Below are 458,392 nucleotides of genomic sequence, written 5' to 3' on the forward strand. Positions count from 1 at the left end.
GAGGCCCTGCCCAAATGCTTCGTCGAAGTCGATGGCGAAGCGGTGTCCTTTGTAGATAGCCATGTCGTTAGTTCCCTTGCTTGTCTGTGTCTGTCGGCATTTCGTCGCCGTCTTTGCCCCTTGCGGCAGCCGCGCTCAGTGCGGCCTGTACCTCTGCGAGTTCTCTCCCCAGCACCGCTATCGCGTCGGAATCGACGAGCAGGACCACGGGGAACGCCTTGCCGAAACGGATCTCCGCCCGGTTGGCGTAGGTGAGCGCACGGACGCGGATCGGCAGGTCTGCCGTGACGTGGATCTGGACCGTGTCACGCATCGGGCGCTCAGATCGCGAACCGGCGAGCTGTCCGTGATCCCGAGCCGCGCGCGGACGCTGCCCGACCGGCGGTTGGAGTCGTCATGCCTGCCTCCCTCTTGGTGTCGAGGTGCCGGGGCGAGTCCCCGGCAACCTGGCACCTAATCTCCGCCAAAACGCGGGACGTGATCACCACGTGGCGGGACATCTAGGGACGTCCCTGGTACGGTCGAAGACGTCCCTACAAGTCCCTAGGAGGGCGGATGCCGAACGAACGCCTGCGGGACGCCCTGCTTCGCAACGGCCTCACGCCGAAGCAGGTCGCCGACGCCACCGGGGTCGATCAGAAGACCGTGGAACGGTGGATCACCAAGGGGCGGACGCCGTACCCGAAGCACCGGCACAAGATCGCTGCGATGGCGCGCGAGTCCGAGACCTACCTGTGGCCGGACTCAGTGGCCCCGGAGCGCAAGGCCGAGACTGCCGCCGCCGAGGTCGTGCGCGTGTTCCCGCACCGCAACGCCATCCCCGTCGAACTGTGGGACCGGCTGGTCAAGGAGGCGTCGGACACCGTCGAGGTGCTGGTCCACGCCGCGCTGTTCCTGGTGGAGCGCCCGCGGTTCATCAAGGACCTGACGGCAAAAGCCCAGGCCGGGGCCAAGATTCGGCTGATTTTCGGAGATCCCGAAGGGGAGAGCGTCGCTCTGCGCGGGGACGAGGAGCAGCTAGGCGACGGGACGCTTGCGGCGCGTATCCGCAACGCGCTGGCGTTCTACCGGCCGCTGATCGGGGTAGACGGGGTGGAGATGCGCTTCCACAACACTACGCTCTACAACTCGATCTTCCGCTTCGACGACGAAATGATCATCAACACGCACGTCTACGGCTTCCAGGGAGCCCACGCCCCATCCCTGCACCTCCGCCGGCTATCCGCCGGGGACCTCTTCGAGACCTACTCGGAGAGCTTCGAAGCCGTCTGGAACCTCGCCAAGCCCGCCACCTTCTAGGAGGCCACCCATGGCACGCGTCGACTACTACAACGACCCGAACGCCCCGAAGGCGAACAGCATCGCGGTCGCGGTGTCCGCGTTCATCCAGGACGACGAAGGCCGCATCCTCATGATCCGGCGCACCGACAACGACCTGTACTCGATCCCCGGCGGACAGCTCGAACTCGGCGAGACCTTGGCTCAGGCCGCCGTGCGGGAGGTCCGCGAAGAGACCGGCATTGAGTGCGAGGTGACGGGGGTTGTCGGATTGTACTCGAACCCCAATCACGTCATCGCGTATGACGATGGTGAGGTGCGCCAGGAGTTCTCTATCTGCTTCCGCGCTAATGCTATTTCCGGCAGTCTCCAAACTAGCAAGGAAAGTAGGGAGGTTATCTGGGTGGAATCGGGGAGTGTTGGCAAGCTGAACATACACGATTCAATCAGGTTGCGCATCAGGCATGCGCTGGAAGCAGCGGAGACTCCTTTCTATAGTTGAAGTGTAGATTCCTCGGAGCCTGGCCGGTACAACTTTGAGGGACGAGTCGTTCCTTTACAAGGTTCCTCGACTGCCAGCGATGATTACTTTTTGTGCAATGAACTGCAAGAGCATGATGTCATGTCTCAATGAATCAGCTTCGGAGCCGAACGGTAGCAAGAGTTTTTGTTCCTTGGGCCCGCCATTTTCCTTGGCGTGCACAATTCTGCAGCGCAAGGTGTATATTCTGTCGGCAACTTGGTCTACAAGCCGCACCTTATTATGAGGGTTGAAGTCAATCCGGCTGACATCTCTCAATGCTGAAGACTTGGCGAAAAATTCCATGCGCAGTGGGGCCGCGTTCATGTAGTCATGAAGTTCAAAATCCTGTAGGCATGACGATATGGTTATGCGGAGTTGCTCGCGTTCTGAGGAGGTTCCACGTTGGCTTCCGATTGCGATGGATGCGACTTTCTGTATGTCAGATTGATCCTCCTTGTTAAATAGCGGATCCCTTAGCAGATTTCTTATCCTTGTAAGGGCGTCAGCGTTTGCAAAGGATGGAAAGAAGAACTCAATTGCCTGGTAGTATGCAAGGTATTGTAGTAGTGGCATGCCATTGGCTGACCTGCCGTAGAAGTACATCGAAACTGCCTGCTCTGAGTACGAGTTCTCAAGAATCTCGATAGTCTCATTGCTTCGCTGTCTGCGTAATGCGCCACGTGTTTCATTCAGTGAGGGGCGCATGCGTGCTAAGGTAAGGGGAATGCTATAGCGAAGATCTAGTTCAAACAAGAGCGCCGAAGAGTATCTCTCCAGTATGCGAAGAGCGTCCTCGTAGCGATTTGTTGTTATGCCTTCAATTGTCAACTTGGGAGCTGTAATTCGGCGTACGTCGTTGCCGTCGCTGGCCAGTGCGGACAATACTGGCCCGGCCGGGCTGAGTGTTAGTCGGACGGAAGACTTTCCCGCCACGGTGCTCCAGGTCCAGTCGAGCTCCTTTCTGGGGGGTTCAATGAAGTCGTCATATCCATCGCTGTCAACGACATCGTCTGAATTCTGTGCTACTTCGACTACGTTGACTCCCGGGAGGGACATGTAGAGCTTGGAAGAGGCAAATAAACGACCAGGTGGCCGTAGTAGCGCCTCGATTTTATCGTTTGCCTTATCGAGGTACGCAACGTAATCGCCTAGAATTGTCCACTCTTCGAAGGTTGATGATAGCAATAAGTTCGCGAAGGGTGGAGATATATTAAATTCTCGCTGCTGGCGACCATTCGCTAGCTTGATAACAAGCCTGCGTCGCACCTCTTCTCGATCGCTAAATATTGCAAAATTAGATATTTCAAATTGGATTTTTGATTTTTTGCAGCGGTCGACTATCTCGTCTCGTTCATCTCCGAAAGTTTCAGGTGTGGCTGCTTCAGAGTTTTCGTTAGACATTAAGCCTCGCATTATATTGCCGAATTTGGCTCTATGGGATCAAGGCGCGCCGCCGTCGGCGGCGCGCTGGTCACCTTGCGTCCGCGTCTCGCCTGCGGGCGCACCTTGCCCGACACGGCGGGCTGCCGCTCCGCTCCGCCCACCGGCCGGGCGGTGCGCCCGCTGAAGCCGTGGACAGGTGTAGCCGCAGCCAGCGGCGCGCAGGTACGCCAATGAGCACGTCGGCCCTCCTCACGCAGACGATCGTGATCAGAGGTCGCAGATGGACCAACGGCTGTTACGCGGAGCCATCGCCCCGATGCCAGATCGTCACAACGGCCGTCACGACGCGTCAAGGCGGGAAAGCGTGCCTTGACCCGACGAGACGGCCGCGTGGATGGCTTCGTATCGGGAAGATGGGGGAGGAGTGGTCAGGCCGTCTCCAGGCCGTCAGACGTCGGGTAGGGGCGAGAACACGCGAGAAGTGTCCAGCCCTGTCCGCGCAGGTCAACGGCCAGAAGCGGTGATCATGCCGAGGTCAGCGAAACCCCGGCACCAAAAGATCAACATGTAGTGAGCCGGCGTTTTCGCGCGACTGGATGGACGACGCGCGTGACTGGATGGACGACGCGCGTGCGGCCGGGTTTCGTCGCGAGTCGTCCACCGGTCACGTGTGTCGTCTCTCCGATCACGCGAGGCCGCCACCGCCCCACCGGCAGCGGGTACCGAAGACACGGTTCGCCTCAACGACACAAGACACTCGAGACCCGGTTCTGGCGCACCGATTCGTGCGACCAACTCTCCGGCCTTCGAACTCCGGCGGCTCCAGGCTCGACGGCCCGAGTCTTCCCCGCTCAACGCCAAACCGGGCGGCACGGCGTTGATCAACGGAGGATCGGGGACACTCAACGTCCCCGATCCTCCGTTGATCAAGCACCGAAGCGACGATGCGGGGAGTCGCGAAGGTCCCTTCCGCGAGGAAACCCCAGCCGCTAAAGCGTGTGCGTGGCGATCAGCTGGCCGATGGCGCGGATGTCGGACCCCCGGAACTCCAGCCGCACGTTCCCCAGCCCGCTGAACCAGAGGTCCAGCTCGGCATCGAGGTCGAAAGTGCCCGCGGTTTCGATCGAGAACGCCTGGATCCTGTTGTACGGCAGCGAAGTGAAGTCCTTCTTCTTGCCCGTCATGCCCTGGACGTTCACCGCGATCAGCCGCTTGTTCGTGAACACCACGAAGTCGCGCACCGCCTTGAACGAGGAGACGATCTCCTCACCGGGGATGATGATCGGCTGCACCGTCGGCGCGATGTCCTTCGGCTTGCACGGCGTGAGTTTGAAGACGGTGTCCTTGGAGAAGTCAATCATGTCTTCCAACATACGGATGAACGCGACAGCGGGGACCCGTCCCCGCCCGGATCCCGCATACTGCCGGGGTACTGGAGGAGGCATGATGAAGCGGCTCACGACGACGCACGAGAGTTTGGCGCTCGGCGTGCCTGCATCGGCTCCCGGCGCGATGTTCGCGCTCACGCTCGCGGGTGGGGTTTCCGTCGACCCTGGTGAGGGTGGCGAGGTCTCCTTCGGGCGGAATCGGCCGCAGGTCGACGTCTGCGTGGGCGAGAACGACGTGCAGGTCAGCCGCAGGCATGGATTGCTGAACTTCACCGGCGGGCGCTGGTGGGTCAGCAACACCGGCCAGTTGCCCATCCGGATGCCGAACTCCCGCTGGCTTTCCCGCGGCGAGGAGCCGATTCCCCTGTCGGACGGGTACACGCCGCTGTTCGTCCGCGGCTCGGGCAGGCGGGAGCATCTGCTCGAGTTGTACGTCGCCGGTCCCGACGGCGGGCAGCCGGCCTCCCGGCACGACGACGTCACCGTGCCGCCCCGTCGCTGGCGCCTCAGCGCGGAGGAACGCCTGGTCCTGGTCGTCTTCGGGCAGCGTTATCTCTTGCACGACCTCAATCCGCAGCCGCTGTCACGTCAGCAGACGGCCGAGATCCTCGCGGAACTCCGTCCCGGTGAGACGTGGACCAGCCGCCGGGTCGAGCACCTCGTGATCGACGTCCGGGCGCGGTTGTCCGCCGGCGGTGTTTACGGTCTGCGGCGGGAAGAGGTCGGCGAGCCGGTCGGCAACGCGTTGAACGACAACCTGTTGCGCGAGCTCGTGTTGTCCACGACGCTCGTTCCGCCGGACCTCGCCCTGCTCGACGCGCTCGACTGAGTGTCCACAAAGGACTGTCAGCTCACGCCTTCCATCGCCGTCTTCGCGACGTCGCTGCCCTTGTCCGCCTCGCCCGCGACCTTCACCAGCGCCGCGGTCGCTTGATCGCGGCTTTCCTCGGCCTTCACGCGTCCCGCCGAGGCCGCGTTCACACCGAAGAAGGCACCCACCACGGTGCCGATCACCGTTCCCGCCGCGGTGATCACCGCCGTGACGTCCGACGTGTTCGGGTACCGCATGACCGCCGCCACCGCGATGACCGCGAGCGCGCTCAGCCCCGCAAGCACCGTCATGAAGCCGTAGTTCTTGCCCATGGCCCGCTCCCTTCAGGCTACGCGGCATGCTTCGCCTGAACGCCGCCCTTCGTTACGGCAAACGGCCGGACCGTTATCCGCCGAGGTCGAACCGTACGTCGTGGTTCTGATCCGGCACTACGAATTCCAGCAGCCGTACGCCCTCTTCGGCGATCGAATCCTGATCCCGTAAGGGCGTCCGCGATTCGATCGTCAGTGTCGCCCCCTTGATCGCCCAAATGGCCAGGAATTCACCGTCGACGAGCAGGGTGCCCCGGCGGCCGCCGTTGCCAGGGGGCAGCGGAACGCGGCGGCCGTCCGGGATCACCCGCACGCGGTCGGCGTGGGAGAGCAGGACGTTGTCGTATTCGGGGAGGAACCGGGGCGGCGCCGGGGTTTCCGGGTCGGGGCGCGGCGAGTCGGGGAGGTCGAACAATTCCTTTCCGTCGGCGCCGGCGAAGGTGCGCAGTCGTGGCCGGAGCCGCTCGAAGACCTCCTTGAGCTTGGTGAGCCCCGACCAGACCTGCGCGTCGCGGACGGTCGCCGGGCCGAACGCCTCGAGGTAGCGCAGCACCAGGTCGTCGAGCGTGATCCCGTCCGTGATCGGTGCGCCGACCCACTCTTCGAGCAGGGCGAACGCGGCCGGGCCGGTCTGGCCCCACAGGCCACGCGGGGTCACGTGCGCGAGGGGGAGAAGGCTCTGGATCGCGTAGGCGAGGGCGGTCGGGTCGGCGTCCGGCCACCGGTCCGCCAGCGCGACCCGGATCTCGGCGCGGGTGCGCGGGCGCTCGGCCAGCAGGGCCCGCCCCGCTTCGGCGATCGCGGCGAGATCGAGGCCGGCGACCTCCCGCGAATAGTGGCCGAGGAAACCCCGCTCCACCACCGGTTCGATGGTGGGCCACAGGGCGAGGCCGTCCGCGGCCGTCACCAGGTGCACCGTGCCGCGCATCAACGTCGACCGGACGACCTCGCGGGCGGCCAGCGGTTTCGCCAGCTCGTCCACCGTGAAATCCCGAAGCCGCGACCAGAGTCCGACGTAGGACGAGTCGGGTGCCTGCGCCTGGAGGCCGGCCAGCCGCTCGATCGCGGTGAGAGCGGGCAGCTCGGCGCGGTCGAGCAGGAGCTGCCTGGACAGGGTCGCGCGGTTGAGGGCACGGGGGCTCAGAAATTCCATCGTCAGACGTACTTTCGCAGGAAGGAACGGAGATCTTCGGCGAACAGGCCGGGGACCTCCATCGCGGGGAAGTGGCCGCCGGTTTCGTACTCGCACCAGTGTGCCACCGGACCGTCCTGGAGACTCCGGATCGTGGTGTCCCCGGCGAAGACGGCGATCCCGCGCGGCGGACCGGCGGGTGCCTCGCCGTGGTCCCCACCGCCTTGGGCCATTTGCCGGTAGACCTCCATGCCTTCGTACACCGCGTGCGCGGAGGAGGCTCCCGCGCCGGTGAACCAGTACAGGCTGACCGCGGTCAGCAGGTGATCGCGGTTGACGGCGTCGTCCGGCAGTCCCTTGGCCGGGTCGGTCCACTCGGCGAACTTCTCCACGATCCACGCGAGCTGGCCGGTGGGGGAGTCGTTCAGTGAGTAGGCCAGCGTCTGCGGCCGGGTCGCCTGGAGGTGCAGGTATCCGAGGCCGTCGGACTGGAACCGGTTGAAGCGCTCGCCGCGTTCGCGGTCCTTCTCGTCGAGGCCGTCCAGCTCGACGGCGGGCCCGAACGGCATACCCGCGCTGGTCCCGGTGAGGTGTACGCCGACGACCCGGTGCGGGGCGATCATCGACAGGATGCCCGCGACTCCGGCGCCGGCGTCGGTGCCGTGGACGCCGAAGCGTTCGTAGCCGAGGCGGTCCATGAGCGTGGTCCACGCCTGCGCGACGCGGAAGAGGTTGCCCCAGCCGGGACCGCTCACCGGGTTCGAGAAGCCGTAACCGGGGAGCGACGGGATGACGAGGTGGAACTCTTCGCCGAGCTCGCCGATGACCTGCCGGAATTCGAACGGCGAGCTCGGCCAGCCATGCGTCAGGAGCACCGGCAGGGCGTCCGGCGCGGCTGAGCGGATGTGCAGGAAGTGGATGGTCTGGCCGTCGATTTCGGTGGTGAACTGCGGGAACTCGTTCAGTTCCGCCTCCTGGGCGCGCCAGTCGAAGCCGTCGGCCCAGTACTGGGCCAGGTCCTTGAGGTACGCGACCGGGACACCCCTACTCCAGTCGCCGGTGACCTCGCGCGGCCAGCGGGTGCGGTTCAAGCGGTCCTTGAGGTCGTCCAGTTCGGCCTGGTCGACGGCGATGCGGAAGGGCTTGATTTCGGTCATGGGGCTAGGTTAGGAACAATTGCGGAAAGGTTCGTTCCGCGATTGCGGACAAGGTGGAATCCATGGCGGAAACTTCGGCGAGACTGCTGCGGCTGCTGTCGTTGCTGCAGGCCAGACGGCATTGGACGGGTCCGGAACTGGCGGAGCGGCTCGACGTCACGACCAGAACCATCCGGAACGACGTCGAGCGGCTGCGCGGCCTGGGCTACCCGGTCGACGCCACGCCGGGCGTTTCCGGCGGATACCGCCTCGGTGTCGGCGCGGCCATGCCGCCGCTGCTGCTCGATGACGAGGAGGCCGTCGCGGTGGCGATGGGCCTGCGCACGGCCGCGGGCGGCACGATCGCGGGCATCGAGGAGACGTCGGTCCGCGCGCTGGCGAAACTGGAGCAGGTGCTGCCGTCACGGCTGCGGCGCCGTGTCGAGGCGCTGAATTCCGCGACGCTCGCGGTGCAGGGCGGCGGCCCCACGGTCGACGCCGAGGTGCTCTCGGTCATCGCCAACGCCTGCCGTGACCGCGAGACCCTGCGGTTCGATTACGTGGGACACCACGGATCCGAGACGCGGCGGCAGGTCGAGCCGCACCGCCTCGTGCACATGAGCCGTCGGTGGTACCTCGTCGGCTGGGATGCCGACAGGCGGGACTGGCGCACCTTCCGCGCCGATCGAGTGCGGCCGCGTACGCCCAACGGACGACGTTTCGAGGAACGCGAACCACCCGAAGGCGGTGTGGTCGCGTACCTCCAACGTGGCGTGGGCGCCGCGTTGTGGCGGCACCACGCGACGATCCGGCTGCACGCCCCGGCCGCCGAAGCCGCGGCGAAGGTGCCGCCCGCCGTCGTCGTCGAAGCCGTCGACGAGCGGACCTGCGTGCTCAAGGCGGGGGCGGACACGCTGGAGTATCTGGCGCTCTACCTGGGCATGCTCGACACGGACTTCGACGTCGTCGACTCCCCGGACTTCGCCGGGCACCTGCGGAAACTGATCGGCCGGTTCAGCCGCGCGGTGGACTCTTGACGTCGAAGACCAGCTCCGGGCGCTCCCAGGTGATCTTCGGCGGGCTGGGTGGCACGACCCCTACGCGGCGGGCGCCCATCCGCTCGTAGAACCCGGTGGCCGGCGGATGGGAGACGACGCGGATCTCGGTCATGCCGAGGTCCGCGGCCTGCTTGAGCAGGTGCTCGACCAGCCACGCGCCGATACCCGTGCCCTGGGCGGAATCGGCGACGAACAACAGGTCCAGCTCGGCGGGGTATTCGACGAGGCTGTAGAAGCCGACCACCTCGCGCTGTGCGTGGGCGACGAACGCGGGATGGGTGGCGAGGTAGTCCTCGGTGACCCGGTAACCCTCGAGAATCGACGCGTACTCCCCTTGGTAGGCGGCCGATTCGTGCATCAGCGCGGTCACCTTGACGGCGTCGGAAGCGCTTGCCCTGGAGATGCGGTAGCTCGTCACGAGCGCAGCTTAGAACGTCACACCGACAGTTCTTGACCTCCAGCAATGTGGAGGTATGAGGCTGGGCTCCGACAGCTGGGGAAACGAACTGGGAGGAACGAGATGAAAGCGGCCGCGTTCACGGAAGCCGGTGGCCCGGAAGTGCTGCGGGTGCTGGAGCTGGAGGAGCCGCACGCCGCGGCGGGGGAGGTCCGGGTGCGGGTGAAGGCGGCGGGGGTGCAGCCGTACGACGCGGCCGTGCGGGCCGGCTGGGAACCCGCGGGACTCGAGCTGAGCTGGCCGCGGGTCCCGGGGAACGAGTTCGCCGGGGTCGTCGACGAGGTCGGTTCGGGGGTGACCGGCCTCGTCGCGGGGGCCGAAGTGCTCGGCTTCACCACCGTGCGGGCGTACGCCGAGTACATCGTGGTGCCCGCGGAGAACGTCACACCGAAACCGGCGGAGATGCCGTGGGAGGTCGCGGGCGGTTTCACCGCGGGGACGCAGACCGCGTCTTTGGCGCTGGACGGGTTACGGGTCGCCCGTGGCGAGACACTGCTGGTCCACGGGGCGGCGGGGGCGGTGGGCACGGCCGCCGTCCAGCTCGCCGTGCTGCGCGGGGCGCGGGTGATCGGGACGGCGAGCGAGGCGAACCAGGACTACGTCCGTTCGCTCGGCGCGCAACCGGTGGTCTACGGCGACGGCCTCGCCGACCGGGTGCGTGCCCTCGCGCCCTCCGGTATCGACGCGGCGCTCGACGGCGCGGGCGGGGTCGCCTTCGACCTGTCGCTGGAACTGGCCGGGAATCCGGACCGCGTGCTCACCCTGGTCGAGCACGCCCGCGCGCCCGAAGCGGGGGCGCGGATGGTCACCGGGACGCGGTCGGCCGAGCGGCTGGGGATGCTGGCGTCGTTGTACGTCAAGGGGGAACTGCGGTTCCCGGTGCGGCGGACGTATCCGTTCGGTGAGGCCGCGGCGGCGCATCGGGAGATCGAGACCGGGCACGGGCGAGGCAAGGTCGTGCTGACCTTCCCGTGACGCGGACGACCGCGGCGCCCCGGCTTTTCACAGCGGTTTTCCCGCTTTGGCGCCCAAGCATCTCTTTTCCGATTTCCTCCGGAAAAGAGATGCTTGCCACTGGCCGATCCTTTCGGGAAATCCGGTTGCCAGGGAACGCGAGCACGGATGTCCGAATGATGCCTTGCTCGGCAGATCGAGCAGTGCTCTCACGATGTGGATCTTCACCCGTTCCCGACTTTGGTCGGTGGACTGATCACCGATAGCTGCTTAGATTCTCCCCATTGCCCCCGGTCAGGGGTAGTTCTTTCGGGTAACCGGGTGGAACTCCCGTGACAGGGTGTGTCACGACATCAGCGCGCTCAGCCGGAGCGCGGCCGTGCCGCTGAAAAAGCCGTGTCGCCGAAAAAGCCGTGTCGCCGAAAAAGCTGGGTCGCAGCAACAGGGAGAGTTCGATGAGCAGATTCGGCCGGGTGGTCACATACTCGGTTCCGGTCGCGGTGGGCGCTTTGCTGCTGTCGACCGCGGTGTCCGGTGCCCAGCCTTCCGAGGAGGCGCGCACGCGAATCGGGATCACCGCACTGCAAAGCATCAAGAAGAGCCTCACCCCGGCTGAGCGCAAGCAGTCGAGCCAGCTCGTCATCGAGAAGCGCCTCCGCGCCGACAAGGGCCTGGCCGGCAAGCTGCCCGAGTATCGGACCGGGCTGGGCGTCAGCGACGCCGGCACGGTCGCGGTGGACATCAAGGGCACCGGACAGGCACTGGCCGACGCCGTGAAAGCGGCGAGCGGCACCGTCCGCCACGCCTCTCCCGCCGGTGCGATCCGCGCCGACCTCCCCCTCGACGCCGTCGACACGATCGCCGGCCGCGGAGACGTCGCCGAGGTCAAGGCCGCTTCGCAGGCCATGACCTGGAACGAGTCCGCCCCGCGGGACCGGCGGCAGGCCGCCGCCGAGCAGGCCGCCGCCGCGCCGCAGGTCGCCGAGGGCGACAAGGCGCACGGCAACGACACCGCCCGCACCAAGTACGGCGTCACCGGCGCGGGCCAGAAGGTCTGCGTGCTTTCGGACGGCATCGAGTCGCTCAAGGCGTCCCAGACCGCCGGCGAACTGCCCGCCGTCGACGTCCTCCCCGGCCAGGAGGGCAGCGGTGACGAGGGCACCGCGATGCTGGAGATCATCCACGACATGGCACCCGGCGCCGCCCTCGGTTTCGCGACCGCCTTCACCAGCGAGCAGAGCTTCGCCGACAACATCCGCGCCCTGCGCACCACCGGCCAGTGCACGATCGTCGTCGACGACGTCTCCTACTTCGACGAGTCGCCGTTCCAGGACGGCCCGGTCGCGCAGGCCGTCAACGACGTGACCGCGGCCGGTGCGCTCTACTTCTCCTCCGCCGGGAACTCGGGCAACCTGACCGACGGCACCAGCGGCTACTACGAGGGCGACTTCCGCGGTTCCGGCAGCAAGATCTCCGGGGTCACCGGGACACCGCACGACTTCGACCCGAGCGGCACGACCCAGCTGTACAACGCGCTTTCGCCGAACTCGGCCGGCCGCCACGTCACCCTGTTCTGGTCGGACCCGTGGGGCAAGGCCACCAGCGACTACGACCTGTTCGTCCTGAACGCGTCCGGTGCGGTCGTCGCCTCCAGCGAAGGCACGCAGAACGGCACCCAGAACCCGTACGAGATCGCCCAGGTCCCCGCCAGTGGCTCGGGCTTCAAGGTCGCCGTGGTCAAGTACAGCGGCTCCGACCGGTTCATCGCGCTCAACGTCATCCGTGGCCGTTTCGTCCCCTCGGGTGCCCTGAAAGCCTTCAGCACCAACGGTGTCACCTCCGGCCACTCCGCCGCCGTCAATGCCTTCAGCGTCGCGGCCGCCCCGGCCGCCGGTGCCTTCGGCCGCGCGCTCGAGACCGGTGACCCGGCGAGCCCGGCCGGCCCGTACCCGGGCCTGTTCACCGCCGCCAGCAAGTGGGAGCGGTTCACTTCGGACGGTCACCGTCACCAGTTCTACCACCCGGACGGTTCGGTGATCACCCCCGGCAACGTGTCCTCGACCGGTGGTGCGACGCGGAACAAGCCGGACATCACCGCGGCCGACGGCGTCGCGACCTCGGTGAGCGGTTTCCAGCCGTTCTTCGGGACCTCGGCCGCCGCGCCGAGTGCCGCCGCCATCGCCGCGCTGCTCAAGCAGGGCAAGCCGGCCGCCACCCCGGCGGAGCTCCGCACGGCACTGACGTCGACCGCGATCGACCTCGGCGCTCCCGGCTTCGACCCGGTGACCGGGGCGGGCGTGATCATGACGGGCCCGGCGCTCGCCGCCCTCGGTGTCGCCCCGAAGTAGCACCCTTTCGCGCGTGAAGGCCTCCTTCCCCTGGCTCGGCTCGGGGAAGGAGGCCTTGGACGGCGGCGCGCTAGCCTGAACGGGGGTGGGGGATCGGAAGCCAGGGCCGAGCCGGTTCGCGCCGGCAGGGTCCGCGAGGAGGATCGATGGGCAACGGCAGGACCGCGGTCGTCACCGGGGCGGGATCCGGACTCGGCAGGGAAATCTCCCGTGCGTTGCTGGGCGCCGGTTACCGTGTCGCACTCGCGGGCCGCCGCGGCGACGCGCTGGCCGAGACCGCCGGCGGTGACGCGAACGCGCTTCCCGTGCCGGCCGATGTCGCCGATCCCGAGTCCGTCGCCGCGTTGTTCGAGACGGTCCGCGCGGAATGGGGGCGGCTGGATCTCCTGGTGAACAACGCCGGTGTGTCGGTGGGCGGCACCGTCGACGAACTGTCCTTCGCGGACTGGAAACGTGCCGTCGACACCAACCTGACCGGGATGTTCCTGTGCGCGCAGCAGGCCGTGCGGCTGATGAAGGCGCAGGATCCGCGCGGCGGCCGGATCATCAACAACGGTTCGATCTCCGCGCACGCCCCGCGTCCGGCGTCGATCGCCTACACCGCGACGAAACACGCGGTCACCGGGCTGACGAAGTCCCTCTCGCTCGACGGCCGGGCGTGGAATGTCGCTTGTGGACAGATCGACATCGGCAACGCCGCCACCGAGATGACCCTGCGGATGGCGAACGGGATCCCGCAGGCCGACGGCAGCGTCAAGGTCGAGCCGACCTTCGACGCCCGGCACGTCGCGGACGCCGTGCTGTACATGGCCGGGCTGCCGTTGGAGGCGAACGTCGGCTTCCTGACCGTCACGGCGACCGCGATGCCGTACATCGGGCGGGGCTAGCGTTTCGAGATCACGGGATCACTTTCGCCTTCCGGAACTCGTCGAACAACCGGAAGAACATCGCCGGAGTTTCGGCGTACTCGGGGAAACCGGCCCGCCGGGCCTTCGAGCCGTCCGCGAACGCGTCGTAGTCCCAGCCGAACACGAAGTCCGCGAACGCCCACGACGACGAGACCGCCCCGTACGGCACCTCGAGGCCGTGTTTCGCGGCGATCGACGTCCAGAGTTCTTCCTTGTCCGCCATGACGACGTCCAACGACATCGGCAGCGGCGGCGCCACCTCCAGGTCGAAGTACCGGGCGATCCGCGGCCAGAGGTCGTTCCACCGGAACAGGTCCCCGTTCGCGATGTTGTACGCCTCGTTCTCCGAGCCGGTGGCCCAGACGGTGGCCTTCGCCAGCAATCCGGCGTCGGTCATCTCCAGGAGGCTGTCGTAGGCGCCGGGTTTTCCGGGGAAGCGCAGCGGCAGGCCGAGTTCCTTCGAGATCGAGGCGTAGACGGCGATGGCCAGCGCGAGGTTCATCGGGTTGCCCAGCGCGGTGCCGCCGACCACCGACGGCCGGATCGCCGACCAGGTCCAGGTCTTCCCGGCCCGACGACGTTCCAGGAACTGCTGCTGGTCCACATTGAATTCGGGCGGCATGTGCCCGGCGTCGTCTTCGCGCGCCGGGGTCTTGAACGGGCCGAGGTGGGCGCCGTAGACCTTGTAGCCCTGCATGAGGCTGATGTGGCGCAGACCGGGTGCGGCGGACTCGATCGCGTCGACGAGGTTGGTCAGCATCGCCAGGTTCGGCGGGACCAGTTCGGCCCAGGTCGGTTTGTCGACATAGGCCGCGTAGAACAGGTGTGTGACGTCGTCCAGGCCACCGAGCTTCGCGCGGGTGTCGTCCGCGTCGAGCAGGTCGACGGAGACCCGGCCGGGGCCGCCACGCCGCGACAGGCCGGTGGCACGCCAGCCGGGCAGGGTCTCCAGGTGTTCGATCAGGTTCTTGCCGATGACCCCGTTGGCCCCGGCGACCAGGGCGACCTTGTGTTCTTCGTTCATGTTCTCAAGCCTGGAGCCCTCGCATCGATAAGTCCAAGGCATAGATATCACCGCTCCGATAGAATTCCTTCATGACCAGTCTGCGGCAGCTGGAGTACCTCGTGACCGTCGTCGACACCGGTTCCTTCACCCGGGCCGCGGAGTTGCTGCACGTGACGCAGCCGGCGCTGTCGCATCAGGTGCGCGCGCTGGAGAAGGGGGTCGGCGGCCCGCTGCTCGAACGGTTGCCGCGCAGTGTCCGGCTCACCCCGATGGGGCGCGCCATGCTCCCGCACGCCCGCGCCACGCTCGCCGACGCCGAACGCGCCCGGTGCGCGGCCCGGCAGGCGTCCGGGCTGGAAGCCGGGGAGTTGCAGATCGCCACGGTCTATTCGGTCGGCCTCGGTGTCCTGCCCGCGGCGTTGCGGGTGTGGCGCCGGGAGCGGCCGGACGTCGACGTCCGGCTGGTGGAGTTCCGGCACGCGGACGAACTCCGGGAGGCTATGGCGGCGGGTGAGGCCGACGTCGCCGTCGGCCCGGTCCCGCCGGGCTGGGACGGGCCCGTCCGCGAACTCGGCGCCGAGGAGTTCGTCGTGGTCCTGCCGATCGACGGGCCGCGCGAGGACGACGGCACCGGCGTCGTCGACCTGGCGACCCTCGCCGACTGCGCGTGGGTGCACTACGCACCGGGCAACGGCCTGGCCGACCTCGTCGACCAGGCGTGCGCGGCGGCGGGATTCCAGCCCAGGGCCGCGGTCCGGACCGAACAGACCGCGGCGGCGCCGGTGCTCGCGGCGGCGGGACTCGGTCCCGCGCTGGTCCCGGCCAACGTGCTGCCCGAAGGTTTCCACGGCCGTGTGCTGCGGCCCGATCCGGTGATCCGGCGGACGCTCGCCGCCTATTGCCGTACCACGCCCGACCCGTTGACCTCGGCCTTCATCGACCTCGTGGCGGGGGAGTGCACGCTCGGCTCACCGCACGGAGACGCCTGACAGGTCCACGCCGCCGAACGGCGTCGCCTTCACCTCGCCGACCCGCTCCGCCCAGACGGCGTGCCCGTGGCCGGACCACAGCGGCGCGACCGGGAGATCCCGCAGCAACTGGTTCTCCGCCAGCCGGTAGACCTCGCCGCTTTCGGCGGAGTCGGTCTCCTCGGCCGATTTCAGCAGGTCGGCGAACCCGTCGCTGGCGTAGCCCGTCGCCTTCACGATCTCGGCCAGCACTTCTTGCGGGCTCGGTGTCGTCAAGTCCACGTCGATCGCGAACGGTCCCTGCCCCGGCTCCGCGGCGAGCGGGACACCGACGGCCGTGCTGACCTGCTCCGCCAACGGACGTAGCCAAGTTACCGACGACTGTCCGAAGTGGACGGCCGTGGTCGGGAACTCCGCCTGGGTCAACAGGGATTTCCCGGCTCCGGCGTCGAAAGTGCAGGGGCGGCAGGTGCTGCTGCGCTCACCAGGGGCGACGGCGGGCGGCAGCAGCGACTTCGCCGGATCCACCTGCTTGCCGAGTGCGCCTGCCTCCAGTGCCGCGCGGTCGATGCCGAGCGCGAAGCCGTGCCGGACGGTCGCGTCGGAGAACTGCGGTGCGCTCAAGGGAAAACCGAGGTAGGCGGCGGTGGGCAGCGCCCACATCACGTGCCGCTGCGCGAAATCCGCGTGCATGGCCTCGTGGCGATCGCCGGGGACGAACGTGGACAGGTCGAGTTTTCCGGCCTTGACCTCGTCGTACTGTGCCGCCGCGTCGCCGGTCTTCAGCTCGATCACCCGCACCTTGCCCGGCGCGTCGGCGACCCGGATCAGTTTGCCGCCCGACGGCTGCCACGCGCCGTCCACCCGGAACGGCCCGTTGCCGACCGGCCGCTGCGCGAATCCCGCCCAATCACGCGATTTCAGCACCGACGCGGGCAGCGGGACGAGCGCGGGCGACGAGAGCAGCGCCGGGACCTGCCCGGACGGCCGGTCGAGCACGAGCCGGATGGTCAACGGGTCCGGTGCGGTGATCTCCTTGGCCCGCAAAAGGTCGTCGAGCACGTGCGACGCCTGCCATCGCTCCGCACCGATCGTCCGCCAGGTGTCCACATAGGACTGGGCGGTCACCGGGGTGCCGTCGTGGAACCTTCCGCCGTCCTTGAGCTCGACCGTCCAGGTGACCCGGTCGGCGCTGGTGACCGATTCCGCCGCGCGCGGGGTCAGCTTTCCCGTCGCGGGGTCGTAATCGGAGAGTGGCGTCCACAGGGCGCCGGTGAGCATGCGTCCGGGCTGGTCGCGGACGTCGGCGGGCAGCAGGGTCGCCGGAGCGGCCAAGCCCACGCGAAGAACGTCCGGTGCGGGCGGTTCGCCGGATTCCGTGCAGCCCGCCGCGGCCAGCGCGGCGGCGAGGAACGGGGCCAGAAGTCGCAAGCGCATGGTCATGTCATAGCAGTCCCGCACCGACCATCGGTGGTTGTGCGGGCAAAGTGGTGATCTTAAGGTGGAGGGATCGGCCTGGGAGGTTTCTGTGCGAGGAAACTGGTTGCTCCGTTCGTGCCTGGCGCTCACCACGGTCACCGCGACCTTGATCGCCACCGGCCTGCCCGCCGCCGCCTGCGGCGAAGAGGACAAACCGGCCGGCGAGAAGGTCCGGGTCGCGGGTGCGCCCGGCGCGGTGAAGAACGTCAAGGCCGTCGGCAACGTGCCCGACGCGCAAGGCGCCATCGCGATGGGGTTCCTGCAGTACGGCGAACGCGACGTCATGGCGGTTTCCGGCGAATTCGGCCTGAAGGTCTACGACCTCACGAAGCACCCCACGGCGCCGAAGCTGATCGGCGAGGTCAGCCTGCCCGGCCTCTGGGAGACCGAGGACACCGAGGTCGACGTCAAACGCAAGCTGGTCTTTCTCGCGCGGGACCCGCGGGCCTACGGCGGCACCACACAGACCGGTGAGTCCGGTATCTACGTCATCGATCTCAAGAACCCGGACAAACCGGCCATCCTGAGCTACACCAAGGTACCCGCCGGCCACACGACCAGCTGCGTCGACGACTGCCGTTACCTCTGGACCGGCGGCCCCGCGAAGGCCGCGAACCAGCCCGCGGACTGGGGTGGCCGCCCGATCTGGGTGACCGACATCCGCGATCCGCGCCACCCCAAGACGTTCCCGAACCCGATCGAACTCGCGCGCAACGACGGCAAGACCGACTACGTGCACGACGTCCAGGTCGACGCCGAGGGCGTGGCGTGGGTGTCCGGACGAGGAGGCGTCCGCGGCTACTGGACCCACGGTTTTCACCGCGATCCCGTCCAGGGCAAGGTCCGCCGCGCGACGGCGTTCGACCCGGTGCCCTACGCGGGTGGCGGGATCGAGGAGACGGCGGCGCCGTCGAAGTTCATGCACAACAGTTTCCATCCGGCGGGACACCGCTCGGCCGACGGCGCCGACGCGAACCGCTGGCGTGGCCGCGACCTCATCTACGCCACCGAAGAGAGTTTCCTCGACGGTTGTGCCGGTGACGGCGTGCTGACGATCTCGTCGCTGCAGAACTCCTACCACGGCGAGGGCTGGCGCTCGACGCCGGAGAAGCCGTTCCGTCTCAAGTCCGTCGGCACCTGGAGCGTCGCCGGTCAGGAAGGCAGTGACCCGACGTCGGGTGATTGCTCCGCGCACTACTTCGATGTCCGCGGCAAGGTCCTCGTGCAGTCGTTCTACGCGCAGGGCACGCGCTTCCTCGATGTCAGCGACCCGACCGACCCGAAGCAGATCGCCTACTTCCGCCCGGCGGACGCCAGCGCGTGGGCGCCCTACTGGCACAAGGGTTACGTCTACGTCGCCGACAACACCCGCGGGATCGACATCCTGAAGCTCACCGCCTGAGCGAAGCCGTCCCCGTGCTGTCCGCCGTGGCTTCCCGCGAGCCGCCCATCGGCGGCAAGGCGCGGACCGCTTTCGTGGCCGAGGGCTCCGAACAGGCGTTCCCGAGGTCGATGGCCATGTGACGAAGTTGTGACGGAACTGTCGAGCGACCAGCACGGGAGCGGGATGATCCGTTCCTAGCTTGGCGTCATGACCACCTTGCTCGACCGAGCGCCGGTGTCCGTGCCAGGGAAGACCCCGCGGCGAAGCGTCACGGCACTGTTCGCGATCTCCGTCCTCGTCGCCGGGTACACCGGGTTCCGGCTGCCAGGGGAGTGGGCGGCGACCCTGCAGGCCGTGTCCCTGACCGACGGTTTCCACCGCCGGTTTCTCGTCGGCACGCTTTTGAAGCCGTTCGGGCACGACTACCTGGTCTTCGCGATCGCGAGTTTCGTCGTCCTCGGCGCGGTGCTGGCGACCGTGGCATTCGCCTTCTTCCGCAGCCCCACCGAAAGCCGTCGGCTGCTGATCGTCGCCTGGCTCCTGCTGCCGACCGGCGGTTACCTGTTCCACGAAGTCGGCTACTTCGACCAGGTGCTGTACCTCCTGCTGTTCGGCGCGTTGTGGGCGCTGCACCGGGACAGGCCGGTGCTCGCGAGCGCGGTGATGGCGCTTTCGGTGACGGCGCACGAGATCGCGTTGCTCACCGTGCTGCCGGTGTTCGGGTTCGCTTTGCTGCGAAAGGTTCCGTTCCGGCGGGTGTGCGCACTGCTCGCTCCGGCCACCGTGCTCGGACTGGGGATCCTCGCCCTGCCGCCCGTCGCTCCCGGCGCCGTCGACGGTCTCCGCCGGTCACTGTCCACAGCGGACTTCCGCTACCGCGCCGACGCGCTGGACCTGTTCGGGCGCACGCAGGCCGAGAGCTGGCGGCTGTACTCGATCACCGCCGTGCTGCTCTATCTGCTGCCCATCGCGGTCGTGGTGATCGGCGGCTTCCTGTTCCTGCACCGTCCGGCGCTTTCCGCCGTGGTGCCCGCCGCCGCGATCGGGGCGCCGCTGCTGCTCGCGTTCGGCGGCTGGGACGACGCGCGCTGGGGATTCCTGCTGGTCACGAACTTCTTCGTCGTGGTGTGGCGGTGGCTCGATCGCCGCGAGCTGAAGCTCTCCCAAGCAGGTGTGCTGACCGCGCTCCTGCTGATCCTCACCCACGTCCCGATGCCGTATTTCGACGGGTACGCGCCGCGTTGGCTCACGCTGGTGACTCCCGTGGAAGCCGCACGGTGAAGACGGCGCCGCGGTCGTTGTGCACGGTGATCTCCCCGCCATGCATCAGCGCGTTCTCACGGGCGATCGACAAGCCCAGCCCACTGCCTTCGGTTTGCTGCCGGGCTCGATCGCCGCGGACGAACCGGTCGAACAGGATCGGGCGCAACTCTTCGGGCACCCCCGGCCCGGAGTCGGCGACCCGGATCGTCACCGCGTCGGGACGACCTTCCACCGACACGGTGATCGGGGTCCGTCCGTACCGTTCGGCGTTGACCAGCAGGTTGCCCACGATGGTGTGCACGCGGCGTGGGTCGGCGGAGACGGTCGTGTCGCCGGTGCTCGTCACCCGCACGGGTGTCTCCGGCACGCTCACCCCGATCGCGTCTTCGACGAGCGCGGGCAGGTCGACGAGTTCGGGACGCAACTCCGCGGAACCCGCGTCGAACCGCGAGATCTCCATCAGATCTTCGACCAGCCGGGCCAGCCGCCTGGTCTGCGTGCCGAGCAACTCGGTCGCGCGGGTCCTGATCTCGGGGCCGGCGTCGTCGAGGGTGTCGACCGTGGCGACCATCGACGCGAGCGGGGTCCGCAGGTCGTGGGCGACATCGGCGACGAACCGCTGCTGCTGGCGATCCTTGGCGCGCAGTTCCCCGATCGCCGCGCCGACCCGATCCGCCATCGTGTTGAACGACGTGGCGAGGTCGGCGAGTTCGTCGCGCCCCTTCACCGGGACCCGTACGTCGAAGGCCCCGCCACCCAGGGCGCGAGCGGCGGAGGCGACCCGCAGCACGGGTCGCCGGATCCGGCCGGCCGCGAGGACGGCGGCCGCCACGCCGAGGACGGTGACACCGAGCGCGATCCACCCCAGCTTCCACCGCTGGGCCGCCAGATCCTGCTCGAACGCGGTGAGGTCGAAGAACTGCACCACCCAGTACGCGACGAAGTTCCCGCTCACCACGAGCAGCTTACGGCCGGTCACCGGATCGGTCGTGCTCGTCGACAGCAGCTTTTCCGGTCCCTGGGTCCGCAGGAGGACTACGTCCTTCACGCTTTCCAGCGCTGCTCGCCGGTCGGGAGGGGTCGCGTTCCCCGTACCCGTCGTCCAGTCGTGGCTTTGCGAGGCCTTGACGAATACCGGAGGTCCTAGGGGCGCCGTGAAGTCGTCGTTGCTCAGCGGGGGATGGCTCGTGACCAGCATCCAGTCCGCCGCCGCCTTGTCCATTCCCTGGGAGAACATCTCCAAGGCACGGGGCGAGCCCGCCATGAACTGTTCGAGATGAGGCCACGCCTGGCCGAACATGGCCCCGAACGACGTCTTCGCCGCGGCGGTGAACCTGTCGAGCGCGTCGTCCTCTTGGATCCGGGCGGCGCTGAAGGCCATGACGACCGTCGCCGTCGTGGTCACCGCCACGACCGCCGCGGTCACCCGGGCACGGAGTCCGAACCTCATGCGCCCACCAGCCGGTAGCCGAGCCCGCGCACCGTCTTCAACACCACGGGATTCGCCGGATCGTCCTCGATCTTCGCCCGCAACCGCGCGACCGCCGCGTCGACGATCCGCGAGTCGCCGACGTAGCCGTAGTCCCACACCCGTTTCAACAACGTCTGCCTGCTCAGCACCTGGTTGGGATGTTCGGCGAACTCGACGAGCAGCCGGATCTCGGTCGCGGTCAGCGCCAGTTCGACGCCGTCGCGGGTCACGCTCATCGCGGTCGCGTCGATCTCCAGCCGCCCCACCCGCAACTGACCGGCCGACGGCCCGGGAGCGGTGACGGCACGCCGCCCGATCGCCTTGATCCGCGCGTCGATCACCCGCGGTTCGGCGGGTTTGACCACGTAGTCGTCGGCGCCGCATTCGAGCCCGGCGACGATGTCGATCGGGTCGCCGCGGGCGGTCAGCAGGACCAGCGGCAACCGGCTGCGCGCGCGGATCCGGCGGCACACCTCGAAGCCGTCCATCCCGGGCAACATGACGTCGAGCAGGACGAAATCGAGTGCGCGCCGATCGGTGAACAACGCCTCCAGCGCCCGCTCCCCGGTCGGCGCGACGACGACGTCGTGTCCGAGCGCCTTCAGCGCGAGTGTGAGCGCTTCGGCCAGTGCGGCATCGTCTTCGACGAGCAGGATGCGCGGCATGGTTCTCCCAAGATCGAAAGGCTCATCGATCGTAAGGGCGCTCTGCCGCACTGGCCGGCGTGCGGGCGGAATCGTCGCAGAGCCGTGCGGTCTCGTCACAAACCCCGGTTCTCTGCTGCACTTCTCGGTTTCGTGGCCGTGTCGGTGCCGAACCCCAGCCAAGTCCGTGAAGGCCCCCTTCACGGACTTGGCTGGGGTTGAGCCGGGCCGTGTGGGGCCCCACCTCAGCCGAGAGCGTCTTCCGCCTCAGGGAGCCAGCAGCTCCTGCAATTCCCGCACCGCCTTGTCCAGTTCGGCCGCGAACAGCTCCATTTCGTGCGCCACGTGCTTCGGGGTGCACAGGTACAGATTGAGCGAGTCCGGCAGCAGCACGTACGCGACGCCGATGCACTGCGGGCTGGTCGACCCGAAGCCGAAGTACCGGATGTTCACCGACGGCGCCGAACTGGTACTCAGGTAGTCGTTGCGCATCTTCAGCCAGCCCGGCGACGAGTACAGCGCCGGGGACTCGTCGACGCCGCGCCGTTTCTGGATCAGTTGCAGTTCCCACAGGTGCTGCTCCGGCGCGTCGCCGGCTTGGCATTCCTTCGCCCGTGTGACGTGCTTCGCGGCCGCCGCGCGGAAGGCCGCCTGACGTGTCTGCCGATCGGCCTGCGGATCCTCCATCACCCGGACGAACCACTGCACCTCGGGCGTCACCACTCGCATCGCTTCGGTGCGCCCGTTCTGGTACTGCCGCGTCGCGATCGACTCGTACGTCGTGCCGGTGATCCCTTTCGCCCGCTTGTGCGCGAGCTGGTACGCCATCTGCGCGAAGGCGTCGGGAGACATTCCCAGCTCCTTCGCTCGCTTCGCGCCGAAGTCGGTGAAGGACACCGTCTTCGTAGCGGTCGCGTCGGCGTACTCGGCGAAGGCCACCGCCGCGGCTCGGGCGTCTTCGCGGAGCGCGTCGCCCAGGACGAACTCGATGACCTCGGACGCCGGGACGCCGTCGGCGGGTGGCCGCTCCAGCCGCGTTCCGCTCAGCAGCGCGTCGGTGAACCCGAGGATCGTGGTCCCGTCGAGTTCGCAGTGCTCGACGTTGATCCCGGCGGTGCCGTCCTCGAACACGATCAGTGACACGGCCTTGTCGAACCAGCGGTTCCCGCTGTCGCCGTGCAACAGCTTGTCGCACGCCTCCTGCGTGTCCACCGGGGTGAAGTCCTCCAGGCACAGGCAGAACAACGCCGTCTCGATGTCGTCGAGCGCGGCCGCGTTCCCGCCGGCGAGCAACGCTTCCCGCGTCGCCGCCCACTCCGCCCTGGCCTTGGTGGTGAAGTGCCCGGCCGAGGTCTGCGGGTCGTCGACGAAGGTCCCCGACTTGACGATCACCTGCAGCCCCGCGACCAGCTGTTCGGGAGAGTACGGGCGGCCGTCCGGGGCGATCACGTCCATCCGGAACGGGGTGGCGCGGTGGAACACCACGATGTGCCGCGCCCGCGACGGTCCTGGCCAGTCCTCGCGGTACGGCGTGCGCGCGGTGTCCTGCACGGCACCGGGGATCCGGGTCGCCGAGAACAGGTACTTGTGCTGCACCATCGACTGCGGCTGCCCGCGCAGCACGATCGGCGGCACCAGTTCCTCGTCCAGTTTCAGCTTGTAGTCCACCGCCGACGCCGCCAGTTCGGCCGCGCGTTCCAGCTGTCCCAGCGGGGATTCGGTGAACAGGAAGAAGAAGTTCGCGTTGAGCGCGATCCGGTCGCGGCGGCCGAGGTAGCGGTACGGCCAGAAGGTGTCGAGCCAGCTTCGGACGCCTTCCCGCTCGTCGTAGGCCTCGAGCGCGCTCTGCAGTTCGTGCGCGGGGCTTCCTTCCGCGAGGAATTCGGCGACGGCGCCTTCGGTCTCCGCGAGTTCGCCGGGGGTGAGCAGCGGTGAGCACCACTCGAGAAACCGGCGGCAGGTGTCCTCCAGGCCGGGGACGGGGACCCTCGGCAAGGCGTCCTCGTTGCCGAACGTGCGGGTGGACGGTTCCGGACTGCTCACGATCATCCTCGATCTCGAAGGGGAAGGGCGTTCAGCGCGGAGGCGAGCCTGCTCACCGCGCCGTTCGGGCGGGAGACGAACAGCCGCGCGTACAGCCGGCCGTCGTCCTCCAGCCCACGCGGGTCGACACCCGCGACGGACAGATTGTCCAGGATCTGCGTCCGTTCCTCGGCCGAGGCGAATCGCCGCTGCCGGAAGACTCCGTCGACGCCGGTCGTGTCGTACTCCAGCTCGGCGAGGCATTCGGCCACCGGGGCGTAGGAGAACATCCGCAGCACGAAATGCGCCATCCACGGCCGGTTCTCCCGCGCGATCCGGACGAGGGTCTTCTCGGTGACGTAGCCGACGCAGCCGGTCGAGATCACGATGTCGACCTCGGCCAGCAGCGCGCGCTGCTCCTCTGTCGGGTCTTCGCTCTCCAGATCCGCGTGGATCGCGTCGTCGATGAAGCCCGCGGCGAGCGCGTAGTCCAACGCGGGCGCGGAGGCGTCGAGGCCGATGAAGCGGACTGTGTCCTCCTTGACCATCCGCCGGTCGCGCGCGATCAGTTCGTCCCGGCTCAGCGCTTCGTTGTCCCGGTAGTGGTCGTACAGCCGCTCCATCGACGTGTCACAGCGGTGCAACGCCGCGTTGACACCGTAGGAACAGCCGAGGTCGAGCACCGTCGGGACCTCGACGTCGGTCTCCGCCCGGTATTCGTCGATCAGTTTCGCGAAGTAGGCCTTCGCCTGCTGAGGGATGAAGTAGTCCAGTCCGCGCAAGGTGCCGAAGAACGCACGAGGATCGGGCTCGGTGTAGATGTGCTCGAAAGAGATCTTGCCGGTCGAATCCAGAGGCACGCCAAGCTCCTGACTGAGTGTCTGTCGGTGAACCCGCGACGGCCGAAGGCCTCGCCATCGAGGTGCGGGATTCGCCCTTGTGGTCACTTTTCAGGTACTTCTTCAGCTCCGCCATCAGGCTCTCAGTCGAGCAGCTGATCGCCCCGGACCGCCGCGGACGCGACGTGTTCCGGCAGGACCCGGCCGAAGAGCTGTCTCGTCCGCTCCGGACTGCCGATGACCCCAGGACGCTCGCTGTAGGCGAAGATCGCGGAATGGCGGGCGACTGCCCCTCGAACACTACTCACCCGGTGCAGCGCGAAGCGTCCGCGAAACAGCTGAAGATCGCCGGGACGCAGAGTGAGCCGCCGGATCAGGTGATCCCCTTCGCCCGCCAGCACGGCACGGACGTCGTCGAGGTTCTCCGCCGTTTCGGAGCGGATGTTCGGGCAGAACTCGAAGACACCGCCCTCGGCCGCCTCCTGCGTGAGCATGCTGACCGTGTACTCGTTGGTGTCGAAATGCCACGGATGCGAGCGGCCCGGTTCGATCACGTTGAGCACCAGGCCGGACAGGGGATCGGCGAGTTCGTGCAGTCCGGGGAGCTCGAAGCAGTCGGCCACGAACCGCTGGAACTCGCGGCTCGCGTACAGCTGCTGGATGATCGCGGTCGCCGGGATCCGGTCGCGCGCCACGAAAGCGTTACCGCGTTCCATGATCGTGCGGCCGGGGTGTCCTTCCGGCAGCGGAGTGTCGATGGCGATGTTGTAGGCGTTGACGCGTTCGACCTTCGCGTACGCCTTCGGAGCGATCTTCGCGCCTTCGTGGCGAAGGATGTCGCGCAACTCCGGACGGATGAAGTCGGCCAGCACACTGCAGCCTGTTTCCCGCAGTTCCGCACGGGTCCGGGAAACGATTTCGCGCCACGCCGGGCTTCCCGGCTCGGACAACGGATAGCGGGCGGTGTCGGCCACCTGGACTGCGCTCGTGGTCATCGACGTCCTCTCGGCTGCCCGGAAGTGATTCTCGGGTTTAGCACAGAAAACGCCCGCCACTCCCGCGCCTTGTGAGCGGTGCCACACGGAACGTGACGGCCCCCTTGCCCGCGTCACAAATTGAGCCGCGCGCGCCAGCGCGTCCGTCGAGGGTGGTGGCGGGGGCATGGATGGAGGGCAAGGGGGCCGTCAGGGACTGTTCGTCAGCTGGTGACAAGCGGCAGCAGCGGACGGCGCACCGCGGTCGCGACGCCGTCGGACGCCTGGGCCGCGGCGATCCGCTCCGCCGTCGGCGTGCCGTACTCCGTGGTCCGCTGCCGCAGCGGACGGCCCAGCGGTTCGACCATCGCGCGCATGTCGCTGATCGTCTTGTACGACCCGTTGGCCGCCCCCGCCATCCGGCTGATCGTCTCCTCCATCAGCGTCCCGCCGATGTCGTTGACCCCGCCCTGGAGCACGGCGCGGCTGCCCTCTTCACCGAGTTTCACCCAGGAACTCTGGATGTTGTCGATCGTCCCGTGCAGCAGCAGCCGGGCCAGCGCGTGCACCGCGCGGTTCTCGCGCAGGGTCGTCCCCGCCCTGGCGAGCCCGGCGAGATAGATCGGGGAACTCTGGTGGATGAACGGCAGCAGCACGAATTCGCTGAACCCACGCCGCCCGTTGCGCTCCAGGCCTTCCCGCTGCAGTTTCGCCAGCAGCTTGAGATGCCCGACCCAGTGCGACGGCGTGTCGACGTGGCCGTACATCATCGTCGACGTCGTGGTGATGCCGAGACTGTGCGCGGTGGTGACGACGTTGATCCATTCCGACGTCGGCAGCTTGCCCTTCGTCAGCACCCAGCGGACGTCGTCGTCGAGGATCTCCGCGGCCGTGCCCGGCAGCGAGTCGACGCCGGCTTCCTTCGCGCGTGCCAGCCAGTCCTCGATCGAGAGGTTCGTCCGCGAAGCGCCGTTGACGACCTCCATCGGCGAGTACGAGTGCAGGTGGATGTCGGGCTGACGGCGTTTCACCTCCGCCGCGAGGTCGAAGTACGCGGTGCCCGGCAGATCCGGGTGGATGCCGCCCTGCATGCAGATCTCGGTCGCGCCCGCGGCCCACGCCTCGTCGACCCGGTCGCCGACCTGCTCCAGCGAAAGCGTGTACGCGTCGGCGTCGGTGCGCCGCTGGGCGAACGCGCAGAACCGGCAACCGGTGTAGCAGACGTTGGTGAAGTTGATGTTCCGCGTGACCACGAACGTGACGTCGTCGCCGTTGACCTCGCGCCGCAGGTCGTCGGCGATCTCGGTGAAGGCGTCGAGCTCCGGCCCATCGGCGTGCAGCAACGCCAGCGCCTCGTCGTCCGAGAGCCCGGCGGGGTTCTTTTCCGCGCTGCGCAAGGCATCCCGGATGTCGGTGTCGAACCGTTGCGGCCCGGTCTTGATGTTTCCCTTGATCTCGGCCCAGTCGCCGTAGACCGAGTCGAAGTCGCTGCGGCGGTCTTCCGTGCGCCCGATCGTGTCGACCTCGACGTGCAGATCGGTGCGCCCGGCCTCCTGCCAGCCGCCGTCCGGCTCCTGCCACGGGATGCCGACCGGGATGGCTTCTTCGATCGCGAGCCCGGTCTCGGTGTCGGTCAGCGGCGCGAGATGCGCGTTCATCCGCGGGTCGAGCCACGGTTCGCCGGTCTTGACGTACTCCGGATAGATCGGGAGCCGCTCGCGCACGGTGAAGCCGAGTGCCTCGGTGCGGCGTTTGAGCTCGTCGATCTGCGGCCACGCGCGTTCGGGATTCACGTGGTCGGGGGTCAGCGGTGAGACGCCGCCCCAGTCGTCGATCCCGGCGTTCAGCATCAGTTCGTACTGCTGACCGATCAGGTTCGGCGGCGCCTGGATGCGCATCTTCGGGCCGAGCACGAGCCGCGCGACGGCGATGGTCGCGGCGAGTTCTTCGAGATCGGCGTCCGGGGTCGCGCGCATCTTGGTGTCCGGCTTCGCGCGGAAGTTCTGGACGATGACCTCCTGGATGCCGCCATAGGTCTTCGCGACCTTGCGGATCGCGAACAGGGAGTCGGCGCGTTCTTCGAAGTTCTCGCCGATGCCGATCAGGATGCCCGTGGTGAACGGCACCGAACTGCGGCCGGCGTCCTCCAGCACCCGCAGGCGCACGTCGGGGTCCTTGTCGGGCGAACCGTAGTGCGGGCCGCCCTTCTCGGTGTACAGCCGCTTCGCCGTCGTCTCCAGCATCATGCCCATCGACGCCGAAACCGGCTTCAGCCGTTGGAAGTCCTGCCAGGTCAGCACGCCGGGGTTGAGGTGCGGCAGGACGCCGGTCTCCTCCAGTACCCGGATCGCCATCGCCCGGACGTAGGACAACGTGTCGTCGTACCCATGCGCGTCGAGCCAGTCCTTCGCCGCCTTCCAGCGGTCCTCCGGACGGTCGCCGAGGGTGAACAGTGCTTCCTTGACCCCCATCGCGGCACCCTTGCGGGCGATGTCGAGGACCTCGTCGGGGGAGAGGAACGGCGACTCGACCCGGCCGGGGACGGTCGCGAAGGTGCAGTAACCACACCGGTCCCGGCACAACCGGGTCAGCGGGATGAACACCGAACGGCTGTAGGTGACCACGCCCGGACGGCCGGCCGCGACGAGTCCGGCGTCCCGGATCCGGGAAGCGTGCTCGGACAGCGTCTTGAGGTCGTCGCCGCGCGCCTGGAGCAGGATCGAGGCCTCGGTGAGGTCGAGGGTCTTCCCGTCGCGCGCCCTGGCGAGCGCCCGGCGCATCGCCGAGGTGGTGGGGACGTTCGCGTCTGCATCCGATGCCATTCCCGCACGCTATGGCCGGACTCGCTCCACCTGCCAGTGTGCATCCCGCCATCGCGTCACTCATCTGGGTGCGGTCACTGTTCGCGCTGGTCAGCGGCTGAACTCGGTTGCCGCTGGGGAGGCCGGAGTGTATTACCTAAAGTGTGGCTTCGGTGATCGGCAAGAAGGTGGGCGGGCGGACGTACTACTACCTCGTCACCTCCGCGCGGGTCGACGGCGAGCCCAGGGTGGTGTCGCAGCGCTACCTCGGCACGGCCGAGGAGATCGGGCGCGCGATGGACGGTGACGTCTCCGCCCCCGGCGAAGCGCGTCACCGGACCTTCGGCGACGTCGCGGCGGTGTGGGCCACCCTGCGACGGCTCGACTTCGTGCGGCGGGTCGACGAAGCCGTCGGAGCCCAGCGCGCCGCGACCACGCTGGGGACGCATCTCGCACTCGCCGTCCTGCACCGGGCGACAGCGCCGGACACGGACCTCGTCACCTGGTGGGAGGACGGCGTCGCGAGGGAGTTCGTCACGGCCGACCTGGCGAATCATCGGCGAGCACTGCAACGGCTCACCCCCGAACGGATCGCGCGCATCGAAACCGCCGTCGCCGGTGCGGTGCTCTCCTGGCTGGGGACGGGAAGTGCCGCGCTCGCCGTCGACGTGCCGCAGTTCGCCACTTTCGCCACGGCCGACCCCTGCCGCTGCGAACTCGCCGGGCTCGGCCTGGTGGTGACCAAGGACGGCGCGATCCCGCTGGCGTCGCACGTGTATCCGAGGGAGGGTGCGCCGCCGTTCGCCGCACTCGCCGAGCGACTCCGCTCGCTGTACCCCGTCACGCTGGTCTTCGCCGCGGGCCAGGCGGCGCAACTGGACCTCGGGCGGCATTTCGTCGGCGCGCTCCCGCTTTCGGAACATCCGGACCTGCTGGCGAAACCGCCGTCCGCGCGCGAGCCCGTCGACCCGGAGCGCTTCGCCGGGCTGACCGCTCTCGACACCAGAGCCGTCGTCGCGGGCCTGCGGCGGCGCGTGATCCTGACCCATTCGGAGACCCTGCACAACGCGCAGGCCCGCGCGTTCGGCGAGGAACTCGGCACCGCGACGCGCGAACTCGCCGGCCTCGACGCCGCACTGGCCGCGGGTACGTACCGGGGCGACCGGAGCCAGGTGAACGCCGAAATCGCGCGGATCACCCGCGGCCGCCGTGTCGAACGGGTGCTCTCCCCGTCCTTGACGGGGACGAAGCCGGGAGAGATCCGGCTGGGCTGGAAGGTCGACGACGCCGCCGTGTCGCGGCTGCACGACGAGTTCTTCGGCAAGCAGGTGCTGGTCACCGACCACGATTGGCCGGTGTCCGAGGTCGTCACCGCGTACCGGGCCCGGACCCACCTCGACTCGACGTTCCGCTGGCTGACCGGCCCCGCCGTCACCGGCCCGGCCCCGCGCTGGGCGTGGACGCCGCACCGGATCGCGGTGCACACGCTGGTCACGGTGCTCGCGTCCACGGTCACCCACCTCATGCGGCGCGAGGCCGACCGCGCGGGGATGAACCTGTCGGTCCGCGAACTGATGGACAGTCTCGCGGGGATCGGGGAGACGGTGCTGCGCTACCCGTCCACCGGCGGCCGCCCGCGGACCCGGCGCCTGCTGACCGAACGGAATCCGGAACAGCAGGCGCTCTTCGACCTCTTCGGGCTCGGTTCCTAGCCCTCTCGGTGGATGTGCAGCGGGGAGAAGCTCTGCACCACCGGCATCAACTCGATGACGTTGATGTTCACGTGCTCCGGCTGCGAAGCCGCCCAGAAGACGGACTCGGCCACATCGGCGGCCGTGAGCGGCGTCGTGCCCTGGTAGACGTTGTCGGCCTTGCTCTGGTCGCCCTCGAACCGGACGACGGAGAATTCCGTCCCGCCGACCAGACCGGGCTCGACGTTGGTCACCCGGACGCCGGTGCCTTGCAGGTCCGCGCGCAGGTTGAGGCCGAACTGGTGCACGAACGCCTTGGTCGCGCCATAGGCGTTGCCGCCGGGGTAGGGGTAGGTGCCCGCGATCGAGCCGATGTTGATCACGTGGCCGCGGCCGCGCTCGACCATGCCGGGCAGCAGCGCGCGGGTGAGATACGCGAGCCCCTTGATGTTCGTGTCGATCATCTGATCCCAGTCGTCGAGCTTCGCGCGGTGAGCGGGCTCGAGTCCCTTCGCGAGGCCGGCGTTGTTGACCAGCAGATCGACCTCGGCGAACTCGGCGGGCAGCGTGCCGGGAAGCGCGGCCACGGCGTCGGCGTCCCGGACGTCGAGCTCGAAGGGGAGGACGTTCTCGCCGAGCTCGCCGGCCAGCTTGTCGAGCCGGTCCTTGCTGCGCGCGGCCGCGACGACCTTGGCGCCGTCGGCGGCGAACCGGCGGACGATCTCGACGCCGAACCCGGCGCTGGCACCGGTCACGAAAACGGTCTTGTGGAACATGGAGGGCATCACTCAATCTCTTTCACGAATCGCGCGAACACGTCGTTGAACTCGGCCTCGCGCTCCAGGTTAGGCAGGTGAGCGGCGCCTTCGATCACCGCCAGGGTGGAGCCGGGGATGAGGTCGTGCATGAGTTCGGCGTCCGCGACCGGCGTGAACTCGTCCTCGGAACCGACGACGACCAGGCTCGGCACTCGCACCCGGGTGAGGCTCTCCCGGTAGTCAGGGCGCTCGGCCCTGCCCCTGAGCGCGGCCGCCGCTCCCTCCTTGGGCGTCGTGCGCATCATCTCCAGGACGTGCGCCGCCACGTCCGGCATCGTGCGGACGTTCTCCGGGGAGACCATCTTCGTCAGGACTTCCTCCGCGTACGGGTTCATTCCCTCCGCGAGGACGCGGTCCGCCATCTCGTTGCGGACGCGCTTGCCCTCCTCGGTCTCCTCCTGCGGGGAGGTGTCCGCGAGCAGGAGCCCGGCGACGCGGTCGGGGAACGTGCGGTGGAACTCCATGACGATCTGCCCGCCCATGGAGAGGCCGCCGAGGACGAAGCGCCCGAGACCGAGGCGATCCGCGAGGCCCGCGATGTCCTTGGCGAAGACCTCGAGCCCGGTCTTGCCGGGGATCACCGTCGTCTCGCCGTACCCGCGAAGGTCCGCCGTGATGACCCGGCAGCCCTCCCGGCTGAAGCGCTCGGCCTGGGGACGCCACATCGACCGGTCGAAGGGGTGGCCGTGGACGAGGACGACGGGCAACCCGCTGCCGAGGTCGTCGTAGGCGACGGAGATGCCGTCGAATTCCGCAGTGCTCATGCAGCCGACGCTAATCAGAGCAATCCAGGAGTTCAATACGGTGCAATGTACTCGGAGCAATGTTTCTTCCTCGGCGTTCACCTGGGTGCACCGCGGTCGATCGCCCGGTATGGACCCGTTTTCGACTGCTGACCTGCGGAAACGCAGTTAAGGTACCCCCCTGTTTCGGGCCTCTGTGGGCCATGTAAAGTTCTCCAAGTCGCCAGGGAAACCGGGTGGCCGACCGGGACACGAACCAAGCTCTCGCTCATCGCGATTGAGTGGGTGTCCTACCAAAAACTGCTAGGAATGACTGCTTCGGATGAGGCCGCGTGCGGTGCGATTCGGGGTGTGTTGCTTGAGAACTCAACAGTGTGCTAGTGAACTAAGCCAGTAGAGCTTATGTATTTGAACCTCGTTTGAGGTTCCTTTGAGAGCAAGTATTTGCCTCGATCAAATTTGACATTGTTGGAGAGTTTGATCCTGGCTCAGGACGAACGCTGGCGGCGTGCTTAACACATGCAAGTCGAACGATGAAGCCTTCGGGTGGATTAGTGGCGAACGGGTGAGTAACACGTGGGCAATCTGCCCTGTACTTTGGGATAAGCCTGGGAAACTGGGTCTAATACCGGATATCACTATTCCTCGCATGGGGGGTGGTTGAAAGTTCTGGCGGTACAGGATGAGCCCGCGGCCTATCAGCTTGTTGGTGGGGTAATGGCCTACCAAGGCGACGACGGGTAGCCGGCCTGAGAGGGTGACCGGCCACACTGGGACTGAGACACGGCCCAGACTCCTACGGGAGGCAGCAGTGGGGAATATTGCACAATGGGCGCAAGCCTGATGCAGCGACGCCGCGTGAGGGATGACGGCCTTCGGGTTGTAAACCTCTTTCGCCAGGGACGAAGCGCAAGTGACGGTACCTGGATAAGAAGCACCGGCTAACTACGTGCCAGCAGCCGCGGTAATACGTAGGGTGCGAGCGTTGTCCGGAATTATTGGGCGTAAAGAGCTCGTAGGCGGTTTGTCGCGTCGTTCGTGAAAACTCCACGCTTAACGTGGAGCGTGCGGGCGATACGGGCAGACTTGAGTTCGGTAGGGGAGACTGGAATTCCTGGTGTAGCGGTGAAATGCGCAGATATCAGGAGGAACACCGGTGGCGAAGGCGGGTCTCTGGGCCGATACTGACGCTGAGGAGCGAAAGCGTGGGGAGCGAACAGGATTAGATACCCTGGTAGTCCACGCTGTAAACGTTGGGCGCTAGGTGTGGGCGACATCCACGTTGTCCGTGCCGTAGCTAACGCATTAAGCGCCCCGCCTGGGGAGTACGGCCGCAAGGCTAAAACTCAAAGGAATTGACGGGGGCCCGCACAAGCGGCGGAGCATGTGGATTAATTCGATGCAACGCGAAGAACCTTACCTGGGCTTGACATGTGCCAGACATCCCTAGAGATAGGGCTTCCCTTGTGGTTGGTGTACAGGTGGTGCATGGCTGTCGTCAGCTCGTGTCGTGAGATGTTGGGTTAAGTCCCGCAACGAGCGCAACCCTTATCCTACGTTGCCAGCGCGTCATGGCGGGGACTCGTGGGAGACTGCCGGGGTCAACTCGGAGGAAGGTGGGGATGACGTCAAGTCATCATGCCCCTTATGTCCAGGGCTTCACACATGCTACAATGGCTGGTACAGAGGGCTGCGATACCGCGAGGTGGAGCGAATCCCTTAAAGCCGGTCTCAGTTCGGATCGCAGTCTGCAACTCGACTGCGTGAAGTCGGAGTCGCTAGTAATCGCAGATCAGCAACGCTGCGGTGAATACGTTCCCGGGCCTTGTACACACCGCCCGTCACGTCATGAAAGTCGGTAACACCCGAAGCCCATGGCCCAACCCGCAAGGGGGGGAGTGGTCGAAGGTGGGACTGGCGATTGGGACGAAGTCGTAACAAGGTAGCCGTACCGGAAGGTGCGGCTGGATCACCTCCTTTCTAAGGAGCAACACATCCATCGTTCCCGGGATACCCGGAACCAGAACGATGGAGTGGCCAGGGTTTCAGCACCGACCGTGTGTTGGCACTGGTTGCTCAAGGAATTGTGGAACTACTGGTTATGGTGTCGCCGGCTTTTGCTGGGACGCTCAAGTACTGGACGAGTCGTGAGACGAGTTCGTGGAACGGGTGTTTCCGGGAAGTCGGGGAGATTGTTCGCTGGCATGCTGTTGGGTCCTGAGGCAACACGCCGAGGGGTTCACACGAGCTCCGGGAGTGGTTTGTTTCTGGTGTGGTGTTTGAGAACTGTAGAGTGGATGCGAGCATCTTTGTGGTCAAGTTGTTAAGGGCACATGGTGGATGTCTTGGCTTCAGGAGCCGATGAAGGACGTGGGAGGCTGCGATATGCCTCGGGGAGCTGTCAACCGAGCTGTGATCCGAGGATTTCCGAATGGGGAAACCCAGCACCAGTTATGTGGTGTTACCCGCATCTGAATATATAGGGTGTGTGGAGGGAACGCGGGGAAGTGAAACATCTCAGTACCCGTAGGAAGAGAAAACAACCGTGATTCCGTGAGTAGTGGCGAGCGAAAGCGGAAGAGGCTAAACCATGCACATGTCAAGCTGTCAGGCGTTGTGTGTGTGGTGTTGTGGGACCCGCCTTGAGAATTCTGACAGGTTCTCGGGTTTACGCGTGTGTTAGTGGAACGCCTTGGGATGGGCGACCGGAGTGGGTGAGAGTCCCGTACGCGAAAACACATGTTTGTGAATCTTGGTGGTGTTCCCGAGTAGCAGCGAGCTCGTGGAATTTGCTGTGAATCTGCCGGGACCACCCGGTAAGCCTAAATACTTCCTGAAGACCGATAGCGGACTAGTACCGTGAGGGAAAGATGAAAAGTACCCCGGGAGGGGAGTGAAAGAGTACCTGAAACCGTGTGCCTACAAGCCGTCAGAGCCCGAGTACATCCTTGTGGTGTTGAGGTGATGGCGTGCCTTTTGAAGAATGAGCCTGCGAGTTAGTGCTGCGTGGCGAGGTTAACCCGTGTGGGGTAGCCGTAGCGAAAGCGAGTCTGAATAGGGCGAATGAGTCGCGTGGTCTAGACCCGAAGCGGAGTGATCTACCCATGGCCAGGCTGAAGCGTCGGTAAGACGACGTGGAGGGCCGAACCCACTTAGGTTGAAAACTGAGGGGATGAGCTGTGGGTAGGGGTGAAAGGCCAATCAAACTCCGTGATAGCTGGTTCTCCCCGAAATGCATTTAGGTGCAGCGTCACATGTTTCACCACGGGGGTAGAGCTACTGGATGGTCTAGGGGCCTTACCGGGTTACCGAAATCAACCAAACTCCGAATACCGTGGTGTGAGAGTGTGGCAGTGAGACGGCGGGGGATAAGCTTCGTCGTCGAGAGGGAAACAGCCCAGAACACCAGCTAAGGCCCCCAAGTGTGTGCTCAGTGGGAAAGGATGTGGGATTGCCCAGACAACCAGGAGGTTGGCTTAGAAGCAGCCACCCTTGAAAGAGTGCGTAATAGCTCACTGGTCAAGTGGTCCTGCGCCGACAATGTAGCGGGGCTTAAGCACACCGCCGAAGCTGTGTCATTCGCACATATACATCCATCACCTCCTTGAGAGTGTGATGCAGTGGTGTGGATGGGTAGGGGAGCGTCCTGCATCCGGGGAAGCGGCGGCGGAAGCCAGTCGTGGAGGGTGTGGGAGTGAGAATGCAGGCATGAGTAGCGAATGCAGAGTGAGAAACTCTGCCGCCGGATGACCAAGGGTTCCTGGGCCAGGCTAATCCGCCCAGGGTAAGTCGGGACCTAAGGCGAGGCCGACAGGCGTAGTCGATGGATAACGGGTTGATATTCCCGTACCCGAGCACGTGCGCCCAGGATGAGGCGGTTGATACTAACCACCCAAAGCCAGTGATTGAAGTCTTCGGATGGAGGTTGCTGTGTGGAGCGTGGGATCTGATTCCGTAGTAGTCGAGTGATGGGGTGACGCAGGAAGGTAGCTCCGCCAGTGAGTGGTAGTACTGGTGTAAGCGTGTAGGCCGGAGTGTAGGTAAATCCGCACTCTATATAGGCTGAGACGTGATGCGTAGCCGATTGAGGTGAAGTAGAGTGATCCTATGCTGCCGAGAAAAGCCTCTAGCGAGTGCGTGCACGGCCCGTACCCCAAACCAACACAGGTGGTCAGGTAGAGAATACTAAGGCGATCGGGTGAACTGTGGTTAAGGAACTCGGCAAAATGCCCCCGTAACTTCGGGAGAAGGGGGGCCAGGGTTCTTGAAGCTTCTTGCAAGCTAGGGAATCGTGGCCGCAGAGACCAGCGGAAAGCGACTGTTTACTAAAAACACAGGTCCATGCGAAGTCGCAAGACGATGTATATGGACTGACGCCTGCCCGGTGCTGGAACGTTAAGAGGACCGGTTAACCCTTTCGGGGGTGAAGCTGAGAATTTAAGCGCCAGTAAACGGCGGTGGTAACTATAACCATCCTAAGGTAGCGAAATTCCTTGTCGGGTAAGTTCCGACCTGCACGAATGGCGTAACGACTTTCCGGCTGTCTCAACCACAGGCCCGGCGAAATTGCACTACGAGTAAAGATGCTCGTTACGCGCGGCAGGACGGAAAGACCCCGGGACCTTTACTATAGTTTGGTATTGGTTTTCGGTTCGGCTTGTGTAGGATAGGTGGGAGACTGTGAAGCTGGCACGCTAGTGTTGGTGGAGTCGTTGTTGAAATACCACTCTGGTCGGATTGGGAATCTGAACCTCGGACCATGATCTGGTTCAGGGACAGTGCCTGATGGGTAGTTTAACTGGGGCGGTTGCCTCCTAAAGAGTAACGGAGGCGCCCAAAGGTTCCCTCAGCCTGGTTGGCAATCAGGTGTCGAGTGCAAGTGCACAAGGGAGCTTGACTGTGAGACAGACATGTCGAGCAGGGACGAAAGTCGGGACTAGTGATCCGGCACCACCTGGTGGAAGGGGTGTCGCTCAACGGATAAAAGGTACCCCGGGGATAACAGGCTGATCTTGCCCAAGAGTCCATATCGACGGCATGGTTTGGCACCTCGATGTCGGCTCGTCGCATCCTGGGGCCGGAGTAGGTCCCAAGGGTTGGGCTGTTCGCCCATTAAAGCGGCACGCGAGCTGGGTTTAGAACGTCGTGAGACAGTTCGGTCCCTATCCGCCGCGCGCGTAGGATACTTGAGGAAGGCTGTCCCTAGTACGAGAGGACCGGGACGGACGAACCTCTGGTATGCCAGTTGTCACGCCAGTGGCATGGCTGGTTGGCCACGTTCGGAAGGGATAACCGCTGAAGGCATCTAAGCGGGAAGCCTGTTCCAAGATGAGGTATCCCACCCCTTGTGGGTTAAGGCCCCCAACAGACCATTGGGTTGATAGGCCAGAAATGGAAGCACAGTAATGTGTTGTCGAGTTGACTGGTACTAATAGGCCGAGGACTTGCCCACGAAGATGTTACGCATCCACTCTACAGCTCTGAAACACCACACCGATCTGGAAACAGACTCAGTGTGTGTTGTTTCGTAGTGTTTCGGTGGTTATAGCGTCAGGGAAACGCCCGGTCCCATTCCGAACCCGGAAGCTAAGCCTGACAGCGCCGATGGTACTGCAACCGAAGGGTTGTGGGAGAGTAGGACACCGCCGAACCCACCTTGAACAGGGTCCAGGCCCCGGTCGAGAACCACGAGTTCTCCCGGGGCCTGAACCCTATCCCCATACCCAGGCCCAATGAGCCGTCACACGCGTGTCCGGGGACGACACTCACGTGACCGAAGCCGGAACACCCGTGCTCAGACGGACGACACCCGTGATCCGGCGACCGGGTGCCGTGTCGGCCCTCTGATCACCTGTGACGTCCACCCAGACACCCGTGCCATCCCTCCGCACACGCGAATCACACCCCCGACCACACGAATACCGGCTCCACACACGCGAATGACATGGCTGGACACGCAAGTTCCGGCTCCAAACACGCGAATGACGTGCCCGGACACACGAGTTCCGGCTCCAAACACGCGAGTTACGTGCCCGGACACGCAAGTTCCGGCTCCAAACACGCGAGTTACGTGTCTGATCACGCGAGTATCGGCTTCAAGCACGCGAGTTCGTTGAGTCGGCCTTCTGATCACGCGGGTGGCGGGGCGGGACGCGCGAGGGGCGGGAGCGGGTTACGCGCCCGGAGGGACGGGGCGGCGTAGGTGGTAGATGTCCATGATCCAGCCCTTTCGTGAGCGCGCCGAGGCGCGGGCGGAGCGGATTTCCGCGGCGAGGCCGGCGGTAAGGGGACCGGAGAGCAGGAGCTCGTCGGGGGTTCCGAGGTAGGCGCCCCAGTAGATCTCCAAGCCGATGTCGATGAACTGGGTGAAGGTGCACCGGGCGTCCAGCATCACGAAGACGTCGTCCACCTCCGCGGGCCAGCCTTCCTCGAGGCGACGGCCGGTGGTGACCAGTATCGGGCGGCCGATCTGGTTCATCGTGGTCCGGTGCCGTGACGTCAGCGCGGCCACGCTGCTGACGCCGGGGATGACGTCGTATTCGAACTCGACGTTCCCTCGGGCGAGCGCGGCGTCCAGCAGCGTGAGGGTCGAGTCGTAGAGCGCCGGGTCACCCCATACGAGGAACGCGCCGTGCTCGTCGGGCCCGAGCGAGGCGATCATGCTCTCGTAGACGTCGGTCCGGAGCCGGTGCCAGTCCGCGACGGCCTTCCGGTAGTCGTCAGGAGTACGGTCGCGTTCAGGGTCCGGCGCCCGTACGACGCGGTAGCCGGGCCGCTCGACGAAGCGGTCGAGGATCTCCTGACGCAGGGCCACGAGGTCCTGCTTCTCCGATCCTTTGTCGAGGACGAAGAACACATCGGTCTCGTTGAGCCGCCGGACGGCCTGGACGGTCAGGTGGTCCGGGTCGCCGGCGCCGATGCCGATGGCGGAGATCTTCCTCATTTCCGCAGTGTGCCCGTACCCTCTGTGCGAACCGCTACCCCCACGGGGTATAAAGGAAGTGATCGCTTCGCCTGTCCCGCAGAGGAGTTCGTACCGATGCCCGAAACCACCTACACCGTCAAGGGCATGTCCTGCGGACACTGCGCCTCCTCGGTCACCGAGGAGGTCGGCGGGATCGCGGGCGTCAGTGCCGTGCACGTGGACGTCGCCAGCGGCAAGGTGACCGTCACCAGCGAGTCGCCGCTCGACGTCCAGGCCGTCGACGCGGCCGTGACCGAGGCCGGCTACCAGCTCGTCTCGTGAGCACCGTCGTCAAGGTGTCGGCGTTCGCCGCGGCTCTGGTCGCGGTGTTCGCCCTCGCCTGGGCGATGGGGTCCGCGGTCGGGCCTTTGGGCGAAGCGCCGGAGCCGACCAGCGAGCACCACGGGCAGCACCCGGGAGGTACGCCGTGAGCGTCGGGACATCCCAGCGGGTCGAATTGGCCATCGGCGGGATGACCTGCGCGTCCTGCGCCGCGCGGGTCGAACGCAAACTGAACAAGGTCGACGGCGTCTCCGCCTCGGTCAATTACGCCACCGAGAAAGCCCGAGTCGACTTCCCGGCCGCGGTCTCGGTCGATGACCTCGTCGGTGTCGTCGAGTCCGCGGGCTACACGGCGCAGCCGCCCACGTCCGAGGAGGACGAAGACCAGGCCGCCTCCCTGCGAACGCGGCTGGTGGTCTCCGCCGTGCTCGCCGTGCCGGTGATCGTGCTGGCGATGGTCCCGGCCTGGCAGTTCACCTACTGGCAGTGGGTCTCGCTGGCGCTGGCCGCTCCGGTCGTCACCTGGGGTGCGTGGCCGTTCCACCGCCCCGCCTGGACGAACTTCCGCCATGGCACCGCCACCATGGACACCTTGATCTCACTCGGCGTCGTGGCCGCCACGCTCTGGTCGCTGTACGCGCTGCTGTTCGGGACCGCCGGGGTGCCCGGGATGCGGCACGGTTTCGAGCCGACCCTGGAACGCGGGTCCGGCGCGGGCAACCTCTACCTCGAAGTCGCCGCCGGGGTGACCACGTTCCTCCTGGCCGGCCGCTATTTCGAAGCCCGGTCCAAGCGTCGCTCCGGCGCCGCGCTGCGGGCACTGCTCGAACTCGGCGCGAAGGACGTCGCGGTCCTGAAGGACGGTGTCGAGAGCCGTGTCCCGATCGGCGCGCTGAAGACGGGCGACGAGTTCGTCGTACGGCCGGGGGAGAAGATCGCCACCGACGGTGTGGTGACCGGCGGCGGGTCGGCCGTCGACGTGAGCATGCTGACGGGTGAAGCCGTTCCGGTCGAGGTGACCACCGGGGACGCCGTCGTCGGCGGGACGGTCGACGCGGGCGGCAGGCTCGTCGTCCGTGCCACCCGGATCGGCGCCGACACCCGGCTCGCGCAGATGGCGCGGCTGGTCGAAGACGCGCAGAACGGCAAGGCGCGGGTCCAGCGGCTCGCCGACCGGGTGTCGGCCGTGTTCGTCCCGGTGGTGATCGCGCTCGCGGTCGGCACGCTCGGCTTCTGGCTCGGCGCGGGCAGCGGGGCGGACGCCGCCTTCACCGCCGCCGTCGCGGTCCTGATCATCGCCTGCCCCTGCGCGCTCGGCCTGGCCACGCCGACGGCGCTGCTGGTCGGCACCGGCCGCGGCGCGCAACTGGGCATCCTGATCAAGGGGCCCGAGGTGCTCGAATCCACTCGTGCGGTCGACACCGTCGTCCTGGACAAGACCGGCACGGTGACCGCTGGGAAGATGAGTCTCACGGACCTCCACGGCGACAACGAAGTGCTCCGTCTCGCGGCGGCGGTCGAGCACGCCTCCGAGCATCCGATCGCCCGTGCGATCGTGGCGGCCGCCGAAGACCGGCTGGGTGAGCTTCCGCCGGTCAGCGGGTTCCGCAACGCCGAGGGCCTTGGGGTCTCCGGTGAGGTCGAAGGCAAGACCGTCCTGGCCGGGCGCGCCGCTTTTCTCGACCAGCGCGGTATCGCCGTCGGCGACGAGCTCACCCGGGTCAAGACCTCCGCCGAGGAGCGTGGCGCGACCGCTGTCGTCGTCGCCTGGGACGGCGCGGCCCGTGGGGTGGTGGTCGTCGCCGACACGGTCAAGCCGACGTCGGCGCAGGCCGTGGCGGAATTGAAAGCGCTCGGGCTCCGGCCGGTCCTGCTGACCGGCGACAACACCGGCTCGGCGAAGGCCGTCGCCGCCGAAGTGGGGATCGACGAGGTCATCGCGGAGGTGCTGCCCACCGACAAGGTCGACGTCGTCAACCGGTTGCAGGCGGAAGGCCGCGTGGTCGCCATGGTCGGTGACGGCGTCAACGACGCGGCCGCGCTCGCGCAGGCCGACCTCGGCCTCTCGATGGGCACCGGGACGGACGCCGCGATCGAAGCGGGTGACCTGACGCTGGTGCGCGGTGACCTGCGTGCGGCCGTGGACGCCATCCGGCTTTCGCGGCGCACCCTCGGCACGATCAAGGGCAACCTGTTCTGGGCGTTCGCCTACAACGTCGCGGCGCTGCCCGTGGCCGCGCTCGGCCTGCTCGACCCCATGATCGCCGGGGCCGCGATGGCGTTCTCCTCGGTCTTCGTCGTCACCAACAGCCTGCGGCTGCGACGGTTCGCCGGCGTGGCCTGATCAGGAACGGACCAGCCGGGCGATGGCGTCGGACGCCTCCCGGACCTTGAGGTCGGCCTCCTCGCCACCCGCGGCGGCGGCCTGGACCACGCAGGTGGCGAGGTGCTCGTCGAGCAGTTCGAGGGAGAACGACTGCAGTGCCTTGGTGGCCGCGGACACCTGGGTCAGGATGTCGATGCAGTACTTGTCCTCTTCGACCATCCGCTGCAAACCGCGGATCTGTCCTTCGATCCGGCGCAGGCGCTTGAGATAGGCCTCCCGCTCGCTGCCGTAGCCCGTCATCGCGCACCCGTTCTCTCGTCCCTCGCCCGTCGGCGCCCACTATACCCACCCCGCGTATGTGCCCACGAAGCTCGAAATTCGCGGGTGCCAGGATGTCGAGCACGATCCGGCGGCTCCGACCCCTGCGTGAGCGGCCGGGCACCCGGCCGGACGAGGAGGAGGAACCGCGATGAAGTACATGATCATGATCACCATGAACCCCACCGCCTGGGACGCCCTGCCCGAGGAGGAGCGCACCGAGGTGGTCGCCAGCATCGACCCTTTCATGAAGAAGCTGACCGAGAGCGGCGAACTGCTCGGGACGCAGGCGCTGGGGGAGCCGAAGGAGAGCACGGTGGTCCGGGTGCGTGACGGCGTCCCGGTGGTCACCGACGGCCCGTTCGCCGAGTCGAAGGAGTATCTGGCCGGCTTTTACCTGGTCGAATGCGACAGCAAGGAGCGGGCGATCGAGATCGCGGGCCAGATCCCGGACGCGCACGTCAACGCGATGGAGATCCGGCCCGTGGTGTTCTCCTCCGGGGTGTGATTCGACCAGTCAGGGCGCGGCCTGTCCGTTGAGGGTGGCGGTGGGGCGGGGCCCGGGCTAGGTAGCGGCCGCTTCGGCGCCGGCGCGGGCTTCGGACCTGCTCCGGCGCTGAACGGGCACTTCCGGTTGCGGCGAGTCGGGCACGGCAAGGACCGAGCCGGCCTCGGTGAGCAGTTCACGGCAGCCGACCAGCTGTTTCAGCACGTCATCGCGCAGGCGCAGGGCCACGTCGGCCTTCTGTCGCGCTTCGGCGACCAGGCGCTCGCACTCTTCGGCGGCGTCGTCGAGCAGTTTCCGCGCCCGCTCCTGCGCGGCTTCGTCCTGTGCGGCGAGCGCGCGCATCGCCTCCGCGCGGCGCAGCGTCATGGCGCGTTCGAAATCTTCGGTGATCCGTTTTCGCTCCGCCTCGGCCTTGGCGGCCGCTTCGGTGGCGCGGGCGGTGATGTCGTCGGCTTCCTCGCGGGTGAGTTCCAGCATCCGGCGCGATCGCTCCTGCAACGCGTCCGGCGCGATCGGCACGCGGCTGATGCGGTCGACGGTGGCCTGGAGTTCGTGGTTTTCCCCTTGGGTGGCGGTGAGCCTGGCGGCGAGAGCCTCGCCGCGGCGAAGGGCTTCGTCGCGTTCGGCTTCCACTCGTCGTAATTCGGCTTCCACCTCGCGAACGAATTCCCGGACCTGAGCACGATCGAAACCGCGCCACGCCAGATCGAAGCCGGGCATCTCCATTGGTCACCTCCACAGTGGTCGATGTGTCGCCATTGGGCGCTTTCCCTTACAGCGCACGGGCGTTGCCACACGGGGCTTTCATCGACCAGTGTGCCCGAAGCCGCGACGACCTGTGCCAGGGGTGGGTGGTCTTTGCGGTGAACGGTCCGCGCAAGCGGGAAGAAGGGTGATCCGGGCAACGATGGGAGAATGGACGATCATCCTTTGCCCCCACTGGAGGTGGCCGCGTGACGAGCAGCCCAATTCGGGTCCCTGGCTGGAATCCGGCGACCGCGGCCGAAGGGTATCGGCAGGTCAGGGGAAACATCGCGCTCTTGCTCACCGGGCACGCGGGCGCGGGCGAGCGGCCCGTCCCGGCTTGTCCACAATGGACTGTCCGCGAGCTTGTCGCCCATCTGACCCAGATCTGTGACCGGGTGATCACCCGGTTCGGCGGCGCGGCCTGCCCGGTTCCGGAATCGGCGTCGGTCGCCGAAGTGCTGCGGCTCTGGCTCGAACGCGGCCCCGAGGCCGACGCGCTCCTCGACGCCGACGGCGACGGCAAGAGCCGCGGCGACATCATGGTCATGGACGCCTTCACCCATGAACTCGATCTCCGGTACGCGCTCGGCGCCCCGCCGCCCGAGGCGCACGGGGCCTGGCTGCGGAGTTTCGAAGTGCTCGTCGGCGGCCTGGGCTCCTCGCTGGGCGAGCACGGGCTGCCCGGCCTGCGGATCGAGACCGAGGGCGCGACCTGGATCGCCGGTACCGAACCGGTCGCCGCGGTGCTCTCGGGCACGCCCGTGGACCTGTACCGGTCGCTCGCCGGGCGCCGGAGCCCGGCCCAGATCGCCGCCTTGGCGTGGCCGGGCGATGCGGAGCCGTGGCTCCGGGCCTTCACCTGGGGGCCGTTCGCCCCGCCGGACGAGGAGATCGAGCGCTGATCAGCCGGTCGGCGACATCGAGGACAGTGCTGCGGCGAGGGCGAGCACCACGGCCACGATGAGCACCTCGACCCCCACGCTGACCCGCAGTTTCCGCAGGTCGGCGGTCACCACACCGGTGCCGCCGCGGCCGGAGATCCCGCGCCGGACCGCGGCGCGGCTCAGGTTCGCCACCAGCAGCAAAGCGGCGAACCCGGTGAGCTTCAGCACGAAGACGATGCCGTACGCCGACGTCCAGAGCGCCTCCACCGACGGAACCAGCCGGAAGCCCAGGTACGCGCCGCTGACCACCATGATCACGATCGACCAGGTGGCGATCGGGTGGAACCGCGCCAGCGCCGGCTCGGCCTCCTCCGCCGAGTACTCGCCGCGCAGGAGCACCGTCAGCTGGATCAGCCCGCCCACCCAGACGGCCATGGCACCGAAGTGCGCGAGGTCGGCGCTGACCGAGAGGAACATGATCTTGTCGGCCACCGCGTGCCCGGTCGCGGAAAAGCTCAGCATCACGATGAACCCGGCCGCGATGCCGAGGTTCTCGTAGCGTGATCGCAACCGCTGCGGCAGCTCGCCCGCCAGCAGCCGCCGCACGATCACGGCGAGCGCGACGATCGCGACCAGCCGCAGGAGCAGGAGCTTTCCGTACGCCACCCGCAGGGTCGCCTCGATCAGCGCCGGGTCGAAGACCGCGCCCACTCCGCGGCCCGCGACGTACGGGCCTTGCAGCAGGAACCCGGCCACGGCCGTGACCCCCGACAGCCACAGTCCGGCGGTGATCAGCTTCCGCGCCGCCGGATCGGTCCGGCCTCCCGGACGGCAGACCAGCACGAACACCATTCCGCCGAGCAGCGCGACACCACCGAAGGAGCCCCAGCGGAAGGTGGTGAACAGCGTGTCGGTGACCGGATCGGTCCCGGTGGAGGCGGACACCGCACCCGCCGAGGTGATCAGGGGGCCGGTACCGAGCACGAAGGCGATCGTGCCGCGCACCGGATGCGAGTCGGTCGAGACGAAGGCGTACTCGACGAGGTAACTGCCGTCGGGAAGATCGGGTTCCAGCTTGACGGCGACCTCTTCGGCGACGTCACCCGGCTGGAACACCGGACCGGACACCACGTCGGTGCCTTGCTGGTCGACGACCTTGATCGAGTTCGGCTGGATGCCGATGTTCTCCGACAGGGTGAGGGAGACCTGTGCCGGCGCCGAGGTGAGCCGGGCGCCGTCGGCGGGGTTCGAGGAGAGGAGTTCGACGTGGGCCGAAGCGGGGGCCGCGGCGAGCACCGCGACCCCGAACCACGCCGCCACGAGGGCCAGGAGCGCGAAGAGCCTCCTGGTCACGATGCCGTCGTCGCCAGCTCACGCCGGCTTTCGGGCGAACACGTGCAGCCGGTGAGCTCCCGTTCGGCGGCGGAGGCCTTCCGGTGCACGATCATCGCGATGATCATCGGGATGGTGACGATCGTGTTGTAGAACAGGTGCAGTTCCACCCGCGGGATGAACAGCTGGATGATGCTGCTCGGCGCGGTGCCGCCGCCGAGGCGCCAGCCGGTCTGCGCCTGGATCAGCAGCAGCAGATGCTCGATGTGGTGCCAGAACTGCAGGCCCAGCGCGAGATTCCACCACTGCCGCGAGCGGCCGGCGAAGCCCTTGCGCAAGGCGAACAGCGCGATCAGCATGACGATGGCGTAGCCGTAGTGCAGCCATTCGGAGCTGATCAGCTGGGGGAAGGGGATGCCGAGCACACCGCGGGCGTCCGGGGTCTTCCAGCCGAGGGCGTAGATCTGGAACGCCTGCACCAGGTGCTCCGCCCAGTGGGCCACCACGACGACCGCGAAGACACCGAGCGCGGCGCGATGGTATTTGCCGTTGAGCGACGCGATGAGACCGGGACGATCCGAATCGAGTGCGGCCATGAGGGGACTCCTTGGGGCGAAAGACCGGGCCGGTGACGGAAGTCGACGATAGCCCGCGAAACGGTGGCTCGGTTACTCCGGAATGCTGATTCGGCTTGGAGCGTTAGGCCGTTCAGCGCACTACGATTCCTTGCGCCGCCTGGGGAGCCGCCGGAATGTGGAACAGTTCGGTGAACAGTTCCAGGTATTCGAAGGCGCCTTCGATGCGGACTTTCCCGGTTCGCGTCGCTTCGGCGGCGGTGAGGTCCCCGGTCAGCAGATCCTTGATGAACGGGCCGAGCGGTTCGATGACCGCGTCGGCGCCGGGAAGCGCGCCGTCCGCCACCTTCAGCGCGCCGTCTTCGACGATCGCGTGCAGGACCATCTCGCCCGGATAGCGCACTTCGTAGGTGACCTGGACACCCTTGGCCTTGTCGCTCTGGAAGGTCGTGTACAGCGAGAGGATCGCCGCGTCCTTGGTGAGGACGTCCTCCGGGGCCGGACGGCCGAGCGACCGCGCGCCCCAGAGGCCGAGGTCCAGCACGATCTGGTCGAGTTCGCTGCCGTACTCGGTGAGCTCGTAGATCACCGCGGCGTCGAGCTGGGGCAGCAGCCGGCGGCGGAGCACCCCGGACTGCTCGAGTTCGTTGAGCCGCGCCGACAGCGTGCTCGCCGAGATCTTGGGCAGACCCGCCTGCAGCTCGGTGAACCGCTTCGGGCCGAGGACGAGGTCACGGACGATCAGCAGCGACCAGCGCTCGCCGATGATCTCCAGCGCGCGGGCGAGGCCGCAGAACTGCCCATAGGTACGACTGCTCATCCGTCGATCCTCACTTTCGGTTCCGTGGTGGGAGCGGGTTTCACGCGGGTTCACCCTCGGACAGCAGGCCGTGGTGCAGTACCTGCAATTCGTCGCAGGGCTCGACGCCGAGTTCGTTGTTGAGCCTCGCGCGCACCTGACGGTACGTGGCGAGCGCGTCGGAGCGCCGCCCACTGCGGCCGAGCACGCGGATCAGCTGCCCGTGCAGGGCCTCGTCCAGCGGGTTCGCGGTGACCAGGGAACGCAGTTCACCGATCAGTTCGTGCCGCATCCCGGCCGCGATGTCCGCTTCGATCCGCAAGTGCAGGGTGCTGCGCCGCTGTTCGACGAGGTCGACCGCGTAGGCCGACAGCACTGATCCACAGTGGACGTTCGCGAGCGGAGGCCCCGACCACAGGTCGAGCGCGGACCGGAAGGCCTTGGCCGCTTCGCCGTGCTCGCCCCGCAGTTGCCGCTCCCGGCCCTTCTGCTGCAGCTCCTGGAACTGGAAGACGTCCACCTGCTCCGGGGCGATCCGGAACACGTACCCCGGCGGTTTCGTGGCCAGCATGGTCTCGCCGTACGGGGCCAGTTCGTTCTCGTCGATGCACTTGCGCAGCTGGTAGACGTAGGTGTGCATCGTGGTGCGGACGCTGCGTGGCGGGTCGTTGGCCCACAGTTCCTGCACGATCGTGTCGATGTGCACGATCTTCCCCGGGCTCATCACCAGCATGGCGAGCACCTGCAGCAGCTTCGGCGTCGTCGGCGCGTAGTCGATCCCGTCCCGCACGAGTTCCAGCGGGCCGAGGAGCGTGAACCGGACGGGATCGACCGGCGGGGCGGCGATCGGGTTCGGTGCCGAGCCGTGGTGCTTGTCCGCTACTCGTGATCCGGTGTACATCGCAAGCGCCCTCCAGCTCGATACGCGTCGTGGGCTGTTTCCCAGTACGTCGACAGTGACAGAGCGGCGGGTCGCCGGGCCAGTGAGCCGTCCACCAGGTCCCGGGTGCGTGCCTCCCGGAAAAACATGGGTTTTTCATGTTTAGCCCGTGAAACGGACACTGGCCGGTACCAGGGTCCGCGCAGCAGGATTCGAGGACCAATCGACCTTTGGGGGTCTCCATGCGCGAGGTAGCGTCCATGCCCGGCTCGGTCAGCGGTGGTCTGGGGTTCAAACGGCATCTGCGCGCGGAGATCAGCGAGGGCAACGGTGCCTACCTGTTCTCGGAACAGGGGGTCATCGCGATCCGCGGCGCGCAGGTCGCGTCGGTGGCGGCCCTGCTCGACGGCACTCGTGACCTCGACGGTCTCCTGGCCGCCTGCCCGGACGGGATGAACGTCGCACAGGTCACCGGCGTGCTGGCCCGGCTGGTCGAGGCCGGCCTGGTCACCGTCCATGTGCCGGACGAGGTCAGCGGGGACGAACGCGCGCTCGCGTACTGGGACGCGTGCGGTCTCGACGCGTCCGCGGTGGCGGGCCGCCAGAAGCCGGCGACGGCGAGCCTGACCGCCATCGGCCGCGGCGTCGACACCTCGCAGGTCGCGAGCGCGCTCGCCGCGAGCGGCATCGAGGTGGTCACGACGGCGTCCGAGCTCGCGATCGTGCTGTGCGACGACTACCTCGACCCGAGGCTGGCCGAAATCGACGCCGAGCACCGGCGCACCGGGCGGCCGTGGCTGCTGGCCAGGCCGTCGGGTTCGCAGGTGTGGATCGGCCCGATCCTGCAGCCCGGCCGGTCGGGCTGCTGGCACTGCCTGACGAACCGGCTGTGGGGGCACCGGCACGCGGAGGCCTGTGTGCAGGAGGTCCTCGGGCACGACGGTCCCGCCTCGTTCCCGATGCCCGCCGTGCCGCCGCTGACCGCGGCCGCGTCCCAGCTGATCTCCCTCGAAGCGTCCAAATGGCTGGCGGGACACCGCTATCCGGGCCAGCAGGCGGTGTGGATCCTGGACACCCTCGATCTGCAGGGCAGGCTGCACGAACTGAGGCGCCGCCCGCAATGTCCCGAATGCGGGGACGAGGGGATCGTCGCCGCGCGGACCGCCGAGCCGATCGTGTTGCGGGAGGCGAAGAAGGCGACGTCGGGTGGCGGCGGGCACCGTACGCTGACCCCGGTCGAGGTGCTCGACCGGTTCGGCCACCTGGTCAGCCCGGTCACCGGCATCGTCAAGGAGATCGCCCGCGACCCGAGGGCGCCGGCGTTCGTGAACGCGTACCGCTCCGGGCTCAACGTCGCGCGCCGCGTGCGCGGTGAGGCGGGCTTGCGGGCCGGGCTGCGCGGGGACAACGGGGGCAAGGGCGCGAGCCCGATCGACGCCGAGGTCGGCGCGCTGTGCGAGGCGATCGAACGGTTCTCGGCGAACTACCAGGGCGACGAACTGCGGATCCGCGACACCTTCCGTGCGCTCGGCGAAGACGCCGTCCACCCGAACTCGTGCATGCTCTTCGACGAGCGTCAGTACACCGGCCGCGTCGAATGGAACGCCGAGCACGCGAACTTCCAGCACGTCCCCGACCGCTTCGACACCGACGCCGCCGTCGACTGGACGCCGCTGTGGTCGCTTTCGCAGCAGCGCCGGAAGCTGATGCCGACCGCGTACCTCTACTACGGTGTGCCGCCCGAATGCGGGATCACCGGGATGCGCGCGGACTCCAACGGTTGCGCGGCCGGAAGCAGCATCGAGGACGCGATCCTGCAGGGACTGCTCGAACTCGTCGAACGCGACGCCGTGGCGATGTGGTGGTACAACCGGCTTCCCGTGCCCGGCGTCGACATCGCGTCGTTCGACGACCCGTGGGCCGAGGAGATGGTGGGCCAGTACGCGCGGGGCGGCCGGGAACTGTGGGTGCTCGACCTGACCGCGGACCTCGGTGTGCCGGTGATGGTCGCGCTGTCGAGGAGTGTCGCCGGGCCGCGCGAGAACGTCATGATGGGTTTCGGTGCCCACCTGGACCCCAGGACGGCGCTGAGGAGGGCGGTCAGCGAGCTCAACCAGATGATCCCCGCGGTGCTCCCGAACGACGTCGAACTCGACGATCCCGACGCGTCGAAATGGCTTCGGTACGCCACGGTCGCGAACCAGCCGTATCTGCTTCCGGCGCCGGGGCGGTCGGCGAAACGCGCCGCGGACTTCAAGTTCGTCCGGCGGCCCGATGTCCGGGACGACGTGGAGAGCCTGGTACGCAAGCTTTCCGCGCTGGGAATGGAGACGCTCGTGCTGGATCAGACCAGGCCCGACATCGACCTCCCGGTGGTCCGGGTGGTCGTTCCGGGGCTGCGTCCGTTCTGGAGCCGCTTCGCCCCGGGACGCCTGTTCGACGTGCCGGTGCGGATGGGCAGGCTCGCCGAACCGACCCCGTACGAACGGCTCAATCCCTTCCCCATGTTCTTGTAGACCCGGCTGGAGCAGCAGTTGACGACAGATTCCCCCGGCGGTGTGGCCGAAACGATCCCCTTGTGGTCGCTCACCGACGACAGCCTGGTCGAAATCGGTGAGGACGGCTCGCTGGTGGTCGTCACCCGCTGGGGCGAGTACGAGTTCGACCGCGCGGAACCCCTGGTGCGGGAATCGTTGCGGCGGATGGCGTTGGGGCCGGTCTCGCTCGCGAACGTGACGTCGTCCTGGGAGCCGGTCGAGCGCGCGCCCGATCTCGAGGGCGAACTCAGCTGGACGGCGGAGGGCGCCGACGCGCTGCGGCAGGCGCTGAAGGAACTGGGTGGTTCCGTGGTGCGCTCACTCGGTCTCGCCGATGGCCGGGGCCCGCTGCTGTCGGTGGTCCCGGTGGTGCTCGCGCCGGTGTTCACGCCGGCGGAGATCCCGCCCACCCACCCGATCCGGTTGTCCCGCTTCAGTTCCCTGCGGTCCGACGCCGACGGGATGGGGCTGGAGTCGCCGTCCGCGCGTTATCGCGTCGTGCTGTCCCAGCCGTGGGCGGTGCACGTCGCGGCGACCCTGGCGACCGCGAGATCGGCCGGGGACATCGCCTCCACGACGGGTATCGACGCCGGGGTGGTCGGCGCGATCGTGTCGTACCTGGTCGCCGCGGGCGTCGTCCAGGCCGCCGGCGAAAACGGCCGGTTCGCCGAGGACGAGGACCCCGGACTGGGCCTGTGGTCGCCGGACGAACTGTCGTTCCACACCACGAGCCGGACCTGGCGGCCCGGTGGCCCCACCGATCTGCCCGGGCTCGGGAACCCGCCGGTGGTCAAGGCCGCCCCCGGCGAAGGTCCGGCCCACGCGCTGTACCGGCCGGACCTGGACGACCGCGCGGAGACCGACCCGACGCTGACGGCGTTGCTGGAACACGACCACACCTGCCCCGAATTCACCGAGGGCGTGCTGTCCGCCGAACAGATCGGCGAGTTCCTGTTCCGCGGCGCGCGCATTCGGTCGATCGGGCCCGCGCACCTCCCCAACGGCCCCGCGCACAAGGCCTCGCAGCGGCCGTACTTCAGCGTCGCCTGCCTGTACGAGCTCGAGTTGTACGTCTCGGTCAACCGGTGCTCCGGGCTGGATCGCGGGATCTACCACTACGACCCGCTGGAGCATCGGCTCGGCTTGGTCAACGACGACGAGGCCGATCTCGACGCGATACTCGACATGGCGATGATCGGTGGCGGCAACCATCAGCGGCCTTCGGCGCTCATCACCGTGACCGCGCGGATGCCGCGGATGGCGTCCGTGCTCGGCGGTGGCGCGTACGCCACGACGCTGGCGCATGTCGGTGCCCTGCACCAGACGCTGTACCTCGTCGCCCGCGCCATGGGGCTGGCCGCGCACGCCGTCCCGGTGGACGCCGGTGACCGCGTCGACCGCGCCTTGAAACTCGACTGGCCCGCCGAGGTGAGCGTCGGCGAGTGCGTGCTCGACCTGCCGGTCTGAACCTCGTGAGCGGGTTCTGTCGAGGGGTAAGGCGAACGTGTCGTATGGGTGGCAAGTCCGTGAAGGCCTCCTTGAGGGATCCAGGGTCCCTCAAGGAGGCCTTCACGGCCAGCAAACCGTCTGCACAGAGCGACCACGCGCCTGCACACGACAGGTCGACTTACCTCTCGATAACGCAGTGCGCAGAGCTCACGATGGCATCGACATCAGAAAAACGTCCTTTGTGGATGGTGAGGAGCGTCGGGACTCATTTGCGAGCCCGCTGCGCCGCCGATCCTGCATGCCACTTTTGCCCTAGCCGCCAGTGACCCTATTCGCCACTCGCGACCCCCTCGGCCGTCCGCCGATCGCGCAGATCCGGACAACCCCCGGATGGCCCTTCTCGATCGCGCGTCGAGTGCTCTGAAATCGTCGCCGCGTTTGCTGTCGGCAGAGGAAAAGCGACAGCGAATCCGAGGTTGGTCTGATGCAGCTACGAACAGTCGCCATGGCGGCGAACGAGAAAGGCGTCACCGAACCCGGTCGGCTCCCCGAGCCGGCGTCCCCCTTGCAACCTGCGGTGCTGCAGGCCATCTCATCGATGCACGCGAGGTACTTCGACCCGATCACCCTGGGCGACCTGGCATCGGAAGTCTTCGTCAGCCCGTTCCACTTTTCGCGGATCTTCACCAAGGCGACCGGGGTGACCCCCGGCCGGTACCTCACCGCGATCCGGCTCTTCGAAGCGAAACGACTGCTGCTGACGACGTCGCTGACGGTGTCGGACATCGTGTGCAGCGTCGGCTACAGCAGCGTCGGCACCTTCACCAGCCGTTTCACCCGTGCGGTCGGGATGACCCCGACCCAGTACCGTGATCCCGAGGTCGGCGAACTGCTCGTCGCGCTGGCCCCGCACTTCCAGCGGCTCCCGACCCTGGAAGCCCTGCACAGCGCCGGAATGGGCAGCGCCACGATGCGCAGCGGCACCGGCACGATCAGTGTGCGCGTCGAGACCCCGCGCGGGGCGGGCCCGGCGAGTGTCCTCATCGGACTGTTCGCCGAGTCGATCCCGCAGTGCGGTCCGGTCGCGTTCGGCGGCAGGGCGAACGTCCTGTCGGCGGACATCGAGATCCAGAACGTCCCCGAGGGCCGGTGGACCGTGATCGGGGTGGCCGAGCACGCCGCCGGGACCGCGTCCTCCGCGTTCTCCGTGGGCACCCTGCCCGGCCGGGTGGACATCACCCGGTACGGCCGGGTGCATCTGCGGATGCCGATGCGGGCCCCCCGGCCGACCGACGCGCCGATGGCGATCACCCTCGCCGGCGGGCCGACCTCGGCGGGCAACCGGATGACCATGCCCGCTCCCGACTACCTGCGCGCGGTGGCCTGACCGAAGGTATTCCCGCGTTCTCCCGGTCTCGCAAACCGGGAGAACCGGGGCGCAACCGCGGAGTAGCCGCGCCCTCGTCGCGCGTGTGAGCCTTTAACCAATCCAGAATTCGAATCCACCCGTTAGGGGGAGAGTGCGTTGGGCAATGGTTGGCGCACGATCAGACGTCGCATGATCACGCCGGATGTCTCCGAGACCACGCTGGAGAAGCGAGGTTTCCACAAGAAGAGCCCCGCCGCTCAGAAATTGCTGGAGACCGTCGGTGAGAAATTCCTGCTCGGTTATGCACACGCGGTCGAAGCGCGTACCACCGGGCAGGCCGAAGAATGGCTGGAGCGTATTCCGGTCAAATTCCGCGGTTTCGCCTACGAAGGCGCGGGAATGGGGTACGGAATGCTGGACGGCCTGCCGGGCGGCGGCCGGGAGCATATCGCGGACTTCCTCGCCGGTCCCGCCGAGAAGCACGACTACATCATCTACGTCGGCGTCGGCTGGGCGATGGCGCGGCTGCCGCGGTTCCGCTGGCCGTCCGCCGAGGACTTCGACCCGTTGCTGCGCTGGCTGGTGCTCGACGGATACGGCTTCCACCAGGCCTACTTCAAGACGGCGAAATACGTCGACGGCCAGTTCCAGGACCCGGACTTCTCCTGGCCGCCCGGTAACGACGGCTACGCGTTGCGGGCGATCGACCAAGGCATCGGCCGGGCGTTGTGGTTCATCTGCGGCACCGACGTCGATCTCGTCACCGAAACGATCGCGCGCTTCCCGGAGCGGCGGCACGGAGACCTCTACGCCGGGGTCGGGCTCGCCTCGACCTACGCGTGCGGTGTGACCTCCGATGAACTGCTCAAACTGGCCGAGTTCGCGGGCGAGCACCGCGGGAATCTCGCCCAGGGCAGTGCTTTCGCCGCCGAAGCCCGCGTTCGCGCCGGGTTGCTGATCCCCGAGACCGAGGTCGCCACGCAGGCGATCTGCGGGCTGCCGGCCGAACGGGCCGCGGCCATCACCCAGGAGGTGCGCCCGGCTGTGGTCGTCGACGGCGAACTCCCGGCTTTCGAAACCTGGCGACAGCGCATCGCCGCCGAGGTCCTCAAATCTGGAGGTGCAGGAAAATGACCGCGACCTTGGGCTGGCTCCGCAAGCAGCTTGCGGGCATCGTGGCGCTGGTGCTGATGGCGGGACTGTTCGTGGTGGCCCAGCTGCCCACGGTCTCGACCGCCGAGGCCGACACGATGGCCTCGAAGTACGCGTTCGAACCGCTGACGATCGCCTTGCCGGAGGCGGCCAAGAGCCAGTCGATCCGGACGGTGAACAAGGACTACGAGCACATCCGGGCCTGGATCTCCTCGGTCGGTGCCGCGATCGCGGTCAACGACCTCGACGGGGACAAGCTCGCGAACGACCTGTGCTTCGTCGACCCGCGCAGCGACCAGCTGGTGATCACCCCGACGCCGGGCAAGGGCGGCGACCGCTACGCGCCGTTCGCGCTCGACGCGGCACCGCTGCCGATGGGCAAGTACATCGCGCCCATGGGGTGTGTGCCCGCGGACTACAACGAGGACGGCCGGGTCGACCTGCTGGCCTACTACTGGGGCCGGACCCCGATCCTGTTCCTCTCGAAGCCGGGCGCGACCAAGCTCGAACCCAAGGCCTACGAGCCGGTGGAACTGGTGCCGGGCAACAACTCCAAGAACGGTGAATACTCCGGTCCACTGTGGAACACCAACGCCGCCTCGGTCGGTGACTTCGACGGCGACGGCCACCAGGACATCTTCATCGGCAACTACTTCCCCGACAGCGCGGTGCTGGACGACCGCGTCTCCGGCGGGGTCGAGATGAACAAGTCGATGTCGCACGCCGACAACGCGGGCGGCAAGTACATCCTGCGGTTCACCGGCGCCACCCAGGGCGCGAAGCCGAGCGCGGCGTTCGCCCTCGACGACAAGGCCATCCCGGCCGACGCCCAGGGCGGCTGGTCGCTCGCGGCCAGCGCGACCGACGTCGACGGGGACAACCTGCCGGAGCTCTACATCGGCAACGACTTCGGGCACGACCGCCTGCTGTACAACAAGTCCCGTCCCGGTCACGTCGAATTCGCCGAGGTGAAGGGGGTTCGCGGGCCCAACGAGCCGAAGTCGAAGGTGCTCGGCAACGACTCCTTCAAGGGCATGGGCGTCGACTTCGCCGACCTCGACCACGACGGGCTCTACGACCTGTACGTCAGCAACATCACGACGTCGTGGGGGATCGAGGAAAGCCACTTCCAGTTCATGAACACCGCCGAGAACACCGCGGATCTGCGGGGCAGGCTGCAGGGCGGCGAGGCACCGTGGGTGGACCGCAGCGCACAGGCGGGCACCGCGTGGTCCGGCTGGGGCTGGGACGTGAAGATCGCCGACTACAACAACAGCGGCGAATCGGTGATCACGCAGGCCACCGGATTCGTCAAGGGCGACGTCAACCGCTGGCCGCAGCTGCAGGAGCTGGCGACGTCGAACGACGAACTGCTGAAGCACCCGTCGTTCTGGCCGAACATGGTGGCCGGTGACGACGTCGGCGGCGACCACACCCTGCACTTCTGGGCCAAGGGTTCCGACGGCCGCTACACCGACCTGGCCCCGCGCCTCGGTCTGGCCGTCCCGGTGCCCACTCGCGGTATCGCCACCGGTGACGCCGACGGCGACGGCAAGCTCGACTTCGCCGTGGCCCGCCAGTGGGAGCAGCCGATCTTCTACCACAACGTCAGCCCCGATTCCGGGTCGTACCTGAACCTGAAGCTGGTGCACGACAAGGCTTCGGCCGACGGTCCGCTCGAGGCGGCGGGCACCGCGGCGATCGGCGCGCAGATCACCGTCGTCACCCCCGACGGCAAGAAGTACATGGACCGCGTCGACGGTGGCAGCGGCCACTCCGGCAAGCGCAGCCACGAGATCCAGATCGGACTCGGCAAGGTCACCGGGCCGGTGAAGGTGAGCCTGCAATGGCGCGACCTGACCGGGACCATCCGCACCCAGGAGGTCCAGCCGACCCCGGGCAGCCACACGTTCCAGCTCGGCGCTCAGGCTAAGGAGAAGTGACCGTCATGGCTGAGCAGACACTCACCGCACCCAAGAGCAACAAGACGATCACGGCCCTTCGCCGGTTCGCGATCTCGATCACCGTCTTCAACATCATCGGCTACACCGTGCTCGGTTTCGAGCAGCCCTACACCTATCCGTTCATCGCGCTGGCGACGGCGTACACCACGGAAATCCTGCTGGAGATCATCGGCGCCAGGGCGCAGGGCCGTCCGGTCCGCTTCCGCGGCAACGGGTTCAAGGGGCTGGTGGAGTTCCTTTTCCCGGCACACATCACCGGTCTCGCGCTGAACATGCTGACGTATGTCAACGACCAGGTGCTGGTCATGATCTTCGGTGTGGTGGTCGCCGTCGGTGCCAAGTGGGTCCTCCAGGCCCCGGTGCGCGGCCGGCTCCGCCACTACATGAACCCGTCGAACTTCGGCATCACGATCATCCTGCTGGTGTTCCCGTGGGCGAGCATCGCGCCGCCGTACCACTTCACCGAGCAGGTCGACTCGTGGGTCGGCTGGCTGATCGTCGGCATCATCATCGTGTCGGGCACGGTGCTCAACGCGATGCTGACCCAGCGGATGTGGCTGATCGGCGCCTGGCTGATCACCTTCGCGCTGCAGGCGATCATCCGTGGCCTGGTGTTCGACACCGCGATCCCCGGCGCGCTCGGGATGATGACCGGGGTGGCGTTCGTGCTCTACACGAACTACATGGTCACCGACCCTGGCACCACACCGTCGAAGCCCGCGTCGCAGGTCCTGTTCGGTTCGGGGGTGGCGATCGCCTACGGGTTCTTCATGGTGGTCCACGTGGCGTATGGCCTGTTCCTCGCCACCGCCCTGGTCTGCCTCATCCGCGGGATGTTCCTGTGGGGCCTGCACTTCTCCAAGAAAGCGACCGAGAAGTGGGAGGCCGACCAGGCGAAGTCGGCCGAAGTCACCAGCCTCCCGAAGCCGGCCGAGAAGCCGGAAACCGGGGCCGTGGCGGCATGACCCACGAGGCGGAACTCAGCCGGGCGGCGCGTCCCGTGCCGCCCGGCCCGCCGCGCCGGGCGACCTTCGGTCTGCTGAAGAAGCTCTTCACCGACCGGCTGGCGCTCATGTCGGATTCGGCGGAGGCGCACGGGGACGTCGTCCGGATCGCGATCGGGCCCAAGACGATGTACCTGGTGAACCACCCCGAGCTGGCGAAACACGTGCTCGCGGACAACGCGGCCAACTATCACAAGGGAATCGGCCTCCAGGAGGCGAGGCGGGCGCTCGGCGACGGGCTGCTCACCAGCGACGGCGACGTCTGGAAGAAGCAGCGCCGGACCATCCAGCCGGTGTTCCAGCCCAAGCGGATCGCGCGGCAGGCCTCGGTCGTCGCGAACGAGGTCGAACGGCTCGTGAAACACTTGCGGGACACCGAGGGGCCGGTGGAGATCCTGCACGAGATGACCGGGCTGACGCTCGGGGTGCTCGGCAGGACGCTGCTCGACGCGGACCTCGGCGGCTTCACGTCGCTGGGGCACTCCTTCGAGGCCGTGCAGGACCAGGCGATGTTCGAAGCGGTGACGCTGAGCATGGTCCCGCAGTGGGCGCCGCTGAAGAAACAGCTGCGGTTCCGGGAATCGCGGGCCGATCTGCGCCGGATCGCCGAGGAACTCGTCGAGCAGCGGCTGGCGAATCCGGTCGAGGGTGGCGAGGACGTGCTGTCCCGCCTCATCGCGACCGACGGGACCCGCGAGCAGATGCGGGACGAGCTCATCACCCTGCTGCTCGCCGGGCACGAGACGACGGCGAGCACCCTGGGCTGGGCGTTCCACCTGCTCGACGACCATCCCGGCGTCGCGGCGAAACTCCGTGCCGAGGCCGACGCGGTGCTGGGTGACCAGCTGCCGACGCACGACGATCTGCACCGGTTGCCGTACACGGCGAGGGTGGTCGAAGAGGTCATGCGGCTGTACCCGCCGGTGTGGCTGCTGCCGAGGGTGGCGCAGGCCGACGACGAGATCGGCGGCTATCACATCCCGGCGGGATCCAACGTCGTCGTCGTGCCCTTCACCCTGCACCGGCATCCGGCGTTCTGGCCGGAGCCGGAGAAGTTCGACCCGGACCGGTTCGATCCGGACCGGCCGAGCGGACGGCCCCGCTACGCCTACATCCCCTTCGGCGCCGGGCCGAGGTTCTGCATCGGCAACAGCCTCGGCGTGATGGAGGCCGTTTTCGTGCTGACGATGGTCCTGCGCGACCTCGAACTCAGGAAGGTCCCAGGCTACGACGTGGTCCCCGAGGCGATGCTGTCGCTGCGGGTCCGCGGCGGGCTGCCGATGACCGTGCACACCAGGAACAGGAGGTAGGTTCCGTGGATTCGGACGAACAGGTCGAGGTGTCCACTTTGGAGGCCTACGCGGACACGATCGTGCCGGGGGAGAAGCGGTTTCCCGGGGACCACGCGATCGCCGGCGCGTCACCGGGGCCGGGCGCGGTCGTGGCGGGCGCGCTCGAGCTGCTGCACACCGAGGCGACCGGGGTGACCGTCGGGCTGCCCTATCTGGCCCAGGCGCTCAACGAGCACGCGAAGATCTACGCCGAGCAGCGCGCCCTCGAACTCGACAAGGGGTTGCCGACGTTCGTCGCACTGTCCTTCGTGGACAGGACGGCGCTCGTGCGGTCGCTGACCGCGCCGGGGCATCCGGAGAAGGACGGCTGGGTCAGCCTCGCCTTGTTCTGCAACATGTCCTTCGACAGCGCGGCGCACAAGCACACCGCCGAAGCGATCGCCGAGGGACATCCCGGCCTGCTGGCGATGGGGTACACCGCGCCGGACGAAGACGGCCTGTGGCGGTTCCCGAAGTTCTCCTATCGTCGCGAACTGGCGCGACTCCACCCTGACACCACGCCTTCCGGGAGTCCCGCATGAGCGAGCCTGCGAGCGAATCATCGACACAGTGCCCGTTCATGCGACGCAAAGGGACCGACTACGAGGAGAAGGCATGAACGCTCACGACGAGACCGACGTCGTCATCGTCGGCAGCGGATTCGGTGGCTCCATCCCCGCCTATCACTTGGCCGCGGGCGGGGCGAAGGTCACCGTGCTGGAACGCGGGCCGTGGCTGGAGACGAAGGAGTTCGAGCACGACTACCTGCTCGGCTCGTCCTACACCAGGGCCTTCGATTTCGTCGTCGGCGACGGGATGAGCGTCCTCGGCGGGAACTGCGTCGGCGGCGGCAGCGTGGTGTACTTCGCCGCGATGCCGCGTGCGCCGAAGTTCGTGTTCGAGCGACATGGCGGCATCGGCCGCCGGATGTGGCCTTCGGTGCTGACGCGTGACACCCTGGAGCCTTGGTATGACCGGGTTTCGGAGTCGCTTCCGGTGTCCACACAGGACTGGAACGACGTCTCGTACGCGGGCGGGCTGTGGGCGGCGTTGTGCGACCACTCCGGCCGGACCGCGAACCCGGCGCCGGTCGCGGTGGACAACGACCGTTGCGTGAACTGCAACTTCATGATGGCGGGCTGCCGGTTCGACGCGAAACGCTCGCTGCTGACCAACTACCTGCCCGCCGCGCTCGCGCACGGTGCGAAGATCCGGCCACTGCACGAGGTCCAGCGGATCGAGCGGATCGACGACGGCGACTACCGCGTGCACTTCAACGTCGTCGACGACACGGACTACCGGGCGCGGACCGGCAGCGGGACGATCGACGCGAAGGTCGTCATCATCGCCGCGGGCGCCGGCGCGACCCCGGTGATCCTGCAGCGTTCGGAGGCGGCGCTGGGCACCATGCCGCACGCGGTCGGCCGGTACTTCTCGGGCAACGGTGAGCGGCTCAACACCGCGATCATCGACGAGGAGCGGGTCCGCGAGGTGCTCGGACTGTCCCGTGAGGACGGCAAGGTCTACGAGGCCAACCACATCGGCAAGGGCCCGACCGTGGCGAACTGGGACAAGCTCGACGGTTCGCTTCCGGAGTACGAGCGGTACTCGCTGGAGCAGTTGTACTTCCCGCCGGGGCTTGGCACGATCCTCGCGCAGGTGCCCGACGGGGACGAGCCGCGCTGGTTCGGCGCGCAGAAGAAGGAGATCCTCAAGAAGTGGTCGTCCTGGCTGACCATCTTCCTGATGACCGAGGACGACAACGAGGGTGTCTTCGGCGCGCCGCCGCCCACCGGCAACGCCTACCGCATCTCCCAGCAGATGCTCGGCCGCGGGCCGCTGAAGTACGACCCGACGCCGAACACCCTGCACGGCTGGTCGCTGGCCGACGCGGAGTGCAAGGAGATCCTCGAAAAAGACGGCTTGGCGAAGGTGGCGCCGTGGACCAACGACGTCGTCGGCGCGTACACCGTGCACCCGCTGGCGTCGTGCCGGATCGGTGACGACCCGGAGACCTCGGCGCTGCACCCGAACCACGAACTGCGCGACCATCCCGGCATCTTCGTGACCGACAGCGCCTCCGTGCCGGGCGCGCTGACGGTGAACCCGGCGATGACGATCGCGGCGCTGGCCGAGCGTTCGGTGCCGGGCATCGTGCGGGCGTTGCAGGCGCGCGGTGTCGACGTCACGTACGGCGCGCCCGCTCCGGACGGCTCGATCACCGGACGGCGTGCGGTGAGTAAGCTGTCGCTGGTGGCCGGGAGCTGAGCATGGCACCCGTGCTGGTGAGACTCGCGCTGAGACGGGTGTTGCGCGAAGTCCGGTACGTCCGGCCGGTTCCGTACGGCCGGGCGACCGGGCTCGTGCGCGACGTCTACCGTCGGCTGGAGCGCGAATTCGGCATGCTGGCCCCACCGGTGGCACTGCATTCGCCGTCACCGACGGTGCTCGCGGCGAGCTGGGTGATGCTGCGGGAATCGCTGGTGGCGGCGGGGGCGACGAGCAGGGCGGATCGTGAGGTCGTCGCGACACTGGTGTCGCGGGCGAACTCGTGTCCGTACTGTGTCGAGGTCCATGGGATGGCCCTGGCTTCGCTCGGGCGCTCCTCGGAGGCTTCGGCGATCGCCGAAGGACGCCCCATCGCGGATCCGTTCGCCGGGGAGCTGTCCGTGGCGGCCAGAGCGGAGCTGACCGCGGTCGCGTTCACGTTCCACTACCTGAACCGGATGGTGAGCGTGTTCCTCGGACCGTCGCCGCTGCCCTCGACCGTGCCGGACTCGGCGCGGTCCAGGGCGAAGGCCGTCCTGGGGCGGCTCCTTCGCCCGGCGTCGGAGGCCTTGCCCGGAGAGTCGTTGGACCTGCTGTCGGCAGGGTCACGGGATTTCTCCTGGGCCGCGGGGAATCCGGTCGTGGAGGACGCGTTCTCCCGTGCTTCGTCGGCCTTCGCCTCGCTGGCGGTGCCTTCGGCGGTACGGGACACCGTGGCACGAGAGCTGTCCACATGGGACGGTTCCGCGCCAGGGCTGAGTCGTTCCTGGGTGGACGCCTTCGACGATCCCGCGGTCCGGCTGGCCTTGGTGGTGGCGAAGGCGCCTTATCAGGCCGACGACGCTTTGGTGGCCGCCGCGGGAATGGGGGGATCGAGAACTGGTCGAGCTCGTGGGGTGGACGAGTTTCGCCGCCGCGGCTCACCGCGTCTCGCTCACGCCCGTTCGCGAGTAGTCACCTGCCGGCTGCCTTGGCCCGTATCCAGGCCAGCCCAGGAGAAGACGCCGAGCCGCCGGACGGGCGATCCTGAGTGGACGGATCGAGCGCCTCGAGGAAGCAAGCCGGGAGCACCGGCTTCGCCCGCGAGCAGGCTGCCCTGGGCGGCTCGGCCCGCAGGTCACGGCGGCCGCCACGGAACGCGCTTCCGTGGCGGCCGCCGGATTCGTCGGCCCGCCTTCAACAACATGAGAGAAGACTTCTCGCCCTGCTCCGGTTCATGCTTGACCGGACTGCAGATGCGGACGGCCACCGTTTTCCCGGTGCCGGGCCGCCGGTTCCGTGACTTGAGTGGTTGAGAGCTAGGGGAGTGCGGTGGCATGAGCGTTGAGCGGATTTCGATTGTCGGTATCGGTCTCCGATACCCGGACGCCGGTTCCCCGGAAGAACTGTGGGAGAACGTCCTCGCCGGCCGCCGGGCGTTCCGGAGACTGCCCGACGAGCGGATGAACCGCGAGGACTACTACTCGCCCGACCCGAAGGCCCCGGACCGTTTCTACGCCCAGAAGGCCGCTGTACTCCGGGATTACGAGTTCGACCGGATCAAGTACAAGGTCGCGGGCAGTACGTTCCGCTCGACCGACACCACGCACTGGCTCGCCCTCGACGTCGCCGCGCAGGCGCTGGCGGACGCGGGTTTCCCCGAGGGGGACGGGCTGCCGCGGCCCAGCACCGGTGTGGTCATCGGCAACAGCCTCACCGGCGAGTTCTCGCGGGCCAACATCATGCGGCTGCGCTGGCCGTACGTGCGCCGGACCATCGCGGCGGCACTCGCCGGGCGCGGCTGGGCCGAGGGCGACACCGCCGCGTTCCTCCACGATCTCGAAGCGCAGTACAAGGCGCCGTTCCCCGCTATCGACGAGGACACGCTCGCGGGCGGGCTGGCGAACACGATCGCCGGCCGGGTCTGCAACTTCTTCGACTTCGGCGGCGGCGGTTTCACCGTGGACGGTGCCTGCTCGTCGTCCCTGCTCTCCGTGGTCACGGCGGCGAACGCGCTTTCGGAGGGCGACCTCGACGTCGCCGTCGCGGGCGGTGTCGACTTGTCGATCGACCCGTTCGAGGTGATCGGGTTCGCCAAGACCGGCGCGCTCGCCAAGCGGGAGATGAAGGTCTACGACGCCGATTCCAACGGTTTCTGGCCCGGCGAGGGTTCCGGCATGCTCGTGCTCATGCGCGAGGAGGACGCCATCGCGCAGGGCAAGCGGATCTACGCCACCATCGGCGGCTGGGGTGTCTCCTCCGACGGCAAGGGCGGGATCACCCGGCCCGAGGCGTCGGGTCACCGCCTCGCGCTCAAGCGGGCCTACGAGAAGGCGGGCTATGGGGTCGAGACCGTCTCCTACTTCGAAGGACACGGCACCGGGACCGCGCTGGGCGACGCCACCGAGATCGAGGCGCTTTCCACCGCCCGCCGCGACGCCGACCCGCTCGCCGACCGCGCCGCGCTGAGCACGATCAAGGGCAACATCGGCCACACCAAGGCCGCGGCCGGGGTCGCGGGGCTGATCAAGGCCGCACTGGCGGTCTACCACCAGGTCATCCCGCCCGCGACCGGCCATTTCGAACCGCACGAGTCGCTGACCGGCGACTCCGCGCGGATGTACGTCCCGGCCGAAGCCGGGCTGTGGCCTTCGGACCACCCGGTCCGCGCGGGGGTCTCCGCGATGGGGTTCGGTGGCATCAACTCGCACGTCACCGTCACCGAAGCGCCGGGTGCGGCGCGGCGCAAGGAACTCGACGAGAAGACCCGGTCGCTGGTCGCCGGACGGCAGGACAGCGAACTGCTGCTCCTCGACGCCGACGACGCCGCGTCGCTGCGCGGCAAGGTGACCGGCTTGCTGGAGGTCGTGCCGAAGCTGTCGTTCGCCGAACTCGCGGACCTCGCGGGCATGCTTTCCGCGGAGCTGTCCGGGAAGTCGGTCCGCGCCGCGGTCGTCGCGGTCAATCCGGAGGACGCCGAGCGCAAGCTGGCCAAACTCCTCGACCTCCTGGGCGAGGGAGAGCCGGAGGTCTTTTCGTCCCGCGAAGGCCTCTTCGCCAGTGCGCGTTCGACGGCTCCGAAGATCGGTTTCCTGTTCCCCGGTCAGGGATCCGGGCAGGGCACGGTCGGCGCGTTGCGCAAGCGCTTCGGGCACGCCGACGACATCTACCGCGCGGCTGGCCTGTCCGCCGGTGCCGACCAGGTCGCCACCGACGTCGCGCAGCCGCGGATCGTCACCGGCTCGCTCGCCGGGCTCCGGGTGCTGAAGAGCCTCGGCATCGAGGCGCGGACGGCCGCGGGGCACAGTCTCGGTGAACTGACCGCACTGCACTGGGGCGGCGCGCTCACCGAACGCGAAGTCCTCCGGCTGGCCAAGATCCGCGGCAAGGTGATGGCGAGCGCGAGCGACGGAAACGGTGCCATGGCGGGTATCGCCGCCGGCCCGGGGGTCGCCGAGCGGCTCGCCGAGGGCGAAGAAGTCGTCATCGCGGGGTACAACGCTCCCGAGCAGACCGTGCTTTCCGGACCGGCGGAGGCGATCGACCGGGTGGTCACCCGTGCTCGCGCGGAAGGCGTCACCGCCACCCGCATCAACGTCTCGCACGCGTTCCACTCGCCCGCGGTCGTGCCGGCGGCCGAGGCGATGACCGGCGAACTCGCCACGTTCGACTTCGCCCGGCTCGACCGGCCGGTCGTCTCCACGGTCACCGGCGACGTCCTGCACGCCGCCGAAGACCTGCGTGACCTGCTGCGCGACCAGGTGGTCCTGCCGGTCCGCTTCCGTGAGGCGGCCGCGAAGGTCGCCGAGCGCAGCGACCTCGTGATCGAGGTCGGCCCCGGCCGCGTGCTCACCGGACTGTTCGGCGCGATCGCGCCCGGCACCCCGGCACTCGCGATCGACACCGACAGCCCGACGCTGGTTTCGGTGCTGAAGGTGGCCGGTGCCGCGTTCGCGTTCGGCACCCCGCTGGAGACCTCCGCGCTCTTCGACGGCCGCGTCGTGCGGGCACTGCCGGTGGACGGGAAATTCTCGTTCCTCACCAGCCCGTGCGAGGCAGCGCCGTCCATCGACGCGGAGCTGGCCCGCGACCGGGTCGCCGAACCCGCCGAGGCCACGACCGGGACGGCGTCGCCGACCGGCGACAGCAGCACCCTCGAACTGCTGCGGAAACTGGCTTCCGAGCGGGTCGAACTGCCGCTCGAAGCGGTCACCGCCGACACGCATCCGCTCGACGACCTGCACCTTTCGTCGATCACCGTCGGTCAGCTGGTCAACGACGTGACCCGGGCGCTCGGCCGTCCGGCGCTGGAGGGCATGCCGAACTTCGCGACCGTCTGCCTCGGCGAACTCGCCGACATGATCGACGAACTCGCGCAGACCGCCAAACCCGCCGACAGCAACCAGGCCGAGGTCGCCGGGGTGGGGCCGTGGGTCCGGCCGTTCGCGGTGGAGTACGTCGTCGCGCCGAAGCCGTCACCCGACCTCACGCCGGGCACCGTCGGCCTCTCGCAAGCGGAGTGGACGGCGTTCTCCCCGGAGGGGCATCCGCTGGCCGAGCCGCTGCGCTTGGCGCTGGCCACCGCGGGCGTCGGCGACGGTGTCCTCCTGTGCCTGGACGAGGACAGCGATTCCGGTGACGTCGGCTTGTTCCTGGACGCGGCCCGCGCGGTGCTGGCCGCGCCCAACGGCACGCGGTTCGTCGTGGTGCAGCACGGTCTCGGTGCTTCCGGCCTGGCGAAGACGCTGCGGCTGGAGGACCCGTCGGCCCGGACCACGATCGTCGACCTCGCCGACGTCCGCCCGGCCGACCCCGGCGCCGTCCGCGCCGCGGTGTCCACCGTGGTCACCGAGGTGGCGGCGACCGGCGACTTCAGTGAAGTCCGCTACGACGCCGCAGGAATCCGCACGGTGCCGAAGCTCGGCGCCCTGACCCCGGCCGAGACACCGGCGACCCCGCTGGACACCGGCGACGTCCTGCTCGTCACCGGTGGCGGCAAGGGCATCACCGCGGAGAGCGCTCTGGCGCTGGCCAAGGATTCCGGCGCGAAACTCGCGCTGCTCGGCCGGAGCGACCCGGCCGACGACGCCGAACTGTCGGAGAACCTCGGCCGGATGGCGGCGGCGGGCATCACCTACCGCTACGAACGCGCTGACGTCACCGACGCCCGCCAGGTGGCCGACGCCGTCAGCCGGATCCAGGACGGGTTCGGCCCGGTCACCGCGGTACTGCACGGCGCGGGCCGCAACGAGCCCGCCGCGCTGTTCTCCTTGACCGAGGAGACCTTCCGCAAGACGCTGGCGCCGAAGATCGGCGGCCTCAACGCCGTCCTCGACGCCGTCGACCAGGACAAGATCAAACTGCTGGTGACCTTCGGCAGCATCATCGGCCGGGCGGGGCTGCGTGGTGAGGCGCACTACGCCACGGCCAACGACTGGATGACGGAACTGACCGTCCGCTTCGGCCGGGAGCACCCCCGAGCCCGCGCGATCGCCCTCGAATGGTCGGTCTGGTCCGGGGCCGGGATGGGCGAGAAGCTCGGCGTCGTCAGTGCTTTGCTGCGCGACGGCATCACCCCGATCCCGACCGAGGAGGGCATCGAGATCCTTCGCCAGGTCGTCGGCGACCCGGCCGCCCCGTCGGTACTGGTCGTCTGCGGCCGGACAGCGGGCCTGGTCACCCTGCCGGTGGAGAAACGCGAACTGCCGCTGACCCGGTTCGTCGACCGCGCCGTCGTGCACTACCCGGGGGTCGAGCTGATCACCGAGGCCGACCTCTCCGCGGGCAGCGACCCGTATCTCGCCGACCATCTGCTCGACGGTCAGCTGCTGTTCCCGGCGGTGATCGGGATGGAGGCGATGACCCAGGTCGCCAAGGCCGCGCTGGGCGCGGAAACCCTGCCGGCGCCGGTGTTCTCCGACGTCGAGTTCCTGCGCCCGATCATCGTCTCACCGGGCGGGTCGACCACGATCCGGCTCGCCGCGCTGGCCAGGGACGCCGAAACGGTGGACGTGGTGCTGCGCAGCGGGGAGACCGGGTTCAGCGCCGACCACTTCCGCGCCCGGCTGCGCTTCTCCCGGCCGGATCCACTCGGGGAGACCGTCGTCCGCGACGTCGCGCTGCCGCCGGTCCCGGTCGACCCGACGACCGAGCTGTACGGCACCGTCCTGTTCCAGGGCAAGCGATTCCAGCGGGTCACCGGATATCGCCGGGCCGGTGCGCGGCACGCGGTCGCGGAGATCGCGACCGGCGCCGAGGTCGACTGGTTCGCGCCGTTCCTGCCGCAGGAACAGCTTCTGGCCGATCCGGGCACCCGCGACGCCATGATGCACGCGATCCAGTGCTGCGTCCCGGACGCCACCCTGCTGCCGCAGGGGATCGAGCGGCTGTACCTGGCCGAACCCGGCGAGCAGGACCCGGAGTACGTGCTCCTCGACGCCCGCGAGCGTTCGCAGGACGGCGACAGCTACCTCTACGACCTCGACGTCCGCAACCCCGACGGGAGGCTGGTCGAGCGGTGGGAAGGGCTGAAACTGCGCGCGGTGCGCAAACGCGACGGTGCAGGGCCTTGGGTCCCCTCGATGCTCGGGTCCTATTTGGAGCGTTCGGTCGAACGACTGCTCGGCTCGTCCCGCGCGGTCGTCGTCGAACCGGACCCGGTGGGCGTTTCCGTGGAGACCACGCCGGAACGACGGGCGCAGACGGCCTTGGCCGCCGGTCGCGCCGTCGACACCCCGCTCGAGATCCGTTACCGGCCGGACGGGAAACCGGAGGCCGACGGGGTCGAGGTCAGCGCGTCGCACAGCGCCGGACTCACCCTGGCGATCGCGGGCGACGGCCGGATCGCCTGCGACGTCGAGACGGCGATCGAACGGACGCCGCAGGACTGGGCGGGGCTGCTCGGCGAGGACCTGCTTTCGGTGGGCGAACTGCTCGCCGCGGACACCCGCGAGCCGCTTTCGGTCGCGCACACCAGGGTCTGGAGCGCGCTCGAATGCGTGCGCAAGACCGGGGACATGACACAGGCACTCACCGTGCACCGGGTCGATCCGGACGGCTGGGCGGTGCTCTCGCACGGTGCCGCCCGCATCGCCACCTGGGTGACGACGGTCAACGACCGGACCGATCCCGTGGTCTTCGCGGTGCTCCAGGGAGAGGGAAACTGACATGGCCGACTATTACGAGATCCTGCACACGGTCGGATTCGAAGAGACCAACCTGGTCGGCAACGTCTACTACGTGAACTACGTGCGCTGGCAGGGCCGGTGCCGCGAGATGTTCCTGAAGGAGAAGGCGCCGGCGGTGCTCGAAGAGGTCCGCCGCGACCTGAAGCTCTTCACGCTCAAGGTGGACTGCGAGTTCTACGCGGAGATCACCGCGTTCGACGAGCTCTCCATCCGGCTGCGGCTGGAGGAGCTGACCCAGACCCAGATCCAGTTCACCTTCGACTACGTCCACCTCACCGACGAGGGGGAGCGGCTGGTGGCGCGCGGACGGCAGCGGATCGCGTGCATGCGCGGCCCCAACACGGCGACCGTCCCCAGCCGGGTGCCCGAGCAGTTGCGTGAGGCACTGGCCCCGTACGCCGTCGACGGCAAGGGGGAGTGACGTGGGCGAGGTGGAGGAGCCTTCGCGGCCGGTGCTGAAACGCCTGCCGACACCCGCCGCGCGACGGCGGCTGTCCGCGCAGTCCGGGTTGCGGGAGGTGATGGGCCAGTTCGCCACCGGGGTCACCGTGCTGACCGCCGGGGGCGAACGGGCCCACGGGATGACCGCCAACGCCGTCACCTCCGTGTCACTGGAGCCGCCGATGGTGCTGTGCTGCGTTTCCCGCGCGGCCCGGATGCACGAGGCGATCGTGACGGCGGGGTCGTACGCGGTCACGGTGCTGGCGTCGGACCAGAAGGAGCTGGCGAAGTACTTCGCGGACTGGCGCCGCCCGGCCGGGCTGGCGCAGTTCGACCCGGTGGACTGGACGGCGGGGCCGCGGACCGGCGCCCCGCTGCTCGACGGCGCGCTGGCGTGGCTGGAATGCGAGCTGGCGGAGGTCTACGAGGGCGGTGACCACTCGATCTTCCTCGGCAAGGTGGTCGCCTCCAGCCGCGGCACCGCGCAGGACTCGCTGGTCTTCTACAGCGGCGGCTACCACCAGATCGACGGCCGGATCCGGGCATCGGCCTGACAGGGAGAGGAATTGTCATGACCATCAACGAATCCGCCACATCCGCCCCGGTGTCCTCGACCGAACGACCGCCGGTGGTGACCACGATGCCCCGGCTCGGGCGTGGGGTGTGCTGGCGCGACATCGAGCGGGAGATCGAACTCGACGAGCTCGAGCGCGAGGCCAGGCTCAGGGAGGCGGCGTGACCCTGCAGGGCGATCCGGGCGCTCAGCGCGCGGAGGACTCCGAGGTGGTGCCGCTGCCGGAGGACCGGCTGCGGCGCCCCCGGCTCCCGCGGGCGACCGACGGGCGGGTGATCCCGCTCGCCAGGGGCACCGAACCGGTCTGGGCGACCGCCGAACCGACGATGCCGTTGCTGCGCACCCAGCGCGACGAACTGCGCGAGCACATCGTCGACGGACGGCTCGACGGCGTCCGCCGGCAGCATTCGCTCGGAAAGCACACCGCGCGTGAACGGCTGGATCTGTTGCTGGACCCCGATTCCTTCACCGAGGTCGAGCTGTACCGGCGGCATCAGGCGAGTGGGCTCGGGCTGGCGGAGAACCGGCCGTACACCGACGGGGTGATCGCCGGCTCGGGCACCATCGACGGACGGCGCGTGTTCGTCTATGCGCAGGACTTCACCGTCTTCGGCGGTTCGCTCGGCGAGGCGCACGCGGCGAAGATCCACAAGGTGATGGATCTGGCCATCGCCACCGGTTCGCCGCTGATCGGGCTCAACGACAGCGGGGGAGCGCGGATCCAGGAAGGCGTCATGGCGCTCAACGGCTACGGAGGCATCTTCCGCCGCCAGGTCGAGGCGTCCGGTGTCATCCCGCAGATCAGCGTGGTGCTGGGGCCGTGCGCGGGCGGGGCGGCGTATTCGCCCGCCCTCGCGGACTTCGTCTTCATGGTGCGCGACACCGCCCGGATGTACCTGACCGGGCCGGACGTGGTCGAGACCGTGACCGGGCAGCGGGTCAGCCACGACGAACTGGGCGGTGCGGACGTGCACGGCGCGTCCTCCGGCGTGGCGACCGTGGTGCACGACGACGAGGAGAGCTGCCTCGCCGACGTCCGGTACCTGGTCTCGCTGCTGCCGTCGAACTACTTGGAGCCCGCGCCCCGTGAGCCCGCCCGGGACGCGGGCAAGGACCGGCGGCCGAGGTTCGCCGAGCTCGTCCCGGTGGAGCCGAACAAGCCCTACGACATGCGGGACGTGTTCACGGAACTGACCGACGACGGCGAATTCTTCGAGCTGCACGAGCGATGGGCGCGGAACGTGCTGTGCGCGCTCGCGCGGATCGACGGGCGCGTGGTCGGCCTGGTCGGCAACCAGCCGGTGGTGTTCGCCGGCGTGCTCGACGGTCCCGCTTCGCAGAAGGCGGCGCGGTTCGTGCGGTTCTGTGACGCTTTCGGCATCCCGCTGGTGACCCTGGTGGACGTCCCGGGTTTCCTGCCGGGGGTGGAGCAGGAGCACTCCGGGATCATCCGGCACGGCGCGCAGCTGCTGCACGCCTACTGCGAGGCGACCGTGCCGCGGATCCAGGTCATCCTGCGCAAGGCCTACGGCGGCGCGTACATCGTGATGGACTCGCGGTCCATCGGCACCGACCTGTCGCTGGCGTGGCCGACCAACCAGATCGCCGTGATGGGCGCCGAGGGCGCGGTCAACGTGCTGTTCCGCAAGGATCTCGCCGTCGCGCCCGATCCGGACGCGTTGCGCGCCCACCTGGTCGCCGAGTACACCGAGGAGTTCATGAACCCGCAGTACTCGGCGGAACGCGGGCTGGTCGACGACATCATCGACCCCGCCGACACTCGGTCCGCCGTCGCCAGGGCGCTGGACATGCTGCAGGACAAGCGCAAGGCGGCACCTCAGCGCAAACACGGCAACCATCCGATCTGACCGGGGGCACCATGTCACCGTCCGAAAAGGACAGTGTGCCGGTCTTCCGGGTCCTGCGGGGGGACCCGGAAGACGCCGAACTGGCGGCGCTCGTCGCCGTCTTCACCGCACTCGCTTCGGCCGCGCCTCCGCCCGCCGCGCCGGCGCGGTCCGCCTGGTCGTCCCGGACCCCGGCGACCTGGCGCACGTCGGTCCTGCGCTGAGGGCCGTCACGGGCGCGGCAGGGCTCGCAACACGACACGTTCGCCCTGCTCTCGACAGCGAACCATTCTAACCACTCGTGAACCGCGCATCCAGGCTCCAGCCGGACATTTCGCCACGCGAAGGGTCCTCGTGGACACGCGGGGCGCGGCATACTCCCGTCCGCGCCCGGAGCCACGCCGAGACGAGCCCGCTCACGCGGTGAGCCGTCGCGCGGCTTCGGTCTCCCGCCGCGGTGGATACGTGCTGTGACAGGGGTGCACGGCGACGTAGAGGACGCCGCCGTCCATCACCGCCTCCAGGTCCGTTCGCTCCCCGGACTCGAACGGGCCCCCGCAGACCGCGCAGGTCCGCTGCCGTTCCGCCGCGCTCACTGCCGGTCCCGCTGTTCGGGGACGGCCGGGTCGGGCCACGACAGGCCCGGCAGGTCGACGTCGAGTTCGTCGTCGGCGTAGATCTCGTACGGGTCGAGGCGCTCGGTCATGGTGTGCTCCTTGGTTTTTGGATACCACAAGGGCACTACCGGCACCCCCTCGCCGGCGACTTTTTCCTTGCTCGGCACGAGCCGCCGGCGTCCTCGAGCGCGTCACGACCGGCTCCCGATCGGCCGGGTCCATCCTGGTTGTCAAGTGAGTCGTTCATCGAAGGCCGGGAGGAACGCCATGACGGCACAGGTGCGAATTCGAGTGACGGGCGATGAGATCGACCCGCGCGGGACCACTGAGGCCGACGCGACGGCGTTCGTTCCGGAGCCGAGGCGACCCGCCGAGAGCGAGACCTCGGCCGAGCACATCGTGCTCGGTTACAACTAGCTCGACCGGTACGAAAAGCACGGACAAAGAAGACCGCCGGGTATCGTGCGCGCGAGAATGAAGATCGCCCACGACCCGGCCAGACCACGAGGAGGCCTCCGGATGGCTATGCGCCTCCAGCTCACGTCGGGTTTACAGGTGCTGGAAGAATGGGCGATCAATGCTCCGCAGGCCGATCGCAATGTCATCTACGAAGCACTTTTCGCGGTGGCCGACGGATCCGCTTTTCTCATCTACGACATTTTCGGAGACGGCCGCGATCCGCATCAGTTCATCATTCTGGTGAAGCATGATCTCGTCATCCGGATAGGGCTCAGGCGATCCGATTCCTCGTTCGAGATCGTCTACATCGGCGCGCTGGAGCACGGCACACCCGCCGCGACCTGGATCGAGGACTCCGACGGTTCGTGAGCGGGTACCGCTGAACGGCCCAGTCTTCCGGCCGCTCGCCGTCGGCCTTTCGTACCAGCGTGTCGTGCGTTTCTCATCTTGACATCGTCCAGTTCGGCGTGAAATTCTTCCGGTGTTTGGGGATGGGGAATTCCGCCGGGCTGGAATTGTGTTGTCTGTTCTGTTTTCTGTGTTCGGTTCGATGGCTGGAGGGCACAAAAGATGTCATCACCTGAATTTCCGGGATTGGATGTTTCCACCCGGGTGCGCGCACGTGACATTCAGATGGCCGGGGTCGCCGACGTCCGACGGCGGGTGCTGATGATCTCCGGCGCGATCGACACCACCGAGCACGACATTTCGGTCAGCGTCAACCTCCCGGAGCCGGGTCGCTGGCAGGTGATCAAGTCCGAGACCAACCTGACCGACAAGACCTGGGTCGCGATGCAGGTCGTCACCGACGAGGACTCGACCTTCGTCAACGACGCCGAAACCCTCGTGCTTTCCCGGCAGTTCTCGAAGTCGTTCATGACGCCGGACCAGCGCCGCCTCACCTTCTACGACGGTGAGGTCCGGCCGGGCGAGGCCGTGCTCAAGGTGTACTCGCTGGACGCGGGCGGACGGAAGCCGACCTACTCCTACTCCCGCTACAGCCCGATCGCGACCGACACCGCCGAGCAGTCCCGGCAGACCCTGGACGAACTGATCAGCGACGGGATGAAGCAGCGCCCCGTGATCGAGCTGATCGTCCCGGTGACCGTGATCGGCTGAGTACGCCGGTGATCACGTTCGTCCCGGAACCCGGCCTGCTCGCATCGCCGCGCGGGCGGGAGTGGCCGGTCGTCCCCGGCACCCGCGCGGCGGTCACCGCCGCACCACCGTCCGGCGCCGACGTGGTCATCGTCGGCGCGGGCCCGGCGGGGCTCGCGGTCGCTTCCGCGTTGTGGCACCACGGCGTGCGCGACCTCGTCGTCGTCGACCGCGACGGCCGTCCCTGCGGCCGGTTCTTCGACCGGATCGACCTGCTCGGCCAGCGCGTGCTGCGGTCACCGTACGAGCACCACCCCGGCGTCGAGGGTTATCGCGACTGCGAACTGCTGGACTTCGCCCGCCTGCACTGGTCGGTGCTGACACCGGTCGAGCGCCGCGAGATCCGCATGGCGCAGGCCGGGCACCGGTCCGTCGTCCCCGTCGACGTCTTCGCGGCCTACTGCCGTCATCTGGCCGCGAGCCATCACGTCACCGAACGGACCTGGCGTGGTTCGGTGCGCGAGGTGCTGCCGACGTCGGAGGCGGTCACCGTGCGCGCCGACCGGTTCTCCGTGACCGCGCGCCACGCCGTGCTGTGCCTCGGCGAGGAGCGCCGGTCCGCCCCGGACACCTGGTGGGGCGGCGGTCATCCGCCGCGCGGGGTGAGCTACTGGGACGAACCCGTTCCCGGCGGCGGGAAGCGGCTCGCCGTCGTCGGCGCCGGCCTCACCGCCGCGCATCTGCTTTCCAACGGGCTCGCCCAAGGCCGCGAGGTGCACTGGGTGATCCGCGAGCCGGGCGAACGCTACCAGTGCGCCGACGTCAACTCTTCGTTCTTCCGGCCGGAAGGCCGCGCCCGCTTCGACGGCGTGAGCTGGCCGGAACGGCTCGAACTGATGGGCCGCTTCCGGCGCGCGTCGATCATGTTCGAGTTCCGGCCGATGCTCGAGGCCGCCGAGGCCGAAGGACGGCTGATCGTGCATCGTGGCAAGGCGATCACGAAGGTGACACCGGGGGTCGGCCTGCACCTGGAAGACGGTTCGCGGGTTTCCGTCGACCACGCCGTCCTGGCGCTCGGCACCACGCCGTCGATCGGTGACGGCCTGATGCCCGACGAGGCCGTTCTCGACCGCGGCGGCTGGCCGCGGCTGGACGAACGCACTTTCGCCTACCTCGGCGCGCCCCGGGTCTTCGCCGTCGGCGCGGCCGCGGGGATGGCGCTGGGGCCGGCCGCCCGCAACATCGACGGCCACCGTGTCGCCACCGCGCGGGTCGCGGCCGCCGTCGCCGAGAACCTGCGGCGGGAAGCCCCGTCGCGGACGGCCGCGAAGGACGTCGCCCGTGTCTGAGCCGTACGACTCCCGCTTCACCCTGCCGTCGATCGACGACGCTCCCTCGACCGAGTCGGGGGTGATCCTGCTGGGCCTGGACGCCGAGCGCCTGCTGGCCGGTGTCGGGCTCGCACGTCTCGCCGACGAGCCCGCGCTGGTCCTCCTCGCCGTGGACCAGGCCCGGCACGACGCGCTCGACCTGAGCACCGGCGCGCTCGTCGAAGCCGGGATCATCCGCTGGCGCTCCGTGCGCCCGTTGATCGAAGCAGGTCCGGAGAGGACAGCGGCGGGTTCCCTGCGCAGAGAATGGGAACACGCGACCGCGCGGGTCACCGCCACGGTGACCGGGCTGGGACCGGCTTCGGTGGCCTGTCTCGCGGCCTGCTGGCTGCGTCGTGACGACGTCGATGACATGGCCGCGTTCGCCGGACACGGGCGGGCGCCGGAAAAGGGGAGCGATACACACGATGTCCTATCTCGGGTCTTTGCCGACTGACACCACGCTGCTGCAGGTCTTCCGGAAGTTCCCGGCGCCCGCGTCGAAACTGCTGGACCTCCACGAACTGATCATGCGGGCGCCGTCGGCGTTCGGCGCGGGCGAGCGGGAGCTGATCGCGGCCTACGTCTCCGGCGTCAACGACTGCCGGTACTGCCACGGGATCCACACCGTCACCGCGGAGGCTTTCGGCGTGCCGGAGGGGCTTCTGTCGGCCGCGCTGGCCGATCTGGACTCCTCGCCCGTGGACGGGCGCCTGAAGCCCGTCCTGGCGTACGTGGGCAAGCTGACGCGCACGCCGTCCCGGATGACCGACGCCGACGCCGAGGCGGTGTTCGCGGCGGGCTGGGACGAGGCCGCGCTGCACGACGCCGTCCTCGTGTGCGCCCTGTTCAACTTCATGAACCGGATGGTCGAGGGGCTCGGCATCCGCGCAGACGACGCCTACGCGAAGACTTCGGGTTTGCGGCTGAAGGAGGACGGGTACACCGGTCTGGTGAGCCTGCTCGAATCCTGATCCGGCTGTCCACACCGGACACCGTCTCTCGCTGAGACCGGCCGGCCGCTTTCCGTCACCGCCAAGGGTCGCGGTTACTCCGTTCGACAGCCGGGCGCGCGGAAGTGGAGCAGTCGAGGAGAACCTTCCGGCGTAGGCGAAAAGCACATCCCCGCGATGATGCATGGCACTGGCCGCGAACCGGCCCCGGGCAGCACGATTCCCTCATCGAAGGAAAACCACCGAACAGCCTGGGAGCCATTCGATGAAGAACGCTGTGACCGACAACGTCCGCTCGCTCTTCGCCGTCCGGGGGATCGACACCGATTTCGCCGGAAACCAGGTCGATCTGGTGATCGACCGTTTCGACAACTGGACCAATCAGCCGCGTGGTGAGGTCTTCAACTGTTTCACCGGCGCCTGTTGTACCGCTCCGCCACTGGCCGAGGCGAGCTGAACGCACCCCCACCGGACCGCCGTTCGCACCCCGAAGGCGAGCGGCGGTCCGGCAGGTCGACGGAAAGTGGCCCACCGACTGCGGAACCGGTTCGTCCTTCGCCGCTTTCGCCGTGACGTTCCCAAAACCGACCGAACCGACGCACCACCCGAACGGTGGAACGCGTTCCGTCCGGGCGTGTTTATGTTGGGGCCATGGGGTGCGCGTGAGGGGACGGCGCGATGGTGATCAGGGTTCTGGTGGCCGAAGACATGCATATCGTCAGGGGAGCGCTCGTGGCGCTGCTGCGGCTGGAGCCCGACATCGAAGTGGTGTCCGAAGTGGCTTCCGGTGACGAGATCCTCGCCGCCGCGCGGCTTTCCCGGACTCAGGTCGCGGTCATCGACATCGACCTGCCCGGCAAGGACGGGCTCACCGCGGCCACCGAACTCCACGAGCAGCTGCCCGAGGTCAGGACCCTGATCCTGACCAGCCTCGGCAGGCCCGGCACGCTCCGCAGGGCGCTGGCGGCCAAGGTGAACGGGTTCCTGCTGAAGGACGCCCCCGCGGAGAAACTCGCGAACGCCGTACGCGGCGTGGCGGCCGGGCGGAGGATGGTCGACGGCGACCTGGCCCTCGCCGCCTGGGACACCGTGGAATGCCCGCTGACCCCGCGGGAGATCGACGTGCTGCGGCTGACCGCCGAAGGCCGTGACACCCTGGAGGTCGCCGCGAAGGCCTTCCTCTCCACCGGAACCGTGCGCAACTACCTGACCACGATCGTATCGAAGCTCAACGCGCGCAACCGGGTGGACGCGATCCGGATCGCCAGGGACTCCGGCTGGATCTAGCGCCGACCCAGGCGTTGTCTGGATCACGAAGCCCATCGGACAGACTCACAGGACAGCGCCTAAACGGGCACCACGGCGCGCAGCCGGAACCGCCCGTCGGCCTCGACCCCGGCGGTCAGCTCCCCGCCGAGTCCGGCGACACGGTCGGACATGTTCGTGATGCCGCTGCCCGGCGCCTCGATTCGCACCGGCCGCGCCGGCCGCTCCGACTGCGGTGGCCGTCCGTTCTGGACGCCGTCGTTGACGATGTCGAGCGCGACGCCGTTCCCGGTCCGCCGCACGGCGATCTCGCAGCGTTCGACCTTGCTGTGGCGCAACACGTTCGTCACGCCTTCGCGCAGCACCACGGCCAGTACCGTCCGCACGGTCGTCGGCAGGTCGTCCTGCTCGATCTCCAGCCGCACCTGCACGTCGGCGGCCACCAGCACCGCCTGCGCCGACCGCGACTCCTGAGCCAGCGACAGTTCCCGGTAGCCGCTGGCCACCGAGCGGACGTCGGTCAGCGCCTGCCTGGTCAGGCCGAGGATCTCCAGCAGCTCGTCGGAGGCGCGAGTGGTGTCGATGTCCATGATCCGGCTGGTCAGCTCGCTCTTCAGCGCGATCGCCGACAGGCTCATCCCGAGCAGGTCGTGCAGGTCGCGGGCGAACCGCAGCCGCTCCTCGGCGACCGCGACCTCGGCGAGGCGTTTCCTGGTCTCGCCCAGTTCGGTCACCAGCCGGATCAGCCAGATGAGACCGAAGACCATCAGCCCGGTGTTCAGGATGGACGCGAAGCTGTAGAAGCCACCGAGGAAGTCGGTGCCGTAGCCGATCCGGATCAGTACCACCCCCGCTGCGGTCGCGGCGAACGCCGTCCACCCGGCCAGCGGCGGCAGCACCAGCAGCGCGGTGCCGGCGAACAGACTGGGCAGGCTCACCCAGGCGTGTCCGAGCGGGATCAGCGGCAGGAAGATCAAGCAGGCCTGCACGAACAGCAGCGCGTAGCTCTGCCGCGAGCGCAACCGGACGTTCGGCCGGGCGAAATAGGACAGTTGCAGCGTGGTCAACGCGGTGAGGTACCCGGCGATGAGCGTGAGGGCCCAGCCGTCGTCGGTCAGCATGAAGGCCCGGGTCATCGCGGAGAGGCTGAAGATGATGAAGACCGCGGTCATCGTCCATTGGACGTTCCTGGCGTCGATCCGGGACCAGTGGCCGGGCCCCTGCTCCAGCGCCGCCTCGGCGGGCTCGGCCTGTTCGGGCACCGGGAGTTCGGCGTGCAGCCGCCACCGGCCCGCCGCGTCGGGACCCGCGCTGAGCCGCCCGCCGTGCCCGGCGACCTCCTCGGTCACCGCACGCAGGCTGTCCGCCGTCTCCTCCGGGACGTCCTCGTGCGCCGTCCCGTCGTGCACGATCTCCAGCGCGACCCGGCCCCCGGTTTCGCGCACGGTGATCTCGCAGTGCTTGACGCCGGTGTAGCGGAGCACGTTCGTGACCCCCTCGCGCAGCACCTTCGCCAGCAGGGTGCGCAGCTTCACCGGCAGCTCGATCTGCTCGAGGTCGACCCGCACCGCGACGTTCGACGCCGAGAGCAGCGACACCGCGGTCCGTGACTCCTTGTCGAGCGAGAGCTCCCGATAGCCCCTGGCCACCGACCGCACGTCGGACAGCGTCCGCTGGGCGATCCCGGTGATCTCGGCGAGTTCAGCCCGGGCCTGGTCCAGTGACTTGCGCAGCAGCCGGTGCACCAGCTCGCCCTTGAGCGCGATCGCGGACAGGCTGAGCCCGAGCAGGTCGTGCAGGTCCCTCGCGAAGGCCAGCCGCTGCTCGGCGACGGCCCGCCGCGCCAGTTCGGTCCTGGCCTGGTGCAGCTCGTTCACCAGCCGCGCGAGCCAGGTCAGCAGGTACACGACCAAGGCGTAGAAGATCGCGGTGACGCTGTCGAACAACGCCCCGAGCCACGTCTCGTCGTAGGTCCACAGGATCCAGATCGTGCCCGCCATGAACACGGTGAACACGGCCCAGCCCGTCCTCGGCCGGAACAGCAGCAGCGCGCTGCCCGCGGCGAGGGTGGTCAGCGAGCTCAGCGCCGCGTCGAAGTGCAGGGTCGGCAGATAGGCCAGGCACGCCTGCACCACCAGCATGGCTTTCGCGAGCCTGGTGTCCAGGCGGACCGCCGGACGGCTGAAGTACAGCAGCTGAATCGCCAGGACGGGCCCGACGTACAGCACCGCCAGCAGGCCCTGCCAGAAGTCCACCCCGGGCCGCAGCAGTACCGCGAGGAGACCGAACAGGCAGGAGTTGACGAAGACGACGGTGATGATCAGTCCGGCGAGGAACAGCGCCCGCCGGGGGCGCCGGTCGACCCCGGCGGTACCCAGAGGTTCGGCGGTCACCGCGAGCTGTTCCGGCACAGGCACCCCAGAGGTAACAGAAGATGTCTCGGTCCTTGTCGTGCTTCCCCCTGCGTTGGCCTGGCAGGCCGCCGCGCGACCTTCCATCGCCGTGTGCTTCGGATCCTAGCCCATGTTCGTTACCCCGGTTGCCTCTTCCGCGTAAGGGAGGATGACCGGAAGGAAGACGCTTTCCTCGCTGGGGACAAGGAATCCGTCTCGTTCACCCGAGCGGGTGTGGGTTGTTCGTACCTTGAACGCGAGCGCGGAAGACGCCACGATGGAAAACGTGCGCCGATCCGCCGGTTCCACTGTGTACGCCGTCCGGACGGGCTCTCGCGGCGGCAGGGGGTGCGTGGCCTTAAGCTCGGCGCATGGCGAGGTATTTCGACGTGCATCCGGAAAATCCGCAGCGACGCGCGATCGGACAGGTCGTCGACATCCTGCGCGAGGACGGGCTCATCGCGTATCCGACGGACTCCTGTTTCGCCCTCGGCTGCCAGCTGGGGAACCGGCAGGGCATCGACCGCATCCGGAGCATCCGCAAACTGGACGACCGTCATCACTTCACCCTGGTGTGCCAGGACTTCGCCCAACTGGGCCAGTTCGTGCACGTGGACAACGCGGTCTTCCGCGCGATCAAGGCGTCGACGCCGGGCAGCTACACCTTCATCCTGCCCGCGACCAAGGAGGTTCCGCGCCGCCTGCTGCACGCCAAGAAGAAGACCGTCGGCGTGCGCATCCCGGACCACGTGGTCACCCAGGCGCTGCTGGGCGAGCTCGGCGAGCCGCTGCTGTCGAGCACGCTGCTGCTGCCCGACCAGGAGGAGCCGATGACCCAGGGCTGGGACATCAAGGAGCGCCTGGAGCACGTGGTGGACGCGGTGATCGACTCCGGGGACTGCGGGGTCGAACCCACCACGGTCATCGATTTCTCGTCGGGCGAGCCGGAGATCGTACGGCGCGGCGCCGGCGACACCGCACGCTTCGAATGACGCGATTCGGCACCTGCTCGCGCTCGTTGCGTGCGCAAGGACCGCAAGCAGGTGCCGAATGGCGAAGGTCATCTTCAGTGCGTGACGAGCCCTTCGGCCTTCGACGGGGACGAGGGGATGTGGAACAGCCGGGTGAACAGCTCCAGCATCGCCGGGTCGCCCTTGACGGCCACCGCGCCGCAGGTGAGCGCGTTCGCGGCGGCCAGCTCGCCGTTCAGCAGCTTGAGCACGACCGGCCCGCGCGGCTCGATGACCAGGTCCGGCTCCGGGAGCGAGCCCTCGCCCGCCGTCACCGCGCCGTCGTCGATCACCGCGTGGACGATCATCTGGTCGCCGTAGTGGAGCTCGAACGAGCACCGGATGCCACGGGCGGCGTCCGGCTGGAACGTCGTGTACAGCGACAGGATGGCCGCGTCGAGGCTGAACAGGTCGTCGGCCGCCGGGTCGGTCAGCGAACGGGCGCCCCACAGGCCCAGCTGCAGCAGGATCTGGTCGAGGTCGTTGCCGTAGTCGGTGAGCTCGTAGACCACCCCGGCGTCGAGCTGCGGAAGCACCCGGCGCTGGACGACGCCGTGCCGTTCGAGTTCGTTGAGCCGGGTCGACAGGATGCTCGTCGGGATCTTCGGCAGGCCGTGCTGCAGCTCGTCGAAACGCTTCGGGCCGAGCACCAGGTCGCGGATCACGAGCAGGGACCAGCGTTCCCCGATGATCTCGAGCGCGCGGGCGAGGCCGCAGAACTGGCCGTAGGTGCGAGCGGTCATGCTTGACTCCTCAACTTCCTTGATCTGGTGACGGGGTGGTGCTCGTTCAGCGGACGGGATGTCCCTCGGAAAGCAGTTCGCGGTGCAGCTCCCGCAGTTCGGCGCAGGGTTTCACCCCCAGTTCGTCCTCGAGCCGGGTCCGCAGCCACTCGAACGTCGCGAGCGCGTCGCTGCGCCGCCCGCTGAGCCCCAGCGCCCGGATCAGCTGGGCGTGCAGGGTTTCGTCGAACGGGTCGGCGGTGGTCAGCGATCGCAGCACGCCGAGCATCTCCCGGTGGTTCCCGGTGCGGATCTCCGCCTCGATCCACAGGTCGCGGGCGTTGCGCCGATGCTCCAGGAGGTAGACGGTGTAGGCGGCCAAGGTCGGTCCACAGTGGATGTTCGCCAGCGGGGGACCGGACCACAGGTCCAGCGCGGTACGGAACGCGTGCGCGGCCGCCGCGTTGTCGCCTTCGTCCAGCAGGTCGCGGCCGAGGCGGTGCAGCCGGTGGAACTCCGACACGTCGACCACGCCCGCGTCGAGGTCGAGCCGGTACCCCGGCGAGCTGGTGATCAGCAGGCCGCCGGTGCCGTCCGGGTCGAGATGACGGCGGAGGTGATGGACGTAGGTGTGCAGGGTCCGGCGGACACTGCGCGGCGGCGCGTCGTTCCACAGTTCGTGGACCAGCGAGTCGACGTGGACCGTCTTGCCGGGACGGATGAGCAGCATCGCCAGCAGTTGCAGGAGTTTCGGCGTGCTCGGCGCGCGATCGGCCCCGCCGATGTGCAGCTCGAGCGGCCCCAGGACCCTGGCCGTGTCACTCGCTCCGATGGTCATCGCGTGCATCCCCTGCCCCTCCGGCGGACTCCCCCGCAATGACGGTGACAGAGGCGGAACCTTCGGAACAGTGCCGGAAACACCCGGCGTGCGGTGATTTCTTCGTTGCCCCGTATGCGATCGTCACGACGTGGAGCGAAAGACCGGTTGTGGCAGAAGAGAAGACGCGGAAAGGGTCAGAGCCAGTCGGAATCGGTGGCGATGCGGATGGCGTCCACCCGGTTCCGGGCGTTGAGTTTCGTGACCACCGTGGCGAGATAGTTCCGCACGGTCCCCGGTGACAGGAACAGCTCCGCCGCGATGTCGGCGACCGTGCGCCCGTTCGCGGCGAGGCGGAGGATCTCGACCTCCCGCGGTGTCAGCGGGCAATCCTCCGTCTCCCACGCGGACAACGCGAGCTCACTGTCGATGACGCGGCGGCCGATGGCGACCGAGCGGACGGCGTTGGCGAGCTTGTCGGCCGGCGCGTCCTTGAGCAGGAAACCGTTCACCTTCGCGTCGAGCGCACGGCGCACGGTGCCCGGGCGGCCGAGCGAGGTGAGGATCAGCGTGCGGACGCCCGGAAGTTGCTGATAGAGCTCGGTGGCGGCGGCCAGCCCGTCCTTGGCGGGCAGGTCGATGTCGATGATCGCGACGTCCGGCAGATACTCCGCGGCCATCGGGAGGATCTTGTCGCCCGAGCAGACCTCCGCGACGACCTCGATGTCCTGTTCGAGGTTCAGCAGAGCGACCAAGGCGCCGCGGACCATGTGCATGTCCTCGGCCAACAGGACTCGGATCACTCCGACCTCCTCTTCCCCAGAAAACGCGCTAACTCTCAGTGTACATAGCAAACCCGGAAGAGTGAATCTTTCTCGCACGATACAAGGTTGTGCTTTTTTCGGCGGCCTGATCGGCCCGGCGAGGCCCTGATGAGCTGCGACGATAGCCGGGCTTCGAACATGTTGAAACTGAGAGCGGTCGATTACCCGCTGTCAGGTGAGAAGACGGTAAAACTGTCGTCATAAGTGGTTTCCATTTCCGATGAGTACGTTCCATTACGGTGAATTCGCTCGGCGAACGGGTGAATTCGACACCTTTCGAAGACCGTGATGGACTGTTCGGCGGTACGGGGCCGCCGACTCGATCGGCCATCGAGCGGACGGCGAGCACGACGTGGTCTCCTCGGCACGAGCCGAGTTCGCGCGCGAAGCCGACACTATCCACAAAGGACGTAAGTGATGAGCTCATTGCTGGGTGCCCTGCGCAAGGTCATGTTCGCGCCTTCACTGGCTTCGGTCGGCTTCGAGGGGCGCGGCTTCGGAGTGCCGCCGACGCCGGCGACCGCCCGTCTGGAGTCGATCCCGCAGTCGGTGGTGTGCGGCTTCGAGTGGGGGATCGACGCGCCGGCGCTGTGGGAGGCCGAGCGGCGGCTGGACATGGTCGAGCCGGAGATGCGCGGGTTCGCCTACGAAGGCGCGGCGATGGCGTTCACCATCCTCGACGTCATGCCCGGCGGCCGGACGGATCGCACGGCCGAACTGATGAGCGGCCCCGGCCGCCCGCACGTGTTCCTGACCTACATCGGCATCGGGTTCGCGATGGCCCGGCTGCCCCGCCCGCTGTGGAAGAAGGTGCTGCCGGACCTGGACGGCGTCCCGTTCCATCCGACGATGAGCTGGCTGGCCGTCGACGGCTACGCCTTCGACCGCGCCTACTTCGACACGCGCAAATGGGTCGGCGAGCAGTTCGTCCCCAAGCCGTACCCGTGGGCGGGTGCCCCCGGGTACTTCCCGCGCGCTTGCGACCAAGGCATGGGGCGGGCGCTGTGGTTCGTCAACGGCGGCGACCCGGTGAAGGTCGCCGCGGCGGTGGACCGCTTCCCCGCCGGACGCCGCCCGGACCTGTGGAGCGGCGTCGGGCTGGCCGCGACCTTCGCGGGCGGCTGCGACCGGCCGGGGTTGATGAGGCTGCGCGAGTCGGCGGGGGAGCACCAGGACGAACTCGGCCTCGGTGTCGTGTTCGCGGTGAAGGCGAGGACGTTCTCGTCGTTCGTCCCGCCGCACACCCGCCGCGCCGCGCGGGAGCTGGCCGGGCTGAGCATCGAGGAGGCCGTCGACCTGGCCGACTCGACCGAGGTCACCGAGGACGCCGCGGACGGGACGCCCGCCTATGAGCTGTGGCGGCAGAACATCCGGGACGGCCTGGCGTCCGCGGCGGGCCGCCTGTCCGCCTGAAGTCGGCACAGCTACGAGGAAAGGGTCGTTCAAGACGTTGTGCGTCCGGAACGACCCTTTCCTGACACTGGGGAGCGGGTCAGGCCGCGCGCTTGACCGGCTCCGGCCGGGCCCGCAGATCGGGCAGCGCGAGCAGGACCGGCGGGTCGAACAGGCGCTTGGGGCGCATCCGCAGGTCCGCCAGCCGCGCGGAGACGCCCGGTTCGACCGTGATCGGGCCGTGATGCCCGGTGTAGCCGGTGCCGCGGCGCATGGGCGGGCCGGTCACGCAGTGCGCGACGAGGTGCCAGGTGCCTTCCGGGACATCGGTCAGCTGATAGGGGCCGGGGACGTCGATGACCGTGTGACGCACGGGCGCGCCCTCGGGGATACGCGTCGGGAAGAGTCCGACGAAGACGAGTCCGGGCGAGATCTCCGGCGGCGCCGACACGAAACCCCGGACGACAGCCCGCCTCGCACCCGGACGGGGATCACCCGCGAGGTGGCGCTGGAACCCGCCCTGCCGCCGGTACGCCGACGGGGAGAGGCCGACCCGGCTGCTGAACCGCGTGCTGAAGGTGCCGACACTGTTGTAGCCCACCTGGCGGCTGATGTCGGCGACCGTGATCGAAGTCGTCAACAGCAGGCTTTTGGCCTCGTCGAGCCGCAGTGCGGACAGGAACCGGCCGGGCGAGACGCCGGTGGCCTGCTGGAACACCCTGGTGAAATGGAATTTGCTGAACGTCGCCGCACGGGCGATGTCATCGATAGTGAGCTCTTCGCCCAGTTTCTCGTTCATGGCCCCAATGGCTCGCTCCACGGCTCGCCGGACAGTCTCATCCATTGTACCGTCCTTTCGCTGGAGGAATTCTGGCTCGCTTTGCGGTTTCGACAGTAGTGTTCGCCGTCGCTTCTCCTGAAGTGCTTGATTCACCGCCGGGTATGGATTCATGTGTGCCCCGGCGTGAAAATTTCACGAGGCCCCGGACATGCGAAAACCACGGCCCGGCGGTGTTGGGCGCACTGGATCTCCCCGGCCGATGGCCGCAGAATTCCTGGTAGCGCATTCACGCCGGAACTTCCCCGGCCGTGTTGGCGCGGTCCGAAGAACGTATTCCCGCGGCAACACAGAACCGGCCCTTGACCGCGTCCCCCCGCGGCGGTCAAGGGCCGGTTTCCATTTCGCGGAACGTGTGTGTGAGGATAGTATCGGCGGCTCGGGGGCGGGCGAAAGGCAGATGGGGTCGATGATCAAGGTCCTGGTGGCCGAGGACATGCACATTGTCCGTGGAGCCCTGGTCGCGCTGCTCGGCTTGGAACCCGACATCGAGGTGGTCGCCGAATGCGCCAGCGGTGACGAGATCCTCCCGCTCGCGCGGTCCGCGAGTCCCGACATCGCGCTCATCGACATCGACCTGCCGGGCAAGGACGGGCTCACCGCAGCCGCCGAACTGCACGAACAACTGCCCGGCGTGCGCACGCTGATCCTCACCTCACTCGGCAGCCCAGGAACCCTTCGGCGGGCGCTGGCCGCGAAGGTCAACGGTTTCCTCCGCAAGGACGCGCCCGCGGACAGGCTCGCCAACGCGGTCCGGGGCGTCGCCGCCGGGCGGCGTGTCGTCGACGGCGATCTGGCGCTTGCCGCCTGGGACAGCGAGGAATGCCCGCTCACCGCCCGCGAGATCGAGGTGCTGCGGCTGGCGTCGGTCGGTTCCGACCCGACCGAGATCGCGTCCGAGCTGTTCCTGTCCGCCGGTACCGTGCGGAACTACTTGACGACCATCGTGTCGAAGCTCAGCGCCCGCAACCGGGTCGACGCGGTGCGGATCGCCAAGGAATCCGGCTGGCTGTGACGCCGGCTCCGCTTCACCGGGTCGGGACGTTCCTCGTCGCGTGGGCGAACTCCGCGGTGAACTCACCAAGCGAAGCGGGTTCCGGCGCTGCCGGGCCGCGCCGGTCCCGCGGTCGAACAGCGAGTCCAACCCCCCGCTCGACGTCTTCCCCGTCGCCTTGGGCGCCGACCGGTTCAGATCGACCCGCCCGCGCGCCAACGCGGCGGGGAGAACGGCGTCGTCGACGGCCAAGCAGACGTCGGCGATCCGCACCTCGACCGTGGAATGGCGCGGGAAAGACGGGTGCAGAAGTCACGCCCGCCACGTCGAGCACGTCCCCTCCGCGCACGGCGTCACCGATACTCCGGTCGTACGCGGCAACGCCGGACCGGTCTTCGGGCGATTCGCCATCGACCACCCGGAATCGGCGCCGCGCTCCACCGGGGCGTTCACGCTGAGTGTCGGCAGCGGGACTAGCGACGGTCGCAGTCCGGAAAGGACCCGCGCGCCGAGATCCCGTAACGGCAGGCCGACGTGCACCTGACAGGCGTACGTCCTTGCCTCGTCGATCAGCTCCGGAAACGCCATCCGCCGGTGCGAGGTTCGGGGTGCGCGCGTTCGTCCGCAGGTCGCCGGGTGGGGTCCTCGCCGCCACCATGAGGCAACGTCGGTCTTCGCGGCGGCTTGTCGTAGCCACGGCAGACGCCGGTCGCGGTCTCGATCTGGGAGCGCATCAGCCCACCGCTGACGTCCGGCTCGAGACTCTCGAGAAGTTCGGGGGCACGCAACGCCACCGCGCCGTCCGCCGGATCGAGGAGGGCACCTCGAGAGTGAACGATTGTGTTTTCGTTCCGGGGATTTCGCCGGTACCTGTGAAGCTCCTTTTCCGAACGCGGCGAGGAAAGGGCCGGTGTGCTGAACATTGTTGCGGCGAACGTGTTTGTGGCCGCACTGACGGTCTAGTGCCGCATCAAGCAACGTTGGGTAGGTAACCCGTGCGGCGGATCTTGGAGTTGACGGCGAAGTGGCGTTTGGGGTGGCAGTGGCGGTTGCGCCGGCGGAGGTAGCCGGAGATGGCGGCTTCCTGGGCGGCGTGGCTGGGATAGTCGCTGCCATCGAGGGTGAAGTAGCGGACCGCGGTGAACTCGCACTCGATCCAGTTCAACCACGACGCGTGGGTGGGCGTGTAGACCAGCTCGATACCAGCCGCTGCGCTTCCTCCGGCTCCAACGACCGCGCGAACACCTCCGGCCGACGCGCCATGGCTCACCTCCACCGGCCAGCCTCGCGATCAACAGCCCAGATGTCCACACGACACGGTTACCACGCCAACGTTTCTTGATGAGGCACTAGCGCGGGTGGTCGGCCTATACCCTGAGGTGCATGGTGTTTCGTCTGGGTGTTGTGGTGGGGTCGAGGTAGGCGGGGGCGGTGAACTCAGGCAAGCCGTCGTGGGTGATCCGGGCTTTCCATTCGCTGTGGTGGATGAGCCGGTGGTGTTTGGTGCATAACAGCACGAGGTTGTCGATTTTCGTTTCGCCGTGGTGTTGCCAGAAGACGATGTGGTGTGCCGCACAGCGGGGCACGGGCATGTCACAACCCGGGAACGCACAACCACCGTCGCGGAGGGTCAACGCGTACTTCTGGGCCAGGGACACGGTCCGTTTGGATCGGCCGATGTCGAGAGGTTCCCCGCCAGTTCCGAGCACGCCGGGTCGGACACGGGCGTCGCAGGCGAGGATGCGGGCGTCGGTGGCGCTGATCGGGCCGACGAGGTCCAGGCAGGCGTCGCCGATATCCCGGCTCAGGTCGTCGTAGGACATGGTCACCAGGATGTGTGTGGCTTCGTCCGCTTGTCCGGGGAGGTTGCGGCTGGTGGTCTTCAACCGCACGTAGTCGGTGAAGGCGTCCCCGTAGCGTTCGTCCTGGGTGCGGGAGTCCCGCACCCCGTCGACGGCCTTGTGCGGTTTGGCCATCGGATCCAGATCGGACTTCAAGCGGGCATACGTTTCGAGATCCAGGGTGGCCTTCAAGCCGAGGGTGCCGTCACGGTGCTGGACGAACCGCATCTCCGGCCGGACATCCCTCGGATCCTCGCTACGAGGTTCCTGCCCATCCGGATCCAGTTTGTCCAGCAAACGACGCCCCGCGTGGGCGATCTGCCGCGGTCCGGCGTGCCGGGCGAGGTCGACGAGGATCTTCTCCCCGGCCCGGATGTCTTCTTCCGGGACGGTGGAGGGGATGCGAGCGAGGGTGCGGATGATCGCATCGATCTGCGCACCCCCGATCACACCCTCCGCCGCCGCCTGAGCGGTCAACGGCGCCAGCGGCGGCCCGGGATCTCCCCCGATAGCCGGACCCGCATGCAGGGCCAGGACACGATCAGCGCGGACACCGGCCTCCCTGTCCGTCACCCGAAAGTCCTCGAAAATCAACGCCGCCAACGTCGAATGACCCGAGCACCCACGCACCCCCCCGGGCATTGATTTCCGCGAGGATCGCGTTCTGCTCCGCATCCAACCGACGCTTCCGCATTTCCAATTCCTGCTTACGGGCGTGCAGCGTCGCGGTGTCGACACGCCACCACTCGATGGACGTCTCCGGGGATGCGTTGTCGCTGGCCACGACTTCACGCTACTCCATATAGAACAGATGTGCGAGCCCAAATGAACCAGCGATCAAGATAGGTGCAAGGCATATGCAGAGAAAGAAGCGAAGCCTTCTTAGGTGCGCGAAGCGGCGAAGACGTGCGAAGCAAAGCGTGCCGCAATTAGTCGGCTAATTGCGACGTTACGCATATATAAGCGGCTGAAAGATTGACGAAGACCTGCCGGTTCGTCACCTCGGGACGGCAGTGCCGCCCAAGCTCTCCGAAAAATCCGCAGATGGCACCACTGCCCAAAGACCACCGCACTTGAAACCACTGCACTGAAGACCGCCGCGCAGAAGGCTGCCGTACCGAAGGCCCCGCCGTATCGAAGGTTCCCCAGTGCGAAGACCACCGCCCCCAAGACGACCGCCCCCAAGACGACCGCCCCCAAGTCCACCACCGCCAAAGACCGCCTCCCAGCGACCACCGCCCCCAAAACCACAAACCCGCGACCCCGGAACACCGAAACACCGGAACACCGGAACACCAGGACTCAAGCCACGCGGCGGATCACGATGTCGTCGAGCCGAGTCCGGGCGTAGACCTTGACCCCGCCCCGGCCGCCATCCGTGGTGAAGGAATTGCGCACGGATCCTTTGGTGCTCTTGGCATCCACCGAAGCGGTGTCCCCATCGATCCCGACTTCGATACCACCCGAGGCGTTCACCAGTTCGGCCTCGCCGCGCGACAGCAGGCCGACGCGGATCGGGCAGTTGGCGGCCTGGGCGGCGACGTCGCCGTCGGCGCGGTCGATGTCGAAACTTCCGCTCGAACCGGAGAGGACGACGTCGGACCGGGCATGCCCGATCCGGACCTTTCCGGTCGCGCCCTCGTATCGGACGGTGCCCTCGACCTCGCCGATCCGCATTCCGGCCGAGCCGCCGTCGACGTTCACGGTCCCGGCGACGTACCCGATCGCGATCTCGCCCGCAGCCAGGTTTCCGCGCACCGACGTGACGTGGTCGACCTGGATCCGGCCTGACGACACTTCCAGCGCGCACTCGCCGAACCGGCCTTCGGCGGTCACGTCCGACCAAGCCGTGTCGAGCGCCAGTCGCGAATCGGTGGGCACCTCGATGGTGATGGCGACCGAACCGTTCTTGCCGCCCGCTTTCTTCGTCTCGATCGACAGTGTGCCGCCGTCGAAGCCGACCTTGGTGTTTTCGGCGACCTGCACATCCGACTTGCTCGCGGCGTCGATCGGCTCGACGAGCACGACCGTGTCCGAGCGTTCGCTCGCGGTGACTCGGACCCGGGCGCCCGCGGTGGTCAGGGTGGCGGTGATCGGGGCCGGCGTGGGGAAGACAGACATGAGAACTCCTCGGTCGTGGGGATCTTTCGTCGTGAGAGCAACGATCGCCGACCGGGCTGACACGGGACCGTCACGGCGCTGACATGCCGGAGACACGGCGGGGAAGGACCGCCGGCCGGAACAGCTCAGGAGACTCCCGGCCTTGTCGAGCGGCCGTCGGCCTGGACTTCACCACGGTGAACCGGCTCGCCGCGATCAGCGATGACAGGAAGCGTGACCGGGGCAAGGACCGGCGTCGATCCGCTGGGCACGGCCATCCGCGGGAATACCGGCCGACCGAGGATTCGGCACACCGGCGCCAACGTCGCCAAGTCGCCAAGTCACCAAGTCACGAGGCCGCCGATCAGGCGACCGCTGAGACGAGTTCCAGCAAACCGGGCTCATCCGGCCGATGTGAGCCGCTACGACGGCAGTACGACGTCCTCGGGTGTCTTGTCCCCGCGCAGCCCCCGCCACGTCGCGTGCCGCAGGCGGCCGTCCTGGGTCCAGTTCCGGTGCACGACCTCCCCGACGAGTGCCGGCTCCACCCACCGCGCCCGCCGCGCCCGGTCACGGGGGACTGCCGAGGCGAAGGGAGACGTCTTCCGTGCCAGTGGGGCGAGCCTGTCATGCAGGTCTTCGAGGGTCTTGTCGCTGAACCCGGTGCCCACATCGCCGACGTACCGCAGGTCACCGGACTCGTCGTGCGCGCCCAGCAACAGCGCGCCAAGGGTCTTCGAACGCCGCCCTTCGCCGACGCGCCAGCCGCCGATGACGACCTCCTGGGTGTGCCACAGCGCCCGTTTGATCCACTGCCGCGTCCGCTTACCGGGGTAGTACCCGCTGTCGAGCTTCTTCGCGATCAGCCCTTCGAGCCCGTGTTCCCGCACGACCTCGAGCAGCCGGTCGGGGGAGATGTCGTCGTCGGTGTACCCCGGCGGGATGACGATGCGGCCACCGCCGCCCAGCGACGTCAGCAGCTCGCGGCGGGCGGCGTAGGGCTCGTCGAGCAGGAGATCGCCGTCGAGGAACAGCACGTCGAAGGCGAAGAAGTGGACCGGGCTGCGCTCCAGCAGAGACGCGTCCGGCGTGCGCAGATGCCGGGTTTGCAGCAGCGGGAAGCTCGGCCGCCCGTTGTCGTCGAGGACGACGATCTCACCGTCGAGGACGACTTCGTGGCCATCGAGCGCTTCGCCCGTCACGTCCGGGTACGTCGCCGTGGTGTCGAGGCCGCGTCGGCTGGTCAAGCGCGTCTCGCCGTCGCGGGCGACCCGCAGGCAGCAGCGGTAGCCGTCCCATTTGTATTCGTACCCCCACCCGCCGGTGGGCAGGTCGCCGTCGGTCGCCAGCATCGGGGCGATCGCGTCCGGCACGGTGGGCATACCTCACGGTACCGTCGAAGGGTGCCTGAAGCGCGGATAACGGTCGAGGTCGAGGGGCGGCGGCTGGGGCTGTCCAATTTGGACAAGGTGCTCTACCCTGCGCACGGTTTCACCAAACGGGAGGTCCTCGACTACTACCGCCGGATAGCCCCCGTCATGCTCCCGCATCTGCGCGACCGCGCCGCCACGTTCCGCCGCTTTCCCGACGGTGTCGACGGGGAACCGTTCTACGAGAAGAACGTTTCCCGGCACGCGCCCGAGTGGGTGCGCACGGCGCGGCTCACCAACCGGGGCCGTCGCGGCGGGGAGGAGACGCTAGACTATCCGGTCGTCGGCGACCTGCCGACGCTGATGTGGGCCGCCAATCTCGCCGCACTGGAGCTGCACGTTCCACAGTGGATGGTCGGCCCGCGAGGCGCGCGGAAGTCACCCGACCTGCTGGTGTTCGACCTCGATCCCGGCCTGCCCGCCGACGTCGTCGACTGCTGCCGGGTGGCCGAGACGCTCAGCGACCTGCTCACCGGAGACGGGCTGACCGTGTACGCGAAAACCAGCGGCAACAAGGGAATGCAGTTGTACTGCCCGGTGCGCACCCGCTCGGACGAACGCACCTCCTCCTACGCCAAGGCGGTCGCGGAGGAGCTCGCGCGCCGGTCACCGGAAACCGTGGTCGCGCGGATGACGAAGGCGATCCGCCCCGGCCGCGTGTTCATCGACTGGAGTCAGAACAACACCGCCAAGACCACCATCGCGCCGTACTCGCTGCGCGGCCGCGCCATCCCGACCGTCTCCACGCCCGTGACCTGGGAGGAGGTCGAATCCTGCCGGAAGGCCGCGGACCTGCTGTTCACCGCCGAGCAGGTGATCGAACGGGTCGAGGAGATGGGTGACCTGTTCGGTGACATCGCCGAGCATCGCACCCCCGTCCCCGTTCGGTGACCGGCGTCATGTTTGAACGGCTCAGTACGGGAAACTCCCAGGTCAGAGGAGTGACCCCGAATGAACGAGACAGTCGAAGAACCCGAAGGCCTGTCCTACCGCGCCCTGGCCATGCTGCGCGCCGTGGCGCAGGGCAGAGCCGAGATCACCGTCAGCCTGGAGCCGGATCTCTACGTCGACGGCCTGTCGTGCAGTGACCAGAGCACGGCCCACCGCCTGGCCCACGCCGGGCTCATCCGAATGCCGCGCGCAGGTGCTCCCGGCAGCCGGGTGCCCGCCGAGCTGTCCGAAACCGGACAGGACCTGCTGAAGCCCTTGCTGTCCGCCGTCTAGCGCGGAGCAACCCGGAAAGACCACTGTGGACGCCTGCCCGTTCCGCTTACGATCGGCGGAGCGGGTGCGCGGGGGTGCGCGCCCATCGGGCTGGTGCCTCCGGGGCCGGTGAGGATGTGGCTGTTGACCGGGTATCACACGCTGGCCGAGACCGAGAACGCCGTGCGAGCCAAACTGGGCGGGATCCCGCTGTCCTGGGAGCGGATGGAGGCGGTCGCCAACCTCCACCGCGCCGCGACGGCGGTGCGGCTGCACTTCGAAAACTCGGTCCTGCGCCACGCGGGCCTCACCTGGACCGCGTTCGTGGTGCTGTGGGTGGTGTGGATCTTCGGCGAGAAGGAGACCAGGCACGTCGCCGCCGAGTCCGGGATCACCAAGGGGACGCTCACCGGCGTGATGAAGACCCTGGAGGCCCACGGCCTGGTCACCCGGCGCAAACATCCGGTCGACGGACGGTTGGTGCTGCTCGCGCTGACGGCCGAGGGGGAGCGGCTGACGCGGGAGCTCTTCCCGGAGTTCAACCGGGAGGAAGCGTTCGTCACCGGTCGGCTCAGCCCCGCGGAGTGCACCGAGCTGGCCGGTTCGCTGCGCGAGATCGTCCGGCAGCTGGAGGAAAAGGGCGAGCAGCGGCGTCAGGCGGCGGCCCGGGGGCACTGACCCCTACCGAAGACGGTTGCGCGAGGCGTCCGGCGACTTCTACGTTTTTTGGAGCCGAACGAAGCGAAGGGCACGCTCGATGGACTTCCGGTACTGGCTCGGTCAGGCGTTGACGTCGAACGAGGCATGGGGGGAGACGTTCACCCCCTTCCGGCCGCATCCGTCGCTGGAGATCTCCGACGGACGGTTCGAGGCCGCGTTCGAAGAGCTCACCGAGCGGTTGAAGGACAATTACCCGTTCTTCCACCCGTCCTACGCCGGTCAGATGCTCAAACCGCCGCATCCGGCCGCGGTGGTCGGCTACCTGACCACGATGCTGGTCAACCCCAACAACCACGCACTCGACGGCGGACCCGCGACGGCGGAGATGGAACGCGAGGTCGTCGGGCAGCTGGCCACGATGTTCGGCTACACCGAGCACCTCGGGCATCTGACCACCAGCGGTACGGTGGCGAACCTGGAGGCGCTGTTCGTCGCGCGGGAAACGCATCCGGACAAGGGGATCGCCTTCAGCGCCGAGGCGCATTACACGCACGGCCGGATGTGCCGCGTACTCGGCGTCGAAGGGCATACGGTGCCCGTCGACGCCCGGGGAGCGATGGATCTCGACGCGCTCGAAGAGCTGTTGCGCACCGGGAAGATCGGCACCGTGGTGCTCACCGCCGGCACGACCGCGCTCGGCACGGTGGAACCGGTCCACGAAGCGCCGGCGCTGCGCGAACGGTACGGCGTCCGGGTGCACGTCGACGCCGCCTACGGTGGGTTCTTCCGGCTTCTGTCCGGTTTGGACGGTCCGGAAGGGTTGCCCGAAGCCCCTTGGCGCGCCATCGCCGAGGCCGATTCGATCGTCATCGACCCGCACAAACACGGCCTTCAGCCCTACGGCTGCGGCGCGGTGCTGTTCAAGGACCCCAAGGCGGGCCGGTTCTACCTGCACGATTCGCCGTACACCTACTTCACCTCGGAAGACCTGCACCTCGGCGAGATCAGTCTCGAATGCTCCCGCGCGGGTGCCGCGGCCGCCGCGTTGTGGCTCACCTTCCGGGTGCTGCCGCCCACTTCCGACGGCCTTGGCCGGGTGCTCGCGGCCGGGCGCCGGGCGGCGTTGCGGTGGGCGAAACTGCTGGAGGACTCCGAGCGGTTCGACCTGTACCAGCCACCGGAACTCGACATCGTCAGCTATTTTCCGCGCACGGAGCCGTTCTCGCTGTCGAAGATCGACCAGGAGAGCGCGCGGATCCTGCGCAACGGCATGGCCGCGGCGAGGGAACCGGTGTTCCTCAGCACCCTCCGGGTGAGCGAGCCGCAGTTCGGTCTGCGTCACACCGGGGTCGACGCGGACGCGGACGGCGCGAGGATCCTGCGTAGCGTGCTGATGAAGCCCGAAAGCGAGGACCACGTCGACCGGCTCCACGAGCGGCTGGAAGAGTTGTCCCGCGGTTGAGCTCGCCGAGTACCGCCGCAGACGAAATGGATCCACCATGCCCGCATCAGGTCCCGCCGAACCCGTGACCACGATCGAGACCCGGTCGCTCGGCACCGGTTTCCGGCGGCGCCACGTCACCATGCTGGCCATCAGCGGGGCCATCGGCGCCGGCCTGTTCGTCGGCACCGGCGCCGGGATCAAGACCGCCGGGCCCGGCATCCTGCTGTCCTACGTGGTCGCGGGCCTGCTCATGGTGCTGGTCATGCGCATGCTGGGCGAGATGGCCGCCGCCGAGCCGAGCAGCGGTTCGTTCTCGGTGTACGCGGAGAAGGCGCTCGGGCGCTGGGCCGGGTTCACCGTCGGCTGGCTGTACTGGTCGCTGCTGGTGGTCGTGGTCGCCGCCGAGGCCACCGCGGCGGCGGGGATCGCGAACGGGCTGCTGCCGGTGATTCCACAGTGGACCTGGGTGCTGCTGTTCATGGCGGTGCTGACCGTGGTGAACCTGTTCGCGGTGCGCTCGTTCGGGGAGTTCGAGTTCTGGTTCGGCGCGATCAAGGTGACCGCCGTGGTCGGTTTCCTCGTACTCGGCACGCTGGCGGTGTCCGGGATCCTGCCGGGCACGTCGCCGGTCGGGCTGGACAACCTCACCGGACACGGCGGTTTCCTGCCCAACGGCCTCCAAGGGGTGCTGACCGGGCTGCTCGCGGTCGCGTTCTCCTTCGGCGGCATGGAACTGGTCACCATCGCCGCGGCGGAGTCCGACGACCCGGCGGACGCGATCCGCCGCACCACGCGTACGGTCATCGTCCGGCTGCTGCTGTTCTACATCGGTTCAGTGGCGCTGATGGTGTTGTTGCTGCCGTGGGAATCCGCCTCGGCCACCACCAGCCCGTTCGTGACCGTCCTGGAGCAGATCGGGGTACCGGCGGCGGCGCTCTTGATGAGTTTCGTCGTGCTGACCTCGCTGCTCTCGGCGCTGAACGCGAACCTCTACGGCGCCTCGCGAATGGTGTTCTCCCTGGCTGAGCGTGGTGAAGCGCCGCGGGCGATGCTCAGGCTGTCGGGAGCGGGGGTGCCCCGGACGGCGGTGCTGGCGTCGGTGGCCTTCGGTTTCGTGGCCGTACTGCTGAATTTCCTCGCCCCCGAACTCGTGCTGCCGTTCCTGCTGAACGCCATCGGCGCCAACATTCTGCTGGTGTGGATCTTCGTCGCGATCTCCCAGCTCAGGCTGCGCCGGGCCGCCGACCGTGACGGCACGGCCGCGGACCTGCCGGTGCGGATGTGGGGGTTCCCCTGGCTCAGCTGGGTCGCGCTGATCGCGATGGCGGGCGTGCTCGTTCTCATGTGGACGGACGCCGAGGCGCGGACGCAACTGTTCACCAGCGGTGCGGTGGCCGTGCTGATCGTGGTGATCGGCCTGCTCAGGCGACATCCGCGACGCTGAACAGTTCGTGCTCCACACGGCTGAGGGCGAGCCGGACCGCGCCGAGTGCCACCGAGTCTTCGCCGAGCGTCGCTGTCTCGACGCGCACCGGAAACAGACACAGGCGGGCCAGTTCGGCGCGCAGTGGCGTCGTCAGCGAGTTCGCGGTACCGCCGATCACCACCAGTTGCGGATCGACGGCGAGGACCGTCGCGGCGACGAGCTCGACGAACCCGCCGGCCCGGCGCAGCGCGCCGATCTCGCCCGCCGCGCCGTGGTGGCCGGCGTGCAGCTTCCCGCCGAGCAGCAGGCCGAGTGAGACGGTGCGCCCGGCGTGCACGTAGACGACGTCGTCGAGGCCGTGCGCGGCACCGCGCCAGGTTTCGGCCAGTGCCGAGAGTTTGGTGTCGTTCCCGGCCAGGACCGGGCATCCGCCGCCGAATTCCGTGGGCAGGTCGACCCCGGTCCAGCCGGGAAGGCGGTCGTCGCGGACGACCTTGCCACCGGACACCACGCCGGTGGTGCCGATGCCGAGCACCCGTACGTCGGCGTGGCCTTCGACGGCCGTGCCGAGCACCCGCCGCGCGGCGCCGAGCCGGGCGGCGGCGGCCATGACCGGGGTGAGGCCGGTCTCCGCCCGTCCGACGACCTCGCCCCGGAGGTCGGCGACCAGGCACAACGCCTGGTGCGGGCCGATTTCGAGGCCGGCGACGTGGCCCGCCTCGGGGCGGAAGCGATAGCGTTTGGCGGGTCTGCCGACCGGTCGCGGCGCGCCGGGGGAGAGCGGCACCTTCTCGACCAGGCCCTGTTCGCCGAGGTCGGCGGCGATCTCCTCGACCGTCGGCCGGGAGACCTCGCTCGCCTTGACCAGTTCCGCGAGGGTGAGTTCCTCGGCCGCGTACAGCGCCCGCAGGACGGCGATGGCGTTGAGCCGCCGCAGCAGTGAAGGATCCCCTCGCGTCAGTCTGGCCGTGCGGTTCCCTAGGCGGTGACGCGTTTGTCGTACCGGGCGCGCGCGTGGGCGATCTCGCTCTGGTGGTCCTCGGTCCAGGTGACCAGCGACTGGATGGTCTTGTGCAGCGTCATTCCCAGCGGCGTCAGCGCGTACTCGACGCGGGGCGGCACCACCGGATAGACGGTCCGGTCCACCAGCCCGTCGCGTTCGAGATGACGCAGCGTGGTGGTGAGCATGCGCTGGCTGATGCCGTCGATCTTGTATTTGAGCTCGGTGAACCGCAGCGTGTTCCGGTCCAGCAGCGCGATGACCAGAAGCGACCACTTGTCCGCCACCCGGTCCAGGATCTGGCGGACCTCGCAGTCCTCGCGCGTGTCCCACTGGAAGGCCTCGTAGTCCTCCTCGGTGAGTTCGCAACGACTAGGTGAGTTCAAAGTGCCTTCTTCCATGGTCATCGATGGTGACGGAAGATCCCCTTGGTTACAAGTGGGAACTGACCGGCTGGTGAGTAACCACCGGGTTCCCGTTCACCGAGGGAGCAGATCTTGATCGACTCGCAAACGCCGCCGCGCGCCGCCGACCGGATGGGCGGGCGGGCCTGGGGCGTTCTCCTGGTGCTGTGCGGCGCCATCTTCCTGGAGGGCATCGACGTCGCGATGCTGAACGTGGCGCTGCCGTCCATCCGGGCCGACCTCGGCCTGTCGACGGCGACGCTGAGCGGCGTGGTGAGCGCCTACGTGCTCGGCTACGGCGGGTTCATGCTGCTGGGCGGGCGCGCCGCCGACCTGTACGGGCGCCGCCGCATGTTCCTCACCTGGCTGGTGGTGTTCCTCGTCTTCTCCGGGCTGGGCGGGTTCGCCACCGAAGGCTGGATGCTGCTGCTCGCGCGGTTCGTCACCGGTGTGGCCGCGGCGTTCATGACTCCCGCCGGCCTGTCGATCATCACCACGAGCTTCGAACAGGGGCCGAAGCGCACCAAGGCGCTGTTGTTCTACGCCGGCACCGCGGCGGGCGGTTTCTCGCTCGGCCTGGTCATCGGCGGGCTGCTGACCGGAATCGACTGGCGCTGGGTGTTCTTCACCCCGGTGATCCTGTCCGCCGTCATCCTGCTCGCCGCGCTCTGGCTCGTGAAGGAACCGGTGAAGCAGGTTCGCGTCCCCCAGCGCCTGGACCTCGGTGGTGCCGTCACCGTGACCGCGGCGATGTTGCTGCTCGCCTACGGCGTGGTCCGGCTGGAACACCCCGGACAGGGCTGGGGCTGGACCGTGGTGTCCCTCGCCGGGGGAGCGGCGGCGCTGGCGGCCTTCGTGGCCATCGAACGCCGCTCGCCCGCCCCGCTGGTGCGGTTGGGCCTCCTGCGGTCGGGGCCGCTGATGCGGGCGAACACCAGCGCCCTGCTCTACGCGGGCTCGTTCTTCGGGTTCCAGTTCCTCGTGACGCTGTACTTGCAGGAACTCCGGGGGTGGTCGACGCTGGAGACGAGCCTGGCGCTGCTGGCGACCGGGATCGACGCGATCCTCGCGCCGACGCTGACCCCTCGGCTGGTGGCGAAGTTCGGCAACACTCGGGTGATCTTCGGCGGCCTCGTACTCGCTGTCGTGGCGTACGCGCTCTTCTTGCCGCTGGGGATGGACTGGACGTACGCGGCGATGTTCCCGTCGATGATCCTCCTGGGCCTCGGCTTCGCCCTCGCCTACGGCCCGCTGACGATCGTCGCCACCGATGGGATCGCCGAAGACGAGCAGGGACTCGCGGGCGGCCTGCTGTACACGGCCTTCCAGTTCGGCGCGGCGCTCGGGCTGTCCGCGGTGACCGCCGTCAACGTCGCCGCCCTCGGGGACGGTTCGCCGCAGGCCGCGCTCGGCGGTTTCCGCGCGGCGCTGATCGTGCCGCTGGTGATGGCCGTCCTCGCCGCGATCGTGATCGCGTCCGGTCGTCACCGCGGTTCGGCGAAAGAGGCCGGATCGGCCGGCGAAGAGGCGATCCCGGTCTCGTGATCCGCCTGGCCGATGCCGGACGGGACGTCCGTCGCGGTGACGGTCACTTCGGTGCCGTCACCCGCGGCGGCCGGCTCCCAGGTCATCGTCATGGGTTTCGAGGAGTGATGGTGTCGCGGGTGATCGACTCGACCTTCTCCTGCGCCTTCTTGGCGTCGGTGACCCACAGCTTGTAGAAGTCGAACGGGCAGTCCGCCACGCCCTTGTCGCCTTCGTCCGCGTCCTGCACGCCGGTGTAACCGCGGTGCAGCAGCTTGAAGATGTGGTTCTGCGACTGGTCGTAGGTCCGCGCGTCGCGGATCGCCGACACCGACAGCTGCGCGTACTGGATCCCGTACTCCTCTTCGCCGGTCTCACCGAGGGTGCGCCCGTCGAAGCCGATGATCGCGGAATGGCCGAAGTAGGAGTACACGCCGTCGAATCCGGCGGCGTTCGCCACCGCCACGTAACAGTTGTTGGCCCACGCCATCGCCTTGGCCATCAGGATCTGCTGCTCCTTGGCCGGATACATGTAACCCTGGCAGCGCACGATCAGTTCGGCGCCCTTCATCGCGCAGTCACGCCAGATCTCCGGATAGTTCCCGTCGTCGCAGATGATCAGCGAGATCTTCATGCCCTTCGGGCCGTCGCTGACGTAGGTGTCCTCGCCGGGATACCAGCCTTCGATCGGGCACCACGGCAGGATCTTGCGGTACTTCTGGACGATCTCGCCGCGGTCGTTGATGAGCACGAGCGTGTTGTACGGCGGCTTGTCCGGATGGTCTTCGTGTCGCTCGCCGGTGATGGAGAAGACGCCCCAGGTCCGGGCTTCCCGGCAGGCGGCGGCGAAGATTTCGGTTTCCTCTCCGGGAATCGTCGCCGCGGTGTCGTACATCTCCTGAGCGTCGTACATGATGCCCTGGGTCGAGTACTCCGGGAACACCACGAGGTCCATGCCCGGCAGGCCGGACTTCATGCCCACCACCATTTCGGCGATCTTGCGGGCGTTGTCGAGGACTTCCGCCGTGGTGTGCAACCGCGGCATCTTGTAGTTGACCACCGCGACGCCGACCGTGTCCGGGCTGGCGGAAATGTCACCGTGTCGCATGCAGACTCCTTTTCTCCGAACGGTTTTTCAGGACGCCGAGGGAACCGGCCGCCGCCACCAGTGCCATCGCGATCGCGGCCGCCAGCAGTGCGGTGCCGCCGTCGCTCCGGTAAGCGCCGGTGAGGCCGAGGAAGGCGGGCACCGTACAGGTCGGCTGGCTGAGCAGCAGGACGGTCCAGCCGGTGAACCGGGTCAGCTGTTCCTTGCCGAGACCGAGTACCAGGAAGAACAAGGTCCACAGCAGTGCCCAGGACAGCCAGATGACGCCGAACACCGGGTCGTTGTCGTGCCAGAAAGCGATTCCCGCGTACACCACGGCGGCGCCCGCCACGAACAGCGAGAACCAGCCGATGCCTTCGGGCGCCAGGCCGGCGAGATTCGCGATGCCGACGTACAGGTAGGTGAAACCGAACAGGTACAGCCCGGACGCGGCGAGGATCGCGTCCCGGTCCCCGCCCGCCTGGACGATCAGCACGGTCGGGGTGAGGCACTGCAGCGCGCCCACGAACAGGTTCGGCACCGCCGCCGAACGGGGTGGTATCCGGCCGAGCAACATCAGGCCGTTGATCATCAAGGCGGCGCCGACGTAGAGAAGGCCCACGTCGCCCATGCTCACCTCCGCGCAGTGTGCTCATGTGGAATAATTTCAAATGAAAGTATGTGGTGTATCGGAACGAGTCAAGGGCGAAGTTTCAGAGCCGGGTGAGGACTTCGAAGTCGTAGCCGTCGGCGACCGCGAGGTGGACGTGCTGATCGGCCTGCTGCCCGCGGAACTCGATCCTGCCGCGCGGGCCGTGATAGGCGACGCCGTCGATCGCCGCGTTGAGCGCTGGCAGGTCGGGCTTACCGGCCCGGCGGACGAGTTCGGCCAGCGTGTGCAGGCCCTCGTAACAGGATTCGGCGGCGTTGTTCAAGGCCGGGGCCCCTGGACCGTTGCGGTCGAGGTAACGGCCGAGCAGGTCCATCGCGTCGGCGGTGACCATCGACCGGAAGTACGCGGCGGAGACGTAGAGGTCGCCGGTGGCGTGCGCGCCGCTCGCGAGGAGCATGTTCTCCTCCATCAGGGGACTGAACCGGACCAGCCGGTCGCTCAGCCCCTGCCCGGCGAAGGCGCGGTTGAAGCGCACCGCGTCCTGTCCGACCAGCAACATCAGCACACCGTCGCTGGTGGACTGTTCGACCGAACGGACCACCGTGGACATGTCGCCCGCGCCGAGCCCGACGAACGCCTCGCCGGTGAGGCGCAGATCGAGATCCTTGGCGTACTGCCGGATCGCCCTGGTCGACCGACGCGGCCAGACGTAGTCGTCCCCGACGACGAACCACCGCCGGACGCCGAGGTGGTCACGCAGCCAGCGCAGCGCCGGTTCGATCTGGCAGCGCGGCGTCTCTCCCGTGCAGAAGATGCCCGAACGGCGCTCGCCGCCTTCGTAGAGCGACGTGTACACATACGGCACCCTGTCGGCCACGACCGGCGCGAGGGCGTGCCGGATGGACGAAATATGCCAGCCGCTCACCGCGTCGACCCGCCCGCTGCCGACCAGGCGCCGCACGTGGTCGGCTACTTGCGCGGGAGTGCCGCCGCCGTCGACCACCTCGGCCTCGACCCGCCTGCCGAGGATCCCGCCGGACTCGTTGAGTTCGTGGACGGCGAGATCCGTGATCGCCTCGCAAGACGGGCCGAAGAGCCCGGCGGGCCCCTGCAACGGGATCACCATGGCCACGCGCCAGGCGTCGTCGCGGGTCCGGGTGGCGAGGCGTGGGGGCATGGCGCTCCGTGCGGTGGCCCGGTAAGGTCGAAGTGCTTTCACCTGGAAGTATTGCGAGGGTGTCCGGTTTTGGCAAGGGGACGGGATATGGGGACACGCGGCGTCGCGACCGCCGGAACGTCGCTCACCGGCTCGCTCACCCGCGCCGCCAGGGCCGTCGCCGCCAAGGTGGAGCAGGTGCTCGCCAAGGAAGGGCTCACCCTGGATCAGTGGCTGGTGCTGGACGCGCTGAGCGGCAAGGGCGGCCTCGCCATGGCCGACCTGGCCGACCGGACCCTGGCCACCGCCCCGACGCTGACCAGGGTGGTCGACAAGCTGGTGACCACCGCGCAGGCCTACCGCGAGGTCGACGCCGCGGACAGGCGACGGGTGCTCGTGCACCTCAGTGCCCGCGGCCGGGCGACGTACCGGCGCGTGGCCGCGAAGGTCACCGAGGTGGAGGCCCGCCTCGACGTGCCGGACGACGTGCTCGTGGCGTTGCGGGGCCTCGGCGGCTGAAGGTCAGGCCTGTGGCGGGTACGGCATCGGCCGCACCGGCGGCTTCTTCGTCAGCGCGACGAGGCCGACGACGCCGGTGACGACGAGCGCGAGTACCACGAACAGCGCGGCCACCACGTACACCAGGCGGAAGCTGAGCGCGTCCGAGAGCAGCCCGCCGAGGAACGGCGCGATCGCCAAGGCGAGGACACCGACGCCGGCTGCCGCTCCGGTCGCGGCGCCGCGACCGGAGCGGAGCCGCCGGATCACCGCCGCCGTCACCCCGATCGCCGCACCCGCGCCGAGCCCGGTGACCACCCGCCCGACGAGGAACAGGCCGCTGTGGGGAACGAAAGCGACCAGCACCACCCCGAGGAGCATCGGAAAGAGCGCGGCCACCGTCACCGATGTCGGGAAGCGCGCGCCGAGCAAAAGCCCCGCAGGGAAGGCGATCGCGGCCGCGCCGAGGTACGCGACGAGACCGCTCAGCAGCAGGGACCGGCTCGACATGTCCAGCTCGACCTGCAGGGCCGACGAGCCGTCGAAGCGGTAGATCACGGTGAGCAGGAACAGGCCGATGAGCGCGGCGAACCCCGGACCGACGACCAGCCACCAGGGCGGCCCTGCGGCCGGAAGCGGCTCGCGCTGTGACGGCGTCGGCACGGTCATGCGCACAACCTATAGCGGCAGGCGCCGCGGCTGAACCACTGCGCGGGGGAAGGCGCCATAATCTCGATCATGCCGCATGTCCTGCTGATCGAAGACGACGTGTCCGTTCGCGACGCGACGGAACTGGTCCTGCGGCGCCACGGTCACGACGTCGATGCCGCCGGCAGCGGTGAAGACGGGCTGGAGCTGCTGCGGCGCCCCGGCGCGGGCGGGATCGAGGTGGTCGTGCTGGATCTGATGCTGCCGGGGATGGACGGTTTCGCGGTGTGCCGCCGGATCCGTGAACTGAGCACGATGCCGATCATCATGCTCACCTCGCGCGGCGACGATTCCGACATCGTGAACGGGCTGGAGGCGGGCGCCGACGACTACGTGGTGAAGCCGGTGACGGCGCGAGTGCTGGAAGCCAGGATCCGCGCGTCCGTCCGCCGGGTCGTCCCGGCCGCCCGGAACCACGAGGACTTCGACGGTCTCGTCCTCGACCGAGCAGGTTTGACCGTCACGAAGGGCGGTGTCCCACTGGCGATCCCGCCGACGGAACTCCGGCTGCTGCTGGAGCTGTCCGCGTCACCCGGCCGGGTCTTCACCCGCGAGCGCTTGCTGGAACTGGTCTGGGAGCACGATTATTTCGCCGATGCGCGGCTGGTCGACGCTGCCGTCGGGCGGTTGCGCGCCAAGATCGAGGACGTCGCTTCCCGGCCGCGCTACGTACAGACCGTGCGCGGGTTCGGCTATCGTTTCGGGCCGCTGTGAGGCTCGGTGGGCTTCGCGGTCGTCTGCTGGTCGCCTTCGTGCTGGTGTCGTTGCTCAGCGCCGCCACCGCCACGGTGCCGGCCTACGACCAGGCACGCGAGGCGATTCTCGAACGCGCGGGCGCTTCCGCCGTGCAGAACTTCCGCGACCGGGTGAACGCGAGCGTCGGGGAGTTCGACGTCCCGCCCGATCAGCGCTCGCTGAACCGGCTCGCCGAGGCCATCGCGTCCGGCTCGCGCGACGCCAAGGTCGCGGTCCGGTACCGAGCTCTCGTCGCGCCCGCCGACCAGGAGGCGATTCCCGCTCGCCTGCGTGACCGCGTACGGAGCGAGAACCGGCTGAGTTTCCAACGGGTGGAATGGAACGGCGCGCCGTGGCTCGTGGTGGGCACCCCCGTCGCGTTCGCCGGGTCCGGGCGGCCATCCGGCGTCGAAGTGTTCCAGGTGATCTCGTTGCAGCCCGAACAGGACGACATCACCGCATTGCTGACCACCGTTCGTGACGGCGTCGTCCCGGTGGTGCTGCTGGCCGCCGTGCTCGCCCTGCTGGCCGCCGGCACGGTCCTGCGGCCTGTCCGACGGCTCGCGAAGGCCACTCGGAGGTTGGCGGACGGCGCGCTGGAGACCCGTGTCCCGGTCAAGGGCCGCGACGAACTCGCCGATCTCGCCAAGGACTTCAACGAAACGGCCGACGCGCTGCAGTCTTCGGTCGCCGAACTCCGCGAGCAGGAAGCCCGCGCGAGGCGGTTCGTCGCCGACGTCTCCCACGAACTCCGGACCCCGCTCGCCGCGATGACCATGGTGTCGTCCGTGCTCGACGAGGACGCCGAAGACCTGCCGCCGGACACGGCCCACGCCGCGAGGACGGTGAGCGCCGAAACCGCCGGACTCGCCCGGCTCGTCGACGACCTCATCGAGATCTCCCGCTTCGATGCCCACGCCGCGTCGCTTTCTCGGCAGGATCTCGACGTCGCCGAGGTGCTGCGTGCGACGTTGTCCACGCGGGGCTGGACGGACCGGGTCACGGCCGAGTTCGTGACCGTACGGGCCCGGCTCGACCGGCGGCGACTGGACGTCATCGTCGCCAACCTCGTCGGGAACGCCCTGCGTCACGGCGCGCCGCCGGTGACGGTGGTGCTGCGCTCGACCGCGGACGACGTGTTCGTCGAGGTCGCCGATCGGGGGCAGGGGCTCACGGCGGAAGTAGCGCGGCACGTGTTCGAGCGGTTCTTCAAGGCGGACACCGCCCGCACCCGATCCGAAGGCAGCGGTCTCGGACTGGCCATCGCACAGGAGAACGCGCGGCTGCACGGCGGACTCATCACCGGCTCCGACCGCGAGGGCGGCGGCGCCGTCTTCACACTTCGCTTGCCCCGCAACGGGAAAGAGGCCGACCGATGAAGCGTACGTTCGCCTCTCTCGCGGTTCTGGTGCTCGCCGCCGGCTGTGGGGTGCGGCCGACCGACGTGCTCGACGGCGGGGCACCCGCTTCCGGAGTTCCCGAAGGAATGCGGATCTACTTCGCCTCGGACCAAGGGCTGCGCGGCGTTTCCCGCCCGGACAGGGAGATCACCGATCTCTCCGCCGCCGTCAAACTCGTCATCGCCGGGCCGAACGAGGCCGAACTCGCCGCCGGGCTCACCGACCTGACCGCCGTCACCGGTGAATTCTCCGCGACCTCCCTCGGGGGACAGGTGACCGTTCGGCTGCCGCGGACGCCGGTGACCGGTGTCGCCGGAATGGCCGCCGGTCAGCTGGTCTGCACCCTCTCCCGTGCCGAGACCTTGCTGCACGGGACCCGGCCCGACGCGGTGCGGGTGACCGTCATCGCCCAAGGCGGAACGGTCGGTCCTTACCAGTGCTCCCAGTTCTTGACCGGCTAGGTCGCGTTGAGCGCGACGGTGGGGTGAAGCCGTGATGCCCGGACAGCAGGGTACAGCCCCGCGACGACGCCGATCACCAGCGTCGCGCCCAGCCCCGCGCCCAAAGCCCACGGCGGGATGACCGCCGTCCAGCCCTGTGCTCGGGCGAAGCCGACGATCGCGACCGCGCCGAGCACCGCCCCCGCCACGCCGCCGAGCGTCGACAGCAACAACGATTCGGTGAGGAACTGCAGGAGGATCGCGTTCTTCGTGGCGCCGAGAGCCCGCCGGAGCCCGATCTCCCGGCACCGTTCCAGCACCGAGACGACCATCGTGTTGGCAACCCCCACCCCGCCGACCAGCAACGCCACCGCGCCCAGCCCCAGCATGAGCGTGGTCAGGCTCTTGTCCGTGGTGGCCTTGGCCACCAGCGCGTCGGACGGCCGGGACACCTTCACGGAGTGCTCGTCGCCCGGGTTGACCGTGCGGGCCAATACGCCGCGGACGGCCTCCACCGAGGCGTCGGAGGACCGCTCGAAGATCGTGGTCGGATGCCCGTCGAAGCCGAAGAACCGTTCCGCCACCGGGAATCCGACGAGCGCGACCCGGTCGAGCGTGGGTAGGAGTTCGACCGGGGCCAGGATCCCGATGACCACGAACCACTCGTCGTTCAGCAAGATCTTGGCGCCGGGCTCGGCCACGCCCACCCGTTCGGCCGCGATCGACCCCAGGACGACCGTCGGCACGCGCTCACTCGCCGGATCAAGCCAGCGGCCCCGATCGACCCGTGCGCCCAGCGCGTCGAGCAGGTCGGTGCGGGTGGCCTGGGTGGCGACGCCGGGGGCGAGTTCCTCGGGGACCGCGTCACTGCGCCGCACGCGCGCGTCGACCTCGGCCGTCGCGGTGACCTTCTCGACCGGGCCGATCCGTTCGACCATCGCGACCGCGGCCTTGGGAAGTTTCACCGGTTCGCCGTCGGCGTCCTTGCCCGCCTCGACGGTCAGCAGGTTCGTGCCGAGCCGGTCCAGCTGTGCCATCAGATCGGCACGGCTGGACGTGGACAGCCCGATCACCGCGACCATCGTCGCGATGCCGATGGCGATTCCGAGCGCGGACAGCACCACCCGGGTCCGGCGGGCCCGCAGTCCGCTCATGCCCGCCCGGAAGATGTCGGGAGGAGTGAGCTGGGCGGGCTTCAGCGAGGTACTCACCATGTGGTCACCGCCGCCCTGGTGTCGAAGACGATCCTGCCGTCCCGGAGCCCGACGCGCCGGGGGAGCCGCGCGGCGATCTCGGTGTCGTGGGTGATGACGCAGATCGTCGTGCCGCTCGCGTTCAACTCGTGAAGCAGGCTCAGCACCACCTCGCCGGACGCGGTGTCCAGCGCTCCCGTCGGCTCGTCGGCCAGGAGCAGGCCGGGGTCGCCGACCAAGGCCCTTGCGATCGCGACGCGTTGCTTCTCGCCGCCCGACAGCTCCTCGGGCGTGTGCTCCAGCCGATGACCGAGCCCGACTCGTTCGAGCGCTGTACGAGCCTTGCCGATCCGCTGTTTCCTCGGCACGCCCGCGTACAGCAGTCCATCGGCGACGTTGGCCACGGCGTCCCGGCCCGGCGCCAAGTGGAACTGCTGGAAGACGAACCCGAGGTGCCGGGCCCGCAACGCCGACAGCCTGGCGTCCGACAGCTCACCCACGTCGTGGCCCGCCACCCGCACCGTTCCCGCCGTGGCCCGGTCGAGCGTGCCGATCAGGTTGAGCAGCGTGGACTTGCCCGACCCGGAAGGCCCGACGATGGCGACCAGTTCGCCCTCGTCGATCCGCAGGTCGACATCGCGCAGCGCGGCCACGTCACCGGGGTAGGACTTACCGGCCGCGGCCAGTTCGATCACCGCCGTCATGGCTTGGCCGCCCCCACTCGCATGCCCTCGGACAGCCCATCGCCGGTGATCTCGATCCGACCGTCGGCGCTCATGCCGGTTTCGACCCGTACGGTCGTGGTCGTGGCTTCGCGGACGATCTGCAGACCGTAGCCGCCTTCGCGCAGCGCGACGATGGCCTCGACCGGGACGGTCAGCACCCCCTTCCTGCTCTCTTGGATGAATCTCACGCTGGACGTGCCTGTGGTGTCCTCGGATATCGCCGCGCCGTCGTCCAGCGTGATCTCCACCTGGATCCCGGTGGTGGCCTCGGCACCGTTCCCGGACTCGGCCCGGACCGTCCCGGACACCTGCCCGGCCGCCGTGGCACCCTCCGGCAACGTGACCTCGACCCGGGTGCCCGCCTTCGCCAGCGCCTGATCGTCCTTGTCCAGCTGCGCCCGCACGACCGGCTTGGTCGACGCGAGCGTCAGGACGGGCTTGTCCGCGCCGATCTGGTCGGCCAACGCGGCGTCGGCGGCCATCACCCGCACGGCCCCGGGCTGGAAGACGAGGTCACCCTTGCCGACGTCGCCGGTCGGCTCCAGCACGCCGAGCGCCTTCTGCCAGGACTTCACCGCGGCCTGGGTGGCTTCGTCGTACTTGTTGTCGACGGGCAAGCCTCTTCCTCGCCCGAGGTCCCGAAGGTTGCGCTTCAGCTGCTGGACGTCCGGTCCCAGCGTGCCGACCGTCAGGTCACGGAACATCGGCGTCGACCCGTAGAGGAGGACGACCGGCCGGGCATCCCGCTTGTACAGCACCTGACCGCGCGCGACGGTCTTCCCGGGCTCCGCGGCCTGCGTCACCGTGCCTTCCACGGGGGACTTCACGGCACGACGGTTCGCGTAGTCGAGATGACCATCGACGGTCTTGCTCCGCACCAGGTCACCACGGGCGATCTCGGCGACGGCCGGCGGTGCGCTCGCGGCGTTCGCCTTACCGCCGGAGTCGTCGTCGCTCACCACGGCGAAGACGCTCACCCCCACCACGGTCACCACCGCCCCCACGGCGCCGAGCACCAGCCCGCGCTTCACTGCATGCCTTGCGCTTGATCGATGAGTTCGTCCCGGCACGCCGTCTCGGCCTGCTTGTACGCCGGCGAGTTCGTGTCGAGCTGCGGGGCGGCGGGACTCGGGTCACCACCGGGCTGAGCGATCCCGTTCAGCATGGTCGGATTGGTGAACTTGCTGACCCCGTTGGCGCGCATGCACTGGGCGTGGGCCAGCAGCGACTCGTACACCCTCTGCTGGTCCTTCTCCGGCTCGAGCTGCATCGCCTTCTGCATCGGCTCCCTGCACGCCTGCATGGCCGCGCTGAGCTTCGTCTGAGAGTCCTTGCGCTCCTCCTCTTCTTGAACGACCTCGACCTTGGTCCAGTCGGCGTAACCGGACAGCAAGGGATCCGGCCAATCCTTCAGTCCTTCCTTGCGCATGCACTGCGTGTACGCGAGTTGTGCGTCGTAGAAGGCGCTCTTCCCCTCAGCCTGCGGCGCGGCCGAGGAAGCGGTCGGTGTGGTCGCGGACGGCGGGTTCGCCGACGCGATGTCCGCTTCCTTCTTCTCGCCACCGCACGCCGCGGAAAGCACCAACGGGAGGGCCAGCAACGCGGCCAGCCACCGCGAACGGGTTTCGCTGCTCATGCCGACGAGCATGCGAGCGGCACATGGTCGTCCTTCTACGAAGACATGATGGGAATGTAACAACGCGACGCCGCGCGGCTCGGACGTGATCTTTGCGACAGGCGAAACACCGGCGGGCCGGGGAAAGGTGACGAACTGCCCGGTGGAGAGGTGATTGAGCGGCGAACCGGATTCGAAGTCGTCCGGCCCGAGGTTTGAAGGGCCTGCCGCGAAGCGCGTTTGCGCCTCGCGGCAGGACCGTCTGCGACGTGCCCCCGGCAGGACTTGAACCTGCGACCTAGAGATTAGAAGGCTCTTGCTCTATCCAGCTGAGCTACGAGGGCCGACGTCGGCGACGTTGGGGTGTCGCCCAGCATCGGCAGCTTAGCCGTCGCCAATCTGTCGATCGTTCGACACCGCCAGATCGTTTCAGGTCGAGCCCACCGTTTTTCGGAACACCCGTGAGCGCGTCACAACGCGGGGTGACGCGCTCACGGGCCGAGACCGCTTCGGGGGAGCGGCCCCTGGGTTCGTGCAGGTCGCGAGTCGACTCCTCCGCGAGTGACCGGCACGAACCGCCGAGGGTGGTCAGTCCCAGATCTTGAGGGCCCGGATCACGAACGGTCCCTGGGGTACGTAGGTGCCGCCACCCGGATAGGTGATGAAATCTCCTTCGGTCGTGCACTCCTCGCTTTGGTAAATCGTCACGTCCCGGCTCAGCCGGTTGACGAACGAATGCCCGGCGAAGCCTTCGGGTAAGGGAATGCATTCGTCGGGATTGGCGGTGCGGAGGTCGAATCTGCGCACCGCGCCACCGTACGATTCTCCACCCCAGACGCAGAATTCGCCCTTCTGGCAGGCGGGTTCGGGCGGCGCCGTGGTGGCGCTCGCCACTCCGGCGCTGGTCAGCAGGCCGAACATGGCCAGCAGGAGCACGTGCGGGAGGCGGGCGCGCAGGTTCGTCAAACGTCGTTGCATGACTGGGATCTCCCCCGTGAATCGACGACTCGGGTGTCGTCGGTGAATGTGTGATTCCACGATGACCCGAGGGGAAGGCTTTGTCAGCCCGCATTTCTACTGCTGTGGATAAGTAGTTGTGCGCCGCTCGATCGGGGCGAGTTGTCCACAGATCCCCGGGCCGCCTTGTGCTCGCCGAATTCGGCTGCTAAGCGGGTGCGGTGGAGGCTCGGACGACCAGTTCGGCGGGTACCTCCGCCGGGGCCGGTGGCTTCTCGCCGCGCAGCAGGCCCAGCACCAGGTCGCCGGCCGCGCGCCCCTTGGCGGCGAGGTCCTGCCGGACGGTCGTCAGCGGTGGTTCGGACCACTGGGCGGGCGGAACGTCGTCGAAGCCCACGACCGAAAGATCACCCGGAACCGACAGCCCGAGATGTCTCGCCGCCGAGATCGCCGCCAGTGCCAGCAGGTCCGACATGCACAACAGCGCGGTCGGCCGCGGTTGCCGGTCCAACAGGCCGAAGGCGCTCGGCATGGCTCCTTCGACCGAGAGTCCGGACGCCTCCCAGATCGGCACGTCCGCCGCCGGGATCCCCGCCTCGGCCAGGGTCTCCAGGTAGCCGGCCATCCGCTCGCGGTTGTCGTGGAACCGGCTGTCGCTCGCCTCCGCGATGCTCAGCTCGCCGCCGCGGGGAGCCGAGAGGCACTGCGCCGAGAAGATCCCGATCCGCCGGTGCCCGAGTTCCACCAGGTGTCGGGCGGCGGCCGCCGCTCCCGCCCGGTCCGCGACCCCGATCCGGGCCGAACCCCGGATGTGGGGCTGGTCGATCACCACCAGCGGCAGGCCCCGGTCCCGCACCGCGTTCAGTGCCGGCGCGCCGTCGGCCAGCGAACACGCCACCGCGATGTCGGCTTGCGCGGTCAGGATCCGTTCCGGGCGCGGGCCGCCGCTCTCGCCGTCGCCGGGGAGCAGCAGGAGGGCGTGGCCCTCGGGATCGACGACCGTCGAGAGCGCGTCGAGAGTGAGCGACAACGCGGGATCCGAGAAAGCCGTCGAAAGATTCGTGTCGAGCAGGACGGCGATCGCGCCGGTGCGGCTGGTGGCCAGGCTGCGGGCGGTCGGATTCGGCCCCGCGTACCCGATCTTCTTGGCCGCGCGAAGCACCTCTTCCCGCAGTTGGGCGGACAGCTGATCTGGCCGGTTGTAGGCATTGGAGACGGTCGCCCGCGACACTCCGACGGCGTCGGCGACATCGTCCAACGTCGGCCTTCGCCGTCGCGTGGTGGTCACCGCCACAGTCTAGTCCCGGCTGGGACCGGTGGACTTTCTGAAGCGCTTAAGTCATTCTGGGAGAAGAGGAATCGGAAGGAGACTGGGGTCTATGCGTGATCGTACGGCCGTTTTCGTCGTTTTCGCGCTCAACGGGGCGGCGCTCGGCTCCTGGGCGCCGCGGACTCCCGCGTTGTCGGAACGGGTGGACGCCTCGCCGGGTGTCTTCGGCTTGGCGCTGCTGGGCGCGAGCGTCGGCATGCTGATCGCCGCGTCGGTCTCGGGGCGGCTGATCGAACGGCACGGTGCCCGCGCCGTGGTCGCGGGCAGCACCATCATCGCCTGCGGGGCCTTGCCGATGATCGGCTTCTCGACGTCGGTCGTCCTGCTCGCCGGGGCGTTGTTCGTCCTCGGTGCGAGCGTCGGCGCGCTGGACGTGGCGATGAACGTCGCCGGCGTCGAGGTCGAACGCCGATCCGGGCAAACCATCATGCCGATCCTGCACGCCGGATTCAGCGTCGGCGCGCTGGCGGGCTCCATCGCCGCCGGATTCGCCGCGTCGCACCACTGGTCACCCGGGCGGCATCTCGCCGTCGCCGCGTTGGTCGCGCTGGTGGTGCTCGCCGTCGTCGTCGCCGCCGTGCCCGGAGCGCGGCCCGTGCGCACCGAACCCGTCGAGAAGCCGCGGGTGCCGCCGATCAAACGGCCCGTCCTCTGGCTGCTCGCCGCCATCGCGTTGTTCTCGGCGATCGCGGAAGGGGCGAGTTCGGATTGGTCCGCCCTGCTGATGACGTCCGTGCACGGGGTCGGCGACGGCGCCGCGGCGTTCGCCTATTCCGGATTCGCCCTGGCCATGGCGCTCGCCAGGCTGATGGGCGCCTGGCTGCAGAACCGCTTCGGCGCGACCCGTGCGCTGGCGGTGGGTGCCGGGATCGCCGCGGCCGGGCTCGTTCTCGCCGCGCTGGCCCCCGTTCCCGTGTTCGGATTCGCCGGCTTCGCGCTGGCGGGCGCGGGGCTGGCCGCGGCCTTCCCGATCGCGTTGAGCCTCGCGGGCGCGTCGGGCAAACGGGCGGACGGCACCGGAGGAGAACGGGAACTGGCGTTCGTCACCGCGATCGCCTACACCGGCTTCCTCGCCGGGCCGCCGCTGATCGGCGGGATCGCGCAGGTGACGTCGTTTTCGGTGTCATTCCTGTTCGTCGGACTGACCGCCGCGCTGATCGTGCCGTCCGCGGTGGCCGCGGCGCGGGCAGGCGAACGGGAGAAGGTCTCCGAACCCGTCTCCCGTTGACATCCTCGCCGGAACCCGGGCAAGCTGGGTGCGCGATAAACTGAGATGAATGCGACTAGGTCGCAGTTTCAGTACGGCTGATCCGGGGAGGAGCGGCGTGAGGGTGCTGATGCTCGGGGGCGGCGTGGGGATCCTGACCGGTCGTCACCACGTGCCCGGGATTCCGGCGCGACTGGTGCAGACCACCTTGCCCCGGCTCGTCCTGGTCCCGCTGGTCTTCCGGTTGGTGATGCTGGTGCAGGCGTTGTGGGTGGCGGGTTTCGGCGGGTCTTCGGTGCTGTGGGCGGTGGCGCTGACGCACGTCGTGCCGAACGTCGCCGAAGCCGTTTGGGTCTTCCGATGGTCTCCTGCCGGTACTCGAATGGTGCCGGTGGCCGACGCGGGGTTCGCCGTCCTCTTCATCCTGGTGGCGGCGCTGATTGCGCCGGACGTCGCGATCACGTCGATCACCTGGACCCATTTGATGGGCACGGTGATGATCTGGGCCCTGCTGCGTGGCGCGGTGGCGGGATCCTTGGTCATCGGCGGCGCGCTGACGCTGAACATCCTGCTGGATCCGGCCTCCTCGCCGGGGCTTTTCCTCACCCTCTCGACCGCGCTCGTGGCGTCCCTCGCGATCGTCGGTCTGGTCGGCGCTTCGATGCGGTTCGCGCTCGGATTCGGGGAGCAGCAAGGCCGGGCGGCGGAGCGCGAACGGCATCGCCGCGACGTCCACGACACGGTTCTGCAGGTGATGGAGTCGTTCGCCATCCCCGCGCCCGCCGACGAACTCGATCCGGCGGCCAGCCTCGACCGCGTCCGCCGGACCGCTCGCGCCCAGGCGATGCGCATCCGGATCAGCCTCGAGCACGAATCCTCCGAGAACATCGGCCTGCATCAGCGGCTGCGGTTGCTCGCCGCCGAAATGGCCGCGGAAGGCCTGCGCGCCGAGGTCGTCATCCAGGACGACTGTGCCCCGGAACTCTCGGAAGACGCGGCCAGGGCCCTGCACGACTCGGCCAGGGAAGCCTTGCGCAACACGCTGAAACACTCCGGGACCCGACGGGCCGTCGTCAGCGTCGAAGAGATCGGCGGCGGGGTTTCCTTGACGGTGCGCGATCACGGCGCCGGTTTCGACATCGGCGACCGGCGGCGCGGCTTCGGCCTGGAGCACTCGATCATCGCGCGGATGGCGGAAATCGGCGGTTTCGCGCGGATCGAATCCACGCCGGGACTGGGAACGAGAGTGGTGCTGCTCGCACCCTCAAACCTGAGTCTCCCCGTCGGGTGAGTCCCGCCACTGGCGGAACGGACGGTCCAGCGTCCACTGGTCGTCCCTACGCTCGACGACACGGTATTCGCAGGTCGTCGGGTTGGACAGGGACTCGAACAGCTCGATGCTCCAGCCGAAGAGACGGCGGCACAGCAACCTGATGGTCAGCCCGTGTGAGACGACCAGCACGGTTTCGGGGTGATTTTCGCCGCAGGTCGCCAGTTCGCTGAGGAACGCCGCGACCCGGTCGTCGACGTCCGCCCCGGATTCGCCGAAGGGGAGCCGGTAGAAGAAGTGCCCGAATTCGTGGCGTCGCTGTTTCTGGATCTCCTGCTCCAGCGGGTCCTGGAGGTTTCCCAATCCTGCTCCCGCAGCCTCGGCTCCGGCACGATCCGCTCGCACGAGTCCCGGATGTCCAGTAGCCGCAACGTTTCCCGCGTCCGCAGATACGGGCTGACGTAGACCGCCGATCGCTGCCCGCCGAGGAGTTCCGCGATCTCCGGGCCCGCCAGTTCCGCCTGCTCGCGGCCTGCCTCGGTGAGCGGGAGCGCGTGGTCGGGAATCCGGGTGTAGGCGAGCTCGTCGACGTTGCCGAGCGACTCGGCGTGCCTCAGCAGGATGATCCGCACGCCGCCATCTTGCCCCTTGCGCGCCCGGCATACCCTCGTAACGTGCCTTCAGACCCCGAGACGAAACCGGCCCCGTCCGCGCGGAAGGCCGGAGTCCTGCCGCTGGTGTCGATCGGTGCGCTCCTGGCGGCGGTGGTGGCCGTCGGCCTGGTCGCGCTGACCGGTGGTGCCGGTTACGTCATCGCCGGCCTGCCGGATCCCGGACTCGTGACCCGTTACGGCATCACCGTCGTCCGGGTGCTGGCCGAGGCGGCTTCGGTGCTGTGCGTGGGTTCGCTGTTGCTCGCCGCGTTTCTCGTCCCGCCGCAGAAGTCCGGCACGCTCGCGGCCGACGGATACGCGGCCATCCGGGTCGCGGGTGCCGCCGCGTGGGTCTGGTTCTTCGCTGCCGCCGCGTCGATCTTCTTCTCCGCGGCCGACGGCGCCGGGCGCCCGTTCACCGAGGTGCTTTCTCCGCAGGTCCTGCTCGACCTCGTCGACGCCATCGAACAACCCAAGGCATGGCTGTTCACCGCGCTGATCGCGCTCCTGGTCGCGCTCGGCTGTCGTCTCGCGTTGACCTGGGGCTGGACGACGGTGGTCTTCTTCCTGTCGGTCGGCGGCCTCGTCCCGGTCGCGGTCACCGGGCATTCCGCCAGCGGTGGCTCACACGACATGGCGACCAACAGCCTGCTGTACCACCTGGTCGCCGCCGCGTTGTGGGTCGGCGGCCTGGTGGCGCTGCTCGCGCTGGGCTGGCGCCGCGGGGAGAACCTCAAGCTCGCCGCGACCCGGTTCTCCAAGCTGGCGCTGGTCTGCTGGATCGTGATGGCGGTCTCCGGCGTCGTCAACGCGCTGGTGCGGATCAGGCTCGCCGAACTGTTCACCACCGACTACGGCCTGCTGGTGCTCGCGAAGATCGTCGCGCTGCTGTTGCTCGGCGTCTTCGGTCACCAGCAGCGGCAAAAGGGTGTCGCCGGGTTGGTGAACGGCGCGGGCGGCGGCCAGTTGCTGCGGCTCGCCGCCGTCGAGGTACTGATCATGTTCATCACGATCGGCATCGCCACCGGGCTCGCGAAGACCCCGCCGCCGCAGGAATCGCTCACCCAGCCGTCGACCACGGAACTGTTGATCGGTTACGATCTCTACGGTCCGCCGACCGTCTTCAGACTGCTCACGGATTGGCGGTTCGACCTCGTCTACGGCACGCTCGCCCTCGTTCTCGCCGGGCTGTACCTCGCGGGGGTCCGGCGACTGCGGCGCCGCGGCGACACCTGGGCCACGGGCCGGACGGTCGCGTGGCTCGGCGGCTGTTTCGTGCTGCTGATCGCGACGTCGTCCGGCATCGGGCGGTACGCGCCCGCGATGTTCAGCGTGCACATGGGCAACCACATGCTGCTGTCCATGGTGGCGCCGGTGCTGTTCGTGCTCGGCGGGCCGGTGACGCTCGCGCTGCGCGCGTTGCCCGCGGTGGGCAGGGACGCCCCGCCCGGACCGCGGGAATGGCTGCTCGCTTTCGTGCACTCGCCGCTTTCGCGGTTCCTGACGCATCCGATCGTCGCGCTGCTGCTGTTCGTCGGTTCCTTCTACGGCCTGTACTTCTCGGGCCTGTTCGACTCCGCGCTGAACTACCACTGGGCGCACCTGGCGATGAACGCGCACTTCCTGCTCGCCGGATACGTCTTCTACTGGCCGGTGATCGGCGTCGACCCGGCACCGCGCCGGCTCCCGCCGTTGGGACGGCTGGGAATGATGTTCGCCGCCATGCCGTTCCACGCCTTCTTCGGGATCGCGCTGATGAGCATGCAGACCGTGCTCGGGCAGGACTTCTACCGCGGGCTGAAACTGCCGTGGGTCACCGATCTGCTCACCGATCAGCGGCTCGGTGGCGGGATCGCGTGGGCGTCCGGCGAACTGCCGGTCCTGCTGGTGCTGGTCGCGCTGCTGGTGCAGTGGGCGCGTCAGGACGAGCGGGAGGCCCGGCGGCGGGATCGCCGCGAGGACGTCTCGGGTGACGCGGATCTGAACGCCTACAACGCGATGCTGAAGAAGCTCGCGGATCAGGGGCAGCGGCCGGGTTCCGGCTCGTAGTCGCACCGGTGTGACCAGGGCGTGCACGGATAGCTCCGGCATTACCACATCTTCGTGTCCGCGCCGGCCCTCCGGCCCGAGTTGTCCACAGGAAGCCCACCTCGGCCGGAGTTGTCCACAGATCCGGCTCGCGTCCTTTTTTGTCCTTCGATCCGCGGCAGTCTGTGCTCAAGGGAAACACCGGGAGCGGCCCGGATCGAGGAGAAAGGCGAGTGTGATGGCGATGGGCGAAACGTGGGTGACCATGATCGGCAACCTGACCAGCGAACCGGTCCACCATCCGGAGCGCGTGCACGGGCACGATGTCGTGTCGTTCGGCTTGCGGAGTGTCGAACGCCGGTATGACAAGGAGAGAGGGGAGTGGGGTGAGGGGCGGCAGCTCGCGGTGAAGGTCACCTGCTGGCGCAAGCTGGCGATGGCGGCGTTCTCCTGCCTGAGCAAGGGCGATCCGGTGATCGTGGCCGGACGGCTGCGCGGCGCCGAGACCGCGGAGGAGATCCCCGCGCCTCTGGGTCTACCTGAGCTTGAGGCCTTCTCCATCGGCCCCAACCTCGCGCGTTGCTCGGCGGAGATCCACCGGATGGGACGCGACCGGCCGAGGGCGATCCCGCTCGCACCGCCGCCCGTGGGGAATCCCATGGTCACCGCGCTGGAGGACACGCCCTTGGCGGGAGAGGCCGGTGCTCGTTCAGTGATGTCGGGCTGACTGTCGGTAGCTCGACGGTGACCGCCGTCGAGGCCGCGATCGGCTCGCTCTACGATCGCTTGTATGGCCGAGTTCATCTACACCATGAAGAAGGTGCGCAAGACCGTCGGGGACAAGGTCATCCTCGACGACGTCAGCACCGCGTTCTACCCCGGCGCCAAGATCGGCGTGGTGGGGCCGAACGGCGCGGGTAAGTCCACCGTTCTGAAGATCATGGCGGGGATCGAGCAGGCCAGCAACGGCGAAGCCTTCCTCCAGCCTGGCGCCAGCGTCGGCATCCTCATGCAGGAGCCGGAGCTCAACGAGGAAAAGACCGTCCGCGAGAACGTCGAAGAAGGTCTCGGCGACATCAAGGTCAAGCTCAACCGCTTCAACGAGGTCGCCGAGCTGATGGCGACCGACTACAGCGACGCCCTGATGGAGGAGATGGGCAAGCTCCAGGAGGACCTCGACCACGCCGACGCCTGGGAGATCGACTCCGCGGTGGAGCAGGCGATGGACGCCCTCCGTTGCCCGCCGCCGGAAGAGCCGGTCACCCACCTCTCCGGTGGTGAGCGCCGCCGGGTCGCGCTGTGCAAGCTGCTCCTGTCCGCGCCCGACCTGCTGCTCCTCGACGAGCCCACCAACCATTTGGACGCCGAAAGCGTGCTGTGGCTGGAACAGTTCCTGGCGAACTACGCCGGTGCCGTCCTCGCCGTCACCCACGACCGGTACTTCCTGGACAACGTCGCCGAGTGGATCATGGAGCTCGACCGCGGCCGCGTGGTCGGCTACGAGGGCAACTACTCGACGTACCTGGAGAAGAAGCGCGAGCGCCTCGAGGTCCAGGGCAAGAAGGACGCCAAGCTCGCCAAGCGGCTGAAGTCCGAACTCGAATGGGTCCGGTCCAACGCCAAGGCGCGCCAGACCAAGTCGCGGTCCCGGCTCGACCGCTACGAAGAGATGGCCGCGGAGGCGGACAAGCACCGCAAGCTCGACTTCGAAGAGATCCAGATCCCGCCGGGGCCCCGGCTGGGCAGCGTGGTCGTCGAGGTCGAGAAGCTGCGCAAGGGATTCGACGACCGCGTGCTGATCGACGGGCTGTCGTTCGACCTGCCGCGTAACGGCATTGTCGGCGTGATCGGGCCGAACGGTGTCGGCAAGACGACCCTGTTCAAGACGATCGTCGGGCTTGAGGAGCCGGACGACGGCCGGGTCAAGATCGGCGAGACGGTGAAGCTGTCCTATGTGGACCAGAACCGTGGCGGGATCGACCCGAAGAAGACGGTATGGGAGGTGGTTTCGGACAAGCTGGACTACATCCACGTCGGGCAGACCGAAATGCCCTCGCGTGCCTACGTCAGCGCGTTCGGTTTCAAGGGTCCGGACCAGCAGAAGCCGGCGGGCGTACTCTCCGGTGGTGAGCGCAACCGGCTGAACCTGGCGCTGACCCTCAAGCAGGGCGGGAACCTGATCCTGCTCGACGAGCCGACGAACGACCTGGACGTCGAGACCTTGGGCTCGCTGGAGAACGCTCTTGAGCAGTTCCCCGGGTGCGCCGTGGTCATCTCGCACGACCGGTGGTTCCTCGACCGGGTCGCGACGCACATCCTCGCCTGGGAAGGCACGGACGAGAACCCCTCGCAATGGTTCTGGTTCGAAGGTAACTTCGAAGGCTACGAGAAGAACAAGGTCGAACGTCTCGGCGCCGAGGCGGCTCGTCCGCACCGCGTCACCCATCGCAAGCTGACCCGCGACTGAGGGCCGGGGGTTCCCCGTGGAAGCCAGCAAGCGCCAACGGCCGGGCTCGCCCACCACCTCGGTGAGCGGGCGGACGGTTGCCACCGGGGGAACCCTGTCCGCTGTCGGCAGGTTGATCGAACGCGCGGACGCCCTGCACCTGAGGGCGCCCGAGCTCGCCTTGGTCCTCGGGGAGCGCGCGGCCGCGCTCGCCGAGGCCGCGGGTGCCGACGAGCAGTGGATCCGCGCGGAGAGTCTGGTGGTCAGCGCGCGGGTGCGGCTCGGTGGCCGTCCCCGGATGGCCGGCCGGGCGGTGGCCGCCCTGCGTGCCGCCGAACACGCGGGCTACGGCGACATCGCCGCTCGGTTACGGATCGATCTGGCCGTTTGTGCGCGCAGTGTCGGCATCCCGTTGACGGGGCTGGCCGCACTGCGTCCGCTGCTGGCGGATCCGGCGGTCTCGCCGGCGCACCGGGCCGAGGCGTTGTGTCACCTCGTCGGCTGCTTGGCGCAGTTCGGCCGCAAGGCGGAGCTGGATCGCGTGCTCGCCGAGGCGGACAAGCTGGTGCTCGGCGACGGCTCGATGTCGGCGGACTCGCAACTGCTGATCCGCGCGATGCTCCGGGTCGGAGTGTCGGCGCACCGCCGCCGTCACGGAGATCTGACCTCGGCCGCCGACGCCGCGCGGACCGGGCTCGGCATGCTCGAAAAGCTCGCGAATCCCCGTGACGACGGAGGTCTCGTCCGGATCAGGCTGGTCCTGCAACTCGTCTGCACGTTGCTGGACAAGGGCGACACGGAAATGGCGCTGGAGGTGGCGCAGCCGATCCTCGACGCGCCCGTCCGGGCCGCCGGGATCGCGCCGGCCGCGTGGCTGCGGCTGGCGGTGGCCACCCGTGTTCTGCTGCCCGCGGGATCCGGGGAAGCCGCGGGCATGCTCGTGCGTGAAGCGGTCGCCGGGACCGAGGACCACAACCTGCACGCCGTCACGGCACGGTTGTGGCTGGAACTCGCGCAGATCGAGGAACGGCTCGGGCGGGCCGAGGAGGCCATCGGCTGCCTGCATCGTTCGCGTGCCGCCGAGCATCTGCACTCGCGTGCGCGCAGGCAGGCGTGCAACGTCCTGGTCGGTGAGTTCGGCGCGGCCGAGAACGCCGCTGTCGACCTCGACGACGTCCTGCGGGCCGTCGCCGCGAGGCCGTCGGCCACGCCGATGCCGGTTCCGCCGCCGGAATCGGCCGAGGTGACCGCGGTGATGGCGCCGATCGACGCGGCGCCCCCGAAGCGGCCCGCGGCCGAGCCGCCGGTTCGTCGCGAGCCGACGCAGCCCGCCCGGCCGAGCAGGCAGGCGGAACGCCCGCGGGTGCGGCAGTTGCCGGTCGAGGGCCCACGTCCCGCCGAACCGCCGCGTCCCGCCGAACCGCCGCGTCTCGCCGAACCGCCGCGTCTCGCCGAACCGCCGCGTCCCGCCGAACTGCCACGTCCCGCCGAACCACCGCGTCTCGCCGAACTGCCACGTCCCGCCGAACCGCCGCGTCCGGAGGAGCCTGCCGGTACTCCGGTCGTGGAGAAGACCGAAGTACCGGTGTTGAGACCACCGTCCCGTCCGGAGCCCGCTCGGGAAGCGGCGGCGTCCGACAGCGACTGGCGTCGCCGGGTGCCGAAGAAATTTCAGCGACCCGAACCGTCGATCAGGTTCGAGCCCAAGGCCGAACCCGTCGCACCGAAACTGATGCCGCCGCCGAAACCGGAGCCCGCACCCGCGTCACGTCCGGAGTCCGGGCGACGACGCCGTCCAGAGGCTCCAGAGGCTCCAGAGGCTCCAGAGGCTCCAGAGGCCCGCGAGACCGTCGCGTCCGAACCAGCGGTCGCCCAGCCGGAAAATCCCGCCGCGCGGCGGCGACGGCGGCCCGAGTCCGAGACGCCCGTCCGGATCGAGGAGCCGGTGCGGACCGAGGAGCCGGTGCGGGTGGAGGGTCCAATACGGGTCGACGAGCCGGCGCGGACCGAGCAGCCGGTGCAAGCAGACGGTTCAGTACGGGCCGACGAGCCGGTACGGGCCGGGGAGTCTGTGCGGCCTGAGGAGCCTGTGCGGCCTGAGGAGCCGGCGCCCGTGGCCTTCTCGGAGTCCGTGGCCCCGGAGCTGCTTCTCGCTCCCGAACCCGCCGCCGAACCCCGGCCGCGCCTGGCGGCGGAGGTCCAGCCTCCGCGTCCGCCGGGGACCGCCGCCCCGTTGTGGGAAAGCGACGAGTGGGCGGCCGAAGAGCGCGTCCGCCGGTCCTCCGCCCCGGTCTCGCGCAAGACCAGGCACGACGCCGAACACGGTTCCGTGGCGGCGAAATCGGTGCTGGACCGGCTCGGGATCTCGAGCACCGGCGGGCAGGGCGGTGGCCGCCGTCGCGCGGACGGCGCCGCGGATTCCGTACATCCGGAAACCGCCACCGAAGAGCGGGCCGACACCGGCCGTGCCCGGCGGGAGCAGCCCCAGGTCGAGTACATCGAACCCGCCGTACCGCTCGCGCCGCCGCCTCGGGAAGACCCCGTGCCGCCTCCGGCCCGCGAAACCCGGGAAAGCCCTCGCTCCGGCGCCAACGAAGAGGTCACGGATCCGTGGCTGCCGCGGCTGCGGATGCCGCCCGCGCTGGACCCGCTGACCGACACCGGTTCGTGGCGGCCGATCGCGCCGTTCCCGGAAAGCTATGCCCGTGCGATCGCGGAGGACGAGCCGCCGCCGGACGCCGGTCTCGCCGACCTGCTCGCCCGCGCGCTCGCGGAGCACCAGGCGGGTACCGCCAGTGCCGCCGCGCTCGTGAAGCAACTTGGTTCCCAGGACTCGGGAAAGCGTCCGGTCAACGGCCACGACCGGCACCGCGCCAGCGGCAGGGACTGATCGCGCGAGAGCAAAGGTCCCTTGCTTCACCTCGGTGGTGCCCGAAAGTGGCTTGAACGATTCAGTCGGCCCGGTGAATCCGTCCGCCGCGGCACCGCGGGGAAAGGGGTGCTGGTCACCCCCGGTGCGGCGAGGTGCGGGAAGGGCCGGACAGACCGCCGACGTGACCGGCGAGTAGCTGAACCGATCACGGCGATTCCGGTATCTGAGCAGGGAAATCTTCGACGGCCGGGAAAGACCCGGCCTTGTGGGGCCGACGGTCCGGAGCTGTAGGTTGGGGCTGGGCCGGTACAGAGTCGTGCCGGTCGCGGTGTCAATCTCGCTACAGTGGAGAGTTGCCTCTAATGAGCTCGACGGGAGTCTCGTCCCTGCCCGGAAAAGATGTCGGCACCGAGGAAGGCGCCCGGCGCCGGTCGGTGAACCCGGAGCAGATCCGGGACGACCTGATCGACGCCGCCGCGGCATACGCCCCGGAGATCGGCGACTTGATCCGCTTGTACTACCGGCACATCCCCGCCGAAGAGATTCTCGGTGACGACCCGGTCGACCTCGTCGGCGCCGTCCGCTCGCACCTCCAGCTGGCGAAGGACCGGATGCCCGGCCGTCCCGCGGTGCGGCTGCTGAACCCGACGGGGCCCGAAGACGGCTGGACGCGTGAGGCGACCGTCGTGCAGGTCGTCACGGACGACATGCCGTACCTGGTGGATTCCGTCGCGGCGGAGTTCGCGCGGGACGGGGTGCAGGTGCAGCGCATCGTGCACCCGATCGTCGTGGTGAGCCGGGATCTGACCGGCGAGCTGCTGGAGGTCCACCCGGACGCCGACCCGGCGGAGCCGCCGTCGAACTCGGCCGCCGAGTCGTGGATGTACATCGAGATCGACCTGGTCACGGATCCGAACCGGGCCCGCGAGCTGGACAATCGGCTGTCTTCGGTGCTGGGTGACGTCCGCGAGGTCGTCGAGGACACCGACAAGATGGCGGAGACGGCTCGCCGTCTCGCCGACGAGCTGGACGGGAATCCGCCGCAGCTGCCCACGCACGAGGTCGCGGAGGGTGCCCGGCTGCTGCGCTGGCTGGCCGACGGCCACTTCACCTTCCTCGGCTACCGCCGTTACGAACTGATCGACAATCCGCACCCGGACAGTGACGAGCCCGCCCTGCGCGCGGTGCTGGCCACCGGGCTGGGTGTGCTGCGCCAGGACAGCCTGGCCGCGCGCAGCCTCACCGCCGGTCCCGACACGGCGGTGTCCGCGCTCGCGCCGACACTGCTGGTGCTGACCCAGGCGAGCGCGCCGTCCACGGTGCACCGCCCGGTCTACCCGTACTACGTCGGCGTGAAAACGTTCGACGACAACGGCAAGGTCACCGGCGAACACCGCTTCCTCGGCATGTTCACCACCACCGCCCTGCACGAGAACGTGCTGGACATCCCGGTGGTCTGCAACCGGGTCCGCGAGGTCATCCACCGCGCGGGTTTCCCGATGGAGTCCTTCTCCGGCCAGCGGATGCTCGAGGTGCTGCAGAACTGGCCGCGCGCGGACCTGTTCTCGGCCGACACCGACTCGCTGTACTCGACGACGACCGGCGCGATCACGCTGTCGGATCGCCGACGACTGCGGCTGTTCCTGCGCCGTGACCCGTACGGCCGTTTCTACTCGTGCCTCGTGTACCTCCCGCGTGACCGCTACACGACCCGTTCGCGGCTCGCGATGCAGGAGGTCCTGCTCGAAGAACTCGAAGGCGCGCAACTGGAATACAGCGCGCGCATCGGCGAGACCGTGCTCGCGCAGGTGCACTTCATCGTGCACACCGATCCGTCGCAGCGGTCCGAACCGGACACCCTGCGCATCCAGGAACGGCTCAACGAAGCCGTGCGCGGCTGGGACGACCGGATGGTCGAGGCGATCCTCGCCGAGCGCCGCGAGCGCGCCGGTGACAGCGGAGTCGCGATCGGCCTGCTGGTCGAGGAGTCCGCGGGCGAACAGGGGCAGCGGTTCGCCGCGGTGTTCCCCGAGGGCTACAAGGAGGACTTCACCGCGCTCGAAGCGCTCGCGGACCTCCGTGCCCTGGAGTCGCTGACCGACGAGGGCGACCTGTCGATGTCGTTCTACCTGCCGTCCGACGCAGAGGCGGGGGAGCGGCGCTTCAAGCTGTACCTGCGCGGCGAGGGGGTCACCCTCTCCCAGGTGCTCCCCGTCCTGCAGCGAATGGGCGTCGAGGTCGTCGACGAACGTCCGTACGAACTGCGCCGCGAGGACGGTGGCCGGTCGTGGATCTACGACTTCGGCCTGCTGATCGACCCGCAGGTCCTCGACCACGCCGACCACGACCTCCGCAGCCGCTTCCAGGACGCCTTCCACGCCGCTTGGCGCGGGGACTGCGAGGTCGACGGCTTCAACGGCCTCGTCCTGCGCGCCGGGCTCACCTGGCGCCAGGCGGCCATCCTGCGGGCCTATTCGCGGTACCTGCGCCAGACGAAGATCCCGTTCTCGCAGGAATACATCGAGAACACCGTCCTCGCGCACACCGACATCGCCACCGCGCTGGTGCGGCTGTTCGAGACCCGCTTCGACCTCTCTCTCGGCGAGGAGGCCCGCGCGTCGCAGGCCGAGCAGCTGACCGCCGAGATCGGCATGCTGGTCGACGAGGTGACCAGCCTCGACGAGGACCGGATCCTGCGACGCCTGATGGCGGTCATCCTCGCCACGCTGCGCACGAACTACCACGTCACCGACGCCGAGGGGAACTCCCGCCAGTACCTGGCGCTCAAGCTCGACCCGAGCGCGGTGCCCGAGCTGCCCGAGCCGCGGCCGAAGTACGAGATCTTCGTGTACTCGCCCCGGATCGAGGGTGTGCACCTGCGTTTCGGTGACGTCGCGCGCGGTGGTCTGCGGTGGTCCGACCGCCGGGAGGACTTCCGCACGGAGATCCTCGGCCTGGTCAAGGCGCAGGCGGTCAAGAACGCGGTCATCGTGCCTGTCGGCGCGAAAGGCGGCTTCGTCGTGAAGCGCCCGCCGGCCGCGACCGGGGACCCGAGCCTCGACCGTGACGCTCAGCTGAACGAAGGCATCGCCTGCTACCGGATGTTCATCTCCGGCCTGCTCGACGTGACCGACAACCGCGTCGAGGGCAAGACCGTTCCGGCGCCGGGTGTGGTCCGCCACGACGGCGACGACAGCTACCTCGTGGTCGCGGCCGACAAGGGCACCGCCAAGTTCTCCGACATCGCGAACGAGGTCTCGGCGAATTACGGGTTCTGGCTGGGTGACGCCTTCGCTTCCGGTGGCTCGGTCGGCTACGACCACAAGGCCATGGGCATCACCGCGAAGGGTGCTTGGGAAAGCGTCAAGCGCAACTTCCGCGAGCTGGGCAAGGACACCCAGACCGAGGACTTCACCGTCGTCGGCATCGGCGACATGATGGGTGACGTCTTCGGCAACGGCATGCTCCTCTCGGAGCACATCCGGCTCGTGGCCGCCTTCAACCACCTGCACATCTTCCTCGACCCGAACCCGGATTCGGCGACCTCGTTCGCCGAGCGGCGCAGGCTGTTCGACCTGCCGCGCTCGTCGTGGGAGGACTACGACCGCTCGCTGATCAGCGAGGGCGGCGGGATCTACTCGCGGTCGGCGAAGACGATCCCGATCAGCCCGCAGGTCCGCGAGGCGCTCGGCCTCGGCGAGGACGTGACGAAGCTGGCGCCGAGCGACCTGATGCAGGCGATCCTGCTGGCTCCGGTCGAACTGCTGTGGAACGGCGGCATCGGCACCTACGTCAAGGCCGAGAACGAGACCCACGCCGACGCGGGCGACAAGGCCAACGACGCCGTGCGCGTCAACGGGAACCAGCTCCGCGTCAAGGTCGTCGGCGAGGGCGGGAACCTGGGGCTGACCCAGCTCGGCCGGATCGAGTTCGCCCGCGCGGGCGGCAAGATCAACACCGACGCCCTCGACAACTCCGCCGGTGTCGACTGCTCCGACCACGAGGTCAACATCAAGATCCTGCTGGACCACCTGGTCTCGACCGGATCGCTCGGTGCCGAGCAGCGCAACGAACTGCTGGAGCAGATGACCGACGAGGTCGGCGAGCTGGTGCTGGCCGACAACTACCGGCAGAACGCCGTGCTGGGTGTCAGCCGTGCGCACGCCGGCCCGATGGTCTCGGTGCACCAGCGGCTCGTCGCGGCGCTGGTCGCGAAGGGCGCCTTCGACCGCAAGCTCGAAGCCTTGCCGAGTTCGGCGGAGTTCCGCGCGCTGGAGAAGGCGGGTGAGGGCCTCACCTCGCCGGAGCTGGCGACGCTGCTCGCGCACGTCAAACTCGACCTCAAGAACGAGCTGCTGGCGAGCGAACTGCCGGACTCCGAGGTGTTCTCGCGCCGTCTGCCCGAGTACTTCCCGAAGCCGCTTCGGGAACGCTTCGGCGACGCGATCTTCCAGCACCCGCTGAAACGCGAGATCATCACGACGATGGTGGCCAACGAGGTCGTCGACGGCGCCGGGATCTCGTACGTCTTCCGCCTGATGGAGGAGATGAACGCGACCGCGACCGACGCCGTTCGCGCGTACGCCGTGGTCACCCACGTGTACGACCTGCCCTCGCTGTGGGCCCAGATCGACGCGCTGGACAACGTCGTGCCGACCGAGGTCGCGGACGAGATGATGCTGGAGACCCGCAGGCTGCTCGACCGGGCCGCCCGCTGGTTCCTCACCAACCGGCCGCAGCCGCTGGCCCCGCTCGCCGAGATCAACCGGTTCGGCCGGGTCGTGGGCGAGCTGGCTCCGCGGGCGCATGAGCTGCTTCGCGGTGTCGAGTGCGCTTCGGTGGACGCGAACAGCCAGCGGCTGGTCGAGAAGGGCGTCCCGGCGGAGCTGGCGGAGCGGGTCGCGCTCCTGCTGCACACCTTCGGCCTGCTCGACGTCACCGACGTCGCGGAGCTGGCCGAGCAGCAGGCGGGGATCGACGCGGTGCACACCTCGGCGGAGACCGCGGGCCTGTACTACGCGCTCTCCGACCACCTCGGCATCGACAAGATGCTGACGTCGATCAGCGGTCTCGAACGCGGCAACCGCTGGCACGCGCTCGCGCGGCTGGCGCTGCGGGACGACGTGTACGGTTCCCTGCGGACGATCACGCTGGACGCGTTGCGGCACAGTGACGCGGGCACCGACCCGGACGAGAAGATCGCGCACTGGGAGAAGACGAACGCTTCGCGGTTGCAGCGGGCCCGCGTCGCGCTGGACGAGATCAGCCAGTTCGGCAAACTCGACCTGGCGACGCTGTCGGTAGCGGCGAGGCAGATCCGGAGCACGGTGAGGTAGTGGGCTACATTTCCCTGATCCGGCCGCGCTGGTCGGATATGGACGTCTACGGGCACGTCAACCACGCGAATCTGGTGACCCTGCTCGAAGAGGCACGCATTCCCCTGCTGTTCGGGGACGCCGTCCGGGCCGGGCTCACCGAACTGCCCAAGGGCATCGTGGTGGTGAAGCTGGCCGTCCATTACCGTTCGCCGATCGTGGTGTCCGATCAGGACATCCGGGTGGAGATCTCGTTGAAGGACTTGAAGCACGCCAGCTTCACTCTCGGCTATCAAGTGCACGCCGGGCCCGCCGAGTCCGACAAGGTCGCGGTCACCGCGGAGACGGTGCTCGCGCCGTACGACACCGGGTCGGAACGGCCGCGGCGGCTGACCGAGGACGAACGCGCCTTCCTGGAGAAGGGGTTCACGGATGCCTGAGCTCGTCATCCCGGACGCGGGCGACCGCGAAACGCTCGGCGCGTTCGTCGCCAGGGCGGTCCGGCTCGACCAGAACACGCTGGTACGGCTTCGTCAGCGCGGTGACGGCGTCGTCGAGGCGTGGAGCACCACCCCGTTCGAGGTCCTCGCCACCAGGGCGGTCGCCGGCGACATCACGCCGTCGGACGTCACCGTGTCGGGGAACGAGCTGCTCGCCGCGCTGACCGTCGCCGGCGGCGAGCGGATGGATCCGGGCCCGGCCCGTGATCTGATGTGGCATTCCGAACTGCCCGCATCGGGACGCTGGCAGCTGGTGGACGAACTGCCGGCGACGGTGATTTCGGAGCTGGCCGATCGCGGGGTCACCCTGGCCCGCGACAACGTCGGCCCGCACGGCAACCCGCCCGCCTCGCTGATGGACCAGGCGGTGCTCACCGTTTCGGGCAACGAGCTGGAGATCAAGGTCCAGATGCGGTGCCTGTTCGCGTTGTCGGGGATGGGTTTCGTCGACTCGTCGATCGACGGCGACGTCGTCCGGGTGACCGCGACGGATTCGTGGATGCGTATCGACGCCCGGTACGGCGCGGTCCTCAAGCGCCGTCACGCGCTGCTGCCGCTGCTGTTCTGACGGCTTTCTTACCGCCTGACACCGCGGGTGGCCTCCGAGCGCCCGCGGTGTCAGGCTGTCTCCATGACCGACAAGAACGCCGGCAAGGACGGGGAAGACCCCACCGCGGACTTCCTCGCCGAGGTCCGGCCGGAGGAGACTCCGTGGCGCACCGAGCGCCCGCCGGGTGAGGAGGCGCCGGAACGCGCCGAACGCCCGGAGAAATGGAGCCGGGCCAGATCCGCCGGACGGGCCGCGGCGAAGGCGGCGCCCTACGTCCAGGCGGCCGCGCTGGCGACCTGGATCGTCTCGGGCGACTCCGGCGACTCCGGCGACTCCGGAGACTCGGGCGACTCCGGCTTCGGCGACATGGGCTCCTCCGGCGACGCCTGACCCCTTCGCAATTCGGCACCTGCTTGCGATAGTTCGCATAGCGAATTATCGCAAGCAGGTGCCGAATTGCGTTGTTCGTTCAGAGCTTCGAGCGCAGAGTCTTCATGCGCTCGATCTCGGCGGTCTGGCCGGTGACGACCTCCTGCGCCATTTCCTGCGCCTTGATCTCCACGCCCTTCCCGAGTTGGGTTTCGGCCATGGTCAGCGCACCCTGGTGATGCGCGATCATCAGGTCGAGGAACAGCTTCTCGAACGCCACCCCGTTCGCCGCGCGCAGATCCGCCAGCTGGGCCTCGGTCGCCATACCCGGCATGAGCGCGTGCTCGTGCCCTCCACCGTGGCCGGCGTGCCCCTCACCCGGAACCGGCTTGCCGCGATCGGCCAGCCAGGTCTTCATCATCGCGACCTCGCCGTCCTGCGCGACCGAGATCCGGCCCGCGATGGCCCGGATCTGCTCGTTCGCCGTCTTGCCCGGCACCAGATCGGTCATCACCTTCGCCTGCCGATGGTGGGGCACCATCATCGTCATGTACTCGACGTCGGCGTCGTTGGGCTGATCGCGGTTCACCGGGCCGGGAGCAGCGGTACCCGCCTGCTCGCCGGGCCTCCCGGGCACGATCACCGGAGCACTTTGGGCCGTTTGCGCCGGAGTTTCGTCGCCAGTGCAGCCCGAGACCACGAAAACGGCAGCGAGCAATGCCGATGTCAAACTTTTTCTCATCCCGGGAGAACCTCCGTTGGTCGGTACCTACTGAGCCTAAATAAGGAATAAGGTGCGCGTAAAGCTGGGTGGAAGGAGAGCCATATCGTGCCGCAGCCTGGGCTGAAACGCCGCTTGACCAGGGTCTTCGTGTCGGCGGCCGCAGTCGCCGCCCTCGGGGCCTCCAGCGCGCTCGCCGCGCCGGCCGTCATCGCCGAACCCTCGGCGACCACGATTCCGGGCGTGGACGAAATCGTCCACAGTCCGAACCTCCGGTCGATCGCGAACGTCCCGCAGCAGGGACCGTTCACCAAGGACTCGACCGGCACCGACATCGCGTTCACCAAGGGGCACGCGATCATCGGCACGTACGACGGCTTCAACGTCTTCGACGTCCGCAACCCGTACCGCCCGAAGATCGTCAGCCAGGTCCTGTGCCCCGGCGGGCAGAACGACGTGTCGATCTCCGGCGACCTGCTCTTCCTCTCGACCGACGCGTCGCGCAGCGACAACTCCTGCAACAGCGTCGCGAAGCCCGCTTCGGACAAGACGGCGTGGGAGGGCATCAAGATCTTCGACATCTCGAACCTCGCCGCGCCGAAGTACGTCGCGGCGGTCGAGACCGACTGCGGTTCGCACACCAACACCCTGGTGCCGGACAAGCGCGGCAAGGACGTGTACGTCTACGTCTCGTCGTACGCGCCGGCGGCCGACCTGCCCGACTGCCAGCCACCGCACGACAAGCTGTCGATCATCAAGGTCCCCGTGAAGGACCCGGCGAAGGCTTCGCTCGTCGCGACCCCGGTGCTGTTCCCGGACGGTGGCAATCTCGGTGGCACCAACCCCGACGGCACCCGCCGCTCGGCGACCACCGGTTGCCACGACCTGACGGCGCTGCCGGAGAAGGACCTGATGGCCGGTGCCTGCATGGGTGACGGTGTCCTGATCGACATCTCCGACCGGCTCAAGCCGCGGGTCCTCAACCGCGTGCAGGACAACGTCAACTTCGCGTTCTGGCACAGCGCCACCTTCAACAACGACGCCACCAAGATCGTCTTCACCGACGAGCTCGGCGGCGGCGGGATGGCGACCTGCCTGGAGAAGTTCGGCTCCACCCGCGGCGCCAACGGCATCTACCGGATCACCGGCCGCGGCGACGACCGCAAGCTGGAGTTCGTCAGCTACTACAAGATCCCGCGGTTGCAGTCCGAGACCGAGAACTGCGTGGCGCACAACGGTTCGCTGATCCCGGTGCCGGGCAAGGACATCATGGTCCAGTCCTGGTACCAGGGCGGCGTCTCGGTGTGGGACTTCACCGACGCGACGAAGCCGAAGGAGATCGCGTACTGGGAGCGGGGCCCGCTCTCGAACGAGAAGCTCGTCGGCGGTGGCACGTGGTCGGCGTACTGGTACAACGGCCACATCTTCTCGTCCGACCTCGTGAAGGGCCTGGACGTCCTGGACCTCAACGACTGGCGGACCTTCCCGGCGAAGCTCGTCCGGCAGAACGAGTTCAACGCCCAGACGCAGTACAAGCTGCACCCGGGCTTCAACAAGTGATCCCGTAGCGCGCTATGAAGGACTCCTTCCTCGCAAAATTTGCAAGGAAGGAGTCCTTCATAGCGCTTGGGGCCGCTCAGACGAGCCAGGCGGCGGCGTCCGGCGGCAGTTTCCCGTTCACCAGCGGAACGCTCGACAGCAGCACCTCACCGGGCGGCAGCGCGATCGGGCTCGCCGAGGTGTTCAGCGCGCAGACCAGCCCACCGCCGCGCCGCCGGAACGCGAAACATCCCGCGGGCGCGCCGTACCACTCGAGATCGTCCCCGCTGAAGGCCTGGTGCGCTTTGCGGATCTCGATCGCCCGCCGGTACAGCGACAGTGTCGAGGCCGGATCCTCCAGTTGCGCTTCCACCGTCACCGACGCCCACGATGCGGGCATCGGCAGCCACGTGCGCGGATTGCGCGAGAACCCGAACGGCGGCAGGTCGCCTTCCCACGGCAGCGGCACCCGTGCCGCGTCGCGGCCGAACTCGGCGCCGGAGATCTTGGCGCGCGGGTCCGTGAGCGCTTCCGGCGGGAGGTCGACGTTGCCGAGTCCCAGTTCCTCACCGTTGTACAGATAGATCGCGCCGGGCAGCGCGAGTTCGACGAGCGCCATCGCCCGCGCGCGCCGGACGCCGCGTTCACCGCCACCGTAGCGGCTGACCTGCCGCCAGACGTCGTGGTTGCTCAACGTCCAGGTGGCGGGAGCCCCGGTCGACTTCGGCACCGCCAGGGACCGCTCGATGGCCGTCCGCAGCGCGTCCGCGTCGAACTGCGTGAGCACGAGCCGGAAGTTGAACGCCAGATGCAGTTCGTCGGGCCGCAGGTAGCGCGCGAGGCGCTCCTCGTCGGTCACCCAGATCTCGCCGACGGCCATCGTGCCCGGGTACTCGTCGAGCACCTTGCGGATCATCCGGTGGATTCCGTGGACGCGGTCGTCGTCGAACCTCGGGTCGGGGAACTCGCTCGGCCCGAGCGCGTTCACCCGCGGGTCCATGTCCGGCAGGCCCGGCGGTTTCGCCATGCCGTGCGCGACGTCGATGCGGAAACCGTCGACCCCGTGGTCCAGCCAGAACCGCAGGGTCCGCGCCAGATCGGCCGCGACCTCGGGGTTGGCCCAGTTCAAGTCCGGTTGCTGCGGGGAGAACAGGTGCAGGTACCACTGGCCGTCCGGGACCCGCGTCCACGCCGGGCCGCCGAACGCGCTGCCCCAGTTGTTCGGCGGCTGGTCGCCGCGGGGGCCCAGCCCGTCACGGAAGAGGTAGCGATCCCGTTCCGGGCTGCCCGGCGGTGCCGCCATCGCCGATTTGAACCAGGCGTGGGTGTTGCTGGTGTGGTTGGGGACGACGTCGACGGTGACCTTGATGCCGCGTTTGTGCGCCTCGGTCAGCAGGACGTCGAAGTCGCCGAGCGTGCCGAACATCGGGTCGACGTCGCGCGGGTCCGCGATGTCGTAGCCGTGGTCGGCCATGGGGGAGCGGTAGAACGGCGTCAGCCACAACGCGTCGACCCCGAGCAGCTCCAGGTACCCGAGCTTGCCGCGGATGCCTTCGAGGTCACCGACGCCGTCCCCGTCCGAATCGGCGAACGAGCGCACGTAGACCTGGTAGAAGACCGCCTGTTCCCACCAAGCCGCGCCCGTCGCCATCACACGAAGCTGTTCATCATGCTGTTGGCGGCCATCTCGAGATACGCCCACAGCTGTGAGCGGTAGGGCTCCTCGATGTTCTCCTCGTCGACCGCGATCTTGATGCAGCGCAGCCAGGCGTCACGTTCGATCGGGCCGATCTTGAACGGGGCGTGCCGCATCCGCAGCCGAGGGTGACCGCGCTGCTCCGAGTAGGTGTGCGGGCCGCCCCAGTACTGCATGAGGAACAGCCGGAAACGCTCCTCGGCCGGGCCGAGGTCCTCCTCCGGATACAGCGGGCGAAGTACCTCGTCGACCGCGACTTCGGCGTAGAACCGCGCGATGATCCGGGTGAAGACGGGTTCACCGCCGATGGCTTCGTACACGGTGGTGGGGTCAGGTTCGGTCACGGACACAACTCCATTCTGCCCTTGCCTACTGCGGGGCGGGGCCGGCGGACATAAAACGCCCCAGCGGTGGCTCGAAGCCGGCTTCGTCCAGCGCGGCGAGCAGATGCGCCCGCAGGGCGCGTTGCACGGCCCACTGCTTGCCAGGCCGGACCTTCACGGTCAGGCGGAGCTTGATGCCTTCGGGCGTGACGGTCTCCACACCGAGCATCTCCGGCGGCTCCAGGACGTTCGGTGCCAGCCCTTCGCTCTCCAGGAGGGTCTTCGCCTTCTCGGCCATCAGCTCGGTGGCTTTCTCGACGTCGGCGGAGTAGCTGAGCGGGACGTCGACGACGGCCACCGCGAAGCCCTGGCTCGAGTTGCCGACCCGCAGCACCTCGCCGTTGCGGACGTACCAGACGGTGCCGTTGATGTCACGCAAGGTGGTGATCCGGAGGCCGACGGCCTCGACGGTGCCGGACGCCTCACCGACGTCGACGACGTCACCGACGCCGTACTGGTCCTCGATCATCATGAACATACCGGACAGGAAGTCCTTGACCAGGTTCTGCGCGCCGAAGCCGAGCGCCACGCCGACGATACCCGCCGAAGCGATGATCGGCGCGAGGTCGATGCCCAGTTCGCCCAGCACCAGGATGAACGCGAGGCCGTAGATCAGGAACGTCGCCATCGACTTGAGCACCGAGCCGATCGTGGCGGCGCGCTGACGGCGCCGTTCCATCACCGCCGACCCGAGCACTTCGGGAGCCTTCTCCCGCAGCGGCCTCAACAGGGCGGGCAGCTTCGACGAGCCGCCCGGCATCCGCGTCACGCGGTTGATCAGGCGTCGCACCAGGTACCGCAGCAGGAACGCCACGGCGACGATCATCAGGATCCTGAGCGGCTTCGTCAGCAGCCAGCCCGCCGACGCGGAGAGCCATTCGTTCTTTGTGACCTGGAACACCTGGTAGCACAGGCTGCCGACCTCTCGAGTGCAGGCCGGGGGTTCGGTGGGCAGCAGGTTCACGGAGAGAAAATGTCCTTTCGTACTCGGCGGGGATCTCGTTCGCCGCTCAGTGCGGCAGGCGGCCCCGGCGGAGGCGGAACACCCCGCTTCGTGTGGCCGCCGGGTCGCGCGCAGGTGACACGTCCAGTAACACACGTGCGCTCGGGGGCTGATCTGTGGTCGACTATGCCTGCACCGGTGGAGGTGGTCGAGTGCCAGACCGACAACCCATCCCCCTCGGCGTCCCGAGCCAGGCCTTGGCCGGACAGGCGCCGGAGGTCGTGTTGCGCGCCCATCCGGGAGGTGCCCCCTCGCACGGGGCTCCACCGGGCGGGCCGGGAACGCGGCCTGGGGGTATTGCCCGCCCGCCCGGACAGCGTAGAGGGCGGGATCCGTCGACCACGGCGGTACCCACTACGACGACAGCGTCGTCCTGGGGCCGCAGACGGGTATTGCTGTTGAACGCCACGTTCGAGCCGCTCACGGCGCTGCCGTTGCGGCGCGCGGTGGTCCTCGTGATGTGCGGCAAGGCCGAGGTGGTGCACGGGGATCCCGGCGGGCTCGAAGTGCACGCCGCCACGGTCTCGCTGCCCGTGCCCTCGGTGATCCGGCTGAGCACCTACGTGCGCGTGCCCTATCGCGCCCAGGTGCCGCTGACCCGGGCCGGGCTGATGCACCGTGACCGGTACCGCTGCGCCTACTGCGGAGGGCGGGCCGAGACGATCGACCACGTCGTCCCGCGCAGCCGCGGCGGCCCCCACAGCTGGACGAACTGCGTGGCCTGCTGCGCCAAGTGCAACCACCGGAAGGCGGACAAGCTGCTTTCCGAGATCGGCTGGCGGCTGCGCGTCGTGCCGAGGGCCCCGCACGGGCCGCACTGGCGGCTGCTCGCGCATTCGAAGGAGGCCGACCCGTTGTGGCGGCCGTACCTGGGAACCGCGGCCTGAGCAGATCGCGAACACGTCGGCGCCCCGGCTGCCTTGAGGCGGCCGGGGCGAGCCGATGCCGTGATGAATCTCGTTGCGAAGTGCGTCTTCCCCTGCGGGCCGGTCGCGCCCGAACTCAGGCGGCGAGGGAAAAGTCGCTCTGACAGGTGACCCGGGTTCCGCGGGTGACGCGCGTACCACGGGTGACGCGGGTTCCGGCGGTGACGCGGGTGCCGCAGGTGACGCGGGTTCCGGCGGTCACACGGGTGCCGCGAGTGACGCGCGTGCCACGGGTGACGCGGGTTCCGGCAGTGACCCGAGTGCCGCGGGTGACGCGCGTTCCGCGAGTGACCCGGGTACCGGCGGTGACCCGCGTACCGCGAGTGACCCGAGTACCGCGAGTGACCCGAGTACCGCGAGTGACCCGAGTACCGCGAGTGACCCGAGTACCGCGAGTAACCCGTGTGCCCGCCGTCACACGCGTACCGGGGACGAATTCGATTTCGAAGAGTGACGAAACGTCGTCGAAGATCGCCTGGCCGGGTGTCTGGGTGCTCTGCATGACATATCCTCCTGCGACCGGTGCGTTACCTGCTGGGGTGAGAAAGCCGGGCGCAAGGCCCGTACAGGTGAAAAAGCTACGAGGATTTCAAGGCTCCGACAAGACGACAGCGCCGGGTGCGGCCGCCCGTACGTTGAGTTGCAACCTTTCGGCCTTGAGGGCTTCGCCCCAATGTGGGAGCGCTTTCGCGGCAAGCGGCGGACGGACCCCTCCGGACGGTGAGTGGCAGGTCTCCGCGCGCACGCCCGTGCGAGCGGGTGCGGCCACGCGCCATCGGATACGCTCACGCGCGTGAACCTTGTCGAGACGATCCTGGTCTTCGCGGTGATCCCCTTGGTCATCTACGCGCTTTGCGGGGTGGCCACGCTGCGGTCGAAGGGCGCGGGCGTCGCCCGGTACCGGCCGGGGCAGCCGTGGGAGTACCCGGCCATGTGGTGGAGCGCCAACCCCGACGGGGTCGGCGCCAGGTATTCGCACGCGGGCGGCGCGACCGCCGTCGGCGCGGCGGACGGAGCTTCGGTGACGGGAGGCGCTCGTGGCAACTGGTGAACTGACCCCTTCGTCCACCGCGGTCGACGAAGAGCCCGGTTACGGCGCCGCCGTTACCTCGAGCGGCCGGATTTCCGCCGCCAAGATGTACGCGCCGGCTGGGCCGATCAGCCCCTTCACCATCCAGCAGCTCGCCCGGCTGGACGAGGCGCTGACGCTGGCCAGCCGCGAGACCGGCCTGGACTTCAGTGTGTACCTCGGCGACCTCGGCGAAGACACCCGCGTCACCGCCGAGGGCCTGCTGGCCTCGACCGACAAGCCGGCCGACGCCGTGGTCGTCGCCGTGTCGCCCGGACAGCGCGCCATCGAGATCGTGACGGGCTCGCAGGCCCGGTTCCGCCTGCCCGACCGCGGCGCGAAGCTCGCCGTGGCCAGCATGGTGGCCTCCTTCAAGGAAGGCGACCTCATCGGCGGTCTCGTGAACGCCCTTCGCATGCTGAGCGACCAGGCCGGCGCTCCGCAGCACTGAGCACCCTCAAGCACTTTCGAGTGCAATGAAGGGGCCTTTCCTTGCGAATTTTGCAAGGAAAGGCCCCTTCATTGCACTACGGGACTAGACCCCGGCCTGCGAGTCGAACTCACGGGCGGCCAGCGCCCGCACGATCCCGGCCCGGCCTTCCGACACCAGACGGCGCAGCGCCGCCGGGTGCTCTCCGGCCAGCCATTCGTCCGACGCCTCGACGGTCGCCGGCTCGACGGCCCACGAGGGGTACAGCCCGACCACGGTCGGTTGCGCCCGCTCGCTGGAGCGCCGCTGCCACACCTCGTCGATGACCTCGAAGTAGCGCGTCACGTAGTCGCCGAGCAGGTGCTTCTGGCCAGGGTGGGAGAAGCCGGCGATGAGCGAGTCGCTGACCGCGTTGGGCAGCTCGTCGTCGTACACCGCCCGCTGCCACGCGTCGGCCTTGGCCTCGCCGATCGGCCGCAGCGCCCGTGCGCGCTCCGCCTGACGCCGTCCGGCGGCGGTGTCGTCGTTCGCGAGTTCCGCGTCGATCTCCCGGTTCTCTGCCTTGCCGTGCGCGACGAGCGCGTGCAGCAGCCGCCAGCGCAGGTCGGTGTCGACGGTGAGGCCCTCCAGGGGTGCCGTGCCGTCGAGCCAGCCCGCGATGATCGCCAGCGTCTTGTCGTCGAGCACGCATCCGGCGAGCGAGTTGACGAACGCGAGCTGGTGGTCCGAACCGGCCTCGGCGCCCTGCGCGAGCTCCAGCAGCCGCGAGCTGAACCCCGGCCAGCCCTTGTCCGCCGCCCACGACGGGTTCGCGTACGAGTTCAGCGCCGTCTGCGCCTGCAGCAGCAGCCGCTGCACCACGCCGACCTCGGTCTCGGTGTGCACGCCGCGCTGCACCAGCGTGACGAAGTCGCGCGCCTTGAGCTCGGCCTCGCGCGTCATCTCCCACGCCGCCGACCAGCACAGCGTGCGGGGCAGCGGATCGGTGATGTCGGCGATGCGGTCGATCAGGGTGGTCAGCGACGCCGGGTCGAGCCGCATCGTGCAGTAGGTCAGGTCGTCGTCGTTGACCAGCACGAGCTTGCCCGCCGGGAGCCCGACCAGCGCCGGCACCTCGGTGCGCTCGCCGTCCACGTCGAGTTCGACGCGGTGCTTGCGGACGATCTTGCCGTTCTCGTCCTCGTCGTAGACGCCGACCGCGACGCGGTGCGCGCGCAGCTCGCCGGCACCCGGCTTGGCGCCGGTCTGGGTGATGGCGAAGGCGGTGTACTTCCCGTCGGCGCCGACCTCGTAGCGCGGGCTCAGCGAGTTGAGGCCGGTGGTCTCCAGCCACTGCGCGCTCCACCACGACAGGTCGCGGCCGGAGGCCTCTTCCAGCGCGCCCAGCAGATCCGCCAGGGTCGCGTTGCCCCAGGCGTGCTTGCCGAAGTAGACCTTCAAGCCTTCGAGGAAGTGGTCGAGCCCGACGTAGGCGACGAGCTGCTTGAGGACGCTCGCGCCCTTGGCGTAGGTGATCCCGTCGAAGTTCACCTCGACCGCGTGCAGGTCGACGATGTCCGCGGCGATCGGATGCGTCGAGGGCAGCTGGTCCTGCCGATACGCCCACGACTTCTCGATGTTCGCGAAACTGGTCCACGCGTTCTTGTATTCGGTCGCCTCGGCCTGGGCCAGCACGCTCGCGAAGGTCGCGAACGACTCGTTCAGCCACAGGTCGTCCCACCAGCGCATGGTGACCAGGTCGCCGAACCACATGTGCGCCATCTCGTGCAGCAGGGTCTCGGCGCGGCGCTCGTAGTAGTAGCGCGTGACACGACTCCGGAAGACGTAGTCCTCCAGGAAGGTGACGGCGCCGGCGTTCTCCATCGCGCCCGCGTTGAACTCCGGCACGAACAGCTGGTCGTACTTGGAGAACGGGTACGGGGTGGCGAACTTCTCGTGGTAGAAGGCGAAACCCTGTTTGGTCTCGGTGAACAGCCGGTCCGCGTCCATGTGCTCGGCGAGCGAGGCACGGCAGTAGATGCCCAGCGGGATCGTGCGGTGGGAGTCGGAGAACTCGTCGCGCCACTCGCTGTACGGGCCCGCGATCAACGCGACGAGGTAGGTCGAGATCCGTTCGGACACCTCGAACACGGTGCGGACGGCCCCTTCCGGGGTCTCCTCGGCCGACTCGATCAGCGCGTTCGAAATGACCTTCCAGTCCTTCGGCGCGAGGACGGTGAGCCGGTAGACCGACTTGAGGTCGGGCTGGTCGAAGCAGGCGAACATGCGCTTCGCGTCCGCGGTCTCGAACTGCGTGTAGAGGTAGACGCCGTCGTCGACCGGGTCGACGAAGCGGTGCAGCCCCTCGCCGGTGTTCATGTACCGGCAGACCGCGTCCACGACGAGCTCGTTCGACCCGGCGAGCGCGGGCAGCTCTATGCCCTTGTCCTCGACGTACCCGCTGACGTCGAGTTCCGTCCCGTTGAGGACGGCCGACTCGATCCCCTCGGCGACGATGTCGACCCACGACGCTTCGCCGCTTCTGGCGCTCGCGAACTTGATCGTCGTCTTCGACGTGAAGGTCTTCTCACCGGGACCGCCACGGCCGTCGGTCAGATCCAGCTCGATGTCGTAGGACTCGACGTCGAGCAGGTCCGCACGCAGCTTGGCTTGGTCTCGGGTCAGGTTGGGGGCGGGCACTGGCACCTCTGGTCATCGGTATCGGTTTTGGTTTCCAACTACTGGCATCCAATCATGTCCGGGCCGTCGCTGACGACGGGAACAACGCCGATGGCCGCGATGTTGGCTCGCTGTGTAGCACTCCGTGCGTACCGGCCCACCCAAGACGATGGCACTGGGAGAACCTGATGACCGCCCCGTCCGAGAAGACCAAGGTCGACTTCTACTTCGATCCGATCTGCCCATTCGCCTGGATCAGTTCGCGCTGGATCCTCGAGGTGGAGAAGCACCGCGACCTCGACCTGAGGTTCCGGATCATGAGCCTGTCCGAGCTGAACAGCGGTCGCGACGACCTGCCTGAGCAGTACAAGGAGCTGTTGGACCGCGGCTGGGGCCCCGTCCGCGTCGCCACCGCGCTGGCGCAGAAGAACGGCGAGGAGGCGCTGCGCGACTTCTACACGGAGTTCGGCACGCGCCATCACAACCGGGGTGACAAGGACATCCCGAAGGTCATCAAGGAGGCCCTCGAGGCCATCGGCGCCCCGGCCGAGCTGGCCGAGGCCGCGGAGTCGACCGAGTACGACGAAGCGCTGAAAAAGAGTCACTACGAAGGTATGAATCCGGTCGGAATGGACGTCGGTACCCCGACCATCCACATCGACGGCGTCGCCTTCTTCGGCCCCGTGCTCAGCTCGATCCCTCGGGGCGAAGACGCCGTCAAGGTGTTCGACGGCGCCCGCGCGCTGGCGAGCTACCCCGACTTCTTCGAGCTGAAGCGCACCCGCTCCGGTGAATTGAACTTCGACTAAGGGGTTCCCAAGGCGGCCCTGGTGACATCGTCGGGGTAGGAGGATCTCGCGACGGCTTCGTCCGTCGTGAGGTCTCCGGCCGCGACCTGGCTCTTGAGCGCGACGAGCGCACGCAGCCCGTCGCGATGTTCTTCGATGAACGCGGTGCCGACGGGATCACCGTGCCCGGCCACGATGGTCTTCGGCTCCAGCGCGAGGATCGCGTCCATCACGTCCGGCCATTCGGCCAGGAAACTGCCGTCATTGAAGGAGAACGCACTGAAGCCGGCTTCGGCGTTCTCGACCGCGTCGCCCGCGTAGACGACACCCGCGTCGGGCACCTGCACGAACAGGTCGTGATCGGTGTGGGCCCGGCCGAGGAACCGCAGCACGACGATGCGGCCGCCGAGGTCCATCTCGGCGGTGTCGGTGACCGCCTTGTCCGGCAAGGTGATCTGGGTGCGTTCCAGCGCCTCCGCCATCTCCGGCCGGTCTTCGCCGAGATAGTGCTGGATCCACTTGAGCCGCGCGCCCTCCCCGTAGGTGGCCAGCTCGGCCGAGCACGCTTCGTGCGCCCAGACGTCACACGGCAGGAACGCCGTCGTGCCGAAGGCGTGGTCGAAATGCGCGTGGGTGTAGACGACCGACCACGGCAGCTGCGTGATCTCCCGTACCGCCGCGGCCAGTTCGGCGCCTTGGTCGACATCACCGCGGACGTCGACGACCAGACAACGCTCACTGCCCACGACGAGGCCGACGGTCAGGTCCAGCTCCTCGTAACGCCGGGCGTACACGCCGTCCGCGAGTTCGAGCCAAGTCACGAATCCTCCAGAATTCCCTTGTGCAGCAGGGGAACCATGCTGCTTGTATCGAGCTTCGCGGCGAGTGTCACGTCGTTCGCGTGCCCGGCCGCGGCGAGCTCACGTCCCGAAGCACACTCTGTCAGTGCTTCGGCGATGTCAATGGATTTCGCCGCGAAGGCCGCGAGACGGGCTTCGGCGGACAGACGGCCGTAGCCGTCCAGTGCCGCGACGATCGCTCCAGCGCCGAGCTGATCCTCCACACACGGCCGCAACGGCCCGAAGGTCTTCACTTCGGTGTGGATGTCGATGCCCCAGCGTTCCCCGGCCGGAATGACGCCGATCGGACGTCCGTCCGCCAGTTCCGCCGCGCGGGTGGCGACGGCGGTCGCGTTGCGCAGGCAACCCGCCAGGACGACGGCACCGGTCGTGGCGGCGGCGTCGCAGAGCGTGGCACCGTTGGGAGAAGGGAGCGCGAGGAGGGTGCCGGAAGGGATCTCCGTCACAGACGAAGGGCGCAAGGTCCAGTGTTTTTCACCCGCGAGGATGGCGCCCCGCTCCTTCGCGGCTTCCGCACCGCGCCGATCGCGCCAGCGGACGGGCAGCACCCTGCCGCCGTTGCCGAGGACGAGATCCGTCGTGGTGCAGAAGGAAAGTACGTCGACCACGACGAGGACGGCGCAGTCCGCGCCCAGCGCGCCGACTCCCTCGGTGCCCCATTCGAGTCTGATGTCCACCCCCACAGCATGCTCGCCCCGGAACGTGATGGCAGACTCCGCGCTGTGCGTGTCTACCTTGGCTCCGACCATGCCGGTTTCGAACTGAAGAACCACCTCGTGGCCCACCTCAAGGAACAGGGCCACGACGTCGAGGACGTCGGTCCCTTCGTCTACGACGCGGCCGACGACTACCCGGCGTTCTGCATCGAGGCGGCTCGCCGCGTCGTCGCGGACGAGGGCAGCCTCGGCGTCGTCGTCGGCGGCTCCGGCAACGGCGAGCAGATCGCGGCCAACAAGGTGAAGGGCGCTCGCGCCGGCCTCGCGTGGAGCGTCGAGACGGCGAAGCTCACCCGCGAGCACAACCACGCCCAGCTGATCGGCGTCGGCGCGCGGATGCACACCACCGAAGAGGCCACGGAGATCGTCGAGGCGTTCCTCGCGACCCCGCCGAGCCCGGACGAGCGCCACGGCCGTCGCGTCCAGCAGATCCTGGACTACGAGAACACCGGCTGGCCGCCGCCGCTGCCCGAGCACTGACATGCCCGAGGGGCATACGCTCCATCGCCTGGCCCGTCTGCACGAACGTCGGTTCGCCGGTCACCCGGTCGAGGTGAGCAGTCCGCAAGGACGGTTCGCCGCCGAAGCGTCCCGTTTGGACGGCCGGGTGCTGGTCAAGGCCGAGGCGTACGGGAAGCACCTGTTCCACGACTATGGTCCACACGGGACGGTGCACGTCCACCTCGGCCTCTACGGCACGTTCTCCGACGTGCCGCTGCCCGTGCCGGAGCCGGTGGGGCAGGTGCGGATGCGGCTGGTCGGCCCGACGCATTCCGCCGACCTGCGCGGCCCGAACCAGTGCGAACTCCTGGACGCGTCCCGAGTGGACGCGATCAAGGCGCGGCTCGGCCCGGATCCGCTGCGCCGGGACGCGAAGCCGGACAAGGCGTGGGACCGGATCTCGCGGTCGAAGACGTCGATCGCGGCACTGCTGATGGACCAGTCGGTGCTGGCGGGCGTCGGCAACGTGTACCGCGCCGAGGTGCTGTTCCGGCACGGTGTCGCCCCACTCCTCCCCGGCCGCGCGCTCGACCGCGGGCTGTGGGAGGACCTGTGGGCGGATCTCGTGACGCTCATGCGGCACGGTGTCCGGGTGGGGCGGATCGACACGGTCGCGCCGGAGCACTTGCCCGAGGCGACCGGCCGCGCGCCGCGGCAGGACCGGCACGGGGGCGAGGTCTACGTCTACCGCCGCGAGGGGCTGCCTTGTCTCGTTTGCGGGACGGCGGTGCTGCGAAGCGAGCTGGCGGCACGGAACCTCTTCTGGTGCCCGACCTGCCAGCCTGCCTGACGGCTTCCTGGGCTTGAGCCCGTGTGCATGCTGGTGCCGATGTGACTCCAGAGGCTACGGACGCGTCCGTGAAGGCCTCCTTGAGGGACTGTGGGTCTCTTAAGGAGGCCTTCACGGACGGTGCCGAAGTGAAGGGGGCGTTCGCCGTATCGGATGCGATGAAGGGGTCTTTCCTTGCAAATTTTGCAAGGAAAGACCCCTTCATTGCAGTTGAGGGACCGGGCGCGGGCCAGAAGCGCCTGAGGGACCGGATGCGAGCCAGAAGCGCCTAAAGGACCGGGCGCGGGCCAGAAGCGCCTGAGGGGACCGGGCGTGGGCTAGAAGTCGAACCCCCCGCCGTCGAAGCCGCCACCATCGAAGCCGCCGCCGTCGAACCCACCGGCGTCCCCGCCCGTGTCGCCCCCGGCATCGCCGCCCGCGTCACCGGCACCGGCGTCCTCCTGCCCCGCGTCGTAGCCCGATTCCCAGGCCGACGCGCTCGCGATCCCCGCCATTCCGGAGAACATCGCGCTGAACAGCAGCATCGAACCGAGGCCCCAGGCGCCGGCGACGAGCGCGGGCTTCCACCACGGCTCGCTGTACCAGCCCTGCGGCACCGGGCGGCCCGCCACGCGACCGCCGGGGTAGTAGTGCGGCGTCCGCCGGCTCGGGTCCGGCGAGGCCTCGTAGTGCTCGCCCTCGACGTCGACCGAGCGGTATTCGGTGACCTTGCCGGCGCGGTCGCGCTCTTCGCTGCCGGGCAGTTCCGGACCGGGGTCCATGCCCATCGCGAGCCGCGCCGCGCGGACGTAGTAGAGGCCTTCGATGGCGGTCTCGCGCACCAACCGGGCCTGTTCGACGGTCTGTGCCTGCTCCATCTGCGAGCCCGCCGCGGTGAAGCGTTCGGAGGCGTCCGCCATCGCCTGCTGGGAGGCGGTGTCCGTGCCGGTGAGGTTCATGACCTGACCGCCCAGCCGCTCGACGAGGCGCCGTGCGTCGGCCTTCGCGTCGTCCAGCCGGCGCTTCTTGGCCGCCGCCTGGGCTTTCGCGAAGTAGATGCCGCCGCCGACCACGACGACGAGGAGCACGATCAGGAAGATCGCGGTACCCGCGGTACCCATGAGTTCAACTCCAGGAATCGTTCGGCCTTTGCTCCGATCAACGCGGGCGGCCCACCGGTGGTTCCCGCGCACACTGGCGGCAGAAACTAGAACACGTTATAGTTCGGCTCCATGAAGTCCACCCTGACGATCGCGATGACTCCGCTCGATCAGCTGGGCGAACTCGCCCGCGCCGCCGAAGAGGCGGGTTTCTCCTCGATCGCGCTCCCGGATTCGCTGGAACAGGGCGACATCGGCGTCACCGACATCATCACCATGCCGTGGGTGTTCGACGGCCTCGGTTTCGATGCCGAAGTCGGCCCGAAACTCGATTCCATCAAGAAGTTCGGCGACGAGATCATCGCGAAGACGGGAGACTGAACCAAGGGTGGCGACGTCTGCTGGGATCCGGCCGCCACGCAGCCGCCCGCGCGCCGGGCCGCGTTCCGTTCGATGACCGCGGTGGCCGCCGGGGGCAAGGCCGTCTGGCTCGCCCTCTTCGCCGGTGACGCCGTCGTCGAGGACCCCATCGGCCCCGCGATGTTCGACGAAGAGGGCAAGGAACATTACGGGCACGACGGGATCAGTGCCTTCTGGGACAAGACGATCGCGAACGTCGAACGCTTCCGGTTCACCATTCGCGACTCCCACGCCGCCGGTGACGGGTCGCGAACGTCGGCACCATCACGACGTATCCGCCCGGCGGCTCTCGCGTCGACACCGACGGCGTGTTCGTCCACCGGGTGCGCGAGGACGGGCTGATCGTGTCGATGCGCGCTTCCTGGGAGACCGAGCGCGCCCTGGCCACGGGCCCGCCAAGAGAGCTGAGCATGCGACGGCGGCGGAGCCTCCCGTGGCCTTCTGCCCGGAGACCGCGGAGTCGGAGCGCGTGCGTTCCCCGTCCGGCCTCGACGGGAAGACGGAGCCGCGCACGCCGTCCGGCCCGCATCGGCTGGCCTGCTTCGTGGTCGACGACAAGGGCATGCGCGACCTCACCGGCACCGCCGCCCGGCATCTGCCGACGGGTACGAGCGGCAGGGTAAGGCGCCTGTTTCCGTCGCGGTCACCGGTGTCCGGTACACCTCCAAGGCCTGCGACGCCGAAAGCGAACGCTTGCTGCCGCACCTGCGCATCTGAGCCTCAGCCGAGCCGCTCCGCGCGCCGGGTCAGGTATTGCTTCTCCGGTTCGCTCGCGGTCTTGGCGGCGGCGCGGAGATAGGCCTCGCGCGCGGCGCCCGTGCCGCCTGCCAGCTCCAGCAGATGCCCGCGTACGGAATCGAGCCGGTGGGTCTGGTTCATCCGGCTGTCGTCGTCGAGGGTGGCGAGCAGTTCGAGACCTGCTTCCGGCCCGTTGACCTCCGCGACCGCGACGGCGCGGTTGAGCGTGACGACAGGGCCGGGCGAGACCTTCTCGAGGACGTCGTAGAGCGCGAGGATCTGCGACCAGTCCGTGCCGGTCGCGGTGGGTGCCTCGTCGTGGACGGCGGCGATCGCGGCCTGCACCTGGTACGGCCCGACCGGGCCCGCTTCCAACGCCCCGCTCACCAGCGAAACACCTTCGGCGATCATTTCCGCGTTCCAGCGCGAACGGTCCTGTTCGGCGAGGGGGACGAGCGAGCCGTCGTCCCCGGCACGGGCGGCTCGGCGGGCATCGGTCAGCAGCATGAGCGCGAGCAGGCCGGTGACCTCGTCCTCGTCCGGCATGAGCCGCCGCAGCAGCCTGGTCAGCCGGATCGCCTCGGCGGTCAGGTCGGCGCGGTGCAGGTCCGGGCCGCCGCTGGTCGTGTAGCCCTCGTTGAAGATCAGGTACAGCACCTGGAGGACGACGCGGAGCCGCTCGGCGAGCTCCGCGGCCGGCGGCAGGACGAACTCGGCGCCCGCCTTCTTGATGGTCTGTTTCGCCCGGCTGATTCGCTGGGCCAGCGTCGATTCCGGGACCAGGAAGGCGTTCGCGATCTCGCCCGTGGTCAGGCCGCCGACAGCGCGCAAGGTGAGGGCGAGTTGCGACGGCGCGGACAGGGAAGGGTGACAGCACAGGAAAAGGACGGTGAGCGTGTCGTCCGAACCGGACACGGTGGCCGTGGCTCCCGCACCGGCCGGCTCCATCAGCGCGGAGTTCTCTTCGCGACGGCGTCGCGCGCTCTCGCTGCGCCACTCGTCCACCAGCCGCCGTGACGCGACCGTCGCGAGCCACGACTTCGGACTGTCCGGGATGCCCTGCACCGGCCACTGCTGCGCGGCCGAGAGCAGGGCTTCCTGGACGGCGTCCTCGCAGGCGTCGAACTGCCCGTGCTTGCGCACCAGCAACCCGATGACCTGCGGGGCCAGCTCCCGCAGGAGCCCTTCCACCTGACGATCGTCCTTCACGACGCCAGTCTTACCCCATGCGAGCCGTCAGGCGACGGGGGAGTAGTGCGAAGCGTCGCCTTCGAGGGACTCGCTCGGCACCCCGTCGACACCCACCGGGACGTCACCCGCCACGGTGACCCGGTTCAGGCGGCGGGGCAGGTCGTCGTAGTTGTCGACGGCGTAGTGCTGGGTGATGCGGTTGTCGAACAGCACCAGCTGGTTCGGCTCCCAGCTCACCCGCACCACGTTCTCCGGCCGCGTCACGTAGGACTGCAGCAGCCGCAGGATGTCCCGCGACTCGCCCTTGGACAGCCCGACGATCCGTTGCGCGAACCCGCCGATGTACAGCCCGCGCTCCCCGGTCACCGGATGCACCCGCACCACCGGGTGGACCGTGCGGAACTTCCGCGAGATGAACACCTTCCGGCGTTCCTGCTCCGCCTCGTCGAGGGTTTCCGGCGGCTTCGCGTAGTCGTAGTCGTTGGTGTGCTCGGCGCGCAGCGTGTCCGCGAACGCCCGCAGCGGCTCCGGCAGATCCCGGTAGGCGGCGGCCGAGTCGGCGATCAGCGTTTCACCGCCGTACGGAGGGACGACCAGGCTGCGCAGCGTGCTGGCCTTCGGCGGGTTGAGCACGAAGGTGACGTCGGTGTGCCACTGGTTCGCGCGGCCCTGTTCGCTGTCGACCGGCAGGATGGCGGGCTCGCCGTCCACCGACGGGACGGTCGGATGCGCCTTGGTCAGCTCGCCGAAGTGCTGGGCGAACCGCTGCTGGCCCGCGTCGTCGAGGTCGACGTCACGGAAGACGAGCGCCTTGTGCTCGTGCAGGGCTTCGATGACGAAGGCGACGGTCGCGGCGTCGAGGTCCTTGGCCGGGTCGACGCCGACGACCTGCGCGCCGATCCTGCCGGTGATCTTGCGGACCTCGACCTGGGTGTCGATGGCGGTCATGCGGCGTACTCCTTCACTGGGGTGCGGGTGACGGGGCGGGCGAGGCCGTAGTGGCCGCGCAAGGTCGTGGCGGTGTACTCGGTGCGGAACAACCCGCGCTTGCGCAGTTCGGGGACGACGAGGTCGACGAAGTCCTCCAGGCCGCCCGGAAGCGTGGGCGGCATGACGTTGAAGCCGTCCGCGGCGCCTTCGGTGAACCAGTGCTCCAACTGGTCGGCCACTTGCGTGGCGGTGCCGGCGAAGACGCGGTGACCTCGGCCGCCCGCGAGCCGCTCGATCAGCTGGCGGATGGTCAGGTTCTCGCGCCTCGCCAGACCGGTGACCAGCTCGAACCGGCTTTGCGCGCCTTCGGTGAACGTGCCGACGTCGGGCAGCGGACCGTCGAGCGGGTACGGCGTCAGATCGTGGTCGAGCATGGTCGACAACTGCCGCACGCCGTACGCGGGTGTGATGAGGGCGTTGAGTTCGGCTTCGCGTTCCTTCGCCTCGGCCTCCGTGCGGCCCAGGATCGGGCTGATCCCCGGCAGGATCTTGATCTCCTCCGGCGAACGCCCGTACTTCGCGAGCCTGCCCTTGACGTCGTCGTAGAAAGCCTTGCCCTCGGCGAAAGTCTGCTGCGCGGTGAACACCGCCTCGGCGAACCGGGCCGCGTACTCCTTGCCCGTCTCCGAGGAACCGGCCTGGACGAGCAGCGGATGACCCTGCACCGGACGCGGGATGTTCAGCGGTCCGCGCACCTGGAAATGCGGGCCGTCGTGGTCGATCGGGTGGATGCGGCCGGTGTCGGCGTAGACGCCGCTCGCCTTGTCGATCACGGCGGCGCCGTCACCCCAGCTGTCCCAGAGTTTCTTGGCGACTTCGACGAATTCGGTGGCGCGTTCGTAGCGCAGCGCGTGCGACGGCCGGGCGTCGCGGTTGAAGTTGCGGGCCTCGGCCTCACCCGCCGACGTCACGATGTTCCAGCCCGCGCGGCCGCCGCTGAGATGATCGAGCGACGCGAACTTCCGCGCCAGGTGGTACGGCTCGTTGTAGGTCGTCGACGCGGTGGCGATCAGTCCGATGCGCTCCGTCGCGCCGGCCAGCGCCGAGAGCAGCGTCAGCGGTTCGAACAAGGTGTGCGAGTTGTAGCGGACGTCACCCCACAACGCGACACCGTCGGCGAGGAACAGCGAATCCAGCTTGCCGCGCTCCGCCGTGCGGGCGATGTCGACATAGTGCTTCAGCGTCGCGGCGCGGTGCGGATCCGTGCTCGGATGCCGCCAGGCCGCCTCGTGATGACCGTTCGGCATCACGAACGCGTTGAGGTGCAACTCTTTCTTCGGCGAGTTCATGCCTTCTCCTTGACACGCCAGGTGGAGAACCGCCGCTCCAGTGCGACGAAGCCCGCGTTGATGGCCAGGCCCAGCACCGAAACCGTGATGATCGCGGCGTACATCTGCTGGATCTGGAAGTTGACCTGCGAGTTGTTGATCAGATAGCCGAGCCCGGCCTTGGCCCCGACCATTTCGGCGGCGATCAGGATGAGGATCGAGTACGCCGCCGCCATCCGGATGCCGGTGAAGATGGTCGGCACCGCCGACGGCAGGATCACCTTGCGGAACAGACTCGGGCTCGACAGCCCGAGCGAACGTGCGGCCTTGACCAGCAAGGGATCCACGGTGTTCACCCCGGCGATCGTGTTGAGCAGCACCGGCCAGACGCAGGCGTAGACGATCAGCGCGATCTTGGACACCTCGCCGATGCCGAGCAGGAGGGTGAACACCGGCAGCAACGCCAGCGCGGCGGTGTTGCGGGCCAGTTCCAGCAGCGGGTTCAGGAATTCGGCGAGCGGGCGGTACCAGGCGATCAGCAGTCCCAGCGGCACCGAAACCGCCACCGCGAGCACGAACCCGGCGGCGGACCGGCCGAGACTGGCCAGCAGATGGTCGGCCAGCTGCCCGTTGAGGATCAGCTCCCAAAGCGCGACGAGGTCTTCCGACAGCGGCGGGAGGAAGGGCTTCGTGCCCTCGTCGAGAAGGTACCGGGGAACGAGCTCCCAGCCGGCGAGAAAGAGCAGGATCGCCGCCGAGCCGCGGAAAATCTTGCTCAGCAGGCTCTTCTTCTTTCGAGGTTTCGCGGCGGCTTCCGATCCTGTGCGGACTGTCGGCGCCTCGAGGGTGGCGGTCATCAGGCGGCCCTCCGGATCTCGTCGTGCAGGAGTTCCCACAGCCGGTGGCGATGGGCCACGAACGCGGGTGCCGAACGCAGGTCGTCGTTCGAACGGTCGCCGAGGTCGATGTCGACGACGTCCTTGAGCCTGCCCGGCCGCGACGTGAGCACCGCGACCTTCTGTCCCAAGTAGACGGCCTCTTCGATGCTGTGGGTGATGAAGACGATGGTTTTGCCGGTGCGCCGCCAGATCCGCCGCAGTTCCTCCTGCAACAGTTCACGGGTCTGGGAGTCCAGCGCGGCGTACGGCTCGTCCATCAGCAGTACGTCCGGGTCGTAGGCGAGGCTTCTCGCGATCGCGACGCGTTGCTTCATCCCACCGGAAAGCTGATGGGGGAGATGCTCCTCGAAACCGGAAAGCCCGACCAGGTCGAGATATTCCCGTGCCCGCTCGGCGCGTTGCCGTTTGTTCAGCGTGCCCCCTTCGAGACCGAACTCGACGTTGGCGCGTGCGGTGCGCCAGGGGAACAGCGCGTACTGCTGGAACACCACGCCGCGATCCAATCCCGGGCCGGTGACGGGTTTCCCGTCGATCAGCACCTCGCCGGAGGTGGGTTTCGCGAGGCCGCCGAGCAGATCGAGCAAGGTGGACTTCCCGGAACCGCTCGGCCCCACGAGGGAGAGGAACGTGCCGTCCTCGATGTCGAGGGAGACGTCGTCCAGCGCGGTCAGCGTGTCGAAGGTCTTGGTGACCGAGCGAAGGCTGATCTTGGCGGTCATGCGCCACCGCCTTCGCGGTACGGGTTGAATTCGTTGGTGTAGATCTTCTCGAGGTCGACCCGGTCGTTCTTGATGAACCCGGACTGCTTCAGCCAATCGGTCCAGAGCGTGTAGTCGTTGTCGGAGATCAGCCCGCCCTTGGTGACGCCGGTGCTCTTCCAGTACTTGAGCGTTTCGGTGTTCTCGTTGCGGCCGCGATTCTGGATGATCTTGGTGAACCGGGCGACGACCTCTTCGCGTGGCGTGGTGCGGGCCCATTCGATCGCCTTGGCCACGCCGGTGACGAAGGTCTTCGTGGTCTCCGGATACCTTTTGATGAAGTCGGTCCGCAGCACGTACGGCCCGCCGTTGTAGGGGCCGAACGCCTCGACGTCCTTCACGATGGGCCGCACGCCGCCCCCGGCGAGGGCGCGGTCCTGGAGGACGCCGTTGAGCGCGGCGACGTCGATCTGGCCGTTGCGCAGGGCCTGCTCGGTGTTGATCGGCGGCAGGACGACCAGTTGCACCTGGTCGATCTCGGCGTCGGAGAGGCCGCTGCGTTTGAGCCAGGTGTCGAGGGCGGCCTCCAGGTTCGCGCCGACGGTGTTGACGCCGACCTTCTTGCCGATGAGGTCACGCGGCGTGCGGATCGGGCTGTCTTCCTTGACGTAGAAGCCGAGGAAGGTCTTGTCGTCGGAGCCGTAGTAGTTGACGACCGCCTTGATCGGGGCGCCGGCGTCGACGAGTTTGGCGACCGCGCCGGTGAAGGCGCCGCCGAAATCGGTCTGATCCGTGGCGGCGGACTGGATGTCCTGCGGTCCGCTGATCGTGTTGCCGACCCATTTGAGTTTGACCGGGCCGAAGTACCCGAGGTCCTCGGCGAGTTCGGGGAACGTGACGTTGTTCGCCGACCCCTGGTAGCGGAGTTCGAGCTTCTCTGGCTGCCCGGCCACGCCCGCCGGAGTCGCGGAGGCGCCGCAGCCCGACAGCGCCAATCCGGCGAGGAGCGCGGCGAGCAAGGGCACTGGTTTCTTCACGGTGGGCTCTTTCGTTCGGGTATGCGTCGTTGAAGAAGATTCTTCGCAGGCCCGGCGGAGAGCGTCAATTTTGCGATTTAGTGAAGTAACTCCGGCCTCAAGAGGCGTTGGCGAGCTTCGTGAAAAGCGGATCTTCGTAAAGGGCGTTCAGCATGACGGCGGCACCCGCTGTCGCCAGCTCCGTTCCCGGAAAGCTCGAAGCCACAACGTTTTTGTCCGCGTCTTGGCAGATCCACGAGCGTCGGGCGACTTCGTCCCGGATCGTGGAAAGGCAACCTTCGACGTCGCGTACACTCTGGTCGAGCACGATGAGGATTTCCGGATTGAGCACGTCGAAAAGCAAGGCGGCGGCCTGTCCGATGATTCGCGCGCGCTCGTGAAAAAGTGCTATGGCGCCTTTGTTTCCCGATGTCGCCGAATGGAGCACATCGGGGAAAATCGGTTCCTCGACGAGCCCCGCCTCGAAAGCCTTGCGGGCGACCGTGCGCTCGGACACCGTGGCTTCGAGACAGCCGGAACGGCCGCAGCGGCAGGGTTCCTCACTGTCGTCGACCCGCAGATGCGCCACCGCGCCCGCCGCCGACCGGGGTCCATGATGGACGGTGTCACCGGTGGCGAAGGCGGCGTCGACCACGTTGCCGGTGAACAACTGCACCACACTGCTGCGCGCTCGCGGCTGCCCCAGCAGGCGTTCCGCGTGGATGAGCGCCCGCGAATGCCCGTCCACGCGGACGTCGAGACCGGTGACCTCGGTGAGCAGATCGCGCAACGGAACCCCGCGCCAGCCGAGCGGACCGTGTTCCACCACCGTCCCGGACGCCTCGTCGACCCACCCGCCGGTCGCCACTCCCAAGCCGAGCGGCGTCCGCTCCGGCGCGTGGCCGATGAGGAGGTCGTCGAGCAGCTCCGCGATCTGCGCGACCTGCACCGCGGGCTCGGCGCCGTGATGCGGCGCCTCGTGCTGCGCCAGCACTTTCCCGCGCAGGTCCAGCAATCCGACCGTCAGATGGTCGGCCGCGACATGCGCCCCGCACACCACGAACCGTTCCGTGTCGAGGTCCACCGGCACATGCGGCCTGCCGACCGCGCCGGCCACCTCGGGCAGTTCGGTGAGGAACCCGCGGCGCATCAGCTCGGCCACATGCCCCGTCACGGCCGCGGCGCTCAGTCCGGTGCGGCGCGCGATGGTGCTGCGCGCTATCGCCCCTTCGTCCAGCACCACGCGGAGCACCGCACTGGCACTGGCGCTCCGCCTGCCCGTCACGGTGCCGATGTTCGCAAGCGGGTGCCGGTGGGCCTAGGGCTCTCAGTATCCGGGAGCTGCGTCAGGCGGTCAGCCGGCGCATGAACCGGGCGCTGCGTTCACAGTGGTCCTCGTAGCCCCGCGCTCGGTAGAAAGCGTGCGCGGCGGTCCGGTGGCGGGAACTGGTGACCTCCATGAAGTCGCAGCCCCACCGCAGCGCCTCCGTTTCGGCCGCGGAGACCAGCTCGCGTCCGATGCCTGAGCCCCGCCGGGTCCCGTCCACCACCAAGGCCACGATCCGGCCGCCGGAGCCCGGCCGCTCGAGCAGCGGGATCGCGACCACCGCGACGACACCGACCACCGTGCCGTCCGCCTCGGCGACGAACGCGGCGCCTTCGGGATGACGGGACCAGCGCTCGAGTCGTCCGCGCACGTCCTCCACCTCGTTGTCCGGGTATCCCAGCTCGGTGAGCAGCGCGGTCACGGCGGGGGCGTCGGTGCCGAGGGCGTGGCGGATCTCCATGATCCTCATTAAAGCGGAGGGGCCGCCTGGTCGAGCGCGCCTCGTCAGGTGTCTCTGATTCTCCGCACCTGCGACGATCGGGCCAGGCATCCGGCGACCGGGTGAATTCCGGGATCATCCAGCACACCGGGATCCACGCGGTCGATCGTCCGCGGCGCGCAGACCACCCAACGGAGAGCCGCACTGGCTTTCGTGCCGGGCCCGCAGGCCCGGCAGAGAAGTGAAACCGCAGGTCGAAGACCTTGAGTCGGGATGACAGGATTTGAACCTGCGACCCTCCGCTCCCAAAGCGGATGCGCTACCAAGCTGCGCCACATCCCGTGACTCCCCGGTCTCCCCGGGGGGTGTGCACACAGCCTAGCGGGTCACGCTAAGCTGTTTTCGCACCCGGTACTTCGGGGGCACGCGGGTGTAGCTCAATGGTAGAGCCCTAGTCTTCCAAACTAGCTACGCGGGTTCGATTCCCGTCACCCGCTCCACCGCTTCACGAAGAACCCGCAGGCTCCTGGCCTGCGGGTTCTTTCGCATTCGGGGCATCGGTCGCGGTCCAGGTGGTCGTGAACGACGATCTCGCGTGTCCGGATGGACGGCACGCGTGACGGAGCGGACGCCTCAGTCCGAGCCGGGTTCCGAAGCGTCCGAGTCCGACGGGCCCGCCAGGGCCTGCGAGAGGCCGCTGGAGGCGGCATCCGCTTCGAGGTGGGCGGCGATCAGGTCCAGCAGCTTGTCGGTGTCGACGGGTTTGGTCACGTAGTCGTCCGCTCCCGAGGCCAGGGTGCGCGCTTTGTCCTCCGCGGTCGCCTTCGCCGTGACGGCGATCACGGGCAGGTCTTCGTGTGCGGCCTCGGCGCGGATCGCGGTGATCGTGGCGTTGCCGTCCAGTTCGGGCATCATCACGTCCATCAGGACGAGCGCGGTGTCCTCGTGCCGTTCCAGGGCCCGGATACCCGCGACGCCGGTCTCGGCGTAGATGACTTCCAGCCCGTTGCGTTCCAGCACGGCGGCCAGCGCGAAGACGTTCCGGAGGTCGTCGTCGACGATCAGGATCTTCTCGCCGTGGAACCGCTGCGACGGCGTCACCGGGCCCGCCTGCGGCACGGCCATGATCAGCGGGACACCGCCGGCCCGCGTGGTCGGGACGATCAGGTTCGCGGCGCTCACCGGCAGGTACAGCGTGAACGTGCTGCCCTTGCCGGGTTCACTGCGGACGCGCAGTTCGCCGCCGAGCAGTTCCGTCAGCTGCTGACTGATCGACAGGCCAAGCCCGGTGCCGCCGTACTTGCGGCTGGTGGTGCCGTCGGCCTGGCGGAACGCGTCGAAGATGATCGCGAGCTTGTCCGGGGCGATGCCGATGCCGGTGTCTTCGACGGCGAACGCGAGGACGCCGGGGGCCTGACGGAGTGAGTCCGCTTCCACCTCGCGCCGGTCGGCCATCCGGATGTGCAGGCGTACGGCGCCCTCGTCGGTGAACTTCGCCGCGTTGGACAGCAGGTTCCGCAGCACCTGCTGCACGCGGTGCTCGTCGGTGTGGATCGACGACGGCACCGGCGGGTCGATCAGGACGGCGAACTCCAGGCCCTTGTCCGCGGTGAGCGGACGGCAGATCGATTCGACGTACTCGACCAGTTCGGGCAGCGTGACGTCGGACATCTGGAGGTCGAGGTGCCCGGCCTCGACCTTGGCCATGTCGAGGATGTCGTTGATCAGCTGTTGCAGGTCGCTGCCCGCCGAGTAGATCGTCCGGGCGAACTGGACCTGCTTCTCCGACAGGTTCCCGTCCGGGTTCTCCGAAAGGAGTTTCGCGAGGATCAGCGCGCTGTTGAGCGGGGTCCGCAGTTCGTGCGACATGTTCGCCATGAACTCGGACTTGTACTGCGACGCCATGGTCAGCTGCCCGGCACGCTCTTCGAGTTCCTGCCGCGCCTGCTCGATCTCGCTGTTCTTGACCTCGATGTCGCGGTTCTGCTGGGCCAGCAGCGCCGCCTTCTCCGCGAGATCCGTGTTGGACCGGCGCAGTTCCCGTTGTTGTGCCTGCAACTGTTCGGACCGGGCACGCAGTTCCTGTGCCAGGCGCTGGGATTCGGTCAGCAGCGCCTCGGTGCGCGAGTTGGACTGGATGGTGCTGACGTTGACCGCGATGGTCTCCTTCAGCTGCTCCAGCAGGTCGATGTGGACGGTGCTGAAGGCGTTGATCGTCGCCAGTTCCAGCACGCCGAGCACCTCGCCCTGGAACAGCACCGGCAGCACGATCACGTTGACCGGCGCGGCCGACCCCAGTCCCGAGGAGATGAGCGCGTATTCCGGCGGGGCTTCGTGGACCAGGATCGTGCGGCGGTCGACGGCGGCCTGCCCGATGAGCGACTCGCCGGGGGAGAACCGCAGGCCGGTCTGGGATTTCGCCAGCCCGTAGGTGGCGATGCTCTCCAGGACCGTCTCTTCCCGCTCGTCTTCGCGAGCGAGGAAGAACGCGCCCTGCTGCGCGGACACCAGCGGGGTCAGCTCGGACAGGATCAGCGACGCCACCGACGCGAGGTCCCGGTGCCCCTGCATGAGCGCGGACAGCCGGGCCAGGTTGGTCTTGAGCCAGTCCTGTTCGCGGTTCGCCCGGGTGGTCTCCTTCAGGTTCGCGATCATCTGGTTGATGTTGTCCTTGAGCTCGGCCACCTCCCCGGACGCGTCCACGGTGATGTGCCGGGTCAGGTCGCCGGCGGTCACCGCGGTGGCCACCTGCGCGATCGCCCGCACCTGGGTGGTCAGGTTCCCGGCCAGCTGGTTCACGCTTTCGGTCAGCCGCGACCACGTGCCGGCGACCCCGGGCACCTCCGCCTGACCGCCGAGCGTGCCGTCCGTGCCGACCTCGCGGGCGACACGGGTGACTTCGGAGGCGAAGGCCGAAAGCTGGTCGACCATCGTGTTGATGGTGGTCTTGAGTTCGAGGATCTCGCCACGCGCGTCGATGTCGATCTTCTTCGACAGGTCGCCCTGCGCCACCGCGGTGGTCACCGTCGCGATGCTGCGGACCTGGCCGGTCAGGTTGTCGGCCATGACGTTCACGTTGTCCGTCAACGCCTTCCACGTGCCCGCCACGTTCGGCACACGGGCCTGGCCGCCGAGGATGCCTTCCGTGCCCACCTCGCGGGCGACGCGGGTGACCTCGTCGGCGAACGCGCGCAGCGTCTCGACCATGCTGTTGATCGTCTCGGCGAGGACGGCGACCTCGCCCTGCGCGTCGATCGAGATCTTCTTCGACAGGTCGCCGTTCGCCACCGCCGTCGTCACCGTCGCGATGCTCCGCACCTGGTCGGTGAGGTTGGTGGCCATGACGTTGACGTTGTCGGTGAGGTCCTTCCAGGTCCCGGCGACGCCGCGCACCTGAGCCTGGCCGCCGAGTTTGCCCTCGGTACCCACCTCGCGGGACACCCGCGTCACTTCGTCGGCGAACGCCGAAAGCTGGTCGACCATGATGTTGACGGTGTTCTTGAGCTCCAGGATCTCACCGCGCGCGTCGACGATGATCTTCTGCGTCAGGTCGCCCTTCGCGACGGCGGTGGTGACCTGGGCGATGTTGCGGACCTGGTCGGTCAGGTTGTTCGCCATGAAGTTGACGTTGTCGGTCAGGTCCTTCCACGTCCCGGCCACGCCGGGCACCTGCGCCTGACCGCCGAGCCGCCCGTCACTGCCGACTTCGCGGGCGACGCGGGTGACCTCGTCCGCGAACGCGGAAAGCTGATCCACCATGGTGTTCAGCGTGTTCTTGAGTTCGAGGATCTCGCCGCGCGCGTCGACGGCAATCTTCTGCGAGAGATCGCCCTTCGCCACCGCCGTCGCCACCTGGGCGATGTTCCGGACCTGCGCGGTGAGGTTGTTCGCCATGAAGTTGACCGACCCGGTGAGGTCGCGCCAGGTCCCGGCGACCCCGGGCACCTGCGCCTGACCGCCGAGCTGACCTTCCGTGCCGACCTCGCGCGCCACCCGGGTGACCTCGTCGGCGAACGACGAGAGCTGGTCGACCATCGTGTTGACGGTCGTCTTCAGTTCGAGGATCTCGCCGCGCGCGTCGACCGTGATCTTCTGCGTCAGGTCGCCCTTCGCGACGGCGGTGGTGACCTGGGCGATGTTGCGGACCTGGTCGGTCAGGTTGTCCGCCATCTGGTTCACCGAGTCGGTCAGCCCACGCCACGTGCCTGCCACGCCCGGCACGGTCGCCTGGCCGCCGAGACGGCCTTCGCTACCCACCTCACGGGCCACGCGGGTGACCTCGTCGGCGAACGACGAGAGCTGGTCGACCATGGTGTTCAGCGTGCTCTTGAGTTCGAGGATCTCGCCCTTGGCGTCGACGTTGATCTTCTGCGAGAGATCGCCCTTCGCGACGGCGGTGGCCACCTGGGCGATGTTGCGGACCTGGTCGGTCAGGTTGCTGGCCATCAGGTTCACCGAGTCGGTGAGATCACGCCACGTGCCCGCCGCGCCGGGGACCTGCGCCTGGCCGCCGAGACGGCCTTCGCTACCCACCTCACGGGACACCCGGGTCACTTCGTCGGCGAACGACGAGAGCTGGTCGACCATGATGTTGACGGTGTTCTTGAGCTCCAGGATCTCGCCGCGCGCGTCGACGTTGATCTTCTGGGTCAGGTCGCCCCGCGCCACCGCGGTGGTCACCTGGGCGATGTTGCGGACCTGGTCGGTCAGATTGCTGGCCATCACGTTGACGTTGTCGGTGAGATCACGCCAGGTGCCCGCCACCCCCGGGACCTCGGCTTGACCGCCGAGCCGTCCTTCGGTGGCGATTTCGCGGGCCACTCTGGTGACCTCGGTCGCGAACCGCGAAAGCTGCTTGATCAGGCCGTTCACCGTCTTCGCGACTTCGGCGAACTGACCCTGCAGCGGCCGCCCGCCCACTTCCAGCGGCATCGGCTCGGACAGATCACCCTCCGCGACCGCGCCGAGGACCCGGTTGAGCTCGGCCGTGGGCATGCTCACGTCCTCGATCAGCCCGTTGACGACGTCGACCGCGGTCGCCCAGCCGCCGGGACCGATCTCGGCCGCGACGCGCTCGGTCAGCCTGCCTTCCTTGCCGACCGCCTCGCGGACGCGCAGGAGCTCGGTCACCAGCCGCTGGTTCCGTTCGGCGATGTCGTTGAAAGCGCCCGCGAGCTGGGCCGCGAGTCCGTCCCCGTGTGCCACGAGCCGCCGCCGGAAGTTGCCGTCCCCGAGGTCACGAGCCGCCGCGAGCAGGCGTTCGAGGGTCGCTTCGTCCACCTGGCCGCCACCACCTTCCACGGAGAGCCGGTCCCTTCGGGAGTGCTGTGTCATCTGTGTCGACCCTCTCCACCACGCATGCCCAGCCATGGTCGTCGCATCAGCGTGCCATGATTCGACCTACACTTCGAGCCAGTCCGCCCGCTCACACTGCGCTACCCGCAAAGGCAGGAGGAGGTCCGGGAATGGTGTCACGGCCCGCCCCGGCCTCGACGTCGCTCCCCTCGGAGTCGTCGACCACGACGAGCGAGGGAGCGCTGCCCGAATCCGGGAGGTTCTGGCGCGAGCTGCTCGAAGACGTCCGTGACGCGGTGCTCGTGCAGGACGTCGGTGGCGCGCTGCGCTGGTCGAATCCCGCCGCCCGCGCGCTGTTCGGCGGCGGCCGCCCGGTGCTGACCGCGGAAGGCCCCGACGTCGGGCATGTCGAACACACCGGCCGCCGGTTCCCCGCGCGGATCCGGACGCTGCCCGGCGGCTGGCACGCGTGGACGGTGACGTCCGCGGTCGCGGCCGACGGTCCGCGCGTGGACGGCTTCCTCGCCGCCTCGGCGCCCCGGCTCGCCTCCGCACGGGGACGGCACGGGACGGCGAAGGTGATCGCCGAGATCGCCGCGGCCGAACTCGCCGACTGCGTGTTCGTCCTGCTGCCGACCACCCGCGGCCGCTGGGAGTGGTGGAGCTACGACCACCGCACCCACCACGGCCACGGCCGGATCCGCCGCGTCCCGGCCCAGCTGGCGCCGGTGCTCGCCGGCACCTTCGCCGCCACCGAGGGACCCGAGGCCAAGACGGTCCCGAAAGAAGAGATCGCGACGCTGCCCGCGGTCGTCGCGGAGCGGCTCGCCGTCCATTCGTCGGTGACCGTGGTCTCGCTGGGCTCCGACGGCGGGGCCGGGGTCACCGGCGCGGTCGTGCTCGGCAGGCGCGGCGCGGCCGCGTTCGGCGAGGACCATCCCCGCGCGGTGACCGAGTTCGCTCGCGCGGCCGGGACGGCGCTGGCGAACGCGCACCGCTACGCCCGGCAGGAAGAGGCCACCCGCGGTCTGGAGACCACGCTGCGCCCGACCCCGCCGCCGGCCGTGCCCGGCGTCAAGTTCGACGTCTGGTACGAGCCGTCGAGTGGACTGCTCGACGTCGGCGGTGACTTCTACGACGTCCTGCCGCGCGAAGACGGCGGCGCGATGTTCGTCCTCGGCGACGTCTGCGGAAAGGGAGCCGAGGCGGCGGCGCTCACCGGCCGGGTCCGGCAGACCCTCGCCGCGCTCGATCTCGTCGAGCACGACAACACGACGTTGCTGAGCCTGCTCAATTCCCTGCTCATCACCGGCGGCAGCGGCCGGTTCGCCACCCTGGTGCTCGGTTCGGTGCTGGCGGACGAAAACGGTCTCGGCGTCACTTTGGCCTCCGGCGGGCATCCGGCGCCGCTGGTGGTGCGCCGTCGCGGTGGGGTCGACGAGATCACCCTGCCCGGCACCCTGGTCGGCATTTCCCCGCAGGCCCGGTTCGCCGAGACGGCCATCCGGCTGGCCGAGGGCGACATCTGCCTGCTCTACACCGACGGGATCACCGAAGCGCGGCACCACGAGCGGCCGTCGGAGCTGTTCGGGGACGAACGGCTGCGTGAACTGCTCACCGGCTGCCGGGGGCTGTCCGGCCGCGAGGTCGTCGCCCGGCTCCGGTCCGCGGTGCGGGACTGGCTCGGCCGCGGGGCGCACGACGACATCGCCGTCCTCGCCATCGAGGCGTCACGACCCGTTCAGTAGCCGCACCACCGCCCGCTCGACGATCTGCCTCGCCAGATCGGAATCCGCTACCTTCCCGGCCCGCCGCACCGCGCGTTCCACGGTCCGGTCCTGCCGGTACGCCTCGACCACCCGCGGGTCCACATAGGACCGGCGTGCCACGGCGGGCGTGTTGCCGAGACCTTCGGCGACTTCCGTCATCACGGCCTTCTCGGTCCGCTTGAACCCCCGTTCGCTGGAAGGTCTTTCCTTGTCCGCGAAGGCCGAAGCGGCCAGGACGGTGGCGTTCCAGGTCCGCAGATCCTTGGCGGTGAAGCCCTCGCCGACGATTTCCCGGAGCCGGGCGTTGATGTCGTCGGCCTTCACCTCGTGCCAGCCGTCGCCGTCGCGATAAGCGAGCAGGCGCACGTCGCCGCCGCGCACCCGCCGGAGGGAGCGGACCAGCCGCACCAGTGCCTCGTCCCGCAACCGGACCTTCCGCTGGATGCCGTGCTTGGCGGGGTAATCGCAGACGAGACATTCGTCGCGGAGTTCGACGTGCTCGCACAGCAACGTCGCCACCCCGTGTGTGCCGTGCTCCTCGGCATAGCTCTCGCCGCCGGTCCGGAAGACACCCAGATCGATCATGCGCAGGGCACCGGCGAGCACCCGCTCCCGCTTCAGGCCGCGTGCGTCGAGATCCTCCCGAACCGTTGCGCGCAGTTCGGGCAGTTTCCGGGCCAGTGCCAGGACGCGTTCGTGCTTCTCCTCGTCTCTGGCCCGCCGCCATTCGGCGTGGTAGAGGTACTGCTTCCGCCCGGCGTCGTCCACCCCGACGGCCTGGATGTGGGCGTTCTCGTGCGGGGAGATCCACACCTGCCGCCAGGCGGGCGGGATCGCCAGCGCGTTGATGCGCTCGATCGTGTGCTGATCCCTCAGCGGTTCGCCGTCCGGGGTCGAGTAGCCGAAGCCACGACCTCTTCGCCGCCGCCGGATTCCGGGGGACCCCTGGTCCGCTCGCCGAAGTCGCATGAGGACAGATACCCGGCACGGAGCGGGTTCATGCCCAGGGTTCGGCCGGTCCGGCGCGGGGTAGTCGGAGAGCGACCCCAACTGGAGGAGGAAACCCGATGACGACATCGCTGAACGGACGCCGCGTGGCCATCCTCGCCGCGGACGGCGTGGAACAGGTCGAACTGGTCGAACCGCGCAAGGCGGTCACCGACGCCGGGGCGACGGCCGAGGTCGTCTCGCTGGAACCCGGGGAGATCCAGGCCATGAACGGCGACATCGACAAGGCGGACAAGTTCACCGTCGACCGGGTCGTCAAGGACGTCACGGTCGACGACTTCGACGCGCTCGTGCTGCCCGGCGGCACGATGAACCCGGACAACCTGCGCGCGGACGAGGACGCGGTCCGGTTCGTCCGCGATTTCGTGAACAGCGGCAAACCGGTCGGGGTCATCTGCCACGGTCCCTGGACGCTGGTCGAGGCCGACGTCGTCCGCGGCCGCACCCTCACTTCGTATCCCAGCGTGCGCACCGACATCCGCAACGCCGGCGGCACCGTCGTCGACCAGGAGGTCGTCATCGACGACGGCCTGATCTCGAGCCGGAATCCCGGCGACCTGCCCGCGTTCTGCTCCGCGATCGTGACCGCCTTCGCGGGGTAAACGAGTGGCGCCCGTCACAGGGATGGGGGATCGTGGTGGCCGGGAAAGGAGGTGCCGCGATGACCGTGCATGCCAGACGCTATGGCCGGTGGTGCCGTGAGCATTTCGACACCGAGCCCGTGCCGGATCCGGAACAGCCCGCGGAGGCCGCCGCCCCGGACGTCACCGCTGCCCGGGCCGCGCAGGCCCAGGCCGGTGACGCCCCCGAGGCGAAGCCGGGTTCACTCAACTGAGGCTTCGCCGGTACCAGACCCGCTTCGGGCCGGGGAGACCGATCCGCGAGACCAGATCGGTCACCACGCCACCGATGATCAGCCACAGCAGCGCGGCGAGACCGTCGTTGAACAGGGTGCGCAGTTTGAGGCCGTCCGGGGTGAACAGGTTGCGGAGCCCGAGCGAGACGCCGCGCGACCACTGGTCGATCAGCCGCGCGAACCCGTTCCCCGGATTGGCCTCGCCGAACACGAGCAGGATGTGCATGATCAGCACCAGGGCGAAGATCCAGCACACCGCGTGGACGAGGGCGTTGATGATCCGCACGGCGCGGATCCTGGCGGGTGTCCGTTCGACGATCTCTTCCTGCGGCTCGCGCGGGTCGTTGAGGTAAGTCATCGCCGTCTCCCATCATCGTCCACGGTGGGCACCCCGACTGTGCGGTCGCTCAGTCGGGAGGACCGGGCCTGTTGCTCTTCGACGGGGGCCGGGGTTTGCTTTTGCCCGGCTTCGTCGAGGCACCCGACTGGTCATTCGAAGCGGTGGTGCCGTCCGGCGTCGAAGTGGCTCCCGCGATTCGGGAGGTGCCGGGCGGCTTCGCGGACACCGGAACGACCTCGGTCACCACGACCGTGTGTGGCACCTTCACCCCGCCGGCGGGGACCTCGACGGCCTCCGAGGGACGCGTTCCTTGGCCTGCCACCGGAGCGGACGAGCCGGTCGCCGCCGGGGGGAGCGGTTCGCCCGGCGGCACCGGGGGGTTCGCCCCGGTCTGGTTGACCGCCAGCAGGACACCGATGGTGATCGCGGCGGCGGGCGCGCTGATGGCGGCGACCACGGCCGCCCGCCTGCGGGCGGCGGGCGCGAGATGGACGACCTTCGTCCCGGTGGAGTCCTCCAGCAGGATCCGTGAGATCGCCGCGGCGGTGGGACGCTGCGACGGCTTCCGCGCGGTCATCCCGCGCAACAGCGTCGTCATGGTCACCGACAGCCCGTCGGGGATCCGGGGCTGCCGGTGCAGTCGTCCGACCGCGGCCTCGACCGGCGTCCCGGTGTACTCCCGTTCCCCGGACAGGCATTCGAGGAGGACCAGGCCGAGGGAGTAGACGTCGGCGGGCGGGCCGATGTTCTCACCGCGCACCTGTTCGGGTGCCATGTACGCCGCCGTGCCGACGACACCACCGGTCTCGGTCACCCTGGTCGCGTCGAAGGCGTGCGCCACCCCGAAATCGCCGATCAGCGGGCCGTCGTCGGCGATCAGGATGTTCGCCGGTTTCAGGTCACGGTGGGTGATGCCATGCGCGTGGACGTGCGCGAGCGCGTCGGCCAGCCGGGCGGCCAGTTCGACGACCTCGTCCGGGGTGAGCGGGCCCGACCGCAGGCGCTGGGCCAGATTCGGCCCGTCGACCAGGCGCATCGTCAAGTAGGTGTAGCCGTCGTCGGAGCCCGCGTCGTACAGCGGGACGAGCCCGGGATGGCGGACCGCGCTGAGGACCTGGATCTCCTGCTGACGGCGGCGCTCGTCCCGGAGCATCGTCTCGGCGTGGAAGAGCTTCAGCGCGACTTCGCGCTCTTCGCGCAGGTCCCAGGCCCGGAAGACCCGAGACGTCGCACCGCGGCCGAGCAGTTCCCCGACTTCGTACCGGCCGGCGAGCCTGCGCGGAAGATGGTCCGGGTCGTGGACGTTCAGGGCGAACCGGCGCTGAGTGGTCCCGGCATCGGGTTCGTCCTCCTCGACCTCACCACCAGCACGCGAACCCGCGTCGTCCATCGGTGCTACCTCCGTCTCACCGGCCGAACGCCGGATACCCGGTCCGGCCCCGGGTGAAACAAGGTTCGACAGCGTAGCGGAGCCGATCCGAAGGTTCACCCCGAACGGCGGGCAACCCCGGCGTGGGCCGGACGTCTCGTTGGGCATGAAGCCGAACCGGTGGGCCGCGCTCGCCGCCGCCGCACTGACCGCCCTGGCCGTCCCCACCCCGGCCGCCGCCGATTCGGCTGTGCCCCGGGGGTTCGCTCCCGCGTCGACGAGTTGGACCGGGCCGCTGCGTGGCTTCGTCCTCGGCTTTTCCCCGTGCGGCAGACCGGGATGGTGCGCGTCCCTGCTGTCGACGGCCGACGGCGGGAAGCGGTGGCGCCGCGTCGGCGATCCGCCGATCTCGCTGCCGGACAACCACAATCAGGTCAAGCTCACGGTGATCGACGAACGCGACGTCTTCCTCTCCGACGGCACCCGGCTGCTCGCCAGCCACGACGGTGGCGGAAGGTGGTCGGAGGTCCGGCTCGCCGGGGTTCGGGAACCTTTTTACATTTCGAAAATCACCGAATCGGGCTCCCGGGTGTTCGCGATGGTCACCGGTTTCGGCAGCCCGTCGACGACGACGCTGTACGCGGGGCTTTCCGGTACGCGGCTCCTCCAGCGCGTTCCCGGCTTCACTGTCACCGGCTCTTCCACCTATGGGGACATCGTCACCAGCGGCGGCATCCAGGTGTCGATGGGAGCGGACTACCGCCTCCAGAAGTACTGGACGTCGTCCGACGGCGTGGTCTTCGCGCCCGCGCCGCCGCCCTGCCCGGCGGACAGCGCGGCCTCGCTGAGCGGGGTCCGGCAGGGGCAGGTGCTGGCGTTGTGCAGCGGGGGACCGGGGACGCCGCAGCCGGGGGCGACAGTCCGGCGGCTGTGGCGCGCGCCGAAGCTCGGAGGACACTTCACCGGCACGGCGCAGGCGCCCACCCTCGGGATCAACCAGAGCTTCAGCGCGGCGTCGCCCTCGGCGGCGACCGTCGCGGCGGAAGGCGGCGGCGCCGGATTCCTGCACAGCACCGCCGACGGCGGGGTGACCTGGACGACGACGGAGCTCAGCGGCCGCGGCGTCTGCCTCAACGACCTGGACTTCCCGGCCGAACGGGTGGGCGTGGTCGTGGACGGACTGCCCGACGCCCACGGCGGATCGGCCGTGTACCGCACCACCGACGGCGGCGGCACGTGGCGAGAGCTCGTCTTCGGGTGAACGTCGCAGGTGGGCATGGCCCTTCCGGGAGGTTCACCGGAACGCACGCCATGTCGTAATCTGTGTACGGTCCGTCGATGTCGAGGGAGCCGTGGGCACGTTCACGTGGCCCGTGCGCGGCTGAAGGGTGGAACGCGTCCATGACTTCGGACGAGGGCCGGTCTGTGCCGAGGCGCCCGCCTCCCCTCGACTACAGCAAGCCCAACCTCGCCCGGATGAAGGACGTCCTGCTCGGCGGGCACGACCACTACGAGGTCGACAGGCAAGCGGTCGACGACCTGCTCGCCCTCGCTCCCGACGCCGCCGCGATGGCCAAGGAGTTCCGCTCCTGGGCGAACCGGGTGGTCCGGTTCCTCGCCGGCGCCCGCGGCATCGACCAGTTCCTCGACCTGGGCTCCGGGCTGCCCACCGCGGAGAACACCCATCAGGCGGCGCAGCGATACCACCCCGACGCGGTGGTCGTCTACGTCGACCACGACCCGGTCGTCCAGGCACACGGGCTGGCGTTGCTGGAAGACCATCTCGTCCACGTCAGCGGCGCGGATCTGACCGAGCCGGCGCGGACCCTCGCCGATCCGGTGGTCACCGAGCACCTCGAACTCGACCGCCCGGTCGCGGTGATCCTGAACTCGGTGCTGCACCACATCGAAGACCTCGGCAAGGCGCGGGCCGTCGTCCGCGCCTACGTCGACGCGCTCGCGCCGGGGTCGTACGTGCTGATCACCCACGACTTCACCCCCGGCGAGGGCGCGCGCGCCGCGCTCGCCCGGAAACTCGACGACCTCATGGGCAGCACCGGGCACCGCACGGTGCATCGAAGCCGCGAGGAGATCGAGTCACTGTTCGACGGGTTGGAGATCATCGAGCCCGGGGTGGTCCACCTGCACGAATGGTGGCCGGAAGGCCCACGCCTCGCGCCGCTGACCGAGCTGAACCACCTGAGCCTCGGCGGCGTGGGGATCAAGCCCTGAAAACACGCTGGGCCGGGGTGATCGTGAGTGGCGGCTCGGGGTCCAGCCCGAAACGCCACTCCCGCCCCGCCCTGCCTCAGGCCTTCAGCGAGCCGAAGAACGCCTTGAGTTCGTCGTGGGCGGTGCCGAAGTCCTCGGTGTTGCCGGTCATCGCCAGTTCCAGCACCTCGCCGCCGGCGAGCTCCAGCGTCAGGTACACGGTGAGCTTCCGGCGGGGGAAACCGCCCGCCACGATGTCCGCGAACGGGATCCGCCGCGCGCCCGGTTCGGCGCGCAGCTCGTCGAGGCCGCGCTCCCGTAGCTTCCGGATCCGCTTGCGGTCCGACACCCCGCGCGCCCCGAGCAGGCCGGCGAGTCCGCGGCGGACCAGCACCGAGCGCGCCATCGGCAGCATCACCACTTCGGTGTCGCAGACGATCAGGTCGTAGAGCTTCCGCTTGGCTTTCAGCGCGGTGAACAGCCCGAGCATGCGGGCTTCGGCGGGATCCGGCTCCGGCTGGGGCTCCTGCTTGCAGAAGTACGCGGCGGGCACGTTCAGCAGTTGCAGGTTGTGGACCAGTTCGTCGACCGCGCGCGGGCCGCGTACCGCCGGGGCGACCAGCTCGACGACGTCGAACGGCTCGCCGTCGCCGAGGCACAGTGCCCAGTCGCCGCCCCAGTTCAGGCGATGCGCGGCGACGCCGTTGTCGATCATCGCGGCGGTGACGGTGTCGGCGAACAGCTCTGTCAGCAGTTCGAGGCCCTCTTCGCGGGACGGCGCCCGCAGCGGCCTGGCGAGCGCTTCGGCGTCACCGTCGCGCAAGACCCGCACCACCTCGCCGATCGTGCCTCGGGGCGCCAGCCTGCTTTCGAGACCGGCCGAAGTCAGCAGCTTCGCGCCCTCCGCCACCGAAGCCCGGCCCGCGCGTTTGACGACCTCGTCCCAGTCCGCGCGGGGCCCGACGTCACGGATCAGCACTCCCAGCTCCGCCTCGGGCACGTCGACCTTCGGCGCCCCCAGAAGCGACCAGCCCGGCCGCGCGTCCGGCTTCACCGGGTTGTCCGGCACGCCGGCCAGCGCGGCGATCCGGCGCTTCGTGGGCGGATGGCTGTCGTACTTCGACAGCGTTTCGCCGTCGATGACCTCTTCGGCGTACTCAAGCACCCAGTCTCGCTGGACCGGGTGATCGAGGTACGACCGGAACCCCAGCAACACCGGGGGAGTGCGCCGCGCCGCCGCGCCGAGTGAGAGGTAGCGCTCGGCGTAGTCCTTCCACAGCGGGCTCAGCGTCGCGATCTTCCGCAGTGCCGCTGCCGCCGTCCGGCTGCCCGCCGCGAGCACCGACGCCTCGTCGGCCTGCAGTTCCTGCCGCCGGTTCGCCGACCGGGCGACCAGCAGGTACAGCTTCGAGTAGGCGGAGAGCAGCGCCCTGGCGGGGCCGCCGTCCAGCCTGTCGACGGTGAAGGCGAGCGTCTGGGTGCCGCGGTAGGTCAGCGCGAGCAGCCGGGTGTGGCCGCCGCTGTAGTGCCCGAGTTCGTGTGCCAGCACCGAACGCAGCTCGCTCACGCTCATCGCGGCCAGCAGCGGCAGCCCGATCAGCATCGTGCGGCGGCCCGGCCGCAGGCCGAGGAACCGGGCGTCCTCGCTGACCGCCGCGTTGATCTCGCCGATCAGCACGATCTCGTCCGGCGGCCGCGTCTTCACCTGGGCGGCGAGGTCGTCGATCATCCGCCACAACGCGGGATGGGCGTCACGCTCCAGCCGCGGCCCCTCGATCGGGGGACGCCGCGCCCGCAACGCGCTCACCAGCCCGAAGCCCAGCGCGATCATGATCGCGAGTCCGGCGAGCATGACGTACAGGCCGATCTTGCCCTGGATCCGCAGGCCCGCCAGCACACTGGCGACACCCACCGCGACGACCACCACTGGGAACGCCACGAGCAGAAGTGTCGCGAGGACGGCGCGTCCTCGGGCCTGCATCGTCCGGTTACCTCTTTTCGCACAAGTGCCGTCTGTGCGGCCGAATAGTAACCGGCTACACAGCGGCTCCGTGCCGGAACGAAGAGCTACCCCCGACCTGCGAACCCGCAATCAGTCACCTACTTGCGCTCGTCCGGCCGGGCGACGCGCTTTGGATGCCGCAAGTAGGTGACTGATTGCGAGGGGGACTAAGCGACGTTGAAGGTGTCGGGGTCCGGCCCGGTCCGCTCGTCCCGGTCCAGCACGGACAGGGACGCGATGTCCTCCTCCGACAGCGTGAACCCGAAGACGTCGAGGTTCTCCTTGATCCGCGACGGCGTCACGGACTTCGGGATCACGACGTTGCCCAGCTGCAGATGCCACCGCAGCACGATCTGCGCGGGGGTGCGGCCGTGCTTGGCGGCCAGCGCCTTGATCGCCTCCTCGCCGAGCAGGTCACCGCCCTTGGCCAGCGGGCTCCACGCTTCGGTCACGATGCCGTGCTTCGCGTCGAATTCGCGTATCTCGGCCTGCTGCAGGTACGGGTGCACCTCGACCTGGTTGACCGCCGGAGTCACGGAACCGGCGTCGAGAAGCCGTTCGAGGTGCGCGGGCTGGAAGTTGGATACGCCGATCGCGCGCACCCGGCCGTCGGCGTACAGCTTCTCGAAGGCCTTCCACGTGTCCAGGTAGAGATCGCGCTCCGGCGTCGGCCAGTGGATGAGGTACAGGTCCAGCTTCTCCAGGCCCAATTTGGCCATGCTCGCGTCGAACGCCTTCAGCGTGGCGTCGTAACCTTGCTCGCTGTTCCACAGCTTGGTGGTGACGAACAGCTCGTCGCGGGCGATCCCGGACTGGGCGAGCGCCTTGCCGACGCCTGTTTCGTTGCCGTAGACGGCGGCGGTGTCGATGCTGCGGTAGCCCGCGTCCAGCGCGGCCTTGACGGCGGCGGTGGTCTCCTCGTCGGGCACCTGGAAGACGCCGAACCCGAGCTGCGGCATCGCCACCCCGTTGTCGAGTTCGACGGTGGGAATGTCGGTCACTGGTGTTCCTTTCGTGGGTACGTGCGGATCAGGCTGCGGGGGCCGGTTCGGCGCGACGAGCCTTTCGCCGCCCGCCATCGAGCATGCCGGAGATCACCGCGACCAGCAGTCCGGCGAGGGCGAGACCGGCGCCGATCCAGTTGGGCGCGGTGTAGCCGAGACCCGCGTCGATGGCCTTGCCGCCGAGCCACGCGCCCGCGGCGTTGCCGAGGTTGAACGCGGCGATGTTGGCCGCCGAAGCCAGCGCGGGCGCGCCTTCGGCCTTGTTCATCACGCGGGCTTGCAGCGGCGCGACGGTCGCGAACCCGGCGGCGCCGAAGACCGCGATGGTGATCGCGGCGGGAAGCTGGGCGTGCGCGGTGAAGACGAACACGACCAGCACGGCCGCGAGCACGGCGAGGATGACGTACAGGCTGGGCATCAGCGACCGGTCGGCCGCCCTGCCGCCGAGCAGGTTGCCGGCGAACAGCCCGGCGCCGAACAGCACCAGCAGCCAGGTCACTGCGCCGGGGGAGAAGCCGGCGACCTCGGTCATCATCGGGGCGATGTAGGTGAAGGACGCGAACACCCCGGCGAAGCCGAGTGCCGTCATCGCCAGCGCGAGCCACACCTGCGGACGCCGGAACACGGCCAGTTGACTGCGCAGTCCCGCGCTCTTCGCCGTCGCCTGGGCGGGAACCAGTGCGAGGATCCCGATCAGGCCGAGCACCCCGAGCGCGCTGACCGCCCAGAACGTCGAACGCCAGCCCAGCGCCTGGCCGAGCGCGGTACCGGCGGGAACGCCGAGGACGTTGGCGACGGTCAGCCCGGTGAACATCATCGCGATGGCACCGGCCTGCTTGTTCGGCGCGACCAGTGAGGCGGCGACGACCGCGCCGACGCCGAAGAACGCGCCGTGCGAGAGCGCGGCGACCACCCGGCCGGTCATCAGCAGGCCGTAGGTGGGGGCGAGCGCGGAAACGACGTTGCCGGCGATGAACAGGACCATCAGGCCGACCAGGACCGTCTTGCGCGGCACCCGCGACGCGAGCGCGGTGAGTACCGGGGCGCCGACCACGACACCGAGCGCGTATCCGGAGATCAGCAGCCCCGCGGAGGGGATCGAAACGCCGAAGTCGCTCGCGACCTCGGGTAACAGGCCCATGATCACGAACTCGGTGGTGCCGATCCCGAAGGCGCTGATCGCCAGTGCGAGCAGAGCGGCAGGCATGGGGACCTCACTTCTTCCCGTAGAGTGGTGTTACTGGCGTGAGCAACTACGAGCGACCGAAATAGTTGCATGCGCCGTATATTGCACACGCCTGATGATGCAGCATGCAACGAAGTTCGGGCAACCGGGGAAGAGGTGAACCGTGTCACTGGCCGACGACGCCGTGGAGGCACGCGCGCAGGGCTGGCGGACCCTGGCCGCACTGCACGCGCGGATCGAGGACGCGCTCGAGCGCGCGCTGGCGCAGCAGCACGAGCTGTCCGTCACCGAGTACACCGTGCTGGACGTGCTCGCCCGCCAGGACGGTTTCCACCTGCGGATGAACCAGCTTTCGAACGCCGTCGTACTCAGCCAGTCGGCGACGACCCGGCTGGTGTCGCGGCTGGAGGACCGAGGGCTGCTGCAGCGGTACCTGTGCCCGGACGACCGGCGGGGGATCTACACGGAGGTCACCCCCGCCGGGCAGGAACTACTGGCGTCCGCCCGGCCGACGCACGACACCGTCCTCACCGAGGCGCTGGCCGCCGCCGAGGAACTCCCCGAACTCGCGCCCTTGGTCGCCGCGCTCGGAAAGCTCACCTTCGCCCGCTCCTGACGTCACGCCATCCGGCACCAGCTTGCGGTGGTTCGCGCTGCCGACCACCGCAAGCAGGTGCCGAATCGCGGCACCGGCTGGCAAGGTGAGGGCGTGGAAGATCTTCTGTTGCGCCGGGTCCGGGTCGGCTTGGCGGGTTCCCTGTCGGACGTGCTGATCAAGGGGGGCCGGATCGCGGCCATCGCGGGACCGGGGCAGGCGGGTGAGGCGTCGGAGATCCTGGACGGACACGGCGGCACGCTGCTGCCCGGCCTCGTCGACGCGCATGTGCACACCGCGCAGTGGTCGGCCGCGCGCCGCCGGATCCCGCTCGGGGAGGCGACGTCGGCCGCGCACACGGTCGAACTCGTGCTCGCCCATCTGCTGGCGAATCCCGTACCGCCCGGCGATCTGGTGCTCGGCGCCGGGTTTCGCGACGGTCTCTGGCCCGACGCCCCGCACAAGGACCTGCTGCAGAAGGCACTGCCCGGGCATCCGGTCGCCCTGTTCAGCGCCGACCTCCACACGCTGTGGCTCAGCCCCGCGGCGCTGAAGCTCGTCGGCCGCGAGCATCCGACCGGCGTGCTGCTGGAGAACGACTGCATGAGCGCGACGGCCGAACTCCCGGTCGCCCCCGAAGACGTCATCGACGGCTGGGTCGCCGACGCGCTCGGCGCGGCGGCCGCCCGTGGCGTCACCAGGATCGTCGACTACGAGTACGCCGACACCGTCACCGACTGGCGGCGACGGCTGGCGCGTAAACCCCTGCCGGTCCGGGTCTCCTGCGTGATCGCGAGATACCTGCTCGACACCGCCATCGAACGCGGTCAGCGCACCGGCGACGTCCTCGAAGGCACCGGCGGGCTGCTCACGGTCGGCCCGTACAAGCTCTTCGTCGACGGTTCCTTGAACACGCGCACCGCCTACTGCGTGGGCCAGTACGCCGGAACGGAGTCCCACGGGCTGCTCGAACTGCCGCCCGAGGAGCTGCAACCGTTGATGCGCAAGGCTTTCCAGCACGGCCTTTTCCCAGCGGTGCACGCGATCGGCGATCACGCCAACAAGATCGCGCTCGACGCCTTCGCCGTCGTCGGCTGCCCAGGCCGTATCGAACACGCGCAGCTGCTGTGCGCCGAGGACGTCGCGCGCTTCGCTGAACTGGGTGTCGTGGCGAGTGTGCAGCCCGCCCATCAGCCGGACGACCGCGACGTCGCCGACCGGCACTGGCACGACTGGACCGACCGGGCCTTCCCTTACGGCGCCCTGCATCGCGCCGGGGTGCGGCTGGAGTTCGGCTCCGACGCGCCGGTCGCGCCGCTGGACCCGTGGGACGCGATCGCGTCGGCGGTCAGCCGCACCGACGACGACCGGCCGCCGTGGCATCCCGAACAGGCCATGCCACTGGAGGCCGCGCTCGCGGCGTCGTCCGGCGGCCGGACCGGCGTGACCGTCGGGGACGTCGCGGATCTGGTCGTCACCGCGGTGGACCCGTCACGACTGTCCCCGGGCGGGCTGCGCGACACCCCCGTCACCGCCACCGTCATGAACGGCCGGATCACCTACGCGGCTTGAGTCTTTTCTTGCGAGGGCGCAACGCCTCAATGGAAGGGCATGGATCACCGCCTGCTCGACCGGCTCCGGGACCTCCACGGTTCCTTGAGCACCGACATCAGCTTCGTCACCCGGATGGTCGAGGACGACGTGCCGCGCGCCGACGTCCTCCGTGATCTCGGGGAACGGCTCACCGATCTCGGCGGGGCGCTGCTCCGCCGCTCGGACGACGTCAACGCCGACGTCCTGGCGAAGCTGCCGGACGACGGCTGGCTGCCGGGAGCGGGCGAGCACCACCAGCCGCTGAGCGTGGCCCACAACGTCGGCGGACGGCCGCTGCGCTGCGGGCGGATCTATCTCGCCCTCTGCGGAGCGCCCTGCTTTCCCTTCTACGGCAGGGACGCCTCCGCCCGGACCGCGCGGCACGAGCGGTGCCCGGTCTGCCGGGACCGCCGGTTCGAGTGACGGCCGCCCGGGTGCGTTCGAGGAAGCTGTCCCGGAACGGCATCACCGGGAAGGGCGCCCAGTGGGTGAGCGGGCTCGGTCCGATGCTCGTGCCGGCGTCGGCCATCCCCGGTTTCGCGCACGCCGTGGTCTACGCGATCCACCGGCACTCGCCGGCAGCCGAACGGGATCGCGTCGCGGCCTGACCGCCCGGTTCAGGCCGCGACGCGAAACTTTTCCGTGGTGGCCTCCGCGCCGGGCGGAGCCACCACGAGCGCGGTGGCGTTGTCGGTGCCACCGAGCGAGATCGCCGTCCGCACCAGCTCGGTGGCCGCCCTGTCCGGCATCGCGAGGATGTCGAGCATGGTCGGACCGCCGAGCGTCTTGTGCACACCATCGCTGGTGAGCACGAGCCCGCCGGTCGTGACGGTGGCCGTGCCGATCTCGTGCGCGGCGGCCGTGCGGACGCTGGTGGTGACGACGTGGTCCATCCGCGGTGTCACGGGCTGTTCGTGGTCGCGGAAGTACTGCGCGAGCGTATGGTCCTTCGTCACCTGCCGCACGGTGTACCCATCCCAAGCGTACGCCCGCGCGTCCCCGACCCACGCGATGCCATACCCCTCGTCGGTCCGGACGGCCACGACGAGGACGCAGTCACCGGTTTCGTCGGGCCCCCGTACGGCGCGCTGAGCAGCGAGAACAGCCGCGACGGCGCCCTGCTCGACCGGTGTCCGGGCCGCCGCCGAAGCCGCCGCCCGCGCCGCCCGTGCCGCGTTCGGGTGATCTCCGACTCCGTCGGCCAGCGCGAACACGATTCCCCGGCCGCCCGTGGCCGCATACGCCGCGACGGCGTCCGCGTTGTGCTCGCGCGGCCCCTGCGCGCTCGCCGTGTGCCAGTGTGGAAGCTCCCTCATGGTCTTCTCCTCACCCCTGGGTGATCCGCCTGCTTCCAGCGTCCGCCTCGTTCCTGTGGACGACCTGAGGGTGAGGTGATAGCCGGCTGTCGGTCCCGTCTCGGGAGAGTTACGCCTTCAAGCACGCGAGTTACGTCTTGGAGCACGCGAGTCACGCCTTGGAGCACGCGGCCGGTCACCGCAGTCGCATGATCAGCGTCCGCAGCCAGCTCTCCGCCATCGCGGGTTCGTTCCGCAGGTGCCGCACCAGCAGGTCCCGCGCCGCCTTCGAGCGCCCCACCTCGACGATCGCGACCGCTTCGGCCAGCGCCCGCAGCCGCTCCGCCGAATGTTCCGGCGCGCGGCCGTTCTCGTCCGACCAACGCGGCCGAGGGAAGGAGGCGGTGAGTTCCTCCTGCCTGTCGCCGAAGTAGTACCAGACCGGCCAGTCGAGCGAGATGTTCCGGACACCGTTCGCGGGCAGTTCGGCGGGCCAGTCGAAGTGCTGCTGCCACCGGAACGCCGACGGAGCCGTCTTCTCGCGGATGGTGATCCCGAGGAAGCGGAGCCTGCCGCGGATGGTGCTCCAGGCTTCGCGTTCGTCGTCGATCCAAGCGCGCAGCAGCCGGTACAGCTCGGTGAACGTGTGTCCTGAGTGGACGAGGTCGACGAACACCTTCGGCCGCCCGCGCGCGAGGTCGTGCGGGCTGAGGCCCGCCTCGGCGAGATTGGCGCGGAGCTGTGCCACGTCGGCGGCCGTCAGGCCGTCGCGGGCCCCCGCGAACGACAACGGCAATCGATGGATCCGTTCCCGCCACGGGGTTCCGCTCAGCAGGTCGTACACGCTGTCCGCGGAACGCCCGACGAAGTACAGATCCGCGTCTCCCGCACGGGCGATCACCTTCGCGGCGCATTCGATCAGTTCGTCGAGAAACCACAGCCATGGTTTTCCGGCGCGTTCCAGCAGCGTCCCGAGCTGGTCGGGGCGCACGAGGTCCCAGCGGTACGGCCGATTCACGTCGTTCAGGTTCCCGTGCGCCCCAACGTCTGTCGAAGTATTTTCAGGAGAGCAGGCGGTACACCGTCTGTTCGCCGACGGTGGTGGCGGCGAAGTTCTCCGCGACCCGTTCGGAGATCTCGTCCGACCCGCCACCGGGACCGCCGCGGCCGCCTTCCACGTAGTAGGTGATGTCGCCGTTGGCCACGTACTGCCGGAATTCCGCGAGTGCCGGCGCCGGCTCCGCACCGCTCCAGCCGCCGATGCCGATCACGGCAGACCCGGATGACGACGTCGAGGACGGGCGAGCCGTCCGGGGCGATGGCGGGGCGGCGGCCGGTCTCGGCACCGGCGATGATCGCGGCTGTCATCTCGTCGCTCTCGGCCATCGCGCTGAGCCGGCTTGTGCCCCGGCTGTGCACCCGCTGTGCGCCGAAATCCGCCGTGCCCACTGGAGATCCGTTCACACCGGTCGGTGAAGGAGTCTTTCGTTACCTCGCCGGCGTGAAAGGGCCTTTCGCGACACGCCCGAAGAGGCCTCAGCGGTCGTAGTCCACGCCCAGTTCGGCCGAAGTCGCCACCGCGCGGCAGGTCAGGATCCGCCCGGCCGCGATTTCCTCGTCCCCGAGCGCGTAGCGCACGTCCATCCGCGCGCTCCCGCGCACCACCGTCGCCCGGCAGGTGCCGCAAGCGCCACCGACGCACGCGTACGGCGCGTCGACGCCGTGCCGCAACGCGGCGCTGAGCACGGTTTCGCCCACTGTCGCGGGGATTTCTACGGTCTTCCCGGCCGCGGTCACCGTCAGCGTCGGGCCCGGCCGCCGTGAGGGGCGGACGGGGAGCGCGCCTTGGAACAGTTCGAAGTGGACGCGCTCCTCGGGGACGTCCCGGTCCGCGAGCGTCCGGCGGGCCATGTCGACGAGGTCGCGCGGACCGCACAGGAACCAGTCGTCCACCTTCGCCGGGTGCAGCCGGGCTTGCAGCAGCGCGCGGAGGCGGGTGCTGTCGAGGCGGCCGCGCTGGTAGCGCTCGTGCGAGATGGCCAGCGCCTCGCCGACGATGTCGAACGGCTTTTCGAGCCGGTGCGTGCGCAGGTCCGGATCGCGTTCGTCGGTGCGGTAGTGCACGACGTGCAGTCGTCCCCCCAGTCGCGCCGCGAGGTCGCCCAGTTCGTCGGCGAACATGGTGCCGGCGCCGGAGGTGTTGACGTACAACAGGGTCGCTTTGCTGTTCGGCTCGTTCTCCAGCGTCGCGGCGAGGATGGACAGGATCGGCGTGATCCCGCTGCCCGCGGCGAGCGCGACGTACCGGCCGGTGCGGCCTTGCGCCGGGGGCAGGGTGAAACCACCGTCGGGGGGCAGGACGTCCAGTTCGTCGCCCGCCGCGAGCTCCGTCGTGGCGAACGTCGAGAACGCGCCGCCGAGCTGATGCTTGATCGCGATCCGCAGGAGCCCGGAATCCGGCGTCGAGCAGATCGAGTAGGCGCGCCGCACCTCTTCCCCGTCGACCTCGGCCCGGAGGACGAGGTGCTGGCCCGGGGTGAACCGGAAGGTCTGCCGCAATCGCTGCGGCACGTCGAACGTGACGGTGACGGCGCCCTCGCACAGCGGCCGGACCTCGGCGACCCGCAGCCTGTGGAACCGGCTCGGCCCCCGGGGCGGGGGCGCGGGCGGTTCCTCGTCGAACGAACCGGTGAGCTGACGCCATTCGCGGTACTCCGTCGACGTCAGCTCGCGGCCCCACGGGGTCGCGATCGGGACGTCCCTGGCGAGGTAGGCGTCGCGGTTGTCCTTCCACGTGCGCAGATACCGGTAGAACGGGATCGCCGGATGGAGATGGTGCACCAGGTGATAGTTCTGGCAGAGCATGATCGGCGTCATCAGCCATTCGAGCCCGACCCGGACGCGGGTGGCGCCGAACCGATTCTGCCGCCGCGCGCCGAGGTCGTGATGGGGGAGCCAGTCGAACCACCAGGCCAGCACGGCCAGCCCAAGGCGCTGCGGGATCAGGTAGACCACCAGCAGTTCCCAGCCGTGGCCGCGCACGGCCAGCCAGGCGAACGCGGCGAGGCTCAGCGCGAGGACGGCCGCGGTCTCGACTCGTTCCGACGGCGGCCGCGTGCGCTGCCGCGCCACGGAGAAGCGGGCGTACCAGAAGTCGATGGTCAGCCAGCGCAGCGGCAACTGCCACCAGGGGCCGTGCGCGGTCCAGGCGTCGGGATCGGTGTGGGCGTCCTCGTTGGTGTTGCGGTGGTGCTCCAGATGGATGTAGCGCACCAGGGGAAAGGAGCCGTAGGCCGCCACGAACGGCATCGCGAGCCTGCCGAGGAGTTCGTTGACCCAGGTGAGCTGTCCGGCCGCGTGGTGCGTCGACTCGTGCAGCACGGTGAACATGGTGAAGGTGACGAGGGCGTGCAGGGGAACGGTCACCCACAGCGGCGCGGCCTCGATGACGACCAGCCAGGTGGCGCCGCTCCAGACCATGAGGCCGCCGGTGAACAACAACACCGTCGGCACCGAGACGACCGGAAGCGGGATCCGCGGGTTGGGCACGCCGCGGCTCGATCTCTCGGATGTCTCCCCCGTGTCCTCGGACCGGGTCACGGCGACGGTCATCGATCGTTCCCCTCGGTCGATGGCTACCGGGACAAGCTGTCACACCGTAGACAATCAGTCCTGGTTTGTGAACTTCATCGGAGTGCCGAAACACCACGTCACGGCGCCCGATGGTGCGGTGTGGCGCGCATCCGTGTCCAGGAACGAGCCGGTTCGTGACAGAGAAGAACCGAAAACTCGTCCGATCGGGTGGTCCGTGCCCCGTTCGCCGGACGGTGTGCGAGAACTGTGGGCGGCTGGTGGTGCCGGGTCCGGACCGACGAGGGGGTCCGTTCACCGTCTCCGCGTCCGGGCGGTCCCTGACGACACGGACGGACGCGGCCGAGTACGTCCCGGTACGAGGCCGATCCGCCCGCACCGCCGGAACCACCTGGATGACGAACCCCGTCGAACAGACCCACAGGACACGGCCTAGACTCGGACGGCCCGGTCTGCAAGCTGGCCAGGGCACGTCCGCTGTCGACCGCATGCGGATGCCCCATCACATCGTTTACCGCTCGAGGAGAATACGTTGAAGAGCACCGTCGAGCAGCTCAGCCCGACGCGAGTCAAGATCAATGTCGAGGTGCCGTTCGACGAGCTCAAGCCGAACTTCGACCGCGCCTACCGCAAGATCGCCCAGCAGGTGCGCATCCCCGGCTTCCGCCCGGGCAAGGCGCCGGCTCGCGTGCTGGAAAGCCGGATCGGGCGAGCCCCGGTGCTCGACGAGGTCGTCAACGAGGTCATTCCGGCCAAGTACATGGAAGCCGTGCGCGCGGGCGAGGTCCGCACGCTGGGCCAGCCCGAGTTCGAGGTGACCAAGCTGGAGGACCGCGAGGTCCTCGAGTTCACCGCCGAAGTCGACATCCGCCCGGAGATCTCGCTGCCCGACCTCGAGGGCTTCGCGGTCAGCGTCGACGACGTCGACCTGACCGACGCCGAGGTCGACGAGCAGCTCGACGAGCTGCGCGCCCGCTTCGGCACGCTGACCGGCGTCGACCGTCCGGCCGAGAACGGCGACTTCGTCTCGATCGACCTCGCGGCCACCGTCGACGGTCAGGAGGTCGAGGAGGCCTCGACCACCGGCCTGTCCTACGAGATCGGCTCCGGCCAGCTCGTGGACGGCATCGACGAGGCGATCATCGGCGCGAACGCCGGCGAGACCAAGACCTTCACCACGAAGCTGGTCGCCGGCGAGTACACGGGCAAGGACGCCGACGTCACCGTCACCGTGCAGACCATCAAGCAGCGCGAGCTGCCCGAGGCGGACGACGAGTTCGCCCAGCTGGCGAGCGAGTTCGACACGATCGACGAGCTGAAGGCCGACCTTCGCGAGCGCCTCGGCCGCGTCAAGAAGATGCAGCAGGGCGTCCAGGCCCGCGACAAGGTCCTCGAGGAGCTTCTCGAGCGCACCGAGGTCGCGATCCCGGAGAAGGTCCTCGAGGCCGAGATCGAGAACCGCAAGCACGACGCGATCCACCCCTTCGACCACGACGAGGCGCAGTTCGCGCAGGCGCTCGAGGCCGAAGGGCGCACGCTCGAAGAGTTCGACACCGAGGTCCGCGAGGAGGCGGAGAAGGCCGTCCGCACGCAGCTGCTGCTGGACAGCATCGCCGACGACGAGAAGACGTCGGTCAACGACGGCGAGCTCACCGAACGCATCATCTACCAGGCGCAGCGCTTCGGCGTCAGCCCGGACGAGTACGTCCAGCGGGCGCAGCAGTCCGGTCAGCTGACCGCGATCTACGCCGACGTGCGCCGCGGCAAGGCGCTGGCCTCGGTGGTCCGCAAGACCACCGTGACCGACGCCTCCGGCGCCACGGTCGACCTCGAAGAGCTCTTCGGCCCCGCAGCCGAGGAGACGCAGGTCACCGAAGAGACCGCGAAGACCGCGGCCGAGTAGGGAATACCCGGTCCGGTCGAAACAGACCGTAAAGCTGTAAGCGAACTTGGGCGGTGTCAGGCATTCTGCACCGCCCAAGTTCGTTAGGGTCGGTTGCAAGATCCTCAGCACCTGGACACAGCATCTGGACATACAGCGGCGGCCGAAGCTCGGCTGGCCGCCGTCGGCGAAAAGGCAGGCAGACGTGACGCAGCACATGCCCGAGGCGCGGACCGGAACCGCGGGGCTCAACCTCACCGACTCGGTCTTCGAGCGGTTGCTCCAGGAGCGCATCGTCGTCCTCGGCTCCGAGGTCAACGACGAGGTCGCCAACCGGATCACCGCCCAGTTGTTGCTGCTCGACGCAGACGACTCCGAGTCGGACATCCGCTTCTACATCAACTCGCCCGGTGGCTCGGTCACCGCGGGTTTCGCGATCTACGACACCATGCAGCTGATCCGCCCGGACGTCGCGACGTACGCGATGGGCCTGGCCGCGTCGATGGGGCAGTTCCTGCTCTCCTCCGGCACCCCCGGCAAGCGCTACGCGCTGCAGCACGCGCGCATCCTCATGCACCAGCCCTCGGCGGGGGTCGGCGGCACGGCCTCCGACATCGCCATCCAGGCCGAGGTGTTCGGCAAGTGGAAGCAGGAGCTGGCCAAGATCACGGCCGAGCAGACCGGCCAGACCGTCGAGCAGATCGTCAAGGACGGTGACCGCGACCGCTGGTTCACCGCGCAGGAGGCGAAGGACTACGGCTTCGTGGACCAGGTCCTCACGCGTGAGAACCCGCTTCCCAACAGCTGATCCGCGCCGGCACACAGGAGAATTTCCAATGAGCAACTTCCAGCTTCCGATCGGGTCGCAGGCGCCTGGGATGCAGTCGCGGCTCCAGCTGCCGCAGTCGCGGTACGTCCTGCCCTCGTACGTCGAGCGCACCAGCTACGGCATCAAGGAATCGAACCCGTACAACAAGCTGTACGAAGAGCGGCAGATCATGCTCGGCGTGCAGATCGACGACGCGTCGGCGAACGACGTCATGGTCCAGCTGCTGCACCTCGAGCACGAGGACCCGGACCGCGACATCATGATCCTGATCAACTCGCCCGGTGGCTCGTTCACCGCGCTGATGGCGATCTACGACACGATGCAGTACGTCCGCCCCGACATCGTCACCATGTGCATCGGCCAGGCCGCTTCGGCCGCCGCGGTGCTGCTGGCGGCCGGCACCCCCGGCAAGCGGTTCACGCTGCCGAACTCGCGGGTGCTGATCCACCAGCCCGCCACCGAGGGCACCTACGGCCAGGTTTCGGACCTGGAGATCCAGGCCAACGAGATCCAGCGGGTGCGGCGCCAGATGGAGGTCATCCTGGCGAAGCACACGAACAAGGAAGCCGACGAGATCAAGAAGGACATCGAGCGCGACAAGATCCTGACGGCCGACGAGGCCAAGGCGTACGGGATCGTCGACGAGGTACTCGAGTACCGCAAGGCTTCGAGCAGCTGATCGTGCCGGGGTCCGGTGCGTGTCGGGAGACGACACGCACCGGACCCCTGGTCTAAGGTCAGCTTCTGGCGTGCTCGGATGTGACGTGGGTTCTCCCGCCGACGGCATCGGGCGGGTACCGTCAGTGGCAGTGTGTGAGGCTCCGAGCGGTCATCCGTGACCGGGGCGGTAAGACAGTCAGGCGCGTATCGCGCCGGAGGGGACGAGGTCAACGGCCATGGCACGGATCGGTGACGGCGGCGACCTGCTGAAATGTTCTTTCTGCGGCAAGAGCCAAAAGCAGGTGAAGAAGCTCATTGCCGGCCCCGGGGTCTACATCTGCGATGAGTGCATCGATCTCTGCAACGAGATCATCGAAGAGGAACTGGCCGAGGCCGGTGAGGTCAAGCTCGACGAGCTGCCCAAACCCGCCGAGATCCACGAGTTCCTCGAGCAGTACATCATCGGCCAGGACGACGCGAAGCGTTCGCTGGCCGTGGCGGTGTACAACCACTACAAGCGTGTGCAGTCCGACGACAAGGCCGGGCCGAAGGATTCCAAGGACGAGACCGTCGAGCTGGCGAAGTCCAACATCCTGATGCTCGGGCCGACGGGGTGCGGCAAGACCTACCTGGCCCAGACGCTGGCGAAGATGCTGAACGTCCCGTTCGCGATCGCGGACGCCACGGCGCTCACCGAAGCAGGCTACGTGGGCGAGGACGTCGAGAACATCCTGCTCAAGCTGATCCAGGCGGCGGATTACGACGTCAAGCGCGCCGAGACGGGCATCATCTACATCGACGAGGTCGACAAGATCGCCCGGAAGTCGGAGAACCCGTCGATCACGCGCGACGTGTCGGGCGAGGGCGTTCAGCAGGCGCTGCTGAAGATCCTCGAGGGCACCACCGCTTCGGTGCCGCCGCAGGGCGGCCGCAAGCACCCGCACCAGGAGTTCATCCAGATCGACACGACGAACGTGCTGTTCATCGTGGCCGGCGCGTTCGCCGGGCTGGAGAAGATCATCAACGAGCGGGTCGGCAAACGCGGCCTCGGTTTCGGTGCGGAGATCCGTACCAAGGCCGAGATCGACGAGAGCGACATCTTCTCCGACACCATGCCGGAGGACCTGATCAAGTTCGGGTTGATCCCGGAGTTCATCGGCCGCCTCCCGGTCGTGGCGACGGTGACCCACCTGGACAAGGAGTCGCTGGTCAGCATTCTGACCACGCCGCGCAACGCGCTGGTGAAGCAGTACAAGAAGCTCTTCGAGATGGACAACGTCGAGCTGGAGTTCACCAAGACCGCGCTCGAGGCCATCGCCGACCAGGCCGTGCTCCGCGGCACCGGCGCCCGTGGCCTTCGCGCGATCATGGAAGAGGTCCTGCAGCCGGTCATGTACGACATTCCCAGCCGCGACGACGTCGCGAAGGTCGTCATCACCGAGCAGACCGTCCGCGAGAACGTGAACCCGACGATCGTGGCCCGTCAGCCGTCACGCCGTCGTGGCAGCGAACGCGGTGAGAAGTCCGCCTGAAAAACGCACGACAGCGTCGACGATGCCCCGGCCGGAGCCTTCCGGCCGGGGCATCGGTTTCTCCGGCCAGGTCCGGCCGGTGACCGGAGCGAGATAGGATGCGATGGTGCCGCTGACTACCACGAAGGACGAGAACGAGGCTCCCGAGCTGGCAGCCGCGGGTCCACGCGAGGTCAGGGGACTCGTCGAACTCACCGAACGCCTCGTGGTCGGGGCATATCGCGGGCATCCGTGGCTGCCGCGCGCGCTGACGATCGCGCTGGGTGTGCTCGTGGCGACCTGCCTGGTGGCCGGGGTCGTCCGGTTGTCGCCGCTGCCGCTGCTCCCACTGCCGTTCTTCGCCGTCTCGGCGTACGCGCTCGTCCGGCTCAAGACGGCGCGAAGCGCGGAGGCGAACTCCTCACTCGTCGCCTGGACCGGACTGTTCACCGGTGCGACGCTCGCCGGATTCTGGTTGATCTCGATGGCGGGACGCTGGCTCGGCTGACCGGCGGGATGCCCGAATTCGGATTTTCCTTCGTTAGCGGGGTTTCGCTCCCGGCCCGACAGGGTAAGACGTGTCCGTGACAACCATCGCAGGACCCTTCATCCATGTGGGCCTGCTCTACTCCGGTGACGCCGAGTACCTGGACGGAACGATTCCGTACATCCTCGAGGGCCTGAAGCTCGACGAGCCGGTCGCGGTCGCCGTTCCCGGCCGGAACCTGACGCTGATCGAAGACGCGCTGGGCGATGCCGCCGCCGAGGTCGAGCTCATCGACATGACCGAAGCGGGCCGCAACCCGGGCCGCATCCTTCCCGGCGTGCTGCTCGCGTTCGCCGACAACCGGCCGGGTCCGGTCCGGATCATCGGCGAGCCGATCTGGGCGGGCCGGTCGCCCCTCGAGTACCCGGCGTGCGCCCAGCACGAAGCGCTGATCAACTTCGCTTTCGGCGACCGCGACCTCAGCGTTCTGTGCCCCTACGACCGGATCGGGCTCGAAGACGGCGTCCTCGCCGACGCCGAGCGGACCCATCCGATCCTCGCCGACGCCGACGGCGATCGCCCCAGCGAGAACTACGCCCCCGACGCGGTCGTCGAGCAGTACAACCTGCCGCTGCCCGAACCGCTCGTGGCCGAGGCGTTCCGGTTCGATCTCCTCAGGCTCGCCGCGGTGCGGCACTTCGCGCAGGGGCGGGCCGAGGAGAGCGGGCTCGGCCCCGACCGGGTGGAAGATCTCGTCCTCGCCGTGGCGGAATTGTCCGCCAACAGCGTGCTGCACGGTTCGGGCCAGGGCGTCGTCCGCGTCTGGCGGGACGAGGAGTACGTGCTCTGCGAGGTCGTCGACGAAGGCACGCTGAGCGATCCGCTGGCGGGCAGGCGGCCCGCCACCCCGGGACAGATCGGCGGACGCGGCCTGGTGCTGGTGAATCAGGTCGCCGATCTGGTCCGGCAGTACTTGAGACCGGGCTCGACCGTGACCAGGATCTTCTTCCGCGTCTGAGAGCCGCTCAAGCGTTCTTCGGGACGTGCTTGCCGAGGAACGCGACCAGGCTCGGCACGACGGTGCGGTTGAACGTGTCGCCGTGTTTGCCGCGAGCGGTGTGCGCGACCAGGGGCCGCGCTTCGGAGATGAACTTCCGCACCCCGCCGATGAACGGGTCTTCGGTGCCGCACCAGATCCCGGTCGGCACCTTTTTGATGATGTCGATGTGGCGCAACGGGTCCAGCGAGCCCCAGTCGGTGGCGTCGCGGAACGCGCGCCGTTTGCTCATCTCGGCCCACGACGTCATCAGCGCGGGCGCGAGTGCCGCGACCGCGGCGGGCGGGCGACGGCGTTCGAGACGGCGCCGCGTGTAGAGCAGCGCGCCGAAACCGCCCATGGAAAGCCCGGTGGCGGCGAAGGGCAGCCCGTCCCGGCCGCCGAGGCCGCGCGCGGCCAGCCAGCGGGGGACCTCTTCGAGCAGCATCGCCATCGGGTTGTCGCCGGGCTGGTTCTCGTGCCAGTAGTGGTCACCGCCGTCGACCGCGACGAATCCGAACGGGGGCACCGCCTTCCGGGCGACCTCGCTGCCGAGCTGCTTGAGCAGCCCGGTGGGGGCCGCGTGCCGCGCGGTGCCGTGGAGGCCGTGGAGCATCAGTGACATCGGCAGGCCCTTGGGCGGTGCCTTGGTCGGCAGCATCAGCACGAGATCGACTTCGCGCCCCCGGGCTTCGGAATAGACCCGCTCGACGCGGGGGCTGCCCAGCTGGGTGGCCGGGGTCGGCGACGCGACGCCGAGTGCCCGCTGCAGCGCCTCACTGAACGGCAGGGCTCCGGTGGCCGTTCCGGCGGCGAGCCCGGCGACGCCGAGCCCGGAGGCGCCGGCGATCAGCACGGACCGGCGGCTCAGCCAGCGACGGGCGCCGTCGACCCCCGGCAGCGCCGTGTGCCCCTGCTCGTCCTCGTTCACCCGTCCCCGTTCCCGTCCCCAGTCCCCGTCGATCTCCTGCCGGCCGTGGGCCGTCACCAGGTCAGACGCGCGTTTCCGCCGGAAAGTTGCACTTGTCACCGACCTGTGACCGGGGTATCGCCGGATCAGGTGCCGATGTTTCCCGCTTTCGCGCGCCATGCCTCGATCGAGATCCGCGCGGACCGCGTCGCGGCTTCGTAAGTGTCGCCGAGACCCACGCCGAGGGCGGTGGCCAGGGGAATCAGGATGTGGTCCACACCATTCTCGCCGTCGCCGAAGTGACCGGCGACCTCCAGCGTGATGTAGCCGTGCACGGCACTCCAGAGCTGGGCGGCGACGTCGAACTCCGGGGCGGGCCGGAACCGGCCGGCGTCGATCACGCGTTTCGCGGCGCGAACGAGGTAACCGAAGGCCTCGATGCCTTCGTCGCTGAGGCTCTCGCGGGTCTCCTCGCTGGTCATGTCGACCAGCGCCGCCTTCTGCCCGTTGGGCTGACTCTGGCCGAAAGTCACCGCGTAGAGCTGCGGGTTCTCCACCACGGTCCGCCGGTACGCCAGCGCCAGGGTGAGGATGTCGGCCGCCGGGTCGGCGGTTTCCTCGATCTCGCCCAGCTTCGCCGACAGCCGCCGGAATCCCTCGCGCGCGACCTCGTCCACCAGCGCGCCCATCCCGCCGAAGTGGGTGTACACGGCCATGGTCGACGCGCCGATCTCGGCCGCCAGTTTGCGGGCCTGGAGTGCCTCCGGGCCGCCGTCCGAGAGCAGCCGGATCGCCGCTTCGACCAGTTTCGCCTTGACCTCGGCGGCGGAGGGTTTCGGTGCCATGCTTGCCAGTATCCCATAACCCTGTTATAAACGTATCCATAACCGCGTTATATCCACCGCTAGGGGGTCTCGATGGGCAACAAGTTCCTCCAGGGCAACTTCGCCCCGGTCAGCCGAGAGCACACGATCACCGAATTGAGCGTCACCGGGCACATCCCGGACCACCTGAACGGGCGCTACCTGCGGAACGGGCCGAACCCGCTGTCCGAAGTGGACCCGGCGACCTATCACTGGTTCATGGGCGACGGCATGGTGCACGGCGTCCGGCTGCGTGACGGCCGTGCCGAGTGGTACCGCAACCGCTGGGTGCGCAATCCCCGGCTGTCGCGGCAGCTCGGCGAGCGCTGGGAAGGCGGACCGGTCTCCGGTGTCGCCTCCCTGGGGGCCAACACGAACGTGATCGGCCACGCCGGCAAGACCCTCGCGTTGATCGAGGGCGGGGCCACCGGCTTCGAGCTGACCGACGAACTCGACACCGTCGGCGCCTGCGACTTCGACGGCACTCTTCCCGGCGGGTACACCGCCCATCCGAAGCGCGATCCGCAGACCGGAGAACTGCACGCCGTGTCGTACTTCTTCGGTCAGGGCAACAAAGTGCAGTATTCGGTGATCGACGTCCACGGCCGGGCGCGGCGCAAGGTGGACGTCGAGGTAACCGGTTCGCCGATGATGCACGACTTCTCCTTGACCGAGAAACACGTCGTCTTCTACGACCTCCCGGTCACCTTCGACACCGGACAGGCCGTCGCCGCGTCCGTCCCGGCGTTCCTGCGCACCCCGGCCCGGCTGGTGCTTTCCGCGCTCGTGGGCAAGGTGAAGGTGCCGGATCCCCTCGGCGCGCGGCTGCGTCAGCGGATCTCGGGCAACGCCGGCCTGCCGTATCGCTGGAACCCGAAGTACCCGGCGCGGATCGGGGTCATGCCGCGCGAGGGCGGCAACGGCGACGTCCGCTGGTTCGAGATCGAGCCGTGCTACGTGTTCCACCCGATGAACGCCTACGACGACGGCGACGACATCGTGCTGGACGTCGTCCGCCACCCGAAGATGTTCGACTCCGAACTCCGCGGGCCCGCCGAAGGGCCGCCGACCCTGGACCGCTGGACCATCGACCTGTCCGTCGGCAAGGTCGTCGAAGAACGCCTCGACGACCGGGGTCAGGAATTCCCGCGCGTCGACGAACGGCTGGTCGGGCGACCGCACCGCTTCGGCTATTCGGTGTCCACGGAGGACGGGTCGGCGTCCTCGGGTGCCTTGCTGAAGCACGACCTGGGGAACCGGTCGGTCCGGAGCAGGCAATTCGGCGACGGCGCGCAGGTGGGGGAGTTCGTGTTCGTTCCGTCCTCAGTGGACGCGGGCGAGGACGAAGGCGTGCTGATGGGGTTCGTCTACGATCCCGCGACCCGGAAGAGCGACCTCACCATCCTGGACGCGGAAACGCTGGAGACCGTCGGTGCGATCCACCTGCCGGACCGGGTGCCCAACGGTTTCCACGGCAACTGGGTCGGCGCCTGAGTGCGCTTCCCCGGTTATCGCGGGGTTTCCGGCCGGTATCGGCGGCGAACCGCCCTTGAGTGTCCACGAGGGACACCCGCTGGCGGCAGTATGCCCGATCGTGTGAGTGGTGAAGAGGAGCCGAGCCGCAATCCGGCAGGGACCCACACAGGCTTTGGCGGCCGGACACGCTGCCTTACCTCTCGATGACCGTCTTCACCGCTCACGACCGAGCCCGAGCACCCGCTGCTCGCCGGTGTAGAGGTTCATGCTGTCGCCGCGCAGGAAACCGATGAGGGTCATGCCGTTCTCGTCGGCCAGTTCCGCGGCCAGCGACGACGGCGCGGAAACGGCCGCCAGCAGGCCGATCCCGGCCATGGCGGCCTTCTGCACCAGTTCGAACGAGGCACGCCCGGACACCAGCAGGCCGGTGTCCGCCGCGGGGATCCGGCCTTCCCGCAATGCCCAGCCGAGGACCTTGTCGACGGCGTTGTGCCTGCCGACGTCCTCGCGGACGACGGCGAGGTTCCCCTCGCCGTCGAACAAGGCGGCCGCGTGCAGGCCACCGGTGCTGGAGAAGACCTTCTGGTGCGCGCGGAGCGTGTCCGGGAGCTTCGCCAGCACGTCCTTGCTCACCGTGAATCCGGACTTCTCCGGCGAAAACCGGCTCTTGAGCTTCACCGCGTCGAGGGCGGCCTTGCCGCAGACGCCGCACGAGGACGTGGTGTAGAAGTTCCGCTCGACGCCGGTCCCCGGGGGCGCGACCCCTTCGGCCAGCGCGATGTCCAGGACGTTGTAGGTGTTGCGCCCCTGGTCGTCGACGCCGTCGCAATACCGGGCGACCGCGACGTCCTCGCGGGCGGCGAGCACCCCCTCGGACAGCAGGAACCCGTGCGCCAGTTCGACGTCGTTACCGGGTGTCCGCATGGTGACCGCGAGTGCCTTGCCGCCGACGCGGATCTCCAGCGGTTCCTCGGCCGCGAGCGAGTCGGGCCGTCGGACGTCCTTGGTCGCGGAAATCATCCGCACCGGACGCCGCACCGTCACCCTGCCCACTTGTCCACCTTTCCGACCGCTTGTTCGACACCCGAGTACTGCAACGTCGGGAATCAAGTAATACATTCCCAGTGCACACCCTCAGAGTACGGAGGCGCCGGATGGCTGTCGGCTTCCTGGACCGTTCCCGCATCGTCGCAGCACCGGGGTGGAGCCGCTGGCTGATCCCTCCCGCCGCGCTGGCCGTCCACTTGTCGATCGGGCAGGCGTACGCGTGGAGTGTCTTCAAAGCGCCGCTGGAGAAGACCCTCGGTCTCACCGGTACGCAGAGCGCGCTCCCGTTCCAGCTCGGGATCGTGATGCTCGGGCTCTCGGCGGCCTTCGGCGGGACGCTGGTCGAGCGCAACGGGCCGCGCTGGGCGATGTTCGTTTCGATGGTCTGTTTCAGCTCGGGCTTCTTGATCTCGGCGCTGGGAGTCGCGACCTCGCAGTACTGGCTCGTCGTCCTCGGCTGGGGTGGGATCGGCGGCATCGGGCTCGGGATCGGCTACATCTCGCCGGTGTCCACGCTGATCAAATGGTTTCCCGACCGGCCGGGGATGGCCACCGGGATCGCGATCATGGGCTTCGGCGGCGGCGCGCTGATCGCCTCCCCCTGGTCGACGCAGATGCTGGGCGGGTCACCGTGGTCGACCGGGACGGTCGCGACGGCCTTCCTCGTGCACGGCCTGGTCTACGCGGTCTTCATGAGCCTGGGCATCCTGCTGGTGCGAGTCCCCGCCGACGACTGGAAGCCGAAGGGCTGGACGCCGAAGACCGACCACGGCAACGCGATGATCACCACCGCGAACGTGTCGGCGCGCAACGCCATCAAGACACCGCAGTTCTGGCTGCTCTGGGTGGTCTTGTGCTTCAACGTGACCGCGGGGATCGGCATCCTGGAAAAGGCGGCGCCGATGATCGCGGACTTCTTCCGCGAGACCTCGACACCGGTCGGCACCGCCGCCGCGGCCGGGTTCGTCGCGCTGCTCTCGCTGACCAACATGCTCGGCCGGTTCGTCTGGTCGTCCACTTCGGACCTGGTGGGGCGCAAGAACATCTACCGCCTCTACCTCGGTGCCGGCGCGCTGCTGTACCTGGTGATCGCGCTGACCACCAACGCTTCGAAGCTCGTGTTCGTCCTGTGCGCCATGCTGATCCTGTCGTTCTACGGCGGCGGCTTCGCGACCGTGCCGGCGTATCTGAAGGACCTCTTCGGCACCTATCAAGTGGGCGCCATCCACGGCAGGCTGCTGACCGCGTGGTCGATGGCGGGCGTACTCGGGCCGCTCATCGTCAACGCGATCGCCGACAGCCGGAAGGTGGCGGGCAAGGTCGGCCCCGACCTCTACACGACGTCGCTGTTCATCATGATCGGCCTGCTGGTGGCCGGGTTCGTCGCCAACGAACTGGTGCGCCCGGTCAACCCGAAGTTCCACGAGCCGGCCTCGTCCGGTGAGCCCGCGAGGAGTGCGGCCCGATGACCGAACAGGTTCCCGAACGCCGCCGCACCGGGCTGATGGTCTTCGCCTGGCTGTGGGTCGCGCTCCCGTTCGCCTACGGCGTCTACGAACTGTTCCGCAAGCTGGTCCAGCTCTTCGGCGGCTGAGTAGGGTCGGCCCGTGGGAATTCTGGTCACCGGGGCCTCGCGCGGCATCGGCCGGGCGATCGCGCGGGCGTTCGCGGAAAAGGGCGACCGGGTCGCCGTCCATTACGCCACGAACCGGGAGGACGCCGAGCAGACGCTCGACGGCCTGCCGGGTTCCGGCCACGGGCTGGTCCAAGGCGACCTCTCGGCGCCCGAAGTGGCCCAACGGGTCGCCGACGAAGCCGAGGCACTGGTCGGCGGTGTCGACGTCCTGGTGAACAACGCCGCCTACGCGCCGTCCGCCGCGGCGGCCCATCCCGTCGCCGAAGTGTCCTACGCGGACTGGCAGCGGATCTGGCGGCGGATGGTCGAGGTCAACGTGCTCGGCACCGCGAACGTGACCTTTTGCGTGACCCGGCACATGATCGGACGCGATGCGGTGGGCCGGGTGGTCAACATCGGTTCGCGGGGAGCCTTCAAGGGCGAGCCCGACTTCCCGGCCTATGGCGCGAGCAAGGCCGCGCTGCACTCGCTCGGGCAGTCGCTGGCCGTCGCCCTCGCCCCGCACGGGATCGCGGTGACCTCGGTCGCACCCGGCTTCACCGCCACCGACCGGGTCGCGGCGAAGATCGACGGGGCGAGTGGCGAGAGCCCGTTCGGCCGGGTCGGCACGCCGGAGGAGGTCGCGGCGGCAGTGCTCTACCTCGCCTCTGCCGACGCCACCTGGGCGTCCGGCGCGATCCTCGATCTGAACGGCGCGTCGCATCTTCGGCTGTGAAGTGGATCACCCATGCAGCACCGGGCGGCTCCCGCGCGTCCAACGAGCGTGCACAAGCTGGGGAAGGTCCTGGTCGCCGCGCTCGCGGTGACGGTGTTCGGCGGGACCGCGTACGGATACTCGACCATGCAGTCGCTGGACGGCGTGACCCGCGAAGACGTGATCGAGGCGCCGGATCCGGGGGAGCAGCCCGCTGACGGGTCGCTGGACATCCTGCTGGTCGGGCGCGATTCGCGGACCGACGAGCACGGGAACCCGCTGTCCCCGGAGATGCTGCGCGAGCTGCGGGTGGGCGCGAACGGCGACGACCTGACCGACACCCTCATCGTGCTCCGCATCCCCAACGGACAGCAGGCCGTGAAGGCCTTCTCCATCCCGCGCGACTCCTGGGTCTCGGAGCCGGGGACGAAGGACAAGACCAAGATCAACGGGATCTTCGGGCACGCCAAGTTCGCTTCGGCGAGCGAGCAGCGTGCGGCGGGCAAGACCGACAAGGCGGAGATCGAGAAGGTGGCGATCACGGCCGCGCGGAAGGCGACCTTGAAAGCGGTCGAAGACCTCACCGGCGTCAAGATCGATCACTTCGCCGAGGTCAACCTGCAGAGTTTCTACGACATCAGCAAGGCCGTCGGCGGGGTCGAAGTGTGCTTGAAGCGGGACACCAAGGACGTCAAGTCCGGTGCGAACTTCAAGGCGGGCAAGCAGACGATCCAGGGCGCCGACGCGCTCGCCTTCGTCCGCCAGCGTGAGGATCTGCCCCGCAGCGACCTCGATCGCGTCCGCCGTCAGCAGGTCTTCCTCGCCGGGCTGGCGAAGCAGGTGCTCTCCGCCGGGACGCTCGCCAACCCGGGCCGCCTCTCCGAACTGATCGAAGCGGTGAAACGTTCGGTCGTGCTCGACGGCTCGTGGGATCTGCTCGACTTCGTCCGGCAGATGCGGGGCGTCACCGGCGGCGGCATCGCCTTCGACACGATCCCGGTGGTCGATCCCGACTACCGCTACAACCCCAGGCAGCCGGCCGCGACCGCGGTGCGGGTCGATCCCGCGCAGGTCCGCGCCTTCGCCGCCTCGCTGATCGGCGCCCAGCCCGCGACACCGCAGGCACCCGCCGGCCCCGAGGTCGACGTCGTCAACGCGAGCGGCAAGGACGGTCTCGCCGCTCGCGTATCCGATCTCCTGGCGGGAAAGGGATTCGGCAAGGGCGAGACGACGGCCGAGGCCGGACGGCGGACCTCCGTCGTCCGGTACAGCGACGCGTCCGGGCCCGCCACGGAGATCGCGAAGCTGCTCGGCGGCCTGGAAATCGAGAAGTCCGCTTCCGTCGCGGCGGGCCAGGTGCAGGTCGTCCTCGGACAGGTCTACAAAGGACCGGGCGTGTCCTCGGGTGGCGGGGCGGCCGGGGTGCGGACCGACCAGCCCATCACCTCCGACGACACCGGGTGCATCAACTGAGCCTGGTCGTCCCTCGGGTGGGACCTCGCCGTTCTCGGCGGCCGGCCTAAGGGGCGGGCACCGGCTCCAGCCGTACCACGATCGCCTTCGACACCGGGGTGTTCGACTTGTCCGCCACCGAATCCAGTGGCACCAAGGCGTTCGCCTCGGGGAAGTACGCCGCCGCGCAACCCTTCGCCGTCGGATAGGAGACCACCCGGAACCCCGGGGCCCGGCGGTCGCCGTCCCGCCATTCCGAGACGAGGTCGACCATCGCGCCGTCGGTCAGCCCGAGCGAGACCAGGTCTTCGGGGTTGACCAGCACCACGCGCCGGGCGTCCTCGATCCCGCGGTAGCGGTCGGAAAGGCCGTAGATCGTGGTGTTGTACTGGTCGTGGCTGCGCATCGTCTGCAGCAGCAGCCTGCCTTCGGGAACCTGCGGATACTCGAGTCCGGAGACGGTGAAGTTCGCCTTGCCGTTGGCGGTTCCGTTGAACTGCCGGGAATCGCGAGGCGCGTGCGGCAGGACGAAGCCGTCGGGCTCGCGCACCCGGGCGTTGTAGTCGTGGCAGCCGGGGACGACGCGGGCGATCCGGTCGCGGATGAGGTCGTAGTCGGCGTGGAAGTCCCGCCACGGCACGGCGTGCTCGGGGCCGAGCAGCGCTTCCGCGAGATGGCAGATGATCGCGACCTCGGAGAGCAGCCGCTCACTGGCCGGGGTCAGCCTGCCGCGTGAGGTGTGCACCTGCGACATCGAGTCCTCGACGGTGACGAACTGTTCGCCGCCGGCCTGGACGTCGCGTTCGGTGCGGCCGAGGGTGGGCAGGATCAGCGCGGTCCTGCCGGGGACGACGTGCGAGCGGTTGAGCTTGGTCGACACGTGCGCGGTCAGCGAGCACGACTTGAGCGCCTTCTCGGTCAGCTCCGTGTCCGGGGTGGCGGCGGCGAAGTTGCCGCCGACGGCGAAGAAGACCTTGCCCTTGCCGTCCCGCATCGCGCGGATCGCGGCGACCGTGTCATAGCCGTGCTCACGGGGGACCTTGATGCCGAACTCGGCGTCGAGACCGTCCATGAAGGACTCCGGCATCTGCTCCCAGATGCCCATCGTCCGGTCGCCCTGGACGTTGGAGTGCCCGCGCACCGGGCACAGGCCCGCGCCCGGTTCGCCGATCATGCCGCGCACCAGCGCGAGGTTCGCGATCTCGGAGATCGTCTGCACCGCGTGCTTGTGCTGGGTCAGGCCCATCGCCCAGCAGTAGATGGTCCGCTGCGACGTCGCGATCATCCGCGCCAGCCGCTCGATCTGCGCACGCGGCAACCCGGTCGCGGCACCGACCTCGGTCCAGTCGATCTCCCGCAGATGCTTCGCGTAGTCCTCGAACCCCTCGGTGGACGACTCGACGAAAGCGCGATCGACGATCGTGCCGGGGGTCTCCCGCTCCCACTTCAGCAGCAGATGACCGATCGCCTGGAACAGCGCGAGGTCGCCGCCGAGCCGGATCTGCGCGAACTCGTCGGCCAGCGGGGTCCCCTTGCCGAGCACGCCGCGGACGTTCTGCGGGTTCTTGAACCGCATCAGACCGGCTTCGGGCAGCGGGTTGACCGCCATGATCTTCGCGCCGTTGCCCTTGGCCTCTTCCAGCGCGGAAAGCATGCGCGGATGGTTGGTGCCGGGGTTCTGGCCGACGACCACGATCAGGTCCGCCTTGTGGATGTCGGCCAGCGACACCGAGCCCTTGCCGATCCCGGTCGTGGCCGCGAGGGCGGCGCCGGAGGACTCGTGGCACATGTTGGAGCAGTCCGGAAGGTTGTTGGTGCCGTAGGAACGCACGAGGAGCTGGTAGAGGAACGCGGCCTCGTTGCTGGTGCGGCCGGAGGTGTAGAAGATCGCCTCGTCCGGGTTCCGCAGCGCGCGAAGCTCGTCCGCGACCAGGGTGAAGGCGTCGTCCCAGGAGATCGGCTCGTAGTGCGAGGCCCCTTCGCGCAGGACGAACGGCTCGGTGATGCGACCCTGCTGGCCGAGCCAGAAATCGGTCTTGTCCGCGAGATCCCGGATGGAGTGCTCGGCGAAGAACTCACGGCCGACCCGGCGCTTCGTCGCCTCCTCGGCGACGGCCTTCGCGCCGTTCTCGCAGAATTCCGCGAGCTTGCGATGCTCACCGTCGACCTCGCGCGGCTCCGGCCAGGCGCAACCGGGGCAGTCGAAACCGTCGCGCTGGTTCAGCAGGCGCAGTGTCTTCACCGTGCGCGCGGCGCCCATCTGCTCCATGCCGCGCTTCAGGGAGACGGCGACCCCGGGGATCCCGGCCGCCCAGCTCTTCGGTTTCCCGACTTCGAGCTCGGTCTCGTCAACGTCGTTCGCGGGTGCTTCGCGGGTCATGGCTCCATCGTGCGCCTTACCGCTCGTGTACGCGACCGAGAGGGTTCAGGCGTCGGTGACGAGCCGGGTGATCTGCGATTCGTCCAGCGGGAACCAGGGCGTCTCGTTGACGCCGCGCTCCTGCACCGCGTTCACCGTCACCGCGGCCACGACCAGCACGATTAGGCCGGCGATCGCGGCGATGCCCGGCCACCGGCTCGACCCCGGCTCACGGTAGCCGCCACCGGAGGCCGCTGCCTTGCGCTGCCTGCGGCGCTTCTTCTTGAGCTCCTTCTTCGCACCCAGCCAGGCGTCCAGTTCGGCGTGTTTCTGCCAGTTCGGGTCGACCAGGTCCGGGTGGGTCTCGATCCGCCGGTCCTCTTCGTCCATCTCGGTCCTCTTCCCCAGGGTTTCGGCCCGCTACCCGCAGGTGTTCAGTGACGGCAGGGGTTTCGTCGGGTCGTAGGCAGCGGCATCGTCGCCGGCGGGTACGCCGACGACCGGTCTGTCCTTGTCAGCGTACTGGGGCGCGAGGACGCCCGTCTTGATCGCGTCACAGGCCATGCGTGAGCGGTAGCTCGCGCCATCCCCGAAACTCAGCCCGGCGTCGGCCTTCGCGAACGGCGGTGCCTTGCGGATCACGTAGTCCTGCTCCTCGCGGACGAACGGGACGATGTCCGCCGGTGACCGGGCCTCGGCCGGCCGCGCGTCGAAGGCGTAGGCGACCGCGTAACTCGCGTGGACGATCAACTCGCCCTTGTCACCGGGCTTCGCCGTCAGAGAGCCGGCCATGCGCAGGACCACGACGTGCCACCGGGACATCCGGAACCGGCGGCGCGGCCGCAGTTTCCGCCGTCCTTCGAGGTCCTGCTTCGCACCTGGCCGGGCGGCACGTTCGGCCTGCTTGCGCCAGTCCGGATCCAGCAGATCCGGATGCGTCTCCAACTGCCGGTCCTCCAAGAGCCCGCCTTCCCCCAGTGCGTGACGACATCCCCTCGTCGGCCGGGAGCGGCGGGCGTTACGGCCGGTGAGGAACTCGTTGAAGGGGGTTCGTAGACTCGACGACTGTGACCGAGAACGCCCAGCCGCAGCAGACCGACCTTCCGGGTGCCTGGAACCCGGCCGACGAAGAAGCCTCGCTCTACCAGCGTTGGGTAGACGCCGGTTACTTCACGGCCGACCCCACGTCGGACAAGCCGCCGTTCACGGTAGTCATCCCGCCCCCGAACGTGACCGGTTCGCTGCACATCGGGCACGCGTTCGAGCACACCCTGATCGACGCCGTCACCCGCTACCACCGCATGCTCGGCGACGAGACGCTGTACCTGCCGGGTATGGACCACGCGAGCATCGCGGTCCACGCGCTGGTCGAGAAGCAGCTCCGCGCCGAGGGCACCAGCCGCCGCGAACTCGGCCGCGAGGCCTTCGTCGAGCGCGTCTGGCAGTGGAAGAACGAGCACGGCGGCAAGATCCTCGCCCAGATGAAGCGCCTCGGCGAAGGCGTCGACTGGACCCGTGAGCGGTTCACCATGGACGACGGCCTCTCCAAGGCCGTCAACACGATCTTCAAGAGGCTCTTCGACGACGGCCTGATCTACCGTGCCGAGCGGCTGGTCAACTGGTCGCCGGAGCTGCGGTCGGTGCTGTCCGACGCCGAGGTGAAGCACGAAGAGGTCGAGGGCGAACTCGTCTCCATGCGCTACGGCGACGGCGAGAACGCGATCGTCGTGGCCACCACCCGGATGGAGACGATGCTCGGCGACACCGCCGTCGCGGTCCATCCGGACGACGAGCGCTACACGCACCTCGTCGGCACCGAGGTCGAGCTTCCGCTGACCGGACGCAAGATCCCGGTCGTCGCGGACAAGCACGTCGACCCGGAGTTCGGCACCGGCGCGGTCAAGGTGACCCCCGCGCACGACCCGAACGACTTCGAGATCGGCCGGCGCCACGACCTGCCGATGATCACGATCATGGACGAGCAGGGCCGCATCGACGGCACCGGCACCGAGTTCGACGGCATGGACCGCTTCGAGGCCCGCGTCGCGGTGCGGGAGAAACTGCGGGAGCAGGGCCGCATCGTCGCGGAGAAGCGCCCGTACCTGCACAGCGTCGGGCATTCGGAGCGCTCCAAGGAGCCGATCGAGCCGCGGCTTTCGCTGCAGTGGTTCGTCAAGGTCGGCCCGCTCGCGAAGGCCGCGGGTGACGCGGTGCGCGACGGCCGCGTGAACGTCCACCCGCCGGAGCTGGAGAAACGCTACTTCGACTGGGTCGACAACCTGCACGACTGGTGCATCTCGCGCCAGCTGTGGTGGGGCCACCGCATCCCGGTCTGGTACGGCCCGGACGACGAGGTCGTCTGCGTCGGACCGGACGAGGAGCCGCCGTCGGGCGAGGGCTGGACCCAGGACCCGGACGTGCTCGACACCTGGTTCTCTTCGGGCCTGTGGCCGTTCTCCACCCTCGGCTGGCCGGAGAAGACCCCGGACCTGAACAAGTTCTATCCGACGTCGGTGCTGGTCACCGGCTACGACATCCTGTTCTTCTGGGTCGTGCGGATGATGATGTTCGGCCTCTACGCCACCGGCGAGGCGCCGTTCAAGACCATCGCGCTGCACGGCATGGTCCGCGACCAGTTCGGCAAGAAGATGTCGAAGACCGCGGGCAACGGTGTCGACCCCATCGAGTGGATGGACCGCTACGGCACCGACGCGCTGCGCTTCACCCTCACCCGCGGCGCCAACCCGGGCACCGACGTGCCGATCGGCGAAGAGTGGGTCGCTGGCTCCCGGAACTTCACCACGAAGCTCTGGAATGCCACCAAGTTCGCGATGATGAACGGCGCGGACGCGAACGCCCCGCTGCCCGCTCCGGCCGAACTCACCGAGGCGGACCGCTGGATCCTCGGCAGGCTCGGGACGGTCGTCGACGAGGTCACCGGGTACCTGGCGGACTACCAGTTCGCCAAGGCCACCGACACGCTCTACCAGTTCACCTGGACCGAGCTGTGCGACTGGTACCTGGAGCTGTCGAAGGTCCAGGTCTTCCAAGGTGACGAGGCCCGCGTGACGGCGACGCGCGCGGTGCTCGGGCACGTGTTCGACACGGTGCTCAAGCTGCTGCACCCGTTCATCCCGTTCATCACCGAGAAGCTGTGGACGGCGCTGACCGGCCGCGAGTCGCTGGTGATCGCCCCGTGGCCGGTGGCCGACGCCTCGTACGCCGACGCCGTGGCGGACAAGCGGATCGCGGACGTGCGGAAGCTGGTCACCGAGGTCCGCCGGTTCCGTGCGGACCAGGGCCTCAAGCCCAGCCAGAAGGTGGCCGCGCGGCTGTCCGGCGACGGGTTCGCCGAGCTCACCGGGCACGACGAGCCGATCCGCGCGCTCGTCCGGCTCACCCAGCCCGAAGACGGCTTCGCGCCGAGCGCGTCGCTCGAGGTCGGCCTGTCGGCCGGTGTCGTCACCGTCGAACTGGACCTGTCCGGCACGATCGACGTCGCCGCCGAGCGCAAGCGCCTGCAGAAGGATCTCGGCGCGGCGGAGAAGGAACTGGCGCAGGCCGAAGCCAAACTCGGCAACCAGGCCTTCATCGACAAGGCGCCGGAGCACGTGATCGGCAAGATCCGGAGCCGCAAGGAGACCGCGGTCGCCGACATGGAGCGCATCAACGCCCGGCTGGCCGCCCTCCCCGCCTCCTGACGACTGCGATGAAGGGGCCTTTCCTGGCAAATTTTGCTAGGAAAGGCCCCTTCATCGCACGTGCGGTGGCTCAGCGGAGGTGACGGAGGACCACTCCGGCCACGCCCGCCATCCCGGTCCGATACGGGTGGTACGCCGCCGCGGCGAGCAGTTTCGTGTGCTGCCCGTTGATCCACGCGGCACCGTTAGGCGCGCAGGCGTCGTGTCCGGCGGACGGGCCGAACGTGTCCACGAAGATCGCCTCGCCGTCGGCGGCGACCGCCTTCTCGATCGCCGAGTTCAACGCCTTTTCGACGTCGTTGAGCCAGGCGTAGTCGCCCTCGGCGAAGGGCAGGATCTTCGGGCAGTAGCCGGATTCCGGCGCGATCCGGGGATAGCCGACGACGAGTACGTCGGCGCGCGGCGAGCGGGCGTGGATCCCGGCCAGCACCTTCTCGACGTTCTTGCCGGTGTCGGCGATCTTGGCCTTGACGGTGTCGACGCCACCGACGGTGAACTTGTCCCGGCAGGGGCTCCCGGTGGGATCGCTCGCCCGCAGTGACGGGCAGGTGCCGACCAGCGTGCCGAAGACGTCGTAATCGTTGCCGCCGATCCCGACGGTGACCAGGTCGGTGTTTGCGCGCAGGGCGCTGAACTGTGGCGGGTTGCCGCCGAGGGTGACGCGCTGCCGCTGCGTCATGTTCGTGGTGTCGGCGCCACCGCAGCTGATGTCGGTGAACGAACGCACCCGCAGCGCGGAGGCGAGGATCGACGGGTAGTTCTGCGTCGACTTCCCGCAGAAGAGCGGGTCGAGGCGGGGGAGCGGGATAAGCGGTCCGGAAGTGTAGGAATCACCCAGCGCGACGTAATTCCGATAGGACCGCTCGGCGGCGGTGGCCGCCGTGGCGGAGGCGATCAGCAGGACGACGGTCGAGACGGCCGCGAACAGGACACGTCTTAAGCGCATGAGGACCCCGATCTCCGGACTGGACGGCCTCATCAAAAATGAACCGGATCCGGCTCGCCCGGCGCCGCCGATCGGGTGGTGAGCGCAGGTTTCACCCGCTTGGGGTGTCAGCTCGGGTGGTCGTCTTCCGGTCTGCGGTAGACCAGGAGATAGCGATAGAACAGCAGATTCCGCACCTTGCTGCCCGGGAGCAGCCGGGCAGCGTCGCGCCGGACGTGGCTCATCGGCGGATACGTCTCGGCGATCGGCGCCGTCGGCAGCGGATCGATCCCGCCGTTGAGCCGGTCGCCCGCGTACACGACCACCCTGGCCAGCGCGTTGACCGGCGACGCCACGACGGCGCGCGCGTAGTCGGCGAACGTGCTGGGCCTGCCGAGACCGAGCACGGCCAGCACGCCGCCGGGGACCAGCGCTTCCCGCAACCTCGTGACCGTGTCGAACGGCACATGGTGCAGCGACGCGAGGCAGGAGATGAAGTCGTACGCCTCCTCCGGCAGCTTCTCGGTGACGACGTCGGCTTGCCGGTACGAGATCGTGCCGGGGCCCGGTGAGCCGGCGGCGCGGGCGAGGTCGATCATCGAAGCGGACCGGTCGATCGCCTCGACGTGCATCCCGGTCGCCGCGAGCCGCCGGGCGAACCGTCCGCCGCCACAGCCCACGTCCAGCGCCACCCCGGGACCGGGAGGCAGCTGGTCGAGCAGCAGCGGATGGTAGTGGTCGTTGTGGTTGAACCCCATGCGTCGAGAGTGCCAGGAAAGCCGCACGTAGACTCGGTCCGACAGGGAGCAAGGCTAAAAGGAGAGTTCGTGCCGCGAGGTGACGGCCGGGATTCCGAAGACTTCAAGGAATCCCCGGACCTGGCAGATCTGGACAGTTTCGCCGGTGTCGACGAATTGGGGGCACGCGCCCACGATCCGTCCGACGACACCGACCCGGATCTGGACGCACCCGACGCCGCGTACCAGGCGGGTGGCGGTGCCGGTGGCGGGATCGGCGGGATCGGGCAGCTGGGGGACAACCTCGCGCTCGGCCCGGTGCCGGACCTCGTCGCCCCGGAGGACGTGGAACTGCACGAACTGGACGATCAGGGCGACGAGTTCGCCCCGGCCGACCCCGACGGGCAGCAGGCGCGCCGCGAACTGCTCGCCGTCGAGGCCGAGCTGAACCAGCGGTGGCCCGAGACCAAGATCGAGCCGTCCCTCGCCCGGATCGCGGCCCTGGTCAACCTCATGGGTGAACCGCACCGCGGCTATCCGGTGCTGCACGTCGCCGGAACCAACGGCAAGGGCTCGACCACCCGGATGATCGACGCGCTGCTGACCCGGATGGGGCTGCGCGTCGGCCGGTACACGAGCCCCCATCTGCAACTGGTCACCGAGCGGATCGCGCTCGACGGCGCCCCCATCTCCGCCGCCGCGTACGTCGACCTGTACCGCGATGTCGCGCCGTACGTGACCATGGTGGACAACGCGGGCGGCCCCGGCGCGGTGCCGATGAGCAAGTTCGAAGTGCTCACCGGGATGGCGTTCGCGGCCTTCGCCGACGCGCCCGTCGAAGCCGCGGTCGTCGAAACCGGTCTCGGTGGCTCCTGGGATGCCACGAACGTCGTCGACGGTGACGTCGCCGTCATCACCCCGATCGGCGTCGACCACGTCGAGTACTTCGGCGGCACTCCGGCCAAGGCCGCGGTGGAGAAGGCCGGGATCATCAAGCCCGGCAGCGTCGCGGTCATCGCCGAGCAGGACCCCGACGTGCAGAAGATCCTGCTGGAACGCGCCATCGAGGTCGACGCGAGCGTCGCCCGCGCGGGCAGTGAGTTCGGCGTGATGGAACGGGAGATCGCCGTCGGCGGGCAGATGCTGAAGCTGCAGGGCCTCGGCGGGGTCTACGACGAAATCTTCCTGCCCCTGCACGGCGCGCACCAGGCGGCCAACGCCGCGCTCGCGCTGGCCGCCGTCGAAGCGTTTTTCGGCGCGGGCAAGGACAAGCAACTGGTCGTCGAAGCCGTCCGCGAGGCCTTCGCCGAGGTCGAAACCCCCGGCAGGCTGGAGCGCGTCCGCGCCGCGCCGACGGTGCTGCTCGACGCCGCCCACAATCCGCACGGTGCCAAGGCGCTCGCCACCACCGTCGCCGAGGAGTTCGCCTTCCGGCGCCTCGCCGCCGTGGTCGGCGTGATGGCCGAGAAGGACGTCCGCGGCATCCTCGAAGCCCTCGAACCGGTCGTCACCGAGATCGTCGTCACCCGGAACTCGTCCCCGCGCGCGATGCCGCTGGACGAGCTCAACGACATCGCCCTCTCGATCTTCGGCGAAGACCGGGTCGTGGCCGAGACGAGCCTGGACGCCGCGATCGAAACCGCCATCGGTCTCGTCGAGCAGAGCGACGACCCCGAAGAGCCCCTGGCGGGCGGCGGCGTGCTGGTCACCGGCTCGGTCGTCACCGCGGGCGAGGCGAGGACCCTGTTCGGTAAGGAGCCGGCGTGACCGACGAGACCCCGAAGCCGCCCGCCAAGGACCCGATGAAGTCCTTCCGCGGCGTGATGGCCGGTTCCCTGATCATGGAGGGCATCACCGTCGCGCTCGCGCTGCCGGTGGTGGCGAAACTCGGCGGCGGCGTCGGCTCGCTCACCGGCTGGTCGGTGATCGTGATCGCGGTCGCGCTGATCGCGCTGTGCGGTTTCCTGAAGAAGCCCTGGGCGGTGCCCGCGGTGCTGGTGTTGCAGGTCGCGCTGATCGCCTTCTTCGTCGCACTGCCCGCCGTGGCGATCCTCGGGGTGGTCTTCCTCGGGATCTGGCTGTGGCTGCTGTGGCTGCGAAAGGACGTGGCGCGGCGGATGGCCGCCGGAACGCTGCCGAGTCAGCAGCAGCAACCGCAGTAGCGTTCGCCGATTTTCGCGACCGGGGCGCCCCTCACGTGATCAGAGGCGTGACTCACGCGAGTTACGCCTCCAATCACGTGAGTCACGCCCCTGATCACGTGAGTTACGCCCCTGATCACGCGTTTACCGCAGCCGCACCACTTTCAGCTCCGGAGATCGCGCGATGTCCGCGGCGCAGAACCGCCCGCGCACCCAGCCGCCCTGCGAGTACAACCGCGTCTGGTCGGCGAAATGCGGCGAAGTGACGTCGGTCGACTGCGAGTACGTCATGATCGTCGAGACGTCCGGGCAGGCCTTGCCGCTGAATCCGACCACTTGCACGTAACTGGATCCGTGCACGACCTCGTGGTTGCCCTTGGCCGGATCCCACAGCGACGTGATCACGTTGAGCACGCCGAGGCCGCTCGGCCCGCCGTGGATCGGGATCCGCTGCCCGGCGCGGGTCACCGCCTGGTTGTCGCCGAGCCTGCCGTCGACGGGGAGGCCGTTGGCGCGGAATTCGGCGAGCGTGTCACCGAAAGCCTTTTGCACGTCGGGATTCCCGGTCGCGAGCGAACGCGGCGTCGTGACCGGCTGGTTCGGGTCGAAGGGGACCTGCCAGATGTTCCGAAGCCCGTTGAGCCGATTCCTGAATCGCTCGAAGAAGAGCGCACCGCGGCTGTCGAGCCGGAACGTGCGGTCCCAGGACGAAAGCGTCGCGCAGGCGTTGCCGACCGGCACCGGCCCTGTCGTGGACGGCGCCTCGCCTCCGGGGAAGGCCGCGCACATCTTCGCCGTGTCGGCGGCCGCGAGTTCGGCGGTGCGGCTTCGATCGCGGTACAGCATCTCCTTCATCGACGACGACGTGAAGCCCTTGCCCGCCAAGCCTTCTTCGGCGGAGATCAGCGCTTCCCTGGTCCGGTCCGAGCGCTGGGTGCCGGTCGTGCCGACGATCCGGGGGAGTGGCGCGATCGGTGCGCGGGCGTTGGAGAGCCAGGCACTGTCGTTGGCGTTGAGTTCGTAGTCGCGTCGCTGCTGCAGCGGCAGCCGGGACGGCGCGAACAGCCCCGGCTCCAACGAGCCGGGGTCGGAACCCCAGTCGCACGAGGACTTCGAACCGTCCAAAAGGGAAAGTCCGGTGCCGGGGAAGAGCGCGCGGCCCAGCGCGGTCCCGCAATTCGCCGCCCGATCGTCGGTGACGTGCGGGACGACCTGGATGTCGCTGTACATCGCGTTGCCCGCCCGATCGGCGGCGATGGTGTTGACCCACGGGACACCTTGGGTGTGCGCGAGTGCTCCGGCGACATCCTTGGTGCTGCGTGCTCCGCTCAGTTCGAACCAGGTGTTCAGGGCGCGCAGATTACCCGCGTTCCCGTCTCGCAACGCGTGCGCGGACGTCGTCGTCCACGGCGTGGGCACGCCGAACGCCGACCCGATCACCTGGCCGTATCGCGTGCCGTAGAAGGTGCGGCCGACCTGCCGGCGTTCGCCGTTCGGCTCGCGGACCTCGACCGTCACCTCGTGCGCGGTCATCTTCTCCGGTTTCCCGTCGACGAGGTACGTCGTCGGGTCGCCGGGCGTCAGCGGCACCTCGAAGAGGCCGAACGTGATGGCTGTCGACACCGTATGCGTCCACGCCACGTCGGCGTTGTGCCCGATCTGCGGCAACGGGAGCCCCAGCAGGCTTCCGCCGGCGACGTCGAACCGGCCGGGGATGGTCAGCTGCGACTGCCAGAACCGGCGTCCGCCTTGCCACGGATAATGCGGATTCCCGAGCAGCAGGCCGCCGCCGGACTTCGTTCCGTCACCGCCGATGGCGATGCCGTTGCTGCCGAGTTCGCCCGAACCCATGGCCTTGTGAAGCCCCTCGGCGATCTTCGGTGCCGAGTCCGGGCCCGCGGCCGGAACATCCTTCGTGGACGGCGGCTGGGTGCGGGCCAGGTCGGCCGCGAGCGCGCCTTGCCCGGCCACCGAGGAGATGGCGTACAAATGCCGGTAGAAGTCCAGTTCGGTGATCGGCCGGACCCAGTCCGCGCCGCGGCACACCGGATCGGTGATCCGCTGCCCGCCGGTCCGCTTCAGGTATTCGTTGTACCCCGCGACGTATCCGGCCGCGAGTTCCCGCACCTCCGTCCGCGGGCCGTGCGGCGCGGGCCGCGCGAGCAGCCGTTCGATCACACCGGAATCGTTGATCCGCTGGAAGTGCAGGTCGCTGTCGAGGTTGTTCTTCGCCTCGCTCATCGCCGGATTGCCCTGACCACCGGGGCCGAGGTGCGCGGACCGGCGCGCGGAGACCGTCAGATAGGTGTTCGCGAGTTCGCAGATGTTGTCCTTGGCCGCGGCGAACCCGTAGCCGTAGCCGAGCCCGTCGAAGTCCTTCGCGGCGATGTGCGGGATCCCGTACTCGGTGTACGCGATCACCGCCCTCGTGCGGCCCAGTTCGTCCGCCGACGAAACCCCCGTCGCCAGGCTCGACGTCGCCAAAGCCGCGGTGAGCAGCACGAGACCACGCTGCAATCTTCGCATCGTTCCCCCTCCGGATCGATCGTCCCCCCCGCTCGAAACTACCGGCGCGGAGATCCGGGAAGCATCGGCCGAACGGTTGAGCCGGCTACCGTCCGTTCGTTCACCGCCGCGCAAACCGCCGTTGGCCCACCGGCCGTGGCCACGGGATAGAACCGCGCCATGACCGCAACCCACCACAACCGCCGCACGCTGCTCAAGGCCGGTCTCACCGGTGCCGGAGCGGTCGCGGGCGGCCTGCTCCTGCCCGGGACCGCGTCCGCGAACGCCGTCCCGCTGATCCGCCGTGAGCGTCCGGTGCTCACTCACGGTGTCCAGTCCGGTGACGTCACCACCGGTTCCGGCATCGTCTGGTCGCGCGCCGACCGGCCCGCGCGACTGATCGTGGAGGTCTCGAGGGACCCCTCGTTCCGGCACGCGCGCCGTGTGCGCGGGCCGGTGATGAGCCCGGAGACCGGCGGTACGGGCAAGATCCGCGTCGCGGGTCTGCCGCCGGGGACCGAGGTCCACTACCGCGTGACCGCCGAAGCACTCGACGGCCGGACGCGCAGCGAGGCCGTCACCGGCCGGTTCGCCACCGCCCCGGTCGGCCGCTCCGACGTCCGCCTGGTGTGGTCCGGTGACGTCGCCGGGCAGAACTGGGGCATCAACCCCGAACGCGGCGGAATGACGATCTACCGGGCGATGGCCGACCGTCGCCCGGATCTGTTCCTCCACTGTGGAGACACGGTCTACGCCGACGCGCCGCTCACCGAGACCGTCGCGCTGCCCGGCGGGCGCGTGTGGCGCAACATCGTCACCCCGGAGAAGTCGAAGGTCGCCGAGACGCTCGACGAGTACCGCGGCCAGTTCGCCTACAACCTCCTCGACGACAACCTCAAGCGGTTCACCGCGAACGTGCCCGCCTATGTCCAGTGGGACGATCACGAAGTCGTGAACAACTGGTATCCCGGGGAGATCCTCGACGACCGCCCCGAATACACCGAAAAGCGTGTCGACGTGCTCGCCGCGCGGGCGTTCCAGGCGTTCCACGAATGGCATCCGATCGACCGGCGCCAGGCCGTCGACGGCCGGGTGTACCGCAACTTCCGGCACGGTTCGCGCGCCGAGGTCTTCGTGCTGGACATGCGGACCTACAAGGACGCCAACACCGCCGACCAGACCAAGCCGGGCCGCGTCCTCGGCGACCGCCAGGCACGCTGGCTCGTCGATGCCCTCGATCGCAGCACCGCCACGTGGAAGATCATCCAGGCCGACCTCCCGATCGGTCTCACCGTCCCGGACGGCAAGGCCATCGAGGGTGTCGCCAACGGCCTGCCCGGCGCGCCCGGCGGTCGCGAGACCGAACTCGCCTGGGTGCTGCGGGAGATTTCGCGGCGCCGGGTGCGCAACGTCGTCTGGCTGACCGCCGACGTGCACTACACCGCGGCGCACCACTACTCGCCGGATCGCGCGTCCTTCACCGATTTCGACCCGTTCTGGGAGTTCGTCTCCGGACCGCTCAACGCCGGCGCTTTCGGGCCGAACACGCTCGACCCGACCTTCGGGCCCGAAGCGGTGTTCGTGCACGCCCCGCCCGCCGCGAACACCTCACCCGCCGACGGTTTCCAGCACTTCGGCGAGGTGAACATCGACGGGAGGAGTGGTGCGCTCACTGTGGACCTGAGGGACGCTACCGGCGTTTCGTTGTGGTCGAAGACCCTGCAGCCCCAACGCTGAGCAGCTCCGTGAGGACCGCGATGCTGCGATCCCCGTGCCCGGCCTCGACGGCACGCCGCACGAGGTCGTGCATCGGGAGCTGCCAGCCGACGTCGACGCCTTCCTCGGCCAGCCCGAGGTCGGCGGCGGCGCCGGCGTGGAAGATGTCCACCGAGGCGGCGGGATCGGAGTAGTCACCGCTGTCGATTTCCTTGGCGTACACCGGAAGCACCGAGATGATCATCTCGAACCACTTGGTCGCGTACGGCAGGAGCGTCTCGGCTTCGAGCCCGCGCGAGCGCAACGCGGCGGCACCTTGGAAGAACCCGATCAGCGCGGGCAGCAGGGTGCCGCCGACGGCCGTTTCGTACAGCGCCGCGAGGTCGGCGTCCTCGCCGAGGTGGACGGTGTCACCGCCCAGTACCCGCAACGTGTCGAGGTGCTCGTCGAAAACGGTCTTGTCGCCGCCGTAGTACAGCAGGGTGTCCGGCGCGCCCACGGCCGACGGCACGTTCTTGATCGCGCCGTCGAGGTACCGCGCGCCCCGGCTCGTCGCCCACTCGGCCATGCGGCGCGCTTCCGCCGGTGAGCCGCTGTTCAAGGTGACCAACGCGCGTCCGGTCAAGGAAACCGGCATCAAGGCCGCGAGGGTGGCTTCGTAGGTGGTCAGGCAGGCGATGGTCAACAGGCTCGCCCGCACCGCCTCTTCGGCCGTCGCCGCCCGCCGTGCTCCGAGCGCGACAAGGGGATCGGCCTTCGCGGCCGTCCTGTTCCACACGGTGGTCGGATGCCCGGCGGCGAGGAACGCGCCCGCCAGGGCCGAGCCCATCGAACCGAGGCCCAGGACGGTCACCGGCGTCTTCGGCATTTTTCGCTCCAGTCAAAGGAAATCGTCGGGATGACTCCATGCTGGGCGGTCGCGTACCTTCGATCAAGTACCTACTATTTTGCCGGGTACTGACCAAAAGGTAAGTGAAGCGATGACCAAGAACCGGACGTTCACCTGCGGCCTCGACGCCGCGATCGCCGTCATGGGCGGCAAATGGAAAGGGCTCATCCTGTTCGCGCTCCAGGACGGGCCGTCGCGCTTCGGGGAGCTGCGGCGCGCGGTGCCCGGCATCAGCGAACGGGTGCTGATCCGGCAACTGCGCGAGATGGAGGCCACCGGACTACTGCACCGCGAGGTGTACCACCAGGTTCCGCCGAAGGTGGAGTACTCGCTGACCGCGTTCGGGGATTCCCTCAACACCGCGATGGCCGCGCTCGGGGAGTGGGGCGAGGAGCACCTCGAGCGCATCGAGGCCATTCCCTGGTCCGACGTGAAGTGAGCGGCGAAGCACCCAGTAGGCTCCGGGCGAATAGCACGAAACCCACTCAAGGAGAAATACCGTCGTGACTGAACGCACGCTGGTCCTCGTCAAGCCCGATGGCGTCGCGCGCGGCCTCGTCGGCGAGGTCGTCTCGCGCATCGAGCGCAAGGGCCTGAAGCTCGTCGCCCTCGAACTGCGCACCGTCGAGCGCTCGGTCGCCGAGGAGCACTACGCCGAGCACAAGGAGCGCCCGTTCTTCGGCGATCTCCTCGAATTCATCACCTCGGGCCCGCTGGTCGCGATCGCCGTCGAGGGCCCGCGCGCCATCGCCGCCTTCCGTCAGCTCGCCGGCGGCACCGACCCGGTCGAGAAGGCCACCCCTGGCACCCTGCGCGGCGACTTCGCGCTGGAGACCCAGTACAACCTGGTGCACGGTTCGGACTCCCCGGAGTCGGCCGAGCGCGAACTCAAGCTCTGGTTCCCCGAGGTCTGACACGCTCGTGGACGGCGCGGGATCGTCGCGCCGTCCGCGGATCGGGGGAAGCCGTGACGACACCGGACGAGCACCTGGACCGGTTGCGGGAACTCACCACCGGTTTCGCCCGGGTGGCGCGCACCGGGGACCATGCCGCGCCCGTGCCGTGCTGCGGCGACTGGCGCCTGCGTGACCTGGTCGTCCACCTCGGCAACGTGCACCGCTGGGCGGCCGGGATCGTGCGCAGCGGAGACCCCGCGCCGCAGATCTTCGAGGCCGAGCCGGACGCGGATCTCGCCGCCTGGTACGGCGAAAGCGCCGACGACCTCATCGAGGCGTTGCGCGAAGCTTCCCCGCGGGACGGCGCCTGGAACTTCACCGCCGCCGCCAAGACCAAGGCCTTCTGGTTCCGCCGTCAGGTCCACGAGACCGCGGTGCACCTGCTCGACGCGCACCGCGCGGCAGGGACCGAGTACACCCTCGACCCGTCCGTCGCCGCCGACGGCGTGGACGAGGTCCTCCTCGGCATGCTGCCGAAGGTGAAACGCTGGCACACCCCGCCCGTGGTCACCGTTCCGTTGCTGCTGAAGACATCCGACACCGGACACGCCTGGGTTATCACACCACCGGGCGAAGGCGACGTTCCCGGTTCGCGAACGGCCGATCCCGTCGAGACCGCGGAAGCCGTCGTCGAAGGGCCCGCGGAAGCACTGGACTTGCTGCTGTGGCAACGGGTCGGGCTCGCCGCGTCGGGCCTTCGTGTCACCGGTGCCGTCACGGCGGCGGAGACGTTCCTCGCCGGACCTTTCACACCCTGACCTTCGGCGCCCTACGCCGTTCGGTTCACGTTCACCTCCGGGTCTTCTCCTGGCGGCTCGCGTCCGCTGTGCTGAGCCGAGCTGCCTATCACTCGATCGTGGGGTACTTAGTGAGAAATTCACGCCTGTTGCTGCTCGCTGCCCTGCTGCCCGGATTGTTCGTCGCCCCACCGGCGCACGCCGATCCTCTGGCCGCTCCACTCGGCCCGGCGCCCGTCGAAGCCGCCCCTGCGGCTTCCTCGGCGAAGGAGGGGCCGTCCGCGTACGCCGTGGCCGCGCCCGACGACGGTCTCGTCACCACGAGCGCGACTTCGCGCGTCGCGCCGGGCCTGAGCCTGACCGAGTTCGACCGCTACGACCCGGCGGGCTGGATCCGCGGCGACACCCTCGCCGTCGACCTCACCAGCAAGACGCTCAAGCCGGCGTATCTCAGCCCTGGCACGGTTTCCGCGCGGACACCGCTTTCGCAGCAGGTCTACAGGGCCGGTGCGGTCGCCGGGGTCAACGGGGACTTCTTCGACATCAACGCCAGCGGCGCGCCGATCGGTGTCGGCGTCGACGCCGGGCAACTCCAGACGGCGCCCGCGCGCGGCCACAATCTGACCGCGTCGATCACCGAGGAAGGCAAGGCGCGGCTCGCGGAGGTGTTCCTCGACGCGTCGGTCACCCTGCCCGACGGCCGGGTCGTGCCCGCGTCGAACTTCAACAGCCCGGTGCTGAGCGGCGACGCGATCGGCGTCTACACGCCGCTGTGGGGCGCGTCGCCGCGACGGACCTCGGTCGCCGGAGCCCAGCGCGTCGTCGAGGTCGAGATCTCCGGCGGCGTGGTCACCCAGGTGCGTCCGCGGCCCGCGGACGGGCCGATCGCCGCGGGCACGACGATCCTGCTGGCCCGGGACGGCGGCGTGGACACGTTGTCCGGCTTGAAGACCGGTGACCGGGTGGGCGTCGCGTACGCGCCGAAGAGTGACGCGGGCAAGCTGTCCGTCTCGATCGGCGGGAACAAGGTCCTGCTGCGTGACGGCGCGATCCAGCCGGTCGACAACGTCGCCATGCACCCCCGGACCGCGGTCGGGTTCTCCGCCGACGGCACGAAGATGTGGCTCGCCACGGTCGACGGCCGCCAGGCGGACAGCCGCGGCATGACGGAACTGGAACTGGCCCGCCACCTGAAGTCGCTCGGCGCGGACGACGCCCTCAACCTCGACGGTGGCGGCTCGTCGACCATGCTCGCCCGCGAGGAGGGCGAGAAGTCGCCGCTGGTGCGCAATACGCCCTCGGACGGCGGGGAACGTCTCGTGCCCAACGGCATCGGTGTCGCCACCGTGCTCGGAAGCGGACGCCTGACCGGATTCTCGCCCCGTCCCGCGCAGGACACCGCCGACGCGACGCGGGTGCTTTCCGGGCTGACGCGGAAACTCGTCGCCGGCGGCCATGACGAGACCGGCGCCGCCGTGGACGGCAAGGCCCAGTGGCTCAGCACGAATCCTGTCCGCGGCACCATGACCGGCGGCGTGTTCACCGCGCACGCCGACAGGTTCCGCCCGGACGCGCCCGCGAACGTCGACGTCTACGCGAAGCGCGGCGGCGTGAGGGGCAAGGCGACGCTGAACGTCCTCGGCTCACCGGTCCGCTTGGGCACGAGCACCGAGCAGGTCGCGTTGTCCGGCGAAGGCGCGAAGAGCACCTTCAAGGTATTCGGCTACGACGCCGACGGCTACGGCACGTGGGTCGAGCCCGACGACGTCAAACTGGACTACGACCCCGCGGTGGTGCGGATCGAACCGTCCGGTGACGGGTTCGCGGTCACCGCGCTGAAGGCATCGGGTGCTTCGGCGATCACCGCCACCGCCGGCGGGAAGGTGACGCATCTGGCGGCGTCGGTCGGCACGGAATCCCGGGTGGCGGCGTCGCTGGACGGCCCGGCCGGCTGGACCGCCAGCGTGTTCCCCGCGGTCGTCGGTGCCGCGCTTTCCGAGGCACCCGGCCGTGACGGCGGCGGCGGTCTCGCGCTGGACTACCGGCTGAACGGGACCAACGCCACGCGCGCGGCGTACGTGAACTCGGCGGCACCGATCGCGTTGCCGCCCGGCACCCAGCGCGTCGGCCTCTGGGTCAACGGCGACGCGAAGGGCACCTGGCTGCGGACGGAACTCCGTGACGCCGCCAATGTTCCGTCCGTCGTCGACCTGTCGTTGAGCGTCGACTGGACGGGCTGGCGCTACGTCCGCGCGGCGATCCCGGCCGGGCTTCCCGACGGGCAGCGGCTGACGAAGTTCTACGCCGTCGAGAACGTCCCGGATCAGCAGTACGAGGGACGCCTGGTGTTCGACGACCTGACCTTCGAGGTCGCGCCCGCGGCCGCCGTTCCCGCCGATCCGGCGCCGCGTGACCCGGCGCTGATCACCGACGGCACCGCAACCGGCGGTCTGCGGATCGCCGTGGTCAGCGACGCGCAGTTCACCGCCGACCAGCCGGACGGCCCGCTGGTCGCCCAGGCCCGTCGCGCGCTGCGCGAGGCGGTGGCGGCGAAACCGGATCTCGTGCTGATCAACGGCGACTTCGTCGACCGGGGCACGGCCGCCGATTTCGCGCTGGCGCGCTCGATCATCGACGAGGAACTGGTCGGCAAGGCACCCTGGTACTACGTTCCGGGCAACCACGAGGCCGACGGCGGGCACGGGCTCGCGGAATTCCAGGCGGCGTTCGGGGAGACCCACCGTGTCACCGACGTCGCGGGCATCCGCCTGGTGCTGCTGGATTCTTCGCGCGGTTCGCTGCGCGCGGGCGGGTTCGACCAGATCCGGATGCTGCGCGAGGCCCTGGACGGCGCGAAGACGGACAAGCGGATCCGCGGCGTGGTCGTCGCGATGCACCATCCGGTCGAGGACCCGAGCCCGGCCGGGAACTCGCGCCTGGCCGACCGCAAGGAAGCCGCCATGCTGACCGGCTGGCTGACCGCCTTCGAACGCGAATCGGGGAAGCAGACGGCCGCGATCGCCTCGCACGCGGGCGTGTTCACCCTGTCGCGCGTGGACGGCGTGCCCTATCTGGTGAACGGCAACTCCGGGAAGTCACCCGCGGCGGCCCCCGGTGACGGCGGCTTCGTCGGCTGGACGATGGTCCGGTTCGAGCCGGGGGACAGGGCGCAGCCGGTGCGGTTCGAAACGCGGCCGAACGTCGACGCGCTGACGCTGTCCGGGCCCTCGTCGCTGGCGCGCGGGGAGAAGGCGGACGTCCGGGCGGTCGTGACGCAGGGAACGCGCCAGGTACCGGTTTCGTACCCGGTCAGCGCGGACTGGAAGGGCGGCTGGGGCACGCATGTCGCCGGCGGATTGCTGCCCGCGATGCCCTGGGACGTCGCGTCGTTCGATCCGGCGAGCGGGGTGCTCACCGCGCTGAGGCCGGGGACGGCGAGTCTTTCGGTCACCGTGAACGGGGTGACGCGGAGTCTGTCGGTCACCGTCCGCTAGTGCAATGAAAGGTCCTTTCCTTGCAAATTCGCAAGGAAAGGACCTTTCATTGCACGCCTCAGGCGGCTTCGTGCGCCTCCGCGACCGTACCCGGCAGCGCCGGACCCCGCGGCGGGATCGCTTCGGCGTCGGCCGGGTCCACCCGCCGCACCGAACCGTCGGCCGCGGACCGCGCGATGGCGAGCATCGAGGCCAGCGCGTCCTGGATCTGCCGCTGCTCCCGCTCCGGGATGAGGCTCAGTTCGATCAGCACGCTGCCGTTGCCGAGCAGCCCGTACCCGTTGCGCGCGATGCCTTGGTAGTCGCCACCGGGATACTGCGACACGTAGCCGCCGTTGCCGTCGATCGACCGCTGCACCACGACCGCGATCTGCTTCGCGAAGTCCACATCGGACCGTTTCACGCCCGGATGCGTCGGCCACAGCGTGGAAGCGGTGATCTCCTTGCCGTCGGCGTCCCGGTACCGGCCCTGCATGTGGTAGTCGACCATGATGTCCGGCTTGAACGACGCGTTCCGCCGCTGGATCAGGCCCGCCTCGGTGGCCGGGTTGTCCTCGGGCGCGACGGCCGGGTCGTGGTAGCGGTTGATGTCGTAACCCTTGCCCTTCTCACCGTATTCGGGAGTGGCGTCCGGGTCGTGGTTGTAGCGCCAGTCGCGCTCGTGGCCGTCGGGGTTGGCGCGCACGACGATGTCGACGGTCACCTTCGACAGCAGCTTCCGCGCCCACGGGCTGTGCCCGACCCCGACCTCGCGCAGGAATTCGAGCGCGGCGGGGGTGCCGAGCGGCTCGTCGCCGTGCTGCTGGGTGACGTACTGGATCCGGGTCTTGCCGTGACCGACCCTGGCCGCCCACACCGGACGGCCCTCGTTGCTGCGGCCGATCCTGTCCACCCGGATCTTGCCGTGGCTGAGCACGGCCAGCTTGTGCAGTTCGAAGGCCAGCTTGGCGGTGGAGGGCCGCGGGTCGAGGGTCCGACCGTCCACAGTGGTTTCGGCGGTCTCGGCGGTCTCAGCGGTCTCGGCGGCCTGTGCGGCGGGCGCCACCAGGAGCCCGGCGCTGACAAAAACGGACAACACGGCGATTCCGGTCTTGAGCCTCATGGTCGGTGAGTATCGACGAGCCGGGGCCGTCCAACAAGGGCGCCGGTAATCCGGTCGAATTTTGTCGGTGGCAGGTCCTAGGGTGCCAACCGTGGGCGACTCAGAGCACGAACCAGCGATGGTGCAGGCGAAGGCGTTGGTCAAGCGTTTCGGCGATTTCGAGGCCGTACGCGGGATCGATGTCGAGGTCCGGCCGGGGGAGGCGTTCGGCTTCCTCGGGCCCAACGGCGCGGGCAAGTCCTCCACCATGCGGATGATCGCGAGCGTCTCCCCGCGCAGCGACGGCGACCTGCGGGTCCTCGGCATGGATCCGGACGTCGAGGGGCCGAAGATCCGTGCCCGGCTCGGGGTCGTGCCGCAGCAGGACAACCTCGACACCGAGCTCACCGTCCGGCAGAACCTGCAGATCTACGGCCGCTATTTCGGGCTCTCCCGCTCGCACGTGCGGAGCAAGGCCGAGGAGCTGATGGAGTTCGCCCAGCTCACCGACCGGGCGAACGCGGAGGTCGATTCGCTCTCCGGCGGGATGAAGCGGCGGCTGACCATCGCCCGGTCCCTGGTCAACGACCCCGAGCTGCTCCTGCTCGACGAACCGACGACGGGGCTGGACCCGCAGGCCCGCCACCTGTTGTGGGACAGGCTGTTCCGGCTCAAGGCCGGTGGGACCACGCTGATCATCACCACGCACTACATGGACGAGGCGGAGCAGCTCTGCGACAGGCTGGTCGTGATGGACAACGGCCGGATCGCCGCCGAGGGCTCGCCCGCGGAGCTGATCAGCCGGTATTCCACCCGCGAGGTCGTGGAGCTGCGCTTCCCGAACGGCGAACAGGAGGCGGCCGCGAAGCAGATCGAAGGCCTCGCCGAACGCGTCGAGGTGCTGCCGGACCGCGTCCTGCTCTACACGATGACCGGTGAGGCCGCCCTCGAACAGGCGCACGCGCGCGGGCTGCGCCCGCTGTCGAGCCTGGTCCGCCGCAGCTCGCTGGAGGACGTCTTCCTCCGCCTCACCGGCCGGACGCTGGTCGACTGATGACGACAGCACAGCCGAAGGCGTCGACGGGCCGCGTCGTCTCGCGCTGGGCGGGAGCCTGGCTGCGGGTCGAGGGCCACTGGATGTGGTACCGCCGGTACTGGATGTCCACGTTGTATTCGACGGGCCTCCAGCCGGTGCTGTTCCTGGCCGCGATGGGGCTCGGATTCGGCTCCCAGGTCCAGGCGGGCGCGGCGACGAGCGGGTTCTCGTACCTCGAGTACGTCGCCCCGGCGCTGCTCGTCGCCGGGGCGGCGCAACTGGCGGTGGGGGAGTCCAGCTACCCGGTGTTGTCGGGGTTCAAGTGGCAGAAGGACTACTTGGCCGTCACCGCCACCCCGATCTCACCGGGGCAGGTGCTCGGCAGCCAGATCCTGTGGGTGAGCCTGCGGCTGACCCTGGCGGGCACGATCTACGCCGTCATCGCGGCGCTCTTCGGATCCTGGACCGGCTTCGGCGTACTCGCCGTCATCCTGATCGGGACGCTCACCGGTATCGCGTGCGGCACCCCGGTGATGGCGCTGGCCGCGACCACCTACGACGAGGGCACCCGGTTCGGCCTGGTGTTCCGGTTCGTCCTGATCCCGATGACGTTGTTCTCCGGCACGTTCTTCCCGATCTCGCAACTGCCGGATCCGCTGAGGTGGATCGCCTGGATCTCCCCGCTGTGGCACGGCAACGAGGCGGCGAGGGCGGTCAGTCTCGGCACCGTCGGCCCGCTCGCCACCCTGGGCCACCTCGCCTTCCTGGTGGTGCTGGCTGGGGCGGGCTGGGCGCTGGCGCACAAGTACTTCTACCGACGGCTGGTGGTCTGAAATGGCAGTGCTCACCGAAGCCCCGCGGCGCGGGGTGCTGCTGCGCGTCCTGCCGTCCGCGCTGTACAGCGGCCGGTCGACGGCGGTGCTGGAGCGCACCTTCCTGACGTATTCGCACGCCTGGATGCTGTTCGTGTCCGGCGTCTTCGAGCCGCTGTTCTACCTGATGGCCTTCCAGCTGGGCTTCGGCAAACTCGTCGGCGAGGTCGTCGGGCCCGGCGGGCAGGCGATGAGCTACGTCGCCTTCGTCGCGCCCGGCCTGCTCGCGGCGTCGGCGATGAACGGCGCGATCCTCGATTCGACGTACAACCTGTTCTTCAAGCTGAAGTACGCCAAGCTGTACGACGCCATGCTCGCCACCCCGATCGGGCCGCTGGACATCGCGCTCGGCGAGGTCGGCTGGTCGGTACTGCGCGGCGGGATCTACTCGGTGACCTTCCTCGGCGTGATGACCGCGATGGGGCTGCCCGGGTCGTGGTGGGCCCTGCTGATGATCCCGGCGGCGCTGCTGATCGCGATGGCGTTCTCGGCCATCGGCATCGTGCTGGTGACCTTCCTGCGGTCGGTCTCGCAGTTCGACTACATCAACCTCGTGCTGATGCCGCTGTTCCTGTTCTCCACGACGTTCTACCCGCTGTCGGTCTACCCCGCGGGGATCCAGTGGATCGTGCAAATCTTCCCGCTGTACCACGGGATCGAGCTGATGCGCGGCCTCTCGGTCGGCGTCCTGTCGTGGACTATGGCCGGGAACGTGGCATACCTGCTGGCGCTGGCGGCCGTCGGGATCTACGCGTCCTCGAAGCGGTTCGGCAAGCTCCTGCTGCGCTGAGCCCGTCAATCCTCTCCCGCACTTAGTCACCTCCTTGCGGGAGAGGGCAACGCAAGGAGGTGACTAAGTGCGGAAGGGGGTGGTCACCGGGCCGGGTTCGCGCCCGTCCGCCGGGGTGCCACCGCGGCCAGCGCGTCGACCATGCCGTGTCCGTAGAAGCCGTTGAACCCCGCGTAGCCGGAGCAGTACGCGTCCTGCGAGCCGTCACCGGTCAGGTCGTAGTCGGCGGGACACGCGATCGGGGTGGCCTGGCCGTTCAGCGTCCGCCTCAGCTGGCGGGCGCCGTACCCGGGGTGTTCGGTAGCGAGCAACGCCGCGACACCGGCGGCGTGTGGCGCCGCCATCGACGTCCCGCACAGCGGCGCGTACCCGCCGGGAACGGTGGAGAGCACGCACCGCCCCGCCTCGCCGCCGGGCGCGGTCACGTCGATCACGCCCAGCCCGTACGAGCTGTAGCCGGCTTTGACCCGCTTTTCACTCACCGACGACACCGCGACGACGTCCCGAAGGCCGGCGGGCAGCGCCTGGCAGCCCTCGGCCGGGGCCCGCATACCCGAGTGCGGCGAGGACACCAGCCCGATGGCTTCATTGGTCGCCGCCGCGACAGTGAGCGTGCCGGCCGAGGTCGCGTATTCGACGGCGCGGGCCATGACCTCATTCACCACCCTCCGTTGATCGTCGTGGGCGCACGAGAGCGACCACGGATCGACGAAGTAGCTGCTGTTCGTCACCGCCATGCCCTGTGAGGCTGCCCACATCAACCCGCAGACGGCGGCCTCCGGGTCGGCGTACCCGCGGTCGTCGATCACCTTCACCGAGGCGATCCGCACGCCGGGTGCCACCCCGGTGATGCCTTTGCCGTCGTCGGCGGCGGCGATGATGCCCGCGACGTGGGTGCCGTGCACCGACGTCGTCGCGGCCCAGTTCCGGTCGGGCGCGCCGGTCAGGCAGCCCGCGGACTTGCCGGGATCGAGGGCGCTCGCCAGTTCGGGATGGGCGGGGTCGATCCCGGAGTCGAGGACGCCGACGACGACGTCCCGGCTGCCCGGCTCCCGCTCGCGGGCCTTGTCGGCGCCGATGGCGCGCATGTCCCACTGCTCGCCGGTGCGGTCGGCGGAAGGCACCTTCGCCGGATCCGTCGGTTCGAGTGCGACGCGTGCGGGCGCCGATCTGGCCGGTGACGTGCCGTTGGCCCGCTGCACGGAGAGCCGTTCCGCCTGCGCGCTGAACGCGGCGGCGGACCGGACCCGCTCGGTGAAGTCCTTGTCGGCCGAGGTCGCCACGGCCACCGCGATCTGCGGGTAGTAGATCGTCGTCCTGCCGCAGCTGCCGGTGACGGCCGCCCTGGCCTCGGCCTCGGAGGTGCCGCGGTCGAAGGCGACGACGTAACGCAGCGTCCGTTCCTGGGGATGACACGATGGCTCCGCCTCGGCCGTCGCGACAGCGGCGACCGAGCCGCTGAGCACCACGAAGGCGCACACGGCCGCTCGCAGGGACCGCCCCAGCAGGGACACCGGACCTCCCACCGGAGAGCATCGGACGACGAGGGCGCCGCGGCCTGGGCTGGGCCGGCTGTCCGTCGGTACCCTCGAGCGGCACGCTAGCCACCCTCGGCCGGGTCGACAAGTTCTGCCGCGAAGTTCGCTCTGCCGGTGGTCGCGGCGCGCCCGGGAGCCGGCTCTGTGGCACCGAGTACACCGGAGTGGGGCCGGGGTGTGGGATACTCGCGGTGGCCGCTGGCCGACGGGCACACGTGAGAGGTGGCGCTCGCGGTCTCGTGGCCCGGTGGTGTGCTGCACATCCTCCACACGCGTCGCCGCTGTATGCGGCTCGACGACGTGGCGGGCGGCCCGATGTCGCGAATGTGGCCAGCGCTCCGCCGAGCAGACCTTCAGCCGTATGCGGCGCCTGGCCAACCCCGGCGCCGTCGCGGTGCAGGGCAAGGATTCCCGCTGCTGGTGACCACCACGGCGGAACGAACAGAAAGGGGCCCCTGCGCGGCCGCGTCGAGCCGGTGTGAGCCAGCCGACGCGCCCGGGGGCGGAGGAGATATATGTCGAACGCGGACACACCCGCCGTCACCGGCGGGAATACCGCCACACCCATCGCAGCCCAGCTGGGCGAACTGCCTCCCCGGATCCGGGTGCACGCGTTGGCGAAGCTGCTGGGCTTCAACAGCCGTGAACTGATGGCCAAGCTCGGTGAGCTCGGCGAGACCGTGCGGAGCGCGCAGTCCAGCGTCACTCGCGATGTGGCCTTCAAGCTCGCCGAAGCCCTCGCCGGTGGAGACGAGCCCGAGACCGCCGAGGCGGCCCCGGCTGCCGAGGCCCCTGCCGTCGAGGCACCCGTCGCCGAGACCCCGGCGGCTCCCGAACCCGAGGCGAAGCCCGAGGCCGAGCCGGAGCCCGCTTCGCAGGTGGAGGCCCCTTCGCGGCGTGTTCCGCCCGCGCTGGCCGCTCCGGTGACCCCGGAGCCGCCGCAGACGACGACCCGGCGGTCGAAGGCCGCCGTGCACGTGCCGGTGTTCGCCGCGCCGTCGCCGGTGTTCCTGCCGCCGGAGCCCGTCGCGGCGAAGCCCGTCCGCAAGCCGGAGCCGGCCTTCACCGAAGAGGCGGCCTCCGAAGAGGACGAAACGCAGAACGAGCAGGCTGATGGCCACGGCATCGACGAGGACGGCGACGACGCCAACGGCCGTCGCCGCCGTCGTCGCGGACGTCGCGGACGTGGCCGCGGCAAGGGCGGTGACGAGAACTCGGCCGAGTCCGAGCACGAGGACGAGCAGCCCGAAGCCCCGCGCGGTCGTCAGCAGCGCGCGAAGGACAAGGAGAAGGACGCCGAAGCCGAAGAGGTCGCGGCCGAGAACGCCGAAGAGGCGTCCGCCGACACCGATTCGGACAACGAGGCCGATTCCGACAACGGCAGCAAGCGCCGCCGTCGCCGCCGCCGCCGCAAGGGCGGGGACGACGACGCCGCCGAGGCCACCAGCGACGACCCGCCCAACACGGTCGTCCACGTGCGCCAGGCCAAGGCCGCCGAGACCGAGCGCCCCGCCAGGGACGAGGTCCGCAGCGTGCGCGGCTCCACCCGGCTCGAGGCCAAGCGCCAGCGCCGCCGGGACGGCCGCGAGGCGGGCCGCCGTCGCGCGCCGATCCTGTCCGAGGCCGAGTTCCTCGCCCGGCGCGAGTCGGTCGAGCGCACCATGGTCGTCGTCGAAAAGGGCGAGTCCACGCAGATCGGCGTGCTGGAGGACGGTGTCCTGTGCGAGCACTTCGTGACCTCGTCGGGCACCGGCTCGATCGTCGGCAACGTGTACCTCGGCCGTGTGCAGAACGTCCTGCCGTCGATGGAGGCCGCCTTCATCGACATCGGCCGCGGCCGCAACGCCGTGCTCTACGCCGGTGAGGTCGACTGGGACGCCGCCGGTCTCGAGGGCAAGGCCCGCAAGATCGAGCAGGCGCTTTCCACCGGCGACTCCGTGCTGGTCCAGGTCACCAAGGACCCCGTCGGGCACAAGGGTGCCCGGCTGACCACGCAGATCTCGCTGCCGGGCCGCTTCTTGGTCTACGTGCCCGCGGGTGGTGCCACCGGCATCTCCCGGAAGCTCCCGGAGAACGAGCGTCGCCGCCTGAAGGACATCCTCAAGCGCATCGTCCCCGAGGACGCCGGTGTGATCATCCGCACCGCTTCCGAGGGCATCAGCGAGGAGGAGCTGGACCGGGACGTCCGCCGCCTCAAAGCGCAGTGGGACGTCATCAAGGAGAAGGCCGAAGCCGGCAACGGCGGCAAGAAGAACAGCTCCCCGGTCATGCTCTACGAAGAGCCGGACCTGCTGGTCAAGGTCGTGCGTGACCTGTTCACCGAGGACTTCGCCAAACTGGAGATCCAGGGCGACAAGGCCTGGAACACCATCTACGACTACGTGCAGCACGTGGCGCCGGATCTGGCCGACCGGGTCAAGCGGTACACGGGCACCGGTTCGGCCTTCGCCGACCACCGGATCGACGAGCAGATCACCAAGGCGCTGGACCGCAAGGTCTGGCTGCCCTCGGGTGGCTACCTGGTCATCGACCGCACCGAGGCGATGACGGTCATCGACGTCAACACCGGCAAGTTCACCGGATCGGGTGGAAACCTCGAGGAGACGGTGACCAGGAACAACCTGGAGTCGGCGGAGGAGATCGTCCGCCAGCTCCGGCTCCGGGACATCGGCGGCATCATCGTCATCGACTTCATCGACATGGTGCTCGAATCGAACCGTGACCTGGTGCTGCGCCGCCTGACCGAATGCCTCGGCCGCGACCGCACCCGCCACCAGGTCGCCGAGGTCACCTCGCTGGGCCTGGTGCAGATGACCCGCAAGAAGATCGGCACCGGCCTGATCGAGGCGTTCTCGACGCCGTGTGAGCACTGCAAGGGTCGTGGCGTGGTCGTCTCGACCGAGCCGCAGCGCACCGCCGGCGGTGGCAACGGTCACAGCCACGGTGGCAGCGGCGGCAGTGGTGCCAGTGGTGCCAGCGGCGGTGGTGGCGGCAAGGAGCAGGGCTCCCGCCGGTCCCGTGGTCGCGGCAAGGGCGAAGACCAGAGCCAGAACGAGCCCGCGGCGGCCAAGACCGACGCTCCGCAGGGCTCCGGCCAGCGCGAGTCGGTGGTCTCGGCGGTCCAGGCCGTGGCCAACGCCGCCAAGGCGGTCAAGGGTGAGCACCCGCACGAGATCACCGAGAACGCCGAGGGAGGCGCGCTCAACGGCCACGCGTCGCAGGCGGCGGAGCGGCCCGTTCAGACGGCGAAGGAAGCGGAGGTGTCTTCGGAACCCGTTGCCGAGGCGACCGTCGAACAGGCGGCCGAGGCGGCCGCTGAGCCGGTTTCGGAGCCGGTCAGCACGCCGCCCGCGACCGAACTCGCCGGTGAACCGGTGACGACTTCGGACGACGAGGCTCCGGCCGCGCGGGACGAAGAGATCGCCGTCGTCGGGGAATCGGGCCCCGAGCCCGAAGCTCCCGAGGTCCCGGTGACTCCGGAGACCGTTGTGACAGCAGAGGATTCCGAACCCGAGGTGGACGTCCCGGCCCCGGCCGGTCCTTCCACCACGCGCCGTCGTCCGCGACGGGCGGCCTCTCGGCCGGCCGGTCCGCCGGTGAAGGCTTCGGAAAAGAGCTAGTGAACACCGAGGGGCACCCCGGTGTGATCGCACCGGGGAGCCCCACGTAACCTGTAGAACGGCCCGCCACCTAGAGCGGGCACCTTGCGCAGCATCTGGACCACCGAGACTTCTCGATGGGCCGATCACGCAAGCCCCCACCCGTTGTCGAGTAAGCAGGAGACTTCCGTGTCGGCGTACGCGATCGTCAAGACTGGCGGCAAGCAGTACAAGGTGGCCGTCGGCGACGTCGTCGAGGTCGAGAAGCTCGAAGGCGAGCCGGGTACCGAGCACACCTTCCCCGCAGTCCTTTTCGTGGACGGTGGCGACGTCACCACGGACGCCGACGCGCTGGCGAAGGTCTCGGTCACCGGCAAGGTCGTCGAGCAGACCAAGGGTCCGAAGATCCGGATCCACAAGTTCAAGAACAAGACCGGCTACCACAAGCGCCAGGGTCACCGGCAGAAGCTGACCCGCGTCGAGGTCACCGGCATCTCCAAGTAGGACTTTCTCCGGATCTTCGTCAGAAAGAGGATTGAGCCATGGCTCACAAAAAGGGTGCGTCCAGCTCCCGCAACGGTCGCGATTCGAACGCGCAGCGACTGGGCGTCAAGCGTTTCGGTGGTCAGGAAGTCAACGCGGGCGAGATCTTGATCCGCCAGCGTGGCACCAAGTTCCACCCCGGTGTGAACGTCGGCCGCGGCGGCGACGACACGCTGTTCGCCCTGGCCGCCGGTGCGGTCCAGTTCGGCGAGAAGCGTGGCCGCAAGACGGTCAACATCGTGCCGTCCGAAGCCTGAGTTTCGGCTTCAAGCCAGACCTCTGACGAGGGGTGGGCCGGAATATCCGGGCCCACCCCTCGTTTGTTTTGTGTACCCCCTTTCTTTCGCGAGTGAATAGAGGCAAGTCATGGCGTCCCGGTTCGTGGACCGCGCGGTGATCCATCTGGCCGCCGGTGACGGTGGGAACGGCTGCGCCTCGGTGCACCGCGAGAAGTTCAAACCCCTCGGCGGCCCGGACGGTGGCAACGGTGGCAACGGCGGCGACGTGCTGCTGGTCGTCGATCCGAATGTCCACACGCTGCTCGACTTCCACTTCCGTCCGCACGCCCGCGCCGGCAACGGCAAGCTGGGCCAGGGCGGCAACCGCGCCGGTGCGGCAGGGGAGACGCTGGAGATGCGGGTCCCGTCCGGCACCGTCGTGATGACCGAGGACGGCGAGATCCTGGCCGACCTGGTCGGCCCCGGCACCACCTTCGTCGCCGCGCAAGGGGGCCGTGGCGGTCTCGGAAACGCGGCACTGGCCTCCAAGGCACGCCGGGCGCCCGGGTTCGCGTTGCTGGGCGAGCCGGGGGAGGCCCGCGACCTCGTCCTGGAGCTGCGTTCGGTCGCCGACGTCGGCTTGCTCGGCTTCCCGTCCGCGGGGAAGTCGTCGCTGATCTCGGTGCTGTCCGCGGCCAAGCCGAAGATCGCCGACTACCCGTTCACCACCCTGGTGCCGAACCTGGGCGTGATCACCGCCGGGTCGACCGTGTTCACCATGGCCGACGTGCCGGGGCTGATCCCCGGTGCGAGCGAGGGCAAGGGCCTCGGCCTCGACTTCCTGCGCCACATCGAACGCTGCGCCGTACTGGTGCACGTCATCGACTGCGCCACCTTGGAACCGGGGCGTGACCCGCTGTCCGATATGGACGCTCTCGAAGCGGAACTCGCCCGCTACACCCCGAGTCTGGGCGGCGACCTCGCCGATCGGCCCCGCGTGGTGGTGCTCAACAAGATCGACGTCCCGGAGGCCGCCGAACTCGCGGAGTTCGTGCGCCCGGAACTGGAAGCCCGCGGGCTCAGCGTGTTCGAGATCTCCACGGCGACGCGGCAGGGGCTCAAGGAACTGACCTACGCGCTCGCCGCCGTGGTCGAGAGGTACCGCGCCGACCAGCCCGCTCCGGAGCCGGCGAAGGTCGTGCTGCGCCCGATGGCCGTTGACGACGCGGGTTTCACCGTCGAGCACGACCCGGAGGAGGAAGGCGCCTTCATCGTCCGGGGTGTTCGCCCCGAGCGGTGGATCCGCCAGACGAGTTTCGGCAACGACGAGGCCGTCGGTTATCTCGCGGACCGGTTGCAGCGGCTCGGCGTGGAGGAAGCGCTGGCTCGCAAGGGTGCCGTACCGGGAAGCCCGGTCACCATCGGCGATGTCCAGTTCGAGTGGGAGCCGTCGACCCCGGCGGGCGTCGCGGTGCACCTTTCGGGCCGAGGCACGGACGTGCGGCTGGAGAACACCAACCGGATCGGGGCCGCCGAGCGCAAGGAAGCCCGTCGGATCCGTCGTGACGGCCCGGACGGCGTCGAAGACGAGATGGACGACGAGTGAGCTCGACCCGGGGTGCGATCGCCGACGCGAAGCGGGTGGTCGTCAAGGTCGGTTCCTCCGCGCTGACCACCGCCGGTGACGGTCTCGACGTGGCCAGGCTGGACGCGCTGGTCGACGCGATCGCCGAACGGGTGTCCCGCGGCACGCAGATCGTGCTGGTGTCCTCGGGTGCGATCGGCGCGGGACTCGCGCCGCTCGCCCTCGGGAAGCGACCGCGTGACCTCGCCACCCAGCAGGCCGCGGCCAGCGTCGGCCAGCTCGCGCTGGCCCATGCCTACGCCGAGTCGTTCGGCCGGTTTTCCCTGACCGTAGGCCAGGTTCTGTTGACGTCGGACGACGTCGTGCGCCGTGCCCACTACCGCAACGCGCAGAACACGTTCACCCGGCTGCTGGCCCTCGGCGCGGTGCCCGTGGTCAACGAGAACGACACCGTGGCCACCGAAGAGATCCGCTTCGGCGACAACGATCGGCTGGCCGCGCTGGTGGCCCACCTGATCGGCGCCGACGCCCTCGTTCTCCTGTCCGATGTGGACGGTCTGTACGACGGGGATCCCCGTGACGGCGCGACTCGCAAGATCGCCGAGGTCGCCGGGGACTCCGATGTGGACGGCATCACCGTCGGCATGTCGAGCTCCGGGCTCGGTACCGGGGGCATGGTCTCGAAGCTAGCCGCGGCGCGCACCGCCGCGGGCGCCGGGATCCCGGTCCTGCTCGCCGCCGCTTCCGAGGCCGCGCGTGCCCTCACCACCGCCGAGGTCGGCACGGCCTTCGCCGCCGCGGACTCCCGGCTGTCGGCCCGCCGGTTCTGGCTGGGCTACGCCGCGGGCGCGTCCGGGAAACTGCACCTCGACGACGGCGCGGTCGCGGCCGTCGTCCGCCGCCGCCGCTCACTGCTCGCCGCCGGGATCACCGGCGTCGACGGCGAATTCCAAGCCGGTGACGTCGTCGACCTGGTCGACCTTCGGCAGCGGACCGTGGCGCGCGGTGTCGTGGCCTTCGACGCGGGCGAACTGCCCGACCTCATCGGCCGCTCCAGCCACGACCTCCCCGCCGAACAGCGGCGCGAGGTCGTCCACGCGGACGACCTCGTCCCCCTTCGCCGCTAGGGCGCCAGATCCCCTGGGTCCAGGCGATCACCGCGTAGACCGAGGTGAACAGCAGGGGACCTTTGCTCTCGCTTCCCGGGATCGGCGAGCCCTGCCGATCCCGGTGACTCATAGCCGGGCAGGGGTGGAAATCCCCAGCAGGGACAGACCCAGCGTCAGCGTCTTCGACGTGAGCTCGGCCAGCAGCAGACGAGACTCGCGAACGCCGGCGCCTTCCGCGTCCAGCACCGGGCACTGTTCGTAGAACCGCGAGAACACGACAGCGGTTTCGTACAGGTAGGTGCACAGCTTGTGGGGAAGATGTCCGGCGGTCGCCGCGCCGACCGCCTCTGGGAAACGGACCAGCGCGAGCGCCAGTGCCCGCTCCGCGAGGTGGTCGAGCCGGATCCGCGCGCCGGTGAGGTCCTGATCCGCCTTCGCCAGCACGGAACGGATCCGTGCGTTGGCGTACTGCAGGTAGACCGACGTGTTCCCGTTCTTGGCGAGCATGCGTTCCCAGGAGAAGACGTAGTCGCGCTCGCGATCGCCGGAAAGATCCGCGTACTTGAGCGCGCCGATCCCGACCGCCCTGGCCACCTCCTCCCGGACCTCGGGGGAGAGGTCACCCCGGCCCTCGATCACTTCGGCGGCGTGGGAGACCGCCTCGGTGAGCAGAGCGAAAAGCCGGACCGATTCACCCGCCCGGGTCTTCATGGCGCGGCCGTCCTCACCGAGCACCGAACCGAACCCGATGTGCTCGGCCCGATGCTCCTCGCGGAGCCAGCCTGCGGCCCGGCAGACGGCGAACACCATCGCGAAGTGTTGTGCTTGTGGCGTCCCGACGACGTAGAGCAGATCGGTGACACCGCGTTGTCCGGTCCAGTAACGCAGGGTCGCGAGGTCGGTGGCGGCATAGCCGTAACCACCGTCCCGTTTCCGCACGATGAGCGGCAGCGGCTCGCCTTCCCGATTGCGGAAACCGCCGGGAAAGACGCAGACCGCCCCATCGCTGATCTCGGTCAGCCCGGCCGTGGCCAGATCGTCCACGACCGCGGCCAGAAACGGGTTGTAAAAGCTTTCGCCGTAGACGTCCTCGCTCGCCAGGCCGATCCCGAGGAGTTCGTAGACCTGGGCGAAATGCCGAGTCGACTCGTCGACCAGACGCCACCACAGCGACAGGGTCTCGTCGTCACCGCCTTGAAGCAGCACCACACGCTCCCGTGACCGGGTCGCGAAGTTCTCGTCGGTTTCGAACTTCGACCGAGCGGCCCGATAGAAGCCGTTGAGATCTTCGATCGTGTACGGACCCGACGGGCGTTCGTCGAGCAAATGCTCGATGAGCATGCCGAACGGAGTGCCCCAATCGCCGAGATGGTTGTGCGGAATCACTTCGTGTCCGGCGAACCGCGACAGCCGCGTGATCGCGTCACCGATGACGCTCGACCGGAGATGCCCAGCGTGCATTTCCTTCGCCACGTTCGGGCTGCTGTAGTCGATGGCGATCCGTCGCGGCTGCGACGTCACCGCGACACCCAGCCGTGGGTCACCGTTGAGCGCTGTCGTCCGCTCTGCCAACCAGGAAGAGCGCAGCGTGAAGTTGAGAAAGCCCGGCCCCGCGACCTCCGGCGGCTCCGCGATATCGGCGACGTCGAGCCGTGCCGCGATGTCGGTGGCGATCTCCCTCGGCGGTTTGCCGAGCCGCTTGGCCAGACTCATCGCGAGGTCGCACTGATAGTCGACCCCGCTCTGCGAAGAGACCCGCACCAGCGCGGACGGCGGTTCGATGTCGGTGACGTGACGGAGCGCTTCCACCACGCGTCGCGCCAATTCCTCGCTCACATCGCCGAACAACACGGTGTCCCTCCTTCACGCTCGTCGTAGGAGCGCGAGGGTAGCCACCTCACCACGTCGTCGGCGACGGAGTTTTCAGCGTAGGTCGCTGCCCTTGGTCTCCGGCAGGGTCCGGATGACGAAGAACGCGATCGCCGCTCCGGCGGCTACGTACCAGAAGAACAACGTCGACGACCCGGCGTCGGACAGCGCGGTGAGGACCAGGGGAGCGGTGCCGCCGAACAGCGCGACGGTCAGGTTGTACCAGGCGCCGATGCCCAGCCCGCGTAGTTCGGTGGGGAACAGTTCGCTCATGATCGCGGGTGCGATCGACGTCATCGCCGTGTACAGGCAGAGCCCGACGCAGAACACGACCAGCAGCCCCGGCAGTCCTGGGCGGACCAAAGTGGACAGCGGGACGATGAGGATCGCGGTCGCCGCCGACCAGAAGAGCAGCTGGGGTTTCCGGCCGAAGCGGTCCGACAAGGCGCCCATCGGATATTGGAGAGCGACGAACAACGCCGTCGCGATCGACAACGCGAGGAACACGTCGACGTCGTCGGCCTTGCGGGTCTTGACCGCGAACGAGGTCAGGGCGCTGAAGAACGTGTAGTAGCAAAGGGTCGACAGCATCGAGAAACCCACGAGCTGCACGACGGCCCGAGGGTGCTCGCGAAGCGTGGTGCGCAGTGGCCGTTCGACCCGGCGGGCCGTCGACTTCTTCGCCTCGAAGATCTCGGTCTCGGCGAGGCTGCGCCGGAGCCACAGGCCGATGATGCCGAGGACGCCGCCGAGCAGGAACGGGATCCGCCAGCCGTACGCGGTCAGATCCGCCTTGGACATCGTCCGCGCGAGCACGAATCCGAGAATCGAGGCGAGCAGGACGGCGGAACCGGTCGAGATGTAGAAGAAGGCGGAGTACCGTCCGCGGCGGGTGGGCGGCGCGATCTCGCCCAGATACGCCGAAGCGTTGGAGACTTCGCCGCCGAGTGACAGTCCTTGCGCCACCCTCGCCAGCAGCAACAGGATCGGGGCGAGCCAGCCGACCTGGTCGAACGTCGGCAGGAGGCCGATGGCCACCGAACCGCCCGCCATCAGCACGATGGTCAGGATCATCGCGGGCTTCCGGCCCTTGACGTCGGCGAAGCGGCCGAGCACCATCCCGCCGAGCGGCCGGAAGAAGAACGCCAGCGCATACGTGGCGAAGATGTTGATCAGCGCGAGGGCTTCGTTGCCTTTAGGGAAGAACTCGCCGGCGAAGTAGATGCTGAAGGTCGCGTAAATGGTCCAGTCGAACCATTCCAGCGCGTTCCCGACACTGGCGGCGAACAGTTTCTTCACCGGCAGCCGATGTCCTGGCCGCTCCGTGGTCGCCTCCGCCATCGGCACCTCCGTACTCGTGCGTGGACGGAACCTTGCCAGAAAGTTCCCGTGCGGGAAAGAACGTGTCGAAAGCCGGGATCGGCTCCTCGGTCACGAGGTGCTGGCGAGGGCGAACGGCAGCACCGCACGGGCTCCGGCCTGGCGGAGCAGGCGCGCGGACAACGTCATCGTCCACCCTGTGTCGATGAGGTCGTCGACCAGCAGAATCGGTCCCCCGGCCGCGGCGACCTCGGCGGCGAGCCCCTCGGGAAGGCTGAGGCGTTTCCACAGATCGGCCAGCCGTTGGGCACTGTTCGCCTGCCGCGGAGGCGGCCCCGCCGAGGCGATGGCGCCCAGATAGTGGAGCCGCCCGACCGAGGCCAGCTTCGTCGCGAGACCGTGCACCAGCTGAGGCCGGGTGACGGACGGCACCTCCACCACCGCGATCGGGCGTTCCGTCCACTGCCAGCCCTTGAGTACCTCGATGCAGGCTTGGAAGACCGGATCGGGGAGTTCGGCGTCCGCCGCGGCCGGGCCGACGAGTTCGCGCAGCCGCGTGCCCCAGCCGACGTCGGTGACCCGGCCGACGACCTGGCCCGTCTCGGCCTGCTCGCCCGCCGGCAACCGCCCGGAGAGCGGGACTTCCAGCCCAGCCATCCCGGTCGGCCACATCTTCCGCGGCGCGACCTCGACCCCCGGACGGCGGAGCCGTTGCCGGGTGGCATCGACGACGTCGTCGGAAATCGTGGTGTCCCAGTGCTTCCCGGTGCAGTTGTCACACCGTCCGCAGGGGGTGGCTTCGGGATCGTCCAACTGTTCGCGCAGGAATTCCATCCGGCAGCCGGTGGTTTCGAGGTACGCCAGCATGGCGTTCTGTTCGTTGGTCCGCGCCGCGCTCACTCGCGCGTAGCGTTCCTTGTCGTAGCGCCACTCTTCGCCGGTGCCTTCCCAGCCGCCCTTCACCCGGCGGACGGCGCCGTCGACGTCCAAAACCTTCAGGACCATCTCCAGCCGGGAACGGGAGAGCTCGACGAACGGTTCGAGCGCCGGTGTCGACAGTGGACGGTCCGCGTACGACAGCGCGTTGAGCACCTGCGTCACCCGCAGTTCGTCCGGGAACGCCAGCGAACCGAAGTACGCCCAGATGTCCTTGTCCTCGTGGCCGGGCAGCAGGATCACTTCGGCCCGATCGACACCACGGCCGGCCCGGCCGACCTGCTGGTAGTACGCGATGGGGGAGGACGGCGCGCCGAGATGGACGACGAAGCCCAGATCCGGTTTGTCGAACCCCATGCCCAGCGCCGACGTCGCCACCAGTGCCTTGACGTTGTTGTTCAGCAGATCGTCTTCGGCCGCCTGCCGGTCCGCCGGGTCGGTCTTCCCGGTGTAGGCGGCGACCGGATAGCCGCGCTCGGTCAGCAGGCCCGCCACATCGTGCGCGGCCGCGACGGTGAGCGTGTAGATGATCCCGGATCCCGGCAGTTCCGCGAGGTGTTCGGCCAGCCAAGCGAGCCGTGCCTGCGACGTCGGCAGCTCGGCCACCGACAGATGCAGGCTTTCGCGGTCCAGGGTGCCCCGCAGGACGAGGGTGTCGCTCCCGTTGCCGATGCCGAGCTGCTCGGCGACGTCGGTCGCCACGCGGTCGTTCGCGGTCGCGGTGGTGGCGAGCACCGGGACGCCGTCGGGCAGATCCTTCAGCAGCGTCCGCAGCCGCCGGTAGTCCGGCCGGAAGTCGTGGCCCCAGTCCGAGATGCAGTGCGCTTCGTCGACCACGAGCAGGCCCGCCGTCGCGGTCAGCTTCGGCAGGACGGTGTCGCGGAAGTCCGGGTTGTTGAGCCGTTCCGGGCTGACGAGGAGGACGTCGACCTCGCCCGCCGCGATCGCGGCCTGGACCTGGTCCCACTCCTGCGGATTCGCGGAGTTCATCGTCACCGCGTGGATGCCCGCCCTCGCCGCCGCGGAGATCTGGTTGCGCATCAGCGCGAGCAGCGGCGAGATGATCACGGTCGGGCCGCTGCCGCGTTCCCGCAGCAACGCGGTGGCCAGGAAGTAGACCGCGGACTTGCCCCAGCCGGTGCGTTGCACGACGAGCGCGCGACGGCTGTGCGCGACCAGCGCCTCGATGGCCGTCCACTGGTCGTCACGCAGGCGGGCGCCGTCGCCCGCCAGCGACCGGAGGAGGGTCTCGGCGCGATCCCGGAGAGTCGATGTGTCCACGTCCCCACCTCTACCCCATGCCACCGACGAAGTCGCGAGCGGCAGGTCTTGAACGGACCGTTCATCCACGGAACGGACTGTAATGTGATCCAGATCACCACTGGTCGGCGGGTTCGGCGACCCGCGCGGGAAGCCGTACGCGCTGTATAGGCTCACGACCCATGTCACCACGCAGGATCGGGGTCATGGGCGGCACGTTCGACCCCATTCACCACGGGCACCTCGTCGCGGCCAGCGAAGTCCAGTCCCGGTTCGCGCTCGACGAGGTGATCTTCGTGCCCACCGGTCAGCCGTGGCAGAAGTCCGACAGAGTGGTCACCCGGGCCGAGGACCGCTACCTGATGACCGTGATCGCGACGGCGTCCAACCCCGTGTTCTCGGTCAGCCGCGTCGACATCGACCGCGTCGGGCAGACCTATACCGTCGACACCCTGCGCGACCTGCGCGCAGAGTATCCCGACGACCAGCTGTTCTTCATCACCGGCGCGGACGCGCTCGAACAGATCCTGACCTGGCGCAACGCCGACGAGCTGTTCGACCTGGCGCATTTCATCGGTGTCACCAGGCCCGGCTACCGGCTCAATTCGCAGCATCTGCCGAGCGGGAAGGTGAGCCTCGTCGAGGTGACCGCGATGGCGATCTCGTCCACCGCGTGCCGCGAGCGGGTCGAGGCCGGGGAGCCCGTCTGGTACCTCGTCCCCGACGGTGTGGTGCGCTACATCGCCAAAAAGGACCTCTATCGGAAAGACCAGGGGCCCCTACCGGGTACCCTCGTCGGGCGCACCCGCGAGTAAAGCCATCTGTTTGAGGAGAACTGTGACAGCCACGTCCGAGGCACGAGAGCTGGCCGTAGCGGCCGCCCATGCGGCGGCGGACAAGAAGGCGAGCGACGTGGTCGTGCTGGACGTGTCCGACCAGCTGGTGATCACCGACGCCTTCGTCATCGCGTCCGCGCCCAACGAACGCCAGGTCGGCGCCATCGTCGACAACGTCGAGGAGCAGCTTCGGCTCGGCGGGCACAAGCCCGTCCGCCGTGAAGGCGCCCGCGAGGGCCGATGGGTCCTGCTGGACTACGTCGACGTCGTCATCCACGTCCAGCACCAGGAGGAACGCTCCTTCTACGGTCTCGAGCGGCTCTGGAAGGACTGCCCGCGGATCGAGGTCGCCGGTCTGGCAGTGCCGGATCATCAGGACCCAGCCGAGGAGGACCCCGCCGACGCGCAAGGCGCCTCGTGAGCCCGCGGCGGCTGGTGCTCTGGCGCCACGGCGAGACCGATTACAACGCGGCGGGCCGGATGCAAGGACATCTGGACTCCGCGTTGACACCGGTCGGCTGGAACCAGGCCAGGTTCGCCGTGCCCGCGCTCGCCCGGTTCTCGCCGGATCTCGTGATCGCCTCGGATCTGCGTCGCGCGACCGACACGGCCACCGTGCTCACGGAGGCCATCAGTGTCCCGCTACGGATCGACAAGCGCCTTCGGGAAACCCATCTGGGTGAATGGCAGGGCTTCACCGGCCAGCAGGTCGACGAGGCGTACCCGGGTGAACGCGCACGCTGGCGCGTCGACGCGACGTGGGCCCCGCCCGGCGGCGAGTCGCGGGTGGACGTCGCCGAGCGCGCGATGGAGGTCGTCGCCGACCTGGATCAGCCCAATTCCGACGCCGGCGACGCCGTGCTGCTCGCCACGCACGGCGGGCTGATCATCGCGCTGACCGCGAAGCTGCTCGGCCTCCCGGTCACGTCCTGGCCGACCCTGGGCGGGATCGCGAACTGTCACTGGGTCGAGCTGACCCGGCGCGACGGCAACTGGCGGCTGGCCGCCTACAACGCGGGCATCACCGGCTGATCGATGGCCCCGCGCCTGCTCGTGTTCGGCGATTCCCTCAGCTTCCACGGCCCGGACGGCCCGCACGCCGCCGACGACGCGCGGCTGTGGCCCAACATCGCCGCCGAAGCGCTCGGCGGCGACGCGGACCTCGTCGCCGGGTTCGGCTGGAACGCCCGTGACGCCTGGTGGTCGCTGATCGGTGATCCACGCGTCTGGGCGGATCTCCATCACGTCGACGCCGTCGTACTGGCCGTCGGGAGCATGGACACCCTGCCCTCGCCGCTGCCCACCTACCTGCGCATCGGTCTCCGCTATCTGCGGCCCGACCCGCTGCGACGCGTGGTGCGCAAGGCGTACCTGGCCGCCCAGCCCCGGCTCGCGATCGCGCTCCGGGGACGTCCGGTGGTCTTGCCGTCGAAGCTCACCGTCCAGTACCTCGACACCGCTGTCGGAGCCTTGCGCGTGCTGCGACCGGAACTGCCGGTCTTCGGCATGCTGCCCTCCGTGCATCGATCCGACTCGTACGGCCGCGTCCACACCGCTCGCGCCGGAGCCGCCGCCGCCCTCGCCGACTGGGGCCGTCGTGCGGACGTCCCGCTGCTGGATCTCGAAGCCGTCGTCGGCGAACACGTGCTGAGCGGCCGGGGCAATCCGGACGGCATGCACTGGGGCTGGGAAGGACATGCCGCCGTCGGTGCGGAAATGGCCCGCCTGATGGCCCCGGTGCTACGGCCCGCGGCAACGTAGGCTGGCTGCCGTGTCGGTCGCCGTAGTCACGGATTCCACCGCCCACCTGCCGGAAGGCTTCGCCGAACGGAACGGGATCCGGGTGGTCCCGCTGCACGTCCTCGTGGACGGTGCCGTATTCCTCGACGGCGTGGAAATGGGCCCCGCGGCCTTGGCCGAGGCGCTCGGCAAACGCAGTCTGGTGACGACGTCCCGGCCGACGCCCGCCGAGTTCGTCAAGGAGTTCCGGGCGGCGCTGGCCGAGGGCGCGGACGCCGTCGTGTCGGTCCATCTGTCCCGGGAGTTGTCCGGGACCTGGGAGGCGGCGGTGCTGGCCGCCCAGGAGGTCGGGCCGGACAAGGTGCGAGTGGTCGATTCACGCAGCACCGCGATGGGGCTCGGGTTCGCCGCCTTGCGAGCGGCGAGCGTCGCCGCGGACGGGGCGGAACCGGCCGAGGTGGAGGCCGCGGCGGTCGACGCGGTGAGCCGCTCGGAAACCCTGTTCGCCGTCGAGACCCTCGAATACCTGCGTCGCGGCGGGCGGATCGGTTCCGCCGCCGCCCTGCTCGGCACCGCGCTCGCGGTGAAACCGGTGCTCCACATGTCCGAGGGCAGGATCCAGCCGCTGGAGAAGGTGCGGACGATGAATCGCGCCGTGGCTCGCCTGGTAGAGCTCGCCGTGAAGGCGACGGAAGGCGGGCGTGCCGACATCGCGGTCCATCACCTGGCTTCTCCGGAACGCGCCGTCGAACTGGCCAACCGGCTGGAGGAGTCCATCAGCTGTCCGGAGGGGTGCGTGGTTTCGGAGATCGGCGCGGTCATCGGGGCCCACACCGGGCCCGGGGTGCTCGGTGTCGTGATCCAGCGCGCGGGTTAGGCAACCTTCCAGCGTCCCTTGAGACCCCGACAGAAATCGGTGATCCGGCCTCGGCCAGGGCTGAGTTGTCCACAACACCCCACTTGTCCACAGCCCTGGGATTTGCCACTGCCGCCCGCCATTCCCGCTCCGTAGCGTCGTTCACGTGTTCGATCAAACCGCCCGTCCACCGGATCCCTCCGTCAACGCCAGGCTGGCGTGGCTGACCGCGCAGCTGTCGCCGCCCAGCCAGGGCCCGCCCGCGGGCAGGCTCGTCCGTCGCTGGGTGCCCGCCCGGTTCACGGCGGACGGGATCCCGGTGAACCGGCGGTGGTTCGCCGTGGCGGCCGTGCTGATCGCGGTGGCCGTGATCGTGACCGGCGCGATCGCCTTGTTCGGACACCGGCCAGGGGCGGAGACCCCGCCGCCCCTGCCGTCGGCCAAGGCCGCCGGAGACGCCCCCGCCGCGGCGGCCAAGGCGCCTCTGGTGGTCAGCGTCGTCGGCCGGGTGCTCAAACCCGGTCTGGTCACCATCCCGCCGGGCGCACGGGTCGCCGATGCCCTCACGGCGGCCGGTGGGGCACAGCCCGGAACGGATCTGACCGGGGTGAACCTGGCCCGGCGGCTCACCGACGGCGAGCAGGTGGCCGTCGGGGTCCCCGTTCCGGCCGCGGCCGGAACGGCGGCACCGATGGGGAAGCTCGACCTGAACACGGCCACGGCCGAGCAACTCGACACCCTGCCCGGGGTCGGCGAGGTGATGGCGAAACGCATCGTCGATTGGCGGTCCGGGCACGGCGGGTTCACCAGTGTCGAGCAACTCCGTGACGTAGAAGGGATCGGCGAAAGCAAGTTCAAGAAGGTCCGGGAATTGGTGTCCGTCGGATGAACCCGTCCGCCGATCCGTCCGAAGTGGACACCGCGTCGTGGCGAGGGCAGGACCTGCGGCTGGTACCGGCCGCGGCGACGGCCTGGCTCGGTACTCTTTCCGGGCTGTCGGGCGGCTGGTGGATCACGATGCTCTGCGGTGCGGCCGCCGTGGTGCTCGCGATCACCGCCGGTGTTCGTGCCCGCCGGACGGCGTCCCGGTGGGTGGTGGGGCTCGGCGCGCTCGCGGTCCTCGGTGTGCTCACCGCCGGTCCGGTGGCGCTGCGGATCCGGGCCGCCGAGCAAGACGACCTCCGTGCCGCCGCCGCACGGGGGAGCGACGCCACCACGAGGGTGGTGGTCACCGAGCGGCCACGTCCGGTCCGCGGTGCCGGATACGCCGATCGCCGGGCAGGCACCCGCCTGGTGGTCATCGCCGCGACGGTGGACACCGTGGTGACGGGGGAGCGGGTGGTGGATTCGGCCGGCCGGATCCTCCTGCTCGCTCCCGCCGAGGGGTGGCTGAATTTGCTGCCCGGGCAGCAGGTCACCGCCGCTGGGCGGCTCGCCCCGGCGAAAGGGGCCGAGCTCACGGTCGCGGTCCTCTCGGTGCGAGGTCCGCCGTCGGCCCTCGGACCGGCGCCCTGGTGGCAGCGAGCCGCGGAATCGCTGCGCACCGGGCTCCGGGAGCTGTGCGCCGTCCTCCCGGAGGAGCAGGCCGGTCTGGTGCCCGGACTGGTCGTGGGGGACACGAGCACGCTGTCCCCGAGGGTCGAACGCGAGTTCACGGACTCCGGCATGTCCCACCTGATGGCCGTGAGCGGTGGGAACGTGGCGATCGTCTGCGGCTCGATCCTGCTCCTGCTGAGGGTGCTCCGGGTCGGGCCGCGGACGTCCGCCGCCGCGGCCGCCGCGGGGCTCGCCGGGTTCGTGGTCCTCGCCGGGCCCGCGCCCAGCGTGCTCCGCGCCGGGGTGATGGGGGCGGTCGGGCTGTTGGCGCTGGCCTTGGGGCGCCAAGGTTCGGCGCTGCCCGCGCTGGCGTTCGCGGTGGCCGGGCTCGTCGTGGCCGATCCGGCCATGGCCGCGGACTTCGGGTTCGCCCTTTCGGTGCTGGCCACGGCCGGGCTCGTCCTGCTGGCACCCCGGTGGGCCGAGTGGCTGGTCGGACGCGGAGTTCCGGCAGGCTACGCCGAGGGGCTGACCATCCCGCTGGCCGCGTTCGTGGTGACGACGCCGGTCATCGCGGGCATGGCGGGATCGGTCAGTCTCGTCTCGGTGGTGACCAACGTGCTCGCCGCGCCGGTGGTCGCCCCGGCCACCGTGTTCGGTGTGCTGGCCACCGTCGTCGGCCCGTGGTGGCCCTCGGCGGGCAGGCTGCTGGTCCGCCTGACCGAACCCGAGGCGAGCTGGCTCATCACCGTGGCCCGGCATGGCGCCCGGGCGCCGGGCGCGGTCGTGGACTGGCCGGATGGCTGGTGGGGTGGGCTGTTGGCGGCCGGACTGCTCGTCGTGCTGCTTGTCGCCATCCGGTTACGGCACGCCAGGATCCTGCTGGCGGTCGCGCTGGCCGCCGGTCTGCTCGTTTTCGTCCCGGTACGGGTGCTGGCACCGGCGTGGCCACCGGCGTCGTGGAGTGCCGTCGCCTGCGACGTCGGGCAAGGGGACGCCGTCGCCCTCGCGACGGGCGAGCCGGGCAGGGCGGTCCTGGTCGACACCGGGCCTGAACCGGGACCGGTCGACGAATGCCTGAGCAGGCTCGGCGTGGATCGCGTTCCGTTGGTCGTGCTGAGTCATCTGCACGCCGACCACATCGGCGGCCTCGAATCCGTCTTCGAGGGCCGGTCGGTCGGTGCGGTCGCCGTCGGCCCGGGCCGGGCTCCCGCCTGGGCGTGGCAGCAGGTCGCGGACGAGACCGCACGCCGCGGGATTCCCTTGTTGGAACTGGGGATCGGGCAGCGGCTCGATTGGCCGGGGCTGTCGCTGGACGTGCTGGGACCCCGGTATGTCACGCGGCGATCGGCCCTCGAACAGGACGGCACGGTGATCAACAACGGATCGGTCGTCCTGCGGGCCGGGACCCCGGCGGGCAGGCTACTGCTGACGGGCGATGTCGAGCTCGCCGCACAGGCCGACCTGATGGCCGAAGGTGCCGATCTGCATGCCGAGATCCTGAAGGTCCCGCATCACGGAAGCCGTTACACGGCACCGGATTTCCTCAACGCCGTCGCGCCGAGGGTGGCGTTGGTGAGTGTCGGCGCCGGGAACACCTACGGCCATCCGAACAAGTCCACTTTGGACAACCTGACCGCCGTGGGTGCTTCGATCGCCAGAACGGACACCGACGGCGACACCGCGGTCGTCGCCGACGCGCGGGGACTTGCCTTGCTGCGCCGGGGTGAGCCCCGCGGCCCGCCTCGTTCTTGAGGCGGGCCGGGCGGGAACTCAGCGCCTGTCGGTGAACCCGCGCCGCGATCGACGTCGGCAGGATGTGACCTGGTACAACACGTCCTGTGGCGGACAGGGCGGGTTCACGCGTTATGTCCGCCTCGCGAACCCGTTCCCAACTCCGTCCCCAGGTATCAGATGCCGAGTGCTTCGCGGACCGCGTCGGCCGAGGCGCTGACGGTGGCCTTCGGGCCGATCTTGTCCTCGACGGCGTCGAGGGTCTTGAGGCCGTCACCGGTGATCAACAGGACAATCTCCTCGTCCGGGTTGAGCTTGCCGGTCTCGATGAGCTTCTTGGCCGTCGCGACGGTGACTCCACCGGCGGTCTCGGTGAAGACGCCCTCGGTGCGGGCGAGCAGGCGGATGCCCTCGACGACCTCTTCGTCGGTGACGTCTTCGATCGCGCCGCCGGTGCGGTTGACCACGTCGAGGACGTAGGGACCGTCGGCCGGGTTCCCGATGGCGAGCGACCGGGCGATCGTGTCCGGCTTGACCGGCTGGACGACGTCGTGGCCCGCGCGGAAGGCCGCCGAGACGGGGGAGCAGCCGGTGGCCTGCGCGCCGAACACCTTGTACGGCGTCTCGTCGACGAGGCCGAGCTGCCCGAACTCGCGGAAACCCTTGTCCACCTTGGTGAGCTGGGAACCGGAGGCGATCGGCACCACGATCTGGGAGGGAAGCCGCCAGCCGAGCTGTTCGGCGACCTCGAAGGCCAGCGTCTTGGAGCCTTCGGAGTAGTAGGGCCGGACGTTCACGTTGACGAACGCCCAGCTCTCCTGCTCGGCGGCGAGCTGGGTGGCGAGCCGGTTCACGTCGTCGTAGTTGCCGTCGACCGCGATCAGGTCGCCGTCGTACACGGCGGTGGTGAGGATCTTGGCGCGCTCGAGGGTTTTCGGGATCAGCACGACCGACCGCCAGCCGGCGCGGGCCGCCGCGGCGGCGACGGCGTTGGCCAGGTTGCCGGTCGACGGACAGGCGAGCACGTCGAAGCCGAATTCGCGCGCGGCGGCCAGTGCGACGGCCACCACGCGGTCCTTGAACGAGTGCGTCGGGTTGCCGGTGTCGTCCTTGACCCAGACCTTCTTGACACCCAAGGCTTTCGCGAGCCTGTCGGCCTGGATGAGCCGGGTGGCGCCGGGTTCGGTGTTGGGGATCTCTTCGACGTTCGACGGAACGGGAAGGAGTTTCTTGTAGCGCCAGATGTTCTTCGGTCCGGCTTCGATGTCCTCGCGGCGCACGCGGCCGAAGTCGTAGGCGACCTCGAGCGGCGAAAAGTCCTCGGCGGAAACGAATTCAGGGGCGAGCGGCTGCCGGTGTCCCTCTTCCTTCGACACCAGTTCGACGGCCGGTCCGAGATCCGGGGTCTTGGTGGTGGAGGTCGTGCCGAGGGTTGCGGTCATCGCGAGGGTCCTTTCCTCATCTGCCCCGCCGTGGCGGGCCGGAATTGGCACCGTGTTCGTCAGCTATCCCGCGATCGCGGAATGACAGGCTGACGCCGGTTGCCGGGGCTTCGTCGGGCCGTTCCCTCTGCCCCTCTGGATGAGCGGTATTCGATTGTCGGCACGCGTGTCGTCGCGTCGCCTCGCCAACACCGTACGACATGAGGCTCAGGTGAGGCCACCGTGCCCGGAACTCATCACCGGACAAAGCACACGAGCGGACGAGTGGCAGGATCGTCACCGTGACGACGCAAGCTGCCGCCCCATCGCCGCTGGTCCTGGTTCTCGGTGAGGAAGAGCTGCTGATCGAACGCGCGGTCCGCAGCGCTTCGGACGCGGCCAAAGCGGCCGATCCGACGGCGGATCTCACCCGGATCCGGGTGTCGGACCTCACAGTGCCGGCGCTCGCGGAGATGGTCAGCCCTTCGCTGTTCGCCGAAGGAAGGGTGATCGTCCTCGAATCGGCGCACGACATTTCGCAGGAGCTCGCCGACGGGGTGATGGCCTACGTCAAGGCACCCGCCGACGGCATCGTGCTCGTCGTCGTGCACAGCGGAGGTGGTCGCAGCAAGGCGGCGAAGGCGCTCCCCGAGGCGTTGAAGAAGGCTGGGGCGGAGGTCGTCGAGTGCCCGAAACTGACGAAGGCCGCTGAACGGGAATCCTTTGTCCGCAACGAGGTCCGCCGGGTCGGCGGGAAGATCGACGGTGCTGCCGTGCTCGCGCTGATCGACGCCGTCGGCTCGGATCTGCGTGAGTTGTCCTCAGCCGCGACCCAGCTCGTCGCGGACGCGGGCGGAACGGTCGACGAGCAGGCGGTCCGCCGCTACCACCGGGGTCGCGCGGATGTGAACGGATTCGCCGTCGCCGAGAAGGCCGTCGCCGGTGACAAGGTCGCGGCGCTCGAGTCGCTGCGCTGGGCGATGCAACTGGGCGTGCCGCACGTGCTGGTCGCCGACGCGCTCGCGGACGCGGTCCGGACGATCGCGCGGGTGTCCGGCGCCGGTCGCGGGAACCCGAACCAGATGGCGGGCGAGCTGGGAATGCCGCCGTGGAAGGTGCGCAAAGCCCAGGGGCAGGCCCGAGGCTGGGGTCAGGACGGTCTCGCCACCGCGATGCGGGTGGTCGCCCGGCTCAACGCCGAGGTCAAGGGAGTCGCGGCCAACCCGGAGTACGCGTTGGAACGCGCCGTCCTGCAGGTCGTCGACGCCCACGGCACAGGCCGCTGAAATGGCAACGGGCCCCGGCGACGCGAGTCGCCGGGGCCCGTTGAAAGCCGAATCAGAGAGAGTTCGCGCGCTTCGCGAGCGCGGACTTCTTGTTGGCGGCCTGGTTGGCGTGGAGAACGCCCTTGGTCACGGCCTTGTCCAGCTTCTTGGCCGCGTCCTTCTGCAGCTCCAGGGCCTTGGCCTTGTCGCCGGCGTCGGCGGCCTCGCGGAACTTGCGGATCGCGGTCTTCACCGAGGACCGGATCGCCTGGTTGCGCTGACGCGCCTTCTCGTTGGTGGTGATGCGCTTGATCTGCGACTTGATGTTGGCCACGGGGGCGCTCCTCTTGCATCTCTCGGTGGTTTCGCCGCCGCGCTGTGACCGGCCCTGCGTGCTCGTGAGAGCGGCGCGGGTTTCCTCCAGAACGGAATGCCACACGACGGTGAAAAGCAAGTTTAACAGCCACCCCGGGGCCGCTCGCGGCCGCCTGGGGAGGCGCCGTTACAGTACGACGAAGATCGTAATGCCCAGGGTTCCGCCGCCTGTCCGTTCGGCGAAACACACGATCAGGGCACAGGGACAGCTCCGAGCGGCACCATTGGCGGGGCGGGGAACGCCGCCGTTCTTTCTCCGCGATTTCCGCGTTACTGCTGGTCCTCTACGCTCTGCGGATCGCCCCGGTGAGCCTCGTCGCACTCGCGCGGGAGCTGAGCATCGTCTTGGGCGGCCTCGCCGCCTGGCTGGTCCTGGCGGGGATCACCGCGATTGCGATGGCCTGAACCCATCCGGTAGGGATGGGAGCATGGACGTGCTGAGCAGCAGGGTGCTGATCCACCCGAAGGATCTCGAGGTGTCGACGGCGTTCTACCGGGACACCCTGGGCTTGGCGATCGACAAGGAGTTCCCCGGCGGGACGGTGTTCTTCGCCGGGAACGGGTCGATCGAGATCGTCGGTACCGGGGAGACGGGACCGACCTCTGATGTCGCCTTGTGGCTCCAAGTCCGGGATCTGCCCGCCGCGCTCGAGGAGCTCTTGGCAAAGGGCCTGGAACCGGTCCGCGAAGCGCGTCGTGAACCCTGGGGACTGGACGAAGCGTGGATCGCCGATCCGGACGGCACCAGGATCGTGTTGGTCGAGGTGCCGCGTGAGCATCCGTTGCGCACCGACCCGCGTTAGGGCCGCGGCTTGATCGCGCGCAGCTGAGCGGCGAGTGAGGCGCCGAAGCCGGGCGGGTCCCAGGTCCAGGTCTGCAGGTCGGTGAAGCCGGCGGCGGTCGCTTCGTCGGCCAGTTCGTGCCGGGACACCGGCAGCCACTTCTCGTGTGAAGACAGCAGCAGCCTGCCGCCGGGCCGCAGCACGCGGAACAGCTCGGCGAAACCGGCCGCCCGGTCCTCCCACAGCTGCACGTTGTTCACGCTCAGGACCACGTCGACGCTCTCCTCGGGCTCACCGGTGGAGTCCGCGGCGCCGCGCCGTAGCTCTACCTTGCCGCCGCAGCGGCGGCGGGAGCGAGCGAGCATCTCCGGGGAGGGGTCGACGCCGATCGCGCGGCCCGCGCGTTCGGCGGCGGCCTGGAGGCCGACCCCCGGGCCGGGCCCGACGATCAGTGCGGTTTCGCCGGACTCGATCGACGCCAGTTCCACGACGCGAAGTTCGGTGGCGGCGTTGCCGTGCGCCATCGCCAGGCCACCGAACCGGCCGAGCAGACCCCTGGGATGGCCGAACGTGCGATCGAGCATCTGGGACAGTGAGGTACTCATACTTCGAGGGCACCACAGCTCACCACGGGCCGCATCGGGGATGACCCCCACTCGCACCCGGAGCGGCATGGGACCATAGAGGTGGCACACCCCGACCTTCGCGAGGAAACCCGTTGACGACGTTCGCCGACACGACCTTCACGCCCCCGGAGCTCATCCGGAACTTCTGCATCATCGCGCACATCGACCACGGCAAGTCGACCCTGGCCGATCGGATGCTGCAGCTCACCGGCGTGGTCGAGGAACGGGCCATGCGGGCTCAGTACCTCGATCGAATGGACATCGAGCGGGAGCGCGGGATCACGATCAAGGCGCAGAACGTGCGCCTGCCCTGGAAGGTCGACGGGCAGGACCACGTCCTGCACATGATCGACACCCCGGGCCACGTCGACTTCACCTACGAGGTCTCCCGCGCGCTCGAGGCGTGTGAAGGTGCCGTCCTGCTGGTCGACGCCGCGCAGGGGATCGAGGCCCAGACGCTCGCCAACCTGTACCTCGCGCTGGAGAACAACCTCCAGATCATCCCGGTGCTCAACAAGATCGACCTGCCGTCGGCGGATCCGGACAAGTACGCCGCCGAGATCGCGCACATCATCGGCTGCGAGCCCTCGGACGTGCTGCGCGTGTCCGCCAAGACCGGTGTCGGTGTCGGTGACCTGCTCGACGCGGTGGTGAAGCAGGTGCCCGCCCCGCAGGGTGACGCCGACGCCCCGGCACGGGCGATGATCTTCGACTCGGTGTACGACACCTATCGGGGCGTCGTGACCTACATCAGGGTCGTCGACGGCAAGATCACGCCGCGCGAGCGGATCAAGATGATGTCCACCGGCGCCACCCACGAACTCCTCGAGGTCGGGATCATCTCGCCGGAGCCCAAGGCCAGCAAGGGCCTGGGTGTCGGCGAGGTGGGCTACCTCATCACCGGAGTGAAGGACGTCCGGCAGTCGAAGGTCGGTGACACCGTCACCTCCGAGCGCCAGGGCGCGAAGGAGCCGCTCGCCGGTTACCGCGAGCCGAAGCCGATGGTCTATTCCGGCCTATACCCGGTGGACGGTTCGGACTATCCGGACCTGCGCGAGGCCTTGGACAAGCTCCAGCTCAACGATGCCGCGCTGGATTACGAGCCCGAGACGTCGGTGGCGCTCGGGTTCGGCTTCCGTTGCGGCTTCCTCGGCCTGCTGCACCTGGAGATCACCCGCGACCGGCTGGAGCGCGAGTTCGGCCTCGACCTGATCTCCACCGCGCCGAACGTGGTCTACGACGTGGTGCTGGACGACGGCAAGGAGATCCACGTCACCAATCCGTCGGACTGGCCGACCGGGAACAAGATCGACAAGGTGCTCGAGCCGGTCAGCAAGGTGAGCATCCTGGCGCCGTCGGAGTTCATCGGCACGATCATGGAGCTGTGCCAGAACAAGCGCGGCACGTTGCTCGGCATGGACTACCTGTCCGAGGACCGGGTCGAACTGCGGTACAACCTGCCGCTGGGCGAGATCATCTTCGACTTCTTCGACACGCTGAAGTCGCGCACGCGCGGTTACGCGTCGCTGGACTACGAAGAGGCCGGCGCGCAGGCGGCGGACCTGGTCAAGGTGGACATCCTGCTTCAGGGCGAAGGTGTCGACGCGTTCTCCGCGATCGTGCACAAGGACGACGCCTACAACTACGGCAACCGCATGGTGAACCGGCTTCGCGAGCTGATCCCGCGGCAGAACTTCGAGGTGCCGATCCAGGCCGCCATCGGCGCCCGCATCATCGCCCGGGAGACCATTCGCGCGATCCGCAAGGACGTGCTCGCGAAGTGCTACGGCGGTGACATCTCGCGTAAGCGCAAGCTGCTGGAAAAGCAGAAGGAAGGCAAGAAGCGGATGAAGACCGTCGGCCGGGTCGAGGTCCCGCAGGAGGCTTTCGTCGCCGCGCTGTCCACGGAGGACTCCGGAAAGAAGAAGCAGTAACGGCACAGACGAGAAGGCCGCCCGGATCATGATCCAGGCGGCCTTCCCACGTCAGCGGTTTCCGCTGATGCGGTTCGCCGTGACGAAGACGGCGACGCGGCGTTCGGCGGCCATCACGCGGTCGTACTCGGCCCAGTCGTCGTGGGTCCCGGTCGCCGCGATGAACACCTCGCGCAGCAGCCGGGGGAGTTCGCGCGGGTCGAAATCCGGGTCCGGGTCGTCCGGGCCGATGAGGTGAACGGCGCCCTGGACCGCCGCCCATTCCCAGCCGCGGCGGAAGGTGATCGTGGCGTGGCCCGCCCGGCGGAAGAGGTCGAGCTTCTTCGCCCCGCCCACGGCTACGAAACCGACCCCCGGAGCTTTCGTGACCGGGTCTTCGATCACCCCGGCGTTCACCACCGACGAGTGCACGGTGCCGTCCGCGCGGACCGTCGAGACGGTCGCGAGTCCGTTTTCGCGCAAGGAAAGGGTGCGAACTGGTTCGAGATCAGCGGCCATGCATCCACCGTAGCGCTCGGTCGGCCGTTCGTGGCCTGGCGAGTGGTCAAGGTGGTCCGGAGGACGGTGACGACGATCGGGCGGCCGATTCCGAGCTCTTCGTTCTGCGGAGCGCGGAGGAAGTCCGGCCCGAGGCCTCGGTTCTCAAGATCACGACGAACTCCCGAATGTTTCTCCAGGTGATGTGCCGTCGTGGGAGAACCGGCCTTCCGCATGGACTCGGATCCCGGACGGTCGCGGGAGAGGAGGCATCGCCATCGCGCGGTCCATCAGGACGGGGACCACGAGAATTCGGGGCGAGCGGGATGCCCACGACCGCAGGACACGCATCCGGTGTCAGGAGGAGACCTCGGCGGGCGGTGATCCTGCCCGCGCTCTCGTGAACGCGAACCATCGCTGCCACGGTGTCTTCACCGGTGGTGCCCTATGCCGCACAGCGAGGGAGGGCCGGGCCGGTGAGGATCGGGAATCCTCACCGGCCCGGGCTCAGCAGGCGCCGTTGTCGCGCCAGACACCCCATTGGCCGCCCGCGCCGGGTTCTTCGCCCTGCGTCCACCACTGCGCCGTCCATTTGTGCCCGTTGTGGGAGACGGTGGCTCCGCCGGTGTAGACGGAAGCGCGGTCCCATGCCGGGAGCGAACAGGTGCCAGGGTTTCCGGATCCTGTTTCCCAAGGCACCTGACTCGACGCGTAGTAGCCGATGCCCTGTGCCTGCCAACGCGGAGCCTGTGCGCCGAGGCGTACCCGGAAGGCGTTCCAGTCGTGGGTCGACCACGGAGACCAGCCGAGTTCGGCGTGCGCCGGAAGCCGGGGGAAGGCGAGGTAGTCGATGTTCGCCGGGGTCACCACGGTCTCGGTCCACAGCGGGGATTCGACGCCGCGGACGGCGGATTCGGGCACGCCGGAGAGGTAGGCGCCCGGGTTCCAGTTGTAGGCGTCCTGGACCTCGATGTAGCCCGCCCACGAAAGCCCGATCGGCGTGCTGGAGTTGTACTTCATGTCCAGGTACGCCTTGTTCGCCGGCGACAGGATCACCTTGCTGCCGCGGGCGACGGCGTTCGAAACATCCGTGTTGGAGGTCGTCGTGCCCCAGAACTGCGGGGTCGCCGTGGCGGGCAGGGTGGCCTTGCCGATCTCGTGCCAGCCGACGACCTGCTTGCCCGCGGCGGCCACCATCGGCAGCACCCGGTTCATGAAGGTGCGGTAATCCGCGTCGCTGGTGGCCTGGGCCTCGTCACCGCCGAGGTGGAAATACGGCCCGGGCGTCAACGCGGCGACCTCACGGATGACGTCGTTGACGAAGGTGTAGGTGATCTCTTTCGAGATGCAGAGCGAGCTGTAGCCGACGGCGGTGTCGGTGCGCAGCGGGGGAGCGGTGTTGTCGCAGTTCAGCTCCGCGTACGAGGCCAGGGCGGCGTTGGTGTGCCCGGGAATGTCGATTTCCGGAATGACCGTGATGAACCGCGAGGCCGCGTAGTTCACGATCTCCGTGTACTGCGCCTTGGTGTAGTAGCCGCCGGCACCACCGCCGACCTGGGTGCTGCCGCCGTAGGTGGTCAGCCGCGGCCAGCTGTCGATCTGGATGCGCCAGCCCTGGTCGTCGGCCAAGTGGAGGTGCAGGTTGTTGATCTTGTACTGCGCCAGCTGGTCGATGTACCGCTTGACCGTGGCGACCGGGTGGAAGTGCCGGGCGACGTCGAGCATCGCCCCGCGGTAGCCGAAGCGCGGGTAGTCCAGGATGTCGGCGCCCGGGATCGTCCAGGGGCCTTGCTGCACCGTGGAACTTTCGATCTTGCCGGGCAGCATCTGCCGCAGCGTCTGTACGCCCCCGAAGAGGCCTTGCGCCGTCGTCGCGCGGAGGACCACGGAAGTGGACGTCGAGTTCAGTTGGTAGCCCTGGTCGCCGACGCGGGCGTCGGCGCCGGTCAGCAGGAGCGAGATGCCGTCGGTGGGTGTGCCGGACGGCGCGTCGGAGACGGGCAGAGGGAAACCGGTGGAGGCGCGGAAGACCCCGGCGAGGTAGTCACCGACGGCCTTGGCCTGCGCCGACCCTGGCTGGGTGTAGATCCTGGTGTTCGCGGTCAGGGCGTAATCGGATCCGGTGACCGCTCGGGCCGAGACCGGGACCGGGACGATCGCCTGCAGCGGCGGGGTGGCCGCGTCGGCGACGGGGGTGGCTGCGGTGGTGACGCCGGCGAGCAGCGCCACTCCGACGACGGCGCGACTCAACCGCGCTCTCCAGGTCTTCACCGGGGCCTCCAGGGGGACAGGGGACGTGACCCGCGTCACGGCTCGTTCCGATCGTCGCATTTTCGGCGACAAAGGTCTAGACCACCATGACGGAAGCTTGGTGTGGCTTGCAGGTCACATTCCGTGTCCCCGCTTGAGGACTATCGTCGGATTCGTGTTCGAAGAACTGCGTTTTCCCGTGATCGCGGCCCCGATGGCGGGCGGGCCGACCACTCCGGAGCTCGTCGCCGCGGTGACCGCGGCGGGTGGATTCGGTTTTCTGGCCGGGGGGTATCTGAGCCCCGATGCCCTCGCGGACCGGATCGCGAAGACGGCCGCACTCGCCGGTGAGCCCTTCGGCGTGAACCTCTTCGTTCCGGGTGGCGCCACCGAGGCGGATCTCAGTGGTCACCTCGAGCGCTGGCGTGCGGAGGCCGAACGCCACGGCGTCGAGCCCGGCGAGCCGAGCTGGGATGACGACGCCTATGGCGCGAAGCTCGAGGTCGTCCTGGAACGGAAGGTTCCGGTCGTCTCCTTCACCTTCGGCACGCCCTCGCCCGAGGACGTCGAACACTTGCGCGCCAACGGAAGCAAGGTGGCCGTCACCGTCACCAGCCCGGCGGAAGCGGATCAGGCGGTAGCGGCCGGCGCGGACGCGCTCGTGGTCCAGGGATTCGAAGCCGGAGCGCATCGAGGGCTCTTCGCCGACGAGCCCGGAGCCGAAGGCGGGGGAGCGCAGTACGGCGTGCTCAGCCTGCTGCGCCTGGTCTCGGCGCGGACGGATCTGCCGCTCGTCGCGACCGGCGGGCTCGTGCACGGTGCCGACATCGCGGCGGTGCTCGCGGCGGGTGCCGTCGCGGCGCAGCTGGGCACCGCGTTCCTGCGGGCGGACGAGGCCGGGACACCGCCCGCGCACCGGCAGGCGCTGGAGGACGGGGGCAGGCCGACGGCGTTCACCAGGGCGTTCAGCGGACGTCCCGCCCGGTCGCTGGTCAACCGCGCGGTCGCGGACTTCTCGGCCACCGCGCCGTCGGCGTATCCGCAGGTCAACAACCTGACCAAACCGATCCGCGCGGCGGCGGGCAAGGCGGGCGATCTCGAAGTCATGTCTCTCTACGCGGGACAGACCTACGCACTCGCGGGCTCCGGCCCGGCGGCGTCGATCGTCGAACGCCTCCAGGCCGAAGCCCGCGAAGCCGCTACGCGTTTGAGTCGTCTCCGCTGACCTGTTTCGCGTCGCCGTTGTTCGCGTTCATCGCGGAGTGACGGCGGCTGTAAGCGAAGTAGATGATCAGGCCGAGGCCGAACCAGGCCGCGAACCGCAGCCAGGTGTGGTAGTTCAGGAACGTGATCAGCCAGAGGGAGAAGACGATGCCGATGATCGGCACGACCGGCATGCCCGGGGTCTTGAACGTCCGCGGCAGGTCCGGCTGCTTGTAGCGCAGCACGATCACCGCGACGCAGACGACGACGAACGCGAGCAGGATGCCGATGTTCGTTAGCTCCGCGGCCTCGCCGATGGGCAGCAGCCCGGCGATGATCGCCGACGCGATGCCGAGCACCCAGGTCATCCTGCTCGGTACCTTGCGCACGGGATGGGTCTTGCTGAACCACTTCGGCAGCAGGCCGTCGCGGCTCATCGAGTAGCCGACGCGGCTCGCGCCCATCAGGAAGGTGAACAGCACGGTGGTGATACCGATGATCGCGCCGACCGCGATGATCAGGCCGAGCCACTTCATCCCGACACCGGCGAAGGCGCTGGAGAAGGCGGCTTCGCTGTCGATGTCCTTGTAGTTGACCATCCCGGTCAGGACCAGGCAGGCCAGCACGTAGAGCACCATCGAGATGGCGAGCGAGTAGATGATCGCCTTCGGCATGTGCTTCTGGGAGTCGGTCGACTCCTCGGCCGCGGTGGACATGGCGTCGTAGCCGAAAACGGCGAAGAAGACCGTCGCGGCTCCGGCGAACGCGCCGCTGAGACCGAAGGGGAAGAAGTTCGAGTAGTTGTCGGTGTTGATGTGGAAGACACCGACGACGATCACCAGCAGGACCAGGCCGACCTTCAGGTAGACCAGCAACGTCTCGAACCGGGCGGCGTTCTTCATACCCTGGTTGAGGATGAAGGCGATCAGCAGGCACAGGAGGACGGCGAACAGGTTGATCTTGTAGGAGCCTGCCGCGACGTCGCCCTTTTCGGTACCGGGGGCACCCAGCATCCAAGCCGGGAGGCCGATGTCGAGGTAACCCAGTAGCTCGTTGAAGTAGCCGGAGATGCCGATCGCGACCACCGCCACGATCGCGGTGTACTCCAGCAGGAGATCCCAGCCGATGAACCAGCCGACGATCTCGCCCAGGACGGTGTAGCCGTAGGTGTAGGCGGATCCGGCGCGGGGGATCAACCCGGCGAACTCGGCGTAGGAGAACGCTGCCGCGGCACTGGCGATTCCCGCGATGAGGAAGGAGATGAGCACGGCAGGGCCGGCCTTCTCGTTCGCGACCGCGCCGGCCAGGGAGAAGATCCCCGCGCCGATGATGCCACCGACCCCGATCGCGGTCAGCTGGCGCAGGCCCAGCGTGCGCTGGAGACCCCCGCCGCCGTCACTGAGTTCTTCGATCTGGTCGATCGGCTTGCGGCGGAACATCCCGGATCCCGAGCCCAGGCTGCGTGGTGCGGACATCGTCGTCTCCCAACAGATTGTGCTTTCGGACTGGATCACAGTCCGAAAGGCACGGTAACGGCAGGTCGGGACATCGCACCTATCCGGCGACGGTGTCCTCGCTCACTTCGGCGGCCACGCGAGCGGCGATCTTCGACGGCCTGGACGCGCTCGCGGAGAAGTAGGTGAGCAGTTCCGAGATCTCGACGGGGTCGTCCAGTTGTGGGCAGTGGCCCCAGTCCTCGCGCACCATCAGCCTGCTGTGCGGGACCAGCGCGTGCAGCCGCCGTCCGGAGGCGGCACTGACGAGTTTGTCCTTACCGCAGACGACCACCAGGAGCGGGACGCGGACCTGTTCGAGCCGGTACGCGTCCGTCAGCTCTTCGACCAGTTGCCGCGCCTGTTCGAGCCGGGTGGTGGTGGCGCGGTAGTCGGGGAACAGCGACGTGAACCGGCGCACCTGCTCGGCGTCCGCCGCGGTCGCGTTGGCGTACAGCAGCCGGGGGACGACCTGCTCGGCGACGGCGCGCACGAGGAAGCCGGGGATCGGCAGCGGCAGGGCCGAGTACATCCGCAGCGGCAAGGGATAGCGGGCCACGGTGCGGATGAGCCAGCTGTCCGCGAGACCCGGCGCGGCGATCGAGACCACGCCCGCCACTGGCAGCCGGTGGTTCTCCGCGGCGCGCAGGCTCATCGTGCCGCCGAGCGAGTTGCCGGCGAGTACGACCGTGCCGAGGACGGCCTGTTCCCTGATCACGGCCGCGGTGAACGCGTCCAGTTGCGGCAGCATGGAACCCGGCCGCAGTGGCTGAGCGTCACCGAATCCGGGCAGATCGACCGCGATCGCCGGAATACCGGCGGCCGCGAGCAGCTCCATGACCGGGCGCCAGGTGTCGGCGCTGTCGCAATAGCCGTGCAGCAGCACCAACCGCGGCGCTGTCGGCTTGGCGTGCGCGCGTGCGGTGGCCCGCTTGCCGAGCATTCGCCGGGGAGCGCGGTCGGCCGATTCCACCGGCTGCGGCCCGACTTCGAGCACTCTGGTGCGAACGCCGGCGTAGCGCCGGAACGAGACGCGGATCGGGTCGGTGTCCGTGGTGGTCCGGCCCCCGGGGTCCGCCGGTTCGGGCCGCTGCGATGCGGTCATCTGCTCAGGCTAACCGCGAGAGGTCGGATTTCGGGCGAACTTTGGTCGGGAAAAGGCTCCCGGGTCATAACGTTCTTGACACTTGACAAGACCGCGAAATAGCTGCTTGACCTGCACGGACGCGAAACATACGCATGCGTGCGTGTTTGATCGCGGTGAGGGGGAGTGCGCACCCCTCGAATCACTGCGTGAAGACCACCTTGCCGGAAGTTTCCCCGGCCAACATGGTCCGAAACCCGGTTTCGGCTTCCGCGAACGGCAACTCGGCGCCGATCTGCGGGCGCACCCCGGTGAGTTCCAAGTAGGCGAGGAGATCGGTCAGCTCGTCCCTGGTTCCCATCGTCGAACCCGCGATGCGCAGTTGCAGGAAGAACACGCGCTGCAACTCCGCGTGAGCGTCCGGGCCACTGGTCGACCCCGAAACGACGATGATCCCGCCCGGTTTCAGCGACTTCACCGAATGGGACCAGGTCGCCTTCCCGACGGTTTCGAAGACCGCGTCCACCCGCTCCGGCAACCGCGCGCCGGACTCAAAGGTCTGATGTGCGCCCAGGCTTTCGGCCAGCGCACGCTTCTCTTCACTGCGCCCGGTCACCCAAACCCGGAATCCGGCCGCACGCCCCAACTGGACGAGGGCGGTCGAAACGCCGCCGGAGGCGCCCTGGACGAGCATCGTCTGACCCGGCCGCAGCCCGGACTTCACGAACAGCATCCGGTACGCGGTCAGCCACGCCGTGCCCATGGTCGCGGCTTCCGCGAAGGTCAGCCCTGACGGTTTCGGCACGACGTTGCGGGCCGGAACCACGACCTGCTCGGCGAAGGTGCCCTGGTGTTTCTCGGTGAGCAGGGTGCGTTTCGGGTCGAGGGTGTCGTCGCCCTGCCAGCCCGGGGCGTTGATCACCGAGTGGATGACGACCTCGGTGCCGTCGTCGAGGGTGCCCGCGCCGTCGCAGCCCAGGATCATCGGGAACTGCTCGGGTTTGATGCCGACGCCGCGCAGCGTCCACAGGTCGTGCATGTTGAGGCTGGCGGCCTTGACCTCGACCCGCACCCAGCCTTCGGGCGCGTCGGGTTCGGGTCGCTCGCCGATCACGAGCGAGTCCAGCGGCTTTTCGGCGTTGGGTCCGGAAGCGTAAACGGCGAACATGTCAGCAACCTACCCCGGCCCTTCCCGCGGGACCACCGGCCCACGAGCGTAGGCTTGCAGTCGTGTTCAACGGGCTTGCTGACTGGTGGGACGGCGTCGAGTTGTGGCTCGCGCAGGCCCCGTTCCCCGTGCAGTTCGTGCTGGTCATGGCGGTCGTCGCCCCGCTGTGCCTGGTCGCGGCCTTGGTGCTCGACACGGTCTTCGGCAAGGTCGCCCGGTTCTTCGGCGCGGCCCGCGATGCGAACGACTCCGACCGGCCCTCCTAAGCTGGCACACCATGTTCAACCGTAGGCGGATCACCGCCGCCCTGATCGGCCTGATCGTGCTGGTGCTCGCAGGCTGGTTCGTCAAGGACGGCATCAGCGGTGACGACACGAAGAGCGCTCCGGCCGGCTCGTCCGCTTCGGCCGCGCCGTCGGGTGAGGCCGCGGCGAGCCGGGCCAAGGGCAAGGTCGCGGGTGAGGAGTCCGGTCTCCCGGTCAAACCGCTCACGGGGCTTCCTCCGCAGGCGTCCGACACCTGGAGGCTCATCCAGGCGGGCGGGCCGTATCCGTATCCGCGCAACGACGACGTGGCCTTTCAGAACTGGGAGAAAGTCCTGCCTGCCAAAGCTTCCGGCTACTACCGCGAGTACACCGTCAAGACGCCGGGCAGTCCGGATCGCGGCGCGCGGCGGATGGTGACCGGCTCCGGCAAGGAGCTGTACTACACCGAGGACCACTACAAGTCCTTCGTCGTTGTGGACACCACCCGATGAGCGCGGCGAAAGAAGCGGCGGACAAGGCGTTCGCCCGCGGTGCGCGTCCGCATCTGATCGACGGCGGCAAGACGGTCGACAAGGCTTCGACACTCGACGCGATCGCGGAGGCGTTGTCCTTCCCCGACTACTTCGGGAAGAACCTCGACGCGCTCTACGACTGCCTCACCGACCTGTCCTGGCTCGCGCCGGGGGAGCACGTGCTGATCTGGCCCGGCTCCTCGCTGCTCAGGGAGCGCGACCCGAAGACGTACTTGGCCATCCGCAGCGTGCTTTCCGACGCGCAGCGGGCGCTGGGGCCGTCCGGTGAGCGGACGGACTCCCGGCGCCTCACCGTCGTCCTGCCCGACTGAAGCTCAGCTTTCGGGCACCCAGTTCGGCTTGCGCTTCTGCGCGAAGGCCGTGATGCCTTCCTGGCCCTCTTCGCTCGCGAAGAAACCGGCGGAAAGCTTGTTCATGGCTTCGAAACCCTCACCCGGCGTTGCCGGGCGCGGCTTGCTGAGCAGTTCCTTCGTCGCCGCGAGCGCCTTCGGGCCGCCGAGGGCGAGCGCCTTGACGTAGCGGGCGACCTCGCCGTCGAGTTCGTCGGCGGGGACGGCCGAGTTCAGCAGGCCGATCTCGACCGCGCGCCGCGCGTCGAAAGTGTCACCGGTCAGGAACAGTTCGTGGGCGGCGCGGGCGTCGAGCCGCGGCAGCACGGTGAGGGAGATGACGGCGGGCACGACGCCGATCCGGACCTCGGAGAAGGCGAAGGTCGCTTCGTGGACGGCGACGGCGATGTCGGTCGCGGCCACCATGCCGATACCGCCCGCCCGCGCGGGGCCCGCCAGCTTCGCCACGACCGGTTTGGGGCTGGTCCACAGCTGCTCGAGGATCTTCGGGAACTCGTTGACGCCCTGGGCGCCCGCGTCGGCACCGCGGGCCTCCTTGAGATCCATTCCCGCGCAGAACACCGGACCGGTGTGGGTGAGCACGATGACCCGCACGGAGTCGTCCGCCCGTGCCCTGTCCAGCGATTCGCTCAGTTCACGCCGCAGCCGGGCGGAGAGCGCGTTGCGGTTGTGCGGGGAGTCCAAGGTGATCGTGGCGGTGCCGCCCACCACGTCGTAGTGCACCAGTTCGTCAGCCATGCCTCACCTTCGCATGGGCGAAGTCGGGCCGGGCAGTGGCCTGCGCCACCCTCGGAGGCCGGTCGTCGAACCGCCCGCGATCGGCCGGGGAAGCTCGGCGTCGCGACGCTGCCGGACACGGTGGCTTCGGCGGCCCAGCCGATGCCGGAGCCGTCGGCGAGGCCGCCGCTCAGCCGGGATCGGGAACTTCAGGGACGAAGCCCTCGATGTTCTCGACCCGGTAGCGCGCGAACGGGACGAAGCCGCTCTGCCGTGGTGGCGATTCAGGCGGCGAGCCGGGCCGCGGCGGCGGCGTAGCGGTCCAGGACGAGCCTGGCGATCCGCGGATCCGGTCCCAGCGGTGCGGCGACGATCACCGCCGGGTCGGCTTCCCTGGCCAGCCGCGCGATCCGGTCCGGCAGGAGCCCCGGCGCGAGGAACCAGCCCGCGACCGCGAGCCGCTGTGCGCCGTGGAGCCGCAACCGCGCGATGGCGGCGGGCACGTCCGGCTGCGCGGCGCCGGCGAAGGCGGGTGTCGCGAGGAGCCCGCGGCGCAGGTGCCAGCGGGTGGTGATCCCGGCGACCGCGTCGTTCGCCGCGACGTTCGACGAGCCGACACCGGCCAGCAGGACACCCAGGCCGGGATCGTCCAGCTCGGCGCCCGCCTCGGCGAGCCGGTCCAGCGCGACCGCCTCGATCAGCGGGTCGATGCCCAGCACCCCGGAAACCCGCACGTCGAGGCCAGGGCAATCCGCGGTCACCTCGGCGACGAGCGCGGGCAGATCGACCCGGGCGTGGTACGCGACACCGAGCAACAGGGGCACCACGACGACCTCGCGATGTCCCTCGGCGTACAACCCGCGCAGGGCATCGGCGAGCAACGGCCGCGAGAGGTCCAAGAAGGACTCGCGGATGTCGATACCCGGCGCCAGCGCGCGGGAGACGTCGAGCAGGGCGCGGATGGTCGCGGCGGATCGCGGATCGCGGCTGCCGTGGGCGACCGCGACCAGGGGCGGAGTGGGGCTTGGGGTCATGCGAACCTTTCGCCGACGAGTCCGGCCGCCAGTGTATCGCCGTCCTTCGGGTCGATGACCAGGAAAGCGCCCGTCCGCGGGCTGACGCCGTAGTCGTCCACGCCGATCTCCTCGGCCAGCCGCAGCGTGACCCGGCCGATGTCGTTGAGTTCCAGCGTGCCCGGATCGTCCACACTGGACAACGTCTGTTCGTCGAAGCGGGCGTGGAGTGCACCGACCAGCGCCTGCACCGTCCGCGTCCCGTGCTTCACGAGCACCCGCGCGCCCGGTTTCAGTGCCTTGGCCGAGAGCCAGCACAACGTCGCGGTGATCTCGTCGGTCACCGTCGGCTGCCGGTCGGCGGCGGAGATCAGGTCACCCCGCGAGATGTCGAGATCGTCCGCGAGCAACAGGGTCACCGAGGTGCCCGCCCCGGCTTCGGCGAGCGGCCCGTCTGCGGTGTCGATGCCTTCCACCCGGCTGCGGATCCCTTGTGGCAGCACGACGATCTCGTCGCCCGGCCGGACGGTGCCCGCCGCGATCTGTCCCGCGTACCCGCGGTAGTCGGGATGGTCGGCCGTGCGGGGCCGGATCACGTACTGCACCGGGAAGCGGAACGCCGAATCGTGCGGATCCGGCGCCACCGGCACGGTTTCCAGATGCTCCAGCAGCGTCGGGCCGGAGTACCACGGGGTCTTGTCCGACTTCTCCGCCACGTTGTCGCCCACCAGCGCCGAGACCGGCACCGCGAGCACGGAACCCCGTTCGTAACCCAGGGAGGCGGCGTGCTCGGCGAACTCTTCGGCGATCACGGTGAACGTCGTTTCGTCGTAGCCGACGAGGTCGATCTTGTTCACCGCCAGCACCAGGTTGGGTACCCCCAGCAGGGCGAGCACCGCGGCGTGACGGCGGGTCTGCTCGATGACGCCCTTGCGCGCGTCGACCAGCAGCACGGCCAGTTGCGCGGTGGACGCCCCGGTCACCGTGTTCCGCGTGTACTGCACGTGCCCCGGCGTGTCCGCGAGCACGAAACTCCGCTTCGGAGTCGCGAAGTACCGGTACGCGACGTCGATCGTGATTCCCTGCTCGCGTTCCGAGCGAAGGCCGTCCACGAGCAGCGAGAGGTCCGGAGTGGACAGTCCTTTGTCCACACTGGCGCGGGTGACCGCGTCCAGCTGGTCGGCGAGCACGGATTTGGTGTCGTACAGGAGACGCCCGACCAGGGTCGACTTCCCGTCGTCCACACTGCCCGCGGTCGCGAGCCTGAGGAGGCTGGACATCAGAAGTACCCTTCCCGCTTGCGGTCTTCCATCGCCGCCTCCGACATCCGGTCGTCGGCGCGGGTGGCGCCGCGTTCGGTGAGCCGGGAGGCCGAGACCTCGGCGATGACCTCGTCCACCGTGGCGGCGGTCGATTCGATGGCACCCGTGCACGAACCGTCGCCGACGGTCCGGTAGCGCACGGTCAGTTCCTTGACGACCTCTTCCGGCCGCGGCCCGCCCCACGGTCCTTCGGCCAGCCACATGCCGTCACGCTGGTAGACCTCGCGCCGGTGCGCGTAGTAGATCGACGGCAGTTCGACCTTCTCCCGGGCGATGTAGTTCCAGACGTCCGCCTCGGTCCAGTTGGACAGCGGGAAGACGCGCACCTGCTCGCCCGGGCGGTGCCGCCCGTTGTAGAGATTCCACAGCTCCGGACGCTGGCGTCGCGGCTCCCACTGGCCGAAGGAGTTGCGGAGACTGAAGATCCGCTCTTTGGCACGGGCGCGTTCCTCGTCGCGGCGCCCGCCGCCGAAAACGGCGTCGAACTTGTTCTCGGCGATGGTGTCGAGCAGCGGCGTGGTCTGCAAGGGGTTGCGCATCCCGTCGGAGCGCTCTTCGAGCCTGCCGTCGTCGATCCAGTCCTGGACCTTCGCCACGACCAGCCGGAGCCCGTGCTGTTCGACGACCCGGTCGCGGAAGTCGATGACCTCGTCGAAGTTGTGCCCGGTGTCCACGTGCAGCAACGGGAACGGCACCGGCGCGGGCCAGAACGCCTTGATCGCCAGGTGCAGCAGCAGTGTCGAGTCCTTGCCGCCGGAGAACAGGATCACCGGCCGGTCGAACTCGCCCGCCACCTCGCGGAAGATGTGGATGGCCTCGGATTCCAAGGCCGCCAGGTTGTCCTGTGCCGCGGCGGCGACTGGTTCGAGCGTGGTCATGTCGTCCCTTCTCACCCGTGCAGGCCGCACTCGGTCTTGCCCTGCCCGGCCCACCGGCCGCTGCGCGGGTCCTGACCCGGAGCGACCTTGGCGGTGCACGGCGCGCAGCCGATCGACAGATAACCGATGGACACCAACGGGTTCTCGAGGATCCCGTGCTCGTCGACGTAGTCCCTGAACTCGTCGTCGGACCACGGCGCGATCGGGTTGATCTTCACCAGCCCGTTGCGGTCGTCCCAGGTGACGATCGGGGTGTTCGCGCGGGTCGGGGCGTCGACCCGGCGGACGCCGGTCACCCACGCCGAATACTTCGCCAGTGTGGTGCGGAGCGGCACCACCTTGCGGAGCCGGCAGCACAGATTCGGGTCCCGCTCATGCAGTTTCGGGCCGTGCTCCGCGTCCTGCTCGGCGACGCTCTGCGCGGCCTGGGCGTCGACGATCCGCACGCCCGGATACACCGCCTGCACCGCGTCACGGGTGCCGATGGTCTCCGGGAAGTGGTAGCCGGTCTGCAGGAACAGCACGTCGACGTCGGGTTTGACCCGGGTGGCCAGATCGATCAGGACGGCGTCCTGCATGTTCGACGCGACGATGAAGTCGTCGCCGAAGGTTTCCGCGGTCCAGCGCAGGGCCTCGGTCGCGGTCGCCTCCGCGAGTTCTTTCGAGGCCCGTTCGGCGAGCGTCTTGTGGTCGACAGTGGCGGTCATCCTGGTGACACCTCCGGAAAGGACAGTCCGAGGAACTTCACGGTGAAGACCCGGCGGCAGCCCGAGCACAGCCAGGAGCCGCCCTCTTCCGGCCGCAGGTCTTCATCGCCACAGAAAGGGCAGTGGTACGGGGTCGCGCGCTCGGTCATTGCAAGACACTCTCGTCGGCCCGCAGGACCCATCGGGCGAACCGCTCGCCGGGTTCGCGGCCGTCGAGGTAGGCGCGCACCAGCGTTTCGACATAGGCGGTCAGCTCCGAGGCGGTCACCTTGTGCCCGCGCAGTTTCCGGCCGAACCCGGCATCGAGGCCGAGCCCGCCACCGAGGTGCACCTGGAAGCCTTCGACCTGCTTGCCGTCCTCGTCGGTGACGATCTGGCCCTTGAGCCCGATGTCGGCGGTCTGGACGCGGGCGCAGGAGTTGGGGCAGCCGTTGAGGTGCACGGTCACCGGGTTCTCGATCTCCGCCTGGATGTCGGCGAGGCGCTTCTCGAGTTCGGTGACCAGTTCGATCGCGCGGGCCTTCGTCTCGACGATCGCGAGCTTGCAGAACTCCAGGCCGGTGCAGGCCATGATCCCGCGCCGCCACGGCGAAGGCTCGGTGTGCAGGCCGAGGTCGGCCAGTTCGGTCTTCAGCCCGGTCACCTCGGCCTCGGGAACGTCGAGGACCACGAGTTTCTGGTGCGGGGTCAGGCGGACGCGGTTCGACCCGGCCCGCTCGGCGGCCTTGGCGACCGCCAGCAGGGTGGCCCCGGAAACGCGGCCCGCGACCGGTGCGGCACCGACGTAGAACTTCCCGTCGAGCTGCGGGTGCACGCCGACGTGGTCGATCTGGGCGGCGGGCACCTCGGGTGCCGGGCCGTCGGTCAGCTCGCGCTTGAGGTACTCGTCTTCCAACACCTGACGGAACTTCGCGACACCCCAGTCCTTCACCAGGAACTTGATCCGGGCGCGGGCGCGCAGCCGCCGGTAGCCGTAGTCGCGGAAGACGCTGATCACGCCTTCCCAGACGTCGGGGACCTCGTCGAGCGACACCCAGGCGCCCAGCCGCTGCCCGATCATCGGGTTGGTGGACAGACCGCCGCCGACCCAGACGTCGAAGCCGGGCCCGTGTTCGGGGTGGTTCACGCCGACGAAGGCGATGTCGTTGATTTCGTGCGCGACGTCCTGCTGCCCGGAGATCGCGGTCTTGAACTTGCGCGGCAGGTTCGAGTAGCGCGGATCGCCGATGTAGCGGCGCTTGATCTCGTCGATCGCGGGCGTACCGTCGATGATCTCGTCGGCGGCGATGCCGGCGACGGGGGAACCGAGGATGACGCGCGGGCTGTCACCGCAGGCCTCCATCGTGGTCATCCCGGCCTTCTCCAGCTTGGCCCAGATCGTCGGGACGTCTTCGATCCGGATCCAGTGGTACTGGATGTTCTGCCGGTCGGTGATGTCGGCGGTGTCGCGCGCGTGGGTCTGCGAGATCTCGGCGAGCACGGCCAGCTGGTCGGTGGTCAGCGCGCCGCCGTCGAGCCGGACCCGCAGCATGAAGTAGCGGTCGTCGAGCTCCTCGGGCTCCAGCGTCGCCGTCCGGCCGCCGTCGATGCCCGGCTTGCGCTGGGTGTAGAGACCGAACCAGCGGAACCGGCCGCGAAGGTCACCAGGGTCGATGGAATCGAAGCCACCGCGGGCGTAGATGTTCTCGATCCGGGCCCGGACGTTGAGCGGGTTGTCGTCCTTTTTGGACCGCTCATTGGGGTTCAGCGGCTCGCGGTAGCCCAAAGCCCACTGTCCCTCGCCCCGTTTCTGTTTGGTCCGGGGCGTGCGGGCAGGGGTTTCGCGCGTGGGCGACGACATGGGAGTCCTCCGGCAGATCGTGGTGGTGGCGGGGAGTCAGCGGTTCGTCGCACAGAGCGCGCTCGCCACACGACGGAGATCCACGTGGCGGCGTGCCACGAGGGTGATTCCGGCGCGGGTCATTGATCCAGCGTGCCACGCGCCCACTATGTGGTCCAGGCCGGTCCGAATGCTGAGAACACCGGCCAAACGCAACTGTTTTCGCTGGTCAGGGTTTGCTTTGGCGGTCAAGTCCGGGTTCGCGACCGGCCATTGTGACGCAGAACGCGCACGGCTCAAGAAGGGAGGACGCGGTCCACGATGATCCGGATGACCTCCTCGTCGGTGACGTCCGCGAGCACCTCCGGCAGGGTCAGCCGCTCGACGGTGAGCCCGGTCAGCGCGAGGTACATCAGCAGGACCTCGGCGCGCCCGCCCGGCATCCCCGCCGCGACGTGCCAATCGACGCTCATGTCGATGCTCTCGCGGATGGTCCTGGTCAACTCGGCCGAAAGATCCGGGCGCCGGGTGGCTTCGAGCCGGAGTTCGAGAAGGGCGAGATAAGGCTCGCGGTGGGCGGTCAGCCGCCCCATGAGCTCACCGAGCAGGACGCCGACCCGGTCGCGGGACGGCGACTCCGCCCGCGGGTTCGCCATCACGTCGGCCGGTGCCGACAGTCGTTCGTGCACGCGGACGCCGACCTCGCCGAGCAGTTGGTCCCGATTGCGGAAGTAGTTGGACGTCGTTCCCGCCGGGACATCCGCTTCGACGTCCACGGCGCGGTAGGTGAGGCCGCGTGCGCCTTCGAGGGCAAGGACGGTGATCGCGGCGTCGGTGAGCGCGGTCCGGCGCTCCGGGTTCTGTCGCATCGGAACATTCTCCTTGCTTCAGTCAAACCACTATGCTTATAGTACTACACATCAAGTGGTTTTCAGCGGGGAGGAAACACCCAATGCAACTCAGCGGTTTCGGTGCCTGTGTGCTCGTCGACGACATCGCCGCGACCACCGCCTGGTGGAAACGGCATCTGCAGTTGACGGTGACGATCGAGCTCGACTGGTTCTCCAGCCTCAACGTCGGCGTTCCGGGTTATGAAATGAGCTTCGTGAAGCGTGGTCACAAGGCCACGCCGGAGCCGTGGCGGGCGCAGGAAGCGGCAGGCGCCATGGTCGGCTTCATGGTCGGCGACGCGGCGGCCGAATACGAGCGGCTGCGCGAGGAGGGGGTCAAGCTCGTCACCGAGCTCGTGGACGAGGAATTCGGCCAGCGGCACTTCTACATCGAGGACCTGAACGGCTTCCTGATCGACATCATCGAGGTGATCCCGCCGTCGCCGGAGTGGTTGGCCGCCAACGGGCTGGCGTAATACCGCTTCGGATGCCCGGCCGTGAAGGCCTCTTTCCCCGGGGAAGGAGGCCTTCACGGCGTGGGGGACACTGGGGTGTGCCCGCGTTGCTGCCCGAAACCACCACACCCGTCGAGTCCGCGCTCCCCGAGAGCGCGCTGGAAGGGCTCGGCACCCGGCCGTTCGGCGTCTACGTGCACGTCCCTTTCTGCGCGACCCGTTGCGGCTACTGCGACTTCAACACCTACACCGCCGGAGAGCTGGACAGCGGTTCGTCGCCGCAGTCCTGGCTCGAAGGTCTCAAGCGCGAGTTCGACCTGGCCGCGCGCGTGCTGGGGAACCCGCCCGCGGTCGACACCGTCTTCGTCGGCGGCGGCACCCCGTCTCTTCTCGGCGCCGATGGGCTCCGAAGCGTCCTCGACGCCGTTCGTGACGGCTTCGGGCTCGCGCCGGACGCCGAGGTGACGACGGAGTCCAATCCGGAGTCCACCTCGCCCGAGTTCTTCGCGGGCATCCGCGACGCCGGGTACAACCGGATCTCACTGGGGATGCAGTCGGCCGCTCAGCACGTGCTGAAGATCCTCGACCGCGTGCACACCCCGGGCCGTCCGGTCGCGGCCGCCGAAGAGGCGCGTGCCGCCGGGTTCGACCACGTCAACCTCGACGTCATCTACGGCACGCCGGGGGAACGGGCCGAAGACCTCCAGGCCTCGCTGGACGCGGTGCTGGCGGCCGGCGTCGACCACGTTTCGGCCTACGCCCTGATCGTCGAAGAAGGCACCGCGCTCGCCCGCCGCGTCCGCCGCGGTGAACTGCCCGCGCCGGACGACGACGTGCTCGCCGCCGACTACGAGATGATCGACCGCGTTCTCGCTTCCGCCGGGTTGCGCTGGTACGAAGTGTCCAACTGGGCGGCCTCGGAAGAAGCCCGCTGCCGGCACAACATCGGTTACTGGCGCGGCGGCGACTGGTGGGGCGCCGGACCCGGCGCGCACAGCCACGTCGGTGGCGTCCGCTGGTGGAACGTCAAGCACCCGGCCCGTTACGCCGCGTCCCTCGCCGCCGGGGACTCACCGGCCGCGGGCCGCGAACTGCTGACCGACGGGGACCGGCACCTGGAACGCGTGATGCTGGAACTCCGGCTGTCCGAAGGACTTCCACTGGACGCGCTCGACGACGACGGCCGGGCCGAAGCCCGCGCCGCCGCCGCCGAAGGGCTGCTCGATCAGTCCGCTTTGGACGATCAGCGCCGTGCCGTGCTGACCGACCGCGGGCGGTTGCTGGCGGACGGCCTGGTGCGCCGGCTCACCTGAGCCGAAGGACGCTTTCGCCGCATCTCACGAGACGAAAGCATCGCAGAACGCGGTCGCGCGGCTCTGAGCCGGCCGGTGTTGGCGTGGTGCCGCGGTTCCGTCGACACTCGCGATCGGCCTGGCCGGGCACACGCGTGTCCCGCGACACTCACGGCGCGGTGGAGGCCAAGCCGCGCAAGAAAAGATCGATGGCGAACTCGAACCGTTCGTATGCGGTCTCCGCGGTGAAGTACTCACCCGAAGCCAGCAGGTTCGGGAATGCGCCGGGCCGGAACGACGTCATGTACTCGACCATCCGCTTGCCGCGTTCTTCCTGGTCGGCCAGGTCGATGTCGCCGTGTTGCCAGCCGGCGCCTTCGTAGGCGAAAGCCTTGGCATAGAGCCATAACGCGTCCGCGGCGAACAGCGCCCGCTTGAGGTCGAGGCCGCCGGCGCGCAGCACGGCGAGCATGGCTTCGGCCTGCTGCAAGGCGTTCGCCCCGACCGGTACGGGGATGGACCACGCGATCTTGGCGATCCCGGGGAACGACGTCAGCGCGCGCACGTTCTCCCGCAGCAGTTCTTTCGCCTGCTCGACCCACCGTTCCGGATCGGGTTCGGGGAACGGGCCGAAGGCGAGGACGTGGTCGACCATCAGCTCGTGGAGCTCTTCCTTGTTCGCGACATGGGCGTAGAGCGACGCCGGGCCGGTCTCCAGTGCCTGGGCCACGCGCCGCATGCTCACCGCTTCCAGCCCCTCGGTGGCGAGGAGGTCCAATGCCGTTTTCACCACGAGCTCCTGGGACAGCACGGGTTTCTCGGCGCGACGCCGGGGCCTGCTCACTTCGTTCGCCTCCTGGTCCGGGGTTCCGGGGAACTCTACTTGACGCGAACGGTGTTCGGCTGTAGAACGGTGTTCGTCAAACGAACGCTGTTCGTCGAACTGGAGGACATGATGACCGGACGACAGGCCGAAGTCCTGGCCGTACTGAGCGAACTCGCCGACGCGTGGAACGACGGCGACGCGGCCGCGTACGCGTCGCACTTCACCGAAGACGCCGACTACGTGACCTTTTTCGGAATGAACATGCCTGGCCGGACGATGATCGAAAGCGCGCATCGATCCCTGTTCGAGGGTCCGCTCAAGGGGTCGAAACTGGCAACCGGCTGGGGCGAGCCCAAGGTCCGGTTCATCCGGCCGGACGTCGCGATCGTCGTGTCCGGCGGCGGCTCGTCGCTGTCGGACGACAAGCCGGAGCCGAGCCGGGAATCGACGCTGACCTACGTGCTCGTGGAGGAGTCCGACGGCTGGCGCGTCGCGGCCTTCCAGAACACCCGGGTGAGCGACCCGGCCACGAGGGCATCGTGAAGCTCCTGGCCGAGGTGTCCGGTGTGGTCCCCGTGCCGGTCGCCGAGGTCTTCATCCGGATCGCGGGGACGCTGCGGGCCCAGCCGTACAACCCCGGCTTCGAGATGGATGCCGAGCGTCGTTTCCTCGCGCAGCAGGGTGGCTGGTGGTATCGCGGCGAGTACACCGTCGAGGCGGACCCGGCCGGGGCCCGGGTGACCCACCGCGTGTACAACGTCGCTACCTGGAGCCGATGGGCGGTTCCCCTGGCGAATCGGTTCTTCATCGGATTCCCGGAACGAGTCACGGAGGGCTTCGATCGGATGCTGGGAGACCTGACCCGGCCCGGCGGCGAGGGGCGTACGCTCGGTTAGGTTCACCTAACCCAGGAAAGGGAGCGTGCATGGCCGAGGCGCGGAGAGCGGTATCGGCGACCCGGTTGCGGGTGCTGCGCACCGAGCGGATCACCCCGCACATGGTCCGGATCGTCGCTGGGGGCGAAGAGATCGCCTCGTTCCAGCCCAACGAATTCACCGACGCCTACGTCAAGGTGCACTTCCGGGTGCCCGGTGTCACCTATCCCGAACCGTTCGACCTGGCACGTGTCCGCGAGGAACTGCCGCGCGAGCAGTGGCCGCGGATGCGGTCCTACACCGTCCGGGCCTTCGACGCGAATCTCGGCGAACTGGTGCTCGACTTCGTCCACCACGGTGACGAGGGCGTCGCCGGGCCGTGGGCGGCCGCCGCGAAACCGGGCGACGAACTGCTCGTTTCCGGACCCGGCGGGGCGTACGCGCCGGGCGCGGAGGCCGACTGGCATCTGCTCGCCGGGGACGAGAGCGCCTTGCCGGCGATCGCCGCTTCGCTCGAGGCGATGCCGGCGGGTGTTCCCGTGCACGCGTTCCTCCTCGTGGAGGACGCCGCCGAGGAGCAGTCGCTGACCACCAAGGGCGACGCGCGCATCACCTGGCTGCACCGAAGCCGGGGCGACGATCTCGCGGCCGCCGTCCGCGCGCTCGACTGGGGTGAGGGTGTCGTGCAGGCGTTCGTCCACGGCGAGGCCGGGTTCGTCCGGGATCTGCGACGCCACCTGCTGGACGACCGGGGCATGCGGCGCGACCTGCTGTCGATCTCCGGGTACTGGCGGATCGGGAAGACCGACGAGGCGTGGCGACTGGAGAAACAGGCCGAGCGGAACGCGTAGCCTCGGTCGCATGATCGAGCTGAAGGTGGACGTCGACCCGGCCGAGGTGGGTTTCGACGCGGAGCGGTTGCGCCGGATCGACAAGCACTTCGACGGGTATTTGGAGCGCAACCGGATTCCGGGGTACCTGGCCGTGGTGGCCAGGAACGGGAAGGTCGCGCATCTCGCGTCGAACGGGCAGCGTGACATCGAGGCCGGGCTGCCGGTCGAGACCGACACGATCTGGCGCGTCTACTCGATGACGAAGCCGGTCACCTCCGTCGCGGCGATGATGCTCGTCGAAGCCGGGCTCATCGACCTCAAGGACCCGATCTCCCGCTGGCTGCCGGAGTTCTCGGCACCGCGGGTCTTCGCCGGTGGCTCGCCGGTGAAGCACGCGACCGTGCCCGCGGCCGAACCGATCCGCCTCTGGCATCTGCTCACCCACACCGCGGGGCTGACCTACGGGTTCCACCGCACGCATCCGGTCGACGCGCTCTACCGGGAGGCGGGGTTCGACCTCGGCACCGCGCCGGGGCTCGATCTGGCGGGTGTCTCCGAAGCGATCGCGCGGCTGCCGTTGTTGTTCCAGCCGGGTTCGGAATGGAACTATTCGGTCGCGACGGACATCCTCGGCAGGCTCGTCGAGGTCGTCTCCGGTCAGTCGCTCGACGCTTTCTTCGCCGAGCGGATCTTCACCCCGCTCGGCATGCACGAGACGGGGTTCCAGGCCGCCGCCGGCGACCTCGACCGGCTGGCCGCGCTCTACGTGCCGCATCCGGTCACCAAGGAACCGTTCCGGCACGACGAGCTGGGCAACGTCGGCCGTGTTGCGCCCGCGTGCTTCTCCGGCGGCGGGGGGCTGGTCTCCACGGCGGGTGACTTCCATCGGTTCGCCCGGATGCTGGTGCGTGGCGGCGAACTCGACGGCGTCCGGCTGCTCGGCCCGCGCACGGTGCGGCTCATGGCGGCCAACCACCTGCCCGGCGGGGTGGACCTGGAGACCTACGGGCGGGCCGGGTTCTCCGAGGCGCCGTACGACGGTTTCGGCTTCGGGCTGGGCTTTTCCGTGCTCGACGACCCGGTGAAGGCCAAGACCCTCGCCAGCGCGGGCGAATTCGCCTGGGGCGGCGCGGCGAGCACCGCGTTCTGGGTGGACCCGGACCAGGACGTCACGGTCCTGTTCTTCACCCAGTTGCTGCCCTCGTCGACCTATCCGATCCGCGTCGAATTGAGGAACCTGGTGTATCAGGCTTTGGTGGACTGAAGGGGGAGCCATGCGCCGGATCGCGGTGGTCGGGGCCGGTCAAGCCGGGCTGGTCCTGGCCTTGGGCCTGCGGCGGCACGGGTACGCCGTCACCGTGGTCACCGACCGCGACGCCGAAACGATCCGCGCCGGCGGGCTCATCTCGAACCAGTGCGTGTTCCACCCCGCGCTGACCAGGGAACGCGCGCTGGGCATCAACTTCTGGGACGGGCACGCCCCGGAGCTCCTCGGCGCGTCGTTCGGGCTCGCCGGCGATTCCGCGGAGCCCGCCGTGTCGTGGCAGGCCCGGTTCGACCAGCCCGCGCAGTCGGTCGATCAACGGGTCAAGGTGTCCGCCTGGCTGACCGCCTTCGCCGAACGCGGCGGCGAGGTGCGGATCGGCAAGGTGACCCCGGAGGGCCTGGAGGAGTACGCCCGCGAGTTCGAACTCGTGCTGGTCGCGGCCGGACGAGGGCCGCAGTTCGACGCCCTCTTCCCGCGTGCCGACGCACGTTCCCCACACCGCGAGCCGCAGCGGACCATCGGGATCCTGTACCTCGTGTCCGGCCGGGACGAACCGCTTCCGGTGTATCCGGGCCTGACGTTCGGGCTCTCCCCGGCCGGTGAGCTGTTCGGGCTGCCGATCCAGTCCGTGCGCGGACCCGTCTTCGGGCTCGGTTTCTTCGGCGTGCCAGGCGGTCCCATGGACGTCTGGGACGGCGTCACCGGCCTCGACGAGCATTTCGCCCTCGCGAAGACGTTGCTGCGCGAGCACTTCCCGTGGGTCGAGGAGTCGCTCGCCGACGCGCGCCCCAGCGGGCCGCTCGACGTCCTGCGCGGCCGGGTCCTGCCGATCGTGCGCCATCCGGTCGGGACGCTGCCGTCGGGGGCGAAGGTCCTGGCGATGGGCGACGCCGCGGTGACGAACGATCCGATCGCCGGGCAGGGCGCGAACATGGCGGCGCACGCCGCGGCCGTCTACGAACGGCGCATCCTCGACCACGGTGACCGCCCGTTCGACGAAGCGTTCCTGCACGGCACTTTCGCCGGATACTGGGAAAAGGCGCAGCACGCGACCCGGCTGAGCAACGATCTCCTCGCTCCGCCGCCGGATCACGTGCTGGCCACCCTGAAAGCCGCGCAGACGGCGCCCGAGGTGGCGCGCCGGTTCGCGAACATCTTTTCCGACCCCGTCGACTACGCCCGCTGGCTCACCGACGAGGACACCGCCCGGGCCTACCTGGCGTCGAACGGTGCGTGATCCGGGGCGCAGACGGTGCCGCGCGCCGGAAGGCGCCCGTGGGCCAGGTACACGTCGAGTGCCGCGTCGACACAGGCGCTGCGGTTCGCGGCGCCGTGCCCCCAGGCGTCCAGCGTCAGGAGTCGCGCGTTGCCGAGGATGCGTTCGGTCCGTTTCGCCCCGGCGTACGGCGTTTCCGGGTCGCCCTTGCCGTTGGCCAGCAACAGGATCGGCGCGGTCGGCCGGTTCCACGGTCCCGTGTACCGGGCCGGATCGGAGGCGGGCCAGAAGGCGCACGGCAGGGAGAGATACGTGTCGTACGAGCCGAAACCGCGGCTTTCCCGGTCGGCCGCGCGGGCGGCTCGGGGCCAGGCGGCCGGGTCACGCGGATTCGTGGTGTCCGCGCAGATCGTCCCGCCGCCACCCAACGCGGAATCGAAGGGCGTCGGGATGGCCTTCGTCGTGACGGGGTTCGTCGCGGACTGAAGGAATTCCGCCAGCGCGGGGGAGCGGGCCTCGTCGGTCAGCGCGTGGTGGGTACGCCGGATGACCTCTTGGTAGGTGATCGGTCCCGGCGTGGCTTCGAGCCGGTCGAGGAGCGCGTCGTACTTGGCCCGCAGATCGGTCCCGGGTTCGCGGAACGCACACCGGGTGTCGGCCGCGCACGTGTCGAGGAACGCCTGGAGCGCGCGGTCCGCGTCCCGGAAGCCGCCGAGCCGGGTGCTGAACGGGACGTTCGCGTCCTCCGGACGGTGTCCGGTGGACCAGGCGATCGGGTCGTCGACGGCGTCCAGCGCCAAGGCGCCGACGCGATGCGGGAACAGGTTGGCGTACACCTCGCCCAGGTACGTGCCGTAGGAAAGCCCGTAGTAACGCAGACGGGGCTCGCCGACGGCTTCGCGCAGCCTGTCGAGATCCCTGGCGACGTTCGCGGTGGACAGGTGCCCCAGCAGCGGCCCGGCGTTGCGGCCGCACGAGGCGGCGACCTCGCGGACGTCGGCGAAGTGCCGGGTCTCCTGTTCGGTGGTGATCGGGAAGTTTCCCAGAATCCGCTTGAGCGGCTCCGTTTCGGTGTCGCTGGTGAAGCAGCGGACCGGTGTGCTGGCACCGACACCCCGTGGGTCGAAGCCGACGATGTCGAACTGCCGGTGCAGGGACGGGGTCTGGAACTTGCTGAAGCGGCCGGGGTTCCCGGGGCCGCCGGGGTTGATGAAGAGGGTGCCTCGTTTGTGTTCCTGGTCCGTCGCCGGGAGACGGCCGAGGGCGAGGGTGATTCGCGGGCCGCCCGGGTCCTGATAGGACAACGGGACCTCGATCTCGGCGCAGTCGTAACCCGGCGGCGAGCCGGACGGGCAGGGGCCCCAGTCGAGTCCCTTCGGCGCGGCCGAGACCGCGGGCGTGATCGTGACGGCGGCGAGTGCGGTGAGGGTGAGCACAGTGAGGATGGGCAGAGCGGCGATGCGGATTCTGGTCACCTGGTCAGCGTCTCGCCTCGCGAGCGCGCGATCCCTGGTGCGGGTACCCGGAAACATGGTGGGGTGTGCCCCTCCATTGGTCAGCAAATAGCGCACCGGGGGGCTTGCGGCAAGACCCCGGCGATGCCGCAGAGTCTTCGGCCGTAGCCGGAGCAGGCCGAACAGGAGACGCTGGAACTGGGCCGGATCAAGGCGGGCTTCACCCGCACCGGCGCCGGCGTGTTCGCGCTCGGTTCGCTGACGTCGGGCATCCTGTTCATCCAGACCACGGAGGACGATCCGGCGAGGTCGACGACGACGTGCCGATGACCCTGGCCGAGCTCGAGGACAGCATCCGCCGGGTCCTCGGTGGCGACTTCCCCTTGGGCGGACCCGGTCCGGCTCTCGCGTTACCAGTTCTCCGCCCGCCAGGCGGAGCGCTACCACGAAGGGCGGATCCTGCTGGCGGGTGACGCGGCGCATCTGCTGCCGTCCACCGGCACGGCGATCAACGTCGGCATGTCCGATTCGGTCAACCTGGCGTGGAAGCTGGCCGCGGCGATCCAGGGCCGGGCGCCGGAAGGACTGCTGGACACCTATCACGCGGAACGGCACGCCGCCGGGGCGCGTGCGGTCCTGCAGTCCCGGGCGCAGGTCGCGTTGCGGCGCGGGCACGACGAAGCCGCTGAAGCGCTCCGCGCGGTGTTCCAGGAACTGCTGGACGAAGAACAGACCCGCAATTAGTCACCTACTTGCGCCGGTTTTCACGCGCAAGTAGGTGACTAATTGCGGGTCGTCAGCGGTCGATGACCTCCGAGCCGTAGCGCTTCAGGGTTTCTTCGCGCTGGTCGTGCATCAGGTACAGCGCGAACTGGTCGACACCGAGCGAAGCCAGCTCCTGCAGGCGTTCCACATGTGCCGAAGACGGTCCGAGCAGGCAGAACCGGTCCACGATCTCGTCCGGGACGAAGTCGGTCGACGGATTGCCCGCCCGCCCGTGGTGGGCGTAGTCGTAGCCCTGCCGCTCGCGGATGTAGTCGGTCAGTTCGGGCGGCACCGGCCCGGAATCGCCGTAGCGCGCCACGAGATCCGCGACGTGGTTGCCGACCATCCCGCCGAACCAGCGCAACTGTTCCCGCTGATGCGCCAGGTCGTCACCGACGTACGCCGGGGCCGCGAGGCAGATCGTGATCCCGGCCGGATCCCGCCCGGCCGCGCGGGCGGCCTCACGGACCGAACCGATGGTCCACCGGGCGATGGCGGGATCGGCGCATTGCAAGATGAAGCCGTCAGCGTGTTCGCCGACCGTCTTCAGCGCCTTCGGCCCGTATCCCGCCATCCACATCTCGAGTCTGCCGTTGCGAATCCAGGGAATCCGCACCGGTTTGTCCCGCAACAGGACTTCGCGGCCTTCGGCGAGTTCCTTGACCACGTGCATGCAGTCGCGCACGGTGGCCAAAGTGGACGGTGGCAGGCCGACCACCCGGTGCGCCGAGTCGCCGCGGCCGATCCCGCAGACCGTCCGGTTGCCGTACCTGTCATTGAGCGTGGCGAAAGTCGACGCCAGCACCGACCAGTCCCGGGTGGCCGGGCTGGTCACCATCGGGCCCACGATCATCGACGACGTCGCCGCGAGGATCTGCGAGTAGATGACGAACGGTTCCTGCCACAGCACGCACGAGTCGAACGTCCAGCCGTAGCGAAAACCCTGGTCCTCGGCCGCCTTCATCAGCCGCACGAGGTCGCCTGCGGGCGGGTCGGTCTGGAGCACGATCCCGAAGTCCATCCGGCCACCGCCTCAGTTCAGGTACTGGTTCAGGTCGCGCGAGAGGAATTTCCCGTGCGTCGTACTGCCCGAGAAGCCGGACGGCGACACGACCACGCGGCCGCGCGAGAGCACCGTCTCGACCTTGCCGGTGATCTCCAGTCCTTCGTAGGCCGAGTAGTCCACGTTCATGTGGTGCGTCTCGACCGACAGGGTCTGCTTCGCCGCCGGGTCGTAGACGACGATGTCGGCGTCCGAACCCGCCGCGATGACGCCCTTGCGCGGATACAGCCCGAACATCCGCGCCGGGGTGGTCGAGCAGGTCTCGACCCAGCGGCCGAGGGTGAGCTCGCCCGCCACGACGCCCTGGTGCAGCAGGTCCATCCGGTGCTCGACGCCGGGGATCCCGTTGGGAATCGCGCGGAAGTCACCGCGGCCGAGTTCTTTCTGATCCTTGAAACAGAAAGGACAGTGATCCGTGGACACCACCGAGAGGTCGTTGGTGCGCAGCCCGCGCCACAGATCCGCCTGATGCGACTTCTCGCGCAACGGGGGAGAGGCGACGTACTTCGCACCCTCGAAATCCGGTTTCGCCAAATCCTCGATGGACAGATACAGATACTGCGGACACGTCTCCGCGAAGACGTTCTGCCCGTGGTCACGCGCTTCCGCGACCGCGGCCAGCGCCTGGGACGCCGAGAGGTGCACGATGTACAGCGGTGCCCCGGTCACCTTGGCCAGCTGGATCGCGCGCGAGGTCGCCTCGCCCTCCAGTTCCGGCGGCCGGGTGAGCCCGTGCTGGACCGGATCGATCTTCCCGGCGGCGAACGCCTGCGCGGCCAGCTGGTCGATCGCGATGCCGTTCTCCGCGTGCATCATGATCGTCGCGCCGATCTCACGCGCCTTCTGCATGGCCAGCAGGATCTCGCCGTCCGTGGAGTAGAACACCCCGGGATAGGCCATGAACATCTTGAAACTGCCGACGCCGCCGTCGACACAGGCCTGCATCTCCTTCAGTGACGAATCGTCGACGTCGGAGACGATCATGTGGAAGCCGTAGTCGATGGCGCAGTTGCCGCCGGCCTTCGCGTGCCATTCGTCCAGGGTGGACAGCAGTGACGTGCCCTTGGCCTGGACGGCGAAGTCGATGATCGTGGTCGTGCCGCCCCACGCCGCAGCCGTCGTCCCGGTGCCGAAGGTGTCGACGGACTGCGTCCCGCCGAACGGCATCTCCAGATGGGTGTGCGCGTCGATCCCGCCGGGCAGCACGTACTTCCCGGTGGCGTCGATCACCGAGTCGGCGGGCCCCAGCGTGCCGGGGGCGCCGACGGCCGAGATCGTCTCGCCGTCGACGAGGACGTCCGCCGCCGAGGCGCCCGCCGTGGACAGCACCTGCCCGCCGCTGACGAGGGTGGTCATCACGCCTCCGCGAGGGGCCCGTAGCTGTCGGGGCGGCGGTCTCGGTAAAAGGCCCAGAGATCCCGGACTGCGGTGAGTTTCGCCATGTCGAGGTCGCGGACGACGACTTCCTCCTCGGTGTCGGACGCGGCCTCACCGACGAGCTGGCCGCGCGGGTCCGCGAAATACGACTGACCGTAGAAGTCGTTGTCGCCCAGAGGTTCCACACCGACGCGGTTGATCGTGCCGACGTAGTACTCGTTCGCGACGGCGGCCGCCGGCTGCTCCAGGCGCCACAGGTACTCCGAAAGCCCCCGGCTCGTCGCCGACGGGTTGAACACGATCTTCGCGCCCGCCAGGCCCAGTGCGCGCCAGCCTTCCGGGAAATGCCGCTCGTAACAGATGTAGACGCCGATGCGGCCGACGGCGGTGTCGAACACCGGGTAGCCGAGGTTCCCGGGACGGAAGTAGAACTTCTCCCAGAACCCCTTCACCTGCGGGATGTGGTTCTTGCGGTGTTTGCCGAGATAGGTGCCGTCGGCGTCGATCACCGCGGCGGTGTTGTAGTACACGCCGGGCTGCTCGACCTCGTACATCGGGACGACCAGCACGACACCGTGGCGCTCGGCGACCTCCTGCATCAGCTTCGTCGTCGGCCCGTCGGGGATGCCTTCGGTGTAGGAGTAGTAGTCGGTGTCCTGCACCTGGCAGAAATACGGGCCGTAGAACAACTCCTGCAGGCAGACGACCTGCGCGCCCTGCGAAGCGGCCTTGCCGATGGCTTCGACCGCGCCTCCGATCATGGACTCCTTGTCACCCGTCCACCGCTGCTGGATCAATCCGGCTCGGACCAGTTCGCTCACTTGCATCCTCCTCGAGATGGGTGGTGCGGTTGCGTTCGGACAGGGACAGCAGCAGGTGGACGACGAAAGCTCCCGCCAGGCCGACGACCCAGTTGTAGTCGTAGAGCGGTTTCAGGATCGGGATCAGCCCGTCCTCGGGGAATGGTCCGCCGTACGCGCCACCGACCGAGAGCACGGCACCGACCAGGGTCGCGACGAGCGCACGCCAGTTCCAGCCTCCGGTGAACCAGTAGACGCCGCGTTCGGTGTAGAGATCCCGCAGCTCGAGGCGCGTGCGGTCGACCACCCAATAGCCGGCGACGAGCACCCCGGCGACCGCGCCGAGCAAGCCGCCGTAGAAGCCGAGCCACGCGAAGATGTAGATGCTCGGATCGGAGTAGAGCCGCCACGGCTGGATGAGGATGCCGATGATCCCGGTGATCAGCCCGCCGGCGGCGAAGGTGATCTTCTTCGGGAACGCGTTGGAGAAGTCGTAGGACGGGCTGACCACGTTGGCCGCGAGGTTCGCCGACACCGTCGCCAGCACCAGCGCGATCAGCGCGACCACCACGACGACCGGCGAATCGAACCGGTCGGCCAGTTTCGCCGGGTCCCAGATCTGCTCGCCGTAGAGGACACTGCCGCCCGAAGTGGTCAGGATGGCCACGATCGCGATGAACGTCATCGTGGTCGGCAGGCCCAGGAGCTGGCCGCGGACCTGCTTGCCCTGGCTGCCGCCGAACCGGGTGAAGTCCGGCATGTTCAGCGAAAGCGTCGACCAGAACGCGATCATCGCCATCAGCGCCGGGGCGAACACCTTCCAGAAGTCCGGTCCCCAGCCGAGTTTTCCGGGCTCGGCCAGGATCGGGCCGAAGCCGCCCGCCTTGACCAGCACGTAGCCCAGCAGGATCAGGAAGCCGACCGACACCAGCGGCGCCGTCCAGTTCTCGAACTTGCGGACCGCCTCCATCCCGCGCCAGATGACGAGCATCTGCACCAGCCAGAACACGCCGAACGAAAGCCACAGCGTCCAGTGCTGGCCGAGGACGACGGTGGAGTCCTTCCAGCCGGAGCCCGCGAGCCGCCCGACGATGATGTAGATCGCCTCGCCGCCGACCCAGGTCTGGATGCCGAACCAGCCGCACGCGATGAACGCCCGCAGCAACGCCGCCAGGTTCGCGCCGCGCAGGCCGAAGAAGGCGCGGGCGAACACCGGGAACGGGATGCCGTACTTCGTCCCGGCGTGGCTGTTGAGCAGCATCGGGATCAGCACGATCAGGTTGCCGATGGTGATCGTGAGCAGCGCCTGCACCCAGTTCATCCCGAGCGCGATCAGCGACGCGGCGAGCGCGTAGGACGGGATGTTGTGCGCCATGCCCATCCACAGCGCGAAGTAGGTGTAGGTGGTCCAGGTGCGCTTCTCCACCGGGACCGGGGCGAGTTCTTCGTTGTAGAAGCGGCTGTCCTTCAGGGACTCGGCCTCGCCGAGTTCGACCCGGCCATCAGGATGCACGTGCTGCGTACCGCGTGCCGTCGGCTCCATTGCGGAATCGTCCTCGCCCGCGCCGCGCGGGTGGGACTGGCAGACTGTTCACCGTTGATGGCGTCGGAGCGCAGACTGTCGATTGCGTTCGCGGGCTCCTGGTGCATGACCTGTGTCACACACGCGGTCGTGGCTGTGCTGCCCGCGCTTCTGCGCGCGACCGTACGTTTTCCCTGTTGGGCACCTTGACCCCGCGATAGCGGGCCTTCGGCCGGGGGCGCGCTCGATGGTCGTTTCGTGTGCCGCGCGTCGCGTTCGTGATCCGGCGAACCGGCCGAAACATCTCCACAGGATCTTCACAGCTCACCCGGATGGTCTCCACGGCCGGTGCTTACAGTCATCCCCATGGAACTGGGAGGACGCCGGGTGCTGGTCGTCGAGGACGACGTGACGATCGCCGAAAGCATCGCCGCGCGGCTGCGGGCCGAAGGATTCGCCGTGGACCTGGCCCACGACGGCCCTTCCGGTGTCGGGACCGACGCCGAGCGGGAGCCGGATCTGGTGGTGCTCGACGTGATGCTGCCGGGCTTCGACGGGCTCGAGGTCTGCCGCCGGATCCAGGCCCGCCGTCCGGTCCCGGTGCTGATGCTGACCGCCCGTTCGGATGAGACGGACATGCTGATCGGCCTCGGCGTCGGCGCCGACGACTACCTCACCAAACCGTTCTCCATGCGGGTGCTCTCGGCGAGGGTGCACGCGCTGCTGCGCCGCGTCGAACGGTCGGCCCGGGCCGACGTGAGTGAAGCGGGCACGAAAATCGTGCTCGGCGACCTCGAAATCGACGTCGAGCAGCGGCGGGTCACGCGGGCGGGCAATCCGGCCCAGCTGACGCCGATCGAGTTCGACCTCCTCGTCCACTTCGCGAAACGCCCGAGGGCGGTCCAGCCGAGGGAACGCCTGCTGAGCGAGGTCTGGGACTGGGACGTCGCGGGCACGGGCTCGGGCACCCGCGCGGTCGACAGCCACATCAAGGCGCTGCGCCGCAAACTGGGCGCGGACCTCATCCGCACCGTGCACGGCGTCGGTTACGCGCTGGAGGTGGGCTCGTGACGCTTCGCCCGCTGCTCGGCCGGATCGTCGACGCGCTCCCGAGACCGCTCGACCCGGTCCGCTCCATCAAACTCAAACTCGCCATCCTGCTGGTGTCCTCGGGCGGTATCGCGTTCGCCTTCTTCAACTGGCAGATCGGCTGGCTGCCGCCGCGGACCACGATCGCCGCGATGGTGCTCGCCGTGGTCACCTCGCAGATCCTGGCGCACGGGATGACCAGGCCGTTGCGGGAGATGACCGCCGCCGCCCGCGCGATGGCCAAGGGCGACTACACCCGGCGGGTCCGCGCGACCGCCCGTGACGAGGTCGGGGAGCTGTCGCACGCCTTCAACCAGATGGCCGCCGACCTCGACGCCTCGGATCAGCGCCGTCGCGAGCTGATCGCGAACGTCTCCCACGAACTCCGCACGCCGATCACCGCGTTGAACGGGGTGCTGGAAAACCTCGTCGACGGCGTCGCCGAGCCCGATCCGGCGACGTTGAAGACCGCGCTGCAGCAGACCGAACGGCTCGGCAGGCTGGTCTCGGAACTGCTCGATCTCTCGCGGATCGACGCGGGCGCTTTCCCGTTGCAGCTAGAAGAATTCGACCTCGAACTGCTGTTGGAGGAGGTCGCCGCGGAGGCGGGGATCACCGCGGCCGCGACCGGCCGTGGCGTGCGGTTCGCCGTCGACGTCCAGCCGCCCGGCGCGACGGCGGTGGCCGACCGCGGCCGGCTCAGCCAGGTCGTGGTCAACCTGCTCGACAACGCCGTCCGGCACGGACCGGCCGGGGGCGAGGTCCGGGTGCGGGCGAAGGCCCGTGAGACCGACGTCGTCATCGAGGTCGAAGACGAAGGTCCCGGGATCCCGCCGGGGGAGCGGGACAGCGTGTTCGAGCGGTTCACCCGAGGCGAGCGCGCGGGCGGCGGGGGTACCGGCCTCGGGCTCGCGATCGCGCGTTGGGTGGTCGATCTCCACGACGGCAGCATCGCCGTCGTCACGCCCGAGCGGCGGCCGGGCTGTGTCATCCGCGTCGTGATCCCCGTTCCGTAGTTCTCCGCCGCGTGCTTTCGGCGGCTCCGCGCCCCGTGCGATATGTGCTTTCGCAAACAGGAGGATTCGATGAGCGAAGACCAAGAAGACCGGCAAGCACACGCCTCGCCTCCGGCGGCGACGACCACTCTGCCGCCCCAGTCCCCGCCGCCCGCACCGCAGGTCCCGGTGCTGAGGCGGCCCCGCGTGCCACCCAAGTCGGCGATCGTCCCGCTGCCGGGTTCGGTCTTGCCCGCGGCGGTCGCGGCCGGACTGGTCACCGCCGTCGCCATGCCGGACGACCCCGGAGCCGGCTGGTTCGTCGCCGGGCTCGCCTTCGCGGTGGCCGTCTACTTCGCCGACAAACGCGCCCGTGGCGACGCCGAACCGCATTTCCGTTCGGTCAACGCGGTGTGGGCGGCGGCCGCGCTGGGGCTGCTCGCGGTCGGTACGTTCCGCGCGTCGGTGTGGCTGAACGTGCTGTGCGTGCTCGCCGCCCTCGTGGCCGGATCCCTCGCCGTGGTCGGGAGACGCACGGTGAACACGATCGTCTACGACGTCTTCGCGGTCCCGATCGAAGCACTGCTTTCGCTCCCGTGGATCGGGCGCGGGCTTTCGCGGCTCGGCACGAAACCGGAAGGCCGCGCGCGGCCGCGATTCCTGGTGCCGGTGCTGGCGAGCGCCGGTTTGCTGCTGGTGTTCGTCCCGCTGCTGCGTGGTGCGGACGCGGCGTTCGCGAGCGTCGTCGACGCGGTGATCCCCGAGCTGAGCCCGGGAACCTTCGTGCGCTGGGGTTTCCTTTTCGTCGTGGCCGCGTTCGCCGTCACCGGGGCGTGCTACCTGCTGGCGGCGCCACCGTTGCCCGCGGCCGACGACGCGCCCCGCAAGCGGCTCGCGCACCGGCTCGAATGGACGTTGCCGCTGGGGGTGCTGGTGCTGCTGTTCACCAGTTTCGTCGTGGTCCGCCTGGTCGTGTTGTTCGGCGGCACCGACTACCTCCTGGCCACGAGCGGCTTGACGGCGGCCGAATACGCCAGGAGCGGGTTCTGGCAGCTGTCCGCCAGCACCGTGCTGACCCTGGTGCTGGTCGCCGCCGCGCTGCGCTGGGCACCGAAGTCCTCGGCGGCTGATCGCGCCTGGCAGCGTGGGCTGCTCGGCGCGATCAGCGTGCTCAGCCTGGTGCTGGTCGCGTCGGCGTTGAGTCGCATGTGGACCTACCAGCAGGCATACGGGTTCACCGTGCTGCGGCTGCTGGTCGAGGTCTGCGAACTCTGGATCGGCCTGATCTTCCTGCTGGTACTGGCCGCCCTGGTCCCGCTGCGGTCGGCCTGGTTGCCGCGCGCGGCCATCGGAGCCGCTGTCGCGGCGCTGCTGGGGCTGGCCGTCCTCGATCCGGAGCGGTTCATCGCCGACCGCAACATCGACCGGATCGCGCACGGCAAGATACTCGACACCGCCTATCTTTCCCGGTTTTCCGCCGATGTGGTGCCGTCGGTGGACCGGCTCCCGGAGCCGCTGCGGTCCTGCGTGCTCGGGCCGGTCGTGACCGGAATCCCGGAAGATGATTGGCGCGAATGGAACCTGAGCCGGTCCCTCGCGCGTCAGACCCCTGTCGCCGCGGAGGGCGGGGCCGGCTGCCGATACCTGACCCGTCCTTGAGCCGTGACACCACGGCCTTGATCGCCCTCGTGGGGGTGAGGGCGATCAAGGCCGCGGTGAACGGCGCCGACGGGCCACCGAGGGGGAGGCCCGGCGGTCACCTGCGCGCATGACGGCATTATCGGACAGAAGTCGTTCGTGGCAACGATTTGTGGCCGACGAGCGAAGCTGTCCCCGGCACTGGGCGTGCTGCTCAGAAGGTGAAGACGCCGGCCGATTCGGCGTCGGCGACGCAGCGGTTGGCGTACGAGGTGCGGTAGGTGACCGGTTCGCCCCGCCATTTGCCGACGGCGGAGACGTCCACCGGGGCGTACTCCAGGGTGCAGGCCCGCGGTTCCGGGCTCAGCCTGTCGAAATTACCGTCCACTTTGGACAGTTCGGCGCAGGCGCGGCCGCGGCCAGGGTGGGATCCCCCGGTGGGTTCACAGGTGAGTGAGACGGTGCCGACCCGGCCCCTGGTGTCGTGGCTGGTCAGCTGGAGCATGGATTCGGCGGGTTGCGCCGGGGCCAGACAGGCCAGCGCGAGTACGCAGGCGCCGATCGGTTCGAAGAAAGCCATATCTACTCTATCGGCTGATGTGACCCGGTCACTGTGTTCCACGCTTGGGTGAGATTTGCTCACTCGGACGTGTGGTCGGCCGCTTCTCGAATGTCGTGGGCGAGCAAAGCGACATAAAGGGAGAGCATCGACTCCGGTTCTTCGAGCCGCACCCCGAGGACCTGCTCGATCCTGGCCAGCTGCTGGTAGTAGGCGGTGCGGGAGGTGTGCGCGGCCGCCGCCGCGGCCGATTTGTTGCCGCCGTGCTCGCAGTAATGCCTCAACGCCTGAACGAGTCTGCTGCCCTGCGCGGCGTCGCGGCTCAGCAGCGGGCCGAGCTCCCGCGCGGCGAACGCGGTGATCCGTTCGTCGCCTGCCATCAGGTGCAGGAGCCCGCGCAGCCGGACGTCGTCGAGCCGGTGGACCACCCGTTCGGCGTTCTCGGTGAGGGCCGCGGCGGCGACCTGCGCGGCTTCGACGAGCGTCCGGCGTGCCTCGGCGGGCCCGCTGCCCGTGGTGCCGACCGCGACCACGGCGGGCGCGCCGGAGCGGGCCTCGTGGACGTCGGTGGCCAGCCGTCGCAGGACCGCGTCGACGCCCGCCTCCGGCGAGAGCGCGATCAGCGCGCGCACTAGGGTGTCGTCGGTGGCCACCAGCGCGGAGACCTTGGCACGCCGGGCGGCGAGCGCGGTCGCCTCGGCGAGTTCCCGCAGCAGCACCGGAGTCGACTGCGCGGTCCTGGCGGTCGCGGTGATCCGGGGCCGCACGGCGACCCCGACCAGCAGCCGTCCGGTCAGCGGGACACCCAGCGCGGACGCCCGCGCGGTCAGCTCGGCGGGCGGCACCGGATTCGCCAGCAGTTCGGTCAGGACCGCGCGGTGCGCCTGGCGTTCGAGACTGTCGGTGTCCTTGGCGACCAGCCGATGGACCGCGAGCGCGGACGCGGCGCGTTCGGCGACCACGACGTGCCGGCGCGGCGGCGGATCCCCGCAGACGACGACCAGCCGCCCCCAGTCGTGCCCGCGCGCGCCGACCACGGTGATCAGCCAGCCCGCGCCCGGGTGGTAGCCGGTCCGCTCGCCGACCCGCACCGGCCGCGACCGGGACGGCCAGCCGGGCAGCAGGTCACCGGGGTCGGTCCCGGCGGTGTCGTAGGCGAGGACTTCGTGGGCGAGCGTCTCCAGCACGACGGGATGTGCGGTGAGCCTCGCGACCTCGCGCAGGATGTCGCCCGGTTCGGCGCCGGCGATCGTCAGCGCGGTGAAGGTCTCGTGGACCCGTTCCGCCGCGCGGAGTTCGTCCACCTGGGCGTCGACGATCAGCCCGTTCACCGCCTCGGTGACCGAGACGAAGCGCGTCTCGCGCGAAAGGGTGATCAGCGGGACGCCGTGGCGGTCCGCGGCGTCGACCAGCGCGGACGGCAGCTTCTCGCTCCAGTGCCGGACCAGTTCGACCACGATCCCCACGACTCCGACACCGGCCAGATCGCCGACGTACCGGGCAAGCGCGGCGCCGTCGTCGGGCAGGGCGACCCCGGTGGTGAGCACGAGCTCCCCGCCACGCAGCAGCGGGGCGATGTCCGCCACCTCGGCGACGTGCGCCCAGCGGACCGGCGCGGCCATACCCGCCGCCCCCGCCACCACGTGAGGCCTGCCCTGACGCAGCACCGGCAACGCGAGCACCTCGGCGACGGTCGGGTACATCGGCCTCCCACCTGGTCGGAACGCAGAGACAGACTGTACGGCCGGGACCGGGAGTCCGTACACGTTGCCGATGGCGTCGGTGTGGCGCGCGCGCCCAGACTCGACCCGGAACAGACACCCGGCGAACAGGAAGGCGGATCCGTGACCGACCGCATCACCCACTGGATAGACGGCAAACCGTGCGAAGGCGTGAGCGAACGATCCGGTGACGTGTTCGATCCGGCCACCGGTCGAGTGCGCGCGAAGGTCGCCTTCGCCGCGCAGGACGACGTCGACACCGCCGTGGCGGCCGCCTCCCGGGCGTTGCCGGGCTGGCGCGGGACGTCGCTGGCCGGGCGGACGCGGGTGCTGTTCGCCTTCCGTGAGCTGCTTTCGGCGCGGCGTCACGAGCTGGCGAAGATCGTCACCGGCGAACACGGCAAGGTCGAATCCGACGCGGCGGGCGAAATCGCGCGCGCCATCGAGAACGTCGAGTACGCCTGCGGCGCGGCGCAGTTGCTCAAGGGCGGGTTCAGCGAGAACGCCTCGACCGGCGTCGACGTCTACTCGATCTCGCAGCCGCTGGGCGTGGTCGGCGTGATCTCGCCGTTCAACTTCCCGGCGATGGTGCCGCTGTGGTTCGTGCCGAACGCGATCGCGTGCGGCAACACCGTCGTGCTCAAGCCGAGCGAGAAGGACCCGTCCGCGGCCGTGTTCATCGCGGAACTGTTCGCCGAGGCGGGCCTGCCCGCCGGCGTCCTCAACGTCCTGCACGGCGACAAGGTGGCCGTGGACGGGCTGCTGGAACACCGCGACGTCAAGGCGATCTCGTTCGTCGGGTCGACGCCGATCGCGAAGTACGTCTACGAAACCGGGACCAGGCACGGGAAACGCGTCCAGGCGCTCGGCGGCGCGAAGAACCACATGGTCGTCCTGCCGGACGCCGACCTCGACCTCGCCGCCGACGCGGCCGTCTCGGCGGGCTTCGGCTCGGCGGGGGAGCGGTGCATGGCGGTGTCGGTCGTGGTCGCGGTCGACCCGGTCGGCGACGAACTGGTCACCAGGATCGCCGAGCGGATCGAGCGGCTCCGCGTCGGTGACGGCATGCGGCCCACCTCGGAGATGGGGCCGCTCGTCACCGCCGCCCACCACGAACGCGTCGAGTCCTACGTGGCGGCGGGCGTGACGGCGGGAGCCCGGCTCGTCGTCGACGGCCGCGGCATCGAGGTCGACGGCGAGGACAGCGGCTTCTGGCTCGGCCCGACCCTGTTCGACCAGGTCACCCCGGACATGTCGATCTACACCGACGAGATCTTCGGGCCGGTGCTGGCGGTCGCGCGGGCCGAGGGCTACGACGCGGCGCTGGAGCTGGTCAACGCCAACGCCTACGGCAACGGAACCGCGATCTTCACCAACGACGGGCGGGCCGCGCGGCGGTTCCAGAACGAGGTCGAGGTCGGGATGGTCGGCGTGAACGTGCCCATCCCGGTGCCGGTCGGCTACTACTCGTTCGGCGGCTGGAAGGACTCGCTGTTCGGGGACAGCCACGCGTACGGGCCGGAAGGGTTCCACTTCTTCACGCGGACGAAGGTCGTCACCTCGCGCTGGCCGGACCCCTCGCAGGGCGGGGTGAACCTCGGGTTCCCGCGCAACAACTAACAACTGAGGCCAAGACCTTCCGACGAGGCCGGGGCCGTCAGCTGATGTTCCGTGAAGGCCTCCTTGAGGGACCCAGAGTCCCTCAAGGAGGCCTTCACGGACCGCGATGGCGCCGAACGTCAGAACCGGCCGCAGTTGCCGGGGCCCGTTTGGCCGTCGAACGCCCTCTTCAGCCACTCGGTGGCGTCGTTGGGTGCTGTCATCATGCCCAGAGCGTGGGAGAAGAACGGCGTGAAGGACGGCAAGTCCTTCCACTGGACGTTGGCGCCCTTGCCGCACCAGTCCCTCGCCATCTGCTTGCCGACGGCGACGGGGATGACGTCGTCCATCGGGCTTTGCTCGACCATCACCGGCATGGCGGGCTTGAGGGTGCCGATCCGGTTCTCCGCCACGATCGCGTCGAACGGCGGCTGGGACAGGTAGGCGGACACGGGCTTGCCGTCCTTCGTCAGCGAGCCGGACTGCTTGTACATGAACTGGAGGACCGCGTTCATGGTGCAGGTCCGGCGGGCCTGCAGGAACAGTTCGGCCCCGGTCGGGTTGGCCAGGTTCATCAGCTTGGCCTCGGGGTAGGCCTGGTTGAGGCCGATCAGGGCGTAGCCGAGGAAGCCGAAGTACATCCCGCCGTCGAGCGACTTCGACAGCGCGGCCTTGTCCGCGGGCGGCGCTCCGGAGTAGACGCCCTTGACGTTCAGTTCGGGTGCGTAGGTGGCGGCCAGTTCGGCGGCGGCCGCGGCGGCACTGCCGCCCTCGGAATAGCCGGCGATGCCCACCGGGCCGTCGGGGGGCAGACCGGTTCCGGGCAGTCGCTGTGCGGCGCGGACGACGTCGAGCACGGTGTGCGCCTCGGACAGCCGGATGACGTACTGGTGATCGCCGCCGCCTTCCACCCACGGTCCGATGTAGTCGGTCTGCGCCACGGCGAATCCGGCGCCGAGCAACGCGGTGACGAAACCGCCTTGGAAACCGGAAACCAGGTCCGAGGCTCCTTCGCCCGCGAGGGTTTTGGAGGGAGCGCAGTCCGAGCCCATGCCGAAGGTGAACGGCGCGTAGGCCACGATCGGCCGTTCGCCGGGACCGGTCCACGGGGTGTCCGGCACCAGGACGGTGCCGCTCACCGCGACTTGCTTGTCCTTGTTGTCACGGGACAGATATTGGATTCGGGTCGCTTTCGCTCCGTTGTAGGTCGAGGGCTGCGACTTGACCACGTCACCGTTCTCGCCGGCGGGAAGCGGGGAAGAGACGGTGTACACCGAATTCGTGGCCGCGCTCGCGGCCGGGGCGCCGGCAGCCGAGGCCGCCGCCGTGCCCGCGGCGACCAGTGTCGCGGTCAGAATGGCGATCAGGCCTTGGCGAAAGGAAAAAGTCATACTGCACTCCACGCTGAGTCGGAAAGTGGGGCCGGTCGACGAAATGCCTTGATCGCGGGAACCGTCGCGGTGGTGCCGGGAGGACTTCCCGCACGTGGCTCCGATGGAAGCCCCTCCGGCATCGGCCCGTCAATGAACGAGAACCCCTCGGCCGTCAAGTTGTCACGGCGGGACGGCCGATCGCGTCCGCGATTGTCAAGTGGCGGAGAACACCTTTCGAGGCAAGCCGGAAATGGCGATCGGATGGCGGTATTGTCATTCCTGTCAGGGTGGAGAACCTGAATGCGCTCATGACGGTCAAGGCTTTTGTCCGGCCGGTCCGGAATTTTCGAAACCCGGTGCTTTTCCGGGGTGATCGAGCGCCGATTCCGGTTATCGTCGTCGTCATGTCAGAACCGAAGCGGTCGGTACTGCGGGTGGCCGATTCCGATCGCGAGAACGTCGCGCAACTGCTGTACGAAGCGATGGGTGCGGGACGGATCACCGCCGGCGAACTGGAAACGAGACTGGACGCCGTCTACGCGGCGAAGACCTTCGCGGACTTCGAGCCCGTCGTCGCGGATCTGGCTCCCGGCGGCACGCTCGCCCTGTCGCCCGCCGGAGCCGACGGGCAAGGCGGGCGGCGTTCGTTCGCCGTCATGTCCGCCACCACGCGGCGATTCGAGGGACCCTTGCCGTCGAAGCACGTCAGCCGCGCGTTCTGGGGAAGTGTGCGCCTCGATCTGCGGCATGCCCGGATCGCCGCCGGACCCTGCACGATCAGGGCGGTGGCGGTCATGGGCGGGATCAAGATCGTCGTTCCCGAGGACTTCGCCGTCGACGTCCGGGGAATCGGCCTGATGGGTGGCTTCGGCACCGGCCGCAGGACGGGGCGTCGGCAGCCGTCGACGGGCGCGCCGGTTCTTCGCGTCACGGGTTTCGCCTGGTGGGGGTCGGTGAAGGTGCTCCGAAAGCCCGCGGAGTCGCGGCGGCGATCCCTTCGCGGGCGCGGCTGAGGTACCCGCGCCGGTTCCCGGCCGGAGGCCGGCCCGAGGTCCAAAGAAGTCCGGTGGCTCCCCGGGCACCCCGCCTTCCGTAAACTCGTCATGAGGACGAGCCGAGGGAGGTGCGGGTGGCCAACGCGGAAGAGCGTCGTTTCGAGGTCCTGCGCGCGATCGTCGCCGATTACGTGTCCAACCAGGAGCCCGTCGGCTCCAAGGCGATCGTCGACAGGCACAACCTCGGCGTGTCGAGCGCCACCGTGCGCAACGACATGGCGGCACTGGAAGAAGAGGGCTACATCACACAGCCCCACACCAGCGCCGGCCGGATTCCCACCGACAAGGGATACCGGCTCTTCGTCGATCGGATAGCCGAGGTCAAACCCCTCAGCGCGGCCGAACGCCGGGCCATCACGGCCTTCCTCGACAGCGGCACCGACGTCGACGACGTCCTGCGCCGTTCCGTGCGGCTGCTCGCGCAACTGACCAGGCAGGTCGCGGTCATCCAGTACCCGATGATGACCAACTCCGCCGTCCGGCACCTCGAAGTGGTGCCGCTCACCCCGGCCCGGCTGATGCTCGTGCTGATCACCGATTCCGGCCGCGTCGACCAGCGCACCGTCGACCTCGGGGACGTCATCACCGAAGAGAACGTCGGCAGGCTGCGCACGGTGCTCAACGGGGCACTCGCGGGCCGCCGCCTCTCCGAGGCCGCGGCGGCGGTCGCCGAACTGCCCGAGAAGTCGCCGGGCGAACTGCGCGACAACCTCACCCGCGTCTGTACCGTGCTGGTGGAATCGCTGGTCGAGCATCCCGAGGAGCGGCTCGTGCTCGGCGGCACGGCCAACCTCACCCGCAACGTCGCGGACTTCCCCGGATCGCTGCGGCAAGTGCTGGAAGCGCTCGAGGAGCAGGTCATCGTGCTCAAGCTGCTCGCGGCCGCTCGCAACCCCGGTGCGATCAGCGTGCGCATCGGTGAGGAAAATGAAGACGAGCAGATGCGCAGCACCTCGGTGGTGTCGATCGGCTACGGCATGGACGACCTGCTGCTCGGCGGGATGGGCGTCGTCGGGCCCACCAGGATGGACTACCCGAACACCATCGCCGCGGTGCGCGCGGTGGCGAACTACGTGGGGCAGATCCTCGCCGGCCGCTGAACGCGGCGGTGAGGTCACAGCAGAAGGAGAAGGCGGAGACGGTGGCGAGGGACTATTACGGCATTCTCGGGGTTGCGAAGAACGCGACGGATCAGGAGATCAAGCGCGCGTACCGCAAACTGGCCCGTGAACTGCACCCCGACGTCAACCCGTCGGAGGACGCCCAGCACCGCTTCGGCGAGGTGACGACCGCGTACGAGGTGCTGTCGGATCCGCAGAAGCGCAAGATCGTCGACCTCGGCGGCGACCCGATGGACGGCGGGGCACGAGGTGGCGGCGGAGACCCGTTCTCCGGCGCCGGTTTCGGCGGCCTCGGCGACATCATGGACGCCTTCTTCGGTGCCGCCGGCGGTGGCGGCGGTCGCGGTCGTGGCCCCCGCAGCCGCGTGCAGCCGGGTTCCGACGCGCTCATCCGCCTCGGACTGACGCTCGAGGACTGCGCCACCGGCGTCGACCGCGAGATCACCGTCGACACCGCCATCCTCTGCGACCTGTGCCGCGGCGCCGGCGCGGCCGACGGCACCGGCACCAAGACCTGCGACACCTGCGGCGGCGCCGGCGAGGTCCAGTCCGTGCAGCGGTCCTTCCTCGGCCAGGTCGTCACCGCCCGCCCCTGCCCGGTCTGCCGCGGCTTCGGCGAGGTCATCCCCGACCCCTGCCGCCAATGCGGCGGCGACGGCCGCGTCCGCTCGCGCCGCAACGTCACCGCCAAGATCCCGCCGGGCGTCGGCGACGGCATGCGCATCCGGCTCTCCGGCCAGGGCGAGGTCGGCCCCGGCGGCGGCCCGGCAGGCGACCTGTACGTCGAGATCGACGAGGCACCGCACGAGGTCTTCGTCCGGCAGGGCAACGACCTGCACTGCAACTTCCGCATCCCGATGACCACCGCCGCCCTCGGCGCCACGGTGCCCATCGAGACCCTCGTCGACGGCGACTACGAACTCGACATCGAGCCGGGCACCCAGCCCGCCACCGAACTCGTGCTCACCGGCAAGGGCATGCCGCGGCTGCGGTCCTCCGGCCGCGTCGACGGCCGCGGCGACCTGCACGTGCACATCGACGTCGTCGTGCCGACCAAACTCGACGACGCCCAGCGCGACCTCCTCGTCGAACTCGCCCAGCAGCGCGGCGAAGACGTGCCCTCGCTCTCCTCGAACGGCTCCAAGCCCGGTGGGCTGTTCTCCAAGCTGCGCACCAAGAACCACCGGTAACCCGTGCCCGAGACGACACTGCCGGTCTTCCTCACCGCCGCGCTGCCCGGCTCCGGGCGCACCACCCTCGACGGCGAGGAAGCCCGGCACGCCGCCACCGTCCGGCGACTGCGCGTCGGCGAACGTCTCGTGCTTTCCGACGGCGAAGGCGGCATGGCGCGCTGCGTCGTCGAAGCCGTCCAAGCGGGCAGGGACGCGGCACTCACCCTCGCCATCGAAGAACACTGGACCGAGGAACCACCCGCACTGCGCGTCGTCGTCGCCCAAGCACTCGCCAAAGGCGACCGCGGGGAACTCGCCGTCGAACTCGCCACCGAAGCGGGCGCGGACGCCATCGTCCCCTGGCGCGCCGCCCGCAGCGTCGCCCGCTGGGAAGACGGAACCCGCGGCGACAAAGCCCTCACCCGCTGGCGCACCACCGCCCGCGCCGCCGCCAAACAAGCCCGCCGCGCCCACGTCCCCGAAGTCGCCGAACCCGCCACCACCCGCGAACTCGCCGAACTCGCCCAGACCGTTTCCCGCGCACTCGTCCTCGAATCCGGCATCACCACCCGCCTCACCGAGATCGAACTCCCGGCACAGGGCGACATCCTCCTCGTCGTCGGCCCCGAAGGCGGCATCACCGACGAAGAACTCGCCACCCTCACCGACGCCGGCGCCACCGCCATCCGGTTGGGCCCCACCGTTTTACGCACCTCCACCGCCGCCGCCGTCGCACTCGGTGCACTCGGCGTTCTCACCGACCGCTGGAAGTGAAAAAACACCCCACCAATTTGCGGCGAGTTATGGCGCGATCACGCAAACAGCCGTTACTCTCGTTAACTGACGCGCAACACACGGTTTCGGCGCGCCACTGGGGATGAAGCCCGGTCGCGCGCGTGAATCCCCGCCGGGCACCTCCCCCCTCGGTCCGGCGGAGCCGCGGCGGCGGTGGAGCGACCCCCAGGCTCCACCGCGCCGCGGCGTCTTCATTGGGGGGCTTCGCAAGTTCGCTTCGCTCATTGCTGCGTCCCCCCAACCGCGCCGCGGCGCGGTTCCGCGTGTCTGCCGGGGGGCCGAGCCCCCCGGACCCCCCACGGTGCGTCCGGCGGCGGTTGGCGGCCACGCAGCAAAGCGAAGCGTGCGTAGGGGACCGAGCGTGCGTAGGTCTTCGGTACCGGCATAGGGCCTGGCGGCCCTCGCCTGGTGGGGTGGGGGCGCGTCGGGAGTGGGCGGGAGTGAGTCGTCCGTCTGAGCACGTGAGTCGTCCGTTCCGTCACGCGTGTCGTCCGTTCCGTGCGTGTGTCGGCCATCCGCTCATGGGGCGGCGTGGAGATAGGGTGGGGGAATGAGTGACGCGGAGACGTTGTTCGAGCGGATCATCGCGGGCGAGATCCCGTCCGACAAGGTGTACGAGGACGAGACGACCTATGCGTTCCGGGACATAGCGCCGCAGGCGCGGGTCCACGTGCTCGTGGTGCCGAAGAAGCGGTACCGGAACGTCGCCGAACTGGCCGCCGCGGACCCGCGGCTCCTCGCCGACGTGACCGCCACCGCCGAGAAGGTCGCGGAACTCGAGGGGATCGCCGAATCCGGGTACCGGGTGGTCTTCAACACCGACCGTGACGCCGGGCAGACCGTCTTCCACGTGCACGCGCACGTGCTCGGCGGCGAGCAGCTGGGTCATTTCGGACGGTGAAGCGCGCGGCCTGCGGAAACCGACCTGCGTGCCGCCACCCGCAACCAGTAACATCGACCTTGTCCCTGTCGTTGAAAATCGCAGCGTAAGCGCAGGAAGTAGGCCCGAGGCCACGTGGCCGGAACCGTACCGGGTGAAGCCGCCCGACCCGACGTTCCCGTGGACGTCACCGCGACGAAGGCCGACGAGGCCACGGTCGTCGAAGCGGCTCAGTCCCGATTCCCCATCCCCGACGCCGCCGCGCTCAGCCTGCTCGGCTCGAGGGACGAAAACCTCCGCGTCGCCGAAGAACTCCTCGCCGCCGACGTCCACGTCCGGGGCAACGAGGTCACCCTGACCGGCGCCCCCGCCGACGTCGCCTTCGCCGAACGTGTCTTCGCCGAACTCGTGACGCTCGCCGGGCGCGGCCAGCAGGTCGACCCGGCCACCGTCCGTCGCACCGTCGGCATGCTCTCCACCGGTGACCACGAGTCACCGGCCGAAGTGCTGAGCATGAACATCATCTCCCGGCGCGGCAAGACGATCCGGCCCAAGACGCTCAACCAGAAGCGCTACGTCGACGCCATCGACAAGCACACCATCGTGTTCGGCATCGGCCCCGCCGGTACCGGCAAGACGTATCTCGCCATGGCCAAGGCCGTCCAGGCGCTGCAGGCCAAGCAGGTCACCCGCATCGTGCTGACCCGTCCCGCGGTCGAAGCGGGCGAGCGCCTCGGCTACCTGCCGGGGACGCTCAACGAGAAGATCGACCCGTACCTGCGCCCGCTCTACGACGCGCTGCACGACATGGTCGAGCCCGAGTCGATCCCGCGGTTGATGCAGGCGGGCACCATCGAGATCGCGCCGCTCGCGTACATGCGCGGCCGCACCCTCAACGACGCCTTCATCATCCTCGACGAAGCGCAGAACACCACGCCGGAACAGATGAAGATGTTCCTCACCCGGCTCGGGTTCGGCGCCAAGATCGTCGTCACCGGCGACGTCACCCAGGTCGACCTCCCCAGCGGCCAGAAGAGCGGCCTGCGGGTGGTCCGGGACATCCTCGAAGGTGTCGACGACCTGCACTTCGCCCAGCTCACCAGCCAGGACGTGGTGCGGCACAGGCTCGTCGGCGACATCGTCGACGCGTACGAGAAGTGGCAGGCGCTGCAGGACAGCCAGGACAAGGGCAACGGCTGGAAAGGTCAGCGGCGTTGAGGAACGAAGACCCGACGCCCGAATCGACCAGAACGCGCGCGTTTTCGGCCGAAGGCCCCGCTGACGCGGAGGCGGGCCGGAGGTCTGGCTACGGAGCAGCGGTCGCGCGCACCATCGGGGATGAAAAATGAGCATCGAGATCGCCAACGAATCCGGCGCGAACGTCGACGAGACGTCGATCGTGTCGGCCGCCCGCTTCGCGCTCGACAAGATGGAGGTCAGCCCGCTCGCCGAGCTGTCCATCCTGCTCGTCACCCTCGAGGTGATGGAAGACCTGCACGAACGGTGGATGGACCTGCCAGGGCCCACCGACGTGATGGCCTTCCCGATGGACGAGCTGGACTCGTCGCGCCGTCCCGACGCGCCCGACGCCTCACCCGCGCTGCTCGGTGACATCGTGCTGTGCCCGGCGTTCGCGAAGGACCAGGCCAAGACGGCCGGTCATTCGCTGATGGACGAGCTGCACCTGCTCACCACGCACGGCGTGCTGCACCTGCTCGGCTACGACCACGCCGAACCCGCCGAGGAACGCGAGATGTTCGGTCTGCAGAAGCGGATCCTCGGCGAGTTCCAGGCCGCCGTGGCCGCGCTCAACAAGCGCGACGCACAGCGTTCCGCGGACGACAGGCTCCTCGGCACCGCCGGTCTCGACACGGTGCCCGCCGACGAATCCCCGGCCTAGGCGGCGCCGAAATGGGTAGTCCCACGGCCCTGCTGGTCATCGCCATCGCGCTGATCCTGCTCGCCGGGGTGTTCGCGGCCGCCGACGCGGCGGTCAGCACGGTCTCCAAGGCCCGCGCCGATGGCCTCGTCCGGCTCGGCCGCCCCGGCGCGCGGCAGCTCTCGCTGGTCATCGCCGAACGCCGCCGTCACATCAACCTGATCCTGCTGCTGCGGATGACCTGCGAGCTGACCGCCACCGTGCTGGTCACCGCCGACGTCCTCCGCTGGATCCGGCCGCTGTGGCTCGCCATCGTCGTCGCCGCGGGGGTGATGGTCGTGGTGAGTTACGTGCTGATCGGAGTCGGCCCTCGCACCCTCGGCCGCCAGCACCCGTACCGGATCGGGCTCGTCGTCGCGGGACCCGTCCGCGTCCTCGGCTCGATCCTCGGCCCGCTCAGCAGGCTGCTGATCGTCCTCGGTAACGCGATCACCCCCGGCCGAGGCTTCCGCGAGGGCCCGTTCACCTCCGAAGTCGAGCTGCGTGAGCTGGTCGACCTCGCCCAGGAGCGCGGCGTCGTCGAGGAATCCGAACGCGAGATGATCCACTCGGTGTTCGAACTCGGCGACACCGTCGCGCGCGAGGTCATGGTGCCGCGCACGGAGATCGTCTGGATCGAGCACGACAAGACGGTGCGGCAGGCGCTCGCGCTGGCCCTGCGCACCGGCTTCACCCGGCTGCCCGTGATCGGCGACTCCGTCGACGACGTCGTGGGTGTGGTCAACATCAAGGACCTCATGCCCGCGTACATGGCCGAGGGCGGTTCGCACCGGTGGGTCGAGGAGCTGATGAACCCGGCGAGCTTCGTGCCGGACTCGAAGCGGCTCGACGACCTGCTCAAGGAGATGCAGGTCTCGCACAACCACATGGCGATCGCCGTGGACGAGTACGGCGGCACCGCCGGCCTGCTCACCATCGAGGACGTCCTCGAGCAGATCGTCGGCGAGATCACCGACGAATCCGACGCCGACGAGCGTCCCGAGGTCGAAGAACTCGAAAACGGCGCGGTCCGCGTCTCGTCCCGGCTCTCGGTCGACGACCTGGGCGAACTGTTCGGGATCGATCTCGAAGACCACGACGTGGAGACCGTGGGCGGACTGCTCGCCGAGCGACTGGGTAGGGTCCCGCTGCCGGGGGCCGAAGCCGAGGTCGCCGGACTTCGGCTGTTCGCCGAAGGCGGTAAGGACCGGCGCGGGCGGATGCGGATCACCACGGTGGTCGTCCACCCCGCCGACGCGGACGCGGTGACCGACGCGGCCTCTGGCAGGCGTCGGACCCGGGTCCCGCAGCCCGATGAAAGTGACAGGAGTGTCGAACATGCCTGAGCTGGACGCCGAGGACCAGAAGCTGGTGACCCTGGCCAGGTCCGCGCGAGCCCGCACCCAGGCCGCCGAGGGCGCTGCCCTCCGCGACACCGACGGCCGCACCTACGCGGCGAGCACGGTCGACCAGCCGTCGTTCCGACTCACCGCGCTGCAGGCCGCCGTCGCCGCCGCCGTTTCGAGCGGAGCCGAAGGAATCGAGGCCGCCGTCGTGGTCACCGCCGAAGGACTGCTCAAGGAAGCGTCCGTGCAGGCGGTGCGCGACATCGCCGAAGAGGCCCCGGTCTATCTCGCGGATCCCACCGGCAAGGTGCTGAACTGATGGCCGAGCCGCACCGTTCCGGTTTCGCCTGTTTCGTCGGGCGGCCCAACGCGGGCAAGTCCACGCTGACCAACGCGCTCGTCGGCAGCAAGGTGGCGATCACCTCCAGCAAACCGCAGACCACCCGGCACGCCATCCGCGGCATCGTCCACCGCGACGACGCCCAGCTCGTGATCATCGACACGCCGGGACTGCACCGGCCGAGGACCCTGCTCGGCGAGCGGCTCAACGACATCGTCCACTCGACATGGTCCGAAGTGGACGTTGTCGGGCTTTGCGTGCCCGCCAACGAAAAAGTGGGTCCCGGTGACCGGTTCATCGCCGCCGAACTGAAGAAGATCGCCAAGCGTACCCCGGTGATCGGCGTCGTCACCAAGACGGATCTCGTGAAACCCGAGCAGGTCGCCGAGCAGCTGCTCGCCCTGCAGGAGGTCATGGAGTTCGCCGAACTGATCCCGGTGTCCGCTGTCGACGGGTTCCAGGTCGGCGCGCTCTCGGACCTGCTGGTACGGCACCTTCCCGAAGGCCCGCAGCTGTATCCGGGCGGCGAACTCACCGACGAGCCCGAACAGACCCTGGTCGCCGAGCTGATCCGCGAGGCCGCGCTGGAGGGTGTCCGGGACGAGCTCCCGCACTCGATCGCCGTCACCGTCGAGGAAATGCTGCCGCACGAGGGCAGGGACGACATGATCGACGTGCACGCGTTCCTCTATGTGGAACGACCGAGCCAGAAGGGCATCATCCTCGGGCACAAGGGTGAGCGCCTCAAGGACGTCGGCGCCCGCGCGCGTCAGCAGATCGAGGGGCTTCTCGGCACGAAGGTCTACCTCGACCTGCACATCAAGGTCGCCAAGGAGTGGCAGCGCGATCCCCGTCAGTTGCGACGACTGGGCTTCTGACTGAACGGAATGTCTCGATTCGGTCGCGGAGACCGGTTGATGGTGTGGAACCGGACGGGTGACCTTAGAGTCTCAACCCTTGACTCCGGTGATCGCTGATCGGGCGGCGCGCGCCCGGGTCGTAGTTCCACATCTCATTCGTGAAGGGAAAGCGGTAAATGACCGACAACCAGGGCCTGCCCAACTACTCCGGCGACCCTCAGGGCGGTGGCGGCTTCAACAACCCCGGCCCGCCGCCCAACAACAACCTGGTGTGGGCCATCCTCACCACGATCCTGTGCTGCCTGCCCTTCGGGATCGTCGCCATCGTCAAGGCGAACCAGGTGAACACCCTCTGGGCGCAGGGCCAGCCCGCCGCGGCGCAGGAGGCGGCCAACGCCGCCAAGAAGTGGTCGATCATCGCCGCCATCGTCGGTGTCGTGATCGCCATCCTCTACGTTGTTCTCGTCGTCGCCCTGGGTGTCTTCTCGGCCGACATGAACAACTACCGCTGATCGAGGCGATCGAGGGGGAGACCTCATGACCGACCAGTACCCGAACTACCCGCCCCCGGGCGGGCCTCCGCCGCAGCAGCCGTATTACGGTGGTATGCCGAACTACGGTCCCCCGCCGGACAACAACCTGGTGTGGGCCATTCTCTGCACGGTGTTGTGCTGCTTGCCGTTGGGTATCGTGGCGATCGTGAAGTCGAGCCAGGTGCAGACGTTGTGGTCACAGGGTTTCCACGCCGAAGCCCAGAAGGCCGCCGACGACGCGAAGAAGTGGTCCATGTGGGGAGCGATCGCCACCGGCGTTCTTTTCCTGCTGTACATCATCTTCATCGTGGTGATGGTCATCATCGGCGCGTCGGCGGGAAGCTTCACGCCGTGACGACGTCCGTCTACACGGGATTCCCGGCGCGCGGGTTCACAGCACGGGCCCGCGCGCTGGGGCCACCCCTGGCCATCGCGGCAGGCGCCGGTCTCGGCTGCGTCGTCCTCTGGCTGGGTGATCCCACCACTCCCGGCGGGCCGCTTCCGGTCTGCCCCACGAAGTCGCTGCTGGGCATCGCCTGCCCCGGCTGCGGTGGCATGCGCATGGTCTACAGCGCGCTGCACGGGGACATTCCCGCCGCGCTGCACTACAACGCGGTGTCCTTCGTGGTCGTGCTGCTGCTCGTCTGGAGCACCGTCGCCTGGGCGGTGGGCAGACTTCGCGGCCGGGCCGTGAACAGCTGGCTGCACTGGCGCTGGACACCGCTCGCGTTCGGTGTCGTGTTCGTCGTCTGGTTCGTCATCCGTAACCTGCCCTTCGCCCCGTTCACCTCGCTCTACGTCTGAGTGCCGGGCCGAGGCCCGGATCGTCGGTGATACCGAGTACGCTCCCGCGCACCGGTCTGCTCGGTGTGTACCCATGCCGTACATTCAGCCCGGGTCGCCGCACGAGAACCCGTGCGCCAGGGGCGAGGAACCAGCGAGGGGATTTCGATGACCACTCCCTACGGCCGTCAGCCGCCGGGACAGCAGCCGCCGCCCGGGCCCCCGCCGGGGGAAGGGCAGCAGCAGCCGTTCGGACAGCCGCCGTCGGGAGAACAGCCCTCGCCGTTCGGGCGGCAGCAGGCTCCGCAGGGGGAGCAGTCTTCACCGTTCGGGCAGCCCCAGCAGTCGTCACCGTTCGGGCAGCAGCCGCAGCAAGCGGATCAGTCGTCGCCGTTCGGCGCGCCGCAGCAGCCGTTCGGACAGTCCGAGCAGTCTTCGCCGTTCGGCCAGGCCACGCAGTTCGGCCCGCGGACCGACTACGCCCACTGGGGCCTGCGCGCGGGCGCGACCCTCATCGACTTCGGACCGATCGTCGTGCTCCCGATCATCGGCGGGATCATTTCGGCGGTGGGGCCGGAGACGCTCGGCCTGGTCATCGCCGGCCTCGGTTACCTCGCGGGATTCGGCTGGACCGTCTACAACCGGTGGATCCGGATGGGGACCACCGGCCAGTCGCTCGGCAAGAAGATCCTGAAGATCAAGCTCGTCCGCGAGAGCGACGGACAGCCGATCGGCCCGCTGATGGCCTTCGTCCGGGACCTGTGCCACAACCTCGACGGCTGGATCTGCGGCCTCGGTTACCTCTGGCCGCTGTGGGACGGGAAGAAGCAGACGTTCGCCGACAAGATCCTCGGCACCGTCGTCGTGCCTGGCGAAGCCGTCGCGCCCGTGTCGGCACCGTTCGGTCAGCATCCCGGATTTCCCGCCCCGCCGACTTCTTCGCCGTCGTTCCCCGCGCAGTCCTCGCCGTTCGGCCAGCAGCCGCAGCAGCCGTCGCCGTTCGGCGCGCAGCAGCCTTCCCCGTTCGGGCAGCAGGCCCGGCAGCCGCAGCCGTTCGGGCAGCAGCCGTCCCAGCCGTTCGGTCAGCAGCCGCAGGGAACCGCGGCGCCGTCCCCGGAGTCCCAGCCTGGACCGGCCCTTGGCGAGTCCGAGCCGACGCAGGTCCTCCGTTCCGGGCAGCGGCCTCAGCAGGCGCCGTCCGTGTTCGACGAAGCCGAGCCGACGCAGAAGATCACCCCGGAGCAGCTGAGGCAGCAGTTGCCCGGAGCGGATGGGGCGAACGGGCCCGGCACACCGCAGCAGTGAGGAACGACCGGCGGGATCCACCCGCCGGGAAGCACGACACAAGTGGGGAACCCGATGACGAACCCGTACGGCCAGCAGCCCGGCTACGGCCAGCAGCAGCCCTATGGCCAGCAGCCTCAGCCCGGATACGGACCCCCGTCCGGCGCCACGCCCGCGCCGTACGGTCAGCCGTCCGGTGCGAACCCGATGCCGTACGGCCAGCCTGCGCCCTATGGTCAGCCCGCGCCGTACGGTCAGCCCGCGCCGTATGGCGCTCCGGGTGGCATGCCCGGTGGCGGCGACATCAACTCGATCCCGGACTACAAGGGCTGGGCGATCGGGTGCATCTTCCTCTGCTGGATCATCGCGATCTTCGCGATCATGAAGTCCAACGAGGTCAACACCTACAAGATGCAGGGCAACTACGCCGCCGCCGCGGACGCGTCGAAGTCGACGAAGACCATGTGCATGATCGCCTCGATCATCGGCGGTGTCGGCTGCCTGTTCTCCATCCTCTGGATCATCCTGGCCGTCGCGACGGCGTTTTAGCCCGACCGTAGAACGAAAGAACAACGAGGACCACTTTCATGACCAACCCTTACGGCCAGCAGCAGCCCTATGGCCAGCAACAGCCCGGCTACGGGCCGCCGTCCGGCGGCATGCCCGCTCCCTACGGTCAGCCGGCCCCGTACGGCCAGCCTTCCCCCTACGGTGCCCCGGGTGGCATGCCCGGCGGCGGTGGCGACATCAACGCCATCAAGGACTACAAGGGCTGGGCGATCGGGTGCATCTTCCTCTGCTGGATCATCGCGATCTTCGCGATCATGAAGTCCAACGAGGTCAACACCTACAAGATGCAGGGCAACTACGCCGCCGCCGCGGACGCGTCGCGGTCCACGAGGACCATGTGCATGATCGCGTCGATCATCGGTGGCCTTGGCTGCGTCTTCGCCATCGTGATGATCATCATTTCGATCGTCGCGGCTTCGACGGCGACGTACAGCTGCTACGGCAGCTACTGCTGATCCCGGGGCGCACCACCCCGATGTCGGTCCCGGGTGGGACGATGTCGGGGTGGTGAACCTCTATCGCGACACCGGGGTGGTGTTGCGGACGCACAAGCTGGGTGAGGCCGACCGGATCGTCACCCTGCTGACGCGGCGGCACGGCAAGGTCCGCGCGGTCGCGAAAGGCGTGCGGCGGACGTCATCGCGTTTCGGGGCGCGGCTGGAGCCGTTCGGCCACGTCGACGTCCAGTTCTACACCGGCCGCTCCCTCGATGTGATCACCCAGGTCGAGACGGTCGACGCCTTCGCGCTGCCGTTGGTGGCCGACTACCAGCGCTACACCGCGGCGAGCGCCATCGCCGAGACGGCGGATCGGCTGTCCGCCGAAGAGGGCGAGCCGGTGCTCAAGCTCTACATGCTCGTCGTGGGCGCCCTTCGCGCGCTCGCGGGCGGTGAACGCGACAGTTCCCTCGTGCTCGACGCCTTCTTCCTGCGGGCCATGGCCTACGCCGGCTGGGCGCCCGCGATCACCGAATGTGCCCGATGCGGCCTGCCGGGGCCGCACAAGGCGTTCAGCGTGTCGGCGGGCGGCTCGATGTGCCCGGACTGCCGGGTTCCCGGCTGTGTGCACCCCTCCCCGGAGGTGCTGACCCTGCTCGCGGCGCTCCTGCACGGCGAATGGCCGGTGGCGGAAGCGTCGCAGCCGGTGCCGCGGCGGGACGCGTCCGGCCTGGTGGCGGCCCATCTGCAGTGGCATCTGGAGCGTCAGTTGCGCTCGCTGCCGCTGGTGGAGAGGCGTGCGCGGGAGAGCACCACCGGAGCGCAGTAGGGTCGCAGGCACAGGTTCACTCGATCAGGAGGCTCGAAGGTGCTGCGCAGGGGACGCGGGAACAAGGCGTCACAATTCGAACTTCGCGCGCCGGAGCCGCATCCCTCCGGTGCCCGGCCACCGGAGATCCCCCGGGAACTCCTTCCGAAGCATGTCGCGCTGGTGATGGACGGCAACGGCCGCTGGGCCAACCAGCGGGGGCTGCCGCGCATCGAGGGGCACAAACGCGGCGAAGCGGTGATGATCGACGTCGCCAGCGGCGCCGTGGAACTGGGCGTCAAATGGCTGTCGGTGTATGCCTTCTCCACCGAGAACTGGAAGCGGAGCCCGGAAGAGGTCCGTTTCCTGATGGGCTTCAACCGCGACACCATCCGGCGTCAGGTCGACTACCTCGGCTCGATCGGCGTCCGCATCCGCTGGGCGGGCCGCCGTCCCAAGCTGTGGGCGAGCGTGATCAAGGAACTGCAGGTCGCCGAGGAGAAGACCAAGGACAACACGGCGCTGAACATGACCATGTGCGTCAACTACGGCGGCCGGGCCGAACTGGGCGACGCCATGCGGCGGATCGCGCAGGACGTCGCCGACGGGAAACTGAACCCGGACAAGGTCACCGAGAAGACCATCGGCAAGTACCTGTACCAGCCCGACATGCCGGACGTGGACCTGTTCCTGCGGCCGTCGGGGGAACAGCGGACGTCGAACTTCCTGCTCTGGCAGTCGGCCTACGCCGAGATGGTCTACCAGGACACGCTCTTCCCGGACTTCGACCGCACCCATCTGTGGCGGGCGTGCCTCGAGTTCGCGAAACGGGACCGCCGCTTCGGCGGGGCCATCGACAAAGCTTCGGAAGGAACGGCATGACCACCGAAGCGGCGGACACGGCGGCGTTGCTGACGTCGGCTCGGGAAGCCCTCGAGCGCTATCTCGACGTCCACGTCGACGACGACGGCGCGCTGACCTTTTCGCACGCGGACGTCCCGTGTGTCATCCAGGCGACCCGGCTGGCCGAGGGGCTGACCGTGCTGAGCCTGACCTGCGTCGTCGCCTGGGATCTGCCGGACGATCCGGCGATCGCGGCCTCGGCGGCGGAACGGGCCGGACAGGGTCTGTTCGGCACGCTCGGCGTCGTGCGCTCGGACAAGGGCATCGACATCACGTTGAGGTACGCGTTCCCGGCCGAGGGCATGGATCCCTCGCCCCTCGGAACGCTGCTCATGCTGGTGGTCTCGACCGCGTCGCAGCTGCGCTCGGATCTGCTGGGCACCACTCCCGGGGAGTGACCACCGGAACGCAGGGTCACCTGGCATCATCTCGCGCATGGAAACCATTTCCAGGAGCGCCCCGGTGAAACCGGCCCGGCGGTTCAAGATCACCTCGATCGAGGTGCTCTGCGCGATCCTGCTGATCGCGATCCTCGGGCAGAGCTGGCTCCAGCAGGTGTTCGACGTGCCCGCGCTGCGGACCGGGTCGACGGTGTTCGTCGCCGTCTGCGTACAGGCGCTGCCGTTCCTGGTGCTCGGGGTGCTGATCAGCGGCGCGATCGCGGCGTTCGTACCCGCGCGGGTGCTGGAGAAGGTGCTTCCTCGCCGGGCCGGTGCGGCGGTCGGTGTCGCGGGACTGGCCGGGGTCGCCCTGCCGGGTTGTGAATGCGCGTCGGTGCCGGTCGCGCGGCGGCTGATCGGCCAGGGTGTCGCACCCGCGGCCGCGCTGACGTTCCTGCTGGCCGCGCCCGCGGTGAACCCGGTGGTGCTGGTCGCCACGGCGGTGGCGTTCCCCGGGAACCCGGAGATGGTGTTCGCCCGGTTCGCCGGTTCGCTCGCCACGGCGATGGCGATGGGCTGGCTGTGGGCGAAGTGGGGCAAGCTCGACTGGATCGCGGAGCGCGCTCTGCGGCGCATGCCGGAGGTCCGGCACGGTTCGCGCTGGAAGACCTTCGCCGAGACCGCGCGGGCCGACCTGGTCGAGGCGGGCGGGTTCCTCGTGCTCGGCGCGATGATCGCCGCCGCGATGAACGTGCTGGTGCCCGCCGAATGGTTCGGTGTGCTGGGGGAGCAGATCGTGCTCGGCGTGCTGGTGATGGCCGTGCTCGCCGTCGTGCTGGCCCTGTGCAGTGAGGCCGACGCCTTCGTCGCCGCGTCGCTGACCGCCATGCCGCTGCTGCCGAAACTGGTGTTCCTGGTGGTCGGGCCCGCGATCGACGTGAAACTGTTCGCCCTGCAGACCGGCACCTTCGGCAAATCCTTCGCGCTGCGGTTCGCGCCCGTGACGTTCGTCGTCGCGCTGTCCTGTGCCGTCGTCTCCGGCGTGCTCGTCCTCGGAGGTGGCGCGTGAAACGCGAGACCCAGAACATCCTGCTGATCCTGCTCGGCGGGGCGCTGCTCAAGATCACGGTCAACGGCGACTACCTGCGCTACGTCAAACCCGCGCAGCAGCCGTGGATCATCGCGGGCGGCGCGGTGATGGTGGCGCTCGGCGCGATCGCGATCGTCCGCGACCTGCTGGCCGCGCGGGCGGCCGCCGTCGTGTCCGGCGATGTCCACGCGCACGACCACAACACCCGTTCGGCCTGGCTGCTGATGGTGCCGGTGCTGGCCGTGTTCCTGGTCGCGCCGCCCGCGCTCGGCGCCGATTCGGTGACCCGCACCGAGGCCAGGGCGCCGCAAAGCGCTTCGGCGAGCAACGCGGCCGCCTTCCCGCCCCTGCCCGCCGGTGAGGTGATCCCGTTGGAGGTCAACGAGTTCGTCAGCCGGGCGGGCTGGGACAAGAGCGGGAGCCTGACCGGGCGGACGGTGCGGCTGTCCGGGTTCGTCGTGCACAACGAGGGCGACACGATGCTGGCCAGGATGGTGATCGGCTGCTGCGCCGCCGACGCCTTCCCGATCACCGTGCGGCTCGTGGGGGAGGGCGCGTCGGGTTTCCGTGACGACACCTGGCTGGAGGTGACCGGGACGGTCGTACCCGGCACCGCGGTTCGGGAGAACAGCTACATGCCGGACTTGACGCTCACTTCGGTGCGGCAGGTGCCGGCGCCGAAGGACCCTTACGAGTACTGACGCGGGCCTGTGGCGTGCCCCCGGCGGCGTGCGATGAAAGGACGCTTTCCTGGCGAAATTTGCCAGGAAAGCGTCCTTCATCGCGAGGGGGGAGCACGGGGGTGTCAGTGGTTCGAGCAGGTCCCGACGATCTCCACGGTGTGGCTGATGTCGGAGAAGCCGTGCTCCGAGGCGATCTTCTCCGCCCATCGCTCCACGGCCGGTCCCTCGACCTCGACGGTGCTGCCGCAGATCCGGCACACGAGGTGATGGTGGTGGTGCGACGAGCAGCGCCGGTAGATGGCCTCGCCGGTGTCGGTGCGCAGGACGTCGATCTCGCCGGCCTCCGAGAGCGACTGCAGCGTCCGGTACACCGTCGTGAGTCCGATGCCGTCGCCGCGTTTGCGCAGCTCGTCGTGCAGTTCCTGGGCGGAACGGAAGTCGTCGATCTCCTTGAGCAGCTCGACCACGGCGGCCCGCTGTTTCGTCGACCGGCGGCCCGGCACCGGCGCGGAACTGTTGGCCGTCGTCGGACTCATGCTCACTTCCCCTCCTGAACGTGGGCTACGGCGTCCACCACGATATGCGCAAGGTGATCGTCGACCAGCCGGTACACCACCTCACGGCCGCGTCGCTCACCCTGTACGACACCCGCGGTCTTCAGTACCCGCAGGTGCTGGCTGATCAGCGGCTGCGCGACATCGAGCGTGTCCACCAGTTCGTGGACGCATCTGTCCGCGTCCCGCAGTTGCAGGACGATGGCGATGCGCACGGGCGCGGCGAGTGCCCTGAGCAAGTCGCCGGCGTCCGCGAGGATGGCGGGTGAGGCCGACGTGGCGGGTTCGGCGGGGGGACGGGCCGACGAATGCGGTCCGGGGTCTTCCGTGAAGCCCGGGGCGGCCGAGTCCGGGGTCACCGTAGCCATCGCCGCCTCCATGTCCATCATGATTTCCGAAGTCATTGCCGGTAACAGTCCACGCCATCTTAGTGTTCCCCATCCCGGTGGCCTGTTCGCCGAGCGGGAGACCACTTGGTTGCTTCGCCTGTGCTCCGTTCGGGTGACTTCGCAAAGAAATGACCATTCCACTTCGCATGTGGTCGCCAACGGTGCAAGGTTGTCGCGGAGCGTTTCGTCGCTTCTCACCCGCTGACGACCGCGCTCCGAGGGCCGGGAGAGGCAGTGGGGAGACATGACTCGTTTCGTGACGAAGCTGGCCGCCACGACGGCGGCCTTCGTTCTGGCGTCGGCTCCGGGGCTCGCCTCGGCGCAGACGGCGCAGGCCGTCGACGAGAAGGTCGGCCCCGTGTCCTTCGCGAACGTGGCCTCCGTGCGCATCGGGAATCCGGGATCGCTGATCACCGAAACCCAGCGTTCACCGCTGACGCCCGGCCAGTCGAAACTCTCCCCGGATCGCACCGTCGTCCCGCGTGACGACGGCGAGCGGGAAACCATCGGCGAGAAGTGGGACATCAACCTGGGCCGCTACGGGGCGCAGAGCCCGTACCCGGCCGGTATCGCCAGCCGCGACCACACCGTGATCGCCGCGCTGCAGCAGACCACGGTCCCGACAGCGGTCGCGGAGAGCAACTACGCCCTGATCGACAACGGCCGTGGTGGCGCGACGCCCGCCGAAAACACCGTGCTGGTGCTCGAAGGCGCGAAAAGCTCGGTGGACTGCTCGTCGCCGGGCAAGGCGACGTCGGCGACGAGTGTGGGCAAGATCTGGGTGCGGGACGGAACCGGCAAGCTGACGCCGTCCGGTGCGTCGGGCGTCGACGTCAGGGGGCTCAAACTCGGCCCGCCGTCGCTCGTCGGGAACGAAAGCGTCGGCAAGGACAAGACCACCTCCGACCTGACCGTGTCCCGGCTGACCGCTTTCGACCAGCTCATCCGGCAGGACGGCTGGCGCGGCGGTGACGTGACCAAGGCGGCGGGCTGGAAGCTCGACATCGTCACGCACGTACGTGACGACGCGGGCAAGGATCTGCGCGAGGCCCGCACGACGATCGTGCTCGGGGGCGTGAGCTGCGCGATCCCGAGGAACTTCGTGGCGAGGCCCGCCGGCGGCACGGGACCGGGCGCCGCGCCCGAGCAGCCCGCGGTGCCGGGGACGGTGCCCGCAGGCGGTGTCCCGCCGCGGAGCGCCGACTCGACGCGGACCGTGGTCGGGCTGGCCCTGCTGGGTGGCGGCATCGCGATCGGCGCCGCGGCCATGCTGTTCCTCCGCCGTCGCGAACCCGTGCCGGTGCGGGAGAAGTAGGGACCCCGTGCGGCCCTGGCTGGCGGAACTCTCCGCCGTCGTCTGCGCGCTCGCCATCTCCGCGGGCGTGATCGTGCTGACCTGGATCCCGCCGGAGCAGGCGGTCTCGCTCGCGGAACCCATGGTCATGCCGGGCGAAGACGGCGCGCCGTTGGCGCTGCCCGCCGACAGCTCGACACGCGGGCAGCGGCCCGGCACCGTCCGGCTGCCCGAAGGCGGATCGGCGAGACTCGTCCGCTCCGAGGTCAACTCCGACGGTGTCCTCCCGATCCCGCGCGGGCTCGGTGACGCGGCCTGGTGGGGTGCGCGGCTCGGTGCCGAAGCGGGTACGTCGCTGATTTCCGGGCACGTCAACTGGGGCGGCACCAAAGGTCCGTTCGACGAGTTGTGGCGGATGCGAGAAGGCCAGGAAGTGGCCGTCAGCGACGCGGCGGGCGGCATCTGGGTCTACCGCGTACGCGAGGTCGTCACCATGCACAAGAACGACCTGCCCACGCAGGCGGCGAAGCTGTTCACGCAGCGCGGGCCGCACCGGCTGGTCCTGGTGACCTGCGGCGGTGACTACCTCGGCGGGACCGACGGCTACCGCGACAACCGGATCGTCGTCGCCACTCCTGTCTCCGGCCCGCCCGCCTGAGTCCTCCGTATTTCGTCCGCCGAAGCCGGTGGTCGCGCCTGTAAGGACCGCATTCAGGTGACGAAACGCGGAAGTCGGTGCAACCTCTGCCGGTTCACGTCGCGTGTCTAGCGACACCGGCCGCTTCGGCGGCTTGACGCGAGCAAGGAGTAGTACCCGATGGTGGGACAGTTTGACGTGGATGACACCGCCGCGGCGACCGAAGAGCAGCCGAAGAAGCGCTCCGGCCCGGGCTGGATCCTCGCCTGCGCCGTGATCTTCGTGGTGGCGGCCGTGGTCGCGGTGGTCGTCTTCACCGGAAGGAGTGATCCGGTCGGCGCGGCCGCCCAAGACCAGGCCAACACCTCGGCGCTGCGCACGCCCGAATCCCCCGCCGTCAGCGGGCAGGCCCCCGGCACGGTCCGGCTTCCCGGCGGTGGCACGGCGAAACTGATCCGCAAGGAGCTGACCGCCGACGGGACCCTCCCCATCCCCGAGGGGCTCGACGAAGCCACCTGGTGGGGCGCGAAACTGGGTGCCGACCAGGGCGCGTCCCTCCTTTCCGGGCATGTGAACTGGAAGGGGAAGAAGGGCCCGTTCGACGAGTTGTGGCGGCTCAAGGCCGGTCAGCAGGTGAACGTCGCCGACACCGACGGGGGCAAATGGGTCTACAAGATCGACGAGATCGTCACCGTGCACAAGACGAAGCTGGCCGAGCAGGCGGAGAAGCTGTTCGGGCCGGACGGTCCGCATCGGCTGGTGCTGGTCACCTGCGGTGGCGAGTACGTCGGCGGAACCGACGGTTACGAGGACAACCGCATCGTCACCGCCTCGTTGGTGAGTCGGCCCTGACCCGTTCCAACCTCGCCGGAAGTCGCGCGGGACCTCCCGGTTAGTCTTGTCGTTCTAGTCCGATAACCGTCCCCGCATGCTTCGGAGCGTGGAGTGCCCGCCAACACCATTGAGACCGTCGTCAGCCTGTGCAAGCGTCGAGGCTTCGTTTTCCCGTGTGGAGAGATCTACGGCGGTACCAAGTCGGCGTGGGACTACGGGCCCCTCGGTGTCGAACTCAAGGACAACATCAAGCGCCAGTGGTGGAAGACCGTCGTGCAGAGCCGGGACGACGTCGTCGGCCTCGACTCCTCGGTGATCCTGCCGCGTCAGGTGTGGAGCGCGTCGGGTCACCTCGACGTCTTCACCGACCCGCTGATCGAATGTCTCTCCTGCCACAAGCGGTTCCGCGCCGACCAGTTGGCCGAGGACTTCTCCGCCCGGTCGGGCAAGGAGGTGTCCGAGGACGACCTGTCCGAGGTGCCGTGCCCGAACTGCGGCACCCGCGGGCAGTACACCGCGCCGCGTGACTTCAACATGATGCTCAAGACCTACCTCGGCCCGGTCGAGTCCGAGGAAGGCGTGCACTACCTCCGCCCGGAGACCGCGCAGGGCATCTTCATCAACTTCCTCAACGTGCAGACCGCGGCGCGCAAGAAGCCGCCGTTCGGCATCGGCCAGATCGGCAAGTCGTTCCGGAACGAGATCACGCCGGGCAACTTCATCTTCCGCACGCGCGAGTTCGAGCAGATGGAGATGGAGTTCTTCGTCGAGCCGGGTGAGGACGAGACCTGGCACCAGTACTGGATCGACGCGCGCACCGAGTGGTACAAGGACCTCGGCATCAAGGCGGACAACCTCCGCCTTTACGAGCACCCGAAGGAAAAACTCTCCCACTACTCGAAGCGCACCGTCGACATCGAGTACCGCTTCGCGTTCAACGCGGGCCAGGAGTGGGGAGAGCTCGAGGGCATCGCGAACCGCACCGACTTCGACCTCACGACGCACTCGAACCACTCCGGCGTGGACCTGTCGTTCTTCGACCAGGCCACGAAGCAGCGTTTCCGTCCGTTCGTCATCGAGCCCGCGGCCGGTGTCGGCCGGTCGATGATGGCGTTCCTCGTCGACGCCTACCACGAGGAAGAGGTGCCGAACGCCAAGGGCAGCACCGACACCCGCGCGGTGCTCAAGCTCGACTACCGGCTCGCGCCGTTCAAGGTCGCCGTGCTCCCGTTGTCCCGCAACGCCGATCTCACGCCGAAGGCACGCGACGTCGCGGCGGCGCTGCGCAAGCACTGGAACGCCGACTTCGACGACGCCGGCGCGATCGGCCGTCGCTATCGGCGCCAGGACGAGATCGGGACGCCGTACTGCGTCACCGTCGACTTCGATTCGCTCAACGACCACGCGGTGACCGTGCGGGAGCGCGACAGCATGACCCAGGAGCGGGTCGCGATCGACCAGCTGGAGTCGTACCTGGCGGGTCGCCTGATCGGCGCCTGACCCGCTCGGCCGATGACAGGAAAAGCCCCTTCATGGCGAATTTTGCCATGAAGGGGTCTTTCATTGCACGGGGGAAGCGTTCAGGGAGGCTCACCCCTGACAACTGTCACCTTCAGGTCATGACGCGCGGCCCACGTCCGGAACGCCTCGCCGCGACAAGCTTGAGGCATGGGAGAACAAGACATCACCGCGGGGGCGGCGGTACGGCTTTCCGGGCTGCGTAAGCACTATGGCGACGTCCACGCCGTCGACGGCGTGGAACTGACGATCGCCCCGGGCGAGGTGGTCGCCCTCCTCGGCCCCAACGGCGCGGGCAAGTCCACCACGGTCGACCTGATCCTGGGCCTCACGGCACCCGAGGGCGGCACCGTGACGGTCTTCGGACGGAAGCCGGGCGACGCGGTCGGCGACGGGATGATCGGCGCGATGCTGCAGGGCGGCGCGCTCGTCGCGGATCTCACGGTCGGGGAGACCGTCGGCATGGTCGCCGCGCTGCACCGCAAGCCGATGCCCGTACGTGAGGCGCTGCGCCGCGCCGGGATCGAAAAGCTCGCGAACCGGCGCGCCACCAAGCTTTCCGGCGGGCAGAAGCAGCGTGTGCGGTTCGCGGTCGCGCTCGTGAGCGACCCCGATCTGCTGATCCTCGACGAGCCGACCGCCGCGATGGACGTCGGCACGCGCCGTGAGTTCTGGAAGTCCATGTACGAGTACACGAACTCCGGTCGCACCGTCCTGTTCGCCACCCACTATCTCGAAGAGGCCGAGGAGTTCGCCGACCGGGTCGTGCTGATGCGGTCGGGACGGATCGTCGCGGACGGTTCGGTCGCGCAGGTCCGTGCGCTGGCGGGGGGACGCACGATCCGTGCGGTGGTGCCCGCGGCGGCGGAGCCGGTGATCGCGGGGCTGCCCGCGATCACCGGTTTCTCCCTCCGCGGCGGCCGTGCCGCGATCTCCAGTTCCGATTCCGACGTCACGCTGCGGGCGCTGCTCACCCAGCTGCCCGGAGCGCACGACATCGAGATCAGCGCCGTCGGCCTCGAAGGCGCGTTCCTTTCCCTGACCACCGAAAGCACGGAAAACACCGAGGAAGCCGCCCGATGAACCCGACCTATCTCAAGACCGAGATCGTCCGCACCTTCCGGTCGACGCGGTTCGTGCTCTTCGCCGTCGCCTTCCCGGTGCTGATGTTCTTGGTGCAGGCCAACGTTTTCGGCGGTGCCGAGCGGAACTTCGCCGGGGTGGTCATGGTCGACATGATGGCCTTCGGCACCTTCTCCGCCGCGATGACGAGCGGCGCGAAACTGGCCATCGAGCGATCCACCGGCTGGCAGCGCCAGCTGCGGCTGACGCCGCTGACCGGCGCGGGCTATCTCGGGGGCAAAGCGCTTTCGTCGATGCTCGTCGCCCTCCCCGCGCTGCTCGTCGTCCCGCTGGTCGGTGTCCTCTTCCAAGGCGTCCACCTGGACGCCGGCGGCTGGCTGCGGCTGGTGTCCGGCGTCTGGCTCGGCGCACTCCCGCTGGTGCTGCTCGGCCTGCTGCTGGGCCAGTTCGGCACGCCGGAATCGATACAGCCGGTGAACATGGTCGTCATGATGGGAATGGGCTTCTTCGGCGGCCTGTGGATCCCCATCGACGGAATGCCGTCGTGGATGGCCGACCTCGCCCAGGCGACACCGACGTACTGGCTGATCCAGCTGGTCCGCCCGGTGGTCACCGACCGGCTCCCGGTGAGCCTCGCGGCCGCGCTCGGGGTGCTGGCGGCATGGACCGCGGTGCTCGGGACGCTGGTGATCAGGCGTTACCGTAAGGACAGTGCGCGGGTCTGAGAAGAGGGTGAACCGGTGAACGACTACCCGGGCAGGGTCAGGACGGGCTTGGACGACCGGGAGAACTGGTGGTCGGACATGCCGCTGCGGATCGGCGGCGGGCCCCGGCCGGCGAAGTGGGCCGTGCTCGGCACCGCCTTCGTCCTGCCGACCTTCGTTCCCACGGTGGTCAAGCTGGCCAGCGAGGGGGTCACCGCGAAAACGCTGGTGGTCGTCGGTTTCCTGATCGCCTACGGCGCCTGTTATCTGCTGTTCCCGCTCGTTCTGACCCCTTCCCGGCGGAGGACGACCTACGTCTTCTCGGTGGTGATGCTGCTCATCGGCCTCGTCCTGGTCTTCCTGCACGACAACAGCCCGTACATCCTGATCTACGCGACGGCGGTGCTGGCCTTCACCCTGCCGCCGGCGTGGGCGGTGATCCTGGACGGCGGCGCCCTGCTGCTGGTGCTGGCCCTCCACCTGGTCATCGGGAAAACCGATCTCGGTGACTTCGTGGCGGTCGTCTCGATCACGGCGGCGATGTTCTTCATGGCGAACCTGGTCCGCGCGGTGCGGAAACTGGAGGCGGCGAACCAGGAGATCGCGACGCTCGCGGTGGCGGGTGAACGTGAGCGCCTGGCACGGGATCTGCACGACATCCTCGGCCACAGCCTCACCACCATCACGGTCAAGGCCGGGCTCGCGCGCCGGATCCTGGAGAGCGGCACGGACGACAGCCGCGCGCTGCAGGAGATCAGCGAGGTCGAAAGCCTGACCCGCAGCGCGCTCACGGACATCCGCGCCACGGTCTCCGAGTACCGCGAGGTGTCGCTGTCCGCCGAGGTCGCCGGGGCGAGGGCCGCGCTGCGGGCGGCCGAGATCGACGCGAATCTGCCGCACGCGGTGGACAACGTCGATCCCGCCCTCCAGCGGACCTTCGGGTACGTGCTGCGGGAGGCGGTCACCAACGTGCTCCGGCATTCCGGGGCGAAGCGGGTCGAAGTCCGCTTCGGCAGGACGTGGCTGGAGGTCGAGGACGACGGCGAGGGCAGTGAGGAGAAGCCGGGCAACGGCCTGCGCGGGCTCACCGAACGGTTGGCCGCGGTCGGTGGGACCTTGACCACCACCACGCCGTCTGCGGGAGGATGGCTCGTCCGGGCGGAGGTACCCGAGTCCGCCTTGCGGAGCGTCGCGCCCGTGCCGCTCTCCGAACCCGCTGGAGGCCGCGCGTGATCCGGGTTCTGCTCGCCGACGACCAGGCGATGGTGCGCGGGGCGTTGGCCACCGTGCTCGGTCTCGAAACCGACATCGAGGTGGTCGCCCAGGTCGGCTCGGGCGACGAAGTGCTCCAACGGGCGAAGGAGACCGCCCCGGACGTCGCGCTGCTCGACGTCCAGATGCCGGGCAAGGACGGTCTGGAAGCCGCCGCGGAACTGCACGGCGCGCTGCCGTTGTGCCGGATCATCATCTGCACCACCTTCGGCAGACCCGGTTATCTCTCGCGGGCGATGGCGGCGGGCGCCGCCGGATTCGTGGTCAAGGACGCGCCGCCGGAGCAGCTCGTCGACGCCGTCCGCCGGGTCCACGGCGGGTTGCGGGTGGTCGATCCCGCGCTCGCCGCCGAATCGCTCGCCACCGGCGTGAGCCCGCTCACCGGACGCGAACACGACGTCCTGCGGGCCGCCAAAGACGGCAGCACGGTGGCCGACATCGCCGGTGCGCTGCACCTTTCCGAAGGCACGGTGCGCAACCATCTCTCGGCCGCGATGGGCAAGACCAGGGCAAGGACGCGGGCCGAGGCGGTGCGGCTCGCGGAAGAGCACGGCTGGCTCTGAGAACGTCCCGCGGCTCTGCCAGAATCACCCATGTGAGTACCGCCGAACGGACGAAACCCACTCGCGCGAACTGGGTGCGCCGGATCCTGGCGGGGTTCCTGCTGGTCGTCGTCGCGGTGATCGGGGGAACGGCGTTCCGGGTCTGGCAGGTCGCGCGGGAGGACGTACGCGATCGGGCCGACGTCATCGTGGTGCTCGGCGCGGCCCAGTACAACGGTCGGCCCTCGGAGATCTTCCAGGCCCGGCTGGCGAAGGCGAAGACGCTGTACGACCAGGGTGTCGCGAAAACGATCGTCACCGCGGGCGGCAAGAAGGCCGACGACAACTACACCGAGGCGCAGGCGGGCGTGCAGTGGCTGCGCAAACGCGGGGTGCCGCAGTCGGCGACGCTGCCGGTCGGCGAGGGCAGCGACACCCTGCGCAGCCTGCGCGCGGTCGCCGAGCAGGTGCGAAAGCGGGGCTGGAAGACCGCGGTGCTGGTCAGCGACCCCTGGCATTCGTTCCGCGCGCGCGTGATGGCCGACGACGCCGGGCTGGAGACCTGGACGTCGCCCACCCACCGCGGCCCTGTCGTGCAGGCCCGCGAGACACAGGCGCGCTACATCGTCCGCGAGACCGGCGCGCTGCTGTATTACCGGCTCACGAAGTCCCCGGTGGTCGTCTGAGACCCGCTCGGTGTCGGTACCCACGCTTAAGCTGGTCGGGTGAGTGACACCTACACCCAGGCCGACCGGGCGCGTCTGCTGCCCGAGCGGCCCAAGGGCGCGGCGCTGGAGGGTGCCGGGGACGGGCGGAGCGCCTTCGCCCGTGATCGCGCGCGGGTCCTGCACTCGGCGGCCCTGCGGCGGCTGGCAGGCAAGACGCAGGTGGTCGGTCCCGGGGAAGGCGCCGAGGTCAGCGGCGTGCCGCGTACCCGGCTGACGCATTCGCTGGAGGTCGCGCAGATCGGCAGGGGGATCGCGGACGAATTGGGCGCGGACCCGGATCTGGTGGACACCGCGGGCCTCGCGCACGACATCGGGCACCCGCCGTTCGGGCACAACGGCGAGCGCGCGCTGGACGAGGTCGCCCAGCCGTGCGGCGGCTTCGAGGGCAACGCGCAGACGTTGCGGATCCTGACCAGGCTGGAGCCCAAGGTCCTGCTCGAAGGCGGGGTCGTCGGCGGGCTGAATCTCACCCGCGCTTGTCTCGACGCCTCGACGAAGTATCCGTGGCAACGTGAAGAGGGCAACCCGAAGTACGGCGTGTACGCCGACGACGCCGAGGTGTTCGCGTGGGTCAGGGAAGGCATCTCGGCGTCATCGGATCGCCGTACCTGCCTGGAAGCGCAGATCATGGACTGGTCCGACGACGTCGCGTACTCGGTGCACGACGTCGAGGACGGAGTGCTGGCCGGCCGGATCTCGTTGCGGGTACTGGCCGACGCGGAGGAACGCTCGGCGGTCGCCGAGGCTGCGCGCCGGTTTTCGCGGCAGTCCCAGTCCACTTTGGAGGGTGCGGCGAAGGAACTGCTCGACCTGCCCGTGGTCGCCGAACTCCTCGAACCGGGACTCGACGGCTCGCTCAAGGCGCAGGTCGCGCTGAAGCGGCTGACGAGTGAACTGGTCGGCAGGTTCGCGACGGCGGTGGTCGGTGCGACGCGGGAGGTGCACGGTGAAGGACCGCTGAGCCGTTACGCCGCGCGGCTGGTCGTCCCGGAGCAGGTCGCGGCCGAGGTCGCGTTGTTCAAGGCGCTCGCGCTGCGCTACGTGATGAGCGACAGACGGCGCCTCGCGATGCAGGACGGCCAGCGTCAGACACTCGCCGAACTGGTCGAGGCACTGTGCCGTCGCGCGCCCGAAGCGCTGGACGGGCTGTTCCTGCCCGCGTGGGAGGCCGCCCCGGACGACGCGGCGCGCCTGCGGGTGGTCGTCGACCAGGTGGCGTCTCTCACGGACGCCCAGGCATACGCGTGGCATGCCCGGCACGCGGGCCCCCACGGCTGAGCCGTGAGTCACGAGCACCGGGACGGCCAAAGGGAACTTTCGGACAGGAGACGGACGGGCGCCCGCACGGTACGGTCTGCGGCATGGGCGCTGCCGAAAGCCACCTCCGGTTTGGTCTGGACCTCTATCGGGTGCTGGCGAGCCGCACGGAGAACGCGTGCTTCTCGCCGTACTCGATCGCGAGCGCGCTCGGCCTGGTGACCCAGGCCGCCAAGGGGAAGACCAGAGAAGAACTGATCGCGCTGCTCGGCGACCCGGACGAGCTCGCCGACCTGCTGGGCAAGGCCTCGTCCCTGCTCGACGACGGGCCCGAACTCGCGGTCGCGAACACGCTCTGGGCCTGGGACGGGCTCCCGCTGGAGGACTCCTTCCGCGCGGAACTCGCCACCTGGCCGGGCGGGAAGGTCGCCGGCGCCCCGTTCGGCGACGATCCGGAGGCAGCGCGGCGGCTGATCAACGCCGACGTCGCCGAGGCGACCCGCGAGCTGATCCCCGAACTGCTGAAGCCGGGGACCGTCGCGCCGGACACCGTCGCCGCGATCGTCAACGCCCTGTATCTCAAAACCGCGTGGACCGATCCGTTCTCGGGTGACAACACCGCGCCCGCGGACTTCCACGCGCCGTCCGGCACCCGTACGGTGCCGACGATGTGGCTCGAAAAACAGCTCGACCACACCCACGAGGACGGCTGGCAGGTCGTCCGCCTCGGCGCCGAGGGCGGGGTGGAGGCGGTCATCCTGCTGCCGGACGGCGATCTCGACGACGCCGAACTCGACGCGGGCAAGCTGGCGGTCCTGCTGGAGAACACGCGGTCCAAGACGATCGCCCTGTCGCTGCCGAAACTCGCCCTCGACGTCGACAGCCCGCTCACGGCGAAACTCCAGAACCTCGGTGTGCGGACGATGTTCACCGCGGACGCCGATCTCACCGCGCTCGCCGACGACGACCGGCTCGAAGTGTCCGAGGTCGTCCACCAGTCCGTGCTCCGCATCGACGAACAAGGCCTCGAAGGCGCCGCCGCGACGGCGGTGCTGATGCGGCTGACGTCGCTCATCGTCGACGAGCCGCTCGAGGTCGCCGTCGATCGTCCCTTCCTTCTGCTCGTCAGGCATGCCTCGACGGGTGTGCTCTACTTTTTCGCCCGCGTTGTCGAGCCGTGAGGATGGTCAGTGAGTCTTTTCCAGGCTGAGGCGACGGAGGTGGAGGCCGAGAAGACTCCCACGAGACCTCGCCGGTTCGCCGCCGCCGACGCCGCCATCATGGGCGGCTTCCTGCTGTTCGCCTTCCTGCTCTACAACGGGCTCTGGCTCGACCTCGAGGAGGGCTATCTCTGGAACAGCGCGTCGGACCAGAACCTGTGGGAGTGGTTCTTCTCCGTCACCGCGGACAACGTGCTGCACCTGAGGAACCCGCTCAGTTCGCACTTCCAGAACCATCCGCTCGGCGTGAACCTGATGGCCAACACGGCCATGCTCGGCATCGGCATCCCGCTGGCGCCGGTCACGCTCACCTTGGGCCCGACGGTCACCTGGGCCATCGCGCTCACCGGTGGTCTCGCCGGCACGGCGGCGGCCTGGTACTGGGTGTTTTCACGGCATCTGGTCACCCACCGGGTCGGCGCGGCCATCGGCGGCGCGTTCGTCGGCTTCGCCCCGCCGATGATCTCGCACGGCAACGCGCACCCGAACTTCGTCGCGTGGTTCGTCCTGCCGTTCATCGCGTTGCTGGTCTTCAAGATCGCGCGCGGCGAGCGCCCGGTGCGCAACGGGATCTTCCTCGGCCTGCTGGCGGCCTACCAGATCTTCCTCGGTGAAGAACCGCTGCTGATCTTCGCGATGGCGTTCGCGTTCTTCGCCATCGCCTACTTCGCGACGAACTACCGAGAGTTCCCGCCGATGGCGAAACCGCTGGGGCTCGGTGTCGGCATCGCTGTCCTCGTGGCGCTCGTGCTGTGTGCTTTCCCGCTGTGGTGGCAGTTCTTCGGCCCGCAGAGCTATCAGGCGATCGAGCACGGCCCGGTCGGGAACGACACGGCCGCGTTCACCCGGTTCGCCACCCAGTCGGTCGCGGGGCAACCGCAGGCCGCCGCGGACGTGTCGATGAACCGCACCGAGGAGAACGCCTTCTTCGGCTGGCCGTTGATCGTGCTGATGGTGGTGATCACCGCCTGGCTGTGGCGTGAGGTCTTCGCGCGGGCGCTGGCGATCTCGATGTTCGTGATGGCCTGGCTTTCCCTTGGTGTGCAACTGATCGTGGTGCACGAGGAGACCGGGATCCCGGGACCGTGGAAACTCTTCTCGGAACTGCCCCTGTTCGAATCGCTGCTGGAATCGCGGCTCGCGATGGGTTGCATCCCGCTCGTCGGCGCCCTGCTGGCGCTGGCGACCGAGCGCGTCTACGCGGTCGCGTCGAAGCTGCCCGAAGTGCCGGGGGAGCGGCGATTCCCGTTGCGGCTGGTGTGGATCGGTGTCGTGATCGCGGTACTGCTGCCGATCGCGCCGACGCAGCTGATCGTGAAGGACCGGCCGCCGACGCCGCGCTTTCTCGCGGACGGGACCTGGCGGAGTTACGTCGCGCCCGGTGGGACCGTGGTGCCCGTGCCGCTGCCGAGTTCCGGCGAATCCGAACCCCTGCACTGGCAGATCGACGCGGGACTCGGCTATTCGATGCCGGAGGGCTACTTCGTCGGGCCGAGCGGCCCGGACGACAAACGCGGCCGCTACGGCGCCATCCAGCGGCCGACGTCGATCATCTTCGACCAGATCAAGCAGACCGGCATCCCGGCCACGATCACCGAATCGCAGCGGGTGCAGGCGCTGGAGGATCTGCGCTACTGGAACGCCGACGTCCTCGTGCTGATCCCGCGCGAACACCAGGACGCCTTCCGCGCCACCGTCGACCTGCTGCTGCGGAAACCCGCCGAGTTCGTCGACGGCGTCTGGGTGTGGGACGTACGGACGATCACCCCCTGACCGGGGCAGTCACCCGACTTCGTGCTCGTTGACCCACACCGTCCCGTATTCGAGCCGCGTCGCGACTTCCACGGCGTGCTCCTCGTCCGTGCCCCACACCGATGCGCGCGAGCCGGGCGTCGTGTCGTTCGCCAGCCCGAGCGCTTCGTCCACTGTGGAGCATCGGATCACCGGCAGCACCGGGCCGCACTGGTCCTCGGCCACCACGCGCATCCCGTCGTGCGCCTCGGCGACGATCGCCGGGGCGAAGAAGTGACCGGGTCCCTCGAGTGGTCCGCCGGTGACGAGCCGAGCGCCGTCCGACCGGGCCGCCTCGGCGAGGCCGGTGACCCGGTCGTACCGCGGCCGGTTGTTCACCGGCCCGAGCTGCGTCCCTGGCGTCCGCCCGTCGCCCACCACGACCTTCGCCGCCAAAGCCGCGAGCGCCTCGACCACGCCGTCATAGGCGGACCCGGCGGCGTAGACCCGTTTGACCGCCACACGAAGCTGCCCGCAATTGGTGAACGCGCTCCAGAACAGGCTTTCCGCGATCTCGGCCGGATCGGTGCCGGGGAGCACGATCGCGGGATCGTTGCCGTCCGGTTCCGGCGGCAGCCGGTTCAGCTCGGGCGCGGCGAGCAGCCACTCGCCGAGTGGCTCCCGGCCGGTGAGCACCGTCAGCACGCCGGGTGGCAGCACCTCCGCCAGCATCCGGCCCAGGTGCACAGTGGTGAGCGGAGTGTGCGGCGACGGTTTGAGCACCACCGTGTCGCCCACGGCGAACGACCGTGCGAGTTGCCTGGCGGCCACTCGCACGGGGAAGCTCCACGGCGTGATCGCGGCGATCGGGCCGTTGCCACCGACCAGCGATCCGGCTCTCGCGCCGGCGAAGCGCCGGAACCACGCGGCGGCCTCGGCGAACTCGTCTTCGGCCTCCCGCAGTGGTTTTCCCTGCTCCTCGGTCAGCACGGGGGCCAGCACCGGCGCGGCCTCCTCGACGACGACCGCGCACGACAGCAGCGCCGCGTGCCGATCCGAGACGCGCCAGGCGGGCCAGGCCCCGACGGCGGCACGTACCGCTTTGTCGACATCGGCCGGGCCGTCGTCCGGGACGGTCGTGATCGGCCGCCCGGTCGCGGGATTCTCGACGGCGAGCCTCGGATGGTCCATGTGTTCCTCCGGGGGAGAGTGCGGAGGGAGCGCCGAAGAGACCGGTGTGACGACATCGGTGGTAGCGAAGGAATCGCTGAGCGTAAGCGTACCTTCGTCGATCGAACGGGGGTTCCGGCGAAAAGGCTAAATCCAGCCCGTCGCGGCCGCGTGGTCCACGTCACCGGAGAGCGCCTGTCACGTCCGCGACGACGGCCTCGTCCAGGAGGTGACCGCAACCGCACGAGGAGGACACCATGCCGCGCATTCCCGCCGTCAAGACCGCCGAAGCCGGCTTCCTGCTGAAGCTGATCTACAAGTTCGCCGGCAAGCGCTTCGGGGCCGTGCCCGAGCCGATGGCCGTCTACGCGCACCACCCGGCACTGCTCCGGGCCAACGGCATGCACGAACTGCTGGCGGAAAAGGCCAGCAAGACGCTGCCGTCGAACGTGCGCGAACTGGCCGTGTACCGCGTCGCGACCCAGCTCGGCTGCACGTGGTGCATCGACTTCGGGACCATGCTGCAGCTGCACGAGGGGCTCGACATCGAACGGCTGAAGAACATCGACGACTACGCGAAGTCGCCCGCCTTCACCGACCAGGAACGGCTCGCGCTCGCGTACGCCGACGCGATGACCGCGAGCCCGGTGACCGTCACCGACGAGCAGGTCGCCGCACTGGAACGCGAGTTCGGCCGCAAGGGCGTCATCGAGCTGACCTACCAGATCGGGCTCGAGAACATGCGTGCCCGGATGAACAGCGCCCTCGACATCACCGCGCAGGGCTTCACTTCGGGCGACGCCTGCAAGATCCCGCTTCCCTGACCTTGCCCACGCAATTCGTCACCTGCTTGCGATGGTTCGGCGCCCGAACCATCGCAAGCAGGTGACGAATTGCGTCAGGGGCCGACGCGGGTCCGCGCGGTGGTGAGCTTGTCCGGGTTCGCCACGTCGTAGATCGCCACGATCTTCCCGTCGCGGATGACGAACGCGTCGACGTGCTCGTCGAGCGCGCGGTAGTCGCCGGAGGCCGCCTGCGGCGGGATGTACAGCCCGAGGTCGCCGTTGACGAGCGCGAGCCTGGCCTGCTCGATCCCGGCCGGGTCGTACCTCCGCATGAGTCCCTGGAACAGCCGGGTGACCTTGTCGAATCCGGCGACCGTCCGCACCGCCGTGCGCGCCTTGCCGCCGCCGTCGCCGACGAGGACGACGTCGGGATGCAGGACCTCCGCCACCGCCTGGATGTCGCCGGTGAGCATCGCGGTCATGAACCTCTCGATGATCCGCTGCTGCTCGGCGAGCGCCGTCCGGGGCGGCGGATCGGCGTCGGCGACCGCCCGGCGCCCACGGGAACCGTGCTGGCGCGCGGCCTCCGGCGTGCAGCCCAGGATGCCGGCGATCTCGCCGAACGGCACCGAAAACGCGTCGTGCAGGACGAACGCGACGCGCTGCTCCGGCGTGAGCCGGTCGAGGACCACCATCGCCGCCATCCGCATCCCGTCGTCGCGGACCGCGACGGTCAGCGGATCCTCCGACGACGGCGTGCCCACCGGGCCGAGGACCGGTTCGGGCAGCCATTCGCCGACGTACCGTTCGCGGCGCACCACCGCGGACCGCAGCCGGTCGAGGCAGATGCGGCTGACGACGGTGGTCAACCAGCCCTTGTGGTCTTCGATGGCCGAACGGCGGCGATCGTCGAGGCCGCTCAGGCGCAGCCACGACTCCTGGACCGCGTCCTCGGCGTCGGACAGCGTGCCGGTGAGCCGGTAGGCGACCGACACCAGATGAGGGCGCAACGCGGTGAAGTTCCCGGCGAGTTCGTCCAGGGCGGTGCTCATTCCCCGAGTGTGCCGCACAGTGCTCCGCGAGGAAGAACTAGAGTGATGAGCGTGGCAGGACGGATTCGGGACAGCGACATCGCGGAGGTGCGCGAGCGCAACCGGATCGACGAGGTCATCGGGGATTACGTGGCCCTCCGCAGCGCCGGCGGTGGCAGCTTGAAAGGGCTTTGCCCGTTCCACAACGAGAAGACCCCGTCGTTCAACGTGCGCCCCACCCACGGCACCTTCCACTGCTTCGGCTGTGGCGAAGGCGGTGACGTGATCAAGTTCATCCAGAAGATGGACCTGATCTCGTTCGTCGAAGCCGTCGAGCGGCTCGCGGATCGCGCGGGGTTCCGGCTGACCTACGAAGGTGGCGGCGGAAGTGTCCAGCGGGATCGCGGCACCCGCGCCCGGCTGATCGAAGCGCACCGCGCGGCCCAGGAGTTCTACGCCGAACAGCTGCTCACCCCGGACGCGCGCGTGGCGAGGGACTTCCTGTCCGAACGGGGTTTCGACGCCGCCGCGGCGCAGACGTTCGGCTGCGGGTACGCGCCGGCCGGCTGGGACAAACTCACCAAACATCTGCTCAACCGCGGGTTCGAGGTCAAGGAGCTGCTCACCGCCGGGCTGGCCAAGGAAGGCCAGCGCGGGCCGATGGACCGGTTCAACCGGCGGCTGCTCTGGCCCATCCGCGACGTCGGCAACGAGGTGGTCGGGTTCGGCGCGCGGCGCCTGTACGACGACGACCGTGTGTCGGCGAAGTACCTGAACACCGCGGAATCGCCGATCTACAAGAAATCGCAGGTCATGTTCGGCCTCGATCTGGCCAAACGCGAAATCGCGAAGCGGCATCAGGTCGTCGTCGTCGAGGGCTACACCGACGTCATGGCGATGCACGCCGCCGGAGTGCCGACGGCCGTGGCGTCGTCGGGCACGGCGTTCGGCGAGGATCACATGAAGGTCCTCCGGCGGTTGATGATGGACGACGACGCCTTCCGCGGCGAAGTGATCTTCACCTTCGACGGTGACGAAGCCGGCCAGAAGGCGGCGTTGAAGGCCTTCGAGGGCGACCAGACCTTCGCCGGGCAGACCTACATCGCGGTCGCCCCCGACGGGATGGACCCCTGCGAACTGCGGCTGGCCAAGGGTGACACCGCCGTGCGCGACCTGGTCGCGCGGCGGACCCCGCTGTTCGAGTTCGCGATCAAGAGCATGCTCAAGGGCTTCGACCTCGACTCCGTCGACGGTCAGGTCGCGGCGCTGCAGAAGACCGTCCCGATGGTCGCGGGCATCAAGGACCGCGCCAGCCGCGACGGCTACGCGTCGAAACTCGCCTGGTGGGTCGGCTGGCAGGACGCGGCGCAGGTGGTGAACCGGGTACGCGGCAGCGCGGGTGCCACGGCGAAGCGCTCCACGACCATCGAGGTCCGGCGGCCCGCCGCCGCGGCCACCACCACCGTCGAAGAGGACCTGCCGAGGCCCGCGCCCGGCGATCCGCGGTTCATCGCGCAACGTGAGGCGCTCAAGGCGGCGCTCCAGCAGCCGATGCTCGCCGGGGCGGAGTACGACGCGCTCCCCGAGGACGCGTTCACCCATCCGGTTTACGTCGCCATCCACAAGGCGCTGCTGTCCGCCGGGGGAGCGGGTTCCGGGCTGACCGGGCCCGCCCTGCTCGACGCGGCCGCCCCGCACTGTCCGCAAGGGACGGTGCGACGGGTGCTCAGCGAACTTTCGGTGGAACCGTTGCGGGCCAAGGGCGAGGTCGACTCGCGCTACATTTCCGCCCAGCTCGCGGCGGTGCAGGAAGGCCTGGTCGGCCGCCAGATCAACGAGATCAAGTCGAAGCTCCAGCGGCTTTCCCCGGTCGAGGCGCCGGACGACTACCGCGCGCTGTTCGGCGACCTCGTCGCGCTCGAGCAGTACCGGAAGGCGCTGAAGGAACAGGCCATCGGCGGATTGGACTGAGCATGGGCTGGCTGCGTCACCTGCTGGGGGACCGTGTCCCGGCGGATTTCGACGGCTCGCTGGACGACGGCGAGCACGTCGTCGGGAGCGCGGCCGTCGAGGGCGGCGGGTACCTGCTGGTGACGGCGCTGGGGCTGTGGATTCCGGGGCCGCGCCGCGTCGGCTGGCATCTGGTCGGCAAGGCCGCGTGGTCGGACGGGGTGCTGACCCTGACCGAATCCGAGGAGATCGGGACCGCGGGGAAGGCCGTGCTGCTGGCCGACAGAACCCCGGTCCGGTTCAGGCTCGGACGGCCGGGCAAGGTCCCGATCCTGGTGCGGCACCGCGTCGACGGCTCGGTCCGCGGGCGGCACCGCAAGGACTTCGGGACCGGCGGGGCGTGGTTCGTCGAGCGCAAGGTCCCCGGCCAGGACGGCACGGTACTGCAGGTGCGGCCCGATCCGGGCACCGACGTCGCGGTGGTCGAGGCGATCGCGGAGGAAGCGGCGGAGAAGCTGGCGAAGCCCCACGGCTAGCAGTACGCTTGTACTGTATCGCTGGGAGGCGCCATGTGGGATCCGGTCAAGTACCTCGACTACGCCGACCTCCGAGCCCGGCCGTTCCACGACCTCGTCGGACGGATCCCGGCCGGGAAACCCCGCCGGGTCGCCGATCTCGGCTGCGGACCCGGCAACCTGACCGCCGGCCTCGCGCGACGCTGGCCGGACGCGATCATCGAAGCGAGCGACAGCTCACCCGAAATGGTCGAAGCCGCACGCTCGCGCGGCGTCGACGCGCAAGTGCTCGACGTCAACGACTGGGTGCCCGAACCGGACACCGACGTGGTCATCTCGAACGCCGTCCTCCAATGGGTCCCGGAGCACCGGGACCTGCTCCGCCGCTGGGTGGACCTCCTGCCGTCCGGGGCGACGCTCGCGTTCCAGGTCCCCGGCAACTTCGACGCCCCGTCACACGCCCTGGTCCGCGCCCTCGCGCGCACCGAGGAATGGGCTTCACGCCTCGCCGACGTGGTCCTGCGGGAGAACGAGGCCGTCGACAGCCCGCTCGGCTACGGGAACCTGCTCGCCGACGCGGGCTGCGCCGTCGACGCCTGGGAGACGACGTACCTGCAGCGGCTGGCGGGGGAGGACGCCGTACTCGAATGGATCACCGGCACCTCGCTGCGACCGGTGAAGGAGGCTCTCACCGGAGCCGGCTGGGACCACTTCCGCGCGCGGGTCGCCCGCGAACTGGACGAGGCCTACCCGCCGCGCCCCGACGGAACCACCTGGTTCGAGTTCCGGCGCGTCTTCGTGGTTGCCACGGTGGGCTGAATCGCTTGGATGCGAAAGGGCCCTCGACCGCGTCTCGCGCGGTCAAAGGCCCTTTCGATTCGTCTCGGGTGCGGTCAGCGCTGAGGCCGCCCGAACCGCTCACCGACCTTGGCGCGAGCGACCCCGGCGGCGCCCTGCACCATGGGGTGGTCCGCGATCTTGCGGTAGGTCCGCACGATCTGCTCGTACCGCCCCCGGCCGGCCTTCGCGCCCAGTACGTAGCCCGCGGCCGCACCCAGCAGGAACATCTTCATCCGAGTCCACGCCTCCGTTCGATCTTGCTCCGGCTGTCATTGTCCCTCAAAACGCGAGCTTGACGAGGTGACCGGACAAAGTGGGGGTGGGTGCACGGCCGTCCGGGGGCATGGGCTAAAGTTCTCTCATCGGTCGGAGCGATCCGGCCGGTACGGAGTACGATCCCCTGTAGCTCAACTGGCAGAGCATTCGGCTGTTAACCGGAGGGTTCTTGGTTCGAGTCCAAGCGGGGGAGCACAAGCCCAGGCCACGCGGCCTGGGCTTCTTCGTGTCCGAGGGCGATCTTGTGTCGATTCTGACGCCTGCCCCCCTCCTAAGGTGAGATCGAGCCGTTCGTCGCCTTCGCTCTTGACTGAGACCCCGTTTGCGCGCCGGATTCGGACACAGAAGAAGCATCCCGCCAACTCGAACCCACCCCTGGCGACGGTCGGCCCCGGGCATGGGCCCCGCCTGGCCGCGCTGCCTTGCCTGAGCCGCCGAAGTACCTACGTGCGCAGCTCGTGGGCGTGTGCGACAGCCCAGTCGGCCAGTGCTGAGACCGGTGTCAACAGTGATCGTCCCAAGGGCGTGAGGTCGTACTCGACGCCGGGCGGAACGGTCGCGTGCACGGTGCGCGCGACGAGATGGTCGTTCTCCAGCGCACGCAGGGTTCTGGTGAGCATGCGTTGGCTGATGCCTTCGATCGCACGGTGCAGTTCGTTGTAGCGGTGCGCCCGGCCGCCGAGCAGGACGATGACCAACAAGCTCCAGCGGTCGCCGAGCCGATCGAAGACGGCGCCGACCGGACAGGAGCCCGGTTCGACGGCCGGCACCGGGCGCGGCAGGTCCTGTGCGAGCACCGAGGGCACACCCGTGTACGTATCGGACATCGAAGTGCCTTCTTTCGTCTGCACGACTGGCCCTTCACGATGATGCCATGACTACGAAGATCGTGATCGTCGCCGGCGGAACCACCGGCATGGGCCGCGCCACCGCGCTCGCTCGTGCGGCCCGAGGCGATCAGGTGACCGTGATCGGCCGAGCACGCCGGGATCTGCCGGCTGCGGTGACGTTCCTGCCGGCGGATCTCTCTTCGGTCGCCGAGGTCGATCGGGTAACCGAGGAAATCGCGAACCGGCACGACCCGAAACGCCTCGTGAGTGGTGACGGCCCGGTCCTGATGCACCGCCTGCCTGGGGCATCAGCGGCTTCCGGCCGGTCAGCCGGTCACCTTGTTCGACAAGCTCGACAAGACCGAGAACAGGGGAAGGGACTGAGGATGGCGAGTGGGTACGGTGTGGACCTTCTTCCGCCGGGTCCGTCGAGGAATCCTGAAGTGGCGGGTTCTCCATAGCTCGAACGGTATTGCCGGGCGCATCTTCGCATCGTCGCTCCCTTGATCGCCCACTGTTCTTGGCCAAGAATCGTCCTATCTGGCCAGGATGGGAGGTGTCGGATGCGAAACCGTGAGTACTGAGATCCATCAAGGACCGCTGTGCGCGAAACAGCCGCACGGTGAGCTCGAAGACCGCGAGTCCGGTGCACAGGATGCCGCCCCCGGCCGCAAGGGCGACGGGGGAAGGGATGCCATCCGTCACCCGCGCCTTGTGACGGCGTGGTCACGTCATCGCAATGCGACCGGACCGAGCCGGAGGCGATGGCCGGGAACATCTTGATCGATGCGCTTCACCAGGACCGGCGCCTGTGCGGCAGTGTGTCCCGCGGCTTCGAGCCGAGCGTGCGGCGAGGTCATCGCAGGCCGCGACGCACGAAGCGGAAAGCCACGCCACCACGTTCCCCGTGTCCAGGACGACCCGGCCGCGGCAAAGGCCGGCCGGGTCGTCCTGTCGCCTGTCAGGAGACGGCTGGTCCGGATTCCGAGCTGCCCGACAGGTCCTTCAGGAATTCATGGCACTGTTTGGCGCGCGCCGAATCCTCCTCCATGACCTTGCGGAAGAAGTCGGCGATGTCCGAGCGACCGGCGTTGTCGGCGTCTCGGACGTACTGCCCGTAGTCGTGACCAGCCTTCAGCGCGTGATACTGAACGGACACGAGGTCGTAGGTGACGTCGTCGAAACCGGTTTCACCTGTGGCCATAGCTCCTCCTGAACTCGGGATTCATGCGACCTGCCAACCACCGCATACCCCGCTCCACGCCGTCGACACCTGTTCCTTCGGAGTTCGAGAAAAGACACCAGGCGGGGCAGCGTGGTGAGTCGTGGGCGCGGCCGGCGGTCGTACCGGCCTGACACCGCGCTGACGGTCCTGAGGTCGGGGAGACTCTCGATCATGCCGAAGCAGGTCCTGGCTGAGTTCCGGCTGACCACCGGACTCCGTCGCCGGCGTGAAGATCAGCTCATGTCGATGAGTGGATCTTCACCGTGTGGGCAGCCGGCAACGGTTGCGCCGCTGTGAGGACGGCCGCCGCGGCCGGGTGGCCGTGGGTCGTTGCTCCTCGCCGGACGTGGCCGATGGGCGAGGGTGTCAGCGTTTGTAGCGCTGGCCTGCGGCGAGCTGGCCGGTGACCTTGTCGCCGCCCATGCGGCGCTGGACGGCGGCGGCCAGGCTGGGCGCGGTGCCGCCGATCAGGGCGGCCAGGCGCAGGCCCAGTGACGCCACGTCCACCTCCGCGAGATTGTGCTCGACGGCGCGCGCGGTCGCGCGCGCCACGTCCTGCGGTGACCGGGTGCCGACCCCGCGGGGCAGGGTCGCGCCGGAGTCGGCGAACATGCCCGCGTCCCGGATGAAGCCGGGGAACACCGTGGAGACACCGACGTTGTGCGGTCGCATGTCCTCGCGGAGCGCGAGGGCGAAGCCGCGCATCCCGAACTTGGTGGCGTTGTAGAGGGATGCTTGCCCGGACGCGGTCTTCCCGGACAGTGAGGAAATGAAGACCAGGTGACCGCGGCCGCGGGCGGCCATGCGTTCCCCGGCCAGCTTCGCCATCACGATGGGCGCGCGGAGGTTGACCTCCAGCGCGCGGTCGATCTCGCCGAGGGAGTAGTCGGCGAGCAGGCCCGTCGCCGGCAGCGCGGCGTTGGCTACGAGCACGTCGATCTCGCCCGCGGTGTTCAGCAGTTCTTCGATCGCGTCCCGGTCGGCCAGATCGGCGGGGATGGCCCGGCCGCCCAGTCTTTCGGCCAGCGGTTCGAGCAGGCCGGTACGGCGCCCGGTGAGCACCACCTCGCCGCCACGGGCGGTCAGTTCGACCGCCAGCGCCTGCCCGATCCCGCCGGTGGCGCCTGTCACCAGCACCTTCGCGCCGTACAACTCCATGTCACACACTCCTGTCCTGGGTGCCGTCCTCCTCCGTCGCCGGGATACCGGCGGCGGGGGCCCTGGGCCCGGCTCACTCTCGCGTGCTCACGGAAGCGGGTCTTGGAGAAATGTTCCCCAGGCGATCTTGTCCACCGCCAGCCACACCTGGCCTGCCGCGGCCGCCGGAGTCACGCCGCTGAACGCCAGGACGTCCCGATGCAGATGGGATTGGTCGGCATACCCGCCTTCCGCCGCGACCCTGGCCGCGTCTCCGCCCGCGGCCAGGCCGCGGGCCGCGTGGTCGAAGCGGACCAGCCTCGCGGCGCGCTTGGGAGGCACGCCGATCTGCGACCGGAATCTGGACCACAGGCGCTTACGGCTCCAACCGACCTCGGCCGCCAGTTCCTCGACCCGCGCCCGGCCACGGCTGACGGCGATCCGGTCCCAGACCCAGGCCACCTCGGGATCCACCGACGGCCCCGTCTCGCGTCGGCGGACGAGCACAGCGTCCGCCAAGGCGAAACGGTCCTGCCACGACGAGGCTTCGCCGAGCCGCTCCCGGATCCGTGCCGCGTCCCGGCCCCATAGGTCGTCGAGGGCCACCACCGCCCGGCCCGGTTCCGCCGACCCGGCACCCAGCACGGTGTACGCGACCACGGGGGACAGACGCACCTGCACGCACTCGACGTTCCCACCCCGCACCCGAACTCCGCCGAACGCGAGCCTGGCCACCAGGCTTCCGCGCTGCCCCCGGCCATTGTCCACCACGAGCGGGCCGTCACCGAACTCCAAGACCAGCGTGACGGCCGGGTGCGGGACCGCGCGCACGTCGACCGGGCCCACGCCCCGACTGCGGAAACCTGCCATGCTGACCCCCCTCACCAGGCTGGGCCTGCATGGCCGCGCGACTTCCCACCCAGCCACAGCCCCATACCCGCCCGCGGTCGCTCGCATGACCCCATGCTACGAGCGCTCCGCGCGGAATTGCGTCGAGTGAAAGGCGTTGAGGTCGTTGGCTTGTGGGTGGGAGTGGGGCGCTCGGGGCGAGCTGCCTCCCGGATCGGCGCGGACGGAGCTGCGCGAAGGCGTACTCCTTCTCCACTCCGAGGACGCCGTGCTGGATGCGATGGTGTCCGGCTGGGAGAAGCAACAGCGCGGTGGACGGCGGCTTCAGCGAGAACCCGTCGACGCCCGTACGAGCGTGGTGCGTAGGGCCATCCCCCGCTTGTTGTTCAGTGGGGGAACAAGCTGCCGGTGCTGAGCAAGTCGGTTCCGCGACGGGTGATCTCCTCCGCCGACAGGTCCTCGGTATGGGTCAGAAAGACCCAGACGTGTCCGAAGGGGTCTTTCAGCATGGCCGACCGGGCTCCGTAGAACATATCGGTCGGCGGCTGGAGCAGCGTGGCGCCCGCGCGGACGGCTTGGTCGGTGAACGCGTCCACGTCATCGACATAGACATGCAGACCCACCGTCGAGCCACCCGCGGCATCGGGAGCTTTGAAGGGTTCATCGGCGTCACCGACCATGATGGTCGAGCCCTTGATGCTGACCTCGGCATGAATGATGGTGCCTTCCGGGTCGGCGATACGGAACAGTTCGTGCCCACCGAACGCCTTGGTGTAGAACCGAATCGCCTCGGCGGCGCCGTCCACCATGAGGTGCGGAATGGCGGCATGGCGGTAACGATCGGGAACGTTCATTTCATGGAGTCCTTTCCGAGCACGCTTCGACCCATCCAACGTAAAACCTCAACCACACTCGAAGTCAAGTGGACTTTCCGTTACGACGGCTACGCTACCTGTCCGTGTGACCTCGACCATGCTTGAACTTGTGGCGTCGCCTGCATCTACGTGAGAATGCTCGAAGGGATCAGGATGCGAATCAGCACAACCTTGCCCAGGACGCAGGCCGGCGTGCCCGACATCGCGATGGCACGCCACCTTGAGGATCTCGGCTACGACGCGGTCGGCGTGGCGGGCGGCGATCTGGACGTCGCGCAGGCTCGACGCCGGCGTCGAGCCTACCGGAGCCGGCGCCACCGCGGGGAAGGTGACGCCGTCGGCCCGGCCGGATCTTCCTGACTTCCTCATCGCCGGGTCACTCAAGGATCGGCGATCGTCTTTCCCCTGGGGCGGTCGTGGCGTGCGGAGTGCCGTTTTGCCGCCGATGCAGAAGTTGTCGGTCGTCTCGGCGCCGTGGATGGCGGCGATGCCGCCGAAGGTGATGATCCGCACGGGCCGGGTTTCGCCCTCCGACCGAAGAGGCGTCGACATCGTATGACGGGCGGCTCCGAGGGCGACCGGTTCGTCCGCGACGCCGGCCTGGCGATGGCTCTCACCGTCGCCGAGGTCGCGCGATCCGGGGAGATCCGGGCACGGCTGATCGCCAGGGTGGGTTCAGTCGTCCGGGACGCGAAGTGTCAGGACGACGACGTGACCTCTTGAGGGATACGGCAAAGGTGTCATGTGGGTGGCAAGTCCGTGAAGGCCTCCTTGAGGGACCCAGGGTCCCTCAAGGAGGCCTTCACGGACCAGCAAACCGTTGATGCGGTGCATATACCTCAGAGCGGCATCGACAGCAGGAAACGTCCTTTGTGGAGGGTAAGGAGCGTCGGGACTCACTTGCTGGCCCGCTGTGCCGCTGATCCCTGCATGTCATGTTCGCCTTAACCCCTCGATAGACCGGCGAAGGTGAGGCCGGGGACCGCCAGCGCCGCGGCACCCAACAGGTTCCCGGTCCGCGAATCATGCATAACGGTGGGTGCCGGTCGTGTCAAGACGAACACCACTGGATCGAGGCGCCCTGCTGGGCCGCCCGCGCCTGAGAATATTGACTGGCCGTCATCCGTCTTTGCTGCCACGGTGGCGGACGTGACGCGATCCTTCCTGCCAGGACTCGAGCTGTCCCGACTGTTCTACATCGAGGTCGTCGCTCCGATCTTGGAGAACGCGCTCGACGACGTGCCGTACTCGGCGGCGTTGATCGGCTGGGGTTCGGAGGTGCAGGGTTTCGACACGGTGCGCTCCATCGATCACGCCTGGGGCCCGCGGATGCGGCTTTTCCTGGACAGCGAACACTTTCGTGCCCTCGGCGACGATCTGGACGCCTGCTCGACCGCGAACTGCCGGTCGAGTTCCGCGGTTACCCGGTCCGCTTCGCCTTCCCGACGGGTGCGCCGGCCCGGCATTGGGTGGACGTCACGGATCTGCGAGGCTTCTTCACCGAACAGCTCGGCGCCGAGCCGGACGGCGGCCTGCCGGTTTCGGCCTGGCTGACGGTGCCGGCGCAAGTCCTGCGTGAACTGACCGGTGGCGCGGTCTTCCACGACGGGGTCGGCCTGCTGAAGCCTTACCGGGAGCACCTCGCCTGGTTTCCCGACGATGTGTGGCGCTACGTCTTGGCTTGCCAATGGATGCGCTTGTCCCAGGAGGAGCCGTTCGTCGGCCGCTGCGGCGAAGTCGGCGACGACCTGGGCTCGGCCGTGGTCACCGCGCGCCAGGTGCGTGACGTGATGAGGCTGTGCCTGTTGCTGAATCGGGTGTATCCGCCGTACAGCAAGTGGCTGGGCACCGCGTTCGCGGCGCTGCCCTGCGCCCGGGAACTGACTCCTTCTCTCTCCGGCGCGCTGGCCGCGCGAAGCTGGCAGGAGAGGGAACGGCATCTTTCTCCGGCCTACGAGATCACCGCGGGGCTGCACAACGATCTCGGTCTCACCGCGCCGCTGGAGGTGTCGGTCCGGTACTTCCACGACCGGCCGTTCCGGGTCCTCGACGCTTCCCGGTTCACCGACGCGCGTGTCTCGACCATCAGCGACCCAGCCGTCAGGGCGCTGCCGCCGGTCGGTGCGATCGACCAGTACGTCGACAGCACCGATGTGACCGACCGAGGGAACGCGGCCCTGCGCCGTCGCTATGTCGCGGGCCCCGCACTTTGACCGCGACCTCGTCCGCGCCGGCGAAAAGCCGGGACTCCCGTGGTGATCAGGGGCTGGACGCCGCGCTCGGGGTCGGGATCGCCGCGTTCTGCGAGCCGGACCGCGGCCGGCCGAACGGCTGCCGGCCATCTTGCCGGTGGCTAAATCGGCGGCTGCTGCGTCGGCGGATTCGACTGCGGGTTGGGCTGTGGGTGGCCGGGCTGGCCGTGTTCGGGCTGCGGGCTCGGGAAACCCGGCTGTGCGGCCATCGGGTGATTGCCCGGCCCTGGGTACGGCGCGACGGCCGGTTGCCGGGGCGTCCGGCCGGTTTTGAGGACCGCGATCGCGACCAGAAGCCAGGAGAGCAGCGCCGCGACGTCGAGTGGGATGCCGACACCCATGAAGATCAAGCGGATTTCGTCCGCGGTGAGCTCGTCGGACACGACCCAGGACGACAGGTTCGCCACCACGAACTGCCAGATGATGCTCGCCACCGTGGCGACGAGCATGATGGCGAAAGCGGCCACCATCAGGCCGGAGACTCCCTTGGCGCGTCCCTTGATCGAAAAGGTCAGGCCGAGGACTCCCACCACGAGCAGCAATACCCGGGGAACGGCCTCGATGATCGTGTACATGAGGTCTGACCTGCCTTGCCTTCCACCGCTCTCGGCCGGGAAATGAGACTCCCGTTCCACACCGTGGTGATCCTATGCGGTGAAGCCACCTCTGCGGGCTACTCCTGCGAATCGGCGAGCAGTTTCAGTGCGAGCGCCTTGAGTTCCGGGCTCGCCGTCGCGGCGTCGCCGGAGTCGAAGGGCGGTCGCGGGTCGTATTCGACGGCGAGCTGGATACCGCGGGCGGTTTCCTCGTTCGCCAGCAGGGACGCGAGGTGGAGTGCGAGGTCGATGCCGGCGGAAACGCCTGCGGCGGTGACGATCTTGCCGACCTGAACGTACCGCTCGGGTACGTAGCGCACGCCGAAGGTCTTTTCCAGATAATCCGCCGACGCCCAGTACGTGGTGGCCCGTTCGCGGAGCAGCCCGGCCGCGCCGAGGATCAATGATCCGGTGCACACCGACGTGGTCCAGGTCGTGTGCCGGTGGATGCGGCGGATCCAGTCGAGCAGCACGCGGTTCTCCATGGCGGCGATCGTGCCGCGGTTGCCGGCGCCGGGAACCAGCAGCACGTCCAGCCGGTTCACCTCGGCCACCGAACGTTCCGCCAGCACCGCGACGTCGCGGGTGTCCGTGCGCACCGGGCCGCGGTGCTCGGCGATCATCGTCACCGTCGCGCCGGGAAGCCGGGACAGCACCTCGGCCGGGCCGGTCGGATCGAGCAGGCTGAAGCCGTCGTAGAGCAGGATGCCGATCCGCGGTCCTCGGGTCTCCGCTTGAGCCGTACCGGGGGCGAGGCCGAACGCCGCGGCCGCCGCGACGCCGGTCAGTACGGTTCTGCGCGTGGTCTTCGCACTGTTCATGCCGCGAATTCTGGGGTGGTCAGGTCCCGATGGGTCGCGGCATGTCCGTCATCCTGCGAAGTGTGTCCCCGGTGAGCCCGTAGTGATGGCGGAACGCCGTTCGCAGGGTTTCCACCGAGGCGAACCCGCACCGCCGCGCGACCGCGGACATCGGCAACGCGGTGGACCGCACCAGGTGGACGGCGGCTTCGGTCCGGGCCGCTCGCACCGCGCGGGCCGGGGTCCTGCCCAGATGCGTGCCGAACAGACGGTTGAGGTGCCGGGTGGTGACACCGGCTCGCGCGGCCAGCGCCGACGGGCTGAGGTCTTCGGCGAGGTGCGCGGCTATGTACGCCAGCAGATCCCGCACGACCCGGTTGCCCGGCGGCGGGGCGGCCAGGAACGTGCTGATCTGCGCTTGATCGGCCGGGCGGTGCAGATACGTCACCAGCTCACGGGCGACCTCGCGGGCCAGTGTCGGACCGTGGTCGTCCTCGATCAGCGCGAGCGTGAGATCCAGCGCGCTGATCACCCCGGCCGAGGTGAAGACGTTGCCGTCGCGAAGGTAGAGCGGGGCGGGATCCACCGTCACCGCGGGGAAAGTCGCGGCGAGCAACTCGCCGTAGCCCCAATGCGTGGTGACCCGCCGGTCGTCGAGCAGTCCGGCGGCCGCCAGCACGAACGTGCCCGTGCACACCGAGGCGACCCGCCTGCTTCCTTCGGCCAGTCGGCGCACCTGCGTCAGCAGGCGCTCGTCCGCCGCGGCCGTCTTCGTTCCCGCTCCGCCGACCACGAGCATCGTGTCGATCCGCCCGGAGACCTCGGCCAGCCGCCGCGCACCGGCGAGCATGATCCCCGACGAACTCCGGGTGATCCGCCCGTCGACCGTGGCCAGCTCGACGGCATAGGGCGGTGTGGCGCCGTGCGAGCTCGCGATCTCCAACGCCCCGCTGGGACAGGCCACGTCAAGAATCTGCGCGTCGTCGAACGCGACGATCACCACCCGGCGCGCCGGCTTCATCCCCGATCCCACAAGGAGAAACTACGCGCGCCCCGGCCGGAGAAGAAACGCGCGATCGCTTCCGCAGCGCGCCACGTCCGACTCACCGCTCAAGTACAGGAAGGCCTCCTTCCTTGCGCCTGGGTACCGGAAGGGGGCCTTCCTGTACTCGGCACGGGGCGCGCCGGGGGGACGCAACGCGCACAGACGGACCGGAAGAACCCGCCGCCGGTGAGTTCTGCCGGTCCTTCCGCATGGTCGCGGGCTGCTCCGGACGGTGGAATCGAGGCCAAGGACGCCAACTAGTCAGGGAGGTCGGCGTGGCAGGCCACCGCGATACTCAGGTGACCTCGCTGGCGGACAGGGCGCCGTCGGCCGAGGGAAACGCTTTCGTGGCGGCGTTGCACGCCGAGCACCGGGACCATCTGCTCCGCTTCACCCGCGGCCTGCTGCCCACCGATCCGCATCGGGCCGAGGACGTCGTGCAAGAGTGCTTGTTCCGCGCGTGGCGCAACAGCGAGACGCTGATCGAGAAGCGTATCCCGCCGCGGCCGTGGCTGTTCAGGGTCGCCCGCAACCTCATCGTCGACTGGGCCCGCCGCGACAAGGCCCGTCCGGTGGTGTTCGGGGACGACGACTTCGACCTGCTGCCGGGCGACACCGACTTCGCCGACGAGGTCGTCGAGCGGTGTGTCGTGGAGCAGAGTTTGGCTCAGCTGACGCCCATCCAGCGCGAAGCACTCGACGAGGTCTACCGGCGCGACCGCACCCGGCAGCGTGCCGCCGCGAGTATCGGTGTGCCGGTGGGGACGGTCAAGTCCCGGGTGCATCACGCGACGATCGCCATGACCGAGGTGCTGGCCTGCAGCGGGGTCACCGCCGCGGGCTGGTGACCGGCGGGCTCAAGCCGATTCGGGCATCGCGACGCCGAGCCCGGCGGCCAGTTCGTGCCCCATCTTCCTGGCGAGCGGCGTCTCGTACCGGGCGCATTCGGCGAGGGCGTGCACCCGGTGCGCCCTGGCCTCGGCCGGTTTCCCGGCGGCCTCGGCCAGACGGTTCGCCGTGAAGAGGAGGTCGCCGCGTAGGTGCTGCGTCTTCGCCACCGCGAAGGCCGCGTCATGCCGGCGGAACACCTGATCTCGATCAGGGCGGGATCGCCGTGGCCGACGCGGTACTGGATGCGCTGGCGGCCGGATTCGGGGCAGAGGCCGTGGACGGCGATTTCGGGTGGGAGCTCGGGGGACATCGTCTTGAGGGCCGTGCAACACCGGTTCGAGGCCCTGGAGACGGACTGGATCGCGAGACTGGAAGTGCTGGGCGGCGAAACCCAGGCCTGTCGGCAGGAGGTACCCGGTGACCACAGCGGAAGAGTTCATCCTCGCCAGGGTGTTCGACGTCGTCCACCCCGAAACGGGCCCGGGATTCGAGCCCGGCCATCCGCGCGTCGAGGACCCGGAGGAACTGCGGGCACTCGTCGCGTACCTGGCCGGCGGCACTCCGGTCCTGTCCACGCCGTCCTTGCTGGACGACGTCGTCGACCGGGACCGGACGGCGGCCGTGCCGTCGAACTTCCTCACCGACGGGACCTGGATCTGGACCGACACCGTCACCTACTACCTGGAACACCACGGACTGGCGCCGGAACCGGGCCTGCTCGGCCACCTCCGCGCGCAGGGGCCGTCGGCGAGGCCGGTGCCGCCGGACGTCGTCGGCCGCGCGGCCGGCTTCCTGCTCCAGCCGGCGGCCGCCGGGGACTTTCCTTCCGGCCGTTCTGCCGGTGGTTGTTCCTGGTGACCGGGACGCGGGTGCCGTTTACTGGTTCCAGAGTCGCAGAAACCGCTCAACACCAAGGAGTTGACGTGTCGCTACGAATCCGAGGTCGCCAAGATCGCCCCGCCCGGTCCGCGGAGGACATGGTGGCCGTCTACGTCTCCCGCGACGACATCGCGGCCGCCGGAGCGCCGAGGGCCGGCGGAGCCGAGACCATCGCCGAATTCGCCCCCGTGCCCCGCTACACCATCCAGGACGTCCTGCTCGGGCACATCACCTGGGAAGAACTGACCCGTGCCTCCGCCTGACCGGACGGCTACGAGGCGTTGAGACGTTCGGCCAGCTTCTCCCGGAGCCTGCCGCCTTCGGACCGGCCGAGCCGATCGCAAAGACCCATCGCGCGTTCCCGGTCGGCGCGCGCCGCCGCCGGATCGCCCATCTCCTCCGCCAGCGCCGCCCTGTCGCAGAGCGTGTCGATCTGAGCCTGGGTCAGCCCGATGCGTTCGTAGAGTCCCTCGGCCTCGGACAGGCGGCGACGCGCGTTCGCGTGGTCGCCCCGGCGGCGCAGGAACCGTCCGGTCTGCTGGAGCGCGCGGGCCTGGCCCATGGCCGCGCCGTGCAGGCGGAACAGGCCGAGGGCCGTCTCGCACTGGGTGAGCGCCCGATCGAACGAGTCGAGTGCGGCCAGGTTCTGGGCCGAACGCAGCAGCATGTACGCGTAGTTGGTGTCGTCCACTGGAGTACGCGAGCCGCCGTGCTCCTGCGAGAAGTAGCGGACACAGACGTCGAACTCCTCGGCGGCGTCGTCGAACCGGCCGTTCCGGTACCAGTACGAAGCCCGCATCGTCCGCGCGATGTGGACCCCGAGCGGATAGCCCGCCTCTTCGAACAGGCGCGTCGCTTCGTCGAACAGCTTGGGCGACGTGGAGCGGCCGGCGTCGCGGACTTGGGCGTTGGTCAGGTACACCCGTGCCCAGCCCTGTTCACGGCGGTCGCCCGCCTCCACCGCGGCGTCCCAGGCCAGCTCGGCCATCCGGGCGGACTCTTCCGCCTGGTCGCCCAGGGAAGCCTGCACCCAGGACAGATAGTTCCGGTGCACCGCCTCGTCCCGTTTGCTGCCGAGCGCGATGGCCGCGTCCACGGCGAGCCCGAACACGTCGTACCAGGTACTGGCGTCACCGCCGATCTCCGAGTACCAGTGCATGGCCTCGGCCAGGTCGAGGACCTGGCGGTGTTCCCCGCGAGCGGCGACGCTCTTGACCGAAGCGAGCCAGTTCTCCAGTTCCACTTCGAGCCATCTGCCCGCTCCGGAGTGATCATCGAACGACGGCGTCGCGACCGGGGCCGGGCTGACCCCGTCGGTCGGGTGGAAGTAGCGGCCCGCCGCCGTCGCGGTGCGCACCAGCCAAGCGGCCAGCCGGTTCTCCGCCGCCTCGACGAATTCAGCGCTCTCCTCGCGGGCGAGCCGTTCGGTCGCGAACACCCGCAGCAGGTCGTGGAACTGGTACCGGCCGTTCTCCCGTGCCGTCTGCAGCAGGCTCGCGTCGGCCAGTTCCTCCAGGAAGACGGCGGCGTCGTCCTCCTCGGAGGCTTCGATGAGCGTCATCGCGGCCCCCACGGAGAAGTCCGCCGCGGGGACGAGCGACAGCCGCCGGAACACCGCGGCGGCGTTCGGACTGAGCTGGCGGTACGACAGTTCGAACACGGAGCGTACGTCGAGATCGCCGGCGGTGAGCGTGGTCAATCTCCTGCTGCGGTCCCGGAGCTGGTCCACCAGCCGCGACAGCGGCCAGGTCGGGCGGCTCGCCAGCCGGTTGCCCGCGATGCGCAGGGCCAGCGGCAGCCGTCCGCACAGTTCGACCAGCTCCAGCGCGGCCCGCCGCTCCCGCTTGACCCGGCCCGCCCCGATGATGGTCGACAGCAAGGTCACCGCGTCGTCCTCGCCGAACACGTCGAGGGGGAGCCTGCTCGCGCCTTCCAAGCCCACCAGCATCTGACGGCCGGTGATCAGGGTGAGACACCGCGGTCCGCCGACCAGCAGCGGACGGATCTGGGCCTCGTCCGCCGCGTCGTCCAGGACGATCAGGGTGGCCCGGTCCAGCAGGAGGGAGCGGCACAGGCCGGCCCGATCCTCCGCGTCGGCCGGGATGCGGACGGCGTCGACGCCCAGCGAGCGCAGGATCTGGTGCAGTACGTCCGCCGGGTTCGCCGGTTCGGCCGACATGCCGCGCAGCTTCAGGAAGAGCCTGCCGTCGGGGAACTCCTCGGCGAGGTCGTGCGCCACCCGGACGGCGAGCGTGGTCTTGCCGGTGCCGGGAGGTCCACTCAGGATCGCGACCCGCCCCGACCGGCGTCCGCCGTCGCGCAGATCCGCGGAAAGCGCGCGCAACGCGTCGAGAACGCCTTCGCGTCCGGTGAGGTCGTCGACGTCCGTCGGCAGCAGGCCGATCAACGGTGATTCGTAGATCCCCGACGGCGCGGGCACCGGGACGGGGACCGGCTGGGCGCGCCCCTGCCTCGCGACCTTCTGCAGGCCCGTGAGCTCCTCGTCGGTCAACGACAGCGGCGCGGCGAGTGCTTCGATCGTCCGGCGTTGCGGGCTTTTGGCGATGCCGCGTTCCATGTCGCTGATGGCACGGACACTCACACCGGACCCTTCGGCGAGCTCCTCCTGCGTGAGCCCGGCGCGAACGCGGTAACCCTTCAGCAGCGCCTTGAAGGTGGTGGCTGCCCTGCCCAAGGCGGCGTTCGTCATAGGCCGAATTATCCATCCCCACCCGGACGGCTCAACTTGACGTCGGTCTCACCGGCGCGACAGGTTACGGCCGCGACAACGCCGTGTTGACAACGATTCCGCGCTCCGGAAGTCGTACGTGCTCAGGCGGATCCGGTACGTTTCGAGGCCCTCGCTCCGTGTCGCGGAAGCAACTTCCGCGACACCGCCGTTGAGACGGGGAGTCCTCGCCTGGCACGCGACCGGTGTCAGGACGGCTCCTCGTAGCGGCTGGTGATCGCGGCGGCGCGGTCGCGCAGGGAGGTGCGCAACCACGGCGGGGTCAGGGCTTCGGCGTCCGTGGAGAGCCGCCACAACGCCCATTCCGCGTGCCGCGTGTCCTGGAAGGTCACCTCCAGGCGCAGCCTGCCGTCCTCGTCGGTCTCCTCCGTGAGGACGGCCAGCGCGGTGCCCACCAGCTCTTCCCGCCGCCCCGGGGCCACCCGCACCAGCACGGCGACCTGGTCCCCGCCGGTCCGGAACCGCGTGCTGCGCTCCTGCCAGGCCCGGTCCAGGTCGACCCGGTCCGGTCGTTGCGCCGGTTCGGGAAGTTCCTCGGCGGCCCGCAGCCGGGACAGCCGGTAGGTGCGGTCCTCACCGGCTCTCGTGGCCAGCAGGTAACCCCGGTCCCGGACGGTGACCAGGCCGATCGGGTCCACCGTGCGCCACCGCGCCGTCCGCCCCGTCGCCGCGTAGTGGATGCGCAGCTTGTGCCCGGCGAACACCGCGCGCCGGACCTCGGCCACGATCGCGTCGGACACCTCCTCGGCGGCCTCCCGGCGGGAAAGGAGGTCGATCTCCGGGTCGACGAGCAGGCGCCGGGCCGCGCCCGCCGCGGTGTCCCGCTGGCCTTCCGGCAGCGCGTCGATCACCTTGAGCATGGCGGAGGCGAGCGCCGAGCCGAGGCCGAACGCCTGCGCGCCGCGCCGTGATCCGGCGATCAGCAGCGCGAGCGCCTCGTCGTGGTTCAGCCCGGTGAGCTCGGTCCGGAAGCCGGGCAGCAACGCGAAACCGCCGTGCCTGCCACGTTCGGCGTAGACCGGGACACCCGCCGCGGACAACGCCTCGATGTCGCGCAGCACCGTGCGGGTGGAGACCCCCAGTTCGCGGGCGAGCGTGGTCGCGGACAACCGGCCGCGGTGCCGCAGCAGCAGCACCAGCGAGACCAGCCGGTCGGCGCGCATGGGAAAACCCTAGCGGAATACGCGACACAGGATGTCGTGATTCCCTGCGAGGCTCATCCGCATGACAAGCAGGACTGTGGCCACCGAGCCGAACGATCTGGGCAGATTCTTCATCGAGCGAGGCAACGCGGGTGATGTCGACGGACTGGTGGCGTTGTACGAACCGGACGCCGTGCTGGCGTTCCCGCCGGGCAACGTCGCGACCGGGCACGCGGAGATCCGCAAGGTGTACGAGGAGTTCGTCGCGGCCGCGCCGGAACTCCTGCCGGGCAGGCAGCATCCGGCGCTGGCGGCAGGCGACCTGGCGCTGACGGCGTCCACGCTGACCACCGGTGAGACGACCATCGAGGTCGCCCGCCGTCAGCCGGACGGATCCTGGCTCTGGGCGCTGGACCAGCCGGTGTTCCTGCCGTAGGGAAAGGGCGGGACGCCTTTGCCGGCTGAAGCCCGTGCAGGACTCCTTGAGAGACCCTGGGTCCCTCAAGGAGTCCTTCACGGACCGGTGGTACCGCCCCAGCCGGGCAGGCCACGGCGTCAGAGCGTGCAGTTCCTGGCCGAACCCGTGTTCACCTTGGTGCCGGTGAACTCCTCGATGATCGCGACGTTCTCCGGGGCGTAGTTCTTGGCGACGATCTTGGCCACGTCCGCACTGCCGAGCTTCGCGGCGTGAGGCGCGGACTGGTCCAGCCAATAGGCCGTCCGGAGGAACTCGATGAGGACGAATTCGCGCAATGCGGGCTGGGCCTTGATCTTGGCCCAGTAATCGGGATGATTCGTCTTGGCGACACGCAGGTAGAGTTGGAGGTAGCGCAGATTCGTGGCCGCGATGTCACGGGCATTGCTCGCGCCCACGCCCTGGATGTACTCGGCGACGACGGTCGCGGCGGGCAAGCCCATGAGCCCGGCGTTGAGTTCCGCGATGACCCCTTGCATCCGGTACGACCCCTGCTGCTGGTCCCGCAGGTAGATGTCGTCCATCGAACGCGTGAGATCGTCCGTGATGAGCGGCAGGATTTCGCGGCGCGGGAAGCCGCCGTGGATGGGCACCTTCATCGCCTTGCGCGAAGCGTCGATCCACGCGGAGACGTAGACGTCCCAGGAGGTTCTCGACGGATCCAGGTCCCACATGTGGGTCTCTTCGTGGATCGCCACCATCAGGGATTCGGCGAGCGCGTTGAAGCTGGTCTTGGTGACGAACTGGCTGAAGTACTTGTCCTTGGCCTGTGCGATCGCGAGACCTTCACCGCTGGGCCAGCGCCGCTTGTACACGGCTTGGATCGTCTGAAGCCATTTCGTGGACTGGAAACCGGCTTTTATGTCACTGACGTCGGCTTTCGGTTGTACGGGTTCTTCGTAACAGAAGGGGGCCCGGGCGGGTTCCGTCTCTCGAGCGGTGGCTGAGGCGGGGAATGCGGTGAGGGACAGGACGAGGCACGCGGTCAGCACGGTAATGCCATATCGGCGCATAAGGACCTCGGTTCACGGGTAGGGTTTTCCGTGGGTCGGACGGAAGTGTCCCCTACCGATCACCGTCACTTCAATGACCCGGCGCGTACTACGGCTGTACAGGCTAGGAATTATGGCGGCGAACGGGCGAATCCGCGGCCAGCCGGGATCGGCGCATGCTGTAACCGAAGTAGATCAGCAGGCCCAACGCCATCCAGCCGGCGAAGACGATCCAGGTCGCGACGTCGAGGCTGAGCATCATGTACCCGCAGCACAGTACCCCGAGGACGGGCGTGACGGGGGAGAACGGCACGCGGAACGAGCGCGGCGCCTCCGGTTGCCGCTTGCGCAGCAGCAGGACGGCGACGTTCACCAGCCCGAAGGCGAACAGCGTGCCGATGCTGGTGGCGTCGGCCAGCTTCCCGAGCGGGATGAACGCGGCCAGCGTCGCGACGAAACCCGAGACCACCAGGGTGTTGATCCGAGGAGTGCCGGTCCTGGGATCCACTTTGGACAGCGCGGCGGGGACGAGGCCGTCGCGGGACATCGAGTACAGGATGCGCGTCTGTCCGTAGAGGACGGTCAGCACGACGCTGGAGATCGCCACGATGGCGCCGACGGCCAGCAGCCCGGCCCACAGCGGGTTGTCGGACACGGCACCGAGCACGTGGGAGAGCGCGGCCTCCTGGCCGTCGAACTCCTGCCACGGCAGCGCGCCCACGGCCGCCACGGCGACCAGGCAGTACAACACGGTGACGATCGCGAGCGAGAGCAGGATGGCCCTCGGCAGATCCCGTTGCGGGTTCTTGGCCTCCTCGCCCGCCGTGGAGGCCGCGTCGAAACCGATGTAGGAGAAGAACAGTTTCGCGGCACCGGCGCTCAACCCGGCCAGGCCGAGCGGCAGGAACGGGGCGAAGTTCGCCGCCCGGACCGCGGAGAACGCGATCGCGCAGAACAGCACCAGCGTGCCGACCTTGACCACGACCATGATCGCGTTGGCCCGCGCGCTCTCCTTCGCGCCGGACAGCAACAGGACCATGGCGAGCAGCACGACGACGATGGCCGGGACGTTGACGATCCCGCCCGAGCCCGGTGGCTGGCTGAAGGCGTCGGGGATGGCGAAACCGAACGTCAGCCGCAGCAACTCGTTGAGGTACTGCCCCCAGCCGACGGCCACCGACGCCACCGAGACGCCGTACTCGAGCACCAGGCACCAGCCACACACCCAGGCGACCAGTTCGCCGAGCGTGGCGTAGGCGTAGGAGTAGGACGAACCGGACACCGGGATCATCCCGGCGAGTTCGGCGTAGGAGAGCGCCGAGAACAGCGCGGTGATCCCGGCGAGCACGAACGACAGCACGACCGCGGGGCCCGCCACGGGGACCGCTTCGCCGAGCACGACGAAGATCCCGCTGCCCAGCGTCGCGCCGATGCTGAGCATGGTCAGCTGCCCGAGTCCGAGGGAGCGCTTCAGCGTGCCGTGATCACTGTCGGCGATCAGATCGGCGACCGGTTTCCGCCGCACCGCCGCGGCTCGCAAAGTCATGCCGAGGACCGTAGCCGTCGTGCCCCGGCCGGGTCGCAGCAGCTCGTTGCCGGGTTACCTGGATTACAGGTGATTCGTTGCCCGCCTTCACCGACGCGCGGCGTCACGCGGGTCTCCCTCCTCGCGAGAGCCGCCCCCACCCGCGCGATCACCCGAAAGCTGCCGATCGTGCACCCGGCGCCAGAGCAGCAGGGAGAGCATCGCGCCGCACAGGCAGAGGAACATGTCCCATTGGGTGTCCCAGACATCCCCCTGGGTGCCGAGGAAATCGTCCGCGCCCGAACCGGCGACGAGCGCGCTGAACCATTCCACGAACTCGAAACCGGCGGCGATCGTCACGCAGACGCAGAGGGTCAGGAACGCGACCCAGGCGCCGGGCCGCAGCGGGGTCCGGCGCAGCAGCACTTCGCGTACGGCGATCGCCGGGACGAAACCCTGGACGACGTGGGCGAACCGGTCGTAGTTGTTCCGCTGGGTGCCCAGCCAGTTCTGCGCCCATTCCCCGGCCGGGGTCTCCGCGTAGGTGTACTGGCCGCCGTAACACAGCACGATCGCGTGCAGCACCAGCAGCCAGCACAGCAAGCGGGTCAAGGGAAAGCGTTTGCGCAGGGCCACCACCAGCGGCAACCCGATCAGCACCCAGACGACTTCCAGCAGCCAGGTGCCGGGGGACCTGGCCTGGACACCGGTCACCACGAGCACCGCGACGACCACGCCGGCCAGCAGGAATCCTTCGGTCCGGCCGACTCCGCGCACCATGCGGAAACCCTACAGCGGCACGCGGACCACCGCCGGTTCGTGAGTGACGGGACGACACGCGTGATCGGCTGGACCACACGCGTGATCCGGCGGCCGGCCTGTGCGCGGCCGGGTCCCGCCGCGAGCCGTCCGCCCGATCACGCGTGCGCGCCCTCCGGTCACGCGTGTCGTCCAGCCAGACACGCGAAGCCGCCGGCAGGGAGGCGAACACCGGGCCCAGCGCGGCACCCTTGCCTTGCCTTGCCTTGCCTTGCCTTGCCAGGGGAGTATCGGGCTCAGTTCAGCTTGCGCATGTCGGCGGGCAGGCCGCCACCGGCGTAGACGTCCTCGGCGAGCTTCGCCAGCGCGGTGAGCGCGACGTTCTGGGCGAACGGCCCGTAAGACACCCGGGAGACGCCGAGTTTCCGCGCGGTGTCCAGCGGGATCGAGCCAGGCACGCCGATCAGGTTCACCTTGCGCTCGCCCAGTGCCTCGACCAGCTTCGCGACCTGGGTCTCGTCGAGCTTGCCGGGCACGAAGACGTTCGACGCGCCGGCGTCCAGGTACGCGCGGCCCCGGGTGATCGCCTCGGCCAGCACCTCCTCGGGGTCGCGGTCGCCCGCCCGGAGGAAGGCGTCGGTGCGGGCGTTGAGCACGAAGTCGATCCCGGCGGACTGGGCGGCGGCGACCGCGGCCTCGACGGCCTTGACGGACTCGTCCAGCGGTTTCATCTGGTCTTCGAGGTTGCAGCCGACGGCGCCGACCTCGATCGCGCGGGCGACGGTGCCGCCCGGATCGCCGTACCCCGCTTCCAGGTCGGCGGTGACCGGCAGATCACCCGCCGACCGGACGATCAAGGCGACCTCGGCGATCATCTCGTCGCGGGGGATCTTCTCGCCGTCGGGGTAGCCGCGGGAGGCGGCGATGCCGTGGCTGGGGGTGGCGAGCGCCTGCGTGCCGGGCGTTTCGGCGACGACCTTCGCGGTGATCGCGTCCCAGACGTTGACGACGAGCAGCAGTTCGGGGGCGGCGTGCAATTGCTGCAGCCGGGTGGCCTTCTCGGCAGTGGAAACCATGCGTTCAATCTAGAGGGCGCCGCAAGACGGGGACACTCATGGTGCCGCGGTTGGGGGTGCCGAGCCCGCCCGTCGTGAGTGGACCTCCGGAGTGAGTCGGCCTGCCGCCGGGCGTGGTCGCGGTATACCGGGGAATTCGGCGCGGCGGCCGGCCCGGTGAGGAACCGCGTGAAGACACCCTTGAACTGCTTTTGGTTGTCGTCACACAGGATTCGGTGAGAACGCCGTTCCGGTCAGCGCCGGGTCGACGGCCACCGGTTTCCCCGCCGGTACGGGAATTGCCGTCAGCACCAGGCGAAACACGAGAGGGAACAGCGCTGACCTCGTTGTCCGCCTTCGGATCGGCCGTGCACCGGACCTGGGAACGTCACCGTCCGGTCAACGGGAACCACCGGTCGGATCTCGGGACGGAATTCCTGTTACGCCTGGGGCCGAAGCCACGACTGGTAGGGATATCGCGTTTCGAGGGAGGTCCCGTGGAGCTGACGATCAACGCCGCCGGCGATGAGCAAGCGCTGAAAGAGTTCTACGACTGGCTCCGCGACGACGCCGACGTGACGCGGTCCGCGACGATCAGCACCGCGGAATCCGGCGACGTGGGCGTCTTCGAGATCATCCGCGTGTCGACCGGCTCCCTGACCGGGCTGGCGAACCTGGGGATCGCTTGGGGAAACTTCCTGCGCTGCCGTAAGGAAACGCCCCCGTTCACCCTCACGTTCGAGGGTGAACCGACCACCGAACAGCGCGCCATGCTCCGGAACCTGGACCTCCCGCGGGTCGTGAGCGACGTGGGTCGGTGAACTTCGGCGACACCGGTGGTCACCACGACAGCGCGGGCGCGGCGACCTTCAGGTGCTTCACCACCTCAAGCGCCGTTTCCCAGCCACCGCAACGTTTCCAGCGCCACCGCCACGTTCACCGCGTTCTCCGCCAACGGACGGGGCAGCAGTTCGTCGGCTCGCGCCAGCCGCCGGACGACGGTGTTGCGATGGGTGTAGAGCCGTTCCGCGGTCCGCGTCGTGTTCCCCAGTTCGTGGACGTAGGTCCGGACGGTTTCCCGGGTTTCGGCGTCCGCCTGCCGGAGTTCGCCGAGGGTGTCGGCGATGAATTCGCCCGCCTGCGCCGGGTCGCCGGTGAGCAGGTCGAGCAGCTGGATGTCCTGATACCGCGCGATCTGCTGCGGTGAAGTGAGCCTGGCGAGCATCCGCTGGGTGGCGGCGGCGTCCAGATGGCTGCGGCGGAAGCCGTCGATCCCGCTGCCGGGCCGCCCCAGCGCCACCCGGACGTCGGGATGCGGCGCGAGGTCTTCGGCGAGCCGGTCCGCCCGCGGCGGGGTCCGGCCAGGCAGCCAGACCCACAGGGCGGCGGCGCTGGCGACGACGGTCAGCCGCTGTGCGGCGCCGCTGGCCCGCATGAGGGTTTCGGCGGCGCTTTCGAGTTGCCGGGACGACGGCGTGGCCGAGCCGCTCCAGACGATCGCGGCCGTATGCGGGCCGGCGAGCGGGTAACCGAGCTGGGCTTCGGCCCGCGAGCGGCTGATCGGCGCGCCCTCCAGCAGCAGGGTGACCGTGGCCCGCCGTTCGGCGTGGGCGCCGCGGGTCAGTTCCGTGCGTTCGGCGGCCATCCGTTCGGACACCGCGGCGACGGTGTCTTCGATGAACGTGGTGATCGACAGCGACGAGACGGCCAGCAGTTCGCGCAGCAGCGCCGGGTCGGACGTGAGATCGAAGCAGATCTCGATCCACCGGCGCCAGGCCACTCCCTGCGCCCGCCGGTAGGCGTCGAGGCCGCCGGAGTCGAAGCCGCGGCGCACCATGTCGCGGGCGCCGTCGAGCACTTCCTGGTTCAGGTTCGCGGACACCCGCATCCCGGGGCGCTGCACGTTGGCGGCGGCCCAGTGCAGGAGATTCGCCAGGTTGGCGCGTTTGGTGCCCTCGGTGAGGACGGGGTCTTCGGCGACCGCGCGCATACTGCCCCCGCCGAGTGACGCCTCGTGCAGTTCCTCGATCCACTCGGCACGCGGATGCAGCACGATCTCCGCGCCACGCCGGAAGAGGTCGCGTGCCCCGGGGGAGAGGGTCGGCCACGGTGATGCGGCACTTTGCACCATGAGTCCATCATGATGGTGCAGATAGTGCTAGCGCAACTCCTCGGTGGACCCGCATCGTGGGAGACAACCGAGACGAGGCTGGAGTACCGCATGACGACGAGCACACCCGTCGAGCACCTCGACGTGGTCATCATCGGTGCCGGGATTTCCGGGATCGGGGCCGCGCGCTACCTGAAGACCGGGAACCCGGGCAAGACGTTCGCCATCCTGGAGGCCCGCGGCACGTCCGGCGGCACCTGGGACCTGTTCCGCTATCCCGGCATCCGGTCGGACTCCGACCTGCACACCTTCGGCTACGAGTTCAAGCCGTGGCGGGACAAGCAGTCCATCGCCGACGCGCCCCGGATCCTGTCGTACCTGCGGGAGACGGTCACCGAGAACGGCCTCGAGCCCAGCATCCGCTACCACCACAAGCTGCTCTCGGCGGCCTGGTCGAGCGACGAGGCCCGCTGGCTGCTCGAGATCGAGCGCACCGACACCGGTGAGCGCACCCGGCTCAGCGCGGGCTGGTTGTTCAACGCGGGCGGCTACTACCGCTACGACGAGGGCTTCACCCCGCGTTTCGAGGGCCGGGACCGGTTCGCCGGCACGATCGTGCACCCGCAGCACTGGCCGGAGGACCTCGATCACGCGGGCAAACGCGTCGTGGTGATCGGCAGCGGCGCCACCGCGGTCACCCTGGTCCCGGCGATGGCGGGGACCGCGGCGCACGTGACGATGCTGCAGCGCACCCCGACCTACGTCATGCCGGTGCCGCGCGAGGACAAGATCGCCAACGGCCTGCGCAAGATCCTCGGCGACGAGCGGGCGTACGCGCTCACCCGCCGCAAGAACATCCGCAAGGGGCTGGCGGTCTGGCAGTTCTGCCAGAAGTTCCCGAAGACCGCCCGCGGTCTCATCCGGTACGTCAACAAGAAGCAGCTTCCCCCGGGCTATCCGGTCGACGAGCACTTCAACCCGCCGTACGACCCGTGGGACCAGCGGCTGTGCGCCGTGCCCAGTGGCGACCTGTTCGCCGCCATCCGCAAGGGGCAGGCCGACGTCGTCACCGACAAGATCACGACGTTCACCGAGAAGGGGATTCTGCTCGCGTCCGGGCGTGAGCTGGAAGCGGACATCATCGTCACCGCCACCGGCCTGAACCTCCAGGTGTTCGGCGGGGCGAAGCTCAGCGTCGACGGCAAACCGGTACATCTGCCGGAAACCGTCGCGTACAAGGGAATGATGCTTTCGGACGTGCCGAACGCCGCGTTCGCGATCGGCTACACGAACTCGTCGTGGACGCTCAAGATCGGCCTGCTGTGCGAGCACTTCTGCCGTCTGCTGGCGCATATGGACGCCCACGGCCATGCCGTCTGCCGTCCCGTCGTCGCCGATCCGGACATGCCGACGAAACCGTTCCTGGACTTCGCCGCCGGATACGTCCAGCGCGCGCTCGACCAGCTCCCGCGCCAAGGCGACCGCATGCCGTGGCTGACCTCGATGAGCTACCACTCGGACATCAAGCTGCTGCGCGCGGACGACGTCACCGATCCCGAGCTGCACTTCTCGCCCGCCAACGTCCGGGAAGCGGTGAGCTCGTGACCGACAGCTTCGCCGGCCTGCCCGGCGGCCCGAGGATCTGTTACCGCGAAGACGGCCCGGCCGACGGTGTACCGCTGGTGCTGATCGCCGGGCTCGGGCTCGATCTCACGTCGTGGCCGCGGGAGCTGATCGACGGTTTCACCGGCCGCGGCTTCCGCGTCGTCCGATTCGACAACCGCGACGCGGGCTGCTCGGATCGCATCAAGGCGCCGAATCCCGGCAAGCTCCGGCAACTGCTGGCCCGGCCCCTTCCCTGCGCGTACGACCTGGGAGACATGGCGGCGGACACCGTCGGCCTGCTGGACCACCTGGGCGTCGAGCAGGCGCATCTGGTCGGCATGTCGATGGGCGGCATGATCGCCCAGACCGTCGCGGCCCGGAACCCCGGCCGGGTCCTGTCGCTGACGTCGATCTTCTCCACCACCGGACACCGCCGCGTCGGGCAGCCGGCGCGGTCGACGTTGCTGCGCATGGCGAGGCGGCCCGCGCGGACGGCCGAGGAATCGGTGACCGGGCATCTGGCGATGATGGGGCACCTCGGTTCGGCCTCGTTCCCGCTGGACGAGGACGTCGAAACGGCTTGGGCCCACGGCCTGTGGGAACGGGCCGGGGGACGGCGCGCCCGCAGCGGGATCGCCCGCCAGATCGGCGCGATCCAGGCCAGTGGCGACCGCACCGCCGAACTCGGCCGCATCGAGTGCCCGACGGTCGTGGTCCACGGGGACACCGACCGCATGGTCCACCACAGCGGCGGGCGGGCGACGGCGAAGGCCATCAGCGGTGCCCGCTACGTCGAAATCCCCGGCATGGGCCACCACATCGCCCCCGACCTCGTCGAGCGGCTCGTCGAGCTCACCGCCGAACTGGCCCTCGACCCGGCAGGAGAAACCCGATGAACAGTGTTCGCGGCAAGGTCGCCGTCGTCACCGGTGCCGGTTCGGGCATCGGCCGTCAGCTGGCCCTCGAACTCGCGCGGCGCGGCGCCCGGCTCGCGGTGTCCGATGTGGACGAGACCGGGCTGGCCGAGACCGTCGCCCAGGTCAAGGCCCTCGGCGCGGAGGTGCGGGGCGCCGCGCTGGACGTCGGCGACCGGGCGGCCGTCCAGGAGTACGCGGCCGGCGTCGCCGCGCGGTTCGGTGTGGTGCACCAGATCTACAACAACGCGGGGATCGCCGGCGGCGGGCAGACCGTCCTCGACGCCGAATGGGAACTGTACGACCGCACGCTCGCGGTCAACCTCTTCGGCGTCATCAACGGCACCAAGGCCTTCCTGCCGCATCTCGTCGACTCCGGTGACGGGCAGGTCGTCAACGTCTCCAGCCTCAACGGGTTCATGGCCCAGCCGACGCTGAGCGCCTACTGTGCCAGCAAGTTCGGCGTCCGCGGGTTCACCGAGGCGCTGCGCACCGAGATGATCGCGGGCAGGCATCCGGTGCGGGTGACGGTCGTGCACCCGGGCGGGGTCAAGACCGGCATCGCCTCGGCGGCGTTGAAGGAAGCCAGGGCCCGCGGCATCGAGCCCACCGCCGAACAGCGGGAACGTGTCCGCCTGTACAACGAAAAGCTGCTGAAGATGCCGGCCGACCAGGCGGCCCGCATCATCGTCGACGGGGTCGAGGCCGGGAAACCGCGTGTGCTCGTCGGAAACGACGCGAAGCTGGTCGACAGGCTCGTCCGGCTGCTCCCGCGCCGGTACCCGAAGCTGATCGTCGCCTTCGAACGGCGGCGCCTCGCCCGCTAAGCCGTGAAGGCCTCTTCCTTACCTCGAGAGTGGGGAGAGAGGCCTTCACGGACCGGCGAGCACGGTCAGCCGACCGGCACCTCCGGGGCGAGGGAAGTGCCGGGCGCGATCTTCCCGCAGCTGGACGGCGCGGCCTTGCCCGCGAACCGGTCGTTGAGCCAGCCGATGGCCTGCGGCGCCCAGGCGACGGCCGCCCCGACGTGGCCCAAGGTGTCGTACTGGTCGTACTTGATCGACTTGTTGCCGGTGGCGCAGTACTGGCGCGCGAGCGACCGCACGTCACCGGCGACCATCACCCCGTCGCCGGTCCCGATCCCCGGCGGAGCGCCGAAAGTGCCTTCCACGACGCCGTTGTTGCCCTGCGCGAGGTAGCCGGGAGCCGTGGGGGTCGGCGCCGAGCCGAGGTTGATCTTGTTCACGGCCTCGACGTAGGGCAGCACCTTGTTCGGGTTGACGTACTCGGGTTTGACCAGTTTTTCCCACGTCAGCCCGGGATAACGGCCGAGCGCGTCGGCGATCGACGCCTTTTCCATGTCCTTGAGCACTTGAAGGCCGTAGGAATTCGCGTACGGCTTGAGGTCGATGCCGAAGGACCGCGAGACACCGACGAGTGCCATTGGAATGACGCCGGTCCAGACGGTGCTGCCATTGACGTACTTGAGGTTGTGCGACGGTTTGACGAGTATGCCGCCTTCGGTGAAACCGACGAGATTCTCGTCGACCTCGGGGGCATAGCTCGGCGCGAGAGCGGCGGCCCAGCCGGTAGCGATGGCACCACCCGAATAGCCGATGAGACCGAACCGGGTCTTGCCGTTCATTCCCGTTTCCGGCGCCCGCGTCGCGGCGCGAACCGAATCCAGGGTGTTCGTCCCGTATTCCGGCCCGGCGGCGAAGTTCGCCTGCTGGCCTTCGGTGTCGGGAATGACGACGTTGTAGCCCAGCAGCAGCGCGGGTGCGATGAAGAGTGACTCGGCGTTGGCGATCAGGCCGCCGAACGAGACATCACCCGCGATCGCCCTCGACGGGCCGTGCTCGGGATCGAGCGAGTCGTAGAAGGATTGGTATGAAACGGCTTTCGTGCTGTCGCCGGTGAGGCTGCGCAGCACCGAAGTGACGTTGGCGGACGGCTTTCCCCGCGCGTCGGTGGTCCGGTAGAGCAGCTGGGTCACCTTCAGTGGCGTGGAAATGCCGAGGACGTGGTAATCGAGCGTCCGGGTTTTCAAAACTGTTCCGGGACTGTACGACGACAGCGGTTCACTGCCGTCGTAGCCGTAGAACGGATCGGTCGCGGAGGCGGCGGAGGCGGCGGGCGCGGCGGCGAAAGTGACGATGAGAGCGATCGCGACGGCCAGGAGGCGAGTGAGCTTTCGGGTCATGACTCCCCTTTGAATCATGAAGTGGAGCACGTTTCGAGTGCCCGGAACCTACCAGCCGGTAATGGATGGCGTACAGAGCCGTACCGCGGTTATCGACGTATTTTCGACCTTTCCGCTTCTGTGGCCGTTCCGCTTTGGACGGAGCACGGCTCCGACAGGGTGCGCGTTGTGATCCAGCACAAAAGCGGCAACGCGATCAGGGGGAGCAGGGCCGTGCGGAGAGAGGTGTGATCCGCGACGGTGCCGATGACGGGACTCGCGAGACCACCGATGCCGACCGTCAGGCCCAGGGTGACGCCGCTTGCGGTGCCGACGCGGCCGGGAAGGTAGTCCTGGGCGAGGGTGAGCTGCAGGGAGAACGGGATGTACAGGCCCACCGCGGCCAGCAAGACGAACAGGTGGAACGCCGGGCCCGGTACGAAGACGACGCCCGCGACCGCGCCGATGGTCGCCGAATACGACCGGCGCACCACGGTGACGCGGTCTCGGTGTCCCGCCAGCCTGCTGCCCAGCAAGGTGCCCGCGGCGCCGCCGAGGTAGAGCAGGAACAGCGCGGCACTGCCCGTCGTCGTGCCACCGCCGACCCGCTGCTGGGCGTAGAGCGAGACGAACGTGCTCAGCCCGACGAACACGATCGAGCGGAAGACGACCGCCATCGACAGCTTCGTGAACGACCTCCAATCGTCGACGCCCGCGACGTCCGCCGGCGAATCACCGGCGTGAGCCCTGTCGGCGAGCGCGCGCAGCACGGGCAGGCAGAGCACGGCACCCGCCAGCGCGGGCACGGCGAGCAACGGCGACATCCGGAGCCCGCCGAGTGACATGACCGCGGCGACGAGCACCGGGGCGGCGGCGAACCCGATGTTCCCGCCGAGGGAGAACCAGCCCATCGCCGTATGCCCGCCGCCGGCGATTCTCGCCACCCGCGCCGCCTCGGGATGGTAGGCGGCCACGCCGATTCCCGACACCGCGACGAAAGCGAGCGTCAGCGAGTAGGAGCCGGTCAGCCCACCGAAACCGATGCCGAGCCCGCCGAGGAGCGTGGCCGACGGCAGCAGCCACGGCATCGCCCGTCGATCGGTGAGCGCGCCGAACACCGGCTGCGCCACCGACGACAGCAGCGACGCGGCGAGCACGATGCCCGACACCGCCGCGTATCCGTAGGCGCGCTCGGCGGCGAAGAAGGGCACCAGTGCGGCGACCGAACCCTGATACACGTCCACACACGCGTGCCCGGCCGAGAGCAGGACGATCGCTTTGTTCTTCGGCATCCCGCCATGCTCGTCGCGGCCACGGCTGTCGCGCTTCCGATAAAATGACAAGTGATGACGGAAATCCGCCACATGCCCGCGGCGCCGACGCAGGTCCGCTCCCTGGCCTCCGGCACGATGATCGACGCGCACCGGCACGACGATCACCAGGTCGTCTACGCCGCTCGCGGCGTGCTGGCCATCACCACCGACAAGGGCTCCTGGGTCGCGCCCGCCACGCGGGCCATCTGGGTGCCCGCCGGGACGGTGCACGCCCACCAAGCGCATGGCGACCTCGAACTCCGGCTGGTCGGCCTGCCCGCCGGGGTGAACCCGTTGCGGCTGGACGAACCGAGCGTGCTCGCCGTCGGCCCGCTCCTGCGCGAACTGATCCGCGCGTACACCGACCCGCCGCACGAAGACACCCCGGAACGCCGGCGGCTACGGGCGGTCTTGCTCGATCGGCTGCGGGCCTCGCCCCAGCAACCCTTGCACCTGCCGACGCCGGAAGACCCCCGGCTGCGTGCCCTGTGCGAGATCCTCAGCGCCGATCCGGCCGACAACCGGACGCTGGCCGCCCTCGGCACCCGCGTCGGGGCGAGCGACCGCACCCTGACCCGGCTGTTCAAGGCCGACCTCGGCCTGACGTTCCCGCAATGGCGCACGCAGCTGCGGCTCTACCGCGCTTTGGTCCTCCTGGCCGAGGGCGCGCCGGTGACCGCGGTGGCGCACGCCTGCGGCTGGTCGTCGACCAGTGCGTTCATCGACGTCTTCCGCCGCGCCTTCGGGCACACTCCTGGCACGCATTACGACCGGTGACCGCCGCGGTTTCCGCCACTGCGGCTCCGGAGCGACCGGCCACCCCGGGCATCGACGGCCGTGCCGGCGGACCACGCCGGAACCCGGACCGAGACGAAAGCGGGGCCGGTCCACAGTGGACCGGCCCCGCTTCGTCGTTCGGTTCTTACGCCTCGCTACGGCGACGGCGCACCAGCAGCACCATCAGCACACCCGCGCCGAGGAGCGCGCCGCCGATCACCAGCGGCATGGTCGCGGAAGCACCGGTGTTGGCCAGCTCGTCGCCACCACCCGACTCGGCGCCACCGGGCGTGGTGGGGGCGGGGGTTTCGGGGCCGGGCGCGCCACCCTGCTTCCAGCTCGCGGTCGCGTTCGCGACGACCGAGGTCTTCTCGGACTCCGCCACGATCAGGGACTGGGCGGGCACCTTGGCGTAGTTCTCGCCCACGAACAGGCGGCCGGTGTCGAGGTGGCCGCTGACCTTCAGCGAGAAGGAGCCGTTGCCGTCCTTGGCGTCCTTGGGGACGTCGATGTAGACCTTGGTGCCGTCCTTGATGGCGGCGGCCTTGATCTCCTTGCCGTCGGCGTCGGTGACCTTGACACCCTCGGGCAGCTTGCTGGTCAGCTCGGTGATGTCACCGCTGGTGGCGATGCTGAACGGGCCGAGCTTCGAGCCGGTCGCGCCGGACGCCTTGGCCGGGCCGATGTCGAGGGTCGGCTTCGGCTGCTGGCCGATGCCGACGTTGTCCTTGCCGATGAGGTAGTCGTAGACGGCCAGCACGTCGGCGGACTCTTCGGCTTCCTCGTGGGGCAGCGGCTTCTTGCGGTCGAGGTTCTTGCCGTCACTGAAATGCCAGACGGCGGCCTGCGTCGCGGTGACGGCCTCTTCGACGGACAGGCCGCCGTTCAGCTTGACGTCCTTGCCGAGCGCGCTCTCGATCTTCTTCACGGCGACCGCCGGGTAGCCGTGGTGCAGGACCCAGTTGATCTTCGCGTTGTTCTTGTTGAACGGCGAAGCGGCGTCCGGGTACTTGTTCCAGGGGCGTTCGATCATGTCCTGATCGGTGCGCATGCCGACCTCGACCTGCACGCAGTACATCTTGAGCTTGCTGCCGTCGGAGAGCTTCAGTCCGAACAGCTTCGCGACGTAATGCTGCCCGCCTTCGAAGTTGACGCTGAAACCCTCGGTGCCGGTGCCTTCGACGACCCGGCCGCGTGCCGCGCCGTCGTCCGCGAGGGCGGCCGGAGCGGCCATCGTCAGCGCGACGGCCGCGGTGGCCACCGCGATCCCGCCGCGAACCAGAACTGACCTGCCGTGCATGTGTCTCCTATTCCGAATACGGACCACGAATGCCAGTGCCGAATGCGACCACAGGCCCCGACCGCAACGGCTCGCCCACCTGGGGGATGAGTACTCCCATCGGGCGAGAGCGGAGCATACAGAGGTCGTACGGGTGGCTACTCAGGGGTATGGCCCTGTCCGAATTGCCCCGAAAGAAGAGTGAACGGGGAGAAAACAATCTTGGGCGAGTAGTCAACGGGGTATCGATGGAAAGAAACCCACCGGAAGTTCGCGGATGGAGGTACCGCCGCTGCTCCGGCCGCGCTTGAATTGGACCAGACCATTCGACGGCGATTGGAGTCCACATGACGCGACGGCACCTCCGCCGGGGGTTGTCCCTGGTGGCCGGGCTCGCGTTGGCCGGAGCGCTGCTCCCGGCCGCGAGCAGCGCGGAAACCGTGGAAGCGCGGGGTATTCCGCTCAGCGAGCTGACCGCCACCGCGACCCGGGTCGCGACCGGGCTGGTGAACCCGACCGCGATCACGGCGCTCGACGACGGGAGCGGCCGGATCCTCATCGTGGAGAAGAGAGGCGTCGTCCGGGCCTACCATCCCAGGACCGGGCTCGCCGCCAGACCGGTGCTGGACATCAGCGACCAGGTGAACGGCGCGGACGTCGAACGCGGGCTGCTCGGGCTCGCGATCGCCAAGGACAGGCGCGCGTATGTCGCCTACACCCGCAAGTCCGACAGCGCGGTGACGTTGGCACGGGTCCGGCTGGACACCGGTGAACTCACCGAACTGCTGACCCAGCCGCATGCCGAATTCCCCAACCACAACGGTGGCCAGCTCGCCTTCGGCCCGGACGGATATCTCTACTGGGGGATCGGTGACGGTGGTGGAGGCGGCGATCCGCTGGCCAGCGGGCAGCGGCTGGACACGCTGCTGGGCAAGATCCTGCGCGTCGACGTCAACCGCGCGTGCCGTCCGCTGCGCTACTGCGTCCCGGCGGGCAACCCGTTCGTGGGGGTCGCGGGCGCGCGGCCGGAGATCTGGGCGTACGGGCTCCGCAATCCTTGGCGGTTCTCCTTCGATCCGGCCGACGGCTCGCTGTGGATCGGCGATGTCGGCCAGGGCCGGTTCGAGGAGGTCGATCACCTCGCGAAGGGCAAGGGCGGCGCGAACTTCGGCTGGTCCTGCAAGGAAGGTCCGGTCGTCTTCGACGAGACGCGGTGCGAGGACGGCGCGACCTACCTCGATCCGGTCTTCCACTACGTCTCCGGCACGGAGGGCTGCGCCGTGATCGGCGGGCACGTCTACCGCGGCAGGAAGTACGCCTCGCTGGCGGGCGGGACCTACCTCGCCACCGACTTCTGCCAGGGAACCGCCTGGGCCGTCCGCAAGAAGACCGACGGCACCTACGAAAGCGCCCGGATCGGCGAATTCCCGCTCGACGCCACCACGTTCGGCACCGACCAGAACGGCGAGCTGTACCTCGCCGACGAAACGCCCGGCGGGCTGCATCGGATCTCGTTCGCCCGCAAGGGGTAGCAGCGGTCTTGCGTGGCGATTCGGGCGAGAACCCGAATCGCCACGCACGATCCGCGCGACCCACCGGGGTCCTCGGCCGCGTCCGCCCGGCGCGGCCGAGGACCCCGCTCGCGTTTCATCGAGTTTTCATCCCCGCTCCCTAGCGTCATGCCGTCCGGTGAATTCAGTGATGGAGGGTGACGTGGAGCAGACATTCCCAGCCGGAGGCGCGCAGTGGCCGCCGCCGCAGGGCTGGGTCCCGCAACCGGCACCGGCGCCGCCTGCCCGGAAACCCCGGTGGCTGCTGTACGGCGGTATCGCCGGGCTGGTGCTGGTGCTCCTCGCCGGTCTGACGACCTGGTTGCCGTGGCCGTCGAAAGCGAGCCGGGCACCCTTCGAGCAAGCGCTGGCCGGGCTCTCTGCGGCGCCGGCCGTCCGCAACAGCACCTCCGCGGTCGGCGGGATGATCGAAACGGACGTGAAGACCACCGCGTACGGCGAGACGTCCGGCACGATGTCCTTCCAGGGCAAGAAGATCGAGCTTCTGGTCGTCGGCGGCAAGGTCTTCTTCAAGGCGCCCGACGGCCTGCTGCCCGGGCTGGGCGCGGCCTCGGCGGGTACCGAGGAGCTCAAGGACCGGTGGATCACCGGCGAGGAAGCGCTGTTCGGCCCGGTCCTGCGGCAGTTCGAGTCCCCGGAGAAGCTCGCCGCCCGCCTGCGCGAGGCGCTGGAGCGGGCGGAGGAGATCCCCGGCGACCAGAACGAGACCGTCCGGGACGTCCCGGCGCTCAAGGCGAGCACACCCGCGGGGGATCTGTACGTTTCGAAGGAGGCACCGCACCGGCTTCTCCGCTACTCCGTGAAGAGGCCCGGCGGGATGCCGTCGGTGCCCGAGGCGGGATCACTGCCGCAGACGCCGCCCGGCGCGGGCCTCGGCGATTCCGATGTGGACGCCCTGTCGCCGTCGGAAACGGTCGAAGTCTACGGGAACCTGATGGCGAACACCCAGAAGCTCTCCGGTGCCGTCGACACCGGTGTGCGGTTCGACATGGACGGCGCGGCGACGGTGGCGTGCGGCGGCTCGGGCTGCACGGTGACCGCGAACGTGTCCAACTCCGCCTCGGCGAACAGCGGCGGGAAGGTCACCGGTCAGGTCGACGCCACGATGACCGCGAACGTGACCATCGGCGGCCGCTCGGCGGGCAGCTGCCGGCGAACGGCGACCCTGCCGCTGAACGGCTCGGCCTCGATCAGCTGCGTCAACGCCGGCGCCGGAAGTGTCTTCACCGCCGTCGAAGCGGAGAAGAAGGCGGAGGCCGAAGCGCGGTCGCGGGCCTCGGGCGGGGTGCCGGTCCAGTACCGGATCGAGAGCGTCGCGTCGGTTTCCGTCCTGGCCGAAGCGATCGGCGAGGTCGAGATCAGGCGGTTGATCGACGAACTCGCGGAACGGCGGTCGAAGGTCGGCGGCAACTGAGCACAGCGCCGGGCGAACGGCTTCGATGCCGCGCGCCCGGCGCTTTCGCGTCCCGGATGATCGGGTCGGTCGGTGTTCGATTCAGTCCGTGCCGGATTCGATCGCGGCGTGGTCGAGCAGTTCGTCCTCGGCCGAGGCCTTGCCGCGGGAGGCGATCGCCTGCGCGCCGCCCGCGTCCATCGCCCCGATCAGCCCGGTCGACGCGGCCTGCGCGGCGCCGATCAGCGTCGGGTGCCCGCCGCCGACCATGCCGAGCCCGGCGTACTGCTCGAGCTTGGCGCGCGAGTCCGCGATGTCGAGGTTCCGCATGGTGAGCTGGCCGATCCGGTCCACCGGGCCGAACGCCGAGTCCTCGGTGCGCTCCATCGACAGCTTGTCCGGGTGGTAGCTGAAGAACGGGCCGGTGGTGTCGAGGATCGAGTAGTCCTCGCCGCGCCGCAGCCGCAGGGTGACCTCGCCGGTGACGGCCGCGCCGACCCACCGCTGCAGCGACTCGCGCAGCATCATCGCCTGCGGGTCCAGCCAGCGGCCTTCGTACATCAGCCTGCCGAGGCGGCGGCCTTCGTTGTGGTAGCTGGCGAGGGTGTCCTCGTTGTGGATCGCGTTGACGAGCCGCTCGTACGCGGCGTGCAGCAGCGCCATGCCCGGCGCCTCGTAGATGCCGCGGCTCTTGGCCTCGATGATCCGGTTCTCGATCTGGTCGGACATGCCGAGCCCGTGCCGCCCGCCGATCGCGTTGGCCTCCAGGACCAGGTCGACCGCGGTGGCGAACTCCTTGCCGTCGATCGTCACCGGACGGCCCTGCTCGAAGCCGATCGTGACGTCCTCGGGCGCTATCCCGACCTCGGGGTCCCAGAACCGGACACCCATGATCGGGTTGACGATCTCGATACCGGTGTCGAGGTGTTCGAGCGACTTGGCCTCGTGCGTCGCGCCCCAGATGTTCGCGTCCGTGGAGTAGGCCTTCTCGGTGCTGTCCCGGTAGGGCAGGCCGTGGGCCTGCAACCACTCGGACATCTCCTTGCGGCCGCCGAGCTCGCTGACGAACGCGGCGTCCAGCCACGGCTTGTAGATCCGCAGGGACGGGTTCGCGAGCAGGCCGTACCGGTAGAACCGCTCGATGTCGTTGCCCTTGAAGGTCGAGCCGTCGCCCCAGATCTGGACGTCGTCCTCGAGCATCGCGCGCACCAGCAGCGTGCCGGTGACCGCGCGGCCGAGCGGAGTGGTGTTGAAGTAGGTGCGACCGCCGTTGCGGATGTGGAAGGCGCCGCACGCCAGCGCCGCGAGCCCTTCCTCGACCAGCGCGGCCTTGCAGTCGACGGCCCGCGCGACCTCGGCGCCGTAGGCCTTCGCCCGGCCCGGGACCGACGCGATGTCGGGTTCGTCGTACTGGCCGATGTCAGCGGTGTAGGTGCACGGCACAGCACCCTTCTCGCGCATCCACGCGACCGCTACCGAGGTGTCGAGGCCACCGGAGAAGGCGATCCCGACGCGTTCGCCGACAGGCAGAGAGGTGAGTACCTTGGACATGATGGAAGTATATGCATAGGTGTGTATGACCATGCAAGCCGGGGTGGGCAGGGTGACTCGGGCGGGTGGTGAGCCGAAGCCGGCGCTCGCGCCGTGTCCATCTTGTGACCAGTCCGCGAAGACCTCCGCCATGAACGATTCGCCGCGCTCTCTGCGGGAAACGCGGATTTCCTTCGCCGCCAGAGGAAACCAATCTGCACGGCGCACGGCCGCGAATACCTGGCATGAAGACTTCACGAGCCGATCGGGAACCACGCCTCCCCTTCTTCGGAGCGGCGCTGATCGGTGTCGTGGCCCTCGCCGCGGCACTGGCGGCCGGTCATCTGGTGGCCGGGTTCATCAGTGCCAACGCCTCGCCGTACCTGGCGGTCGGCAACGGGGCGATCGATCTGACCCCGATCGGACTGAAGGACTTCGCGGTCCGCACGTTCGGTGTCTACGACAAGCTCGTGCTGCTCGGCGGGATGGCCGTGGTGATGGTGCTCGCCGCGGCCGCGGCGGGGGTCGCCTCGCGCCGGTCACCCGTTCCGGGGATCGTGCTGATCGCCGCCTTCGGTTTGCTGGGCGGGTTCGCCGTGGCGCAGCGTCCCGACCTCGATTCGGTCGCCCTGCTCGCGCCGCTGGCCAGCCTGATCGCCGGAGTCGGCGTCTTCGTCTGGTTGCATCGCCTCGCCGCGGCCAGGTCTCGCACCGTCGAGGAGAATTCCGGCGCCACTCCGTCGCGCCGCTCGGTGCTGCTGGCCGGAGCGGGTGCCGTGGTGGCCGCGGGTGCGGCCGGGGCAGGTGGGCAGCTTCTCGCCGGCACCCGGGACGCGGAGTCTTCCCGGGCGGCCATCGGGCGGCTCGTTCCCGCCGAGCCGGCGCCGCCGATCCCGGCCGACGCGGATTTCGCCAAACTGGGCACGCCGACGTTCCTCACCTCGAACCGCGACTTCTACCGCGTCGACACCGCCCTGTCGGTGCCGCAGGTCCGGGCCGAGGACTGGAGCCTCCGCCTGCACGGCATGGTGCGCAACGAAAAGCGGTACAGCTACGACGACATCCGCGATCGGCCGCTGATCGAGCGCACGATCACCATGACCTGCGTGTCCAACGAGGTCGGCGGAACCTACGTGTCCACGGCGAACTTCATCGGCGTGGACCTGGGGGAACTGCTGCGGGAGGCCGAAATCCTCCCTGGCGCCGAGCAGATCTTCTCCACCAGCGTCGACGGCTGGACGGCGGGCAGTCCCGTCGTCGCCGCGCTCGATCCGGAGCGAGGTGCGATGCTGGCGATCGGGATGAACGGGGAACCGCTCCCCGTCGAACACGGGTTTCCCGCTCGAATGGTGATCCCCGGCCTGTACGGCTATGTTTCGGCGACGAAATGGGTTGAAGATCTGGAGATCACCACGTGGAAAGCGCGCCGCGCGTATTGGCTCGACCGCGGCTGGGGCGAGCAGGCCCCGATCAAGACGCAGTCCAGAATCGACAGTCCGAAAGGATTCGAAACGGTCCCCGCGGGCAAGGTCCGGATCTCGGGGGTGGCGTGGGCGCAGCGTACCGGTGTCGAGCGGGTCGAAGTCCGGCTCGGTGCGAGCGGGAACTGGCAGCCCGCAACGCTTTCCCGCGAGGTGGGGCTCAACACCTGGCGGATGTGGTGGACCGAATTCGACGTCCCGGCAGGCAGCCACCAGGTCACCGTCCGCGCGGTCGACAAATCCGGCTACACCCAGACCGACGCCCGCGCCGGAACCGTTCCGGACGGTGCGACGGGCTGGCATGTCATCAGTTTCACCACACGGTGATCGGCGTCACTCGAAAGAGTGGCAATCCGAGTGCTCAGTGGTTCCGAATACCCGGTAAGAGTCCGAAAAACAAATGGAGTGATTTTCCGTGAGCAAGCTTCGCGTCGCAGGAATCGGTTTCACCGCGGTGGCCGCACTGGCCCTGACCGCGTGCAATGGCAGCGACAGCGCCTCGTCCGGCGGTTCGAGCAGTGCCCCGGCGCCCGCCCCGTCCTCCTCGATGTCGGCCCCGATGTCCAGTGCCGCCTCGGGTGAGGGCGTCACCACCAACGCCGACGTGTTCGGCCCGGCCTGTTCGCAGCTGCCGCAGGGCAGTGCCCCGGGTTCGCTGGACTCCATGGGCCCGCAGCCCGTGGCCAGCGCCGCCTCGACCAACCCGCTGCTGACCAAGCTGGTCGCCGCGGTCAAGGCCACCAACCTGGTGGACACCCTCAACAGCCAGCAGGCCATCACCGTGTTCGCCCCGGCGGACCCGGCCTTCGCCGCCCTCGGTGACGCCAAGTTCGCCGAGCTGGCGGGCAAGCCCGACCAGCTGGCCCCGATCCTGCAGTACCACGTCGTGGGCAAGCGCTACGACGCCAAGGGCCTGGAGTCGGCCAAGTCCCTGGAAAGCCTCAACACCGCGGGCGGCCCGGTCAAGATCGAGGGCTCCGGCGACAACATGACCGTCAACGGCGCCAAGATCCTGTGCGGCAACATCCCCACCAAGAACGCCACCGTCTTCGTCATCGACAAGGTCCTCACCCCCGGCACCAACAAGAACTGAGTCCCACCCCGTGATCGCGGTGGCCACGCCCTCGGGCGCGGCCACCGCGATCTTCGGTTGTCAGGGAACGAGCGCGGCGGCGTCCACGTCGGTCACCACGAGACGCAGCCTCGCGTTCTCCCAAGGGGTTCCGGTCAGCACCGCGCGCAAGGCGGCCCCGGCGACCTCCGTGAGCGGCGGGATCGGCACTTCCAGCGCGACGACGCGGAGCTCGACGACGTTCTCGGTGATGTCGACGGCCATCACGTCGAGATCCCACGGCACCGCCGAGGCGGCGGCCGTGGTGGACGGCGTCGCCGCGCGCAGCCCCGGTACGTCGCGGAGCGCGCTCAGCAGCGACGCGGTCAGTTCGGAACGCGCGGTCACGACAGCCCTCCACGGATTTCGATGTCCAGAATGGACACCGACACGGCCGACGGGGTGAGCCCGGTCGCCTCGGTGACCGCCCGGCTGACGGCACGCTGCACCGCGGTCGCGGTCGCGGCCGCCTGGTCCAGGCCGGAAAGTGAAAGGTCGATCTCCACCCGCACGCCGTCCTGGTCGACGAACGCGCGGACTCCTTCGGTGGGCGCCGGTTCGAGTCCCTTGATCCGCTGCCGCGCGATCCGGGTCAGCGAGCCCGCCAGTCCGCGCAGCCCGGGTTCCAGCCGTACCACGCCGGGGACCTTCGCCGCGGCGTGCGCGGCGACCGCCGCTATGACGGGCGGGGAGATCACCGTCTCGGTCAGTTGTCCGGCGGGGGCGTGCTCAGGCGTCATAGATGTCCTCCACCACCAGATCGAGCCGGGCCAGGCGAAGACCCACCCTGGCGCCCGCCGCCGCCGTGACCCGCTCACGGACCACGTCCAGCGAGTCACCGTCGAAATCATGGGCGATCGCCAGGCTCAGTTCCACGTGCACGGCCAGCGAGTCGGCGGCTTCGCCCGACCGGTGGACCCGGCAGTGTCGCGCGCGGACGCCGTCCACCGAATCCGCGGCGAACCGCAGCACCGCCGCGACCGCCTGATCGCTCACCCGGACCTCTCCCGGTTCCGGGCTGGCCAGCGGCACCAGGTCGCGGCGCCGGACCTCGGCGCGGATCGCGGACATGATGCGGCCGGTGAGATCCGCCGACGGCTCGGTGTCGTCGTCGACCAGTTCCCTGGTCAGCCCGCGCAGCACCCGGAGGCTGTCCTGGGTCGCCCGGCAGTGCGGACAGCCGAGTTCGTGCGCGTCCGCGCGTCCCGCGTCGACCTCGTCGAGACGGTCCCAAACCAGTTCGACGTCCCGGCCGCACGGGAGCAGGTAGTCCTGAGTCGCGTGGTTCATCGCCATGGCGCCATCACCTCCGCCAACTCCGCTCGTGCTCGTGCGATGCGTCCGCGCACCGCGGTGGTGGTCGCCCCGATCGTCTTCGCGATCTCGTCGTAGGAGCGGCCGTGGACCTCCCGCAGCAGCCAGCAGGCCCGTTGTTCGGCGGTCAACCGGTCCAGGGCGCCGGTCAGCGCCGCCAGTTGCGCGCTCGTCTCGGCCGCGCGCTCCGGCCGCCCCACCGAACCGGTGGATTCCTGCTGGTCCAGCTCGACGTCGGCCACCGGCTTCCTGGCGCGGATCACGTTCAGGCACCGGTTGGTCGTCGTCCGGTAGAGCCAGCCGACGAACGCCGCGTCCTCCTGCAGCTGGTCGAGCCGCCGCCAGGCGACGAGGAACACCTCCTGGACGACGTCCTCGGCGTCCCCTTTGTTCCCCAGCATCCGCAGCGCCAGCCGGTACATCGGCCCTTGGAACCGCAGGACGAGCTGCTCGTACGCGCGGATCTCGCCGTCGCGGGCGCGCGCCACGAGCGTCGCGTCGTCCAGCACCGTTTCGCCGGCCGCGGGCGCCTCACTTCTCGTCGACGTCGTCATCGAGCGCACCTGTGCAGCGCCGTCATGCCGAAGCTCCCTTCACGTCGCCTACGTCCGGTGGCAACCCCTGAGACACCGCTTCCCCGGAAACGTCACGCGGAAAACCCAGCCGATCACGGGACGACGGATCGCGCACGCCGAACTCAAGTGATCACCTCCTCGAATCAGCACTGCCAGGCGAGCGCCGGGTATTCCTCCAGGGTGATGTCGGTGGCGAACTTGTCGGTCGCCCACAGCAGCCGGCGCAGCAGGAACCGGCGCCGGAACAACTGGTTGCGCAGCTTGAGCCGCAGCTTCGTCGGCGGCGCGAGGAACGGGCCGGCGTTGGCGCCGCGGGCCACCTTGGCATAGCCGCGGAGCTTCTCGTCGTACCGCCGGAAGGCCACCTCGTGGTCGCCGTCCGCCGCGGCGAGCTCGCCCGCGAGGACATACGCGGCCACGACGGCGAGCCCGGTGCCGAAGCCGGCCAGGGTGTTGCCGTAAGCGGCGTCGCCGAGGAGCGCGACGCGGCCGGTGGAGTAGCCGTCCATGGTGACCCGGCTGATCGAGTCCAGGTAGACGTCGGCCGAGCGGTTCACCGCCTCCATCAGTTCGGGCAGCCGCCAGCCACCGTCGGCGAACGCGGCGGTCAGGATCTCCTTCTGCCGCTCGACGTCGTAGCGGTCGTAGGCGATCTCCGGGGAGGCGAACACGAAGAACGCGGCCGCCTTGGGCCCGCCGGTGGCGGCGAGGCGGCCGGGCTCGTTGTACATGACCGAGGTGCCACCGGGGCCGCGGAAGTCGTCGCTCTCCCCGGTCTCGACCAGGGCGTAGTAGTAGCCGAGGTGGTCCACGTAGTCGGCCTCCGGGCCGAACGCCAGCCGTCGCACGGTGGAGTGGATGCCGTCCGCGCCGAAGACGAGGTCGAACCGCCTCGGGGCACCGCGCTCGAAGGTGACATCGACGCCGGCGGCGGTGTCGGTCAGCGAGGCGATGGAGTCACCGAAGACGTACTCGCAGTCCTGAGCGGTCCGCTCGTAGAGGATGCGGGCCAGGTCGCCGCGCCGGATTTCGACGTCACCGCCGGTGAACTCGCCGGGCACGACGGCCAGCGGCCGCTCCGTGGCGTCGATGACGGTCTGGTCGTGCCCGCCGGTCCGGTGCCGGTACACCTCGTCGAGGATGCCCATCCGGTCCAGCACGGTGCGATGGGTCGCGCCCTTGAAATCGACCGCCTGGCCACCGGTGCGGAGTTCCGCCGACCGCTCGACGACGGTGACCGCGTAGCCCTGGCGAGAGAGCCAGAAGGCGAGGGCGGGCCCGGCGATGCTCGCGCCGGAGATGAGGACTGTCCTGTTGGTCATGTCGGGAGCTTCGCGGCCGACGTTGACGAAGCGCTGACAGCCGGCTGACGGCCCTTCGTCAGCTCCAGCCGGGCAAGGGAAAAGTGAGCTGCCCGGGATCGTCCGGCGGCGCGGTCTCGTACCGCGGTGGCGTCGCCGACAGGCCGATCGGGTTGCGGGTCAGCCGCACGGAGGTGCCGTCGGGCCGGGGGAGATCGACCGTCGTGTTCAGGCCGAGCCGTTCCGCCAGGGCGAACGCGCCCGCGACGTCGTTGACCTCACCGGCGGGCACCCCGGCCGCGCTCAGTTCCGCCGCCCACTCCGCCGCCGGGCGCCTGCCCAGGCGGTCTTCGAGCAGCGCGCGGAGTTCGTCCCGGTGCTCGACCCGCGCCGGATTGGTCGCGAACCGGACGTCGCCCGCGACCTCCGGCAGGCCGACGACCTCGCACAACGCCGCGAACTGCCGGTCGTTGCCGACGGCGAGCGCGAGTTCGTGATCGGCGCAGGGGAGGAGTTCGTAGGGGGCGATGCTGGGGTGCCGGTTGCCCATCCGCGCCGGGACCGTGCCGCCGGAGGTGTACGCGCTGCCCTGGTTGACCAGCGCGGCGAGCAGACTGGACAGCAGGTCGATCTCGACCCGCTGCCCCTGCCCGGTGCGGTCGCGGTGACGCAGGGCGGCGAGGATGCCGACGCTCGCGAACAACCCGGCCAGGACGTCGACGAGCGCGACGCCGACCTTCTGCGGCTCGCCCGCCGGATCGCCGGTGATGCTCATCAGCCCGCCGACGGCCTGGATGAGCAGGTCGTAGCCGGGCAGCGTGGCGCCGCCGCCGGCACCGAAACCCGTGACGGAACAGAAGACGAGACCGGGATTCGCCGCCAGCAGGACCTCCGGGCCGAGACCGAGCCGGTCCATCACACCGGGCCGGAAGTTCTCGACCACGACGTCGGCCTCCAGCGCCAGCGCGCGGGCATGGGCGCGGTCCTCCGGGTCACCGAGGTCCAGCGCCACACTCGTCTTGTTCCGGTTGACCGCCTGGAAGTACGTCGCCCGACCGGTCGCGTCGTAGGGCGGTCCCCAGCTGCGGGTGTCGTCGCCGGTGCCCGGCCGCTCGACCTTGAGCACCGTCGCGCCGAGGTCGGCCAGCAACATGGTGGCGAACGGGCCGGCGAGCACCCGCGAGAAGTCGAGGACGCGCAGCGGGCCGAGTGCGGTTTCGGACATGGGCCCGACCCTAAGTGGTCGCCGCCTCCGAAGCAGTGATCACGCGCAGAAAAGGCCGGTTTGCCCATCCCGCTGCGAACAAGAGCAAAGGAGCACGGAACACGGACCTGGGACGCACGAATTCCCCTGGATTCGAAAAGACGCTACGGGATTGGACACCCGCCCCCACGCCGGGCCCGCTCTCTGTGCTTAGACTGAGGTCTAGTTAAGGGGCCCACGTGGACCAGCTCACTCTCGGCGTCATTTCCCGCTCGCGCAAAGAAAACGAGTGGCGGCTTCCGATTCATCCGCGACATCTCGAGCGGATCGAACCCGGTCTCCGGAACCGTGTTTTTCTCGAAAACGGCTACGGCGAACGCTTCGGCGTCCCGGACGAGGAACTCGCGCCCCTGGTGGCGGGGCTGCGTTCCCGTGAGCGGTTGATCGCGGACTGCGACGTCATCCTGCTGGCCAAACCGCTCGCGGCGGATCTGGCCGAACTCCGGCCGGGGCAAGTCCTGTGGGGCTGGCCGCACTGCGTCCAGGACGGCGAACTCACGCAGCAGGCCATCGACCGGAAGCTGACGCTCATCGCCTTCGAAGCGATGAACCATTGGCGCGACGACGGTTCCTTCGGCCTGCACGTCTTCCACAAGAACAACGAACTGGCAGGCTATTGCTCGGTGCTGCACGCGCTTCAGCTGATCGGCACGACAGGCGACTACGGCCGCCGTCTGCGTGCCGTCGTGATCGGTTTCGGGGCGACCGCGCGGGGTTCGGTGACGGCACTGAACGCCCACGGGATCCATGACGTGCACGTACTCACCCATCGCGGCGTGACCGCGGTCGGTTCGCCGATCCACTCCGCGGACATCGTGCGTCTCGACCACGAAGTGCACAGCACGGGCGACCTTCGCCGCAGCCACGCGATCACCGAAAGCGGCCGCGTACCGCTGGCCGAGTTCCTCGCCGGGCACGACATCGTCGTCAACTGCGTCCTGCAGGACACCCACGCCCCGTTGACGTTCCTCGTCGAAGAAGACCTCGCCGCGTTCGAGCCGGGAAGCCTGATCGTGGACGTCTCGTGCGACGAGGAGATGGGGTTCAGCTGGGCGAAGCCGACGACCTTCACCGAACCGACCTTCGCGATCGGCGGCGTCACCTACTACGCCGTCGACCACAGTCCGTCCTATCTGTGGGATTCGGCCACCTGGGAGATCAGCGGCGCGCTGCTGCCCCATCTGGAGCGGGTACTCGGGGGACCGTCCGCCTGGGCCGCCGACGAAACCCTCGACCGGGCCATCGAGATCAGCGGCGGGACCATCCGCAATCCCGCGATCCTGTCCTTCCAGGGTCGCTCGCCGGAGTATCCGCACGCGCGCCGGTGACAGGAAAGTCCTCGCCTGCACCGGCGGCCGGTCCTCGTCGGACAAGATCGCGTCGACACGCAGACCGGCTCGCCGCAGCGCCCGGACGCTCGCCCTCGGTGACCACACGACGCCGATGACGACCGGATCCGCCATGAGCGCTCCCTGCCCGATGGACCGTTACCCCAGGCCGATCCCGATGGTCGGCGTGTCCCCGGCGGCAGGCCGCACGGCGCCGCCCGCACCGCCGAGCCCGGCGAACAGACTTACCGGACGCGGCCTGGGCGATCGTGGCAGGTGAGCGCTGTGATAACTTGGAACGAACTGGGACTTCTGTGCGTTCGCAAACCCGCTGTCCGGGCTGGGGCCGCTTTCGCGGAGGTGTCAGGGCACCCTTGGGGCCGGTAGCTCAGTTGGTTAGAGCAGGGGACTCATAATCCCTTGGCCGTCGGTTCGAGTCCGACCCGGCCCACAACATCAACATCGCCTCTGACCTGCAGAAATGTTGGTCCTTCGGCGGCAATTTCGCCTCGGCGTTGATCGTGACTGGGCTCCGTTATGTCTCCGTTTGCTCCGGTGTGCTCTGTGGGGCCGGTTGGTGGCGTAGCAGACTTTCTGCTTCCTCGTCACAACCGCTGCGGTGGGGACTTCAGCAGGTCCGGAGTTCTTTGCTTCCACAACTGGACGAGCTGGTGTGGCCGCAGGCCGGTCAGGCGTGATCCGTGTTTTCGAGCAGAAGGCCAGCGACGTCCGCGGTTTCACCCTCTTACTGCGCATCTTGGAACCGACGCGGTCACGTCGGGCGGTGAACTTGAGGTAGAGCGTGGCATACCCGATGGCGTCGTGTTGGTGTTTGGGTTAGGTGTGCCGAAATACCAGGAGATCGCCGACGCACTGCGTGCTCGCATCGAGTCCGGCGAGTACCCGATCGAGGGCAGGTTGCCCGGTATTTCCGCCCTGCAGGAAGAGTTCGAGGTACCCGGCCTCAATACGATCCGGGCCGCCATCCGGATCCTGGTCGAGGAGGGAATGGTGGAAACCCGGCAGGGCGTGGGAACCTTCGTCCTGCGCGCGACACCGGTGCACGCGGTCGACGTCAAGGCCACCCTCACGCAGGCTCAAGGTCTGCTGGCCACCGCGCTCGCCGCGATGGCCACCCCGCGCAGCGTCACCCTCGACTTCGACACCGAGGACACCGACACCTGGGTCGTTCTTTCCAGTGCTCTCCGGCACTGGCAGAACTACCTGCAGGGCCGCGCCGACAACACCTCGGATGCTGGGACCCGTACCGAGTTCCTGCGGTTCGTGGCCCTCACCGAGTCTCTCGCCGAACGTGTCGAAACGGCTGGCGCGGAAGTCCTTCGTGATCGGCTGAGTTCCGGCTCGCCGCTGGACACTGAGGGAGAGGACGTGGCGTGATGGCCTTGTACGCCCTCATCGCGCGGTCGTCCGACACCGCATCCCACGCCACGCTCGCACCCTCCACGGCGGAACGCGGTGATGCCCGGTGAACGTGTGGACCCACGTCGTGGCGGTGGTCGTCGGTGCCGCCCGCCCCGGCGGCGACGTCCGCCAGCATTTCGGGTCGCTCCTCGGTTTCAGCGGCCATCTCGCTGTGGCGAGGCGCCTCGGCCTGGTCGCCACGTCCAGCGATCCGGCCGCAGACGGTCCCGAGGTCACACCGACCGACGGTGGGCGGCGGTTCGTGGAGGACTTCGGGTCGTTGGCGCTGCCGCTGGGGCGGGCCAACAACTGGACCGGCCCGGCGGCCGGCGCGCTGATCACCCCGGCCGCCGCTGAACTCGATCGCCGCCGGCGCCCGCCGGCGATTCCCGTGTGTGTGCAGGAGGGCGGCCATGATTCCCGCTGACGAGTCCCGCGCTCGCACCACGGTCGCCGCGGACGACGGCGACGCCGTGCGCGCGGTGGATGGCCTGGAGAACGGGCCGGCGCGCGTCCTTGTGGAGCGATAGATCGGAATCGAGGCTGACGGCGGTCGCCCATGTCATCTGCAGGGTCGGGGTCAAACAACCGAGGCGAATTGCCCGTCGATCGCACCGGGGTCCTGCGACAGGGTGAACAGCGACTGCGGGTGTGCCAGCGGGTCGGCTGTGTCCCACGTCCAGAAGATCCAACCCCGAGCCTCTTCGGCGCAGGAGGCGATCTGCGTGCCACGCATCGCGAACGCTGCCCGCGGTACGTCACTTCCGTAGACGCTCTTGATGACGCCGAACTCGCCGAGCACGTAGGGCTTCTTGGTGTTCTGGACCCAAACGTTCTCGCCGGCGATGTTCGGCGCGTCGCCGCCCGATTTGCCTGCGACGCCCCAGAAGTAGGCGTCCTGTGAGAACGCGTCGAGTACCGGGATCACATGGACATCCTGCGTGTACGCCTTGCGGACGAAGTCCCGACGTTGTCCATGTAGGCCCTGTTCAGATGGCTCTTGGGATCGGCCACGCGTCCGATGCCATGTGCCGCGGCCGCGCCAGCGACTCCAAGGTCGACCGAGAACCGTACAACGTTGTGACCGTCTTGGTGCAATGGCATGAGGGTTTCGCCGGCCTTTCGTGAGTCGTAGCTGTCACCCCAGCCGGACCAGGCTTACCCCGCGGGACGAAGGCCCCCTGCGTGACCGTGTCGACAAGGCACTTTCCGTCGGAGGCGATGCGATGTATCGGCGCGAGCCTCCTCCCGTCGATCGGCGCAGCTTCTGCCGAAGCCGGTAGTGGATGCACGACGGCAACACCGTCGGCGCACACGGCGCTGACCCCGGCGGCCAGGACCGCCCGCATCAACCTGCTCATGGCTCGGATCCTGTTTCTTGCCGTGTGTGACGACGGGAGCGATCGGGGGTGTGGGCGGGCGCGGAGTCGAGCGGGCTATCCGTCGCTGTTCTCAGCGGCCTCCCAGAGGGGTCTGATCTCCAGTGTTTCTCTGGTGACCGGCCAGCTCTTCGCTACCTCGATCGCTTCCTGCATTCCCTCGGCTTTGATGAGGATGAAACCACCGAGGGTCTCATCCGACCCGGTGAATGGGCCCTCGATGACAACGGGAGCCAGGTCGGCGTCGCGCCGGATGGTGACCGCTGGCGTGGACTCCGTCTCGAAGGCCTCACCTCCGAACCTCCGAGCAGGATCCCTCCGGCCGCGGCCCGCCGCATCCACTCCTCGATGCCCTGCCGGTGCGCAGCCCGGTCGGCAAGGTTCGATTTGCGTGATTGATCATTCTCGATGATGACGAAGGCAAAACGCACAACGTCCCCTTTCGTCTCCGTCGAGCGTGAGCGCCAGGGTCTTAGCTGTCGTGCGACGATGACGAGGTGGCACAAAATGGCAGGTGGTGATGAACCGGTTACCCCGTCCGCCTCGGGACGGCTCGAGCGCGTGCACAAGTGCGCCGGCGTGAGTGGTGGCCGGTGGTACGGCGGCCCCTCCGGCCGCCCGGTCGTACTGGGGAGTCCGTCGCGTCCCGTCACACCGGGGGAACCGCTGCCCCGCCGCCGGAGGAGTCGACGTCTGTACCGCGGCGCTCGGCGTCCGCTCCGCGGCTCGCATCGCGGCTGCCGTCCCACATGGCCAGCAACCCCAGTGCCGCGGCGGCAGGTGCGCCTGCGGCGCCTGCGGGGGCGGTGAACGTGACGAGCCGCTGCCCCGTCCCGCCAGGCAGGTCGAAGTTCTCGAACCGCAGCGTCAGCTCCCCGACCAGGGGGTGGCGGAAACGTTTCTCACCGTGGGTGCGTTCGCGCACGTCGCGGCCGGCCCACAGCGACCGGAACGTCTCGCTCCCGATCGCCAGCTCCCCGACGAGTTGGGCGAGGCCCTCGTCGTCGCCGTAGCGCCCGGAGGCGAGCCGCAGCTGCCCGACCGTCGCGCGCGCGACGTCGGCCCAGTCGACGAACCGGTCACGGCTCTCGGGGTCGAGGAAGCAGAACCGGGCGAGGTTGCGGCTCGGCACCGGCGCCGCGGCGAAGTCGATGAACAGCTGCGCGGCGAGCCTGTTCCAGGCCAGCACGTCCATCCGGTGGTCATAGACCAGAGCGGGCACCCGCGACATGGCTTGCAGCAGCCCGACCAGCTCCGGGCGGGCCCTGGCCCGGCGGTAGGGCCGGCTCGGGCGGCGCCGCATCGTCGCGAGATCGTGCACGTGGGCGCGTTCGGCGTCGTCGAGGTCTAACGCCACGGCGAGCGCGTCGACGACACCAGCGGAGGGGCGCAGCGCACGGCCCTGCTCGAGGCGGACGTAGTACTCGACGCTGATCCCAGCCAGCTGCGCGACCTCGTCGCGGCGCAGTCCGCTCACCCGGCGCGGTCCCCGGCCCGTCGCGCCGGCCCGCTCCGGTGCCGCCCGCGCCCGGCGCGACCGTAGGAACCGGCCCAGCTCGCGCTCATCACTCACCCCGACAGTGTGGGCCGTCGCGACGGTTTCTGGGTGGCCCTGCCGATACCGGTCACGGCCGGGGCTGGTGGGCGCGACGCGGGCGCCGCAGCGTGGCTACCACCAGTTCCGGTCGTCCCAGGAGGTCCACATGTGCCACGACGTCGGCTCCCGCCCACCAGCCCCACCGCGCCGCCAGGCCGCCCGCCCCGCTGAATCCCTGCGGCTGACCAGCGCCGACGGCTCCACCTTCGCCGCCTTCGAGGCCGCACCCGTCGCGGCGAGCACCGCCTCGGTCGTCCTGCTCCCGGACGTGCGCGGCGCCCACCCGTTCTACCGCGACCTCACCGAACGGTTCGCCGAAGCGGGGCTGGCGACCGCCGCGATCGACTACTACGGCCGCACCGCGACGTCCGACGACCGCGACGGAGACTTCCCGTGGCAGGAGTTGCTGCCTCAGGTGCGGCCCGACGACGTCACGGCCGACGTACAGGCCGCCGCCTATCACCTGCGGGCCCGCCACGACGGCCCGGTGTTCACCGTCGGCTTCTGCTTCGGCGGCGGCCAGTCGTGGCGCCTGGCGGCCAGCGACATCGGCCTCGCCGGCGTCGTCGGCTTCTACGGGCTGCCGGCACCGGCCCGTGAGATCGCCGCGCAGGCGCGGATCCCGGTGCTGATGCTGCTGGCGGGCGAGGACGTCGCGACCCCGCAGGCCGAGTTCGACGCCCTGGCCGCCGAGCTCGCCGCGGACACCCAGATGCACGTCTATCCGGGAGCGCCGCACTCGTTCTTCGACCGCAGCCACGCCGAGTGGGCCGACGCCTGCACCGACGCGTGGAACCGGGTGCTCGCCTTCACCGCCGGAAACCCGTCGTGACCGCGCCCGGCGCCACCGCGCCCAACCCCGTACCCGGCTCCACCGAGCGCGCCCAGCGTGGTGCAGCGCGGCTGGCCGAGCTGGCCGACGAAGGCCGTGCCGCCGCGCACGCCCTGCTCGCCGAGGTGTGCCCCGACCTGCCCCGGCTGGCCGTCGAGTTCGCTTACGGCGACATCCACTCCCGGCCCGGTCTCGACTCCGCGCGCCGGGAGCTGGTGTCGATCGGTGCGCTGGTCGCGCTGGGGGACACCGCGGTGCAGCTGCGCGCGCACCTGGGTTCCGCGCTGACATCCGGGTTGGGGCCCGACGAGCTCGTCGAGGCGGTGCTGCAGGCGCTGCCCTACGCCGGCTTCCCGCGGGTGATCAACGCGATGCTGGTGGTGCGGGAGGTCCTGCAGGAGCGGGGGTTGCTGCCGGTCGTGCCGTGACCGGGATCCGTCAGCGGCCTCGACGCTCCTATGGTTCGTCAAGCCGCTGCAGGGCCTGATTCGAGCTGGCGGTAGAGCTGGCGGGCGATGTAGCGCTTGAGGCAGCGTTTGATGTCGCGGTCGGTCTTGCCCTGGATTCGGCGACGGTCGGCGTAGGCGCGGGTGTCGGGGTCGTAGCGCAGCCGAGACAGTGCGATGTTGTGCAGTGCCCGGTTGAGCTGGCGGTTGCCAGAGCGGTTGAGAGAACCGCCGTCGAGCCGGCCGATTCCTGCGCCGACGGCACCGGCGAGGCGCCGACGAGCAGAGCTGCCGCAACGACCTGATCACCGGCGATCCTGGTGGTAACAAGACGGCGCTACTCGAGGCGATCGGCTTGGCCCTCCGCGGGCGGAGGACCGGCGGCGTCCGGCACCGGGGTCCGGATGCTCGGCTGGTAGCGGCCCGTGAGCGAGGACCTCACACCACCTTCCGCGTCCCGCCGTCGATCACCAGGTCAGACCCGCTCACGTTGGGCACGCGGCCGGAGGCGAGGAGGGCCACGAGCACTGCGATCTCCTCGGGCTGGGTGAGCCGCCCCGTGGTTGCGCCGAGCATCGCCGGGAGCCGGTCGGGAACGTCGTCCGGGGCGATGCCGGCGCACCGGGCGAGCAGGTCACCACGTTCCTCCACCCGCTCGCCCACCATGTTCTCCGTCGCGAGCGTGCAGGGTGAACTACGGTTCACCTCAAGGAGCGGGCTGTCGATCTCCGAGCTTCGGGCACGCACCGGTCTCGCGGCGCCGGCCGCGAGCTCGCCGCTCTCCACCTGCCGTTCGGCAGCGGAGACACCCTCCCCAGCACCGACCTGCGCTACTGCCGGCCGCTCGTGAAGCTGGCGCCGCTACTCGGCCGGATACCGGAGGACCGGCAGCCACGGGTTGTCGCCGGACTCGCCCACGCTGACGCCGGCCTCGACGAACAGATCCGGACGCTGCGTCTAGAGCCTGCTCCTCGTGGCGTGCTTCGTTCGCTCGCCCTGCATCTGGTCTCCTGGCCGTCTCAAGCTGCGAGTTCTGACAGGTCGAGGCCGCGGAGCTCGTGGAGGGCGCGGTGGCCGGCTGGGGTCAGCCGCACTGCCCTCCCGCCGCGGATCCAGCCCTCCTGCGCGACGCGTGCGTAGAGGTGCGCGCCGGCCTGGCCGGCAAGGTGCGAACGTCGTTCGGTCCAATCCAGACAAGCCGCGGGCGAGCGGGCGGCGGGAGAGCTGCGGCGAGAACGCGAGCCGGTCGCGGAACCACGCCAGTCCGCTCTCGGTGAGGGCGAACCCGTAGGAGTCGGTGAGCAGACCGCGATCGATCAGCGCATCGGCAATCGCGACTCCGAGCCGACCGGCCAGGTGGTCGTAGCAGGTACGCCCCTTGGCCAGCGCCTCCGACACGGATACGGCACGCAACCCGACCGGCGCCGGACCCGGCGGCGCGTGCGCCGCCAGGTCTTCGCTGAGCTGCGCGATCTCGGGCGAGGCGAGCTGCACGTAGCGGTGACGCCCCTGGCGGCGTTCCACCAGTAGCCCTCCCGCGACGAGCTGTGTGAGGTGTTCGCTCGTCGTCGACGGGGCGACACCGGCGACGTCGGCCAACTCTCGCGCCGTCCACGCGCGGCCGTCGAGCAGCGCCGCGCAGAACGCCGCTCGTGTGCCGTCGGCGAGAAGCGCGGCGACACCGGCCAGGGCGACTGCACTCACCCCCCGATCCTGCTCCATCAATACCCGGCCAGCAGGGCCTGGAGGCGAGCAAGGTCCGGTTGCGCCAGATGGCTACGGGCACGGCCGCGGCGGTCGGGGCGCCGCCCCCAGACGAACAGCGTGCGGGCCGCGGGATCGAACTCGACGTGCGGTCGTTCGGCGCCATCGGAGACGAGATCCAGCCGGGCGCTGCCATCGTGAACCCGGACCCGCACAGCGGGCCCATCACCGGCGCGCAACCGGACGTCGAAGTCCTCATCCGGGCGGGGATCACGGCGACGCCCCGCACGCAGCAGGATCTCCCCGAGGACGTCGACGGCATGCTGGGTCAGTTCCGGCTGGGAGAGCAACCGGTAGCTGACGTCGTCGTCGCCCACGAAGTCCCAGCGGTGCACGGCGAACTCGTTGCGCATGTGGGGCAGGAACTTCGCGACGGCCATCGTCCGCCCGGTCCACGGGATCACGGCCTCGGGGTCGCGGGCCAGCACATGACCGATCACCTCCCGCAGCTGTGTCTCTTCGGTCTCCAGGCGCCGCTGCAGCGCGACGTCGTCCATGGCGCGATAGGCGGGCTCACGCTCTTCGAACGTGCGTGTGCGCGGAACCGCGTCCCCCGCGAGGAAGGGCCGCAGGTGCCGGGTGATCTCTGCGGCAGCTGCGGCGAGATGGGCGGTGACCTCGTGCGCAGTCCACCCCTCGCACGCGCTCACCACATCCGGTGCCGTGTACTGGCGCGAATCGAGGAACGCCTCGGCCTCACTGCTCCGCTCAATATCCGTCATACACATCACGCTAGATCCGGGACACTTCGGCCACGGCCGAACACAGATCCGGGTGGTCAGCGCCGGGAATCGCCGGCAGCTCGGGATCTTCCGCGCACAGCTCGCCGAGAAGGCCCGCGATCGTCGGGGCCAGATGCATGGTCACTCCCGCCGCCTGGTGACCGGCGAGATCGGGCGTGCCGCTTCGACACCACCGGCCGCGGCAGAGTCCGCGCAGGTCTGGACGGGGGCGGGAGCCTTATGCGGCCCGGCGACGATGGGCCGCCGATCTCGCAGTCGAGGATGGCGCAGGATACATCCAGCTCGTCCCGGCGCAGCACCGCTGGCTGGCCCGACCACAGCCCCGACAGCTTCCCGGCACTCATCTCGACACCGCGTTCGGCGAGCAGCCGGCGAGGGACGGGGTGGGTGTCACCGGCGCGTGGTGGAGGGAGCGCAGCCCGGTGGTGGCGGTGCAGTACCCCGTCGTGCCGGACGTGGCCCGCGAGGTGGAGATCCGGGGTTCGGCACGGCAGCTGGGCCTGGTGCCCGACGTTCCCCTTGAGTACGCGCGGTTCGCGGGGACTCGCAGGCTCCCGAACCGGGAGATCGTGCCTAAGCGCACCGGCTCTCGCGGGCCGAAGGGGATCGTCGTCGCGCGCGGGCAGTGGTTCGTCGTGCACCCGCGGCCGGGTGAGCCTGTGCTCGAGGTGCTGTCCGACGAGGCGTTTCACGCCGTGTTCGACGGCCCGGACGTCAGCGAGCACAGCGTCCGCGCGCTGGCGGCCGCCGTCGCCGCCGAAGCGCACTGGCAACTCGGTCGTCAGGTCGAACTCCGTTACCTGGACGCGAACGACCACGCCACCGGGATGTGGGCGCACCCCCGGCATGCGGGCGGTGGCCGACGGGATCCGGGCACTGTTGCGCGCGCGTGGCGCCGAGCTGTGGGAGCAGGTCCAGCCCGACATCCTGGCGCGCTGGGACCGCAATCGCGCCGAGCTGCCGTCGCCGTCGACGTCCGGCCGCACACCACCCAACAGGGCAGCTACCACCCCGATCTGGCCCGGCACGCGATTCCCGCCGAGATCGTGCGCGGGACTCGCCGGCACGCCGCCGGCCGCGCAGTGTGCGAGACCACACAACGGTCGCAGCCCTTACCGCTCGGACCGGTCACCATCGCGCCACCGGACTGCCCGCGCTGCCTGAAACACCTGGACACCATCGCCGATCGCCACGGGCGCACGCTGGAACAGGCACCGGCGCTACCATCGCCACCGGCCGACGACTCCGATCTGGTCCGCGACGCCACGCCGGTCGTCACCGCCGCCCTGCCCGAACTCGGCGCCGGATGGCATCTCGTGCAGTACGCCGGCACCGACCCTCGATCGGTGGTGGCTGCACCAGCACGACCGCGTCCGCGGTTACGTGCACCGCTAGACCAGCAGGACCGGCAAGAAAAGCGGCTGGAAAGCGTTCGTATTCGCCTGCCACGGCCGCTACCGGCACCTCGACGCGACCGCCGACGCCCATAACCGCCCGAACTCCAGCTATCTGTGGAAAAGCCTCGCCCTTGCCGCCCGGGGCATCGCCACCCGGCCCGGCTTCGACACCGCCAACCCGGAATGGACCCGGGGATGGCGCCGCCCCGACGGCCGTCCGGACCGGACACGACACCCCCGTGACAACGCCTCCGCACCCCGATACACCACCGAACCGACAACATTCAGCGATGACCCCACCGAAGCACCGAACACCCTGAGCGTCGCCGCCCGGAGACACGCCGACATCGACACGATGCGCGGGGGTTCATCACGAAGCGGCGATACGCGCGGTACATGAAGATGCGGCCGACTACGGGGAACCACGGGATACGCGATAAAGGGGTAACGGCCCCCCAGGTGGCTCGCTGATACTGGCGATTTCGGTCAGCAGGTCAGCCGCCAATTTGTAGCCTCGAGCGCACCGCGGGCACCGCAGCCGGCTGTCGAGGGTTCCCGCGCAGCGGCAGACCCAGCCGCAGGCGCGCGCCGGGTTGCCCAGGACCAGGGCGTGTGCGGGAACGTCGCGCAGGACGACAGCACCAATCCCGACCAGGGCGTATCGCCCGATCTCGACTCCGGGGGCAATACGCGCCCCCGCACCGATGGTGGCGCCGCGGCGCACGATGACCGGGGTCGAGGTCCAGTCGCCGAGGCCCTGGCGCTGCCCGTCCGGGCGAGTCGCCCGGGGCGCGCGGTCTTCGGTGAGCACCACGTGCGAGCTGATCATCACCTCGTCTTCGAGCTGCGCGCCGAACACGTCGGCGTGGTTGCCGATCTTGACGTTGTCGCCGACCCGCGAGCCGGAGCCGACGTAGCAGCTCTTGCCCAATGTGCAGTCGGAGCCGATCTCGACGTCGTCGGCAACCTGCGCCTGGTGCCACACGCGGGTGCCGTCGCCGATCCGCGCGCCGGAGGCGACGTGAGCGCTCGGTTCGGCGAGGGGGTGACCGGTGCTGGTGATCATGGCGTGCCTTCCGGGTCGGTGGCGAGGTGGTCGATCAGGTCACCGAGCGTTCCGGCGGAGGCCAACACGCGGTCGGGGACTGTCCGGCAAGTCGCGCGCTCGATGGCAACGGCGAGTGCGATGCGGTCGAGCGAGTCGAAGCCGAACACGCCGCGCGCCGGCTGCCCGGCACTACGGGCGGGACCGGTAACGCACAGTTCAGCGAGACGACTGTCGCGGTCTATCGCATCGGTGTGCACACCGCCCTCGGTGACTCGGCGAAGGCGCTGAGCTACTTCACCTCCGTGGTTCCCGGCCGCCTGCCGACAGCCGAACGTCGGGCGCGTTCCTACGTGGACGGTGCGCGAGCCTGGAAAGACCACGGCAACCTCGACCAGGCCAGCAGCGCGCTGAACATGGCATTCACGTGCGCGCCCCAGGAACTTCAGCGGCCCTCGGTCCGGGACCTGATCACCACCATGCTCGACGCTCCCGGCCGAACCCCCGCCGCGCTCTTGGCGCTGGCAGCCCACGCCGGACTCTGACGGGCACCGTGCGCACTACGTGCCCCAGCTCGAGATCAGCTCTACCGAGTGACTCCTAACCACTTCCGATTGCGTGGCGGGCACCGGAGCTCCTCAGTCCCTTTAGGACGCCCGCGAGCACGACGCGTGCGTGCTCGAACGACAATAGCCAGTATCTGACCTGCACGTTTAGCGGTAGCGCGCGTGGTGACAGATGCGACGCCGCCCGGATCGTGTCTTGACTGTGACGGACCGCGGTATCTGTCACCTGCTCCAGGTGTAATCCTGCGGATTCGTGCGCGGCGGATCACGGTTGTTGTCACCGGTTGACCCCGCTAGTTGTCACCAAGAGGCGTCGGTGGTTCGTGTGGCTGATCGCCCAAGTCACCAGTTGTGCGTGATAGTTGGTCATCGTGACGCTCGGCTGCTGTGGTCGCTGTCCCGGGTGAGGGACAGCCGAATGTGCTCACCATGGCATGGACGGAGATTCAGGACCTGGCTACAGGTGGTCCGCAGGGATCTCGTAAATGATCTCGAGCCCGTCCTCGTCGTCCCACTGTTCGCCGACCTCGACGAAGCCATACTGCGATGCCAACCGGTAGGAGGCCGTATTGTCGGGGCTGATCGTGACCCGCACAGTGTGCACTCGCGGCTCCCGGGTGGCACGGGCCAGCAACAATTCCAGCGCGGCCCGTGCGTAACCGCGTCGCCGATGTGCCGGGTCGACGGCGTAGCCGATCTCCACCATCCCCGATGCGTCGGGCGGCCCGTGGTAGCCGGCTGTGCCCACTGCCAGTAGTTCTCGCTGATCCCAGATGATGCCGGTGACCCAGGCGGCGCTGTCGGGGTCCGCTGCGACCTGTCTGCTGCGCATCTGCCACAGCCCATGCCGGTCCGGTCCGGCCAGGTAGGCAGTCAGAGGTACGGGGCTGGTCGCACTTGCTCCTGCGAGGTCGCCGCGGGCGAGCAAGCCGAATGTGGGACCGGTCAGATGCACGATACGAACATCCGGCTTCGGCCTGTTCGGTGTCGCTGCGTGGTGATCGTTCGGCACGGAGGCAACCTGTCACAGATCCGAGCACGCCGCACCCGAGATATCCCAAGCGGTCATCGGCATGACAGCGCGTTGCGCGCCGTGCTGTGGCTGGCAAACAGCTGATCCAGGTCAGAACGCCCAGACCGGTTGATGTCGGACTGGTCAACTGCCGCGCTCGGCTGGCCGGTGCGAGCACGCGGTCACAGTTCGGCGCGTCGGCGGTCGTGTCTGCGGGCCATGCGCTTCGATGGCGCGGTGGATCTGATCGAGCGAACACGTTGGTCGCATTCCTGCAGCTGGACCGATCTGGCGATGGCGGAGTCCGTCTTCGTCGATGCTCGAAATCAACTGGCGCCGGACACGGACTCGTCGCGGCGGTGGACTGCGGCGGGCCGGTTCGTTGGCGGCGAAGTCGTCGTACCGGCGCGGGATCTGAACACTCTCTCGATCGCACGTCGAGAACCGGTGCGCAGGTTTTCGTGGAGCCGCGACCAGAAACACCGGCCAGGACTGGAATTCCTGGTCAGTACTGGGCGTCATCCGTAGGGTCTGGCGAGTCGGAGAGAAACAAGAGGAGCTAGGTGGTGTCCTGTCCGGTGCAACTTGTCGGCGTCCGGCCCTAGTTGTCGGTGGTGGTGTCGGTGTCCGGCGGTACTTGTCGGGTCCGGTGCCGCCCGAGAGAATGCCGCCGTGCCGACGCTTGAGCATCTTCCTGGCGGAGCGCCGCAGGCGCAGACCGAGCGGTTCGAGCTCGCGTACGCCGACGAGCGCGGGGAGCAGCGCGTTTCCTTGACCGAGGCCTGGTCAGTGGCGTTCGAGGACTGTGCGCCGGTGCGCGGATTTCGCTCGTACAAAGGGCAGCACCACTTCAACGGGCGTTGGTGGACAGCCACGACCGACACGCTGGTGGGTTACGAGTCGTGGCTGGAGCGCGATCACGTCTTATCCGGCGTCGCAATGCATAGTGCGCCTGTGTGCGCTGGTCAGATCGTGAGCGGCATAGCGCTGACGAAGGCGGCCTGATGGCGTCGAGGAAGATCCGCATCGTTCTTCCGTTGGCCATGCTGCTGTGCGTTGTCGACATGGAGGCGATCGCGACCGGCGTTGAACGACGCTGGCTTATGGGTCACCGGTAGACAGGTGCGTCTCAGTGCCCGGCCGACCCGATGCGCGAGTGGCTGGCAGGGCGACAGCGACTGATCGACAGCGTTTTCCGCGTCTGTGGGCGGTGGTCAGGAGTTCAGACTGTTAGCTGAACCAGCGCCGCATGCGCGCCCACAGGCCGTGCTGGTGGATGTGCACGCCGCCGGCAATGTGCCCGGCCTGGACCATCGGACCGAACACGGTGCCCGACAGCGAATTGTCGATGTGTTCGACCGGAGCCTCGGCCATTGGCCGAACCACACGCACCGTGTACCCGGCCAGACCCGCGCTGCCATCGACTGTGTCCGTGTCGATCTGGCCGAGCATGTGGCGCGCGGCGGCCTCAGTGGCGGCCGCCAGCCCCGGCTCGGAGTCGTGCTTGGGCTTGATGTCTCCCAGTTCTGCCGCGACCGAGTTCAGCTCGTCGTCGATCTGCCGCAGCTCCTGCCGCGCTTCGGTGGCTGTTCGGTCCATCTCAGCCCCCTGGCGCCCCATCTCGGCCTCCTGGCGCCGCAGCTCGGCAGTGATCGGGTCAGCGTCGTCGAGGTTCCAAAATTGCGTGTATCTGCCGAGGATCACGCGGTCCGTCGCGGCGATCACTTTGCCTACCTTCGCGGCCAGCCTCCGCCATTTCTGCCGGTCCTGGGGCGCGATCACGTGCCTGCGGATCGCGAAGAGCTGCCGGTAGGTCTCTTCGACCGTGCCGTGTGATCGCAGCTCGGCCAGGCGTGCCCGCCACTGTTGGACGAGCGCGGGATTGACCTCGGCGATCGAGGACAGGTGCCGGTCAAGGCCGTCGTACTGCGCCCGCAGCTCGTCGGTCATCCGTGAACCGAGCCGGTCCGCTGACCGTGACCGCCACTTCGCGCGCGAGAGTTCGGGTCGGTCGACGACGCGGTGCAAGTGGTGCTGGCGCTGCCGGAGCGCGCGTTGCCGAGCACTCAGCTCGGCGGCGCGTTTCGTCCAACCCAGGTCCGCGGCGACCTGCTTACACAGGTCGTACAGCGAATCCGCTGATCGCGGCCGCAGCCGGATGAGCACCGCGGTCCGCTCGGCGAAGCTCAACAAGAGCACGGCGGGTATCTGCGCCTCCGTGATGCCGAAGTACGACGCGCAGCGCGACGCAGCTTCGGTCCACGCGTTGCGGTGCTCCTGTGGAGGACGGGGAGGCACCGCCTCCGCACGCCCCCGCAATTGATCCCCGTGCACCGAGCCAACGAAACACCGATTGAACCCGAAGTCGTGATCCTCGGGCGGGACCAGGCGCAGGTCGTGCATGGCGGCGCACTCATACACAATTGGGTACCGGATCTTTGCGGTGCGCACCTCCGGATCCGGACTGAGCACTGCGATGAGCTGACCTGTCACGTCATGCACACTGGTCCACTCCTCGGACAGCTCATTCAGCTGCGCCGAAGCGTCCGCGTTTCGGGTCAGCGCCACCATGAGACCGTTGTAGCCGGCTTCTTCCGCGCCACGCACCACGTGGGTGAGCAGCGCGGCCGTTGTCGTCGGGGCGGACCACATGTCGTCTATCTTGGCGGAAGAAGCAGGGTGCGGGCCTGGTTTCGTCACTCACCGGCCAACCGCCGCCGGAGCAGAAGTAGTTCGCCCTGGTGGGCTGCCTCCTGTGCTCGGCGGAGCTCTGCAACCTCCTCCCGGTGTCGGCGGCGGGTGTCGGCGAGTTGCTGGCTGAGCCTGCGGACGAGCGTGCTGGCCGCCGCCTCGGCATCAGGGTGATCACCGGCATGAGCGGTCATGCGTGACGAACGCGCCCGCCGCAGGACCTCGACCTGGGGTCGAAGGTCAGGGTGACGGTAGATGAAGTCGGTGGACACCCCAGCCGCGGCGGCGATGCCAGCAACGGTCACCGGTGTCTGGCCCTTGCGGGCCTCGCGCAGCGCCGCTTGAACGGCCTTTTCCGCGGTCTCCCGGCGTCGGCGAGTTGCGTCGGCAAGCGCGGCGATGCTGCGGCTCACTCGGGGGTCTTCGTTCGGTCTGCGCTGCTGAGCTGGATCACCAGCACCGAACAGCACTTGCTACTGCAGGTGCTGGCTCAGCACCCCAATGTCGAAGTCTCACTCAACACGATCGTCCACACCGTGTGGAGCGGTCCCCCACCGGAGATGTGGTTCGACGAGCTGATCAAGCATGTTGCCCACCTTCGGCAGCTCCTGCGTAGAGGGAAACAGGCGGCGGACATCGAACGCTCCTCTCATGGATACCGGCTGGTAATCTTGCGACCCGGTGAGAAACGCCCACTGCCACCTGCCACGATGGGAGCTCTGGCCACTTTGGGGCTGAGCAAGCGAGAAGGAGAGGTACTCGTAATGCTCGCGCAGGGCATGACGAACCGGCAGATCTCGCAGCGCGCGCTCCTGCCAATGCGCATCGTCGAGGAGAACATCGCCTTCCTCTACCGAAAACTGGGTCTCCGGTCGCGAAACGAGGTAGCTGACTTCGTCGCCGGACTCGCCGATGCCGTCCCGGCCCGTGGCCGCAACGTAAACCAGCTCGTGACGCGATACGAAGCCAGCGGAACCGAGGATCATTAGCCCATCGGCGCCCGAGCCGACCGTAGACATGTGTTCGGAAAACGATCCAATCCCGAACATCCGCTCGCGGTTCGCTGGCACGGCGAACCTCGTGGTGCGGGTGTTCGGGAACTCGTTCAGCTACGCCTCTTGATCTCTGGCAGGGGTGGAAGGAGAGACTTCCTCGTCCAGCTCACGGTGCGCGGCAGTATCGAAACGCTCGCGGAAGACGTGCAGGTATTCCCACACCTCTTCACCGTCCGGTGTGCCGTGCCAAAACGCCTCGTTCAGCGCGTCCGCGAACTCTTTCGCCGGCTTCCTGAGCTGCGAGGAGGCGATGATCGCGAGGCGATGGTAGTTCAGCCACAGGAGATGGATGGTCGGGGGATCGCGATCGGGGCGATGATTGACGACCTGGTCGACTTCCTGCGCGGACACCAGCAGTGCATCGACTGCCTGTCGGAGAATTTCGCGGCGATGAGCGGCGCGCTCCCGTTGCTCGCGCAGTTCGGCGTCGTGCCTAGCCGATCGCTGGCTTCTGACGCCGATCAGCCCGCCCAAGTCCGGGGTCTATCCCATGATCGGTGTTTCCGGCGTTGTTGATCAGTAGGTTTCGGCTCCCGGCCAGCGGTCACCGAACGTGATAGCGAACGCGTTGATCACTGGCTTCCAGCGCATCGTCCATCGAGCGCGGCCCGTCCCGGCCGGGTCCAGGCTGCGGGTCACAAGGTACAGGCATTTCATCGCGGCCTGTTCGGTCGGGAAATGCCCTCGCGCGCGGATCGCCCGCCGATAGCGAGCGTTCAGCGACTCGATCGCGTTCGTGGAGCAGATCATCGTCCGGATCTCGACGTCGTAGTCGAGGAACGGCGTGAACTCATCCCAAGCATTGCGCCATAAACGAATCACCGCTCCATGCTTCGCGCCCCATTTCTCTTCGAATTCGTCGAGGGCGGCCACCGCGGCGTCCGGACTGGATGCAGTGTAAATGAGTTTGATATCGCGTTTCACCGCGTCCCAATCCCGGCGGGACACAAGTCGGAAGGTGTTGCGAATCAAGTGCACAATGCAGGTCTGAACAATAGTTTGCGGCCACACATCCGCCACGACGTCGGGCAGGCCTTTCAGTCCGTCGCAGATGAGGAAGAACACGTCCCGTACGCCCCGGTTCTTCAGGTCGATCAGCACGCTCATCCAGAACTTCGCGCCCTCGCCGCCGGTGCCCATCCACAGCCCCAGGACGTCCTTGTGACCGTCCACGGTGACCCCGATAGCAGCGTAGACGGGCCCGGTTGGCGACCTGCCCGTCGCGGACCTTGACGTGGATCGCGTCGATGAACACAGCTACGTACACCGGGTCGAGCGGGCGGTTGGCCCAGTCGTTCATCTCGGCGACGACCTTGTCAGTGATCCGCGAGATCGTTTCCTTGCTGACCGAGGACCCGTAGATCTCGGCGAAATGCGCCGAGATATCCCCAGTCGTTATTCCCTTCGCATACAACGACAGCACGATCTCATCCATTTCGATGAGCCGCCGTTGTCGCTTCTTCACGATCTGCGGCTCGAACGTGCTCTCCCGATCCCGTGGCACGGTGATGCCGACCTCGCCCGCGGCATCAGAAACCACCGTTTTCGGCCGGGTGCCGTTCCGGACATTCGTTGACCCGCGTTCCGGGTCGGCCTAATTCTTCTCGTGCCCGAGGTGCTCGGCCATTTCCTCGTTGAGCGCAGTTTCCAGCACGTTTTTGGTGAACAGTTTCAGCAGGCCGTCCGGGCCGGTCAGCGCCAGCCCGCGGGCCTTGGCCTCGGCCACCATCGCCGCCGCGGCGGGCCTGCTCCGGCGACAGCTCCCGCGCCGGCTCCAACTCACTCTTGCGTGGACTCACAACCTCGAATGTCATCACTCACAGTGCCCATCCCGCCGGACCTCAGCCCAGCGTGCCGGGCCGAAAACACCGATCCTGGAACAGTCCCCGATCTGGACGGCCTGCTCGTACTGCCAGCCGGGAAAACCGCCTCGGACGGCCCGTTCCCACTCGTCACGATCGTGCATGGAGGCCCCGACGACCGGTACGCCGATCGCCTCCAATTGTTCTCGTTCCACGGTGCACGGGCACAGTGGCTGGCCACCGCTGGATACGCGGTATTCCTGCCCAATCCGCGCGGCGGCCGGGGCCACGGTCACGAGTTCGCGGCCAGCGTCGCGGGCAGGGTCGGCCGGGAGGAGTGGTCCGACATCCTGACCGGGATCGACCTGCTCATCGCCGAGGGCATCGCCGACCCCGATCGGCTGGGCATCGCCGGCGGGAGCCACGGCGGGTTCATGGCCGCGTGGGCGATCGGGCAGACAAACCGGTTTCGCGCCGCGCTGGTCAACGCGGGTATCACCGACTGGGGGATGCTCGCCGCGACCGGGGAGCACGGCCAGCTCGACGGCGCGCTCAGCGGCAGTATCGGGTGGGAGGGGATCGGCCCACACCCGCACGACGCGGTCAGCCCGATCTCCTTTGCCAGCCGCGTCCGCACCCCGGTGCTCATCCTGCACGGCGCGGAGGACACCAACGTCCCCCTCGGCCAAGCCGTGTACTTCCACCGGGCACTGCGCCATTTCGGCGCCGAGCACGAATTCGTGATCTACCCGCGAGAGGGTCACTCGATTCGGGAACGTAACCACCAACTCGACGTCCTGCGCCGCACCCGTGCCTGGTTCGACCGCTGGCTCCGGAACTGACCGGGATGCCTGGTCCTGGCCTCATTGTTTCTCGCTGACGACCGCGGTCGGGCAGCGGTGTGGAGGCGCTGGTCGGGCTCTGGTCCGGAGCCGATCCACTGGCTTTTGGCTTGCTTGCTGGTCCTACCGGCAGGGCAGGTGTGCTCGGGCAGACCAGCCGCGCTCGGCGGCAGGAGCGGACGTCTGCGTTCTGGAAAAGAAGCGGAGGAACGATTCGTTGCCTGCCAACATTGGGTCTGTGGATGTCGCATGGCCGGAACGGCGCGAGGATGTGATCGCCGCACTCGGAGTCCTCGCAGCAGAGCGTCCTGCGCTAAACGGTGCGGGCCCGGACACCCGATTTCCCGATCTCACGAGCGCTGTCCACTGGTTGGTGGATGACACTCCGTGGGATTTGGTGGATCCGGTCACGTCTGTTGGGACAATCCTCCGCAACGGTGACGAGGCCGACGTGATCCGCGCGGTCGTGACCGCAGTCGTCGCCGTGTCGGATTGCCAGGGCGCCGCGGCTTCGGATGTGGCCTGGTTCGCTGACAGTGGCTGGTGCGAGGTCCGGCGACTCGCCGCCGAGGCGCTGACCTGTCTGGCATCGTGAACCCCGAAAGTGGGCTCCCTCGGCTCGTGGGCAGGTACGTGCGCCGTCACGCCGCGACCAGCGGCACGAGCGGATGCTCGGCGGCGGTCGCCGCGCGATCGTGTGACCGCACTGTGCAGACCGTTGATGTGCGCGGAAGCCGCTCACCGTGCGACGTATGCGGGCATACTCTGCGGCGTGGATCTCTTCATGTTCTTCCCGGTCGTGGTCGTGGTCATGGTCGTCCTTCTCGGCGTGATGCTGCTGGTGGCGTTCACCAGAAAAGGTTCGGTGGCCACCATCGCGATGACCGCTCGGCGAATCAAGCTGCACACGACGGCACCGCCGGAGATGGTCTATACCTGGCTCACCCAGCACTGCCCGACCGGGTACTCGGTCGAGGATCACGATGCCGCCCGCGGCATCGTGATCCTGTCGTCCCGACCGACGGCCTTCACCTGGGGCTTCTTCTACCCGGCTGTCATCCACGCGGAGGGCGCCGGGACGCGCGTGGACCTCGGGATCAAGTCGAAGCTGTTCCAGTACGGGCCGTTGGTCACACGAGCGCACGGAAAACTCGCGCACGCACTGGCCAGTCTGACTCAAGGCCACATCAAAGGCGACTGACCCAAACGATGCAGAATATCGGCGCACCGGGTCGTTGCGGAGGGTGCCGCCGTGGTGGTCGGGGCACGCACAGCGGTCGCCGCCGCTTTGGCCGAGTTCGGTCGGCTGGACGACGCGGTCAACAACGAGAGGAGGCCGCGTTCACCACCGGCGTGGCGCTGCCGATCGACGGTGGCACCACCGCGCAGTAAGTTTCCCGTCGCCGAGTGCCTGCTCAGCGGCATGAGAGGGCGTTGCGAGCAACCTGCGCGCTCAGAGCGGGCAGCGATCCGGCGCCCAGGCGATGAGGCAAGTTCGGTGCACTGCGGGGCGTGGAAGATGTGAGATGGTCGTAAGGTGACGAGAAGTGCTGCGGAGTTCGACCGCTGGTATGCGGATCGCGTCGAGTCGCCGGTTGCCGATGAACTTGTGCAGCGCATGCTTGGCCTTCCGCCGGACCTGCAATCCACCAGTCTGCTGAGCGGAGCCGGGCTCGATGAGGTTGTGACGGCGCTTGGCCTGCGTGGTGGGCAAGTTTTGCTGGATCTGGCGTGCGGTCGGGGAGGGTATGGGCTGGAGATCGCGCGGCGCAGCGGTTCCCGGGTTGTCGGCGTGGACTTTTCGGCGGTCGCCATCGAGCAGGCTCAGCGTCGAGCACAGACACTGGAGCTGGCGGATCAAGCCGACTTCCGGGTGGGTGAGCTGACCCGCACAGGACTCCGCACGGCGTCGGTTGACGCCGTGCTCATCGTCGACTCCATCCAGTTCGCCGAGCCGAAGCTGGACGCTCTGCGAGAGTGCCGGCGAGTTCTCCTCCCCGGCGGACGCATCGTCGTCACCTGCTGGGAAGCCCTGGACGACACCGACGAGCGGTTGTCACCGCGAATGCGGCAACTGGATCTGCTCAAGCAACTACCGCGCGCTGGATTCGTGAACGTCGAGGTCACCGACAAACCGGCATGGCGTATGGCCGAACAAGCGCTGTGGCAGAAGGCGCTCACCGTCAACGCCGACGATGACCTCGCGATGCAGTCGATGCAAGAAGAGGCGCAACGAGTCCTGGCCACCTTCGACGGATTGAGACGTGTCCTGGCCACGGCATGCACGCCCAACCCAGTTCACGCTTCGCCGGCGTAGCAGCGGCAGCCCGCGCCAGCGAGACCAACACCCGCTGTTGGCGACGATCAACAATCACTCCGCGGACGCTGGCGTACTGGCGCTGTTCGCCACACCGGTCAAGCTCGTGAGGTGGGTCTGACCTCGGGTACGAAATTGCGCCAGGATGGTCCGGTGGCAAGCACTGTCAACGCGTTGATCTTGGGTGGGGCTCTCCTGGCTGAATCGGATATGCCACCTGGCGCCCGTCAGATCGCTCTTCCGGTCGGTGGTCTGCGGCTGATGCCGGTCACCCGGCGGCTGTCTGAGCGCATGTTGAATGATCCTGGCGATGACGAGGTTGTCGAAGGCATTTACGAGTCGACCAGAGGACTGGTTCGCTGGGCACAGCGCCTGTCACAGGGTAGGCAGGTGCTCTACGTCCACAGAGTTCTTCGGCAGTGCCGGATTGCAGGCTACCGTGGGATGGACAGACGAAGAGCTGTTCTTCGACCCCCTCCTTCACCTGCACGAATGACATGGAAGATCCGCCATACCAACTGGTTCCGCCGTCGGAGATGGCCATCAATGCCGGGTTGCGGGCGCTCGGAGGCACCGCAGCGCCGGGCCAGGACGAGTACGCCACCGCTGGCCTGGAAGCACATCGCTGAAGCGACGATTCGATCAGCGGGTAACCGGCGTGGGCACGTTTCGGGCTGCGCGCACAGCGGCATGGGTGGTTGATGCTGTCAGTCGTCATCGCCCATGACGTCCGGGAGTGGATTTCGTGTGATCGCAGCGACGTTGAGTGTGCGATGGAAGTGCCGCTCGCCGACCTCTATCACCCACCAGCCGGGTTGCAGTCGCCCGAGCACGTCGGTGTGCCGCCAGCAGAGCGACGATGCTCGCGAGCTGGTCCTGTTCGAAGGGCGCCAGCGGCAACGCGTACCGGTGTTCCGGCAGCAACTCGTCGACCACGGCGTACGCGGAGCGCAGGTCGACCATGTCGGCCTCATGCCGGAACACCGCGAAGCCACCGCCTTCGAACCCGTCCCGCCGCTCATGCTTCACAGGCCCGCGATCATCGGCCAGTCGCCTGAGCCTCCCCAGCTCCGCGGCGCTCACCTCGCGGTAGTCGTCGTAGGAGTTCCGTTCGTAGGTTTTCGACAGGCCATCGCTCGGCGTCCACACACCGTGCCCGACATACCTCTGCTCGTCGTGAGAGCCGATACTGCGGTACAGGCCCACGGCATTACCGACATCGGCCATGCCACGTCCGCCTTCGAACAACGCGAAGTACTGGTAGTCGGTCAGATAAAGCTCGAACACGCGATCACCCCCTCAGCGATCATCCGATCCTAACGAGCAGACCGGCGTCCGGGAGGCATACCAGGCTCTCCAGCCGGAGACACTGATCACGCCTCTGCCTGCGGGGAAGCCGAAACGAAGACCAGCGCATGAGCCCGTCACGAACCGGTCTTCGGGCCCGGGCATCCAACGGCCGAAAGCTCTCTGGACGAACCACCAACGCCCGCTCATCGGCAGAAGCGGACGTGGGTCTGTACTAACCCGGGGCGGTGGGACGTAGGTGATGGCAATCCACTCATCCTTATGAACAAACGCGCAGGCCGCCGCCCGGACCGCCGAAGAACAGCTCGACATCCTCGGCGGGGAACTCGAACCCGTCCTGAGCGAGGCGTTGGGCGGGGTCGCGCGCATCCTGCAGGCCGAGACCGATGTCGAGAGCACTCTCGCCGCGATCGTGAAGGCCGCGGTCGAGCACCTCGACAGCGCCGCCGAGGCCGGGATCTCTTTGGTGGAGCGCGGCGGGATCCGCACCGTCGCTCCCGCCAGCAAATTCGTAACCATGATCGACGAGGTGCAGTACCGCACACAGCAGGGTCCCTGTGTTGACGCGATTCCGGCCCACCGGCGATGGGCCCGTGTGCCGGGTCCGAACGTTGAGCACCCGAGCAGCCACGCTGCTACCACAGGTGGTCCAACAGGGTCATACGGACCGTCAAGCCCCGAAGTTTCTTCGGGAGCACCGCTGACACGTCACCACCGGGAGACGGGCTGGTCACCGGCGGGCGTTGACGGTGACCCTTATGGCCATTGCAGCATCCCCTCGTCATTGACCGCTGGATGTTGTTCCCCGTAGGGAAGTTCGGCTTGGTGGGCGTAGGCCTCGAGTCGTTCGGCGATCTCGGTGAGCATCTCGGTGACGCTGCCCCAGTGGGTCGGGCTGAAGCCGTCGCCGGGCGCCACTGTCATGATCATGCCGTGGTTGTCGCCGCTGCGCAGGTCAACGCACAGTGTGGCTCCGGTGGTATCGCGGCAGATAGGGACCAGCGCTGAGCAGAACGGGTTTCCGTCATCGCCTGCTGGGTGTTGATGTACCTGGTCAGGGCCACAGCAGGTCGGATCGGTGGCGGTTGACTCGAAAAGCCGCTCGTATTCCTCGCGAGCACGCGTTACTGCGAGGGGTACGAAGGCGTCCGGCACCAGCTTCCCGGCTCGTTGATCGTGCCGATCGACGATGCCGTCCATGAGTGCCCACCAGGCGACGAGGTCCTCTGGCAGGGGAAGTCCGACTATGTCCTGCAGGCTGAGGAGATCGTCCGCGGGAGCGGGAGGGCGGATCTCGCGTGCGGTGGCCGGGGCGTGTTCCTGCAGCAAGTCCAGGATCTGCTGCCAGAGCTGGTTCACCGGTGCGGTCACGAATACCCATCCTCTCCTCGTTGTACGTCTGATTTCAGCGGTGGGGTGCGTCCGGAGTACCTCCGGACGCACCCCACCTGGTCAGGTATCCACGTGCCGATTCTAGGGTGTGATCGGAACCCAGAAGCGTTCTTGGTCGTTCGGGTCCAGTACCTGGTTCCACGGCGGAATCAGGCGATCCACGTCGAGGAGTCGGTGGGTTTGGTAGAAGGAGTTCAGGCGATTGCCGGCTTCCGAATTATGCTGTCTGTTCACATAGCGCACGGCGAAGTCGTCCCGGTACTTGTTCGGGTCGAAGACGCCGCCTGGGTCGCGCCACCCAGCGGCACCCTCGTAGGTGGCGGCGTAAGCGTACTCGTCACAGTCGAAGTCCGGGCCTTCCTCGGGCAGCGGGGCGGGCATCCCCGGACGGCCACAGGCAGCTCGTGCTGTCGCCCGGTTACGGTCGAGCACGATGTCGTGCCCCTTCGCCCTGGCCACGCGGTGCAGCGAGTCGGCATGCAGCGGCGAGCCGCCGAGCAGTCTCTTGCCCGGCTTCGGAGACCAGGAGGCCGCGGGGTTGGCGCGCGACTCGTCGACGAACTTGGCGTGACGGGCCACCTTGGGATCGCTCTTCGAGTAGCCGATGCCGGGCACGGCGCGGTCGAAGACGCTGCCCTGCTTGTCCCACGTGTAGTCGGCGCTGTCGAAGCGCAGCCCGCCCTCGGCACTCTTCTTTGTCGGGTCGCTGTTCGGGCCGGGGAAGTCGAAGTCGTACTCGAAGTGGAATACCCCTTGCGCGATCTGTTCCCCGTACTGCGGGCTGGGCGCCTGCCCTTCGGAGAAGAGTTCGTAGTGGGCTTTCGGGTCCAGGCCCCATCCGATGAAGCTCTTGTCGTGCCGCTCAAGTCCAGGATTCGGGTAGCAGGCTCGGGAATCGTCGAGGCCGATATCGCCCCGGTACTCGCCGGCGCATTTGACGGCGATTTCCATCTCGCTGCGAGGGTCGAGGAAGATCCCGTTGGGCTCGAGAACCTCGGCGGTGAAGCGGAAGTCCGCGAACCGGCGAGTGGCCACCCCGGGGTACGGACCTATCTTCCCGTACCCGATGATCGTGTTCTGAATGGTCGCCGTGCTGGTGATCCCGGTGGTGACATCATAGTACGAGATCGGGAACAGGAACTTCTGGCAGTACGAGAACCTGTTCTTGATCCAGCCGATCGTCCGTGCCGCGTCGTCGTTCGCCCGACACTCCGGGTATTCGATGTACCGGTAAGGGTTCACCGGCTTGGCGCCACGGTCGAATTCGGCGCTGTCCACGATGTACCCGGGATCCTCGGTCGCCGCCGTTCGCTTGCTCGACCTGTCGACGTCGTCAGTGTCAGGTTTCAAGCCGAGTGCATCCAGGTCACCGTCTCGCTTGAGCACCTCGGTCACCTTGGCCGGGTTGTTCACTAACACCGGATCGGTGATCATGTAGGTCAGGAGCCTGGATCTCTCCCCCTGAATCGTACCCGCGGTCTCGGCGTTCGCTGGTACCGAGCCAGCAAGCAACGCCATCACGACTGTCGCAGCTAACACGGGTCGCCGCCATCTGTGCAGTCTCATATAACTCCGCTCATGTCAGTTCATAATTACAAAATTCAACGGTGGGTGGCGTCCGCCTAATCGCGTCATGCCGAAACATCGCGCGTCACATCGCTTATGACACGCGCGATAAAAGTTCGACCTCAGATTCCGCGACGACGAAGCGACCTGCCGAACATGCAACACGTCGGCCTCGACAGTCAACGGTTAAAGAAATACCAATGATGATCCATCAGAGCATGATCCACTAGAGCGAATTTCGTTCGCTTCAATGCGCATACTACGGCGACCCTCAGTACGCCCCGTGCTTCGAAGTAAACCTAAGCAGTCGCCCCAGAACCCCAGAATTAGTTGCTACGCGGACCATAATTAAGTGACAACTGCCCTTACAGTGCAACCACCCGAAAGAGACGACGTGGACAATGCTTCACCCAGTTCCCCCTAGGTCAAGAACCAACACGACCTGTCTACCAACCAGAAAGTCACGCTGTCAAGCGCCGAAACCCAGCATAGATAAAGATCTCCGCCTCGCTGCGGATTCCTTTGTTCCAGAACCGACAAGAAACGAATAGCGACCCTGGTCGGCAAGGTCATTACCCTGGGTGCGTGGCCAGATTGAGTTACACCCTATCCCGACGGCGTACCACCGAGCGGTTGTCGGAACGCATGCCCTCACGTATCCGCTGACAGGGGTTTCCGACGCTGCATGATCAGCGGCGCTACGGCACTGATAACCAGGGGCCTCGCGTCGATCGATGTGCAACCCGAAAGAGTCGCCCCTTTGCCACGGAAAAATCGTCCCCCGCTGTGCACCCCGGTGGAGCCTGTCCGGGGGCACTCGCAGGATGCACATTGCGCCTGACCTGGGCATTGCTGCTGCGAAGCAGCGCCGCCGATGGCGGCTATCGAGTCCAGATCCGCAGGTAGCGGAGCGGTGATCGTAGCTTGGTCGTTCCTGTAGTGGACTTTGATCGTGAGCTGCGTCAGATCGAGCAGGCGGTGCAGTAGGTCTGCTGGGGCGCGGCGCAGGTTGGCCTTCAGGTACGGCAGAGCAGCTAGCAGGTTCCCGCGGCGGTGGCCATCGCCGCGGGAACCTGCCCTGGGACGTCATGCAGATCACCAAGGACCGGTGCAGCCCATTCTGTTGCGTGATCAACGACTTTGCACACTCACGAGGTGGGCGAAGTCCTCCGGGCGTACTTTGAGCTGGATCCGTTCCCCGGAGGTGCTGAGCACGCTGAGGAACTCGACGACCTTCGGCTCGGCGTTGCCGAACCAGTGCGGCACGCGGGTGTCGAACTCGACCGCTTCCCCGCCTGCCAGCGTGAAATCGCGGGCGGCCGAGCACCACGCGCAGGCGGCCGCTGAGCACGTAGAGTCAGTGGTACCCCTGGTGCGAACGGGGAGCCGGGGTCGCCCCCCACCGGCCCGGCCGGGAGCAGGGACTTGAACGCCCGCAGCTCCGCCTGGCCGGTGGTCAGCGGGATGGCCGTCATCCCGTGCCGGGTGATCGGGTGGGGACGCAGGCGTGGATCCCCGGTGAGCGGCGGGTCGACCAGGTCGTCGAGCGCCACGCGGTACGCCCTGGCCAGCGGGAGCAGCAACGCCAGCGTCGGCGTCCGCACTCCGGATTCCAGGCGGGACAACGTGCTCACCGAAATCCCCGTCCGCTCGGCCGCCGCGGCGAGCGTGTCCCCCTCGCGTTTGCGCAATGCCCGCAACCGCGGGCCGATCGCCGCCAGCACCGGCCCGAACTCATCGATCATGGTTCGAATCGCAGTTTTCGGGGCCTGCTTTGTCAAGCACCTTCAACCACACTCAACTCGACAGCGGCGGATAAGGCGGTGGTGGCGGCCCTGGCGAGGCGGCGTACGAGCGGGTCATCGTCGCCGCGTCGTTGGCCGGGTTGGGATCGGCTGGTGTGCTCACGGTTCTGGTCGCCGTCGCGCTGCGGGAACGCGGTACGCCGTAGGAGCAGCAGGCTCGGGGTTACCCGGAGCGCTGGATGCAGGTCTTCGGGCCGGCTGTCAGCTGGTGTTGCGGGAACAAGTCCAGTCGGGCAGCTTGAGCGCATTTCGAGCAGCCAGGACGGTGCCGGCAATCCATTGACACGTTTCCATTTCCTCGCTGTGTATTCGGCTGCGGTCAAACCGTCAACGAACATCTCGTCGACATGTTCGAGAGCCGGGTATGGGGCTGTGCGCGCTGGTGCTGGCGACACCGGCACGGGCTCCGTGGGCGAGGACACCGACCAGGTCTTCCTCGAAGAGACGCCGTGCCATGGTCCACGCTGTGTCGGTGGTGATGGGTCGGTCCAAAGGTGGCTACCACGATCACCACAGTCATTGCGACCGGGTCTGTCAGCGGGAGGTCGTTTGGTTCGGCCGCAACCGCATCGGACCAGGCGTGCGAGACGTGCGTGTGCGCCATGAGCATCCCTTTTGGATTCCGCGCTTCTCGACGGCAGCTCGTGTGGAATCCTGGACAGCGCGTGCCGTGACCATGGGTTAGTCACCGGAACTATCGCCGTCGAGGGCGCGCACGCTACACATCGCCTCTGGAATGGCGATTCGGTAACTGAAGTCGTGTATGCCTAGACTGCTGGGCCAGCAGGGCTGTGGCGTCGCCGAGTTCGCCCAGGCGTCACGGGCAGCGCCGACACGGAGTCAAGCCCGGGACGATATCGCTGGTCCCACCCGGAGGACGGTGCCGGCCGACCCGCCGGCGAACTGATCAAAAGTCATCGCGGACTGGGCGAGCACGCACGCCGACGCGATCACCGAGGCCCGCGCGAACTTCGACGGATAGCTCGTCGTCGAGCCTTCACTCTGGCGAGCGCGAGCAAGTTTGCCATCCTGCTCCCACGGTCTCCTGAGCGGTCCACAAGCGTGATCACGATCAGCTCGGTCGTCCACACTCCTGACGCCGGTCACCTTGATCCCTTCACCGGTCGCGACTGGGCTGATCATCACCGCGACCTGCCTGCTCGCCGTCCCCGCCCCCCTCGGCCTGAACAAGGCCCTGCCCGCCGGCCGGGGCAGGGGCGGTGAACCCGCCGAGCAGGCGGAGCGCAGCGTGTGAGGACGATCCGGGTTCGGTGGTGGTCAGGAACAGTTGCTGCCCGTCGTCTTCCGGTAGGTCCATGACCTCGTGCCGGAGTGTCAGTTCCCCGACGAGGGGGTGGCGGTAGCGCACGGTAGAGAACGCGCACTGGTGGACCGGGTGCGCCGTCCACAGCGCGGCGAACTCGGGGCTTTCCATGGTCAGCTCGCCGATCAGCGCGGCCAGCCGGGTATCCCTTGGGTGCCGGCCCGCGGTCAGGCGCAGGCAAGCCACCGACGTGCGCGCCCGGCTCTCCCAGTCCGCGTACAGCTCACGCGTGTGCGGGTCCAGGAAGAGCAGCCGCTGCAGGTTCGGGCGGTCGGCGGGGCGCAGCGGGGCGTCGGCGTCGAGGTGGCCCGCGAGCAGCGCGTGCGCGAGGGGGTTCCACGCGAGCACGTCGGCGTACCTGCCGACGACGTACGCCGGCACGTCGCCGATCGAGTCGACCACCGCGCGCAGGTCTATGCGATCTATGACACGCCATGCTGACAACGCAACTCAAGGACATCCCTGGTCAGCCCATCGCAACAGGCCCTAATGGCCCCGAACTCGACCGGCACCATCACCGAAGGTGCCCCCCCTGGCGTTTCGTGGCTGAACTGACCGAAGACCATCCAGTCCTCTGGGACGTCCTACGCCACGGCAGTTCCGGCCACCCCCCACTACGACGACCAAACCCCCACCCACACCAATGGCCACCTGTACCGCGTACACCTCCATAACGCCCAATAACGTGGAAAACGCATTCCTACACACAGCACACCAGACCGCCACTGGCCCGTTCCGTGAGGTTGACCCTGGACTGTTCGAATGCCAAGCAGATCACCTGGGGGAGCACGCGGGCGAAGGCGTGCACGCTCCTGGTCTTGCTGAGCTGCTGGCGCAGCTGGACATACGACGTGCTCGTCAGCGTGTCGAGGTCGTTAAGCATCGCCGTCAATTGATGCATCGCGACCGGATCGAGCTTCTGCCCCTGCCGACCACGTTGTTGCAGCGCATACAGCAGTTCCCACCGCACGGTCGGCGATGACGCTGGTGTTCTGCTTGGCCAGCAGGACCGGGCCGACCGCAGCGATCCCGTCGCCCGTGATCAGCACATCGGCGATACCGTCGAAGCCAGCTGCCGGATCGATCACTCGACCGTCGCGCAGGATTGTCATTGCCACAGTGACGACGTTATCCGCGCGAGCGGGCCGGATCCAGGCTCGCGGGCGACCCGTCTCTGTGCTGATCGGCCTCGGTGAGGTTGTGGCGGAACAGGGTGGACCGTCCGGCTTGGTTGACGTAGCCCCGGCGCCGGAAGAACGCGTGCGCGTCATCGCGCCGGTCGGCGCTGGTAAGCTCCAGCCGGATGCAACCCGTGCCGGGCGGCGAACGATTCGGCCGCGGTCATCAGATGGTCACCGATGCCGCGGCGGCGGGCCTGCTCGTCGACGACCAGCGCCACGATCCGACCTGTGTTGCCAGTGCGCTCGAAGAACGGGAACACGTGCACGGCGACCTGACCAGCAACTTGCCATCGGCCTCGGCGACATAGGCGGCGCTGGTCGGTAGTTCCGTCCAGGTCTGGATGCGCCACCGAGTCACCGTGACGTCATCCTGCGGGTAGCCCAGCTGGTGCAGCAGCCCGTTGACGGCCGCGGCGTCGGTGGGGCGTACCGGTCGGATCTGCATCAGCTCCCCCCAGGGAGTTCGCTATTCGATCGGGAAATCGAAATACGTGTCGGGATAGGGCTCGTCCTGCAACGTGTAGTGCCGCCATTCGCAGTCGTAGGCGATGAAGCGGCTGGTCTCCATGATGTCGCGCAGGCGCTGCCGGTTCTGGGTTCCTCCGTCGTGATACCCGCGGCGCCGTGATGGGAAATCTCGTCCATCACGGCGTGGTCACCGCCTATGGCGGCGAGCTCACCGCTAGCCAGGTGATAGATCGTCAGGTCAACGGTGCTGCCCCGGGTGTGGCCGGATTTGGTGGCCACATGGCCCTTTTCGAACATCACGGAGCGGTCGATGTTCAGGTAGTGTCGTTGCTTCTTGCGACCGTCCTCCGGCTCCTGCGCCCAGCGGACGAAATTGTCCACCGCGCGCTGCGGCCGGTAACCGTCCCACAGCAGCAGTCCGAAACCGAGCTCGACAGCGTGTTCCTGCGCCTTGTTCAGGGCCGCGCACAGCGCTTTCGTGCCGACAATCCGGTTGGCCGACCACATAGCCGTCCACCGGCTTGCCGGTGGACGGCTATGTGGCGTACTGAGCGTCCCAGCGAATTCCCGTGACCAGCTCGTCAACGAAGGTGAAATTCTCGTGCATGGTCACTTTTCGGCCAGCGCCAACGACACCAGCCGATCGATCACCTCGGTCAGCGAGAAGCCAGCGGCCTTCATCATCCGCGGGTAACGGCTGTAGGAGGTCAAACCCGGCAGGGTGTTCACCTCGTTGAGCACTACACTGCCGTCTTCCTTGACGAACAGGTCCACCCGAGCCAGACCGCGGCAGCCCAGCGCGCGGTAAATGGCCTTCGCGGTTTCCTTCACTAGATCGCGCGACTCGTCGGAGATATCAGCGGGGCAAATGAACGATGAGTTCTCGGAGCCGGTTTCCGGCGAGGCTTCCTGGTGAATCTTGAAGAATCCGTGCGTGAGCGCCACCCGGTCCAGCTCGCCGATCAGCAACTCCGAACCATTACCCAGGATGGAGCTACCGACCTCGCTGCCGACCACTGCTTCCTCGATCAGCACCTTCGCGTCGTATTCCCGGGCAGCGGTCAGCGCTGCGGACAGTTCTTCCTTGCTGGACACCTTGCTGACCCCGAAGGCGGAACCGGACCGGGCCGGCTTCACAAAAACGGGGTAGTTGAGCTGGTCGGGGTCGACATCCGCGTCGGAGTTGACGATCCAGAATTTCGGGGTGGCGATTCCGGCGTTGCTGACCACGGTGTAGGTCAGCGATTTGTCCATACACACTGCGGAACTCGGGATATCGCAGCCGACATAGGGGATGCCAGAAAGTTCCAGCAGGCCTTGCATCGCGCCGTCTTCACCGAACTTGCCATGCAGCACGGGCAGCACGACATCCAGGCCGATCGAGTCGTACTTACCCTCGTCCAGCACCAGCAAGCCGCGGGTGCTCCGGTCCGGCGACACCACGACCGGGCGGCAGTCGCCGCTTTCCCAGTCCCCATCCGGGCCGTCGCAGAGCTTCCACGCGCCGTCGCGGGTGATGCCGATCCAGAACGGTTCGTACTTGGCCGTATCGAGGCTCTTGGCCACCTCACGCGCCGACTTGACGGAGACGAGGTGCTCCTCGCCCGAACCGCCGAACAAGATGCCGAGCTTCAACCTAGCCATGATGCCTCCCATTTTCGAAATTCAGGCAGTTAAGGAGCTTGTTTTCCACAATATCCTGCAGCGCGTGATCGGTGGTCAGCTGGGGTGCAGGCGGGCCAGTGCGGTGGTTATCAAGCCGGTCCAGGGCCAGTGTGCGGCGACGGCCTGATGATGGAGGGCTGGTGGATCACGAAGTGAAGATCGGATACAGCTTCTGGGGCTTCCTTGTCTCCGGAATCCTCGACACCCCGACGGCGGACGCAGCCATCGCCGCACGCTGGTCGACGGCCTGCGCTCCCGCGAGCACCAGCTGTTTTTCCTGCAACCTGACCGCGACCACGCCAAGGTCGGACTGGGCCTCTCCGCGCATTAAACCTGAGACATCGGCCCGCCCGATGTCGACGCAATATTCCTGGAGTGGCGGTGGCCGATAACCGGCCGCAACGCCACCTGGTGTGGCGCTGCCGGGCACACCTGTGATTTGCATCGTCAGCTGGAGCTGCTCGACAACTACACCGACCGACGCAGAGCCTTGGGCGTTGGGGCGGAGCGCTCCAGAATCTTGACGTGTTGGTCCGATCGGAATGGCGCGGATCGTCCACCGCCACCGAGCGGCTGTCCACAGGTTGATCATGGTCATCCACGCCAGTGCGTCGGTGATCCGTTGGCTTGAATCGAATGCGGCAGATTCGGCCGCCCGCGGGTAGCGGGCGGCCGCCATGCTCGACGCAGCGCGGATCCTGCTGGCGTGAATGTGCTTTACAGGGCTGTTTTGCCGCTTGTTTCTTCTGGGCTGACGGTGCCCGTCCGGGGGAACAAGCCGTAGCGCCCGTGGTCTGCGTTTTTGGTGAAGGAGATGTCCCGTGTCCCGGACTCCAGGTGGTTCGGCGGGTTCTGGTTCTCCAGGATGATGATTTGGCCGGAGAAGTTTGTCTGGATATCGGCGAAGAACAGGGCTGAGAGGCTGGTGGTGTCGAGGATGTCGCCGCTGTTGTCGGGTTCGTCGTTCGGGTCCGGTGGCCGGTAGACGACCAGTGGGGAGTCGAGTATGACGAAGCCGGGGTGGGGGAGGTCGTTGTCGAAGCAGTACTGGGCGAGCGAGATGGTGAAGGCGGCGTGCAGGATGGCCCGGACACCTTTGCCGTGGGCGGAGCGCAGCTGGTTGCCGGATATGATGTCTTGTTTGTCGAAGTTGTAGCTGGTGGTTTCGGCTTCCTGGTAGCCCCAGGCCCTTAGCCTGGCTGCGATCATGCGGGAGAGGTTGGCGACCGCGGTGCGTTGCAGACCCGCTGTCCGCTCCATTTTGTCTGGCTTCGGCTCCTCGTGGATCTCGGTGCGGAGTCTTTCGAGGCGCTGAATGCGGTTGATGGCGTCGGCGTCGCGTTCCAGTTGAGATGATTTAGCGAGCAGGTCGCTGAGCTCGGTTTCCTGGGGATTGAGCAGGCTATCCAGCCGCGCGATCTCTGTCCGTGCCTGGGCTGCTTGGTCGGTGAAGGCCTGGAGCCTCTGAACCTTCTCGTCGCGTTCGGCGCGCAGGCCGGCGATGGCTTCGACCAGGTCACCGCGGAGTGCGGTCGTCTTGCGCTGTTCTTCGCGTACGGATTCGGCGAGCGCAGTTGTGTCGTCGGCGCAGTCCTCGTTGAGGTGCTGGTGTTCGGGGTCGGCGCCGCAGAACACACAACGTCCTGGGCTGAAGTAGCCGAGCAGTGTCCCGGCTTCAGCGACGGCGTCCAGCCGGTCTAGGTCAGAGGTGTACTGCTTGTGCAGGAGTGTGAAGCGCGCCTCGAGGGTCTCCAGTTCGGTCAGGCTTCGCCGTGCGGCGGTGGCAAGCCGCTCGTTGTCGGACAGGGCGTGCCCCCACTGCTGCCTCGCTTCGGCGGCCTGCTCGATGCTCGCTGTCGATCTGGCAATCGTCCCTTGTAGGCGCTGGAGTTGTTCGTTGATCTGTTGAAGTGTCTCGTTGCTGTGGAGTTGTTCGCGTAGCTCGGATATCAACGTGTCGATGACTTCGCTCTTGGCTGCCTTGGACCTGCGCTGGTCTTTCTCCGATTCGCCTGGCGTGATCGAGGAGTCGTCCTCGCCCTGCAACAGCAGGCGAAAGGCTGAGATTTCTTTGGTCTCGTCTGTGCGCTGCCCCGTCGAGATCGGTGAGGTCTTGGCCTGGATTTTGATTTCGTTCACGAGGAACAGTGGGGCCAGGGCTCGAATGGTGAACGAGACGGTGTTCCCGTTTCCGTCCTTGCGAATGACCTTTTCATCGAGGCAAAGTTTGCCCAGGAGATAGCGCGAGAGGTTCTCGGTGCTCTTGGCACTGTGTTTCGCCGATAACGACTTGCGATCGACGGGCAGCGGGTAGGCGCGGTGATCCCCTTGGAAGAGGCTGAACTGGCCACCGTGTGGACTTCGGGCCAGTGTCACCGGCTCCCCGTCAGGCAGCTGTACGCCGAGCAGCACTTGGTCGTAGCCGTCGTGTTCGGGGAGTTCCTCGAGTTTCGAGCCGCCGAGCATGAAGTCGAGGGAGTCGGCGATGTGGGACTTCCCCGTGTCTGACGGTCCGCGGACGAGGGTGAGTTTGGGTCCGAATTCCACGGTGGCGGGGTCGACCGACGGGCCTATGAAGGTCAGGTGCAGCAGCCTCAGCCGTTCCATGGGTCTTCCTGCCTCTCGCTGCTGGTGGTGCCTGCGTCAGCGGGGCGTCTGCGGAAGATCACCGTAGTCTGCTGTCTGATCTGCTCGTCGGACATTGTCGCGAACCGCTCGACCACCCACCGGGAGCGGCTGCGCAGTTCGGCGATGTAGCTGGAGGCGAGTCCGCTGACGAAGCTGTATGCCTCCTCGCCGGCTTGGTATCGGATGCCGGTGCTCGGCGCCTGCATGTCGATGAGCCCGGAGCGCAGCATGACTCGTAGCCCTTCTTCGACGTTGGCCCGCCGGACGCCGAGCTCACCGGCGTGCAGGGGATGGTCAGGATGGATGGAGGGTGGCCCTCCGATTTCGGCGGTATGGAGCACGGTGTGGTCGAGCAGGACCAGGTGGTTGATGTCCAGCTGCTGCGGATAGGCCTCGGTCAGCATCACGAGGACGCGGAGCCCGTATTCGAGCGGACCGTTGAGGGGGCTTCTCATGTCTCGTCCACCCAGGTCAGTCGGTCATCGTTGGACAGTTGGTGGCAGACGCCTTGGCGGTCTTCGATTTCGGTCACGTTGATGAGTTTGTGCCGGCTGAGGTCGAGGCTGCCCACGTGCATCATCACCTGGTTCAGCTTCGCGAAGCCGTCCGGGTGGTCGGCATCGGCGACGTCGATCACCCCTGCGTGGATGTCCTCTTGGAGCTTCTCGAAGGTGCCCGGCGGCACTGCTCCGGCGGAGTAGGCCTTGAGCGACTCGGCTTTGAAGAACCGCACCCGTTGGCGCTGCAGGTTCTTGGCCATCTTCGGGACGGCGGCCACGGAGTCCAAGGTGGTGATCGTGCCTGGGTGGCGTTCGGCGTATACCGCCAGAAGCTGCTGCAGGTAGCGTGTCTCGTCCGGCGAGTAGTCCTCCGGCGGGCTCTCGCTGTTACTGCGGTCGGGAAGCGACGTGCCGAACCGGGAGGCATGCCATCTGGTCCGGGAGTGTGTGGTCAGCGCATCTTGCACCTCCACCGACCTGAACATGCTGAAGGCGGTGCCTGCCACCAATGTCCGTACGGCTTCGATTGCGTCTTTGTCCAGCCCTTTCACCAGAGCGTCGCCGTCGACGAGCCGGTCCAAGAACTTTGCGCGCAGGGTGGTTGGCTTGCTGACCAGCATGTTGAGCTGAGTGGACAGCCCTCTCGGCGCCAGGAATTGGTAGCTGCGGGGAAGGGTGTATGCCCCCTCCAAGGTGGACACGAAGACCTTGAGGATCTCCTTCGCGGCGTCACCGAAGCTGAGCGGCTTGTCGTAGTGCTTGGCCTGGAAGCAGTCCCATGGCCCCTCGAACTGCTGGGGGGTCTTGAACGCGGCGATGTCCGCACCTTTGTCGCCCGCTCCGCCGAGGCGCTTGATCTGGAAGTAGTCCTCCTCCAGAGCAGTGGCCCACTCGCGGATGAACTCTTCCCAGTCGTCAGGCGAGTACGACATGATGCGCGCCATCGGGGGGACCGGAGGCCCGTCCAAGGCCACCGACGGAGTCGAGTCGGCGGGCGTGGGCATGTCGCTGATGACGACGCGCCGATCGACCTGCTGTTCACCCGTGGTCACGCTGTACTTGCCCTCCGCCCCAGTCGACTGCTGATCATAATGTCGCTTCAAGGGCCGCGCATGTAACAGAGAGTTTGCAGAAAAGGTCAACGGAAGTCGTAGCCATGGCGCAATGTGCCTGCGGAATCCCTCGACCAGCAGACCGAGCAAGCGTGGTGCCTGACCCTGGCGACCAACGCGGTCATCGCCTGGACCCCGGAGTAATACAGCCTGGCTGGCGAGTCGATGCGCGGCCGGGCGCATCGACGAGGAGGTCCTGGCCCGCATCTCCCGGCGCACTCCTAGAACATTAACTTTCTCGGCGTCATCGAGATCGACATCGACGGAGAACTCGCCCAACTAGGCCACCGGCCCTTGCGGATCCGGGACACCCTGTTCTGACCCTTCCCGGGCACTTGATGTCGCTCGATCGTGGCGGCGAACGGCAGCGCCTACCGTCGCTGGTCGTGAAAACCATCGAACCGGATCCCGACACCCCGGCGTGGAGCAAGGACTTCACGATGAACCGGCTGGAGCTGACCGAACCTTCGACCAGCTGTGGCCAGGGTTCTCCGAACGGCTCGCGCAGTTGCAATGCCAGCGTGAGGGAGTGCTGCTGGGCTGGTTTCCGGGCGACGGCCCGGCCGGCGCGCTGTTCCCGCTCCCTGACGACCCCGGGCAGCGGGACGTGCCGGGTGCCGAGCTGGAGTGGGAAAGCCGCCGTGGTTACCTGCTGATGCGGGTGGACGAGGTCCCGGACGTCTGGGTCCGCGGCTACCGGGCCTGGCCATACGGGTTTCAGTTGGACGCGTTCGTGTGCAGCCGGGAGATCGAACCGGAGCGGGGTGTGCGCCGGTGGGAACTGCTCACCGAAGAGGACACCCCAGTCCAGGTCGCCGAGGACCACGACGGTGCCCGGCGCCGCCCGTGGGTGCTACGCGGGGACCTAAGCTATGACCTGGAATGGGACATCGACGCGTGGAAACTTTACGGCCACGACATACCCGAGGGCACCGTCCCCACCCCGCACCCAGCGCACGGGTGAAATCAGGTCCGTCGTTCGTCCAGACGGTTGATCACCTCGTTCACCGGATCCCGGCCTCGCCCCGGCGAAGGCGGTGACCGCCGCGCCTGAGCCGCGACCCACCGATTCCGGCGGTCCCGCTCCTCGGCGGTCAACCCCGCCGGTTCCGGCCCGTCACCCGGCAACGGGTGATACGGATCCTCCAGATCACCCGGCGGATCCTCCCACCACCCAGCACGCCGCCACCGCGGCCCCGGCTGCTTGCTCATGCCACACACACCCACGACCGTAACCCCGAACCCCCGCCCCGCCGCTCACCTGTCCACGATCGCGTGACCCCACACCATGCTCAGTAGTAGCGCCACCAGGCCGGGCCGACCTTCGGAAGCAGGCGACAGAGCTGATGCTGGCCAACCGGCATCGCGCCCGCCGCTCGGTGGTCGATCACAAGAGTCGGTTGCGGTTCTCCTCAGCTTGTTGTACGAACAGCAGATTCGAAGGCGTCGTCGAGCCTTCTGCCGAGCTCGTCGGCGTCACTTTGCCGAAGTCGTCGCCGGGACTGTTCCAGGATCGGTGTTTCCGGCCCGACACGCCGGGCTGGGGTCCGGCGGGATGGGCACTGTGAGTGATGACATCGGACCTTGTGAGTCCACGTAAGCGTGAGTCCAAGCCGGCGGGGGAGCTGTCGCCGGAGCAGGCCGCCGCGGCGGCGATGGTGGCCGAGGCCAAGGCCCTGCGGGCTGGCGCTGACCGGCCCGGACGGGTTGCTGAAACTGTTTACCAAAAACGTGCTGGAAACTGCGCTCAACGAGGAGATGGCCGAGCATCTCGGGCACGAGAAGAACCAGGCCGACCCGGATCGTGGGTCAACGAACGTGCGGAACGGCACCCGGCCGAAAACGGTGATCTCGGACGCTGCGGGTGAGGTCGGGATCACCGTGCCGCGGGATCGGGAGAGCACGTTCGAGCCGCAGATCGTGAAGAAGCGGCAGCGTCGGCTTGCCGAGGTGGATGAGATCGTGTTGTCGTTGTATGCGAAGGGAATGACGACCGGGGAGATCTCGGCACATTTTGCCGAGATCTACGGAACTTCGGTCAGCAAAGAGACGATCTCGCGGATCACCGACAAGGTTGTCGCCGAGATGCAGGACTGGGCCAGCCGGCCGCTCGACGCGGTATACGTGGCCGTGTTCCTTGACGCGATCCACGTCAAGATCCGGGTTCTGGCGCTGATCTTGTGAAGCGTGTCGCCGTGATCTGCTGGACAGCTTGGGAGATCATGATTTCTGTGCATTGTGGACTATCAGAAGGTGTTGTGGCCGCATCTATCCCGACTGGTGGTTGACAGTGTCGAACGCTCAGCGGACGTGGTGAAACTCGCTGCCCGGGTGCGTCGGAAGAGCGGGGTCTGCGGGCGGTGCGGGGTTGCGTCCACCGTGATCCACGGCTGTTACCTGCGCCGTCTCTCTGATGCACCGACAGCCGGCGTGCGGGTCGTCATCGAGTTGACGGTGCGCCGATTCCGTTGTGTCAACGACGAATGCGCAGCGGTGACCTTCGCCGAGCAAGTAGCGGGACTGACACGGCCGCACTCTCGCTATACCCCGTTGCTGCGCGACATGCTCAGCCACATCGGGCTGGCCATGGCCGGGCGGGCGGGCGCCAGGCTCGCGACCGCGCTGGGGATTACGGTGGGCCGGGACACTCTCCTTCGTGTGGTCAGAGCATTGCCGGAGAAGCCCATAGGGCGCTTACCGGTTCTCGGGGTGGACGACTTCGCGTTCCGCCGCGGTCGCCGATACGGCACGATCCTGATCGATCTCCAGACCCATGCGCCGGTTGACGTGCTCGACGGGCGCGAGGGCTCGGCGTTGGCGACCTGGCTACGTACCCATCCCGGGGTCGAGGTCATCTGCCGGGATCGCGCTGGCGGCTATGCCGAGGGCGCACGCACCGGTGCCACGGACGCGATCCAGGTTGCCGACCGTTTTCACCTGTGGCAGAACCTGGGTCAGGCCGTGGAACGAACCGTGAACACCTACCGCGCCAGCCTGGCCGCGCCAGCGCCATCACCGGCCGCTCCTGTCTCTGCCGCGCCGTCGATCGTGCAATCCCTGCCGGAGAAGAAGATCGTTACCCGGTTCCGGCATCAGTACACCGCGGCATCCGAGCTCTTTGCGCGAGGGTGGTCGAAAGCGGCCATCGGCCGCGAACTCGGCCTGCACCCGGCAACGGTGCGCAAGCTCGTCACGGCCGGTTCAGTCGATGACCTGATCGCCAAGACCGAACAGCGAGCCCACCTCGTCGACGACTACGTCGAATACCTGCACCGCCGCTGGCACGAGGGTGAACGCAACGCCACCCAGCTCTATCGCGAGATCACCAAGCTCGGCTACCCCGGTGGCGAACTGGCCGTGCAACGCTACCTGCGGCGGTTCCGCCATGGACGGGGTTTCATGGCCCAGCGCGGCCCGAAACCGCCCTCAGTCCGGGAAGTCACCAGCTGGATCATGACGCACCCCGACCACCTCGACACAGACGACACCACCGCTCTGACGGCCATCACAACACGATCACCAGAACTGGATCAGCTAGCGACATACGTCCGCGAGTTCGCGACGATGATGACCAAGCTCCGCGGCTACCAGCTCAAACCATGGATCACCGCGGTCGAGCAAGACCGTCTGCCGGCGCTGGCCTCCTTCGCCCGCAACCTCCGCCACGACTACAACGCGATCCATAATGGACTGTCACTGCCCTACAACTCCGGCCCCGTCGAAGGCGCCGTCAACCGCATCAAAATGCTCAAACGCCAAATGTTCGGCCGAGCCGAACTCGACCTCCTCCGCAAACGGATCCTACTCGCACCGCGATGACCACCCCGACCACAAGATCAGCGCCAGAACCAAGATCCGGGACGGCAAGGTCGCGAACCGGCTGATTTACGTCGCGTTGGCGGTGACCTGCGAGGGCCGCCGCGATATTTTAGGCTTGTGGGCCGGCGACGGCGGTGAAGGAGCCAAGTACTGGCTGCACGTGCTCACCGAACTGAAGAACCGTGGCGTGGCCGACGTGCTCATGGTCGTCTGCGACGGCCTGACCGGGCTGCCCGACGCGATCACCACGGTCTGGCCGCAGACGATCACTCAGACCTGTGTTGTCCACTTGCTGCGCAACAGTTTCCGCTACGCGGGCCGCCAGCATTGGGATCCGATCGCCAAGGCACTCAAACCGGTCTGCACCGCGCCGACCGAGGCCGCCGCGCGCGAGCGGTTCGCCGAGTTCGCCGACACGTGGGGCAGCCGGTATCCGGCCATCATGCGATTGCGGGACAACGCCTGGGCCGAGTTCGTACCGTTCCTGGCGTTCGATCCGGAGATCCGCCGGGTGATCTGCTCGACCAACGCCATCGAGAGCGTCAACGCCCGTATCCGCCGCGCCGTCAAAGCCCGCGGGCACTTCCCCAACGAACAGGCCGCGCTCAAGTGCGTCTACATGGCGATCATGAGCCTGGACCCGACCGGCGCCGGCCGGAAACGCTGGACCATGCGCTGGAAACCAGCGTTGAACGCGTTCGAGATCGCCTTCGACGGCCGCCTGGCCGCCGGACGCAAGTAGTTTCCCTCAACCTGAGTTACACCGTTCGTTTGACAGACCCAGCGGGGCTGCCCAGACTTCGGTTGGCACCGGAGCTGACTATTTCTCAGGCCGCTGTTGCGGTGGTGTAGATGGTCTCAAACTCGACTGGGGTGAGCTTGCCCAGCCGTCGTGGTCGGCGTTTGCGGTGGTATTTCGTCTCGATCCAGGACACGATCGCCAACCTCAACTCCTCGCGGGTGCGCCAGCGCCGCGTATCAAGAATGTTCTTTTGCAGCAGGGAAAGAACGATTCCATCGCGGCGTTGTCACCGCACGCACCGACCCGTCCCATCGACCCGGTCAGCCCGTGAGCGCGCAGCAGACGCCGGTAGGCGGCGGATCGGAACTGGGCGCCGCGGTCGGAGTGGACGACGACTCCGTGCGGGTTCCGGAGTGCGACCGCGTTGCGCAGCGCGCTGACGGCGAGCGAGGCCCGCATGTGCGAGGCGATGGAGTATCCGACGATCTTGTTGGAGTAGCAGTCCTTGACCGCGCACAGGTACAGCTTGCCCTCGCCGGTGGGGTGCTCGGTGATATCGGTCAACCACTTCGTATTCGGCGTGATAGCGGTGAAGTCCCGGCGGACCAGATCGTCGTGCACCGGCGGCCCCGGCTTGCGGTAACGGCCTTTCTTCTTCGCGTGCAGCGAGAAGATCTGCTGCATCGAGCAGATCCGCCACACCCGGTTCTCCGAGGCGGTGAAGCCCCGCCGGGCGAGCTCGTCGGCGATGAACCGGTACCCGTCGGCCGGGTCGTCGGCGTGGATTTCGAGCGCGGCGTTGATCAAATGCGCGTCGTCGTAGTCCCGCTGGGAGATCGGGGCGGCACGCCATTGGTAGTAGGCCTGCCGGGGAGATGCCCAGCACCCTGCACGTCACCGCGACCGGCACCCTGATCTGGGCGCCGGCCGCGGCCAGTTCACGGACGAGCCGGGAACGCTATTTTCCCGGCAGATTGCCCTGCGCCAGGTAGGCGGCCGCTTTGCGCAGAACTTCGTTCTCCTGCTCCAGCAGCCGGTTGCGTTTGCGCAGCTCCCGCAGCTCGGCCGACTCGTCCCGGGTCACTCCGGGCCGGGTGCCGTCCTCGATATCGGCCGCGCGCAGCCAGTTGGCCAGACACGACTCGGAGATCCCGAAATCCTTCGCGACCTGCTTCAACGGTGTCTCACCGCGGCGAGCCACGGCGACCACGTCGTCGCGGAACTCACGGAGATAGGGCTTGGGCACGATGACATCCTCTCAAGCGAGGCCGAAGCCTCACACGTCAGGTGTCAACCAAACCCTGGGCAGACCCATCAGGTGAAAGGCTGTGTGGATGGCTCAGAAGGTTAGTGTCGAGATTGTCGATGATCTCGACGGCGGTGAGGCGACGCAGACGGTGCCCTTCGGGCTCGATGGTGTGCAGTACGAGATCGACCTCTCCGACGAGAACGCTCAGGCGCTGCGTGATGAACTGGAGCGCTTCGTGACAGCCGGTACCCGCACGGGCGGGCGCAAGCTCCGCGTCGCGGCCGGCCAGTCCACGGCCGGACACAGCCGTGCCACGACATCCACGGATCGTGAGCGTACTCAGCAGGTCCGGGCGTGGGCGTCAGCGAACGGCTACGCGATCGCCGACCGTGGGCGTATTCCGAACGAAATCTACGAAGCGTTCGACAACGCCGGACCGGTCGAAGACCTGGAGCCGGAACCGGTCGAGGAGACACCGGCGAAACCGGTACGCAAGCGCGCACCGCGAAAGAAGAAGACGGACAGATAACAGTTTCCTCCTACCGCTTCGCATTCCAATCCGGCCGCCATCATCGAACGTCGCCGAAACAAGGAGCGGAAGCACGAGACCTGGTGGAATCCAGCCACGGACCGTGCTCGCCGTCGAGCGGGTAGGGATTAATGTGGCGGCTTCGACATCGGTACACGGCCCGGCAGTGCCTCCCCTCACTGCCGGGCCGTACCCTGTGCCCCCGAGGACAGACAGATGCCAGGACGACGGCTATCGGCGACTGGTGGCACCAGCTTCTAGCGCTGAGTTGGTCAGGCTCTCTGCCTTCGTCGGCACCGGCGGCCTACCATCAGTTAACACCGTCGGGCCCGTTCGGCGAGGAACGCCAAGTCTTTTTCAGGACGGCGTCCTGACCGGTTCACAGGCAGCCGAGCACCTCTATGCCGGCGAGGACGCCGTCCGGAACTGGGGCACCGTTCTCCTCGAGCTGCGAAGGAACTGTTGCAAGGCCTCATCGATCCCTATCCCAGCTCCGATTTCCGGAGACCATAGCCCAGGCCTGCGGTGGCCGAGTGACTCTCTGTTCGACGGACGCGGCAGTCTGTGCGACCGGGACAAACCCCACGGGCGCGGTTTTCACGGCACTGATGGGCTTGGGGGAGGCCTCACAACGATGGCACCTGAAATACAAGAATTGAGCGTAAGTAGAGGCGTATCTTCACGCCGAACTCGGTCAGCACGGCAAGATCGGCTCGACCCCGAACGGCTAACCTGCCGGCAACGTCCACACCACCCGGCTGGAGTCGGACGACGCGAGGGCAAGAAAGTCACCCCGTACTCGATCTCTCGAAGATCGCGAAGTGGAGCCAGAACTCGCCCCGCCGAAAGTGGGGCCAAAACTTGTTCCCGAATCAGTTGCGCCGCCAAGGGGTGGTGGGCTTAAGGTGGCGATCATGTCCGAGGTTCGCGTGGGTGTGGTGTTCCGTCCGGAGTTGCCGCCGGAGGAGTTGCGGGAGACCGTGATCGCGGCGGACGAGGCTGGTATCGACGAGTTGTGGTTGTGGGAGGACTGCTTCCGTGAGGGTGGTCTCACCGCTGCGGCGGCTTCGCTGGCGTGGAGTGAAAGGCTCACCGTGGGGATCGGGCTGCTGCCGGTGCCGTTGCGCAACCCCGCCGTGACCGCCATGGAGATCAGCACGCTGGCGCGGTTGTTCCCCGGTCGGTTCGTTCCGGCTGTCGGGCATGGGGTGCTCGAGTGGATGGCGCAGGTCGGCGCCCGCGTCGAGTCGCCGATGACGTTGCTGGGTGAGCACGTCGACGTTGTCCGGCGGTTGCTGCACGGCGAGACCGTCAGCGTGACCGGGCGGTACGTGCGGCTCGACGAGGTGGCGCTGGACTGGCCGCCGGAGCAGGTGCCACCGCTCATCGTCGGCGCGCGGGGCCCGAAGACCGTGGCGCTGGCGGGCGAACTCGGCGACGGCGTGCTGCTGGACGCCGAGCTCGTCACCCCGGAGTACGTCGCATCGGTGGCCACCCGCGTCACCGAGGCCGCACAGGCCGCCCGGCGGCCCGCGCCCCAGGTCGTCGCCTTCGCGGAGATCCAAGCGGGCGCCCCCGCCCTCGGCGACCGCGCCCGCGCGCTGATCGCCGAGCTGGCCTCCGCCGGCGCCACCTCCGTCATCCTGCAGTGCCTCTCTTACGACCCCGACCCGGGCCCGCTCATCGCCGCGCTGTCTCCTCGGCAGCAACCATCCGTGCCCCCGCGAAGTGTGGTCCGCCATGACGGCGAGTCGCCCGGCGCGGGAAGCGCGCCGAGCGGGACAGAGGTTGGGATGAGTGACAACAGGGCGGAACTCCGCAGAGAAGCCCGGAAAATCATTAATGACTCACTGGAGTTACTGGGGCGCGACCTCAGCAAGCTCAGGAGAAAGTTTCCACCGATCGGCTTCGCCGAAGAGGGCGGATTAATCCGGATTGTCCCGGATAATTCGTATCTTATCACTGAGGAGACAGCAAGGGTCGACTACGGAACAGGCGGCGTGCACTCGGCAGAGGCGCTGACGCCGGGACGTCTCTGGAAATTCCAGAACGCGCGGTGGGGCTACTGCGAACTGACCCTTACCGTGAACGCGCAGCGCAAGCCGCAACTGACCCTCACCGTGAACGCGCAGCGCAATGCCGAGTTTCGGCAGAATTCAAAAACCTACCCCGGGGATACGGCGGGCTGGCAACAGATGTTGACGGACTTACCTACTCGTAGTCGGGGTTGGGGTCGCTTCAGAGGTAGGTGACCGCAAGACACCCATCTGCACCGAAGTCCGCGGCACTGGTGCCCGTCGCCCACCGCCGGCCAGCTCGGCGCCGTCCAGCAGCCCGGCCGGAGTGGCAAACGTCCGCGCAGGGCGGCGGCGGTGCCAGTAGCCGGTCGGCAAGCCGACATTAATCAGCAGCACCACCGCCGGGGTGCCGGCCACCTCGTAGTGCCAGTCCAGCGTCTCGCAAATCTCCGTGTTCCGTCGAAGGCAACCTCGTCATGGGACTTGATCCGGTCGACCGGGCGGACGTCCAGCACCAGCAGCGACAAGCCCCATCGGCGGCCCGCGCCCGGTCTGCTCGGCTGCGCGACGCCGCACGATGCCGCCAGCCTGCGGAACTGCCGCACCGACAAGCCCGTGAACTCCGGAATCCACTCCTTAAGGTCGACCGAGAGCGCGGCCACCTGGGCATGACTAACAAACAGCCTCAGTAGGCCAAGGCAACACGCCGAAGCCAGCGGGCCACATCACAAGCCTTAAACGGGCCCTACGGTCAGGACGCATCTTGGCCAGGCACATTCCCTGCTTCGAACGCGTCCACGACGCTTGCGGCCCGTGCTCGCAGCCATTCTTTAGGATCTGATTCGGCCGTTTCTCGAATAAGGGAAGTGAACTCGTTGTAGCCGATACGAGGCAGCCCAGACGGCAGCCAGCCGGATTCTTGGGTCAGCATGTGTGAGCGATCGCCGGATGCGCTGAAGGCAGCCAGCGCTGAATGTTGCGGGCGGGGCCAGTCGATCCGCAGAGTCAGCCTGCCTCCCTCCACGACATCCTCGCTTCGGTCGAATTCCCGGAAGAGCTGCTCCAGAGTCCACGGACGCAGGGCGTTCACAGCCTCCGAGACGGAACCGGCCCACGGCCGCCTCGTTCGTCGACTTCAAGGTCGAAACGGCCCGGTTCGCAAGAACCGCGTCGTCCGGCTGATCGACGCGCTTGCGGTTCGCGCTGCCGGCATTCGCTGCCTGGCTGTTCATGAGGCTACTCACCCGTGACGCAGGGCGGGCGGATGTACCGGCGATGTACCGCCAATGGACCGTGGTCCGGCATTCTTCGCCGCACCTAGGTGTGGAGGGGACCATGCGGGATATCAAGGTTGGTTTGCGGAGAACGGTTTTCTATTCGATCTCCGGTGGGTTTGTGTCGGTGGCTTTCGGGTTGCTGGGTGCTGGCGCGGCGCAGGCGAAGCTGCTCCCCGGTGACGGGCCCGGCGCGGCTCAACCGAAGGCCGCACCCTCGGGGGATGCGGGACTAAAAGCGGCCTCGGCGCTGCCGGGCCCCGGTGGTGTCATGGCGAAGGCTGCCAACGCTGCGGTGAAGGCCAACGAGTCGGTTAAGAAAGACTCGGGAAACCGGCGAGGCTCGGCGTCGACAGGAAACTCCGGATCGAAGAAGACCTCCGGGAACGGTGATAAGAAGACTTCCGGGAACGGCGATTCCGAGTCAGGCGGTGACTCGAAGGACGTGCAGAGGAGCGCAAGTTCCAGGTCGGGCGATGACGACAGCGAGAAGGCGTCCAAGGACAAGACCAAGCCTGACCGGGCCAAGTCGGAAAAGGACCTCGACAACCTGCTACGAGTGACTCCCGGCGCTGGTGCGGTGAGGATTGCGAACGAGGCGCGGAAGGTGGGCGAGTCGCCGGCGAAGTCGTCGGGAGAATCCGGTGGCGGGAAGTCGAACGCGAAGTCCGGCGGATCGGTGCCTGGGATGGTGGGCTCGGTCAGCGAAGTATCGCCGCAGTCCGAGACCGAGAAGGGGGAGCAGGCGGGGAAGGGTGATTCAGTTCCCGACAGTGATGCGGGAGACGTGCTCCGGCCGATTGTCGGATTGCCTGCCCGGGCCGGGAGCTCCCAGCTTGATTCTGTGAGAGGGTTGGCCACGGTCAAGACCAGCGACGATTCCGCGGGAACGTTCCCGATCCGGATGCCGGACCCCAACCCCGTGCCACGCAACGCGGATCCGGACCGCCGGCAGCCACCCAAGTACGACGATGTGGCGCACGGGAAGGTGATCGACCGCGGTGAGGCGGGTCGCGGGAAGTACGAAGAGGACCACGGTGATGGGGTCACGACGGTCAAGGACCTGAAGACCGGAACGGTCTATGTCAACGGTTTTGATGTGTCACGGCCGGGTGCCCCTCCCGTGAGCAAGCTGATTCCCGCTTTGCAGGACAGCTTGAAGAAGAAGGCGCCGGACTGTGCCACCAATGCCACGCTCGAGTGCGGGGATCCTGAGAAAGAGGCAGTCGCCGACACGGCGCGCCGGGTGGAGGAACTGTGTTCGGGGGCGATCAAGTGCTCAGACGACTTCGTACTGGGAGCGGTGTCAACCAGGATCAACCGAGGTGAGCAGCCGACGGCCGGGAACGGCGCAACGGAGATCATGAAGACCGCTGTCGAGAACGGCGGGACCGGTCGTATGGTGGGCAGATCATTGCCGGGACCCCGGATCGGAAGCCTCCCCCGCATATCGCCCGGGGCCAAGGGTGGTCCAGTGAAAGGGCCTGTTCGTTCCGGCACCAGCACACGTGAAGCCGGGGGCACGGCGGTCCGCCCGGCCCCCGCGACGCGGATACCCCGCGCGGCTAGCACACGCCCGGTCGACCGTGCCGCGTCGGTGGCCGGTGCGGAAACCAGGGCGGCCAGTGCCCGGTCGGCCGCCACACGACCAGCGGACCGGAAGACCGTGGCGCCTTCAGACGCTGCACAGGTGCCGACACTGCCGCGGACGGGACGCCCCGCGGCGAAAACCGCCGAAAAGGGCACGGCCCGCCCGTCCGAAGACAAGAACGCTCAGCAGCCCGACACCGGCGCGAGTTGCCCACCACCGAACAGTTTCGTTCCGGGCACGATGGTGCTGATGGCCGACGGCACCTACAAGCCGATCGAGCAGGTCAGGCTCGGCGACCGGGTACTGGCCACCGACCCGACGACCGGCCTCACCCAGGCCCGGCCGGTGATCAACCTCATCCCCGGTCAGGGCCTGAAGGAACTGGTACGGATCACCGTCGACACCGACGGTGACCAGGGCAACGCCACCGGCACCGTCACGGCCACTGACAAGCACCCGTTCTGGGTCGCCGACACCGGCCACTGGACCGACGCCGAAGACCTCGACCGCGGCCACCTGCTCCGCACCCCCGACGGCCGCCTCCTGGAAGTCGTCGCCGTGCACGAATGGACACAACACCAACAGGTACACAACCTCACCATCGAAGGCCTGCACACCTACTACGTCAACGCTGGCGGCCAAGACATCCTCACCCACAACGCGGATGAGGAGGACTGTGGCGCTGACGATGGTCCCGAAGGCCGGAATCTACGCGGCAAAGACCCGCTTGTTCCTGATGATGCGGAGACCAGCAGCCGCGACCGCTCCCAGCCGTCCGCTGGCACGCCTAACCATTCACACGACGAGCCACCCAGCGTCACTGCGGCCCGTCGGGAACTGCCGCCCCCGGTGGTCAGAAACTCCGGCGCCAAGACTCACGGCAGGTGGACCACCTCCGGCGAGCCGGACCGGCTCGAACCCATCATCAGCGGCACGCAGGACGACATGTATGACGAAACCGTGCGCTACCTGGAAAAGTTGGGGCTCCAGCGCTACGCGATCGCCTCCCACGTGGAGACGAAGCTCGCCGTGTACATGGCCCGCACCGGCCTACGGGACGTCACCGTTACGATCAATCACGTTCCGTGCCGAGGCCCGCTCGGGTGCGACACCCTGCTCCCCACCATTCTGCCCGAGGGAGCGCGGCTCACCGTGTATGGAACCGCCAAGGACGGCACACCAACGGTGAACACCTACACAGGAAGGCGGAAATGATGATCGAGGCGTGGTACGACAACCACATCGACACCCCCGTCACCGTCACCACAGCAGCTGAGCTCGACGCCGTCCTTGACGAGGTCGCCGCTGGCGGACCGCTGCAAATGGCTCAGCTCATCACCGACGGAGACATCGGCAAACCACACCTGTTCGTCGGCCTCAACGACGACCGAGGGACCTTGCGCTACTCGAGCGACGACGCCGGCATCCTCTACAGCCAGAACACCGGCACCCCGTTCCCGCTCCCGGAATGGGGCGAGGTCATCTACTACTTCGAAAGCGCCGACTTCCAGTACCCTAACGACTCGGAAATCCCTGTCAGCAAGGTCCGCGCAGCAGCCCACGACTTCCTGACAACCGGCGGCGTCCAGCCGCCGGCAGGGATCACGTGGGCCGAAGAAACCATCCCGGCGATCAACCCACCCACGGCGTAACGTTTCCGCGAGGCCAACGTCGGGCATGTCCAACGCACGGCAGGCAGTACGACCGGGCCGCGGCCAAGGGCAGGCCCCGCACTGATCGGGCCCGCCGGAAGCACCGACTGCCTCGATAGGGCGGATGCGGGGCGGAGTCTGGCTAACGTCGCCGGGATGCCCCGGGCCAGGCCCGCTGCTGGTCCTGGTGCTTGACGCCGGTGACTCGTTCGTCACCTGCGCGACGCCGGCGGTGTCGTCCTGGCCACGATCGTGGCGCGCTGCTCGGCGGCCTGCTTGGAGCGACCGCCAGCCGCTGTCGACACCTGGTCGCCAACGCGTCGGCAACGGCTTCGTCGCTGCAGCCCCGTGACTGGGGCCCGGTGCAGCCACTCCAATAGGGCTGCCTTTGATCTCCGTTCACGCGTCTTACGGGGCGTTCAGATCCGCCGCTCGTGGGCCTGCGGCCACCAGCCGATCAGGGTTAGTTAGTCCACACAACCGACCATGATCAACTGGTGGCCGCACCTGTCTGCAGGCACCCCACCAGGGACATCACGAAGTCCGGCTGGAGTACTAGCCGCCGAGACGCTGCCTTGTGGCTTGCTTGTGGCGACGTGAAAGCCTGCTGGCCAGGTAGGCCATGTAACCGATCAGCACGACCAGGCCCGAGATGAAGAGGAACGCTAGTGTGCGAATGTAGCCAGTGAAGGTTGTCGGGCCGTCTCTCATCGCCAGGATCGGCAGGACGATCCCAACGATCGTGGGATAGAGCAGGACACATATGCCGATCCAGAGCTGTTTGTCGGGTCCCTTCGTAGTCAAGATCGTGCCCGATTGTGTTTCGTGCCTTGAAGAACCTGCCGAGCGTTCGATCTGAGCGACTGGGAGCTGGGTGTTCGAGATCCCGAGCGTGTCGCGCACTCGGGCTTTGACGTCACTGCTGCCCTACAAGCTGGCCTCGGTGCGAACGTCAATGTAGACCTTGATGATCTGTTGCCGGATTGGATGACGCGGCAACTGCTTCGAGCTCAAGCTTCAAGTGCTGCGGATTTCATGCCCTACGCTGTCTCCGATTGGGCTCCGTTGCCGACGTAGAGCCCGATACAGGCCGACACACAGCGACACTCGGCCCGGGCTCAAGCTGGCGTTGACCTGCACAAACCGGCAGAATTTAGCATTCGACGACATTGGCTGACATGCTGGAGCTGCGGTCTCATGATCCCTTGGCCGTCGGTTCGAGCCCGACCCGGCCCACAACATCAACATCGCTGCCGACCTGCGGGAATGGTGGTGCTTCGGCGGCAATTTCGCCTCTGCGTTGATCGCGGCTGGGCTCCGTTATGTCTCCGTTTGCTCCGGTGTGCTCATAGGCGGAGAAGTGCTTTGCGGAGCCGGTTGGTGGCGTAGCAGCGCGGTCGCCGGCCGATTCGGAGGTTCCAGGAGGATTCCGACTGGGCTTTGAGGCGTGACCTGCTGTATGGCGCCAGTCCTTCGTTTCCGGTGACGACCAGGGAATCGACTGGCATCTGCCATTCGTCTGGCCGTATTGCGGTTGATTACGGGCTGATGACGATCCGCTGTTGGCGCAGGGAAAGGTCAGTGACCTCGCTTTGAGCAGCGAGTTCCCGGGTGAGTCGAGTGTTTTGGATGGTAAGCCACCGGATGTGTTCTTCGTAGAGTTCCACATGCAGAAGCAGTTGTTCGTTCTCGTGTCGCAGTTTGGTGATTCGCTCGCGTAACTCGTGCGTTGGTGTGGGTGCCGACGGCGCTGCGGGGTTCGGCTGTCGACGGATGCGGCGCGGAATCGGTCAACGAGGACGGGGTGGTTGCGGTAGAGCGTGAGCCGGGAGATACCAGCCCGTTCGGCCAGTGCGCTGACGCTGGGGCGAGTCGTACCGGCGCGTGCCTCGGCGAGCAGTCGATCGGCGATCGCTTGGATCTGGGCTTCGGTGGGCGTGGCACGGTGAATGATCTGTTCGCGGCGCAGGCGCAGGCGCAGGCGCAGGCGCAGGCGCAGGCGCACGCGCGCGTGGGGTGCGAGCGCGTCCCCGGCCGCCAATGTGCTGTCCACTGTGGTCAGATGCTCCTGCCAGGCGTCGTGGTTGTCGGCGGTGAGCGCGACGGTGAACAACGCTGCGCCATCTCCGACGGGGTCGAGAAGCAGGGGCCCGATCTCGGTGTTCAGGTAGTTCTGGACAAAGCGGTAGAGGTGGCCGCCGCCGGTCTGCCGGTCTGCGGTTCGGACGACTCGGGACATGGCCCGGATACCAGCGATTGTCTGCGTCGAGCTCTGCCGGACAGTTCGCGACACGACGGCCGGGGACAACGGCGGTCGTTGTGGGGCCAGAGCAGGCATCTGTGGCCCAGGCTGATCGTTGGAGCAGAAATCCAGCTCGGCTTCGGTGGCACCCGCCTCGGCCCTCCGCAACGCCACGGACTGGTTTGCCCCGGCAACGGCGGTATTGCTTCCCCCATCAACGAGTTCAGTGACTTGTTGACGGGTGAGGTTGAGCATGCGGGTGTTTGTCGCGCAGACGAGTCGTTGCTCATTCGCTCTTGGCCGCCTTGAGGTGCGTCAACAATGCGGTGCGGCGGCAATGATCGACCAGGTCGGCTTCAGCGGTGACGGCTGTGGGTTAACACCTGCCCATGAGGTCAGTTCGCGAGATATTGTCCGAATTCGGTTCGCCTGATCGGCGGTTCTTCGAGTCGACTTCGTGATTCGGGTCACAATCGTGCGCAAGGTGTGTCGCGTGCCTGGTCGCGGTCGCACCGGTTCACCGTCCGGCGAGGGGCGGCGACCGCACCGCGACGAGTGATGGGTGGAACCTCAGGTTGTGAGTGGTTAGTAACTACTTCCTGCTAGCCTAGCCGCTATGAGTACGGACGCTGTCGAGCGCATGTCCGCCTCGCAGCGGCGCGAACAGCTGCTGAAGCTCGCGGCCGAAGAATTCGCCGCAGCCGGGCTTCATGGCGCCTCCACGGAGGCGCTCGCCCGTCGCGCGGGGATCTCGCAGGCCTACGTTTTCCGGTTGTTCGGCACCAAGAAGGCCCTGTTCCTCCAGGTGGTGCAGCGTGCGTTCGCGCGGCTCATCGAGGGTATGGACCACGCCGCCGAGCACACCTCCGGGGTGGAGCCGATCGCAGTCATGGGCGCGTATTACGACCGCGCCTTGGCCGACCGTACGGATCTCCTGGTGCAGCTGCAGGCCTTCGCCGCCTGCGGCGACAGCGAGGTCCGCGAGGTGGTGCGCGACCACATGGCCAGGATGTGGGCGGCGACCGCGGACCACACCGGCATGCCGCCGGTGGCCGTGAAGAGCTTCGTCGCCTACGGCATGTTGCTCAACGTCGCCGCCGCGCTGGACGTCGACGACGTCGACGCGGAGTGGGCACGCGGCCTTCGCACCCGCATCCACGCGGGACTGTTCGAGCACCTGACCGAGGAGACCAACCAGTGAGTGCTCCCATGAAGCCTGAGGCGGGCCAGGTGGAGGAGACCGGCCTCGGTGGTACCACCCTGGTGGCGGCACTGGTCTTCATCGCCCTGGTGGTCGCGGCGATCGGGAGCTTGGGCGCACCGCTGATCACGTCCGTGGCCAAGGACTACGACGTGTCGCTGTCCGACGCGCAGTGGACGCTGACCATCACGCTGCTGACCGGTGCCGTGGCCACCCCGCTGCTCGGCCGCCTGGGATCCGCCCATCGGCGGCGAAAAGTCGTCCTGGTCACCCTGGTCCTCGTGGCGTTGGGCAGCGTGGCCACTGTCGTTCCCGCGCCGTTCGTGGTGCTGCTGCTCGGCCGTGCCGCGCAGGGGGTCGGCCTGGGGCTGACCGCGCTGATGATGGCCACCGCCCGCCAGCACCTCGGCGACCGCTCGGCGAGCACGATCGCGATGCTGTCGGTGGCCTCTACTGTCGGCATCGGCGTCGGCTACCCGATCGCGAGCCTGCTGGCCCAGTTCGGCGGCGTACGCGTGGCCTACCTGCTCGGCGTGGTGGTCGCCGTCGCCGCGCTTCTCATCGCCGTGGTCGCCATCCCGCGCGACACCTCCACCGCACCCGCGAAGGAGCCGGTGGACTGGTGGGGCGCGTCCCTGCTCTCCGTCGGCCTGGTGGCGGTGCTCGTGGTGACCAGCCAGTCGAGTTGGTGGTCCAGCAACCCGCTGCCGGTCGTGTTGATCCTGCTTGCCGGTGCCGCGGTACTGGCCGCTTGGGTCGTCGTCGAGCGGAAGGTGGCGCGCCCGTTGGTGGACCTGACCGCGCTGCGGCATCCGGCCGTCGCGGGAGCCAATGTGGTCATGTTCGTCTCCGGTGTCGCCATGTACTTGCTCTTCACTTTGATCACCCGCTTCGTGCAGACCCCCTCGCAGGTCGGCTACGGCTATGGGCTCAGTGAGGTCGAGGCGGGCCTGGTGCTGGTCCCGTTCTCGGCGCTGGGTTTCGTCGCGGGCCGTGTGATGCCGAAGATGCGGCAGAAGGTCAGCCCGTTCGGCCTGCTGACCGCCAACGGTTTCGTGATCGCCTTCGCCTGCGTCTTGTTCGCCGGCGTCCGCGGCGGGGGCGTGGGGTGGCCGATCGTGATCATGGGCGTGTTGGGCTTCGGCGTCGGCGGCTTCTCCGCGGTGATGCCACAGGCGATCCTGACGGTCACCCCGGCCGAGGAGACCGCCGCCGCGATGAGCGTCAACCAGGTCGTGCGCTCGGCTGGGTTTTCCCTCGGCAGCGCGGTCAGCGGCCTGATCTTGGCCGCGCACACCGCGACCGGAAGCTTCGCCCCCACCGATTCCGGCTATTCCATCGCCGCCTGGACAGCCGGCGTGCTGGCACTGGTCACCATCGTGCTGGCGGCCGGAATCAACGCCTCCCGGAGAAAACAGCACCATTCATGACAATGTGAACGGCCGGCGGATTCACGAAAGCCCAAAGCCCGCATCTGAGTGCCACGTTCGATGACATGCGGCTCGAGACCGTTCGGAAGGCCCTCGGCCGCCGTCTTGAGAACGCCTGAAGCCCTGCGACAACAGATGGTGCGCATTTTCCACCCACACGTCTACCGCACCTCGGACCGCGCGTCCAGGTCATCGCGCCCGAGCAATTCATCGCCCACCTGACCGACACGATTCAGGAGATGGCCGTCTCTATCCGCCCCGCCGAATGTCAATCGGTTCACGCGAACGAGTGAAAGCTCGTCAGGCTGTGCGTGGCTGCGGGAGGTTTCATGTCGCCTGATGCGCTGCATCGCACTGGTTGTGGTTGTGGACGTGGAGCAATTCAGCGGCCGGAAGAACCTGGAACAGAGGAATGTGCGCAACGCCGTCTATGCGGCCTTGGCTCATGCGCTCGGCTCGCACTGGAGCACCTGCCATCGCGAAGACCGAGGTGACGGTGTGTTTCTTCTGGCGCCGGCGGATGAGGATGGCGATGCATGCTGGGGAAGTTCTGCTCGACGCGCACAAACGGCGGGGCGTGTCATGGCAACGGCTCTGGCGCACTTTCGGTGGTGATGCGGTGGTCCCCGACAGGGACAGGGTGAGGGGCTTGCCATGATCGTTTGTGGCTGAGGTGGCGAAGCTGGTCGGTGCTGTGTTCTCGGGGCTTTCGGCGCTGTCGATCGAGGGGGTCGAGAATGCCGGCGATGTGATCGTGGTCCGGGCTTCAACCAGGGGTGATGCCGTGGCGTGTCCTGCTTGTGGGACGCCGACGGGCCGGGTTCATGCCTTCCATGAGCGAGTCCCCCTTCCCGCCGCGCCGGTCGGCCGGGTGATCCCCGAGCACCCGGACAGGCTGCGCGAAGTGGGCCGACTCTGCTGGGAAGCGGTCTACCAGAGCAAAGAGGTGATCGAGGTACGAGTCACGCGGGCCGGACTGCCCAGGGCCCGATGGTCGTTCTTCGAAGCCCCGTCAGTCGGTTCCGCTCGCGTGCAGTCCTTGATCGGCGCGATCCACGCCGAGGCGGAACGCTCGTGGATCGCGCCGCCCAAGGAGATCGTGGACATCCACGCCGGACAAATCGGGAGCCGCGCCGGAAGCTACAACCAGTACTTCGCCACGCTGGTCTTCGTCAACGGCGAGACCCGGCCGCTGGGCTACGCCGTCCTGAACTCGCTGGTGCGCCTCTGCCAGACGACGGACCTCCCGTCGAAGGTGCTGTGCCAGATCACGCCCGCCTTCTTGCGGCCCTCCGTGGCATTCCTCGGCTACTGCGGCCTCGACAAGCTGCTGCGCTGGACCGAAGAGACCATGGCTCTGCTGCAGGAACTGGAGTCCAAGGCCGAATACCTCGCCCTGATCTCAACGCTGGCGTTCTACGTCAACCTGCTCAACGCCTGGAACCTCCACTTCTTCCCCTGGCGGCACGCTCACGGGCACGAGTTCTACGACACAGCGGAAATCGTTGGGAACAGTCAATTCCCACCGGAAGGAACAGCTCGATGAACGCTTCGTGCTATACCTTGTCGATCTTCCGCCCCCGACAAGGGAAAGAAGAGGAGGCGCTCGCGACCTGGAAGAAGCTGATCGAATACTTCCACACCCTGCCACACCCACCGTCCGGCCGCGGAGTGGTGATGCGCAGCTTCGACACCGAAGGCAAGTACGCTTCCTTCTGCCCCTGGTCCGCCCGGGAGCACGTGGAGCTCGTGCGGGCCGACAGCGGCGCCCGGGCCATCATCGAGGTGCTGCTGGAACTGACCGAGGCCGACGCGGGCCCCTACGAGGTGGTAAACCTCGTCGGCTGACCCGCTCTCTCCAGGCGCGGCCGGGCAGGTTCGCTCGGCATGTACCGCAGCCGCACCGGTGTCCCGGCCATGCCAACCGTCCAGTCTTCGGCTCGCAGGGCATGGACCTGACCGCCCAGGCGAAATGGCGTCACCCAGATCCGACGCCCCGCGTAGCCCCCGGCCACCCGCGCGAGCGCCGTTGACGAGGACCGGCACGACCCGACTTCACTTGAGCCGCAACCGGGCCGGTGGCCATGCTCCGCTAGAAGCACCGCGGTCGCCGGGTCGACGTAGTCAATGCAGACCACCTGAAACGACATTCCGGCAGGTAGCGTCGCAGGTCATGGAGTGCGCTTCAGTACACGGGTCCGGTGTTCCGGTACATCGATACCGATCTGTACGACGGCAGCCCGGACGATCTGTGCGGTTGCGAAGGTCGTTGACGACAGTGGCCGGCGGTCAACGCGGGTAGCACCTCGCCGGCGAACGAGGACCGCACGCGGAAAGCGGCACACCCCCTCCTTTTCTGACGTGCGAAGGCGCGAAGCAGGCATGAATCCTATTCGAATCCACCGCTCCTTAGGCTCGAGACGGCAACTATTCGAGGAGGCACCACTTGCGGCGGATATTCGCGGCATTGGCAATGCTCATCGCTACCGGCGGGCTGACGGGCGCACTCGCGTCCGCACCCGCCGCGGCGGACCCGGGCCCCACCGTGACCACGGAGGTGCACGCGCTTGGCGGCAACTGCACCGAGGTAAGCATCGGTCGCAACGGATCCCAGGTCTTGTGGATCAAGGCCACGTTCACGTGTCTCGTGCCGATTCAAGACGCGCACGCCCACGTGTGGGACGGCTACCGCATCGACAAGAACTCTTCCGGCGGGCACACGCTCTGGAACGGTGACTCGATCACCGTGGACGTCAACCAGTGGAGCGTCTACGGCAACGACGTCTGTGCCCAGATCTGGTCCAAGGACCCGCTGCTGGGGTACTACGAGTCCTTCGGTATCGACTGCGTGCGACTCTGAGATTCCTGTCGGGGGCGCGGCGGCCACGGTGGCGTCGCGCCTCAGCAGAGGTGTCCAAGCAGGTCGACGTTCTTGCTTCTACAGGAGCAGTGGCTTCGGTGGTAGCTGCCTTCGGCCCGACGTCGAGGTGGAACCTTGGCAGCAGGACACGGCGTCTTCATCTGCGATGGGTGCGTGGAGCTATGCCAGCAAGTTATCGAAACGAAGGCGACGCAGATCCCGTGATCCGCGCCGTGGGCGCGAGTACACGACGTGGAGGAAGCGCTGACGTTTCCCCGCGTCGCCGCGGCAACAGCACAAGTGGAGGCCAACTTCGTAGCTGGTAGGCAGCCGGGTGCTGGGCGCGATCGGCGGCTCCGCCCTGGAGATGTCCTGCCAGTCGGCTGTCCGGCGAGGAGCAGAGCTCCTCGCCGGACAACCCCGTTGACGTGCATGAAGGCAGCGCTATGGGAGATCCTTCACCAGGAAACGGGCGGGGTCCGCGATCTCGTGCCGGGTTCCGTCGCTGTCGACGTAGGCGTAGCGGTCGAGGTAGTGACGGCCGGTTTCCCGGTAGCCGAGCCGGAGGTAGAGGGCTGCTGCCCGCGGATTCCCGTCATCGACACCCAAACCGATCCGGTGGCGGCCGTGCTGGTGGGCCAGCTTCTCCGCAGCGGCGATGAGGGCTGTGCCGATGCCCCGGGATCGAAGTTCCGGGGGCCAGACATCGAGGCCGTTCAGTTCCGGGCAGTCGGGGTAGTGCTGGTTGATCTCTGGAGCGGAGCAGCCACGCCACAGGAGTTCACCCGCCCCGACGGGCAGGGCACCCGCCCAGGCGATCAAGAACGTGCTGTGGCCGTGTTGCTGGCGTTCGAACCGCGTGGTGTGCCGCTCGGGTTGCCCCGGTGTGGGGATGTGCTCGCGCAGCAGGGCAATGTCTTCTTCTTGGCAGGGTTTGACGGTGACCATCCATGTCCTTTCCGGACGGTGACTGACGTTGTCACCTCGGAACCGTGTACAGGAGTCTGTGACCCACGTTCGGCACCGGCAAACACGGGGACGAAACCATCATGGGCCCCGGCGGGGCGTACGGGTTCGCGGCCCGATAGCCCCGCATCCCCATCCGGGCGGCCTCAGCCTGGCACGCGATTTCGTTCTGGAAGGTGTGCGGCGCCGCGACCCACTTCCACGACGACGCATTCGCCGCGGGTGTCGCGATCGCCAGCGATGTGACAGCCACGGCCGCGGCCACGACACCTCGACCCACTGTCCACTTCAGGCACTTCATATTTCCTCCAGCCGTAGCCGACGACTCGATGTCGCGGACGAGGGAAGAATAACCGGGAATCCGCGCGGTGCAACCATATTTGCTCGCCCACCACCAAGCAGACGCCGAACGGGAAGACCGATGCCCCCTCGGTCATCGTTCGACTGAGGAATTGAATCAGTGGATTGTTGTGGCCGGCGAATGAACCGGGCAGGGTTGAAACACTGCCCGAGTCGCAGTGAACACTCGATCGAAGGAGCTTTCATGACCAGCCGGCGTTTCTTCACCCGTTCGGTGGTTCGTAGCCTGCGCAACCGCAAGCTCGGCGCCAGCTGGGTCATCTACCACGTGAACTACTGATCGTCCTCGCGCCTTCAGCCGGGGGTGTTTCGTGCGCAAGGCCCCGACGAGTACCTGGCCCACCCGCAGTCCACGCTGGCCGCGCGTTCCCGCTGTTGCTGAATTCCGCCGGCTTCGCGGCCGACGCGGCGTTGCTGGTCGCGATCGCGGGAAGTCACCGGCCCGTCCTCGGCCGGGCAACCTCCCGGCCCGTCCTCGCCGAACTGCGCGACGGGCTGCGCTGGATCCGCGGCGGCACGTTGCTCCTGCGGCTGATCCTCATCATCGGCGCGATCAGCATGGTCTACGAGATCGCGCTCGCCCAGCTCGTGCTGTACGTGCTGGAGCACCTGCGGCTGAACGAGTCCGCTTTCGGCTTGTTCGGTGCCATCAGCGGGATCGGCGGCCTGGCCGGTGCCTTGCTCGCGCCGAGGCTGATCGCGTGGTGGGGACGCAGGACGGTGTTGACCGGAGGCCTGCTCGCCGCGGGCGTCTGCGTCGCCGGTATGGGTCTGACCGCTGATCCCGTGCTGGCCTCGGCGCTGTACGGCGTCTTCGGCATCCCGGTGATGGCGGTGAACATCGTGTCGGCGACCGTGCGGCACACCGCGGTCCCCGAACCGTACCTGGGGCGCGTGCTCGGCGCGTGGCGGACGGTCGTGTTCGGCACGATCCCGCTCGGCGCGCTGGCCGGCGGCCTGCTGGCGAAGGCGACGCCCGGCACGACCGCCGTGTTCGTCACATCCGGTGTGCTGCAGGTCGTCCTCGCCTGCGTGGCCTGGCTGCTGCTCCGCCGCTTCGGACCCGGCCTCACGCCCGGGCCGTCCAGTGTCCACACCGGGCAAAAGCGATGACACCGCAGGAACTCTCCCGGTATCCTCTGTGGACCGCGGAGTTGGACACCGGAACGGACTTCCTCCTGTCGAACGCGGTTCCTGCGGCGGCCCGTGTTCGAATTGGTTTCGAACGCCGTATAGGTGCGATGGTCAAATCCACGTGCGACTCAGTTGAACCGGCAGCCACCGCTGCCCGAATGTCCTTAGGTTGGTGCCCGTGAGATTCTCCGTGCTCGGTCCGCTGGCCATCTCCCACCACGGCGAGCCGGTCGAACTGACCACGGCGAAGCTGCGCGTGCTGCTGGTGACGCTGCTGCTCTCGCCGAACCGCCCGGTGCCGCTGCCCGCTTTGATCGACCGGTTGTGGGACGGGCCGCCACCTGCCCACGAGGCCAAGGCCGTGCGCCTGTACGTGACGCGGTTGCGGGCCGTGCTCGGCCCGGCCCGGGACCTCGTCCGCACGGTGCCGGGCGGCTACCAGATCGACGTGCGCCCCGACCAACTCGATTTGCTGGGCTTCGAACAGCTCGTCGCGCAGGCCGACGACACCGAGGTCCCCAGCGCGCGGGCCGGATTGCTGCGCGCCGCGCTCGCGCTGTGGCAGGGCAGCCCCTGTCCTGAGGTCACCTCCGACCTGCTGCGGTCCGACGACCTTGCCCGGTTGGCCGAAAGGCGTTTCCTGGTGGAGGAGCGGTGTGCCGATCTCGAACTGACCCTCGGCAAGCACGACGAGCTGGTGCCCCGATTGCGTGCGCTCGTCGCCGAAACGGGCCTGCGGGAGAGGTTCTGGGCTCAGCTCGTGCTCGCGCTGCACGGTTGCGGGCGACGGGCCGAGGCGCTGGAGGCGTACCGCACGATCGCCGCGCGGCTCGCCGACGAGCTGGGTGTGGACCCCGGCGAAGATCTGCGTGCCGCTCACCAGGTGGTGCTCACCGACGGGGTGCCCGAAACGGCGATCGGCAGCGACGCACCCCGCCAGCTCCCCGCGGATCTGCCGCGGTTCACCGGTCGCACGGCCTACCTCGCGCAGCTCGACGCGCTCGTGTTCGACGGTGGCAGCGGCGCGGGCGCGCTGGTCGCGGTCGACGGTCCCGCGGGGGTCGGCAAGACCTCGCTCGTGCTGCACTGGGCGCACCGGCGCGCGGACCGGTTCCCGGACGGGCAGTTGTTCGTCGACCTGCGCGGTGCCGACCCGCTCACCCAGCGCGCGGCGAACGACGTCCTCGGCGGGTTCCTCCGGGCGCTCGGCCGGCCCACCCACCGGTTCCCCGCCGACCTCGACGAGCGGGCGGCGCTGTTCCGCAGTGCCACCGCGGGCAGGCGGCTGCTGCTCGTGCTGGACAACGCGGGTGAGGCCGCACAGGTGCGGCCGCTGTTGCCGGGCACGGGCTGCGTCGCGGTGGTGACCAGCCGTCAGCGGATGCGCGGGCTGTCGGTCCGCAACGGCGCGGAGCGGGTCGCGGTGGCACCGTTCGAGCGCCGCGAAGCGGTCGAACTCTTGGCGCGGATCGCGGACAGGTCCCGGATCGCGGCCGCGCGGGACGCCGCGGTGGCGTTGACCGACCACTGCGGCAACCTGGCGCTGCCCCTCGTCATCCTGGCGGAGCGACTGGCTGACGGCACCCCGGTCGACCAGCTCGTGCAGGACCTCGGCGACGAGCGGAAGCGGCTCGACGCGTTCGCCGTCTCCACCGACGCCGAAACGGATCTGCGGGTCACGCTCGGCTCGGCCTACGCGGCGCTGCCCGCGGCGGCGAGACGCCTGTTCCGGCTGCTCGGCACGTGGCCGGGCCAGCGCGTCGGCCCCTCGGCAGCGGCCGCGCTCGCGGGTGTCGACAAGGCCACGGCGGTGCGGTTGCTCCACACCCTCACCGACGCTCACCACCTCCGGCAGGTCGACCCCGGCCGGTACGAGCTGCACGACCTGCTGCGCGCGTTCGCGACGGACCTGTTCACCGCGGAACCGGACGACGACGCGCTGTCGCGGATGCTGTCGTGGTGCCTGCACAGCGCCCACAACGCCGCTCGACGGCTGGAAGACCACCGCCCGCCCCGGCCGCTACCGCTCGAACCGGGCGTCACGCCCGTCGAACCGGCCAGCGAGCAGCAAGCCTCCGCCTGGTTCGACAGCGAGCTGGACAATCTGGCCGCCGTCGCCACGCTCGCCGCGGAGCGCGGCAGGAACGACTACGCCTGGCAGATCGTGGCAACGTTCAACGAACACCGGGAGCGCAAGCTGCGCTGGGCCGACCACACCGGGGTGATCAACACCGCGCTGACCGCGGCGCGTGCGCTGGGCGACCTGCGTGGCCAAGCGCTGATGTTGGCCACGCTCGCCAACAACGAACTGCACCTCGGCCGACACGCCGACGCGCTGGGCCACTACCGGCACGGCCTCGAGCTGTACCGGGAGCTGGGCGACGAAGTCGGCCAGGGGCAGGCGCTGGGCAACATCGGCCGCTCGCTGTACCGCCTCGGCCGTGACGAGGAAGCGCTCGGCCACTGGCAGCAGTCCCTCGCCGTGCACCGCAAGCTCGGCCGGCGCGGCAGCGAAGCCTACGACCTGCACAACATAGCCATGTGCCGCCTCCGGGCGCACCGTCCCGCCGAGGCGATCGCGTTGGACGAACAGGCACTGCGACTCCAGCTCGCCGAGGGCGACCACTTCGGCGCGGCGCTGGTGCACGGACAGCTGGGAGAGGCGCACCTCGCACTCGGGCAGCACACCGCCGCCGCGGACCACCTGCGGGTGGCCCTCACCATGCTCCAGGACAGCGGCGGCTCGGTGTACGAGGCCGACGCGATGAGCATGCTCGCGATCGCACTGCACCACGCGGGCGAGCGCGGCGAAGCCGCCGCGCTCGCCCGATCCGGCGCGCGCCTGCTCCGCGCCGACGGCACCCCGACGACGGAAAGGCTGCTGACCATGCTGCGCGGCGTATTCACCCCCTCCATCGTGGACACCGCGTAACCAGCCCGCGGACCGGTCGAACAGCGAAGCTACGACGCCAGCCACGAACTGCGCGACCTCATCGCCGACGCCGTATCCGAGCAGGTCACGGTCCCGCCACAGGGCGGGGCCGTCCGCGCGCGGGTTCGCCGCACCCAACCGCTCATCCTGACCGAACTTCGCCTCGTTACCGCGCAACACGATGCTGCTAGACCGCAGCGCCACGCAGGTGTCCTGGTCGAAACCACGCACCCCACGGCCCGGCGTCTTCGCCTCCGCGGGTCATCAGCTGATTATGCGACGACCCTAGTAAGGGTTTCCAGATCCTTGGTAGTGCAGCTTTCCGAACGTGCGGACCGCTCCGTAGAATGTGTCCGCCTCACCGTAGCAGGCGGCTCGCAGGGGATTGTAGGAAGCGAACGTGCTAGCGCAAATCGCTTTGAGCGATCCGCGCAGAACATCGTCACAGACCAGACGGGGAGTTCCGCTTCCGCGGCTGTAGCAATTATCGTGCGCGTCGCACGCCGGACGGAAGTTCGCCCCGTAGAATGAATCCGGTGCCCACGTGCACCCGTCGCCCTGCACGCTTATAGGGCCCGGCCCGGCCTGAACAGCGTCCTGGGTGACGGCGACCTGGACGCTGGCAGCACCGGTCAACGGTTCCGCTGACGCAGTCGCCCCCGCGAGCACGAGCAATCCCGCGACCGCAATCAGCAAGCCGGCAATCCTGCTTCTCATCATTCCCTGCCCTTTCAGCAGGCGCACCGCGCGCCTGATCAATGATCAGACCCTATCCTCGCCATGCTTCACTTCAGCTTCATCGAGCCGTCAGGACGAAACTCGGCAGAGGACAGCACATCGCCGGATCCTGAACAAGACACATGACCCGGACGCCTGACGCACAAGACCCCCGACACCGGCGCGGCGCGCCACGACCCCGAGAACGGTGACGATCACCGCGCCGCGCTGGTGAATACGCCGTGAGGCACGGTAAGTCCCGCTCATCAGCGTAAGGCGTTCTGTGTCAAGCAGATGGTCGGTGCCTCGTCCGTCGTCGGTCCCTGCATAGCGGTCATGGGGGTGGTCCCAGCAGCGTGTAATCGGGTTGGTTCGACGACGGACGGGGCTGCCCATGATGAGCGTCGAGATCACAAGGTGTCTCAATGCCGCGTGGGGCTCGCCCCGACCGTCTGCTTGGTGTGAGCTTCCCCCGGTTGTCCGGACACCTCACCTGAGGTGACCGCCGGTCACCAGGGAGGATGTTCTGGTGCCTGCACCAGACCCGCCTGAGTTTCGTCGGCGTGCCGTCGAGCTGGCCCGTCTGGGCGACAAACCGGTCGCCGCGCTGGCGAAGGATCTCGGGATCAGCGAGTCCTGTCTGCGGAACTGGATGGCTCAGGCCGACGCCGACGAGAACGGCTCGACAACGAAGTTGACGAGCACCGAGAAAAGGGAACTTGCCGAGCTGCGCCGGAAGAACCGGCAGCTTGAGCTGGAGAATGAGATCCTGAAACGCGCGGCCGCGTGCTTCGCGCGGGAGAACATCCTCCCAAAGTAACGTTCCCGCTGGTCCATGAACTCGCCGCGGACGGTATCGATGTCGCGGTGGCCTGCCGCGTGTTGCACGTGTCTCGTTCCGGCTAGTACGAATGGCGGGACCGGCCGGCCTCGGCGCGCCAGGAAGAGAACGCGTTGCTGCTGAAATACATCGAACAAATTCATGCCGATTCACGAGGCACCTATGGCTCTCCGCGGGTGCACGCGGAACTGACGCTCGGGCTCGGGTTTCCGGTCAACCGCAAACGGGTCGAGCGGCTCATGCGCGAGGCCGGAATCCAGGGTCTCTACCGGCGCCGGCGCACCTGGACCACGATCCGTGACCCGCACGCGGATCCCAGCCCAGACCTGGTCAACCGCCAGCTCACCGTGGATGCCCCGGACCGGTTGTGGATCACCGACATCACCGAACACCCCACCGAGGAAGGAAAACTCTACTGCGCGGCGGTGATGGACGCCTATTCCCGCCTCATCATCGGCTGGTCCATCGCGCACCATACGCGCACCGAATTAGTCACGGACGCGCTCGGCATGGCCATCCTGCGCCGCAACCCGGAGAACAACACCACCATCTTACATTCCGATCACGGCTCCCAATACACCTCATGGGCGTTCGGGCAACGACTCCGCGCCGCCGGGCTACTCGCTTCAATGGGGACGGTCGGAGATTGTTACGACAACGCCATATTCGAATGGATAGAGTGCTGGTACAACCCCAAACGGCGCCATTCCAGTATCGGGATGCACGCCCCGGTCACGTTTGAGGCCCTCCACACGCCGCCCGACGCGACCGCTTGACCCCACACCCGCCGTGGGCCGTACGTTTCCGACCCCACCTCGTCGGCGTCGAACCGGTCCCGCACGTACAGGCGTGGACGTGGGACGGCAGCGCTGTCGAGACTGAACGCGACGAAACACACCACGTCATCAGTGATACGTACGTGCAACTCGCAGTTTCCTCGACGGTGGCGGACCAGGCCGGGTGCGCCACGTACCGGCGCGGTCCACTGCGGGTTGCAGAAGGTAGCCAGCACCGCCCGACGTGCGTCCGACGCTCCGTCGCAGACCGCCCGAGACCGTGGTCGGCGAGCTGGTGGACCCATCGCTTGCCCACCTACGGGACACCACAGACGATCCGTGGGGTGGCGTAGCCGAGCAGGTAGCCCATTATGGCGTGCTGGAGTTCCTGCGCTTCGTGCGCGGAGACCCGCCAGTGCTCGGCGTTCGGGATCAGGTCGCTCAAAGAACGATTCCCCTGGGTGACACTCACGTCCTCGATGTCGCGTTTTCGGCGCGCTGCGGGTCCACGACGGTGCAAGCGGCGCCGGCCGCCGGGGGGCCGGGGCATTCGAGTTCGCCTTTGCAGGAAGGAGGATCCGGGCGATCGCCGGTTCACCGCCCTCCGTGGAGCCAGGGTTCGGATGACGATTCCGGCCACACTGCCTCGGAATTGCGGGGAGTCGCGAATCACCACGAGCGCCTGTCTCCCGGTCACTCACATGGCGCTACAAGGGCAAGTCGATCTGTGCGAGTATGACGGCAAACGATCTGGTATGGGGGTCGGCACTGGGGTAGGAGGTTCTCGCTCCGGCGGCTAGCGAGTAGCGCCGGGGTCGACTATTCATGCTCTCTGCCAAGCCCGTGATTTCAGCTGATGAGAGCGGGGTCGAACCATGGTCTCACCGTATAACGACGATTTGACCTCAATTACCGTTTTCGCGGTGCCGGTCGACCTTATTTACCGTGGTGATTCCCCTCGCCTGGCCGGTGAAGACGGTGACCACGTGCGAACACTGGCGGACTCTGATTCGGGATTTCCACCCATTGTGGTACATCGAGCGAGTATGCGGGTGATCGATGGGATGCACCGGCTCCAGGCCGCCATCCTGAGTGGCCGGACCACTATCGATGTTCGCTATTTCGACGGCGACGACGACGCCGCGTTTCTCCTCGGTGTGGAATTGAATGTCATGCACGGGATGCCGCTCACCCTCGGCGACCGGACGGCGGCCGCGCGGCGCATCCTCGTCGCGCATCCGGAGTGGTCCGATCGCATGATAGCCTCGTCCACCGCGCTTGCGACCAGAACCGTCAGGACCATTCGAAGTCGTTCGAGTGGAGAAGAGGCGCAGTCGAACGTCCGGGTCGGGCGCGATGGGCGGGTGCGGCCGGTCAACAGCGCGGCCGCGCGTCGCCTGGCGGGCCGCCTCCTGGTCGAGAGTCCGAACGCTTCGCTGCGGGAGATCGCGAGAGCCGTGGGTGTGGCACCGTCGACCGTCCACGATGTCCGGACACGAATCCGTTCCGGTCAAGACCCCGTGCCGCCCGGACAGCGCGAATCGCCGAAACCAGTGGTAAAGCGCAGGCCCGCGCCGCCGAAGCGGGCCGATCCTGCGGAGCGGTTGCATTCACTGGAGCGGTTGCGCAGAGATCCTTCGCTGCGTTTCACCGAGGCCGGCCGAACTCTGCTGAAATGGCTCGACCGTCATCTGGCGATGATGGAATCGTGGAATCAGATCGTGGACCAGGTGCCGGTGCATTGTGCGGAATCAATAGCCGAACTGGCCTACGAAAACGCCGAAGATTGGCGCGAACTCGCCGCAAATGTCGCCGAGCGAGGCAAGGTGTCCTGGCGGGGTTCGAGCGTAAGGTGAACCGAAGGGCAACGAAAACGACCGCCACACCTTGCTCGCCTGTTTCCGTTTCGTTAGGGGCCGATGGTGGAATCAGCCGATTCGCGAACCGAATGTCTGCACGAGTTCGTCCGCGCACACGCGGAAAAGACGCCGGACGCCGTCGCCGTCGTGCATCAGGGCAGCTGGCTGACCTACCGTGAACTCGACCGCCGGTCCGCGTTGATCGCCGCGCACCTCCAGGCCGAGGGAGTGGTGCTGGAGTCGATCGTCGGCATCTTCCTGGACCGGACGCCTGAGCTCGTCATCGCCATTGTCGCGGTCCTGCGCGCCGGTGCCGCTTACCAGCCGCTGGATCCGTCCTACCCGAAGGCCAGGCTGGAGTTCATGGTCGACGACGCGCAGCCGTCGATAGTGCTCACAGACCGGGAACACGCCGGGACGATCGACTGCGGGGACAGCGCACTGCTGATCATCGATGAACTCGACCTCGGCGCGGCGGCACCCCGTCCGCCGCTGCGCACTCCCGACGTGCACCCGGACAATGTCGCCGTCGTGCTCTACACCTCGGGGTCGACCGGGCGCCCGAAAGGCGCGTGCCTCACCCACCGCGGTTTCGTCGGACTGCTGAAGAAGCCGAACTTCGTGGACCTGGGCTCGGACGACCGGATCGCCCAAGTATCGAGCCCGTCCTTCGACGCCGGGTCGCTGGAGATCTGGGCGATGCTGGTGCACGGCGGGGGAGTGGTGATGATCCCGATCCGGACCGTGCTCGACCCGGTCGCGCTGCTGGCGGAGGTCGCCGCACACCGGATCACCGTGCTGGCCTTGACCAGCGCGCTGATCAACCAGCAGAGCTACCATCCGCCGATCGGCCAGTCCGCGTTGCGGTGGCTGCTCTTCGGCGGCGAAGCGATCAATCCGCAGGCCGTGCGGTCCCTGCGCGAATCAGGGTTCCGCGGCCGCGTTTCGCATATGTACGGTCCGACGGAAACCTCGGTTTTCGCGACCTTCGAACCGATTCCGCGCACCGTGGACGGCGTCGGCCGGGTGCCGATCGGCAGACCGGTGTGCGGGAGTGAACTGTACTTGCTCGACGACCGGTTCCGTCCCGTTCCGGTCGACATCCCCGGTGAGGTGACGATCGGCGGGGATCGGCTCGCGCGGGCGTACCTTGGCTCGCCGCGGCTGACCGCCGACCGGTTCCGGCCCAATCCCTTCCCCCATCGCGCGGGTGGGCGCGCCTACCGCACCGGTGACCTCGCCCGCTATCTGCCGGACGGCCGGATCGACTTCCTCGGCCGGATGGATCGGCAGGTGAAGGTCCGCGGTTACCGGATCGAGCCGGGGGAGGTCGAGGCCGCACTCGCAGCGCTTCCCGGGGTGATGGCCGCGGTGGTGCGGGTGCATCGGATCGGGAGCGAACCGGCTTCGCTGGTGGGTTATGTGGTACCACAGGCCGGGGAACTCCTCGAAGCGCAATCAGTGCGCGCGGCCGCCGGCGAGTACCTTCCGCCGCATATGGTGCCTTCGGTGATCATGGTGCTCGAGCATGTTCCGCTGACCCCCAACGGGAAGGTCGACGTCGCGCGGTTGCCGGCACCGACGCGGCGTGACGACACCACGGGGGCGTTCCGCAAACCGGAGACGAAGGCCGAGAAGGTGGTCGCCGAGCTGTGGCAGGAGTTGCTCGGCCTCGATCAGGTGGCAGCCACCGACGACTTCTTCGCGATCGGCGGGCATTCCCTGCTGGCCGTGCGGATGATGGACCGCCTGGCCGAACTGACCGAGGTCGAGTTGTCGATCGGAGCGTTGTTCACCAGCGCCACGGTCAGCGGCCTCGCCGCCCGGATCGATGCGGGCACAGGCACCGCGCGGGCGGAAGGTGGATTGCGACGGCTGCGCCCCGGCACCGGTGAGCGAACGCTGGTGCTCGTGCACCCGGTCGGCGGGAGCATCTACTCATACGGGCCACTGGCCGAGGCACTCGATCCCGCGGTCGAACTGCTCGCCTTCGAGGCGCTGGTCGCGGACGACTGTTCGTTGCAGGAGCTGGCGGACCGCTACCTGGACGAACTGATGGAGCAAGTGGGTACGCGTCCGGTACTGCTCGGCGGATGGTCGGTGGGCGGGGTGATCGCCCACGAGATCGCCCGGCTCTGGGAGCATCGGCGCGGATCACCGCCGCCAGTGCTGCTGATCGATTCCGCGATGCCCGCCACCGCCGTCCGTCCGGGCCGGGCCGAGGCGGAACTCCTCTTCGTCGAGGACCTGTTGCGCAGCGTCGGTGAAGTGCCGGATCCGGTCGAGCCGTTGTTCGACGGCCGTCCGTTTCCGGAGGTGGTGTCCGACCTCTTGGAACGCCTTCGCGGCAATGTCGCCCTGGGTGGCGTGCGCGCCGAGGACGCGCTGGCCCGGTTCGACATCTTCCACTGGCTCTACCAAGCCGTGCACCGCCATGAACCGCGGGCCTACAGCGGAAACGCCTACCTGCTGCGCGCGAAACACCACAGAGACGCCGCCGACCGCGATTGGCACGACGTGTGCGGATCGCTGCAAGTGCACGACCTCGCGGCCGATCACTACTCGATACTCGCGGAGCCCACCGTGCGGTTCGTGGCGAGCACCGCGAGTTCGGTGCTCGCGGCCCTGCCCGCAACCGGATAGCGCACCGGGAACGCTCATGATCGGAGACTCATCGATGGCCGTTGGACACCAGGCTCCGGCCGGGCCGGGCCCCCTTTCGATGGACGACCTCACCCCCATTCTGTTCGGCCACGCGGCCTTCCAGTATCTCAACGCCGGATGCCGCCTCGGCCTCTTCCGGCTCCTGCACGAAACTCCCGACGTGCCGAAGAAACAGATCGGCATCGATCTCGGTCTGGATGAGCGGGCGACGGACGTGCTGTTGCTGGGCACGACCTCGCTTCGGTTGACGTCGGTCCGTAACGACACCTACCGTAACGCGTCGGTGTTGAACGACTTGTTCGTTTCGGGGCAATGGGAGGCGTTCACCAGCGTGGTGGACTTCGAATCCGACATCGTCTACGAAAGCCAGGCCGACTTCGTGGAATCACTGCGCCACAACACCAATGTGGGACTGCGGAGAATTCGCGGCGTCGGAAGGGACCTCTACCAGCGACTGGCCGAGAACCCTCCGCTGGAACGGACCTTCTACCGGTACATGCGTTCCTGGTCGGAGTGGTCCCAGCCGTTGCTGCTGGAGGCGGTCGACTTCGGCGAGGTCGGTACCCTCCTCGATGTCGGCGGAGGCGACGCGGTCAACGCCATCGCGCTCGCGCGGGCTTATCCGCGAATGAACATCACCGTGCTCGAGATACCGGCCACCGAATCGATCGCTCGCCAGCGGATCAGGGACAGCGGCCTGGATGATCGGATCACGGTTCGCGCAGGTGACATGTTCGCGGATCCCTTCCCCGGCGACATGGACTGTGTTCTGTTCGCGCACCAGCTGGTGATCTGGAACGCGGAGCAGAACGTGCGGTTGCTGCGCAACGCCCACCAGGCCCTGCGCCCCGACGGCAGGGTGGTGATCTTCAGCTCGATGTCCGGTGACGCCGGCGACGGCCCGCTGATGGCCGCGCTCGACAGCGTGTACTTCGCCGCTCTTCCCGCCGAGGGCGGCATGATCTACTCCTGGTCGCAGTACCGGCAATGGCTCGCCACCGCCGGATTCGGCGAAGCCGCCACCGCCTCCGGCGACCGATGGACACCGCACGGACTCCTGGTCGCGGGCAAACGGTCCACCGGAGGCGTCGATGTCTGACGGATCGAATGCGGACGGCGAACTCGCGCGGGAACTCTTCAACGGCTTCATCGGCAGTCACGTCCTGTACGCGCTGATCACCACCGGCGTGCTCGACCAGCTCGCGGAGCGAGAAGGGGCGGCCGTTGTCGGCGAGCTGGCGCGGCGCGGTGACTGCTCGCTGCGGTTGCTGTCGGCACTGCTCAAGGCCGCGAACCGACTGGGAATCGTCCGGTACCGGCCGCAGGGAGATACCGTCGAACTCACCGCGGGCGGTCGGCAGGCGCATCGCCTGCGGGGTTACTTCACGGCTTCGGTAGGCGGCTTCGGCGATGTTTTCCGGAATTTGGACGCTCTCGCGCTCGGCAGGGAGAAATTCGGCGAATCGATCGATCAGGACGGCAGGCTCACCGCAGTCGGGTGTGCCCAGAACTGGAGTTTCCAGCAAGCCATCTTCGACCGGGCGACCGAGCGGATCGACTACCGGCACGTGCTCGACCTCGGCTGTGGGGCGGGCGTGCGGCTGGTGCATCTGCTGCGCCGGAATCCGCACGCCCGTGGCACCGGTATCGACCGCAGCCCGGAGGCGTGTGCTCTGGCCCGGGACCGTGCCCACGTCATGGGTGTCGGGGACCGCGTCACGATCGTGCAGGCGGATGTCGGCGAGATCGTGACCGGGCCCGACGGGTGTCCCGGCCTTCTCGACGTCGACCTGGCGACTTCCTACTTCGTGCTGCACCATTTCATGCAGTCGCGGGCAGGCGGCGTCGATTTCCTGAAATCGCTGGCCGTTGCCCTGCCGGGATGCGACCATTTCGTCTTCGCGGACGGCTTCGCCGAGCCGGAGGAAGCACGGGGGAGCCCGCCCTTGTTCACCCTCGCGTACGAATTGTTCCATGAATTCACCGATGTGGCTTTGGTGACGCACCGGCGGCAATGCGAGCTGTTCGAACAAGCGGGTTATCTCGTCGAGCAGGACCTGGGTTTCGGGCACCCGCTGGAGCACCTCTTCGTGTTGCGACGAAGTTGACCACACCGAGTAGTGTCGACCCATGACCGATGCGAACGGTGCGATCCCGGTAATCATGGTGGCCAGCGGCAAAGGCGGGGTGGGCAAGAGCAGTGTGGCGATCGCGGTGGCACGGATGCTGCGCGACGCGGGCCGCCGGGTGGGGCTGATCGACGCCGATCTCGACGGCCCCGATCTTCCCCGGCTGCTGGGGTTGCGCCGGGACGCACCGGCGAAATCGGTCGTCGTGGCCAACTGGGTGCGCCCGAGCCGCGGTTCCGATCTGGAGGCCATGAAAGTCGAGGGGTTGAAGGTCGCTTCCGTGGGTTTCCTGCTTGCGGGCGACCAAGGTTTCGCCGTGGGCGCGCAGTTCGGGGACCTCATGCTGGCCCGGTTGATCAAAGACACCGACTGGGGCGAGGTGGACGTCTTCGTCGTCGACATGCCGCCGGGAACGGGTTCGGTGCAGCAGTCGTTGCTGGGCATGGTGAACGCCGTCGGCGTGCTGCTGGTGGTGACCCCCGCGGAGATCGCTCACCTGGACTCCGGGCGTGCCTTGACGGTGCTTCGTGGCGCTCAAGCGGAGATCCTCGGCGGCGTGGAAAACATGGCGTACCTGGAGTGCCCCGGCTGCGGTGAACGCACTGGTCTGCACCCCGGTGTGCCCGAGGAGCGCACCATTTGGTCGCGAGGCGTCCCCAAACTCGCCAGTCTCCCGTTCCGTCCGGACGCGGCGGTCACCCCCGAATCCCTGGCCGGTGTGCTGCCGGTGCTGGAGAAGTACTTAGCCAAGTGAGGAGCGGTCGGCGGCGAACGCGTCCAGGTCGGCGCCGAGGGTGGTGGCCAGTTCCCGCAGCACGTGGTGAGCCGACTGATCGGGGAACGAGTGGTCCCCCGGCAGCAGGCGCACAGTGCATCGCGCTGTGGTTTCACTTTCCCACAAGGCCAAAGTGGATAGCGTGACGTGGTCGTCCTGCCGTCCGCCGAGCACCAGTATCGGGCAGCGCAGTGGTGTTCTGCGCTCGTACGCGTAGCTTCCGGCGAGGGCGAAATCGGCTGCGGCCGACGGGAGGATCAGGCGCAACGCGTCGGGATCGCCGAACACACTCCGGGGTATCGTGCCGAGTGCACGCAGGTGCCGGAGGAGTTCGGCCGGGCCGGGCGGCACCGCAGTCGGCGTTTCTGCTGAGTGCGGGGGTGGGGACGCGGCCACGACGAGCCGGATGACTGTATGTTCGTCGCGGTGCAGCCGGTGCGCGAGCTCGAAGGCAACCAGCGCACCCAGGCTGTGTCCGAACAGGGCCAGAGGTCGGCCATCGGGCGGGCCGACGGCCGCGGCCAGGCTGTCGATCAGGGGCGGGAAACTGGTGTAGCCGCGCTCGCGCAAACGGGTCTCGCGGCCCGGCAGCCGAACCGGCCGAACCTCGATCCGGGGGCCCAGTGCCGCGGACCAGCCGCGGTAGGTCCTCGGTCCGGATGCCGCGGCGGGGAAGCAGAGCAGCTTGCCCTCACCGGGCACCGTCGCCGGAGGGCAGGCGAACCAGTCGGCGAAGTCCGCCTTCACCGGTCGCCTCGCTGGATCAGGTTGAGCCAGCCTCTCACCGATGGCGCGGTCACGAGAGACGTCACGCTGGCAGACAGGCCGAGGGTGTCCCGCGCCGCGGACACCAGCCGCGCCGCGCGCAGGGAATCACCTCCCAGAACGAAGAAGTCGTCGTCGGGCCGCACCGAGTCGACCTCGAGGATCTGGGCGAACAGCGCGGCGATGTCGTGCTCCAGTTCCGATTCGTACTCGTGCGGGCGGGTGGCCGGGCGAGGCACTGTCCGGCCCGTCGTGGCCAGAGCGGCATAGTCGGTCTTCCCGGAGGGCGCGGTGGGGACCCGGTCCAGCCGGATCAGCTGGGCGGGGACCAGCGCTCGCGGCAGCACCCCGCGCAGTGAGTTCCGGACCGCGTCCAGTTGCCCGTCGGCGACCGCGCCGGTCACGTAACCGACGAGCCGGGCCGGTCCGTCCGCCCGTACCACGACCGCATCGTCAATGCCGGGGCAGTCCCGAAGCGCGAGTTCCACTTCTTGGGGATCGATGCGAACCCCGTTGAGCTTGAGCTGGCGGTCCGTCCGGCCGAGAAGTTCGATTTCTCCGGTGACCCGACGGAAGGCCAGATCTCCGGTCCGGTACATCCGGCCGCCGTCGCCGGCCGCGGCGGGGCGGGGAACGAACCGTTCCGCGGTGCGGGCGGGGTCGTGCAGGTACCCGCGGGCGAGGCCGCGTCCGGTCAGGCACAGCTCGCCGGGAAACCCCGGCAGGCTCGGCATTCCCCGTTCATCGAGGACCTCGGCTCCCACCCCGTCGATGGGGACGCCGACGGGTACGCCGACGTGATAGGACTTGTCGTCGCAGGGCCACCAGAGCGCGTCGATGGACGCCTCGGTAGGTCCGTACATGTTGTGCAGACGAGCTTTCGACGCGGCGGCGAACCGCGCGGGCAGACCAGGGGACATCGTATCGCCTCCGCAGAACACCCATTTCAACGACGGCACGCCGGTGAGCCCGGGACGCTGGTCGAGCAGCGAGCTCAGCAGCGCGGGCACCAGGGTGAGGGCGGTGACGCGTTCCTGTGCCAGCAGATCGATCAGCTGATCCGGGTCACGTTCGACACCGGGCAGGGGCAGGACGATCCGCGCTCCCGAGCAGAGCGGCGCGAAGATCTCCCATACGGAGGGGTCGAAACCGATCGAGGTCAACTGGAGGACCGCATCGGAACCGTCGAGGGGAAACCGGGAGGCGTCCCACGAGATGCGGTTGCTGATGCCGGCGTGGGTGACCGCGACGGCTTTGGGTGCCCCGCCGGTGCCCGAGGTGAACATCACGTAGATCAGGTTCTCGGGGCTGGGAGCGGGAACGGGCTCGGCGGGCGCGCTCGTGCCGTGGTCCACCGGCATCGGTGAGATCGAAGCCGGGAGCCAGTCACCCGCCCATTCTTCGGCCACTGCACAAGTCGCACCGGCGATGGTGAACATCAGCCGGAGACGGTCGGGTGGAAGCGCGGGATCCAGGGGCAGGTACGCGCCACCGGCCTTGAGCACGGCGAGGATCGCGATGACCAGTTCGGGGGAACGGTCCAAACAGATGGCGACCACCACGTCCGGTCCCACACCGCGGTGTCGCAGCCGCTGGGCGAGCGCGTCCGCCCGCCGGTTCAGTGAGCGGTACGTCAGGTGGGTCACCCCCTGGCTGAGGGCGACCGCGTCGGGAGTACGGCGGGCCTGTGCCTCGAACAGCTTGTGCACGCACGGCCGCGACACCCCGCCTGGTACCGCACCCGCGACATCGACCGACGTGGGGCGCTGACGCCGCGGGGGTGCCGATTCACTGCGTCGTCCCGGGTAACCGTCGTAGTACAGAGCCGCCGCGTCGGCGGCGGTCGCGGCCGGAGCTCCGAGCATGGCCGCGTCGACGGCGGCGCAACGGAAGTAGCGCTCGACGGGCGTGCCCACCCGCAGACCGGCGGCGCCGTGCACATGCACCGCCCACGAGGTCGCCGCGACGCTCAGTCGTGCCGCGGTCGCGAGAACTTGGGCGGCGGGCTGCCGGATGTCGCGGCCGACGTCGGCACGCTGGGCAAGGTCGAGCACCAGCAGCCAGAGTCCGCGCAGTTCCCCGGACATCCGGGCCAGCGGGAACGCCACGCCCTGCTTTTCGAGCAGCGAACCGCCGAACTGCGTCCGGCGTCCCGCGTGTTCAGCGGCCAGCAACAGGCTTTCGGCGGCGAGCCCGGTGAGGTACGCCGCATGCCTCAGCCGCGCGTTGGCCAGGCACCGTTCGTACCGCCCGTCGGCGTCCGGTAGCGCGACGACGTCCTCGCATACGAGTTTCACCGCGTCGAGCTCGACGCGATAGAGGGCGCGACCCGCCAAGTTGGGCTGGTGGTGCACCGTGATCCCGGCGCGGGCGGACGGAAGGACGATGAGCCTGCCGACCTCGCCGTTCTCCGCGGACAGCGGGAGAACAAGAAGGTCGGACTCGCCGGCGAAACCACGCTGCCCGCTGACCTGCCAGCCTGTTCCGGCGGGGTCCACCCGCAGCCGCGGCGGGGCGCCGGCGCTCTCGCCGCCGTGTTCGAGCGCGGTGAACGACACCCGTAGTTCGCCCTGGCAGACCGCGCGGAGCAAGCCGCTCCCTGCCGCGGCCAGCAACTCCGCGACCAGCAAGGCGTCCAGATCCGACGGCGGGTGGAGGACGCGACCGAGCTCTCGGGCCAGCAGCACGGTTTCGACCTGGCCGAGTCCGATACCACCCTGCTCGCCGGGAATGGTGAGGCCGAACCACCCCGTACCGGCGAGTTCCTGCCGGCGGGCGGGTGGCGGCAGCTCCGCGCCACGCCGGAGGTGCCGCCGGAAAACCCTTGCCGTGCTGCGGTCGTCCATGGTTCAACCCGCCTCGTCGAGGAGGTCTCGCAGGTGGGTTCCGGCGAGGGTGAGCATGACTTCACTGGTGCCCGCGGCCAGGGTGAGGCCGGCGGACTCGCGGAACGCCACTTCGGACAAGCCGCCGGTGAGGACCGCGCCCATGCCGTCGAGTTCGAAGTAGTAGCGGACGATTTCGGCGCCGAGCTCGGTGTTGCGCCATTTCGACACCGCCGCGGCGACCCCGGTCGCTCCGGTCTCGTCGAGGTCGTAGACCGCGCGCCAGGCCAGCTCACCCGCCGCGGCGAGATCGGTGTCCAATGTGGACAACCTGGCGGTGACGGCCGGGTCGGCCAGCGCGCCCGTGGCGCGACACCTGTCGAGCAACGCGCCGAACCACCGGCGCGCCCGGCCGTGATAGCCCAGACTCGCCCGCTCGACCGAGAGAAGGTGTGAAATGGTCGGCCATGCTCCGCCGACGGCCCCGATCACGGCGTGGTCCGTCAGTTCGACTTGGTCGAGCAGCACTTGGTGCAGCGGCTCGGGATTGATCGTGTGCAACGGTTCCACGCGCACACCGGCAGTGTCCAGCGGTACCAGGAACAGGGTGATACCAGGGCCCCGGCCGTTGTCGCCGGAAGTTCTGGCGGCGCACAAGGCCAGTTCGGCAAGGTCGGTCTGGGCGCTCCAGGTCTTGGTGCCGGACAGCACCCAGCCACCGTCGCGCCGGGTGGCCGTGGTGGTCAGTGTCGCGAGGTCCGAACCGGCGCCGGGTTCGGTGAACAACACCGCCGCGACCAGTTCGCCGGCGGCGATCCGGGGCAGGTGGTCCGCCTGCTGGCCGGGAGTTCCGATACGCCGCAGGCATTCGCCGAAGTTGTAGACCGTATTGACCAGCGCGGTGTCGGACACGCCGTGGAGCGCGAGTTCTTCGGCCACCACGGCGCTGTGGGACCAGCCGCTGCCCTGGCCGCCCCATGCCGGCGGCCAGTGTGGGGCGAGCCAGCCGCGAGCACCGAGGGCGGTGTAGATCCGCCGATCATGAGTGCTCGTTTCGGTCCGGGCCCTGTGCCGCGGGGCGGGTCGTGGTGCCGCCGGCTCCGGAATTCGAAGCAGGGCGCGGACCTGGCTCCGGAACCGGTCCGCCTCGGGGTCGTGACGCATCGCCTTGGTGCTTCCTCACGCCTGCTGCCGGTCGCGGGACAGCGTGCCGCGACCGGACAAGCCGGAGAGGTCGACGTCCACGGTGCACCGCACCCTCTCGTAATCGAGGACGAGGTGCCCCACGGCCCGGATGCCGCCCCTGGGCGGATCCGCCTGGAGCGCGTGGAAGTCGCTGGCACCGTGGTCCAGCCGGATGCCGATCTCGGTACCGCCCCGCGTACCGGAGAACAGAACCGGCAGCAGTCCCTCCTCCACCGACCTGCGCAGCTCGACGGGCCCGTCCAGCGGAATCCTCACCGGGTGCTCGCCCGAAGTGAGCAGGTCGACCAGCGACGGGCCGTCGATGTCCGCCACGGGCGGTGGGGCGGGGGCCTCGGCGACCATCCGCTCCCGGAGGCTGCGCGGGCGCATATCCGTCCACATCTCGTCGATGCGGTCGAGGCAGAACTGCTTCGCGCCCCGCGTCCCCGTGTCGTGCCAGCCTGCCGGAACCGCATCGTCCACGGGCCAGATGGAATACTGCTCTTCGTCGTTGCGTACGACGACGAAGAGCTGTGCGTCCTCGGAATTCATCGCGCGTCTGCTCACTTTCGGGTCGGGATCGGCGACACCGAGTCCGGCGCCGGGGTGCTCCAGTCCAGCGCCGTGCGCAGGTCTTCGGGTGTGGTGATCGTCAGGTCGTCGATCCGGCTGTCGGGTTCGCCGGCGAGCGCGGTGAGCAGCAGCTCGTAGCGGGCGGCCATCCGGACGATGAACTCCGAGGAGAACAGCGCCGTGTCGTACTCGAACTGGACGTACAGTCCCTCGTCCTGGTACTCGATGGACACCGCGAGATCCACCGGCGTGGTTTCCCGGTAGGGCCGCATGGTCTCGACTTCGAGATCGGCCAGTTTGAGCGAAGGATTCGGCGTGTATTGGAAATTGAAGAGCACCTGCACGAGCGGGTCGTGGCCGGTCTGATGGCGGTCCGGCCGGAGGGTTTCGACGAACTTGCTGAAGGGAAGCTCCTGGTTGGCGTAGGCCTCGGTCGCCGTCTCCCGGACGTGGTGCAGCAGTTCGCGCCCGGAGCGGCGCACGTCCAGATCGAGGCGCAGCACGAGGACGTTGATGAACAGGCCCACCAGGTTTTCGGTCTCCTGCCGGGTACGGTTCGACACCGGTACGCCGACGAGCAGGTCGCGCTGCCGGGTGTACCGCCACAGGAGGAGCCCGAAACCCGCGAGCAGGGTCATGAACAGGGTGACGTCTTCACTCCGGCTCAGGCGCTCCAAGGTGTCGCGCAGCCGCAAGGGCAGCCAGAAGCGGTGGTGCCCACCGTGCGACGGCCCGGATTCACGGCGACCGTCGGTAAGCCAGGACAGCTCCTCGGGCGGGTCTTCCAGTTGCCCGGTCCAGTAATCCACTTGATCGGACAGCTCGCCGCTGCTCAGCCGTGCCCGCTGCCACGCGGCGAAGTCGCCGTAACTGATCGGGAGCGCGGGCAGGGCGGGGTCCTGGCCCCGCAGCCGGGCCCGGTAGAGCAGATCGAGGTCGCGGAACAGGATTTCCATCGACCATCCGTCCACGACGATGTGATGGATGATCAGGACGAACACGTGGTCGTGATCGCTGAAGCGCAGCAGCGAGGCGCGCAGCAGCGGACCTGTGGTCAGGTCGAACGGCCTGCCCGCCTGATCGTCGACGAACTCCTTGATCCGCCGTTCCCGGTCGTGGACGGGAACGGCGTCGAGCTCTTTCACCCGGATCCGGGTGAGGTGCCGTGGCACGCGGATCGCTCGCGGCGTGCCGTCGACCGTGACTATGGCGGAGCGCAGCACCTCATGCCTGTCGAGCACTTCGTCGAAGCCGCTGATCAGCACGTCCGCCCGGAGCGCGCCGTGGATCCGATATGCGGCACCGGTGTTGTACGCCTGGCTGGCCGGGCGGAGCCGGTGTACGAACCAGATGCCCTCTTGTCCGTGGCTGAGCGAGGAGTGCCCGGCCGCCGCCGTCACCGGGTCGGTCAGCAGACCGGGCCGTTCGCCGATGACACATGCGGCCAGCGATGCGATCGTGGGGTCGTCGAAGAGGACGTGCAGGGCGACTTGGACGTGCAGGCGCTCCCAGACCTTCGCCAGCATCCTGGCGGCGGACAGGGAATGCCCGCCCAGGCCGAAGAAGCTGTCGTGCACACCGACACGGTCCACTCCCAGGACCTCCCGCCAGATCGCGGCGAGCGTGGTCTCCACCTCGGTCCGAGGAGCGGCGTACGGCGCGCGAACCGTCGGCCGCGTCAGGCGGAGTCCGGCCAGCGCGGCGCGATCGACCTTGCCGGTGGCCGACATCGGCAGCGAGGAGCCGATCGCGTAGACCGACGGCAGGAAGGGACCGGGCAGGGAGGCGCCAAGGAACGCCTGCAGATCCGCCGCGGTGGGCACGGGTCTGGTGGCGCCGACGTAGGCGGTCAGCGTCTCCAGCCCCGGGGTTCCGCCAGGCAACACCGCGCAGCTGTGCACCGCGGGGTGGGCCAGGAGCGCGGACTCGACCTCGCCCGGCTCGACCCGGTGGCCGCGGATCTTGACCTGATCATCGTTCCGGCCGAGGAAGACGAGTGTCCCGTCGGGCAGGTACCTGGCCCGGTCCCCGGTCCGGTATCGCCGCGCACCCGGCCGCGGGCTGTCCTCATCCGGGACGAACACCGCCGCCGTCATCCCTGGGCGGTCGAGGTACCCGCGGGCGACCCCGGCCCCGCCGACGCACAGCTCTCCGGGAATCCCCGGTGGGCACGGCCTGCCGTGCTCGTCCACCACCACGGCCGTGGTGTTGTCGATCGGGTGGCCGATCGGGAGCACGTCCGGAAGCGCGCCCTCGCGGGGGACCCGGTGAAAACAGCAGGCGGCGACCGTCTCGGTGGGGCCGTATTCGTTGATGATCTCCTGGTCGCCGCCGGTGCGCCAGGGCTCCAGCGTCTTGGCGAACAGCCGCTCGCCCCCGACGACGAGGACCCTGGCGAGCACGCTCCCGCCCGCGTCCTGCTGCCTGCCGTCCGCGAGCAGTTGCAGCTGGCTCGGGGTCAGGGCGAGATAGCTGTGCTCGAGTGCGGCGAGCTCGTTGACGACGGCCAGGGCGGCGCCCGGTTCGGCGGCCGCGTCACCACCGTGGACCAGGTGCACCCGCTGCCCGGCGTACAGCGCCGGGAGCAGGTTGGTGATCACGGTCGTGTCGAAGCCGATCGAGCCGTGCAGCGCGGCGCTTCCACCTGCCGAGAGGCGGAACTCCCGCACACACCACAGGGCGTAGTTCTGCACGCCGCCGTGGGTCAGCATGACGCCCTTGGGGCGGCCCGTCGAGCCGGAAGTGTAGAGCAGGTAGGAGAGTTGGTCGTCGTGGACCGGCAGGTCCAGATCGTGGCCGCCCTCACCCCGGCCGGTGTCCTGGTCCAGGACGATCAGCCGCGTCGGGTTGAGCTGCGCGGGGAACATACCGGGTTCGGCCAGCACCGTACCGGCGCCGGAGTCGTCGAGCAGCAGCGCGGTGCGCGCCGCGGGGTTCCGGGGATCCAGCGGTACGGCCATGCCGCCCGCCTTCAGCACAGCCAGGATGGCCACGACGAGCTCGGCCGAACGGCTCGCGCAGATGCCGATCGCCGCTTCGGCTGGAAGGGGCTCCTTGAGCAGGGTGCGGGCGAGCCGATTCGCCCGGCTGTTGAGTTCCCGGTAGCTGACCTGCCGCTCGCCGTCCACCAGGGCGATCGAGTCCGGAGTGCGCCGCGCCCGCGTTTCGAAGGGCGTGTGCGCGCCAGCCCTCGCAGGCCTTGCCGCGAAGGTGCGATTCCAGTCCGCGGCTCGCGCGACGGCCGTGTCACTGCGTATCGGCAGGCGGGACAGCGGATGTTCGACGGCGGACCGCAGGCCGCCGAGCAGCGTCCGGAACTGGTCGGACAGGTCCGCGGCCCATTCCGGGCTGAAGCGGCTCGTCCGGTATTCGAGGTGGCTGCTCTCGGGGCGGTTCGCGTCCGTGGTGACGGTGAGGTCGAACTTCGCGGTACCGGTGTCGGTCAGGTGGATCGACGACACCCCTGGAACGGCCCCGGCCGCCTCGGTGTCGTGGTGCGCGAGCATCACCTGGACCAGCGGCGTGTTCCCCGGCTCCCGCGCCGGCATGAGGTGTTTGACCAGTTCCCCGAACGGGAGGTCCTGGTGCGCGAGCGCGTCCAGCACGGCATGCCGGACCCGGCCGAGCAACGTCCTGAAAGCCGGGTCTCCGGTGGCATCGACCAGCACCGGCACCGTGTTGACCAGCGGGCCGACGACCGTGTCCAGTTGGGCGTGGTGACGGCCGGAGACCGGGACGCCGATCAGCAGGCGCTGGTGACCGCAGTGGCGTGTGAGGAGTGTGCCCAGCGCGGCGAGCAGCACCATGAACAAGGTGGTGTCATGGCTCGCCGCCAGCTTTCGCAACGCGTCGAAGTCCGCGGCCTCCAGGCCGAGCGGCTCCCGTGCGCCGAGGTGTGCCGGTGTTCCGTCCGCTGCCAGGTCACCGGGTATGGAGATCTGCGACGGCACGTCGCTCAGCCGGGAACGCCAATGGGCCACTTCGCGTTCCAGTGCCTCTCCGGACAGCTGTTCGCGTTGCCAGACGGCGAAGTCCGCGTACTGAAGCCCTTCGCTGGACAGCGTGCGACCCGGCGTGCGGGCGAGTGTGAGGATCTCGATGGCGAGTATGCGCAAGGACGTGGCGTCGACGATGGAGTGGTGCGCGGTCAGCAGGAGTTCGCAGCTCTCCTCGGAGGTGATCAGCAACGCCGCGCGCAGCAGCGGACCGCGACCCAGATCGAACGGCGCACCTGCCTCGGTGGCGTGAATCGAGCGGCGTCGCTTCTCCTGGTCGCCCCGGGCTGCGCTGCGCAGGTCGTGGACGGCCAGCGGTATGCGCATACTTCCGGCGATCCGTTGCCGCGGCAGGCCTTCCTCCTCGTCGAAGGTCGTCCGGACGGCCTCGTGCCGGGCGGAGACGACGTCGAGCGCCGCCCGTAGCGAAGCCGGGGGGAGAGGGTGCTCGACGGTGAGCACCCAGGGAATGTGATAAGTCGCTTCCCCTGGAGTCAGCCGGTCGATCAACCAATACGATTCCTGCGCGAAAGAAGCGGGAAAAAAGGCCGGGCGCGGGCTTGCCCGATTTGCGGACTCGCTCATAGTGCTCCTGGAAGCCGTCGATTCGCTCACCGTAGAACCGGGATCCGTGTTCGACAAGTGTTCGCGCGATACGGAAAAAACACCCGTGGTGTAAGCGTTCGGCGACTTCTTCCCGCCACCGTGTGACGGGAATAATCGATAACGCGAGGCGGGTTCCGCGATGGCGCGCGGAGTGGGTATTCGGATACGCTGACGGCCGTTGGCGTGGCGCGGTGTGGACTCCGTGCCGATTCGGCGCATTCACACTCGCGAGGGAAAGGGGAGCGGTCGGTGGTTCCGAGCGGAGAGGCCGTACCGGGGCGGGTCCGGCCGCACGGCAAGCTCGGACGCGACTTCTGGACGCTCTGGAGCGCTTCCACGGTCTCGATCGTCGGTGACGGCCTCTATCTGAGCGCTCTGCCGCTGATCACCTTGCTCTACACCGATGACCCGCTTCAGATCTCGCTCGTGACGGCGGCCAGTACCTTGCCTTGGTTGCTTTTCGGCCTGATCGGCGGCGCCCTCGTGGACCGGTGGGATCGGCTTCGGATCATGTGGATCACCGATCTCGCCCGCTTCGCGGTCGTGGGCGGGCTGGCGCTGGTGCTCCTGACCGGACACGGCTCGGTCGCGGTACTGGCGGTGGTGGCGTTCCTGCTCGCCACTGGGGAGACCCTGTACGTGACGGCGTCGCAATCGGTGTTGCCCGCACTCGTCCAGCGTGACCCGCATCAGCTTAAAAGAGCCAATTCCAGGCTGTTCGGAGCGCATCTCCTCGCCCGTGACTTCGGCGGCAAACCACTCGGTGGTGCGTTGTTCTCGGTGGCGCCGGGACTGCCGATCCTGATCGACGCGGTGTCGTTCGCCGCGGGGTCCGCGTTGGTCGGGCTCATCGGCCGTGGTGAACGCGGGGCCGCCGGGCCTTCGGCGACGGTGGAGCGGCAGGGACTTTTCCGTTCCGTGCGCGCGGGGATGCGGTGGCTTTGGCATAACCGGTTGTTGCGCACGCTTGCGCTGCTGGTCGCGGTGGGGAACATGGTCACCGCGGCGTGGATGGTGCTGCTCGCGTTGCTGGCGCGGGACAGGCTGGGTATTTCCGGTTTCGGCTTCGGTGTGCTCACCGCGTGCCTCGGCATCGGCGGCGCGTTGGGCAGCCTGGTCGCCGTGCGGTGCAGCGACCGATTCGGACTGGCTCGCACGATGGTCTCGGTCATGCTGCTCGAAGCGCTCGCCACAGCGGGTGCGGGCTTGGCGGGTCATCCGGTGGCGACCGGTGCGATGCTCCTGCTGATGGGGGCTTCGGCACTGGTATGGAACATCCTGACCGTAACCTTGCGCCAGACGATCGTACCCGACAAGTTGTACGGGCGGGTCAACAGTGCCTTCCGCCTGCTGGCCATGGGTACCGCGCCGCTCGGCGCGGTGCTGGGCGGGCTGGCGGGCAACGCCTTCCCGCTCCCGGTGACTTTCGTGCTCGGCGGTGCCGTCATCGCGGTCGCCGCGTTGTTTTCGGTCCGCGTGGTGAACAAGCGCAACGTGGACAAGGTCGTCGCGGATGCCGAGGTGGCCGCGGCATCATCTTCCTGAACCATCCCCAAGGGAGGCACCATGTCCTCTTCGGAGTCCGGTCTTACCCCGCGTCCGGCGGAACTCGGTCCCGGCGGTGGAATGCGTTGGTCGGTGTCCTTGGGTCTGGAGGCTCATCCGTTCCTGGCCGACCACGCGTTGCACGGCACCCCGGTTCTGCCCGGTGCCACCGTGCTGAATCTGGCCTTCGCGGCGGCGGGTGTGTGGGCGTTCGCCGACGTGGAGTTCCACGAACTTCTCGTGGTGCCCCAGACCGGTGCCAGGGAGTTGCTGCTGGACAGCGGCGACCGCGGTCGGCTGACCCTGGTCGGGACTGGCGTATCCGCTGTCTCGTACGCCTCGCTCCGCATCCTGGGCACCGATTTCCCCCCGTCACCCGCCGAACCACCTCGGCAGAGTGTCGAACGGTGCCCGCGCGAGCGTTCGGGTGCCCGGATTTATCGTGACTTCGCGGCGGCGGGCAACGACTACGGGCCGAGGTTCCGGTGGATCGACCGCTTGTGGACCGGGGAGCACGAGGCGGTCGCTGCGCTCCGCGCACCGGTGTCCATACCGTCGCGCACGTCCGAGTCTCCCGCACCGGAGCTCGTCGACGCACTCGTCCAGGTCATCGGTGCCGCGTTCAGCGGTCACGGGCAAGGGTTCGTGCTCCAGGGCTTCGAAGAACTCCGGTGGCACGGGCCGATGCCCGACCGGCTCTGGGTGCACGCGCGGTGCCACGAGACGACCACCGGTACCGAAATCCTCGCCGACGCCCGGCTTCTCGGAGATGATGGCGCGGTCGTGCTCGACGTTCGTGGTGCCCGGCTGGTCGCGACGGACACCGCTCCCGAACGAAAGGCGGCCGAACCCGCCCTCACGGTCGCGGCGACGTTCACCGCGGAACCCATCCAGGACGCGATGGAGTACTGGCTGGATGAACTGGGCTTTGCGGGCGGGGTGGAATTCGCTCCGTTCAATCAGCCGCTCCAACAACTGGTGGACAGTGGTAGCTCGTTCAACACCAGGGCCAAGGGAGCCAATCTCCTGTTGCTTCGTCTCGACGACTGGCTGCACCCGGACCGGGGCGGTCGAGAGGCCGGCCCGACGCGCGGAGCGGCCGGGCTGGCGGGACTGTCGCGGACGCTGTTGCCCAACGGCATCGAACTCGCCGACATCAACGAGTACGAGACGGAGTATCTCTTCGACGAGGTCTTCGAACGGGACACCTACCTCCGGCACGGTATCGAGATCGGCGCAGGGGCCAGCGTGGTCGATGTCGGGGCCAACATCGGGATGTTCAGCCTCTACGCCCGCAGACAGGCCGAGGGCGTGCGGATCACCGCCATCGAACCGGCGCCCGCCGCGTTTTCCGCGCTGACGACGAACGCGGCGCTCTACTTTCCCGGGCAGACGCTCGTCAACGCCGCGATTTCCGACCGCGAAGGCACTGGCGAGCTCATCGTGTACAGCGGTTACAGCGTCTTCTCCGGCCTGTACGCCGACCCTGTCACGGACCGCTCCGCGATCTCCGCGATCGTGGAGAATCGCCTGGCCGACCGCGGCCAGGGGCTGAGCCGGTTCGCGGACGACCTGATCGGGGACAGGCTGGCCGTGAAACGCGTGCCCTGCCGCCTGCGTACTTTGTCCAGCGTGCTCCGCGAACATCGGATCGCCCACGTCGACCTGTTGAAGATCGACGCAGAGGGAAGCGAGTTCGCCGTGCTGGCCGGATTGTCCCCGGCCGACTGGAAAGGCATCCAGCAGATCGTCGTGGAAGTCCACGGCGGGGAGACGGCGGCGCTGGCCGCGTCACTGGAATCGCACGGGTACACCGTCAAGGTCGACGAGGCTGAAACCGTCCGGGGTTCCGGGTTGACGATGGTGTACGCGCGGCGCGCCGGCTACCGTCCGGCGGTGGGCGAACGTCACCACGAGGCGGGGTTGCGGCACTCGGTCACCGAGTTGATCAGCGCCGTCCGGGATGGTGCTGCCCGGTCCATTCCGTTGATCGTCGCTTTCTGTCCGTCACCGCCCGGGCTTTCGCGACATCACCGAGCCTTGCTCGCCGAAGCGGAACAACGAATCGTCCGGGAGCTGGCGGGCTGCGCCGGAGTCATCCTGCTCGACGGCGCGGCGACCGCACCGGCAGTGCCTGACTGGTATGACCAACGAGGTGAACGCATTGGCCGGATGCCTTACACGGCAACCTATCTCGCGCAGTTGTCCACGATGGTGGGGCGGGCGTTACACGCGGATTCCGCTCGCGCGCCCAAGGTGGTCGTGGTGGATTGTGATCAGACTTTGTGGGGCGGGGTCTGCGCCGAGGCCGGGCCGGACGGCGTCACACTGGAGGCGGGGCATCTCGCCCTCCAGCGGTGGCTGGTGGATCTGCACCACGCGGGAGTGCTCCTGTGTCTGTGCAGCAAGAACGACGAAGCCGATGTAAGGTCGGTGTTCACCGCCCGTCCGCAGATGCCCCTGCGTCCGGAGCACTTCGTCGCCACAAGGTTGAACTGGCTGCCGAAGTCGGCGAACCTTTGGTCACTGGCCGAGGAGCTGGATCTCGACGTCGCCGACTTCGTCTTCATCGACGACAGCCCGGTCGAGTGTGCAGAGGTCTCGGCCAACTGTCCAGACGTGCTGGCGCTGCTGTTACCCGAACCCGAACGGATACCCGGTTTTCTCGATAACGTGTGGGCCTTCGATCCGGTCCTGGACAAGCCCGTGACCGAGGTGGACCGGCAGCGGACTCGGTACTACCGCGAGAACGCCGACCGCGAGTCGCGGAGAAAGGCCACGCCGAGCCTCGCGGAATTCCTGCGTACCTTGGAACTCCAGGTCGAAATCGGGCCGCCCGCCGCGGACGAACTCGACCGCGTCGCCCAGCTGACGGAGCGGACCACCCAGTTCACCTTGTCGTCGCGTCCGCTGCGGACCGGCGAACTGATGAACCCACCGTGGCGATGCGAGGTTGCCAGGGCAAGGGATCGCTTCGGCGACTACGGGCTGGTCGGTGTCCTGCGCTGGTCGGTCCACGGCACGGTGCTGAAGCTGGACACTTTCCTGCTCAGTTGCCGTGCTTTGAACAAGCGGGTCGAACATCACCTCATGGCCCACCTGGCGAAGGTCGCCGGAACCCACGGCCTCGACAGTGTCGAGCTAAGCGTCGTACCGACCGCGCGCAACACGCCGATGCTCGGCTTCTGCCGGGAGATCGGCGCCCCGGTCGGGGAAGACAAGGACGGGTCGCTTCGGTTCCGCTGGACGATCGGGCAGCTCACGGAGATGGTGAACCGGCCGATCAAGGGCCCGGAGCGGTGGCCCCTTCCCCCGGCGAAAGCCGTGCGCCGTACCGCGCCCGCCGGCCCTGTGCTGAACGCGGCCCAGATCCGGCGGATCGCCCTCGAACTCGCCGAGCCCGCCGCGCTGCTGGAAGTGCTGCGACGCGCCCGCGCCCGGAGACCGGGGAACGCGGGCTGGTACGCCCCTGTTCGGCAGGGCCTGGAGCAACGGCTGGCCGAGATGTGGTCCGAAGTGCTCGGTGTCGATGGCTTGGGCCGCCACGACGACTTCTTCAGTCTCGGGGGTACTTCGGTCCGGGCCGCGGCACTGGTGAGCCGCCTGCAGCAGGCGTTCGGCGAACAAGTGTCGCTGAGCACGCTGCTCACCACCCGAACGATCGCCGGCCAGGCCGCCGCGCTGGGGGAGCCACCACACGAACCGGCGGGCAGCCCCGGCGCTGTGCCGCGCGAACCCGCTGTTCCGTACGAGATCCCCAAGTCCGTGCCGTTTTCGTCCGCGCAACAACGAATCTGGTTCCTGGAACAGCTCTACCCCGACACGGCGCTCTTCGTCGTGCCCCGGGGAATCCGGCTGAGCGGTGAGCTGAACACCATGATCCTCACCCGGGCGATAGCCGAGATGGTCGACCGGCACCCCATCCTCGCCGGCATCGTGGCTCCCGATGGGCGATCCCAGCGGTACCGCGACGGGGATGTCACGGTCACCATGGTGGATCTCGGTGATCACCGGCGGCCCGAGGACGGGCTGGCCGAGGTCGTAAGGGGCGTTTGCGCGCCGTTTCGCCTGCTTCACGAGCCGCCGCTGAGGGTGGTCCTGGCTCGGCTGGAAGAGCATGAGCACGTTCTGGTGGTGGTGCTGCACCACCTGGTCTGCGACGACCGATCACTTCAAGTGCTCTTCCGCGAACTCCTCGACTGCTATTCGGCGTTGCAGTCCCGTGCTTCCCTGCCACCATTCCCGAAGGCCCGCTTCGACGATGTGGTCGCGGCCCAGCGGGAATGGCTCGCCGGAACCGAAGCCCGTCGTCAAAGCGAGTACTGGAAAGAACAATTGGCCGGCGCACCGGTGGACAAGCTGCCTTCGGACCACCGCTGGCCCGCATCGCCCACCTTCACCGCCTGCCGGAGCTCGTCCATCGTGGACGCTCGCCTGCGCCGAACCCTGACGGACCTGGCGACGCGTGCGGGCGCGACCCCTTTCATGATGTTCACGCTCGCCGCCCAGCTCCTCTCACAACGCCACCTCGGCATGGACGACACGGTCATCGGCACGCCATCGAGCCTGCGCCCCGCCGGTTTCGAAGACGTCGTGGGGCCGTTCATGAACATCCTTGTCCTGCGGACTGATCTGTCGGGCGACCCCACCGTCCGACAGGCGCTCGCCCGCACCCGGGACACCGCTACCGCCGCCTACGACAACCAACGTCTGCCCTTCGACCGGGTGGTCGAGCTGACGGCCGCCGAGCGCGACGATCGTGACCCCCATCCGCTGGTGGAGGTGATGGTCAACTACCTCGAGACCCCAGAGCCGAGGAGGCGCCTGCCCGGGCTGGAAGTAAAACCTCACCCCCTGGCCGAACCGGCGGCCAGGGCTCCCCTGATGTTCTACATCCGTCCCGTGGGGGAGGGCTGGCGAATCGAGCTGGTCGGGCAGCGCGAGAAGTTCTCGCCGGACCGAGTCGAGATTCTGCTCGCCCAATTCGTCACCGTGCTCGAACAGTTCGGCGCGAAGCCCGACCAGGCCCTGGGGGAGATTTCCCTTGCGGCGGCGGGGCCGGCCGAAGTGCTCCCGGCTCCCGGATTGCCGTTGCCACACCGCAATTTCCCGACCGTGCCGGAACTGGTCTGGACGCGAGCCGGGCAACTGCCGGAACAGACGGCAGTCCGCGTCGGCGACCTCCGGTGGTCGTATCGGGAGCTGGTGACCGCGGCGGACGATGTCGCCGCGACACTCGGGCGAGCCGGTGTGGTCCGCGGTGAAACGGTCGCTGTGGCAGGCGATCGCGGCTTCGCCCTGATCGCTTGCATGCTCGGGGTGTGGCGCCTGGGTGCGATCCTGCTTCCCCTCGGTGCGTCTCACCCAGTCGACCGACGGCGCGTCATGATGCAGGAGGGCGGTGCTCGGCTTCTGCTGTGGCTCGGGCCCGAGGAGGTCCCCGCCGGGTTGAATGACGTTCCGGTCCTGCGTCTCGACTCGGGCGCCGCTCCGGTGGCAGCCGGCGCGGCCGGGCAATTCCCCGAGCCTGCCGATCCGGCCTACGTGTACTTCACTTCGGGTACCTCCGGAACGCCTCGAGCCGTGCTGGGAAGCCACAACGGGTTGAGCAACTTCCTGTGCTGGTTCCGGGACGAATTCAGGCTCGGGCCGGACGACCTCGCCGCTCACACGACCGAACCCACCTTCGATGTCGTGTTGCGTGAGCTGTTCGCCCCGCTGATCGGCGGGGGGACGCTCACCGTGCCGGATCAGGCCGGGTCGAGTCCGCAAAGGACCGTCGGCTGGCTGATCGACGAGAAGGTCACCGTCGCCCATCTGGTACCGACAGTGGCATCGGTGTGGCTGGAATCAAGGCCGCCGGGCCGCACCGGAACCGCCATGCGCGTGGTGTTCTTCGCCGGCGAGCCCCTGCCCGATTCGGTGGTGCGAGCCTGTCGGACCGTCTTCCCCAACGCCGAGATCGTGAACTTGTACGGTCCCACGGAGACTACGCTCGCCAAGAGCTTCCATCGTGTTCCGGTGGAGCCCAGGACGGGAGCACAGTCAGCCGGTGTGGCCTTGCCGGGAAGCCAGATCCTGATCCTGGGCGAAGGGGACCGGCCGGCCGGTGTCGGTGAGGTCGGGGAAATCGTGATCCGTTCGCCTTATCGCACGCTGGGCTACCGCAACGACCCCGAGGCGCAGCGATCGAAGTTCCGGCCGAACCCGTTTCGCGACGATCCGGACGACGTCGTCTACCACACTGGCGATCTGGGCCGAGTGCGGCACGACGGCACCCTCGACGTCCTCGGGCGGATCGATGATCAACTCAAGATCCGCGGCGTGCGAGTGGAACCGGCTGAAGTGGCCGCTCTGCTGAAGGCTCATCCACGCATCGCGGAAGCCGCCGTGCTGAATGCGGGCGACGGTGAGTCGTCTGCCCGGCTTGTCGCCTTCGTGGTGGCCGCGAGCGAGACCCCGACGGAAGACGAATTGCTCTCTCGTCTGCGAGGTACACTTCCGGCGGCGGCGGTCCCGGAAGCGGTGATCTCGCTGGACCGGCTCCCCAGCACTCCGAATGGCAAGATCGACCGGTCCCGGCTGCGAGCCATGGTCACCGAGACGCGGCCACCGGCGGGCCACGGGTCGACGAAGGCGCCGCTGCCGGGTATGGAAGCCAAGCTGGCGGCTAGCTGGGAAGCGCTTCTCGACGTACCCGGGATAGGCCGGAGCGACAGCTTTTTCGCGCTGGGCGGCCATTCCCTGTCGGCCATGCAGATGCTCAGCACAGTGGTCGACGAGATCGGCGTGACTGTGCCGCTGCCGCGGTTCTTCGCAGATCCCACGGTCTCTGGGCTCGCACGGTTGATCGCCGACGCCGGGGAACAGCGTGCGCCCACGACGATTCCGAGGCGGAAGAGGGAAACCGGTGAATGAGGAGATGCCGTCGACTGGCCCGGCCGTGATCCTGGCGGACGACGTCCGGTCGACCGATCTGATGGAGCACCTGGATCGGCATCGGCTCGGTGTGCGTGATCTCGTCGTCGAACGGGGTGCTGTGTTGTTTCGCGGATTCGAGGTCGGGTCGGCGGCGCGGTTCCACGCCGTCGCTCGCGCCTTCATGCCCGAGCTTGTCTCGTATGTGCACGGAAACTCTCCTCGGCGCCGGGTGACCGACCGGGTGTACACCTCGACCGAATATCCGAGTGAGTACCCCATCACGTTGCACAACGAATTGTCCTACACCAAGTCTCCACCTTCTTACCTCATGTTCTGCTGCCTCGTCCCCGCCGCCGTCGGCGGGGAAACCCTCATGGCGGACGGACGACGTGTACTGGAGGAGGTGACCAGGCAGGTGAGAACCTGTTTCCTGGCACGAACCATCAGGTACACGCAGAACCTGCCCGATGGTGCCGGGTTCGGGAAGTCGTGGCAGGACACCTTCGAGACGGAAGACGCCGAACAGGTTATGCGACTCCTGCGAGAAGGCGGGGCCGAGTTCGTGTGGAAGCCCGACGGGGGGTTGCGGGTGACGCATATCCGGAACGCCGTCGCGGCGCATCCGGTCACCGGGAGGCCGGTCTGGTTCAACCAGGCCGACCAGTGGCACTGGTCCAATTTGGACGAATCCAGCCGGGCGGCGATGTTGAATGTGTTCGCAGAGGACGATCTGCCCATCAACGCGTCGTTCGGGGACGGGAGTGCCATCGATCCCGCGGATCTGGACGGGATCCGCCGCGTCTACCACGAACTGGCCCGGCCGGTTCGCTGGCAGCCCGGTGACGTCCTCATCATCGACAACTGGCTCACGATGCACGGTCGGGCCGCCTATACCGGCCCACGGCAGGTGCTCGTCGCGATGGCGTGACTCAGGACGTGGTCGGCGACAGCCGGGCAATCACCGGCTTCCGCTCTGAAGGGCCGCTGAGCGCGCTGGGACCTGGGTGTCTTGTGGAGCGGCGGGGTACCCGCCAAGCTCGACGGACACCCGGTGGTACGCCCTGCTTCGGTGCCGGGAAGCCGCCGATCTTCCGCTCGGGCAGTCAGGCCGGCCGTAGCGGGGTGCGGTCCTCCACCGCAAAATGCGGGTGATACCCGGAGATTTCACTCATGCGGCCCTGCTCCAGCGTGGCGCCACCCGGGCTCGCATCACAGGTCCACGGCCCTGACAGCCCGTGACGAAACTACTGTTTTGCGCCATACACTTTTCCCTTGATCAAAAGAATTCGAACTCCAGAATCGCCGTGACCTCAGGATTGCCCCTTGTGGCGTCGCGGGCTGCACTCGGTCGCGGTGGCTGCCCGGAATTCACCCTCACTTCCGGACGAACGTCGCTTGAAACCCGTAGGGCGCGAGCAGGTTGTGGAAGACCGGTATAACCGCCAGGGCATCAGGGGCGACCACTCGGTAGTTCCTGGTGAGCCAGTACATCGTGAGTACCAGCTGAGTCAGTCCCAGGCGCGTTCCCAGGCAGACACGAGGCCCTGCGCCGAACGGAATGTAGGTGTACTTGCGGATCGGTTCGCCCCCGTTGAGCCATCGGTCAGGAACAGCTGTATCCGGATCCGGCCACCATCGGCTGTCGCGGTGCATCAGGTAGGGGCTGAACATGATCTGGGTTTTCGGTGCCAGCGACCACTTCCCGAGGGCGGTGGCACGAAGGGCGGTGCGGCCCATCAACCAAGTAGGCGGCCATAGCCGGAGAGTCTCCTTGACGACGGCTTCGGTTCGCGGCAACTCGGTCAAGGTCGGCTCCTCTTCGGAGCTCCACGCCATCGCCTCGGCTTCCACCGTGGCCCAGAGAGCAGGGCGAGTGGTCAGCGTCCACAACGCCCAAGCCATCGATGCGGCCGGTACGCCATACGCGGCGAGGAGAATGCCTCGGATGAGACGCTGTACCTGGAGCTCGCTCAGCCCGGGCCGTATCGTCAGCAGGACGTCGAGAAGGTCACGGGGGTTCTCGGGGACGGCAGCTGACTTCCTGGCGGCGATCTTCCTGCTCAGGACGTCCAGGGTTTTCTTGCGGGCTTGTCGGAAGCGGTTGAGGGTACGGGACGGGAACCACTCCGGTAGCACCTCGGAACTGCCGGAAAGTGGTGCGATGGCCCTTGTGTTCTCGACGACGACCTCGGCGATGCCCTTGGCGTCCGCACCCAGGCAGAAGTCCGCCGCCGCGTGACCGGAATATGTCTCCATCAAGGCGAGGACGTCGACTTCGCGACCGACCGTGTCATTCAACTGCCGGTCGAACAACTGGCGAAGCCTGCCGGTATGAGCCGCTGCGGCGTCCTGGTTCAGGCCACGCCATCCTGACCGTCGCGCGGCCATCCATAACCGCGAATCGGTCGCACTGCGATCGGCGTCGAATCTGGTGGCGACGGGAGAGCTCTCACTGGAGAAGTCCTCGTTCGTCCTGGTCAGCAAGCTGTGTACCAGATCTGGATCGCGTACGACTATCGTTCTCTTGTCGTATGCGAAGACATCACCGTACTCGTCATGACACCGCATGAGGAATCCCATACGGTCGCGGTCGTACTCGAACGTGTTGCCGCTCAGCCAGTGGCCCTTCGGACCAGGAGGATGAAGCCGCCTATCGGTCAACACTCTTCCTTGCGTCGGTGCGGGCCGGTCGTCGCCGACCGGCCCGACGTCAGGTCAGTTGGAAATATCCCAGTAGAAGTAGAGACCGCCCATACGGGTTCTTCCCAGCAGTCGCGCGGTGACATGGCGAAGAAGCTTCACGTTCGCTCCCGTTATATCTCGACAACGACTTGTCGTGTTCGAATTGGACCTTGTGGTCCGTGGGTCCTGATCGGCGCCCTGGAGACACCTGTGCTCTCGGCAAGCGAAGACTCGCACCTCCGATCAGGAATGGCAAGGCGATCTGAATGCACATTCACGATCGCTCGATAACCGGTACCGCATCGGCCGTGTCGAGGCTTGGTGGAATGTCCAGGCGGGCGCGGGTCGCGCGGCAGTGCCGTACCACTGCTGCACTGCCTGCTGGAGTTCGTGGGCGCGATCGTCGACGGCGGTGCCGAGCCAGGCTGTGTGGCCGTAGCAGGATGGCGCGGAGTTCGAGGTGGCCGGTGCATGTCGCGTCGATGATGTCGACCCGGTCGATCCATCCCTTGGCGGACCGGCGGAGATCGTCGTCCGGGGCGGGATCGAGCAGGACGCCGCGGCCGGGCGCGAGCAGGGTGGCGAGGTCGGTGTCGTCGGTGCCGGTGGACAGCTTGAAGTCGGGTGCGAGGCGGCCGAGCCAGGGGTGCGCCGGTATCGGGGACCATGTCGTAGCGGGTATCCAGGCCAGTGACGGTTTCCGCGAAGCCGCGATTGCCGGCGGGATGGCCGGCGACACGGGTGAGCAGGTCTATGAGCGGCCCAAGCCGGTCATCGACTTCGGCGAACCGAGTGCCTCGTCCACAGCGGTTCGCAGTGGACCCAGGCTGACTGGCGTGTCCTGGTCTCGACCATGAACCTGACCAGGTGCGGGATTTGGTTCTCGATTTCGACGAGCAGAACGCCGACCGGTGTGTCGTCCAGGCAGATGGCTCCGCCGAAGGTCACCGGCACATCCACGTCACCCGCGCCGGTTTTGGTGCTGTGGCACGGATTCGTGCCCAGCGCCTCGACCCCGAGCGGAAGTTCTGCGAGCATCGCGCTGTCCCGCACCGCCGTTGATGATCAGCCCAGCCCAGCCGTTTCCCACCGCCGAGCCCGCGATCAGGTCGCCGTCAGCGCGGTGTGCAGTGAACCGCCGCCGTCGACCACCAGTACCGCGCCCGCGCCAGGGGTGCGCAGCAGTTGGCGGGCCAGGCCGTTGTCTTCGTGGCACACCACCGTGCGCACCGGACGGAAAACCGCCGATGCCACCGGATTCGCGGAACTGCGTGTCACACACGAGGAGTCGCTCGCCGTTTTCGTCGACGAGGTCGGCGGCGGTGAAGCCCTTTCTCGCGGGCGGTGAGCCCTTTCTTCGCGAAGTCTGGGAGAACACGTCCAGTTTGCGCTACGGTACTCGCTGCCGACATTGCGCCAGGCGCGATGTGACGTCCGTCCCCGCCATTGTGGAGCTGCGCACATGCCGTCCTGCCCCGGGCCCGCCCGAATGCTCATCGCCCGGCAGCGCGGTCGCGGCCCCGACGCGGACCTGGTGCGGCTCCCTGCGATCGCCTAGCAGGCTGGTCGGTCCCCGCCCAGCTGACCGTGAGGATTTCATGGAACACACCCTGCTGCTGGCAGGCTTGATCTGTCTGTTGTTGCTCGCCATCGCGCTCGCCGTGCTGCTGCTCCGGCAACGCAACGTCACCACCACCGTCGGCCGGTACCGGGATGCCGCCGTCGCCGAGTTGAACGCGCGCGAAGCCGAGGAGCGCCACCTGCGCGAGGTGCGGCTCCCGGCGATCGCGGAGTCGCTGGCGAATCCGTCGGTGACCGTGCCGGGCCCGCTGCGCGGCAACGGCCACGGCGATCCGCACCGCGCGGTGCTCGAAACGATCACCGAACTGCTCGGGCAGACCCGCCGCGATTCCGCCGATTCCGCCGCCGCGACCCTGCGCGCGATGATGCGCACGGTGCAGAACCTCGCCGGTGAGCAGCAGGTGCTGATCTCGGCGATGGAGGACCGGCACGACGATCCATCCGTGCTCCAGGGGCTGCTCGGCCTCGACCACGCGAACTCGCAGCTGGGCCGCCGCGCGCAGGCGACTGCGGTGCTCTGCGGTTCGTGGCCCGGTCTGCAGCGCTCGGCCGCCACGCTGACCGACGTGGTCCGTGGCGCCACCGGCCGTATCCGCGACTACGCGCGCGTCCAGATTCCCGCGCCGTCGGACACCGCCGTGGTCAGCCAGGCGGTGGAGCCGGTGGTGCTTGCGGTGGCCGAACTGCTGGACAACGGCGCCCGCCACTCCCAGCCCGGCTCCCCGGTGCAGGTCACCTTCCAGCAGGCGCACAACGGCCTCGCCATCATCATCGACGACGCCGGTGTGGGCATGACGGTGGAGGCGGTGCAGCGCGCGTCCTGGCTGCTCGGCGGCCACGGTGGCCAGGACATCGCCGCGCTCGGGGTGCCGCCGCGCATCGGGTTCGCGGTAATCGGTGCGCTCGCCAACCGGTACGGGTTCCGCGTCTCGGTGGACACCCGGTCGCCCTACGGCGGGGTGCGCGCGGTGCTGTTCCTGCCGACGGAACTGCTCACCAGGATCACCACGCCGAGCCCGTCCCCGGCCGTGCTCACCCCGGACCCACGAACCGAAACCCCCGAAATGCCCGCTACGCCCGAACCGGCCAGGCCTGCCGAGCCCATCGTGGCCACTTCCCCGATGGAGACCACGGATCTGGGCACCACCGTCCACGGCCTGCCCCGGCGCCGCCGCCGCACACTGGTCGCCACCCAGGCCCCGGAGCCTGCCGCACCGGCCGTTCCGGCGCCCGACCCGAACCCGGTCGCCACCGCCGCGGCCTGGCAACGCGGAACCCGTCGCGGCCGCGCCATTTCCACCGACCTCGAAAGGGATGCCCAGTGAGCACGAACACCGACGCGACCACCAACCGGCTCGGCTGGATGCTCGACCAGGCCCTGCAGATGCCGGAGATGCTCTACGCCGTGCTGCTCTCCGCCGACGGCCTGCTGATGGCCCATTCCGAGGGCATCAGCCGTGACGACGCCGAGCGCACCGCCGCCGCGGTGTCCGGGCTGCAATCGCTCGCCCGCGCCACCGGCGAGTTCTGCCGACGGCCCGCCGAGCAGTGGCGGCAGACGTTGATCGAGTTCGACGGCGGGTTCGTCTTCCTCACCGCCGCCGGCCAAGGCGCCTACGTCGCGGTGTCCACCACCGGCAGGGTCGACGTCGAAGGCGTCTCCTCCCGCATGCAGGAACTGGTGCAGAGGCTCGGCCAGGAACTGACCGCGCCGCCGCGCTTCCCGGCAGCCGGAGGCTCCCGGGCATGACGCCGAACCGGCGCGAGCAGGCTTTGGTGCGGCCACACGTGGTCACCGAGGGCCGCGCCCATCCGACCCGCAACACGCTGGACGTGGCCACCGTCGTCTCCGCCACTTGGGCGCCGATGGCCGGGCTGAGCCCGGAGAAGCGGCGGGTGATGGAGCTCTGCCGGGGCGGTGCGCTGGCCGTGGCCGAGGTGGCCGCACACTTGAACCTGCCGACCAGCGTGACCAAAGTGCTGTTGTCCGACCTGCTCGATTCCGGTCACATCGAAGCCCGCGCCGCCGTGCGCAAGGCCGATATCCCCGACCACCAACTCCTGCAGAAGGTACTCGATGGTCTCCGTGCTCTCACCTGACGGCTACGTCCCCGCCACCGTCCGGACCTCGGTGAAGATCCTGGTGGTGGGGCCGTTCGCGGTCGGCAAGACCACCTACGTCGGCACGCTGTCCGAAATCCGCCCGCTGCGCACCGAGGAAACGATGACGCAGGCCGGTGCGCTGGTGGACGACCTGTCCGGGGTGCACGGCAAGAACACCACCACGGTCGCGATGGACTTCGGCAGGCTGACCATCGGCGACGACGTGGTGCTCTACCTGTTCGGCGCGCCTGGCCAGCAGCGGTTCACGCAAATGTGGAAGGACCTCGCCTACGGGGCACTGGGCGCGCTGGTGCTGGTGGACCCCACCCGACTCGAAGAGTCCTTCGACGTGATGGGACTGCTGGAGGAACTGGGCCTGCCGTACGCGGTGGCCATCAACCAGTTCGACGGCGCTCCGAGATTTCCCGAAGCCGAACTTCGCGAAGCACTGGACCTGCTTCCCGAGACCCGCCTGGTCAGCTGCGACGCCCGCGATCGAGGATCGTCCGCGCAGGCGCTGATCAGCCTTGTCGACTACCTCTTCGACCCCACCCGCCAGGAGCATTCGTGAGCACTCCCGCCGCCGGACCACCACCCGGCTGCCCCGCGCACGCCGAGCGCGCCCGCCTCTACGACGAAGAATTCGCCCGCGATCCCGCCAGTGTCTACGCGAAGATGCGGGCCGCGCACGGACCTGTCGCGCCGGTCGAACTCGCGCCTGGCGTGAACGCCTCGCTGGTCCTCGGTTACGAAGCCGCGCTGGAAGTGCTGCGCGCGCCGTCGACCTTTCCCCGCGACCCCCGGCGCTGGCAGCAGAACCAGCCCGAGGACAACCCGGTCATGCCGATGATGGGCTACCGCCCCAACTGCCTGTTCACCGACGGCGCGGTGCACGCGCGCCTGCGCAGCGCGGTCACCGGCAGCCTGGCGCGGCTCAACCCGCACGCG

General features: G+C 68.5%; 411 protein-coding genes, 5 tRNA genes, 3 rRNA genes, 14 pseudogenes and 1 riboswitch (2 of these 434 only partly in view). Of the genes and pseudogenes, 237 read left to right on the top strand and 196 right to left on the bottom strand.

Going from position 1 to position 458,392, the window contains the following annotated elements:
• On the bottom strand, positions 1 to 63 hold the beginning of the coding sequence (locus P3102_RS08720; protein WP_219145312.1) for a hypothetical protein. It extends 399 nt beyond the left edge of the window; only the first 63 of its 462 coding nucleotides appear in the window; it begins with the start codon at positions 61 to 63; the stop codon falls past the left edge of the window.
• 4 nt (positions 64 to 67) lie between these two features.
• Entirely contained in the window at positions 68 to 313 is a 246-nt protein-coding gene (locus P3102_RS08725) for a hypothetical protein (RefSeq protein ID WP_276368013.1), read from the bottom strand.
• Positions 314 to 555: 242 nt separating this feature from the next.
• Between P3102_RS08725 and P3102_RS08730 the strand changes: the two genes are divergently transcribed.
• Both P3102_RS08730 and P3102_RS08735 read left to right on the top strand, forming a co-directional pair.
• Entirely contained in the window at positions 556 to 1,299 is a 744-nt protein-coding gene (locus P3102_RS08730; protein ID WP_276368015.1) for a DUF5919 domain-containing protein, read from the top strand.
• A 10-nt stretch (positions 1,300 to 1,309) separates the two neighbouring features.
• Positions 1,310 to 1,780: an NUDIX domain-containing protein gene (locus tag P3102_RS08735; RefSeq protein WP_276368016.1), complete on the top strand. Its 471-nt coding sequence runs from the start codon at positions 1,310 to 1,312 to the stop codon at positions 1,778 to 1,780.
• Positions 1,781 to 1,834: 54 nt separating this feature from the next.
• Here P3102_RS08735 and P3102_RS08740 read toward each other — a convergent pair whose 3' ends face one another.
• Together P3102_RS08740 and P3102_RS08745 are read right to left on the bottom strand one after the other, a co-directional pair.
• Positions 1,835 to 3,202, bottom strand: coding sequence for a hypothetical protein (locus P3102_RS08740; RefSeq protein WP_276368018.1), 1,368 nt, complete (start codon positions 3,200 to 3,202; stop codon positions 1,835 to 1,837).
• 971 nt (positions 3,203 to 4,173) lie between these two features.
• The gene (locus P3102_RS08745; RefSeq protein ID WP_076164651.1) at positions 4,174 to 4,545 is read right to left on the bottom strand and encodes a PH domain-containing protein; all 372 of its coding nucleotides are present in this window, start codon (positions 4,543 to 4,545) and stop codon (positions 4,174 to 4,176) included.
• An 85-nt stretch (positions 4,546 to 4,630) separates the two neighbouring features.
• Between P3102_RS08745 and P3102_RS08750 the strand changes: the two genes are divergently transcribed.
• A complete protein-coding gene (locus P3102_RS08750) occupies positions 4,631 to 5,401 on the top strand; it encodes an FHA domain-containing protein (RefSeq protein ID WP_276368019.1) in 771 nt (256 codons plus the stop codon).
• 17 nt (positions 5,402 to 5,418) lie between these two features.
• Here the strand turns inward: P3102_RS08750 and P3102_RS08755 are convergent, their stop codons facing one another.
• From P3102_RS08755 to P3102_RS08765, 3 genes are all read right to left on the bottom strand, one after another.
• Entirely contained in the window at positions 5,419 to 5,715 is a 297-nt protein-coding gene (locus tag P3102_RS08755; protein WP_276368022.1) for a hypothetical protein, read from the bottom strand.
• A gap of 73 nt (positions 5,716 to 5,788) precedes the next feature.
• Entirely contained in the window at positions 5,789 to 6,868 is a 1,080-nt protein-coding gene (locus tag P3102_RS08760) for a winged helix DNA-binding domain-containing protein (RefSeq protein ID WP_276368023.1), read from the bottom strand.
• Positions 6,869 to 6,870: 2 nt separating this feature from the next.
• Complete coding sequence (locus P3102_RS08765) at positions 6,871 to 8,004, bottom strand: epoxide hydrolase family protein (protein ID WP_276368024.1); 1,134 nt, start codon at positions 8,002 to 8,004, stop codon at positions 6,871 to 6,873.
• A 62-nt stretch (positions 8,005 to 8,066) separates the two neighbouring features.
• Here P3102_RS08765 and P3102_RS08770 point away from each other — a divergent pair, with 62 nt between their 5' ends.
• Complete coding sequence (locus P3102_RS08770) at positions 8,067 to 9,020, top strand: WYL domain-containing protein (RefSeq protein WP_276368025.1); 954 nt, start codon at positions 8,067 to 8,069, stop codon at positions 9,018 to 9,020.
• Here the strand turns inward: P3102_RS08770 and P3102_RS08775 are convergent.
• Positions 8,998 to 9,399 (bottom strand): GNAT family N-acetyltransferase, encoded by a 402-nt coding sequence (locus P3102_RS08775; protein WP_276371054.1) that lies wholly within the window; start codon positions 9,397 to 9,399, stop codon positions 8,998 to 9,000. The two genes, P3102_RS08770 and P3102_RS08775, sit on opposite strands and share 23 nt — an antisense overlap.
• 162 nt (positions 9,400 to 9,561) lie before the next feature.
• On the opposite strand from P3102_RS08775, the gene P3102_RS08780 reads away from it, so the two are divergent.
• From P3102_RS08780 to P3102_RS08790, 3 genes are all read left to right on the top strand, one after another.
• A complete protein-coding gene (locus P3102_RS08780) occupies positions 9,562 to 10,473 on the top strand; it encodes an NADP-dependent oxidoreductase (RefSeq protein ID WP_276368027.1) in 912 nt (303 codons plus the stop codon).
• 434 nt (positions 10,474 to 10,907) lie between these two features.
• Complete coding sequence (locus P3102_RS08785; RefSeq protein ID WP_276368028.1) at positions 10,908 to 12,800, top strand: S8 family serine peptidase; 1,893 nt, start codon at positions 10,908 to 10,910, stop codon at positions 12,798 to 12,800.
• Between the two features lie 146 nt (positions 12,801 to 12,946).
• Positions 12,947 to 13,687, top strand: coding sequence for an SDR family oxidoreductase (locus P3102_RS08790; protein ID WP_276368030.1), 741 nt, complete (start codon positions 12,947 to 12,949; stop codon positions 13,685 to 13,687).
• 10 nt (positions 13,688 to 13,697) lie between these two features.
• Here P3102_RS08790 and P3102_RS08795 read toward each other — a convergent pair whose 3' ends face one another.
• Positions 13,698 to 14,732, bottom strand: coding sequence for an SDR family oxidoreductase (locus tag P3102_RS08795; protein WP_276368032.1), 1,035 nt, complete (start codon positions 14,730 to 14,732; stop codon positions 13,698 to 13,700).
• Between the two features lie 71 nt (positions 14,733 to 14,803).
• Here P3102_RS08795 and P3102_RS08800 point away from each other — a divergent pair, with 71 nt between their 5' ends.
• Complete coding sequence (locus P3102_RS08800) at positions 14,804 to 15,703, top strand: LysR family transcriptional regulator (protein WP_276368033.1); 900 nt, start codon at positions 14,804 to 14,806, stop codon at positions 15,701 to 15,703.
• On the opposite strand, the gene P3102_RS08805 is transcribed toward P3102_RS08800, so the two are convergent.
• On the bottom strand, positions 15,683 to 17,125 hold the full coding sequence (locus P3102_RS08805) for an ABC transporter substrate-binding protein (protein WP_276368034.1): 1,443 nt from the start codon (positions 17,123 to 17,125) through the stop codon (positions 15,683 to 15,685). The two genes, P3102_RS08800 and P3102_RS08805, sit on opposite strands and share 21 nt — an antisense overlap.
• A 100-nt stretch (positions 17,126 to 17,225) precedes the next feature.
• Between P3102_RS08805 and P3102_RS08810 the strand changes: the two genes are divergently transcribed.
• Positions 17,226 to 18,563, top strand: a complete 1,338-nt coding sequence (locus P3102_RS08810; protein WP_346660188.1) for a hypothetical protein — start codon at positions 17,226 to 17,228, stop codon at positions 18,561 to 18,563.
• Here P3102_RS08810 and P3102_RS08815 read toward each other — a convergent pair.
• Positions 18,553 to 18,681 (bottom strand): hypothetical protein, encoded by a 129-nt coding sequence (locus P3102_RS08815; RefSeq protein WP_276368037.1) that lies wholly within the window; start codon positions 18,679 to 18,681, stop codon positions 18,553 to 18,555. The two genes, P3102_RS08810 and P3102_RS08815, sit on opposite strands and share 11 nt — an antisense overlap.
• 71 nt (positions 18,682 to 18,752) lie before the next feature.
• Between P3102_RS08815 and P3102_RS08820 the strand changes: the two genes are divergently transcribed.
• Complete coding sequence (locus P3102_RS08820; protein WP_276368039.1) at positions 18,753 to 19,826, top strand: hypothetical protein; 1,074 nt, start codon at positions 18,753 to 18,755, stop codon at positions 19,824 to 19,826.
• On the opposite strand, the gene P3102_RS08825 is transcribed toward P3102_RS08820, so the two are convergent.
• From P3102_RS08825 to P3102_RS08850, 6 genes are all read right to left on the bottom strand, one after another.
• Positions 19,792 to 21,258 (bottom strand): HAMP domain-containing sensor histidine kinase, encoded by a 1,467-nt coding sequence (locus tag P3102_RS08825; RefSeq protein ID WP_276368040.1) that lies wholly within the window; start codon positions 21,256 to 21,258, stop codon positions 19,792 to 19,794. The two genes, P3102_RS08820 and P3102_RS08825, sit on opposite strands and share 35 nt — an antisense overlap.
• Positions 21,255 to 21,944, bottom strand: a complete 690-nt coding sequence (locus tag P3102_RS08830; RefSeq protein ID WP_276368042.1) for a response regulator transcription factor — start codon at positions 21,942 to 21,944, stop codon at positions 21,255 to 21,257. Before P3102_RS08830 ends, P3102_RS08825 begins: the two co-directional genes overlap by 4 nt.
• Before the next feature lie 246 nt (positions 21,945 to 22,190).
• The gene (locus P3102_RS08835; protein ID WP_276368044.1) at positions 22,191 to 23,972 is read right to left on the bottom strand and encodes a choline/carnitine O-acyltransferase; all 1,782 of its coding nucleotides are present in this window, start codon (positions 23,970 to 23,972) and stop codon (positions 22,191 to 22,193) included.
• A complete protein-coding gene (locus P3102_RS08840) occupies positions 23,969 to 24,799 on the bottom strand; it encodes a class I SAM-dependent methyltransferase (RefSeq protein ID WP_276371055.1) in 831 nt (276 codons plus the stop codon). Before P3102_RS08840 ends, P3102_RS08835 begins: the two co-directional genes overlap by 4 nt.
• 128 nt (positions 24,800 to 24,927) lie before the next feature.
• A complete protein-coding gene (locus P3102_RS08845; protein ID WP_276368045.1) occupies positions 24,928 to 25,779 on the bottom strand; it encodes an arpA protein in 852 nt (283 codons plus the stop codon).
• A gap of 203 nt (positions 25,780 to 25,982) precedes the next feature.
• On the bottom strand, positions 25,983 to 28,580 hold the full coding sequence (locus P3102_RS08850) for a bifunctional FO biosynthesis protein CofGH (RefSeq protein ID WP_276368047.1): 2,598 nt from the start codon (positions 28,578 to 28,580) through the stop codon (positions 25,983 to 25,985).
• 143 nt (positions 28,581 to 28,723) lie between these two features.
• On the opposite strand from P3102_RS08850, the pseudogene P3102_RS08855 reads away from it, so the two are divergent.
• Positions 28,724 to 30,268, top strand: a pseudogene (locus P3102_RS08855) (transposase); the annotation flags it as partial.
• Here P3102_RS08855 and P3102_RS08860 read toward each other — a convergent pair.
• Complete coding sequence (locus P3102_RS08860) at positions 30,268 to 31,026, bottom strand: SDR family oxidoreductase (RefSeq protein ID WP_276371057.1); 759 nt, start codon at positions 31,024 to 31,026, stop codon at positions 30,268 to 30,270. The pseudogene P3102_RS08855 and the gene P3102_RS08860 sit on opposite strands and share 1 nt — an antisense overlap.
• Positions 31,027 to 31,034: 8 nt before the next feature.
• Positions 31,035 to 31,832, bottom strand: a complete 798-nt coding sequence (locus P3102_RS08865; RefSeq protein ID WP_276368048.1) for an alpha/beta fold hydrolase — start codon at positions 31,830 to 31,832, stop codon at positions 31,035 to 31,037.
• A gap of 444 nt (positions 31,833 to 32,276) precedes the next feature.
• On the opposite strand from P3102_RS08865, the gene P3102_RS08870 reads away from it, so the two are divergent.
• The 3 genes from P3102_RS08870 to rrf all read left to right on the top strand — a co-directional run bounded on the left by P3102_RS08870 (position 32,277) and on the right by rrf (position 37,462).
• A 16S ribosomal RNA gene (locus P3102_RS08870) occupies positions 32,277 to 33,791 on the top strand.
• Between the two features lie 333 nt (positions 33,792 to 34,124).
• A 23S ribosomal RNA gene (locus tag P3102_RS08875) occupies positions 34,125 to 37,263 on the top strand.
• A gap of 82 nt (positions 37,264 to 37,345) precedes the next feature.
• Positions 37,346 to 37,462: ribosomal RNA gene (rrf, locus tag P3102_RS08880) — 5S ribosomal RNA — on the top strand.
• The 16S, 23S and 5S rRNA genes sit together here, the layout of an rRNA operon.
• 521 nt (positions 37,463 to 37,983) lie before the next feature.
• Here rrf and cobF read toward each other — a convergent pair.
• On the bottom strand, positions 37,984 to 38,754 hold the full coding sequence (gene cobF / locus P3102_RS08885; RefSeq protein ID WP_276368050.1) for a precorrin-6A synthase (deacetylating): 771 nt from the start codon (positions 38,752 to 38,754) through the stop codon (positions 37,984 to 37,986).
• Positions 38,755 to 38,850: 96 nt separating this feature from the next.
• Between cobF and P3102_RS08890 the strand changes: the two genes are divergently transcribed.
• Genes P3102_RS08890 through P3102_RS08900 form a run of 3 tightly spaced genes read left to right on the top strand, consistent with a single transcriptional unit; the run spans position 38,851 to position 41,401 of the window.
• Entirely contained in the window at positions 38,851 to 39,057 is a 207-nt protein-coding gene (locus P3102_RS08890; RefSeq protein WP_276368051.1) for a heavy-metal-associated domain-containing protein, read from the top strand.
• Entirely contained in the window at positions 39,054 to 39,206 is a 153-nt protein-coding gene (locus P3102_RS08895) for a hypothetical protein (protein ID WP_276368053.1), read from the top strand. The genes P3102_RS08890 and P3102_RS08895 overlap by 4 nt, the downstream gene beginning before the upstream one ends.
• Complete coding sequence (locus P3102_RS08900) at positions 39,203 to 41,401, top strand: heavy metal translocating P-type ATPase (RefSeq protein WP_276368055.1); 2,199 nt, start codon at positions 39,203 to 39,205, stop codon at positions 41,399 to 41,401. Before P3102_RS08895 ends, P3102_RS08900 begins: the two co-directional genes overlap by 4 nt.
• Here P3102_RS08900 and P3102_RS08905 read toward each other — a convergent pair whose 3' ends face one another.
• Positions 41,402 to 41,683 (bottom strand): metal-sensitive transcriptional regulator, encoded by a 282-nt coding sequence (locus P3102_RS08905; protein ID WP_009081418.1) that lies wholly within the window; start codon positions 41,681 to 41,683, stop codon positions 41,402 to 41,404. It abuts the gene before it with no gap.
• A 169-nt stretch (positions 41,684 to 41,852) separates the two neighbouring features.
• Here P3102_RS08905 and P3102_RS08910 point away from each other — a divergent pair, with 169 nt between their 5' ends.
• On the top strand, positions 41,853 to 42,209 hold the full coding sequence (locus P3102_RS08910; protein ID WP_276368056.1) for a YciI family protein: 357 nt from the start codon (positions 41,853 to 41,855) through the stop codon (positions 42,207 to 42,209).
• Positions 42,210 to 42,266: 57 nt separating this feature from the next.
• Here the strand turns inward: P3102_RS08910 and P3102_RS08915 are convergent, their stop codons facing one another.
• Complete coding sequence (locus tag P3102_RS08915) at positions 42,267 to 42,935, bottom strand: M protein (protein WP_276368058.1); 669 nt, start codon at positions 42,933 to 42,935, stop codon at positions 42,267 to 42,269.
• Positions 42,936 to 43,162: 227 nt separating this feature from the next.
• Here P3102_RS08915 and P3102_RS08920 point away from each other — a divergent pair, with 227 nt between their 5' ends.
• Positions 43,163 to 43,858 (top strand): maleylpyruvate isomerase family mycothiol-dependent enzyme, encoded by a 696-nt coding sequence (locus P3102_RS08920; RefSeq protein WP_276368060.1) that lies wholly within the window; start codon positions 43,163 to 43,165, stop codon positions 43,856 to 43,858.
• On the opposite strand, the gene P3102_RS08925 is transcribed toward P3102_RS08920, so the two are convergent.
• The 4 genes from P3102_RS08925 to P3102_RS08940 form a co-directional block, all read right to left on the bottom strand.
• Positions 43,859 to 45,193, bottom strand: a complete 1,335-nt coding sequence (locus tag P3102_RS08925) for a copper resistance protein CopC (protein ID WP_276368062.1) — start codon at positions 45,191 to 45,193, stop codon at positions 43,859 to 43,861. It abuts the gene before it with no gap.
• A complete protein-coding gene (locus P3102_RS08930; RefSeq protein ID WP_276368063.1) occupies positions 45,190 to 45,768 on the bottom strand; it encodes a hypothetical protein in 579 nt (192 codons plus the stop codon). The genes P3102_RS08925 and P3102_RS08930 overlap by 4 nt, the downstream gene beginning before the upstream one ends.
• A 112-nt stretch (positions 45,769 to 45,880) precedes the next feature.
• Positions 45,881 to 46,567, bottom strand: coding sequence for a helix-turn-helix domain-containing protein (locus P3102_RS08935; RefSeq protein WP_276368065.1), 687 nt, complete (start codon positions 46,565 to 46,567; stop codon positions 45,881 to 45,883).
• 40 nt (positions 46,568 to 46,607) lie between these two features.
• Positions 46,608 to 47,447, bottom strand: coding sequence for an AfsR/SARP family transcriptional regulator (locus tag P3102_RS08940; protein ID WP_276368067.1), 840 nt, complete (start codon positions 47,445 to 47,447; stop codon positions 46,608 to 46,610).
• A 221-nt stretch (positions 47,448 to 47,668) separates the two neighbouring features.
• On the opposite strand from P3102_RS08940, the gene P3102_RS08945 reads away from it, so the two are divergent.
• From P3102_RS08945 to P3102_RS09020, 16 genes and pseudogenes are all read left to right on the top strand, one after another.
• Entirely contained in the window at positions 47,669 to 49,942 is a 2,274-nt protein-coding gene (locus P3102_RS08945; protein ID WP_276368069.1) for a TOMM precursor leader peptide-binding protein, read from the top strand.
• Between the two features lie 42 nt (positions 49,943 to 49,984).
• Positions 49,985 to 51,430 (top strand): SagB family peptide dehydrogenase, encoded by a 1,446-nt coding sequence (locus P3102_RS08950; RefSeq protein ID WP_276371058.1) that lies wholly within the window; start codon positions 49,985 to 49,987, stop codon positions 51,428 to 51,430.
• Between the two features lie 487 nt (positions 51,431 to 51,917).
• Complete coding sequence (locus P3102_RS08955; protein WP_276371060.1) at positions 51,918 to 52,799, top strand: AraC family transcriptional regulator; 882 nt, start codon at positions 51,918 to 51,920, stop codon at positions 52,797 to 52,799.
• Positions 52,800 to 52,958: 159 nt separating this feature from the next.
• The gene (locus P3102_RS08960; RefSeq protein WP_276371061.1) at positions 52,959 to 53,915 is read left to right on the top strand and encodes a DUF1702 family protein; all 957 of its coding nucleotides are present in this window, start codon (positions 52,959 to 52,961) and stop codon (positions 53,913 to 53,915) included.
• A complete protein-coding gene (locus tag P3102_RS08965; RefSeq protein WP_276368071.1) occupies positions 53,912 to 55,876 on the top strand; it encodes a CRTAC1 family protein in 1,965 nt (654 codons plus the stop codon). Before P3102_RS08960 ends, P3102_RS08965 begins: the two co-directional genes overlap by 4 nt.
• Before the next feature lie 5 nt (positions 55,877 to 55,881).
• Positions 55,882 to 56,862, top strand: coding sequence for an enediyne biosynthesis protein (locus P3102_RS08970; RefSeq protein ID WP_276368072.1), 981 nt, complete (start codon positions 55,882 to 55,884; stop codon positions 56,860 to 56,862).
• Positions 56,859 to 58,211 (top strand): cytochrome P450, encoded by a 1,353-nt coding sequence (locus P3102_RS08975; RefSeq protein ID WP_276368074.1) that lies wholly within the window; start codon positions 56,859 to 56,861, stop codon positions 58,209 to 58,211. Before P3102_RS08970 ends, P3102_RS08975 begins: the two co-directional genes overlap by 4 nt.
• Before the next feature lie 5 nt (positions 58,212 to 58,216).
• Positions 58,217 to 58,774, top strand: coding sequence for a DUF5987 family protein (locus P3102_RS08980; RefSeq protein WP_276368076.1), 558 nt, complete (start codon positions 58,217 to 58,219; stop codon positions 58,772 to 58,774).
• Positions 58,775 to 58,847: 73 nt separating this feature from the next.
• Positions 58,848 to 60,500 (top strand): GMC family oxidoreductase, encoded by a 1,653-nt coding sequence (locus tag P3102_RS08985; protein WP_276368077.1) that lies wholly within the window; start codon positions 58,848 to 58,850, stop codon positions 60,498 to 60,500.
• 2 nt (positions 60,501 to 60,502) lie between these two features.
• Positions 60,503 to 61,454: pseudogene (locus P3102_RS08990) on the top strand (carboxymuconolactone decarboxylase family protein).
• Positions 61,455 to 61,816: 362 nt separating this feature from the next.
• Positions 61,817 to 67,645 (top strand): type I polyketide synthase, encoded by a 5,829-nt coding sequence (locus P3102_RS08995; protein WP_276368079.1) that lies wholly within the window; start codon positions 61,817 to 61,819, stop codon positions 67,643 to 67,645.
• Position 67,646: 1 nt separating this feature from the next.
• Positions 67,647 to 68,087, top strand: a complete 441-nt coding sequence (locus tag P3102_RS09000) for an acyl-CoA thioesterase (RefSeq protein WP_276368081.1) — start codon at positions 67,647 to 67,649, stop codon at positions 68,085 to 68,087.
• A 1-nt stretch (position 68,088) separates the two neighbouring features.
• Positions 68,089 to 68,661, top strand: a complete 573-nt coding sequence (locus tag P3102_RS09005; RefSeq protein WP_276368082.1) for a flavin reductase family protein — start codon at positions 68,089 to 68,091, stop codon at positions 68,659 to 68,661.
• 17 nt (positions 68,662 to 68,678) lie between these two features.
• Complete coding sequence (locus P3102_RS09010) at positions 68,679 to 68,846, top strand: DUF6222 family protein (protein ID WP_276368084.1); 168 nt, start codon at positions 68,679 to 68,681, stop codon at positions 68,844 to 68,846.
• Positions 68,843 to 70,549 (top strand): acyl-CoA carboxylase subunit beta, encoded by a 1,707-nt coding sequence (locus tag P3102_RS09015; RefSeq protein ID WP_276368086.1) that lies wholly within the window; start codon positions 68,843 to 68,845, stop codon positions 70,547 to 70,549. The genes P3102_RS09010 and P3102_RS09015 overlap by 4 nt, the downstream gene beginning before the upstream one ends.
• An 11-nt stretch (positions 70,550 to 70,560) precedes the next feature.
• On the top strand, positions 70,561 to 70,752 hold the full coding sequence (locus P3102_RS09020; RefSeq protein WP_276368088.1) for an acyl-CoA carboxylase subunit epsilon: 192 nt from the start codon (positions 70,561 to 70,563) through the stop codon (positions 70,750 to 70,752).
• A 192-nt stretch (positions 70,753 to 70,944) separates the two neighbouring features.
• Here the strand turns inward: P3102_RS09020 and P3102_RS09025 are convergent, their stop codons facing one another.
• Positions 70,945 to 71,124, bottom strand: coding sequence for a hypothetical protein (locus P3102_RS09025; protein ID WP_276368089.1), 180 nt, complete (start codon positions 71,122 to 71,124; stop codon positions 70,945 to 70,947).
• Between the two features lie 312 nt (positions 71,125 to 71,436).
• On the opposite strand from P3102_RS09025, the gene P3102_RS09030 reads away from it, so the two are divergent.
• The 8 genes from P3102_RS09030 to P3102_RS09065 all read left to right on the top strand — a co-directional run bounded on the left by P3102_RS09030 (position 71,437) and on the right by P3102_RS09065 (position 76,312).
• Positions 71,437 to 71,562, top strand: a complete 126-nt coding sequence (locus P3102_RS09030; protein ID WP_276368091.1) for a hypothetical protein — start codon at positions 71,437 to 71,439, stop codon at positions 71,560 to 71,562.
• Between the two features lie 102 nt (positions 71,563 to 71,664).
• Positions 71,665 to 71,973: a DUF6235 family protein gene (locus tag P3102_RS09035; protein ID WP_276368093.1), complete on the top strand. Its 309-nt coding sequence runs from the start codon at positions 71,665 to 71,667 to the stop codon at positions 71,971 to 71,973.
• Positions 71,974 to 72,237: 264 nt separating this feature from the next.
• Positions 72,238 to 72,723 carry a DUF6423 family protein gene (locus P3102_RS09040; RefSeq protein ID WP_346660189.1) on the top strand — a complete coding sequence of 162 codons (486 nt, stop codon included), beginning with the start codon at positions 72,238 to 72,240 and terminating at the stop codon, positions 72,721 to 72,723.
• 8 nt (positions 72,724 to 72,731) lie between these two features.
• Positions 72,732 to 74,051 carry an FAD-dependent oxidoreductase gene (locus P3102_RS09045; protein WP_276368096.1) on the top strand — a complete coding sequence of 440 codons (1,320 nt, stop codon included), beginning with the start codon at positions 72,732 to 72,734 and terminating at the stop codon, positions 74,049 to 74,051.
• The gene (locus P3102_RS09050) at positions 74,044 to 74,529 is read left to right on the top strand and encodes a DUF6187 family protein (protein ID WP_276368097.1); all 486 of its coding nucleotides are present in this window, start codon (positions 74,044 to 74,046) and stop codon (positions 74,527 to 74,529) included. Before P3102_RS09045 ends, P3102_RS09050 begins: the two co-directional genes overlap by 8 nt.
• Positions 74,501 to 75,046 (top strand): carboxymuconolactone decarboxylase family protein, encoded by a 546-nt coding sequence (locus P3102_RS09055; RefSeq protein WP_346660171.1) that lies wholly within the window; start codon positions 74,501 to 74,503, stop codon positions 75,044 to 75,046. The genes P3102_RS09050 and P3102_RS09055 overlap by 29 nt, the downstream gene beginning before the upstream one ends.
• A 244-nt stretch (positions 75,047 to 75,290) precedes the next feature.
• Positions 75,291 to 75,482 (top strand): hypothetical protein, encoded by a 192-nt coding sequence (locus P3102_RS09060; RefSeq protein ID WP_276368101.1) that lies wholly within the window; start codon positions 75,291 to 75,293, stop codon positions 75,480 to 75,482.
• Positions 75,483 to 75,703: 221 nt separating this feature from the next.
• Positions 75,704 to 76,312, top strand: a complete 609-nt coding sequence (locus tag P3102_RS09065; RefSeq protein WP_276368102.1) for a response regulator transcription factor — start codon at positions 75,704 to 75,706, stop codon at positions 76,310 to 76,312.
• A gap of 59 nt (positions 76,313 to 76,371) precedes the next feature.
• Here the strand turns inward: P3102_RS09065 and P3102_RS09070 are convergent, their stop codons facing one another.
• The gene (locus P3102_RS09070) at positions 76,372 to 78,702 is read right to left on the bottom strand and encodes a histidine kinase (protein ID WP_276368129.1); all 2,331 of its coding nucleotides are present in this window, start codon (positions 78,700 to 78,702) and stop codon (positions 76,372 to 76,374) included.
• A gap of 353 nt (positions 78,703 to 79,055) precedes the next feature.
• On the opposite strand from P3102_RS09070, the gene P3102_RS09075 reads away from it, so the two are divergent.
• Entirely contained in the window at positions 79,056 to 79,676 is a 621-nt protein-coding gene (locus tag P3102_RS09075) for an L-threonylcarbamoyladenylate synthase (protein ID WP_276368131.1), read from the top strand.
• A gap of 74 nt (positions 79,677 to 79,750) precedes the next feature.
• Here P3102_RS09075 and P3102_RS09080 read toward each other — a convergent pair whose 3' ends face one another.
• The 3 genes from P3102_RS09080 to P3102_RS09090 form a co-directional block, all read right to left on the bottom strand.
• Complete coding sequence (locus P3102_RS09080) at positions 79,751 to 80,437, bottom strand: helix-turn-helix domain-containing protein (RefSeq protein WP_276368133.1); 687 nt, start codon at positions 80,435 to 80,437, stop codon at positions 79,751 to 79,753.
• A 46-nt stretch (positions 80,438 to 80,483) separates the two neighbouring features.
• Entirely contained in the window at positions 80,484 to 81,263 is a 780-nt protein-coding gene (locus P3102_RS09085) for an AfsR/SARP family transcriptional regulator (protein ID WP_276368134.1), read from the bottom strand.
• 167 nt (positions 81,264 to 81,430) lie between these two features.
• Positions 81,431 to 82,036, bottom strand: coding sequence for a response regulator transcription factor (locus P3102_RS09090; RefSeq protein ID WP_276368136.1), 606 nt, complete (start codon positions 82,034 to 82,036; stop codon positions 81,431 to 81,433).
• A gap of 438 nt (positions 82,037 to 82,474) precedes the next feature.
• Here P3102_RS09090 and P3102_RS09095 point away from each other — a divergent pair, with 438 nt between their 5' ends.
• Complete coding sequence (locus P3102_RS09095) at positions 82,475 to 83,470, top strand: DUF1702 family protein (protein WP_276368138.1); 996 nt, start codon at positions 82,475 to 82,477, stop codon at positions 83,468 to 83,470.
• 79 nt (positions 83,471 to 83,549) lie between these two features.
• Here P3102_RS09095 and P3102_RS09100 read toward each other — a convergent pair whose 3' ends face one another.
• Complete coding sequence (locus P3102_RS09100) at positions 83,550 to 84,248, bottom strand: helix-turn-helix transcriptional regulator (RefSeq protein WP_276368140.1); 699 nt, start codon at positions 84,246 to 84,248, stop codon at positions 83,550 to 83,552.
• Positions 84,249 to 84,696: 448 nt separating this feature from the next.
• Here P3102_RS09100 and P3102_RS09105 point away from each other — a divergent pair, with 448 nt between their 5' ends.
• Both P3102_RS09105 and P3102_RS09110 read left to right on the top strand, forming a co-directional pair.
• A complete protein-coding gene (locus P3102_RS09105; protein ID WP_276368141.1) occupies positions 84,697 to 85,302 on the top strand; it encodes a response regulator transcription factor in 606 nt (201 codons plus the stop codon).
• 40 nt (positions 85,303 to 85,342) lie between these two features.
• Positions 85,343 to 85,825 (top strand): hypothetical protein, encoded by a 483-nt coding sequence (locus tag P3102_RS09110; protein WP_276368143.1) that lies wholly within the window; start codon positions 85,343 to 85,345, stop codon positions 85,823 to 85,825.
• A gap of 25 nt (positions 85,826 to 85,850) precedes the next feature.
• On the opposite strand, the gene P3102_RS09115 is transcribed toward P3102_RS09110, so the two are convergent.
• The 6 genes from P3102_RS09115 to ligD (P3102_RS09140) form a co-directional block, all read right to left on the bottom strand.
• On the bottom strand, positions 85,851 to 86,075 hold the full coding sequence (locus tag P3102_RS09115; RefSeq protein ID WP_276368145.1) for a hypothetical protein: 225 nt from the start codon (positions 86,073 to 86,075) through the stop codon (positions 85,851 to 85,853).
• 176 nt (positions 86,076 to 86,251) lie between these two features.
• Positions 86,252 to 86,557: a hypothetical protein gene (locus tag P3102_RS09120; protein WP_276368146.1), complete on the bottom strand. Its 306-nt coding sequence runs from the start codon at positions 86,555 to 86,557 to the stop codon at positions 86,252 to 86,254.
• Between the two features lie 91 nt (positions 86,558 to 86,648).
• Entirely contained in the window at positions 86,649 to 87,695 is a 1,047-nt protein-coding gene (locus P3102_RS09125) for an HNH endonuclease signature motif containing protein (protein ID WP_276368148.1), read from the bottom strand.
• Positions 87,664 to 87,906, bottom strand: a complete 243-nt coding sequence (locus P3102_RS09130) for a hypothetical protein (RefSeq protein ID WP_276368150.1) — start codon at positions 87,904 to 87,906, stop codon at positions 87,664 to 87,666. Before P3102_RS09130 ends, P3102_RS09125 begins: the two co-directional genes overlap by 32 nt.
• 518 nt (positions 87,907 to 88,424) lie before the next feature.
• Positions 88,425 to 89,243, bottom strand: a complete 819-nt coding sequence (locus P3102_RS09135) for a DUF4097 family beta strand repeat-containing protein (RefSeq protein ID WP_276368151.1) — start codon at positions 89,241 to 89,243, stop codon at positions 88,425 to 88,427.
• Positions 89,244 to 89,644: 401 nt separating this feature from the next.
• Positions 89,645 to 90,604, bottom strand: a complete 960-nt coding sequence (gene ligD, locus P3102_RS09140) for a non-homologous end-joining DNA ligase (RefSeq protein WP_276368153.1) — start codon at positions 90,602 to 90,604, stop codon at positions 89,645 to 89,647.
• Between the two features lie 21 nt (positions 90,605 to 90,625).
• Here ligD (P3102_RS09140) and ligD (P3102_RS09145) point away from each other — a divergent pair, with 21 nt between their 5' ends.
• The 5 genes from ligD (P3102_RS09145) (at position 90,626) to P3102_RS09165 (ending at position 95,403) form a co-directional block, all read left to right on the top strand.
• The gene (gene ligD / locus P3102_RS09145; RefSeq protein ID WP_276368155.1) at positions 90,626 to 91,543 is read left to right on the top strand and encodes a non-homologous end-joining DNA ligase; all 918 of its coding nucleotides are present in this window, start codon (positions 90,626 to 90,628) and stop codon (positions 91,541 to 91,543) included.
• 60 nt (positions 91,544 to 91,603) lie between these two features.
• A complete protein-coding gene (locus P3102_RS09150; RefSeq protein WP_276368156.1) occupies positions 91,604 to 91,876 on the top strand; it encodes a hypothetical protein in 273 nt (90 codons plus the stop codon).
• A gap of 114 nt (positions 91,877 to 91,990) precedes the next feature.
• Positions 91,991 to 92,533, top strand: coding sequence for a MarR family winged helix-turn-helix transcriptional regulator (locus tag P3102_RS09155; RefSeq protein ID WP_276371063.1), 543 nt, complete (start codon positions 91,991 to 91,993; stop codon positions 92,531 to 92,533).
• Positions 92,534 to 92,612: 79 nt separating this feature from the next.
• Positions 92,613 to 93,977, top strand: coding sequence for an aminotransferase class V-fold PLP-dependent enzyme (locus tag P3102_RS09160; protein WP_276368158.1), 1,365 nt, complete (start codon positions 92,613 to 92,615; stop codon positions 93,975 to 93,977).
• 37 nt (positions 93,978 to 94,014) lie between these two features.
• Positions 94,015 to 95,403 (top strand): amino acid permease, encoded by a 1,389-nt coding sequence (locus tag P3102_RS09165; protein ID WP_276368159.1) that lies wholly within the window; start codon positions 94,015 to 94,017, stop codon positions 95,401 to 95,403.
• Here P3102_RS09165 and P3102_RS09170 read toward each other — a convergent pair.
• Positions 95,381 to 96,346: an ROK family transcriptional regulator gene (locus P3102_RS09170; RefSeq protein WP_276371064.1), complete on the bottom strand. Its 966-nt coding sequence runs from the start codon at positions 96,344 to 96,346 to the stop codon at positions 95,381 to 95,383. The two genes, P3102_RS09165 and P3102_RS09170, sit on opposite strands and share 23 nt — an antisense overlap.
• Before the next feature lie 17 nt (positions 96,347 to 96,363).
• Entirely contained in the window at positions 96,364 to 96,792 is a 429-nt protein-coding gene (locus P3102_RS09175; protein ID WP_276368161.1) for a helix-turn-helix domain-containing protein, read from the bottom strand.
• A gap of 129 nt (positions 96,793 to 96,921) precedes the next feature.
• Between P3102_RS09175 and P3102_RS09180 the strand changes: the two genes are divergently transcribed.
• A complete protein-coding gene (locus tag P3102_RS09180) occupies positions 96,922 to 98,334 on the top strand; it encodes an MFS transporter (protein WP_276371066.1) in 1,413 nt (470 codons plus the stop codon).
• Between the two features lie 88 nt (positions 98,335 to 98,422).
• On the opposite strand, the gene P3102_RS09185 is transcribed toward P3102_RS09180, so the two are convergent.
• The 3 genes from P3102_RS09185 to P3102_RS09195 form a co-directional block, all read right to left on the bottom strand.
• The gene (locus P3102_RS09185; protein ID WP_276368162.1) at positions 98,423 to 99,421 is read right to left on the bottom strand and encodes an aliphatic amidase; all 999 of its coding nucleotides are present in this window, start codon (positions 99,419 to 99,421) and stop codon (positions 98,423 to 98,425) included.
• On the bottom strand, positions 99,408 to 100,031 hold the full coding sequence (locus P3102_RS09190; RefSeq protein WP_276368164.1) for an AmiS/UreI family transporter: 624 nt from the start codon (positions 100,029 to 100,031) through the stop codon (positions 99,408 to 99,410). The genes P3102_RS09185 and P3102_RS09190 overlap by 14 nt, the downstream gene beginning before the upstream one ends.
• Before the next feature lie 82 nt (positions 100,032 to 100,113).
• Complete coding sequence (locus P3102_RS09195) at positions 100,114 to 101,139, bottom strand: substrate-binding domain-containing protein (RefSeq protein WP_276371067.1); 1,026 nt, start codon at positions 101,137 to 101,139, stop codon at positions 100,114 to 100,116.
• Positions 101,140 to 101,277: 138 nt separating this feature from the next.
• Here P3102_RS09195 and P3102_RS09200 point away from each other — a divergent pair, with 138 nt between their 5' ends.
• Positions 101,278 to 101,688, top strand: coding sequence for a MarR family transcriptional regulator (locus P3102_RS09200; RefSeq protein ID WP_276368166.1), 411 nt, complete (start codon positions 101,278 to 101,280; stop codon positions 101,686 to 101,688).
• A 3-nt stretch (positions 101,689 to 101,691) separates the two neighbouring features.
• Here P3102_RS09200 and P3102_RS09205 read toward each other — a convergent pair whose 3' ends face one another.
• Positions 101,692 to 102,336 (bottom strand): MFS transporter, encoded by a 645-nt coding sequence (locus P3102_RS09205; RefSeq protein ID WP_276368167.1) that lies wholly within the window; start codon positions 102,334 to 102,336, stop codon positions 101,692 to 101,694.
• 69 nt (positions 102,337 to 102,405) lie between these two features.
• On the opposite strand from P3102_RS09205, the gene P3102_RS09210 reads away from it, so the two are divergent.
• Genes P3102_RS09210 through P3102_RS09220 form a run of 3 tightly spaced genes read left to right on the top strand, consistent with a single transcriptional unit; the run spans position 102,406 to position 104,971 of the window.
• Positions 102,406 to 103,089, top strand: coding sequence for a response regulator transcription factor (locus tag P3102_RS09210; RefSeq protein WP_276368169.1), 684 nt, complete (start codon positions 102,406 to 102,408; stop codon positions 103,087 to 103,089).
• A complete protein-coding gene (locus P3102_RS09215; RefSeq protein ID WP_276368171.1) occupies positions 103,086 to 104,489 on the top strand; it encodes a HAMP domain-containing sensor histidine kinase in 1,404 nt (467 codons plus the stop codon). The genes P3102_RS09210 and P3102_RS09215 overlap by 4 nt, the downstream gene beginning before the upstream one ends.
• Positions 104,486 to 104,971, top strand: coding sequence for a hypothetical protein (locus P3102_RS09220; RefSeq protein ID WP_276368172.1), 486 nt, complete (start codon positions 104,486 to 104,488; stop codon positions 104,969 to 104,971). The genes P3102_RS09215 and P3102_RS09220 overlap by 4 nt, the downstream gene beginning before the upstream one ends.
• On the opposite strand, the gene P3102_RS09225 is transcribed toward P3102_RS09220, so the two are convergent.
• From P3102_RS09225 to P3102_RS09255, 7 genes are all read right to left on the bottom strand, one after another.
• Positions 104,968 to 106,164, bottom strand: coding sequence for an ABC transporter permease (locus P3102_RS09225; protein WP_276368175.1), 1,197 nt, complete (start codon positions 106,162 to 106,164; stop codon positions 104,968 to 104,970). The genes P3102_RS09220 and P3102_RS09225 overlap by 4 nt on opposite strands.
• Positions 106,158 to 106,847: an ABC transporter ATP-binding protein gene (locus tag P3102_RS09230; RefSeq protein WP_276368177.1), complete on the bottom strand. Its 690-nt coding sequence runs from the start codon at positions 106,845 to 106,847 to the stop codon at positions 106,158 to 106,160. The genes P3102_RS09225 and P3102_RS09230 overlap by 7 nt, the downstream gene beginning before the upstream one ends.
• Positions 106,844 to 107,899, bottom strand: a complete 1,056-nt coding sequence (locus tag P3102_RS09235; protein WP_276368178.1) for a peptidoglycan-binding domain-containing protein — start codon at positions 107,897 to 107,899, stop codon at positions 106,844 to 106,846. The genes P3102_RS09230 and P3102_RS09235 overlap by 4 nt, the downstream gene beginning before the upstream one ends.
• On the bottom strand, positions 107,896 to 108,504 hold the full coding sequence (locus tag P3102_RS09240; protein WP_276368180.1) for a hypothetical protein: 609 nt from the start codon (positions 108,502 to 108,504) through the stop codon (positions 107,896 to 107,898). Before P3102_RS09240 ends, P3102_RS09235 begins: the two co-directional genes overlap by 4 nt.
• 249 nt (positions 108,505 to 108,753) lie before the next feature.
• Positions 108,754 to 108,827 (bottom strand) — tRNA-Arg (locus P3102_RS09245).
• Positions 108,828 to 109,071: 244 nt separating this feature from the next.
• Positions 109,072 to 109,461, bottom strand: coding sequence for a peptidase inhibitor family I36 protein (locus P3102_RS09250; protein WP_276368182.1), 390 nt, complete (start codon positions 109,459 to 109,461; stop codon positions 109,072 to 109,074).
• Positions 109,462 to 109,648: 187 nt separating this feature from the next.
• Entirely contained in the window at positions 109,649 to 110,698 is a 1,050-nt protein-coding gene (locus P3102_RS09255; protein ID WP_276371069.1) for a LacI family DNA-binding transcriptional regulator, read from the bottom strand.
• 121 nt (positions 110,699 to 110,819) lie between these two features.
• Here P3102_RS09255 and P3102_RS09260 point away from each other — a divergent pair, with 121 nt between their 5' ends.
• Entirely contained in the window at positions 110,820 to 111,998 is a 1,179-nt protein-coding gene (locus tag P3102_RS09260) for an MFS transporter (protein WP_276368184.1), read from the top strand.
• Between the two features lie 109 nt (positions 111,999 to 112,107).
• Positions 112,108 to 113,268: an ATP-binding protein gene (locus P3102_RS09265; protein WP_276371071.1), complete on the top strand. Its 1,161-nt coding sequence runs from the start codon at positions 112,108 to 112,110 to the stop codon at positions 113,266 to 113,268.
• On the opposite strand, the pseudogene P3102_RS37805 reads toward P3102_RS09265, so the two are convergent.
• Positions 113,242 to 113,879, bottom strand: a pseudogene (locus P3102_RS37805) (histidine phosphatase family protein). The gene P3102_RS09265 and the pseudogene P3102_RS37805 sit on opposite strands and share 27 nt — an antisense overlap.
• 42 nt (positions 113,880 to 113,921) lie before the next feature.
• Between P3102_RS37805 and P3102_RS09275 the strand changes: the two are divergent.
• The 8 genes from P3102_RS09275 to P3102_RS09310 all read left to right on the top strand — a co-directional run bounded on the left by P3102_RS09275 (position 113,922) and on the right by P3102_RS09310 (position 128,001).
• Positions 113,922 to 115,949, top strand: a complete 2,028-nt coding sequence (locus P3102_RS09275; protein ID WP_276368187.1) for a cytochrome c oxidase assembly protein — start codon at positions 113,922 to 113,924, stop codon at positions 115,947 to 115,949.
• A gap of 217 nt (positions 115,950 to 116,166) precedes the next feature.
• Positions 116,167 to 116,655: a single-stranded DNA-binding protein gene (locus tag P3102_RS09280; RefSeq protein WP_276368189.1), complete on the top strand. Its 489-nt coding sequence runs from the start codon at positions 116,167 to 116,169 to the stop codon at positions 116,653 to 116,655.
• Between the two features lie 63 nt (positions 116,656 to 116,718).
• A complete protein-coding gene (ettA, locus tag P3102_RS09285; protein WP_276368190.1) occupies positions 116,719 to 118,395 on the top strand; it encodes an energy-dependent translational throttle protein EttA in 1,677 nt (558 codons plus the stop codon).
• A 16-nt stretch (positions 118,396 to 118,411) separates the two neighbouring features.
• The gene (locus P3102_RS09290; protein ID WP_276368192.1) at positions 118,412 to 121,264 is read left to right on the top strand and encodes a hypothetical protein; all 2,853 of its coding nucleotides are present in this window, start codon (positions 118,412 to 118,414) and stop codon (positions 121,262 to 121,264) included.
• A gap of 344 nt (positions 121,265 to 121,608) precedes the next feature.
• Positions 121,609 to 126,582, top strand: coding sequence for an NAD-glutamate dehydrogenase (locus P3102_RS09295; protein ID WP_276368194.1), 4,974 nt, complete (start codon positions 121,609 to 121,611; stop codon positions 126,580 to 126,582).
• On the top strand, positions 126,582 to 127,001 hold the full coding sequence (locus tag P3102_RS09300) for a thioesterase family protein (protein WP_276368195.1): 420 nt from the start codon (positions 126,582 to 126,584) through the stop codon (positions 126,999 to 127,001). Before P3102_RS09295 ends, P3102_RS09300 begins: the two co-directional genes overlap by 1 nt.
• Positions 126,994 to 127,629, top strand: coding sequence for a hypothetical protein (locus P3102_RS09305; RefSeq protein ID WP_276368198.1), 636 nt, complete (start codon positions 126,994 to 126,996; stop codon positions 127,627 to 127,629). The genes P3102_RS09300 and P3102_RS09305 overlap by 8 nt, the downstream gene beginning before the upstream one ends.
• 63 nt (positions 127,630 to 127,692) lie before the next feature.
• Positions 127,693 to 128,001: a hypothetical protein gene (locus P3102_RS09310; protein ID WP_276368201.1), complete on the top strand. Its 309-nt coding sequence runs from the start codon at positions 127,693 to 127,695 to the stop codon at positions 127,999 to 128,001.
• 79 nt (positions 128,002 to 128,080) lie between these two features.
• Here the strand turns inward: P3102_RS09310 and P3102_RS09315 are convergent, their stop codons facing one another.
• Positions 128,081 to 128,722: a DUF305 domain-containing protein gene (locus P3102_RS09315; protein WP_276368203.1), complete on the bottom strand. Its 642-nt coding sequence runs from the start codon at positions 128,720 to 128,722 to the stop codon at positions 128,081 to 128,083.
• 87 nt (positions 128,723 to 128,809) lie between these two features.
• Here P3102_RS09315 and P3102_RS09320 point away from each other — a divergent pair, with 87 nt between their 5' ends.
• The gene (locus tag P3102_RS09320; protein WP_276368205.1) at positions 128,810 to 130,261 is read left to right on the top strand and encodes a hypothetical protein; all 1,452 of its coding nucleotides are present in this window, start codon (positions 128,810 to 128,812) and stop codon (positions 130,259 to 130,261) included.
• A 76-nt stretch (positions 130,262 to 130,337) separates the two neighbouring features.
• On the opposite strand, the gene P3102_RS09325 is transcribed toward P3102_RS09320, so the two are convergent.
• From P3102_RS09325 to P3102_RS09335, 3 genes are read right to left on the bottom strand one after another with little or no spacing between them, the layout of a single operon-like run.
• A complete protein-coding gene (locus tag P3102_RS09325) occupies positions 130,338 to 131,891 on the bottom strand; it encodes a glycoside hydrolase family 13 protein (RefSeq protein ID WP_276368206.1) in 1,554 nt (517 codons plus the stop codon).
• Positions 131,891 to 132,286 (bottom strand): globin, encoded by a 396-nt coding sequence (locus P3102_RS09330; protein ID WP_276368208.1) that lies wholly within the window; start codon positions 132,284 to 132,286, stop codon positions 131,891 to 131,893. Before P3102_RS09330 ends, P3102_RS09325 begins: the two co-directional genes overlap by 1 nt.
• A gap of 19 nt (positions 132,287 to 132,305) precedes the next feature.
• Positions 132,306 to 133,283: a mechanosensitive ion channel family protein gene (locus tag P3102_RS09335; RefSeq protein WP_276368209.1), complete on the bottom strand. Its 978-nt coding sequence runs from the start codon at positions 133,281 to 133,283 to the stop codon at positions 132,306 to 132,308.
• A gap of 431 nt (positions 133,284 to 133,714) precedes the next feature.
• Between P3102_RS09335 and P3102_RS09340 the strand changes: the two genes are divergently transcribed.
• The 3 genes from P3102_RS09340 to P3102_RS09350 all read left to right on the top strand — a co-directional run bounded on the left by P3102_RS09340 (position 133,715) and on the right by P3102_RS09350 (position 135,768).
• On the top strand, positions 133,715 to 134,209 hold the full coding sequence (locus P3102_RS09340) for an HNH endonuclease (RefSeq protein WP_346660172.1): 495 nt from the start codon (positions 133,715 to 133,717) through the stop codon (positions 134,207 to 134,209).
• A gap of 832 nt (positions 134,210 to 135,041) precedes the next feature.
• Positions 135,042 to 135,299 carry a hypothetical protein gene (locus tag P3102_RS09345; RefSeq protein WP_276368213.1) on the top strand — a complete coding sequence of 86 codons (258 nt, stop codon included), beginning with the start codon at positions 135,042 to 135,044 and terminating at the stop codon, positions 135,297 to 135,299.
• Positions 135,286 to 135,768: a DUF5130 family protein gene (locus P3102_RS09350; RefSeq protein ID WP_276368214.1), complete on the top strand. Its 483-nt coding sequence runs from the start codon at positions 135,286 to 135,288 to the stop codon at positions 135,766 to 135,768. Before P3102_RS09345 ends, P3102_RS09350 begins: the two co-directional genes overlap by 14 nt.
• Positions 135,769 to 135,852: 84 nt before the next feature.
• Here the strand turns inward: P3102_RS09350 and pepN are convergent, their stop codons facing one another.
• On the bottom strand, positions 135,853 to 138,426 hold the full coding sequence (pepN, locus tag P3102_RS09355; protein WP_276368216.1) for an aminopeptidase N: 2,574 nt from the start codon (positions 138,424 to 138,426) through the stop codon (positions 135,853 to 135,855).
• 167 nt (positions 138,427 to 138,593) lie between these two features.
• On the opposite strand from pepN, the gene P3102_RS09360 reads away from it, so the two are divergent.
• Positions 138,594 to 139,214 carry a disulfide bond formation protein DsbA gene (locus P3102_RS09360; protein ID WP_276368217.1) on the top strand — a complete coding sequence of 207 codons (621 nt, stop codon included), beginning with the start codon at positions 138,594 to 138,596 and terminating at the stop codon, positions 139,212 to 139,214.
• Here P3102_RS09360 and P3102_RS09365 read toward each other — a convergent pair.
• Positions 139,211 to 140,014 (bottom strand): MBL fold metallo-hydrolase, encoded by an 804-nt coding sequence (locus P3102_RS09365; RefSeq protein WP_276368219.1) that lies wholly within the window; start codon positions 140,012 to 140,014, stop codon positions 139,211 to 139,213. The two genes, P3102_RS09360 and P3102_RS09365, sit on opposite strands and share 4 nt — an antisense overlap.
• Positions 140,011 to 140,730 (bottom strand): 2-phosphosulfolactate phosphatase, encoded by a 720-nt coding sequence (locus tag P3102_RS09370; protein ID WP_276368220.1) that lies wholly within the window; start codon positions 140,728 to 140,730, stop codon positions 140,011 to 140,013. Before P3102_RS09370 ends, P3102_RS09365 begins: the two co-directional genes overlap by 4 nt.
• A gap of 45 nt (positions 140,731 to 140,775) precedes the next feature.
• Here P3102_RS09370 and P3102_RS09375 point away from each other — a divergent pair, with 45 nt between their 5' ends.
• Both P3102_RS09375 and P3102_RS09380 read left to right on the top strand, forming a co-directional pair.
• Positions 140,776 to 141,249 carry a ribose-5-phosphate isomerase gene (locus tag P3102_RS09375; protein WP_276368222.1) on the top strand — a complete coding sequence of 158 codons (474 nt, stop codon included), beginning with the start codon at positions 140,776 to 140,778 and terminating at the stop codon, positions 141,247 to 141,249.
• Between the two features lies 1 nt (position 141,250).
• Complete coding sequence (locus P3102_RS09380; RefSeq protein ID WP_276368224.1) at positions 141,251 to 142,060, top strand: DNA-formamidopyrimidine glycosylase family protein; 810 nt, start codon at positions 141,251 to 141,253, stop codon at positions 142,058 to 142,060.
• 317 nt (positions 142,061 to 142,377) lie between these two features.
• Here the strand turns inward: P3102_RS09380 and P3102_RS09385 are convergent, their stop codons facing one another.
• Positions 142,378 to 143,160 carry a hypothetical protein gene (locus P3102_RS09385; protein ID WP_276368226.1) on the bottom strand — a complete coding sequence of 261 codons (783 nt, stop codon included), beginning with the start codon at positions 143,158 to 143,160 and terminating at the stop codon, positions 142,378 to 142,380.
• Between the two features lie 219 nt (positions 143,161 to 143,379).
• Here P3102_RS09385 and P3102_RS37810 point away from each other — a divergent pair.
• Positions 143,380 to 143,520 (top strand): annotated as a pseudogene (locus P3102_RS37810) (LLM class F420-dependent oxidoreductase); the annotation flags it as partial.
• 15 nt (positions 143,521 to 143,535) lie between these two features.
• Positions 143,536 to 143,948, top strand: a pseudogene (locus tag P3102_RS09395) (nuclear transport factor 2 family protein); the annotation flags it as partial.
• 331 nt (positions 143,949 to 144,279) lie between these two features.
• Here the strand turns inward: P3102_RS09395 and P3102_RS09400 are convergent.
• The 9 genes from P3102_RS09400 to P3102_RS09440 all read right to left on the bottom strand — a co-directional run bounded on the left by P3102_RS09400 (position 144,280) and on the right by P3102_RS09440 (position 152,467).
• Positions 144,280 to 145,506, bottom strand: coding sequence for a DUF6596 domain-containing protein (locus tag P3102_RS09400; protein WP_276368229.1), 1,227 nt, complete (start codon positions 145,504 to 145,506; stop codon positions 144,280 to 144,282).
• Positions 145,507 to 145,533: 27 nt separating this feature from the next.
• On the bottom strand, positions 145,534 to 146,436 hold the full coding sequence (locus P3102_RS09405; protein WP_276368230.1) for a TauD/TfdA family dioxygenase: 903 nt from the start codon (positions 146,434 to 146,436) through the stop codon (positions 145,534 to 145,536).
• Positions 146,433 to 147,767: an LLM class flavin-dependent oxidoreductase gene (locus P3102_RS09410; RefSeq protein ID WP_276368233.1), complete on the bottom strand. Its 1,335-nt coding sequence runs from the start codon at positions 147,765 to 147,767 to the stop codon at positions 146,433 to 146,435. The genes P3102_RS09405 and P3102_RS09410 overlap by 4 nt, the downstream gene beginning before the upstream one ends.
• Positions 147,764 to 148,603, bottom strand: coding sequence for an ABC transporter permease (locus tag P3102_RS09415; protein WP_276368235.1), 840 nt, complete (start codon positions 148,601 to 148,603; stop codon positions 147,764 to 147,766). Before P3102_RS09415 ends, P3102_RS09410 begins: the two co-directional genes overlap by 4 nt.
• The gene (locus P3102_RS09420) at positions 148,603 to 149,364 is read right to left on the bottom strand and encodes an ABC transporter ATP-binding protein (RefSeq protein WP_276368236.1); all 762 of its coding nucleotides are present in this window, start codon (positions 149,362 to 149,364) and stop codon (positions 148,603 to 148,605) included. The genes P3102_RS09415 and P3102_RS09420 overlap by 1 nt, the downstream gene beginning before the upstream one ends.
• On the bottom strand, positions 149,361 to 150,380 hold the full coding sequence (locus P3102_RS09425; protein ID WP_276368238.1) for an ABC transporter substrate-binding protein: 1,020 nt from the start codon (positions 150,378 to 150,380) through the stop codon (positions 149,361 to 149,363). The genes P3102_RS09420 and P3102_RS09425 overlap by 4 nt, the downstream gene beginning before the upstream one ends.
• 97 nt (positions 150,381 to 150,477) lie before the next feature.
• Entirely contained in the window at positions 150,478 to 151,644 is a 1,167-nt protein-coding gene (locus tag P3102_RS09430) for an ROK family transcriptional regulator (RefSeq protein ID WP_276368239.1), read from the bottom strand.
• Positions 151,645 to 151,705: 61 nt separating this feature from the next.
• Positions 151,706 to 152,146, bottom strand: a complete 441-nt coding sequence (locus P3102_RS09435; protein WP_276368241.1) for a GNAT family N-acetyltransferase — start codon at positions 152,144 to 152,146, stop codon at positions 151,706 to 151,708.
• Between the two features lie 247 nt (positions 152,147 to 152,393).
• Positions 152,394 to 152,467 (bottom strand) — tRNA-Pro (locus P3102_RS09440).
• Positions 152,468 to 152,551: 84 nt separating this feature from the next.
• Between P3102_RS09440 and P3102_RS09445 the strand changes: the two genes are divergently transcribed.
• Positions 152,552 to 152,625 (top strand) — tRNA-Gly (locus tag P3102_RS09445).
• A 133-nt stretch (positions 152,626 to 152,758) separates the two neighbouring features.
• Here P3102_RS09445 and P3102_RS09450 read toward each other — a convergent pair.
• Positions 152,759 to 157,405: a HAMP domain-containing protein gene (locus P3102_RS09450; RefSeq protein WP_276368243.1), complete on the bottom strand. Its 4,647-nt coding sequence runs from the start codon at positions 157,403 to 157,405 to the stop codon at positions 152,759 to 152,761.
• Positions 157,406 to 157,590: 185 nt separating this feature from the next.
• Between P3102_RS09450 and P3102_RS09455 the strand changes: the two genes are divergently transcribed.
• The gene (locus P3102_RS09455) at positions 157,591 to 159,168 is read left to right on the top strand and encodes a SpoIIE family protein phosphatase (protein ID WP_276368245.1); all 1,578 of its coding nucleotides are present in this window, start codon (positions 157,591 to 157,593) and stop codon (positions 159,166 to 159,168) included.
• Here P3102_RS09455 and P3102_RS09460 read toward each other — a convergent pair.
• A complete protein-coding gene (locus P3102_RS09460) occupies positions 159,151 to 160,158 on the bottom strand; it encodes a DNA topoisomerase IB (RefSeq protein WP_276368246.1) in 1,008 nt (335 codons plus the stop codon). The two genes, P3102_RS09455 and P3102_RS09460, sit on opposite strands and share 18 nt — an antisense overlap.
• A gap of 98 nt (positions 160,159 to 160,256) precedes the next feature.
• Here P3102_RS09460 and P3102_RS09465 point away from each other — a divergent pair, with 98 nt between their 5' ends.
• Complete coding sequence (locus tag P3102_RS09465; RefSeq protein ID WP_276368248.1) at positions 160,257 to 160,799, top strand: type 1 glutamine amidotransferase domain-containing protein; 543 nt, start codon at positions 160,257 to 160,259, stop codon at positions 160,797 to 160,799.
• Between the two features lie 59 nt (positions 160,800 to 160,858).
• Positions 160,859 to 161,032: a hypothetical protein gene (locus P3102_RS09470; RefSeq protein WP_276368249.1), complete on the top strand. Its 174-nt coding sequence runs from the start codon at positions 160,859 to 160,861 to the stop codon at positions 161,030 to 161,032.
• On the opposite strand, the gene P3102_RS09475 is transcribed toward P3102_RS09470, so the two are convergent.
• Together P3102_RS09475 and P3102_RS09480 are read right to left on the bottom strand one after the other, a co-directional pair.
• Positions 161,025 to 161,411 carry a hypothetical protein gene (locus P3102_RS09475; protein ID WP_276368250.1) on the bottom strand — a complete coding sequence of 129 codons (387 nt, stop codon included), beginning with the start codon at positions 161,409 to 161,411 and terminating at the stop codon, positions 161,025 to 161,027. The genes P3102_RS09470 and P3102_RS09475 overlap by 8 nt on opposite strands.
• A gap of 49 nt (positions 161,412 to 161,460) precedes the next feature.
• Positions 161,461 to 162,783 (bottom strand): serine/threonine-protein kinase, encoded by a 1,323-nt coding sequence (locus P3102_RS09480; RefSeq protein ID WP_276368251.1) that lies wholly within the window; start codon positions 162,781 to 162,783, stop codon positions 161,461 to 161,463.
• Between the two features lie 145 nt (positions 162,784 to 162,928).
• Between P3102_RS09480 and P3102_RS09485 the strand changes: the two genes are divergently transcribed.
• Both P3102_RS09485 and P3102_RS09490 read left to right on the top strand, forming a co-directional pair.
• Positions 162,929 to 164,023: a hypothetical protein gene (locus P3102_RS09485; RefSeq protein WP_276368253.1), complete on the top strand. Its 1,095-nt coding sequence runs from the start codon at positions 162,929 to 162,931 to the stop codon at positions 164,021 to 164,023.
• A gap of 140 nt (positions 164,024 to 164,163) precedes the next feature.
• Positions 164,164 to 164,994, top strand: coding sequence for an SAM-dependent methyltransferase (locus P3102_RS09490; RefSeq protein ID WP_276368255.1), 831 nt, complete (start codon positions 164,164 to 164,166; stop codon positions 164,992 to 164,994).
• A 76-nt stretch (positions 164,995 to 165,070) separates the two neighbouring features.
• Here the strand turns inward: P3102_RS09490 and P3102_RS09495 are convergent, their stop codons facing one another.
• The 3 genes from P3102_RS09495 to P3102_RS09505 all read right to left on the bottom strand — a co-directional run bounded on the left by P3102_RS09495 (position 165,071) and on the right by P3102_RS09505 (position 169,186).
• A complete protein-coding gene (locus tag P3102_RS09495) occupies positions 165,071 to 166,912 on the bottom strand; it encodes a M48 family metallopeptidase (protein ID WP_276368256.1) in 1,842 nt (613 codons plus the stop codon).
• 230 nt (positions 166,913 to 167,142) lie between these two features.
• Positions 167,143 to 167,976: an aldo/keto reductase gene (locus P3102_RS09500; protein WP_276368258.1), complete on the bottom strand. Its 834-nt coding sequence runs from the start codon at positions 167,974 to 167,976 to the stop codon at positions 167,143 to 167,145.
• A 28-nt stretch (positions 167,977 to 168,004) separates the two neighbouring features.
• On the bottom strand, positions 168,005 to 169,186 hold the full coding sequence (locus P3102_RS09505; protein ID WP_276368260.1) for an MFS transporter: 1,182 nt from the start codon (positions 169,184 to 169,186) through the stop codon (positions 168,005 to 168,007).
• A 142-nt stretch (positions 169,187 to 169,328) separates the two neighbouring features.
• Between P3102_RS09505 and P3102_RS09510 the strand changes: the two genes are divergently transcribed.
• From P3102_RS09510 to P3102_RS09525, 4 genes are all read left to right on the top strand, one after another.
• Positions 169,329 to 169,781 carry a MarR family transcriptional regulator gene (locus tag P3102_RS09510; protein WP_276368261.1) on the top strand — a complete coding sequence of 151 codons (453 nt, stop codon included), beginning with the start codon at positions 169,329 to 169,331 and terminating at the stop codon, positions 169,779 to 169,781.
• A 93-nt stretch (positions 169,782 to 169,874) separates the two neighbouring features.
• Positions 169,875 to 171,332: an amidohydrolase family protein gene (locus P3102_RS09515; RefSeq protein ID WP_276368263.1), complete on the top strand. Its 1,458-nt coding sequence runs from the start codon at positions 169,875 to 169,877 to the stop codon at positions 171,330 to 171,332.
• Between the two features lie 39 nt (positions 171,333 to 171,371).
• A complete protein-coding gene (locus P3102_RS09520) occupies positions 171,372 to 171,776 on the top strand; it encodes a hypothetical protein (RefSeq protein WP_276368265.1) in 405 nt (134 codons plus the stop codon).
• A gap of 11 nt (positions 171,777 to 171,787) precedes the next feature.
• Positions 171,788 to 171,961, top strand: a complete 174-nt coding sequence (locus P3102_RS09525) for a hypothetical protein (protein WP_276368266.1) — start codon at positions 171,788 to 171,790, stop codon at positions 171,959 to 171,961.
• A 9-nt stretch (positions 171,962 to 171,970) separates the two neighbouring features.
• Here the strand turns inward: P3102_RS09525 and P3102_RS09530 are convergent, their stop codons facing one another.
• The 4 genes and pseudogenes from P3102_RS09530 to P3102_RS09545 form a co-directional block, all read right to left on the bottom strand.
• Positions 171,971 to 172,669 (bottom strand): serine/threonine protein phosphatase, encoded by a 699-nt coding sequence (locus P3102_RS09530; RefSeq protein ID WP_276368268.1) that lies wholly within the window; start codon positions 172,667 to 172,669, stop codon positions 171,971 to 171,973.
• A gap of 175 nt (positions 172,670 to 172,844) precedes the next feature.
• Positions 172,845 to 173,666 (bottom strand): hypothetical protein, encoded by an 822-nt coding sequence (locus P3102_RS09535; RefSeq protein WP_276368269.1) that lies wholly within the window; start codon positions 173,664 to 173,666, stop codon positions 172,845 to 172,847.
• 43 nt (positions 173,667 to 173,709) lie between these two features.
• Positions 173,710 to 173,934: pseudogene (locus P3102_RS09540) on the bottom strand (glycosyl transferase); the annotation flags it as partial.
• A gap of 250 nt (positions 173,935 to 174,184) precedes the next feature.
• Entirely contained in the window at positions 174,185 to 176,197 is a 2,013-nt protein-coding gene (locus P3102_RS09545) for a fatty acid desaturase (protein ID WP_276371073.1), read from the bottom strand.
• A gap of 574 nt (positions 176,198 to 176,771) precedes the next feature.
• Here P3102_RS09545 and tig point away from each other — a divergent pair.
• From tig to P3102_RS09575, 6 genes are all read left to right on the top strand, one after another.
• Complete coding sequence (tig, locus tag P3102_RS09550; protein ID WP_276368271.1) at positions 176,772 to 178,142, top strand: trigger factor; 1,371 nt, start codon at positions 176,772 to 176,774, stop codon at positions 178,140 to 178,142.
• A 184-nt stretch (positions 178,143 to 178,326) separates the two neighbouring features.
• Positions 178,327 to 178,929: an ATP-dependent Clp protease proteolytic subunit gene (locus P3102_RS09555; protein ID WP_276368273.1), complete on the top strand. Its 603-nt coding sequence runs from the start codon at positions 178,327 to 178,329 to the stop codon at positions 178,927 to 178,929.
• Between the two features lie 28 nt (positions 178,930 to 178,957).
• Positions 178,958 to 179,629 (top strand): ATP-dependent Clp protease proteolytic subunit, encoded by a 672-nt coding sequence (locus tag P3102_RS09560; protein WP_276368275.1) that lies wholly within the window; start codon positions 178,958 to 178,960, stop codon positions 179,627 to 179,629.
• Between the two features lie 217 nt (positions 179,630 to 179,846).
• On the top strand, positions 179,847 to 181,142 hold the full coding sequence (gene clpX / locus P3102_RS09565) for an ATP-dependent Clp protease ATP-binding subunit ClpX (protein WP_125793092.1): 1,296 nt from the start codon (positions 179,847 to 179,849) through the stop codon (positions 181,140 to 181,142).
• A 103-nt stretch (positions 181,143 to 181,245) separates the two neighbouring features.
• Complete coding sequence (locus tag P3102_RS09570) at positions 181,246 to 181,629, top strand: hypothetical protein (RefSeq protein WP_276368279.1); 384 nt, start codon at positions 181,246 to 181,248, stop codon at positions 181,627 to 181,629.
• A 76-nt stretch (positions 181,630 to 181,705) separates the two neighbouring features.
• Positions 181,706 to 182,626: a sensor histidine kinase gene (locus P3102_RS09575; RefSeq protein WP_276368280.1), complete on the top strand. Its 921-nt coding sequence runs from the start codon at positions 181,706 to 181,708 to the stop codon at positions 182,624 to 182,626.
• 7 nt (positions 182,627 to 182,633) lie between these two features.
• Here P3102_RS09575 and P3102_RS09580 read toward each other — a convergent pair whose 3' ends face one another.
• Positions 182,634 to 183,575 carry an alpha/beta hydrolase-fold protein gene (locus tag P3102_RS09580; protein ID WP_276371074.1) on the bottom strand — a complete coding sequence of 314 codons (942 nt, stop codon included), beginning with the start codon at positions 183,573 to 183,575 and terminating at the stop codon, positions 182,634 to 182,636.
• Between the two features lie 125 nt (positions 183,576 to 183,700).
• On the bottom strand, positions 183,701 to 184,399 hold the full coding sequence (locus P3102_RS09585) for a TetR/AcrR family transcriptional regulator (protein WP_276368282.1): 699 nt from the start codon (positions 184,397 to 184,399) through the stop codon (positions 183,701 to 183,703).
• A gap of 72 nt (positions 184,400 to 184,471) precedes the next feature.
• Here P3102_RS09585 and P3102_RS09590 point away from each other — a divergent pair, with 72 nt between their 5' ends.
• On the top strand, positions 184,472 to 185,911 hold the full coding sequence (locus P3102_RS09590; RefSeq protein ID WP_276368284.1) for a carotenoid oxygenase family protein: 1,440 nt from the start codon (positions 184,472 to 184,474) through the stop codon (positions 185,909 to 185,911).
• Between the two features lie 195 nt (positions 185,912 to 186,106).
• Here the strand turns inward: P3102_RS09590 and fdhD are convergent, their stop codons facing one another.
• Complete coding sequence (gene fdhD, locus P3102_RS09595; protein ID WP_276368285.1) at positions 186,107 to 186,946, bottom strand: formate dehydrogenase accessory sulfurtransferase FdhD; 840 nt, start codon at positions 186,944 to 186,946, stop codon at positions 186,107 to 186,109.
• Positions 186,947 to 187,047: 101 nt separating this feature from the next.
• Between fdhD and P3102_RS09600 the strand changes: the two genes are divergently transcribed.
• Genes P3102_RS09600 through P3102_RS09615 form a run of 4 tightly spaced genes read left to right on the top strand, consistent with a single transcriptional unit; the run spans position 187,048 to position 190,743 of the window.
• Positions 187,048 to 188,409 (top strand): OFA family MFS transporter, encoded by a 1,362-nt coding sequence (locus tag P3102_RS09600; RefSeq protein WP_276368287.1) that lies wholly within the window; start codon positions 187,048 to 187,050, stop codon positions 188,407 to 188,409.
• Entirely contained in the window at positions 188,406 to 188,534 is a 129-nt protein-coding gene (locus P3102_RS09605; protein ID WP_276368289.1) for a hypothetical protein, read from the top strand. Before P3102_RS09600 ends, P3102_RS09605 begins: the two co-directional genes overlap by 4 nt.
• Before the next feature lie 13 nt (positions 188,535 to 188,547).
• Positions 188,548 to 189,291: an SDR family NAD(P)-dependent oxidoreductase gene (locus P3102_RS09610; RefSeq protein ID WP_276368290.1), complete on the top strand. Its 744-nt coding sequence runs from the start codon at positions 188,548 to 188,550 to the stop codon at positions 189,289 to 189,291.
• Between the two features lie 48 nt (positions 189,292 to 189,339).
• A complete protein-coding gene (locus P3102_RS09615; protein WP_276371076.1) occupies positions 189,340 to 190,743 on the top strand; it encodes an LCP family protein in 1,404 nt (467 codons plus the stop codon).
• Between the two features lie 46 nt (positions 190,744 to 190,789).
• Here the strand turns inward: P3102_RS09615 and P3102_RS09620 are convergent, their stop codons facing one another.
• Genes P3102_RS09620 through P3102_RS09630 form a run of 3 tightly spaced genes read right to left on the bottom strand, consistent with a single transcriptional unit; the run spans position 190,790 to position 194,041 of the window.
• Complete coding sequence (locus P3102_RS09620) at positions 190,790 to 193,102, bottom strand: FdhF/YdeP family oxidoreductase (protein WP_276368292.1); 2,313 nt, start codon at positions 193,100 to 193,102, stop codon at positions 190,790 to 190,792.
• Between the two features lie 45 nt (positions 193,103 to 193,147).
• Positions 193,148 to 193,471, bottom strand: a complete 324-nt coding sequence (locus tag P3102_RS09625) for a hypothetical protein (RefSeq protein ID WP_276368293.1) — start codon at positions 193,469 to 193,471, stop codon at positions 193,148 to 193,150.
• Between the two features lie 30 nt (positions 193,472 to 193,501).
• Positions 193,502 to 194,041 (bottom strand): hypothetical protein, encoded by a 540-nt coding sequence (locus tag P3102_RS09630; RefSeq protein WP_276368295.1) that lies wholly within the window; start codon positions 194,039 to 194,041, stop codon positions 193,502 to 193,504.
• Between the two features lie 107 nt (positions 194,042 to 194,148).
• Between P3102_RS09630 and P3102_RS09635 the strand changes: the two genes are divergently transcribed.
• On the top strand, positions 194,149 to 196,782 hold the full coding sequence (locus P3102_RS09635; RefSeq protein ID WP_276368297.1) for a valine--tRNA ligase: 2,634 nt from the start codon (positions 194,149 to 194,151) through the stop codon (positions 196,780 to 196,782).
• Between the two features lie 70 nt (positions 196,783 to 196,852).
• Here the strand turns inward: P3102_RS09635 and P3102_RS09640 are convergent, their stop codons facing one another.
• Positions 196,853 to 197,728, bottom strand: coding sequence for an SGNH/GDSL hydrolase family protein (locus tag P3102_RS09640; protein WP_276368299.1), 876 nt, complete (start codon positions 197,726 to 197,728; stop codon positions 196,853 to 196,855).
• 107 nt (positions 197,729 to 197,835) lie between these two features.
• The gene (locus P3102_RS09645) at positions 197,836 to 198,465 is read right to left on the bottom strand and encodes a class I SAM-dependent methyltransferase (protein WP_276368300.1); all 630 of its coding nucleotides are present in this window, start codon (positions 198,463 to 198,465) and stop codon (positions 197,836 to 197,838) included.
• A 69-nt stretch (positions 198,466 to 198,534) separates the two neighbouring features.
• Between P3102_RS09645 and P3102_RS09650 the strand changes: the two genes are divergently transcribed.
• Together P3102_RS09650 and P3102_RS09655 are read left to right on the top strand one after the other, a co-directional pair.
• A complete protein-coding gene (locus tag P3102_RS09650) occupies positions 198,535 to 200,211 on the top strand; it encodes a folylpolyglutamate synthase/dihydrofolate synthase family protein (RefSeq protein WP_276368302.1) in 1,677 nt (558 codons plus the stop codon).
• Positions 200,208 to 200,606, top strand: coding sequence for a DUF4233 domain-containing protein (locus tag P3102_RS09655; protein WP_276368303.1), 399 nt, complete (start codon positions 200,208 to 200,210; stop codon positions 200,604 to 200,606). The genes P3102_RS09650 and P3102_RS09655 overlap by 4 nt, the downstream gene beginning before the upstream one ends.
• A gap of 123 nt (positions 200,607 to 200,729) precedes the next feature.
• Here P3102_RS09655 and P3102_RS09660 read toward each other — a convergent pair whose 3' ends face one another.
• Complete coding sequence (locus P3102_RS09660; RefSeq protein ID WP_276368305.1) at positions 200,730 to 203,111, bottom strand: penicillin acylase family protein; 2,382 nt, start codon at positions 203,109 to 203,111, stop codon at positions 200,730 to 200,732.
• A gap of 159 nt (positions 203,112 to 203,270) precedes the next feature.
• Between P3102_RS09660 and P3102_RS09665 the strand changes: the two genes are divergently transcribed.
• Complete coding sequence (locus tag P3102_RS09665; protein ID WP_276368306.1) at positions 203,271 to 204,827, top strand: alkaline phosphatase D family protein; 1,557 nt, start codon at positions 203,271 to 203,273, stop codon at positions 204,825 to 204,827.
• Here P3102_RS09665 and P3102_RS09670 read toward each other — a convergent pair.
• Positions 204,781 to 205,674 carry an NAD(P)-binding domain-containing protein gene (locus P3102_RS09670; protein ID WP_276368307.1) on the bottom strand — a complete coding sequence of 298 codons (894 nt, stop codon included), beginning with the start codon at positions 205,672 to 205,674 and terminating at the stop codon, positions 204,781 to 204,783. The genes P3102_RS09665 and P3102_RS09670 overlap by 47 nt on opposite strands.
• A gap of 112 nt (positions 205,675 to 205,786) precedes the next feature.
• Between P3102_RS09670 and P3102_RS09675 the strand changes: the two genes are divergently transcribed.
• From P3102_RS09675 to P3102_RS09690, 4 genes are all read left to right on the top strand, one after another.
• The gene (locus P3102_RS09675) at positions 205,787 to 206,134 is read left to right on the top strand and encodes a helix-turn-helix domain-containing protein (protein ID WP_276368309.1); all 348 of its coding nucleotides are present in this window, start codon (positions 205,787 to 205,789) and stop codon (positions 206,132 to 206,134) included.
• 64 nt (positions 206,135 to 206,198) lie between these two features.
• Positions 206,199 to 206,609, top strand: coding sequence for a nucleoside-diphosphate kinase (gene ndk / locus P3102_RS09680; RefSeq protein ID WP_276368311.1), 411 nt, complete (start codon positions 206,199 to 206,201; stop codon positions 206,607 to 206,609).
• Between the two features lie 53 nt (positions 206,610 to 206,662).
• Positions 206,663 to 207,409, top strand: a complete 747-nt coding sequence (locus P3102_RS09685; protein ID WP_276368312.1) for a maleylpyruvate isomerase family mycothiol-dependent enzyme — start codon at positions 206,663 to 206,665, stop codon at positions 207,407 to 207,409.
• 128 nt (positions 207,410 to 207,537) lie between these two features.
• Positions 207,538 to 210,882, top strand: a complete 3,345-nt coding sequence (locus tag P3102_RS09690; RefSeq protein WP_276371078.1) for a phosphodiester glycosidase family protein — start codon at positions 207,538 to 207,540, stop codon at positions 210,880 to 210,882.
• A 58-nt stretch (positions 210,883 to 210,940) separates the two neighbouring features.
• Here the strand turns inward: P3102_RS09690 and P3102_RS09695 are convergent, their stop codons facing one another.
• Complete coding sequence (locus P3102_RS09695) at positions 210,941 to 211,984, bottom strand: M14 family zinc carboxypeptidase (protein ID WP_276368314.1); 1,044 nt, start codon at positions 211,982 to 211,984, stop codon at positions 210,941 to 210,943.
• 118 nt (positions 211,985 to 212,102) lie between these two features.
• On the opposite strand from P3102_RS09695, the gene P3102_RS09700 reads away from it, so the two are divergent.
• The 3 genes from P3102_RS09700 to P3102_RS09710 are packed head-to-tail and all read left to right on the top strand — an operon-like array spanning position 212,103 to position 214,661.
• Entirely contained in the window at positions 212,103 to 213,017 is a 915-nt protein-coding gene (locus P3102_RS09700) for an ABC transporter ATP-binding protein (RefSeq protein WP_276371080.1), read from the top strand.
• Positions 213,017 to 213,832 carry an ABC transporter permease gene (locus tag P3102_RS09705; RefSeq protein ID WP_276368315.1) on the top strand — a complete coding sequence of 272 codons (816 nt, stop codon included), beginning with the start codon at positions 213,017 to 213,019 and terminating at the stop codon, positions 213,830 to 213,832. The genes P3102_RS09700 and P3102_RS09705 overlap by 1 nt, the downstream gene beginning before the upstream one ends.
• A gap of 1 nt (position 213,833) precedes the next feature.
• On the top strand, positions 213,834 to 214,661 hold the full coding sequence (locus P3102_RS09710; protein WP_276368316.1) for an ABC transporter permease: 828 nt from the start codon (positions 213,834 to 213,836) through the stop codon (positions 214,659 to 214,661).
• An 83-nt stretch (positions 214,662 to 214,744) separates the two neighbouring features.
• Here the strand turns inward: P3102_RS09710 and P3102_RS09715 are convergent, their stop codons facing one another.
• On the bottom strand, positions 214,745 to 216,175 hold the full coding sequence (locus P3102_RS09715; protein ID WP_276368318.1) for a S8 family serine peptidase: 1,431 nt from the start codon (positions 216,173 to 216,175) through the stop codon (positions 214,745 to 214,747).
• 539 nt (positions 216,176 to 216,714) lie between these two features.
• Between P3102_RS09715 and P3102_RS09720 the strand changes: the two genes are divergently transcribed.
• The 5 genes from P3102_RS09720 to proB all read left to right on the top strand — a co-directional run bounded on the left by P3102_RS09720 (position 216,715) and on the right by proB (position 223,271).
• Complete coding sequence (locus P3102_RS09720; protein WP_276368321.1) at positions 216,715 to 219,819, top strand: translation initiation factor IF-2 N-terminal domain-containing protein; 3,105 nt, start codon at positions 216,715 to 216,717, stop codon at positions 219,817 to 219,819.
• 168 nt (positions 219,820 to 219,987) lie between these two features.
• Positions 219,988 to 220,302, top strand: a complete 315-nt coding sequence (gene rplU, locus P3102_RS09725) for a 50S ribosomal protein L21 (protein WP_005158538.1) — start codon at positions 219,988 to 219,990, stop codon at positions 220,300 to 220,302.
• Positions 220,303 to 220,340: 38 nt separating this feature from the next.
• Positions 220,341 to 220,598 (top strand): 50S ribosomal protein L27, encoded by a 258-nt coding sequence (gene rpmA, locus P3102_RS09730; RefSeq protein WP_086846674.1) that lies wholly within the window; start codon positions 220,341 to 220,343, stop codon positions 220,596 to 220,598.
• Between the two features lie 109 nt (positions 220,599 to 220,707).
• Entirely contained in the window at positions 220,708 to 222,165 is a 1,458-nt protein-coding gene (gene obgE, locus P3102_RS09735) for a GTPase ObgE (RefSeq protein WP_276368332.1), read from the top strand.
• A complete protein-coding gene (proB, locus tag P3102_RS09740) occupies positions 222,162 to 223,271 on the top strand; it encodes a glutamate 5-kinase (RefSeq protein ID WP_276368334.1) in 1,110 nt (369 codons plus the stop codon). The genes obgE and proB overlap by 4 nt, the downstream gene beginning before the upstream one ends.
• Positions 223,272 to 223,379: 108 nt before the next feature.
• Here proB and argS read toward each other — a convergent pair whose 3' ends face one another.
• The 3 genes from argS to P3102_RS09755 form a co-directional block, all read right to left on the bottom strand.
• Entirely contained in the window at positions 223,380 to 225,104 is a 1,725-nt protein-coding gene (argS, locus tag P3102_RS09745) for an arginine--tRNA ligase (RefSeq protein WP_276368335.1), read from the bottom strand.
• Positions 225,105 to 225,176: 72 nt separating this feature from the next.
• A complete protein-coding gene (locus tag P3102_RS09750) occupies positions 225,177 to 226,463 on the bottom strand; it encodes an MFS transporter (RefSeq protein WP_276368336.1) in 1,287 nt (428 codons plus the stop codon).
• Between the two features lie 90 nt (positions 226,464 to 226,553).
• Complete coding sequence (locus tag P3102_RS09755; RefSeq protein WP_276368338.1) at positions 226,554 to 228,659, bottom strand: RecQ family ATP-dependent DNA helicase; 2,106 nt, start codon at positions 228,657 to 228,659, stop codon at positions 226,554 to 226,556.
• Between the two features lie 161 nt (positions 228,660 to 228,820).
• Here P3102_RS09755 and nadD point away from each other — a divergent pair, with 161 nt between their 5' ends.
• The 7 genes from nadD to P3102_RS09790 all read left to right on the top strand — a co-directional run bounded on the left by nadD (position 228,821) and on the right by P3102_RS09790 (position 235,361).
• Positions 228,821 to 229,453 (top strand): nicotinate-nucleotide adenylyltransferase, encoded by a 633-nt coding sequence (nadD, locus tag P3102_RS09760; protein ID WP_276368339.1) that lies wholly within the window; start codon positions 228,821 to 228,823, stop codon positions 229,451 to 229,453.
• Positions 229,454 to 229,475: 22 nt separating this feature from the next.
• Positions 229,476 to 229,895 (top strand): ribosome silencing factor, encoded by a 420-nt coding sequence (rsfS, locus tag P3102_RS09765; RefSeq protein WP_125676248.1) that lies wholly within the window; start codon positions 229,476 to 229,478, stop codon positions 229,893 to 229,895.
• Entirely contained in the window at positions 229,892 to 230,506 is a 615-nt protein-coding gene (locus P3102_RS09770; protein ID WP_276368342.1) for a histidine phosphatase family protein, read from the top strand. Before rsfS ends, P3102_RS09770 begins: the two co-directional genes overlap by 4 nt.
• Positions 230,507 to 230,509: 3 nt before the next feature.
• Positions 230,510 to 231,235 carry a diglucosylglycerate octanoyltransferase gene (gene octT, locus P3102_RS09775; protein ID WP_276368344.1) on the top strand — a complete coding sequence of 242 codons (726 nt, stop codon included), beginning with the start codon at positions 230,510 to 230,512 and terminating at the stop codon, positions 231,233 to 231,235.
• Between the two features lie 10 nt (positions 231,236 to 231,245).
• The gene (locus P3102_RS09780) at positions 231,246 to 232,091 is read left to right on the top strand and encodes a DegV family protein (RefSeq protein ID WP_276368346.1); all 846 of its coding nucleotides are present in this window, start codon (positions 231,246 to 231,248) and stop codon (positions 232,089 to 232,091) included.
• 145 nt (positions 232,092 to 232,236) lie between these two features.
• Positions 232,237 to 232,959: a ComEA family DNA-binding protein gene (locus tag P3102_RS09785; protein WP_276368348.1), complete on the top strand. Its 723-nt coding sequence runs from the start codon at positions 232,237 to 232,239 to the stop codon at positions 232,957 to 232,959.
• Entirely contained in the window at positions 232,956 to 235,361 is a 2,406-nt protein-coding gene (locus P3102_RS09790; protein WP_276368349.1) for a ComEC/Rec2 family competence protein, read from the top strand. The genes P3102_RS09785 and P3102_RS09790 overlap by 4 nt, the downstream gene beginning before the upstream one ends.
• Positions 235,362 to 235,516: 155 nt before the next feature.
• On the opposite strand, the gene thrC is transcribed toward P3102_RS09790, so the two are convergent.
• Positions 235,517 to 236,782, bottom strand: coding sequence for a threonine synthase (gene thrC, locus P3102_RS09795; protein ID WP_276368351.1), 1,266 nt, complete (start codon positions 236,780 to 236,782; stop codon positions 235,517 to 235,519).
• A gap of 13 nt (positions 236,783 to 236,795) precedes the next feature.
• Positions 236,796 to 236,928, bottom strand: a riboswitch (SAM riboswitch).
• Between the two features lie 135 nt (positions 236,929 to 237,063).
• Here thrC and holA point away from each other — a divergent pair.
• The gene (gene holA, locus P3102_RS09800; protein WP_276368352.1) at positions 237,064 to 238,047 is read left to right on the top strand and encodes a DNA polymerase III subunit delta; all 984 of its coding nucleotides are present in this window, start codon (positions 237,064 to 237,066) and stop codon (positions 238,045 to 238,047) included.
• Between the two features lie 52 nt (positions 238,048 to 238,099).
• Here the strand turns inward: holA and rpsT are convergent, their stop codons facing one another.
• Complete coding sequence (gene rpsT / locus P3102_RS09805; protein WP_007034798.1) at positions 238,100 to 238,360, bottom strand: 30S ribosomal protein S20; 261 nt, start codon at positions 238,358 to 238,360, stop codon at positions 238,100 to 238,102.
• A 308-nt stretch (positions 238,361 to 238,668) separates the two neighbouring features.
• Between rpsT and P3102_RS09810 the strand changes: the two are divergent.
• Together P3102_RS09810 and P3102_RS09815 are read left to right on the top strand one after the other, a co-directional pair.
• Positions 238,669 to 238,770 (top strand): annotated as a pseudogene (locus tag P3102_RS09810) (EamA family transporter); the annotation flags it as partial.
• A gap of 59 nt (positions 238,771 to 238,829) precedes the next feature.
• A complete protein-coding gene (locus P3102_RS09815; RefSeq protein WP_276368355.1) occupies positions 238,830 to 239,204 on the top strand; it encodes a VOC family protein in 375 nt (124 codons plus the stop codon).
• On the opposite strand, the gene P3102_RS09820 is transcribed toward P3102_RS09815, so the two are convergent.
• Positions 239,201 to 239,788: a class I SAM-dependent methyltransferase gene (locus P3102_RS09820; RefSeq protein WP_276368357.1), complete on the bottom strand. Its 588-nt coding sequence runs from the start codon at positions 239,786 to 239,788 to the stop codon at positions 239,201 to 239,203. The two genes, P3102_RS09815 and P3102_RS09820, sit on opposite strands and share 4 nt — an antisense overlap.
• Before the next feature lie 113 nt (positions 239,789 to 239,901).
• On the opposite strand from P3102_RS09820, the gene lepA reads away from it, so the two are divergent.
• Entirely contained in the window at positions 239,902 to 241,743 is a 1,842-nt protein-coding gene (gene lepA / locus P3102_RS09825; RefSeq protein ID WP_034316306.1) for a translation elongation factor 4, read from the top strand.
• A 51-nt stretch (positions 241,744 to 241,794) separates the two neighbouring features.
• On the opposite strand, the gene P3102_RS09830 is transcribed toward lepA, so the two are convergent.
• Together P3102_RS09830 and P3102_RS09835 are read right to left on the bottom strand one after the other, a co-directional pair.
• Positions 241,795 to 242,241, bottom strand: a complete 447-nt coding sequence (locus P3102_RS09830) for a pyridoxamine 5'-phosphate oxidase (protein ID WP_276368359.1) — start codon at positions 242,239 to 242,241, stop codon at positions 241,795 to 241,797.
• 486 nt (positions 242,242 to 242,727) lie between these two features.
• Positions 242,728 to 244,491, bottom strand: coding sequence for a family 20 glycosylhydrolase (locus P3102_RS09835; protein WP_276368361.1), 1,764 nt, complete (start codon positions 244,489 to 244,491; stop codon positions 242,728 to 242,730).
• Between the two features lie 154 nt (positions 244,492 to 244,645).
• Between P3102_RS09835 and P3102_RS09840 the strand changes: the two genes are divergently transcribed.
• Positions 244,646 to 245,695, top strand: coding sequence for a nitronate monooxygenase (locus tag P3102_RS09840; protein WP_276368362.1), 1,050 nt, complete (start codon positions 244,646 to 244,648; stop codon positions 245,693 to 245,695).
• Here the strand turns inward: P3102_RS09840 and P3102_RS09845 are convergent.
• The 3 genes from P3102_RS09845 to P3102_RS09855 form a co-directional block, all read right to left on the bottom strand.
• On the bottom strand, positions 245,670 to 247,148 hold the full coding sequence (locus tag P3102_RS09845; RefSeq protein ID WP_276368364.1) for an amino acid permease: 1,479 nt from the start codon (positions 247,146 to 247,148) through the stop codon (positions 245,670 to 245,672). The genes P3102_RS09840 and P3102_RS09845 overlap by 26 nt on opposite strands.
• A gap of 79 nt (positions 247,149 to 247,227) precedes the next feature.
• The gene (locus tag P3102_RS09850; protein WP_276368367.1) at positions 247,228 to 248,271 is read right to left on the bottom strand and encodes an alpha/beta hydrolase; all 1,044 of its coding nucleotides are present in this window, start codon (positions 248,269 to 248,271) and stop codon (positions 247,228 to 247,230) included.
• A gap of 181 nt (positions 248,272 to 248,452) precedes the next feature.
• Entirely contained in the window at positions 248,453 to 249,418 is a 966-nt protein-coding gene (locus P3102_RS09855; RefSeq protein ID WP_276368369.1) for a zinc-binding dehydrogenase, read from the bottom strand.
• Between the two features lie 62 nt (positions 249,419 to 249,480).
• Between P3102_RS09855 and P3102_RS09860 the strand changes: the two genes are divergently transcribed.
• Genes P3102_RS09860 through P3102_RS09870 form a run of 3 tightly spaced genes read left to right on the top strand, consistent with a single transcriptional unit; the run spans position 249,481 to position 250,528 of the window.
• Positions 249,481 to 249,684 (top strand): hypothetical protein, encoded by a 204-nt coding sequence (locus P3102_RS09860; protein ID WP_276368371.1) that lies wholly within the window; start codon positions 249,481 to 249,483, stop codon positions 249,682 to 249,684.
• Between the two features lie 11 nt (positions 249,685 to 249,695).
• On the top strand, positions 249,696 to 250,175 hold the full coding sequence (locus P3102_RS09865) for a ribonuclease domain-containing protein (RefSeq protein WP_276368373.1): 480 nt from the start codon (positions 249,696 to 249,698) through the stop codon (positions 250,173 to 250,175).
• Positions 250,172 to 250,528: a barstar family protein gene (locus P3102_RS09870; RefSeq protein ID WP_276368375.1), complete on the top strand. Its 357-nt coding sequence runs from the start codon at positions 250,172 to 250,174 to the stop codon at positions 250,526 to 250,528. The genes P3102_RS09865 and P3102_RS09870 overlap by 4 nt, the downstream gene beginning before the upstream one ends.
• Before the next feature lie 3 nt (positions 250,529 to 250,531).
• On the opposite strand, the gene P3102_RS09875 is transcribed toward P3102_RS09870, so the two are convergent.
• The 8 genes from P3102_RS09875 to P3102_RS09910 all read right to left on the bottom strand — a co-directional run bounded on the left by P3102_RS09875 (position 250,532) and on the right by P3102_RS09910 (position 257,892).
• Entirely contained in the window at positions 250,532 to 251,305 is a 774-nt protein-coding gene (locus P3102_RS09875) for an enoyl-CoA hydratase family protein (protein ID WP_276368377.1), read from the bottom strand.
• 263 nt (positions 251,306 to 251,568) lie between these two features.
• Positions 251,569 to 252,318 (bottom strand): sirohydrochlorin chelatase, encoded by a 750-nt coding sequence (locus P3102_RS09880; protein WP_276368379.1) that lies wholly within the window; start codon positions 252,316 to 252,318, stop codon positions 251,569 to 251,571.
• Positions 252,315 to 253,577 carry a GTP-binding protein gene (locus tag P3102_RS09885; RefSeq protein WP_276368381.1) on the bottom strand — a complete coding sequence of 421 codons (1,263 nt, stop codon included), beginning with the start codon at positions 253,575 to 253,577 and terminating at the stop codon, positions 252,315 to 252,317. The genes P3102_RS09880 and P3102_RS09885 overlap by 4 nt, the downstream gene beginning before the upstream one ends.
• Complete coding sequence (cysD, locus tag P3102_RS09890; RefSeq protein ID WP_276368383.1) at positions 253,577 to 254,497, bottom strand: sulfate adenylyltransferase subunit CysD; 921 nt, start codon at positions 254,495 to 254,497, stop codon at positions 253,577 to 253,579. Before cysD ends, P3102_RS09885 begins: the two co-directional genes overlap by 1 nt.
• A gap of 11 nt (positions 254,498 to 254,508) precedes the next feature.
• Positions 254,509 to 255,204 carry a phosphoadenylyl-sulfate reductase gene (locus P3102_RS09895; RefSeq protein WP_276368385.1) on the bottom strand — a complete coding sequence of 232 codons (696 nt, stop codon included), beginning with the start codon at positions 255,202 to 255,204 and terminating at the stop codon, positions 254,509 to 254,511.
• Positions 255,201 to 255,353, bottom strand: a complete 153-nt coding sequence (locus tag P3102_RS09900; RefSeq protein WP_276368387.1) for an Insertion element protein — start codon at positions 255,351 to 255,353, stop codon at positions 255,201 to 255,203. The genes P3102_RS09895 and P3102_RS09900 overlap by 4 nt, the downstream gene beginning before the upstream one ends.
• On the bottom strand, positions 255,350 to 257,044 hold the full coding sequence (locus tag P3102_RS09905) for a nitrite/sulfite reductase (RefSeq protein WP_276368388.1): 1,695 nt from the start codon (positions 257,042 to 257,044) through the stop codon (positions 255,350 to 255,352). The genes P3102_RS09900 and P3102_RS09905 overlap by 4 nt, the downstream gene beginning before the upstream one ends.
• Before the next feature lie 275 nt (positions 257,045 to 257,319).
• Complete coding sequence (locus tag P3102_RS09910) at positions 257,320 to 257,892, bottom strand: TetR/AcrR family transcriptional regulator (protein WP_276368389.1); 573 nt, start codon at positions 257,890 to 257,892, stop codon at positions 257,320 to 257,322.
• An 83-nt stretch (positions 257,893 to 257,975) separates the two neighbouring features.
• On the opposite strand from P3102_RS09910, the gene P3102_RS09915 reads away from it, so the two are divergent.
• Together P3102_RS09915 and hemW are read left to right on the top strand one after the other, a co-directional pair.
• The gene (locus P3102_RS09915; RefSeq protein ID WP_276368391.1) at positions 257,976 to 258,389 is read left to right on the top strand and encodes a VOC family protein; all 414 of its coding nucleotides are present in this window, start codon (positions 257,976 to 257,978) and stop codon (positions 258,387 to 258,389) included.
• A 77-nt stretch (positions 258,390 to 258,466) separates the two neighbouring features.
• A complete protein-coding gene (gene hemW, locus P3102_RS09920; protein ID WP_276368392.1) occupies positions 258,467 to 259,681 on the top strand; it encodes a radical SAM family heme chaperone HemW in 1,215 nt (404 codons plus the stop codon).
• A gap of 148 nt (positions 259,682 to 259,829) precedes the next feature.
• Here hemW and P3102_RS09925 read toward each other — a convergent pair whose 3' ends face one another.
• Entirely contained in the window at positions 259,830 to 260,504 is a 675-nt protein-coding gene (locus tag P3102_RS09925; protein ID WP_276368393.1) for a TetR/AcrR family transcriptional regulator, read from the bottom strand.
• 111 nt (positions 260,505 to 260,615) lie between these two features.
• Between P3102_RS09925 and P3102_RS09930 the strand changes: the two genes are divergently transcribed.
• Genes P3102_RS09930 through P3102_RS09950 form a run of 5 tightly spaced genes read left to right on the top strand, consistent with a single transcriptional unit; the run spans position 260,616 to position 264,698 of the window.
• Positions 260,616 to 261,029, top strand: a complete 414-nt coding sequence (locus P3102_RS09930) for an SgcJ/EcaC family oxidoreductase (protein ID WP_276371081.1) — start codon at positions 260,616 to 260,618, stop codon at positions 261,027 to 261,029.
• Positions 261,026 to 261,382, top strand: coding sequence for a hypothetical protein (locus tag P3102_RS09935; protein WP_276368395.1), 357 nt, complete (start codon positions 261,026 to 261,028; stop codon positions 261,380 to 261,382). The genes P3102_RS09930 and P3102_RS09935 overlap by 4 nt, the downstream gene beginning before the upstream one ends.
• Positions 261,383 to 261,411: 29 nt before the next feature.
• Entirely contained in the window at positions 261,412 to 262,212 is an 801-nt protein-coding gene (locus P3102_RS09940; RefSeq protein ID WP_276368396.1) for a siderophore-interacting protein, read from the top strand.
• Between the two features lie 10 nt (positions 262,213 to 262,222).
• Complete coding sequence (locus P3102_RS09945) at positions 262,223 to 263,458, top strand: serine hydrolase domain-containing protein (RefSeq protein ID WP_276368397.1); 1,236 nt, start codon at positions 262,223 to 262,225, stop codon at positions 263,456 to 263,458.
• A gap of 10 nt (positions 263,459 to 263,468) precedes the next feature.
• Complete coding sequence (locus P3102_RS09950) at positions 263,469 to 264,698, top strand: styrene monooxygenase/indole monooxygenase family protein (RefSeq protein ID WP_276368399.1); 1,230 nt, start codon at positions 263,469 to 263,471, stop codon at positions 264,696 to 264,698.
• Here P3102_RS09950 and P3102_RS09955 read toward each other — a convergent pair.
• Positions 264,674 to 266,152, bottom strand: a complete 1,479-nt coding sequence (locus tag P3102_RS09955; RefSeq protein ID WP_276368400.1) for an alpha/beta hydrolase — start codon at positions 266,150 to 266,152, stop codon at positions 264,674 to 264,676. The genes P3102_RS09950 and P3102_RS09955 overlap by 25 nt on opposite strands.
• Positions 266,153 to 266,500: 348 nt before the next feature.
• Here P3102_RS09955 and P3102_RS09960 point away from each other — a divergent pair, with 348 nt between their 5' ends.
• A complete protein-coding gene (locus tag P3102_RS09960; protein WP_276368402.1) occupies positions 266,501 to 266,875 on the top strand; it encodes an FAD-dependent monooxygenase in 375 nt (124 codons plus the stop codon).
• Positions 266,876 to 266,927: 52 nt separating this feature from the next.
• Here the strand turns inward: P3102_RS09960 and P3102_RS09965 are convergent, their stop codons facing one another.
• Genes P3102_RS09965 through P3102_RS09980 form a run of 4 tightly spaced genes read right to left on the bottom strand, consistent with a single transcriptional unit; the run spans position 266,928 to position 271,679 of the window.
• Positions 266,928 to 267,917: a TIGR03842 family LLM class F420-dependent oxidoreductase gene (locus tag P3102_RS09965; RefSeq protein WP_276368405.1), complete on the bottom strand. Its 990-nt coding sequence runs from the start codon at positions 267,915 to 267,917 to the stop codon at positions 266,928 to 266,930.
• A 12-nt stretch (positions 267,918 to 267,929) separates the two neighbouring features.
• Positions 267,930 to 269,315 (bottom strand): dihydropyrimidinase, encoded by a 1,386-nt coding sequence (gene hydA / locus P3102_RS09970; RefSeq protein WP_276368406.1) that lies wholly within the window; start codon positions 269,313 to 269,315, stop codon positions 267,930 to 267,932.
• Positions 269,315 to 270,157, bottom strand: coding sequence for a nitrilase-related carbon-nitrogen hydrolase (locus P3102_RS09975; RefSeq protein ID WP_276368408.1), 843 nt, complete (start codon positions 270,155 to 270,157; stop codon positions 269,315 to 269,317). The genes hydA and P3102_RS09975 overlap by 1 nt, the downstream gene beginning before the upstream one ends.
• Positions 270,108 to 271,679, bottom strand: coding sequence for an NCS1 family nucleobase:cation symporter-1 (locus P3102_RS09980; RefSeq protein WP_276368409.1), 1,572 nt, complete (start codon positions 271,677 to 271,679; stop codon positions 270,108 to 270,110). The genes P3102_RS09975 and P3102_RS09980 overlap by 50 nt, the downstream gene beginning before the upstream one ends.
• Before the next feature lie 366 nt (positions 271,680 to 272,045).
• Between P3102_RS09980 and P3102_RS09985 the strand changes: the two genes are divergently transcribed.
• From P3102_RS09985 to P3102_RS09995, 3 genes are all read left to right on the top strand, one after another.
• Positions 272,046 to 272,729: a response regulator transcription factor gene (locus P3102_RS09985; protein WP_276371083.1), complete on the top strand. Its 684-nt coding sequence runs from the start codon at positions 272,046 to 272,048 to the stop codon at positions 272,727 to 272,729.
• The gene (locus tag P3102_RS09990) at positions 272,726 to 273,763 is read left to right on the top strand and encodes a HAMP domain-containing sensor histidine kinase (protein WP_276368411.1); all 1,038 of its coding nucleotides are present in this window, start codon (positions 272,726 to 272,728) and stop codon (positions 273,761 to 273,763) included. Before P3102_RS09985 ends, P3102_RS09990 begins: the two co-directional genes overlap by 4 nt.
• Before the next feature lie 69 nt (positions 273,764 to 273,832).
• A complete protein-coding gene (locus P3102_RS09995; protein WP_276368413.1) occupies positions 273,833 to 275,401 on the top strand; it encodes a DUF4173 domain-containing protein in 1,569 nt (522 codons plus the stop codon).
• Between the two features lie 193 nt (positions 275,402 to 275,594).
• On the opposite strand, the gene P3102_RS10000 is transcribed toward P3102_RS09995, so the two are convergent.
• Both P3102_RS10000 and P3102_RS10005 read right to left on the bottom strand, forming a co-directional pair.
• The gene (locus P3102_RS10000) at positions 275,595 to 275,960 is read right to left on the bottom strand and encodes an SSI family serine proteinase inhibitor (RefSeq protein ID WP_276368414.1); all 366 of its coding nucleotides are present in this window, start codon (positions 275,958 to 275,960) and stop codon (positions 275,595 to 275,597) included.
• 59 nt (positions 275,961 to 276,019) lie between these two features.
• A complete protein-coding gene (locus P3102_RS10005; RefSeq protein WP_276368416.1) occupies positions 276,020 to 277,642 on the bottom strand; it encodes a PucR family transcriptional regulator in 1,623 nt (540 codons plus the stop codon).
• Between the two features lie 141 nt (positions 277,643 to 277,783).
• On the opposite strand from P3102_RS10005, the gene P3102_RS10010 reads away from it, so the two are divergent.
• Positions 277,784 to 279,280: a CoA-acylating methylmalonate-semialdehyde dehydrogenase gene (locus P3102_RS10010; RefSeq protein WP_276368418.1), complete on the top strand. Its 1,497-nt coding sequence runs from the start codon at positions 277,784 to 277,786 to the stop codon at positions 279,278 to 279,280.
• A 119-nt stretch (positions 279,281 to 279,399) separates the two neighbouring features.
• Here P3102_RS10010 and P3102_RS10015 read toward each other — a convergent pair whose 3' ends face one another.
• Positions 279,400 to 280,650 carry a lipase family protein gene (locus tag P3102_RS10015; RefSeq protein WP_276368420.1) on the bottom strand — a complete coding sequence of 417 codons (1,251 nt, stop codon included), beginning with the start codon at positions 280,648 to 280,650 and terminating at the stop codon, positions 279,400 to 279,402.
• A gap of 386 nt (positions 280,651 to 281,036) precedes the next feature.
• Between P3102_RS10015 and P3102_RS10020 the strand changes: the two genes are divergently transcribed.
• From P3102_RS10020 to P3102_RS10120, 21 genes are all read left to right on the top strand, one after another.
• Positions 281,037 to 281,645 (top strand): DUF1707 domain-containing protein, encoded by a 609-nt coding sequence (locus tag P3102_RS10020; protein ID WP_276368422.1) that lies wholly within the window; start codon positions 281,037 to 281,039, stop codon positions 281,643 to 281,645.
• A 116-nt stretch (positions 281,646 to 281,761) separates the two neighbouring features.
• Positions 281,762 to 282,787 carry a heat-inducible transcriptional repressor HrcA gene (gene hrcA, locus P3102_RS10025; RefSeq protein WP_276368423.1) on the top strand — a complete coding sequence of 342 codons (1,026 nt, stop codon included), beginning with the start codon at positions 281,762 to 281,764 and terminating at the stop codon, positions 282,785 to 282,787.
• Positions 282,788 to 282,828: 41 nt separating this feature from the next.
• Positions 282,829 to 283,998: a molecular chaperone DnaJ gene (dnaJ, locus tag P3102_RS10030; RefSeq protein WP_276371085.1), complete on the top strand. Its 1,170-nt coding sequence runs from the start codon at positions 282,829 to 282,831 to the stop codon at positions 283,996 to 283,998.
• A gap of 3 nt (positions 283,999 to 284,001) precedes the next feature.
• Positions 284,002 to 284,754, top strand: coding sequence for a 16S rRNA (uracil(1498)-N(3))-methyltransferase (locus P3102_RS10035; RefSeq protein WP_276368425.1), 753 nt, complete (start codon positions 284,002 to 284,004; stop codon positions 284,752 to 284,754).
• 571 nt (positions 284,755 to 285,325) lie between these two features.
• The gene (locus P3102_RS10040) at positions 285,326 to 285,676 is read left to right on the top strand and encodes a histidine triad nucleotide-binding protein (protein WP_276368426.1); all 351 of its coding nucleotides are present in this window, start codon (positions 285,326 to 285,328) and stop codon (positions 285,674 to 285,676) included.
• Between the two features lie 114 nt (positions 285,677 to 285,790).
• Positions 285,791 to 286,873 carry a PhoH family protein gene (locus P3102_RS10045; protein ID WP_276368428.1) on the top strand — a complete coding sequence of 361 codons (1,083 nt, stop codon included), beginning with the start codon at positions 285,791 to 285,793 and terminating at the stop codon, positions 286,871 to 286,873.
• A gap of 127 nt (positions 286,874 to 287,000) precedes the next feature.
• Positions 287,001 to 287,555: an rRNA maturation RNase YbeY gene (gene ybeY / locus P3102_RS10050; RefSeq protein WP_276368429.1), complete on the top strand. Its 555-nt coding sequence runs from the start codon at positions 287,001 to 287,003 to the stop codon at positions 287,553 to 287,555.
• Between the two features lie 11 nt (positions 287,556 to 287,566).
• Positions 287,567 to 288,919, top strand: coding sequence for a hemolysin family protein (locus P3102_RS10055; protein ID WP_276368431.1), 1,353 nt, complete (start codon positions 287,567 to 287,569; stop codon positions 288,917 to 288,919).
• Positions 288,912 to 289,238 carry a cytidine deaminase gene (locus P3102_RS10060; protein WP_276368433.1) on the top strand — a complete coding sequence of 109 codons (327 nt, stop codon included), beginning with the start codon at positions 288,912 to 288,914 and terminating at the stop codon, positions 289,236 to 289,238. The genes P3102_RS10055 and P3102_RS10060 overlap by 8 nt, the downstream gene beginning before the upstream one ends.
• Positions 289,238 to 290,137, top strand: coding sequence for a GTPase Era (gene era, locus P3102_RS10065; protein WP_125785853.1), 900 nt, complete (start codon positions 289,238 to 289,240; stop codon positions 290,135 to 290,137). Before P3102_RS10060 ends, era begins: the two co-directional genes overlap by 1 nt.
• Positions 290,138 to 290,295: 158 nt before the next feature.
• Positions 290,296 to 290,631 carry a CD225/dispanin family protein gene (locus tag P3102_RS10070; RefSeq protein WP_276368435.1) on the top strand — a complete coding sequence of 112 codons (336 nt, stop codon included), beginning with the start codon at positions 290,296 to 290,298 and terminating at the stop codon, positions 290,629 to 290,631.
• A gap of 25 nt (positions 290,632 to 290,656) precedes the next feature.
• On the top strand, positions 290,657 to 291,007 hold the full coding sequence (locus P3102_RS10075) for a CD225/dispanin family protein (RefSeq protein WP_276368437.1): 351 nt from the start codon (positions 290,657 to 290,659) through the stop codon (positions 291,005 to 291,007).
• On the top strand, positions 291,004 to 291,456 hold the full coding sequence (locus P3102_RS10080; RefSeq protein ID WP_276368438.1) for a DUF2752 domain-containing protein: 453 nt from the start codon (positions 291,004 to 291,006) through the stop codon (positions 291,454 to 291,456). The genes P3102_RS10075 and P3102_RS10080 overlap by 4 nt, the downstream gene beginning before the upstream one ends.
• A 147-nt stretch (positions 291,457 to 291,603) precedes the next feature.
• A complete protein-coding gene (locus P3102_RS10085) occupies positions 291,604 to 292,740 on the top strand; it encodes an RDD family protein (RefSeq protein ID WP_276368440.1) in 1,137 nt (378 codons plus the stop codon).
• Between the two features lie 54 nt (positions 292,741 to 292,794).
• Positions 292,795 to 293,268, top strand: coding sequence for a CD225/dispanin family protein (locus tag P3102_RS10090; protein ID WP_276368442.1), 474 nt, complete (start codon positions 292,795 to 292,797; stop codon positions 293,266 to 293,268).
• A gap of 38 nt (positions 293,269 to 293,306) precedes the next feature.
• Complete coding sequence (locus P3102_RS10095; RefSeq protein ID WP_276368444.1) at positions 293,307 to 293,744, top strand: CD225/dispanin family protein; 438 nt, start codon at positions 293,307 to 293,309, stop codon at positions 293,742 to 293,744.
• A gap of 49 nt (positions 293,745 to 293,793) precedes the next feature.
• Positions 293,794 to 294,555 carry a DNA repair protein RecO gene (gene recO, locus P3102_RS10100; RefSeq protein ID WP_276368446.1) on the top strand — a complete coding sequence of 254 codons (762 nt, stop codon included), beginning with the start codon at positions 293,794 to 293,796 and terminating at the stop codon, positions 294,553 to 294,555.
• A 39-nt stretch (positions 294,556 to 294,594) separates the two neighbouring features.
• Entirely contained in the window at positions 294,595 to 295,416 is an 822-nt protein-coding gene (locus P3102_RS10105) for an isoprenyl transferase (protein WP_276368448.1), read from the top strand.
• Positions 295,413 to 295,835 carry a hypothetical protein gene (locus P3102_RS10110; RefSeq protein WP_276368449.1) on the top strand — a complete coding sequence of 141 codons (423 nt, stop codon included), beginning with the start codon at positions 295,413 to 295,415 and terminating at the stop codon, positions 295,833 to 295,835. The genes P3102_RS10105 and P3102_RS10110 overlap by 4 nt, the downstream gene beginning before the upstream one ends.
• A 37-nt stretch (positions 295,836 to 295,872) precedes the next feature.
• A complete protein-coding gene (locus P3102_RS10115) occupies positions 295,873 to 296,886 on the top strand; it encodes a permease (RefSeq protein WP_276368451.1) in 1,014 nt (337 codons plus the stop codon).
• On the top strand, positions 296,883 to 297,608 hold the full coding sequence (locus tag P3102_RS10120; RefSeq protein WP_276368453.1) for a TIGR03943 family protein: 726 nt from the start codon (positions 296,883 to 296,885) through the stop codon (positions 297,606 to 297,608). Before P3102_RS10115 ends, P3102_RS10120 begins: the two co-directional genes overlap by 4 nt.
• Before the next feature lie 104 nt (positions 297,609 to 297,712).
• Here the strand turns inward: P3102_RS10120 and P3102_RS10125 are convergent, their stop codons facing one another.
• Positions 297,713 to 298,126 (bottom strand): Fur family transcriptional regulator, encoded by a 414-nt coding sequence (locus tag P3102_RS10125; protein ID WP_034316411.1) that lies wholly within the window; start codon positions 298,124 to 298,126, stop codon positions 297,713 to 297,715.
• Between the two features lie 2 nt (positions 298,127 to 298,128).
• Positions 298,129 to 298,548, bottom strand: coding sequence for a metalloregulator ArsR/SmtB family transcription factor (locus P3102_RS10130; RefSeq protein WP_276368455.1), 420 nt, complete (start codon positions 298,546 to 298,548; stop codon positions 298,129 to 298,131).
• A 229-nt stretch (positions 298,549 to 298,777) separates the two neighbouring features.
• On the opposite strand from P3102_RS10130, the gene P3102_RS10135 reads away from it, so the two are divergent.
• From P3102_RS10135 to P3102_RS10190, 12 genes are all read left to right on the top strand, one after another.
• Positions 298,778 to 299,848, top strand: coding sequence for a hypothetical protein (locus tag P3102_RS10135; RefSeq protein WP_276368456.1), 1,071 nt, complete (start codon positions 298,778 to 298,780; stop codon positions 299,846 to 299,848).
• Positions 299,849 to 299,855: 7 nt separating this feature from the next.
• A complete protein-coding gene (locus tag P3102_RS10140; RefSeq protein WP_276368458.1) occupies positions 299,856 to 300,485 on the top strand; it encodes a class F sortase in 630 nt (209 codons plus the stop codon).
• A gap of 159 nt (positions 300,486 to 300,644) precedes the next feature.
• Positions 300,645 to 301,316: a class F sortase gene (locus tag P3102_RS10145; protein ID WP_276368460.1), complete on the top strand. Its 672-nt coding sequence runs from the start codon at positions 300,645 to 300,647 to the stop codon at positions 301,314 to 301,316.
• A 93-nt stretch (positions 301,317 to 301,409) separates the two neighbouring features.
• Positions 301,410 to 302,798, top strand: coding sequence for a glycine--tRNA ligase (locus P3102_RS10150; RefSeq protein WP_276368461.1), 1,389 nt, complete (start codon positions 301,410 to 301,412; stop codon positions 302,796 to 302,798).
• Between the two features lie 168 nt (positions 302,799 to 302,966).
• Complete coding sequence (locus P3102_RS10155) at positions 302,967 to 303,899, top strand: ABC transporter ATP-binding protein (RefSeq protein ID WP_276368463.1); 933 nt, start codon at positions 302,967 to 302,969, stop codon at positions 303,897 to 303,899.
• Positions 303,896 to 304,624 (top strand): ABC transporter permease, encoded by a 729-nt coding sequence (locus P3102_RS10160; protein ID WP_276368465.1) that lies wholly within the window; start codon positions 303,896 to 303,898, stop codon positions 304,622 to 304,624. The genes P3102_RS10155 and P3102_RS10160 overlap by 4 nt, the downstream gene beginning before the upstream one ends.
• 15 nt (positions 304,625 to 304,639) lie before the next feature.
• Positions 304,640 to 305,836 carry a sensor histidine kinase gene (locus P3102_RS10165; protein ID WP_276368466.1) on the top strand — a complete coding sequence of 399 codons (1,197 nt, stop codon included), beginning with the start codon at positions 304,640 to 304,642 and terminating at the stop codon, positions 305,834 to 305,836.
• On the top strand, positions 305,833 to 306,438 hold the full coding sequence (locus tag P3102_RS10170) for a response regulator transcription factor (protein ID WP_276368468.1): 606 nt from the start codon (positions 305,833 to 305,835) through the stop codon (positions 306,436 to 306,438). Before P3102_RS10165 ends, P3102_RS10170 begins: the two co-directional genes overlap by 4 nt.
• Before the next feature lie 32 nt (positions 306,439 to 306,470).
• Positions 306,471 to 307,103 (top strand): YdcF family protein, encoded by a 633-nt coding sequence (locus tag P3102_RS10175; RefSeq protein ID WP_276368469.1) that lies wholly within the window; start codon positions 306,471 to 306,473, stop codon positions 307,101 to 307,103.
• Between the two features lie 39 nt (positions 307,104 to 307,142).
• The gene (locus P3102_RS10180) at positions 307,143 to 308,423 is read left to right on the top strand and encodes a deoxyguanosinetriphosphate triphosphohydrolase (protein WP_276368471.1); all 1,281 of its coding nucleotides are present in this window, start codon (positions 307,143 to 307,145) and stop codon (positions 308,421 to 308,423) included.
• Positions 308,424 to 308,506: 83 nt separating this feature from the next.
• Positions 308,507 to 309,583 carry a serpin family protein gene (locus P3102_RS10185; protein WP_276368472.1) on the top strand — a complete coding sequence of 359 codons (1,077 nt, stop codon included), beginning with the start codon at positions 308,507 to 308,509 and terminating at the stop codon, positions 309,581 to 309,583.
• Positions 309,584 to 309,592: 9 nt separating this feature from the next.
• Positions 309,593 to 311,395, top strand: a complete 1,803-nt coding sequence (locus P3102_RS10190; protein ID WP_276368474.1) for a glycosyl transferase — start codon at positions 309,593 to 309,595, stop codon at positions 311,393 to 311,395.
• Between the two features lie 9 nt (positions 311,396 to 311,404).
• On the opposite strand, the gene P3102_RS10195 is transcribed toward P3102_RS10190, so the two are convergent.
• The gene (locus P3102_RS10195) at positions 311,405 to 312,544 is read right to left on the bottom strand and encodes an aldehyde dehydrogenase family protein (protein ID WP_276368475.1); all 1,140 of its coding nucleotides are present in this window, start codon (positions 312,542 to 312,544) and stop codon (positions 311,405 to 311,407) included.
• Between the two features lie 236 nt (positions 312,545 to 312,780).
• On the opposite strand from P3102_RS10195, the gene P3102_RS10200 reads away from it, so the two are divergent.
• Positions 312,781 to 313,347 (top strand): carboxymuconolactone decarboxylase family protein, encoded by a 567-nt coding sequence (locus P3102_RS10200; RefSeq protein WP_276368477.1) that lies wholly within the window; start codon positions 312,781 to 312,783, stop codon positions 313,345 to 313,347.
• A gap of 74 nt (positions 313,348 to 313,421) precedes the next feature.
• Here P3102_RS10200 and P3102_RS10205 read toward each other — a convergent pair whose 3' ends face one another.
• Positions 313,422 to 314,360 carry a sigma-70 family RNA polymerase sigma factor gene (locus tag P3102_RS10205; RefSeq protein ID WP_276368479.1) on the bottom strand — a complete coding sequence of 313 codons (939 nt, stop codon included), beginning with the start codon at positions 314,358 to 314,360 and terminating at the stop codon, positions 313,422 to 313,424.
• A 45-nt stretch (positions 314,361 to 314,405) separates the two neighbouring features.
• On the opposite strand from P3102_RS10205, the gene dnaG reads away from it, so the two are divergent.
• From dnaG to P3102_RS10220, 3 genes are read left to right on the top strand one after another with little or no spacing between them, the layout of a single operon-like run.
• Positions 314,406 to 316,310, top strand: coding sequence for a DNA primase (dnaG, locus tag P3102_RS10210; RefSeq protein WP_276368480.1), 1,905 nt, complete (start codon positions 314,406 to 314,408; stop codon positions 316,308 to 316,310).
• A gap of 2 nt (positions 316,311 to 316,312) precedes the next feature.
• Positions 316,313 to 316,825 (top strand): hypothetical protein, encoded by a 513-nt coding sequence (locus P3102_RS10215; RefSeq protein WP_276368482.1) that lies wholly within the window; start codon positions 316,313 to 316,315, stop codon positions 316,823 to 316,825.
• A gap of 33 nt (positions 316,826 to 316,858) precedes the next feature.
• Positions 316,859 to 317,623 (top strand): trans-aconitate 2-methyltransferase, encoded by a 765-nt coding sequence (locus P3102_RS10220; protein ID WP_276368483.1) that lies wholly within the window; start codon positions 316,859 to 316,861, stop codon positions 317,621 to 317,623.
• Positions 317,624 to 317,697: 74 nt separating this feature from the next.
• On the opposite strand, the gene P3102_RS10225 is transcribed toward P3102_RS10220, so the two are convergent.
• Complete coding sequence (locus tag P3102_RS10225) at positions 317,698 to 317,877, bottom strand: hypothetical protein (RefSeq protein WP_007031230.1); 180 nt, start codon at positions 317,875 to 317,877, stop codon at positions 317,698 to 317,700.
• 163 nt (positions 317,878 to 318,040) lie between these two features.
• On the opposite strand from P3102_RS10225, the gene P3102_RS10230 reads away from it, so the two are divergent.
• A tRNA-Asn gene (locus P3102_RS10230) sits at positions 318,041 to 318,113 on the top strand.
• 250 nt (positions 318,114 to 318,363) lie between these two features.
• Here the strand turns inward: P3102_RS10230 and P3102_RS10235 are convergent.
• From P3102_RS10235 to P3102_RS10260, 6 genes are all read right to left on the bottom strand, one after another.
• Positions 318,364 to 318,747 carry a helix-turn-helix domain-containing protein gene (locus P3102_RS10235; RefSeq protein WP_276368485.1) on the bottom strand — a complete coding sequence of 128 codons (384 nt, stop codon included), beginning with the start codon at positions 318,745 to 318,747 and terminating at the stop codon, positions 318,364 to 318,366.
• A gap of 964 nt (positions 318,748 to 319,711) precedes the next feature.
• Positions 319,712 to 319,954 (bottom strand): acyl carrier protein, encoded by a 243-nt coding sequence (locus tag P3102_RS10240; RefSeq protein WP_276368487.1) that lies wholly within the window; start codon positions 319,952 to 319,954, stop codon positions 319,712 to 319,714.
• A gap of 387 nt (positions 319,955 to 320,341) precedes the next feature.
• On the bottom strand, positions 320,342 to 321,133 hold the full coding sequence (locus P3102_RS10245) for an SDR family NAD(P)-dependent oxidoreductase (RefSeq protein WP_276368488.1): 792 nt from the start codon (positions 321,131 to 321,133) through the stop codon (positions 320,342 to 320,344).
• Between the two features lie 87 nt (positions 321,134 to 321,220).
• Positions 321,221 to 321,982, bottom strand: coding sequence for a helix-turn-helix domain-containing protein (locus P3102_RS10250; protein WP_276368490.1), 762 nt, complete (start codon positions 321,980 to 321,982; stop codon positions 321,221 to 321,223).
• A 365-nt stretch (positions 321,983 to 322,347) separates the two neighbouring features.
• Positions 322,348 to 322,815: a VOC family protein gene (locus P3102_RS10255; RefSeq protein WP_276368492.1), complete on the bottom strand. Its 468-nt coding sequence runs from the start codon at positions 322,813 to 322,815 to the stop codon at positions 322,348 to 322,350.
• A gap of 48 nt (positions 322,816 to 322,863) precedes the next feature.
• Positions 322,864 to 323,349, bottom strand: coding sequence for a hypothetical protein (locus P3102_RS10260; RefSeq protein WP_276368493.1), 486 nt, complete (start codon positions 323,347 to 323,349; stop codon positions 322,864 to 322,866).
• Between the two features lie 42 nt (positions 323,350 to 323,391).
• Here P3102_RS10260 and P3102_RS10265 point away from each other — a divergent pair, with 42 nt between their 5' ends.
• Together P3102_RS10265 and P3102_RS10270 are read left to right on the top strand one after the other, a co-directional pair.
• Positions 323,392 to 323,559 (top strand): hypothetical protein, encoded by a 168-nt coding sequence (locus tag P3102_RS10265; RefSeq protein WP_276368494.1) that lies wholly within the window; start codon positions 323,392 to 323,394, stop codon positions 323,557 to 323,559.
• Positions 323,560 to 324,305: 746 nt separating this feature from the next.
• Complete coding sequence (locus P3102_RS10270; RefSeq protein WP_276368496.1) at positions 324,306 to 325,049, top strand: DUF4037 domain-containing protein; 744 nt, start codon at positions 324,306 to 324,308, stop codon at positions 325,047 to 325,049.
• Positions 325,050 to 325,189: 140 nt separating this feature from the next.
• Here the strand turns inward: P3102_RS10270 and P3102_RS10275 are convergent, their stop codons facing one another.
• From P3102_RS10275 to P3102_RS10285, 3 genes are all read right to left on the bottom strand, one after another.
• Positions 325,190 to 325,663, bottom strand: coding sequence for a hypothetical protein (locus P3102_RS10275; RefSeq protein ID WP_276368498.1), 474 nt, complete (start codon positions 325,661 to 325,663; stop codon positions 325,190 to 325,192).
• Positions 325,664 to 325,761: 98 nt separating this feature from the next.
• On the bottom strand, positions 325,762 to 326,505 hold the full coding sequence (locus tag P3102_RS10280) for a DJ-1/PfpI family protein (RefSeq protein ID WP_276368499.1): 744 nt from the start codon (positions 326,503 to 326,505) through the stop codon (positions 325,762 to 325,764).
• 19 nt (positions 326,506 to 326,524) lie between these two features.
• Entirely contained in the window at positions 326,525 to 327,505 is a 981-nt protein-coding gene (locus P3102_RS10285) for a DJ-1/PfpI family protein (RefSeq protein WP_276368501.1), read from the bottom strand.
• 299 nt (positions 327,506 to 327,804) lie between these two features.
• On the opposite strand from P3102_RS10285, the gene P3102_RS10290 reads away from it, so the two are divergent.
• Positions 327,805 to 328,377: a sigma-70 family RNA polymerase sigma factor gene (locus tag P3102_RS10290; protein WP_276368502.1), complete on the top strand. Its 573-nt coding sequence runs from the start codon at positions 327,805 to 327,807 to the stop codon at positions 328,375 to 328,377.
• Positions 328,378 to 328,386: 9 nt separating this feature from the next.
• Here the strand turns inward: P3102_RS10290 and P3102_RS10295 are convergent, their stop codons facing one another.
• A complete protein-coding gene (locus tag P3102_RS10295; RefSeq protein WP_276368504.1) occupies positions 328,387 to 328,617 on the bottom strand; it encodes a hypothetical protein in 231 nt (76 codons plus the stop codon).
• 220 nt (positions 328,618 to 328,837) lie between these two features.
• Here P3102_RS10295 and P3102_RS10300 point away from each other — a divergent pair, with 220 nt between their 5' ends.
• Complete coding sequence (locus P3102_RS10300; RefSeq protein ID WP_276368506.1) at positions 328,838 to 329,278, top strand: hypothetical protein; 441 nt, start codon at positions 328,838 to 328,840, stop codon at positions 329,276 to 329,278.
• Between the two features lie 65 nt (positions 329,279 to 329,343).
• Positions 329,344 to 329,562, top strand: coding sequence for a hypothetical protein (locus P3102_RS10305; RefSeq protein ID WP_276368507.1), 219 nt, complete (start codon positions 329,344 to 329,346; stop codon positions 329,560 to 329,562).
• Between the two features lie 8 nt (positions 329,563 to 329,570).
• Here the strand turns inward: P3102_RS10305 and P3102_RS10310 are convergent, their stop codons facing one another.
• Both P3102_RS10310 and P3102_RS10315 read right to left on the bottom strand, forming a co-directional pair.
• On the bottom strand, positions 329,571 to 332,009 hold the full coding sequence (locus P3102_RS10310) for an NB-ARC domain-containing protein (RefSeq protein WP_276368509.1): 2,439 nt from the start codon (positions 332,007 to 332,009) through the stop codon (positions 329,571 to 329,573).
• Between the two features lie 227 nt (positions 332,010 to 332,236).
• Positions 332,237 to 333,211, bottom strand: coding sequence for a WYL domain-containing protein (locus P3102_RS10315; RefSeq protein WP_276368511.1), 975 nt, complete (start codon positions 333,209 to 333,211; stop codon positions 332,237 to 332,239).
• Positions 333,212 to 333,287: 76 nt separating this feature from the next.
• On the opposite strand from P3102_RS10315, the gene P3102_RS10320 reads away from it, so the two are divergent.
• Positions 333,288 to 333,626: a nuclear transport factor 2 family protein gene (locus P3102_RS10320; protein WP_276371088.1), complete on the top strand. Its 339-nt coding sequence runs from the start codon at positions 333,288 to 333,290 to the stop codon at positions 333,624 to 333,626.
• Between the two features lie 119 nt (positions 333,627 to 333,745).
• Here P3102_RS10320 and P3102_RS10325 read toward each other — a convergent pair whose 3' ends face one another.
• The 4 genes from P3102_RS10325 to P3102_RS10340 all read right to left on the bottom strand — a co-directional run bounded on the left by P3102_RS10325 (position 333,746) and on the right by P3102_RS10340 (position 338,017).
• Positions 333,746 to 334,480, bottom strand: a complete 735-nt coding sequence (locus tag P3102_RS10325) for a hypothetical protein (protein ID WP_276368513.1) — start codon at positions 334,478 to 334,480, stop codon at positions 333,746 to 333,748.
• 301 nt (positions 334,481 to 334,781) lie between these two features.
• Positions 334,782 to 336,203, bottom strand: a complete 1,422-nt coding sequence (locus tag P3102_RS10330) for an amino acid permease (protein WP_276368515.1) — start codon at positions 336,201 to 336,203, stop codon at positions 334,782 to 334,784.
• Between the two features lie 87 nt (positions 336,204 to 336,290).
• Positions 336,291 to 336,962: a DUF2238 domain-containing protein gene (locus tag P3102_RS10335; protein WP_276368516.1), complete on the bottom strand. Its 672-nt coding sequence runs from the start codon at positions 336,960 to 336,962 to the stop codon at positions 336,291 to 336,293.
• A gap of 275 nt (positions 336,963 to 337,237) precedes the next feature.
• A complete protein-coding gene (locus tag P3102_RS10340; protein WP_276368518.1) occupies positions 337,238 to 338,017 on the bottom strand; it encodes an isocitrate lyase/phosphoenolpyruvate mutase family protein in 780 nt (259 codons plus the stop codon).
• A gap of 476 nt (positions 338,018 to 338,493) precedes the next feature.
• On the opposite strand from P3102_RS10340, the gene P3102_RS10345 reads away from it, so the two are divergent.
• On the top strand, positions 338,494 to 338,817 hold the full coding sequence (locus P3102_RS10345) for a hypothetical protein (protein WP_276368520.1): 324 nt from the start codon (positions 338,494 to 338,496) through the stop codon (positions 338,815 to 338,817).
• Positions 338,818 to 338,882: 65 nt separating this feature from the next.
• On the opposite strand, the gene P3102_RS10350 is transcribed toward P3102_RS10345, so the two are convergent.
• Positions 338,883 to 340,127, bottom strand: coding sequence for a PucR family transcriptional regulator (locus P3102_RS10350; protein WP_276368522.1), 1,245 nt, complete (start codon positions 340,125 to 340,127; stop codon positions 338,883 to 338,885).
• 90 nt (positions 340,128 to 340,217) lie between these two features.
• Between P3102_RS10350 and P3102_RS10355 the strand changes: the two genes are divergently transcribed.
• The 3 genes from P3102_RS10355 to P3102_RS10365 are packed head-to-tail and all read left to right on the top strand — an operon-like array spanning position 340,218 to position 343,452.
• A complete protein-coding gene (locus P3102_RS10355; RefSeq protein ID WP_276368523.1) occupies positions 340,218 to 341,711 on the top strand; it encodes an NAD(P)/FAD-dependent oxidoreductase in 1,494 nt (497 codons plus the stop codon).
• Positions 341,708 to 342,607, top strand: a complete 900-nt coding sequence (locus P3102_RS10360) for an alpha/beta fold hydrolase (RefSeq protein ID WP_276368525.1) — start codon at positions 341,708 to 341,710, stop codon at positions 342,605 to 342,607. Before P3102_RS10355 ends, P3102_RS10360 begins: the two co-directional genes overlap by 4 nt.
• Positions 342,604 to 343,452, top strand: a complete 849-nt coding sequence (locus P3102_RS10365) for an SDR family oxidoreductase (RefSeq protein ID WP_276368527.1) — start codon at positions 342,604 to 342,606, stop codon at positions 343,450 to 343,452. Before P3102_RS10360 ends, P3102_RS10365 begins: the two co-directional genes overlap by 4 nt.
• A gap of 65 nt (positions 343,453 to 343,517) precedes the next feature.
• Here the strand turns inward: P3102_RS10365 and P3102_RS10370 are convergent, their stop codons facing one another.
• Positions 343,518 to 344,828: a lipase family protein gene (locus tag P3102_RS10370; RefSeq protein ID WP_276368528.1), complete on the bottom strand. Its 1,311-nt coding sequence runs from the start codon at positions 344,826 to 344,828 to the stop codon at positions 343,518 to 343,520.
• 89 nt (positions 344,829 to 344,917) lie between these two features.
• Entirely contained in the window at positions 344,918 to 346,099 is a 1,182-nt protein-coding gene (locus P3102_RS10375) for an MFS transporter (RefSeq protein ID WP_276368530.1), read from the bottom strand.
• Between the two features lie 54 nt (positions 346,100 to 346,153).
• Between P3102_RS10375 and P3102_RS10380 the strand changes: the two genes are divergently transcribed.
• The gene (locus P3102_RS10380; RefSeq protein ID WP_276368532.1) at positions 346,154 to 346,897 is read left to right on the top strand and encodes a helix-turn-helix transcriptional regulator; all 744 of its coding nucleotides are present in this window, start codon (positions 346,154 to 346,156) and stop codon (positions 346,895 to 346,897) included.
• Positions 346,898 to 347,042: 145 nt separating this feature from the next.
• Here the strand turns inward: P3102_RS10380 and P3102_RS10385 are convergent, their stop codons facing one another.
• Positions 347,043 to 348,197, bottom strand: a complete 1,155-nt coding sequence (locus P3102_RS10385; RefSeq protein ID WP_276368534.1) for a thioester domain-containing protein — start codon at positions 348,195 to 348,197, stop codon at positions 347,043 to 347,045.
• A gap of 326 nt (positions 348,198 to 348,523) precedes the next feature.
• Here P3102_RS10385 and P3102_RS10390 point away from each other — a divergent pair, with 326 nt between their 5' ends.
• Both P3102_RS10390 and P3102_RS10395 read left to right on the top strand, forming a co-directional pair.
• Positions 348,524 to 349,708, top strand: a complete 1,185-nt coding sequence (locus P3102_RS10390) for a PQQ-dependent sugar dehydrogenase (protein ID WP_276368535.1) — start codon at positions 348,524 to 348,526, stop codon at positions 349,706 to 349,708.
• Positions 349,709 to 349,889: 181 nt separating this feature from the next.
• Positions 349,890 to 351,161: an SON protein gene (locus P3102_RS10395; protein WP_276368537.1), complete on the top strand. Its 1,272-nt coding sequence runs from the start codon at positions 349,890 to 349,892 to the stop codon at positions 351,159 to 351,161.
• An 81-nt stretch (positions 351,162 to 351,242) separates the two neighbouring features.
• On the opposite strand, the gene argG is transcribed toward P3102_RS10395, so the two are convergent.
• Positions 351,243 to 352,691 (bottom strand): argininosuccinate synthase, encoded by a 1,449-nt coding sequence (argG, locus tag P3102_RS10400; RefSeq protein ID WP_276368539.1) that lies wholly within the window; start codon positions 352,689 to 352,691, stop codon positions 351,243 to 351,245.
• 224 nt (positions 352,692 to 352,915) lie between these two features.
• Here argG and P3102_RS10405 point away from each other — a divergent pair, with 224 nt between their 5' ends.
• Positions 352,916 to 354,478 carry a molybdopterin-dependent oxidoreductase gene (locus P3102_RS10405; RefSeq protein ID WP_276368540.1) on the top strand — a complete coding sequence of 521 codons (1,563 nt, stop codon included), beginning with the start codon at positions 352,916 to 352,918 and terminating at the stop codon, positions 354,476 to 354,478.
• Positions 354,479 to 354,566: 88 nt separating this feature from the next.
• On the top strand, positions 354,567 to 355,244 hold the full coding sequence (locus P3102_RS10410) for a fasciclin domain-containing protein (RefSeq protein ID WP_276368542.1): 678 nt from the start codon (positions 354,567 to 354,569) through the stop codon (positions 355,242 to 355,244).
• A gap of 60 nt (positions 355,245 to 355,304) precedes the next feature.
• Here the strand turns inward: P3102_RS10410 and P3102_RS10415 are convergent, their stop codons facing one another.
• The 6 genes from P3102_RS10415 to P3102_RS10440 all read right to left on the bottom strand — a co-directional run bounded on the left by P3102_RS10415 (position 355,305) and on the right by P3102_RS10440 (position 359,677).
• Complete coding sequence (locus P3102_RS10415) at positions 355,305 to 355,610, bottom strand: hypothetical protein (protein ID WP_276368544.1); 306 nt, start codon at positions 355,608 to 355,610, stop codon at positions 355,305 to 355,307.
• The gene (locus P3102_RS10420) at positions 355,607 to 356,002 is read right to left on the bottom strand and encodes an Asp23/Gls24 family envelope stress response protein (protein ID WP_276368546.1); all 396 of its coding nucleotides are present in this window, start codon (positions 356,000 to 356,002) and stop codon (positions 355,607 to 355,609) included. Before P3102_RS10420 ends, P3102_RS10415 begins: the two co-directional genes overlap by 4 nt.
• Positions 355,992 to 356,558 (bottom strand): Asp23/Gls24 family envelope stress response protein, encoded by a 567-nt coding sequence (locus tag P3102_RS10425; RefSeq protein ID WP_276368548.1) that lies wholly within the window; start codon positions 356,556 to 356,558, stop codon positions 355,992 to 355,994. The genes P3102_RS10420 and P3102_RS10425 overlap by 11 nt, the downstream gene beginning before the upstream one ends.
• Positions 356,549 to 357,130, bottom strand: a complete 582-nt coding sequence (locus P3102_RS10430) for a sigma-70 family RNA polymerase sigma factor (protein ID WP_276368550.1) — start codon at positions 357,128 to 357,130, stop codon at positions 356,549 to 356,551. Before P3102_RS10430 ends, P3102_RS10425 begins: the two co-directional genes overlap by 10 nt.
• A 164-nt stretch (positions 357,131 to 357,294) precedes the next feature.
• Positions 357,295 to 358,473, bottom strand: a complete 1,179-nt coding sequence (locus P3102_RS10435) for an FAD-dependent monooxygenase (protein WP_276368551.1) — start codon at positions 358,471 to 358,473, stop codon at positions 357,295 to 357,297.
• Between the two features lie 58 nt (positions 358,474 to 358,531).
• The gene (locus P3102_RS10440; RefSeq protein ID WP_276368553.1) at positions 358,532 to 359,677 is read right to left on the bottom strand and encodes a CoA transferase; all 1,146 of its coding nucleotides are present in this window, start codon (positions 359,675 to 359,677) and stop codon (positions 358,532 to 358,534) included.
• Between the two features lie 218 nt (positions 359,678 to 359,895).
• Between P3102_RS10440 and P3102_RS10445 the strand changes: the two genes are divergently transcribed.
• From P3102_RS10445 to P3102_RS10460, 4 genes are all read left to right on the top strand, one after another.
• A complete protein-coding gene (locus P3102_RS10445) occupies positions 359,896 to 361,044 on the top strand; it encodes a N(5)-(carboxyethyl)ornithine synthase (protein WP_276368555.1) in 1,149 nt (382 codons plus the stop codon).
• A 377-nt stretch (positions 361,045 to 361,421) separates the two neighbouring features.
• A tRNA-Ile gene (locus P3102_RS10450) sits at positions 361,422 to 361,495 on the top strand.
• Positions 361,496 to 361,887: 392 nt separating this feature from the next.
• On the top strand, positions 361,888 to 362,442 hold the full coding sequence (locus tag P3102_RS10455; RefSeq protein WP_276368556.1) for a GntR family transcriptional regulator: 555 nt from the start codon (positions 361,888 to 361,890) through the stop codon (positions 362,440 to 362,442).
• A gap of 88 nt (positions 362,443 to 362,530) precedes the next feature.
• A complete protein-coding gene (locus P3102_RS10460; RefSeq protein ID WP_276368558.1) occupies positions 362,531 to 362,893 on the top strand; it encodes a hypothetical protein in 363 nt (120 codons plus the stop codon).
• A 153-nt stretch (positions 362,894 to 363,046) separates the two neighbouring features.
• On the opposite strand, the gene P3102_RS10465 is transcribed toward P3102_RS10460, so the two are convergent.
• The 3 genes from P3102_RS10465 to P3102_RS10475 all read right to left on the bottom strand — a co-directional run bounded on the left by P3102_RS10465 (position 363,047) and on the right by P3102_RS10475 (position 365,418).
• Positions 363,047 to 363,394, bottom strand: a complete 348-nt coding sequence (locus P3102_RS10465) for a hypothetical protein (protein ID WP_276368559.1) — start codon at positions 363,392 to 363,394, stop codon at positions 363,047 to 363,049.
• Positions 363,395 to 363,902: 508 nt separating this feature from the next.
• Positions 363,903 to 364,187, bottom strand: a complete 285-nt coding sequence (locus P3102_RS10470) for a YciI family protein (protein WP_276368561.1) — start codon at positions 364,185 to 364,187, stop codon at positions 363,903 to 363,905.
• Positions 364,188 to 364,494: 307 nt separating this feature from the next.
• Positions 364,495 to 365,418 carry a helix-turn-helix transcriptional regulator gene (locus tag P3102_RS10475; RefSeq protein ID WP_276368563.1) on the bottom strand — a complete coding sequence of 308 codons (924 nt, stop codon included), beginning with the start codon at positions 365,416 to 365,418 and terminating at the stop codon, positions 364,495 to 364,497.
• A gap of 130 nt (positions 365,419 to 365,548) precedes the next feature.
• On the opposite strand from P3102_RS10475, the gene P3102_RS10480 reads away from it, so the two are divergent.
• Together P3102_RS10480 and P3102_RS10485 are read left to right on the top strand one after the other, a co-directional pair.
• Positions 365,549 to 366,274: a dienelactone hydrolase family protein gene (locus P3102_RS10480; protein WP_276368564.1), complete on the top strand. Its 726-nt coding sequence runs from the start codon at positions 365,549 to 365,551 to the stop codon at positions 366,272 to 366,274.
• On the top strand, positions 366,271 to 366,702 hold the full coding sequence (locus P3102_RS10485) for a carboxymuconolactone decarboxylase family protein (protein ID WP_276368566.1): 432 nt from the start codon (positions 366,271 to 366,273) through the stop codon (positions 366,700 to 366,702). Before P3102_RS10480 ends, P3102_RS10485 begins: the two co-directional genes overlap by 4 nt.
• A 38-nt stretch (positions 366,703 to 366,740) precedes the next feature.
• Here the strand turns inward: P3102_RS10485 and P3102_RS10490 are convergent, their stop codons facing one another.
• The 5 genes from P3102_RS10490 to P3102_RS10510 all read right to left on the bottom strand — a co-directional run bounded on the left by P3102_RS10490 (position 366,741) and on the right by P3102_RS10510 (position 369,351).
• A complete protein-coding gene (locus tag P3102_RS10490; RefSeq protein ID WP_276371090.1) occupies positions 366,741 to 366,968 on the bottom strand; it encodes a transposase in 228 nt (75 codons plus the stop codon).
• Positions 366,969 to 367,158: 190 nt separating this feature from the next.
• On the bottom strand, positions 367,159 to 367,383 hold the full coding sequence (locus P3102_RS10495; protein WP_276368568.1) for a hypothetical protein: 225 nt from the start codon (positions 367,381 to 367,383) through the stop codon (positions 367,159 to 367,161).
• A gap of 294 nt (positions 367,384 to 367,677) precedes the next feature.
• Positions 367,678 to 368,424 carry a winged helix-turn-helix domain-containing protein gene (locus P3102_RS10500; protein ID WP_346660173.1) on the bottom strand — a complete coding sequence of 249 codons (747 nt, stop codon included), beginning with the start codon at positions 368,422 to 368,424 and terminating at the stop codon, positions 367,678 to 367,680.
• Between the two features lie 17 nt (positions 368,425 to 368,441).
• Positions 368,442 to 369,206: a maleylpyruvate isomerase N-terminal domain-containing protein gene (locus tag P3102_RS10505; protein WP_276368570.1), complete on the bottom strand. Its 765-nt coding sequence runs from the start codon at positions 369,204 to 369,206 to the stop codon at positions 368,442 to 368,444.
• Between the two features lie 10 nt (positions 369,207 to 369,216).
• On the bottom strand, positions 369,217 to 369,351 hold the full coding sequence (locus P3102_RS10510) for a hypothetical protein (protein ID WP_276371655.1): 135 nt from the start codon (positions 369,349 to 369,351) through the stop codon (positions 369,217 to 369,219).
• 301 nt (positions 369,352 to 369,652) lie between these two features.
• Here P3102_RS10510 and P3102_RS10520 point away from each other — a divergent pair, with 301 nt between their 5' ends.
• Entirely contained in the window at positions 369,653 to 370,717 is a 1,065-nt protein-coding gene (locus tag P3102_RS10520; protein WP_276371657.1) for a hypothetical protein, read from the top strand.
• 319 nt (positions 370,718 to 371,036) lie between these two features.
• Here P3102_RS10520 and P3102_RS10525 read toward each other — a convergent pair whose 3' ends face one another.
• Entirely contained in the window at positions 371,037 to 371,690 is a 654-nt protein-coding gene (locus P3102_RS10525; RefSeq protein WP_276368572.1) for an acyltransferase, read from the bottom strand.
• A 26-nt stretch (positions 371,691 to 371,716) separates the two neighbouring features.
• On the opposite strand from P3102_RS10525, the gene P3102_RS10530 reads away from it, so the two are divergent.
• On the top strand, positions 371,717 to 372,214 hold the full coding sequence (locus P3102_RS10530; protein WP_276368573.1) for a hypothetical protein: 498 nt from the start codon (positions 371,717 to 371,719) through the stop codon (positions 372,212 to 372,214).
• 478 nt (positions 372,215 to 372,692) lie between these two features.
• On the opposite strand, the gene P3102_RS10535 is transcribed toward P3102_RS10530, so the two are convergent.
• Entirely contained in the window at positions 372,693 to 373,247 is a 555-nt protein-coding gene (locus tag P3102_RS10535; RefSeq protein ID WP_276368575.1) for a GNAT family N-acetyltransferase, read from the bottom strand.
• Between the two features lie 237 nt (positions 373,248 to 373,484).
• On the opposite strand from P3102_RS10535, the gene P3102_RS10540 reads away from it, so the two are divergent.
• Both P3102_RS10540 and P3102_RS10545 read left to right on the top strand, forming a co-directional pair.
• Positions 373,485 to 373,775: a hypothetical protein gene (locus P3102_RS10540; protein WP_276368576.1), complete on the top strand. Its 291-nt coding sequence runs from the start codon at positions 373,485 to 373,487 to the stop codon at positions 373,773 to 373,775.
• A gap of 144 nt (positions 373,776 to 373,919) precedes the next feature.
• Positions 373,920 to 374,252: a hypothetical protein gene (locus P3102_RS10545; RefSeq protein ID WP_276368578.1), complete on the top strand. Its 333-nt coding sequence runs from the start codon at positions 373,920 to 373,922 to the stop codon at positions 374,250 to 374,252.
• A 225-nt stretch (positions 374,253 to 374,477) separates the two neighbouring features.
• Here P3102_RS10545 and P3102_RS10550 read toward each other — a convergent pair whose 3' ends face one another.
• The 5 genes and pseudogenes from P3102_RS10550 to P3102_RS10570 form a co-directional block, all read right to left on the bottom strand.
• Positions 374,478 to 375,899, bottom strand: coding sequence for a hypothetical protein (locus tag P3102_RS10550; protein WP_276368580.1), 1,422 nt, complete (start codon positions 375,897 to 375,899; stop codon positions 374,478 to 374,480).
• 44 nt (positions 375,900 to 375,943) lie between these two features.
• Entirely contained in the window at positions 375,944 to 376,351 is a 408-nt protein-coding gene (locus P3102_RS10555; RefSeq protein WP_276368581.1) for a DUF6262 family protein, read from the bottom strand.
• A gap of 99 nt (positions 376,352 to 376,450) precedes the next feature.
• Positions 376,451 to 377,008, bottom strand: coding sequence for a hypothetical protein (locus P3102_RS10560; RefSeq protein WP_276368583.1), 558 nt, complete (start codon positions 377,006 to 377,008; stop codon positions 376,451 to 376,453).
• A 39-nt stretch (positions 377,009 to 377,047) separates the two neighbouring features.
• Positions 377,048 to 377,467: a hypothetical protein gene (locus P3102_RS10565; RefSeq protein WP_276368585.1), complete on the bottom strand. Its 420-nt coding sequence runs from the start codon at positions 377,465 to 377,467 to the stop codon at positions 377,048 to 377,050.
• A 42-nt stretch (positions 377,468 to 377,509) separates the two neighbouring features.
• Positions 377,510 to 378,776, bottom strand: a pseudogene (locus tag P3102_RS10570) (IS256 family transposase).
• 39 nt (positions 378,777 to 378,815) lie between these two features.
• Here P3102_RS10570 and P3102_RS10575 point away from each other — a divergent pair.
• The 4 genes from P3102_RS10575 to P3102_RS10590 all read left to right on the top strand — a co-directional run bounded on the left by P3102_RS10575 (position 378,816) and on the right by P3102_RS10590 (position 381,954).
• A complete protein-coding gene (locus tag P3102_RS10575) occupies positions 378,816 to 379,637 on the top strand; it encodes a prolyl oligopeptidase family serine peptidase (RefSeq protein ID WP_276368587.1) in 822 nt (273 codons plus the stop codon).
• Between the two features lie 238 nt (positions 379,638 to 379,875).
• On the top strand, positions 379,876 to 380,232 hold the full coding sequence (locus P3102_RS10580; protein ID WP_276368589.1) for a hypothetical protein: 357 nt from the start codon (positions 379,876 to 379,878) through the stop codon (positions 380,230 to 380,232).
• A 177-nt stretch (positions 380,233 to 380,409) separates the two neighbouring features.
• Positions 380,410 to 380,838 (top strand): hypothetical protein, encoded by a 429-nt coding sequence (locus P3102_RS10585; RefSeq protein WP_276368590.1) that lies wholly within the window; start codon positions 380,410 to 380,412, stop codon positions 380,836 to 380,838.
• A gap of 336 nt (positions 380,839 to 381,174) precedes the next feature.
• Positions 381,175 to 381,954 carry a class I SAM-dependent methyltransferase gene (locus tag P3102_RS10590; RefSeq protein ID WP_276368592.1) on the top strand — a complete coding sequence of 260 codons (780 nt, stop codon included), beginning with the start codon at positions 381,175 to 381,177 and terminating at the stop codon, positions 381,952 to 381,954.
• Between the two features lie 714 nt (positions 381,955 to 382,668).
• Here P3102_RS10590 and P3102_RS10595 read toward each other — a convergent pair.
• The 15 genes and pseudogenes from P3102_RS10595 to P3102_RS10665 all read right to left on the bottom strand — a co-directional run bounded on the left by P3102_RS10595 (position 382,669) and on the right by P3102_RS10665 (position 397,182).
• Positions 382,669 to 383,241: a hypothetical protein gene (locus P3102_RS10595; RefSeq protein WP_276368594.1), complete on the bottom strand. Its 573-nt coding sequence runs from the start codon at positions 383,239 to 383,241 to the stop codon at positions 382,669 to 382,671.
• Positions 383,242 to 383,521: 280 nt separating this feature from the next.
• Positions 383,522 to 383,893 (bottom strand): hypothetical protein, encoded by a 372-nt coding sequence (locus tag P3102_RS10600; protein ID WP_276368596.1) that lies wholly within the window; start codon positions 383,891 to 383,893, stop codon positions 383,522 to 383,524.
• A 125-nt stretch (positions 383,894 to 384,018) separates the two neighbouring features.
• On the bottom strand, positions 384,019 to 384,633 hold the full coding sequence (locus tag P3102_RS10605) for an SMI1/KNR4 family protein (RefSeq protein WP_276368598.1): 615 nt from the start codon (positions 384,631 to 384,633) through the stop codon (positions 384,019 to 384,021).
• A gap of 102 nt (positions 384,634 to 384,735) precedes the next feature.
• A complete protein-coding gene (locus P3102_RS10610) occupies positions 384,736 to 386,220 on the bottom strand; it encodes a hypothetical protein (RefSeq protein ID WP_276368599.1) in 1,485 nt (494 codons plus the stop codon).
• A gap of 1,148 nt (positions 386,221 to 387,368) precedes the next feature.
• Positions 387,369 to 387,965, bottom strand: a complete 597-nt coding sequence (locus P3102_RS10615) for a helix-turn-helix transcriptional regulator (RefSeq protein WP_346660174.1) — start codon at positions 387,963 to 387,965, stop codon at positions 387,369 to 387,371.
• Between the two features lie 1,177 nt (positions 387,966 to 389,142).
• On the bottom strand, positions 389,143 to 389,751 hold the full coding sequence (locus tag P3102_RS10620; RefSeq protein WP_276368601.1) for a hypothetical protein: 609 nt from the start codon (positions 389,749 to 389,751) through the stop codon (positions 389,143 to 389,145).
• Between the two features lie 298 nt (positions 389,752 to 390,049).
• A complete protein-coding gene (locus tag P3102_RS10625) occupies positions 390,050 to 390,232 on the bottom strand; it encodes a hypothetical protein (protein WP_276368602.1) in 183 nt (60 codons plus the stop codon).
• Positions 390,225 to 390,461 carry a hypothetical protein gene (locus tag P3102_RS10630; RefSeq protein WP_276368604.1) on the bottom strand — a complete coding sequence of 79 codons (237 nt, stop codon included), beginning with the start codon at positions 390,459 to 390,461 and terminating at the stop codon, positions 390,225 to 390,227. Before P3102_RS10630 ends, P3102_RS10625 begins: the two co-directional genes overlap by 8 nt.
• Before the next feature lie 155 nt (positions 390,462 to 390,616).
• Positions 390,617 to 390,880, bottom strand: a complete 264-nt coding sequence (locus P3102_RS10635) for a GNAT family N-acetyltransferase (protein WP_346660175.1) — start codon at positions 390,878 to 390,880, stop codon at positions 390,617 to 390,619.
• Between the two features lie 116 nt (positions 390,881 to 390,996).
• Positions 390,997 to 391,605, bottom strand: a pseudogene (gene vanX / locus P3102_RS10640) (D-Ala-D-Ala dipeptidase VanX).
• Positions 391,606 to 391,607: 2 nt separating this feature from the next.
• Entirely contained in the window at positions 391,608 to 392,642 is a 1,035-nt protein-coding gene (gene vanA / locus P3102_RS10645) for a D-alanine--(R)-lactate ligase (RefSeq protein ID WP_276368606.1), read from the bottom strand.
• Positions 392,643 to 392,808: 166 nt separating this feature from the next.
• On the bottom strand, positions 392,809 to 393,342 hold the full coding sequence (locus P3102_RS10650; protein ID WP_276368607.1) for a hypothetical protein: 534 nt from the start codon (positions 393,340 to 393,342) through the stop codon (positions 392,809 to 392,811).
• 38 nt (positions 393,343 to 393,380) lie between these two features.
• Positions 393,381 to 395,270 (bottom strand): AAA family ATPase, encoded by a 1,890-nt coding sequence (locus tag P3102_RS10655; RefSeq protein WP_276368609.1) that lies wholly within the window; start codon positions 395,268 to 395,270, stop codon positions 393,381 to 393,383.
• On the bottom strand, positions 395,258 to 395,746 hold the full coding sequence (locus tag P3102_RS10660; protein ID WP_276368610.1) for an ABC-three component system middle component 2: 489 nt from the start codon (positions 395,744 to 395,746) through the stop codon (positions 395,258 to 395,260). Before P3102_RS10660 ends, P3102_RS10655 begins: the two co-directional genes overlap by 13 nt.
• Positions 395,743 to 397,182 (bottom strand): ABC-three component system protein, encoded by a 1,440-nt coding sequence (locus P3102_RS10665; RefSeq protein WP_276368612.1) that lies wholly within the window; start codon positions 397,180 to 397,182, stop codon positions 395,743 to 395,745. The genes P3102_RS10660 and P3102_RS10665 overlap by 4 nt, the downstream gene beginning before the upstream one ends.
• A gap of 250 nt (positions 397,183 to 397,432) precedes the next feature.
• Between P3102_RS10665 and P3102_RS10670 the strand changes: the two genes are divergently transcribed.
• Positions 397,433 to 397,867 (top strand): hypothetical protein, encoded by a 435-nt coding sequence (locus P3102_RS10670; RefSeq protein WP_276368613.1) that lies wholly within the window; start codon positions 397,433 to 397,435, stop codon positions 397,865 to 397,867.
• Between the two features lie 2 nt (positions 397,868 to 397,869).
• Here the strand turns inward: P3102_RS10670 and P3102_RS10675 are convergent, their stop codons facing one another.
• Complete coding sequence (locus P3102_RS10675) at positions 397,870 to 398,115, bottom strand: hypothetical protein (RefSeq protein WP_276368615.1); 246 nt, start codon at positions 398,113 to 398,115, stop codon at positions 397,870 to 397,872.
• A 468-nt stretch (positions 398,116 to 398,583) separates the two neighbouring features.
• Here P3102_RS10675 and P3102_RS10680 point away from each other — a divergent pair.
• The 3 genes and pseudogenes from P3102_RS10680 to P3102_RS10690 form a co-directional block, all read left to right on the top strand.
• Positions 398,584 to 399,066: pseudogene (locus tag P3102_RS10680) on the top strand (transposase); the annotation flags it as partial.
• Positions 399,067 to 399,213: 147 nt separating this feature from the next.
• A complete protein-coding gene (locus P3102_RS10685; RefSeq protein WP_276368617.1) occupies positions 399,214 to 400,722 on the top strand; it encodes an ISL3 family transposase in 1,509 nt (502 codons plus the stop codon).
• A gap of 31 nt (positions 400,723 to 400,753) precedes the next feature.
• Positions 400,754 to 401,464, top strand: a pseudogene (locus P3102_RS10690) (IS256 family transposase); the annotation flags it as partial.
• 85 nt (positions 401,465 to 401,549) lie between these two features.
• Here P3102_RS10690 and P3102_RS10695 read toward each other — a convergent pair.
• A pseudogene (locus tag P3102_RS10695) lies at positions 401,550 to 402,710 on the bottom strand (IS3 family transposase).
• 88 nt (positions 402,711 to 402,798) lie between these two features.
• On the opposite strand from P3102_RS10695, the gene P3102_RS10700 reads away from it, so the two are divergent.
• The 4 genes from P3102_RS10700 to P3102_RS10715 all read left to right on the top strand — a co-directional run bounded on the left by P3102_RS10700 (position 402,799) and on the right by P3102_RS10715 (position 409,777).
• Positions 402,799 to 403,242, top strand: coding sequence for an Lsr2 family protein (locus tag P3102_RS10700; protein ID WP_276371094.1), 444 nt, complete (start codon positions 402,799 to 402,801; stop codon positions 403,240 to 403,242).
• Between the two features lie 914 nt (positions 403,243 to 404,156).
• On the top strand, positions 404,157 to 405,494 hold the full coding sequence (locus tag P3102_RS10705) for an LLM class flavin-dependent oxidoreductase (RefSeq protein ID WP_276368619.1): 1,338 nt from the start codon (positions 404,157 to 404,159) through the stop codon (positions 405,492 to 405,494).
• Between the two features lie 1,101 nt (positions 405,495 to 406,595).
• Entirely contained in the window at positions 406,596 to 409,340 is a 2,745-nt protein-coding gene (locus P3102_RS10710) for a DddA-like double-stranded DNA deaminase toxin (protein ID WP_276368621.1), read from the top strand.
• On the top strand, positions 409,337 to 409,777 hold the full coding sequence (locus P3102_RS10715; protein ID WP_276368622.1) for an Imm1 family immunity protein: 441 nt from the start codon (positions 409,337 to 409,339) through the stop codon (positions 409,775 to 409,777). The genes P3102_RS10710 and P3102_RS10715 overlap by 4 nt, the downstream gene beginning before the upstream one ends.
• Positions 409,778 to 410,332: 555 nt before the next feature.
• On the opposite strand, the gene P3102_RS10720 is transcribed toward P3102_RS10715, so the two are convergent.
• Both P3102_RS10720 and P3102_RS10725 read right to left on the bottom strand, forming a co-directional pair.
• Positions 410,333 to 410,680 carry a hypothetical protein gene (locus P3102_RS10720; protein WP_276368624.1) on the bottom strand — a complete coding sequence of 116 codons (348 nt, stop codon included), beginning with the start codon at positions 410,678 to 410,680 and terminating at the stop codon, positions 410,333 to 410,335.
• Between the two features lie 292 nt (positions 410,681 to 410,972).
• Positions 410,973 to 412,274 (bottom strand): hypothetical protein, encoded by a 1,302-nt coding sequence (locus tag P3102_RS10725; RefSeq protein WP_276368626.1) that lies wholly within the window; start codon positions 412,272 to 412,274, stop codon positions 410,973 to 410,975.
• A 361-nt stretch (positions 412,275 to 412,635) separates the two neighbouring features.
• Here P3102_RS10725 and P3102_RS10730 point away from each other — a divergent pair, with 361 nt between their 5' ends.
• The 5 genes from P3102_RS10730 to P3102_RS10750 all read left to right on the top strand — a co-directional run bounded on the left by P3102_RS10730 (position 412,636) and on the right by P3102_RS10750 (position 417,510).
• Positions 412,636 to 413,220 carry a TetR/AcrR family transcriptional regulator gene (locus P3102_RS10730; protein ID WP_276368627.1) on the top strand — a complete coding sequence of 195 codons (585 nt, stop codon included), beginning with the start codon at positions 412,636 to 412,638 and terminating at the stop codon, positions 413,218 to 413,220.
• 8 nt (positions 413,221 to 413,228) lie between these two features.
• On the top strand, positions 413,229 to 414,650 hold the full coding sequence (locus P3102_RS10735) for an MFS transporter (protein ID WP_276368629.1): 1,422 nt from the start codon (positions 413,229 to 413,231) through the stop codon (positions 414,648 to 414,650).
• Positions 414,651 to 415,521: 871 nt separating this feature from the next.
• A complete protein-coding gene (locus P3102_RS10740) occupies positions 415,522 to 416,196 on the top strand; it encodes a hypothetical protein (RefSeq protein WP_276368630.1) in 675 nt (224 codons plus the stop codon).
• Positions 416,193 to 416,498 (top strand): hypothetical protein, encoded by a 306-nt coding sequence (locus tag P3102_RS10745; protein WP_276368632.1) that lies wholly within the window; start codon positions 416,193 to 416,195, stop codon positions 416,496 to 416,498. Before P3102_RS10740 ends, P3102_RS10745 begins: the two co-directional genes overlap by 4 nt.
• Before the next feature lie 598 nt (positions 416,499 to 417,096).
• Complete coding sequence (locus tag P3102_RS10750) at positions 417,097 to 417,510, top strand: hypothetical protein (protein WP_276368633.1); 414 nt, start codon at positions 417,097 to 417,099, stop codon at positions 417,508 to 417,510.
• Positions 417,511 to 417,954: 444 nt separating this feature from the next.
• Here the strand turns inward: P3102_RS10750 and P3102_RS10755 are convergent, their stop codons facing one another.
• The gene (locus P3102_RS10755) at positions 417,955 to 418,458 is read right to left on the bottom strand and encodes a GNAT family N-acetyltransferase (RefSeq protein ID WP_276368635.1); all 504 of its coding nucleotides are present in this window, start codon (positions 418,456 to 418,458) and stop codon (positions 417,955 to 417,957) included.
• 753 nt (positions 418,459 to 419,211) lie between these two features.
• On the opposite strand from P3102_RS10755, the gene P3102_RS10760 reads away from it, so the two are divergent.
• The 4 genes and pseudogenes from P3102_RS10760 to P3102_RS10775 all read left to right on the top strand — a co-directional run.
• Positions 419,212 to 419,949, top strand: a complete 738-nt coding sequence (locus P3102_RS10760; protein ID WP_276368636.1) for an MFS transporter — start codon at positions 419,212 to 419,214, stop codon at positions 419,947 to 419,949.
• 199 nt (positions 419,950 to 420,148) lie between these two features.
• Complete coding sequence (locus tag P3102_RS10765; RefSeq protein ID WP_276368638.1) at positions 420,149 to 422,902, top strand: BTAD domain-containing putative transcriptional regulator; 2,754 nt, start codon at positions 420,149 to 420,151, stop codon at positions 422,900 to 422,902.
• Positions 422,903 to 424,148: 1,246 nt separating this feature from the next.
• Positions 424,149 to 424,439, top strand: coding sequence for a transposase (locus tag P3102_RS10770; RefSeq protein ID WP_276368639.1), 291 nt, complete (start codon positions 424,149 to 424,151; stop codon positions 424,437 to 424,439).
• 98 nt (positions 424,440 to 424,537) lie between these two features.
• A pseudogene (locus P3102_RS10775) lies at positions 424,538 to 425,236 on the top strand (IS3 family transposase); the annotation flags it as partial.
• Between the two features lie 316 nt (positions 425,237 to 425,552).
• Here the strand turns inward: P3102_RS10775 and P3102_RS10780 are convergent.
• Complete coding sequence (locus tag P3102_RS10780) at positions 425,553 to 425,681, bottom strand: hypothetical protein (protein ID WP_276371659.1); 129 nt, start codon at positions 425,679 to 425,681, stop codon at positions 425,553 to 425,555.
• A 430-nt stretch (positions 425,682 to 426,111) separates the two neighbouring features.
• Here P3102_RS10780 and P3102_RS10785 point away from each other — a divergent pair, with 430 nt between their 5' ends.
• The 5 genes from P3102_RS10785 (at position 426,112) to P3102_RS10805 (ending at position 432,642) form a co-directional block, all read left to right on the top strand.
• Entirely contained in the window at positions 426,112 to 427,092 is a 981-nt protein-coding gene (locus P3102_RS10785) for a ParB/RepB/Spo0J family partition protein (protein ID WP_276368641.1), read from the top strand.
• A 63-nt stretch (positions 427,093 to 427,155) separates the two neighbouring features.
• Positions 427,156 to 429,738: an amino acid adenylation domain-containing protein gene (locus tag P3102_RS10790; protein ID WP_276368642.1), complete on the top strand. Its 2,583-nt coding sequence runs from the start codon at positions 427,156 to 427,158 to the stop codon at positions 429,736 to 429,738.
• A 34-nt stretch (positions 429,739 to 429,772) separates the two neighbouring features.
• Complete coding sequence (locus P3102_RS10795) at positions 429,773 to 430,858, top strand: methyltransferase (protein WP_276368644.1); 1,086 nt, start codon at positions 429,773 to 429,775, stop codon at positions 430,856 to 430,858.
• Entirely contained in the window at positions 430,851 to 431,867 is a 1,017-nt protein-coding gene (locus P3102_RS10800) for a class I SAM-dependent methyltransferase (protein WP_276368645.1), read from the top strand. The genes P3102_RS10795 and P3102_RS10800 overlap by 8 nt, the downstream gene beginning before the upstream one ends.
• A 22-nt stretch (positions 431,868 to 431,889) precedes the next feature.
• Positions 431,890 to 432,642 carry a P-loop NTPase gene (locus tag P3102_RS10805; protein ID WP_276368647.1) on the top strand — a complete coding sequence of 251 codons (753 nt, stop codon included), beginning with the start codon at positions 431,890 to 431,892 and terminating at the stop codon, positions 432,640 to 432,642.
• Here P3102_RS10805 and P3102_RS10810 read toward each other — a convergent pair.
• From P3102_RS10810 to P3102_RS10830, 5 genes are read right to left on the bottom strand one after another with little or no spacing between them, the layout of a single operon-like run.
• Entirely contained in the window at positions 432,631 to 433,410 is a 780-nt protein-coding gene (locus P3102_RS10810; RefSeq protein WP_276368649.1) for an alpha/beta fold hydrolase, read from the bottom strand. The two genes, P3102_RS10805 and P3102_RS10810, sit on opposite strands and share 12 nt — an antisense overlap.
• Positions 433,407 to 436,274 (bottom strand): amino acid adenylation domain-containing protein, encoded by a 2,868-nt coding sequence (locus tag P3102_RS10815; RefSeq protein WP_276368650.1) that lies wholly within the window; start codon positions 436,272 to 436,274, stop codon positions 433,407 to 433,409. The genes P3102_RS10810 and P3102_RS10815 overlap by 4 nt, the downstream gene beginning before the upstream one ends.
• A gap of 3 nt (positions 436,275 to 436,277) precedes the next feature.
• A complete protein-coding gene (locus tag P3102_RS10820; RefSeq protein ID WP_276368652.1) occupies positions 436,278 to 437,417 on the bottom strand; it encodes an acyl-CoA dehydrogenase family protein in 1,140 nt (379 codons plus the stop codon).
• A 15-nt stretch (positions 437,418 to 437,432) separates the two neighbouring features.
• Positions 437,433 to 437,990: an MbtH family NRPS accessory protein gene (locus P3102_RS37815; RefSeq protein ID WP_346660176.1), complete on the bottom strand. Its 558-nt coding sequence runs from the start codon at positions 437,988 to 437,990 to the stop codon at positions 437,433 to 437,435.
• An 11-nt stretch (positions 437,991 to 438,001) separates the two neighbouring features.
• Entirely contained in the window at positions 438,002 to 442,831 is a 4,830-nt protein-coding gene (locus P3102_RS10830) for an amino acid adenylation domain-containing protein (RefSeq protein WP_346660177.1), read from the bottom strand.
• A 30-nt stretch (positions 442,832 to 442,861) separates the two neighbouring features.
• On the opposite strand from P3102_RS10830, the gene P3102_RS10835 reads away from it, so the two are divergent.
• From P3102_RS10835 to P3102_RS10845, 3 genes are read left to right on the top strand one after another with little or no spacing between them, the layout of a single operon-like run.
• Complete coding sequence (locus P3102_RS10835; protein ID WP_276368655.1) at positions 442,862 to 444,157, top strand: MFS transporter; 1,296 nt, start codon at positions 442,862 to 442,864, stop codon at positions 444,155 to 444,157.
• Between the two features lie 21 nt (positions 444,158 to 444,178).
• Positions 444,179 to 451,075: a non-ribosomal peptide synthetase gene (locus P3102_RS10840; protein WP_276368656.1), complete on the top strand. Its 6,897-nt coding sequence runs from the start codon at positions 444,179 to 444,181 to the stop codon at positions 451,073 to 451,075.
• Positions 451,076 to 451,079: 4 nt separating this feature from the next.
• A complete protein-coding gene (locus P3102_RS10845; protein ID WP_276368658.1) occupies positions 451,080 to 452,006 on the top strand; it encodes a TauD/TfdA family dioxygenase in 927 nt (308 codons plus the stop codon).
• Between the two features lie 446 nt (positions 452,007 to 452,452).
• Here the strand turns inward: P3102_RS10845 and P3102_RS10850 are convergent, their stop codons facing one another.
• The 3 genes and pseudogenes from P3102_RS10850 to P3102_RS10860 all read right to left on the bottom strand — a co-directional run bounded on the left by P3102_RS10850 (position 452,453) and on the right by P3102_RS10860 (position 455,257).
• Entirely contained in the window at positions 452,453 to 453,742 is a 1,290-nt protein-coding gene (locus tag P3102_RS10850; protein ID WP_276368659.1) for a cytochrome P450, read from the bottom strand.
• 292 nt (positions 453,743 to 454,034) lie between these two features.
• Positions 454,035 to 454,499 (bottom strand): hypothetical protein, encoded by a 465-nt coding sequence (locus P3102_RS10855; RefSeq protein ID WP_276368661.1) that lies wholly within the window; start codon positions 454,497 to 454,499, stop codon positions 454,035 to 454,037.
• A 32-nt stretch (positions 454,500 to 454,531) separates the two neighbouring features.
• Positions 454,532 to 455,257: pseudogene (locus P3102_RS10860) on the bottom strand (hypothetical protein).
• Between the two features lie 101 nt (positions 455,258 to 455,358).
• Here P3102_RS10860 and P3102_RS10865 point away from each other — a divergent pair.
• The 5 genes in view from P3102_RS10865 to P3102_RS10885 are tightly spaced (each overlapping or abutting the next) and all read left to right on the top strand, a layout consistent with a single transcriptional unit that may run on beyond the window.
• The gene (locus P3102_RS10865) at positions 455,359 to 456,666 is read left to right on the top strand and encodes an ATP-binding protein (RefSeq protein ID WP_276368663.1); all 1,308 of its coding nucleotides are present in this window, start codon (positions 455,359 to 455,361) and stop codon (positions 456,664 to 456,666) included.
• Complete coding sequence (locus P3102_RS10870) at positions 456,663 to 457,091, top strand: roadblock/LC7 domain-containing protein (protein ID WP_276368664.1); 429 nt, start codon at positions 456,663 to 456,665, stop codon at positions 457,089 to 457,091. Before P3102_RS10865 ends, P3102_RS10870 begins: the two co-directional genes overlap by 4 nt.
• Complete coding sequence (locus P3102_RS10875) at positions 457,088 to 457,441, top strand: DUF742 domain-containing protein (protein WP_276368666.1); 354 nt, start codon at positions 457,088 to 457,090, stop codon at positions 457,439 to 457,441. The genes P3102_RS10870 and P3102_RS10875 overlap by 4 nt, the downstream gene beginning before the upstream one ends.
• Positions 457,419 to 458,015: an ATP/GTP-binding protein gene (locus P3102_RS10880; protein WP_276368667.1), complete on the top strand. Its 597-nt coding sequence runs from the start codon at positions 457,419 to 457,421 to the stop codon at positions 458,013 to 458,015. Before P3102_RS10875 ends, P3102_RS10880 begins: the two co-directional genes overlap by 23 nt.
• On the top strand, positions 458,012 to 458,392 hold the beginning of the coding sequence (locus tag P3102_RS10885) for a cytochrome P450 (protein WP_276368669.1). Its footprint extends 1,008 nt past the window's final position; the window shows 381 of its 1,389 coding nt (coding positions 1–381); its start codon is at positions 458,012 to 458,014; its stop codon lies beyond the right edge, outside the window. The genes P3102_RS10880 and P3102_RS10885 overlap by 4 nt, the downstream gene beginning before the upstream one ends.

This window comes from Amycolatopsis sp. QT-25 (assembly GCF_029369745.1).
In the GTDB taxonomy this organism is placed as follows: domain Bacteria; phylum Actinomycetota; class Actinomycetes; order Mycobacteriales; family Pseudonocardiaceae; genus Amycolatopsis.

What these genes read in the sequence shown, in the direction of transcription:
- P3102_RS08725 (WP_276368013.1), bottom strand. Translation starts at nt 313, where the DNA reads ATGCGTGACACGGTCCAGATCCACGTCACGGCAGACCTGCCGATCCGC.
- P3102_RS08730 (WP_276368015.1), top strand. Translation starts at nt 556, where the DNA reads ATGCCGAACGAACGCCTGCGGGACGCCCTGCTTCGCAACGGCCTCACG.
- P3102_RS08735 (WP_276368016.1), top strand. Translation starts at nt 1,310, where the DNA reads ATGGCACGCGTCGACTACTACAACGACCCGAACGCCCCGAAGGCGAAC.
- P3102_RS08740 (WP_276368018.1), bottom strand. Translation starts at nt 3,202, where the DNA reads ATGTCTAACGAAAACTCTGAAGCAGCCACACCTGAAACTTTCGGAGAT.
- P3102_RS08745 (WP_076164651.1), bottom strand. Translation starts at nt 4,545, where the DNA reads ATGATTGACTTCTCCAAGGACACCGTCTTCAAACTCACGCCGTGCAAG.
- P3102_RS08750 (WP_276368019.1), top strand. Translation starts at nt 4,631, where the DNA reads ATGAAGCGGCTCACGACGACGCACGAGAGTTTGGCGCTCGGCGTGCCT.
- P3102_RS08755 (WP_276368022.1), bottom strand. Translation starts at nt 5,715, where the DNA reads ATGGGCAAGAACTACGGCTTCATGACGGTGCTTGCGGGGCTGAGCGCG.
- P3102_RS08760 (WP_276368023.1), bottom strand. Translation starts at nt 6,868, where the DNA reads ATGGAATTTCTGAGCCCCCGTGCCCTCAACCGCGCGACCCTGTCCAGG.
- P3102_RS08765 (WP_276368024.1), bottom strand. Translation starts at nt 8,004, where the DNA reads ATGACCGAAATCAAGCCCTTCCGCATCGCCGTCGACCAGGCCGAACTG.
- P3102_RS08770 (WP_276368025.1), top strand. Translation starts at nt 8,067, where the DNA reads ATGGCGGAAACTTCGGCGAGACTGCTGCGGCTGCTGTCGTTGCTGCAG.
- P3102_RS08775 (WP_276371054.1), bottom strand. Translation starts at nt 9,399, where the DNA reads ATGCACGAATCGGCCGCCTACCAAGGGGAGTACGCGTCGATTCTCGAG.
- P3102_RS08780 (WP_276368027.1), top strand. Translation starts at nt 9,562, where the DNA reads ATGAAAGCGGCCGCGTTCACGGAAGCCGGTGGCCCGGAAGTGCTGCGG.
- P3102_RS08785 (WP_276368028.1), top strand. Translation starts at nt 10,908, where the DNA reads ATGAGCAGATTCGGCCGGGTGGTCACATACTCGGTTCCGGTCGCGGTG.
- P3102_RS08790 (WP_276368030.1), top strand. Translation starts at nt 12,947, where the DNA reads ATGGGCAACGGCAGGACCGCGGTCGTCACCGGGGCGGGATCCGGACTC.
- P3102_RS08795 (WP_276368032.1), bottom strand. Translation starts at nt 14,732, where the DNA reads ATGAACGAAGAACACAAGGTCGCCCTGGTCGCCGGGGCCAACGGGGTC.
- P3102_RS08800 (WP_276368033.1), top strand. Translation starts at nt 14,804, where the DNA reads ATGACCAGTCTGCGGCAGCTGGAGTACCTCGTGACCGTCGTCGACACC.
- P3102_RS08805 (WP_276368034.1), bottom strand. Translation starts at nt 17,125, where the DNA reads ATGACCATGCGCTTGCGACTTCTGGCCCCGTTCCTCGCCGCCGCGCTG.
- P3102_RS08815 (WP_276368037.1), bottom strand. Translation starts at nt 18,681, where the DNA reads ATGGCCATCGACCTCGGGAACGCCTGTTCGGAGCCCTCGGCCACGAAA.
- P3102_RS08820 (WP_276368039.1), top strand. Translation starts at nt 18,753, where the DNA reads ATGACCACCTTGCTCGACCGAGCGCCGGTGTCCGTGCCAGGGAAGACC.
- P3102_RS08825 (WP_276368040.1), bottom strand. Translation starts at nt 21,258, where the DNA reads ATGAGGTTCGGACTCCGTGCCCGGGTGACCGCGGCGGTCGTGGCGGTG.
- P3102_RS08830 (WP_276368042.1), bottom strand. Translation starts at nt 21,944, where the DNA reads ATGCCGCGCATCCTGCTCGTCGAAGACGATGCCGCACTGGCCGAAGCG.
- P3102_RS08835 (WP_276368044.1), bottom strand. Translation starts at nt 23,972, where the DNA reads ATGATCGTGAGCAGTCCGGAACCGTCCACCCGCACGTTCGGCAACGAG.
- P3102_RS08845 (WP_276368045.1), bottom strand. Translation starts at nt 25,779, where the DNA reads ATGACCACGAGCGCAGTCCAGGTGGCCGACACCGCCCGCTATCCGTTG.
- P3102_RS08850 (WP_276368047.1), bottom strand. Translation starts at nt 28,580, where the DNA reads ATGGCATCGGATGCAGACGCGAACGTCCCCACCACCTCGGCGATGCGC.
- P3102_RS08860 (WP_276371057.1), bottom strand. Translation starts at nt 31,026, where the DNA reads ATGTTCCACAAGACCGTTTTCGTGACCGGTGCCAGCGCCGGGTTCGGC.
- P3102_RS08865 (WP_276368048.1), bottom strand. Translation starts at nt 31,832, where the DNA reads ATGAGCACTGCGGAATTCGACGGCATCTCCGTCGCCTACGACGACCTC.
- cobF (WP_276368050.1), bottom strand. Translation starts at nt 38,754, where the DNA reads ATGAGGAAGATCTCCGCCATCGGCATCGGCGCCGGCGACCCGGACCAC.
- P3102_RS08890 (WP_276368051.1), top strand. Translation starts at nt 38,851, where the DNA reads ATGCCCGAAACCACCTACACCGTCAAGGGCATGTCCTGCGGACACTGC.
- P3102_RS08905 (WP_009081418.1), bottom strand. Translation starts at nt 41,683, where the DNA reads ATGACGGGCTACGGCAGCGAGCGGGAGGCCTATCTCAAGCGCCTGCGC.
- P3102_RS08910 (WP_276368056.1), top strand. Translation starts at nt 41,853, where the DNA reads ATGAAGTACATGATCATGATCACCATGAACCCCACCGCCTGGGACGCC.
- P3102_RS08915 (WP_276368058.1), bottom strand. Translation starts at nt 42,935, where the DNA reads ATGGAGATGCCCGGCTTCGATCTGGCGTGGCGCGGTTTCGATCGTGCT.
- P3102_RS08930 (WP_276368063.1), bottom strand. Translation starts at nt 45,768, where the DNA reads ATGGCCGCACTCGATTCGGATCGTCCCGGTCTCATCGCGTCGCTCAAC.
- P3102_RS08935 (WP_276368065.1), bottom strand. Translation starts at nt 46,567, where the DNA reads ATGAGCAGTCGTACCTATGGGCAGTTCTGCGGCCTCGCCCGCGCGCTG.
- P3102_RS08940 (WP_276368067.1), bottom strand. Translation starts at nt 47,447, where the DNA reads ATGTACACCGGATCACGAGTAGCGGACAAGCACCACGGCTCGGCACCG.
- P3102_RS08945 (WP_276368069.1), top strand. Translation starts at nt 47,669, where the DNA reads ATGCGCGAGGTAGCGTCCATGCCCGGCTCGGTCAGCGGTGGTCTGGGG.
- P3102_RS08955 (WP_276371060.1), top strand. Translation starts at nt 51,918, where the DNA reads ATGGCGGCGAACGAGAAAGGCGTCACCGAACCCGGTCGGCTCCCCGAG.
- P3102_RS08965 (WP_276368071.1), top strand. Translation starts at nt 53,912, where the DNA reads ATGACCGCGACCTTGGGCTGGCTCCGCAAGCAGCTTGCGGGCATCGTG.
- P3102_RS08970 (WP_276368072.1), top strand. Translation starts at nt 55,882, where the DNA reads ATGGCTGAGCAGACACTCACCGCACCCAAGAGCAACAAGACGATCACG.
- P3102_RS08975 (WP_276368074.1), top strand. Translation starts at nt 56,859, where the DNA reads ATGACCCACGAGGCGGAACTCAGCCGGGCGGCGCGTCCCGTGCCGCCC.
- P3102_RS08985 (WP_276368077.1), top strand. Translation starts at nt 58,848, where the DNA reads ATGAACGCTCACGACGAGACCGACGTCGTCATCGTCGGCAGCGGATTC.
- P3102_RS08995 (WP_276368079.1), top strand. Translation starts at nt 61,817, where the DNA reads ATGAGCGTTGAGCGGATTTCGATTGTCGGTATCGGTCTCCGATACCCG.
- P3102_RS09000 (WP_276368081.1), top strand. Translation starts at nt 67,647, where the DNA reads ATGGCCGACTATTACGAGATCCTGCACACGGTCGGATTCGAAGAGACC.
- P3102_RS09010 (WP_276368084.1), top strand. Translation starts at nt 68,679, where the DNA reads ATGACCATCAACGAATCCGCCACATCCGCCCCGGTGTCCTCGACCGAA.
- P3102_RS09020 (WP_276368088.1), top strand. Translation starts at nt 70,561, where the DNA reads ATGTCACCGTCCGAAAAGGACAGTGTGCCGGTCTTCCGGGTCCTGCGG.
- P3102_RS09035 (WP_276368093.1), top strand. Translation starts at nt 71,665, where the DNA reads ATGGCTATGCGCCTCCAGCTCACGTCGGGTTTACAGGTGCTGGAAGAA.
- P3102_RS09040 (WP_346660189.1), top strand. Translation starts at nt 72,238, where the DNA reads ATGGCCGGGGTCGCCGACGTCCGACGGCGGGTGCTGATGATCTCCGGC.
- P3102_RS09055 (WP_346660171.1), top strand. Translation starts at nt 74,501, where the DNA reads ATGTCCTATCTCGGGTCTTTGCCGACTGACACCACGCTGCTGCAGGTC.
- P3102_RS09060 (WP_276368101.1), top strand. Translation starts at nt 75,291, where the DNA reads ATGAAGAACGCTGTGACCGACAACGTCCGCTCGCTCTTCGCCGTCCGG.
- P3102_RS09065 (WP_276368102.1), top strand. Translation starts at nt 75,704, where the DNA reads ATGGTGATCAGGGTTCTGGTGGCCGAAGACATGCATATCGTCAGGGGA.
- P3102_RS09075 (WP_276368131.1), top strand. Translation starts at nt 79,056, where the DNA reads ATGGCGAGGTATTTCGACGTGCATCCGGAAAATCCGCAGCGACGCGCG.
- P3102_RS09080 (WP_276368133.1), bottom strand. Translation starts at nt 80,437, where the DNA reads ATGACCGCTCGCACCTACGGCCAGTTCTGCGGCCTCGCCCGCGCGCTC.
- P3102_RS09085 (WP_276368134.1), bottom strand. Translation starts at nt 81,263, where the DNA reads ATGCACGCGATGACCATCGGAGCGAGTGACACGGCCAGGGTCCTGGGG.
- P3102_RS09095 (WP_276368138.1), top strand. Translation starts at nt 82,475, where the DNA reads ATGAGCTCATTGCTGGGTGCCCTGCGCAAGGTCATGTTCGCGCCTTCA.
- P3102_RS09100 (WP_276368140.1), bottom strand. Translation starts at nt 84,248, where the DNA reads ATGAACGAGAAACTGGGCGAAGAGCTCACTATCGATGACATCGCCCGT.
- P3102_RS09105 (WP_276368141.1), top strand. Translation starts at nt 84,697, where the DNA reads ATGATCAAGGTCCTGGTGGCCGAGGACATGCACATTGTCCGTGGAGCC.
- P3102_RS09135 (WP_276368151.1), bottom strand. Translation starts at nt 89,243, where the DNA reads ATGTCTGTCTTCCCCACGCCGGCCCCGATCACCGCCACCCTGACCACC.
- ligD (WP_276368153.1), bottom strand. Translation starts at nt 90,604, where the DNA reads ATGCCCACCGTGCCGGACGCGATCGCCCCGATGCTGGCGACCGACGGC.
- P3102_RS09150 (WP_276368156.1), top strand. Translation starts at nt 91,604, where the DNA reads ATGAACGAGACAGTCGAAGAACCCGAAGGCCTGTCCTACCGCGCCCTG.
- P3102_RS09155 (WP_276371063.1), top strand. Translation starts at nt 91,991, where the DNA reads ATGTGGCTGTTGACCGGGTATCACACGCTGGCCGAGACCGAGAACGCC.
- P3102_RS09160 (WP_276368158.1), top strand. Translation starts at nt 92,613, where the DNA reads ATGGACTTCCGGTACTGGCTCGGTCAGGCGTTGACGTCGAACGAGGCA.
- P3102_RS09165 (WP_276368159.1), top strand. Translation starts at nt 94,015, where the DNA reads ATGCCCGCATCAGGTCCCGCCGAACCCGTGACCACGATCGAGACCCGG.
- P3102_RS09175 (WP_276368161.1), bottom strand. Translation starts at nt 96,792, where the DNA reads ATGACCATGGAAGAAGGCACTTTGAACTCACCTAGTCGTTGCGAACTC.
- P3102_RS09180 (WP_276371066.1), top strand. Translation starts at nt 96,922, where the DNA reads ATGGGCGGGCGGGCCTGGGGCGTTCTCCTGGTGCTGTGCGGCGCCATC.
- P3102_RS09185 (WP_276368162.1), bottom strand. Translation starts at nt 99,421, where the DNA reads ATGCGACACGGTGACATTTCCGCCAGCCCGGACACGGTCGGCGTCGCG.
- P3102_RS09190 (WP_276368164.1), bottom strand. Translation starts at nt 100,031, where the DNA reads ATGGGCGACGTGGGCCTTCTCTACGTCGGCGCCGCCTTGATGATCAAC.
- P3102_RS09195 (WP_276371067.1), bottom strand. Translation starts at nt 101,139, where the DNA reads ATGGTGATCCCGTTGCAGGGGCCCGCCGGGCTCTTCGGCCCGTCTTGC.
- P3102_RS09200 (WP_276368166.1), top strand. Translation starts at nt 101,278, where the DNA reads ATGGGGACACGCGGCGTCGCGACCGCCGGAACGTCGCTCACCGGCTCG.
- P3102_RS09205 (WP_276368167.1), bottom strand. Translation starts at nt 102,336, where the DNA reads ATGACCGTGCCGACGCCGTCACAGCGCGAGCCGCTTCCGGCCGCAGGG.
- P3102_RS09210 (WP_276368169.1), top strand. Translation starts at nt 102,406, where the DNA reads ATGCCGCATGTCCTGCTGATCGAAGACGACGTGTCCGTTCGCGACGCG.
- P3102_RS09220 (WP_276368172.1), top strand. Translation starts at nt 104,486, where the DNA reads ATGAAGCGTACGTTCGCCTCTCTCGCGGTTCTGGTGCTCGCCGCCGGC.
- P3102_RS09225 (WP_276368175.1), bottom strand. Translation starts at nt 106,164, where the DNA reads ATGGTGAGTACCTCGCTGAAGCCCGCCCAGCTCACTCCTCCCGACATC.
- P3102_RS09230 (WP_276368177.1), bottom strand. Translation starts at nt 106,847, where the DNA reads ATGACGGCGGTGATCGAACTGGCCGCGGCCGGTAAGTCCTACCCCGGT.
- P3102_RS09240 (WP_276368180.1), bottom strand. Translation starts at nt 108,504, where the DNA reads ATGAGCAGCGAAACCCGTTCGCGGTGGCTGGCCGCGTTGCTGGCCCTC.
- P3102_RS09250 (WP_276368182.1), bottom strand. Translation starts at nt 109,461, where the DNA reads ATGCAACGACGTTTGACGAACCTGCGCGCCCGCCTCCCGCACGTGCTC.
- P3102_RS09260 (WP_276368184.1), top strand. Translation starts at nt 110,820, where the DNA reads ATGCGTGATCGTACGGCCGTTTTCGTCGTTTTCGCGCTCAACGGGGCG.
- P3102_RS09265 (WP_276371071.1), top strand. Translation starts at nt 112,108, where the DNA reads ATGCTCGGGGGCGGCGTGGGGATCCTGACCGGTCGTCACCACGTGCCC.
- P3102_RS09280 (WP_276368189.1), top strand. Translation starts at nt 116,167, where the DNA reads ATGGCGATGGGCGAAACGTGGGTGACCATGATCGGCAACCTGACCAGC.
- ettA (WP_276368190.1), top strand. Translation starts at nt 116,719, where the DNA reads ATGGCCGAGTTCATCTACACCATGAAGAAGGTGCGCAAGACCGTCGGG.
- P3102_RS09295 (WP_276368194.1), top strand. Translation starts at nt 121,609, where the DNA reads ATGAGCTCGACGGGAGTCTCGTCCCTGCCCGGAAAAGATGTCGGCACC.
- P3102_RS09305 (WP_276368198.1), top strand. Translation starts at nt 126,994, where the DNA reads ATGCCTGAGCTCGTCATCCCGGACGCGGGCGACCGCGAAACGCTCGGC.
- P3102_RS09310 (WP_276368201.1), top strand. Translation starts at nt 127,693, where the DNA reads ATGACCGACAAGAACGCCGGCAAGGACGGGGAAGACCCCACCGCGGAC.
- P3102_RS09315 (WP_276368203.1), bottom strand. Translation starts at nt 128,722, where the DNA reads ATGAGAAAAAGTTTGACATCGGCATTGCTCGCTGCCGTTTTCGTGGTC.
- P3102_RS09325 (WP_276368206.1), bottom strand. Translation starts at nt 131,891, where the DNA reads ATGGCGACGGGCGCGGCTTGGTGGGAACAGGCGGTCTTCTACCAGGTC.
- P3102_RS09360 (WP_276368217.1), top strand. Translation starts at nt 138,594, where the DNA reads ATGACCGCCCCGTCCGAGAAGACCAAGGTCGACTTCTACTTCGATCCG.
- P3102_RS09380 (WP_276368224.1), top strand. Translation starts at nt 141,251, where the DNA reads ATGCCCGAGGGGCATACGCTCCATCGCCTGGCCCGTCTGCACGAACGT.
- P3102_RS09385 (WP_276368226.1), bottom strand. Translation starts at nt 143,160, where the DNA reads ATGGGTACCGCGGGTACCGCGATCTTCCTGATCGTGCTCCTCGTCGTC.
- P3102_RS09405 (WP_276368230.1), bottom strand. Translation starts at nt 146,436, where the DNA reads ATGACCGCCATCGACACCCAGGTCGAGGTCCGCAAGATCACCGGCAGG.
- P3102_RS09410 (WP_276368233.1), bottom strand. Translation starts at nt 147,767, where the DNA reads ATGAACTCGCCGAAGAAAGAGTTGCACCTCAACGCGTTCGTGATGCCG.
- P3102_RS09415 (WP_276368235.1), bottom strand. Translation starts at nt 148,603, where the DNA reads ATGACCGCCACCCTCGAGGCGCCGACAGTCCGCACAGGATCGGAAGCC.
- P3102_RS09420 (WP_276368236.1), bottom strand. Translation starts at nt 149,364, where the DNA reads ATGACCGCCAAGATCAGCCTTCGCTCGGTCACCAAGACCTTCGACACG.
- P3102_RS09435 (WP_276368241.1), bottom strand. Translation starts at nt 152,146, where the DNA reads ATGGAGATCCGCCACGCCCTCGGCACCGACGCCCCCGCCGTGACCGCG.
- P3102_RS09455 (WP_276368245.1), top strand. Translation starts at nt 157,591, where the DNA reads ATGGTGTCACGGCCCGCCCCGGCCTCGACGTCGCTCCCCTCGGAGTCG.
- P3102_RS09460 (WP_276368246.1), bottom strand. Translation starts at nt 160,158, where the DNA reads ATGCGACTTCGGCGAGCGGACCAGGGGTCCCCCGGAATCCGGCGGCGG.
- P3102_RS09465 (WP_276368248.1), top strand. Translation starts at nt 160,257, where the DNA reads ATGACGACATCGCTGAACGGACGCCGCGTGGCCATCCTCGCCGCGGAC.
- P3102_RS09470 (WP_276368249.1), top strand. Translation starts at nt 160,859, where the DNA reads ATGACCGTGCATGCCAGACGCTATGGCCGGTGGTGCCGTGAGCATTTC.
- P3102_RS09475 (WP_276368250.1), bottom strand. Translation starts at nt 161,411, where the DNA reads ATGACTTACCTCAACGACCCGCGCGAGCCGCAGGAAGAGATCGTCGAA.
- P3102_RS09480 (WP_276368251.1), bottom strand. Translation starts at nt 162,783, where the DNA reads ATGGACGACGCGGGTTCGCGTGCTGGTGGTGAGGTCGAGGAGGACGAA.
- P3102_RS09485 (WP_276368253.1), top strand. Translation starts at nt 162,929, where the DNA reads ATGAAGCCGAACCGGTGGGCCGCGCTCGCCGCCGCCGCACTGACCGCC.
- P3102_RS09490 (WP_276368255.1), top strand. Translation starts at nt 164,164, where the DNA reads ATGACTTCGGACGAGGGCCGGTCTGTGCCGAGGCGCCCGCCTCCCCTC.
- P3102_RS09505 (WP_276368260.1), bottom strand. Translation starts at nt 169,186, where the DNA reads ATGCCTGCCGCTCTGCTCGCACTGGCGATCAGCGCCTTCGGGATCGGC.
- P3102_RS09520 (WP_276368265.1), top strand. Translation starts at nt 171,372, where the DNA reads ATGGATCACCGCCTGCTCGACCGGCTCCGGGACCTCCACGGTTCCTTG.
- P3102_RS09530 (WP_276368268.1), bottom strand. Translation starts at nt 172,669, where the DNA reads ATGAGGGAGCTTCCACACTGGCACACGGCGAGCGCGCAGGGGCCGCGC.
- P3102_RS09560 (WP_276368275.1), top strand. Translation starts at nt 178,958, where the DNA reads ATGAGCAACTTCCAGCTTCCGATCGGGTCGCAGGCGCCTGGGATGCAG.
- clpX (WP_125793092.1), top strand. Translation starts at nt 179,847, where the DNA reads ATGGCACGGATCGGTGACGGCGGCGACCTGCTGAAATGTTCTTTCTGC.
- P3102_RS09570 (WP_276368279.1), top strand. Translation starts at nt 181,246, where the DNA reads ATGGTGCCGCTGACTACCACGAAGGACGAGAACGAGGCTCCCGAGCTG.
- P3102_RS09585 (WP_276368282.1), bottom strand. Translation starts at nt 184,399, where the DNA reads ATGGCACCGAAACCCTCCGCCGCCGAGGTCAAGGCGAAACTGGTCGAA.
- P3102_RS09590 (WP_276368284.1), top strand. Translation starts at nt 184,472, where the DNA reads ATGGGCAACAAGTTCCTCCAGGGCAACTTCGCCCCGGTCAGCCGAGAG.
- P3102_RS09600 (WP_276368287.1), top strand. Translation starts at nt 187,048, where the DNA reads ATGGCTGTCGGCTTCCTGGACCGTTCCCGCATCGTCGCAGCACCGGGG.
- P3102_RS09605 (WP_276368289.1), top strand. Translation starts at nt 188,406, where the DNA reads ATGACCGAACAGGTTCCCGAACGCCGCCGCACCGGGCTGATGGTCTTC.
- P3102_RS09620 (WP_276368292.1), bottom strand. Translation starts at nt 193,102, where the DNA reads ATGACCCGCGAAGCACCCGCGAACGACGTTGACGAGACCGAGCTCGAA.
- P3102_RS09625 (WP_276368293.1), bottom strand. Translation starts at nt 193,471, where the DNA reads ATGGACGAAGAGGACCGGCGGATCGAGACCCACCCGGACCTGGTCGAC.
- P3102_RS09640 (WP_276368299.1), bottom strand. Translation starts at nt 197,728, where the DNA reads ATGCGCTTAAGACGTGTCCTGTTCGCGGCCGTCTCGACCGTCGTCCTG.
- P3102_RS09645 (WP_276368300.1), bottom strand. Translation starts at nt 198,465, where the DNA reads ATGGGGTTCAACCACAACGACCACTACCATCCGCTGCTGCTCGACCAG.
- P3102_RS09660 (WP_276368305.1), bottom strand. Translation starts at nt 203,111, where the DNA reads ATGCGAAGATTGCAGCGTGGTCTCGTGCTGCTCACCGCGGCTTTGGCG.
- P3102_RS09665 (WP_276368306.1), top strand. Translation starts at nt 203,271, where the DNA reads ATGACCGCAACCCACCACAACCGCCGCACGCTGCTCAAGGCCGGTCTC.
- P3102_RS09670 (WP_276368307.1), bottom strand. Translation starts at nt 205,674, where the DNA reads ATGCCGAAGACGCCGGTGACCGTCCTGGGCCTCGGTTCGATGGGCTCG.
- P3102_RS09675 (WP_276368309.1), top strand. Translation starts at nt 205,787, where the DNA reads ATGACCAAGAACCGGACGTTCACCTGCGGCCTCGACGCCGCGATCGCC.
- P3102_RS09695 (WP_276368314.1), bottom strand. Translation starts at nt 211,984, where the DNA reads ATGAGGCTCAAGACCGGAATCGCCGTGTTGTCCGTTTTTGTCAGCGCC.
- P3102_RS09700 (WP_276371080.1), top strand. Translation starts at nt 212,103, where the DNA reads ATGGTGCAGGCGAAGGCGTTGGTCAAGCGTTTCGGCGATTTCGAGGCC.
- P3102_RS09705 (WP_276368315.1), top strand. Translation starts at nt 213,017, where the DNA reads ATGACGACAGCACAGCCGAAGGCGTCGACGGGCCGCGTCGTCTCGCGC.
- P3102_RS09710 (WP_276368316.1), top strand. Translation starts at nt 213,834, where the DNA reads ATGGCAGTGCTCACCGAAGCCCCGCGGCGCGGGGTGCTGCTGCGCGTC.
- P3102_RS09720 (WP_276368321.1), top strand. Translation starts at nt 216,715, where the DNA reads ATGTCGAACGCGGACACACCCGCCGTCACCGGCGGGAATACCGCCACA.
- rpmA (WP_086846674.1), top strand. Translation starts at nt 220,341, where the DNA reads ATGGCTCACAAAAAGGGTGCGTCCAGCTCCCGCAACGGTCGCGATTCG.
- obgE (WP_276368332.1), top strand. Translation starts at nt 220,708, where the DNA reads ATGGCGTCCCGGTTCGTGGACCGCGCGGTGATCCATCTGGCCGCCGGT.
- P3102_RS09750 (WP_276368336.1), bottom strand. Translation starts at nt 226,463, where the DNA reads ATGGCGGAGGCGACCACGGAGCGGCCAGGACATCGGCTGCCGGTGAAG.
- nadD (WP_276368339.1), top strand. Translation starts at nt 228,821, where the DNA reads ATGTCACCACGCAGGATCGGGGTCATGGGCGGCACGTTCGACCCCATT.
- octT (WP_276368344.1), top strand. Translation starts at nt 230,510, where the DNA reads ATGGCCCCGCGCCTGCTCGTGTTCGGCGATTCCCTCAGCTTCCACGGC.
- P3102_RS09790 (WP_276368349.1), top strand. Translation starts at nt 232,956, where the DNA reads ATGAACCCGTCCGCCGATCCGTCCGAAGTGGACACCGCGTCGTGGCGA.
- thrC (WP_276368351.1), bottom strand. Translation starts at nt 236,782, where the DNA reads ATGACCGCAACCCTCGGCACGACCTCCACCACCAAGACCCCGGATCTC.
- P3102_RS09815 (WP_276368355.1), top strand. Translation starts at nt 238,830, where the DNA reads ATGGACGTGCTGAGCAGCAGGGTGCTGATCCACCCGAAGGATCTCGAG.
- P3102_RS09820 (WP_276368357.1), bottom strand. Translation starts at nt 239,788, where the DNA reads ATGAGTACCTCACTGTCCCAGATGCTCGATCGCACGTTCGGCCATCCC.
- P3102_RS09830 (WP_276368359.1), bottom strand. Translation starts at nt 242,241, where the DNA reads ATGGCCGCTGATCTCGAACCAGTTCGCACCCTTTCCTTGCGCGAAAAC.
- P3102_RS09845 (WP_276368364.1), bottom strand. Translation starts at nt 247,148, where the DNA reads ATGTCCGCACCACGCAGCCTGGGCTCGGGATCCGGGATGTTCCGCCGC.
- P3102_RS09850 (WP_276368367.1), bottom strand. Translation starts at nt 248,271, where the DNA reads ATGACCGCATCGCAGCGGCCCGAACCGGCGGACCCCGGGGGCCGGACC.
- P3102_RS09855 (WP_276368369.1), bottom strand. Translation starts at nt 249,418, where the DNA reads ATGTTCGCCGTTTACGCTTCCGGACCCAACGCCGAAAAGCCGCTGGAC.
- P3102_RS09865 (WP_276368373.1), top strand. Translation starts at nt 249,696, where the DNA reads ATGTTCAACCGTAGGCGGATCACCGCCGCCCTGATCGGCCTGATCGTG.
- P3102_RS09870 (WP_276368375.1), top strand. Translation starts at nt 250,172, where the DNA reads ATGAGCGCGGCGAAAGAAGCGGCGGACAAGGCGTTCGCCCGCGGTGCG.
- P3102_RS09875 (WP_276368377.1), bottom strand. Translation starts at nt 251,305, where the DNA reads ATGGCTGACGAACTGGTGCACTACGACGTGGTGGGCGGCACCGCCACG.
- P3102_RS09880 (WP_276368379.1), bottom strand. Translation starts at nt 252,318, where the DNA reads ATGACCCCAAGCCCCACTCCGCCCCTGGTCGCGGTCGCCCACGGCAGC.
- P3102_RS09885 (WP_276368381.1), bottom strand. Translation starts at nt 253,577, where the DNA reads ATGTCCAGCCTCCTCAGGCTCGCGACCGCGGGCAGTGTGGACGACGGG.
- cysD (WP_276368383.1), bottom strand. Translation starts at nt 254,497, where the DNA reads ATGACCACGCTCGAACCAGTCGCCGCCGCGGCACAGGACAACCTGGCG.
- P3102_RS09895 (WP_276368385.1), bottom strand. Translation starts at nt 255,204, where the DNA reads ATGACCGCCACTGTCGACCACAAGACGCTCGCCGAACGGGCCTCGAAA.
- P3102_RS09900 (WP_276368387.1), bottom strand. Translation starts at nt 255,353, where the DNA reads ATGACCGAGCGCGCGACCCCGTACCACTGCCCTTTCTGTGGCGATGAA.
- P3102_RS09905 (WP_276368388.1), bottom strand. Translation starts at nt 257,044, where the DNA reads ATGTCGTCGCCCACGCGCGAAACCCCTGCCCGCACGCCCCGGACCAAA.
- P3102_RS09910 (WP_276368389.1), bottom strand. Translation starts at nt 257,892, where the DNA reads ATGCGACAGAACCCGGAGCGCCGGACCGCGCTCACCGACGCCGCGATC.
- P3102_RS09915 (WP_276368391.1), top strand. Translation starts at nt 257,976, where the DNA reads ATGCAACTCAGCGGTTTCGGTGCCTGTGTGCTCGTCGACGACATCGCC.
- P3102_RS09930 (WP_276371081.1), top strand. Translation starts at nt 260,616, where the DNA reads ATGACCGGACGACAGGCCGAAGTCCTGGCCGTACTGAGCGAACTCGCC.
- P3102_RS09940 (WP_276368396.1), top strand. Translation starts at nt 261,412, where the DNA reads ATGGCCGAGGCGCGGAGAGCGGTATCGGCGACCCGGTTGCGGGTGCTG.
- P3102_RS09945 (WP_276368397.1), top strand. Translation starts at nt 262,223, where the DNA reads ATGATCGAGCTGAAGGTGGACGTCGACCCGGCCGAGGTGGGTTTCGAC.
- P3102_RS09950 (WP_276368399.1), top strand. Translation starts at nt 263,469, where the DNA reads ATGCGCCGGATCGCGGTGGTCGGGGCCGGTCAAGCCGGGCTGGTCCTG.
- P3102_RS09965 (WP_276368405.1), bottom strand. Translation starts at nt 267,917, where the DNA reads ATGGACTTCGGGATCGTGCTCCAGACCGACCCGCCCGCAGGCGACCTC.
- hydA (WP_276368406.1), bottom strand. Translation starts at nt 269,315, where the DNA reads ATGACCACCCTCGTCAGCGGCGGGCAGGTGCTGTCCACGGCGGGCGCC.
- P3102_RS09980 (WP_276368409.1), bottom strand. Translation starts at nt 271,679, where the DNA reads ATGGAGCCGACGGCACGCGGTACGCAGCACGTGCATCCTGATGGCCGG.
- P3102_RS09995 (WP_276368413.1), top strand. Translation starts at nt 273,833, where the DNA reads ATGAGCGAAGACCAAGAAGACCGGCAAGCACACGCCTCGCCTCCGGCG.
- P3102_RS10000 (WP_276368414.1), bottom strand. Translation starts at nt 275,960, where the DNA reads ATGGCTTTCTTCGAACCGATCGGCGCCTGCGTACTCGCGCTGGCCTGT.
- P3102_RS10005 (WP_276368416.1), bottom strand. Translation starts at nt 277,642, where the DNA reads ATGTACCCGACCGTCGCCGAGGTGCTCGCGTTGCCGGTGCTGCGTCAG.
- P3102_RS10015 (WP_276368420.1), bottom strand. Translation starts at nt 280,650, where the DNA reads ATGACTTTTTCCTTTCGCCAAGGCCTGATCGCCATTCTGACCGCGACA.
- P3102_RS10020 (WP_276368422.1), top strand. Translation starts at nt 281,037, where the DNA reads ATGTCAGAACCGAAGCGGTCGGTACTGCGGGTGGCCGATTCCGATCGC.
- P3102_RS10040 (WP_276368426.1), top strand. Translation starts at nt 285,326, where the DNA reads ATGAGTGACGCGGAGACGTTGTTCGAGCGGATCATCGCGGGCGAGATC.
- ybeY (WP_276368429.1), top strand. Translation starts at nt 287,001, where the DNA reads ATGAGCATCGAGATCGCCAACGAATCCGGCGCGAACGTCGACGAGACG.
- P3102_RS10055 (WP_276368431.1), top strand. Translation starts at nt 287,567, where the DNA reads ATGGGTAGTCCCACGGCCCTGCTGGTCATCGCCATCGCGCTGATCCTG.
- P3102_RS10060 (WP_276368433.1), top strand. Translation starts at nt 288,912, where the DNA reads ATGCCTGAGCTGGACGCCGAGGACCAGAAGCTGGTGACCCTGGCCAGG.
- era (WP_125785853.1), top strand. Translation starts at nt 289,238, where the DNA reads ATGGCCGAGCCGCACCGTTCCGGTTTCGCCTGTTTCGTCGGGCGGCCC.
- P3102_RS10070 (WP_276368435.1), top strand. Translation starts at nt 290,296, where the DNA reads ATGACCGACAACCAGGGCCTGCCCAACTACTCCGGCGACCCTCAGGGC.
- P3102_RS10075 (WP_276368437.1), top strand. Translation starts at nt 290,657, where the DNA reads ATGACCGACCAGTACCCGAACTACCCGCCCCCGGGCGGGCCTCCGCCG.
- P3102_RS10085 (WP_276368440.1), top strand. Translation starts at nt 291,604, where the DNA reads ATGACCACTCCCTACGGCCGTCAGCCGCCGGGACAGCAGCCGCCGCCC.
- P3102_RS10090 (WP_276368442.1), top strand. Translation starts at nt 292,795, where the DNA reads ATGACGAACCCGTACGGCCAGCAGCCCGGCTACGGCCAGCAGCAGCCC.
- P3102_RS10095 (WP_276368444.1), top strand. Translation starts at nt 293,307, where the DNA reads ATGACCAACCCTTACGGCCAGCAGCAGCCCTATGGCCAGCAACAGCCC.
- P3102_RS10110 (WP_276368449.1), top strand. Translation starts at nt 295,413, where the DNA reads ATGACCACCGAAGCGGCGGACACGGCGGCGTTGCTGACGTCGGCTCGG.
- P3102_RS10115 (WP_276368451.1), top strand. Translation starts at nt 295,873, where the DNA reads ATGGAAACCATTTCCAGGAGCGCCCCGGTGAAACCGGCCCGGCGGTTC.
- P3102_RS10125 (WP_034316411.1), bottom strand. Translation starts at nt 298,126, where the DNA reads ATGAGTCCGACGACGGCCAACAGTTCCGCGCCGGTGCCGGGCCGCCGG.
- P3102_RS10130 (WP_276368455.1), bottom strand. Translation starts at nt 298,548, where the DNA reads ATGACTTCGGAAATCATGATGGACATGGAGGCGGCGATGGCTACGGTG.
- P3102_RS10135 (WP_276368456.1), top strand. Translation starts at nt 298,778, where the DNA reads ATGACTCGTTTCGTGACGAAGCTGGCCGCCACGACGGCGGCCTTCGTT.
- P3102_RS10145 (WP_276368460.1), top strand. Translation starts at nt 300,645, where the DNA reads ATGGTGGGACAGTTTGACGTGGATGACACCGCCGCGGCGACCGAAGAG.
- P3102_RS10155 (WP_276368463.1), top strand. Translation starts at nt 302,967, where the DNA reads ATGGGAGAACAAGACATCACCGCGGGGGCGGCGGTACGGCTTTCCGGG.
- P3102_RS10160 (WP_276368465.1), top strand. Translation starts at nt 303,896, where the DNA reads ATGAACCCGACCTATCTCAAGACCGAGATCGTCCGCACCTTCCGGTCG.
- P3102_RS10185 (WP_276368472.1), top strand. Translation starts at nt 308,507, where the DNA reads ATGGGCGCTGCCGAAAGCCACCTCCGGTTTGGTCTGGACCTCTATCGG.
- P3102_RS10195 (WP_276368475.1), bottom strand. Translation starts at nt 312,544, where the DNA reads ATGGACCATCCGAGGCTCGCCGTCGAGAATCCCGCGACCGGGCGGCCG.
- P3102_RS10200 (WP_276368477.1), top strand. Translation starts at nt 312,781, where the DNA reads ATGCCGCGCATTCCCGCCGTCAAGACCGCCGAAGCCGGCTTCCTGCTG.
- P3102_RS10205 (WP_276368479.1), bottom strand. Translation starts at nt 314,360, where the DNA reads ATGAGCACCGCCCTGGACGAACTCGCCGGGAACTTCACCGCGTTGCGC.
- dnaG (WP_276368480.1), top strand. Translation starts at nt 314,406, where the DNA reads ATGAGCGTGGCAGGACGGATTCGGGACAGCGACATCGCGGAGGTGCGC.
- P3102_RS10215 (WP_276368482.1), top strand. Translation starts at nt 316,313, where the DNA reads ATGGGCTGGCTGCGTCACCTGCTGGGGGACCGTGTCCCGGCGGATTTC.
- P3102_RS10220 (WP_276368483.1), top strand. Translation starts at nt 316,859, where the DNA reads ATGTGGGATCCGGTCAAGTACCTCGACTACGCCGACCTCCGAGCCCGG.
- P3102_RS10225 (WP_007031230.1), bottom strand. Translation starts at nt 317,877, where the DNA reads ATGAAGATGTTCCTGCTGGGTGCGGCCGCGGGCTACGTACTGGGCGCG.
- P3102_RS10235 (WP_276368485.1), bottom strand. Translation starts at nt 318,747, where the DNA reads ATGTCCGATACGTACACGGGTGTGCCCTCGGTGCTCGCACAGGACCTG.
- P3102_RS10240 (WP_276368487.1), bottom strand. Translation starts at nt 319,954, where the DNA reads ATGGCCACAGGTGAAACCGGTTTCGACGACGTCACCTACGACCTCGTG.
- P3102_RS10245 (WP_276368488.1), bottom strand. Translation starts at nt 321,133, where the DNA reads ATGGAGTTGTACGGCGCGAAGGTGCTGGTGACAGGCGCCACCGGCGGG.
- P3102_RS10250 (WP_276368490.1), bottom strand. Translation starts at nt 321,982, where the DNA reads ATGGCAGGTTTCCGCAGTCGGGGCGTGGGCCCGGTCGACGTGCGCGCG.
- P3102_RS10255 (WP_276368492.1), bottom strand. Translation starts at nt 322,815, where the DNA reads ATGAACGTTCCCGATCGTTACCGCCATGCCGCCATTCCGCACCTCATG.
- P3102_RS10265 (WP_276368494.1), top strand. Translation starts at nt 323,392, where the DNA reads ATGACGGGCGGCTCCGAGGGCGACCGGTTCGTCCGCGACGCCGGCCTG.
- P3102_RS10275 (WP_276368498.1), bottom strand. Translation starts at nt 325,663, where the DNA reads ATGTACACGATCATCGAGGCCGTTCCCCGGGTATTGCTGCTCGTGGTG.
- P3102_RS10280 (WP_276368499.1), bottom strand. Translation starts at nt 326,505, where the DNA reads ATGAACAGTGCGAAGACCACGCGCAGAACCGTACTGACCGGCGTCGCG.
- P3102_RS10285 (WP_276368501.1), bottom strand. Translation starts at nt 327,505, where the DNA reads ATGAAGCCGGCGCGCCGGGTGGTGATCGTCGCGTTCGACGACGCGCAG.
- P3102_RS10310 (WP_276368509.1), bottom strand. Translation starts at nt 332,009, where the DNA reads ATGACGAACGCCGCCTTGGGCAGGGCAGCCACCACCTTCAAGGCGCTG.
- P3102_RS10315 (WP_276368511.1), bottom strand. Translation starts at nt 333,211, where the DNA reads ATGCGCGCCGACCGGCTGGTCTCGCTGGTGCTGCTGCTGCGGCACCGC.
- P3102_RS10330 (WP_276368515.1), bottom strand. Translation starts at nt 336,203, where the DNA reads ATGACTTTGCGAGCCGCGGCGGTGCGGCGGAAACCGGTCGCCGATCTG.
- P3102_RS10335 (WP_276368516.1), bottom strand. Translation starts at nt 336,962, where the DNA reads ATGGTGCGCGGAGTCGGCCGGACCGAAGGATTCCTGCTGGCCGGCGTG.
- P3102_RS10340 (WP_276368518.1), bottom strand. Translation starts at nt 338,017, where the DNA reads ATGGTTTCCACTGCCGAGAAGGCCACCCGGCTGCAGCAATTGCACGCC.
- P3102_RS10350 (WP_276368522.1), bottom strand. Translation starts at nt 340,127, where the DNA reads ATGGTGCAAAGTGCCGCATCACCGTGGCCGACCCTCTCCCCCGGGGCA.
- P3102_RS10355 (WP_276368523.1), top strand. Translation starts at nt 340,218, where the DNA reads ATGACGACGAGCACACCCGTCGAGCACCTCGACGTGGTCATCATCGGT.
- P3102_RS10365 (WP_276368527.1), top strand. Translation starts at nt 342,604, where the DNA reads ATGAACAGTGTTCGCGGCAAGGTCGCCGTCGTCACCGGTGCCGGTTCG.
- P3102_RS10370 (WP_276368528.1), bottom strand. Translation starts at nt 344,828, where the DNA reads ATGACCCGAAAGCTCACTCGCCTCCTGGCCGTCGCGATCGCTCTCATC.
- P3102_RS10375 (WP_276368530.1), bottom strand. Translation starts at nt 346,099, where the DNA reads ATGCCGAAGAACAAAGCGATCGTCCTGCTCTCGGCCGGGCACGCGTGT.
- P3102_RS10380 (WP_276368532.1), top strand. Translation starts at nt 346,154, where the DNA reads ATGACGGAAATCCGCCACATGCCCGCGGCGCCGACGCAGGTCCGCTCC.
- P3102_RS10385 (WP_276368534.1), bottom strand. Translation starts at nt 348,197, where the DNA reads ATGCACGGCAGGTCAGTTCTGGTTCGCGGCGGGATCGCGGTGGCCACC.
- P3102_RS10390 (WP_276368535.1), top strand. Translation starts at nt 348,524, where the DNA reads ATGACGCGACGGCACCTCCGCCGGGGGTTGTCCCTGGTGGCCGGGCTC.
- argG (WP_276368539.1), bottom strand. Translation starts at nt 352,691, where the DNA reads ATGTCCAAGGTACTCACCTCTCTGCCTGTCGGCGAACGCGTCGGGATC.
- P3102_RS10405 (WP_276368540.1), top strand. Translation starts at nt 352,916, where the DNA reads ATGAAGACTTCACGAGCCGATCGGGAACCACGCCTCCCCTTCTTCGGA.
- P3102_RS10420 (WP_276368546.1), bottom strand. Translation starts at nt 356,002, where the DNA reads ATGACGCCTGAGCACGCCCCCGCCGGACAACTGACCGAGACGGTGATC.
- P3102_RS10425 (WP_276368548.1), bottom strand. Translation starts at nt 356,558, where the DNA reads ATGGCGATGAACCACGCGACTCAGGACTACCTGCTCCCGTGCGGCCGG.
- P3102_RS10430 (WP_276368550.1), bottom strand. Translation starts at nt 357,130, where the DNA reads ATGACGACGTCGACGAGAAGTGAGGCGCCCGCGGCCGGCGAAACGGTG.
- P3102_RS10435 (WP_276368551.1), bottom strand. Translation starts at nt 358,473, where the DNA reads ATGACCAACAGGACAGTCCTCATCTCCGGCGCGAGCATCGCCGGGCCC.
- P3102_RS10440 (WP_276368553.1), bottom strand. Translation starts at nt 359,677, where the DNA reads ATGTCCGAAACCGCACTCGGCCCGCTGCGCGTCCTCGACTTCTCGCGG.
- P3102_RS10480 (WP_276368564.1), top strand. Translation starts at nt 365,549, where the DNA reads ATGTGCCACGACGTCGGCTCCCGCCCACCAGCCCCACCGCGCCGCCAG.
- P3102_RS10505 (WP_276368570.1), bottom strand. Translation starts at nt 369,206, where the DNA reads ATGACGGATATTGAGCGGAGCAGTGAGGCCGAGGCGTTCCTCGATTCG.
- P3102_RS10525 (WP_276368572.1), bottom strand. Translation starts at nt 371,690, where the DNA reads ATGATCACCAGCACCGGTCACCCCCTCGCCGAACCGAGCGCTCACGTC.
- P3102_RS10550 (WP_276368580.1), bottom strand. Translation starts at nt 375,899, where the DNA reads ATGTGGTCCGCCCCGACGACAACGGCCGCGCTGCTCACCCACGTGGTG.
- P3102_RS10610 (WP_276368599.1), bottom strand. Translation starts at nt 386,220, where the DNA reads ATGAGACTGCACAGATGGCGGCGACCCGTGTTAGCTGCGACAGTCGTG.
- P3102_RS10615 (WP_346660174.1), bottom strand. Translation starts at nt 387,965, where the DNA reads ATGATCGATGAGTTCGGGCCGGTGCTGGCGGCGATCGGCCCGCGGTTG.
- P3102_RS10625 (WP_276368602.1), bottom strand. Translation starts at nt 390,232, where the DNA reads ATGCTTAACGACCTCGACACGCTGACGAGCACGTCGTATGTCCAGCTG.
- P3102_RS10630 (WP_276368604.1), bottom strand. Translation starts at nt 390,461, where the DNA reads ATGACAATCCTGCGCGACGGTCGAGTGATCGATCCGGCAGCTGGCTTC.
- vanA (WP_276368606.1), bottom strand. Translation starts at nt 392,642, where the DNA reads ATGGCTAGGTTGAAGCTCGGCATCTTGTTCGGCGGTTCGGGCGAGGAG.
- P3102_RS10650 (WP_276368607.1), bottom strand. Translation starts at nt 393,342, where the DNA reads ATGGCGGCCGCCCGCTACCCGCGGGCGGCCGAATCTGCCGCATTCGAT.
- P3102_RS10655 (WP_276368609.1), bottom strand. Translation starts at nt 395,270, where the DNA reads ATGGAACGGCTGAGGCTGCTGCACCTGACCTTCATAGGCCCGTCGGTC.
- P3102_RS10660 (WP_276368610.1), bottom strand. Translation starts at nt 395,746, where the DNA reads ATGAGAAGCCCCCTCAACGGTCCGCTCGAATACGGGCTCCGCGTCCTC.
- P3102_RS10675 (WP_276368615.1), bottom strand. Translation starts at nt 398,115, where the DNA reads ATGAGCAAGCAGCCGGGGCCGCGGTGGCGGCGTGCTGGGTGGTGGGAG.
- P3102_RS10700 (WP_276371094.1), top strand. Translation starts at nt 402,799, where the DNA reads ATGGCTCAGAAGGTTAGTGTCGAGATTGTCGATGATCTCGACGGCGGT.
- P3102_RS10705 (WP_276368619.1), top strand. Translation starts at nt 404,157, where the DNA reads ATGTCCGAGGTTCGCGTGGGTGTGGTGTTCCGTCCGGAGTTGCCGCCG.
- P3102_RS10710 (WP_276368621.1), top strand. Translation starts at nt 406,596, where the DNA reads ATGCGGGATATCAAGGTTGGTTTGCGGAGAACGGTTTTCTATTCGATC.
- P3102_RS10715 (WP_276368622.1), top strand. Translation starts at nt 409,337, where the DNA reads ATGATGATCGAGGCGTGGTACGACAACCACATCGACACCCCCGTCACC.
- P3102_RS10725 (WP_276368626.1), bottom strand. Translation starts at nt 412,274, where the DNA reads ATGCTCAACCTCACCCGTCAACAAGTCACTGAACTCGTTGATGGGGGA.
- P3102_RS10730 (WP_276368627.1), top strand. Translation starts at nt 412,636, where the DNA reads ATGAGTACGGACGCTGTCGAGCGCATGTCCGCCTCGCAGCGGCGCGAA.
- P3102_RS10735 (WP_276368629.1), top strand. Translation starts at nt 413,229, where the DNA reads ATGAAGCCTGAGGCGGGCCAGGTGGAGGAGACCGGCCTCGGTGGTACC.
- P3102_RS10745 (WP_276368632.1), top strand. Translation starts at nt 416,193, where the DNA reads ATGAACGCTTCGTGCTATACCTTGTCGATCTTCCGCCCCCGACAAGGG.
- P3102_RS10755 (WP_276368635.1), bottom strand. Translation starts at nt 418,458, where the DNA reads ATGGTCACCGTCAAACCCTGCCAAGAAGAAGACATTGCCCTGCTGCGC.
- P3102_RS10785 (WP_276368641.1), top strand. Translation starts at nt 426,112, where the DNA reads ATGGTCTCACCGTATAACGACGATTTGACCTCAATTACCGTTTTCGCG.
- P3102_RS10790 (WP_276368642.1), top strand. Translation starts at nt 427,156, where the DNA reads ATGGTGGAATCAGCCGATTCGCGAACCGAATGTCTGCACGAGTTCGTC.
- P3102_RS10795 (WP_276368644.1), top strand. Translation starts at nt 429,773, where the DNA reads ATGGCCGTTGGACACCAGGCTCCGGCCGGGCCGGGCCCCCTTTCGATG.
- P3102_RS10800 (WP_276368645.1), top strand. Translation starts at nt 430,851, where the DNA reads ATGTCTGACGGATCGAATGCGGACGGCGAACTCGCGCGGGAACTCTTC.
- P3102_RS10805 (WP_276368647.1), top strand. Translation starts at nt 431,890, where the DNA reads ATGACCGATGCGAACGGTGCGATCCCGGTAATCATGGTGGCCAGCGGC.
- P3102_RS10815 (WP_276368650.1), bottom strand. Translation starts at nt 436,274, where the DNA reads ATGGACGACCGCAGCACGGCAAGGGTTTTCCGGCGGCACCTCCGGCGT.
- P3102_RS10820 (WP_276368652.1), bottom strand. Translation starts at nt 437,417, where the DNA reads ATGCGTCACGACCCCGAGGCGGACCGGTTCCGGAGCCAGGTCCGCGCC.
- P3102_RS37815 (WP_346660176.1), bottom strand. Translation starts at nt 437,990, where the DNA reads ATGAATTCCGAGGACGCACAGCTCTTCGTCGTCGTACGCAACGACGAA.
- P3102_RS10830 (WP_346660177.1), bottom strand. Translation starts at nt 442,831, where the DNA reads ATGCGCCGAATCGGCACGGAGTCCACACCGCGCCACGCCAACGGCCGT.
- P3102_RS10840 (WP_276368656.1), top strand. Translation starts at nt 444,179, where the DNA reads ATGTCCTCTTCGGAGTCCGGTCTTACCCCGCGTCCGGCGGAACTCGGT.
- P3102_RS10845 (WP_276368658.1), top strand. Translation starts at nt 451,080, where the DNA reads ATGCCGTCGACTGGCCCGGCCGTGATCCTGGCGGACGACGTCCGGTCG.
- P3102_RS10865 (WP_276368663.1), top strand. Translation starts at nt 455,359, where the DNA reads ATGGAACACACCCTGCTGCTGGCAGGCTTGATCTGTCTGTTGTTGCTC.
- P3102_RS10875 (WP_276368666.1), top strand. Translation starts at nt 457,088, where the DNA reads ATGACGCCGAACCGGCGCGAGCAGGCTTTGGTGCGGCCACACGTGGTC.
- P3102_RS10880 (WP_276368667.1), top strand. Translation starts at nt 457,419, where the DNA reads ATGGTCTCCGTGCTCTCACCTGACGGCTACGTCCCCGCCACCGTCCGG.